Annotated in this window: 374 protein-coding genes, 7 tRNA genes, 1 other RNA gene and 1 riboswitch (1 of these 383 running past the window's edge); of the genes, 236 read left to right on the top strand and 146 right to left on the bottom strand. The window is 62.0% G+C overall.

Annotated features, from left to right (window positions below; genetic code table 11):
• Positions 1 to 576 precede the first annotated feature (576 nt).
• The 7 genes from AC1DUY_RS04135 to AC1DUY_RS04105 all read left to right on the top strand — a co-directional run bounded on the left by AC1DUY_RS04135 (position 577) and on the right by AC1DUY_RS04105 (position 6,652).
• The gene (locus tag AC1DUY_RS04135) at positions 577 to 1,725 is read left to right on the top strand and encodes a thiolase domain-containing protein (protein WP_089267251.1); all 1,149 of its coding nucleotides are present in this window, start codon (positions 577 to 579) and stop codon (positions 1,723 to 1,725) included.
• Positions 1,725 to 2,114 (top strand): Zn-ribbon domain-containing OB-fold protein, encoded by a 390-nt coding sequence (locus tag AC1DUY_RS04130; protein ID WP_089267252.1) that lies wholly within the window; start codon positions 1,725 to 1,727, stop codon positions 2,112 to 2,114. Before AC1DUY_RS04135 ends, AC1DUY_RS04130 begins: the two co-directional genes overlap by 1 nt.
• 242 nt (positions 2,115 to 2,356) lie before the next feature.
• Positions 2,357 to 3,217 carry a MaoC family dehydratase gene (locus tag AC1DUY_RS04125; protein WP_315841733.1) on the top strand — a complete coding sequence of 287 codons (861 nt, stop codon included), beginning with the start codon at positions 2,357 to 2,359 and terminating at the stop codon, positions 3,215 to 3,217.
• Between the two features lie 99 nt (positions 3,218 to 3,316).
• A complete protein-coding gene (locus tag AC1DUY_RS04120; protein ID WP_478112392.1) occupies positions 3,317 to 4,195 on the top strand; it encodes an SDR family oxidoreductase in 879 nt (292 codons plus the stop codon).
• 4 nt (positions 4,196 to 4,199) lie between these two features.
• Complete coding sequence (locus tag AC1DUY_RS04115; protein ID WP_231080870.1) at positions 4,200 to 4,664, top strand: GNAT family N-acetyltransferase; 465 nt, start codon at positions 4,200 to 4,202, stop codon at positions 4,662 to 4,664.
• A gap of 69 nt (positions 4,665 to 4,733) precedes the next feature.
• On the top strand, positions 4,734 to 5,690 hold the full coding sequence (locus AC1DUY_RS04110) for a dihydrodipicolinate synthase family protein (protein WP_478112389.1): 957 nt from the start codon (positions 4,734 to 4,736) through the stop codon (positions 5,688 to 5,690).
• Positions 5,691 to 5,851: 161 nt separating this feature from the next.
• Positions 5,852 to 6,652 carry an NUDIX hydrolase gene (locus tag AC1DUY_RS04105; RefSeq protein ID WP_478112387.1) on the top strand — a complete coding sequence of 267 codons (801 nt, stop codon included), beginning with the start codon at positions 5,852 to 5,854 and terminating at the stop codon, positions 6,650 to 6,652.
• 9 nt (positions 6,653 to 6,661) lie between these two features.
• Here AC1DUY_RS04105 and AC1DUY_RS04100 read toward each other — a convergent pair whose 3' ends face one another.
• Positions 6,662 to 8,230 (bottom strand): long-chain-fatty-acid--CoA ligase, encoded by a 1,569-nt coding sequence (locus AC1DUY_RS04100; protein ID WP_478112385.1) that lies wholly within the window; start codon positions 8,228 to 8,230, stop codon positions 6,662 to 6,664.
• Positions 8,231 to 8,473: 243 nt separating this feature from the next.
• Here AC1DUY_RS04100 and AC1DUY_RS04095 point away from each other — a divergent pair, with 243 nt between their 5' ends.
• Positions 8,474 to 10,654: a PQQ-dependent dehydrogenase, methanol/ethanol family gene (locus AC1DUY_RS04095; RefSeq protein WP_478112383.1), complete on the top strand. Its 2,181-nt coding sequence runs from the start codon at positions 8,474 to 8,476 to the stop codon at positions 10,652 to 10,654.
• A 102-nt stretch (positions 10,655 to 10,756) separates the two neighbouring features.
• A complete protein-coding gene (locus AC1DUY_RS04090; RefSeq protein WP_478112381.1) occupies positions 10,757 to 13,438 on the top strand; it encodes a PAS domain S-box protein in 2,682 nt (893 codons plus the stop codon).
• Between the two features lie 9 nt (positions 13,439 to 13,447).
• Here the strand turns inward: AC1DUY_RS04090 and AC1DUY_RS04085 are convergent, their stop codons facing one another.
• Positions 13,448 to 13,807 carry a GrlR family regulatory protein gene (locus tag AC1DUY_RS04085; protein WP_089267259.1) on the bottom strand — a complete coding sequence of 120 codons (360 nt, stop codon included), beginning with the start codon at positions 13,805 to 13,807 and terminating at the stop codon, positions 13,448 to 13,450.
• A gap of 402 nt (positions 13,808 to 14,209) precedes the next feature.
• Between AC1DUY_RS04085 and AC1DUY_RS04080 the strand changes: the two genes are divergently transcribed.
• Positions 14,210 to 14,662 carry a hypothetical protein gene (locus tag AC1DUY_RS04080; protein WP_478112379.1) on the top strand — a complete coding sequence of 151 codons (453 nt, stop codon included), beginning with the start codon at positions 14,210 to 14,212 and terminating at the stop codon, positions 14,660 to 14,662.
• Between the two features lie 4 nt (positions 14,663 to 14,666).
• Here the strand turns inward: AC1DUY_RS04080 and AC1DUY_RS04075 are convergent, their stop codons facing one another.
• Positions 14,667 to 15,866, bottom strand: a complete 1,200-nt coding sequence (locus AC1DUY_RS04075) for an MFS transporter (RefSeq protein ID WP_478112377.1) — start codon at positions 15,864 to 15,866, stop codon at positions 14,667 to 14,669.
• 495 nt (positions 15,867 to 16,361) lie between these two features.
• Between AC1DUY_RS04075 and AC1DUY_RS04070 the strand changes: the two genes are divergently transcribed.
• Positions 16,362 to 16,601, top strand: a complete 240-nt coding sequence (locus AC1DUY_RS04070) for a hypothetical protein (protein ID WP_093758827.1) — start codon at positions 16,362 to 16,364, stop codon at positions 16,599 to 16,601.
• Here the strand turns inward: AC1DUY_RS04070 and AC1DUY_RS04065 are convergent.
• From AC1DUY_RS04065 to AC1DUY_RS04055, 3 genes are all read right to left on the bottom strand, one after another.
• Positions 16,570 to 16,848, bottom strand: a complete 279-nt coding sequence (locus AC1DUY_RS04065) for a hypothetical protein (RefSeq protein ID WP_439071368.1) — start codon at positions 16,846 to 16,848, stop codon at positions 16,570 to 16,572. The two genes, AC1DUY_RS04070 and AC1DUY_RS04065, sit on opposite strands and share 32 nt — an antisense overlap.
• 104 nt (positions 16,849 to 16,952) lie before the next feature.
• Positions 16,953 to 17,171 carry a hypothetical protein gene (locus tag AC1DUY_RS04060; protein ID WP_093759133.1) on the bottom strand — a complete coding sequence of 73 codons (219 nt, stop codon included), beginning with the start codon at positions 17,169 to 17,171 and terminating at the stop codon, positions 16,953 to 16,955.
• A gap of 159 nt (positions 17,172 to 17,330) precedes the next feature.
• Positions 17,331 to 17,642 carry a pilus assembly protein PilZ gene (locus tag AC1DUY_RS04055; protein ID WP_089267262.1) on the bottom strand — a complete coding sequence of 104 codons (312 nt, stop codon included), beginning with the start codon at positions 17,640 to 17,642 and terminating at the stop codon, positions 17,331 to 17,333.
• Between the two features lie 275 nt (positions 17,643 to 17,917).
• On the opposite strand from AC1DUY_RS04055, the gene AC1DUY_RS04050 reads away from it, so the two are divergent.
• Positions 17,918 to 18,841: a hypothetical protein gene (locus tag AC1DUY_RS04050; protein ID WP_478112374.1), complete on the top strand. Its 924-nt coding sequence runs from the start codon at positions 17,918 to 17,920 to the stop codon at positions 18,839 to 18,841.
• 46 nt (positions 18,842 to 18,887) lie between these two features.
• Here AC1DUY_RS04050 and AC1DUY_RS04045 read toward each other — a convergent pair.
• Positions 18,888 to 18,964, bottom strand: a tRNA-Arg gene (locus tag AC1DUY_RS04045).
• Positions 18,965 to 19,069: 105 nt separating this feature from the next.
• Here AC1DUY_RS04045 and AC1DUY_RS04040 point away from each other — a divergent pair.
• Complete coding sequence (locus tag AC1DUY_RS04040) at positions 19,070 to 20,500, top strand: O-antigen ligase family protein (RefSeq protein ID WP_210269069.1); 1,431 nt, start codon at positions 19,070 to 19,072, stop codon at positions 20,498 to 20,500.
• On the opposite strand, the gene AC1DUY_RS04035 is transcribed toward AC1DUY_RS04040, so the two are convergent.
• Positions 20,497 to 21,570, bottom strand: coding sequence for an acyltransferase family protein (locus AC1DUY_RS04035; protein WP_478112371.1), 1,074 nt, complete (start codon positions 21,568 to 21,570; stop codon positions 20,497 to 20,499). The genes AC1DUY_RS04040 and AC1DUY_RS04035 overlap by 4 nt on opposite strands.
• Positions 21,571 to 21,798: 228 nt before the next feature.
• Here AC1DUY_RS04035 and ilvA point away from each other — a divergent pair, with 228 nt between their 5' ends.
• Together ilvA and AC1DUY_RS04025 are read left to right on the top strand one after the other, a co-directional pair.
• Positions 21,799 to 23,316 (top strand): threonine ammonia-lyase, biosynthetic, encoded by a 1,518-nt coding sequence (gene ilvA / locus AC1DUY_RS04030; RefSeq protein ID WP_184516047.1) that lies wholly within the window; start codon positions 21,799 to 21,801, stop codon positions 23,314 to 23,316.
• 160 nt (positions 23,317 to 23,476) lie between these two features.
• A complete protein-coding gene (locus tag AC1DUY_RS04025; RefSeq protein ID WP_092151927.1) occupies positions 23,477 to 23,929 on the top strand; it encodes a hypothetical protein in 453 nt (150 codons plus the stop codon).
• Between the two features lie 35 nt (positions 23,930 to 23,964).
• Here the strand turns inward: AC1DUY_RS04025 and AC1DUY_RS04020 are convergent, their stop codons facing one another.
• From AC1DUY_RS04020 to AC1DUY_RS04010, 3 genes are all read right to left on the bottom strand, one after another.
• Positions 23,965 to 26,169 carry a TRAP transporter permease gene (locus AC1DUY_RS04020; protein ID WP_478112369.1) on the bottom strand — a complete coding sequence of 735 codons (2,205 nt, stop codon included), beginning with the start codon at positions 26,167 to 26,169 and terminating at the stop codon, positions 23,965 to 23,967.
• A gap of 45 nt (positions 26,170 to 26,214) precedes the next feature.
• Positions 26,215 to 27,366: a TAXI family TRAP transporter solute-binding subunit gene (locus AC1DUY_RS04015; protein WP_478112367.1), complete on the bottom strand. Its 1,152-nt coding sequence runs from the start codon at positions 27,364 to 27,366 to the stop codon at positions 26,215 to 26,217.
• A gap of 178 nt (positions 27,367 to 27,544) precedes the next feature.
• Entirely contained in the window at positions 27,545 to 27,766 is a 222-nt protein-coding gene (locus AC1DUY_RS04010) for an acyl-CoA carboxylase biotin carboxyl carrier protein subunit (RefSeq protein WP_068730696.1), read from the bottom strand.
• 238 nt (positions 27,767 to 28,004) lie between these two features.
• On the opposite strand from AC1DUY_RS04010, the gene AC1DUY_RS04005 reads away from it, so the two are divergent.
• Both AC1DUY_RS04005 and AC1DUY_RS04000 read left to right on the top strand, forming a co-directional pair.
• Complete coding sequence (locus AC1DUY_RS04005; protein WP_478112364.1) at positions 28,005 to 28,973, top strand: IclR family transcriptional regulator; 969 nt, start codon at positions 28,005 to 28,007, stop codon at positions 28,971 to 28,973.
• Positions 28,903 to 30,459: an acyl-CoA carboxylase subunit beta gene (locus AC1DUY_RS04000; protein WP_478112362.1), complete on the top strand. Its 1,557-nt coding sequence runs from the start codon at positions 28,903 to 28,905 to the stop codon at positions 30,457 to 30,459. Before AC1DUY_RS04005 ends, AC1DUY_RS04000 begins: the two co-directional genes overlap by 71 nt.
• Before the next feature lies 1 nt (position 30,460).
• Here AC1DUY_RS04000 and fabF read toward each other — a convergent pair whose 3' ends face one another.
• The 4 genes from fabF to AC1DUY_RS03980 form a co-directional block, all read right to left on the bottom strand.
• A complete protein-coding gene (fabF, locus tag AC1DUY_RS03995; protein WP_478112360.1) occupies positions 30,461 to 31,723 on the bottom strand; it encodes a beta-ketoacyl-ACP synthase II in 1,263 nt (420 codons plus the stop codon).
• 51 nt (positions 31,724 to 31,774) lie between these two features.
• Entirely contained in the window at positions 31,775 to 33,058 is a 1,284-nt protein-coding gene (locus AC1DUY_RS03990) for an MFS transporter (RefSeq protein WP_175366060.1), read from the bottom strand.
• A 74-nt stretch (positions 33,059 to 33,132) separates the two neighbouring features.
• On the bottom strand, positions 33,133 to 34,329 hold the full coding sequence (locus tag AC1DUY_RS03985; RefSeq protein WP_478112358.1) for an acetyl-CoA C-acyltransferase: 1,197 nt from the start codon (positions 34,327 to 34,329) through the stop codon (positions 33,133 to 33,135).
• A gap of 109 nt (positions 34,330 to 34,438) precedes the next feature.
• The gene (locus AC1DUY_RS03980; RefSeq protein WP_089267272.1) at positions 34,439 to 35,209 is read right to left on the bottom strand and encodes an enoyl-CoA hydratase; all 771 of its coding nucleotides are present in this window, start codon (positions 35,207 to 35,209) and stop codon (positions 34,439 to 34,441) included.
• A 176-nt stretch (positions 35,210 to 35,385) separates the two neighbouring features.
• Between AC1DUY_RS03980 and AC1DUY_RS03975 the strand changes: the two genes are divergently transcribed.
• From AC1DUY_RS03975 to AC1DUY_RS03935, 9 genes are all read left to right on the top strand, one after another.
• Positions 35,386 to 36,066 carry a TetR/AcrR family transcriptional regulator gene (locus AC1DUY_RS03975; RefSeq protein ID WP_441277084.1) on the top strand — a complete coding sequence of 227 codons (681 nt, stop codon included), beginning with the start codon at positions 35,386 to 35,388 and terminating at the stop codon, positions 36,064 to 36,066.
• A 163-nt stretch (positions 36,067 to 36,229) separates the two neighbouring features.
• Positions 36,230 to 37,726: a CoA-acylating methylmalonate-semialdehyde dehydrogenase gene (locus tag AC1DUY_RS03970; protein WP_120290210.1), complete on the top strand. Its 1,497-nt coding sequence runs from the start codon at positions 36,230 to 36,232 to the stop codon at positions 37,724 to 37,726.
• An 88-nt stretch (positions 37,727 to 37,814) separates the two neighbouring features.
• A complete protein-coding gene (locus tag AC1DUY_RS03965; protein WP_478112355.1) occupies positions 37,815 to 38,960 on the top strand; it encodes an isobutyryl-CoA dehydrogenase in 1,146 nt (381 codons plus the stop codon).
• Positions 38,957 to 40,027: an enoyl-CoA hydratase/isomerase family protein gene (locus tag AC1DUY_RS03960; RefSeq protein WP_478112353.1), complete on the top strand. Its 1,071-nt coding sequence runs from the start codon at positions 38,957 to 38,959 to the stop codon at positions 40,025 to 40,027. The genes AC1DUY_RS03965 and AC1DUY_RS03960 overlap by 4 nt, the downstream gene beginning before the upstream one ends.
• 81 nt (positions 40,028 to 40,108) lie before the next feature.
• On the top strand, positions 40,109 to 40,996 hold the full coding sequence (mmsB, locus tag AC1DUY_RS03955) for a 3-hydroxyisobutyrate dehydrogenase (RefSeq protein WP_478112351.1): 888 nt from the start codon (positions 40,109 to 40,111) through the stop codon (positions 40,994 to 40,996).
• A gap of 13 nt (positions 40,997 to 41,009) precedes the next feature.
• Positions 41,010 to 42,752 carry an AMP-binding protein gene (locus tag AC1DUY_RS03950; RefSeq protein WP_478112349.1) on the top strand — a complete coding sequence of 581 codons (1,743 nt, stop codon included), beginning with the start codon at positions 41,010 to 41,012 and terminating at the stop codon, positions 42,750 to 42,752.
• A 106-nt stretch (positions 42,753 to 42,858) separates the two neighbouring features.
• Complete coding sequence (locus tag AC1DUY_RS03945; protein ID WP_320443946.1) at positions 42,859 to 43,320, top strand: MaoC family dehydratase; 462 nt, start codon at positions 42,859 to 42,861, stop codon at positions 43,318 to 43,320.
• 12 nt (positions 43,321 to 43,332) lie between these two features.
• Positions 43,333 to 44,250: an SDR family NAD(P)-dependent oxidoreductase gene (locus AC1DUY_RS03940; RefSeq protein WP_478112347.1), complete on the top strand. Its 918-nt coding sequence runs from the start codon at positions 43,333 to 43,335 to the stop codon at positions 44,248 to 44,250.
• Between the two features lie 39 nt (positions 44,251 to 44,289).
• Entirely contained in the window at positions 44,290 to 45,519 is a 1,230-nt protein-coding gene (locus tag AC1DUY_RS03935) for a BaiN/RdsA family NAD(P)/FAD-dependent oxidoreductase (RefSeq protein ID WP_478112345.1), read from the top strand.
• A gap of 127 nt (positions 45,520 to 45,646) precedes the next feature.
• Here AC1DUY_RS03935 and AC1DUY_RS03930 read toward each other — a convergent pair whose 3' ends face one another.
• The 3 genes from AC1DUY_RS03930 to AC1DUY_RS03920 form a co-directional block, all read right to left on the bottom strand.
• Positions 45,647 to 46,726, bottom strand: a complete 1,080-nt coding sequence (locus tag AC1DUY_RS03930) for a D-TA family PLP-dependent enzyme (RefSeq protein ID WP_478112343.1) — start codon at positions 46,724 to 46,726, stop codon at positions 45,647 to 45,649.
• A gap of 113 nt (positions 46,727 to 46,839) precedes the next feature.
• The gene (locus tag AC1DUY_RS03925) at positions 46,840 to 48,651 is read right to left on the bottom strand and encodes an ABC-F family ATP-binding cassette domain-containing protein (protein ID WP_478112341.1); all 1,812 of its coding nucleotides are present in this window, start codon (positions 48,649 to 48,651) and stop codon (positions 46,840 to 46,842) included.
• 9 nt (positions 48,652 to 48,660) lie between these two features.
• Positions 48,661 to 49,143, bottom strand: coding sequence for a YaiI/YqxD family protein (locus tag AC1DUY_RS03920; RefSeq protein ID WP_068730712.1), 483 nt, complete (start codon positions 49,141 to 49,143; stop codon positions 48,661 to 48,663).
• Between the two features lie 158 nt (positions 49,144 to 49,301).
• Here AC1DUY_RS03920 and AC1DUY_RS03915 point away from each other — a divergent pair, with 158 nt between their 5' ends.
• The 4 genes from AC1DUY_RS03915 (at position 49,302) to AC1DUY_RS03900 (ending at position 52,585) form a co-directional block, all read left to right on the top strand.
• On the top strand, positions 49,302 to 50,102 hold the full coding sequence (locus tag AC1DUY_RS03915; protein WP_478112339.1) for a hypothetical protein: 801 nt from the start codon (positions 49,302 to 49,304) through the stop codon (positions 50,100 to 50,102).
• A gap of 1,080 nt (positions 50,103 to 51,182) precedes the next feature.
• Positions 51,183 to 52,016, top strand: coding sequence for an arylamine N-acetyltransferase family protein (locus AC1DUY_RS03910; protein WP_478112337.1), 834 nt, complete (start codon positions 51,183 to 51,185; stop codon positions 52,014 to 52,016).
• A gap of 88 nt (positions 52,017 to 52,104) precedes the next feature.
• A complete protein-coding gene (locus tag AC1DUY_RS03905; RefSeq protein WP_165826963.1) occupies positions 52,105 to 52,260 on the top strand; it encodes a hypothetical protein in 156 nt (51 codons plus the stop codon).
• Between the two features lie 82 nt (positions 52,261 to 52,342).
• Positions 52,343 to 52,585 (top strand): DUF2171 domain-containing protein, encoded by a 243-nt coding sequence (locus tag AC1DUY_RS03900; protein WP_089264607.1) that lies wholly within the window; start codon positions 52,343 to 52,345, stop codon positions 52,583 to 52,585.
• A gap of 75 nt (positions 52,586 to 52,660) precedes the next feature.
• Here AC1DUY_RS03900 and AC1DUY_RS03895 read toward each other — a convergent pair whose 3' ends face one another.
• Positions 52,661 to 53,665 carry a Bug family tripartite tricarboxylate transporter substrate binding protein gene (locus tag AC1DUY_RS03895; RefSeq protein ID WP_175367122.1) on the bottom strand — a complete coding sequence of 335 codons (1,005 nt, stop codon included), beginning with the start codon at positions 53,663 to 53,665 and terminating at the stop codon, positions 52,661 to 52,663.
• A 157-nt stretch (positions 53,666 to 53,822) separates the two neighbouring features.
• A complete protein-coding gene (locus AC1DUY_RS03890) occupies positions 53,823 to 54,293 on the bottom strand; it encodes an outer membrane protein assembly factor BamE (protein ID WP_170849688.1) in 471 nt (156 codons plus the stop codon).
• Positions 54,294 to 54,433: 140 nt separating this feature from the next.
• Between AC1DUY_RS03890 and AC1DUY_RS03885 the strand changes: the two genes are divergently transcribed.
• The 8 genes from AC1DUY_RS03885 (at position 54,434) to AC1DUY_RS03850 (ending at position 59,933) form a co-directional block, all read left to right on the top strand.
• Positions 54,434 to 54,976: a ubiquinol-cytochrome C chaperone family protein gene (locus AC1DUY_RS03885; protein ID WP_184516102.1), complete on the top strand. Its 543-nt coding sequence runs from the start codon at positions 54,434 to 54,436 to the stop codon at positions 54,974 to 54,976.
• Entirely contained in the window at positions 54,973 to 55,563 is a 591-nt protein-coding gene (locus AC1DUY_RS03880) for a YceD family protein (protein WP_093758804.1), read from the top strand. Before AC1DUY_RS03885 ends, AC1DUY_RS03880 begins: the two co-directional genes overlap by 4 nt.
• Before the next feature lie 202 nt (positions 55,564 to 55,765).
• Positions 55,766 to 56,827 carry a phosphate acyltransferase PlsX gene (gene plsX, locus AC1DUY_RS03875; protein ID WP_093759130.1) on the top strand — a complete coding sequence of 354 codons (1,062 nt, stop codon included), beginning with the start codon at positions 55,766 to 55,768 and terminating at the stop codon, positions 56,825 to 56,827.
• On the top strand, positions 56,824 to 57,801 hold the full coding sequence (locus AC1DUY_RS03870) for a beta-ketoacyl-ACP synthase III (protein WP_478112332.1): 978 nt from the start codon (positions 56,824 to 56,826) through the stop codon (positions 57,799 to 57,801). Before plsX ends, AC1DUY_RS03870 begins: the two co-directional genes overlap by 4 nt.
• A 145-nt stretch (positions 57,802 to 57,946) precedes the next feature.
• Positions 57,947 to 58,282, top strand: a complete 336-nt coding sequence (locus AC1DUY_RS03865) for an integration host factor subunit alpha (protein WP_068730933.1) — start codon at positions 57,947 to 57,949, stop codon at positions 58,280 to 58,282.
• Positions 58,283 to 58,378: 96 nt separating this feature from the next.
• The gene (locus AC1DUY_RS03860; protein WP_374725643.1) at positions 58,379 to 59,206 is read left to right on the top strand and encodes a MerR family transcriptional regulator; all 828 of its coding nucleotides are present in this window, start codon (positions 58,379 to 58,381) and stop codon (positions 59,204 to 59,206) included.
• Positions 59,207 to 59,286: 80 nt separating this feature from the next.
• Positions 59,287 to 59,364, top strand: a tRNA-Pro gene (locus AC1DUY_RS03855).
• Positions 59,365 to 59,795: 431 nt separating this feature from the next.
• Positions 59,796 to 59,933 carry a hypothetical protein gene (locus AC1DUY_RS03850; RefSeq protein ID WP_165826964.1) on the top strand — a complete coding sequence of 46 codons (138 nt, stop codon included), beginning with the start codon at positions 59,796 to 59,798 and terminating at the stop codon, positions 59,931 to 59,933.
• A 120-nt stretch (positions 59,934 to 60,053) separates the two neighbouring features.
• Here AC1DUY_RS03850 and AC1DUY_RS03845 read toward each other — a convergent pair whose 3' ends face one another.
• Positions 60,054 to 60,335: a hypothetical protein gene (locus AC1DUY_RS03845; RefSeq protein ID WP_478112329.1), complete on the bottom strand. Its 282-nt coding sequence runs from the start codon at positions 60,333 to 60,335 to the stop codon at positions 60,054 to 60,056.
• 346 nt (positions 60,336 to 60,681) lie between these two features.
• Entirely contained in the window at positions 60,682 to 60,969 is a 288-nt protein-coding gene (locus AC1DUY_RS03840; protein WP_478112327.1) for a hypothetical protein, read from the bottom strand.
• 67 nt (positions 60,970 to 61,036) lie between these two features.
• Between AC1DUY_RS03840 and AC1DUY_RS03835 the strand changes: the two genes are divergently transcribed.
• The gene (locus AC1DUY_RS03835) at positions 61,037 to 61,282 is read left to right on the top strand and encodes a hypothetical protein (RefSeq protein WP_089264595.1); all 246 of its coding nucleotides are present in this window, start codon (positions 61,037 to 61,039) and stop codon (positions 61,280 to 61,282) included.
• Positions 61,283 to 61,346: 64 nt separating this feature from the next.
• Here the strand turns inward: AC1DUY_RS03835 and AC1DUY_RS03830 are convergent, their stop codons facing one another.
• From AC1DUY_RS03830 to AC1DUY_RS03820, 3 genes are all read right to left on the bottom strand, one after another.
• Positions 61,347 to 62,615 carry an O-antigen ligase family protein gene (locus tag AC1DUY_RS03830; RefSeq protein ID WP_478112325.1) on the bottom strand — a complete coding sequence of 423 codons (1,269 nt, stop codon included), beginning with the start codon at positions 62,613 to 62,615 and terminating at the stop codon, positions 61,347 to 61,349.
• A 62-nt stretch (positions 62,616 to 62,677) separates the two neighbouring features.
• On the bottom strand, positions 62,678 to 64,216 hold the full coding sequence (locus tag AC1DUY_RS03825) for an undecaprenyl-phosphate glucose phosphotransferase (RefSeq protein ID WP_478112323.1): 1,539 nt from the start codon (positions 64,214 to 64,216) through the stop codon (positions 62,678 to 62,680).
• Positions 64,217 to 64,324: 108 nt separating this feature from the next.
• The gene (locus AC1DUY_RS03820; protein WP_478112321.1) at positions 64,325 to 65,458 is read right to left on the bottom strand and encodes a glycosyltransferase family 4 protein; all 1,134 of its coding nucleotides are present in this window, start codon (positions 65,456 to 65,458) and stop codon (positions 64,325 to 64,327) included.
• Between the two features lie 233 nt (positions 65,459 to 65,691).
• Here AC1DUY_RS03820 and AC1DUY_RS03815 point away from each other — a divergent pair, with 233 nt between their 5' ends.
• Positions 65,692 to 67,995, top strand: a complete 2,304-nt coding sequence (locus AC1DUY_RS03815) for a GumC family protein (protein ID WP_478112319.1) — start codon at positions 65,692 to 65,694, stop codon at positions 67,993 to 67,995.
• A 133-nt stretch (positions 67,996 to 68,128) separates the two neighbouring features.
• Here the strand turns inward: AC1DUY_RS03815 and AC1DUY_RS03810 are convergent, their stop codons facing one another.
• Positions 68,129 to 69,310, bottom strand: coding sequence for a GNAT family N-acetyltransferase (locus AC1DUY_RS03810; RefSeq protein ID WP_478112317.1), 1,182 nt, complete (start codon positions 69,308 to 69,310; stop codon positions 68,129 to 68,131).
• Between the two features lie 126 nt (positions 69,311 to 69,436).
• Here AC1DUY_RS03810 and AC1DUY_RS03805 point away from each other — a divergent pair, with 126 nt between their 5' ends.
• Positions 69,437 to 70,474, top strand: coding sequence for a polysaccharide deacetylase family protein (locus AC1DUY_RS03805; RefSeq protein ID WP_478112315.1), 1,038 nt, complete (start codon positions 69,437 to 69,439; stop codon positions 70,472 to 70,474).
• Here the strand turns inward: AC1DUY_RS03805 and AC1DUY_RS03800 are convergent.
• Positions 70,471 to 70,695, bottom strand: coding sequence for a DUF2842 domain-containing protein (locus AC1DUY_RS03800; protein WP_175367111.1), 225 nt, complete (start codon positions 70,693 to 70,695; stop codon positions 70,471 to 70,473). The two genes, AC1DUY_RS03805 and AC1DUY_RS03800, sit on opposite strands and share 4 nt — an antisense overlap.
• A gap of 153 nt (positions 70,696 to 70,848) precedes the next feature.
• Here AC1DUY_RS03800 and AC1DUY_RS03795 point away from each other — a divergent pair, with 153 nt between their 5' ends.
• Entirely contained in the window at positions 70,849 to 71,940 is a 1,092-nt protein-coding gene (locus tag AC1DUY_RS03795) for a COX15/CtaA family protein (RefSeq protein ID WP_478112313.1), read from the top strand.
• A gap of 119 nt (positions 71,941 to 72,059) precedes the next feature.
• A complete protein-coding gene (locus AC1DUY_RS03790; protein WP_478112311.1) occupies positions 72,060 to 72,869 on the top strand; it encodes an FTR1 family iron permease in 810 nt (269 codons plus the stop codon).
• Between the two features lie 18 nt (positions 72,870 to 72,887).
• On the opposite strand, the gene AC1DUY_RS03785 is transcribed toward AC1DUY_RS03790, so the two are convergent.
• The 3 genes from AC1DUY_RS03785 to AC1DUY_RS03775 all read right to left on the bottom strand — a co-directional run bounded on the left by AC1DUY_RS03785 (position 72,888) and on the right by AC1DUY_RS03775 (position 75,740).
• Complete coding sequence (locus AC1DUY_RS03785; RefSeq protein ID WP_068730964.1) at positions 72,888 to 74,168, bottom strand: O-acetylhomoserine aminocarboxypropyltransferase; 1,281 nt, start codon at positions 74,166 to 74,168, stop codon at positions 72,888 to 72,890.
• A 148-nt stretch (positions 74,169 to 74,316) separates the two neighbouring features.
• The gene (locus AC1DUY_RS03780; RefSeq protein ID WP_309944137.1) at positions 74,317 to 74,913 is read right to left on the bottom strand and encodes a CoA-binding protein; all 597 of its coding nucleotides are present in this window, start codon (positions 74,911 to 74,913) and stop codon (positions 74,317 to 74,319) included.
• A gap of 5 nt (positions 74,914 to 74,918) precedes the next feature.
• Positions 74,919 to 75,740: an enoyl-CoA hydratase gene (locus AC1DUY_RS03775; protein ID WP_478112308.1), complete on the bottom strand. Its 822-nt coding sequence runs from the start codon at positions 75,738 to 75,740 to the stop codon at positions 74,919 to 74,921.
• Positions 75,741 to 75,816: 76 nt separating this feature from the next.
• On the opposite strand from AC1DUY_RS03775, the gene AC1DUY_RS03770 reads away from it, so the two are divergent.
• The 6 genes from AC1DUY_RS03770 to AC1DUY_RS03745 all read left to right on the top strand — a co-directional run bounded on the left by AC1DUY_RS03770 (position 75,817) and on the right by AC1DUY_RS03745 (position 79,477).
• Positions 75,817 to 76,248 carry a PaaI family thioesterase gene (locus AC1DUY_RS03770; RefSeq protein WP_068730919.1) on the top strand — a complete coding sequence of 144 codons (432 nt, stop codon included), beginning with the start codon at positions 75,817 to 75,819 and terminating at the stop codon, positions 76,246 to 76,248.
• 151 nt (positions 76,249 to 76,399) lie between these two features.
• Complete coding sequence (gene rplM / locus AC1DUY_RS03765) at positions 76,400 to 76,864, top strand: 50S ribosomal protein L13 (protein ID WP_089264586.1); 465 nt, start codon at positions 76,400 to 76,402, stop codon at positions 76,862 to 76,864.
• Positions 76,864 to 77,340, top strand: a complete 477-nt coding sequence (gene rpsI, locus AC1DUY_RS03760) for a 30S ribosomal protein S9 (protein ID WP_089264585.1) — start codon at positions 76,864 to 76,866, stop codon at positions 77,338 to 77,340. Before rplM ends, rpsI begins: the two co-directional genes overlap by 1 nt.
• A 244-nt stretch (positions 77,341 to 77,584) precedes the next feature.
• Positions 77,585 to 78,829 (top strand): GGDEF domain-containing protein, encoded by a 1,245-nt coding sequence (locus tag AC1DUY_RS03755; RefSeq protein ID WP_478112305.1) that lies wholly within the window; start codon positions 77,585 to 77,587, stop codon positions 78,827 to 78,829.
• A gap of 36 nt (positions 78,830 to 78,865) precedes the next feature.
• Complete coding sequence (locus AC1DUY_RS03750; RefSeq protein ID WP_184516132.1) at positions 78,866 to 79,102, top strand: hypothetical protein; 237 nt, start codon at positions 78,866 to 78,868, stop codon at positions 79,100 to 79,102.
• A 78-nt stretch (positions 79,103 to 79,180) separates the two neighbouring features.
• Entirely contained in the window at positions 79,181 to 79,477 is a 297-nt protein-coding gene (locus AC1DUY_RS03745; RefSeq protein WP_184516135.1) for an antibiotic biosynthesis monooxygenase family protein, read from the top strand.
• A 140-nt stretch (positions 79,478 to 79,617) separates the two neighbouring features.
• Here AC1DUY_RS03745 and AC1DUY_RS03740 read toward each other — a convergent pair whose 3' ends face one another.
• Positions 79,618 to 80,757: an AI-2E family transporter gene (locus tag AC1DUY_RS03740; RefSeq protein ID WP_478112302.1), complete on the bottom strand. Its 1,140-nt coding sequence runs from the start codon at positions 80,755 to 80,757 to the stop codon at positions 79,618 to 79,620.
• Between the two features lie 122 nt (positions 80,758 to 80,879).
• Here AC1DUY_RS03740 and AC1DUY_RS03735 point away from each other — a divergent pair, with 122 nt between their 5' ends.
• A complete protein-coding gene (locus tag AC1DUY_RS03735; protein WP_478112300.1) occupies positions 80,880 to 81,566 on the top strand; it encodes a hypothetical protein in 687 nt (228 codons plus the stop codon).
• A gap of 78 nt (positions 81,567 to 81,644) precedes the next feature.
• Here the strand turns inward: AC1DUY_RS03735 and glnA are convergent, their stop codons facing one another.
• Positions 81,645 to 83,054: a type I glutamate--ammonia ligase gene (glnA, locus tag AC1DUY_RS03730; protein ID WP_068730911.1), complete on the bottom strand. Its 1,410-nt coding sequence runs from the start codon at positions 83,052 to 83,054 to the stop codon at positions 81,645 to 81,647.
• Positions 83,055 to 83,242: 188 nt separating this feature from the next.
• Positions 83,243 to 83,581 carry a P-II family nitrogen regulator gene (locus AC1DUY_RS03725; protein ID WP_068730910.1) on the bottom strand — a complete coding sequence of 113 codons (339 nt, stop codon included), beginning with the start codon at positions 83,579 to 83,581 and terminating at the stop codon, positions 83,243 to 83,245.
• A gap of 442 nt (positions 83,582 to 84,023) precedes the next feature.
• Between AC1DUY_RS03725 and AC1DUY_RS03720 the strand changes: the two genes are divergently transcribed.
• The gene (locus AC1DUY_RS03720; protein ID WP_478112297.1) at positions 84,024 to 85,520 is read left to right on the top strand and encodes an NAD(P)H-hydrate dehydratase; all 1,497 of its coding nucleotides are present in this window, start codon (positions 84,024 to 84,026) and stop codon (positions 85,518 to 85,520) included.
• 7 nt (positions 85,521 to 85,527) lie between these two features.
• Here the strand turns inward: AC1DUY_RS03720 and AC1DUY_RS03715 are convergent, their stop codons facing one another.
• Positions 85,528 to 86,844 carry a multicopper oxidase family protein gene (locus tag AC1DUY_RS03715; protein ID WP_478112295.1) on the bottom strand — a complete coding sequence of 439 codons (1,317 nt, stop codon included), beginning with the start codon at positions 86,842 to 86,844 and terminating at the stop codon, positions 85,528 to 85,530.
• 150 nt (positions 86,845 to 86,994) lie between these two features.
• Here AC1DUY_RS03715 and AC1DUY_RS03710 point away from each other — a divergent pair.
• The 6 genes from AC1DUY_RS03710 to AC1DUY_RS03685 all read left to right on the top strand — a co-directional run bounded on the left by AC1DUY_RS03710 (position 86,995) and on the right by AC1DUY_RS03685 (position 94,506).
• Positions 86,995 to 87,079 (top strand) — tRNA-Leu (locus AC1DUY_RS03710).
• 161 nt (positions 87,080 to 87,240) lie between these two features.
• A complete protein-coding gene (gene tig / locus AC1DUY_RS03705; RefSeq protein WP_478112293.1) occupies positions 87,241 to 88,593 on the top strand; it encodes a trigger factor in 1,353 nt (450 codons plus the stop codon).
• Positions 88,594 to 88,903: 310 nt separating this feature from the next.
• Positions 88,904 to 89,539, top strand: coding sequence for an ATP-dependent Clp protease proteolytic subunit (locus AC1DUY_RS03700; RefSeq protein ID WP_089264576.1), 636 nt, complete (start codon positions 88,904 to 88,906; stop codon positions 89,537 to 89,539).
• Between the two features lie 445 nt (positions 89,540 to 89,984).
• The gene (gene clpX / locus AC1DUY_RS03695) at positions 89,985 to 91,259 is read left to right on the top strand and encodes an ATP-dependent Clp protease ATP-binding subunit ClpX (RefSeq protein WP_089264575.1); all 1,275 of its coding nucleotides are present in this window, start codon (positions 89,985 to 89,987) and stop codon (positions 91,257 to 91,259) included.
• A gap of 307 nt (positions 91,260 to 91,566) precedes the next feature.
• Complete coding sequence (gene lon / locus AC1DUY_RS03690) at positions 91,567 to 93,993, top strand: endopeptidase La (RefSeq protein ID WP_093758782.1); 2,427 nt, start codon at positions 91,567 to 91,569, stop codon at positions 93,991 to 93,993.
• Positions 93,994 to 94,089: 96 nt separating this feature from the next.
• The gene (locus AC1DUY_RS03685) at positions 94,090 to 94,506 is read left to right on the top strand and encodes a GFA family protein (RefSeq protein ID WP_184516146.1); all 417 of its coding nucleotides are present in this window, start codon (positions 94,090 to 94,092) and stop codon (positions 94,504 to 94,506) included.
• A gap of 13 nt (positions 94,507 to 94,519) precedes the next feature.
• On the opposite strand, the gene AC1DUY_RS03680 is transcribed toward AC1DUY_RS03685, so the two are convergent.
• The 8 genes from AC1DUY_RS03680 to AC1DUY_RS03645 all read right to left on the bottom strand — a co-directional run bounded on the left by AC1DUY_RS03680 (position 94,520) and on the right by AC1DUY_RS03645 (position 101,175).
• Positions 94,520 to 94,596: transfer RNA gene (locus tag AC1DUY_RS03680), tRNA-Val, on the bottom strand.
• Positions 94,597 to 94,694: 98 nt separating this feature from the next.
• On the bottom strand, positions 94,695 to 94,880 hold the full coding sequence (locus tag AC1DUY_RS03675; protein ID WP_478112290.1) for a hypothetical protein: 186 nt from the start codon (positions 94,878 to 94,880) through the stop codon (positions 94,695 to 94,697).
• Positions 94,880 to 95,494, bottom strand: a complete 615-nt coding sequence (locus AC1DUY_RS03670) for an acyl-homoserine-lactone synthase (protein WP_158596803.1) — start codon at positions 95,492 to 95,494, stop codon at positions 94,880 to 94,882. The genes AC1DUY_RS03675 and AC1DUY_RS03670 overlap by 1 nt, the downstream gene beginning before the upstream one ends.
• 82 nt (positions 95,495 to 95,576) lie before the next feature.
• Positions 95,577 to 96,311, bottom strand: coding sequence for a helix-turn-helix transcriptional regulator (locus AC1DUY_RS03665; RefSeq protein ID WP_089264570.1), 735 nt, complete (start codon positions 96,309 to 96,311; stop codon positions 95,577 to 95,579).
• Between the two features lie 187 nt (positions 96,312 to 96,498).
• Positions 96,499 to 98,205: a DUF4166 domain-containing protein gene (locus AC1DUY_RS03660; RefSeq protein ID WP_478112287.1), complete on the bottom strand. Its 1,707-nt coding sequence runs from the start codon at positions 98,203 to 98,205 to the stop codon at positions 96,499 to 96,501.
• On the bottom strand, positions 98,192 to 99,445 hold the full coding sequence (locus tag AC1DUY_RS03655; RefSeq protein ID WP_478112285.1) for an FAD-dependent oxidoreductase: 1,254 nt from the start codon (positions 99,443 to 99,445) through the stop codon (positions 98,192 to 98,194). The genes AC1DUY_RS03660 and AC1DUY_RS03655 overlap by 14 nt, the downstream gene beginning before the upstream one ends.
• 53 nt (positions 99,446 to 99,498) lie before the next feature.
• Positions 99,499 to 100,758 carry a peptidase T gene (gene pepT, locus AC1DUY_RS03650; protein ID WP_478112283.1) on the bottom strand — a complete coding sequence of 420 codons (1,260 nt, stop codon included), beginning with the start codon at positions 100,756 to 100,758 and terminating at the stop codon, positions 99,499 to 99,501.
• 96 nt (positions 100,759 to 100,854) lie between these two features.
• Entirely contained in the window at positions 100,855 to 101,175 is a 321-nt protein-coding gene (locus AC1DUY_RS03645) for an HU family DNA-binding protein (protein ID WP_068730898.1), read from the bottom strand.
• 255 nt (positions 101,176 to 101,430) lie between these two features.
• On the opposite strand from AC1DUY_RS03645, the gene AC1DUY_RS03640 reads away from it, so the two are divergent.
• Positions 101,431 to 101,507: transfer RNA gene (locus AC1DUY_RS03640), tRNA-Asp, on the top strand.
• A gap of 109 nt (positions 101,508 to 101,616) precedes the next feature.
• Here the strand turns inward: AC1DUY_RS03640 and AC1DUY_RS03635 are convergent.
• Entirely contained in the window at positions 101,617 to 101,892 is a 276-nt protein-coding gene (locus tag AC1DUY_RS03635) for a DUF3072 domain-containing protein (protein WP_231080817.1), read from the bottom strand.
• A 74-nt stretch (positions 101,893 to 101,966) separates the two neighbouring features.
• On the opposite strand from AC1DUY_RS03635, the gene AC1DUY_RS03630 reads away from it, so the two are divergent.
• The 26 genes from AC1DUY_RS03630 to AC1DUY_RS03505 all read left to right on the top strand — a co-directional run bounded on the left by AC1DUY_RS03630 (position 101,967) and on the right by AC1DUY_RS03505 (position 125,934).
• The gene (locus AC1DUY_RS03630) at positions 101,967 to 102,158 is read left to right on the top strand and encodes a hypothetical protein (protein WP_478112280.1); all 192 of its coding nucleotides are present in this window, start codon (positions 101,967 to 101,969) and stop codon (positions 102,156 to 102,158) included.
• A complete protein-coding gene (locus AC1DUY_RS03625) occupies positions 102,146 to 102,355 on the top strand; it encodes a hypothetical protein (protein WP_478112278.1) in 210 nt (69 codons plus the stop codon). The genes AC1DUY_RS03630 and AC1DUY_RS03625 overlap by 13 nt, the downstream gene beginning before the upstream one ends.
• Before the next feature lie 231 nt (positions 102,356 to 102,586).
• Entirely contained in the window at positions 102,587 to 102,952 is a 366-nt protein-coding gene (locus AC1DUY_RS03620) for an NADH-quinone oxidoreductase subunit A (RefSeq protein ID WP_068730894.1), read from the top strand.
• Entirely contained in the window at positions 102,943 to 103,530 is a 588-nt protein-coding gene (locus AC1DUY_RS03615) for a NuoB/complex I 20 kDa subunit family protein (RefSeq protein ID WP_089264564.1), read from the top strand. Before AC1DUY_RS03620 ends, AC1DUY_RS03615 begins: the two co-directional genes overlap by 10 nt.
• A gap of 26 nt (positions 103,531 to 103,556) precedes the next feature.
• Positions 103,557 to 104,171, top strand: a complete 615-nt coding sequence (locus AC1DUY_RS03610) for an NADH-quinone oxidoreductase subunit C (RefSeq protein WP_089264563.1) — start codon at positions 103,557 to 103,559, stop codon at positions 104,169 to 104,171.
• A complete protein-coding gene (locus tag AC1DUY_RS03605) occupies positions 104,168 to 105,361 on the top strand; it encodes an NADH-quinone oxidoreductase subunit D (protein WP_231080816.1) in 1,194 nt (397 codons plus the stop codon). Before AC1DUY_RS03610 ends, AC1DUY_RS03605 begins: the two co-directional genes overlap by 4 nt.
• Positions 105,358 to 106,326 (top strand): FkbM family methyltransferase, encoded by a 969-nt coding sequence (locus AC1DUY_RS03600; RefSeq protein ID WP_478112274.1) that lies wholly within the window; start codon positions 105,358 to 105,360, stop codon positions 106,324 to 106,326. Before AC1DUY_RS03605 ends, AC1DUY_RS03600 begins: the two co-directional genes overlap by 4 nt.
• A 10-nt stretch (positions 106,327 to 106,336) precedes the next feature.
• Complete coding sequence (gene nuoE / locus AC1DUY_RS03595; protein WP_478112272.1) at positions 106,337 to 107,143, top strand: NADH-quinone oxidoreductase subunit NuoE; 807 nt, start codon at positions 106,337 to 106,339, stop codon at positions 107,141 to 107,143.
• Positions 107,140 to 107,355, top strand: coding sequence for a hypothetical protein (locus AC1DUY_RS03590; RefSeq protein ID WP_089264560.1), 216 nt, complete (start codon positions 107,140 to 107,142; stop codon positions 107,353 to 107,355). Before nuoE ends, AC1DUY_RS03590 begins: the two co-directional genes overlap by 4 nt.
• 11 nt (positions 107,356 to 107,366) lie before the next feature.
• Positions 107,367 to 108,692: an NADH-quinone oxidoreductase subunit NuoF gene (gene nuoF, locus AC1DUY_RS03585; protein WP_068730888.1), complete on the top strand. Its 1,326-nt coding sequence runs from the start codon at positions 107,367 to 107,369 to the stop codon at positions 108,690 to 108,692.
• A gap of 11 nt (positions 108,693 to 108,703) precedes the next feature.
• Complete coding sequence (nuoG, locus tag AC1DUY_RS03580; RefSeq protein WP_478112430.1) at positions 108,704 to 110,773, top strand: NADH-quinone oxidoreductase subunit NuoG; 2,070 nt, start codon at positions 108,704 to 108,706, stop codon at positions 110,771 to 110,773.
• 4 nt (positions 110,774 to 110,777) lie between these two features.
• Positions 110,778 to 111,803 carry an NADH-quinone oxidoreductase subunit NuoH gene (gene nuoH, locus AC1DUY_RS03575; RefSeq protein WP_089264558.1) on the top strand — a complete coding sequence of 342 codons (1,026 nt, stop codon included), beginning with the start codon at positions 110,778 to 110,780 and terminating at the stop codon, positions 111,801 to 111,803.
• Positions 111,804 to 111,810: 7 nt separating this feature from the next.
• The gene (gene nuoI, locus AC1DUY_RS03570; protein WP_089264557.1) at positions 111,811 to 112,299 is read left to right on the top strand and encodes an NADH-quinone oxidoreductase subunit NuoI; all 489 of its coding nucleotides are present in this window, start codon (positions 111,811 to 111,813) and stop codon (positions 112,297 to 112,299) included.
• Between the two features lie 9 nt (positions 112,300 to 112,308).
• Entirely contained in the window at positions 112,309 to 112,947 is a 639-nt protein-coding gene (locus AC1DUY_RS03565; RefSeq protein WP_068730884.1) for an NADH-quinone oxidoreductase subunit J, read from the top strand.
• Positions 112,944 to 113,252 (top strand): NADH-quinone oxidoreductase subunit NuoK, encoded by a 309-nt coding sequence (gene nuoK / locus AC1DUY_RS03560; protein WP_068730883.1) that lies wholly within the window; start codon positions 112,944 to 112,946, stop codon positions 113,250 to 113,252. Before AC1DUY_RS03565 ends, nuoK begins: the two co-directional genes overlap by 4 nt.
• Before the next feature lie 7 nt (positions 113,253 to 113,259).
• Complete coding sequence (gene nuoL / locus AC1DUY_RS03555; protein ID WP_089264556.1) at positions 113,260 to 115,344, top strand: NADH-quinone oxidoreductase subunit L; 2,085 nt, start codon at positions 113,260 to 113,262, stop codon at positions 115,342 to 115,344.
• 14 nt (positions 115,345 to 115,358) lie between these two features.
• Positions 115,359 to 116,864: an NADH-quinone oxidoreductase subunit M gene (locus tag AC1DUY_RS03550; protein ID WP_414716891.1), complete on the top strand. Its 1,506-nt coding sequence runs from the start codon at positions 115,359 to 115,361 to the stop codon at positions 116,862 to 116,864.
• 25 nt (positions 116,865 to 116,889) lie between these two features.
• A complete protein-coding gene (gene nuoN / locus AC1DUY_RS03545) occupies positions 116,890 to 118,326 on the top strand; it encodes an NADH-quinone oxidoreductase subunit NuoN (RefSeq protein ID WP_478112267.1) in 1,437 nt (478 codons plus the stop codon).
• Positions 118,327 to 119,145 (top strand): biotin--[acetyl-CoA-carboxylase] ligase, encoded by an 819-nt coding sequence (locus tag AC1DUY_RS03540; RefSeq protein ID WP_478112265.1) that lies wholly within the window; start codon positions 118,327 to 118,329, stop codon positions 119,143 to 119,145.
• A complete protein-coding gene (locus AC1DUY_RS03535; protein ID WP_478112263.1) occupies positions 119,142 to 120,806 on the top strand; it encodes a ribonuclease J in 1,665 nt (554 codons plus the stop codon). Before AC1DUY_RS03540 ends, AC1DUY_RS03535 begins: the two co-directional genes overlap by 4 nt.
• 31 nt (positions 120,807 to 120,837) lie before the next feature.
• Positions 120,838 to 121,260, top strand: coding sequence for a methylmalonyl-CoA epimerase (gene mce, locus AC1DUY_RS03530; RefSeq protein WP_068730877.1), 423 nt, complete (start codon positions 120,838 to 120,840; stop codon positions 121,258 to 121,260).
• Positions 121,261 to 121,267: 7 nt separating this feature from the next.
• Complete coding sequence (locus AC1DUY_RS03525; RefSeq protein ID WP_315841858.1) at positions 121,268 to 121,543, top strand: DUF1467 family protein; 276 nt, start codon at positions 121,268 to 121,270, stop codon at positions 121,541 to 121,543.
• A gap of 56 nt (positions 121,544 to 121,599) precedes the next feature.
• Positions 121,600 to 121,980, top strand: a complete 381-nt coding sequence (locus AC1DUY_RS03520; RefSeq protein ID WP_478112260.1) for a hypothetical protein — start codon at positions 121,600 to 121,602, stop codon at positions 121,978 to 121,980.
• A 569-nt stretch (positions 121,981 to 122,549) separates the two neighbouring features.
• The gene (gene proS, locus AC1DUY_RS03515; protein WP_478112258.1) at positions 122,550 to 123,869 is read left to right on the top strand and encodes a proline--tRNA ligase; all 1,320 of its coding nucleotides are present in this window, start codon (positions 122,550 to 122,552) and stop codon (positions 123,867 to 123,869) included.
• A gap of 76 nt (positions 123,870 to 123,945) precedes the next feature.
• Positions 123,946 to 125,226, top strand: a complete 1,281-nt coding sequence (locus tag AC1DUY_RS03510; protein ID WP_068730873.1) for a lipoprotein-releasing ABC transporter permease subunit — start codon at positions 123,946 to 123,948, stop codon at positions 125,224 to 125,226.
• Positions 125,227 to 125,235: 9 nt separating this feature from the next.
• Positions 125,236 to 125,934: an ABC transporter ATP-binding protein gene (locus AC1DUY_RS03505; protein WP_068730961.1), complete on the top strand. Its 699-nt coding sequence runs from the start codon at positions 125,236 to 125,238 to the stop codon at positions 125,932 to 125,934.
• 59 nt (positions 125,935 to 125,993) lie between these two features.
• On the opposite strand, the gene AC1DUY_RS03500 is transcribed toward AC1DUY_RS03505, so the two are convergent.
• Complete coding sequence (locus AC1DUY_RS03500; protein ID WP_478112255.1) at positions 125,994 to 126,293, bottom strand: DUF3551 domain-containing protein; 300 nt, start codon at positions 126,291 to 126,293, stop codon at positions 125,994 to 125,996.
• Positions 126,294 to 126,988: 695 nt separating this feature from the next.
• On the opposite strand from AC1DUY_RS03500, the gene dnaE reads away from it, so the two are divergent.
• Positions 126,989 to 130,471, top strand: coding sequence for a DNA polymerase III subunit alpha (gene dnaE, locus AC1DUY_RS03495; protein ID WP_478112253.1), 3,483 nt, complete (start codon positions 126,989 to 126,991; stop codon positions 130,469 to 130,471).
• A gap of 10 nt (positions 130,472 to 130,481) precedes the next feature.
• Here the strand turns inward: dnaE and AC1DUY_RS03490 are convergent, their stop codons facing one another.
• Positions 130,482 to 130,709 (bottom strand): hypothetical protein, encoded by a 228-nt coding sequence (locus AC1DUY_RS03490; protein WP_478112251.1) that lies wholly within the window; start codon positions 130,707 to 130,709, stop codon positions 130,482 to 130,484.
• Positions 130,710 to 130,720: 11 nt separating this feature from the next.
• Positions 130,721 to 130,951 carry a hypothetical protein gene (locus AC1DUY_RS03485; RefSeq protein ID WP_478112249.1) on the bottom strand — a complete coding sequence of 77 codons (231 nt, stop codon included), beginning with the start codon at positions 130,949 to 130,951 and terminating at the stop codon, positions 130,721 to 130,723.
• Between the two features lie 307 nt (positions 130,952 to 131,258).
• Here AC1DUY_RS03485 and AC1DUY_RS03480 point away from each other — a divergent pair, with 307 nt between their 5' ends.
• From AC1DUY_RS03480 to fabZ, 11 genes are all read left to right on the top strand, one after another.
• Complete coding sequence (locus AC1DUY_RS03480) at positions 131,259 to 132,251, top strand: 30S ribosomal protein S2 (RefSeq protein WP_068730869.1); 993 nt, start codon at positions 131,259 to 131,261, stop codon at positions 132,249 to 132,251.
• 200 nt (positions 132,252 to 132,451) lie between these two features.
• Positions 132,452 to 133,375, top strand: coding sequence for a translation elongation factor Ts (gene tsf / locus AC1DUY_RS03475; RefSeq protein ID WP_184516176.1), 924 nt, complete (start codon positions 132,452 to 132,454; stop codon positions 133,373 to 133,375).
• A 67-nt stretch (positions 133,376 to 133,442) separates the two neighbouring features.
• Positions 133,443 to 134,159: a UMP kinase gene (gene pyrH, locus AC1DUY_RS03470; protein ID WP_068730867.1), complete on the top strand. Its 717-nt coding sequence runs from the start codon at positions 133,443 to 133,445 to the stop codon at positions 134,157 to 134,159.
• Positions 134,160 to 134,229: 70 nt separating this feature from the next.
• Positions 134,230 to 134,787, top strand: a complete 558-nt coding sequence (gene frr / locus AC1DUY_RS03465) for a ribosome recycling factor (protein WP_374725665.1) — start codon at positions 134,230 to 134,232, stop codon at positions 134,785 to 134,787.
• Between the two features lie 90 nt (positions 134,788 to 134,877).
• Entirely contained in the window at positions 134,878 to 135,633 is a 756-nt protein-coding gene (locus tag AC1DUY_RS03460) for an isoprenyl transferase (protein WP_068730865.1), read from the top strand.
• A gap of 5 nt (positions 135,634 to 135,638) precedes the next feature.
• Positions 135,639 to 136,349, top strand: coding sequence for a phosphatidate cytidylyltransferase (locus AC1DUY_RS03455; protein WP_478112427.1), 711 nt, complete (start codon positions 135,639 to 135,641; stop codon positions 136,347 to 136,349).
• Positions 136,350 to 136,353: 4 nt separating this feature from the next.
• On the top strand, positions 136,354 to 137,577 hold the full coding sequence (dxr, locus tag AC1DUY_RS03450; protein ID WP_478112245.1) for a 1-deoxy-D-xylulose-5-phosphate reductoisomerase: 1,224 nt from the start codon (positions 136,354 to 136,356) through the stop codon (positions 137,575 to 137,577).
• Between the two features lie 43 nt (positions 137,578 to 137,620).
• Positions 137,621 to 138,772, top strand: coding sequence for an RIP metalloprotease RseP (gene rseP, locus AC1DUY_RS03445; protein ID WP_478112243.1), 1,152 nt, complete (start codon positions 137,621 to 137,623; stop codon positions 138,770 to 138,772).
• 173 nt (positions 138,773 to 138,945) lie between these two features.
• Positions 138,946 to 141,480, top strand: coding sequence for an outer membrane protein assembly factor BamA (gene bamA / locus AC1DUY_RS03440; protein WP_478112241.1), 2,535 nt, complete (start codon positions 138,946 to 138,948; stop codon positions 141,478 to 141,480).
• A 32-nt stretch (positions 141,481 to 141,512) separates the two neighbouring features.
• On the top strand, positions 141,513 to 142,598 hold the full coding sequence (gene lpxD, locus AC1DUY_RS03435) for a UDP-3-O-(3-hydroxymyristoyl)glucosamine N-acyltransferase (RefSeq protein ID WP_089264543.1): 1,086 nt from the start codon (positions 141,513 to 141,515) through the stop codon (positions 142,596 to 142,598).
• Positions 142,595 to 143,074, top strand: a complete 480-nt coding sequence (gene fabZ, locus AC1DUY_RS03430; RefSeq protein ID WP_068730861.1) for a 3-hydroxyacyl-ACP dehydratase FabZ — start codon at positions 142,595 to 142,597, stop codon at positions 143,072 to 143,074. The genes lpxD (AC1DUY_RS03435) and fabZ overlap by 4 nt, the downstream gene beginning before the upstream one ends.
• A gap of 129 nt (positions 143,075 to 143,203) precedes the next feature.
• Here fabZ and AC1DUY_RS03425 read toward each other — a convergent pair whose 3' ends face one another.
• The 4 genes from AC1DUY_RS03425 to AC1DUY_RS03410 form a co-directional block, all read right to left on the bottom strand.
• Positions 143,204 to 144,028, bottom strand: a complete 825-nt coding sequence (locus tag AC1DUY_RS03425; RefSeq protein WP_478112238.1) for a hypothetical protein — start codon at positions 144,026 to 144,028, stop codon at positions 143,204 to 143,206.
• Between the two features lie 153 nt (positions 144,029 to 144,181).
• A complete protein-coding gene (locus tag AC1DUY_RS03420; RefSeq protein WP_089264541.1) occupies positions 144,182 to 144,835 on the bottom strand; it encodes a hypothetical protein in 654 nt (217 codons plus the stop codon).
• A gap of 119 nt (positions 144,836 to 144,954) precedes the next feature.
• Positions 144,955 to 145,197, bottom strand: coding sequence for a LuxR family transcriptional regulator (locus AC1DUY_RS03415; RefSeq protein WP_478112236.1), 243 nt, complete (start codon positions 145,195 to 145,197; stop codon positions 144,955 to 144,957).
• Complete coding sequence (locus tag AC1DUY_RS03410; protein WP_478112234.1) at positions 145,194 to 145,451, bottom strand: response regulator transcription factor; 258 nt, start codon at positions 145,449 to 145,451, stop codon at positions 145,194 to 145,196. Before AC1DUY_RS03410 ends, AC1DUY_RS03415 begins: the two co-directional genes overlap by 4 nt.
• Before the next feature lie 156 nt (positions 145,452 to 145,607).
• Here AC1DUY_RS03410 and lpxA point away from each other — a divergent pair, with 156 nt between their 5' ends.
• Genes lpxA through lpxB form a run of 3 tightly spaced genes read left to right on the top strand, consistent with a single transcriptional unit; the run spans position 145,608 to position 148,467 of the window.
• Complete coding sequence (lpxA, locus tag AC1DUY_RS03405) at positions 145,608 to 146,411, top strand: acyl-ACP--UDP-N-acetylglucosamine O-acyltransferase (protein WP_478112232.1); 804 nt, start codon at positions 145,608 to 145,610, stop codon at positions 146,409 to 146,411.
• Positions 146,412 to 146,434: 23 nt separating this feature from the next.
• On the top strand, positions 146,435 to 147,316 hold the full coding sequence (locus AC1DUY_RS03400; RefSeq protein ID WP_089264538.1) for an LpxI family protein: 882 nt from the start codon (positions 146,435 to 146,437) through the stop codon (positions 147,314 to 147,316).
• A complete protein-coding gene (lpxB, locus tag AC1DUY_RS03395) occupies positions 147,313 to 148,467 on the top strand; it encodes a lipid-A-disaccharide synthase (RefSeq protein WP_478112230.1) in 1,155 nt (384 codons plus the stop codon). Before AC1DUY_RS03400 ends, lpxB begins: the two co-directional genes overlap by 4 nt.
• A 93-nt stretch (positions 148,468 to 148,560) precedes the next feature.
• Here the strand turns inward: lpxB and gltA are convergent, their stop codons facing one another.
• Both gltA and gltX read right to left on the bottom strand, forming a co-directional pair.
• Positions 148,561 to 149,865, bottom strand: a complete 1,305-nt coding sequence (gene gltA / locus AC1DUY_RS03390) for a citrate synthase (RefSeq protein WP_089264726.1) — start codon at positions 149,863 to 149,865, stop codon at positions 148,561 to 148,563.
• Between the two features lie 154 nt (positions 149,866 to 150,019).
• The gene (gene gltX / locus AC1DUY_RS03385; protein ID WP_093758757.1) at positions 150,020 to 151,444 is read right to left on the bottom strand and encodes a glutamate--tRNA ligase; all 1,425 of its coding nucleotides are present in this window, start codon (positions 151,442 to 151,444) and stop codon (positions 150,020 to 150,022) included.
• Between the two features lie 199 nt (positions 151,445 to 151,643).
• Between gltX and AC1DUY_RS03380 the strand changes: the two genes are divergently transcribed.
• Positions 151,644 to 153,314 carry a glutamine--tRNA ligase/YqeY domain fusion protein gene (locus tag AC1DUY_RS03380; protein ID WP_478112227.1) on the top strand — a complete coding sequence of 557 codons (1,671 nt, stop codon included), beginning with the start codon at positions 151,644 to 151,646 and terminating at the stop codon, positions 153,312 to 153,314.
• Positions 153,315 to 153,416: 102 nt separating this feature from the next.
• The gene (locus AC1DUY_RS03375) at positions 153,417 to 155,699 is read left to right on the top strand and encodes a ComEC/Rec2 family competence protein (protein WP_478112225.1); all 2,283 of its coding nucleotides are present in this window, start codon (positions 153,417 to 153,419) and stop codon (positions 155,697 to 155,699) included.
• Positions 155,700 to 155,717: 18 nt separating this feature from the next.
• Here the strand turns inward: AC1DUY_RS03375 and lexA are convergent, their stop codons facing one another.
• The 4 genes from lexA to AC1DUY_RS03355 all read right to left on the bottom strand — a co-directional run bounded on the left by lexA (position 155,718) and on the right by AC1DUY_RS03355 (position 161,058).
• A complete protein-coding gene (gene lexA, locus AC1DUY_RS03370; RefSeq protein ID WP_068730850.1) occupies positions 155,718 to 156,440 on the bottom strand; it encodes a transcriptional repressor LexA in 723 nt (240 codons plus the stop codon).
• Positions 156,441 to 156,742: 302 nt separating this feature from the next.
• Positions 156,743 to 157,312, bottom strand: a complete 570-nt coding sequence (locus AC1DUY_RS03365; RefSeq protein WP_478112222.1) for an N-acetyltransferase family protein — start codon at positions 157,310 to 157,312, stop codon at positions 156,743 to 156,745.
• A gap of 21 nt (positions 157,313 to 157,333) precedes the next feature.
• Positions 157,334 to 159,691: an Orn/Lys/Arg family decarboxylase gene (locus tag AC1DUY_RS03360; protein ID WP_478112220.1), complete on the bottom strand. Its 2,358-nt coding sequence runs from the start codon at positions 159,689 to 159,691 to the stop codon at positions 157,334 to 157,336.
• A gap of 158 nt (positions 159,692 to 159,849) precedes the next feature.
• Positions 159,850 to 161,058: a molybdopterin molybdotransferase MoeA gene (locus AC1DUY_RS03355; RefSeq protein ID WP_478112218.1), complete on the bottom strand. Its 1,209-nt coding sequence runs from the start codon at positions 161,056 to 161,058 to the stop codon at positions 159,850 to 159,852.
• 108 nt (positions 161,059 to 161,166) lie between these two features.
• Between AC1DUY_RS03355 and AC1DUY_RS03350 the strand changes: the two genes are divergently transcribed.
• Genes AC1DUY_RS03350 through AC1DUY_RS03340 form a run of 3 tightly spaced genes read left to right on the top strand, consistent with a single transcriptional unit; the run spans position 161,167 to position 162,426 of the window.
• On the top strand, positions 161,167 to 161,457 hold the full coding sequence (locus AC1DUY_RS03350) for a hypothetical protein (RefSeq protein WP_478112216.1): 291 nt from the start codon (positions 161,167 to 161,169) through the stop codon (positions 161,455 to 161,457).
• Positions 161,458 to 161,514: 57 nt separating this feature from the next.
• Positions 161,515 to 161,697, top strand: coding sequence for a CbtB domain-containing protein (locus tag AC1DUY_RS03345; protein WP_089264725.1), 183 nt, complete (start codon positions 161,515 to 161,517; stop codon positions 161,695 to 161,697).
• A 3-nt stretch (positions 161,698 to 161,700) separates the two neighbouring features.
• On the top strand, positions 161,701 to 162,426 hold the full coding sequence (locus tag AC1DUY_RS03340) for a CbtA family protein (protein WP_478112214.1): 726 nt from the start codon (positions 161,701 to 161,703) through the stop codon (positions 162,424 to 162,426).
• Here AC1DUY_RS03340 and AC1DUY_RS03335 read toward each other — a convergent pair.
• Together AC1DUY_RS03335 and AC1DUY_RS03330 are read right to left on the bottom strand one after the other, a co-directional pair.
• Entirely contained in the window at positions 162,423 to 163,049 is a 627-nt protein-coding gene (locus AC1DUY_RS03335; RefSeq protein ID WP_478112212.1) for an HAD-IA family hydrolase, read from the bottom strand. The genes AC1DUY_RS03340 and AC1DUY_RS03335 overlap by 4 nt on opposite strands.
• A 244-nt stretch (positions 163,050 to 163,293) precedes the next feature.
• Positions 163,294 to 163,842, bottom strand: a complete 549-nt coding sequence (locus AC1DUY_RS03330) for a MarR family winged helix-turn-helix transcriptional regulator (RefSeq protein ID WP_175367079.1) — start codon at positions 163,840 to 163,842, stop codon at positions 163,294 to 163,296.
• A 233-nt stretch (positions 163,843 to 164,075) separates the two neighbouring features.
• Here AC1DUY_RS03330 and AC1DUY_RS03325 point away from each other — a divergent pair, with 233 nt between their 5' ends.
• From AC1DUY_RS03325 to AC1DUY_RS03305, 5 genes are all read left to right on the top strand, one after another.
• Positions 164,076 to 165,224 (top strand): cytochrome P450, encoded by a 1,149-nt coding sequence (locus tag AC1DUY_RS03325; RefSeq protein ID WP_246297633.1) that lies wholly within the window; start codon positions 164,076 to 164,078, stop codon positions 165,222 to 165,224.
• A gap of 7 nt (positions 165,225 to 165,231) precedes the next feature.
• Complete coding sequence (locus tag AC1DUY_RS03320; RefSeq protein WP_478112209.1) at positions 165,232 to 165,555, top strand: 2Fe-2S iron-sulfur cluster-binding protein; 324 nt, start codon at positions 165,232 to 165,234, stop codon at positions 165,553 to 165,555.
• A 67-nt stretch (positions 165,556 to 165,622) separates the two neighbouring features.
• Positions 165,623 to 166,837, top strand: a complete 1,215-nt coding sequence (locus AC1DUY_RS03315) for an ABC transporter substrate-binding protein (protein ID WP_478112207.1) — start codon at positions 165,623 to 165,625, stop codon at positions 166,835 to 166,837.
• A gap of 184 nt (positions 166,838 to 167,021) precedes the next feature.
• Entirely contained in the window at positions 167,022 to 167,198 is a 177-nt protein-coding gene (locus tag AC1DUY_RS03310) for a hypothetical protein (protein WP_158596802.1), read from the top strand.
• A 527-nt stretch (positions 167,199 to 167,725) separates the two neighbouring features.
• Positions 167,726 to 168,184: a hypothetical protein gene (locus tag AC1DUY_RS03305; protein ID WP_478112205.1), complete on the top strand. Its 459-nt coding sequence runs from the start codon at positions 167,726 to 167,728 to the stop codon at positions 168,182 to 168,184.
• A gap of 21 nt (positions 168,185 to 168,205) precedes the next feature.
• On the opposite strand, the gene moaC is transcribed toward AC1DUY_RS03305, so the two are convergent.
• From moaC to AC1DUY_RS03285, 4 genes are all read right to left on the bottom strand, one after another.
• The gene (gene moaC / locus AC1DUY_RS03300; protein ID WP_092142396.1) at positions 168,206 to 168,727 is read right to left on the bottom strand and encodes a cyclic pyranopterin monophosphate synthase MoaC; all 522 of its coding nucleotides are present in this window, start codon (positions 168,725 to 168,727) and stop codon (positions 168,206 to 168,208) included.
• A gap of 2 nt (positions 168,728 to 168,729) precedes the next feature.
• Entirely contained in the window at positions 168,730 to 169,536 is an 807-nt protein-coding gene (gene trpC, locus AC1DUY_RS03295; protein ID WP_478112202.1) for an indole-3-glycerol phosphate synthase TrpC, read from the bottom strand.
• A 7-nt stretch (positions 169,537 to 169,543) separates the two neighbouring features.
• A complete protein-coding gene (gene trpD / locus AC1DUY_RS03290; protein WP_120289973.1) occupies positions 169,544 to 170,563 on the bottom strand; it encodes an anthranilate phosphoribosyltransferase in 1,020 nt (339 codons plus the stop codon).
• A gap of 118 nt (positions 170,564 to 170,681) precedes the next feature.
• Positions 170,682 to 172,595, bottom strand: coding sequence for a peptidylprolyl isomerase (locus AC1DUY_RS03285; RefSeq protein WP_478112200.1), 1,914 nt, complete (start codon positions 172,593 to 172,595; stop codon positions 170,682 to 170,684).
• A 233-nt stretch (positions 172,596 to 172,828) separates the two neighbouring features.
• On the opposite strand from AC1DUY_RS03285, the gene AC1DUY_RS03280 reads away from it, so the two are divergent.
• The 5 genes from AC1DUY_RS03280 (at position 172,829) to AC1DUY_RS03260 (ending at position 176,957) form a co-directional block, all read left to right on the top strand.
• Positions 172,829 to 173,158, top strand: coding sequence for a PepSY domain-containing protein (locus AC1DUY_RS03280; RefSeq protein ID WP_478112198.1), 330 nt, complete (start codon positions 172,829 to 172,831; stop codon positions 173,156 to 173,158).
• Between the two features lie 16 nt (positions 173,159 to 173,174).
• A complete protein-coding gene (locus AC1DUY_RS03275) occupies positions 173,175 to 173,762 on the top strand; it encodes a general stress protein (RefSeq protein ID WP_478112196.1) in 588 nt (195 codons plus the stop codon).
• A 91-nt stretch (positions 173,763 to 173,853) separates the two neighbouring features.
• Positions 173,854 to 174,627: a triose-phosphate isomerase gene (tpiA, locus tag AC1DUY_RS03270; protein WP_478112194.1), complete on the top strand. Its 774-nt coding sequence runs from the start codon at positions 173,854 to 173,856 to the stop codon at positions 174,625 to 174,627.
• A gap of 151 nt (positions 174,628 to 174,778) precedes the next feature.
• Positions 174,779 to 175,159, top strand: coding sequence for a preprotein translocase subunit SecG (gene secG, locus AC1DUY_RS03265; protein WP_089264515.1), 381 nt, complete (start codon positions 174,779 to 174,781; stop codon positions 175,157 to 175,159).
• Between the two features lie 166 nt (positions 175,160 to 175,325).
• Positions 175,326 to 176,957 carry a CTP synthase gene (locus AC1DUY_RS03260; protein ID WP_478112192.1) on the top strand — a complete coding sequence of 544 codons (1,632 nt, stop codon included), beginning with the start codon at positions 175,326 to 175,328 and terminating at the stop codon, positions 176,955 to 176,957.
• Between the two features lie 68 nt (positions 176,958 to 177,025).
• Here AC1DUY_RS03260 and AC1DUY_RS03255 read toward each other — a convergent pair whose 3' ends face one another.
• Positions 177,026 to 177,181: a hypothetical protein gene (locus AC1DUY_RS03255; protein ID WP_158596801.1), complete on the bottom strand. Its 156-nt coding sequence runs from the start codon at positions 177,179 to 177,181 to the stop codon at positions 177,026 to 177,028.
• On the opposite strand from AC1DUY_RS03255, the gene AC1DUY_RS03250 reads away from it, so the two are divergent.
• A complete protein-coding gene (locus AC1DUY_RS03250; protein ID WP_478112190.1) occupies positions 177,180 to 178,226 on the top strand; it encodes a histone deacetylase family protein in 1,047 nt (348 codons plus the stop codon). The genes AC1DUY_RS03255 and AC1DUY_RS03250 overlap by 2 nt on opposite strands.
• 57 nt (positions 178,227 to 178,283) lie before the next feature.
• On the opposite strand, the gene AC1DUY_RS03245 is transcribed toward AC1DUY_RS03250, so the two are convergent.
• Positions 178,284 to 180,986 carry a CHAT domain-containing protein gene (locus AC1DUY_RS03245; protein ID WP_478112188.1) on the bottom strand — a complete coding sequence of 901 codons (2,703 nt, stop codon included), beginning with the start codon at positions 180,984 to 180,986 and terminating at the stop codon, positions 178,284 to 178,286.
• 12 nt (positions 180,987 to 180,998) lie between these two features.
• Positions 180,999 to 181,313, bottom strand: a complete 315-nt coding sequence (locus tag AC1DUY_RS03240) for a PAAR domain-containing protein (RefSeq protein WP_439077056.1) — start codon at positions 181,311 to 181,313, stop codon at positions 180,999 to 181,001.
• Between the two features lie 131 nt (positions 181,314 to 181,444).
• On the opposite strand from AC1DUY_RS03240, the gene AC1DUY_RS03235 reads away from it, so the two are divergent.
• From AC1DUY_RS03235 to AC1DUY_RS03220, 4 genes are all read left to right on the top strand, one after another.
• Complete coding sequence (locus AC1DUY_RS03235; RefSeq protein WP_478112185.1) at positions 181,445 to 181,771, top strand: NIPSNAP family protein; 327 nt, start codon at positions 181,445 to 181,447, stop codon at positions 181,769 to 181,771.
• Positions 181,772 to 181,936: 165 nt separating this feature from the next.
• A complete protein-coding gene (gene kdsA / locus AC1DUY_RS03230) occupies positions 181,937 to 182,794 on the top strand; it encodes a 3-deoxy-8-phosphooctulonate synthase (protein ID WP_120289952.1) in 858 nt (285 codons plus the stop codon).
• Positions 182,795 to 182,830: 36 nt separating this feature from the next.
• Positions 182,831 to 184,006, top strand: a complete 1,176-nt coding sequence (locus AC1DUY_RS03225) for an MFS transporter (protein ID WP_120289950.1) — start codon at positions 182,831 to 182,833, stop codon at positions 184,004 to 184,006.
• A 256-nt stretch (positions 184,007 to 184,262) separates the two neighbouring features.
• Positions 184,263 to 185,615: a hypothetical protein gene (locus tag AC1DUY_RS03220; protein WP_120289948.1), complete on the top strand. Its 1,353-nt coding sequence runs from the start codon at positions 184,263 to 184,265 to the stop codon at positions 185,613 to 185,615.
• Positions 185,616 to 185,778: 163 nt separating this feature from the next.
• Here the strand turns inward: AC1DUY_RS03220 and queF are convergent, their stop codons facing one another.
• Positions 185,779 to 186,258, bottom strand: a complete 480-nt coding sequence (queF, locus tag AC1DUY_RS03215) for a preQ(1) synthase (RefSeq protein WP_089264508.1) — start codon at positions 186,256 to 186,258, stop codon at positions 185,779 to 185,781.
• A 128-nt stretch (positions 186,259 to 186,386) separates the two neighbouring features.
• On the opposite strand from queF, the gene eno reads away from it, so the two are divergent.
• A complete protein-coding gene (gene eno / locus AC1DUY_RS03210; RefSeq protein ID WP_441229494.1) occupies positions 186,387 to 187,670 on the top strand; it encodes a phosphopyruvate hydratase in 1,284 nt (427 codons plus the stop codon).
• Positions 187,671 to 187,880: 210 nt separating this feature from the next.
• Positions 187,881 to 189,902, top strand: a complete 2,022-nt coding sequence (locus tag AC1DUY_RS03205) for a glycoside hydrolase family 113 (protein ID WP_478112181.1) — start codon at positions 187,881 to 187,883, stop codon at positions 189,900 to 189,902.
• Positions 189,903 to 189,978: 76 nt separating this feature from the next.
• On the opposite strand, the gene AC1DUY_RS03200 is transcribed toward AC1DUY_RS03205, so the two are convergent.
• Positions 189,979 to 190,659 carry a hypothetical protein gene (locus tag AC1DUY_RS03200; protein ID WP_089264505.1) on the bottom strand — a complete coding sequence of 227 codons (681 nt, stop codon included), beginning with the start codon at positions 190,657 to 190,659 and terminating at the stop codon, positions 189,979 to 189,981.
• 215 nt (positions 190,660 to 190,874) lie between these two features.
• Between AC1DUY_RS03200 and AC1DUY_RS03195 the strand changes: the two genes are divergently transcribed.
• From AC1DUY_RS03195 to AC1DUY_RS03175, 5 genes are all read left to right on the top strand, one after another.
• A complete protein-coding gene (locus tag AC1DUY_RS03195) occupies positions 190,875 to 192,155 on the top strand; it encodes a hypothetical protein (protein WP_478112179.1) in 1,281 nt (426 codons plus the stop codon).
• An 18-nt stretch (positions 192,156 to 192,173) separates the two neighbouring features.
• Positions 192,174 to 192,761 (top strand): protein-S-isoprenylcysteine O-methyltransferase, encoded by a 588-nt coding sequence (locus tag AC1DUY_RS03190; RefSeq protein ID WP_478112177.1) that lies wholly within the window; start codon positions 192,174 to 192,176, stop codon positions 192,759 to 192,761.
• Between the two features lie 40 nt (positions 192,762 to 192,801).
• The gene (locus tag AC1DUY_RS03185) at positions 192,802 to 193,938 is read left to right on the top strand and encodes a zinc-binding dehydrogenase (protein WP_478112175.1); all 1,137 of its coding nucleotides are present in this window, start codon (positions 192,802 to 192,804) and stop codon (positions 193,936 to 193,938) included.
• Entirely contained in the window at positions 193,935 to 195,176 is a 1,242-nt protein-coding gene (locus tag AC1DUY_RS03180) for an MFS transporter (RefSeq protein WP_478112173.1), read from the top strand. The genes AC1DUY_RS03185 and AC1DUY_RS03180 overlap by 4 nt, the downstream gene beginning before the upstream one ends.
• Before the next feature lie 74 nt (positions 195,177 to 195,250).
• The gene (locus AC1DUY_RS03175; RefSeq protein WP_478112171.1) at positions 195,251 to 196,249 is read left to right on the top strand and encodes a GNAT family N-acetyltransferase; all 999 of its coding nucleotides are present in this window, start codon (positions 195,251 to 195,253) and stop codon (positions 196,247 to 196,249) included.
• Between the two features lie 66 nt (positions 196,250 to 196,315).
• Here AC1DUY_RS03175 and AC1DUY_RS03170 read toward each other — a convergent pair whose 3' ends face one another.
• Positions 196,316 to 198,076, bottom strand: coding sequence for a caspase family protein (locus AC1DUY_RS03170; RefSeq protein WP_478112169.1), 1,761 nt, complete (start codon positions 198,074 to 198,076; stop codon positions 196,316 to 196,318).
• 324 nt (positions 198,077 to 198,400) lie between these two features.
• Between AC1DUY_RS03170 and AC1DUY_RS03165 the strand changes: the two genes are divergently transcribed.
• The 11 genes from AC1DUY_RS03165 (at position 198,401) to AC1DUY_RS03115 (ending at position 207,873) form a co-directional block, all read left to right on the top strand.
• Positions 198,401 to 198,955, top strand: coding sequence for an NADPH-dependent FMN reductase (locus AC1DUY_RS03165; protein WP_478112167.1), 555 nt, complete (start codon positions 198,401 to 198,403; stop codon positions 198,953 to 198,955).
• 67 nt (positions 198,956 to 199,022) lie between these two features.
• On the top strand, positions 199,023 to 199,340 hold the full coding sequence (locus tag AC1DUY_RS03160; protein WP_439093284.1) for an FtsB family cell division protein: 318 nt from the start codon (positions 199,023 to 199,025) through the stop codon (positions 199,338 to 199,340).
• A 286-nt stretch (positions 199,341 to 199,626) separates the two neighbouring features.
• Positions 199,627 to 200,658 carry a pyruvate dehydrogenase (acetyl-transferring) E1 component subunit alpha gene (gene pdhA, locus AC1DUY_RS03155; protein ID WP_478112165.1) on the top strand — a complete coding sequence of 344 codons (1,032 nt, stop codon included), beginning with the start codon at positions 199,627 to 199,629 and terminating at the stop codon, positions 200,656 to 200,658.
• Between the two features lie 32 nt (positions 200,659 to 200,690).
• Positions 200,691 to 202,091, top strand: coding sequence for a pyruvate dehydrogenase complex E1 component subunit beta (locus AC1DUY_RS03150; RefSeq protein ID WP_478112163.1), 1,401 nt, complete (start codon positions 200,691 to 200,693; stop codon positions 202,089 to 202,091).
• 3 nt (positions 202,092 to 202,094) lie between these two features.
• The gene (locus AC1DUY_RS03145; RefSeq protein ID WP_068730814.1) at positions 202,095 to 202,400 is read left to right on the top strand and encodes a DUF5076 domain-containing protein; all 306 of its coding nucleotides are present in this window, start codon (positions 202,095 to 202,097) and stop codon (positions 202,398 to 202,400) included.
• A 2-nt stretch (positions 202,401 to 202,402) separates the two neighbouring features.
• Complete coding sequence (locus AC1DUY_RS03140) at positions 202,403 to 203,770, top strand: pyruvate dehydrogenase complex dihydrolipoamide acetyltransferase (RefSeq protein ID WP_478112160.1); 1,368 nt, start codon at positions 202,403 to 202,405, stop codon at positions 203,768 to 203,770.
• 77 nt (positions 203,771 to 203,847) lie between these two features.
• Positions 203,848 to 204,270, top strand: coding sequence for an endonuclease domain-containing protein (locus AC1DUY_RS03135; protein WP_478112158.1), 423 nt, complete (start codon positions 203,848 to 203,850; stop codon positions 204,268 to 204,270).
• A gap of 3 nt (positions 204,271 to 204,273) precedes the next feature.
• Positions 204,274 to 205,695 (top strand): dihydrolipoyl dehydrogenase, encoded by a 1,422-nt coding sequence (gene lpdA / locus AC1DUY_RS03130; RefSeq protein ID WP_092142492.1) that lies wholly within the window; start codon positions 204,274 to 204,276, stop codon positions 205,693 to 205,695.
• A 163-nt stretch (positions 205,696 to 205,858) separates the two neighbouring features.
• On the top strand, positions 205,859 to 206,104 hold the full coding sequence (locus AC1DUY_RS03125) for a hypothetical protein (protein ID WP_478112156.1): 246 nt from the start codon (positions 205,859 to 205,861) through the stop codon (positions 206,102 to 206,104).
• Between the two features lie 289 nt (positions 206,105 to 206,393).
• Positions 206,394 to 207,074 carry a hypothetical protein gene (locus tag AC1DUY_RS03120; RefSeq protein ID WP_478112154.1) on the top strand — a complete coding sequence of 227 codons (681 nt, stop codon included), beginning with the start codon at positions 206,394 to 206,396 and terminating at the stop codon, positions 207,072 to 207,074.
• Entirely contained in the window at positions 207,061 to 207,873 is an 813-nt protein-coding gene (locus tag AC1DUY_RS03115; RefSeq protein WP_478112152.1) for a tetratricopeptide repeat protein, read from the top strand. The genes AC1DUY_RS03120 and AC1DUY_RS03115 overlap by 14 nt, the downstream gene beginning before the upstream one ends.
• Positions 207,874 to 208,096: 223 nt before the next feature.
• Here AC1DUY_RS03115 and xth read toward each other — a convergent pair whose 3' ends face one another.
• A complete protein-coding gene (gene xth, locus AC1DUY_RS03110; RefSeq protein WP_478112150.1) occupies positions 208,097 to 208,888 on the bottom strand; it encodes an exodeoxyribonuclease III in 792 nt (263 codons plus the stop codon).
• A gap of 169 nt (positions 208,889 to 209,057) precedes the next feature.
• Here xth and AC1DUY_RS03105 point away from each other — a divergent pair, with 169 nt between their 5' ends.
• From AC1DUY_RS03105 to AC1DUY_RS03095, 3 genes are read left to right on the top strand one after another with little or no spacing between them, the layout of a single operon-like run.
• Positions 209,058 to 210,188, top strand: coding sequence for an efflux RND transporter periplasmic adaptor subunit (locus AC1DUY_RS03105; protein ID WP_439093276.1), 1,131 nt, complete (start codon positions 209,058 to 209,060; stop codon positions 210,186 to 210,188).
• 3 nt (positions 210,189 to 210,191) lie between these two features.
• On the top strand, positions 210,192 to 213,320 hold the full coding sequence (locus AC1DUY_RS03100; protein ID WP_478112147.1) for an efflux RND transporter permease subunit: 3,129 nt from the start codon (positions 210,192 to 210,194) through the stop codon (positions 213,318 to 213,320).
• A 10-nt stretch (positions 213,321 to 213,330) separates the two neighbouring features.
• The gene (locus AC1DUY_RS03095; protein WP_478112145.1) at positions 213,331 to 214,173 is read left to right on the top strand and encodes an amidohydrolase family protein; all 843 of its coding nucleotides are present in this window, start codon (positions 213,331 to 213,333) and stop codon (positions 214,171 to 214,173) included.
• Positions 214,174 to 214,199: 26 nt separating this feature from the next.
• On the opposite strand, the gene erpA is transcribed toward AC1DUY_RS03095, so the two are convergent.
• Entirely contained in the window at positions 214,200 to 214,547 is a 348-nt protein-coding gene (gene erpA, locus AC1DUY_RS03090; protein WP_093758714.1) for an iron-sulfur cluster insertion protein ErpA, read from the bottom strand.
• Positions 214,548 to 214,659: 112 nt separating this feature from the next.
• Here erpA and AC1DUY_RS03085 point away from each other — a divergent pair, with 112 nt between their 5' ends.
• The 11 genes from AC1DUY_RS03085 to serS all read left to right on the top strand — a co-directional run bounded on the left by AC1DUY_RS03085 (position 214,660) and on the right by serS (position 225,995).
• Positions 214,660 to 215,862 carry a deoxyguanosinetriphosphate triphosphohydrolase gene (locus AC1DUY_RS03085; RefSeq protein WP_478112425.1) on the top strand — a complete coding sequence of 401 codons (1,203 nt, stop codon included), beginning with the start codon at positions 214,660 to 214,662 and terminating at the stop codon, positions 215,860 to 215,862.
• Between the two features lie 166 nt (positions 215,863 to 216,028).
• Positions 216,029 to 217,822 (top strand): arginine--tRNA ligase, encoded by a 1,794-nt coding sequence (gene argS / locus AC1DUY_RS03080; protein ID WP_478112143.1) that lies wholly within the window; start codon positions 216,029 to 216,031, stop codon positions 217,820 to 217,822.
• 105 nt (positions 217,823 to 217,927) lie between these two features.
• Positions 217,928 to 219,418 carry an SPOR domain-containing protein gene (locus AC1DUY_RS03075; RefSeq protein WP_478112141.1) on the top strand — a complete coding sequence of 497 codons (1,491 nt, stop codon included), beginning with the start codon at positions 217,928 to 217,930 and terminating at the stop codon, positions 219,416 to 219,418.
• A 46-nt stretch (positions 219,419 to 219,464) separates the two neighbouring features.
• Entirely contained in the window at positions 219,465 to 220,490 is a 1,026-nt protein-coding gene (gene nagZ, locus AC1DUY_RS03070; protein ID WP_478112139.1) for a beta-N-acetylhexosaminidase, read from the top strand.
• Positions 220,487 to 221,314, top strand: coding sequence for a segregation and condensation protein A (locus AC1DUY_RS03065; protein WP_089264484.1), 828 nt, complete (start codon positions 220,487 to 220,489; stop codon positions 221,312 to 221,314). Before nagZ ends, AC1DUY_RS03065 begins: the two co-directional genes overlap by 4 nt.
• A gap of 21 nt (positions 221,315 to 221,335) precedes the next feature.
• Positions 221,336 to 222,442: an SMC-Scp complex subunit ScpB gene (gene scpB / locus AC1DUY_RS03060; RefSeq protein ID WP_441229510.1), complete on the top strand. Its 1,107-nt coding sequence runs from the start codon at positions 221,336 to 221,338 to the stop codon at positions 222,440 to 222,442.
• A 141-nt stretch (positions 222,443 to 222,583) separates the two neighbouring features.
• Positions 222,584 to 222,823 (top strand): twin-arginine translocase TatA/TatE family subunit, encoded by a 240-nt coding sequence (locus AC1DUY_RS03055; RefSeq protein ID WP_068730798.1) that lies wholly within the window; start codon positions 222,584 to 222,586, stop codon positions 222,821 to 222,823.
• Positions 222,824 to 222,908: 85 nt separating this feature from the next.
• A complete protein-coding gene (gene tatB / locus AC1DUY_RS03050; RefSeq protein ID WP_441229511.1) occupies positions 222,909 to 223,433 on the top strand; it encodes a Sec-independent protein translocase protein TatB in 525 nt (174 codons plus the stop codon).
• A complete protein-coding gene (gene tatC / locus AC1DUY_RS03045) occupies positions 223,430 to 224,245 on the top strand; it encodes a twin-arginine translocase subunit TatC (protein ID WP_089264481.1) in 816 nt (271 codons plus the stop codon). Before tatB ends, tatC begins: the two co-directional genes overlap by 4 nt.
• A 76-nt stretch (positions 224,246 to 224,321) precedes the next feature.
• Positions 224,322 to 224,612, top strand: coding sequence for a hypothetical protein (locus AC1DUY_RS03040; protein WP_089264720.1), 291 nt, complete (start codon positions 224,322 to 224,324; stop codon positions 224,610 to 224,612).
• Between the two features lie 78 nt (positions 224,613 to 224,690).
• Positions 224,691 to 225,995, top strand: coding sequence for a serine--tRNA ligase (gene serS / locus AC1DUY_RS03035; RefSeq protein ID WP_478112135.1), 1,305 nt, complete (start codon positions 224,691 to 224,693; stop codon positions 225,993 to 225,995).
• Positions 225,996 to 226,016: 21 nt separating this feature from the next.
• Here serS and AC1DUY_RS03030 read toward each other — a convergent pair whose 3' ends face one another.
• Entirely contained in the window at positions 226,017 to 226,520 is a 504-nt protein-coding gene (locus AC1DUY_RS03030) for a hypothetical protein (protein ID WP_231080763.1), read from the bottom strand.
• Between the two features lie 253 nt (positions 226,521 to 226,773).
• Here AC1DUY_RS03030 and surE point away from each other — a divergent pair, with 253 nt between their 5' ends.
• On the top strand, positions 226,774 to 227,541 hold the full coding sequence (gene surE, locus AC1DUY_RS03025) for a 5'/3'-nucleotidase SurE (protein ID WP_441229514.1): 768 nt from the start codon (positions 226,774 to 226,776) through the stop codon (positions 227,539 to 227,541).
• 24 nt (positions 227,542 to 227,565) lie between these two features.
• Here the strand turns inward: surE and AC1DUY_RS03020 are convergent, their stop codons facing one another.
• On the bottom strand, positions 227,566 to 227,943 hold the full coding sequence (locus tag AC1DUY_RS03020; RefSeq protein ID WP_089264477.1) for a response regulator: 378 nt from the start codon (positions 227,941 to 227,943) through the stop codon (positions 227,566 to 227,568).
• Positions 227,944 to 228,235: 292 nt separating this feature from the next.
• Between AC1DUY_RS03020 and AC1DUY_RS03015 the strand changes: the two genes are divergently transcribed.
• The 3 genes from AC1DUY_RS03015 (at position 228,236) to metE (ending at position 233,269) form a co-directional block, all read left to right on the top strand.
• Positions 228,236 to 228,886 carry a protein-L-isoaspartate(D-aspartate) O-methyltransferase gene (locus AC1DUY_RS03015; RefSeq protein ID WP_441229515.1) on the top strand — a complete coding sequence of 217 codons (651 nt, stop codon included), beginning with the start codon at positions 228,236 to 228,238 and terminating at the stop codon, positions 228,884 to 228,886.
• Positions 228,887 to 228,993: 107 nt separating this feature from the next.
• Complete coding sequence (locus tag AC1DUY_RS03010) at positions 228,994 to 230,397, top strand: peptidoglycan DD-metalloendopeptidase family protein (RefSeq protein WP_478112132.1); 1,404 nt, start codon at positions 228,994 to 228,996, stop codon at positions 230,395 to 230,397.
• 168 nt (positions 230,398 to 230,565) lie between these two features.
• Positions 230,566 to 230,777: riboswitch (cobalamin riboswitch) on the top strand.
• A gap of 104 nt (positions 230,778 to 230,881) precedes the next feature.
• Entirely contained in the window at positions 230,882 to 233,269 is a 2,388-nt protein-coding gene (gene metE / locus AC1DUY_RS03005; protein WP_478112130.1) for a 5-methyltetrahydropteroyltriglutamate--homocysteine S-methyltransferase, read from the top strand.
• 47 nt (positions 233,270 to 233,316) lie between these two features.
• On the opposite strand, the gene AC1DUY_RS03000 is transcribed toward metE, so the two are convergent.
• Positions 233,317 to 234,300 carry an ATP-binding protein gene (locus AC1DUY_RS03000; protein ID WP_439085352.1) on the bottom strand — a complete coding sequence of 328 codons (984 nt, stop codon included), beginning with the start codon at positions 234,298 to 234,300 and terminating at the stop codon, positions 233,317 to 233,319.
• Positions 234,301 to 234,492: 192 nt separating this feature from the next.
• Here AC1DUY_RS03000 and yajC point away from each other — a divergent pair, with 192 nt between their 5' ends.
• The 5 genes from yajC to AC1DUY_RS02975 are packed head-to-tail and all read left to right on the top strand — an operon-like array spanning position 234,493 to position 238,767.
• A complete protein-coding gene (gene yajC, locus AC1DUY_RS02995) occupies positions 234,493 to 234,864 on the top strand; it encodes a preprotein translocase subunit YajC (RefSeq protein WP_093758697.1) in 372 nt (123 codons plus the stop codon).
• A 44-nt stretch (positions 234,865 to 234,908) separates the two neighbouring features.
• On the top strand, positions 234,909 to 236,507 hold the full coding sequence (secD, locus tag AC1DUY_RS02990; protein ID WP_231080757.1) for a protein translocase subunit SecD: 1,599 nt from the start codon (positions 234,909 to 234,911) through the stop codon (positions 236,505 to 236,507).
• A gap of 31 nt (positions 236,508 to 236,538) precedes the next feature.
• Positions 236,539 to 237,540, top strand: coding sequence for a protein translocase subunit SecF (gene secF / locus AC1DUY_RS02985; RefSeq protein ID WP_170849718.1), 1,002 nt, complete (start codon positions 236,539 to 236,541; stop codon positions 237,538 to 237,540).
• 1 nt (position 237,541) lies between these two features.
• Positions 237,542 to 237,925, top strand: a complete 384-nt coding sequence (locus AC1DUY_RS02980) for an Mth938-like domain-containing protein (protein WP_089264470.1) — start codon at positions 237,542 to 237,544, stop codon at positions 237,923 to 237,925.
• Positions 237,922 to 238,767 (top strand): phytoene/squalene synthase family protein, encoded by an 846-nt coding sequence (locus tag AC1DUY_RS02975; protein ID WP_478112126.1) that lies wholly within the window; start codon positions 237,922 to 237,924, stop codon positions 238,765 to 238,767. The genes AC1DUY_RS02980 and AC1DUY_RS02975 overlap by 4 nt, the downstream gene beginning before the upstream one ends.
• On the opposite strand, the gene AC1DUY_RS02970 is transcribed toward AC1DUY_RS02975, so the two are convergent.
• The 3 genes from AC1DUY_RS02970 to AC1DUY_RS02960 form a co-directional block, all read right to left on the bottom strand.
• A complete protein-coding gene (locus AC1DUY_RS02970; protein ID WP_439071575.1) occupies positions 238,759 to 239,862 on the bottom strand; it encodes a serine/threonine protein kinase in 1,104 nt (367 codons plus the stop codon). The genes AC1DUY_RS02975 and AC1DUY_RS02970 overlap by 9 nt on opposite strands.
• A 30-nt stretch (positions 239,863 to 239,892) precedes the next feature.
• Positions 239,893 to 241,326, bottom strand: coding sequence for a methylenetetrahydrofolate--tRNA-(uracil(54)-C(5))-methyltransferase (FADH(2)-oxidizing) TrmFO (trmFO, locus tag AC1DUY_RS02965; protein WP_478112124.1), 1,434 nt, complete (start codon positions 241,324 to 241,326; stop codon positions 239,893 to 239,895).
• Between the two features lie 201 nt (positions 241,327 to 241,527).
• A complete protein-coding gene (locus tag AC1DUY_RS02960; protein WP_081421766.1) occupies positions 241,528 to 241,680 on the bottom strand; it encodes a DUF1127 domain-containing protein in 153 nt (50 codons plus the stop codon).
• A gap of 712 nt (positions 241,681 to 242,392) precedes the next feature.
• Between AC1DUY_RS02960 and AC1DUY_RS02955 the strand changes: the two genes are divergently transcribed.
• Positions 242,393 to 242,686 carry a hypothetical protein gene (locus AC1DUY_RS02955; RefSeq protein ID WP_478112121.1) on the top strand — a complete coding sequence of 98 codons (294 nt, stop codon included), beginning with the start codon at positions 242,393 to 242,395 and terminating at the stop codon, positions 242,684 to 242,686.
• 61 nt (positions 242,687 to 242,747) lie between these two features.
• On the opposite strand, the gene AC1DUY_RS02950 is transcribed toward AC1DUY_RS02955, so the two are convergent.
• Positions 242,748 to 243,560, bottom strand: a complete 813-nt coding sequence (locus AC1DUY_RS02950; RefSeq protein ID WP_175367032.1) for a lytic murein transglycosylase — start codon at positions 243,558 to 243,560, stop codon at positions 242,748 to 242,750.
• 543 nt (positions 243,561 to 244,103) lie between these two features.
• Here AC1DUY_RS02950 and AC1DUY_RS02945 point away from each other — a divergent pair.
• Both AC1DUY_RS02945 and AC1DUY_RS02940 read left to right on the top strand, forming a co-directional pair.
• A complete protein-coding gene (locus AC1DUY_RS02945; RefSeq protein ID WP_089264465.1) occupies positions 244,104 to 244,478 on the top strand; it encodes a DUF3597 domain-containing protein in 375 nt (124 codons plus the stop codon).
• A 118-nt stretch (positions 244,479 to 244,596) separates the two neighbouring features.
• Positions 244,597 to 245,394, top strand: coding sequence for a fumarylacetoacetate hydrolase family protein (locus AC1DUY_RS02940; protein WP_478112119.1), 798 nt, complete (start codon positions 244,597 to 244,599; stop codon positions 245,392 to 245,394).
• 147 nt (positions 245,395 to 245,541) lie between these two features.
• On the opposite strand, the gene AC1DUY_RS02935 is transcribed toward AC1DUY_RS02940, so the two are convergent.
• Both AC1DUY_RS02935 and AC1DUY_RS02930 read right to left on the bottom strand, forming a co-directional pair.
• Positions 245,542 to 245,814 (bottom strand): GNAT family N-acetyltransferase, encoded by a 273-nt coding sequence (locus tag AC1DUY_RS02935; RefSeq protein ID WP_309943946.1) that lies wholly within the window; start codon positions 245,812 to 245,814, stop codon positions 245,542 to 245,544.
• Positions 245,811 to 246,095 carry a GNAT family N-acetyltransferase gene (locus AC1DUY_RS02930; protein ID WP_478112116.1) on the bottom strand — a complete coding sequence of 95 codons (285 nt, stop codon included), beginning with the start codon at positions 246,093 to 246,095 and terminating at the stop codon, positions 245,811 to 245,813. Before AC1DUY_RS02930 ends, AC1DUY_RS02935 begins: the two co-directional genes overlap by 4 nt.
• A 284-nt stretch (positions 246,096 to 246,379) precedes the next feature.
• Here AC1DUY_RS02930 and AC1DUY_RS02925 point away from each other — a divergent pair, with 284 nt between their 5' ends.
• On the top strand, positions 246,380 to 246,784 hold the full coding sequence (locus AC1DUY_RS02925) for an SPW repeat domain-containing protein (RefSeq protein WP_439058274.1): 405 nt from the start codon (positions 246,380 to 246,382) through the stop codon (positions 246,782 to 246,784).
• A 67-nt stretch (positions 246,785 to 246,851) separates the two neighbouring features.
• Here the strand turns inward: AC1DUY_RS02925 and AC1DUY_RS02920 are convergent, their stop codons facing one another.
• The gene (locus tag AC1DUY_RS02920; RefSeq protein WP_478112114.1) at positions 246,852 to 247,487 is read right to left on the bottom strand and encodes an HAD-IA family hydrolase; all 636 of its coding nucleotides are present in this window, start codon (positions 247,485 to 247,487) and stop codon (positions 246,852 to 246,854) included.
• A gap of 228 nt (positions 247,488 to 247,715) precedes the next feature.
• Between AC1DUY_RS02920 and AC1DUY_RS02915 the strand changes: the two genes are divergently transcribed.
• Both AC1DUY_RS02915 and AC1DUY_RS02910 read left to right on the top strand, forming a co-directional pair.
• Entirely contained in the window at positions 247,716 to 247,856 is a 141-nt protein-coding gene (locus AC1DUY_RS02915) for a hypothetical protein (protein WP_165826921.1), read from the top strand.
• A 3-nt stretch (positions 247,857 to 247,859) separates the two neighbouring features.
• Positions 247,860 to 248,069 carry a DUF433 domain-containing protein gene (locus AC1DUY_RS02910; RefSeq protein WP_478112112.1) on the top strand — a complete coding sequence of 70 codons (210 nt, stop codon included), beginning with the start codon at positions 247,860 to 247,862 and terminating at the stop codon, positions 248,067 to 248,069.
• Between the two features lie 279 nt (positions 248,070 to 248,348).
• Here AC1DUY_RS02910 and AC1DUY_RS02905 read toward each other — a convergent pair whose 3' ends face one another.
• The 4 genes from AC1DUY_RS02905 to AC1DUY_RS02890 all read right to left on the bottom strand — a co-directional run bounded on the left by AC1DUY_RS02905 (position 248,349) and on the right by AC1DUY_RS02890 (position 254,388).
• Positions 248,349 to 249,269, bottom strand: a complete 921-nt coding sequence (locus AC1DUY_RS02905) for a hypothetical protein (RefSeq protein ID WP_478112110.1) — start codon at positions 249,267 to 249,269, stop codon at positions 248,349 to 248,351.
• A 69-nt stretch (positions 249,270 to 249,338) separates the two neighbouring features.
• Positions 249,339 to 252,317, bottom strand: coding sequence for an excinuclease ABC subunit UvrA (gene uvrA, locus AC1DUY_RS02900; RefSeq protein ID WP_478112108.1), 2,979 nt, complete (start codon positions 252,315 to 252,317; stop codon positions 249,339 to 249,341).
• A 330-nt stretch (positions 252,318 to 252,647) separates the two neighbouring features.
• Positions 252,648 to 253,406 (bottom strand): outer membrane protein, encoded by a 759-nt coding sequence (locus AC1DUY_RS02895; RefSeq protein WP_093758685.1) that lies wholly within the window; start codon positions 253,404 to 253,406, stop codon positions 252,648 to 252,650.
• Positions 253,407 to 253,656: 250 nt separating this feature from the next.
• A complete protein-coding gene (locus tag AC1DUY_RS02890) occupies positions 253,657 to 254,388 on the bottom strand; it encodes an outer membrane protein (RefSeq protein WP_439063815.1) in 732 nt (243 codons plus the stop codon).
• A gap of 464 nt (positions 254,389 to 254,852) precedes the next feature.
• On the opposite strand from AC1DUY_RS02890, the gene AC1DUY_RS02885 reads away from it, so the two are divergent.
• Entirely contained in the window at positions 254,853 to 255,362 is a 510-nt protein-coding gene (locus AC1DUY_RS02885) for a single-stranded DNA-binding protein (RefSeq protein WP_092142634.1), read from the top strand.
• Between the two features lie 375 nt (positions 255,363 to 255,737).
• Here AC1DUY_RS02885 and AC1DUY_RS02880 read toward each other — a convergent pair whose 3' ends face one another.
• Positions 255,738 to 256,535, bottom strand: coding sequence for a class I SAM-dependent methyltransferase (locus tag AC1DUY_RS02880; protein WP_089264455.1), 798 nt, complete (start codon positions 256,533 to 256,535; stop codon positions 255,738 to 255,740).
• Positions 256,536 to 256,763: 228 nt separating this feature from the next.
• Here AC1DUY_RS02880 and AC1DUY_RS02875 point away from each other — a divergent pair, with 228 nt between their 5' ends.
• The 3 genes from AC1DUY_RS02875 to gyrA all read left to right on the top strand — a co-directional run bounded on the left by AC1DUY_RS02875 (position 256,764) and on the right by gyrA (position 261,429).
• Positions 256,764 to 257,588 carry a nucleoside/nucleotide kinase family protein gene (locus tag AC1DUY_RS02875; protein WP_439063817.1) on the top strand — a complete coding sequence of 275 codons (825 nt, stop codon included), beginning with the start codon at positions 256,764 to 256,766 and terminating at the stop codon, positions 257,586 to 257,588.
• Positions 257,589 to 258,047: 459 nt separating this feature from the next.
• Positions 258,048 to 258,452 (top strand): DUF2306 domain-containing protein, encoded by a 405-nt coding sequence (locus tag AC1DUY_RS02870; protein ID WP_478112104.1) that lies wholly within the window; start codon positions 258,048 to 258,050, stop codon positions 258,450 to 258,452.
• A 205-nt stretch (positions 258,453 to 258,657) separates the two neighbouring features.
• Positions 258,658 to 261,429, top strand: a complete 2,772-nt coding sequence (gene gyrA, locus AC1DUY_RS02865) for a DNA gyrase subunit A (RefSeq protein ID WP_478112102.1) — start codon at positions 258,658 to 258,660, stop codon at positions 261,427 to 261,429.
• A gap of 145 nt (positions 261,430 to 261,574) precedes the next feature.
• On the opposite strand, the gene AC1DUY_RS02860 is transcribed toward gyrA, so the two are convergent.
• A complete protein-coding gene (locus AC1DUY_RS02860) occupies positions 261,575 to 262,231 on the bottom strand; it encodes a hydrolase (RefSeq protein WP_120289867.1) in 657 nt (218 codons plus the stop codon).
• A gap of 152 nt (positions 262,232 to 262,383) precedes the next feature.
• Between AC1DUY_RS02860 and AC1DUY_RS02855 the strand changes: the two genes are divergently transcribed.
• A complete protein-coding gene (locus AC1DUY_RS02855; protein ID WP_478112100.1) occupies positions 262,384 to 263,277 on the top strand; it encodes a LysR family transcriptional regulator in 894 nt (297 codons plus the stop codon).
• Between the two features lie 80 nt (positions 263,278 to 263,357).
• On the opposite strand, the gene AC1DUY_RS02850 is transcribed toward AC1DUY_RS02855, so the two are convergent.
• The 3 genes from AC1DUY_RS02850 to AC1DUY_RS02840 form a co-directional block, all read right to left on the bottom strand.
• Positions 263,358 to 265,265 (bottom strand): potassium transporter Kup, encoded by a 1,908-nt coding sequence (locus AC1DUY_RS02850; protein WP_478112098.1) that lies wholly within the window; start codon positions 265,263 to 265,265, stop codon positions 263,358 to 263,360.
• A gap of 210 nt (positions 265,266 to 265,475) precedes the next feature.
• On the bottom strand, positions 265,476 to 265,733 hold the full coding sequence (locus AC1DUY_RS02845; RefSeq protein WP_089264450.1) for a hypothetical protein: 258 nt from the start codon (positions 265,731 to 265,733) through the stop codon (positions 265,476 to 265,478).
• 12 nt (positions 265,734 to 265,745) lie between these two features.
• On the bottom strand, positions 265,746 to 265,988 hold the full coding sequence (locus AC1DUY_RS02840; protein WP_184516379.1) for a hypothetical protein: 243 nt from the start codon (positions 265,986 to 265,988) through the stop codon (positions 265,746 to 265,748).
• Between the two features lie 70 nt (positions 265,989 to 266,058).
• On the opposite strand from AC1DUY_RS02840, the gene coaD reads away from it, so the two are divergent.
• From coaD to tgt, 6 genes are all read left to right on the top strand, one after another.
• Entirely contained in the window at positions 266,059 to 266,556 is a 498-nt protein-coding gene (gene coaD / locus AC1DUY_RS02835; protein ID WP_089264449.1) for a pantetheine-phosphate adenylyltransferase, read from the top strand.
• 41 nt (positions 266,557 to 266,597) lie between these two features.
• Entirely contained in the window at positions 266,598 to 267,167 is a 570-nt protein-coding gene (locus tag AC1DUY_RS02830) for a peptidylprolyl isomerase (protein ID WP_478112094.1), read from the top strand.
• A gap of 5 nt (positions 267,168 to 267,172) precedes the next feature.
• Positions 267,173 to 267,616: a hypothetical protein gene (locus AC1DUY_RS02825; RefSeq protein ID WP_120290341.1), complete on the top strand. Its 444-nt coding sequence runs from the start codon at positions 267,173 to 267,175 to the stop codon at positions 267,614 to 267,616.
• Positions 267,592 to 268,059, top strand: a complete 468-nt coding sequence (locus AC1DUY_RS02820; protein ID WP_478112092.1) for a peptidylprolyl isomerase — start codon at positions 267,592 to 267,594, stop codon at positions 268,057 to 268,059. Before AC1DUY_RS02825 ends, AC1DUY_RS02820 begins: the two co-directional genes overlap by 25 nt.
• A gap of 152 nt (positions 268,060 to 268,211) precedes the next feature.
• Positions 268,212 to 269,294, top strand: a complete 1,083-nt coding sequence (queA, locus tag AC1DUY_RS02815) for a tRNA preQ1(34) S-adenosylmethionine ribosyltransferase-isomerase QueA (protein WP_478112090.1) — start codon at positions 268,212 to 268,214, stop codon at positions 269,292 to 269,294.
• Positions 269,291 to 270,424 (top strand): tRNA guanosine(34) transglycosylase Tgt, encoded by a 1,134-nt coding sequence (gene tgt, locus AC1DUY_RS02810; protein WP_478112088.1) that lies wholly within the window; start codon positions 269,291 to 269,293, stop codon positions 270,422 to 270,424. The genes queA and tgt overlap by 4 nt, the downstream gene beginning before the upstream one ends.
• A 51-nt stretch (positions 270,425 to 270,475) precedes the next feature.
• On the opposite strand, the gene lpxD (AC1DUY_RS02805) is transcribed toward tgt, so the two are convergent.
• Together lpxD (AC1DUY_RS02805) and AC1DUY_RS02800 are read right to left on the bottom strand one after the other, a co-directional pair.
• Positions 270,476 to 271,522 carry a UDP-3-O-(3-hydroxymyristoyl)glucosamine N-acyltransferase gene (lpxD, locus tag AC1DUY_RS02805; protein ID WP_093759117.1) on the bottom strand — a complete coding sequence of 349 codons (1,047 nt, stop codon included), beginning with the start codon at positions 271,520 to 271,522 and terminating at the stop codon, positions 270,476 to 270,478.
• 443 nt (positions 271,523 to 271,965) lie between these two features.
• Complete coding sequence (locus AC1DUY_RS02800) at positions 271,966 to 272,181, bottom strand: helix-hairpin-helix domain-containing protein (RefSeq protein WP_068730943.1); 216 nt, start codon at positions 272,179 to 272,181, stop codon at positions 271,966 to 271,968.
• Between the two features lie 344 nt (positions 272,182 to 272,525).
• Here AC1DUY_RS02800 and AC1DUY_RS02795 point away from each other — a divergent pair, with 344 nt between their 5' ends.
• Positions 272,526 to 272,765: a BrnA antitoxin family protein gene (locus AC1DUY_RS02795; RefSeq protein ID WP_441277275.1), complete on the top strand. Its 240-nt coding sequence runs from the start codon at positions 272,526 to 272,528 to the stop codon at positions 272,763 to 272,765.
• A gap of 21 nt (positions 272,766 to 272,786) precedes the next feature.
• Here the strand turns inward: AC1DUY_RS02795 and AC1DUY_RS02790 are convergent, their stop codons facing one another.
• The 8 genes from AC1DUY_RS02790 to AC1DUY_RS02755 form a co-directional block, all read right to left on the bottom strand.
• Positions 272,787 to 274,217, bottom strand: coding sequence for a caspase family protein (locus AC1DUY_RS02790; RefSeq protein ID WP_478112085.1), 1,431 nt, complete (start codon positions 274,215 to 274,217; stop codon positions 272,787 to 272,789).
• A gap of 130 nt (positions 274,218 to 274,347) precedes the next feature.
• A complete protein-coding gene (locus AC1DUY_RS02785; protein WP_478112083.1) occupies positions 274,348 to 275,226 on the bottom strand; it encodes a DMT family transporter in 879 nt (292 codons plus the stop codon).
• 221 nt (positions 275,227 to 275,447) lie between these two features.
• The gene (locus AC1DUY_RS02780; RefSeq protein WP_349768808.1) at positions 275,448 to 275,945 is read right to left on the bottom strand and encodes a hypothetical protein; all 498 of its coding nucleotides are present in this window, start codon (positions 275,943 to 275,945) and stop codon (positions 275,448 to 275,450) included.
• Positions 275,946 to 275,967: 22 nt separating this feature from the next.
• Positions 275,968 to 276,327, bottom strand: coding sequence for a hypothetical protein (locus AC1DUY_RS02775; RefSeq protein ID WP_068730757.1), 360 nt, complete (start codon positions 276,325 to 276,327; stop codon positions 275,968 to 275,970).
• Positions 276,328 to 276,517: 190 nt separating this feature from the next.
• Positions 276,518 to 277,105, bottom strand: a complete 588-nt coding sequence (locus tag AC1DUY_RS02770) for a formyltransferase family protein (protein ID WP_478112080.1) — start codon at positions 277,103 to 277,105, stop codon at positions 276,518 to 276,520.
• 73 nt (positions 277,106 to 277,178) lie between these two features.
• Positions 277,179 to 277,253: transfer RNA gene (locus tag AC1DUY_RS02765), tRNA-Lys, on the bottom strand.
• 191 nt (positions 277,254 to 277,444) lie between these two features.
• On the bottom strand, positions 277,445 to 280,114 hold the full coding sequence (locus AC1DUY_RS02760) for a glycosyltransferase (RefSeq protein WP_120289847.1): 2,670 nt from the start codon (positions 280,112 to 280,114) through the stop codon (positions 277,445 to 277,447).
• Between the two features lie 200 nt (positions 280,115 to 280,314).
• Positions 280,315 to 280,890 carry a beta-1-3, beta-1-6-glucan biosynthesis protein gene (locus AC1DUY_RS02755; RefSeq protein ID WP_309943919.1) on the bottom strand — a complete coding sequence of 192 codons (576 nt, stop codon included), beginning with the start codon at positions 280,888 to 280,890 and terminating at the stop codon, positions 280,315 to 280,317.
• Between the two features lie 220 nt (positions 280,891 to 281,110).
• Between AC1DUY_RS02755 and AC1DUY_RS02750 the strand changes: the two genes are divergently transcribed.
• On the top strand, positions 281,111 to 282,760 hold the full coding sequence (locus AC1DUY_RS02750; RefSeq protein WP_478112422.1) for a glycoside hydrolase family 17 protein: 1,650 nt from the start codon (positions 281,111 to 281,113) through the stop codon (positions 282,758 to 282,760).
• Here the strand turns inward: AC1DUY_RS02750 and AC1DUY_RS02745 are convergent.
• Together AC1DUY_RS02745 and AC1DUY_RS02740 are read right to left on the bottom strand one after the other, a co-directional pair.
• Positions 282,720 to 283,100 (bottom strand): hypothetical protein, encoded by a 381-nt coding sequence (locus AC1DUY_RS02745; protein WP_120289840.1) that lies wholly within the window; start codon positions 283,098 to 283,100, stop codon positions 282,720 to 282,722. The genes AC1DUY_RS02750 and AC1DUY_RS02745 overlap by 41 nt on opposite strands.
• 122 nt (positions 283,101 to 283,222) lie before the next feature.
• A complete protein-coding gene (locus AC1DUY_RS02740; RefSeq protein ID WP_478112077.1) occupies positions 283,223 to 284,476 on the bottom strand; it encodes a hypothetical protein in 1,254 nt (417 codons plus the stop codon).
• 171 nt (positions 284,477 to 284,647) lie between these two features.
• Between AC1DUY_RS02740 and glmU the strand changes: the two genes are divergently transcribed.
• Entirely contained in the window at positions 284,648 to 286,000 is a 1,353-nt protein-coding gene (gene glmU, locus AC1DUY_RS02735) for a bifunctional UDP-N-acetylglucosamine diphosphorylase/glucosamine-1-phosphate N-acetyltransferase GlmU (protein ID WP_478112075.1), read from the top strand.
• Positions 286,001 to 286,022: 22 nt separating this feature from the next.
• Here the strand turns inward: glmU and AC1DUY_RS02730 are convergent, their stop codons facing one another.
• Positions 286,023 to 286,172, bottom strand: coding sequence for a hypothetical protein (locus AC1DUY_RS02730; protein ID WP_158550328.1), 150 nt, complete (start codon positions 286,170 to 286,172; stop codon positions 286,023 to 286,025).
• 265 nt (positions 286,173 to 286,437) lie between these two features.
• On the opposite strand from AC1DUY_RS02730, the gene glmS reads away from it, so the two are divergent.
• Together glmS and AC1DUY_RS02720 are read left to right on the top strand one after the other, a co-directional pair.
• Positions 286,438 to 288,264 carry a glutamine--fructose-6-phosphate transaminase (isomerizing) gene (glmS, locus tag AC1DUY_RS02725; protein ID WP_184516399.1) on the top strand — a complete coding sequence of 609 codons (1,827 nt, stop codon included), beginning with the start codon at positions 286,438 to 286,440 and terminating at the stop codon, positions 288,262 to 288,264.
• A gap of 148 nt (positions 288,265 to 288,412) precedes the next feature.
• Positions 288,413 to 289,186, top strand: coding sequence for a DUF502 domain-containing protein (locus tag AC1DUY_RS02720; protein WP_374725664.1), 774 nt, complete (start codon positions 288,413 to 288,415; stop codon positions 289,184 to 289,186).
• A gap of 1,032 nt (positions 289,187 to 290,218) precedes the next feature.
• Here AC1DUY_RS02720 and AC1DUY_RS02715 read toward each other — a convergent pair.
• The 6 genes from AC1DUY_RS02715 to recG all read right to left on the bottom strand — a co-directional run bounded on the left by AC1DUY_RS02715 (position 290,219) and on the right by recG (position 295,808).
• Entirely contained in the window at positions 290,219 to 290,479 is a 261-nt protein-coding gene (locus AC1DUY_RS02715) for a hypothetical protein (RefSeq protein ID WP_478112072.1), read from the bottom strand.
• Positions 290,476 to 290,847 (bottom strand): DedA family protein, encoded by a 372-nt coding sequence (locus AC1DUY_RS02710; protein WP_478112070.1) that lies wholly within the window; start codon positions 290,845 to 290,847, stop codon positions 290,476 to 290,478. Before AC1DUY_RS02710 ends, AC1DUY_RS02715 begins: the two co-directional genes overlap by 4 nt.
• Positions 290,844 to 291,434 carry a class I SAM-dependent methyltransferase gene (locus AC1DUY_RS02705; RefSeq protein WP_478112068.1) on the bottom strand — a complete coding sequence of 197 codons (591 nt, stop codon included), beginning with the start codon at positions 291,432 to 291,434 and terminating at the stop codon, positions 290,844 to 290,846. Before AC1DUY_RS02705 ends, AC1DUY_RS02710 begins: the two co-directional genes overlap by 4 nt.
• Before the next feature lie 139 nt (positions 291,435 to 291,573).
• Complete coding sequence (locus AC1DUY_RS02700) at positions 291,574 to 292,941, bottom strand: sensor histidine kinase (RefSeq protein WP_478112066.1); 1,368 nt, start codon at positions 292,939 to 292,941, stop codon at positions 291,574 to 291,576.
• Positions 292,938 to 293,612, bottom strand: a complete 675-nt coding sequence (locus tag AC1DUY_RS02695) for a response regulator transcription factor (protein WP_478112064.1) — start codon at positions 293,610 to 293,612, stop codon at positions 292,938 to 292,940. The genes AC1DUY_RS02700 and AC1DUY_RS02695 overlap by 4 nt, the downstream gene beginning before the upstream one ends.
• Positions 293,613 to 293,702: 90 nt before the next feature.
• Positions 293,703 to 295,808, bottom strand: a complete 2,106-nt coding sequence (gene recG, locus AC1DUY_RS02690; protein ID WP_478112062.1) for an ATP-dependent DNA helicase RecG — start codon at positions 295,806 to 295,808, stop codon at positions 293,703 to 293,705.
• A gap of 178 nt (positions 295,809 to 295,986) precedes the next feature.
• Between recG and AC1DUY_RS02685 the strand changes: the two genes are divergently transcribed.
• On the top strand, positions 295,987 to 296,277 hold the full coding sequence (locus AC1DUY_RS02685) for an FAD assembly factor SdhE (RefSeq protein ID WP_089264393.1): 291 nt from the start codon (positions 295,987 to 295,989) through the stop codon (positions 296,275 to 296,277).
• Positions 296,274 to 299,792 carry a transcription-repair coupling factor gene (mfd, locus tag AC1DUY_RS02680; protein ID WP_478112060.1) on the top strand — a complete coding sequence of 1,173 codons (3,519 nt, stop codon included), beginning with the start codon at positions 296,274 to 296,276 and terminating at the stop codon, positions 299,790 to 299,792. Before AC1DUY_RS02685 ends, mfd begins: the two co-directional genes overlap by 4 nt.
• Positions 299,793 to 299,991: 199 nt before the next feature.
• Here the strand turns inward: mfd and AC1DUY_RS02675 are convergent, their stop codons facing one another.
• The 4 genes from AC1DUY_RS02675 to AC1DUY_RS02660 form a co-directional block, all read right to left on the bottom strand.
• Positions 299,992 to 300,384 (bottom strand): PRC-barrel domain-containing protein, encoded by a 393-nt coding sequence (locus AC1DUY_RS02675; RefSeq protein ID WP_093758623.1) that lies wholly within the window; start codon positions 300,382 to 300,384, stop codon positions 299,992 to 299,994.
• Between the two features lie 72 nt (positions 300,385 to 300,456).
• Positions 300,457 to 301,692 carry a GGDEF domain-containing protein gene (locus AC1DUY_RS02670; RefSeq protein WP_478112058.1) on the bottom strand — a complete coding sequence of 412 codons (1,236 nt, stop codon included), beginning with the start codon at positions 301,690 to 301,692 and terminating at the stop codon, positions 300,457 to 300,459.
• Between the two features lie 106 nt (positions 301,693 to 301,798).
• A complete protein-coding gene (locus tag AC1DUY_RS02665) occupies positions 301,799 to 303,307 on the bottom strand; it encodes an AMP-binding protein (RefSeq protein WP_478112056.1) in 1,509 nt (502 codons plus the stop codon).
• 4 nt (positions 303,308 to 303,311) lie between these two features.
• The gene (locus AC1DUY_RS02660) at positions 303,312 to 305,111 is read right to left on the bottom strand and encodes an extracellular solute-binding protein (protein WP_478112420.1); all 1,800 of its coding nucleotides are present in this window, start codon (positions 305,109 to 305,111) and stop codon (positions 303,312 to 303,314) included.
• 294 nt (positions 305,112 to 305,405) lie between these two features.
• Here AC1DUY_RS02660 and AC1DUY_RS02655 point away from each other — a divergent pair, with 294 nt between their 5' ends.
• Complete coding sequence (locus AC1DUY_RS02655) at positions 305,406 to 306,224, top strand: invasion associated locus B family protein (protein ID WP_478112054.1); 819 nt, start codon at positions 305,406 to 305,408, stop codon at positions 306,222 to 306,224.
• Between the two features lie 185 nt (positions 306,225 to 306,409).
• On the opposite strand, the gene hspQ is transcribed toward AC1DUY_RS02655, so the two are convergent.
• Entirely contained in the window at positions 306,410 to 306,742 is a 333-nt protein-coding gene (hspQ, locus tag AC1DUY_RS02650; protein WP_089264388.1) for a heat shock protein HspQ, read from the bottom strand.
• Between the two features lie 121 nt (positions 306,743 to 306,863).
• Here hspQ and AC1DUY_RS02645 point away from each other — a divergent pair, with 121 nt between their 5' ends.
• Complete coding sequence (locus AC1DUY_RS02645; RefSeq protein WP_478112051.1) at positions 306,864 to 307,817, top strand: AEC family transporter; 954 nt, start codon at positions 306,864 to 306,866, stop codon at positions 307,815 to 307,817.
• Positions 307,818 to 307,943: 126 nt separating this feature from the next.
• Here AC1DUY_RS02645 and AC1DUY_RS02640 read toward each other — a convergent pair whose 3' ends face one another.
• Positions 307,944 to 309,140, bottom strand: a complete 1,197-nt coding sequence (locus AC1DUY_RS02640) for a UbiH/UbiF family hydroxylase (RefSeq protein WP_478112049.1) — start codon at positions 309,138 to 309,140, stop codon at positions 307,944 to 307,946.
• A gap of 136 nt (positions 309,141 to 309,276) precedes the next feature.
• On the opposite strand from AC1DUY_RS02640, the gene pcsA reads away from it, so the two are divergent.
• Genes pcsA through AC1DUY_RS02625 form a run of 3 tightly spaced genes read left to right on the top strand, consistent with a single transcriptional unit; the run spans position 309,277 to position 311,776 of the window.
• Positions 309,277 to 310,011, top strand: a complete 735-nt coding sequence (gene pcsA / locus AC1DUY_RS02635; RefSeq protein ID WP_478112047.1) for a phosphatidylcholine synthase — start codon at positions 309,277 to 309,279, stop codon at positions 310,009 to 310,011.
• The gene (locus AC1DUY_RS02630) at positions 310,008 to 310,745 is read left to right on the top strand and encodes a TerC family protein (RefSeq protein ID WP_478112045.1); all 738 of its coding nucleotides are present in this window, start codon (positions 310,008 to 310,010) and stop codon (positions 310,743 to 310,745) included. Before pcsA ends, AC1DUY_RS02630 begins: the two co-directional genes overlap by 4 nt.
• A gap of 56 nt (positions 310,746 to 310,801) precedes the next feature.
• Entirely contained in the window at positions 310,802 to 311,776 is a 975-nt protein-coding gene (locus tag AC1DUY_RS02625) for a quinone oxidoreductase family protein (RefSeq protein ID WP_068731670.1), read from the top strand.
• A gap of 195 nt (positions 311,777 to 311,971) precedes the next feature.
• On the opposite strand, the gene rimO is transcribed toward AC1DUY_RS02625, so the two are convergent.
• On the bottom strand, positions 311,972 to 313,300 hold the full coding sequence (gene rimO / locus AC1DUY_RS02620) for a 30S ribosomal protein S12 methylthiotransferase RimO (RefSeq protein WP_478112042.1): 1,329 nt from the start codon (positions 313,298 to 313,300) through the stop codon (positions 311,972 to 311,974).
• A gap of 111 nt (positions 313,301 to 313,411) precedes the next feature.
• On the opposite strand from rimO, the gene AC1DUY_RS02615 reads away from it, so the two are divergent.
• Both AC1DUY_RS02615 and AC1DUY_RS02610 read left to right on the top strand, forming a co-directional pair.
• Complete coding sequence (locus tag AC1DUY_RS02615) at positions 313,412 to 314,002, top strand: ANTAR domain-containing response regulator (protein WP_089264382.1); 591 nt, start codon at positions 313,412 to 313,414, stop codon at positions 314,000 to 314,002.
• Positions 314,002 to 315,171: a CmpA/NrtA family ABC transporter substrate-binding protein gene (locus AC1DUY_RS02610; protein ID WP_478112418.1), complete on the top strand. Its 1,170-nt coding sequence runs from the start codon at positions 314,002 to 314,004 to the stop codon at positions 315,169 to 315,171. Before AC1DUY_RS02615 ends, AC1DUY_RS02610 begins: the two co-directional genes overlap by 1 nt.
• 8 nt (positions 315,172 to 315,179) lie before the next feature.
• On the opposite strand, the gene AC1DUY_RS02605 is transcribed toward AC1DUY_RS02610, so the two are convergent.
• Entirely contained in the window at positions 315,180 to 315,881 is a 702-nt protein-coding gene (locus AC1DUY_RS02605) for a phosphoadenylyl-sulfate reductase (RefSeq protein WP_478112040.1), read from the bottom strand.
• A gap of 231 nt (positions 315,882 to 316,112) precedes the next feature.
• On the opposite strand from AC1DUY_RS02605, the gene cysD reads away from it, so the two are divergent.
• The 14 genes from cysD (at position 316,113) to AC1DUY_RS02535 (ending at position 333,465) form a co-directional block, all read left to right on the top strand.
• Positions 316,113 to 316,952 carry a sulfate adenylyltransferase subunit CysD gene (cysD, locus tag AC1DUY_RS02600; RefSeq protein ID WP_068731681.1) on the top strand — a complete coding sequence of 280 codons (840 nt, stop codon included), beginning with the start codon at positions 316,113 to 316,115 and terminating at the stop codon, positions 316,950 to 316,952.
• Between the two features lie 10 nt (positions 316,953 to 316,962).
• Positions 316,963 to 318,885, top strand: a complete 1,923-nt coding sequence (gene cysC, locus AC1DUY_RS02595) for an adenylyl-sulfate kinase (protein ID WP_478112037.1) — start codon at positions 316,963 to 316,965, stop codon at positions 318,883 to 318,885.
• 475 nt (positions 318,886 to 319,360) lie between these two features.
• Positions 319,361 to 321,148: a NirA family protein gene (locus AC1DUY_RS02590; protein ID WP_478112035.1), complete on the top strand. Its 1,788-nt coding sequence runs from the start codon at positions 319,361 to 319,363 to the stop codon at positions 321,146 to 321,148.
• Positions 321,145 to 322,752: a sulfite reductase subunit alpha gene (locus AC1DUY_RS02585; protein ID WP_478112033.1), complete on the top strand. Its 1,608-nt coding sequence runs from the start codon at positions 321,145 to 321,147 to the stop codon at positions 322,750 to 322,752. The genes AC1DUY_RS02590 and AC1DUY_RS02585 overlap by 4 nt, the downstream gene beginning before the upstream one ends.
• Positions 322,753 to 323,190: 438 nt before the next feature.
• Complete coding sequence (locus AC1DUY_RS02580) at positions 323,191 to 324,288, top strand: ABC transporter substrate-binding protein (protein WP_068731688.1); 1,098 nt, start codon at positions 323,191 to 323,193, stop codon at positions 324,286 to 324,288.
• Positions 324,266 to 325,306, top strand: coding sequence for an ABC transporter permease (locus AC1DUY_RS02575; protein ID WP_478112031.1), 1,041 nt, complete (start codon positions 324,266 to 324,268; stop codon positions 325,304 to 325,306). The genes AC1DUY_RS02580 and AC1DUY_RS02575 overlap by 23 nt, the downstream gene beginning before the upstream one ends.
• Positions 325,300 to 326,091, top strand: coding sequence for an ABC transporter ATP-binding protein (locus tag AC1DUY_RS02570; RefSeq protein ID WP_478112029.1), 792 nt, complete (start codon positions 325,300 to 325,302; stop codon positions 326,089 to 326,091). The genes AC1DUY_RS02575 and AC1DUY_RS02570 overlap by 7 nt, the downstream gene beginning before the upstream one ends.
• Positions 326,092 to 326,207: 116 nt before the next feature.
• Positions 326,208 to 327,164 (top strand): ABC transporter substrate-binding protein, encoded by a 957-nt coding sequence (locus AC1DUY_RS02565; protein WP_478112027.1) that lies wholly within the window; start codon positions 326,208 to 326,210, stop codon positions 327,162 to 327,164.
• Between the two features lie 25 nt (positions 327,165 to 327,189).
• A complete protein-coding gene (locus AC1DUY_RS02560; protein ID WP_478112416.1) occupies positions 327,190 to 328,056 on the top strand; it encodes an ABC transporter permease in 867 nt (288 codons plus the stop codon).
• Positions 328,049 to 328,855 carry an ABC transporter ATP-binding protein gene (locus tag AC1DUY_RS02555; RefSeq protein WP_478112025.1) on the top strand — a complete coding sequence of 269 codons (807 nt, stop codon included), beginning with the start codon at positions 328,049 to 328,051 and terminating at the stop codon, positions 328,853 to 328,855. The genes AC1DUY_RS02560 and AC1DUY_RS02555 overlap by 8 nt, the downstream gene beginning before the upstream one ends.
• 168 nt (positions 328,856 to 329,023) lie before the next feature.
• Complete coding sequence (locus AC1DUY_RS02550) at positions 329,024 to 330,166, top strand: acyl-CoA dehydrogenase family protein (protein ID WP_478112023.1); 1,143 nt, start codon at positions 329,024 to 329,026, stop codon at positions 330,164 to 330,166.
• A gap of 25 nt (positions 330,167 to 330,191) precedes the next feature.
• Entirely contained in the window at positions 330,192 to 331,286 is a 1,095-nt protein-coding gene (locus AC1DUY_RS02545) for an LLM class flavin-dependent oxidoreductase (RefSeq protein ID WP_478112021.1), read from the top strand.
• Complete coding sequence (locus tag AC1DUY_RS02540; RefSeq protein ID WP_478112019.1) at positions 331,283 to 332,227, top strand: ABC transporter substrate-binding protein; 945 nt, start codon at positions 331,283 to 331,285, stop codon at positions 332,225 to 332,227. Before AC1DUY_RS02545 ends, AC1DUY_RS02540 begins: the two co-directional genes overlap by 4 nt.
• A gap of 197 nt (positions 332,228 to 332,424) precedes the next feature.
• Positions 332,425 to 333,465 (top strand): aliphatic amidase, encoded by a 1,041-nt coding sequence (locus AC1DUY_RS02535; protein ID WP_093758599.1) that lies wholly within the window; start codon positions 332,425 to 332,427, stop codon positions 333,463 to 333,465.
• A 128-nt stretch (positions 333,466 to 333,593) separates the two neighbouring features.
• On the opposite strand, the gene AC1DUY_RS02530 is transcribed toward AC1DUY_RS02535, so the two are convergent.
• Genes AC1DUY_RS02530 through pxpB form a run of 3 tightly spaced genes read right to left on the bottom strand, consistent with a single transcriptional unit; the run spans position 333,594 to position 336,170 of the window.
• Positions 333,594 to 334,364 (bottom strand): LamB/YcsF family protein, encoded by a 771-nt coding sequence (locus AC1DUY_RS02530; RefSeq protein WP_309948961.1) that lies wholly within the window; start codon positions 334,362 to 334,364, stop codon positions 333,594 to 333,596.
• Between the two features lie 31 nt (positions 334,365 to 334,395).
• The gene (locus AC1DUY_RS02525; RefSeq protein WP_478112016.1) at positions 334,396 to 335,442 is read right to left on the bottom strand and encodes a 5-oxoprolinase subunit C family protein; all 1,047 of its coding nucleotides are present in this window, start codon (positions 335,440 to 335,442) and stop codon (positions 334,396 to 334,398) included.
• Complete coding sequence (gene pxpB / locus AC1DUY_RS02520; protein ID WP_478112014.1) at positions 335,439 to 336,170, bottom strand: 5-oxoprolinase subunit PxpB; 732 nt, start codon at positions 336,168 to 336,170, stop codon at positions 335,439 to 335,441. Before pxpB ends, AC1DUY_RS02525 begins: the two co-directional genes overlap by 4 nt.
• A 252-nt stretch (positions 336,171 to 336,422) precedes the next feature.
• Here pxpB and AC1DUY_RS02515 point away from each other — a divergent pair, with 252 nt between their 5' ends.
• Positions 336,423 to 337,121 (top strand): ribonuclease activity regulator RraA, encoded by a 699-nt coding sequence (locus tag AC1DUY_RS02515; RefSeq protein ID WP_089264363.1) that lies wholly within the window; start codon positions 336,423 to 336,425, stop codon positions 337,119 to 337,121.
• A 138-nt stretch (positions 337,122 to 337,259) separates the two neighbouring features.
• Positions 337,260 to 337,664, top strand: a complete 405-nt coding sequence (locus AC1DUY_RS02510) for a (R)-mandelonitrile lyase (RefSeq protein WP_309948965.1) — start codon at positions 337,260 to 337,262, stop codon at positions 337,662 to 337,664.
• Positions 337,665 to 337,705: 41 nt separating this feature from the next.
• On the opposite strand, the gene AC1DUY_RS02505 is transcribed toward AC1DUY_RS02510, so the two are convergent.
• Entirely contained in the window at positions 337,706 to 338,170 is a 465-nt protein-coding gene (locus tag AC1DUY_RS02505; RefSeq protein WP_309948968.1) for an Lrp/AsnC family transcriptional regulator, read from the bottom strand.
• Between the two features lie 156 nt (positions 338,171 to 338,326).
• On the opposite strand from AC1DUY_RS02505, the gene AC1DUY_RS02500 reads away from it, so the two are divergent.
• On the top strand, positions 338,327 to 339,340 hold the full coding sequence (locus AC1DUY_RS02500; protein ID WP_068731723.1) for a 1-aminocyclopropane-1-carboxylate deaminase: 1,014 nt from the start codon (positions 338,327 to 338,329) through the stop codon (positions 339,338 to 339,340).
• 54 nt (positions 339,341 to 339,394) lie between these two features.
• Here AC1DUY_RS02500 and AC1DUY_RS02495 read toward each other — a convergent pair whose 3' ends face one another.
• The 5 genes from AC1DUY_RS02495 to AC1DUY_RS02475 all read right to left on the bottom strand — a co-directional run bounded on the left by AC1DUY_RS02495 (position 339,395) and on the right by AC1DUY_RS02475 (position 344,338).
• A complete protein-coding gene (locus AC1DUY_RS02495; protein ID WP_309948969.1) occupies positions 339,395 to 340,189 on the bottom strand; it encodes a transporter substrate-binding domain-containing protein in 795 nt (264 codons plus the stop codon).
• 109 nt (positions 340,190 to 340,298) lie between these two features.
• Positions 340,299 to 341,057 carry a DUF2147 domain-containing protein gene (locus AC1DUY_RS02490; protein ID WP_120289775.1) on the bottom strand — a complete coding sequence of 253 codons (759 nt, stop codon included), beginning with the start codon at positions 341,055 to 341,057 and terminating at the stop codon, positions 340,299 to 340,301.
• Between the two features lie 218 nt (positions 341,058 to 341,275).
• Positions 341,276 to 341,761 (bottom strand): hypothetical protein, encoded by a 486-nt coding sequence (locus AC1DUY_RS02485; RefSeq protein WP_478112009.1) that lies wholly within the window; start codon positions 341,759 to 341,761, stop codon positions 341,276 to 341,278.
• A 92-nt stretch (positions 341,762 to 341,853) separates the two neighbouring features.
• A complete protein-coding gene (locus tag AC1DUY_RS02480; RefSeq protein WP_478112007.1) occupies positions 341,854 to 343,278 on the bottom strand; it encodes an amidase in 1,425 nt (474 codons plus the stop codon).
• Positions 343,279 to 343,348: 70 nt separating this feature from the next.
• Positions 343,349 to 344,338 (bottom strand): hydroxyacid dehydrogenase, encoded by a 990-nt coding sequence (locus AC1DUY_RS02475; RefSeq protein ID WP_092142857.1) that lies wholly within the window; start codon positions 344,336 to 344,338, stop codon positions 343,349 to 343,351.
• A gap of 203 nt (positions 344,339 to 344,541) precedes the next feature.
• Between AC1DUY_RS02475 and AC1DUY_RS02470 the strand changes: the two genes are divergently transcribed.
• The 4 genes from AC1DUY_RS02470 (at position 344,542) to AC1DUY_RS02455 (ending at position 346,362) form a co-directional block, all read left to right on the top strand.
• Complete coding sequence (locus AC1DUY_RS02470; RefSeq protein WP_309949065.1) at positions 344,542 to 345,222, top strand: Spy/CpxP family protein refolding chaperone; 681 nt, start codon at positions 344,542 to 344,544, stop codon at positions 345,220 to 345,222.
• A gap of 65 nt (positions 345,223 to 345,287) precedes the next feature.
• Positions 345,288 to 345,509, top strand: a complete 222-nt coding sequence (locus AC1DUY_RS02465; RefSeq protein ID WP_089264703.1) for a hypothetical protein — start codon at positions 345,288 to 345,290, stop codon at positions 345,507 to 345,509.
• An 83-nt stretch (positions 345,510 to 345,592) separates the two neighbouring features.
• A complete protein-coding gene (locus tag AC1DUY_RS02460) occupies positions 345,593 to 345,850 on the top strand; it encodes a hypothetical protein (protein ID WP_478112005.1) in 258 nt (85 codons plus the stop codon).
• 125 nt (positions 345,851 to 345,975) lie between these two features.
• A complete protein-coding gene (locus AC1DUY_RS02455) occupies positions 345,976 to 346,362 on the top strand; it encodes a DUF930 domain-containing protein (RefSeq protein WP_478112003.1) in 387 nt (128 codons plus the stop codon).
• 31 nt (positions 346,363 to 346,393) lie between these two features.
• On the opposite strand, the gene AC1DUY_RS02450 is transcribed toward AC1DUY_RS02455, so the two are convergent.
• Positions 346,394 to 347,281: a LysR family transcriptional regulator gene (locus AC1DUY_RS02450; protein WP_478112001.1), complete on the bottom strand. Its 888-nt coding sequence runs from the start codon at positions 347,279 to 347,281 to the stop codon at positions 346,394 to 346,396.
• Positions 347,282 to 347,568: 287 nt separating this feature from the next.
• Here AC1DUY_RS02450 and AC1DUY_RS02445 point away from each other — a divergent pair, with 287 nt between their 5' ends.
• A complete protein-coding gene (locus AC1DUY_RS02445; RefSeq protein ID WP_120289761.1) occupies positions 347,569 to 347,799 on the top strand; it encodes a hypothetical protein in 231 nt (76 codons plus the stop codon).
• An 8-nt stretch (positions 347,800 to 347,807) separates the two neighbouring features.
• Here the strand turns inward: AC1DUY_RS02445 and AC1DUY_RS02440 are convergent, their stop codons facing one another.
• A complete protein-coding gene (locus tag AC1DUY_RS02440) occupies positions 347,808 to 347,996 on the bottom strand; it encodes a hypothetical protein (RefSeq protein WP_092142869.1) in 189 nt (62 codons plus the stop codon).
• A 201-nt stretch (positions 347,997 to 348,197) separates the two neighbouring features.
• Between AC1DUY_RS02440 and AC1DUY_RS02435 the strand changes: the two genes are divergently transcribed.
• Positions 348,198 to 348,422 carry a hypothetical protein gene (locus AC1DUY_RS02435; RefSeq protein WP_068731744.1) on the top strand — a complete coding sequence of 75 codons (225 nt, stop codon included), beginning with the start codon at positions 348,198 to 348,200 and terminating at the stop codon, positions 348,420 to 348,422.
• A gap of 70 nt (positions 348,423 to 348,492) precedes the next feature.
• Here the strand turns inward: AC1DUY_RS02435 and AC1DUY_RS02430 are convergent, their stop codons facing one another.
• Positions 348,493 to 349,296: an outer membrane protein gene (locus tag AC1DUY_RS02430; protein ID WP_120289759.1), complete on the bottom strand. Its 804-nt coding sequence runs from the start codon at positions 349,294 to 349,296 to the stop codon at positions 348,493 to 348,495.
• A gap of 167 nt (positions 349,297 to 349,463) precedes the next feature.
• Positions 349,464 to 349,718: a hypothetical protein gene (locus AC1DUY_RS02425; RefSeq protein ID WP_068731748.1), complete on the bottom strand. Its 255-nt coding sequence runs from the start codon at positions 349,716 to 349,718 to the stop codon at positions 349,464 to 349,466.
• Between the two features lie 691 nt (positions 349,719 to 350,409).
• On the opposite strand from AC1DUY_RS02425, the gene AC1DUY_RS02420 reads away from it, so the two are divergent.
• Positions 350,410 to 351,000: a hypothetical protein gene (locus tag AC1DUY_RS02420; RefSeq protein ID WP_478111997.1), complete on the top strand. Its 591-nt coding sequence runs from the start codon at positions 350,410 to 350,412 to the stop codon at positions 350,998 to 351,000.
• A gap of 284 nt (positions 351,001 to 351,284) precedes the next feature.
• Here AC1DUY_RS02420 and AC1DUY_RS02415 read toward each other — a convergent pair.
• Positions 351,285 to 351,374: transfer RNA gene (locus tag AC1DUY_RS02415), tRNA-Ser, on the bottom strand.
• 168 nt (positions 351,375 to 351,542) lie between these two features.
• Between AC1DUY_RS02415 and AC1DUY_RS02410 the strand changes: the two genes are divergently transcribed.
• Positions 351,543 to 351,905 carry a hypothetical protein gene (locus tag AC1DUY_RS02410; protein WP_478111995.1) on the top strand — a complete coding sequence of 121 codons (363 nt, stop codon included), beginning with the start codon at positions 351,543 to 351,545 and terminating at the stop codon, positions 351,903 to 351,905.
• A 38-nt stretch (positions 351,906 to 351,943) separates the two neighbouring features.
• Positions 351,944 to 352,296: a transfer-messenger RNA gene (gene ssrA / locus AC1DUY_RS02405) on the top strand.
• A gap of 82 nt (positions 352,297 to 352,378) precedes the next feature.
• Here the strand turns inward: ssrA and AC1DUY_RS02400 are convergent.
• Complete coding sequence (locus AC1DUY_RS02400; protein ID WP_120289751.1) at positions 352,379 to 352,618, bottom strand: hypothetical protein; 240 nt, start codon at positions 352,616 to 352,618, stop codon at positions 352,379 to 352,381.
• A 381-nt stretch (positions 352,619 to 352,999) separates the two neighbouring features.
• The gene (locus AC1DUY_RS02395; protein WP_478111993.1) at positions 353,000 to 353,257 is read right to left on the bottom strand and encodes a hypothetical protein; all 258 of its coding nucleotides are present in this window, start codon (positions 353,255 to 353,257) and stop codon (positions 353,000 to 353,002) included.
• A gap of 207 nt (positions 353,258 to 353,464) precedes the next feature.
• Here AC1DUY_RS02395 and AC1DUY_RS02390 point away from each other — a divergent pair, with 207 nt between their 5' ends.
• The gene (locus AC1DUY_RS02390; RefSeq protein ID WP_158596799.1) at positions 353,465 to 353,617 is read left to right on the top strand and encodes a hypothetical protein; all 153 of its coding nucleotides are present in this window, start codon (positions 353,465 to 353,467) and stop codon (positions 353,615 to 353,617) included.
• A 75-nt stretch (positions 353,618 to 353,692) separates the two neighbouring features.
• Here AC1DUY_RS02390 and AC1DUY_RS02385 read toward each other — a convergent pair whose 3' ends face one another.
• Positions 353,693 to 353,857: a Flp family type IVb pilin gene (locus AC1DUY_RS02385; protein WP_089264337.1), complete on the bottom strand. Its 165-nt coding sequence runs from the start codon at positions 353,855 to 353,857 to the stop codon at positions 353,693 to 353,695.
• 337 nt (positions 353,858 to 354,194) lie between these two features.
• Here AC1DUY_RS02385 and AC1DUY_RS02380 point away from each other — a divergent pair, with 337 nt between their 5' ends.
• The 7 genes from AC1DUY_RS02380 (at position 354,195) to AC1DUY_RS02350 (ending at position 361,490) form a co-directional block, all read left to right on the top strand.
• Positions 354,195 to 355,130, top strand: a complete 936-nt coding sequence (locus tag AC1DUY_RS02380; RefSeq protein ID WP_231081137.1) for a septal ring lytic transglycosylase RlpA family protein — start codon at positions 354,195 to 354,197, stop codon at positions 355,128 to 355,130.
• Positions 355,131 to 355,252: 122 nt separating this feature from the next.
• On the top strand, positions 355,253 to 356,512 hold the full coding sequence (locus AC1DUY_RS02375) for a D-alanyl-D-alanine carboxypeptidase family protein (protein ID WP_478111990.1): 1,260 nt from the start codon (positions 355,253 to 355,255) through the stop codon (positions 356,510 to 356,512).
• Between the two features lies 1 nt (position 356,513).
• Positions 356,514 to 357,200, top strand: coding sequence for a dTMP kinase (gene tmk / locus AC1DUY_RS02370; protein WP_184516524.1), 687 nt, complete (start codon positions 356,514 to 356,516; stop codon positions 357,198 to 357,200).
• Entirely contained in the window at positions 357,197 to 358,243 is a 1,047-nt protein-coding gene (locus tag AC1DUY_RS02365; RefSeq protein WP_478111988.1) for a DNA polymerase III subunit delta', read from the top strand. The genes tmk and AC1DUY_RS02365 overlap by 4 nt, the downstream gene beginning before the upstream one ends.
• A gap of 72 nt (positions 358,244 to 358,315) precedes the next feature.
• Positions 358,316 to 359,881, top strand: coding sequence for a methionine--tRNA ligase (gene metG / locus AC1DUY_RS02360; protein ID WP_478111986.1), 1,566 nt, complete (start codon positions 358,316 to 358,318; stop codon positions 359,879 to 359,881).
• Positions 359,882 to 359,889: 8 nt separating this feature from the next.
• Positions 359,890 to 360,696, top strand: coding sequence for a TatD family hydrolase (locus AC1DUY_RS02355; RefSeq protein WP_478111984.1), 807 nt, complete (start codon positions 359,890 to 359,892; stop codon positions 360,694 to 360,696).
• Positions 360,693 to 361,490 (top strand): MBL fold metallo-hydrolase, encoded by a 798-nt coding sequence (locus AC1DUY_RS02350; protein WP_478111982.1) that lies wholly within the window; start codon positions 360,693 to 360,695, stop codon positions 361,488 to 361,490. Before AC1DUY_RS02355 ends, AC1DUY_RS02350 begins: the two co-directional genes overlap by 4 nt.
• On the opposite strand, the gene AC1DUY_RS02345 is transcribed toward AC1DUY_RS02350, so the two are convergent.
• From AC1DUY_RS02345 to AC1DUY_RS02330, 4 genes are all read right to left on the bottom strand, one after another.
• Positions 361,471 to 362,157, bottom strand: coding sequence for a Rossmann-fold NAD(P)-binding domain-containing protein (locus AC1DUY_RS02345; RefSeq protein ID WP_478111980.1), 687 nt, complete (start codon positions 362,155 to 362,157; stop codon positions 361,471 to 361,473). The genes AC1DUY_RS02350 and AC1DUY_RS02345 overlap by 20 nt on opposite strands.
• Positions 362,158 to 362,341: 184 nt before the next feature.
• Positions 362,342 to 363,991 carry an acyl-CoA synthetase gene (locus AC1DUY_RS02340; protein ID WP_478111978.1) on the bottom strand — a complete coding sequence of 550 codons (1,650 nt, stop codon included), beginning with the start codon at positions 363,989 to 363,991 and terminating at the stop codon, positions 362,342 to 362,344.
• Between the two features lie 122 nt (positions 363,992 to 364,113).
• On the bottom strand, positions 364,114 to 366,009 hold the full coding sequence (locus AC1DUY_RS02335) for a TRAP transporter large permease (protein WP_478111976.1): 1,896 nt from the start codon (positions 366,007 to 366,009) through the stop codon (positions 364,114 to 364,116).
• A gap of 11 nt (positions 366,010 to 366,020) precedes the next feature.
• The gene (locus tag AC1DUY_RS02330) at positions 366,021 to 367,040 is read right to left on the bottom strand and encodes a TRAP transporter substrate-binding protein (protein ID WP_175369049.1); all 1,020 of its coding nucleotides are present in this window, start codon (positions 367,038 to 367,040) and stop codon (positions 366,021 to 366,023) included.
• A gap of 230 nt (positions 367,041 to 367,270) precedes the next feature.
• Here AC1DUY_RS02330 and AC1DUY_RS02325 point away from each other — a divergent pair, with 230 nt between their 5' ends.
• The gene (locus AC1DUY_RS02325; RefSeq protein ID WP_231080687.1) at positions 367,271 to 368,044 is read left to right on the top strand and encodes an SDR family NAD(P)-dependent oxidoreductase; all 774 of its coding nucleotides are present in this window, start codon (positions 367,271 to 367,273) and stop codon (positions 368,042 to 368,044) included.
• 145 nt (positions 368,045 to 368,189) lie between these two features.
• Here AC1DUY_RS02325 and AC1DUY_RS02320 read toward each other — a convergent pair whose 3' ends face one another.
• A complete protein-coding gene (locus AC1DUY_RS02320) occupies positions 368,190 to 369,035 on the bottom strand; it encodes a helix-turn-helix transcriptional regulator (protein ID WP_478111973.1) in 846 nt (281 codons plus the stop codon).
• A gap of 96 nt (positions 369,036 to 369,131) precedes the next feature.
• On the opposite strand from AC1DUY_RS02320, the gene AC1DUY_RS02315 reads away from it, so the two are divergent.
• On the top strand, positions 369,132 to 370,022 hold the full coding sequence (locus AC1DUY_RS02315) for an SDR family oxidoreductase (RefSeq protein ID WP_478111971.1): 891 nt from the start codon (positions 369,132 to 369,134) through the stop codon (positions 370,020 to 370,022).
• A 191-nt stretch (positions 370,023 to 370,213) separates the two neighbouring features.
• On the opposite strand, the gene AC1DUY_RS02310 is transcribed toward AC1DUY_RS02315, so the two are convergent.
• Entirely contained in the window at positions 370,214 to 371,500 is a 1,287-nt protein-coding gene (locus AC1DUY_RS02310; protein WP_478111969.1) for a serine hydrolase domain-containing protein, read from the bottom strand.
• Positions 371,501 to 371,624: 124 nt separating this feature from the next.
• Positions 371,625 to 372,383 carry a hypothetical protein gene (locus AC1DUY_RS02305; protein ID WP_478111967.1) on the bottom strand — a complete coding sequence of 253 codons (759 nt, stop codon included), beginning with the start codon at positions 372,381 to 372,383 and terminating at the stop codon, positions 371,625 to 371,627.
• A 65-nt stretch (positions 372,384 to 372,448) separates the two neighbouring features.
• Between AC1DUY_RS02305 and nthA the strand changes: the two genes are divergently transcribed.
• Positions 372,449 to 373,072: a nitrile hydratase subunit alpha gene (gene nthA / locus AC1DUY_RS02300; RefSeq protein ID WP_478111965.1), complete on the top strand. Its 624-nt coding sequence runs from the start codon at positions 372,449 to 372,451 to the stop codon at positions 373,070 to 373,072.
• Entirely contained in the window at positions 373,069 to 373,728 is a 660-nt protein-coding gene (gene nthB, locus AC1DUY_RS02295; RefSeq protein ID WP_478111963.1) for a nitrile hydratase subunit beta, read from the top strand. Before nthA ends, nthB begins: the two co-directional genes overlap by 4 nt.
• Before the next feature lie 5 nt (positions 373,729 to 373,733).
• On the opposite strand, the gene AC1DUY_RS02290 is transcribed toward nthB, so the two are convergent.
• Positions 373,734 to 374,477, bottom strand: coding sequence for a Crp/Fnr family transcriptional regulator (locus AC1DUY_RS02290; protein ID WP_478111961.1), 744 nt, complete (start codon positions 374,475 to 374,477; stop codon positions 373,734 to 373,736).
• Positions 374,478 to 374,689: 212 nt separating this feature from the next.
• Between AC1DUY_RS02290 and AC1DUY_RS02285 the strand changes: the two genes are divergently transcribed.
• The 5 genes from AC1DUY_RS02285 to AC1DUY_RS02265 are packed head-to-tail and all read left to right on the top strand — an operon-like array spanning position 374,690 to position 378,866.
• Positions 374,690 to 374,884, top strand: a complete 195-nt coding sequence (locus AC1DUY_RS02285; RefSeq protein ID WP_420878700.1) for a nitrate reductase — start codon at positions 374,690 to 374,692, stop codon at positions 374,882 to 374,884.
• A gap of 9 nt (positions 374,885 to 374,893) precedes the next feature.
• The gene (locus tag AC1DUY_RS02280) at positions 374,894 to 375,190 is read left to right on the top strand and encodes a chaperone NapD (RefSeq protein ID WP_478111959.1); all 297 of its coding nucleotides are present in this window, start codon (positions 374,894 to 374,896) and stop codon (positions 375,188 to 375,190) included.
• 12 nt (positions 375,191 to 375,202) lie between these two features.
• The gene (gene napA / locus AC1DUY_RS02275; RefSeq protein WP_478111957.1) at positions 375,203 to 377,698 is read left to right on the top strand and encodes a periplasmic nitrate reductase subunit alpha; all 2,496 of its coding nucleotides are present in this window, start codon (positions 375,203 to 375,205) and stop codon (positions 377,696 to 377,698) included.
• Complete coding sequence (locus AC1DUY_RS02270; protein ID WP_175369017.1) at positions 377,671 to 378,165, top strand: nitrate reductase cytochrome c-type subunit; 495 nt, start codon at positions 377,671 to 377,673, stop codon at positions 378,163 to 378,165. The genes napA and AC1DUY_RS02270 overlap by 28 nt, the downstream gene beginning before the upstream one ends.
• A 5-nt stretch (positions 378,166 to 378,170) precedes the next feature.
• Positions 378,171 to 378,866, top strand: coding sequence for a NapC/NirT family cytochrome c (locus AC1DUY_RS02265; protein WP_478111955.1), 696 nt, complete (start codon positions 378,171 to 378,173; stop codon positions 378,864 to 378,866).
• A 36-nt stretch (positions 378,867 to 378,902) separates the two neighbouring features.
• On the opposite strand, the gene AC1DUY_RS02260 is transcribed toward AC1DUY_RS02265, so the two are convergent.
• The 4 genes from AC1DUY_RS02260 to AC1DUY_RS02245 form a co-directional block, all read right to left on the bottom strand.
• Positions 378,903 to 379,880, bottom strand: a complete 978-nt coding sequence (locus AC1DUY_RS02260; RefSeq protein WP_478111953.1) for a Bug family tripartite tricarboxylate transporter substrate binding protein — start codon at positions 379,878 to 379,880, stop codon at positions 378,903 to 378,905.
• Positions 379,881 to 379,988: 108 nt separating this feature from the next.
• Complete coding sequence (locus AC1DUY_RS02255; RefSeq protein WP_478111951.1) at positions 379,989 to 380,966, bottom strand: Bug family tripartite tricarboxylate transporter substrate binding protein; 978 nt, start codon at positions 380,964 to 380,966, stop codon at positions 379,989 to 379,991.
• A 53-nt stretch (positions 380,967 to 381,019) separates the two neighbouring features.
• Entirely contained in the window at positions 381,020 to 382,453 is a 1,434-nt protein-coding gene (locus AC1DUY_RS02250) for an FAD-binding oxidoreductase (protein ID WP_478111949.1), read from the bottom strand.
• 13 nt (positions 382,454 to 382,466) lie between these two features.
• Complete coding sequence (locus tag AC1DUY_RS02245) at positions 382,467 to 383,216, bottom strand: FadR/GntR family transcriptional regulator (RefSeq protein ID WP_478111947.1); 750 nt, start codon at positions 383,214 to 383,216, stop codon at positions 382,467 to 382,469.
• Positions 383,217 to 383,520: 304 nt separating this feature from the next.
• Between AC1DUY_RS02245 and AC1DUY_RS02240 the strand changes: the two genes are divergently transcribed.
• Both AC1DUY_RS02240 and AC1DUY_RS02235 read left to right on the top strand, forming a co-directional pair.
• The gene (locus tag AC1DUY_RS02240) at positions 383,521 to 384,285 is read left to right on the top strand and encodes an SDR family NAD(P)-dependent oxidoreductase (protein ID WP_478111945.1); all 765 of its coding nucleotides are present in this window, start codon (positions 383,521 to 383,523) and stop codon (positions 384,283 to 384,285) included.
• 93 nt (positions 384,286 to 384,378) lie between these two features.
• Positions 384,379 to 385,278: a dihydrodipicolinate synthase family protein gene (locus AC1DUY_RS02235; protein ID WP_478111943.1), complete on the top strand. Its 900-nt coding sequence runs from the start codon at positions 384,379 to 384,381 to the stop codon at positions 385,276 to 385,278.
• Here AC1DUY_RS02235 and queC read toward each other — a convergent pair.
• Positions 385,275 to 385,960: the 3' portion of a 7-cyano-7-deazaguanine synthase QueC gene (gene queC, locus AC1DUY_RS02230; protein ID WP_478111941.1), read on the bottom strand. The gene runs 31 nt beyond the window's last position; the window shows 686 of its 717 coding nt (coding positions 32-717); its start codon lies off the right edge, out of view; the stop codon is at positions 385,275 to 385,277. The two genes, AC1DUY_RS02235 and queC, sit on opposite strands and share 4 nt — an antisense overlap.

Here is a 385,960-nt window from a genome sequence, read left to right as displayed (position 1 = left end):
CTGTCCCTCCGCCCTGGGACATTAATTTTGGTGATGGGACCGTTCGCCATGGCAGATGTGCAGGCAACCGAAAAAACACCGCAGGCGGAACGCTGGGCACTCGCTCGGCGCCTCCGAAAGTCCTGATGCACACTAACCTGCGGAAGACCGCATTCGCATCAGGCCCAAGGGTGCAACGGGCACCCGGCGTTCCGCACGCCCTCTCACAAGGGGGCGGGAATGCGAGAGACGACGGCGCCCCCGCGCCGCAAATAACAGGGGTGATGACGCATGTCTGAAGAGCAGTGGCTGTTTGACAGTTGAATCCGCATCGAACGTCGCGGCCTGCGCGTAACGCGCGCTGTCGTCGGCACCGTCCAGCCCACCACTTCCGGAAATCCTGACCTCCGCTTTTGTGAGAGCTCGCTGACCAGATTGGTAAACAGCTTAATCACTGGCGAAAAAGCTCCCGGCTGTGTTGCATCCATTCCGCTCTGTGAAATTCACGTCCGCAGCGTGAAATGTTGTCGCTTGCCAAGGCTGCCGTGAAAGGTCACAAAAAACTGAACTGGGACGAAACACCAATCGGAGAGACGTTTGAGCATCAAGGGCAAGGCATATATCGCCGGCATCTACGAACACCCGACCCGGCATGCGCCGGACAAATCCATCGCGCAGTTGCATGCCGAAGTCGCCAAGGGCGCGCTCGAGGATGCGGGCCTGACGCACAAGGACGTCGACGGCTATTTCTGCGCGGGCGATGCGCAAGGGGGCCTGTGGCCGATGGTCGACTATCTCGGCCTCAAGCCGCGTCACGTCGACTCCACCGAGACCGGCGGCTGCTCCTACATCATCCATCTCGGCCATGCCGCGCAGGCGATCGCTGCGGGCAAGTGCTCGATCGCACTCGTCACACTGGCCGGCAAGCCACGCACCGGCGCGATGCCGCCGCGTCTGCAGGGCGCTGAAGCCGATTTCGAGACCGCTTACGGTGCGACCACGCACAATGCCTATGGCATGTGTGCCATGCGTCATATGCACGACTACGGTACGACCAGCGAACAGCTCGCCTGGATCAAGGTCGCGGCCTCGCATCACGCGCAATACAACCCGCACGCGATGCTCAAGGACGTCGTCACCGTCGAGGACGTGCTGAACTCGCCGATGATCTCCGATCCGCTGCACCGCATGGATTGCTGCGTCGTCTCGGACGGCGGCGGCGCCATGATCGTCACCACGCCCGAGATTGCCAAGAGCCTGAAGAAGCCGCTGGTCCGCCTGATCGGCCACGGCGAAGCCATGAAGGGTCCGCGCGGCGGCAAGGATCTCGACCTCACTTACTCTGCCGGTGTGTGGTCCGGTCCGCGCGCGTTCGAGGAAGCGGGCGTGACGCCGCAGGACATGAAGTATGCGTCGATCTACGATAGCTTCACCATCACCGTGTTGATGCAGCTCGAAGACCTCGGCTTCTGCAAGAAGGGCGACGGCGGCAAGTTCGTCTCCGACGGCAACCTGATCTCGGGCGTCGGCAAGCTGCCGTTCAACACCGATGGCGGCGGCCTGTGCAGCAACCATCCCGTCAATCGCGGCGGCATGACCAAGATCTTAGAGGCCGTGCGCCAGCTGCGCGGCGAAGCCCATCCCAAGGTGCAGGTGCCGAATTGCGATCTGGCGATCGCCCATGGCACCGGAGGCCTGCTCGGCGTACGTCACGCCGCATCGACCGCTATTCTGGAGCGCGTGTAATGACTGAAGCCAAGAAGTATCCGACGCCCGCTGGCAATCCTGAATCGCAGCCGTTCTGGGATGCGGCCAAGGATGGCAAGTTTATGATCAAGCGCTGTACGACCTGCGGCGAAGCGCATTTCTTCCCGCGCGCGATCTGCCCGTTCTGCTTCTCCGACAAGACCGAATGGGAGCAGTCGTCGGGCGAGGGCGAGATCTATACCTACAGCCACATGCGCAAGTCGGCGACCGGCCCTTACGTGATCGCCTATGTGACGCTGAAGGAAGGCCCCTCGGTGCAGACCAACATCGTCGATTGCGATCCGGGCAGTCTGAAGATCGGACAGAAGGTGAAGCTGGTGTGGAAGCCCACCGACGGCGCGCCGCTGCCGTTCTTCACGCCGGCGTAGCGCTCGCTTTCTTCCCCTCTCCCCCAGCGTGGCGAAGCCGCGCGCCGCGGGAGAGGGTGGATCGAACGCTCTAGCGAAGCTTCGCTTCGCAGGGGCGTTCGAGACGGGAGAGGGCGGTGCTTGCCGCTACCCCTCTCCCTGCAAAGTGTGGAGTGGGCGCCTGTGCTACCCTCTCCCGCAAGGGGAGAGGGCGCAATTATTGGCGCCGCAAAGCAAAAAGAACAATCGAGGAGCGAGCTCAAATGCCCATCAACTACGAAGCCCTGATGGCGATGAAGAACATCGGCCAGAAGTATGCCTGGACCGATCGCGAAGTGATGCTCTACGCCTATGGCATCGGCATGGGCGCCGATCCGATGGACGAGCGTGAACTCGCTTTCGTCAATGAAGGCACCTATACGCCGCGTCCGCTGAAAGTCGTGCCGACCTATGCATCGGTTGCCGCATGGGGCTCGGGCCCGGGCGAGATGGGTCTCAACAAGCTGCTCGTCGTCGATGGCGAGCGCGACATCACCTTCCACAAGCCGCTGCCGGTGGCTGCGAAGATCACCGCCGATAGCAGCGTGCTCGGCGTGTTCGACAAGGGCGCCGACAAGGGCGCGGTGATCCTGCATCAGACGATCCTGCGCGATGAAGCCGGCGAGGCGCTGGCGACTTTGGTGGCCTCGCGTTTCGCCCGCGGCGATGGCGGCTTTGGCGGCAAATCGGAAGGCCAGCCCGAGCCGCATGCGATGCCGAAGCGCGCACCGGACAAGACGGTCGATATCACCACGCGGCCCGATCAGGCGTTGATCTATCGCCTGTGCGGCGACCGCAACCCGCTGCACTCCGACCCCGAATTCGCCAAGCGCGCCGGCTTCCCGCGTCCGATCCTGCACGGCATGTGCACCTATGGCATCACCTGCCGCGGCGTGCTGCAGACCTATGCCGACTACGATCCATCGGCCTTCAAGCAGCATGCGGTGCGGTTCTCGTCGCCGGTGTTTCCGGGCGAGACCGTCAGCATGGATTTGTGGAAGGACGGCAACGTCGTGAGTTTTGAAGCCAAGGTGAAGGAACGCGGCGTCACCGTGATCAAGAGCGGCAAGACGGTGCTGGCTTAGAACTCAATCCTCAAGACGTAAGACGTGGATGGCCGGGTCAAGCCCGGCCATGACGGAGCAAAACAAAAAACAAAATCATAAAAATACAGGGAGAACGTCATGGGTCTTCTCGACGGCAAGGTTGCCATCATCACAGGCGCCGGCGGCGGCCTCGGTGAAGCCTACGCAAAACTGTTCGCACGCGAAGGCGCATCCGTCGTGGTCAACGACCTTGGCGGCCCGCGCGACGGCTCCGGCTCCGATCTCTCCATGGCGCAGCAGGTCGTCGACGCCATCAAGAAGGAAGGCGGCAAGGCCGTCGCCAATGGCGCCGACATCTCGACCATATCAGGCGGCCAGTCGGTGTTCGACGATGCCATCAAGGCGTTCGGCAAGGTCGACATCCTCGTCAACAATGCCGGCATCCTGCTCGACCAGACCTTCGCCAAGGCCACGGAAGCTGCGTGGGACAAGGTCATGAAGGTGCATCTCAAGGGCACATTCTGCGTCACCCAGCCGGCCTTCAAATGGATGAAGGAAAATGGTGGCGGCGTCATCGTCAACACGTCCTCGACTTCCGGCCTGATCGGCAATTTCGGCCAAAGCAATTACGGCGCGGCCAAAGGCGGCATCTGGGGCCTGTCCAATGTGCTGGCCATCGAGGGTCGCAAATACAATATCCGCGTGTGGACGCTGGCGCCGGGCGCGCTGACCCGCATGACCGCCGACCTGCCGCGCTATATCGAAAATCCCGGCGCGGCCTTGGGTCCCGATGGCATCGCGCCGGCGGTGCTCTACATGGTCAGCGATCTCTCCGGTAGTCAGACCGGCAAGGTGCTCGGCGTGTCCGGCCCGCGCGGCGTCCGCGAGATGAAGATGATGGAAATGGAAGGCTGGAAACCGCCCCATGACGGCTGGAGTGCGCAGGACGTGGTGACCCATGCCGGCGAGATATTCTTCTCGGAGGAAGATACCAAACACGGCGCGCGGCGGTTCTAGGTCCATGACCTCAGGGATGCTCACGCTGCGCGCAGCGCATCCCGACGAGGCCGCAGCGCTGACCGAACTCTGCCTGCGCTCCAAGGCCGTCTGGGGCTATGACGCTGCCTTCATGGCGGCGTGCCGTGATGAACTCACGCTGACGCCTGAGACTTTTGGCAGCTCGCTACTTCAGGTCGCCGTCCGCGACGGACGCGTGATCGGCATGGTTCAGGTCGGGATCGCGGGCGAAGTCGCCCAGCTCGACAGACTGTTCGTCGAGCCGGATCAACTGCGATCGGGAGCAGGGCGCATCCTGCTGGACTGGGCAAAGGCAGCAGCGCGCCAAGTGGGTGCCGTGGTCATGATCATTGAGGCTGATCCGGGCGCAGCCGGGTTTTACCGCCGTGAGGGTGCGGTGGATGCGGGAACGGTCGCGTCCGGCTCGATACCGGGGCGATGCATTCCGAAGCTGTCTCTCGCACTTTGAAGCCTTGTTGATGGATGATAGTGTCCGGCCAGAATGTCCGTTCCAAGCGCCAATATCCAGAGAGTAACCATGAAACTGACCGCCAAAGCCGCCGGCACCTTCGCCATCGCACCGACCCCGTTCCTCGACGACGGCCGCATCGACGACAAGTCGATCGACGGCCTGACGGATTTCTATGAGGAGGTCGGCTGCAACGGCGTAACCGTGCTCGGCATCATGGGCGAGGCGCCGAAGCTGGAGGGGGCCGAGTCCGAGGCCGTGGCAACCCGCTTCATCAAGCGTGCTGGCGACAAGATGCAGATCATCGTTGGCGTTTCCGCGCCCGGTTTCGCTGCCATGCGCTCGCTGGCGCTGAAGTCGATGGATGCGGGGGCTGCCGGCGTCATGATCGCCCCGCCGCCGCATCTGCGCACCGACGATCAGATCACCAACTATTTCAAGCAGGCGGTGGATGCCATTGGCGATGACGTGCCGTGGGTGCTGCAGGATTATCCGCTGACCCTCACCGTGGTCATGACCCCCGCGGTGATCCGCAAGATCATCATGGACTCCAAGTCCTGCGTGATGCTGAAGCACGAGGACTGGCCGGGCCTGGAGAAGATCACCGCGCTGCGCAACTTCCAGAAGGACGGCAGCTTGCGCGAAACCTCGATCCTCACCGGCAATGGCGGCGTGTTCCTGGATTTCGAAATGGAGCGCGGCGCCGATGGCGCGATGACGGGTTATGCCTTCCCTGAGCTGTTGATCGACGTCGTCAATCTTCAGAAGAAGGGCGAGCGCGACAAGGCACATGATCTGTTCGACGCGCATCTGCCGCTGATCCGCTACGAGCAGCAGCTCGGCATCGGCCTCGCGGTCCGCAAATATGTACTGCACAAGCGCGGCGTCATAGCCTCGGCAGCGCAGCGCAAGCCGGGTGTCGCGATCACGGCGCAGGCGAAGGCGGAAGTCGATTATCTCCTGTCGCGCGTGGCTCGCTATGATAAGCGCGCGAACATCGCACCGCAGTCGAGCGCTGCGGGTTAATAACTCCCCAGAAGTGTCATGGCCGGGCTTGACCCGGCCATCCATCTTCAGGGTTGCCAAGTAAAAGATGGATGCCCGGATCAAGTCCGGGCATGACAAACGAGAGGTCGGCGATCGCCGGCACAACAGGCATCACAGAATGCCGATCAGGGAGAAACTGAATGCCAAGCGAGCCCGGCGTTGTGCGTCCTGCTTCCACCATCCTCCTGCTGCGCAAGGGTGCAACCGACGCCATCGACGTCTTCATGATGGTGCGGCACTATCAGATCGAATTCGCATCGGGCGCACTGGTGTTTCCCGGCGGCAGCGTCGATGCCGGAGATCGCGAGATCGGTACGCAGCCGAACCTATATAGCGGCGGTGACGGCCTCGATCCCGATGCGCTGGCTTTCAAGATCGCCGCGATCCGCGAGACTTTCGAGGAAAGCCGCATCCTGCTGGCGCGACCGCGCGGCTCTAACGACCTGATCGCCGCGACGAAGGCGAGCGCCATCGCCGATCAGCATCGCGATGCGCTGAACGAGGGCAAGGTCAAATTCGCCGATATCATCGCCGAGAACGATCTGGAGCTCGCGCTCGATCTGCTGGTGCCTTACGCACACTGGATCACCCCGGAAGGCATGAAGAAGCGCTTCGACACATGGTTTTTCCTTGCCGAGGCACCGCCCGAACAGGTCGGCATGCACGACGGCAAGGAGTCCACGGATTCGATCTGGCTGTCGCCGCGCGAAGCTCTGGAAGGCGGCGCATCGGGCCGTTTCACGCTGCCGTTCCCGACCACGCGCAATCTCATCAAGCTCGGTAAGCAGCCCAGCGTCGCGGGGGCACTCGACGACGCCAACCGCAGCACGATCGTCAGCGTCACGCCCATCGTCACGCGCGATGGCGACAAGCGCCAGCTACGGATTCCGATCGAGGCCGGCTATGACGGCGAGGTGTTCGAACTCACCGGCGCGCCATAGCGCGCTGGTCTATCCCGCTTTGGCTTGCGGCGCCGCGGCGGCATTCTCCCAGAATGGCCGCCGCAACTCGCGCTTCAGCACCTTGCCCGCACCCGACAGCGGGAACGGTTCGCTGCGCACGTCCACGCTGCGCGGGCACTTGTAGCCGGCGATCTTCTCCTTGCAGAAGGCGATGATCTCGGCTGCATTGACACTCGCACCGGGCTTCGGAATGACGAACGCATGCACGGTCTCGCCCCATTGCGGATCTGGAATGCCGATCACGGCGCATTGCGCCACGGCCGGATGTTGAGCAACGACGTTCTCAACCTCGGTGGAATAGACGTTCTCGCCGCCCGAGATGATCATGTCCTTCATCCGGTCGACGAGATAGATGTAGCCTTCATCGTCCATGTAGCCGCCGTCGCCTGTATGCATCCAGCCATCGATCACGGCCTTGGCGGTTTCCTCCGGTCGCTCCCAATAGCCCATCATGACGTTCTGGCCGCGGACCGCGACCTCGCCGACTTCACCATTCGGCACAGGCTTGCGATTGGCGTCGACGATACGCGCCTCGCAGCCGATCGCCGCGCGGCCACAGGCGCGTTGACGGTTCTTGGCGGTGGCTTCCTCGCCGAAATGTTGATCCCACGGCAGGTGCGTCGCCAGCGGCGACAATTCGGTCATGCCGTAGAGCTGATGGAATTCGGTACCGGGCATTCCTGCCATCGCGCGCTTCAGCAGCGCGTCGTTGATCGGCGAGGCGCCATACATCATGATTTTCAGAGATGAAAGATCGGCAGTCTGGAATGCGGGGTGATCGACCAGCATCTGGATCATGGTCGGGACGATCAACGTCGCCGATACTTTCTCGCGGGCGACGGTCTGCATCACCAGTTCCGGATTGAACACCCGGACGATGACATTGGTGCCGCCAGAGGCCAGTGAGGTGAACATCACGCCGCCATTGGCGACGTGAAACATCGGTGCGGCGTTGAGATAGACCGAGCCGTAAGGCAGCAGGCCTTCGCTCATCATGTGCAGCGAGTTGCTCATGATATTGCCGTGGCTCAGCATCACGCCCTTGGAACGGCCTGTGGTGCCGCCAGTGTAAAAGATACCCGCGAGATCCTCGCGTGTCCGCATCGCATCCAGCACGGGCTCTGTCGATTGGACCAGCTCATCGTAGTTGTGCGCTTCCGCGGGACCTTTTTCGTCGTCCGCATAGACCAGCGTGAGTGGCATCGCTTTGGCAAGTTCGACGCCCATGGCGGCGAAGGCGCTGTCGACGACAAGCGCCGTGGCACGGCAGTCGAGCAGGGAGTCGAGAATTTCGGCCTGGCTCCAGCGCACATTGGTCGGCACGATCACAGCGCCGGCCCAGGCGATACCCAGATAGAGTTCGAGATAGCGGTCGGAGTTCAGCATCAGCACCGCCACGCGGTCGCCGTGTTTGACGCCAAGCTTTTGCAGCGCACCGGCGAGCCGCGCAACGCGATCTCCAACCTCGCGCCATGTCCGGCGGCGATCGCCATCGATGGTCGCTATCGTCTGCGGGCTGGTCTGCAGCGCACGGCGCAGGCCTTGCGTGATATTCATGGCGCTTCCCCTCGGTATTGCGGATGCTGCGTGCATCTCTGTAGCGCGATCATAGCGATGGGTGAGGAGCGGGCAAGCGTAGCCAATCGCTTATATCTCACCAGATGGTTCAAAGGATTTGCGCGAGCTTTGCGATGCAAAACGCGTCAGAGAAAAATCTGGAACTGTTCTCATCTGTTGACGATTCAACTCCTGCGCGTAACATCGCGACAGGCCCGCCAGAGGCCATTGGGAGTGAAATGCATGAGACAGCTTGCTCGTCGGGGCGCGTCTTCGCGTCCATTTTTCAACGGGACACTTAACTCACATACAATACTGCACCGTTGGCTCCGAACATCCATCGCAGCAGCGCTTGGCGCGACGTTGTTGGGCGGTGCCGCAAACGCACAGACCAAGGGCACACCAGATCACATAAAGGCGGTTACATCGGCAATCGATAGCGCCGCGATCACAGCCAATACGGCGACGTCCAAGGACTGGCCGACTTACGGCCTTGATTATGCCGAGACGCGCTTCAGCAAGCTCAATCAGATCACGGCCGAGAACGTCAAAGATATCGGCCTGATGTGGACCTACAATCTGGAATCCATCCGCGGCGTCGAGGCGACGCCGCTTGTGGTGGACGGCATCATGTATGTGTCGGCGCCATGGAGCGTGGTGCATGCCGTCGATACCCGGACCGGCAAGCGGCTATGGACCTTCGATCCCGGCGTAGATCGCGAGAAGGGCTATCGTGGCTGCTGCGATGTCGTGAATCGCGGCGTCGCGCTCTACAAGGGCAAGGTGTTCGTGGGGGCTTATGACGGCCGGCTGGTCGCACTGGATGCCGCGACCGGCACGAAGGTCTGGGAGAAGGACACCGTCATCGACCGCAAGATGTCCTATACGATCACCGGCGCGCCGCGCGTGTTCAACGGCAAGGTGGTGATCGGCAATGGTGGCGCCGAATATGGCGTGCGCGGTTACGTTACGGCCTATGACGCTGAGACCGGCAATCAGGCATGGCGCTGGTTCACGGTGCCCGGTGATCCGGCCAAGCCGTTCGAGGACGACTCCATGGCTGCCGCGGCGAAGACCTGGGATCCGGCCGGAAAATACTGGGTCAATGGTGGCGGCGGCTCGGCCTGGGATACGATCACCTTCGATCCCGACCTGAACATGGTCTATATCGGCACCGGCAACGGCTCGCCGTGGAATCGCAATCTGCGCAGTCCGGGAGGCGGCGACAATCTCTATCTCGGCTCGATCGTCGCGCTGAATGCCGATACCGGGAAATATCTCTGGCACTATCAGGAAACGCCCGGCGACAACTGGGACTATACCTCGACGCAGCCGATGATCCTGGCCGATCTCACCATCGACGGCGCACAGCGCAAGGTGGTGCTGCACGCGCCGAAGAATGGCTTCTTCTTCGTCATCGACCGCACCAACGGCAAGTTCATCTCTGCCAAGAACTTTGTCGATGTAAACTGGGCCACCGGCTACGACGCCAGCGGAAGACCGATCGAGGTGCCGGAAGCCCGCTCGCCGGACAAATCCTTCGACAGCATTCCCGGACCGTTCGGTGCCCATAACTGGCATCCGATGTCGTTCAATCCACAAACCGGTCTGGTCTATCTGCCGGCGCAGGGCGTGCCTTTGAACCTCACGGGCGAGAAGGCGCTGGTGCAGAATGCGCCGGCGGAGAACAAGTTCGGCGGCACCACCGGCTGGAATGTCGGCTTCTCGCTCAATGCGGCGCCACCGAAGAATCTGCCGTTCGGGCGTCTCATCGCCTGGGATCCGGTCAAGCAGAAAGAAGCATGGCGCGCTGAATACATCGCGCCCTGGAATGGCGGTACGCTCACGACGGCCGGCAATCTCGTGTTCCAAGGGACCGCGGACGGCCGGTTCATCGCCTACAATGCCAAGACCGGCGAGAAGCTCTGGGAAACGCCGGTTGGCACCGGCGTGGTGGCTGCGCCTGCGACCTATGTGGTCGATGGCGTGCAATACGTCTCGGTGGCGGTCGGGTGGGGCGGCGTGTTCGGCATCACCCAGCGCGCGACGGATCGTGAGGCGCCCGGCACGGTCTATACCTTTGCCATTGGCGGGAAGGCGCCGTTGCCTGCCTTCACCAAGTACCAGATCGGCAATCTGCTGACCGGGGTCAAATACGATCCCGCTCACGTGCCGGAGGGGACTTCGATCTACGTTAATGCCTGTGCGACCTGCCACGGTGTGCCGGGTGTGGATAAGGGCGGCAATGTGCCCAACCTGGGCTATGTCCCCACCGAGACCATCACCAACCTGAAGGACATCGTCTTCAACGGGCCATTCAAGGACAAGGGCATGCCTGATTTTACCGGCAAGCTCACGGAAGCGGATGTGGTCAAGATCCAGGCCTTCATCCAAGGCACGGCCGACGCGATTAGGCCGAAATAAACACCATGCTGGACGGTTCGGCCCGATCGGGCCGTCCAGCATGTTCCCCCGGCGGCTGAAGTCGGGATATATTGGGACGCTCTGAAGTCCGGTCCCACAACCATGTCCTCTGCCATTGCGGCATTCTTTCAGCGGGTCCGATCGTCCTCGCTCTCGATCGGCCAGCTGACCTTCAGCGGGTTCCTGCTGGTGCTGACGGTGATCCTGATCACCAGCGTCGCCAGCGTGGTCGCGATCCGTCATATTGACAATACCTTCGCCGAGCTTGAGCGGCTGCAGAGCGTCGGCGATCTGGCCGAAAACATCGACCGCCGCCTGATCAGCCTGCGGCTGGCAGCACGCGATTTCGTCACCGATCCCGACGCACAACCGGAAAAGGTCTCGCAGGCTGCCACGGCGCTCGGCGATCTCCTGAAGAAGACCCGGATCGAGCTCGCGCCCGAGCAGCGCGACATGATCGACGGTGTCGATGCGCGGCTGACCAAGTATCGCGAAGGGATTGAGCGCGTCTCATCGCTGATTGCACGTCGCTCCGCTATGCTGGCGACGCTCCCGCCGCTCCGCGAGCAATTCGAGAACGCCGTTCCGGATGTGACGAATTCAAATGCCGCCAAGGCCATGTTCCGGGCGCAGAACGAGATCGCGGCGGCTTTGCTGGCGCGCGATCCGATCGGAGCCGAGCAGGCCGCCCAGCGCATGCGTGCGCTGCCGATCAGCACGCCCGCGCTTCGTGCGGCCGCCGATGCCTACACCGATGCAATCATCTCGATCTCGGAAACCGAGAGCGAGATCGCCGATCTCGACAGGGATGTGCTTGGCGCCGAAGGCCGATTAATCGGGCGGGTGACCGAATTGTTGCGCGAGCTTAGCGCCCGTCGCGGCCGCGTCCTGTCGCGTGAGTTCGCGCGCACGCTGACCGAGGCAAGATGGCAAAGCATCATCCTTGGCACGGCGGGCGTTCTGGTCGGGCTGTTGGCGGCACTATTCGTGGTGCGGCGGATCGTGAAGCCGCTGAAGGCGATTGCCAAGTCGATCCGTGCGCTAGCTGGCGGCGCCAAGCACACGCCGATCCCGGCCATGGATCTGGAGAATGAAATCGGTGACATCGCGCGCGCCGCGGAGGTGTTCCGCAAGACGCTGGTCGATGCCGATGCCGCGCGCGAGGCGGCCTTGCATGCGTTGGCCGAGCAGAGGCTGGCGGAAGAGAGTTATCGCAAGCTGTTTGAAGGATCCGTCGACGGCATCTATGTGACGACGCCGGCAGGTGCGCTGCTCAATGCCAATCCGGCACTGGCGCGGATGATGGGGTATGATTCACCGGAAGACCTGATCCGCGCCACGCTGGATATCTCGCGCAACATCTATGTCGATCCCGCGGCGCGCGCCGAGTATCAGCAGCGCATGGCAAGCGACGGAATGGTGCGCGAATTCGAGTATCAGGTCCGTCAACGGCACGACACGGTCCTCTGGCTGTCCGACAGCGCCACGGCGGTCCGCGACGAGAATGGCGAGGTTGTGCGCTATGAGGGAACAGTCCGCGACATCACCAACCAGAAACATGCCGAAGCCGCGATCAGGGAAGGTCGCAGGTTGCTGCAGCAGGTCATCGATACCGTTCCTGCCGTCATCAACGTAAAAGACACCGATCTGCGATACGTCTTGATGAACCGGTATATGGCGGGGATTTTCGGCATCGAGCCCGGTGAGGCGATCGGGAAAACCACTGGCGAGTTGATGATGCGCTTTGGCGCGTCGAAGACCGACTCGCCTGACAAGATGGTGCTGGCGACCAGAAAGGGCCTCGGTTTCTACGAGGAAGAGTACAAGGACGCTGCCGGTGTGATGCGGCAGTGGCTGGTCAACAAGCTGCCTTTGCTGACGACCGATGGTGATATCCAGAACATCGTGACCGTGGCGCTCGATATCGGCCAGCGCAAGCGCAGCGAGCAGGAGATGCTCAAGGCCAAGGACGCCGCCGAAACGGCGCTACGCAATCTGCGTGAGACGCAGAATTCGCTGATCGAGGCGGAGAAGCTCGCGGCGCTTGGGCGGCTGGTTGCCGGCGTAGCCCATGAGGTCAACAATCCCGTGGGCATCAGCCTAACCGTGGCGTCATCGCTGGAACGCAAGATTGCGCTGTTCGGCGAGGAGGTTGCGCGCGGCGAGCTGCGCCGCTCGACCCTGACTGAGTTCATCGAGTCCAACCGCGACGCGGCGGCACAATTGGTTGCTAATCTCAATCGCGCGGCTGAGTTGATCCAGTCGTTCAAGCAGGTTTCCGCTGACCGCAATTATTCCGACCAGCGCGTCTTTGATCTCGCCGATCTCACCGAGCAGGTGGTGATGAGTTTGAAACCGGGATTGCGAAAACAGAAGCTGGCGCTTTCGGTCGACTGCAAGCCAGGACTGACGATGAACAGCTATCCGGGTCCGTATGGTCAGGTGCTGACCAATCTGTTCCTCAATTCCGTCGCTCATGCATTTCCCGATGGCAATGGTGGCTCGGTCGAGATCAAGGTGCAGGAAGCCGGCAACGATCATGTGGAAATTCTTTTCGCGGATAACGGCGTCGGCATGAGCCCTGAGGTCCGGCGGCGTGCTTTCGACCCGTTCTTCACGACGCGCCGGGATCAGGGTGGCACAGGCCTGGGCCTGCACATCGTCTACAGCATCGTCACCAGCCGCCTCGGTGGTCGTCTGCATCTGCAGTCCGATCCGGGGCAGGGAACGCGCATCCAGATCATCCTGCCGCGCGTCGCTCCGCTGGAGATGGCTGCGGAATAGCGGACGCTGCTACTGCTGAAATTCCGCAAGCTTGCGCAGTGTCGCGCGGAATATCTGGCTGTGCTTGCCGACGAGCGCTGTGCCGTTCATCGTCGCCGACGTATCCGTGAAAGTACCCGACAGACCGATGCCGACCGGTTGGCTCTGGCCACCGAACAGTGGACTCATGTCAGGGCTGGGCGTGTGCTGCATGACGGAAACTTCGCCCTTGAAGGTGCCGGCTTCCTTGTTGAGAACATAGGTACCGACGTAGAACAGGTACGCGTCGCCGCCGAGCAGTTCGCCTTCGCGAAAGGTTACAACACCGCTGCCCTTGCCTGAACGCCCGTCGAGAAGCTCGACATGGATCGAGTAGAGTCCATTCTTCATAATAGCCCGATGGCGCAAACCCGTCCCTTGGTTGCGCAATCAGAAGTATTGCAAAGACCGTATACCAACGTCAACGCATTCGCGGGCGCTGTTGGTGCACGAGCGAAAGACCGAGTGACGCAGGTGCGCTCGCTTGCCGCCTTGGCACTTCGCGACGAGGGCGTTCTTAAATACCTCTGCCATTGAAGTTATCACCACAAATTCGCTGCAGTGCGAAGAGAGCCTGCCGGTGCTAATGGAGAATCGCCTATCGTTTGATTGGGCGTCTGTCGCGAAGTTGAAGCGCAGCCGTTCTTCGATAGTCGTATGATGCGCTTTGCGTGAGTGACTACGGAAGAGGCGGGTACTTTGCCCGCGACAAACCTGAACATCATTGTGCCGGCCGGGGGCTGGAGCAAGCAAATGAGCGACTGGATGACTTCCGGCGCCGACGCGCCGTGTTCGCCAACTACTATCTCTCACGATCGACGCGTCCGGCGTCGTGCAGGCTGGCCGAAGCTGGGAGCGCCGACCTTATGTATTGCGGTTCTGTTATCAGTGCCGCTGATGCAATCGGTCGCTGCGCGCGATCGCGGACAATTCGCCAATACCAGCCCCGATCTGAAAGCCTGGTTCGATAGTCTGCGCAGCGGCAAGGGTCCGTGTTGTTCCGATGCAGACGGCAGCGCCGTCAGCGATGTGGATTGGGAATCCAACAGTGGACACTACAAGGTGCGGATCGACGGGATGTGGCTCGACGTACCGGACGAAGCTGTCATCACGGTGCCGAACCGCGTCGGTCGCACCATGGTGTGGCCGATACAGGGGTCGTCCGGCACAGTGATCCGTTGTTTCATGCCAGGTAGCATGACGTAGCTGGTCACAACGCCCGGCGGACCGATGCGAGCGCGGCGATCAGCGAGATCGCCGCGAGGACAATGACCGCGGCGCCATAGATATCGAGCGTGAGCGGCAGGCCGAGCGTCGGGATCGCCAAGCCTGCGACGATAGTCGGCAGGCTGAAGGCGAGATAGCAGATAATGAAAATTACCGAGAGCAATCCAGCGCGTTCATGCGCGGGGACCAGCGGCACAACGGTCCGGATGCTACCGAAGAATCCGGCGCCGAAGCCAAAGCCGGCAATGACCGTGCCGACCAATAGTTGTGGGACGCTTTGTGTGTAGACCCCGCCCAGCGTGATCAGCACGCCGAGAATAAGACACGCCATGCTGCGGATCAGAATGGTGGTGCCAGGCCATTTGTGTGCCACCAGCATCGAGGCGGCACCGCTCAAGGTCAGCGCTGTCACGGCGAGTCCACCAAGGAGAGGCGAATTCGATCCGGTGATGAGCCGGAGCAGCGAGGGCATCAGCGACAAGTAGAATCCGCCCAACGCCCAGACGGCAACGTTGCCCGGCGAGACCAGGGTCAAGGGTTGTCGTACGTGAGGCGGTACGGTCACGATCGGTCGGAGCGACGCCCATGCGCCGGGACGACGCGCAACCGTTTCCGGCATCCACCACAGCAGAATGGCTTGTATGAGCGTTGCTACGAGGAGCAGCAGATAGACCAGTTGGGTCGGCATTGGCGCGTAGCTGACGAGTACGCTGGATAGCAACGCGCCGATCCCTGTGCCCGTTACAGGCGTCAGGCTGTTCATCAGCGATCCGTGCGCGCGATTCAGATCGAGCATGGCAGCACCGATGGTGCCGAAGGCAATGCCGGTTGCAAATCCCTGAATGGTGCGGGCGGTGATCAGTGCCACGACGGAATCTGCCGTAATGAAAACCAGCAGCGCCAGGACATTCAGGATCAGCCCCGAGAACATCACGGGCCGGCGACCGATATAATCCGACAATCCCCCGACCGTCAGCAGCGCAACCAGCAGACTGAGCGCATAGGCGGAGAACACCGTCGTGACCATGACCGGCGAGAGGTGCCAGTGGTCCTGATAGATCCGGTAGAGTGGCGTCGGTGCGCTGGCGAACATGGCGACAGTGCCGAGCGTTGCGATCTGAAAAATAATGGCAGCGCGACGCGTCATCACGCCTTTCGGCCGGGCGTCGAGATTGCTGGACATCGGGAAGGGACCTAATGGACAAGGTGGGCAAGCCCAACGGTCGCTTCCGTCCTTGATTGATTTTACCGCTGTCCAATGCTCGCTCAGGTGATGCGCGGAGCAACAGCAGAGAAAGATGATGCACGCATGGCCAAGCCTTCACAACGGCGGCTGGCTCGCGCGCCCTGTGCGAGATTGCATGGCTCGTCTGGATCGCGCCCCTTAACACGGCGCGAATCTTTCCTATACTCAGGCTGTCACGAACAATGAAAGGAGGTGGTCCAGTGTCTAATTCCAAGCGCTGTCACCTCGCTGAGGCCGCCCGCTAGGCTCACTCTTTGAGCTTCGGAAGGGCGTCTCGGCGCCTGGTTCAGCGAGAACAGGGAAGGGGCGCGCCGAGTGATCGGTGCGCCCTTTCTTCTGAGCGCAAACCTGTCGCGCCGTGAAACATGACGCTTGATCTGCCGGTCATCCGTGACAATCTATCAGACGTTGCTTGTGTCCGGAGTAGCAGCAATGCCGGGAACACCGCGCGATCTGGCGGAGAGAATGGCCGCGCGCCAGCAGCGGCGTGCCATCGATGACGGCTATGTGCGCGAGAGCTTCACACAGCCACGCGAAAACGCCCGCAAGACGGCGCGGGCGTTTTTGGACCGGTTTCCGAAGCAGGCTTACATGAGTGAAGTTGAGCGCTGGCGCGAGCTGCCAGACGGCGACATTGAATTTACGATGCGGCGGCTGCGGACCGCTGATTGAGCTGACAGGCGGCAATCATCTGGCTGATGTCGTGCTCGCTCATGCCTGTAGCGGCCGATTTTTCGACTGGATCGGCAGCACATGCGTGGATCGCATAGCCGATATCGAGAAGACGACGCGGCGGATCTTCCTCGCCCAGGCCGACTTCCATCACCAAGCCACTCTCGACGGCATGCCGCCAGACATCGGATTTGTTGGGGAAGGCCTTACTGACTTTGACCGAATTTGAAAACAGCGCGTAGGGCATGCGGCAACCTCCGTGATGAGGCGATAACGCGGAATATGGCATCTGGTTGCGCTGCAGCAAGCCCCACTTTCGTTGCCCACGAGGTCGTGATGATCGGTCGGCCGTCAGTCCCGCTGGGTAATCCGCAATTCCAGCAGCGCCATGGTCTGGAGCATCGTGGGATCGCGTTCACCCTCGCTTGTGGTGCGCAGGATGCTTTCGGCGATGGATTGCACGTGAGCGGAGTTGACGGGATGCGGCAGCGTTGAAACAGCCCCGTCCAGCGCTTGTTTCATCACTGAGATTGTGTCTGGCGGAAACGCGGCATGGGAAAAATTCTTCACGGTGGCTCCCGGGTTCAAACGGACAAACGCACCCAACTGTTCACGGGATAACAAGAGTTCGGGCGCGCGAATGTTCCTGCCGCAAAGTTGGGCAGATCGGCGCAGCGGCGTCAGCCGCTGCGTGTCGGGTGCCAGGTTCCGGAAACGGTCGCAGGGATGTCAGGATTCGGTGTCAGCCGGCCGGGCGGCTTTCTTCTTGGCGCCCTGTCGCAGAAATGTCGCGCCGATCTCCTCGCCATTGACCCAGGCCAGCTCGCAGCGACGGAATGCCAGTCCTGTGGACGACAGCAGCAGGAAGAATTCCTTGAGATTGATACCCTCGATCGAACTCTCGACGATAAGGCGCGCGCCCGTCTCGGACACGTCCATGATGCGGCAACTGCGGCGCCATGTGCCGTCAATGGCCATGAGCCAGACAGGGAAACCGCGCTCGAACGCGACGCGGCCAGCATTTGGTTTTTCAGGGGTCATCGACGCTTCCTTGGCGCCGGGGATTTTAAATTGGATGGTGGTAACGGCTGGTAAATGCCGCTGACGGCAGGCTTTGCGGTTCAGCACGCCATCGAGATGCTGTTTTGAATAAGCGCCGCGGCGCACAGCCTTATTCGGTTGAATCGTGCAACCGCAACGACGGGTTTCAGACGCGGCGGTTGTGGAGGTGCGCGTTAACGGAATGGTTACAAGCTGGTGCAATGTAAAGTGGAATCCATGGCTTGTTGAAGGGCCTCGGCGGAGCACGTTACTGCATGAACACGCCAGCTGCCCTGATATCTGCCGGCGTGGGTGCAGCGTTTTTTGCGGCCGCATCCGTGTTCTATTATCAGCCGTCCTTCATTCGGCCCGACTATGCGCTGGATGCCATCCTGACAACCAATAACTCGAAGGCGCGTGCTGCAGTCACGCGACTCTTGCTCAATCCGTCATCTGCGCAATTCGATGGCTTGCGGTCGGTCCAGGTCGATAACAGGAAATATGTTTGCGGCAGCGTGAACGCCAAGGACAAATCGGGAGCTTACACCGGGCATCGAGCTTTCGTTTACACGGTCGCCATCGACTTTGCGCGTATCGACGACGATGGAGAGATCGCGCAACGGCACGATGCGTACAAGGCTTGTCCGGTCTCTGAAGAAGAAGAGAAGCTGGCTCAACAGAAGATCGGCATATCACCCAGTGCGCTCCAGGCGATCAAGCTGGTTCAAAAGACGCTGCCGGCAGCCGATCCGTCAGTGCTCACGGACATGGCGTCGCAACTATCACCTGCGGGCAGTGGACCGGCCGGGACGACCGAGCAGCAACTCGGACGTCTGGCCGGCCAACCCGGCTCGGGCGGGCAGCAATCGGGAAATCAGACATTCAAAACCACGCCCGGCCCCGAATCCAACTGGCGTGCCGACAAGCCGCCGACCGCGTGGCCAGTCTTTCCGCCGGACCACGCGTTGACGAAGCCGGTGCAGAAACGAACGAATGCTGAGGCGTTGGTGCTGGCAAAATCGGTTGAAGATCTCTGGGCGAAGTCCAAAGCGGGAACCTCATCTCAGCGGCCTTCGCCGGACGAAATTCGGGAAGCCCTCCGGGCTCTGATGGCCATTGATGCCAAGAGTGCGGAGTTTCCTCAGGCTTGGGCGGCATTCGTGCGGCTGCGGACGATCGAGCGCGAAGCGAGCGCCTAGTCTCTGGAAAAGCCGAATGGACACAGGCGTTTAAGGGCACCTGTGATGGTGCACTCGGAGCGATTCGAACGCCCGACCCTCGGAATCGAAATCCGATGCTCTATCCAGCTGAGCTACGAGTGCGACGGCGGCACCATAGCGGCGAAAGTCGCAAAAGCTAGCCCCGCGATGGGGGAGCGCAGCGGTTTTGCCTAACGTCGGGGAGGCTGCTCGCTATAGTCTGCCTTCATGAATCAAGGCCGACTCAAATCCGGTCCGGTGGATTTTGTCCTGTCCGGGTGGCTACCGACTGCGCTGCTTCTGATCGTGACCTTAGTGGTCGGTCCCGCGCTGGGCGGATTGTCGCGTCCGCTCTTCGTGGTCGGCTGCGCCGCTGCTGGCTGGCTGGCCTGGCAACGCAGCACCGCGGCCCATATCCAGTCGGCCATCCTGCTGTTTGCCTTCGCTCCATTCGTGCGGCGCGTGGTCGATGTGTCGGTCGGCTACGACGCGGCCAGCATCATGCTGATCGGGCCGCTGCTGTTCATCCTGACGCCGTTACCGAGCCTGTGGACATTGCTGTCGTCCCGCGAGCAGTTGCGCGATCCCTGGCTGATCGCGCCGGCTATCGTGCTGGCCTGCATCGCTTACGGTGCCATGCTGTCGGTTTTTCAGAATGACTGGATGAGCGCTGCGACAGGTGCGTTGAAGTGGGCGGCGCCCGTGCTTTACGGCATCGCTTTGCAGCAGCGCGCAAAGTCTGATGGCGAACTCGTCAATGCCATGGCGCGCATCTTTCTGGTGGTGCTGCCGCTGACGGGTCTCTACGGCATATGGCAATATGTCGATCCGCCGAGTTGGGATCGGTTCTGGATGAACTACGCCTCGATCCTGTCGGCAGGGTATCCGTTGCCCTATATGGTGCGCGTCTTCAGCACGATGAACGGGCCCGCCACTTACGCGACCTTCACCGCAACGGGACTGCTGTTGCTGGGCTTCCTGAGACCGGGATGGCAGTCGCTGATTGCCCTGGCGCCCGCTGCACTGGGCCTGTTGCTGTCGCTGTATCGGACCGGCTGGATCGCACTCGCGCTGGCCGTGGTGTTCTGCATGGTGTTTCAATCCACACGGCGGCGGGCGCTTGCGACCGGACTTGGCATCGTCGGCGCAGCCATGGCGGCGGTCCTGTTCACGCCCTTCGGCGATGTGATCACCGAGCGGCTGCAGTCGCTCGGCAGCGGTTCCGAGGATGGCAGCGGCAACGAGCGTCTCGAAGAATTCGTGACGCTGTGGAATACACCTGACAGCATGGTGGTGGGATCTGGTTTCAGCTTCACCGATATCGGTGTCGCGGGCACCATGCCGGTCGATGGCCAGATCATTGCCAGCTGGCTCACGCTCGGCATTCCCGTTGGACTGCTCTGTTTGGCAGCCTATATCTGGGTCGGGGTCTGGAGCACGTCTGCGGCATGGCGGATGCCGACCAAAGAAGGCGTGGTGCTCGGCGCTCTGTCGCTCGGCGGTATCCTGATTCACTTGCCTCTGACCAGTATCTCGTCAGGTGAGATATCTGCTCTGTTCTGGATGATCTTCGCGATGGCCTGTCCGCACGACCAGACTGTCAGACCTGCCGAGGATGCCGCGATGCCCCTGGAGCAGGCGCGAACCGGCAGAGTTTAGTCTGACCGGGCTGCCTGGCTGACAAACGGAGCGGGTGCAGGTTTGCGCCTCGGCAGTGGCGCAAGGCCGAGTGGTGCCAGCAGGTTCAGCCGCTGCAACACGACATGGGCTACCATGGGCAAGAGCACGCCGGCCGCGGTGCCTGCGAGGAGATAGGCCCACGGCATTGGCGGCACGTGCAGCATCTGCATGATGATCCGCGTTCCCGACCCAGCCATGATGTGCAGCACATAGATCGTCATGGACATCACGCCGACCAGCGCCAGCCAGCGGTGCCGCGTCTCGTTCAGCAATTTGCAAAGCAGCACCACGCTGGTGATGCCGAGAATACATGCCGGAAGCGATGCTATGCCATTTGCGTCGAAGCCGGCGAGCTGTCCTCCAACGGCAACCGCCGCAGCGAAAGTGGTGGCGATCACGGTCAACATGATCCAGCCCGTTCGCCCATGAGGCTGCCACGCCATCACGATGCGGGTTGCATAGAGACCTGCGACATAGAACGGCAGGTGATGCATGGTGAGCGCAAGATCGGGGCGGATCGGCAACAGCATGAATACGATCAGGCCAGCGAGCGCGACGACAATCATGATGGTGCGATTGGGAATGAGCACTGCCAGTACGTGGCAAATCATCAGGGCGTATAGAAACCAGAATTGCGCCATCGGCCGATACCAGATCGCCACGAGGTCGCTGGTGGTGATCGGAATATTGGCATTGCGCGATATCAGCATGATCACGCCGCCCTGGATCAGCGACCAAAGCACATAGGGATAGGCGATCGTCCACGCCTTACTGCTGAGGAATGCTCGAGTGCCGCGTGTGAGGCTATGCTGTACGTTCAGGCCCGCGAGAAAGAAGAACAGCGGCATGTGGAACGTGTAGAGCGTATAGCTCATCCACTGCGCGAGCGGCCCGTCAGGAAACAGATGTGGCGGTATCAGGCCGCCGAGTACGTGGCCATAGACCACGAGAATGACGCCTATACCGCGTGCGAAATCGATCCAGACCTGACGCGTGCGATCGGTCTGCGATCTTGGTGCTTCTGCATCTTCGACTGGCGATAGTTGCATCGTAGGGCATCGCTGGTTCGGAATGTTTGGATTAGCAAGACAACATACGCCGAGAGCCGTACACCATCGTTAACGCCGATCCATGAAATGGCGGTCGGGCGTTCATAGGTGCTTTTCTGGAAAACAGGCTTGATTTCTCGGTCATTTCGGTGCCCATCTGCGCCGACAAGCTGTCGGCAAGCCGTTCTGTGGCCAGTTCGGTCTCTGCCACATGTTCGAGGACTACCTGTGACTGACTACGTTCGCAAAATCCTGGACAGCCGCGTCTACGACGTCGCGATCCAGACGCCGCTGGACCCGATGGTTCGGCTGACCGCGCGCATGGGGAGCCCCGTGCTGCTCAAGCGCGAGGATTTGCAGCCGGTGTTCTCGTTTAAGATTCGTGGCGCGTACAACCGCATTGCGGGGCTGTCTGCGGAGCAGCGCGCGGCCGGCGTGATTTGCGCGTCGGCTGGCAATCATGCGCAGGGCGTGGCGCTGTCGGCGCAGCGGCTCGGGATCAAGGCAACCATCGTGATGCCGGTGACCACGCCGCCGATCAAGATCGATGCTGTCAGATATTGGGGCGGCAATGCCGTGCTGTTCGGCGACACGTTCGACGAAGCAGCGGCGCATGCGCGCAAGCTCGAGGCCGAGCAGAAGCTGACCTTCGTGCATCCCTATGACGATCCCGACGTGATCGCGGGGCAGGGCACCATCGGCATGGAAATCCTGCAGCAGCATCCCGATCCCATCGAGGCGGTGTTCGTGCCGATCGGCGGCGGCGGGCTTGCGGCCGGCGTTGCCTCCTTCATCAAATTTCTGCGCCCGGAGACCAAGGTCATCGGTGTCGAGCCGGTCGATGCCGCATCGATGAAAGCCGCGATAGATGCTGGCGAGCGCGTCGTTCTCAATCGCGTCGGTCTGTTTGCCGACGGCGTGGCCGTGCGCCAGGCCGGCGTCGAAACATTCCGTCTCTGCCGCGAATTGCTCGATGATGTGATCACGGCGGACACCGACGAGATGTGCGCTGCCATCAAGGATATTTTCGAGGATATGCGCGTGATTGCGGAGCCGGCCGGCGCCTTGGCGCTGGCAGGACTGAAGAGCTATGCCGCGAACAATCCCACGCGCACCGGCGCGCTAATTGCCATCAACAGCGGCGCCAACATGAATTTCGATCGCCTGCGGCACGTCGCAGAGCGTGCCGAGGTCGGTGAGGCCCGCGAGATCCTGCTGGGCGTGACCATTCCGGAGCAGCCCGGCAGTTATCGCCGCTTCATCCAGACCATTGGCAATCACAACATTACCGAGTTCAACTATCGCTATGCCGATGCCAAGGAAGCCAATGTCTTTGTCGGCCTGAAGCTGAGCGGCGCGAAGAACGACAAGGGCGAGCTGATCGGGCAATTGCAGGCGCTCGGCTACAAGGTGCTGGACATCAGCGCGGACGAGACCGCCAAGTTGCACATCCGCTATATGGTTGGCGGGCGAGCACCGCCGGCTTTGCGGGACGAGGTTATCCTGCGCTTCGAGTTTCCGGAGCGTCCGGGCGCCTTGCTGAAATTCCTCGACCAGATGGGCGCGGACTGGAACATCACGCTGTTCCACTACCGTAACCACGGCGCGGATTACGGCCGGGTGCTTGTTGGGATTGAAGTCCCGCAGGCCGATCGGCCGACCCTGACGCAGCGGCTGACCTCCCTCGGCTATCCCTATGAGGACGAAACGCAAAATCCGGTCTACCGGATGTTCCTGAACGGCTAGGCCGGGTAGGGCAGAGAGTGAGGCAGGACCGGTTTCTGCCTTTTTTTCGCTCAAAGGCGATGCTTAACGGAATACTAGCACTGTCCGGCCAGAGTCGGGCGGTGTGCTGATGCCGGAAAATGGGCGTTGGCTTGGGGTCCCTTACCGGTTTCATCACGCGATGCGTCTTTCGCTGCTGCCTGTTCTGATGTCCCTGCTGGTGCTGTCTGTAGCCCCGGCACGGGCAGATTTGCGCATCACCCGGGACCACGGCGGCTATGTCGAGGAATACAAGGCCAAGTATGAGCGCATCCGCGACCGCAAGGAGCGGGTGATCATCGACGGCATCTGCAATTCGGCCTGCACCCTGGTGTTCGGAATCGTGCCGATGAACAAGGTCTGCGTGACGCCGCGCGCCAGCTTGGGCTTCCATCAGGCCTATTACGACAAGGCCTTCACCTTCGGCATGAAGGTGATTAGCTACGAGGGCACCTCGGACCTGATGGCCTATTATCCGCCGCCGGTGAAAGACTGGCTTGCGCGTAACGGCGGTCTCACGCCGGAAATGAAGAAGATCAAGAACGGCATGGATCTCTGGAAGATCGTCGATCCCTGCCCGGAAGAGTTTTTCTAGCTTTCAATCTTCAAACGACCTGAATGCCTTCGCGGTCATGACACCGCGAGCCGCGCATCGCCGCGCCTGATCAGCGCCAGCGCGATCAGCACCGTCGGCGCGAGAATGCAGGCGGCGAGGGCAATGATCTGCCACTGCGACAGCGGATTGATGCCGCCTCCGGGTGTCGCCATCACGAAGCCACCGATCACCAGCAGCACACGTAGCGGCCATTCCATTGCGCCCGCACGGCGCAGATCGCCGACATAGGCCTGATAGCCCTGGATGCCGCCGCAGATGAAAACGATGCCGAGACAGGCAAGGCCGGTCAGGCCGAACGCTTCTAGGTAAGGGTTGTCGCCCTGCAAGAGCAGCGCCGGATTCAGCACGAAGAAGAACGGGATGAAATAGATGATGCTGCCGACCCACATCGACTCCCAGCCGGTCTTCATCGCCGGTGCGCCAGCGATGCCGGCGGCGGCAAAGGATGCGATGGCGACCGGTGGCGTGATCGACGACAGCATGCCCCAATAGAAGATGAACATGTGCACGGCCATCTTGTTGAGGCCGAGCTTTTCCAGCGCCGGTGCGACAAGGATAGCGAGGAAGATGTAGCAGGACGTCGTCGTCAGGCCGAGGCCGAGGATCAGGCTGGTGAAGGCACACATGATCAGCAGCAGGAAGACGTTGCCGCCGGCGATCGCCAGAAGGTCGTTGGCCAAGCTCGAGATTACGCCGGTGAGCGAGAACGCGCCGATCAGCAACCCACAGCCGGCGAGAATGGCGATCAGTTCGACGAAGGTCTTGCCGTTGAGTTCGAGGAAGTGGATCCATCGTGCACCGCCCCAGTTCTTGCCAGGGAAGAATTCATTGAGCGCTGCGAGGATGCACATTCCCCATAGATAGGCGTTCTGCAGATCGAGCCAGACCATCAATCCGGTCAGCACAATCGAGAGCGCCAGGACGGCGGTGTTGCCCTTCTTCCATGGTGCCGGGCCTGACCATTGATGCAGGATGACCAGCAAAGCGGTGGCGTAGAACGGCGCGTGGCTCTCGCGTTTGAAGTACAGCAGCATCACGACAAGGATCGCGATGACAAAGAGATAGTACCAGCCCTCCTTGAGCGCATCCATGAAGCGGGGCAGTTCCTCGCGCGGGATGCCTTCGAGCTTGTGGCGCGCGGCGTAGCTATCGACCTGCGTGAACAGGCCGAAGTAATACAGGATCGATGGAATCGTGGCAGCGAGTGCGACGTCGGCATAGCTCGTGTTCATGAATTGCGCCATGACGAAGGCCGTCGCGCCCAGCACCGGTGGCGCCAGCACGGCGCCGGTGGACGCGCAGGCTTCGATCGCTCCTGAATAGGACGGCGTGAAGCCGGTTTTCTTCATCGCGGGGATCGTCATCGTTCCAGCGGTGAGCACATTGGACACGATGCTGCCGCCTACGGTGCCGAGCAGGCCGGATGCAAAGATGCACACCTTTGCCGCGCCACCACGGAAGGTACCGCACATCGCGAAGGCAATGTTGATGAAGAACTTGCCGGCACCTGTCATCATCAGCGCCGTGCCGAACACCAGGAAGCCGATCACGGTGTCGGCAAATGCCTGGATCGGAATGCCGAGCAGGCTTTCGCCGGACAGCACGTGATAGGCCGTGGTTTGCTCCAGCGTCGACTGGGTGCCGCGGAACGGTCCGAGCCATTTGGCGTCGGCAAACAGTGGATACAGCGTGAAGGGGAAGACGCTGAGCAACAGGCTCCAGCCGCCGGTGCGGCGCAGCGCCTCCATCAGCACGAACCACATCACGAGGCCTGCGGCGATCACGGGTTTAGGTGCGCCGTCGAATTCCCAGCCAAATTGCGCGGCTTTGCGGATGTTCATCATCAGGAAGATCGCGGCCGCGAAGGTCGCGATGAACAGCACGACGTCGTACCACGGCACTCGGTCGAGATCGGCCTTTGACGTTCCCGGAAAGATCAGGAACGTGAATGGCAGCATCAGCGCGATTAGCAGATAGAAATATTCGGTATTGAGTTGCGTGACATCGACGAAGAAACGCAGCGAAAATTGCTGGTTTATGCAGAGCAGGATGGTCGCGAGGGTGGCTAGTATCAGTGCCCAGCGCCACACGCCATGCAAGGCGCGAACGCGCGAGACCTCGGACTCCTGGAGGTCGGCGACCCCATGGGGATCGTCGAGTTCCATTTTTACGGGAATGTCGGATGCGGGCCGCGCGTGATCGGGTGACGAAATTGACATAATGGCCCCGATTATTGTTCGCGGTTACAGCTAAAAATAACGACGTTATTCAAAGCCGTTCGGCATGCCGACCTTCTTCAGCGCAGCCGCGCGGGCAGTCATCCAGCCGTCGAGAAACTCCTTTTCACCGGCTGATGCACTGGCCTTGGCGTATTCGCTCCATGCCGCCTTCAAGACGTCCTGCCGCTTCAGCAGTCCGTCATTGTGTGCCTGGTCTTCTGGCGTCCAGTTGCCGGCTTCCTTGAGGGCTTTCACGGCGCCGGGATGAAACGGAACGACCCATTTCATAGACTGCGCTTTTACGGCGAGGCCCAAAGCGCCTGGTGCGTTGTCCTTGTAGGCGTCGAAGTTGACGATCATCGCCTTGGTGATCGCGTAGATCTGATCTTCCGCCTGCAAGCCGTAGACGGTCGCGACGGGGTAGGGGTAGGTGCTCATGTTGACGGGCGCTAATGCCGTGATGCCCGCGCCGCAGGTCGCGACATGTGGATTGAAAAACGGTGCCACACGCTTGACGCGCTCCCAGCCGGCCCTGTCTTCCGCGGGGAGGGGCGGCCAGATGATGCCGCGCGGCGATGTCTCAACTTCCTTGGCCGGGCCAGTGATGGTGGTAGCAAAGGCGGCATCGACGTCGTTGTTCACCATGCCTTTCCACATTGCGCCGTAGCTTGCGAACTCGATCGGCTTGATGTCTGCCTTGGTGAGACCGCCGAACGCCATGATGGCAAGCGAGTTCTGGTTCAGGGCAGGTGAGCCGACGACGAAGCCGACGCGTTTGCCGCGTAGATCCTTGATCTCCTTCACGCCGATATCGCGAGCGACGCCGAGCGAGGCGCCATTACAGTCGATGGTCGACAGCGTGACCTGCGCTGGCTGAGGGCCCCATTCCTTGACGCCGAATTCGAACACGCCTTCCTGCGCGAAGTAGATGCCCGAGCCCATCCAGGCGATCGTGGCGCGACCGGCGCGCAATGGCGCCAGCCGCGCGACATCATTGCCGGCAGGCAGCACACGCACATCGGTGGAGTATTTGTCCTTCATCATCTTGCCGACAGCGACGGCGATGTTGAAGCCGGCGGTGCCGGTGTCGTAGGCGGTGACCGCCATGGTCGGTGGAAGCTTGATATCCTGTGCGCATACAGCGCCGGTCGAACTGAGCACGCCAACGGACGCCAGCGCGATAAGCCGGTGAAGCATTTTCCCCTCCAGATGCATTCGCTTTGCGAATTGCTTTTTATTGTTCAGCGATCATGTCATCGCCGTCAGGCGCTGGCAATGTCCTGAGGCCGTTCGCTGGATGATGGGAGCGGTCACCATCTCAGACAGAATGCCGCAGCACATTGGTAAGGCAGTCGAGGTCGTCAGTGCATTCTGCTCACGTCTCGACTGTGCCGAGCAACTGTCCTTCCGCGACCACGTCGTCGACCGCGACGATCATCGATTTGATTTTACCTGCGGCAGGAGAGGCGACCGGAATTTCCATCTTCATGGCTTCGACAAATGCCACTTCGTCTCCTTCATTCACGGAATCGCCGGTTGCCAGCGGCAGCGAGCAGATGCGGCCGGCGACTTCGCTGAGGATCTTGATCTCTGGCATGATGTTCTCCGCGATCACGCGGGCGGCTGCTCGCTATAGGTGTAGCGCCGACGCGACCGGACAATTCCTAAGAATGAGAAGAAACGAGCAGCTTGGTGTTGTCGCCGCAGATTGCCTGAGGTAGCGTAGCCCGCAAGTGGAATATAATTCCGCAGAGTGGAACGGGACGGCGGCGCACATCGGGGCAATCCAACGGATTGGCTCCCCGCAAGATGCGTCGTTTTAAGGGAAACGCATCATGGGACGACGTTCGGAACGGCTCAGCAAACAAGGCATGCTCGCCAGCGATCTGGCAGGCGACGGCGACGTGATCCAAGTGGTTTCGCGCGCCTTTGATATTCTTCGCTGCTTCGAGGGCCATGATGCCCGGCTTGGTAATCTCGAAATCTCCAATCGCTGCGGCCTGCCGCGCTCCACCGTATCGCGCCTGACGCATACGCTGACGCGCATGGGCCAGCTCGCCTATCTGCCTGCAGATCAGAAGTACCGCATCGGATCGAGTGCGGTCGCGATGAGTGCTTCGATGATGCGGGGACTTCAGGTGCGCAACCTGATCCGCCTGCGTTTGCAGGAAGTGGCGGAGCAGGTACCTGGCACGATCGGCTTCACGATTCCCGATCGTTTCCACATGGTCTATCTCGAATATGCCCGCGCCGATCACGCGCTCGGATTGCATTCGACCACCGGCAGCCGCATTGCCATGGGCCGGACTGCAGCCGGTCATGCCTACACCGCAGCGCTCGACGAAGACGTGGGCAATGCTCTGATCAACGATATTGCGCGCGAAATGCCCGAGGACGCCAAGATCCTGCGCGGCAAGATCGTTGGGAACCGTGAATGTCTGCGTGATAACGGCTACGTCCTCGCAGGTGGCCTTTGGTCGCCGCATATTACCGGCATTGCGACGCCGATCTGGTCGCCGCAATATCAGACCTATGTGGTCGTCACCATCGGTCTGCTTGCCGCCATGTATGACGAGCAGCGCCTGCAGGACGAGATCGCTCCGATCCTGCGTCAGCTCAGCGGCACGATCAGCATGATGGTTCAGAACGCAGATAGCGGCCTGACCAGTGCGCCCGTTCCAGATGCGCCTCCCGCGCCAAAAGCTCAGAAAAAAATGCTCCCGGAGGGAATGAATGAACTGGAAGCCGGAACTCGACGACCTCGCCCGGCGCGAAGCCTTCGCGCGGGAGATGGGGGGCGCTGACAAGGTCAAGCGGCAGCATGACCAAGGCCGGCTCACAGTTCGTGAACGTATCGACAGACTGATAGATGCAAAAAGCTTTCACGAAGTCGGGGCAGTCTCCGGCATCGGTGAATATGATGCGTCTGGTGAGCTGAAGCATCTGACGCCGGCGAATTGCGTGTTCGGTCGCGGCAAGATCGACGGCCGTCCCGTCGTCGTTGTTGGCGACGACTTCACCGTGCGCGGCGGTTCGGCAGACGCCTCGATTTCGGCCAAGCCGCTGATGGCCGAGGAAATGGCGCATGACTTCCGGCTGCCGATCATTCGCGTGATCGAAGGCTCCGGCGGCGGCGGCTCGGTGAAGACCATCGAGACCAGGGGCGCAGCCAATCTGCCGGGCGGCGTCGGGGGCACGCGCTGGTACTGGTACACGACGTCCAATCTGGCGCAGGTGCCGGTCGTTGGCCTTGGCCTTGGTTCAGTCGCCGGGCTCGGTGCCGCGCGGCTTGCAGCCAGCCACTACTCGGTCATGACCAAGAATTCCGCGATGTTCGTCGCCGGGCCTCCCGTGGTCGCGCGCCTCGGCCAGTCGCTTGAGAAGAAGGAACTCGGCGGCGCCGATATCCAGACGCGCGCTGGCGGCGTCGATCATGCCGTGGAGACAGAAGAGGAGGCCTTCGCCTGTGCGCGACGCTTCCTGTCCTATCTGCCATCGTCCGTCTATGACCTGCCGCCCACGATCGCCTGCAATGACGATCCCGAACGTGCGGAGGAATCTCTACTGAACGCCGTGCCGCGCAATCGCCGGCAGGTCTACAAGATGCGCCCGATCATCGACGCCGTCGTCGACAAAGGCTCGTTTTTCGAGATGGCGGCGAATTTCGGCCGGCCGATCATCACCGGTTTTGCGCGTCTCGAAGGCCGTGCGGTACTGCTGCTTGCCAGCGATCCGTTCCACTATGGCGGCTCGTGGACCGCGGAAGCCTGCCAGAAGGTCGTGCGCTTCGTCGACCTCGCTGAGACGTTCCATCTGCCTGTCGTCTATCTCATGGATTGCCCGGGTTTCATGATCGGGCTCGATGCGGAGAAGGCAGCGACCATCCGTCACGGCGTGCGCGCCATGGCCGCGGTCAATCAGACCACGGTGCCGTGGTGCACGATCATCATCCGCAATGCGTTCGGCGTCGCTGGCGTGGTGCATCAGCCGGCCAACCGGTTCTCGATGCGTTACGCATGGCCTTCGGCCTATTGGGGCTCGCTGCCGCTGGAAGGCGGCATCGAGGCGGCCTATCGCGCCGAGATCGACGCGGCGGACGATCCAAAGCTCAAGCAGCAGGAGATCGAGGATCGCCTCAACAAGCTGCGCTCGCCATTCCGTTCGGCCGAGAAGTTCTGGGTCGAGGAAGTCATCAACCCCACGAAGACGCGCTCGCTATTGTGTGAGTTTGCGCGTCTTGCCGAACCGCTCCGCACCGCAGGTCCGTCACGGCTGGCGATGCGGCCGTAAGCTATATTCGCCGCAGTAGCACGCTGGCGTTGACGCCGCCGAAGCCGAAGCCATTCGAGAGCACGTGCTCCATGGCCATCGGCCGAGCCTTGCCACGGATCAGATCGATGCCGTCGGCAGACGGATCGGGATTTTCGAGATTGAGCGTGGCCGGAGCGATCTGGTCACGCAGCGCGAGGATCGCATAGACCGCCTCAAGCCCTCCGGCTGCACCGAGCAGGTGGCCCGTGGCGGATTTGGTCGAGCTCACAGCGACGCTGCCGTTTGTCCCAAAGATCGACTTGATCGCTTCGAGCTCGCCGTGATCGCCGACCGGCGTCGATGTGGCATGGGCGTTCAGATGCTGGACGTCGGCAGGCGTGATGTTGGCCTGTGCCAGAGCGATATCCATCGCGCGCCTGGCGCCATCACCGTCCTCGCGGCCGGCTGTCATATGGAACGCATCGGAGGTCGTACCGTAGCCGATCAGTTCGGCAATCGGTTTCGCGCCGCGTGCCAGGGCATGGTCGCGTTCCTCGAGCACCACGATGCCGGCACCTTCGCCCATGACAAAGCCGTCGCGGTCGCGATCGAATGGGCGCGAGGCGCGCTCCGGATTGGCGACGAAGTCGGTGGAGAGCGCGCGAGCGGCGGCGAAGCCGCCGAGACTGACGCGGTCGATGCAGGCTTCGGCACCTCCGGCGATGGCGACGTCCGCTTCGCCGGAGCGAATGAGACGTGTAGCGTCACCGATCGCCTGCACACCGGCGGCGCAAGCTGTTACGGGTGCGCCGAGAGCGCCTTCGAAGCCGTAGCGGATCGAGATGTGACCGGCGGCGAGATTGACCAGGAACGAGGGCACGGTGAACGGTGACAGCCGGCGGATGCCCTTGGTGTCGGTGGTGCGGACCGCGTCGGCAATCGCCGGAAAGCCGCCGATGCCGGAGGCGACGATCGTGGCGGTGCGTTGGCGTTCTCGCGCATCCTTCGGCAGCCAGCCGGCTTGCGCGATGGCTTCATCGGCAGCCATCAGCGCAAACAGGATGAAGCGATCCATCTTCTTCTGGTCCTTGCGCGGCGCCGCCTTGTCGGGATCGAAACCGCCTTCCGGATCGTTGGCGATGTCAGGTACCTGGCCACCGACCTTGGCGGCGAGATCAGCGGTCATGGCTTCCGGCAACAGGCGGAGACCGGATTGACCGGCGAGCAACCGGGACCAGTTGATCTCGACGCCGCAACCGAGCGGCGACACCGCTCCCATCCCCGTAATGACAACGCGGCGCATGATGTATTCCCATTCTGATATGAGTGGCGAGCAGCCTGAATCCTACGGGGATCAGGCGGTCGCGACCTTCTTGTCTTTTGAAATCGCCAGCACGATCAGCGCTGCAATAATACATAGCGCACCTGCCGCGAAAAAGGCAGGCAGATAGCTGAGCAGTACCGTGCGCGACAGGCCAGCGCCGAATGCCGCCGTTGCTGCGCCCAGTTGATGACCGGCGAAGATCCAGCCGAATACCAGACCCGCGCGTTCAGGTCCAAACTTCGACGCTGTAAGCCGCACGGTGGGCGGCACGGTGGCGATCCAGTCCAGGCCGTAGAACAGCGCGAATAGCGACAGGCCATAGAACGAGAAGTCGGTAAACGGCAGCGCCAGCAGCGAGAGGCCGCGCAGGCCATAGTACCAGAACAGCAGGTAACGATTGTCATACCGGTCAGACAGCCAGCCCGACGCGATGGTACCGACGAAATCGAACACGCCCATGGCCGCAAGCAGGCCGGCCGCCTGAATCTGTGGGATGCCGAAGTCGAGGCACATCGGGATCAGGTGAACCTGAACCAGTCCGTTGGTGCTGGCGCCGCAGATGAAGAAGGTTGCGAACAGGATCCAGAAAACTTTGGTCTGGGCAGCATCGCGCAGGGCACCGAGTGCTGCCGCCATGATCGGCGAGGTGTTCGGTGGCGGAACGGCCAGCGGTTCGGTGCTGGTGTCGCCATAGGGGCGAATGCCGATGTCGCTGGGACGGTCCCGCATCACCAGCAGCACCCCGAGCGCGGCTATGGCCAGCATCACGCACATCAGCGCCAGTGCCCAGCGCCAGTTGCTGTGCTCGGTGATGCTGGCGAGGATCGGCAGAAAGATCAGCTGACCGGTGGCCGCGCTCGCGGTGAGGATACCCACGACGAGGCCACGGCGTGCGCTGAACCAGCGCGCTGCAACGGTGGCGCCGAGCACCAGCGCCGTCATGCCGGTGCCGATACCAACGGCGACGCCCCAGAGCGCCATCAACTGCCAGACCTGCGTCATCCCAAGCGACAATATGAGGCTTGCAGCAACGACGAGCAGGGCAATCAGCGTGACGTTACGCAACCCATAACGGTTCATCAGCGCCGCGGCGAACGGCGCCATCAGGCCGAACAGCACGAAGCGGATCGACATGGCGGAGGAAATCTCCGCGGTGCTCCAGCCGAATTCCTTCTGCAGCGGCACGATGAACACGCCGGGCGCGCCAACCGCGGCAGCGCTGACCAGCGCCGTCACGAAGGTTACGGCGATCATCGCCCATCCGTAATGGATATTGCGGCGGGCGAGGGCAGTCGAGAGCCATCCGGAAATCATCGGGTTTCCTGCAATCAATGAGAAAAGGCGTCGCGACGACCATCGCCGCGACGATCATATCTGGGAAAGGCGGTTCAGCGAACGATGCGTTCGATGGCAATCGCGGTGGCTTCGCCGCCGCCGATGCACAGTGCCGCGACGCCGCGTTTCAGGCCTCTGGCTTCCAGTGCATGCAGCAGCGTCACGATCAGCCGCGCGCCGGTGGCGCCGATGGGGTGGCCCAGCGCGCAGGCGCCGCCATTGACGTTCAGTTTTTCGCGGGGAATTCCAAGGTCGCGTTGCGCGGCCATCGGCACCACGGCAAAGGCCTCGTTGATTTCGAACAGATCGACATCGCCGACGCTCCAGCCGACCTTGTCGAGCAGTTTGCGGATTGCCGGAATGGGCGCAGTCGTGAACCATTGCGGTTCCTGGCTGTGCGTGGCGTGGCCATGGATCACGGCCAGCGCGGGCAGGCCCTCACGATCCACGAGGGAACGCTTGGCGAGCACCAGGGCAGCAGCGCCATCGGCATTGGCGGACGAAGCAGCGGGCGTGATAGTGCCGTTGCTGCGGAAGGCTGGTTTGAGGTTCGGGATCTTGGCGGGATCGACCTTCAGCGGATGTTCGTCATTGGCGATCTCGCGAGCTCCGGACTTCTCGACGACGGTCAGTGGCGTGATCTCCGCCTTGAAGGCGCCGCTCTCCACCGCCTTGCGCGCGCGGGTCAGCGTCTCGATCGCATAGGCGTCCTGATCTCCACGCGTGAACTGATAGGCCTCAGCGGTGGCTTCGCCGAAGTCACCCATCGAGCGACCGACCTCATAGGCATCCTCAAGCCCATCCATCAGCATGTGATCGATGATGCGATCATGGCCGACGCGGTAACCGCCGCGTGCCTTCTGCAGCAAATAGGGCGCATTGGTCATGCTCTCCATGCCGCCGGAGACGATGATCTCCGCCGAGCCGGCATGGATGATGTCGTGGGCAAGCATGGTCGCCTTCATGCCGGAGCCGCAGACCTTGTTAATCGTCGTGGCCCCCGTGGCATCCGGCAGCTTGGCACCTCGGGCGGCCTGGCGGGCGGGCGCCTGACCCTGGCCGGCGGGAAGTACGCAGCCCATGAAGACTTCGTCGATGCGCTCGGGTGTCAGTTTCGCGCGTGCCACGGCGGCACCGATGACGTGGCTGCCGAGCTTGTGGCCGGAGAAGGGCGATAGTTCGCCCTGGAAGCGGCCGAGCGGAGTGCGGGTGGCCGAGACGATGACGACCGGATCTGAAGCTGCGGACATGATGGAGGCTCCTTCGCGCAAGCGCGGGTCATTTGGATGACACTCATCATATGATGCGCTGCAAGATACGCAATGCCGGCCTGTGCAAAATTCTCGTGAGGTCGAGCTGCTAGCGTTTGCGGTTGATGAAACCCTGCATCAGTCGCTGCGGCTCGCCGGTCAGATAGGCCTCGCCGAACACGCCGACGCTGAGATTGACGGATTCTTTCAGCGGCAGCTCTTCCCACTGTTTCAGCAGGGCTTTTTGCGACCGCATGGCCTCGGGTCCACACTCGAGTATGGCTTCGATCGTCTTTTCAACTTCGGCATCAAGCGCGCCTTCGGCCGCAACCACATCGACCAGACCCCAATTGAGCGCGGTCGGTGCATCGATGGTGGCGGCGGTCATGATCAGCCAGCGGGCACGGCCCCAACCGATCAGGCGCGGCAAGAGGGCAGCGTGAATCACCGAGGGGATACCGACCCTAACCTCGGGCATGGCGTATTTGGAATCATGCGAAGCGATACGGAAATCGCAGGCGGCAGCAAATTCGAGGCCGCCGCCAAGGCACCAGCCGGGGATGCGGGCGATCACAGGCGCGGGAAAAGCGCGGGCGGCTTCGCAGAGATCGCGCAAGCCGGAAATGAACTTCTCGGCGGAGGCCTGATCCAGCGTCGCCATTTCCTTGATGTCGGCGCCGCCAATCATGCTCTTTTCGCTCTGGCCGGCGATGACAAGCGCGCGAATGGCGCGTTCCGTGGCCAATACCTCGATGCCCTCGCGAACGCCCTTGATTGCGGCTGAATTGAGAATATTGAGTGAGCCGGCGTTGCAGATCGTCAGCCGAACTATACCTCGCGGGTCACGTTCGACACCGCAATGGGGATTGAGCATATGCATGAAATCGTCTCGTCCCTTGGCATTCCCTTGGGCCGGCGCGGATCGCCGGTCTTGCTCCTATCAATTCCGCGTCAAACGGCGGTGTTGTCAAGACCTGCGGCCAGGTGTGCGTTGCGCGTGTGGACCGGTGCGAGTAATATGATCGACATCATCTATTTGTCTTGAATGGGCCGCTGATGCGTTATTCCAAGGAACACAAGCTCGAGACGCATGCGCGGATCGTGAAGAAGGCTTCCGTGCGTCTACGCGAAAAGGGCGCGCATGGCATCGGCGTGGCCGACCTCATGAAAGACGCGGGTCTCACCCACGGCGGCTTCTACGCGCATTTCGATTCGCGCGAGGCACTGGTGATCGAAGCCTTTGCCTATGCAATGGATCGGTCGACCGATCGCTGGCGTCAGTTGGCTGGGCAGGCGGCGCCGGATCAGCGCCTGGCCACGATCGTGGATTCTTACCTGTCGCCGCAGCACCGCGACAACCCAGGTCATGGCTGTGCCGTCCCGGCGCTGGGCGCTGAGATCGCGCGCGAGAGCCCCAAAACGCGCAAGGTGTTTGCCGCCAAGCTCGATCAGATGATCGAGATGATGTCCGAGCAGTTTCATGGCGGACCGAGCAAATCGGCGCGCAGACAGGCGATGGCGGCGCTTGCCACCATGATGGGCACCATCGTGCTCGCCCGCGCCGCCGGCAATGGCGAGTTGTCCGAGGAGCTTTTGAGCGCTGGCCGCGAGGCCGTGCTGGGCCGTGCTGCAGCGCCGAAGCCGACAGCGTCCAAGGCTGAGGCTCCCAAGAGTGGGGCTAGAAAGCCGACTGCAAAGAAGGCGGCAACCAAGGCCGTATCTGCCGCCAAGAATTGATAATCGGCGCACTGCCTGCGACATTGTCGCGGCGGTGACATTCTGACAGGGCGAAACTGCAGCGAGCCTGCAATTTCGCAAATCCGCCGCGCGTGCAGGGCCTTTCCAAACGCCATAAAGCCTGATCAACATCGGGCCAAATTTGGCTTCCAGGAGGAAACGCATGCGCACGATTGGACATTTCATCGGCGGCCGTGAGGTCGAGGGCAAGTCGGGGCGTTTCGCCGACGTTTTCGAGCCGATGACTGGCGAAGTTCAGGCCAAGGTTGCGCTGGCCAGCAAGGCTGAGATGCGCGCCGCGGTGCTCAATGCCGCCGAGGCGCAGGTCGCCTGGGGCAACACCAATCCACAGCGCCGCGCCCGCGTGCTGATGAAATTCCTCGAACTCGCCAATCGCGACTACGACAAGCTGGCCGATTGCCTGGCGCGTGAGCATGGCAAGACTGTGCCGGACGCCAAGGGCGATATCCAACGCGGCTTGGAGGTGATCGAATTCGCCTGCGGCATTCCGCATCTGATGAAGGGCGAATACACCGAAGGCGCAGGTCCCGGCATCGACATCTATTCGATGCGCCAGTCGCTCGGTGTCGTCGCGGGCATCACGCCGTTCAACTTCCCGGCGATGATCCCGATGTGGAAATTCGGTCCGGCCATCGCCTGCGGCAACGCCTTCATCCTGAAGCCCTCGGAGCGCGATCCGGGCGTGCCGATGATGCTCGCCGCACTGATGATCGAAGCCGGTCTGCCGCCGGGCATTCTGAACGTCGTCAATGGCGACAAGGAAGCCGTCGACGCAATCCTCGACGACGAAGACATCAAGGCTGTCGGCTTTGTCGGCTCGTCGCCGATCGCCCAGTACATCTACGAGCGCGCTGCGGCGACCGGCAAACGCGCCCAGTGCTTCGGTGGAGCGAAGAACCACGCCATCATCATGCCCGATGCGGATATGGACCAGACCGTCGATGCGCTGATCGGTGCCGGCTACGGCTCGGCTGGCGAGCGCTGCATGGCGATCTCGGTGGCCGTGCCTGTTGGCAAGACCACGGCCGACCGTCTGATGGAAAAGCTCATCCCGCGCGTCGAGAGCCTGAAGATCGGCACCTCCGTGGATCCCTCGGCTGACTTCGGTCCGCTGGTGACCAAGGAAGCCGTCGACCGCGTCAAGAACTATGTCGATATCGGCATCAAGGAAGGCGCCACGCTCGCCGTCGATGGCCGCGGCTTCAAGATGCAGGGCTACGAGAACGGCTTCTATATGGGTGGCTGTCTGTTCGACAACGTCACCAAGGACATGCGCATCTACAAGGAAGAGATCTTCGGGCCCGTGCTGTCGGTGGTGCGTGCCCACGATTACGAAGAAGCTCTCGCGCTGCCGTCGGATCATGACTACGGCAACGGCGTTGCGATCTTCACCCGTGACGGTGACGCTGCGCGCGACTTCGCCGCCAAGGTCAATGTCGGCATGGTCGGCATCAACGTGCCGATCCCGGTGCCGATTGCTTATTATACCTTCGGTGGCTGGAAGAAGTCCGGCTTCGGCGATCTCAACCAGCATGGTCCGGATTCTATCCGCTTCTACACCAAGACCAAGACGGTGACCGCGCGCTGGCCATCGGGTGTCAAGGAAGGCGCCGAGTTCTCGATCCCGTTGATGAAGTAAGAATACGCAAGCGGCCCGGCGCTCCCAAAGGTGGTGCACCGGGCCGTTTCATTTTCCCGGCTGATCAACAATCAACAAGAAGGGCGTGATGCAATTCGCTCTCGATGAGGAACAGACCGCTATTCGCGACATGGCGCGCGAATTCGCTGCGGAAAAGATCGCTCCCTTTGCGCTCAAATGGGACGAGGACAAGCATTTTCCGAAAGAGGTGATGCGCGAGGCGGCGCTGCTCGGCATGGGCGGCATCTATATCCGTGACGATGTCGGTGGCTCCGCGCTGACGCGTTTCGATGCCGCGCTGATCTTCGAGGCGCTGGCGACCGGCTGCCCGACCACCTCGGCCTTCATTTCGATCCACAACATGGCGTCGTGGATGATCGACTCCTATGGGAATGAGACACAGCGCCGGAAGTGGCTGCCGCGTCTCTGCACCATGGAGCTACTGGCGAGCTATTGCCTGACTGAGCCGGGTTCGGGATCGGATGCGGCGGCGCTGCGCACCCGCGCCGTCGTCGATGGCGATCACTACGTCCTCAATGGCCAGAAGCAGTTTATCTCCGGGGCTGGCGATACCGACGTCTATGTCGTGATGGTGCGCACCGGTGGCGAGGGTGCCGGCGGCGTCTCCACCATCGTCGTTCAAGCCGGCACGCCCGGTCTCTCTTTTGGCAATAACGAACGCAAGATGGGCTGGAACGCGCAATCGACACGCGCCGTGATCTTCGAAAATTGCCGCGTGCCGATCGCCAACCGGCTCGGTGACGAGGGCATCGGGTTCAAGATCGCCATGGCCGGCCTCGACGGTGGTCGTCTCAACATCGCGGCGTGTTCGCTCGGTGGCGCGCAGTCTGCGCTCGACAGGTCGTTGAGCTACATGAAAGAGCGGAAGGCGTTCGGCAAGCGACTCGACGAATTCCAGGCGCTGCAGTTTCGTATCGCCGACATGGCGACCGAACTGGAAGCCGCACGCACCTTCCTGTGGCGAGCGGCGGCGGCACTCGACCGCAAGGATGCCGATGCCGGCATGCTCTGCGCGATGGCCAAGCGCTTCGGCACCGATATCGGTTTCGAGGTCGCCAACGACGCGCTGCAGCTGCATGGCGGCTATGGCTATCTCGCCGAATACGGCATCGAGAAGATCGTGCGCGATTTGCGCGTGCACCAGATCCTTGAAGGCACCAATGAAATCATGCGGCTGATCGTGTCGCGCAAACTGATCGAGGGCGCGCGATGAGTTCGGACGTGGCAACTGGGACAAGCGACCTCATCGTCGCGCGGGAAGGTGCGGCCGGTGTGATCCGGCTGAACCGGCCGAAGGCATTGAACGCGCTGACGCTGGAGATGACGCGTGAGATCGCGACGGCGCTCGATATGTTTGAGGCCGATCCGAAGGTTGCGCTCATCATTCTTGAAGGAGCAGGCGAGCGCGGGCTGTGCGCCGGTGGCGACATCCGCGGTCTCTATGAGAGCGCCAAGGTCAAAGGCGATCTCGGCAAGATCTTCTGGCGCGAGGAATATATCGTCAACGCGCGGATCGCGAAATTTCCGAAGCCTTATGTGGCCTATATGGATGGCTTCGTGATGGGCGGCGGCGTCGGTCTGGCCGGCCATGCCAGCCATCGCATCGTCACCGAGAAGACCAGGATGGCGATGCCGGAAGTGGGCCTCGGCTTCTTTCCTGACGTGGGTGGCACCTGGCTGTTGTCGCGCGCGCCTGGCGAGCTCGGGACGTATTTCGGTCTGACCGGACTGACGGCAAATGGTGCCGATGCGCTTGCTGCACATATGGCGGACGTCCTGATCGACACCGTCAATTGGCCGGCATTGCGCGAAGCGCTGACAAAGCTGTCGTCAGGTGCCGATGCAGCGTTGGTGATGACGACACTCAAGAAGTTTGCAGCCCCGGAACAAACCGGTCCAGTCACGGCGCAGCGTGCGCTGATCGATCGCGCTTTCGCCCATGACAGCGTCGAGGAGATTGTGGCTGCGCTTGAGCAGGACGGTTCAGATTTCGCGCTGGCGACGATCAAGGCCATGTCCGACAAATCACCGCGGGGGCTCAAGGTTACCCTGAAGCTGCTGTGGCTCGCGCGCGCGTCGAAGTCGCTCGAGGAATGTCTGTCGCGCGAATATCTCGCGGCTCTCGAAGTGTTCGATAGCGCGGATTTCGTCGAGGGCGTGCGTGCGGCGATCATCGACAAGGACCGCAATCCGACATGGCAGCCGCCGGATCTCAATGGCGTGACACCGGAGATCGTGGCGCGCTATCTCGCGCCGCGCGACGTTGCGCTCACGTTCTGAAGCGTTGCGTTCTGAACGAAAGTTGGATTTCGCCGTTTTCATCAGGCTTTAAAAACAAACAAACGATCACGAGGGCAGGACATGACCAGCATTGCATTCATCGGTCTCGGCAATATGGGTGGCCCGATGGCCGCCAACCTGGTCAAGGCAGGCCACAAGGTGACGGGCTTCGATCTCGTCGAGGCGTCCCGCGCGCAGGCGAGGGTGGATGGCGTGACCATTGCTGACAAGGCGGTCGATGCCGTGAAGGGCGCCGAGGTCATCATTACCATGCTGCCGGCCGGCAAACACGTGGTGTCGGTCTGGAGCGAGGTCATTCCCGTGGCCGCCAAGGGTGCGTTGATGATCGATTGCTCGACCATCGACGTGGAAAGCGCACGCAAGGCGCATGAACTGGCGGCTGCGCAGAAGCTGCCGTCGGTCGATGCGCCGGTCTCCGGTGGCACTGGTGGCGCCAAGGGCGCGACGCTGACCTTCATGGCCGGTGGCGATGCCAAGGCGTTCGCGTCAGCCAAGCCGGTCCTCGAAGCCATGGGCAAGAAGATCGTCCATTGCGGGGATGCCGGCGCGGGGCAGGCGGCCAAGATCTGCAACAACATGATCCTCGGCATTTCGATGATCGGCGTCAGCGAAGCCTTCGTGCTCGCCGAGAAACTCGGCCTGTCGCATCAGGCGCTGTTCGATGTGGCCTCGACCTCGTCGGGCCAGTGCTGGTCGCTGACCACCTATTGCCCGGTGCCGGGACCGGTGCCGACATCGCCGGCCAACAATGAATACAAGCCGGGTTTTGCCGCAGCACTGATGCTCAAGGATCTCAGGCTATCACAGGAAGCCGCCAAGGCCGCCGGCGCCAGGACGCCGCTCGGCGCCCATGCCGAGAGCATCTATGAGACCTATGAGAAGGAAGGTCATGGCGGCGATGACTTTTCCGGGATCATTCATCATCTGCGGCATTTGATACCGAAATAGCGGGAGCGTCGGCATGACCACGTTCAAGCAGGCCCGCGCCTTTCTCCTCGAACACCGCACCGACTACGCCGCCGCCGTTGCCGGCTTTCGCTGGCCCGATCCGGTCGACTTCAACTGGGCGCTCGACTGGTTCGACGCCGAACTCGCCCATGATCCCGTCAGCAAGGACCGGACCGCGCTCTGGATCGTCGATGCGGCGGCCAGCCGCGAGACGAAGCTGTCGTTCGAGGTGTTGTCACGCCGCTCCAATCAGGTTGCCAATTTCCTGCGCGCGCAGGGGCTGAAGCGCGGCGATCATCTGTTGCTGCTGCTCGGCAATGTGGTGCCGCTGTGGGAGACCATGCTGGCGGCGATCAAGCTCGGCGTCGTCATCATTCCTGCCACCACGCTGCTGACCTCGGATGAATTGCAGGACCGGCTCGATCGCGGCCGCGCCAAGCTCGTGGTGGCGGCAGAGGACCAGGTCGCCAAGTTCGGCAGCTTGAAGACCGCGGGCATTGGTCAGATCGTCGTCAACGCCGCGTCAGTTCACGCCGGATGGCTCGCCTTCGAGACATCAGCAGACTTCTCCGAGATCTTCACGCCGGATGGCCCAACCAGGGCTGACGATCCGATGTTGCTCTATTTCACCTCGGGCACCACGGCGAAGCCGAAGCTCGTGCGGCACAGCCAGCGCAGCTATCCCGTCGGCGGACTCTCGACGATGTTTTGGATCGGACTGCAGCCGGGCGACGTGCATCTCAACATCTCTTCACCGGGCTGGGCCAAGCATGCCTGGAGCTGCTTCTTTGCGCCATGGAATGCCGGCGCAACGGTGTTCGTGGTCAATCAGCCGCGTTTCGACGCCAAGGGCCTGCTTGCCACCATCGGCCGCTGCGGCGTGACGACACTGTGCGCACCGCCGACAGTGTGGCGGCTCTTCATTCAGGAGAAGCTTGCCACCTTCAAGGTCGCGCTGCGCGAAGTCTGTGGCGCTGGTGAGCCGCTCAATCCGGAAGTGATCGATCAGGTCAAGGCGGCCTGGGGCCTCACCATTCGCGACGGCTACGGTCAGACCGAGACCACCGCGCTGGCCGGCAATTCGCCGGGCCAGACTGTCAAGGTGGGCTCCATGGGCCGTCCGCTGCCGGGCTGGAAGGTTCGCGTTGTCGATGCCGATGGCAATCCGGCGAAGGAGGGCGAGGTCAGTCTCGTGCTTGGCGTCGATCGCCCGGCAGGATTGATGCAGGGCTATCAGGCCGAAGACGGTAGTGTCAGCGGTGCAAGCGGTGAGATCTATCGCAGCGGCGACGTCGTATTTTCCGATGACGATGGCTATCTCACTTTCGTCGGTCGCTCCGACGATGTGTTCAAATCCTCGGACTATCGCATCAGTCCGTTCGAGCTGGAGAGTATCCTGCTCGAACACGATGCCGTGGCTGAGGCCGCCATTGTGCCGAGCCCCGATCCGATCCGGCTCGCCATCCCCAAGGCCTATGTGTTGCTGATCGGCGATACCGCGCCGTCCAAGGCGACGGCGCTGTCGATCTATCAGCATCTGCATGTGCGTCTGGCGCCTTTCAAACGTATACGTCGGATCGAGTTCGTGACCGAGCTGCCGAAGACGATTTCGGGCAAGATTCGCAGGGTCCACCTGCGTCGGCTCGAACACGCCGACGATCGCAGCGATCCCTTGCGCGGCGTCGAGTTTCGCGAAGAGGATTTCCCCGAATTGCAGGCACTCCGCGCGGCAGGATCGCAAGAGGGCGAGCGGTAATTTGTCGCGCTTTGCATGGCTGCAGCGCACAATTTCGCTTGGCGTCAGGGTGTGGGCTGTGGAATCTGCGCTCGCAACGCAACTGGATTTTGAGGACTGAGACTGAATGAGCGCGATGATTGAACGTGATGCCTATATCGCCATGGTGGGCAAGGAAGTCGGCGTATCGCCCTGGCACATCATGGACCAGAAGCGCATCGATGCGTTTGCTGCGGCGACGGAGGATTTTCAGTTCATCCATGTCGATCCCGCGCGGGCGCGCGAAACGCCATTCGGCACGACGATCGCTCATGGCTTCCTGACCATGTCGATGCTCTCGGTCTTTTCCTATGAGGCGCTGCCGCAACTGGCCGATGTTGCCATGGGCGTCAATTACGGCACCGACAAAGTGCGCTTCGTGTCGCCGGTCAAAGCAGGATCGCGCATCCGCGGCCGCTTCACGCTGACCGAGGCGACGTTGCGCAAGCCGAAGGAATTGTTCACGCGCACCAGCGTGAGTGTCGAAATCGAAGGCGAGGACAAGCCGGCGCTGGTCGCCGACTGGCTCGGCCTTGTCTATTTCAATTGAGGAGAGTTCCAAATGACCATTCGATTTGACGGCCGCGTCGCCATCGTCACCGGCGCCGGCAATGGATTGGGCCGCGCCCATGCGCTGGGCCTTGCGAAGCTCGGCGCCAAGGTCGTGGTCAACGATTTCGGCGGCGCGCGCGATGGCACCGGCGGTTCGCTGACGGCGGCGGAAACCGTGGTCGAGGAAATCCGCGCAGCCGGCGGCACGGCGATGGCCGATGGCGCTGATGTCTCCAATTTCGAGCAGGTCAAGGCGATGGTCGAGAAGGCCACCAGGGAGTGGGGCAGCGTCGACCTGATGTGCGCCAATGCCGGCATTCTCCGCGACAAGTCGTTCGCCAAGATGGAAGTCGCCGATTTCACCAAGGTGCTGGACGTGCATCTCACCGGCACTTTCTATTGCTGCAAGGCCGTTTGGGAAGGTATGCGCGCGCGGAACTACGGGCGCATCGTGCTCACGACCTCGTCGTCCGGTCTCTATGGCAATTTCGGCCAGGCCAATTACGGCGCAGCCAAAACCGGCATGGTCGGACTGATGAACGTGCTGGCCGAGGAAGGCCGCAAGACGGACATTCGCGTCAACATCGTGTCACCGACCGCAGCCACGCGGATGACCGAGGAACTGTTGCCAGCGCAGGCGCTGCAGTTGATGAAGCCCGAAGCGATCACGCCGGCAGTCGAATATCTGCTGAGCGAGAATGCGCCGACCAAGACCATCATGGGCGCCGGCGCAGGTTCCTTCGCGGTCATCAAGATTCTCGAAAGCGAAGGTGTCAATTTCGCCGAAGCTGACTGGAGCCCGGATACGATTGCCGCGCATTTCGCGGACATTAGTGATATGTCGAGGGCCAAGGCGCTGGAAGGCGCTTTCCATCAGACCCAGAAGTATGTCGAGCAGGCTGCCATTCGCTTGGGCGTGAAGGCCTGATCGGCGGCTTCGCAACTGCGTGAGACCGTGACTGAGCCTGTGAAGAACCAAGTTGCGGTGATCGGTGCCGGCCCTGCCGGGCTGATGGCGGCCGAGGTTCTGAGCCGTGGCGGCGCTGCCGTCACGGTCTATGACGCAATGCCATCGGCTGGTCGCAAGTTTCTGATGGCCGGACGCGGCGGACTCAATCTCACTCATAGTGAGCCGCTGCCGGAATTCCTCAAGCGCTATGGCGCGGCGGAAGCGCGGCTTGCTCCGTCCGTCTCGGCTTTCACGCCGGCCGCTTTACGCGACTGGAGCGAGGCGCTGGGGCAGCCGACCTTTGTCGGCTCCAGCGGCCGGGTGTTTCCGCAGGCCTTCAAGGCATCGCCATTGCTGCGCGCGTGGCTGCGGCGGCTGGACGAGAGTGGCGTGCGGTTTGCCTTTCGTTACCGCTGGACAGGATGGGACGGCGATGGGCGTTTGATATTCCAAACGCCGGACGGCTCGCGGGCGATCGCCTGCAAGAGCGCGGTTCTTGCGCTCGGCGGTGCAAGCTGGCCTCGGCTCGGCTCTGACGGCGCATGGGTGGATGTGCTGGCGGTGAAGGGCTTGAGCATCGCGCCGCTGCGTCCGGCGAATTCCGGCTTTACGGTCGCGTGGTCGGAGATATTCAAGGACCGTTTCGAAGGTCAGCCGCTGAAGGGTGTTGCGCTATCGTTCGGTGCACACAGCGTGCGCGGCGAGGCGATGGTCACGCGTGGCGGTATCGAAGGCGGTGGCATCTATGCGCTGTCGTCTCTGTTGCGCGAAGCGGTCATCGCGGATGGCAAGGCGACGCTGCGCGTTGCTCTTAGACCGGACCTCGATGCGAAGGAGTTGACCACGAAGCTCGCAGCATCGCGTGGCAAACAGTCTTTCTCCAATTTCCTGCGCAAGGCGATCCATCTGTCGCCGGTGGCCGTTGGGCTGCTGCAGGAAGTCGCTGTCCCAGAGGGCATTCAACTGGCGTCATTGCCGCCGGAGAAGTTGGCTGCCTTGATCAACGCCGTGCCGGTAACGCTCAATGGTGTCGCGCCGATCGCGCGTGCTATTTCGACGGCGGGTGGCGTCTCGTTCGATGAGATCGATGACGCCTTCATGCTGAAGCGTATGCCGGGCACATTCGTCGCCGGCGAGATGCTCGATTGGGAAGCGCCGACCGGCGGTTACCTGCTGCAGGCGTCGTTTGCGACAGGCGCTGCAGCGGGCGAGGGCGTTTTGAGGTGGCTGGCTTTTTCGCCCCGATAGAACGCCGACCTCATGGTGAGGAGCGCGCTCTTGCGCGCGTCTCGAACCATGAATGTGTGTCCATCCTTCGAGACGGCGCCAAGCGGCGCCTCCTCAGGATGAGGTCCCGAGTGTAAGCGCTGTCGCGTTACCGCAGCTTCCCACGTGCGGCCACCGGCAGCGTGCCGATGATCTCGTCACCGCGCACCATCACCACTTCATCGAACATGTTGACGACGACGCAGACATGGTTGGGCACGATGCGGACGACGTCGCCGACATTGGGACGCGTGTTGCTGCGTCCGAGATCGAGGAAGCCGTGTTCCTCGGCGAAGCGCGCGATCTTGGCTTCGGGATGTTCGAGGATCAGGCCGTAGCCGTCCAGGCCGCCGGTGTCGGGCGTCAGTGTCTTCGAGCCGGCATCGAGAATGCCGCGTTCCGGGCCGGCGCGACTGACCACGGTCGAATAGACATTCAGCGCGCAATCGTCCCAGGTGGCAGAGCCGGCGGCGACCTGCATGCGGTCGTTGTAGATGTAAGTGCCGAAGCGATGTTCGGTGGCGCCCTTGAGCGAGCCGACATTCTTCAGGTTTGGCGTGCCGCCGGTCGAGACGATCGTGGGCTCCAGACCGAGTGCGCGAACGCCGGCCAGCGCTTCGTCGTAGAATTTCTGTGCGTCGGGCCAGCCGGTTTCGGTTGGGTACAGCATGAAGCCGGCGAAGGTCAGGCCCTTCGAGGCGGCGATCTCCTTGGCGAGCGCAATCGCTTCGGCGGGCGTCTCGACGCCGGCGCGCTTGCGGCCGGTGTCGCATTCGACGACGACGTTGAGGTCGCGGCCGGAGAGCGCAGCGGCTTTCGGCAGGTCGCCGATAACGACGGAATTGTCAGCGGCCACGGTGACGTTCGCCTTGGCCTGCAGCGCGCCGAGCCGCGCCATCTTCTCGTCGCCGAGCAGATTGTAGCTGATCAGGATGTCGTCGATCCCGGCATCGGCCATGATCTCGGCCTCACCAAGCTTCTGGCAGGTGATGCCTTTCGCGCCAGCTGCGATCTGCATCTTCGCGATGACCGGGCTCTTATGCGTCTTGATATGCGGCCGATTGGCAATGCCGGCATCATCGCAGACCTTCTGGATGCGCGCGATGTTGCGCTCGACGCGATCCATGTCGATGACGAGGGCAGGCGTGCCGTAGTCGCGGGAGATTTTGGCGGCGAGTGTGGTGGTCATTGTGTCGTCTCCGGCATTTCCACCGTCATTGCGAGGAGCGAAGCGACGAAGCAATCCAGTCTTCGCTTGTTGCCTCTGGATTGCTTCGCTTCGCTCGCAATGACGACTGACAGTTACGCGTTCTCGATTTCTTCGCGGAGCATCTCCAGCTCCAGCCATTGCTCTTCCGAGTCCTGCAATTCCTTCTGCGCCTTGGAGAGCGCAGCGGTCGCGGTGTCGAACTTCTTGCGATCCTTCTTGTAGAGGTTGGGATCGTCGAGATGGCGCTGCTGCTTGGCGATTTCGGAGCGCAGGTTGTCCATCGCCTTCGGCAGGGTTTCCAGCGCGTGCTTGTCCTTGAAGTTCAGCTTGCGCTTCGCAGCAGGCTTGGACGAGTCCGACTTGCTGCCGTTGCTCTTGGCAGCCACGGCTTCGGTCTTGGCCTCGCGCTTCAGGTCGGCGCCGCGCTGCGCCAGCATGTCGGTATAGCCGCCGGCATATTCCATCCACTTGCCGTTGCCTTCCGGCACGATCACCGAGGTGACGACGCGGTCGAGGAAGTCGCGGTCATGGCTGATCAGGATAACCGTGCCTTCGTAGTCGCCGAGCATTTCCTCGAGCACGTCGAGGGTTTCCAGATCGAGGTCGTTGGTCGGTTCGTCCAGCACCAGCACATTGGATGGTTTCGCCAGCGCGCGGGCGAGCATCAGACGTCCGCGTTCACCGCCGGAGAGCACTTCGAGCGGCGTGCGCATCTGCTCCTGCGAGAACAGGAAGTCCTTCATGTAGCTGACCACATGCTTGGGCTGGCCGTTGACCATCACGTGGTCGCCGCGGCCGCCGGTGAGGGCCTCCGCCAGCGTGGTCTTCGGGTTGAGGCTTTCGCGATGCTGGTCCAGCGTCGCCATTTCGATATTGGCGCCGAACCGGATGGTGCCTGAATCCGGCGGCTCGGTGCCGGTCAGCATATTGATCATCGTGGTCTTGCCCGCACCGTTCGGACCGACCACACCAATGCGATCGCCACGCTGTACACGGATCGAGAAGTCCTCGACGATCTTGCGGTCACCATAGGTGCGGCAGATGTTCTTCGCTTCGAAGATCAGCTTGCCGGACTTCTCGGCCTCGGCGGCGGCGAGCGTCGCGTTGCCCGCGGCGCCGCGATAGTCCTGGCGCTGCGCGCGCAGTTCATGCAGGCCGGCGAGGCGCTTGACGTTGCGCTTGCGGCGGCCGGAGACGCCGTGGCGCAGCCAGTGTTCTTCATTGACGATCTTGCGGTCGAGCTTGTGCTGGTCGCGCTCTTCTTCCGCCAGCACGTCATCGCGCCACTGTTCGAAGGCCGAGAAGCCGCGATCGATCTGGCGGATTTGGCCGCGATCGAGCCAGGCGGTGGCGCGCGACAGATTGGTGAGAAAGCGGCGGTCATGGCTGATCAGCACCAGCGCGCAGCGCCGGCTGGCCAGTTCGCCTTCCAGCCACTCGATCGTCGTGAGATCGAGATGGTTGGTGGGCTCGTCGAGCAGCAGGATGTCAGGCTCGGGCGCCAGCACGCGGGCCAGCGCCGTGCGGCGCGCTTCGCCGCCGGAGAGGTTGTTTGGATCCTCGTGGCCGGTGAGGCCGAGCTGTTCGAGCAGATACTGCGCCTGATAGATGTTGTGGCCGTCGCCCATGCCGGCCTCGACATAAGCGAGCGTCGTCGCATAGCCGGAGAAGTCCGGCTCCTGCGGCAGATACTGGACGGTGGCACCGGGCTGCACGAAGCGGCTGCCTTTGTCGTTTTCAACGATCCCCGCCACGATCTTGAGGAGCGTCGACTTGCCGGAGCCGTTGCGGCCGATCAGGCAGACGCGCTCGCCCTGCGACACCGAGAGTTCGACGCCGTTGAGCAGCGGCGTGCCGCCGAAGGTCAGGAAGATGTCTTTCAGCTGGATAAGCGGAGGAGCCATAAGGTCAGTTCAACTTTGTTTCGGCGCGGGCGCAAAGGCCGGGTCGCGCTGGATGCGGCGGATGGTTTGATCCAAGGCCGACAGGAACGCCGAGCGATCGCGCGGCGCGAATGATTTGGGACCACCGGTGACTTCGCCCGATGACCGCAGATCGGTCATCAGGTTGCGTACCGCGAGCGTCATCCCGATGGATTGTTCTGTGAACGGCTTGCCATTAGGGGCAATTACCGCGGCGCCCGCCTTGACGCAGCGGCTGGCCAGCGGGACGTCTGCCGTGATCACGATATCGCCCTTCTGGACGCGTTCCGCAATCCAGTCATCGGCCGCATCCATGCCCGAACCTGCGGCAATCCGCTCGATCAGGGGATCGTCAGGCACCCGGATGAAGTTTCCGGCGACCACGCTGACGGGCAGGCTGAAGCGGGCGGCGACGCGGTAAATCTCGTCTTTGACCGGGCATGCGTCGGCGTCGATATAGATGCGTGTGGTCAAGGGAGCACAAGTTCCACGAAAAGGCAGTCATTTGCGGGTGGGCGATGTGGCGCTGACGCGGGACAGTTCCCCGCCCGTCGCCTTGCCTCGAACATGGTGACGGGTATCATCTCCTGCCAAGGCGAACACTCAATTTCGCGCAGTTTTCGGGAGGAATCATGACCAAACGGCTCGAACCGTACCGTGTTGAGGCGTTTAACACCGCCAAACAGTCCGAAAACAAGATGCATGACGATTCTGTCGCCCGGAAATTCGGCTTCAGCGGCGGGTTGGTGCCGGGGGTCGACGTGCTGGCCTATATGATCCATCCGCCGGTGCAGCACTGGGGACGGGACTTTTTGGAGCGTGGCCTGATCGAGGCCCGTTTCACCAAGCCGGTCTATGACGGCGAGACCGTCGAGGTGATCGCCGAGGAAGCCGGCGAGGGGCTCGCGCTGAGCGTTGAGGGCGGCGGCGAGATTCGTGCGGCCGGGACCGCATCGCTGACGGCCTTCCCGGTGGTGCCGTCGCTGGATGAATTCCCGGATACGGCGGCTGTGTCGAAGCGGCTGCCGGTCAATGCCGAATCCTACGCGCTGGACAAGTGGCTCGGCACCGCGCCGCGGGTCTGGCCGGAGGATGGATTGGCCGAATATCTGGGTGAGGTGCGCGAGGCCGACGATCGGTATCTGCGCGAGGGCATCGTGCATCCCGGCGTGCTGCAGCGGATCATGAACAAGGTGCTGGTGGACAATGCGCTGCTCGGGCCGTGGATTCACGTCGGCAGCAGGATGCAGTTGTTGGCGACCGCGAATACCGATGACGAGTTGATCGCGCGGGCGAAGGTGACCGCCAATTACGAGAAGAAGGGGCATCGGTTCGTCGAGCTCGATGCGATCATCGTGGCCAATGGCACGGTGCCCGTGGCGCATTGCCAGCATATTGCGATCACTCAGCCACGTGAGGTCGTGGCGGCTTGATGTTGTAGAGCAGCGGCGCTCTTCCTTTTCCCTCCCCCGAGCGTAGCGAGCGGGGAGGGTGGCGCGTTTGAGAGCGGAGCGAACAAACGTGACGGGTGGGGTGCCCCACGTGAGGGCGTTGCTCGTGGCACCCCCACCCCGGCCTATCGGCCGACCCTCCCCGCAAGGGGGAGGGATTCTTTGGCGCCAGAGCGCCATCGCAGATTCAACTGTCAAACAGCCACAGCTCTTCAGACATGCGTCATCACCCCCATTGTTTGCGGCGCGGGGGCGCCGTCGTCGCTTGCATTCCCGCCCCCTTGTGAGAGGGCGTGCGGAACGCCGGGTGCCCGTTGCACCCTTGGGCCTGATGCGAATGCGGTCTTCCGCAATCTGGAGTGCATCAGGACTTTCGGAGGCGCCGAGCGATTGCCCGACGTTCCGCCTGCGGTGTTTTTTCGGTTGCTTGCACATCTGCCATGGCGAACGGTCCCATCACCAAAATTAATGTCCCAGGGCGGAGGGACAGGGTAGCCGCAAAGCACTTGGCCGAACGCGTTTTGACTTGGTCGTCCGTCACACTGTCCAGGGAGTCTTTCCATCCGAAGGTCGGCCGTCTCCTTGCCAGTGGCAGTGCTGGCGCAGATCCGTCCTGCCCGAAGACAGACGTTCCCCCATGAACCGCGTGACGCCGCATCTCCGGCGTCCACCGCATCCCACCCCGCGAACGTGACGATCGCGATCGCCCCTCTCGGTGGGGCAGGACAGCGCGGAATATAAACCTGATGGGGATGTTGTCAACGGAAGATAGGAAAAAATGTTTGACGTCTTCCAGCTCCACGCTCGTCATTCGGAGGCGCCCAGGCGGCGTATCGCGAACCCGGAATCTCGACATCGGAGTCTCCGATCGTGCCAAACACATCGAGATTCCCCGCCACTTCAATTGGAGTGGCTGAGGTTCGCACTACAGCGGCTCCGCCGCTTTCGTGCGCCCTCAGGCAAACCAATTGGTTTGCCGGGGAATGACGAGCTTAGGCGGTACGTTGTCGCCCGCTACCGGCGGATGGGCTATGTCAGGGGCGAGATGATGAAGAGGCAGAAATGATGACGGATGTTTTTCGGCTGGATCGCTATCTCGCGCGGATCGGCTTTGACGGATCGGTTGCGCCGGATCTGGCGACACTGACGGCTATTCATGTCGCTCACATCAATGCGCTGCCTTTCGAGGGTCTCAATCCGTTTCTTCATCTGCCGGTCAAGCTGGACATGGCGTCATTGCAGCAGAAACTCATTGATGGCCGACGTGGTGGCTATTGCTATGAGCTGAACGCGATGCTGCGGGCCGCGCTCGAGACGATCGGCTTCAAGGTCACTGGCCTCGGCGCCCGGGTTCGCTGGAATGCGCCGCCGGACAGTCCACTTGGCCCCAGAACGCATATGCTCCTGAAGGTCGATCTTCCGGACGGACCCTATCTCGCCGATACCGGCTTTGGTGCCTGCGTCCTCGATGCACCTCTGCGGCTCCTCGCGGGGACCGAGCAGCAAACGGCGATGGGGACCTATCGGCTGATCGAAGCAGATGGCCTGCTGGCGCTGAGCGCGAAGCGGGCGGACGGCTGGCGGACGATGTATGTGTTTGACCTCGCGCCGCAACTGCCGTCGGATTACGAGCTCGGCAACTGGTACACATCGACCAGTCCCTTCGTGCCCTTCACCTCGACGCTGGTGATGGAGCGCGTCAGCAACGGCCGGCGTTATAAACTGGTCAATCGCCACCTGATCACGGAGCGACGTGACGGCGAACCGGTGTCTGAACGCGTGCTCGGCAGCGCTGCGGAGTTGCAGCAGGTTCTTGACAAGACCTTCGGCGTCACGCCGCCGGCATCCGCCGACGAGATTTTCGCGGTCATCAGCGCAAACGCGGAGCGCCGTTGACTGCTGCGTAATCTCTCCATTTCGACCCGATTGCAGCGAATGACGCCTTCGGCTAATTCGCCCCCGGGATCATCACGAGGACCGTCAAATGTCGCTGTCATCCGCCAAGAACTACGCGCTGCGTGCCGCCAAGTCGCAGGACCAGAAGGAGGCCACCGAGCTTTTGTCCAAGGCGATCATGGAATTGACACTGGCGATCGAGGCGCAGGACGCCAAGATCAAGAAGATGAACAAGGGCGCATGATCGGAACGCCGATCTCACCGGATCGCGATTGAACCTATTGCTCAGCCGCACGTTCAGTATTCCCCACATCAGAGGATACGACATGAGCGCGCTCAGCAAGATCAAAGAACATATGGAAGTCATCGGCGCCGACGGCGTGCATGTCGGCACGGTCGACAAGGTCGAGGGCAACCGCATCAAGCTGACCAAGAAGGATAGCGGCGAGGGCAGCCACAAGGGTCACCATCACTTTATCGATGGCGGTCTGGTCGCCGAGGTTGAGGGCGACAAGGTGCGGCTCTCGGCTAATGGCGACGTCGCCTTTGCCATGGAAGAAGAGAAGTAAGACGGAAAAAAACCCGCGGTGTGAGCCGCGGGGTTTTCGTTCAGATCACTCAGATGGAGCGAGGTGAGGCGCGCCTCACTTCACCTCCATCTGCAGGCCTTCCTTGTCGATGATGGTCTTGAACTTGGCCGTCTCGGCCTCGACGAAGGTCTGGAATTGCTGAGGTGTGCCGTAGTCCGACACGGCGCCCATGGCTGCGATGGTCTTCTTGGTCGCGTCGGTGCCGAGCAGAACCTTGATCTGCTCATTGAGCGAGGTCACGGCTTCGGTCGGTGTGCTCTTCGGATAGAACACGCCGAACCATGACGCGACGTCGAACTTCTCCAGCTCGGGCGCGGTCTCGCGCATCGCCGGGACGTTCGGCGCCTGCGCGTTGCGCTGCTGCGTGGTGACGGCAAGGCCGGTGAGCTTGCCGTCGAGCACCTGGGGCAGCGACGGATAGAGATTGTCGAACAGGATCTGGATGTCGCCAGCGAGAGCCGCCTGCAGCGCAGGGCCTGCACCGCGGAACGGCACGTGCTGCATCTTCAATCCGGTGAGCTGCAGCCACCACGCGCCGGTGAGATGCGGGCTCTGGCCGACGCCCGACGAACCATAGTTCAGCTTGTCCGGATTGGCCTTGATATAGGCGATCAGCTCCGGGATCGTCTTGATCGGCACGCTCGGATGCGCGCAGACGATGTTCGGAATCTTGATCATGTTGGAGACCGCCTGCAACTGATCGCTCTTGTAGGTCAGGTTCTTGAAGATGCTGTAGGCGATGGCGTTGGGGCCGGGATTGCCGACCAGGATGGTGTGGCCATCGCCCTTGAGGCGCGCGACTTCGGCGGTGCCGATGGTGCCGCCGCCGCCCGAGCGATTCTCCACCACAACCGACTGGCCCCAGACCGGCTGCAGATGCGCGGCGAGCATACGGCCCATCACGTCGGTGGAGCCGCCGGCTGCGGCGGGCACGATGACCCGGACGGTTTCGGTGGGCTTCCATTCGCCGGCGCCGAGGCTCGCGCGCGGCAGGATCGCGGCGCTGGTGATCGCGGCGGCGCCGGTGAGTACACGGCGACGGGTAACCAGATTGGTCATAGCTTCTTCCCTCGATGGTGTCGTTTTGGTTTTTGATCTTGCTGAAATCGTAGTGAGGCAGATGGTGGCGGGCAAGCCGACCTTGGCCACAGCGTAAAGAAAAGCCCCGCAGCGTGTGCTGCGGGGCTTTTGCAATTCAGCGATTTGATAGTTCCGCCTAGCGGAAGCTGATCAGCTTGAACAGCGGCGTGAGGTAGCTCATTTCCTGACCGGAGGTCGGCGTGGTGCGGCTGATGAAGTCGAAGATCTTGCCGTCCTGCAGGCCGTAATTGGCGAGCCGGATCACTTTGCGGTTCTTGTCGAAATAGATCGCGATGACGCGCTGGTCGGTGACCTTCTGCGGCATGAACGCCACGGCGCGTTCGGCGCGCTGCGAGATGTAATAGAACACTTCGCCCGATAGCGTGGCGACGGTGGAGGGCGTGCCCATCACGATCAGGACCTGATCCTGGCTGGCGCCGATCGGGATCTGCTCCAGCGCACCGGGGGGCAGGATGTAGCCCTTCTGGAATTGCTCGGCGCAGGCGCCCAGCGTGACGCAGAGGGCCGCGACCGCGAGTACGGCGCGCATGCCGCGCCAGCCACGTGTCAGCCGCGCCTTCGCGCTGATGGAGGTCGAAATTGTCATAGCGGAGGGGGTCCCATCCTCTTGATTCTCGGGAAGGCCTTGCTTCCGAAAGACTTGCATCCCGGAAGGCGTTGACGTACCGGGCAGAACCTCTGAATGCAACATGCGCGTGCCCGAGGGGCCCGCCTGAGGAACCCAAGATGGTCTGGCCGTTCAGTCACTTCAGAAAGCCCCCGGCGCCGTTGCGCGGCACCATTGAAGCCATCTATGGCATGATCGTGGCGCAGGCGCGAGAACCCTTGTTTTATCGGGACTTGGGAGCCCCGGATACGGTAAACGGGCGTTTCGATATGTTGCTGCTGCACCTGTGGCTGGTGCTGCGCCGGATGAGTCCGAAGGATGAGTTGTCGCAGGGACTTTTCGACAGGTTCTGCGGTGATATGGACGATAACCTGCGCGAACTCGGCACCAGCGACATGAAGGTGCCGAAGAAAATGCGGGAATTCGGCGACGCGTTTTACGGCCGGACAGGCGCCTATGACGCAGCGCTTGGCGCAGGCAGGGAGCCTCTGGCGGCGGCGCTGTCGAAGAATATCTATTATGGCATGGACATCGAGAACGCCCGGCGTCTCGCTGTTTATGTCGAAGCGGCGAATGCCCGTCTGGGCACGCTGGATGCAACGACACTGACATCAGGCGCGTGGCATTTCCCGTCGCCTGCGGAGACCTTGGTAACGACATGAACAAACCCGACCGCACCGTGGATCTCACGCCGCCCTGGAGCGTGCCCATCGCCGTGATCCAGATCCCGGAAACGGGGCTGGCGCGCGACATCGAGGCCACGCCCGAGGAGCGCAAGCGGATCGCCGAACTCGGCGGCCTCGTCAGCGTGGGCGCCGTGAAAGGCGAACTCCTGCTGAGCCCCGTGAAGGGCGGCACAGTGCATGTGACCGGTCGCATCTGGGGCAAGGTCGAGCAGACCTGCGTGGTGACGCTGGATCCGTTGGCCGCCGATTTCGAGGAAGAGATCGACGTGATTTTCGCGCCGCCATCGCAGATTCGCGAACTCGCCGAATCGGTGGACGAGGACGTTGAGAGCGACGAGGAGACCCCGGATCCGCCGGAGCCGATCGAAAATGGCTTCATCGACCTCGGCAAACTGGCGACCGACGCGCTGTTTCTGGGGCTGGACCCGTATCCCCGTAAGCCGGATGCCGTGTTCGAGCCGGTGGTCGAGGTTCCGGACCCGGAAGAGCACCCGTTTGCGGCCTTGAAAGCGCTGAAAACCGCCCCTGAGACGCCCAAATCTAAAAAGCCCGGGAAGGGCTGAGACCGGGGTCCGATTCCACGCCCCGTGCGGCTGGCGGGACAAAAGCGACCGGTCAAGATGTTGTATCGGGTCACGGAAACGCTATTGTCCCCGGCCGAAATCGGGTTAATGCCATAACTTCGCCGTCTGCTGCCAAATGCGGCAGACTTCGTCCGCGGCCACGAGCGTCACAGGCCGCAAGAGACAGGTTTCCGGAACGTCCATGCCGAAAAAGGTTCGCATCGCGCTAGACGCCATGGGTGGCGACATCGGCGCATCGGTGGTCATTCCCGGCGCCGCGATTTCGTTGACCCGGCATCCCGACAGCGAGTTCCTGCTGTTCGGTGACAGCGCGCTGATCGAGAAAGAACTCGCCAATCATCCGGCACTGAAGGCTGTATCGAAGGTGATCCATACCGACGTTGCCGTCAGCATGCATGACAAGCCGAGCCAGGCGCTGCGCCGTGGCCGCAAGGTCTCGTCGATGTGGCTGGCGATCGAGGCGGTGAAGAAGGGCGAGGCCGATGTCGCGATCTCCGCCGGCAATACCGGCGCGCTGATGGCGATGGCGCGCTTTTGCCTGCGCATGCTTGATGGTATCGAGCGTCCCGGCCTGGCCGCGATCTGGCCGACCACGCGCGGCGATTCCGTCGTGCTCGATCTCGGCGCCACCATCGGCGGCGACGCCAACCACCTGAAGACTCTCGCTGTCATGGGCAGCGCCATGGCCAGCGCGCTGTTCGATCTGGCCCGGCCGACGGTCGGTCTGCTCAATATCGGCGTCGAGGAAATCAAGGGCGGCGACGAAATCCGCGATGCCGCCGAACTGCTGCGCACCGCCAATCTGCCGCAGCTCGAATTCATCGGCTTCGTCGAAGGCGACGGCATCGGCCGCGGCGATGCCGACGTGATCGTCACAGAAGGCTTCAGCGGCAATATCGCGCTCAAGGCGGCCGAAGGCACGGCGCGGCAGTTCGCCGAATATCTGCGCAATGCCATGGCGCGCACCTGGCGCTCGCGCATCGGCTATCTGTTCGCCAAGAACGCCTTCAAGGCGGTGCGCGATAAGGTCGATCCCAACAAGTCCAACGGCGCGGTGTTTCTCGGCCTGCGCGGCATCGTGGTGAAGAGCCACGGTGGCACCAATGCCGACGGTTTCGCCTATGCGGTGGATGTCGGTTACGACATGGTCCGCTACGACCTTCTCACCAAGATCAATCAAATGCTCAACCGCGACGGCCAAGCGCTCCCTGCGAGCCCGGCTGCGCAGGAGGCTGTCTCGTGACTGCGATACGTTCGGTCGTGCTCGGCTGCGGCTCTTACCTGCCGGAGCGGATCCTGACCAATGCCGAACTGGCATCCAAGGTTGACACGTCGGACGAGTGGATCGTCCAACGCACCGGTATCAAGCAGCGCCACATCGCTGCTGACGGCGAGTTCACCTCGCATCTGGCGATCAAGGCCGCGCAGGCGGCGCTGGCCAATGCCGGCGTCGATGCGCAGTCGATCGACCTGATCGTGCTCGCAACCTCGACCCCGGACAATACGTTCCCGGCGACGGCCGTTGCGGTGCAGAACGCGCTGGGTATCACCCATGGCGCAGCGTTCGATCTGCAGGCGGTGTGTTCCGGCTTTATCTTTGGATTGACCGCCGCCGACAGCCTGCTGCGCACCGGCGCCGGCAAGCGCGCGCTGGTGATTGGCGCAGAGACTTTCTCGCGCATTCTCGACTGGACCGATCGCGGAACCTGCGTGCTGTTCGGCGATGGCGCCGGTGCGGTGGTGCTGGAAGCACAGACCCAGGCCGGCGAAGCCAGCGATCGCGGCGTACTGACCACGCATCTGCGCTCGGACGGCCGGCACAAGGAAAAGCTGTTCGTCGATGGCGGCCCGTCCTCGACGCAGACGGTGGGTTACCTGCGCATGGAAGGCCGTGAGGTCTTCAAACATGCGGTGGGCATGATCACCGACGTGATCGTCGACGCGTTCAAAGCCACCGGCGCCAGCGCCGAGACCATCGACTGGTTCGTGCCGCATCAGGCCAACAAGCGCATTATCGATGCGTCCGCGCACAAATTGCATATTGCGCCGCAAAAAGTGGTGCTGACCGTGGACCTTCACGGCAACACGTCGGCGGCGTCGATTCCGCTCGCATTGTCGGTGGCGGTCAACGACGGCCGCATCAAGAAGGGCGACCTTGTCTTGCTCGAAGCGATGGGCGGCGGCTTCACCTGGGGCTCTGCACTCATTCGCTGGTGATGCGCCGGTGATGATGCAGATCGACAACATCTCAAATTGTCATGATTTTCCATGCCTTTGCATCGATGGTGACTGTTGACCGGAGCGCGTTAACCTCCTAATTTCTGACGCGAATTTGGTTCGCCGAGAGTAGTTGGGGCAGGCGATGACGGGCACGGGAAAAACAGTCACACGCGTTGATCTGTGCGAAGCGGTCTACCAAAAGGTAGGTCTCTCGCGCACGGAGTCGTCCGCGTTTGTTGAACTGGTTTTGAAAGAAATTACGGATTGTCTGGAGAAGGGCGAGACAGTGAAGCTGTCGTCGTTCGGCTCCTTCATGGTGCGCAAAAAAGGCGAGCGCATCGGCCGCAATCCGAAGACGGGCACAGAAGTACCGATCTCGCCGCGGCGAGTGATGGTATTCAAGCCGTCGGCGATCCTGAAACAGCGGATCAATGGCGACAGTACCGCAGTTGGCAACGGTAAAGATCACGACGACTAGCGTTTGTTTTGACGCGTTTTCTTCACGCGAACCGGTAGCCACTTCGCTTGAAAACGCTTTTGGTGAACCACAGGGCGAACCACAGGGATCCTGCACTTGGACAAAGCGCCGGATGCGTTTCGAACCATAAGCGAGGTCGCTGACGATCTCGATATACCGCAGCATGTTCTGCGGTTCTGGGAAACGCGGTTCACTCAAATCAAACCGATGAAGCGATCCGGCGGCCGGCGATATTATCGTCCGGACGATGTCGATCTGCTGCGCGGCATCCGCCGGTTGCTCTACGGCGAAGGTTATACCATCCGCGGCGTGCAACGAATCCTGAAAGAGAACGGCATCAAGTCGGTGCAGGGGCTGGTCGACGGCCACGCTGCGCCGAGCTTCGCGCCGACCTCTGCCACCATCGCGCCGCGCGTCCAGGCGAAGCGTCCCGTGATCGAAGAGGATCACGAGGAAGAAGAGGCCGAGGACGAGGCTGAACGCGACGAGGAGATCGAGGAAGAAGCCGAAGACGAAGCTGAAGTTGAAGGCGCCGAGGACGAGGAAGAAGAAGAGGGCGACGAGGACGACGGCGAAGAGGGTGAAGACGAAGAGGCTGAGGAAGAAGAGGCTGAGGAAGAAGACGAGGAGGAAGCTGCTGCTCCCGTCGCCGGCCGCCGCGAACCTCCGATGACATCGACGTCGCCGCGTGTGGAGCCGCAGCTGCAGCGGCCGCCATCGCGGGCAAACCCCGTATTAGCAAATCCCGTTGCGGCGCGGCCCGAACCGGCAATGTCGGCTCCGACGCAGAGCGCAAGACCGGCTGCGGTCCCGGCCGCAAGGCCAAACCCGCAGCGCCGGCTGGAGCGCGAACGGCTGGAAGCTGTGCTCGAGGAGCTGCTGGCGGCGCGCCGGGCGCTCGATACGGCGATGAAGGACGGCTAGAGGCTGCTTCACAACCAATCCGTTTCAATCCGCTCAGCCTTCTTGCGCCTCGGACAGATCGAAGCTACACGATGCCCCATCGGAGCGTAGCGCAGCCCGGTTAGCGCACTAGTCTGGGAGACTAGGGGTCGGAGGTTCGAATCCTCTCGCTCCGACCATTTTTCCAAATCATTTCAAGATATTAGTCTCGCACGCGAGCGGTGCCGCCTAGATTGGGCGGCCTCGATCAAGCGCGCGCGACGCAGGCCTTTCGATTTCGGTTCGACGAAATCACCGTGAATCACGTCGTCTTTCCGTCCGGCGAACCAGAGAAGCCCGATATAAGCCGCTGCACAAACCAGGAAGCCGAGGACAATAATCTCTACCATAATATCTACTCTACGCTGAAAACATTAGACTTCTCCCGGCCCCGGGTTGCGTCAATTGCCCCGACCGCACTCCTTAATGAATCCTTGCCGTCGTGACCCTTTGGCCACAGATGCCGACGTCGCGTTTGGAATAGCGGCAGGGAGTGGCACCGGATGTGTCGTTTTTGCGCCAATGGAACCCTTCGCCATCGAACCGATTATCCTGAAAACAGGAGGCTCGCATGGCAAGTCACTGGCATACCGCAGATGGCCCGTCGGAGATCCGGCATGACGATGATATCGGCTACTACGGTGGCTGGACCATCAGCGGGTTAGCGGTGGTTGCGACCATCACGGCTGTTTGGCTGTTTGGTATCTAGCCCACTGCGTAACTGAAGCCTTGCGACAACGCAGCAGCGATGCGCGCGAACGCTGAATGATGGTGACGAAAAAGGCCCGGAGCATATGCTCCGGGCCTTCGTCAATTCAGTCAGCCGCGGTTAGTAGTAGCCGTAGCTGCGATAGTAGCGCGGACCGCCATAGTAACCGTCGCCGTAACCGTAGCGCGGACCATAGGCATAACGCGGGACGTAATGGCGCGGGCCATAACCATATCCGTAACCGGGACCGTAAGCGCCATAGGCACCTGCCGCCAATGCGCCGGCTGCAATGCCGAGTCCGATCGCCGCGCCGCGGCCGCCACGGGCCTCTGCCGGTTTCGATGCGATAGACGCCGCGCCGACGGCAGCGACGGTGGCAAGAATAAGTGCTGTCTTCTTCATGCTGCTTCTCCTTCGTATCGAGAAGTCAACGTGTCGGTGTTTTGAAGGTTCAGTTCCAATTCATGGCATATCGACCACAAATTTTGCCGCGACGGGGGAACGAATAATATCGCGTGATCAGCGAGCGGCGTTCCGCTTTACGCGTTGCAACCGAAAGCGAGATGCGCGTGCAGCGTCGATCATCTCGCAGCTCATGGTGGGTCCAGAAAAGATAATGGCCCGGAGCGAACTCCGAGCCATCAAACGCAGACGTACATCCGGTCTGCGCTTCCTTGACTCCACAGTGAGTCGAGAAGGTTAATAAATGTCTAACGTTGATGCGTGACGACATGATGACCAATCGCGGTCATCCCGTCGGGCCTTCGACTTCCTTGTGATCCTTGTCAGGCAAGACGCCGCTGCCGGGCGTCTTGTTCTCGTCGGTCAGTTCCGGCTTGTCGTGCGGGCCGGCCGGCGGAATTTTCTGATCGGGCTTCGGCTGTTTGTCGAAGGCGCGGTTCTTTGCTTGCTGTGTCATGCAAGGAGAACGGCTCAGTTCCTCGCGTGTTCCCTCTGATGATGGATGTCCATCGCAAATCACAAGAGAATCGGGCACGGCTCGAACATGCGCGGGTCCTTTGTCGATGTGCTTCATTCGTGCGGAACCTTCCGCGCGGTAATGGCTTGTCCCGCGATACTTTTAAAGGAAGGAATAAATTGTCATGATCAAGAAACTGGCTTTGCTGGCGGCTGCGGCCGTTCTCTATGTCGCAGCACCTGCAGGCCCCGCGTCTGCGCAGGGCATCAATGTGCAGATCGGCGGCGGTGGTTATCACCATCAGGATCGTGGCTACCATCGCGGCCATGGTTATCGCCAGAGCCGCGCCTATGTGCGCCGCGACTACGGGCACCGCCATCACGGCTGGGATCGCCGCGGTTCGCGCACCAAGACTGTGATCGTTCGCTAACAGCAATCGGTCGTCTTAACGAGGCAGCCTCGCGCAAGCGGGGCTGTTTTCGTTTGTGAGCTTGTCAGACCGTGCCCGGCTGCGCAGACGCCGCACGCAATTGCGCCGTTGCTATATATTGCTGCGTGGCGACGAACATGCCCCACATGATGCCGAGCATCATCCAGAAGTGGCGCCAGTGGTCGGTGTCGATGATGAAGGCCTCGCCGACCGTGCCGAGATAGGCTGCGAACACCGCAAGATAAGCGCGCTGCCATGGCACGCGCACGAAGATGTAGCGAAAGCCGAGCAGGGCCGTGATGAACACCAGCGCGGGATAGCATACCCCTGAAATCCAGCCGCCGGACATGAAGGCGTTGAGATAGGAATTGTGGGTGTCTTCCGGAAAGAAGCGCGTGAATTGCAGCGGGCCGATTCCGAAGGGCAGATCGAGCGCCATCTGCGCGCCGAGGACATGCCGGCCGAAACGGCCGAAGCGGCCTTCGTCATATTTCTGATCGAACGAGGCGCGCTGCTTGAACATGTCGGCGATGAAGTCGAACTGCAGCAGGATCACGATCACCAGCGCCACGACGGCGACGGCGGCCAGCGCCATGATGATGATGCGCGAGCGCTGTTTGTTGGATTGGCTGGTCAGCACCATCAGCATCAGCATGAAGGCCGAGGTGATCGCCAGCAGGCCCCAGGCGGCGCGGGAGAAAGCGAGCAGGACGGCGAGCGCAATGATGCCGAGCGCAATGGCGCTGCGGAGCGAGCGACCGAAACCGTCGCTGACGACGCTCTGCAGGCAGAACAGCGCCGGCAGCACCAGGAAGGCGCCGAGCACGTTGGGATCCTTGAACGTGCCGGCGGCGCGGCCGTAGAGCGTGAACATCTCCGCGCCGGGGATCAGATGCAGATAGCCCAGGATGCCGGCCAGCGATGCCACCAGTGCGCCGACGATCAGGCCGCGGCGCAGCAGATCGATGCGCGCCAGCGTGTCCTCGGACATCACCAGTGCGACGAAGATCGCCATGATGGCCATGTACCAGGAGGTCAGGATCCAGTTCACGATTGGCGCCTTGTCGAGCAGATAGGCCGCGCAGATCGTGTAGCCGAGATTGACCAGGAACAGCATGAGCAGCAGCGGCATGAACACCAGCCGCATGCGCAGGCCCGACGCGAAGAACACCACCATCGCCGTGAGCGTGGCAATCTCGAAGGGGCTCGGCTCGATGAAGACGATGGCGCCGCCAAAACCCATCGCCCACAGCAGCGCGCGCTGCAGCGTCACCACGGCGGGAGGCGCCGCGGGCGAGGCGATGTAGTGATCGGCAGTGGCGTGAGTGCTCATGGCGGCATCACTCTACGCAGGCAGGGTTGACGAGTGGTGTAAGGCAGAGGCTGAGGCCTGCCTCAATACGCGTTCTCGTTCTTCGTCAGCATTGAAACCGGCGTTTTCAGCATGATGTAGACGTCGAACAGCACTGACCAGTTCTCGATGTAGTAGAGATCGAACTCGACGCGCTTCTGCAGTTTCTCCTCGCTGTCGACTTCGCCGCGCCAGCCATTGACCTGCGCCCAGCCGGTGATGCCGGGCTTGACGCGGTGGCGAGCGAAATAGCCGTCGACGGCCTCGTCCAGCAGCTGGCTCTGCACCCTCTGCTGAACGGCGTGGGGCCGGGGCCCGACCAGCGACAGGTTGTTCTTGAACACCACGTTGAAGAGCTGCGGCAATTCGTCGATCGAGGATTTGCGGATGAACCGGCCGACGCGGGTGACGCGCTTGTCGCCCTTGGTGACGACGGTCTTGGCCAGCGGGTCAGCCTGGTCGTGATAGAGCGAGCGAAACTTGAACACGTCGATGCGCTCGTTGTTGAAGCCGAAGCGCTTCTGCCGGAACAGCACCGGACCGGGGCTGTCGAGCTTGATGGCGATGGCGACCAGCGCCATGAAGGGCAATGCGGCGATCAGGATCAGGCCGCCGACGATATGGTCGAACAGCCATTTCATCACCAGATCCCAGTCGGTGATCGGCGCCTCGAACACGTCGAGGGTCGGCACCTTGCCCAAATAGGAGTAGGAGCGCGGGCGGAAGCGCAGCTTGTTGGTATGCGCCGAGAGGCGGATATCCACCGGCAGCACCCACAGCTTCTTCAGCATTTCCAGAATGCGCGTCTCGGCCGAAATCGGCAGCGCGAACAGCACGAGATCGACGCGGGTGCGCCGCGCGAATTCGATGATGTCATCGACCTTGCCGAGCTTCGGCGCGCCGGAGATCGTGTCCATCGAGCGCTTGTCGTTACGGTCGTCGAACACGCCGAGGATCTGGATATCGGAATCTTCCTGGGCATTGAGATCCCTGATCAGCGCCTCGCCATTGGAATCGGCGCCGACGATGATGGTGCGGCGGTCGAGCCGCCCCTGATGCGCCCAGCGCTTGATCAGCGCGCGCACGACCGCGCGTTCCGCGATCAGGGCGACGAGACCGACGAAGAAGAACGAGGACAACCAGACACGCGACACCGCGCCCCCGACCTTGGCGAAGAACGAGACGCCGATGAACAGCAGGAACACGAAGGCCCACGCCGACATCATGCGCGTGAGCTGCTTGATGTGGCCGCGGAACACCTGCACCTGATAGATATCGGCAGATTGGAAACACACCACGGCAGCGGCAGCCATCGCGACGATCGCGGTGAAGTATTCCCATCTGAAGCCAGCTTCTGGCGCGACATAGAGCAGGTTGAGCGCGATGCCGATGATGCTGAGCATCAGGAAATCGACCACGCGCACGACGCCGGTGATCACGACCGGAGAATAGGCGGCGCGCACCTTCTGATCGGCGACGGCGAGGGCCGCGGGCGTCAGTCTGCGGCGACGTTCGAACCGGCGTTCGCCGGGCGCGTCCGTCGCGGCCGCGTCGATCATTGAGCGTGCGTTGATCGGGTCCAAGGTGAAATGTCCGTTGTTGCGCTGGCATGCGATGTCGCACGTCAAGCCTACCGCTTTTCGTGAGAATTACCGGACAAATCGGAAGATTTGGTTACAGGTTAAGGAGAGTTAACGTTTCGCAAATGCGCTGCGATAGCCTTCGATGACGCCCTCGACCATCGCATCCTGCGAGAAATGTTCCGCGATGCGCTCACGGAGCAATTGTGCACGGGCGCGCGCGGCGGCGATGTCATCGAGAGCAGTTTTGATCGCCGCGGCCATGGCGTCGACATTGTTCGACTGGAACAAGGCGGAGGTGTGCGACCCGAAGATTTCCGGAATGCCGCCCACATTGGCGGCGATCATCGGAATGCCCGCGGCGGCGGCCTCGATCACGACATAGGGCATCGAGTCGCCGCGCGATGGAACCACCAGCAGGCGCCCTTTCGAAAACCCGTAACGCGGTTTGACATGGCCGATGAAGCGCACGGCGTCGGTGAGGCCGAGGCGCGTTATCTGAGCCTTCAATGCGTTGGTCTCTTCGCCGTCGCCGCCCAGCGTCAGGGTGACGGGCTGGCCGTCGGCACGCAGGCGCGCGATGGCATCGACCAGCAGATCGGCGCCCTTGATGCGGCGGAACTCGCCGACATAGCAGACATCGGTGGCGTCATCGGCGGGGTCGATGGGGTCGAATTCGCCCGATGTCACGCCGTTGAACACGCATTTCACGAGGCCTGACGGCGTGCCGATCATGCGCTGATAGGTATCGCGGGCGAAGGCGCTCTCGAACAGGAACAGCTCGGTGCGGTTCATCAGCGCGCGTTCGAGGCGGCTGTAGAAGGCGCCTTTCGCGGTGTTCTGCGGATAATGCAGCGAACCGCCATGCGGCGTGTAGATGCGGATGACGTTGTTCGACTTTGCCTTCAGGCGCACGAAGGCGCCGGCCTTGGCGCCATGGCCGTGCAACACGTCGGGCTTCAGCCGGCTGACAAGGCGCATGAACTGCATCCAGACCAGCACGTCGCCCGGATGTGGCTCGCGGTGGATCGGCAGGCGATAGGTGCCCAGCTTCAGGCGCGGGGCGATCTCGGCCAGTGCATCGCGGGCGCGGTCGCCACCGGTGAGGCTGTCGGCGACGATGCCGACTTCATGGCCGCGATCGGCCTGGCCGTTGGCGACATCGATGATGTGGCGAAAGATGCCGCCGACCGGCGCGCGGACAGCGTGCAGGATGCGAAGCGGCGTGTCCGAAGGTGCGCTCATGATCAGAATCGGCATTCGCTGACGAGGAGGGCGTCGCCGGGAGCTGGGACGCACATCGGAAAATCCCTGAAGCAATTGAATCCAATAAGAGCCTTCGTCGTTAAAAAAACGTGTGGATTCAGGCTTCCGCTGCAACGTCCCGGTATCAGCCTGCCAATTAACCGCGCGGCAACCTTAATCGTCTTTAATCGATTCCGTTGAGTAGACGCAGTGGCGTTTGGGTGGGGTAGGCGATGCGTTTGGCATTCTGGCGTGCAGGCAAGGGCAATGCGTCGGTCGAACGGGCCATCAAGGCGCCAACCATGCCAAACCCGGTTTCTCGCAAAAATCCGGAGAAGAAAGCAGAGCGCGTGATCGCTGCGCCGGCGCCCGATCTCGGCGACCTCGATCTGCGCGCGCTGTGGCAGGCGCTCGTCCGCCGCAAGACGTGGATTCTCGTCCCGACGCTGCTGGCGCTTGTCGGCTCGCTCGTCATCGTCAACATGATCACGCCGCGCTTCAAGTCGGAAGCGCGCATTTTGATCGACGGGCGTGAAAACGTTTTCCTGCGGCCAAGCGGCGAGCGCAACGAAGAGCGTACTTCTCTCGATGCGGAAGCCGTGACCAGCCAGGTGCAGCTGTTGCTGTCGCGCGATCTCGCCCGGGAGATCATCAAGAAGAACAAGCTTGCGGAGCGTCCGGAATTCGATCCGGTGTTGCAGGGTGCGCAGCCATGGCGGTCGCTGCTCGGCCTGATGGGCATTGGCCGCGATCCGTTCTCGATGACGCCCGAAGAGCGCGTGCTCGATGCCTATTACGAGCGGTTGACGGCTTATGCGGTCGACAAGTCGCGCGTCATGGTTGTCGAATTCCAGTCGCGCGATCCCGAACTCGCCGCGCGCGTCGCCAATTCCATCGCCGACGGTTATCTGGTGATGCAGCAGAACGCGCGGCAGAACCAGGCACGATCGGCCGGGCAATGGCTGTCCGGCGAAATCGATGACCTGCGCAAGAAGGTCGTCGAGGCGGAAGCGCGCGCGGAGGAATTCCGCTCCAAGTCCAGCCTGTTCATCGGCACCAACAATACGTCGCTCTCGAACCAGCAGCTCGGCGAGATCAACAGCCAGCTCAATAATGCGCGTTCGCTGAAGTCCGATGCCGAATCGAAGGCGCGGCTCATCAAGGACATGCTGCAGACCGGCAAGCCGATCGAATTCTCGGAAGTGCTGAATTCCGATCTGATCCGCCGGCTCTCCGAGCAGCGCGTGACGCTACGTGCGCAGCTCGCCGAACAGTCCTCGACGCTGCTCGACGCGCATCCGCGCATCAAGGAGCTGCGCGCCCAGCTCGGTGATCTCGACAAGCAATTGCGCGACGAAGCCGCGAAACTGTCGCGCATCTTCGAGAACGATGCGCGCATCGCCAGCGGCCGCGTCGATGGCCTCACCAACAATCTCGAACAGCTGAAGCGTCAGGCAACGTCCAGCAACGGCCAGGACGTGCAGTTGCGGGCGCTGGAGCGCGAGGCGCGGGCGCAGCGCGATCTGCTCGAGTCCTATCTGGCGAAATACCGCGAGGCGTCCACGCGTGAGAATATCGAGGCGGCACCGACCGATGGCCGCATCATCTCCCGCGCCATCGTGTCCAATACGCCGGCCTATCCGAAGAAACTCCCGATCGTGCTGATCGCGACGCTGGCAACGCTGATGCTCACGGCGGGCGGCATCGTCACCAGCGAGCTGCTGCGCATGACCGCGCCGCGCGGCGCTGCGCCGATGGTGCCGGTCGCGCAGGCCCGCGTCACCGAGCCGCCGTTCAAGCCGTTCGAGGATAAGGTGCCTGCTGCCGTGCGTGAGCCGGAAACTGTCGTTGCGCCGGGCATCGTGCCCGAGCCGGCTCCCGTTGCCGCGCCGCAGCCGGTGGTGCGCGATACCCATCCCGAGCTGGCCGCAGGCGTCAGCGAAATCGAGCAGCTTGCCCAGGAGTTTCGCGCTGCCGGGAAATCGGCGCGGAAGATCACGATCCTCGGCACCGGCCATAACGACAACATCACGCTCACCGCGCTGACCCTGTCGCGCATCCTGTCGCGCGATGCGAAGGTGGTGCTGGTCGATCTGGCCTCGTCGTCGCCGACGCTGGAAGCCGTATCAAACGATCCGTGCGCGCCCGGACTGGCGGAGCTGATGCTGGGCGAGGCCTCGTTCGGCCAGGTCATCACCAAGGACCGGATGTCGGGCCTGCATATGGTGGCGGCCGGCCGCGCCGGCGCCGATCGCTCGCTGTTGCAGTCGCCGCGCCTGACCATGGCGCTCGATGCGCTGTTGCGCGTCTATGATCACGTGCTGCTGGATGCCGGCACGGCCGCCGATCTGCCGGCGGGACTTCTGACCGATCAGGCCCGTGCCGTGGTGGTGCCGGAAGTGACCATGAGCATGGATGCGCGCCAGCTGATGGCCGAACAGCTCAAGGCCGTGGGCTTCGCCGATGTGAAAATGTTGCGCTCAGCGCCGCCGGCCAACGACCCGGTCGGACCGGGCGGCCGCGTGTTTGCGGCGTAGTCGACGAACCCTCGTCATGGTCGGGCTTGACCCGGCCATCCACGCCTTCGCCTCAACGCAACGACTAAGACGTGCATACTCGGGACAAGCCCGGGCATGACGGAGTTTTCATTGCGAACTGCGTTCTTGAAGGTCAGCGCTGGAACGCGTGGCGCAGCATTTGCGCCATCTGCAGCAGGGCAGGTGTCTGCTTCACGATCCGCTTGGCATGGGCGAAGGATGACAGGCCCATGGCACCGAGCCTGCCGCGCGTGGTGAGCGGCACGAAACTGTCGAAGATTGGCTCGTCATCCTTGCAGAACATCCGCTTGTAGTCGTCGCCGCCGATGCCGAGATCCAGCGAGGTCACGCCGCGCTCGGCATAGGCATCGATGATGGTGCGCATCAGGATCAGGCCGGGGCTGTATTTCGCATTCTCCGACATGGTGTAGGTGTTGAACATCATCGAGAAGCGGTTGTCGTCGGCGACACCGGCGAACATCGCGATCACTTCCTCGTCGCATGCGAGCGCGTGGATATCGATGGTGTAGCCATCCGCCCGCGGCGTCGTGCAGGCTTGGCGGATGAAGGCTTCGACGCCGGGCTCGGCGAAGACGTTAGGCAGGTTCTGTTCGGCCATGCGCAGCGGCTTGATGGCGAAGAAGGCGTCGAGCACGCGTTTGACCTCGCCCTCCGTCTTCGCGTGCATGTAGCGATAGCCGGCAAGATTTCGGTACTTGCCTTCCTTGGTCTTCAGGCGCTTGCGGAACGAATTGCTGATGCGATCTGTCGCGGCTTCGCCGGGCACCATCTTCAGCACCGGACAATCATTGGTCGAGGCCTGGCTCGGCAGCAGCGCGAGGGGGTTGGCGATGCCGATCCAGCTTTTGGGCTGACGGACCAGCGCGAGGACGTCGACGGTTTCGCTGTGCTGCTGGATGCCGTGCAGCAGCGCGTCGATATCGGCCTTTGTCGCCTGCGCCGCGAAGTCGCGCCGGAACAGCGGCATGTTGAAGGTGACGTGCTTGCCGCCGAGATAGCCGGCGACGCGCATGCCATTTTCGCGGCTGACGGCGAGCGGCAACAACATCAGCGGCTGATGCGCGGCGTCATAGGCGACGACGATGAATGGCTTCAGCCCTTCCTGGACGCCTATATGGGTCTGCCAGGCCGACTGGAAGTCGAAGCGCTGATAGGGCGTGGAGAGCTGTTCGGACGTCTCAAGGCTGCGCCAGATAGCTTCGGCAGCGCTGAAATCGCTGATTACATCGACGCGTGCGATGCGGCTCGCAGTTGCCATCGCCACAGGTGTTTCCATCACAGCAGCCATGGTCATCGCGAGCCTGTTTCAGATTTTGTTTAGATTTTTAGGTTTGGGGCGACCTTTGCAAAGAAATGTCAACAAACAGTAATGACAATAGCCGACTGGCGAGAGGCATGACGCCGCTTGGGGGAATCTGCGGTGTCATACAAGACCGGTTGGCTGTTGGCGCTGGGCTTCGAGCTGACTTATCTCAGCGGCATGCACCGTCTGCTGGAACGCAGCCGGGGCGGTGCCGGTATCATCCTCAAATTTGAACGCGTGCGACCGCCGCGGCAGGATGCGTTCCAGCCGCTGAAAGCCCACGAGATCACACCGTGGTTTCTCGATCGCACGATCCGCGCGCTGAAGCGCTGGCCCGTCGATATCGTCGGCATGGATGAGGCCTGCCGCCGCGCCAGTGCGCCGCGTGCGGGACGCCGCTTCGTTGCGCTGACCTTCGATGGCGGCACCCGCGACTTCGTCGATTTCGCCTATCCGCTGCTTCAGGCGCATGAGGTGCCATTCACGCTCTATCTGCCGAGCGCCTTTGCCGATGGGCTCGGCGCCATGTGGTGGTTGGCGCTGGAGCAGGCGATCGCAACACATGATCGCATCAGCCTGATCATCGATCACAGGCAGCGGCATTTCGAAACCGCCTCGGTCGCTGACAAATATCGCGCCTACTACTATCTCGATAGCTGGCTGCGGACGTTGCCGCCGCACGAACTGGCCGTTGCGGCGGACGATCTCTGCAAACGCTATTCGGTCGATAATGCGACCCTGTCACATCATGCTGCGATGCATTGGGACGATGTGGCCACGTTTGCGGGCAATCCGCAGGCGACGATCGGCAGCAGCACGGTCAACTATCCGGCGCTCGCCAATCTCGGTGATAGCGCGGCGTCGCGCGAGATCGCCATGGGGCGGGCCGTGGCGCAAGCCGCGCTGCCCTATGAGCCGCGACATTTCGCCTATCCGTTCGGCGATAAAGCCTCATTCGACAAGCGTCACGTCGCGATGGTGACGCAGGCCGGGTTTGCCAGTGCCGTGACATCGCTCCCCGGTGTCATAGAGGCCAATGGTGGATCGGATCTACATGCGCTGCCGCGGCTGGCCTGGGACGGCCGGCGGCAATCGCTGCGGGCCTTGCGGGTGATGCTGTCCGGCGTGATGCTCAGCGCGGGCGCGCAGCGCTAGCCGACCTCGGGATCCACAGGATCGGCTTTGCCCATCCAGCTGATGATCGGCATCGCCGGGAGCACCCAGCCGAGGCCGGCGATGACATAGAAGGCTGCCTGCAGCCAGCCGTTATTGGCCAGCCAGGGGGTCTGCGCGATGGTCATGCCGAGCAGCGACCACACCACCACGAGGATCAGCAGAAAGATGGTTCCGAAGAATTTGCGGGTGCGGATGGTCATGACGGAAATGTGCGGTCCAAAGTCGGTCTGAGATCGGGGTAGGCAAAGTGCCCAACTTTGCAGGCCTTCGCGGGCGGACTATAAGGGGCTCGAAATTTCATTCAAGGCGCTGATTTTGGCGCTGATTTTGCGGCTGTTCCCGAGATCCCTGCAATGACCGCTCCGTCCCAAACCCGCCCGAAGGAATTACGCCCGGTGCGCTGGTGGCTGATTGGCGTCGCCGCGATGATCGTGGCGATGGTGCTGGTCGGCGGCGCGACGCGGCTCACCGAGTCCGGCCTGTCGATTGTCGAATGGAAGCCGGTCACCGGCGCCATTCCGCCGCTCGATGAATCGCACTGGATCGCGGCCTTCGAGGCCTACAAGCAGATCCCGCAATATCGCGAGCTCAATTCCGGCATGACGCTCCACGAGTTCAAGACCATCTTCTGGTGGGAATGGAGCCATCGTCTGCTCGGCCGCGTCATCGGCATGGTGTTCCTGTTGCCGTTCCTCTGGTTCCTGTGGCGCGGTATCCTGACCGCGGAACTGAAGAAGCGGCTGTGGGTGATCTTCGGCCTTGGCGGCCTGCAGGGCGCGGTGGGCTGGTGGATGGTGGCCTCGGGCCTGACCAAGCGCGTGGAAGTCTCGCAATATCGTCTCGCGGCGCATCTGATGCTGGCACTGATCATCTTCGCCGCCATCGTCTGGACGCTGCGCCGCCTCGGCAACCGCGCGCCGGTGCTGGCGGCAAGTCGCTTGCGCGTGACGAGCTGGGTATTGTTGGGGCTGACCTTCCTGCAGATCTATTTCGGTGCGCTGGTTGCGGGTCTGCGCGCCGGTCGCGTCTTCAACACCTGGCCGGAGATCGACGGCGCGCTGATCCCGTCTGCGTCGCGGCTGTTCTTCGAGGACCCGTGGTGGCGCAACATGTTCGACAACACGCTGACGGTTCAGTTCCAGCATCGCATGACCGCCTATGTGTTGTTCGCACTCGCAATCTGGCATGTGGTCGATGCGATCCGCGCACGGGCAGGGGCACCGGTTGTCAACGGCGCGCTGTGGCTGGCGGCATCGATCGCGGTGCAGGCCGCGCTCGGCATTCTCACGCTGCTGCATCAGGTGCCGATCGATCTGGCACTGACCCATCAGGCGGTCGCGATCGTGGTGCTGACGCTGGCGATCCTGCAGGTGGAGCGGATGAAGCCGCGCGGGGCGGCGTTGACGGAGCGTCAGCTCGACCTCGCGGTCGGCAAGGCCGCCTAGCTGTTGCGCGTTACCGACTAGAACGATTGTAACGGAGTTGACGCAGTCGTGTGGCTGTGCGGCTTTCGCTCACGCGCAGTGCGCAATAGATACGACGCACCACCACACGGGATTGGGTCATGTCCTCCGCATTCATTCAGGCTGCCGTCATTCTGCTGCGCGAGGGTCTCGAGGCCATACTCGTGATCGCGGCACTGGCCGGCTATCTCAGGAAATCCGGCGGCGGCCATCGCGTGACCGCGCTCTATCTGGGCGCGCTGGCGGCAATCCTCGCCAGTCTGATCGCAGCCTGGGCCTTTGCGGTGTTCAATTCCGGCGATCACAGTGATGTCTTTGAAGCCACCGTCATCCTGTTTGCGGCAGGCCTGATGCTCTATGTCAGCGGCTGGCTGATGGTGAAGCAGGATCCGCGCGGCTGGCAGGACTATCTGGCGGCGAAAGCGGATCAGGCGCTCGCGCAGGATACGGGTCTCGCCGTCGCGATGCTGGCGTTTCTGGCGGTGTTTCGTGAGGGCGCCGAGACGGTGCTGTTCATCAACACGCTCGCGACCACCGAAGGTGGCTGGAGCGTCGGACTGTTCGGGGGTCTGGCGGCGGCGACGGCCGGTCTCGTCGTACTGTTTTACTTCATCAACATGATTGCCCAGCGCATCCCGCTGCGGCCGCTGTTCATCATCACCTCGGCCTTCCTGTTCGTGATGGGTATCAAGTTCATCGGCGAAGCAATCCAGGAATTCCAGGAACAGGCGATGATCGGGGTGACCGACGCGCCGGGTAGTGCGTTCCTCACGGCAATCGGATTCAATCCGACGCTGGAAGCGCTGTCGATCCAGTTGCTGGTGGTGCTGTTTGCGCTGGCGACCTATTCGGTGTTCCAGCGTAATGCGCGCTTGATCCGCGAAGCGAAAGCGATGCGCGCTAAAGCGTGACGCGCATCGCAGTTCGGCTTACGCGTTCAGCGCCTGTTCGAGATCCGCGATCAGATCTTCCTTGTCCTCGATACCGACAGACAGCCTGACAACGTCGGGCCCGGCGCCGGAGCGCGTCTTGGCTTCGTCGTCGAGCTGGCTGTGGGTGGTCGAGGCCGGGTGGATCACCAGCGAGCGGGTGTCGCCGACATTGGCAAGATGCGAGAACAGTTTCAGGTTCGATACCAGGCTGACGCCGGCGTCATAGCCGCCCTTCAGGCTGAAAGTGAACACGGCGCCCGCGCCCTTCGGCGCATATTTGCGCGCGAGGGTATGATAGCGGTTATCCGACAATCCCGAATAATTCACCGCCGCCACTTTCGGATGTGCCGACAGCCATTCGGCGACCGCCTTAGCATTGTCGCTGTGGCGCTGCATGCGCAGCGGCAGCGTTTCGATGCCGGTCTGGATCAGGAATGCGTTGAACGGCGACAGTGCCGGGCCGAGATCGCGCAGGCCGAGTACGCGGCAGGCGATGGCGAAAGCGAAGTTGCCGAACGTCTCCTGCAGCTTGATGCCGTGATATTCGGGGCGCGGCTCTGACAGCACCGGATATTTGTTGCCTTTCGACCAGTCGAAGGTGCCCGCGTCCACGATGATGCCGCCGAGCGAATTGCCGTGGCCGCCGAGAAACTTGGTCAGCGAATGCACGACGATGTCGGCGCCGTGGTCGATCGGCTTGATCAAATAGGGCGTCGCCAGCGTGTTGTCGACGATCAACGGAACGCCGGCCTTGCGGGCCACGGCCGCGACCGCCTCGATGTCGGTGATCGAGCCGGCAGGATTGGCAATGGACTCGATGAAGATCGCCTTGGTCTTGTCGGTCACCGCGCGCTCGAACGAGGGGACGTCATCGGGATCGGCCCACACCACGTTCCAGCCAAAGCTCTTGAAAGCGTGGCTGAACTGGTTGATCGAACCGCCATAGAGTTTGCGCGAGGCGATGAATTCGTCGCCGGGCTGCAGCAGCTGCTGAAACACCACGAGCTGCGCGGCATGGCCGGATGCGACGGCGAGCGCCGCGGTGCCGCCTTCAAGTGCGGCGACACGCTCTTCCAGTACGGCTGTGGTCGGATTGGTGATGCGCGTATAGATGTTGCCGAAGGACTGCAGGCCGAACAGCGAGGCGGCGTGATCCGCGTCGTTGAAGACGAACGAAGTGGTCTGATAGATCGGCGTCGCGCGCGCGCCGGTGGTCGGGTCGGGCTGCGCGCCGGCATGGACGGCGAGGGTGCCGAAGCCTGGAATACGATCGTTCATCATCACTCCCTGTCGAATAGCGGTTTGTTGGCGCCAACCTGATCGGGCGCAGCGCTGCCGTCAAGGCGAGGCGGCATTTTGCCCTGACTTCGCAACAGTCGTGCTGCGCTGTGTCATTTCAAAGGAAATAAAATCGCGAAACGCACCGTCAGGCGGTGTCGTTCTTGTCCTTGTTATTTTGCTGGGCAACGCGATCGGCCGCAGCGGTGCTGCCGCCGCCGACACTGCTGCGATTGAGCGACAGCCGCATGCCCTGGGTCGGGATCGGCGCGCGCTTGGAGCTGAGTGTGCGCGAATTGACACCCATCCACTGGATCTCCGACGACAGCCGGCCATATTCGATCTTGGGGCAGCGGTTCATCACCACCTTGATGCCTGCGGCTTCAAGCTTGGCGGCGGCCTCATCATGGCGCACGCCAAGCTGCATCCACACCACCTTGGGCAGCGGATCGAGTGTCAGCGCGATGTCGACGATCGGCATGACATGCTCGGCGCTCCGGAAGATGTCGATCATGTCGATGGGGCGACCGATCTCCTGCAGCGAGGCGACGAACGGCTTGCCCAGCAGGCTCTTGCCGACCTGGCCCGGATTGATCGGGATCATGTCGTAGCCGCGTTCGGCGAGATACTTGAACACGAAATAGCTCGGCCGCACGTTTTGCGGGGAAGCGCCGACCATCGCGACGGTTTTGACGGTGTTGAGGATCTCGCGGATATAGGCGTCGTTATAGCTGTCGTGGTTCATTTCAATTACCGGTCTTCCCACTTCGGCTCGCGCTTTGCGATGAACGCGCCGATGCCTTCCTCGGCATCGCGGGCCATCATATTCTCGGTCATCACTTCAGCGGCGAAGCGATAGGCATCCGCGAGATTCATCTCGGCCTGGCGATAGAAAGCTTCCTTGCCGATCTTCACCGTATGCGCCGACTTGTGCGCCACTTGTTCTGCCAGCGCGATCGCCGCATCGCGTTCGGTGCCGGCGGGCACCACGCGGTTGACCAGGCCGATCTCGCGCGCGCGGTCGGCGGAGATGGGCTCGCCGGTGAGCAGCATTTCCATCGCCTGCTTGCGCGGCACGTTGCGCGACAGCGCCACCATGGGTGTCGAACAGAACAGGCCGATATCGACGCCGGGCGTCGCGAATTTTGCGTGTTCGGAGGCGATCGCGAGATCGCAGCTCGCCACGAGTTGGCAGCCGGCAGCAGTAGCAACGCCTTGCACGGCGGCGATCACCGGCTTCGGCAGCCGCACGATGGCCTGCATCATGGCGCTGCAGATCGTCATCATATGCGCGAAATAGGCGCGGCCGCGATCGGCATCGGCGCGGCGCGCGGTAAGTTCTTTCAGGTCATGTCCGGCGGAGAAGACCGGGCCGCTGGCGGCGATCACCACGGCGCGCACCGTCTTGTCGCTGGCCATGTCATCGAGGGCGGCGTGCAATTCGCCGATCAGTCCTTCGGAGAGGCTGTTGCGGGCAGCCGGACGATTCAGCGTCAACACGCCGATGCTGCCGACCGTTTCACGCAGAAGAATGGATGGCCGCGCTGTTTCCGCGCGTGCTGGTTGAACCATGACTTGAGATTCCATCGCTGGGCAGGACCGTCACCATATTGTAACAGGACGGCACAAGCGAGAGCAGGGTGGAGACATGGCGACTGCGAAAATGAGCGTGGCTGAACTCGAGGCGTTTCTGAAGCGCGAGTTCCCGCAGGCCTTTGGCGCCGGCGATATCGCGATTGAAAGCGCTGACGGTACCACTTGCCTGCTGCGCCAGACCTATGGCGAACGCATGCTGCGGCCGGGCGGTACGGTATCGGGTCCGACACTGATGGCCCTGGCCGATTTTGCCATGTACGTCGTGCTGCTGTCGGCCATCGGTCCGGTCGGTCTCGCGGTGACCACCAGCCTGAACATCAATTTCCTGCGCAAGGGCCTGCCGGGGCAGGATGTGCTGGCAGCCGCCAAGCTGCTGAAGCTCGGAAAACGCCTCGCGGTGGGTGAAGTGACCCTGTTATCAGGCACTTCCGCCGATCCGATCGCCCATGTGACGTCGACGTATTCCATTCCGAACGTTGGGTAATTTTAAGGGTATTATAGAACCATAATTATAACGTCATGATTTAATAGGCGAATTTTGCCATATTTGGCATTGACGGAATCCGGTCGCTTATTTAGAAACGCCCTCAGTTCGGCGGATCACCGCCGATATCCCCTTTTCATGGATATTCACAATGAAGACGTTTTCGGCAAAGCCCGCCGAGATCACGAAGAAGTGGATCGTCATCGACGCCACTGGTCTCGTGGTGGGCCGGCTGGCCACGCTGGTCGCAATGCGGCTGCGCGGCAAGCACCTCCCGACCTACACCCCGCATGTTGATTGCGGCGACCATGTCATCATCGTCAACGCGGACAAGGTGGTTTTCACCGGCCGCAAGCGCGACGACAAGGTCTACTATCACCACACCGGCTTCATCGGCGGCATCAAGGAACGTACTGCGAAGTCGATCCTCGAAGGTCGTTTCCCGGAGCGCGTTGTCGAGAAGGCTGTTGAGCGCATGATCCCGCGCGGCCCGCTCGGTCGCGTCCAGTTCGGCAATCTGCGTGTTTATGCCGGTGCAGAGCACCCGCACGAGGCCCAGCAGCCGGAAGCATTCGATGTCGGCGCTTTGAACCGCAAGAACAAGAGGGCCGCATAATGTCGGATACCATGCAGTCTCTCGATCAGCTGGCGTCGCTGAAGGTGTCCGCTCCGGATGCCCCGAAGTACGTCAAGAAGGTCGACAAGCAGGGCCGCGCCTATGCGACCGGCAAGCGTAAGGACGCTGTCGCTCGTGTCTGGATCAAGCCGGGCGCCGGCAAGGTTGTCGTCAACACCCGTGAAGTCGAAGTGTACTTCGCGCGTCCGGTGCTGCGCATGCTCATCCAGCAGCCGCTGGTCGCTGCAGCCCGCGCTGGCCAGTACGACGTGATCTGCACCGTTGCCGGTGGCGGTCTGTCGGGCCAGGCCGGTGCCGTGCGTCACGGCATCTCCAAGGCTCTGACCTGCTTCGAGCCGGATCTGCGCGGCGTCCTCAAGAAGGGCGGCTTCCTGACCCGCGACTCGCGTGTCGTCGAGCGCAAGAAGTACGGCAAGGCGAAAGCCCGCAAGTCCTTCCAGTTCTCGAAGCGCTAATTTCTGCTTCGATAAAATTTGCTGCAAATGCGGTGAATACAATTTTGAAAAGGGCGCCTTCGGGCGCCCTTTTTGCGTTCCGGGACATTCCGGATACCGACAGATTGATGCAGTTTTTCGTGAAAACTTGTGCAGGCGCGCAAACGGATTTCCAATCGGTACACTCGTATGTTCGATGATGGCGAAGAGGCCACTCCGAATCATGATGGTTTGGAAATCTCGCAACAATTGCCGGTGCTCAAATATGTCGCTCGATTCTTCCACGCTCTATTTGGTGGCAACCCTGGTTGCGGCGATGTTGGGCGGGATGCTGCTGTTTTTCGGACGACAGGAAAAGATCGCGGCCCTTAACTGGTGGGGGCTGGCTTACCTGCTCGGCGCCGTATCGGTCGCATTGTGGACACTTGCCGCGTCGCTCCTGGGCGACGTGCTGTCTTTGGCATTCAATGCCGTGGGCTTCGTGGCCTGCGGCATGGTGTGGAACGCTGCGCGCGTGTTCCACGGCCGCAGCCCGAGCTGGGCCGGCCTGTTTCTCGGCGCCATCGCCTGGATCGCGGTGATCTTCTCCCTGCCGGCTGAGGCTGCGTCGCTGCGCATGACCATCGGCGCCGGTATCGTCGCGCTTTATGCGATGCTGACGGCGCATGAATTGTGGAACGAGCGTCGCAAGGCGGTGCAACGGCGGTGGCCGACCATTTTGGTGCCGATGCTGCATGGTTTCGTCCTGATGCTGCCGATCCTGCTCGGCGATCTGCTGCATGGCGATCACAGCAATTTCGGCAACAGCATCTGGGTCACGGCCTTTGCCGTCGAACTCGTGCTTTATGCGGTCGGCACGGTGTTCCTGATCTTCATGCTGGTGTCCGAGCGTGCGGTCACGGCGCACAAGGTCGCCGCGTCCTGCGATCCGCTCACCGGCCTGTTCAACCGCCGCGGCTTCTCCGAGGCGACGGCGCGGATGATCGAGCGCGAGGCGAAGGCCGGCCGCCCGGTCACAGTCATGATCTTCGACATCGATCACTTCAAGTCGATCAACGATCGCTTCGGGCATCCCGCAGGCGACGAGGTGCTGAAACTGTTCGCCACGGTCATCACGCATACGCTGCGGATCACCGACCTGTCGGGCCGCATCGGCGGCGAGGAGTTTGCGGCGATGTTGCCCTGCAGCCTGGACGAGGCGATGCAGGCGGCCGAGCGCGTGCGCGAGGCGTTTGCGACTTGCGGTATCCAGGTCGACGAGGCACCGGTCGCGACCACCGTGAGTATCGGCGTGGCCGGCGGACCGGCCGGCACTGAACTCGACGTCCTGCTGGCTGCCGCGGACACCGCGCTCTACCAGGCCAAGCGCAGCGGACGTAACCGCGTGCAGGCCGCGGAAGAAGAACCGCTGTCGCTGGAGCAGGGGCGCCGCGCTGCGGCGATCGGGCAAACGGCGAAGCCGAGCGTCGTGCGGGCTGCGGTCACGATGACGGCAAGCGGCGCGCGATAAAGGATCCGTTTACCATTCGATCCCTATGGTCATCGCATGATGACCTCGCCTGACTCGACTTCCAATACTGCTTTGATGTCGCTCGAAGCGGCTGCCGCTTCGGCCCGTGCCGGCTTTGCCTGCATGTTTTCGAGCTCGGACGAATACGAGACCGCACTGATCACCGAACGTCGTGCGCAGGGGCGCTACGGCGTGCAGCACGGCAAGCTGCCGGTCATCGCTTTCATCGGCTGCTGCGTCATGGTCGTCGGCACGGTTCTGCTGTTCGCCTGATCACTTTTCGGCGGCTCCTTCACCGACCCCCGACTTTGCGGTAAAGACACCGACCGTAAAACAAAGGGTCGGGAAACCATGATTACTGAAATCGCACAGATCGACGTCAAGCCGGGCACCGAGAAGGATTTCGAGGCGGCCGTCGCCAAGGCGAGGCCGCTGTTCCTCCGCGCCAAGGGCGGCAAGGGTTTTGAGCTGCACAAGTCGGTCGAGATGCCGTCGCGCTACCGTCTCGTCGCCAAGTGGGAAACCCTCGAAAACCACACCGTCGATTTCCGTGGCTCGCCCGATTTCGCCGAATGGCGTGCGCTGGTCGGCCCGTATTTCGAAACGCCGCCTTATGTCGAGCACACCGAGACTGTGCTGACGACGTAGGGATAACCCAAACTCAGTCCCTCATGGTGAGGTGGCGCTTCTTCAGCGCCGTCTCGAACCATGAGCGGATTTGGCTCGAAGCCTGTGGCCATCCTTCGAGACGCGTGCCTTCGGCGCGCTCCTCGGGATGAGGGATCAGGTTAAGCCGCCATCGCCTTATCCTGCGTAGAGGCTTCGTCCTCTTCGCGCATGAAGTCGATGACGACTTTCACGATCGCCAGCACCGGCAGCGCCAGTGCGAGGCCCCAGACGCCGAACACCACGCCGAGCAGGATCTGGAACGCGAACAGCGTGGCCGGCGGAATGTCCAGCGCCTGCCGCTGCAGGATCGGCGTCAGGATGTAGCTCTCCAGCGCATGTACGCCCATGAACAGCGCAAAGGCTGACGCGGCGGCGACCCAGCCCGAGGCGAGGCTGGCGAGCACGACGATCAACCCGCCGAGCAGGGCGCCGACGGTGGGAATGAAGGCGAGCAGGCCGGCCTGAACACCGAGAATGAAGGCGCTGGGAATCCCGATCAGCTTCAGCCCGATCCAGGTAATGGCGCCGACCACCACCATGGTGAGCATCTGCGCGATCAGCCAGCGCTGCAGCGTGTCGCTGATGCGATCGACGATGACCGTCATCGGCCCGCGATGTTTTCGCGGCGTCAGGTGCAAGAGCCCTTTGCGATAGACGCTGGGCTGTGCGGCAAACGACAATCCCAAGAACAGCACGATGAAGAAGTTGCCGACCGCGCCGACGGTCCCGAGCAGGATTTTCAGTGTCTGGCTGACAATGGCGCCACCTGATGATGCGATGGTGCCGGCACTCGGCAGACCGCCGCTGGACTTCGGTGTTGAGGTAGCGGGCGACGTGCCGGGCTCGGCGGGCGGATCCGACGTGATGCTGTTGAAATCGAAATAGCTGGTGTCGACACCGTGCTGCTCGAGATAGGTCTTTACGTTGACGACCTGTGACTTGAGGGTGCCGGACAGCGTCTTGGCCTGATTAGCGATGGTTGATCCGCCCAGATACATCACGCCCACCAGCATCGCGGCGAGCACGATGCAGATCATGACGAGCCGCATGGGATGCGGGCCGCCCATGAAGCGCCCGAATAATTCCGTCAGCGCATTGAGCGCTACGCCAAGCAGGATGCCTGCGAAGATCAGGAACAGCGTTCCCGAGAAGTACCAGGCGAAGCCTATGAGGATCGCAAAGGACACCGTGGCGATGCCGCCCACCGTGATCGCCCAGGCAAGGTCACTACGCGTCTGGACATTGGCTTCTGCGGGCACGGTGGATCCTTCGCATTGATTGGACTTTTACTGTTCCGTCAATTGCATCGGGGATCAAGACATATCGCCGCTTTGACGTCTCCGTCGCGATCGTGCATGGCCGATGGGGGAGGCCAATAATAATGAACATGCTGAAATGGGTCGGTCCGCTCGGACTGCTCGCTGCCCTGGTGATCGGCGATCAGATCAGGATCAACCGGCCCGCGCACAAATATCGGCTGACCATGGAGGTCGAGACGCCGGACGGCGTGAAGTCGGCCTCGAATGTCGTCTCCGTGCATCCCTATCGGGGCTACCAACCTGCCGGCAAGGTGACGTCACGGGGCGATGCCGTGGTCGTCGATCTCGGCGGCGGCAAGAACCTCGCCGCGCTGATGTTGCATGACGACAAGGGCAGTGCCGATTTCGACGGCGCCAATTTCGTGGCGATGCGCGCCTATCAGGCGGCGGGGCGCAAGATCGCCTTTCGCGACGTCAGCAGCCAGACCGGCGCCGTTTCGGTCACCGGCGAATTGATGCCGGTGCTGGCCAGTTTCACAGACCCCCGGGATGCATCGACGGCGCGGCGGCTGCAGCCGGATGATCTGTCGCCTCTCGGCGCTGGCACGCGGCTGCGCGGCGTCACGGTGGAGGCGGTGCCGAATGGTCTGTGGCCGATCGATTTCGGCGGGGGTCTCGGCGAACCCGTCACGCGGGGCGTCACCGCGAAGCTGCCGTGGGCAACCAGCGAAGGGGAGGCAGCCAGGGCGCTTGCGGCGATAGGCTTCCCGAACGCGCCTGAACCGGCTATGGCGCTGGCCCGCAAATAGCGGCCAGGAGAAGCGCAACGAAAAAGGCGCCCCGTTGCCGGAGCGCCTGATCGTCTCAATCCGTGATCCCTGACGGGATTACAGCGAGTAGTACATGTCGAATTCGACCGGGTGCGGCGTCATTTCATAACGCATCACTTCGGTCATCTTCAGTTCGATATAGCTGTCGATGAAGTCGTCATCGAATACGCCGCCGTTCTTGAGGAAGCCGCGGTCCTTGTCGAGGTTCTCAAGGGCTTCGCGGAGCGAACCGCACACCGTCGGGATCGACTTCAGCTCTTCCTTCGGCAGATCGTAGAGGTCCTTGTCCATGGCCGGACCCGGATCGATCTTGTTCTTGATGCCGTCGAGACCGGCCATCAGCATCGCGGCGAAAGCGAGATACGGATTGGCCATCGGATCCGGGAAGCGGACTTCGACGCGCTTGGCCTTCGGGTTGGTGGTGTAGGGGATGCGGCAGGAGGCCGAGCGGTTGCGCGCGGAGTAGGCGAGCAGCACCGGGGCTTCATAGCCGGGGACCAGACGCTTGTAGGAGTTGGTCGACGGATTGGTGAAGGCGTTGATCGCCTTGGCGTGCTTGATGATGCCGCCGATGTAGTGGAGGCAGGTCTCGGAGAGATCGGCGTACTTGTTGCCGGCGAAGGTCGGCTTGCCGTCCTTCCAGATCGACTGGTGCACATGCATGCCCGAGCCGTTGTCGCCGAAGACGGGCTTCGGCATGAAGGTGGCGGTCTTGCCGTAGATGTGCGCGACCTGATGGATGCAATACTTATAGATCTGCATCTGGTCGGCCATGTAGGTCAGCGTGTCGAACTTCATACCGAGTTCATGCTGGGCGGACGCCACTTCGTGGTGATGCTTCTCGACCTTGACGCCCATGCGCGCCATGGCGCCGAGCATTTCCGAGCGCATGTCCTGCACCGAGTCCTGCGGCGGAACGGGGAAGTAACCGCCCTTGGTGCGGATGCGGTGGCCGAGATTGCCGCCTTCATATTCGGTGCCGGAGTTGGTCGGCAATTCGGACGAGTCGAGCTTGAAGCCGGTGTTGTAGGGGTCGCTCGAAAAGCGGACGTCGTCGAACACGAAGAATTCAGCTTCCGGACCGACGAACACGGTATCGCCGATGCCCATGGACTTGACCATGGCTTCGGCCTTCTTGGCGATGCCGCGCGGGTCGCGATTATAGGGCTCGCCGGTGGAGGGCTCGAGAATGTCGCAGGTGATGACCATGGTGGTCTCTGCGAAGAACGGATCGATCGTCGCCGTTGCCGGATCCAGCATCAGCATCATGTCGGACTCGTTGATCGCCTTCCAGCCGGCGATCGAGGAACCGTCGAACATGGTGCCTTCGGCAAACATTTCTTCATCGACCATCGAGACGTCGAAGGTCACGTGCTGCCACTTGCCGCGGGGATCGGTGAAACGCAGGTCGACGTATTTGACGTCATTGTCCTTGATGGACTGCAGGACTTCTTTGGCGGTCGTCATGGGGCTCCCTACCTTTATTTGCGGGCCGATTTCCGGGACGTAACAATCTGTCGTGACGATCAGGTCACAACGGCATGTTTTCAACAAGACAAACCGTCAACAACAGAAGGCTGCCGAAGCAGCCTTTTTGGTGACGCCTTGAAGCGTTGAATGTCGGATAGCACCCGGCTTGGAGAGCGTCCAGTCCGTCAGATCGCGTCGAGTCCGGACTCGCCGGTACGGATGCGCACCGCTTCCTCGATGTTCGACACAAAGATCTTGCCGTCACCAATGCGGCCGGTTTGTGCGGCGCGACGGATGGCATCGATCGCCTTTTCGACGAGGTCGTCGCCAATCACGATCTCGATCTTCACCTTGGGTAGAAAGTCGACGATGTATTCAGCGCCGCGATAAAGTTCGGCGTGGCCCTTCTGACGGCCGAAGCCCTTGGCTTCCGTGACGGTAATGCCTTGCAACCCGACTTCCTGAAGAGCCTCTTTCACCTCGTCCAGCTTGAAGGGCTTGATGATGGCTTCGATCTTTTTCACTGAACGTCTCCCCGGCACTTCCAATCAGGCCGCAAGTTATTTGCCTCAAGTAGCTTTGACCATTGCGCGTTGTGCGCACACTGTTCGATACCCAATTTCGGGCGTTATTACGCTGCCGCCACGCCGCACAGACGAAATCTCGCCCGATGCGGTAGACGGTCGGCCACCCCTGTCTCTTAAACAGGTGTCTTTCAACATTTGCCGGTGAGCGCGACGGACCCGAAGCTGGCTTCCCTAAAAGCAGGGTCCGTGCCAAGTTCGCTCCTCGGCTATTTTTGAAGCATTATCAGGTTATTACATCGCACCTGACGAGGTTCGCATCAAGAGTATTCGATTACTTTTGCCTACATAGTGATCAAAGTGATCGTTCGATGTGCAGTTTTACTCTGCTGCGTTCGCGTGTGACGCGAGTGCCTTCCAAAAAGGCGTAGTGAGAAGCGAGATGGATATTCTAACGACCGACGAGATGGCGCGCGCCGATCAACTCACGATTGCGGCGGGCACGCCAGGCTTCAAACTCATGCGCGCCGCCGGACGGGCGGTCGCGGATGTGGCGGGCGAACTGGCCGAGGAGGGGGCGATCCTGGTCGTTGCCGGTCGTGGCAACAATGGCGGCGACGGCTTCGTCGCGGCGGCCGAGCTCGCGGCGCAGGGGCGTGACGTTTCAGTGATCCTGCTCTGCGACCGGGCGACGCTGAAGGGCGATGCCGCGCTGGCTGCCAAGGGATGGAAGGGTGAGGTGCTGCCCTGTGATCCCTCCTTGATCGGGCAGCCGGCTTTGATCATCGATGCGTTGTTCGGCGCTGGGCTCAATCGTCCGGTCAAGGGCGATCCGCTGATCATGATCGACGCCATCAATGCGGCCGGCGTGCCCGTGCTGGCTGTCGACCTGCCGAGCGGTATCAACGGCGATTCAGGGGCCGTGATGGGCGGCGCTATCAGGGCGACGGAGACCGTGACGTTCTTCAGGCCCAAGCCGGGCCATCTGCTGGTGCCGGGCCGGGTGCATTGTGGCCGGCTGCGGGTGATCGACATCGGCATCGATGAGGATGTGCTGGCGGAAATCCGCCCGCAGACCTTCGAGAACAATCCGGACCTGTGGGCCGACGCGTTTCCGGTGCCGAAAATCAACAGCCACAAATTCTCGCGCGGCCATGCCGTGGTTGTCTCCGGCGACATCGCCGCCACGGGCGCTGCCCGGCTGTCCGCCCGCGCTGCGCTGCGCGGCGGGGCGGGGCTGGTGACGGTGGCGTCGCCGCGCGATGCGCTGACGGTCAATGCCGCCGCGCTGACTGCGGTGATGGTGCGGCCGGTGGATACGTCGGCAGAGTTCGCCGCGCTGATCGGCGGCAAGGTGTCAGCCTGCGTGATCGGGCCCGGGGCCGGTGTTGGCGAACGGACGCGCATGTTCGTGGAGGCCATCCTTGCCACGAAGCGACATGCGGTGCTCGACGCCGATGCGCTGACCAGCTTCGCGGGGGCGCCCGAGCAGCTGTTCGGTCTGATCAAGGCCAGCCCGGAATCCGGTGTCGTGTTGACGCCTCACGAAGGTGAATTTTCACGCATCTTCAGCAAGGTGGATGTGGAACATCCAGCAGTATCTAAACTGGAGCGCGTTCGTCTGGCGGCGCAAGAGTCAGGCGCTATCGTGCTGTTGAAGGGGCCGGATACGGTCGTGGCGTCGCCGGACGGCCGGGCCGCCATATCGGCCAATGCGCCGCCATGGCTGGCGACCGCAGGGTCCGGCGACGTACTGGCCGGCATTATCGGCGCGCTGCTGGCGCAAGGCGTTCCGGCCTATGAGGCCGCCTGTATCGGCGTCTGGATGCATGGCGAGGCCGGCAGCGAGGCCGGGCCGGGGCTGATCGCCGAGGATCTGACCGAGGTGCTGCCGGCGGTGTTCCGTCGGCTCTACGACCAGCTCGGTATCCAGTACTGACGACCTCTCAGTCGACGCCGTACCAGCGGACCTGCCGCGGGGCGGCCCAGTCAGCGACGAAGGCCTCCATTAGCCAGCGCCCGACATTGTTGGCGGCAAAGGCGATGCGCTGGGTCTGGCCGACGTCCAGCGCCAGGGTGTCGAGCCAGAACGGCTTCCAGCCGTCATCGAGCCTGTCGAGCAGGCGGACGTGATGGCCGTGGATCTGGAATACCATCGGGCTGGTGGCCCGGTTGGTCAGCGCGAGCACCACGGTGCGGCCGGGCTTGGTCCGGAATGCCGGCGGTGTGCTGGCGGACAGATCGACCGGCTTCACCCATTCGGGACTGACGGCGCTCAGGGCCATATCGACGCGCAGCGCCCCCTTGAGATCGAGCTGAGCTGGCAAACCGTTGGAGGGCAGCGGCGCGGAGGCCGGCAGGGGCGTGGCCCGCAGCGGCGGATCGTTGGACATTTTGATCTGGCCGATCGGCCGGGCTGTCTTGCCGTCATGAAGCAGGATCGCCGAGGTCGATCCCGCCGGCCTGACGGCGTCGAGGAAGACGTCGACCCGGGTTCCGGGCGCCAGCACCACCTGATTGTTACGGGCAGGGAATGGCTCCGACGGCTGGCCGTCGATGGCCATCACACGGACCTCGTGATCATCGAATTTCATAGCAACCACATTGCGTTGGCAGCCATTGATGAGACGGAGCCTGAGCCGTTCATTGACGCGTGCCGACAGCTCCAGCGTGGATTTCCGGTTGATCAGGAACAGCGCGGCGGCGTCTTTCGGATCACTGGCGGGGGCGAGCAGACTGCCGTCCGGCCTGAGGCGGAAGTCCTCGATCAGCAGCACCTCGTCGCGGTCCACCTCGACCGGATCGCTCTCCTGGACGACCAGGCTGYGAACCTGGGACGGCAGCGCCTGACCGTCGCCGAGCAGGCGCATGTCCAGATACGACGTTCCGGCGCTGCGCATCTGAAGCTTGAACGCGTCCTTGGCCCCGGCCGCGACCGGCTTGCGGTCGAGCAGCGGCCCGATCCCGGACAAGCCGTTAATGCCTCGGCAGTTCAAGACGATAGAGATAGGCAGCTGATTGGCGAGTTGAACTGTGATCTCGTCGCCGCGGTTGAAGCGCAGCGGACCCTTCTGGGGCGAATGGAGGGTCCAGGCCTCAGCGGAGGCGCCGGGCTTCACCGGGAAGGGATCAGCCTTGGCCTGTAGCTCCAGCGCGGCGACGGCTTGCGCGAGGCTGACCCGGGACAGAATCGGGGCGATCAACGCGCTCCCGGCGCCTGCAAGCAGGGTCCGGCGCGTAAGGGGGAGAAAGCGGTTCGTCATGCCCAAATCCCGACCATTTTGCCGCGCCAAAGTCCAGTTGCCGGGGCTGCGGCAAGTAAGCCGCTATGTGACCATTTTTTTGCTGCGAACCACGGTCCCCATGTTATAAGCCCGCCGCTCGCGACATCGCGGCCGGACATGATGTTTTTCGCGGGCGTGGCGGAATTGGTAGACGCGCTGGATTTAGGTTCCAGTGACGAAAGTTGTGGGGGTTCGAGTCCCTCCGCCCGCACCAAGCGCACATAGCGTTTGACCATGACGATTTTCGGACGTGTTTCCGCAAGGTTGGCCTTGCAGAGACAGTTCGCACCACCGGCGCAGGCTCTGGCCTGATGCCGCACAGATTTACAATGTCCGGGCCATTGGGCCGGACCAAGCGGGAAGAAGATTGACGCCATGCAGGTGAATGAAACCCTCTCCGAGGGATTGAAGCGCGAGTTCTCGGTCAACGTGCCGGCTGCCGACATCGAAGCCAAGGTCGATGCGCGCCTCGATGACATGAAGGGCAAGGTCAAGCTCAACGGCTTCCGCCCGGGCAAGGTTCCCGTCGGTCACCTGAAGCGTCTCTATGGTCGCTCGGTTGCCGCCGAGACCGTCGATGAATTGATCCGCGACACCAACACGCAGATCTTCACCGAGCGTGGCTTCAAGCTCGCTTCCGAGCCGAAGATCACGATGCCGACCGAGCAGAAGGAAGTCGAAGACATCCTGTCGGGCAAGTCGGACCTTAATTACACCGTCGCCATCGAAGTCGTGCCGCCGATCGCGCTCGCCGACTTCAAGAGCTTCACCTTCGAGAAGCCGGTGGCCGAAGTGACCGATGCGGACGTCGATGAAGCGATCAAGCGCGTCGCCGACCAGAACCGTTCGTTCACCGAGAAGACCGGCAAGGCCGAGTCAGGCGACCGCGTTACGGTCAATTTCAAGGGCACCATCGACGGCGTCGCCTTCGAGGGCGGCACCGGCGAGGAGATCCCGGTTGCGATCGGCTCCAACACCTTCATCCCGGGCTTCGAGGATCAGCTGATCGGCATCGCCGCCGGCGAGACCCGCACCCTCAAGGTGTCGTTCCCGGTCAACTATGCGAGCGAGACGCTGGCCGGTAAGGCTGCCGAGTTCGAGACCACTGCGGCCAAGGTGGAATCGCCGGTCGACACCGTGATCGACGACGAGTTCGCCAAGACCCTCGGCCTCGAGTCCCTCGACAAGCTCAAGGAAGCCGCACGCGAGCGTCTGGTTGCCGAATTCGCCGGTGCGACGCGCCAGCGCGTCAAGCGCCTGCTGCTCGACCGTCTCGACGAGACCCACAAGTTCGATGCGCCTCCGTCGCTGGTCGACGAGGAGTTCAAGCTGATGTGGAATTCGATCCAGCAGGAGATGGCATCGTCGGGCAAGACCTTCGCCGATGAGGACACCACCGAAGAAGCCGCTCAGGAAGAGTACCGCAAGATCGCCGATCGCCGCGTGCGCCTCGGTCTCGTGCTCTCGGAGATCGGCGAGAAGAACAAGATCACCGTCAGCGATGACGAGGTCAGCCGTGCCGTGATCGAGCGCGCCCGCTCGATGCCGGGCCGCGAGAAGGAAGTGTGGGACTTTTACCGCAGCAATCCCAACGCGCTGGCCCAGCTTCGTGCACCGATCTACGAGGACAAGGTCGTCGACTTCATCCTCGAACTGGCCAATGTGACAGAGAAGAAGGTGTCCAAGGACGACCTCTACAAGGACGAGGACGAGAAGACTGCGGCCTGAGCCGCTTCTTCTTAGAAGACGTTAAAAGAAGCGCCGGCCGGGTCCTCCAGCCGGCGTTTTGACGTTAAGGATACCGCTCGAAACAGGTTCCAAAAGGGCTCCAGCGCTTTGCGGTGGCCGTCCGAATCGGCTTGAACTGAGGTTCAGGGTGGCATGTGGACCGGTGGTCTTGTTGCCGCTCGATTGGTCCATATCTGTGGGCTCTGTTTGTTGTTCCTGCATCACGGGACGTTCGTCCTCTCCCGGCAAACCGTAACCGGTTCCAGTCTTGCCGATGGACGTGTGTCTCCTCCAACCTTTCGGGTGATCAATGCGCGATCCGGTAGAAACCTACATGAACCTCGTCCCGATGGTGGTCGAACAGACCAACCGCGGCGAACGGGCTTACGATATCTTTTCGCGCCTTCTGAAGGAGCGCATCATCTTCGTGACCGGTCCGGTCGAAGATGGCATGTCGACGCTGACCGTTGCCCAGCTTCTGTTTCTCGAAGCCGAGAATCCGAAGAAGGAAATCTCGATGTACATCAATTCGCCCGGTGGCGTGGTGACGTCGGGTCTGGCGATCTACGACACGATGCAGTTCATCCGTCCGCCGGTGTCGACGCTGTGCGTCGGTCAGGCCGCGTCGATGGGCTCACTGTTGCTGACGGCTGGCGCAAAGGACATGCGCTTTGCGCTGCCGAACGCCCGCATCATGGTTCATCAGCCGTCAGGCGGCTTCCAGGGCCAGGCCACCGACATCCTGATCCATGCCAAGGAAGTCGAGAGCCTGAAGCGCCGGCTCAACGAGATCTATGTGAAGCACACGGGACGTGCTTACGAGGACATTCACAACGCGCTCGAGCGCGATAACTTCATGACGGCGGATCAGGCGAAGGATTTCGGGCTGATCGACAAGGTCATCGACAAGCGCGCTGAAGAATCGACCCCGGCGAAGCCGGCCTAAACAACGCCGTTTCGGCGAACATATCGAGACCGAGACAGACGGCGCCCGCGCGCCGCCTGTCCCAAGCCAGCCATATCGATCAAGTTATTCCCGAATTGGTACTATGTGCCGACGCCAGCAGACGCGAGAGTTCCGCTTTCGTGCTGGTCGGGTGGCGTCATTCACGCAACGTTCCCCAATTTTCGGGGTTCTCCCGCGCAAATGCCGCAAATCACGCTATTGTCACGCTCCAGGCGATGGAGCCGATTAGCGAATTCTTGATCATCGGCTGTCAGCATGGTTCGCTGATGCGGATCGGTTAGTATCGCGGGGATTCGAGTGAGCCGTGATTCGAGCGGCATTCTGGAACGAGGTCTTTTTTGGTACGGATTTTGCTCTATCTACGGGATATGTCCCGTAACTGGGCGACCGGCAGACAAAGATCGAACGGCGGACGGAGATAGGAATGAGTAAGGTCGGTACCAGCGACTCCAAGAACACGCTGTATTGTTCGTTCTGCGGCAAGAGCCAGCACGAAGTTCGCAAACTGATCGCGGGTCCTACCGTCTTCATCTGCGACGAATGCGTTGAACTCTGCATGGACATCATCCGCGAGGAGAACAAGTCTTCGCTGGTCAAGTCGCGCGACGGCATTCCGACGCCGAAGGAAATCTGCAAGGTGCTCGATGATTATGTCATCGGTCAGTTCCATGCGAAGAAGGTTCTCTCGGTCGCGGTGCATAACCACTACAAGCGCCTCAACCACCAGACCAAGCACAACGACGTCGAACTCGCGAAGTCGAACATCCTGCTGATCGGTCCGACCGGTTCGGGCAAGACGCTGCTCGCGCAGACGCTCGCCCGCATTCTGGACGTGCCGTTCACGATGGCCGACGCGACGACGCTGACCGAAGCCGGTTATGTTGGTGAGGACGTCGAGAACATCATCCTCAAGCTGCTGCAGGCTGCCGACTACAATGTCGAGCGTGCGCAGCGCGGCATCGTCTATATCGACGAAATCGACAAGATCTCGCGCAAGTCGGACAATCCGTCGATCACCCGTGACGTGTCGGGTGAGGGCGTGCAGCAGGCTCTGCTGAAGATCATGGAAGGCACCGTTGCCTCCGTGCCTCCGCAGGGCGGTCGCAAGCATCCGCAGCAGGAATTCCTGCAGGTGGATACGACGAACATCCTGTTCATCTGCGGCGGTGCGTTCTCGGGCCTCGAGAAGATCATCTCCTCGCGTGGACGGACCACCTCGATCGGCTTCGCAGCGCAGGTTCTGGCACCCGAAGATCGCCGCACCGGTGAAATCTTCCGACATGTCGAGCCGGAAGATCTGCTGAAGTACGGCTTGATCCCCGAATTCGTCGGCCGTCTGCCAGTGGTCGCGACACTTGAGGATCTCGACGAGACCTCGCTGAAGAAGATTCTGATCGAGCCGAAGAACGCGCTGGTCAAGCAGTACCAGCGCCTGTTCGAGATGGAGAACATCGAGCTGACCTTCGCCGATGAGGCGCTGGGTGCGGTGGCCCGCCGGGCTATCGAACGCAAGACCGGTGCACGTGGTCTGCGGTCGATCCTGGAGAGCATTCTGCTCGAAACCATGTTCGATCTGCCCGGTCTGGAAGGTGTCGAGGAAGTCGTCATCTCCAAGGAGGTTGTGGATGGGACGGCTCGCCCGCTCTACATCTACGCCGACCGTTCGGACCGGACCGCGGAGAGCAGCGCAAGCGCCTGATCCACGCGGCTTTCGGGCCCATCGACTTAAGTTCAATAGGCGGCTGCCGGTGATCGGCAGCCGCCTATTTTATTGCTGCTACGCTCTGTAAACCGCCCTTGTTCATGGGTATTTCCGCGACTTGACACCCCCCCGGCCCATAGCCACCTAATGCTCTCGGCGAACACAAAATCTCCCTCAAGATTCGCCATAACGATCCGGACACGTAGAGCCTGAGACGGCCGAGCAAAGACGGAAAATCGGCACCTTGTGCGGTTGCGCCATCGGGCGGACTGCTTGCAAGGGGGCACAGCAAAAGGAATGGGCCATGACTGCCTCCAAACCCCGGCCAACCATTGTTCACGGCGAAAGCCACTCCTATCCGGTGTTGCCGCTGCGCGACATTGTCGTCTTCCCGCACATGATCGTGCCTCTCTTCGTCGGCCGCGAGAAATCGATCCGCGCGCTCGAAGAGGTGATGAAGAACGATGCGCTCATCATGCTCGCCACGCAGAAGAATGCGTCGGACGATGATCCATCGCCGGACTCGATTTACGAGATCGGTACGCTCGCCAGCGTGCTGCAGCTTTTGAAGCTTCCCGACGGCACCGTGAAGGTGCTGGTGGAAGGGCTTGAGCGCGCCAAGGTCGAGAAGTATTCCGATCGCACTGAATATTACGAAGCGACCGCAGTCGCGCTGGCCGATACCGATGCGAAGAGCGTCGAGGCGGAAGCACTGTCGCGTTCGGTTGTCTCGGACTTCGAGAGCTATGTGAAGCTCAACAAGAAGATCTCCGCCGAAGTCGTCGGCGTCGTGCAGGCGATCACTGACTTCGCCAAGCTCGGCGACACGGTCGCGTCGCATCTCGCCGTCAAGATCGCGGATCGCCAGGGCATCCTGGAAACGCTGTCCGTCACCGCGCGCCTGGAGAAGGTGCTTGGGCTGATGGAGAGCGAGATCTCGGTGCTGCAGGTCGAGAAGCGCATCCGCTCGCGCGTCAAGCGCCAGATGGAGAAGACGCAGCGCGAGTACTATCTCAACGAGCAGATGAAGGCGATCCAGAAGGAGCTCGGCGACGACGAAGGTCGTGACGAGCTGGCCGACATTGAAGAGAAGATCGCCAAGACCAAGCTGTCGAAGGAAGCCCGCGAGAAGGCGCAGCACGAGCTGAAGAAGCTGCGCCAGATGTCGCCGATGTCCGCGGAAGCGACCGTCGTGCGCAACTATCTCGACTGGCTGCTGTCGATTCCGTGGGGCAAGAAGTCCAAGGTCAAGAAGGACCTCGCTGCGGCACAGGCCGTGCTGGACGACGATCACTACGGGCTCGAGAAGGTCAAGGACCGCATTGTCGAGTACCTCGCGGTGCAGACGCGCGCCAACAAGCTGAGCGGGCCGATCCTGTGCCTCGTCGGACCTCCCGGCGTCGGCAAGACCTCGCTCGGCAAGTCGATCGCGAAGGCGACCGGACGTGAGTTCGTGCGCGTGTCGCTCGGCGGCGTGCGCGACGAGGCGGAGATCCGCGGACATCGCCGGACCTATATCGGTTCGATGCCCGGCAAGATCATCCAGTCGATGCGCAAGGCCAAGACGACGAATCCGCTCTTCCTGCTGGACGAGATCGACAAGATGGGCGCCGATTTCCGCGGCGATCCGTCGTCGGCTCTGCTTGAGGTCCTCGACCCCGAGCAGAACGGCACCTTTGCCGATCACTATCTGGAGGTCGACTACGATCTGTCGAACGTGATGTTCATCACCACGGCGAACACCCTGAATATTCCGGGCCCGCTGATGGATCGTATGGAGATCATCCGGATCGCCGGCTACACGGAGAACGAGAAGGTCGAGATCGCCCGCAAGCATCTCATCCCGATCGCGCTCTCCAAGCACGGTCTGGATGCCAAGGAATGGTCGATCGACGACGACGCCTTGCTCTTGATGATCCGCCGCTACACCCGCGAAGCGGGCGTGCGTAATCTGGAGCGCGAGCTCTCCACACTGGCCCGCAAGGCCGTGAAGGAGCTGATGCTCTCGAAGAAGAAGGTGGTGAAGGTCACCGAGAAGAATCTCGAAGAGTTCCTGGGCGTGCCCAAGTATCGCTACGGCGAGATCGAGAGCGACGATCAGGTCGGTGTCGTCACCGGTCTGGCATGGACGGATGTCGGTGGTGAATTGCTTACCATTGAAGGCGTCATGATGCCCGGCAAGGGCCGCATGACCGTCACCGGCAACCTGCGCGACGTGATGAAGGAATCGATCTCGGCGGCGGCGTCTTACGTTCGCTCGCGCGCGATCAACTTCGGGATCGAGCCGCCGCTGTTCGAGCGGCGCGACATCCACGTCCACGTGCCCGAGGGTGCAACGCCGAAGGACGGTCCGTCCGCAGGCGTGGCGATGGCGACGACGATCGTGTCCGTGCTCACGGGCATTCCGATCCGGCACGATGTCGCCATGACCGGCGAGATCACGCTGCGCGGCAGGATCCTGCCGATCGGCGGTCTGAAGGAGAAGTTGTTGGCAGCGGCCCGCGGCGGCATCAAGACGGTGCTGATCCCCGAGGACAATGCCAAGGATCTCACCGAGATCTCCGACGCCATCAAGGGCGGGCTGAACATCATCCCGGTCGCCCGGATGGACGAGGTGATCGCCAACGCCCTGGTGCGGGCGCCGAAGGCGATCGTCTGGGAAGAGGATACCAAGCTGCCGGTGAAGGCCGACGGCGCGGAAGAGGCCGGCAGCGGTCTGACGGCCCACTAAGGCTGATATCCTCGACAACAATCAGCGGCGCCCTTCGGGGCGCCGTTTTTTTTATGGCAAGATCGCAGTTGCTTGAGATGTTCGGGAGACGGGACGATGCAGATCGACGGCCAATGCCACTGCGGCTTCATCAGCTATCGCGCGACGATCGATCCGCAGCGGGTGTCGATCTGTCACTGCACGGATTGCCAGATGCTGACGGGTTCGCCCTATCGCGTCACGGTACTGACGCCGGCCGACACGATCGAGATGACGGGCGGTGCGCCGAAGATCTATGTCAAGCGCGGCGACAACGGTCTCAACCGGCTGCAGCACTTTTGCGGGGACTGCGGCTCGCCGATATTCGCCAGTGGCGAGGAGGCTGAGGATAACGAGTGGGGTATTCGCTGGGGCAGTATCCGCCAGCGCGCCGAGCTGCCGCCACGACGCCAGATCTGGTGCCGGTCAGCCGCGCCCTGGATTCATGATCTTGGGGAACTGCCGGCGCGGCCGAAGGGATCGAACGATCCATAGAGGCCAAGGGAGGTGGTAGGCGGCGAGAGATTCGAACTCCCGACCCTCTCGGTGTAAACGAGATGCTCTAACCAGCTGAGCTAGCCGCCCTCGGGCAATCACCCTCACGGCCTCTCTTTAACGCCAGCACTCCGTCGCGGCAAGGCGTTCCCGCGCGGATATTCCGATCTCGCCCTCAGGTGTTTCGCCTAGCGCGCCGCCAGCACCTTGGCGARTTGAACGCCTTCGTTCAACAGCGCCATGCGCAGCAGATCATAGGTCGTCTCGGACCCGCATGCGTTCGCCAGCCGCAAAGCTTGCAGCATCGTGACGATCAGCTCGTCGCTGTCCTTGCCGCCCTGAATGACCTGGAACTGATTGGGGGACATCGGCATCAGGCGATCCGCCGGGATGTCTGAGGCAGTGCAAAGACGCTGTCTTTGATGGCGACACTCTTGCTGACGCGGGCGAGACACTTTTCGCTGACATGAAACAGCACGGCGATGGTGGCCTCGCCATCGATCATGGCTGGCAATCCCAGCGGCTCGATCTCCAGTCCGAAGCCCTGAAGAATCGGGATGCGCAAGGGATTGATGACCGAGGTGAAACCGGACAGGCCTTCCATCAGGCCATATTCCTGAATCGCGAGCAGCAGTTCGAAATAGTGATGGCTGCGGCGTTCGGATTTGCGCATGGCAAAGCGTGTCAGCTCGAACACATCGCGGCGCTGGATCAGCGCGCCATCGACAAGCTGCGCAAAATTCTCGCTGAGCATGTGAGGCAAGACGGTTGGATAGAGCCGGAAGCCGCCTGCGACAGTGCCTGCGTCGTCGGCCGCGACCAGATAGACGGCGGCATCATCGTCATACTGGTCTTTCTCGTGCTCGCCATCGACATCGAAGGCGGTCCAGCCGCGCTCTCCGACAAAGACCTCGTGCCGTAACCGAAATTGCTTGTCCAGGAGATCGCCGAACTGCCCAGCATTACCGCTGTGAATGACCTCGATCATAAAAAGCTCTCCACGCTCGTCTGCGTGGAGGGTTCTCATGATGAGTTTGGTCGCGATATTCCGTGGGCAGGGGATTGACAATTCAGAAAGCGATCAGTCCTTGTGTGATCGCTTCGGCCACGGCCTGCGCGCGCGTATGCGCATTCAACTTGTGCATGGCAGCGGTGACGGTCTTGTTCACCGTATCCTCGGAGATACCGAGAATGACGCTCGTATCCCAGGCGGTCTTTCCGGCAGCGACCCAGCTGACGACCTCGCGTTCCCGCAAGGTGAGGGCGATCAACTTCGCACGCTGATGAGAGCGAAGCGTTGCAAAGCGGTTGAACGCATACATGGTGACGAGCTCGATGGCGCCGTGCGCGTCCTCGGTATTTTCGACTTCGTAGCCTGCCAGCGAGAGGCCGGCCTGATAGCCGTTCATGCCGTGCACCGGTGCGCAGAGGCCGAACTTCAATCCGTAATCGACAGACGCGATCTCCATGATGGTCCGTGATATCGGGCTGACCTCATCGAGCCGGATGTCGGACCAGGTGAACAGCTCGGGTTGCCGGCGGATCCGCGGCGCAACGGGATCCGAGGCATAGAAATTGGACGCGCTATATTGTTCGGCCCATGGCTTGGGCCATACTTTCAGCAACACGCGATCTTCGAACGGTTGGTTGACGCCGGTCGAGGCCAGAAAGCAGATGTGGTTGTAGCCGAACGACTTGGCCGTAGCGGCCACGACATCGCCAACCGCAGACATGGAGGCGGCATTGGCAATGCTTTCGATGGCCGACAACGCGGTCTGAAAATGCTTGCCTTTGAATGACCCCATGGCGCGCCTGCATATCAGCTGAAATGGAGCTATGTTTTTGGGAAATTATTCTTGTTATAATTTATAATATGTACTGGGGAGGATATCGTCGCCGTCACGGCGCGCAATTCGCCATTCGATTGACAGTACAACTATACACCGTTCCGTCACGAATGATGCGGCTTGGGCGGCCTCATGATAGTTATGTTTAGTGGTTCCCAGTTACCGGAAAGGCTGCCTGGCTTAGCGCGGCGGGGGTCAAATACCCTTTGTATCTGACGATCGAGCCAACCAATGGCATCGCGATATCCACATCGAAATGGAAACGGCCGTTGTTGTCCACGCTTTCGCGGGCGCTGGAGCGGGGTTGCAGGATGGACGGCAAGGGAAGTCCGAGAAGCCGTGCACCGACGATGTGCAGCGTCAGATTCGAATCCGTCGCTTTCCATTCCAGTCTGATGGCGACTGGCCCGAACACCTCGTCCAGACAATGCGTGAACGGATCGACGTTGCGCAAGTTCGAGCGCATCGTCACATCGGGATAGATCCGGGTCCAGGTTTCCGACCCGTCGTTCTCGCTGCGCATTTCTACGCGCAGCGGCATGTTCGTGCCGCCGCGCGGAAAGCGAAATACGCGTGAAAACATAGCAGTGATGATCCCATCAGGACTGGTCGCATCGGCACGGCCTTCGAGCACGAGAACGCCACTCACGTCGTGGCTATCGCGGATGGCGGCAGGCAAAGTGTCATAGTCGGCGCCGAGCAGTCGTTTCATTAGAGGCGGTGGCGCCGCCGTCTCGGATTGCTCTGCCGTGATGCCGTGATGGGCAAACTCAGCAGCAATGACGTCGTACGGAATGATGCCGGCACATGCCGCAGCGCCGCGCCACGATAGACTGTTATCAGCGAGCATCTTCAGCGCCGCGAGCGCCGGTAACGTCGGGATATAGGGGCCGACGCCTGCATTTGCCGATAGCGTCCAGACCCGACGTGCAAGATCGCCTTTGTCGTTGATGAGGAGTGCATCGATCCGCATGCCGCCGCGGTCGGAGCCGAAGGGCTTTAGAAGATCGGCGATAGCGCGCAGCGGTCGTGCCAATGGGGTGAGCGTCTTGATAAGGCCGAGACGGACGAACAGTCCGAGAGCGGCAACGCCGTAGTGCAATAGACCGAGTTCAAGACCGGCGCGAAAGATGGCATCTGCCTTGGGATGATAGCGCGAGACGAGGAGATCGAGATCAGGCGTTTCGCATAATGCGACAGGACGACTGCCAATGCCAGGCAACGTCACCTTTTTGCCAAGGCTCCAGCCGGCATATTCACTCCAGCGACCGCTGCGAAACACGCGGACCGGTTGGCCTACCGTGGAGAGGATGGCCTTGACCACGCTCAGCCCGCGTGGAGCCCGGTTGCCCGGCGCAATGCTGACGTCGATCGAGATGACCGCGCGCGCGTCGGCCAACAACCTGTCGAGGGCCGCATGCGACAGTGCGGGCGTCGAACTTGCGCCTGACAATACGGCAACCCCCGCCGAGCGGGCATCCTGGTCGAGGTTGCCGATATGGCCTACGAAATCGCGGGCATCAGCAAGGTCGACATAGTGAAGGCCGGCACCGATGGCCGCGCGAGGCAAGCGATCGTCGCTGGCCTGAAACGGGCCGGACGAGTCTGCGACGGCATAGACACCGGGATAGCGGCTACGGAGGGCATTCAAGAACGGCGTGTCGATGCGGCTGCGCTCGCAGGCCTCGATTGATATTTGCGTGCCGAGCTGCTGAGCGAGTTTTTCCAACCGCGCGGTGTTGCGCGCGACCGCGATCACGGCGATGCCGGACCGGATGAGACCTGCCGCAAGCCGCTCGCCGAAAGCGCCTGTGGCTCCGACCAGCAACACGCTGCGTTCAAATGGCTGCATTGGCAGCCTGGTCGAAGCCGACAGCGGAATCGCCGGCCAGATCACTGGGTAAGCGGTGCGTTAAAATACCGGTCTTGAGACCCGCAAGTGTGTGCAGCATGTGTCGGCGTAGATAAGGCGACTTCGCGGCGCGATCAAAGGTGAGGTCACGCACCAAAGCCAGCGTGCCGGAATCCGACTGAAAGAACGGTGTCATCACTCGGCTCGCCAGCTGATAGAAACGGACATGAGCGCGTCGAACCTGTGCGTAACGCGCGAGTGCCGATGGCACATCGGTGCAAGACGCAAGCGCATCGGCCAGCGCCAGTGCGTCGAGCAATCCGTTGTTGGCGCCCTGGCCGAGTTGCGGCGACGTGGCGTGCGCTGAATCGCCGATCAGGGCCAGCGCGCCCTTGAACGGCTTTCGTGCCGTGTAGTGCACATAAGTCGCCAGCGTGAGGTCATCTGGACTGGTTAAGCCGGCAACGACCGGCGCAAGCGCAGGCCACAATTTTACGATCTGTTCGCGCCATGGTTCGAAACCATCGCGCCATTGCGGATAATCTCCGGGTTTTAGGCTCCAGAACAATGCCGCCAGCGGCGGCCCGCCGGGCAACGCGCGGCCGACCGGCAGATAGCCGATCATGATCCGTGCAGCGACGTAACGCTGCGCCAGTTGGCCGTCGGCGATGCCGATATCGGGGACTGCAGCCCATACAGCGCCGTAGCTGAAATCCTGCGCGGCCGCTTGCGACACCAGCGGACGGAAACGCGACCGCGCCCCTGATGCGTCGATGACAAGATCGAAGCCTGGTCCGCTGCGGCCATCTTCGTCTTGTAGCGACGAGCGCCCGTCGGCGCGCGCCTCGATATCGACGATAAGCCTGCCGGTTTCCAGCGCCGCGCCCGATCGCGCGAAGGCAGCCCACAATTCACCGTGCAGCGCGGCACGGTGAATGCCGATTGCGTAGAATTCCGGCGCAAGGTCGGCATAGAGCAGATCGAAGATCGTGCCACCGCGTTCGGTGATGCCGTGTAGGCGCCCGATGCGCGCGCCTAGCGCCTCGATCGAACCGCGAAGTCCGAGCCGGTCCAGAGCCGCCAGACCGGTTGGCTGCAGCATCAGGCCCGAACCGAGCGGCCGCGACGTCTCGAAGCGCTCATGAACGACCACGCGATGACCGGCACGCGTCAGCAGCGTCGCGGCCGCAAGTCCCGCGACGCCCGCACCGATGATCGCGACGTCGAGCGGAGCGCGCATGGTTTAGCGCACGATCAGTGACGACGAACTGGCGGGACAGAGACGCGCCATCATCACGCTTTTTCTTCCCAGATCATCGCCAGATGCACGATGGTCTGCACGGCTTTTTCCATGTCCTGGACGCTGACCCATTCGGTACGGCCATGGAAGGCGTGTTCGCCGGCGAAGATATTGGGGCAGGGCAGGCCCATGAAGGACAGCCGCGATCCGTCGGTGCCGCCGCGGATGCTGCTGCGGACGGGTTTGAGCCCGGCGCGCTGGATCGCTTCCACGGCGTATTCGACCATCTGCGGATAGCGGTCGATCACCTGCTTCATGTTGCGGTATTGCTGCTTGATCTCGAGTGTCGCCGTCGAATGCGGATAGGCCGTCATCACGTCGTCGACGATGGATTGCAGCAGCGCTTCCTTCTCGGCAAGGCCGTCATCTGCGAAGTCGCGCACGATCAGACTGAGCGTCGCTTTTTCAAGCGCGCCAGAAATGCCGATCGGATGCAGGAAGCCTTGCTTGCCGTCGGTGGTCTCAGGCGAACAGGTGTCTTTCGGCAGTCGCTCGACGATTGCGGCGGCGATCTTGATGGCGTGCTCCATCTTGCCCTTGGCAAAGCCGGGATGCGCGCTGACGCCTTCGATGGTGATGACGGCACCGTCGGCCGAGAAAGTCTCGTCTTCGACATAGCCGGCGGTCTCGCCATCCATGGTGTAGGCGAAGTCGGCGCCCAGCTTTGTCAGGTCGACCTTGTCGACGCCGCGGCCGATCTCTTCATCGGGCGTGAAGAGGATCTTGATGGTGCCGTGCCTGATCTGTGGATTGGCAACCAGGAAACGTGCCGCATCCATGATCTCGGCAAGGCCGGCCTTGTTGTCGGCGCCCAGCAAAGTGGTGCCGTCGGTGGTGATGATGTCATGGCCGATCTGGTCCTTCAGCGCCGGATTGTCGGCGACGCGGATGACCTGCGTTGTGTCGACCGGCAGCACGATATCGCCGCCCCGATAGTTCTTGACGATCTGCGGTTTGACGTTCTTGCCGCTGCAGTCGGGCGAGGTGTCCATATGCGAGCAGAAACATATCACCGGCACTTTCTTGTCCGATGTCGCGGGGATCGTCGCATAGACATAGCCATGCTCGTCGAGATGCGCGTCCCTGAGCCCCAGGTCCCGCAGCTCCTGCGCGAGTACGCGGCCGAGATCCTTCTGCTTTTCGGTCGATGGGCAGGTGGGGGAGGCGGGGTCGGACTGGGTGTCGATCACCACATAGCGCAGGAAGCACGCAGTCACGTCATGGGCGAAATCGAAGGGGAGAGTTGCTGTCAAAGGCCACCATCTGATTGCAGAAGTCCTCACAGCTTAGAAGTTTCATTCCGGGCCGTCACGAGGACGCGGCCCGGAATGAGAAGTTCAAGCGGTCGATCAGACGGCTTCCTTGAGTTCCTTGGCCGGCCGGAACGCGACCTTCTTGCTGGCCGCGATCTCGATCTGCTCGCCGGTCGCCGGGTTGCGACCCATGCGGGCGGCGCGCTTGCGGACCTGAAGGATGCCAAGGCCGACGATACGGATACGCTCGCCATTCTTGAGGTGGTTGGTGATGCGCTCCACCATGTCACCGAGGATTTCTTCGGCCTTCTTCTTCGACAGCTCGTGATCTTCAGCCAGGGCCGCGGCGAGATGCTTCAGCGTGATGGTGGGAGGAGTGGCCGCTTTCGCGGCGGTGGTGGTTGCAGCTTTTGCCATGAATCTGGCCCTTCTCGTTGGTGGTCTGTCTTAAACCTGTGACGCAGCAGGGCTTAAACGATTCGGAGCGATGCCGCCCCGCTGTTTTGCCTGCAAACAGGGGCTTATTTGCATTTCCGGCCTTAAAACGGCCTTCTCGCACAGCCTGCAACGACGCCTTCCTGTGATGTCCCCGGGAATGGTTCTGCAACGTCCTTGACTTCAAAAGGACGTCCCTTTATGTCCAGCCCCACTGCGGGATTGCAGACGATCCACGCGGGAGTAGCTCAGTTGGTTAGAGCGCTGCCCTGTCACGGCAGAGGTCGCGGGTTCGAGTCCCGTCTCTCGCGCCATTCCATCGGGAATGGCGGGATTCAGGTCCATCCGCGGTCGTCCCCACAAGTTTCCTCAAGAGAACTATAGAGTTGCAGACGTCTCGCGCGGCATTTGACTTGCCAGCGCTCAGAACGAATCTGCGAGCGCGATTTCCTGCTTCAGCGCCTCGATTCGCCGCGCGGCTTCAGCGCGCGTCAGGTCCTTTTCGAATTGTTTGGGCTGATAGGCCTCGATCGCCAGCGATTTCAGCGTCAGCGCCTGGCCGCGGGTCATCGGGCCGGAGAGGCGATCCGGCAGGCTCTCATACGACGATACCGATGCGGCAATCGCGGGGACGACGATCTCACCGCGGGTGTTCAAAGCCGGGGTCTTCAAAGCCAGGGCCTTCAAAGCAAGGGTCATGGGAACCTCCAAAAATCCGATCTGGGTCGAAACAATGGCTTGTCAATTTGTTCTCTTTTTGTTCTATATCGCAAATGACCAAGCTCGCCAACCTGAATTTCAGAATCGCCCGGCTGCGCTACCAGATGAAAGGGGTGCAGTCGGATATCCGGCTGCTGACCAATGCCGGGCTGGACTGTGCCAATGCCTCCATGCGCGTGCGGCGGATGCAGGCCGACCTGCTGGTGCTCATTGCGGAGCGTGAGGCGCTGGCATGTCTGGCGTGAGCGAGCCGCCGCAACTCAGGATCATCACATTGCGGGCGCAGATCGCCGAGCTCGGCGCGGCGATCCGCCTGTTGCGACAGGCGGGCATGGACAACGCCGCCGCTGAGCTGCTGCTGGTGCGGAAACGCGCCGAACTGGACGGCATGTTGTTGCCGGGGAGGAGCGCAAGGTCCGACCCGCCGACGGGCGAGGTTTGACGGTCCCGGCGGTTGAGAAGTCATGCCGGATTTTTGAGAATCTGCGGGAGGTTTGTCGCAGCCGGCGATGCATCGGCAAGGTTGCGTTTCAATCGTCGCGCCGCGCATGGCAGAGCATGAAACTGTCAACATCCCTTGTCTTGCATGGCTTGTTGCGCTGCGCTAAGCCTCAGAACCATTCCAATGTTCGAATCTGTGGCAAAGTCAGGGCCGCAGGAGTAAGGCTCGCCGATGAACGGCATCTTGCATAATTATCTCCCACTTGTGGTCTTTATCGGCATCGCATCCGTCATCGGTCTGGCCTTGCTGATCGCGCCATTTCTCGTCGCCTACCAGCAGCCAGATCCGGAAAAGCTGTCCGCCTATGAATGCGGATTCAACGCTTTTGACGATGCGCGCATGAAGTTCGATGTGCGGTTCTATCTGGTGGCGATTCTCTTCATCATCTTCGATCTGGAAGTCGCCTTTCTGTTTCCGTGGGCAGTGGCCTTCGGCAAGCTTGGCGCAACCGGCTTCTGGTCGATGATCGTGTTTCTCGGCGTGCTCACCATCGGTTTCGCCTACGAATGGAAGAAAGGCGCGCTCGAATGGGATTGAGCCCAGTCATAGCCTCGGCTCCCGCCATCGCGCAGGCGCCGAAAGGCATCATCGATCCGTCCACCGGCAAGCCGGTCGGCGCGAACGATCCGTATTTTCTCGAGGTCAATGCCGAGCTGTCCGACAAGGGCTTCTTCGTTGCTGCGACCGACGACCTGATCACTTGGGCGCGCACCGGCTCGCTGATGTGGATGACCTTCGGTCTCGCCTGCTGTGCGGTCGAGATGATGCAGGTGTCGATGCCGCGTTACGACGTCGAGCGCTTCGGCTTCGCGCCGCGCGCGTCGCCGCGTCAGTCCGACGTGATGATCGTCGCCGGCACGCTGACCAACAAGATGGCCCCGGCGCTGCGCAAGGTCTATGACCAGATGCCGGAGCCGCGTTACGTCATCTCGATGGGCTCCTGCGCCAATGGCGGCGGCTACTATCACTACTCGTATTCGGTGGTTCGGGGCTGCGACCGTATCGTGCCGATCGACATTTATGTCCCGGGCTGCCCGCCCACCGCAGAAGCGCTTCTCTACGGCGTGCTGCTGCTGCAGAAGAAGATCCGCCGCACCGGCACGATTGAACGCTAAGACTCGCGAACGCTTAAGGCTTTGTCATGGACGATGTGAGGCTCGACACACTGGGTCAGACGATTGTCGGCGCCCTGCCGGGTGCCGCACTCGCGCATGAGGTGGCGTTCGGCCAGCTGACGATTGCGGTGGAAACATCGAAGATCGTCGAGGTCGCGCAGTTCCTGCGTGACGATCCGCGCTGCCGCTTCGTCAATTTCACCGATGCGACGGCGGTCGACTATCCCGGTCGCGAAAAGCGCTTCGACGTTGTCTATCACCTGATGTCGCCGACGCTGAACACCCGCATCCGTCTGAAAGGCCTGGCATCCGAGACGACGCAGGTGCCGTCGATCATTTCGGTGTTTCCCGGCGCTGACTGGTTCGAGCGCGAAGCCTATGACCTCTATGGCGTGATCTTTGTCGGCCATCCCGACATGCGCCGTCTGCTGACCGATTACGGGTTCGACGGCCATCCGCTGCGCAAGGACTTCCCGCTCACAGGCTTCGTCGAGGTTCGTTACGACGACCAGGAGAAGCGGGTGGTTTACGAGCCGGTTCGGCTCAACCAGGAATTCCGCAAATTCGATTTCCTCTCGCCCTGGGAAGGCGCGGATTATCCCGTGTTGCCCGGTGACGAGAAGGCAGAGGTCAAGCCATGACCGAACAACCCAACGTTCGCAATTTCACGATCAATTTCGGACCGCAGCATCCGGCCGCGCACGGCGTGCTCCGCCTGGTGCTGGAGCTCGACGGTGAAGTCGTCGAGCGCGTCGATCCGCATATCGGCCTGCTTCATCGCGGCACCGAGAAGCTGATCGAACAGAAGACCTATCTGCAGGCGATCCCGTATTTCGACCGGCTCGATTACGTCGCGCCGATGAACCAGGAACACGCGTTCTGTCTGGCCGCCGAAAAGCTGCTCGGCATCACCGTTCCGCGCCGCGGCCAGTTGATCCGCGTGCTGTATTCCGAAATCGGCCGCATCCTGTCGCATCTTCTCAACATCACCACGCAGGCGATGGACGTCGGCGCGCTGACCCCGCCGCTGTGGGGCTTCGAAGAGCGCGAAAAACTGATGGTGTTCTATGAGCGCGCCTCGGGCTCGCGCATGCATGCCGCGTTCTTCCGCATCGGCGGCGTACATCAGGACCTGCCGCCCAAGCTGATCAACGATATCGATGCCTGGTGCGATGCCTTCCCGCAGGTGCTCGACGATCTCGAAACGCTGCTCACCGGCAATCGCATCTTCAAGCAGCGCAACGTCGATATCGGCGTGGTGTCGCTGGAAGACGCCTGGAAGTGGGGCTTCTCCGGCGTGATGGTACGCGGCTCCGGCGCCGCCTGGGATCTGCGCAAGTCGCAGCCTTATGAGTGCTACGCCGAAATGGATTTCGACGTTCCGATCGGCAAGAACGGCGACTGCTACGATCGCTACTGTATTCGTGTCGAAGAGATGCGGCAGTCGACCAAGATCATGAAGCAGTGCATCGCCAAGATGCGCGCGCCGGACGGGCAGGGTGCTGTCGCCGTCGAAGACAACAAGATTTTCCCGCCGCGTCGCGGCGAGATGAAGCGCTCGATGGAATCGCTGATCCATCACTTCAAGCTCTACACCGAAGGTTTTCGCGTTCCGGAAGGCGAAGTCTACGCCGCCGTCGAAGCGCCGAAGGGCGAGTTCGGCGTCTATCTCGTCTCCGACGGCAGCAACAAGCCCTACAAGTGCAAGATCCGCGCGCCGGGCTTTGCGCATCTGCAGGCCATGGACTTCATGTGCCGCGGCCATCTGCTCGCCGACGTCTCGGCCATCCTCGGTTCGCTCGACATCGTGTTCGGAGAGGTCGATCGGTGACGCTGACGCCTCCCATACAGTTTGACCGGGCGTCCGGCGTTCTCCAGAGCGTGAATCTCTGGGAACGTGCGATGGCCTGTGCGCTGGTGGTTGGCTCGAAGATCTCGTCGTCGTTCTCGCATCGCGGCTACAACATGTGCGCCAATCTGATGCGCAGGACTGTGCTGCCGGCGCGCGATCTCGTGGTGAAGCTGAATGCGGATGCGCTGTTCGCGTTCCCGTTCGGCGATGGCTACTGGAGCAAGTTGCTCAACCGCACGTTCTCCTATGAAGACGAGCTTGAGGTGTTGTTCCGGAACTCGATCGATGTCGATTACACGCTGCTCGATTGTGGCGCGAATTACGGATACTGGTCGGTGCTGGTGTCGAGCGCGCCGTTCGGCTCGCACAAGGCGATCGCCATCGAGCCGTCGTTCGACAATTTCGCCAAGCTCGCCACTAACGCCAGGATCAATGGTGACCGGTTCGACGTCATCAAATGCGCGATCGGCTCGCAGCGTGGTACGGCGCATCTGTCGGGTACCAAGCACGAAGCTTTCAGCATCGCCGGCGATCCGAATGCCGGCGGCGAGGAAGTGCCGGTGATCTCGCTCGACAATCTGCTCGACGACGGCAAGGTGTCGATGTCGGGCAAATATCTGATCAAGCTCGACGTCGAAGGCGTCGAGATCGAGGCCATCAAGGGCGGCGCACGATTGCTGCAGGGCGACTCGGTCATCATGTGCGAAGAGCACGGCAATGACCCGCATCACACCGTCTCACGCTTTATTCTGGATCAAACGCCGCTCAAGCTGATCGTGCATGATCCCGCCACCAACCGTTTCGAAACCGTGACCGAGTTGTCGATCCTCGATCGCATCAAGGTGTCCACACATGTTGGCTACAACGTGTTTGGCACATCGAGTGCGTTCTGGCTCGACCGCATCAACAGCCTGAATGCGAGCGCGGCGCGCCGCACTCATTGAGAGACTAGACATGTCCGTCCGCCGTTTGGCTCCGAAAGAAGTTCAGCCCGCTTCGTTTGAATTCACGCCTGAGAATCTGGCGTGGGCGAAAGAGCAGATCACGCATTATCCGCCCGGCCGTCAGGCATCAGCCGTGATCGCGATCCTGTGGCGCGCACAGGAGCAGCAGGCTGGCTGGGTCTCGGAAGCCGCGATCCGCGTCGTCGCCGACATGCTGGAAATGCCCTATATCCGCGTGCTCGAAGTCGCGACCTTCTACACCCAGTTCCAGCTGCAGCCGGTCGGCAAGAAGGCGCACATTCAGGTCTGTGGCACGACCCCTTGCATGCTGCGCGGTGCCGGCGATCTGATCGACGTCTGTCAGCATCGCATCCATCACGACCCGTTCCATCTGTCCGCAGATGGCGACTTCTCGTGGGAAGAGGTCGAGTGTCTCGGCGCCTGCGTCAACGCCCCGATGGCGATGATCTGGAGCGACACTTACGAAGACCTCACCAAAGAAAGCATGAACAAGCTGATCGACGGTTTCGCTGCCGGCACGCCGCCGAAGCCGGGTTCGCAGATCGGCCGTCAGTTCGCTGCGCCCGAAGGCGGCGCGCGCGTGATGACGAGCGGTGGCGCCGCCAGTTACACCAAGGTTCTGGATATGCCGAAGGAACCCGCGCTCGCCGATGCCGAGCCGAAGAAGCAGACCGAGTCGGCCAATGTGCAGGAGCGCCCGGCGCCGAAGCCGCCGGCGGCCGACGCGACCAAGGCTAATCCGCCGAAGGGTGGTGCTCCCAAGGAGCCGAAGACTCCGAAGGAGCCGAAGAAATGACGCGCGTGCTGTCGATGAAATTTGCAACGCTGTCGGGGGACGCGGCAATGAACAAGTGGCTCTACATCGCACTGCATACGATGGTCGCAGCTGCGTTCATTTTCTCGCTGCAGCGCTTCTTTTTGAACGCCACGCTTGAATCCAGTCTGTTGTGGGCCGTTGTGTTCGGCGGTTGCGCCGCGATGCTCGCCTACAAGCAATCCAATCGCTGATCGAGGAAGCCATGCTCGACGACAACGACCGCATCTTCCGCAATCTCTACGGCCTCGACGACTGGGGTCTCGCCGGCGCACGCCGCCGCGGCGGCTGGGATGGCACCAAGGCCATCATCGACAAGGGCCGCGACTGGATCGTCAACGAGATGAAGGCGTCCGGCCTGCGTGGCCGCGGCGGTGCAGGTTTCCCGACCGGCATGAAGTGGTCTTTCATGCCGAAGGACAATGCCGACGGCCGCCCGAGCTATCTCGTCGTCAATGCCGACGAGTCCGAGCCCGGCACCTGCAAGGACCGCGAGATCATGCGGCACGATCCGCATACGCTGGTCGAAGGCTGCCTGATCGCCGGCTGCGCCATGGGCGCCCATGTCGGTTACATCTATGTCCGCGGCGAATTCATTCGGGAGCGCGAGCATCTGCAGGCGGCGATTGATCAGGCCTATGAGGCCAATCTGATCGGCAAGAACAACATTCACGGCTTCCCGTTCGACCTCTATGTCGCGCACGGTGCCGGCGCCTATATCTGCGGCGAAGAGACGGCACTGCTCGAAAGCCTCGAAGGCAAGAAGGGCCAGCCGCGCCTGAAGCCGCCATTCCCGGCCAATGTCGGTCTCTACGGCTGTCCGACCACGGTGAACAATGTCGAGTCGATCGCTGTTGCGCCGGACATCCTGCGCCGCGGCGCGGCGTGGTTCGCCAGCATCGGTCGTCCGAACAATGTCGGCACCAAGCTTTACGGCATCTCCGGCCACGTCAACACGCCCTGCGTCGTCGAAGACGCGATGAGCATTCCGTTCCGTGAGCTGATCGAGAAGCATGGCGGCGGCATTCGCGGCGGCTGGGACAATCTGCTGGCGATCATTCCGGGCGGCGCATCATGCCCGTTGATCCCGGCTGCAGATTGCGAAGAACTCATCATGGATTTCGACGGCACCCGCGCGGTGAAGTCGTCGTTCGGCACCGCCGGCGTCATCGTCATGGACAAGTCCACCGACGTGGTCGCGGCGATTGCCCGCATCAGCTACTTCTTCAAGCATGAGAGCTGCGGCCAGTGCACGCCGTGCCGCGAAGGCACCGGCTGGATGTGGCGCGTGCTGAGCCGCATGGTCGAAGGCCGCGCCCACAAGCGCGAGATCGACATGCTGCTCGAAGTCACCAAGCAGGTTGAAGGCCACACCATCTGCGCGCTCGGCGATGCCGCCGCGTGGCCGGTGCAGGGCCTGATCCGCGCCTTCCGCCCGGAGATCGAACGCCGCATCGAAGAGTTCAGCCGCAAGGCGACGCTCGACGATCAGGGCATCCTCGATCCCGCGCATCTGGTCGCGGCGGAGTAGGGCGCATGGCTATGACGAAACTGATCATCGACGGCAAAGAGATCGAGGTCCCCGCGGAATACACGCTGCTGCAGGCGTGTGAAGCCGCCGGCGCCGAAATCCCGCGCTTCTGCTACCACGAGCGCCTGTCGATCGCCGGCAACTGCCGCATGTGCCTGGTCGAGGTGAAGGGCGGACCGAAGCCGGTCGCGAGCTGCGCCTGGGGCGTGCGCGATTGTCGGCCTGGTCCCAAGGGAGAACCGCCGGAAATCTCGACGCGTTCGCCGATGGTCAAGAAGGCACGCGAAGGCGTGATGGAATTCCTGCTGATCAACCACCCGCTGGATTGCCCGATCTGCGATCAGGGCGGCGAGTGCGATCTGCAGGATCAGGCGATGGGCTATGGCGTCGACACGTCGCGCTTTGCCGAAAACAAGCGCGCCGTCGAGGACAAGTATCTCGGCGCGCTGGTCAAGACCTCGATGAACCGCTGCATCCAGTGCACGCGCTGCGTCCGCTTTGCTGCAGAAATCTGCGGCGTGCCGGAAATGGGCGCCACCGGTCGCGGCGAGGACATGGAAATCACCTCGTTCCTCGAAACGGCGCTGACCTCGGAGTTGCAGGGTAACCTGGTCGATATCTGCCCGGTCGGTGCGCTGACCTCGAAGCCTTATGCTTTCGCCGCGCGTCCTTGGGAGCTCGGCAAGACCCAGTCCATCGATGTCATGGATGCCGTCGGTTCGGCGATCCGCGTCGATACCCGTGGCCGCGAAGTGATGCGCATCCTGCCGCGCGTCAACGAGGCGGTGAACGAGGAATGGATCTCCGACAAGACCCGCCACATCGTTGACGGCCTGCGCACGCAGCGTCTCGATCGTCCCTATATCCGCGACAACGGCAAGCTGCGTGCGGCGACCTGGGCTGAAGCATTCAGCGCCATCGCTGCTAAGGTGGCTGGCAGCAAGAAGATCGGCGCCATCGCTGGCGATCTCGCCGCCGTCGAGGAAATGTTCGCGCTGAAGCAACTGCTCGCAAGCATGGGTTCGGCCAATCTGGCGACCCAGAGCGCGGGCGCTTTCGATGCGGCCACTGGCCGCGCGTCCTACATTTTCAACCCGACCATCGCCGGCATCGAGCAGGCCGACGCGCTGCTGATCGTGGGCGCCAATCCGCGCAAGGAAGCCGCCGTTCTTAACGCGCGCATCCGCAAGGCATGGCGCACCGGTGCATTGAAGGTCGGCGTGATCGGCGAGAAGGCGGATCTGACCTATCGCTACGATTATCTCGGTGCCGGCACGGACTCGCTGGCCGAACTCGCCGCCGGCAAGAACGCATTCGCCGATGTGCTGAAGAACGCCAAGCATCCGATCGTGCTGGTTGGCGCCGGCGTGGCCGCACGTGCCGATGGCGCTGCGGTGCTCGCGGCGGCTGCCAAGCTCGCCTCGGACTTCGGCGTGATCAAGGACGGCTGGAACGGTTTTGCGGTGCTGCAGACGGCAGCCTCGACCGTCGGCGCGCTCGATATCGGCTTCGCGCCGACCTCGGGCAGCCTGAGCCTCGCGCAGATGACGTCGGCCGGTTCGCTCGACGTGCTGTTCTCGCTCGGCGCCGACGACGTGAAAGTCGCCGACGGCACTTTCGTCGTCTACATCGGCACCCATGGTGACCGCGGTGCGCATCGCGCCGACGTGATCCTGCCGGGTGCGGCCTATACCGAAAAGTCCGGCATCTTCGTCAACACCGAAGGCCGCGTGCAGATGGCGGAACGCGCCGGTTTCCCGCCGGGCGATGCCCGCGAGGACTGGGCGGTGATCCGCGCATTGTCCGACGTGCTCGGCCACAAGCTGCCTTACGATTCGCTGGCTGCCTTGCGGCAGGCGATCTTCAAGGCTGCCCCGCACCTGATGCGCATCGATCAGATCGAGGCCGGCGATGCCGGTGCGATCAAGACCCTTGCGGGCAAGGGCGGCACCGTCGACAAGACACCGTTCAAGGCCTCCGTTGAGGACTTCTACCTGACCAACCCGATCGCGCGTGCGTCAGCCATCATGGCGGAATGCTCCCGCCTGGCCTCCGGCCAGATGCTGACGGCGGCGGAGTAAACCGATGGCTGAATTCTGGACAAGCACCCTGTGGCCGCTGATCATCATGGTCGCGCAGAGCCTTCTTGTGCTCGTGGTGCTCTTGATAGCGATTGCCTACATCCTGCTGGCTGACCGCAAGATCTGGGCGGCGGTACAGATCCGCCGTGGCCCTAACGTGGTCGGGCCATTCGGCCTGCTGCAATCCTTCGCGGACTTGCTGAAATTCGTATTGAAGGAGCCGGTTGTTCCTTCCAGTTCCAACAAGGGCGTGTTCCTGCTGGCGCCGCTGGTGTCCTGCGTGCTCGCGCTGGCGGCCTGGGCGGTGATCCCGATGGATCTCGGCTGGGTCATTTCCGACATCAATGTCGGCGTGCTCTATATCTTCGCGATCTCGTCGCTGTCGGTCTACGGCATCATCATGGCCGGCTGGTCGTCGAACTCGAAATATCCGTTCCTGTCGGCGCTGCGCGCCGCCGCGCAGATGGTGTCCTACGAAGTTTCGATCGGCTTCGTCATCATCACCGTCTTACTCTGCGTCGGTTCGCTGAACCTGACGGCCATCGTCGCCGCGCAGGATTCGAAGTGGGGCATTCTCGGCTGGTACTGGATCCCGCTGTTCCCGATGTTCGTGATCTTCTACGTCTCGGCGCTGGCTGAAACCAACCGTCCGCCGTTCGACCTCGTCGAAGCGGAATCGGAACTGGTCGCGGGCTTCATGACCGAATACGGCTCGACCCCGTATCTGCTGTTTATGCTCGGCGAATACGTCGCCATCGTCACCATGTGTGCGCTGGCAACGATATTGTTTTTGGGCGGTTGGCTGTCGCCGATCCCGTTCGCGCCATTCACCTGGGTGCCAGGCATCATCTGGTTCGCCATCAAGGTGATGTTCATGTTCTTCCTGATTGCGATGGCGAAGGCGATCGTGCCGCGCTACCGCTACGACCAGCTGATGCGTCTGGGCTGGAAGGTGTTTCTGCCGCTGTCGTTGGCGTACGTCATCATCGTCGCTGCCGTGCTGCAATTCGGGGGCCTTGCTCCGAAATGAGGTCACTATGAATATCAGGGCAACAGCTCACTCGCTTCTGCTGGCGGAGTTCGTTTCGGCGTTCGTCCTCGCCATGCGGTATTTCTTCAAGCCGAAGCCGACGCTGAACTATCCGTTCGAGAAGGGGCCGATCTCGCCGCGTTTCCGCGGTGAGCATGCGCTGCGCCGCTATCCGAACGGCGAAGAGCGCTGCATCGCCTGCAAGCTCTGCGAAGCGGTGTGTCCGGCACAGGCCATCACCATCGAAGCCGGCCCGCGCCGCAACGATGGGACGCGCCGTACCGTGCGCTACGACATTGACATGGTGAAATGCATCTATTGTGGACTGTGCCAGGAGGCCTGTCCGGTGGATGCGATCGTCGAGGGACCGAACTTCGAGTTCGCCACCGAGACGCGTGAGGAACTCTATTATGACAAGGCGAAATTGCTCGCCAACGGCGACCGCTGGGAGCGCGAGATTGCGAAGTCAATCGAACTCGACGCGCCGTACCGGTAAGGTGACCAGATGATCCTTCCCGCATTGTTCTTCTATCTGTTCGCCAGCATCTGTGTGGCTTCTGCGGTCATGGTGATTGCCTCGCGCAATCCCGTGCATTCCGTGCTGTTCCTGATCCTGGCCTTCGTCAACGCCTCGGGCCTGTTCGTGCTGATGGGCGCCGAATTCCTCGCAATGCTGCTGATCGTCGTCTATGTCGGCGCCGTCGCGGTGCTGTTCCTGTTCGTCATCATGATGCTCGACGTCGACTTCACGCAGCTGCGCGAAGGCTTCATTCAGTATCTGCCGTTTGGTCTCGTGATCGGTGCGATCTTCCTTGCCGAATTGCTGCTGGTCGCAGGTGGCTGGGTGATGAACCCGAACGTCACCAAGTCGATCACGGCGGCCATCCCGACGAATGTGAGCAATACCGAGGCGCTCGGCCTCGTGCTCTATACGAAGTACATCCATTACTTCCAGCTGGCCGGCATGGTGCTGCTGGTGGCGATGATCGGCGCGATCGTGCTGACGCTGCGTCACAAGGTCAAAGTGCGGCGCCAGGACATCAATGTTCAGAACGCGCGCAATCCGGAGCTGGCGATGGAAGTGCGCAAGGTCGCGACCGGGCAGGGCCTGCAGGACGCTGACGCGGGGAGCTGGGTCAAATGACGATCGGTCTCGGACACTATCTGGCGGTCGCAGCGATCCTGTTCACGCTGGGCATTCTCGGCATCTTCCTGAACCGCAAGAACATCATCGTCATCCTGATGTCGATCGAGCTGATCCTGCTCGCCGTCAACATCAACATGGTGGCGTTCTCGACCTTCCTCGGCGACATCGTCGGGCAGGTGTTCGCGCTGCTTGTGCTGACCGTGGCCGCTGCGGAAGCAGCGATCGGTCTCGCAGTGCTGGTGGTCTATTTCCGCAACCGCGGCTCGATCGCGGTTGAAGACGTCAATCTGATGAAGGGCTGAGCCAGTTATGATCCAGGCTCTTGTATTCCTGCCGCTGATCGGCGCGCTGATCGCAGGCTTCATCGCCATTCTGGGTGCGCATGGGCGTAACCCGAGCGGCGACGAGATGGACCATGCGCATGACGACCACGGTCACGGCGATGCCAGCGCGCATGCACATGCTGCGCATGGGCATGACGATCATGGCCACGATGATCACGACGACCATCACCACGTTGCCGAGCCGGCCGCGCTCGGCTCGCGTGCAGCCGAGCTGATCACCGCCGGTCTGCTGGTGGTGTCGGCGGTGCTGTCCTGGATGACCTTCGTGGATGTGGCCTTCATGCATCACGATGCCCGTATCGTGCTGCTGAACTGGATCAATTCGGGTGACCTGCAGCTGTCCTGGACGCTGCGCGTCGATACGCTGACCGCCGTGATGCTCGTCGTCGTCACCACAGTGTCGTCGCTCGTGCACATCTATTCGCTCGGTTATATGGAAGACGATCCGAACCGGCCGCGCTTCATGGCGTATCTGTCGTTGTTCACTTTCATGATGCTGATGCTGGTGACCGCGGATAACCTGCTGCAGCTGTTCTTCGGCTGGGAAGGCGTGGGTCTGGCCAGCTACCTGCTGATCGGTTTCTGGTTCAAGAAGCCCTCAGCCAATGCGGCGGCGATCAAGGCCTTCGTGGTCAACCGCGTCGGCGACTTCGGCTTCCTGCTCGGCATCTTCGCACTGTTCATGCTGGTCGGCTCGACCGATCTCGACACCATCTTCGCCAGCGCGCCTGGCCTGACCGGCAAGACGATCAACTTCTTCGGCTGGCACGCCGATGCACTGACACTGACCTGTCTGCTGCTGTTCGTCGGGGCGATGGGCAAGTCGGCCCAGTTCCTGCTGCACACCTGGTTGCCGGACGCGATGGAAGGCCCGACGCCTGTGTCGGCGCTGATCCACGCGGCGACCATGGTCACCGCGGGCGTCTTCATGGTGGCGCGCATGTCGCCGCTGTTTGAACTTGCGCCGAACGCACAGGCCGTCGTGATGCTGGTCGGCGCGACCACTGCATTCTTCGCCGCGACCATCGGTCTGGTGCAGAACGACATCAAGCGCATCGTCGCTTACTCGACCTGTTCGCAGCTCGGTTACATGTTCGTGGCGCTGGGGACGGGGGCTTACTCGGTCGCCATGTTCCATCTGTTCACGCATGCCTTCTTCAAGGCGCTGCTGTTCCTGGGCTCGGGCTCGGTGATCTATGCGATGCATCACGAGCAGGACATCCGGAAGATGGGTGGCCTATGGAACAAGATCCCGTTCACTTACGCGATGATGACCATCGGCACGCTGGCGCTGACCGGCTTCCCATTCACGGCCGGCTACTTCTCGAAGGACGCGATCATCGAAGCGGCTTACGCCTCGCACACCCAGTTCGCCTTCTACGGCTTCCTGATGACCGTGGTCGCTGCGCTGCTGACCTCGTTCTATTCATGGCGTCTGGTGTTCAAGACGTTCCATGGCGAGCCGCACGACAAGAAGCATTACGATGCCGCGCATGAAGCGCCACTGTGGATGCTGGTCCCGCTTGCCGTGCTGGGCATCGGATCATTCGCCGCAGGCTTCCCGTTCAAGGAGCTGTTTGCTGGTCATCACGTCGGCGAGTTCTTCCGGGAATCGCTGAAGATGAACCCGCACATCATCGAAGAGATGCATCACATCCCGGGCTGGGTGCCTTATGTGCCGACCGTGATGATGGTGCTCGGTTTCCTGATTTCGTATCTGTTCTATGTTCGCAAGCCGTATTTGCCTGTCGAACTCGCGAACCAGCATCCGCTGCTATACAAGTTCCTGCTCAACAAGTGGTACTTCGACGAGCTCTACGAGATCATCTTCGTTCGCCCGGCCAAGTGGATCGGCCACTTCCTGTGGAAGAAGGGCGACGGCATGATCATCGACGGCCTCGGGCCTGATGGTGTCTCGGCCCGCGTGCTCAATATCACGCGCGGCGTGGTTAAGCTGCAGACCGGCTACCTCTATCACTATGCCTTCGCGATGCTGATCGGCGTCGCCGGGTTGATCACCTGGTTCATCTTCGGCCTGGGGGGCCAGTAACAATGGCGTCCGTCATGACATGGCCGGTTCTTTCGGTCGTCACCTTCCTGCCGATCGTCGGCGCGATCCTGATCTATCTCAGCCGCGGCGATGATGAGGCTGCGCAGGGCAATGCGCGCTGGATCGCGCTCTGGACCACGCTGATCACTTTTGCGGTCTCGCTGATCCTGGTGATGCGCTTCGATCCGTCGAACGGCGACTTCCAGTTCGTCGAAAAGGCGCCGTGGCTGGCCGCGACTATCAACTACCATATGGGTGTGGACGGCATTTCGCTGCCCTTCGTGATCCTGACGACGGCCTTGATGCCGTTCTGCATCCTGTGCAGCTGGAAGTCGGTCACCAAGCGCGTTCGCGAATACATGATCGCGTTCCTGTTCCTGGAAACGCTGATGATCGGCACCTTCTCGGCGCTGGATCTGGTGCTGTTCTATCTGTTCTTCGAAGGCGGCCTGATCCCGATGTTCCTGATCATCGGCATCTGGGGCGGCCCACGCCGCGTCTACGCCTCGTTCAAGTTCTTCCTCTATACGTTCCTTGGCTCGGTGCTGATGCTGCTGGCCATCATGGCGCTGTACTGGAATGCGGGCACCACGGACATCCCGACGCTGATGCACACGGCCGTGCCGCGCAGCTTGCAGACATGGGCGTGGTTGGCATTCTTCGCGTCCTTCGCGGTCAAGATGCCGATGTGGCCAGTGCATACCTGGCTGCCTGACGCGCATGTGGAAGCGCCGACGGCAGGTTCAGTCGTGCTGGCCGCGATCATGTTGAAGATGGGTGGTTACGGCTTCCTGCGCTTCTCACTGCCGATGTTCCCGGATGCCTCTCTCTATTTCGCACCGATGGTCTGGACGCTCTCCGTGATCGCGATCGTCTACACGTCGCTGGTCGCCTTGATGCAGGAAGACATCAAGAAGCTGATCGCCTACTCGTCGGTCGCGCATATGGGCTACGTCACTATGGGTATCTTCGCCGGCACGACGCAGGGCGTCTCCGGCGCGGTGTTCCAGATGGTGTCGCATGGCATCGTGTCGGGCGCGCTGTTCCTCTGCGTCGGCGTCGTCTACGACCGGCTGCATACCCGCGAGATCGCGGCCTATGGTGGCCTCGTCAACCGGATGCCGATCTATGCGGCGCTGTTCATGGTCTTCACCATGGCCAATGTCGGTCTGCCCGGCACCTCCGGCTTCGTCGGTGAATTCCTGACGCTCATCGGCACCTTCAAGGTCTCGATCCCGACGGCGACATTCGCCAGCATCGGCGTGATCCTGTCGGCGGCCTATGCACTGTGGCTGTACCGCAAGGTCGTGTTCGGTGAACTGACCAAGCCTGCGTTGCAGGGCATCAAGGACATCACGTTCCGGGAAGGCCTGGTGCTGGTGCCGCTGGTCATTCTCACCATTCTGTTCGGAGTCTATCCGAAGCCGGTGCTCGACATGTCGGCGGCTTCGATCCAGCTCCTCGTTAACAATTACGCTGCTGCAACGTCTGCCGTGAAGGCAGCCGCGCTGCTGCAATGACCGCAGCAGATCAGGATAACGCGCAATGACGATTACGACCGCCGGATATTCCCTGCTGCCCGTACTGCCGGAGCTGATGCTCGCGGTTGGCGCCATGGTGCTGCTGATGATCGGTGCCTTCAACGGACCGAAGGTCACGGGTCTCGTCACCACGCTCGCCGTCTGCCTGCTGGTGGTGGTCGGCGCGGCTGAAATCATGCTGCCCGCGGGCAAGCATGTCACTTTCGGCGGCAGCTTCATCGTCGATGACTATGCGCGCTTCCTGAAGGTGCTGGCGATCATCGCATCGGCCGTGACGCTGATCCTGTCCCGTGAATTCCTTGCGGATCAGTCCCGTCGCATTTTCGAATACGCCATTCTGGTGCTGCTCTCCACGCTCGGCATGATGGTGCTGATCTCGGCCGGCGACCTGATCATGCTGTATCTCGGCCTCGAACTGATGAGCCTTGCGCTCTATGTCGTCGCAGCCTCCAACCGCGACAATGCAAAGTCGACCGAAGCCGGCCTGAAGTATTTCGTGCTGGGTGCGCTGTCGTCCGGCATGCTGCTCTACGGCGCTTCTATGATTTACGGCTTTACCGGCACGGTGTCCTTCGCCGGCATCGCCGCCGAAGCCAAGACCGGCAATATCGGCCTGGTATTCGGCCTGGTGTTTCTGCTTGCCGGCCTCTGTTTCAAGGTTTCGGCCGTGCCGTTCCACATGTGGACGCCCGATGTCTACGAAGGCGCACCTACGCCCGTCACCGCCTTCTTCGCCTCAGCCCCGAAGGTTGCAGCACTCGCTGTGTTCACCCGCGTCACGCTGACCGCGTTCCCGGGCATCGTGGTGCAATGGCAGCAGGTCGTGGTGTTCGTGTCGCTGGCCTCGATGGTGCTGGGCTCGTTCGCCGCCATCGGCCAGACCAACATCAAGCGCCTGATGGCCTATTCGTCGATCGGCCACATGGGCTTCGCGCTGGTCGGCCTTGCCGCCGGCACGCAGGAGGGTGCGCAGGGCGTGCTGGTCTATATCGCGATCTATGTCGCGATGACCCTCGGCACCTTCGCCATCATCCTGACCATGAAGCGCAATGGCCAGCCCGTTGAGACGATCAAGGATTTCGCTGGCCTGTCGCGCACCAATCCGATCATCGCCTTCTTCTTCGCGATGTTCCTGTTCTCGCTGGCAGGCGTGCCGCCGCTGGCCGGCTTCTTCGGCAAATTCTACGTCTTCATGGCGGCCATCAAGTCGGGCCTGTTCGTACTGGCCGTGGTTGGCGTGTTGGCCAGCGTGGTGGGCGCGTTCTACTACCTGTCCATCGTGAAGCTCATGTATTTCGACGAGCCAGTCGGGAAGCTCGATCCGATGCGCGTTGAACTGCGCACGGTGCTGGCTCTCGCGGGTCTCTTCAACGTGTTGTTCTTCGTCTATCCGGCGCCTCTGGTCAGCGCGGCGGCATTCGCAGCGAAGTCGCTGTTCTAGATGGTATTTTCGCTCGGTCCCCGAGCCCTCGCGGCGGGCACGAAGCTCGCCGCATTCGACTCAACCGGTTCGACCAATACGGAAGCCATGGACCGCGCGCGCGCAGGCGAGCGCGGTCCGATGTGGTTTGTCACAACGGAACAGACTGCGGGACGTGGGCGGCGGCATCGGCCGTGGGTCGCTCCCCGCGGGAACCTCGCCAGTTCGGTGCTGGAAGTTCTTGATGTGACGCCCTCAGTTGCGGCGACGCTGGGCTTTGCGGCCAGTGTCGCCGTTGAGAAGGCGCTCCGACAGATCAGCGTCGAAGCCGCGATGCGGGCGCCGCAGTCGGCCGCGAATGACTATCGGCTGAAATGGCCGAACGACGTTCTGGCAGGCGGGCACAAGCTGGTCGGAATGAATCTGGAGGCGGAGGCAGCGCCGAACGGCCAGCTTGCTGTTGTCGTCGGCATCGGCACCAATGTGGTGGCGGCCCCCGACAATATGCCTTATCCGGTTGCTTGCCTGCATGCGATGGGTGTCAGCGCCAGCGCCGAAGACCTGTTTGCGGCGCTTTCGGACACTTGGCAGGAGATGCGCGGCATCTGGGATTCCGGCCGCGGGTTTGCCGAGATCCGGCGACAGTGGCTGGAACGCGCAGCAGGGATCGGTCAGCCGGTGTCCGTGGACAACGGGGTACAGACGATTTCGGGAATTTTCGACACCATTGATGAGGCCGGTTGTATGATTGTCGCGACAGCGGATCGCCGGCGAATCCCTATTACCGCCGGCGACGTTCATTTCGGATCGGCCGCGTCGACAAGGACAGTACGCAAATGACGCGACCCAACGAATTGACCTTCGCACCGCTGGGAGGCGTCGGCCAGATTGGCATGAACCTGTCGATCTATGGCCTGGCCGGGAAGTGGCTGGCGATCGACCTCGGCGTCTATTTCGGTGACGAGGAACATCTGCCCGGCATCGATCTGGTGATGCCCGACGTGCGCTTCCTGGAAAAGGAAAAGAAGAATCTCGTCGGTCTCGTGCTCACCCACGCCCATGAGGACCATTTCGGCGCCATCATCGATCTGTGGCCCAAGTTGAAATGCCCAATCTATGCGACGCAGTTCAGCGCCGCATTGTTCGAAGCCAAATGCGCCAGCGAGCGCAACCCGCCGAAGATCCCCGTCACCGTGGTGCCATCGGGCGGCCGCATCAATCTCGGCCCGTTCGATATCGAGTTCATTCCGGTTGCGCATTCGATTCCGGAATCCCATGCGATCGCGCTGCACACGCCGCTCGGCACCGTGCTGCATACCGGTGACTGGAAGATCGATCCGACACCGATCATCGGCCTGCCAACCGACGAAAAGCGGCTGCGCGAACTCGGTGATGCCGGCGTACTGGCCATCATCGGCGACTCCACGAATGCGGTGCGCGATGGCCGCTCACCGTCCGAAACGGAGGTTGCCGCGACGCTCACCAAACTGGTGAAGGCTGCCAAGGGCCGCGTCGCCGTCACGACCTTCGCATCGAACGTGGCGCGGTTGCGGGCCGTTGCCGAAGCGGCGCAGGCCGCGGGCCGCGAAGTGGTGCTGGTCGGCCGCGCTATGGAGCGCGTCGTGCAGGTGGCCCGCGAATGCGGCTATCTCGATGGACTGCCGGCTTTCCGTAACGCCGACTATTACGGCCATTTCCCGCCGGACAAGGTGGTGGCGCTGTGCACGGGCAGCCAGGGTGAAGCGCGCGCGGCGCTGGCGCGTATCGCCAGCGATGATCATCCGATGGTGACCCTCAACAAGGGCGATACGGTGATCTTCTCGTCGCGGACCATTCCGGGCAACGAGAAGGCGGTCGGCACCATCATCAATGGTCTTGTCACGCAGGGCATCGAGGTGATCACCGATCGCGATGCGCTTGTACATGTGTCGGGCCATCCGCGTCGCGACGAATTGCGCGACATGATTTCCTGGGTGCGTCCGCAATTGCTGATCCCCGTCCATGGCGAGGCGCTCCATCTTCATGAGCATGCCAAGCTGGCGCGCGCCTGCGGCGTGCCGCGGACCATGATCGTCAAGAACGGCGATCTGGTGCGCCTTGCGCCCGGCGATGCTGCCGTCATCGACGAATTGCCGTCGGGCCGCATGTTCAAGGACGGCCTCATTCTCGAGGATTCCAAGTCCCGCGCCGTAAGCGAGCGGCGCCGGCTGTCCTTTGCCGGCTGTGCGTTCGTGGCATTGGCCGTGACCATGAAGGGCGAACTGGTCGACGACCCTGCGGTCGATCTGATCGGCATTCCCGAAAAGAACCTCAAGGGCGAGGTGATGGAGGATGTCGTGTTCGACATCGTCGTCAACATCGTCGAGAACCTGCCCAGGGCGCGCAAGCGCGATCCCGATGCGATGGCGGAGTCGGTGCGACGCGCCGTCCGCTCGTCACTCGCCGATCAATGGGGCAAGAAGACGATGTGCTACGTTCACATCCTGCAGGTCGAAGACTAAAAGCAAAGAAACAAAGACTACGGAGGACACCATGCTGGGCCGGCTCAATCATGTGGCGATTGCCGTCGCCGATGCGGAGAAAGCTGCGAAGATCTACGGCACCGCCTTCGGCGCCGAGATTTCCGCGACCGTGCCGCTGCCGGAGCATGGCGTGATCACGGTGTTCGCGACACTGCCGAATACCAAGATCGAATTCATCCAGCCGCTCGGTGCGGATTCCCCGATCGCCAAATTCGTCGAGCGCAACCCTGACGGCGGCATCCATCACATCTGCTACGAAGTGCCGGATATCATCGCGGCACGCGACAACCTGATCAAGGAAGGGGCGCGCGTGCTTGGCGACGGCCAGCCGAAGATCGGCGCCCACGGCAAGCCTGTGCTGTTCCTGCATCCCAAGGATTTCTCGGGCGCGCTGGTAGAGATCGAACAAGCTTCCGAAATCGAACAGTCCTGAGGACGCGATGGCCTATACGATCTCGACGTCGCTCGCGGTCTATTTCGTCATCTGGTGGATCACGCTGTTCCTGACGCTGCCATTCGGCGTGCGCAGCCAGCATGAGGACGGCGAGGGCACCGACGGCACCGATCCCGGTGCGCCTGTGCTGGCCCGGATGGGGCGCAAGCTGATCTGGACCACGGTGATTTCCGCGGTGCTGTTCGCGGCCGGCATGTATGCGTATCGCATGGACTACTTCAACATCGAGAGGCTCTCGAAGCTGATGGGCGTGCCGATCTGAGAGCAATCTTTAACCTGCGGAGTCTGTCCTTTCAGGTGTCGATACGGAGCTGACGCATGAAGCGCTTTCTGCTTTTTCTGTTGCTTGGGCCGGCTGTCGGTTTTGCGGTTTTCGAGCTGCGCGAAATTGCCAGCGGCAGGATCATCGGCGGCTTTCCTGGCTTCATTATGGGATTGCCCTTTGCCTACTGGTTCGGGCTGATCCCGTCGCTGGTGATGTGGCTTGAGGATTGGTTTCTGGAAGACAAGATGCAGCTGTGGCCGAAGGTGCTGACCTCGGCGTTGACTGGCTATGTCGTGAGTATCGGGATGATGTTGATCTGGACGTCGGTGTCGATTCCGCCGCGCCAGATTCTTACATTCGGGATCGTCGGCGCGGTACAGGGCCTGGTCTGTTCGTGGCTGTCGGGCATCAAGCCGAAGGGTGGTGCGCTGTAGTACGCAGCGCTTTGCATCTCCGAAAAAAGGCCGGCATGGATGCCGGCCTTTTTGCGTCTCGGACGATATGAAGCGTAGCTATCGTTGTCGGGAATCTGTCGAAAAAAAAGAGCAGGGCCGCAGCCCTGCTCGGAAAATTGTGTCGACCCTATTACCCCAAACTTTGGATTTTATCCTTGCTTAGCGGGTTGACGCTGCTTGAGCGCGTCAGGGCTCCTCCCGAGACTTGGACCACCAGACTCTGTCCTTACGAACCGCCTGAGCTGTGAGTCGTAGCTTAACTTTTTTTGTTTGTCACCAATTTCGGCAATGTGTGTTCAAAATTTAGGCCAAGGGTAGAATCGCGGCCTTTCATGCGATTTCCGGTCACGCTGGGTCGCTCTGGCCGACATCGGAAATGGAGATATTTGACAGCCTGGGAAGCAATTCGCCAGGCGAACGGAATTAAGCCCCGATTGCCGGCTCCATGTCCTAGACTGTCCGGCGTCCGACCCGTCGCCCTTGTATTTTGGCGGCCGATCCGGTTTCACTCGCGTTCTCCCGTGTCCCTCCGATTCCCAGGCCTAACCATGCGATTGTCGCGCTATTTTCTGCCCATTCTCAAGGAAACGCCGAAGGAAGCCGAGATCGTCTCGCACCGGCTGATGCTGCGCGCGGGCATGATCCGTCAGGAGGCCGCTGGCATCTATGCCTGGCTGCCGCTGGGTCTGCGGGTGCTGAAGAAGATCGAGGCGATCGTCCGCGAGGAGCAGAACCGGGCAGGCGCCATCGAGCTCCTGATGCCGACATTGCAGCTCGCCGATCTCTGGCGCGAAAGTGGGCGCTACGACGCCTATGGGCCGGAGATGCTGCGCATCGTGGACCGCCACAAGCGGGAGCTTCTCTACGGGCCGACCAACGAGGAAATGATCACCGAGATCTTCCGCGGCTATGTGAAGTCCTACAAGAGCTTGCCGCTGAACCTGTACCACATTCAGTGGAAATTCCGCGACGAGCAGCGTCCGCGTTTCGGCGTGATGCGCGGCCGCGAATTCCTGATGAAGGATGGCTATTCGTTCGACATCGACGAAGCCGCGGCGAAACATTCCTACAATCAGATGTTCGTCGCCTATCTGCGCACCTTCGCGCGCATGGGCCTCAAAGCGATCCCGATGCGCGCCGAGACCGGACCGATCGGCGGCGATCACTCCCACGAATTCATAGTGCTCGCCGAGACCGGCGAGTCCGGCGTGTTCTGCGACAAGAACGTGCTCGATCTGCCGATCCCGCCGGCCGATGTCGATTATAGCGGTGATCTCACGGGCATCATCAATCAGTGGACGTCGATCTATGCGGCAACCGAAGACGTCCACGACGCTGCGCGGTTCGAGAGCGAAGTGCCGGCCGAGCGGCGGCTCAACACCCGCGGTATCGAAGTCGGCCAAATCTTCTATTTCGGCACCAAATACTCCGACGCCATGAAAGCAACCGTTGCGGGCGCCGATGGCGCGGAGACGGCGATCCATGGCGGCTCCTACGGCGTCGGCGTATCGCGGCTGCTGGGCGCGATCATCGAGGCCTGCCACGACGAGAACGGCATCAAGTGGCCCGAGGAAGTGGCGCCGTTCCGCGCCGCCATCCTCAACCTGAAGCAGGGTTCGGCCGATACGGATGCGGCCTGCGAGGCGCTCTACAAGGAGCTCTCGGCCAAGGGCGTCGATGTGCTCTATGACGACACCGACCAGCGCGCCGGCGGCAAGTTTGCCACCGCTGACCTGATCGGTGTGCCCTGGCAGATCCTCGTTGGCCCGAAGGGGCTCGCCGAAGGCAAGGTCGAGCTGAAGCGGCGCGATGACGGTTCGCGTGAGAATATCAGTGCCGCTGAGGTCGTCGCAAAGCTGACGTCCTGACGACTTATCCACTGCGTGGTCGCCGCATCACTCACGATGCGGCTAGAATAAGCCCGATTCGTATGGGAGTCGGGCGATGGATGATGCCATGAGCGAGCCAGTTCGAACCCCACCCTTCGCCGCCTTCGAATGGCTGCTGTCCGGACGCTATCTCCGTGCGCGCCGTAAAGAGGGATTCATCTCTGTCATTGCCGGCTTCTCGTTCCTCGGCATCATGCTCGGCGTTGCCACGCTGATCATCGTGATGGCGGTGATGAACGGCTTCCGCAAGGAGCTGCTCGACAAGATCCTGGGTCTCAACGGGCATCTGCTGGTGCAGCCGCTGGAAAGTCCTCTAACCGACTGGAAGGATGTCGCTGACCGCATCAGCGGCGTGAATGGTATTCGTCTCGCGGCGCCGGTTGTGGATGGCCAGGGACTAGGATCATCCGCGTTTGGTGCTGCCGGCATCTTTATCCGCGGTATCCGCTCTGGCGATCTCAATAACCTCACGTCGATCGCCAAGAACATCAAGCAGGGCACGCTCGAAGGCTTCGATGACGGGCAGGGTGTGGCGATCGGTCGGCGGCTGGCAGATCAGCTCTCGATCCATGCCGGCGACATGATCACGTTGATCTCGCCGAAGGGGGCGGTGACCCCGATGGGCACGACGCCGCGGATCAAGCCCTACAAGGTTGCTGCCGTCTTCGAGATCGGCATGTCGGAATATGACTCGACCTTCGTCTTCATGCCATTGGCCGAGGCGCAGACTTACTTCAATCGTCCTTCTGACGTGACCTCGATCGAGGTCTACACCAACAATCCCGACAGGATCGACGAGTATCGCAAGCTCGTGACCGAGGCGGCAGGGCGGCCGATCTTCATCGTCGATTGGCGGCAGCGCAACTCGACCTTCTTCAATGCGCTGCAGGTCGAGCGCAACGTCATGTTCCTGATCCTGACGCTGATCGTGCTGGTGGCGGCGCTGAACATCGTCTCCGGCCTGATCATGCTGGTGAAGGACAAGGGCAGCGACATCGCGATCCTGCGCACCATGGGCGCCTCTCAAGGCTCGATCATGCGGGTGTTCCTGATCACGGGTGCTGCGATCGGCGTGGTCGGGACGCTGGTCGGCTTCTTCGTTGGACTACTGGTCTGCTTCAACATCGAGACGATCCGGCAATTCATCTCCTGGATGACATCCACTGAGCTGTTCTCGCCGGAACTGTATTTCCTGTCCAAGCTGCCGGCCGAGGTCGACGTGGGCGAGACCAGCGCGGTCGTGATCATGGCGCTGACGCTGTCGTTCCTGGCGACCCTCTACCCGTCGTGGCGCGCCGCGCGCCTCGATCCCGTCGATGCGCTAAGATACGAGTGAGTGACTGATATGGCGCAAGGGGCAGATGATGTACCGGTGGTCTATCTCCACGACATCAAGCGGCAATACACTCAGGGCGAAAGCGTTCTGACCATTCTCGACAATGCCAAACTGGCATTGTGGGCGGGGCAGTCGGTAGCGCTGGTGGCACCGTCCGGCTCGGGCAAGTCGACGCTGCTGCATATTGCCGGTCTGCTCGAGAGCCCGGATGACGGCGAGGTCTATGTCGGCGGCACCGCGACCTCGGGCCTGTCGGACACCGAGCGCACCCAGATCCGCCGCACCGATATCGGCTTCGTCTACCAGTCACATCGGCTGCTGCCGGAATTCACCGCGCTGGAAAACGTCATGCTGCCGCAGATGATCCGCGGCTTGAAGCGCTCCGAGACGGTCGCCCGCGCCAAGGAAATCCTGGCCTATCTGGGTCTTGCCGAACGCATCACACATCGCCCCGCGGAGTTGTCGGGCGGCGAGCAGCAGCGCGTTGCGATTGCCCGCGCGGTGGCCAATGCACCGCGCGTGTTGTTTGCCGACGAGCCGACGGGCAATCTCGATCCGCACACCGCGGATCACGTCTTCAAGGCGCTGATGCAGCTGGTGAAGGCGACCAAGGTGGCGATGCTGATCGCGACCCACAACATGGAACTGGCTGGCCGTATGGATCGGCGGGTGTCGCTGGAAAACGGCAAGGTCGTCGAACTCGACTGACCCCGCCACTCGTTTCATTCGAGAGAGAAAAAGCGAGGCGCCGCCGACGGCGCCGTCGCTCAGTAGCTGCTCTTACGCTTGCGCTTCACGCGCGGCTGCTGCGGCGCGTAGGTCTGCGCATAGGCCAGCGCCGGATTGGCAAAGCAGGTCAGGCCGATGCCCGATGCCGTCGCCGCGCACTGCGCATAGGTGCGGTAGCTGCAGTCGTCGTCGTCATAGAGCGAGCGCATGCAGAACGGATAACCGCTCGGCGTATCGAACGAGAAGGGGCCGGGATCGGTGCGCTGTGCTGCGGCGGGCGTGACGGTGAGGGCCGAAAGGGCGCCGAGGGCGACCAGAGCAAGCAGGGCTGCGCGCATCGAATTCTCCTGCCGACTCAGATGGCCGGCTGCATGTGATCTCTGACCGGCACAAAGCCGCTCCGAGAGGTATTCGTCAACTCACAAAGCCGGATTCCGCTCCGCATCTGGCGCCGGAAACATGCCGTAACAGGGCTTGTTCGGCACAGGCGACGCAATACGGCGTAGGTGATCGCCGGCGAGGGATGGCCTTGGCTCGCTGGGCGCAAAGCGTGCCGGCTCGCCGTCTTAACCATTCGGAATATGAGGCGCGACGCGCCCGGATCGGCTGCTTGACTCAGGAACAGAATGAGAACAATGTTCTTCATATGTTCCAGAGATCACGGAGGCCACCATGTTGAAGACCTTTGTTGAAGAAGCCGCTGCACTGGCATCGATCGTTCTGTTCGTCGGCATGATCGCGGTTTGGGCGCAACTGATCCCCCAGCTGTGATCCTGCTCCCGGACGCTGGCTGCCAAGCTGGCGCCGGAACACCGGGGAAGCACTCTCCGGTGGATACGGGAACGCTCCCGGGGAATGACAGGCATTCCCTAGGGAATGCGGGGACGCTTCCGGGCCCGAGCGGGTTTCACATGGACTTGGCCGGGGGCAGGCATCACCATGGGACAGCGAGTCGGCCTGAACAGGCTGCCGCGATCCCCAGTGTCGATGACTGCCCAGATCGGGCGCTGCAAAGTCCGGATTGCCCCACGCCATGAGTCAGAAGCCCGCCGCTGCGTCAAATGCCGGATTTGTCCATCTGCACGTGCATTCGGCCTATTCGCTGCTGAAGGGCTCGATCAAGATCCAGAAACTGGCGGAACTGGCGAAGGCCGACCATCAGCCGGCGCTGGCGCTGACTGACAGCGACAACATGTTTGGCGCGCTGGAATTTTCCGAGAAGCTGGTGGGCTACGGCATCCAGCCAATCACGGGCTGCGAGGTAGCCATCGATTTCGGCGACCAGGATCCTAATGCCCGTAATGCGCTGAACGCCGTGATGCCGCGCATTGTGCTGCTGGCCGCCAAGGAGCGCGGCTATCAGAGTCTGATGAAACTGAACTCGCGCGCGTTTCTGGAAACCCCGGTCAATTGCGCGCCCCACATCAAGCTGGACTGGCTGCTGGAGGAGACGGAAGACCTGATTGCGTTGAGCGGCGGTCCGGACGGTCCGATCAATCAGGCGCTGCTCGCCGATCAATCCGCGCTTGCCGCTGCGCGTTGCGACCGGCTCGCGTCGCTATTCGGCGATCGGCTCTATATCGAACTGCAGCGTCATGGCGCCGAGAAGGAGCGCCGCGCCGAAGCCGGTTTGATAGACTTGGCTTACGCCAAGGGCCTGCCGCTGGTGGCAACGAACGAGCCGTATTTTGCCGCCGCGGACGACTATGAGGCCCATGATGCGCTGCTATGCATCGCCGGTGGCAGGATCATTGCCGAAACGGACCGCGAGCAGCTCACCACGGATCATCGCTTCAAGACCCGCGCCGAAATGGCGGTTCTGTTTGCCGACATTCCCGAGGCATTGGCGTCAACCGTCGAAATCGCCGAGCGCTGCTCGTTCCGGCCGAAGACACGCAAGCCGATCCTGCCGCGCTTCACGGTCGGTGCCGGCAGTAACGCGGAAGGCGCGGCCCAGGAGGAATCCGACGAGCTGCGCCGTCAGGCCGAGGAGGGGCTGCGCAAGCGTCTCGAGATCCACGGCGTGTCACAGGGCAAGAGCGAGGAGGAATACCACGCTCGGCTCGACTTCGAACTTAACGTCATCTCCCGCATGAACTATGCGGGTTACTTCCTGATCGTGTCCGACTTCATCAAATGGGCGAAGGCACAGGGCATTCCGGTGGGGCCGGGTCGCGGTTCGGGCGCGGGCTCGCTGGTCGCCTGGGTGTTGACCATCACCGATCTCGATCCCTTGCAGTTCAATCTTCTGTTCGAACGCTTCCTCAATCCGGAACGCGTCTCGATGCCGGACTTCGACATCGACTTCTGCCAGGATCGTCGCGGCGAGGTGATCTCCTATGTGCAGCAGCGCTACGGCCGCGATCAGGTCGCGCAGATCATCACCTTCGGTACGCTGCAGGCGCGCGGCGTGTTGCGCGACGTCGGCCGTGTGCTGCAGATGCCCTATGGCCAAGTCGACAAGCTGACCAAGCTGGTGCCGCAAAATCCGGCCGCGCCAGTGACACTTGCAGCCGCGATCGAGGGCGAGCCGAAACTGCAGGCGCTCCGCGACGAGGATCCGATCGTCGCCAAGGCTTTCGATATTGCGCAGCGTCTCGAGGGCCTGACGCGCCACGCTTCGACCCACGCCGCAGGCATCGTGATTGGCGACCGGCCGCTGTCGCAGCTCGTGCCGATGTATCGCGATCCGAAGTCGGACATGCCGGTCACCCAGTTCAACATGAAATGGGTCGAGCCCGCAGGTCTCGTGAAGTTCGACTTCCTCGGCCTGAAGACGCTGACGGTGCTCGACGTCGCCGTGAAGCTGCTCAAGCAGCGCAATATTGACGTCAATCTTGCGACCACGCCGATTACCGACGCCAAGAGCTACGAAATGCTGGCGCGCGGTGAAGTGGTCGGCGTATTCCAGGTGGAAAGCCAGGGTATGCGGCGCGCGCTTGTGGACATGCGGCCCGACCGTTTCGAGGACATCATCGCGCTGGTCGCGTTGTATCGTCCGGGCCCGATGGCGAACATCCCGACCTATTGCGCGCGCAAGCATGGCGATGAAGAGCCGGAATATCTGCATCCGATCATCGAGCCGATCCTGAAGGAAACCTTCGGCGTCATCATCTATCAGGAACAGGTGATGCAGATCGCACAGGTCATGGCGGGCTATTCGCTCGGCGACGCCGACCTGCTGCGCCGCGCGATGGGCAAGAAGATCCGCGCCGAAATGGAAAAGCAGCGCGAGATATTCGTTGCAGGCTCTGTCAAGAACGGCGTGCCGAAGGGGCAGGCCGATACGATCTTCGATCTGCTGGCAAAATTCGCCGACTATGGCTTCAACAAGAGCCACGCGGCGGCCTATGCGCTGGTGTCGTATCACACCGCTTATATGAAGGCGCATTATCCGGTGGAGTTCATTGCGGCGTCGATGACGCTCGACATGGGCAACACCGACAAGCTGTCGGAATTTCGCGCCGAGGCGCAGCGGCTCGGTATCAAGGTCGAGGCGCCGAACATCAATCGTTCGGGCGTCACCTTCGAGGTCAGCGACAACACGATCTATTATGCGCTGGCCGCGTTGAAAGGCGTCGGCGCTGGCGCCGTCGAGCTGATCGTCGCCGAGCGCAACAAGAATGGTTTGTTCACGTCGCTTGCCGACTTTGCGTCGCGCGTGAGCCCACGCGCCGTCAACAAGCGCATCATCGAAACGCTCGCTGCGGCCGGCGCCTTCGATACGCTCGATCCACATCGTGCCCGCGTGCATGGCGGCGCGGATGCTATTTTGGCCGCCTGCCAGAGCGCCCACGTGGATACGACAATCGGTCAGGGAAACATGTTTGGCGGCGCGGCCGATGCGCCGACCATCATGCTACCGCAGATCGACAACTGGCTAGCGGCGGAGAAGCTGCGCAAGGAATACGACGCTATTGGCTTCTTCCTGTCCGGCCATCCGCTTGACGATTACGCCACCGCCCTGAAGCGGCTGCGGGTGCAGAGCTGGGCCGAGTTCTGCCGAGCCGTCAAAACCGGCGCTACGGCGGGCAGGGTCGCGGCTACCGTCGTGTCCCGCATGGAGCGGCGGACCAAAACCGGCAACAAGATGGGCATCATGGGTCTGTCCGACCCGACCGGCCATTTCGAGGCGGTGCTGTTCTCCGAAGGGCTTGCCCAATACCGCGACGTGCTGGAACCGGGTACCGCGGTGCTGCTGCAACTCGGTGCCGAACTCCAGGGCGAGGACGTTCGGGCCCGGGTTCTCCACGCGGAACCTCTGGATGCCGCCGCTGCCAAGACCCAGAAGGGGCTCAGGGTGACCATGAAGGACACCAAGGCACTGGATTCGCTGATAAAACGCCTCCAACCGCAGCCGAGCAATGCCGCCGGCGGAGGCGACGTCTCGCTGATCCTTCGCCTCGACCTGCAAACTGAGGTCGAATTCAAGCTCGAAGGCCGGTTCCAGGTGTCCCCGCAGATCGCCGGCGCCATCAAAGCGGTTTCCGGGGTGGAAATGGTCGAAACGCTTTGATCCGCCGTGACTAGGCCGCCAATACAGCCTTTTTGAGCGCTTCCGGCAGCGTAATCGCGCGAAACGAGGCTTTGGGGTAAAGGTAGTCTTCGCCAGATTCGTCGATGATCCGAAGCCAGCCGTTCTTCTCGGCCTCAGGGTCGGGGAGGGTGACGTAGATCTTTCGCCGTTCGAGCGAGGCGGCGTAGCCCTCATTGTCGAGGCATACAACCAGCTGTTTGGATGGTGTCTTTGCCATGATACCTGCGCTCAGAGCAGCTGCTTGATCTTATATTCCCGGCGACCGATGCCAGTCGCCTCGTACCAGTGTATTTCAGCCAGACGGAGTTGGCCATTGGGCAGTAGAACGCTGCCCATCCCCTTGCGTTTACGCCAGCGCCCGCGGCCGTACGCCCTACGAAGCCGGGCGATCTCACGAATGCCGGACCCGACGGCGATCGTCTCAATTTCGGTGATCTGGCCCAAAATCTCGAAACGCATCCTGTGATAGTGTTTTCGACAGATATGCTCGTCAAGGTCGTATTGCCGTCACGACGACGTCAGGTGACCCCGAGGTGCTTACGGCTATCCTCAGGTGGCTGCCTACCCGTCGATACGAGCTGCAACGACTACCAGATGGTCCGTTTTGCCTTGCTTATCCCGGGAATCCGGCTATAAGCCGGCCCATCTCACACGGAAGCATGGCTTAATCGCCGTCCGGTGGCATCCGGGCTGCACGGCAGAATCCTCTGCCCGAACGCTCGTTTGCTCACACGCTTCCGGAGGAAACAACCGGAGAATTGATACTATGGCACTACCCGAATTTTCTATGCGTCAACTGCTCGAAGCTGGCGTCCACTTTGGCCACCAGTCGCACCGCTGGAATCCGAAGATGGCGAATTACATCTTCGGCGCACGCAACAACATCCACATCATCGATCTCGCGCAGACCGTGCCGTTGCTGCACACCGCGCTGAAGGCTGTGAGCGACACCGTCGCCAAGGGCGGCCGCATCCTGTTCGTCGGCACCAAGCGCCAGGCGCAGGACGTCGTTGCCGAAGCTGCGAAGCGTTCGGCGATGTACTTCGTCAATTCGCGCTGGCTCGGCGGCACGCTGACCAACTGGAAGACCATCTCCGGTTCGATCAAGCGTCTGCGCCACCTCGACGAAGTGCTGAACTCTGGCGACGCGTCGGCCTACACCAAGAAGGAGCGTCTGACGCTGCAGCGCGAGCGCGACAAGCTTGATCGCTCGCTGGGCGGCATCAAGGACATGGGCGGTCTGCCCGACCTGATCTTCGTGATTGACACCAACAAGGAAGACATCGCGATCCAGGAAGCCCAGCGTCTGGGTATTCCTGTCGCGGCGATTGTCGACACCAACTCGGATCCGAAGGGCATCACCTACGTGGTCCCGGGCAACGACGACGCCGGCCGTGCGTTGTCGCTGTATTGCGACCTGATCGCGCGCGCTGTCATCGACGGCATCTCACGTGCCCAGGGCGACTCGGGCTTCGATATCGGCGCATCGGCTGCTCCGGTGGCTGAAGCCATTCCGGCTCCGGAAGCTGGCTTCCAGGGCCTGGCCGGTCCGCGTGGCACCGCCGACGATCTCAAGAAGCTCACCGGCGTGTCCGGTGCGATCGAGAAGAAGTTCAACGACCTCGGCATCTTCCACTACTGGCAGCTGGCCGAACTCGATCACGACACCGCCCACAAGATTGGCGAAGAAGTTGGTCTTCCGGCCCGTGCCGACGGCTGGGTCGCCCAGGCCAAGGGTCTGACGGCGGAAGCCGAGTAACGCGCAGGCGTGATCCCGGAACCGGTGTCCCGGTTCCGGACAAAATCATGCCGATGCGACAGCCAAGAAACTATTGTGCGGCCGTCATCCCGGCCGCACTTTCCATCTCTACACTTCTCTCGATGATAGTTCCTGCGGCGTAACGCGATTGACCAGCACCGGCTGGCTCGCAGGCGCCCTGACAGGCAAAGGGTTCAACGATGGCAACGATTACTGCAGCGATGGTCAAGGACCTCCGCGAAACCACCGGCGTCGGCATGATGGATTGCAAGAACGCACTGGCTGCCAATGACGGCGACATGCAGGCGTCAATCGACTGGCTGCGCGCGAAGGGACTGTCCAAGGCCGCCAAGAAGGCTGACCGCGTTGCGGCCGAAGGCCTGATCGGCGTTCTCACCGCCGGCAACAAGGGCGTCGTGGTCGAAGTCAATTCCGAGACCGACTTCGTCGCGCGCAACGATCAGTTCCAGGGTCTGGTCAAGATGATCGCCCAGGTCGCGCTCAAGGTCGGTTCCGACGTCGAGGCCATCAAGGCGCACAAGGTTGGCGACGTCACTGTCGAGACCGCGATCACCGAAGCCATCGCCACCATCGGCGAAAACATGACCCTGCGCCGCGCCGCAACGCTGGAAGTCTCGGCCGGCGTCGTGTCGAGCTACGTGCATAACGCCGTGATCGAAGGTCTCGGCAAGATGGGCATCATCGTCGCGCTGGAATCCACCGGCAAGGCTGACGAGCTCGCGACCCTCGGCAAACAGATCGCGATGCATGTCGCTGCTGCCAACCCGCAGGCGCTAGACTCGGCCGGCCTCGATCCGGCCGTCGTTGCTCGCGAGAAGGAAGTGATGGCGGATAAGTATCGCCAGCAGGGCAAGCCGGATGCGATGATCGAGAAGATCGTCGAGAACGGCCTGAAGACCTATTACAAGGAAGTCTGCCTGTTGGATCAGGCCTTCATCCACGACACCGGCAAGTCGGTGGCGCAGGCCGTCAAGGAAGCCGAAGGCAAGGTCGGCGCGCCGATCAAGCTCACTGGCTTCGTGCGCTACGCGCTCGGCGAAGGCATCGAGAAGCAGACTTCGGACTTCGCTGCCGAAGTTGCCGCCGCCAGCGGCCAGAAGTAAGACGAATTGGAAGACCTCCCGGCGATCTACGCCGGGAGCTGCCGCCTCGAAAGGAAGCGATCGCATCATGGGTGAGCCGCTCTATCGTCGCGTCGTGATCAAGGTCTCGGGTGAGTCTTTCGCCGGAGGCCAGTCATTCGGTATCGATCAGCCGACTATCGACCGCATCGCCGTCGATCTCATTGCAGCCCAGAAACTTGGTGTCGAAGTCGCGGTCGTCGTCGGTGGCGGCAATATCTTTCGCGGCGTCGAAGTCTCCTCGCGTGGTGTGTCGCGCCCGACCGGCGACAGCATGGGCATGCTCGCTACCGTCATGAACTGCCTGGCACTGGAAGCTGCGATCGAGCGCCACGCCGTGCCGGCCCGTACGCTGTCGGCGATGGTGATGCCGCAGGTCTGCGAACTCTTCACACGTGCTGCCGCACACAAATACCTGTCCGAGGGCCGTATCGTGCTGCTGGCCGGCGGTACCGGCAATCCGTTCTTCACCACCGACACGACCGCAGTGTTGCGCGCTGCCGAGATCGGCGCATCGGCCGTGCTGAAGGCGACCAATGTGGACGGCGTCTACAGCGCCGATCCAAAGAAGGATCCGAACGCGACGCGCTTCGAGCGTCTCAGCCATTCGCAGGCGGTGGAGGGGAACTACAAAGTCATGGATGCGACGGCTTTCGCGCTTGCCCGCGAGACCTCGCTGCCTATCATCGTGTTCTCGATCGCCGAACCGGGTTCGATCGGCGCCATTTTGACTGGTACTGGCCGCGGCACCATCGTCGCGGGCTGATTTTAGACGGGTTCGGAGCGCCATACCCGCTTCGCACCAGCAGGATACAAGGGAGAGCTGCATGGCCACCATGGCCCCATTCGACATCAACGACCTCAAGCGCCGTATGCAGGGCTCGACCCAGTCGCTGAAGCATGAGCTTGGCGGCTTGCGCACCGGACGTGCGGCAGCCTCGATGCTGGAGCCGGTCCAGGTGGAAGCCTATGGCAGCCACATGCCGCTGAACCAGGTTGCGACCGTCAGCGTTCCCGAGCCGCGTCTGCTGTCGGTGCAGGTTTGGGACAAGTCGATGGTCAAGGCGGTGGAAAAGGCGATTGTCGATTCCAATCTCGGCCTCAGCCCGGCAACCGAAGGCCAGATTCTGCGGCTACGCATTCCCGAACTGAACACCGAGCGCCGCAAGGAACTCGTGAAGGTCGCGCATAAATATGCCGAGGCAGCCAAGGTCGCTGTGCGCCACGTCCGCCGCGACGGTCTCGACATCATCAAGAAGCTCGAGAAGGCTCACGAGATTTCCGAGGACGACCAGAAGCGCCACGATACCGAAGTGCAGAAGGTCACGGACAGCATAATCGCTGAAATCGATCAGTTGCTGGCGGCTAAGGAAAAGGAAATCATGACGGTTTAAGCGTCAGAAGCCGCTTTTAAGCTGTTGAAAAGCGTATGGTCCGCAAATTGGTCACATATGTGCCGGACCATAGGCTGGGGATTTTAATCGATGTCGAATGCCGCCGCGCCCGCAAATGATGGATCGGACCGATCCACGCCTTTGCATGTCGCGATCATCATGGACGGCAATGGGCGCTGGGCTGCAGCGCGGGGGCTTCCGCGCGCCGAGGGCCATCGCCGCGGCGTCGAGGCACTTCGCCGTGTGGTGCGGGCATCCAACGAACTCGGCATCCAATATCTGACAATCTTCTCGTTCAGCTCCGAGAACTGGTCGCGGCCCGCATCCGAGATCAGCGATCTGTTCGGCCTGCTGCGTCGCTTTATCCGCAACGACCTTGCCACGCTGCATCGCGACGGCGTGCGGGTCCGCGTGATCGGAGAGCGCCAGGGCCTCGATTCCGATATCGCGTCATTGCTGAAAGAGGCCGAGGACCTGACGCGGGGCAACACCCAGCTCAATCTCGTGGTCGCCTTCAACTACGGCTCGCGGCACGAGATCGCCACGGCAGCGCAGCGCCTTGCGCGCGAGGTCGCCGAGGGCAAGCGGACGCCCGAAAGCATCAATGTCGATACGCTCGGCCAGTATCTCGACGCGCCTGATATTCCGGATCCCGATCTGATCATTCGCACGTCGGGTGAACAGCGGCTATCGAACTTCCTGATGTGGCAGGCCGCCTATAGCGAGTTCGTCTTCGTGCCGATCCACTGGCCGGATTTCGACAAGGCCGCGCTGGAAAGCGCCATTGCCGAATATGCCCGCCGCGAGCGGCGCTTCGGTGGTCTCGCCGCGAAAACCGGTTCGTGACCGGCGTGACCCAGAACGACAGTACGCCGAAGCAGGCGGATGACCGGGGGCTGCGCAATCTGCTGATGCGTGTTCTGGCCGCGCTGGTACTGATCCCCGTCGCGATTCTCGCCGCCTATACCGGTGGCTGGCTGTGGTTCGGCCTCGTGACGCTGGTGTCTGTTGGTCTCTTCCTGGAATGGCGGACCATTGTCGGCAATCATGTCGGCTGGATCGGGCTCGGCGTCGTCTATGCCTTGGCTGCGTTTGCGGCGTCCATTGTCGTGCGCCTCGATCCTGTCTGGGGCTTCTCGGCCCTGATGTTCATTCTGTTGGTGGTCTGGATGACCGATATCGGCGGCTATTTCGCCGGGCGCGGCATCGGCGGCCCGAAACTGTGGCCGCGCGTCAGTCCGAAGAAGACATGGGCCGGCGCTATTGGCGGTTTTGTTCTCAGCCTCGCTGTGGCTGCCGGTTTTGCCATGAATAGTTTGGGCAGCCTGCTGCCGCTGCTCATGGTCGCCACCGTGCTGACGGTGCTGTCGCAGCTCGGCGATCTCTTCGAGTCCGCAGTGAAGCGCAAATTCGGCGTCAAGGATTCCGGCCAGATCATTCCTGGTCATGGCGGTCTGCTGGATCGCCTCGACGGCTATGTGTTCGCGGTGGTTGCTGCCGCGGTGATCGGTCTTTTACGCGGCGGCGCAGATGGCGTCGGCCGCGGTCTTATGGTTTGGTGATTTGATGAGCGCTGTTCCCCTGCGAAATAACAAGCCCGCCGCGTCCAGTTTGCGCAGCATCACTGTCCTCGGTGCGACCGGTTCGATCGGCGACAGCACCATGGATCTGCTACGAGCGTCGCCCGAGCGGTACCAGGTGGAGGCTTTGACGGCTAACGGTAACGTCGAAGGCGTGGTCAAGCTGGCCAAGGAATTCAACGCGCGCTTTGTGGCCGTCGCTGATGAATCCAAGCTGGACGAACTCCGCGCGGCACTCGTCGGCACCGGCATCGCCAGCGGGGCAGGGGATAGCGCCATCGTCGAGGCTGCAGAGCGTCCGGCCGACTGGCTGATGGCCGCCGTATCAGGTGCTGCCGGCTTGAAGCCCGCGCTAGCCGCCGTTGATCGCGGTGCAACCGTCGCACTGGCCAACAAGGAATGCCTCGTGTGTGCCGGCGATTTTTTCATGGATCGCGCCGCCAAGGCCGGCGCTTGCATCCTGCCGGCGGACAGTGAACACAATGCGCTGTTTCAGGCGCTGGCTTCCGGTAGCCGCGAGGAACTGACCCGCGTCATCATCACCGCCTCGGGCGGACCGTTCCGCACCTGGGCTGCTGCCGATATCGAGCAGGCAACGCTGGCGCAGGCGCTGAAACATCCGAACTGGTCGATGGGGCAGAAGATTACCATCGACTCCGCGTCGATGATGAACAAGGGTCTCGAAGTGATCGAGGCGTCCTATCTGTTCGCGCTGGCGCCGGACGAAATCGACGTGCTGGTGCACCCGCAGTCGATCATCCACGGCATGGTCGAGTTCCGCGATTATTCTGTCATGGCGCAGCTCGGTTCGCCCGACATGCGCACGCCGATCGCGCATTGCCTGGGTTGGCCGGACCGCATTCCGGGCCGGGCGGCGCCGCTCGATCTCGCCAAGATCGGGTCGCTGACCTTCGAGGCACCGGATTACACGCGCTTCCCTGGCTTGAAGCTGGCCTATGATGCGCTGCGCACCGGCAGCGGTGCGACCACCGTCTACAACGCGGCCAATGAGATTGCTGTGGCTGCCTTCACCGCCCAGAAGATCCGCTTTGGCGCCATTGCAAGGCTGGTCGAAGCCACCATGAATGAATGGGTGCGGGCAGGGAATTTGGCGCCGTTGTCGTCGGCGGATGACGCCATCGCTGTTGACCATAAAGCGAGAAAAATGGCTGCCACCCTCTTGCCTCAAATTGCCGCAAAGGCATCCTAGAGCATTGGGGACGGGGCCTTTGGCCTCGCGTTAGGGGATCGGGATGCTTGAGTTTTTCCAAAATAGTTTCAATACGTTAAGCCACGGCTTTATAGGCTATATCATCCCCTTTCTGTTTGTCCTGACGATCGTGGTGTTCTTCCACGAACTCGGCCACTTCCTGGTCGCCCGCTGGAACGGCGTTAAGGTCCTGACGTTCTCGCTCGGCTTCGGTCCCGAACTGGCCGGCTTCAACGATCGCCATGGCACGCGCTGGAAGATTTCCGCGATTCCGCTTGGCGGCTACGTGAAGTTCTTCGGTGACGAGAGCGAAGCCTCGACCCCGTCAAGCGCCGCGCTGGAAGGCATGACGGCGGATGAGCGCAAGGGCAGCTTCCATCACAAGCGGGTTGGCCAGCGTGCCGCCATCGTGGCTGCTGGTCCGATCGCCAACTTCATCCTCGCGATCGTCATTTTCACCTGCCTGTTCACGTTCTTTGGCAAGCCGAGCACGACCGCCAAGGTCGACAGCATTCAGGCGGGCAGCGCGGCCGAGAAGGCTGGGTTCCAGTCGGGCGACATCATCAAGGCCATCGATGGCAAGGTCATTGGCAGCTTCTCCGACATGCAGCGCATCGTCGGCACCAAGGCTGGCGAGCAGCTGGCCTTCAGCGTCAAGCGCGGCGAAGCCACGGTTGAGCTGAAGGGCACGCCAGAACTTCGCGAAGTCAAAGACAGCTTCGGTAACGTCCATCGTCTCGGCGTCCTCGGCATTACCCGCGCGACAGCGGTTGGCGAAGCGACCACCGAGCGGGTCAATCCGGCGACCGCTTTCGTGCTGGGCGTCAAGGAAACCTGGTTCGTCGTGGACCGCACCATCGCCTATATCGGCGGTGTATTCACCGGACGCGAGGCGGCCGACCAGATCGGCGGCCCGATGCGAATCGCCCAGATCTCGGGGCAGGTGGCGACAATAGGCCTGACCGCCCTGATTCACCTGGCGGCGGTTCTGTCGATCTCGATCGGCCTTCTCAACCTGTTTCCGGTGCCACTTCTCGATGGCGGTCATCTTTTGTTCTATGCCGTCGAAGCCGTTCGTGGGCGTCCGCTGTCGGAGCGCGCGCAGGAGATGGGCTTCCGCATTGGCCTCGGTTTAGTGCTGATGTTGATGGTATTTGCGACCTATAACGACATTCTTCACCTGGCTTCGTCATGATCGAGGCTGGGGGTAACGTGGCCGATGGGCAACGTCTTGGAATGAAATTAGAATTGCAGCGCGAAAGGTCGTTTGCCAGTCAGGTAAAATTGGCTACAAGCTGGGCCACTAAAGGGATTCTGTCAGACCGTAGGGGTGCGGGCTGGCGATGGAATGATAAGGGCGCTTTGCGCATGATTTTTGGTTTGCGGGGTTTCCGGGGCGGCCTTCTTGCTGCTTCGATCTTGGTCGCCATGCCGGTCGCCGTTACAGCGACTGCTGCGCTCGTTTCTTCGACTGCCGTGGCTCAGACCGCCGCTTCGATTGTTGTTGAAGGCAATCGTCGCGTGGATGTGGAGACCATCCGCTCCTATTTCCGTCCCGGCCCGAGTGGCCGGCTGGATCAGGGCACCATCGATGACGGCCTCAAGTCGCTCATCGAGACCGGCCTGTTCCAGGATGTGAAGATCAATCAGGCCGGTGGCCGTCTGGTCGTCAGCGTCGTCGAAAACCCGGTCATTGGCCGTGTCGCCTTCGAAGGTAACAAGAAGGTCAAGGACGACCAGCTGAACGCCGAAGTGCAGTCGAAGCCGCGCGGGACGCTGTCGCGCCCGATGGTGCAGGCAGACGCACAGCGCATCTCCGAAATCTATCGTCGCTCTGGCCGTTATGACGTCAGCGTCGTTCCGGAATTCATCGAGCAGCCGAACAACCGCGTCGACCTGATCTTCACGATCAACGAAGGCGCGAAGACCGGCGTGAAGTCGATCCAGTTCATCGGCAACAACTATTACTCGTCCTACCGCCTCAAGGACGTCATCAAGACCCGTGAATCGAATCTCCTCAGCTTCCTGGCTTCGGGCGATATCTATGATCCGGACCGTATCGAAGCCGATCGCGACCTGATCCGCCGCTATTACCTGAAGAACGGTTTCGCCGACGTTCAGGTCGTCGCCGCGCTCACCGAATACGATCCGAACCAGAAGGGCTTCCTGGTCACCTTCAAGATCGAAGAAGGCCAGCAGTACCGCGTGTCGTCGGTCGACTTCTCGTCCACCATTCCGCAGTTCGATCCGAACTCGCTGCGCAGCTTCTCGCGCGTTGGCGTCGGCTCGCTCTACAACGCGGAAGCGCTGGAGAAGTCGGTCGAGGAAATGCAGATCGAAATGTCCCGCCGCGGCTACGCCTTTGCCGTCGTGCGTCCGCGTGGCGATCGCAATTTCGAGTCTCACACCGTCACCATCGGTTTCACGGTGGAAGAGGGCCCGCGCGTCTATATCGAGCGCATCAATGTGCGCGGCAACACGCGTACCCGTGACTATGTCATCCGCCGCGAATTCGATCTCGCCGAAGGCGACGCCTATAACCGCGCGCTGGTTGATCGTGCCGAACGCCGCCTGAAGAACCTCGACTTCTTCAAGAGCGTGAAGGTGACGACCGAGCCCGGCTCGTCCAGCGATCGCGTGATCCTGGTGGTCGATCTGGAAGAAAAATCCACCGGCGACTTCTCGGTCTCGGGCGGCTACTCGACCACCGACGGTGCGCTCGGCGAAGTCAGCGTCTCGGAACGTAACTTCCTCGGTCGCGGTCTGTTTGCGAAGGCGTCGGTTCAGTACGGCCAGTATGCCCGTGGCTACTCGCTGTCCTTCGTTGAGCCTTACCTGCTCGACTACCGCGTTGCGCTCGGCCTCGATTTCTATCAGCGCGAGCAGCTGTCCAACAGCTACATCTCGTACAACACCAAGACGCTCGGCTTCAGCCCGCGCCTCGGTTTCCAGCTGCGTGAAGATCTCGCGCTGCAGCTGCGCTACTCCGTCTATCAGCAGCAGATTTCGCTCCCGGCGACGTTGAGCAACTGTAACAACCTGCCAGGCAGCCCAACTGCGACCAACACTCCCGGTTATTTGAATTCACTGTTCCCGGGTTCTGTTGATCCAGCCAATGCCAACACTTGGGGTTGTTACGCCGATGGCGAGTCGTCTCTGCCAGTTCGCCGCGAACTGGCCAGCGGCAAGACGCTGACCTCGGCGCTCGGCTACACGCTGAATTACAACACCCTCGACAACAACAAGAACCCGACCGACGGTCTGTTCCTGGAGTTCAAGCAGGACTACGCTGGCGTCGGTGGCGACGTGACCTACCTGAAGACCACGATCGATGCGAAGTACTACACTCCGCTGGTGGCCGACATCGTTGGTTTGCTGCGTGTCCAGGGCGGTATGCTGAACAAGGTCGGCGAAGATATCCGCATGCTGGATCACTTCCAGATGGGTCCGAACCTGGTGCGTGGTTTCGCGCAGAACGGTATCGGTCCGCGTGACATCAGCTACGTTGCGCTGGGATCCTACGGTGACGCGCTCGGCGGCACCAAGTATTGGGGCGCTTCGGCCGAATTGCAGATGCCATTCTGGTTCCTGCCGAAGGAAGTTGGCATCAAGGGCGCGGTTTATGCCGATGCCGGCGGTCTCTGGGATTATAAGGGACCGACCAGCTGGGCTCAGACTGGCGAAATCAATGCCGCCGGCTGTGTGCCTGCGAGCCGGACTTCGGTCGGTAACTGCGCCGGCATGACCTATGACGACGGCAATGTCGTTCGGTCGTCGGTCGGTGTGGGCCTGATCTGGCAGTCGCCGTTTGGTCCGCTGCGCTTCGACTACGCAGTGCCGATCACCAAGGGCGCCTACGATCGCGTGCAGCAGTTCAAGTTCGGCGGCGGAACTTCGTTCTGAGTTTGATCTCCGGCCGGACCGCGACGGGTGGAATGGTTCTGCCGACGTTCTTCAAGCAATCGCCGTCGTTGACGCTGGCTGAAATAGCAGCGTCAACGAAGGCACGACTGGTCGACCCGACGAGGGCCGACCAGGTCGTGACTGGCGTAGCCTCGCTTGATGAGGCCGGCCCCCATCACCTGACCTTCTTCGAAAATCTTCGCTACATCGACCAGCTCACCCACACCAAGGCCGGTGCCTGCCTGGTGAGCGAGAGCTTCAAGGGCGATATTCCGGCTCACGTAACGGTGCTGCGCGCCAAGCGGCCATTTGCGGCCTTCGTGGAATTGGCGCGCGAACTGCACGCGGACACGCTGCGTCCGGTCTCCGGCTTTGACATTACTGGCATCGCCGCATCCGCCGTCATCCATCCCTCTGCTCAGCTCGAGGATGATGTTACGGTGGATCCGCTGGCCGTGATCGGCCCGGATGTGGAGATCGGTTCCGGCACCATCATCGGCTCTGGCGCGGTGATCGCCGCCGGAGTCAAGATCGGCCGCGACTGCAATATCGGCGCTGGCAGCACGCTGCAGTTCACACTGATCGGCAACAACGTACTCGTTCATCCCGGCTGCAAGTTCGGCCAGGACGGCTTCGGCTTCGTGTTCGGCCGGGACAAGCACATCAAGGTGCCGCAGACCGGCCGTGTCCTGATCCAGAACGACGTCGAGATCGGCGCCGGCACCACCATCGACCGCGGCAGCCTGCGCGATACCGTGATTGGCGAGGGGACCAAAATCGACAATCAGGTCCAGATCGGCCACAATGTGACAATTGGACGGCACTGTGTGATCGCTGCGAAATGTGGCCTTGCGGGCAGCCTGACCATCGGCGACAACGTCGCGCTGGGCGCCATGGTGGGCCTCAATAATCACATTACGATTGGCGATGGCGCGCAGGTCGCCGCAATGGCCGGAGTGAAAGACAGCATTCCGCCGCGCGCGCGGTGGGGTGGCATCTTTGCCCGGCCGACCAAGCAATGGTTCCGCGAGATCCTCGCGGTTGAGAAACTCGCCCGCGAGAGCATGCCGGGAACGGATGCGACGACGCAGGATACGAAAGACGAGGGGCGGGAATGAGCCAGGATTTACCAAGCGATGGCGCATCGCCGATCATCATCGAGACGGTCGACATCAACACCATCCTCAAGACCCTTCCGCATCGCTATCCGTTTCTTCTGATCGATCGTGTCGTCAACATCCGCAAGGACTTCAGCGGCATTGGTATCAAGAACGTCACGATCAACGAGCCGGCATTCCTCGGGCATTTCCCTGATCGCCCGGTCTATCCCGGCGTGTTGATGATCGAAGGCATGGCTCAGACAGCGGGCGTGATCGGCATCTCGTCCGTCGAAGGCACCGAGAAGCCGCGTGCGGTGTATTTCCTCACCATCGACAAGTGCAAGTTTCGTAAGCCGGTGATGCCTGGCGATACGATCGAATATCATCTGCACCTGATCGGCCGGAAAAAGGCGATGTGGTGGTTCCATGGCGACGCCAAGGTAAATGGCAAGGTCGTCGCCGAGGCCGATGTCGGTGCAATGCTGACAGACTGAGGCTACACCGCTCAGTCCGCGTCATTCGTCTAGAGCCTCGGTTCTGATAGAATCAGAACCGAGGCTCTAGCTTTTTGTTTAGGCGCGTTTTCTTGATGCGAACCGGTACCCACTTCGCTCGGAAACGCGCTAGCGCTGCCGAACACGCATCGTGACGACGCCGCCATGTACAGCCAGTTCTATCGAGCTCGGCGGGGTGGTGCCCTGGCGGAGCGTATAGACGATACTCACCGTCGATTGGCTCTGAGTCCCGATCTCGTGCACCGCTGGTGCGTCAGACGGATGCGATCTTTTACCCGTCGGATCGAGGAGAGATAGGCTCATCGACGAGCCATCGAGGCCCGGTAAGCCTGCGGGGCGCGTGATCACGATGTGCAATTCAAGCGCGCCGGTTTCGAGATTGAGCGCGGTATGCGCACCAATGAGTTTCTCAGTCGCCGACAAGCCAACCAAGGCCGGTGTTGGAGGAGTCTCTGCCACGGTCGTAGTCCCTTCTACCGTCCATCCTTTTGTTGCAAGGACGGCGCCGCCGGCTGACGTGTCGATCAGTTTTCCCTGGAATGAAAAATAGACGACGTATTTGGTCCGTCGCACCACGTTCTTGAACCCGGGCGCATCATACATCGAGAACTGGCATCCGTCCGCGCGTACAGGGTCATAACGATCATACGGGTGCTGTGGACAGGTTCGATGTCCGTACGCCGTACAGCTGCCGGAGGGGCAGCCATCTTCCTGATATGCCGCTGGTAGCAGCACCACAGCTCCGCACAACACGAGGGCGACCGCGCTGCCATTGGCCGTGTTCTGGCCCATGACATACTGGCGATATTCGCCAGCCGAGCAGGTGCCGGTGAATGTGGCTGAACAGTTGAACGGGGCGTCGAAATTGGCACCGTGAATCGCCGGTGCGAGATTCCCGGCCGGTGTGACAAAGGATGAATAGGCTACAGCCATGTGGACCTCTTGTGATGTCAGCATGTGAATTGGAGGGGATGGTTATGCGGTGCCGCCGCCCGCTGCGGCGGCACCGATCTCGGCGCACATGATGCAGATCCGGATCAGGATTTGGTGCGTGCCAGGACGCAGGCCTTCGCCGATGCCGATCGATCAGTAGTACTGAGGCGAGAAGGAGCCGTCGGGGTTCTGCGTGACCACAGCGCTGGTTTGTGCGCGACCCGTGAAGTTGACGTTGCCGGCCTTGGTCGAGGCTGCGGTGTAGTCGATGATCTGACCGGGCGTGTATGCGCCATCGGCGACATAGAAGTTGATCACAGGTGTCACGTTGAACGTGTCGTTCGGCTCCGCGATGAAGGTCGCGACCGGCGACGGGATGCTTGGAACGTTGCCTGGACGCGCCAGACCGAACAAGTATCCGTTGGATGCCGTGAAATCGTTGTTGGCGATAATCCTGTAAGAGCCGGTCATCGCGCCGCCCGGTGTAACGGTGCCGAACCCGATGGGCGTCGTTCCGGCGAAGGTGACGCTGTCCTGCAGAGTGACGTCGACCGCAGCAGCGCCGCTCTGGCCCATGGTTGTCCCTGGAGCGATGGGCATGGTTGCAGTCGCCCAGTAGGCGAAAGTCTCGTCGGTGTACTCGACCGTATCCGTTCCACCCGGGAGGATGCCGTTGAACGTCACCCACGCGTTACTGTAAACGACCGGCTGTCCGCCCGTCGATGTCACGGCGGGTGGTTGCATGAAGAGAACATAATTCTTCGCGAATCCAGAGTTGTTCAGAACCTTGATCGTGTACTTGGCCATGTTGCTGCTCCTGGCTGAATGGTGACTGGTCGGCGACAACAAGCGGCCTTGCGAAGCGAGGAAGCATTACGGCTTGCGTGATGTCGTGACGATGTCGTGGATAACAACCATAGCGCGTATCAACCATTGGTTGTGCGATATGGCTCCGTTGGCGTATTGACGAAACCGAGCCGTCTCGTCGCATCGATCAGCTCGGCAAGACTGTGGACGTTCAGGCTACGCATCGCATTCTCGCGATGCTTGCGGACGGTGAGGGGGCTGATCCCGAGCTTGCGGGCAATCTGCTTACTGGTGAGGCCAACAGTAATGAGCCGCGCGACGTCGATTTCGCGCGGTCGCAGGACGGGTGGGCTGCCGATCAAAAAGACCGGTCGGGTCTTTCCCGCCGATCGGCGTGTTGCGATGTATCGCCAACTTGCGACGTGTTGGTGGAAGACGTTTTGGCGAAGGCGGTGAGTTGCACCGTCGTTCCCAGCCGCATCTTGTGCAGGATGCTCGCGCGATGTTTGCGGACGGTGAACTCGGAAATGGCAAGGGCGCGCGCGATCTGTTTGCAGCTCATCGACTGGCCAACCAGCGACAATACTTCCTCCTCGCGATTGGTCAGACGCGCCATAAAAGGTCATTCCGTACTGGCTTATAAAGAACGTATCATGAACATCTTGAGTTCAGCAAGGTTCCAGTGGTGCTTGTCGGCGCGGTACTGGACAGTCCACGTGACGCGGGTTACGCAGCGGAAAATCCTAGAAATTTGCAGGAACTGGACTTCTCGATGAGCAAGATTGATCCAACCGCCCGCGTCGCCGACGGTGCTGTCATTGGCGAGGGCGCCGAAATCGGACCCTTCTGCATCATCGGACCGCATGTCACGATCGGTGCAGGCACGAAGCTGCTGTCGCATATCAACGTGACAGCGCAGACGACCATCGGCGAGAATTGCACGATCTATCCGTTCGCCTCGTTAGGCACGCCTCCGCAGTCGCTCAGCTACAAAGGCGAACTGACCCGGCTGACCATCGGCAATGGCTGTACCATCCGCGAGTCCGTGACCATGAATGCCGGTACTGTCGCCGGCGGTGGCATCACGTCGGTGGGCGATCGCGGCTACTTCATGAATTGCGCCCATGTCGGCCATGACTGCCATGTCGGCAACGACGTGATCTTCGCGACTTCGGCGACGCTTGGCGGCCATTGCGAGATCGGCGATTTCGTTTTCATGGGCGGGCTGTCGGCCGTGCACCAGTTCACCCGCATTGGCTCGCAGGTCATGGTCGGCGGCATCTGCGGCGTGCGCGGCGACATCATCCCGTTCGGCCTCGTGAATGGCCAGTATGCGGCGCTGGAAGGCCTCAACATCATCGGCATGAAGCGCCGCAAATTCACGAAGGAGCGCGTTGCCGCCGTGCGCTCGTTCTATCAAAAGCTGTTCCATGGCCCCGGCGTCTTTGCCGAGCGGCTCGAGCGCGTGCAGCCTTTGGCGAATGACGATCCGGCGATTGCAGAAATCCTGACATTCATCACCGGCGCCAAACATCGCGCGCTGTGCCTGCCCGAGGATAGCAAGAGCAGTTCCTGAATTCGGGTATCGCGGGGCGAAGCATGACTGACCAGGCTCAAATACAGCACCCGCAATCGCATCCGCCGATAGGCTCGCCGTTCGGCATCATCGCCGGCGGCGGCTCGCTGCCCTTCGCCGTCGCGGACTCGCTGCAGGCACGTGGCATCAAGCCTGTCGTGTTCGCGCTGAAGGGCTTCTGCGATCCGGCGCTGGTGGCGCGATTTCAGCACCACTGGATTCCCATTGGCCAGTTTGGCCGTTTGCTGAAGCTGATGCGCAGCGAAAATTGCCGGGATCTCACATTCATCGGCACGCTGGTGCGCCCGGCAATCTCCGAGATCAGGCTGGACTGGGCAACGCTTCGCGTGATGCCGAAAGTGTTTCGCGCGTTTCGCGGCGGTGACGATCACTTGCTGACGAGTATCAGCCGCCTGTTCGAGCATGAAGGTTTTCGTCTGCTGGGGATCAAGGACGTCGCGTCCGATGTGCTGATGCCGGAAGGCAGCGTAACACGTGCCGTACCGGATCAGGATGCTGAAGCCGATATCGCGCGTGGGCGCGACGTCTTGCGCGCCTTGAGCCCGTTCGATATCGGCCAGGCGACCGTGGTGATCGACGGCCATGTGGTGGGGATCGAGGATATCGAAGGCACCGATGGATTGCTGGCCCGCGTGGCGCTCTTGCGTGAGCAGGGACGTATTCGCGCCAAGGCAGGGCGGGGTGTACTGGTGAAGGCGCCGAAGAGCGGTCAGGATCTGCGTTTCGATCTGCCGACATTGGGACCGCGGACGATCGAGCGTGCTGCGGCTGCGAAGCTCGCCGGCATCGCCATCGTCGCAGGCAATACGATCGTCGCCGAACCGCAGCAGATGATTGTCGCTGCCGATGCCGCAGGTCTTTTCGTAACGGGACTTCCGACGTGACGAAGACGATCTATCTCATCGCCACCGAAGAATCCGGCGACCGTCTCGGCTCCGCGCTGATGAAGGTGCTACGCCAGCGGCTCGGCGACGATGTGCGCTTCGAAGGCGTTGGCGGTTCGTCGATGGCGCGGGAAGGTCTGCAGTCACTGTTTCCTATCGAAGAGCTTTCCATCATCGGCCTGGCCGCGGTCGTCCGGAAATTGCCGTCGATCCTGAAGCTCATCACGCGCGCGACCAAGGACGTCTTGCGGGCCAGACCCGACGTGCTGGTCATCATCGACAGCCCGGACTTCACCCATCGCGTCGCCAAGCGTGTGCGCCAGCGCGATCCCTCCATTCCCGTCGTCAACTATGTGTCGCCAACGGTGTGGGCGTGGCGGCCGGGGCGCGCGAAGGCGATGCGCGCCTATGTCGATCATGTGCTGGCGCTGCTGCCGTTCGAGCCGGAGGCGCATCGGCGGCTCGGCGGACCGCCATGCACTTATGTCGGTCATCCCCTGATCGAGCAGATCGATGCGCTGCGTCCCAATGCGGGCGAGCAGGCGCGTCGCGAAACGAAGCCACCGGTGCTGCTGGTGCTGCCCGGTAGCCGTCGCAGCGAGATCCGTCATCACATGGCAACGTTCGGCGCGACGCTCGATCTGCTGCAAAAGCAGGGCACGCAATTCGAACTGATCCTGCCAACCATGCCACATCTCGTTGAGGTCATCGCCGAAGCGCTCAAGGCGTGGCCGGTGCAGCCACGGATCGTTGTGGGCGAAACAGAGAAGCGCGCCGCGTTCCGCATTGCGCATGCGGCCTTTGCCAAATCGGGGACGGTGACGCTGGAGCTTGCATTGTCAGGTGTGCCGATGGTCACAGCCTACAAGGCCGGCAGTGTCGAGGCCTGGATCATCCGCCGCCGCATCACATCATCGTCGGTGATCCTCGCCAATCTGGTGATCGGCGAAAACGTCATTCCGGAGTTCATCCAGGAAGACTGCACGCCGGAGAAGCTTGCAGCGTCGTTGCAAGAGGTGATGGCAGACACACCGATGCGGCGCCGTCAGATTGAAGCCCTGGCGCGGCTCGACGGGATCATGGCGACGGGCGAAGCGTCGCCGAGCGTCGGTGCGGCCAATGTCGTGCTGGCCACCATGCGGAAGAGTTGAAGGCCTTCATTCAAGAGATTGCAGCGTAACAAAAAAAAAACGGCGGATCTTGCGATCCGCCGTTTTGATTTTCGCACTCTGCGAAACGAGGTCTTAGGCGCGCTTGGCGATATCCACATAGTCGCGGCGGGCAGCACCCGTATAGAGCTGGCGCGGACGGCCGATCTTCTGCTGCGGGTCGCCGATCATTTCGCTCCACTGGCTGATCCAGCCGACGGTGCGGGCGACGGCGAACAGCACGGTGAACATCGAGGTCGGGAAGCCCATCGCCTTCAGCGTGATGCCCGAATAGAAATCGACATTCGGATACAGCTTGCGGTCGATGAAGTACTGGTCCGACAGCGCGATCTTCTCGAGCTCCATGGCAACGGCGAGCATCTCGTCGCCACCGTGACCGGTTTCCTTGAGAACCTCGTGGCAGGCCTGCTGCATCAGCTTGGCGCGCGGATCGTAGTTCTTGTAGACACGGTGACCGAAGCCCATCAGGCGGACGCTGGAATTCTTGTCCTTCACCTTGGCGATGAATTCCGGAATCTTGTCGACGGTGCCGATTTCGGCGAGCATCTGCAGCGCGGCTTCGTTGGCACCACCATGCGCCGGTCCCCACAGGCAGGCGATGCCGGCGGCGATGCAGGCGAACGGATTGGCGCCCGACGAACCGGCGATGCGGACCGTCGAGGTCGATGCGTTCTGCTCATGGTCGGCGTGCAGCGTAAAGATCTTGTCCAGCGCTTTGGCGAGCACCGGATTGACCTTGTACTCCTCGCACGGCACGGCGAAGCACATCTTCATGAAGTTCGCCGCGAAATCGAGTGAGTTGGTCGGATACACGAAGGGCTGACCGATCGTGTACTTGTAGGCCATCGCCGCGAGCGTCGGGATCTTGGCGATCATGCGGATCGACGCGATGTCGCGCTGCTTCGGATCGTTGATATCAGTTGAGTCGTGGTAGAAAGCGGCAAGGGCGCCAACCGACGCGACCATCACGGCCATCGGATGCGCGTCGCGGCGGAAGCCCTGGAAGAAGCGGCTCATCTGGTCGTGAACCATGGTGTGGTTCGTGACCAATGCGTCGAACTTTGCCTTCTGCGCCTTGGTCGGGAGTTCCCCGTATAGCAGCAGATAGCAGGTCTCGAGGAAGTCGCCCTTCTCGGCGAGCTGCTCGATGGGGTAGCCGCGGTATTCGAGGATACCGGCATCGCCATCGATATAGGTGATCTTGGACTGGCAGCTGCCTGTCGAGGTGAAGCCGGGATCGTAAGTGAACATCCCGGACTGGGCGTAGAGCTTGCCGATGTCGATGACATCAGGGCCGACGGTCCCGCTGTGGATCGGCAGTTCGAAGCTCTTGCCGTCGACTGTCAGCGTTGCGGATTTGGTATTGGTTTTTGCGTCCATCGCGTGGTCCCCGATGAGATCGTTGAGGAGCCGGCAAGCCACCGACATTTCAGGAGAAATGGGGAGGCTAGCCGGGAATTCCAGAGCATTCGCCAGAATGCGTAGCGTATTGCTGTGTGCGCTGCAAGGCGGGCAAAAGCAGCCTACAGCTATGCTAAATAGATGCCTGATCGGCGAGCCGGTCCAGGCATTCCTGCCGTCCCAATACCGCCAGAACATCGAAAATGCCGGGCGATGTGGTCTTGCCGGTCAGCGCCACGCGAAGCGGTTGCGCAACCCCGCCAAGCTTGATGCCAGCTTCCTCGGCAAAGGCGCGGGTAGCGGCTTCGGCATTTGCTGCGGTCCAGTCGGTGACGGCTTCCAGTGCCGTGCGCAACTTGCCGATCAGCACACGGGTTTCCGGCGTCAGCGCGGCCTGCGCCTTCGGCTCCATCGCCAGTGGGCGATCGGCAAAGATGAAATTGGCGCCGTCGATCAGTTCGATCAGCGTCTTGGCGCGTTCCTTCAGGCCGGGCATGGCGCGCAACAACTGGGCGCGCGTGGTGTCGTTGAGCTTCGCCTTCAGTTCGGCTCCGCCGGGCACGTAATTCAGCACGTCCTCGAACATGGTCACGAGGGATTGATCGTCGGTGTGGCGGATGTAGTGACCGTTGAGATTTTCGAGCTTGGCGAAATCGAAGCGCGCGGCGGAACGGCCGATCCCCGACAGGTCGAAGGCGTCGATCATTTCCTGGGTCGAGAAGATTTCCTGATCGCCATGGCTCCAGCCGAGCCGCACCAGATAATTCCGCAGGGCGGCCGGCACATAGCCGAGCGCGCGATAGGCCTCGACGCCGAGCGCGCCGTGGCGCTTCGACAGTTTCGAACCATCAGGCCCATGGATCAGCGGAATATGCGACATGCTGGGGACGGTCCAGCCGAGCGCGTCGTAGATCTGCTTCTGGCGGGCGGCGTTGATCAGGTGGTCGTCGCCGCGGATGACATGGGTCACGCCCATGTCATGGTCATCGACCACCACGGCGAGCATGTAGGTCGGATTGCCGTCGCCACGCAGCAGCACGAGGTCGTCGAGATTCTCGTTCTGCCAGACCACGCGGCCCTGTACCTGATCCTCGATCACGGTCTCGCCGGTGAGCGGCGCCTTCAGGCGGATCGTCGGTTTGACGTCGGGGCGCGGATCCGACGGATCACGGTCGCGCCACAGCCCGTTATAGAGCTTGGACTTGCCCTCGGCGCGGGCGGTCTCGCGCATCTGTTGCAGTTCCTCGGCGCTGGCATAGCAGTAATACGCCTTGCCCTCGGCCAGCAGCTGTTCGGCGACTTCGCGGTGCCGGCCGGCACGGGCAAACTGGAAGACGGTGTCGCCATCCCACTCGATGCCCAGCCACTTCAACCCGTCGATAATGGCGTCGATCGCGGCGTCCGTTGAGCGTTCGCGGTCGGTATCCTCGATCCGCAGCAGCATCTTGCCGCCGGTCTTCTTAGCATAGAGCCAGTTGAACAGCGCGGTGCGTCCACCGCCGATATGGAGGAAGCCGGTCGGCGAGGGGGCGAAACGGGTAACGACGGGAGCGGTCATATCAGCGGGTTCGATCGAGTTCGGTGTGAGTGTTGGCGGGCGTTTATCACAACGACAGGGCGCTGTCTCACGGCGAATAAACGCGGATTTGGGGCCGGAACCGCATCGGAAAAGGCCCTTTCGCGGGACCCGGCCCCTGATCCGGCCTTGGCGCGGCCTTCCGGATTTGGCACATAGGGCGCAGCTTGAAAGGCAGCAAATGACAGACGAATCGGTATCCGACGCAGGCCGTGACTTCATCCGCGACATCGTTGCGGCGGACCTGCAATCCGGCAAGCACAAGAGCGTGGTGACGCGCTTTCCGCCGGAGCCTAACGGCTACCTGCATCTCGGCCATGCCAAGTCGATCTGCCTGAATTTCGGCGTTGCCGAGGAATTCGGCGGCCACTGCAACCTGCGTTTCGACGACACCAATCCGACCAAGGAAGAGCAGGAATATATCGACGCCATCCAGCGCGACGTCCGCTGGCTCGGCTTCGAGTGGGGCGAAGGCAACCTGCATTACGCCTCGGACTATTTCGAGCAGCTCTATGACTGGGCGGTACATCTGATCCGCGCCGGCAAGGCCTATGTCGATGACCAGTCGCAGGAAGAAATCCGCTTTAAGCGTGGCACCCTGACGGAGCCCGGCCAGAACAGCCCGTTCCGCGATCGTCCGGTCGACGAGAACCTCGATCTGTTCGCCCGGATGCGTGCCGGCGAATTCCCGAACGGCGCCCGCGTGCTGCGCGCCAAGATCGACATGTCGTCGGGTAACATCAATCTGCGCGATCCCGTGATCTATCGCATCCTGCATGCGCATCATCCGCGCACGGGCGAGACGTGGAAGATTTATCCGAGCTACGACTTCGCCCACGGTCAGTCGGATGCCATCGAACACGTGACGCATTCGATCTGTACGCTCGAATTCGAGGATCACCGGCCGCTCTATGACTGGTGTCTGGAAAACTTGCCGGTGCCATCGCGGCCGCATCAGTATGAATTCGCGCGCCTCAACATGACCTACACGCTGCTGTCGAAGCGCGTGCTGACTGAACTCGTCCGCGGCGGCCATGTCACCGGCTGGGACGATCCACGGATGCCGACGCTGGCCGGCCTGCAGCGCCGCGGCATTCCTGCCGAAGCGCTGCGCGAATTCGTCAAGCGCATCGGTGTCGCCAAGGCCAACTCGACCGTCGATATCTCGATGTTCGACTTCGCCGTGCGCGAGACACTGAATCGCACGGCGCAGCGCCGCATGGCGGTGCTGAAGCCGCTGAAGGTGGTGATCGAGAACTACCCGGAAGGACAGACCGAGCAGCTCGAAGCCGTCAACCATCCCGATGATGCGTCGCTCGGCAACCGGCAGATTTCATTCGGCCGTGAGCTCTACATCGAGCATGACGACTTCATGGAAGAGCCGCCGAAGAAGTTCTTCCGCATGGCGCCAGGCCGCGAGGTCCGCTTGCGTTATGGCTACTTCATCACCTGCAAGGACGTCATCAAGAATGCCGCTGGCGAGGTGGTCGAACTGCGCTGCACCTATGATCCGGAAACCCGGGGCGGCAATGCGCCGGACGGCCGCAAGGTCAAGGCGACGATCCATTGGGTGAGTGCCGCAGATGCCGTGCAGGCGGAAGTACGCGTCTACAATCAGCTGTTCGCCGATCCGCAGCCCAATGCGACCGAGTTCGCATCGCAGCTCAATCCGGACTCGCTGGAGACGCTGACCGGCGCCATGCTGGAGCCGGCGCTGGCGAGCGATAACACAAGCGATGTCGTGCAGTTCGAGCGTCAGGGCTATTTCTGTCGCGACAAGGACTCAGCGCCCGGCAAGCTGGTCTTCAACCGCACCGTCGGTCTGCGCGACAGCTACGCCAAGCTCGCCTGAGCAACCCCAGGGATTAGTTTTCGTATTCTGCATCCGTTCCGCTAGTCGCCGCTTGTCCTTCGGATAGCATTCGGACGGGCGAGCGTGGCGTGCGGGCGTTCGATGGCGCGGAGCGGGGATCAGCAACAGCGGCGGGGCCGATCCGGCACGGCGACCACATGGCCGCCGCCGGCCACGGCAGGCGTCGCTGCCCCATCAGCGACGTCGTCAACGTCGGGCTTCGGGACGCTCTGGACGTGGGTGCGGGCCGAAGCTGGTCCCGGTCGCTTGCTGCCCTGGGTGCCGATCGCTTTCGGCACCGGCATCGCGCTGTATTTTGCCGCTGAGCATGAGCCGGTGGCCTGGGTTGCCGCTGCGACGGCAGGCCTTCTTTGCGTGGCTGCGTTTTTGCTGCGGCGGCAGCGATGGTTTCCCTTGATCTTGCTCATTGCGGCCATCGCGGCGGGCTTCGCGATGGCTGCCATGAAAACCGCGCGTGTGGCTCATGAGGTTCTGGCGAAGCCGCTCTATTCCGTCGCGATTACCGGCTTCGTCGAAACGCACGAGGAACGGGAGCGCACGGATCGCTTCGTGCTGCGCGTTGCCACGATGGACAGCCCGCGCGCCGCACCGAAGCTCACTCGTGTGCGGCTGTCGGTGAAGAAGGGCACGGCGCCTGCCGTCGGCAGCTTCGTCGAATTGAAGGCAAGGCTGCAGCCGCCGCTGTCGCCGCTCCGGCCGGGCAGCTACGACTTCGGACGCGATCTGTATTTTCAAGGGATCGGCGCATCCGGCTTCGTGATGGGCGGCATCAAGGCAGTCGATCCGCCGATACAGCCGAGTGTGGCGCTACGCTATTCGGCGACCATGCAGGGGCTACGCGACGCCATCGACGCGCGGATCCGCACAGTGCTCTCGGGCGATAGCCGCGCCATTGCTACGGCGCTGCTCACGGGCCGCCGCGATGCGATTTCGGCTGACGTCAATGATGCGATGTTCATCTCCGGCCTCGGTCATGTGTTGTCGATTTCTGGCTATCACATGGCCGTTGTCGCCGGCGTGGTGTTCTTTGCTATACGCGCACTGCTGGCACTGATCCCTGTCCTGACCGTGACATTCCCGATCAAGAAAGTCGCAGCGGCTGCGGCATTACTCGCAGCGCTATTTTATCTGCTGCTGTCGGGCGCCGAGGTCGCCACGCAGCGTTCGTTCTTCATGACGGCCGTCGTGCTGATTGCAGTCATGGTCGATCGCCGGGCGGTGACGTTCCGCACGCTGGCGGTGTCGGCAATGGTCGTGCTGATCGTCGCGCCGGAAGCGCTGGTGCATCCCAGTTTTCAGATGTCATTCGCGGCGACGCTGGGGCTGGTCGCATTGGTGCAGATCGGCATGCCCGCGCTGTTTGCCTCGCCCGATCATTCCGCGACGGCGCGCGTGGCACTATGGGGCGGACGCGAGATCGCGATGCTCGTACTGGCTTCGCTGGTCGCGGGCCTTGCCACCACGCCCTATGCCGCATTTCATTTCCATCGCGTCACGCCTTATGGCGTCGTCGCCAATCTCCTGGCGATGCCGGTGGTCTCGGCGTTGGTGATGCCGGCCGGCATTCTCGGTTTGGTGGCCATGCCGTTCGGCTTTGACGGTGTGTTCTGGCGGCTGATGGATGTCGGCATCCAGTGGATGATTGTCGTCACGCAATGGGTGGCAGCCTTGCCCGGCGCCATCGGCCGGATGCCGGCCTTTGGCACCGGGCCGCTGATATCAGCCAGTATCGGCATCATCGTGCTGGGATTGCTGCGCACGCCGTTGCGCTTCGCGGGGGCTGCCGTGCTTGCAATCTCGATTGTGTGGGCATTGCTGGTGAAGCAGCCCGATGTGCTGATCTCGGGTGACGGTCACAGCGTCGCGGTGCGGGGCAGGGACGGGCATCTCCACGTGATGCGCAGCGCCAAGGATACATTTTTGTTGAAAGAGTGGCTCGCCGGCGATGCCGATGCGCGTCTGCCGACCGATGCCTCCGTCAGCCACGGTGTGTCCTGCGACCGCGACGGGTGCATCGCGGCGCTGGCCGATGGCGCTTTGGTGGCGCTGGTTCTACAGCCGGATGCTTTCACAGATGATTGCGAGAAAGCGGCGCTGATCGTCACGACGAAACAACCGCCGAGGGATTGCCGTGCGCTGGTGATCGATCAGGACCGCCTGCAACGAAACGGTGCGGTAAGCCTGCAGCGAACCGCCAACGGCCTTGCGATCGATGCCGTGCGACCGCGTGGCCTGGACCGTCCGTGGTCACCAGCCATTCCCGATCAGCCTCTGTCCGATAGGTTGGAGACCAGTCGTCCGCCGCAAAACCGGCCGGTGGATGCGACGCCGGTGGAAACCGATCTTCAACCCGAAGATCAGTAATCCGCCGAGGCGCAAATCTCAGTAGCGGCGATACAGCCCGATCAGCTTGCCCTGAATGCGCACCCGGTTGGGTGGCAGGATACGGACCTCGTAGGCGTCATTCGCAGGCTCCAGCGCGATCGACGCGCCGCGGCGGCGGAAGCGCTTCAGCGTGGCTTCCTCGTCGTCGATCAGGGCCACCACGATGTCGCCAGTGTCGGCGCTTTCGTTGCGCTGGATCAGCACGGTGTCGCCATCGAGAATGCCGGCGTCCTGCATGGAATCGCCGCGCACTTCGAGCGCGTAATGTTCGCCGGAGCCGAGCATGTCGGCGGGCATGCTGATGGTGTGGCTGCGGGTCTGCAGTGCCTCGATCGGCGTACCTGCCGCGATCCGGCCCATCACCGGGATGGCAACTGTGCGGCCATTGTCATCATCGCCGCTGTTGCTAGCGATGCTGGCGGCGGAACGCACCTTGCCAAGCGTGCCTTCGATGACGCTGGGCGTGAAGCCGCGGCGGCCGGTACCGCCGGTGACCGGCGCGCCGAGCTCTGGCAGCTTGATGACTTCGATGGCACGGGCGCGGTTGGGCAGACGGCGTATGAAGCCGCGTTCTTCCAGTGCGGTGATCAGACGATGGATGCCGGATTTGGAGCGCAGGTCGAGCGCATCCTTCATCTCGTCGAAGGAGGGCGGGACGCCAGCTTCCTTCAGCCGTTGATCGATGAATCGCAGGAGTTCGTATTGTTTGCGCGTGAGCATCTGAAGCCATCCTCAGTTGACGGTGTCGGCCGCCGCGTGCGTTTCAAAGGGCCTTCGAACAGTGAGCCTCAATCCAGAGACGATCGTTCGAAGATCGGTTGCGCGAGTTCGGGCACTCTCAAACTACTCAAAGCCACAGAATCTCGAAACAAATCATGAACGAACACTATATGTTCCATATGTGTTCTGCAATGCTTAATTTGCCGTCAACAGAACGCACGTTGAGCGAGGTTTGAGGAGGCTGTTCCTCACCAGTCGTCGACCCTCTACGGACATGGAAAATGCTTCCGCGGTCGCTTGGGCTACGCGGACGTCATGCGCCCAATGGGCGGCGGCGGAGTTGTGGAGCCGGTCGCCAGCGAGCGCTGAACCATGATCGTGTCGGCCCAGCGGCCCGAGCGATAGGCGACGCCGGGCAGCAAGCCGACGCGCGCAAAGCCAAAGCTCTCATGCAAGCCGAGCGAGGCCGTGTTGTCGGCATCGATGTAGCCGATGATCTGCCGAAAGCCGGCCGCCGCGCAGACGTCGATCAACTCGCGCATCAGCAGCCGGCCGATGCCTCGGCCGACATGCCCGTGGTGGATATAGATCGAATGCTTGACCGTGTAGCGATAGGCCGGTCGCTTCCGAAACAGCACCACATAGGCGTAGCCGATGACCTCGCCGCCTTGCGTGGCGACGAGGTGCGGGAACCGTTTGCTGCGCAGGTTCTTGCGCCGGTCTCTGAGATCGTCGGGCTGCGGCGTGTCGGCGTCGCTGACGCCTTCCTCAACGCCTTGCCGGATGTGCCGGCGATAGATCGCCAGCATGGCATCGACGTCGGTGTCGCGTGACGGTCGGATGACGACCGGCTGTTCGAGTTCCGTTGGCAAATCAGGCTCCTTACGTGCTCCCTATTCGGAGACCACGTAAGTGTAAAGTCGGATCCGGCCATTGGCGTCGACCTTGCGGTAGATGCCCTGGATTTCGACGTCGAAGCCCGGGAAGGTGTTGAAGCAGGTCTCGAACATCCTGAGATAATCGATCATCGGCTTTGACCGTTCAGTGAGCCGTTCTCCGGGGACGATCGTGGCGATGCCGGGCGGGTAGACCACGAACGGCGTCGTCGCGACGCGCCCGAAGATCTCATCGATGGGGAGGTAATCGACGTCGTTGCGCACCAGACAGCGCGCAGCATCATGGGGCGACATGGCGATCTCCGGCAGATGGTCAGCGGAGAATTGCCTGGTCTGAAGTTCGCTCACATTGGCCTCGCGGAAGAACCGGTGCATGTCGCCGCACAGATCCCGCAGGCGTATGCCCGCATAACGCGCCGGCCTGCGCCGCGCGAATTCCGGGATGACGTCTTCAAGCAGAGCGTTGTCGTCATGAAACTTCTTGAAAGCGACGAGGCCCGATATCAGCGTGCCGGCCTTGCTGGCTTCCACGCCGGGCGTCAGCAGGAAGAGCAGCGAGTTGAGATCGTTTTTCTCCGGCACGATGCGGTTTTCGCGCAGGAACTGCGCCACCACCGGAGCAGGGATGCCGTGTTCCGCATAGCCGCCGGTGGTGCGGTCGAAGCCGGGTGTCAGCACTGTCAGCTTGTTGGGATCGGTCATGGTGAAACCGGCTTCCATGCCGGGGAAGCCATGCCAAGCGGCGTCAGGCGCGAGCTGCCAATAAGCCGGATTGGTGGCCAGCTGGTCAGTGCCGATGCTTTCCCAGGGCACATTGTGAACAGCGCCTTCGCTGGCTGCGTCGGGAATCGCGACGCGCTCGGGCACGAAGGGTTCGAAGAACCAGCGACGCTCGGCGCGGGTTTCCTTCTCCTCGAATTCGCGGCGGACGGCGCGCATCTTCTTGCGCAGTTCGATGCCGAGCCGGATCGTATCGTCCCACAACACTTCGCCGGAGCGGCCCTTCATCATCTGCGCGCCGACATCCAATGATGCGAACAGCGGATAGAACGGCGAGGTCGAGGCGTGCTGCATGAAGCTTTCGTTGAAGCGCCGATGCTCGACGCGGCGCTTCTGGCCGCGGATGTGGCGATCCTTCATGTGGATCTGCGACGCCTGCGAGAAGCTCGCGAGCTGCTTGTGGGTCGACTGCGTCGCGATGATGCCCGGCGAATCCGGGCCGAGCTCTTTGAGCCCCATGGCGAAGCGACCGGCATAGAGCGGGTGGAATTTCATGAAACCCGCCCAGGCTTCGTCGAACAGAATGTAATCGCAGAGATGGCCGATACGCGCGATGATCATCTCGGCGCTGTAGATGGTGCCGTCATAGGTGCACTGTTCGACCACGGCGACGCGGAACGGGCGCGGACGCTTCCAGGCCTCGGGATCCGTGACGAGCGGGTTGATACGGATGCGCTCGCGCAGCGCGTCCTCGTCGAGCGCGTCCCAGTTCATCGGGCCGATCAGGCCCCAGGGATTGCGCGTCGTTGGCACATAGATCGGCACACCGCCTGAAATCATCAATGCGCCATGCAAAGCCGCCTTGTGATTGTTGCGATCGAACAGCACCAGATCGCCATCGGTAACCAGAGCCGATAGCGCGACCTTGTTGGAGGTCGAGGTGCCGTTGAGCACGAAATAGGTTTTCTCCGCCCCGAAGATCTGCGCGGCTTCCTTCTGCGCCTGCAGCGCGGGGCCCTCATGAGTTAGCAGGTCGCCGAGATCGAGCACCGAGTTGTCGAGGTCGTCGCGGAACACCGCTTCGCCGAGATGTTCCATGAACACCCGCCCGATCGGGCTGCGGCTGTAGAACACGCCGCCATTGTGCCCGGGGCAGGTCCAGAGCTGGTTGCCTTCCTCGGCATAGTCGACCAAAGCGCCGAAGAACGGCGTCTTCAGCGTCTCGGCATATTGCTTCAACCGGCTGATGAGATTCTTGGCGATGAACGGCGGGGTTTCCTCGGACAGGAAGACATAGCCGTCGATGAAATCGAGCACCTCGACCGGGACGTCTTCAAACCGCTTGCGACGGATCAGCAGGATGATGGGGAAATCGAGGCCCCGTTTACGCATCAGGTTGATCAGCGCCGCGGTCTTGCCTTCGAGGCCCTTCTTGCCCCAGTCGACCACCATGCAGCCGATCGCCGCGTCGGTCTGGACCGCGATCGTGGCGTCTTCGAGCTTGCGCGCCTTGACGACCTCGAAGCCGGAACGCTCGATCTCATCGACGATCTGATTGAGGCGAATGCCCTCGAGATCGTCGGCGTCGAATGTTGGCATCGCAAACAGGAAATTGAAGCGTTTGAAATAGTCCATTTGTGCACCGATCTTGTTTCGCAGCGATGTCTCGCTGCGTTACGTGACAATTCAGTGACTGAAGCCGCGTTAAGGTATCTCAGTCAGAAAAAAGCTCAGAGAACATGCCGCGCGGCGGAAGTTCCGGTGGCCCGGCATCCCATCGCGCATCTCGGCCTTTAAACAGGCAGTCGCATGATCGCGCAGGAATCACCAGCGGCGGCGGCGGGAGCGAATGGCTTGCGGATCAGAAGTCCTTCGGCGACAGCCAGATTTCCCAGCAGCGACGAGTCCTGCTTGATGACCGGCGTCGCCACGACGGTGCCGTCGGCCCGGGTCTCGAGGCGCGTGCGCAGGTAATCCTCGCGCTGGTCGTTGGCGGCGAGGTCGCGGCCGAGCACCGCGGGTTCGAGCGCGTGAGCGACCTCGATTCGGCCGGACAGCGCGCGCAGCAGCGGCACCATGAACAGGAAGCCGCAGACATAGGACGAGACGGGATTGCCGGGCAGGCCGATCACGCGCATGCCCTGGCGGCGTCCGTGCATCATCGGCTTGCCCGGCCGCATGGCGATGCGCCAGAACGCCATCTCGACGCCGGCATTGATCAGGGATTGCTGCACGAGGTCGTGGTCGCCGACCGACGCGCCGCCGGTGGTGATCAGCACGTCCGCCTTCAGATCGATCGCGCGCTGAATGGCCGATGTGGTCGCCTCCAGCGTGTCGACGGCGATACCGAGATCGATCACCTCGGCGCCTTCGGCACGGGCCAGCGCACGCAGCGCGAAGCCATTGGAGAGCACGATCTGGCCGGGGCCGGGGACCGCGCCGGGCATGACCAGTTCGTCGCCGGTGGCGAGCACGGCAACGACCGGCCGTCGCCGCACGGGCAGTGACGGATGGTTCATCCCGGCAGCAAGCGCTAGGTCGCGATCGGTAAGGCGGGTGCCGGCGCGCAGCAGCACATCGCCTTCGTTGAAATCGACGCCAGCCGGGCGGATATGCTTGCCGGAAATCGCGGCCTCGTTGATCCCGACGATATCGCTATCGCGCGTAGTATCTTCCTGGATCACGACGGCGTCGGCGCCAGCGGGCAAAACGCCGCCGGTGAAGATTCGCAGGGCTTCGCCGGTCTGCAGCGGGCGGTCGAACGGCTTGCCTGCGGCGATCTCGCCGATGACGCGGAGCTTGGCGCCCAACTTCGCATCGGCGGCGCGCACGGCATAGCCGTCCATCGCTGACATGGGCTCCGGTGGTTGCGTTCGCAGCGAAGCGATGTCGCGGGCGAGCACGCGGTGGAACGCGTCTTCCAGCGGCACCATCTCCTCAGGCAGCGCATCGGCGCCCGCGAGAATCGCGGCCATGGCATCGGTAACCGGCATCAGGGCCATCGCGGGGATCTCCGGCAGTGTGGGCGCCCGTCATAGCGGAGAGCGGGAGCGGACGCAAAACCACCGGCGCTTTGGCAGGGCAGGGAAACACGGTAGACATCGGCGATCATGACCGACAACCACGCTGCAACCGACGATGAAGCGCCTGTCTGGCGGGAGGATGTCGATGCGCTGGCATTCCGGCCGTCCGGCCATTGCGGGCTGTGCATGGTGCACCGTCATGCGTTCCGGACGCTGCTCCGGCGTTACCCGTCGCCGGAGGAATGCGCGGCCTATTTCCGCGACCACAGAGACGTGTTCCAGGCGGCGGCCGGCGCCAAGCTGGTGCGTGCGCCGGTGGCGGCAGATGCGAATTTTCATCTGACCAGCCGCGATCTCGCCCGCGCGATGCAAAATTAACGGTCGCGCCGCCGGTGCAACTCGGCTAAATTGGCCGTCTATTTCGCGAGGATTCCGATGCAACAGACCCAGACCGCCCAGATCTCCGCCGTGACCACTGACGTCAATGTCGTCGTGCAGGCTGTTCTGGCCATGGCGCTCGGTCTGTTCATCGTCGGTGTGGTCGGCTTCTCGCATATCAGCGCCGTCCACAATGCGGCCCATGACACGCGCCACGCCAACGCATTCCCCTGCCACTGAGACATGTCCGTCTTCAGGTCGATCGTTTTCTCGGCAGCGCTGGCTGGCGTGATCACTGGTGCTGCCATCACCGGCGCCCAGATGGTCGGGACCATTCCCCTGATCCAGAAAAGCGAAGTTTATGAGCGCAAGGCGGAAGCGCCGGCTGCTGTTGCGCCGACGGCTGCCGCGCAGCCCGCCCATACGCACGACCAAGGCGCCGCCGCCCATAGTCATGAGGCCGAATGGGAGCCCGCCGAGGGCTTGCAGCGCAATGCCTTCACCACCGGCGCCAATATCCTGACGGCCATCGGCTTCGCGTTGCTGCTGGCCGGCATCTTCGCGCTGCGCGGCCGGGCCGTGGGTTGGCGGGAAGGGCTGTTCTGGGGCCTCGGCGGTTTCGTTGTCTTCACGGCGGCGCCCGGCCTCGGCCTGCCGCCGGAATTACCGGGAATGCCTGTCGCCGACCTCACACTGCGCCAGACCTGGTGGATCGGCACTGCCTGCGCCACTGCGGCGGGGCTCGGCCTGCTCGTCTTCCGCAAGGCGTCATGGGCTGCCATTTTAGGCCTCGGCCTGATCATCCTGCCGCATCTGATCGGCGCGCCACAGGCGCCCGCTGGTCATACGGACGTCCCCGAAACGCTGTCGCACAGTTTCGTCGTTGCGGCGGTCCTGACCAGCCTGCTGTTCTGGGCACTGCTCGGCGTCCTCACCAGCATCGCCTTCCAGCGCATCTCGCGGACCTAAAGCCCGAGTGCCTTGAGCGCCTCGGCGACCGATGTCGGCGAGGTGACGTGGACGGCCTGCAATCCGCAAGCGCGAGCGGCCTCGATATTGTCGGCAAGATCGTCGAAGAACACGATGCGGTCGGCGGGGATGCCGATTTCCGCGATGACGTGCTCATAGGATTTTGCATCGGGCTTGCGAAGCCCGATCGAGGACGACAGAAACACCGCGCGGAAGTGACTGAGCAGATCGGCATGGTGTTCCGAGAAATGCGTGACATGCGCGACATTGGTGTTTGAGAACGAGTAGAGCGGCCAGCGCTTCGAGGCATGCGCGAGGAGTTCGGCGATGCCCGGCATCTCCCCGACGAAGATCGCATTCCAGCCTTCGAGAAATTGTGCCGGCGTCAGATCGATACCGAGCGTGTCGTGCAGATGCGCAAAGAATGCGTCGTCGGAAATCTCGCCGCGCTCGTGTCGCATATAGACGTCGCCGCGCGCAAACCGGCTCACGATCTCGTCCGGTGTACACTGCGCGTAGTCCGACCAGACCTTCAGCACGCGCGTGAAATCGATATCCAGCACGACGCGGCCAAGATCAAACAGCAGGGCGTCTGCGGAATTTGGCGTAAGCGACATCGTCATCTGTATCTTTTGGCTCAACGATTGAACATGTGCGGCGCAGGTTAGCGGATGATGGCAGAAAATCCTTGCCTCCGCGTGACAAACCGTCCCGATATTTCTGTTGCCTAGGCAACTAATTCGTGAGAGCCTTTCCAAAGAGGGCGCTACCTAGAGCAGTCAACTGCCGGGCCCTGCAGGGAGAGAAACGATGGTGGACCGCTTGTGCGGGACAGCGATTGATGACGCGCGAGTAACGCGTGGTGGTCTAGCCGGTTACCGCGCCGAGATTGCCGTGAATGCGTCGCAGCAAGTCGATCAGCACTTCGCGTTCGCTTTCATCCAGACAGGACAGCAGCTTTCGCTCGCGTTCCAGCGCGGTCACGATGACGGCGTCATGGGTCGTGCGACCCTTCGTGGTCAGCGTAATCGAATGGGTGCGCGCGTCGTCCGGGTCGGCATTGATGGCGACCAGGCCGCGCTCTTCCAGCATGGCAAGCGTGCGGCTGACCGGTCCCTTGTCGAAGCCGATGACGTGGCAGATGCGCGAGGCGGGAATGCCGGGCTCGATGGCCAGCAGCGACATGATGCGCCACTCGGTGACATTCACGCCAAAGCGCTTCTGATAGAGCGCGGTCGCGTTGCGCGAGAGCTTGTTCGCAATGAAGGTGATGAAGGCCGGCACATAGCGCTCAAGATCGAGCAACTGCCCGCCTTTCGAAGCGGGCGCTTTCGCGGCGACAGTCCTGACATTGACCTTTGTCACTTTCGCCTTGGCGGGCTTTCGAACCGTTTTTCCCGATCCATTCTTGCTCATGCACCACGATCCTGCCTGCCAGCGTGACGTCGTCGAAATCGGCGAGATCACGTGGTTCTGAGGAATAGAGACACGCAGCCACAATTGCCAACAAGAAAATATGGGAGATTCACATGGTCGCCACGGTCACGACGGCATCGTCCCACACCCCGCCGGTGCTGTCCTTTGGCGGAGCCTTGCCGAACGACGCATCGTCTCAGCCCGTCGTCCACCTCGACGTCGATCCCTTCGCCATGGACTTCTTCGCCGATCCTCACCCCACCCACGAGGTGCTGCGTGAGGCCGGGCCCGTGGTGTATCTCGACAAATGGAACGTCTACGCGGTCGCGCGCTATGCCGAAGTTCATGCAGTCCTGAACGATCCTGCGACGTTCTGCTCGAGCCGCGGCGTGGGTCTTAGCGACTTTGCCAGGGAGAAACCGTGGCGCCCGCAGAGCCTCATCCTCGAAGCCGATCCGCCGGCGCATACGCGCACGCGCGCGGTACTCAACAAGGTCCTGTCACCCGCGGTGATGAAGCAACTGCGCGATGGCTTCGCTGCGGCGGCCGATGCCAAGGTCGACGAACTGCTGGAGCGGCGCAGTTTCGACGCGGTCGCGTATCTTGCCGAAGCCTATCCACTATCGGTGTTCCCCGATGCGATGGGACTGCAGAAGGAGGGCCGCGAAAACCTGCTGCCTTATGCCGGTCTTGTCTTCAATGCCTTCGGTCCGCCGAACCAGCTGCGCCAGGACGCCATCGAACGCTCTGCGCCGCATCAGGCCTATGTCGCCGCGCAATGCCAGCGCGACAATCTCGCGCCCGGCGGTTTCGGCGCCTGCATCCATGCGCGGGTCGACACCGGCGATATCACCGCCGACGAGGCGCCGCTGCTGGTGCGCTCATTGCTGTCAGCAGGGCTGGACACGACGGTGAACGGTATCGGCGCTGCCGTTTATTGCCTGGCGCGCTACCCGCAAGAATTCGCGCGGCTGCGCAGCGACCTGTCGCTGGCGCGCAATGCTTTCGAGGAGGCCGTGCGTTACGAAAGCCCCGTGCAGACCTTCTTCCGCACCACGACGCGCGACGTCGAGATCAGTGGTTGTCGTGTCGGTGAGGGCGAGAAGGTGCTGATGTTCCTGGCCGCCGCCAACCGCGATCCGCGCCGGTGGGCCGATCCCGAACGCTACGACATCACCCGCAAGACGTCCGGCCATGTCGGATTCGGCTCCGGCATCCACATGTGCGTCGGCCAGCTCGTGGCACGTCTGGAGGGTGAGGTGATGCTGTCCGCATTGGCGCGCAAGGTCGCATCGATCGAGATCACCGGCGAGGTCAAGCGCCGTTACAACAACACGCTGCGCGGGCTCGAAAGCCTGCCGGTCACCTTCACGCCTGCCTGAGGATTCCATGCCGAGCATTACGTTCATTCATCACGACACCCGTGCCGAGACAGTCCGCGCCAATAATGGCGATAGCGCCATGTATACGGCGCTGCTGCATGGCATCGACGGCATTACGGGCGAATGCGGCGGCGGCGCGGTCTGCGCCACCTGCCACGTCTATGTCGACGACAGCTGGCTGGGCAAAGTTGGCGCAGTCGGTGCCGACGAGGATGAGTTGCTGGAAGGCGTCGCCAGCGAGCGGCTGCCGAACAGCCGGCTGTCGTGCCAGATCAAGATCACCGAGGCGCTCGATGGCCTCGTGCTCCGACTGCCGGAGCGACAGGTGTAACTCGCAAGCAAGACCGCGACCGGCAACGTCCGGACCCGCGCAATCAAGGTAGAGGGGAGAGACGACAATGAAGGGCTTGAAGACAGTTTTGGCTGCTGCGGCATCCTGCGTGATGGCGACGGCAGTCCAGGCGCAGGTGTCCGACGATGTGGTGCGGGTCGGTGTGCTCAACGATATTTCCGGCGTGTTCCAGGACACCAACGGCATGGGCTCGGTGGAAGCCGCGCGGATGGCCGCCGAGGATTTCAATGGCGGCGGCAAGAATATCAAGGTCGAGATCGTCTATGCCGACCATCAGAACAAGGCGGATGTCGGCGCCGCCATCGCGCGCAAATGGCTCGATGTCGAGAAGGTCGATGCCATCGTCGACGTGCCGAATTCATCGGTGGGTCTCGCCATCAACAATATCGCCCGCAACACCAGGATGACGTTCCTGGCCTCGTCGACGGCGACCTCGGACCTCACCGGCAAGGACTGCTCGCCGAACACCATCCAGTGGGTCAACGACGCCTGGGCCACCGGCAACACCACCGCGGCGGCGATGATGCAGCGGGGCGGCGACGACTGGTACTTTCTCACGGTGAATTACGCGCTGGGGCAGGGCATCGAGGCCGAAGCCACCAATTACATCACGAAGAACGGCGGCAAGGTGCTGGGGTCATCGAAGCACCCGCTCGGCACCTCCGATTTCGCCTCGCTCTTGCTGCAGGCGCAGAGCTCGAAGGCCAAGGTGATCGGCCTGGCCAATGCCGGCGCCGATGCCATCAATGCGGTGAAGCAGGCCGGCGAGTTCGGCATGCAGGACGGCCCGCAGAAGCTGGTCGCGTTCCTGATCTTCATCAACGACGTTCACGGCATGGGCCTGAAGACCGCGCAGGGCCTGTTGCTGACGGAATCCTTCTACTGGGACATGGATGATGACACCCGCGCCTTTGGCAAACGCTTTGCGGCGCGGCCAGGCATGAACGGCAAGATGCCGAGCGCCAATCAGGCGGGCGTCTATGCCTCCACGCTGGCCTATCTCAATGCCGTGGCCGCCAAGGGCAGCGACGATGCCAGTGTCGTCGTACCGCAGATGAAGACCTTCAAGGGCAAGGACAAGCTGTTCGGTGAGGTCACAATCCGCGCCGATGGCCGTGTCATTCACCCGATCTACCTGTTCGAGATCAAGAAGCCGGCGGAGTCGAAGGGGCCATACGACTATTACAAGCTGCTCTCGACCATCCCTGCCGAAAAGGCGTTCCGGCCGATGGCCGAGGGTGGTTGTCCGATGATCAAATAGCCTATCGCGCATCGATACCGGCAACATCAGTCGTTCCCGGTATCGATGTGGGGCCAGTTGCGGGAATTGGCGGATCGGTAGGTAACTTGCTGCTCCGCAGAAAATACATGCGGGCTATTTCAAACCTAAAAGGCTATTCCACGTACCTAATGACATCGAAACCCTTTGATTTAAAGGATTTGGAATGTCGATTATGGTTGGATTGATGGCCTTGCTGCTGCCGCCTGCTGCGTGGTTGCTGGTCAAACGATATGAGCGTCATCTCGATGCGCAGATCGGGCCGTGGATCGTCAGTGAGATGAAGCCGCAGCGCAGCCGGCAGCGTCTCCTGCGCGAGCACCGTGATGATAGCGATCGCTGAAATCCGCCCCTATTCAGGTTACCGCAAAACTTACAACGCGCGCGCGTAACTAAGTAGTGCGCATTCACACTTGGCCTCGTCCTGCTTGGTAGTGCTGATCCCGCCACGAGCACCAGCCTGGATGTCTCATCCGTCCGGTTGGTCGCTTGATCTGGCCCGGGACCGCCGCCAAACACCCCCCATGTCGCGCGCGGTCCCGGTTATTGTTCGTAAACAAGATCGATGACGGCGCAGGATCGCGATTTAGCAGTGATGACGCGCTCTGGGACCTTCATGAGAAATTGCGCGTCGTGCTGGCCGCAAAGATGGTTGCGCGGCGACAGCAGCTTGATGAGCGCCTGCGCGATCTCGAACAGTTCGCGATTTTGTCGAAGCGTGCTGTCGCAGCATTGCGGTCGATGGCCGAGGGCGGTTGTCCAATGATCAAGTGACGGCCACTTGTTCGATGTCGCTGGCGATCATCGGGAATAATTTGCGGCAACCGGTGTTCTGAGGATGGGGGCCCACACCTGCGACGGGAGTGTGCCATGCTCAGGAAAATGTTGATCGGACTTGCCACAATTGCGGCCATCGGCATGACGTCCGTGCCGATGGATGCTTCCGCGCGCGGCGGCGGGGGCGGCCACGGCGGTGGTGGCGGGCACGGGGGCGGTTTCCACGGTGGTGGCGGTTTTCACGGAGGTGGCTTCCACGGAGGTGGCTTCCGCGGCGGCGGTATGGCCATGGGCGGCCTGCGCGGCGGCGGGTTCGGTGCAACTCGTTTCGCCGCCATGCCCGGTGGAGCACGCTTCGCCGGAATGTCCAATCGAGGCTTCCATCACTTCGGCCACCATAATCGTCACTTCCGGAATTTCGCCCCGTTTGTGATCGGATTCGGTTCGTCCTACGCCTATGCGGGCTATCCGTATTACGACAACTGCTATGACGTTATACGGGTGCGGACTTATCACGGTTGGCGATGGCGGCGCGTGTATGTCTGCGGCTGACGCCGGGCGACCGCGGAGTCTTCAATTCGCGGCGTTGTCCGTGACCAGATAGTGCCCGGACTTGCCACCCTTTTTCTCGACGAGGTGGATGCCCTCGATGCGGACACCGCGCTCGACGGCCTTGATCATGTCGTAGATTGTCAGGCATGCGACGGAGACGGCCGTCAGCGCTTCCATCTCGACGCCCGTGGGGCCCGTGACCTTGACCGACGCACGTACGCGGCAGCCCGGCAGTTTCTTGTCGGGCGTGATGTCCAGCGTGACTTTGGATAGCGCCAGCGGATGGCACAGCGGGATCAGATCCGATGTGCGCTTTGCCGCCATGATGCCGGCGATACGCGCCGTGCCGAGCACATCGCCCTTCTTGGCATTGCCGGAGACGATCATGTCGAGCGTCGCCTTGCTCATGATCACCAGACCTTCGGCCACCGCGATGCGTTCGGTCGCCGGTTTCTCCGACACATCGACCATGCGGGCCTCGCCCGAGGAATCGATGTGGGTGAGGGCCGGGGCCTGCTTCGATTTTTTCGTCTTGCCGGCCATGATCAATGCGTTCCGTTCGCGCGCTTGAGCAGCGTTTGCGTTGCCGCTGTTACGTCCGCCTGCCGCATCAGGCTTTCGCCGACCAGGAAGGTGGAAATGCCGACGCGCTCGAGACGTGCAAGATCAGCCGGCGTGAAGATGCCGCTTTCGCCGACCTTGAGACGATCCTTCGGGATCATCGGCGCCAGCGTTTCGCTGGCGGTCAGCGTGGTCTCGAAGGTGCGCAGATTGCGGTTGTTGATGCCGATCATCGGCGAGCGCAGGTTCAGCGCGCGTTCCAGCTCCGGCTGGTCGTGGATTTCGATCAGCACATCCATGCCCTGGTCGATGGCGGCGTCTTCGATGTCACGCGCCTGCGCATCGTCGAGTGCAGCCATGATGATCAGGATGCAATCGGCGCCATGGGCGCGCGCCTCGACGACCTGATAGGTGTCGAACATGAAGTCCTTGCGCAACACCGGCAGTTTGACGGCGGCGCGGGCGGCGACCATGAAGTCGAGGTGGCCCTGGAATGACGGCGTATCGGTCAGGACCGAGAGGCATGCAGCGCCGCCGGCCTCATAGGCCTTGGCCAGCGTCGGCGGATCGAAGTCTTCGCGAATGAGCCCCTTGGACGGCGAGGCCTTCTTGATTTCGGCGATCAGCGCGAACTCGTTCTTGTCGAGCTTTTTGTGGATCGCGGTCATGAAGCCGCGTGGCGCCGGCGCAGCCTTGGCCAGCGCTTCGATGGAAGCGATGGGATGGGCGCGTTTCGCCGCCGCGATTTCTTCGCGCTTGTAAGCTTCGATCTTGGTCAGGATGTCGGACATCGTCGTCTCACAGGTTTGCGTTGGAGACGGCGACCAGTCGCTTCAGCTTCTCCAGCGCTGCGCCGCTGTCGAGCGACTTCTGACCGAGTGCCACGCCTTCCTTCACGTCCTTGACCTTGCCGGCCACGATCAGCGCCGCGGCAGCATTGAGCAGCGCGACGTCGCGGAAGGCGCTCGGCTTGCCGTCGAGGACGGCCTGCAGCGAGGCGGCGTTTTCCTGGGCGTCGCCGCCCTTCAGGGAATCCGGACCGGTGCGCGGCAGGCCCGCGTCCTCGGGCGAAATCTCGAAGCTGCGGATATTGCCGTTCTCCAGGGCTGCCACAAAGGTCGGGCCGGTGAGCGTGATCTCATCGAGGCCGTCGGAGCCGTGCACCACCCAGGCGGATTCGGAGCCGAGATTCTTCAGCACCTGTGCCAGCGGCAGCACCCACTGCCGCGAGAACACGCCGACCATTTGCCGGGTGACGCCGGCGGGATTGGACAGCGGTCCAAGCAGATTGAAAATCGTGCGGGTAGCGAGCTCGACACGGGTCGGGCCGACATTCTTCATCGCGGGATGATGCGCCGGCGCAAACATGAAGCCGATGCCTGTCTCTCTAAGGCAGCGGCTGACGTCGTCGGGCGTGAGATCGATCCTGACGCCGAGGGCCGCCAGCACGTCGGCCGCGCCGGAGCGCGACGACAGCGCACGATTGCCGTGCTTGGCCACCGGCACACCGCAGCCGGCGACGATGAACGAGGCGCAGGTCGAGACATTCACGGAGCCGGAGCCATCGCCGCCGGTACCGACCACGTCGACAGCGCCGGCCGGTGCGTCGACCCGCAGCATCTTGGCGCGCATCACCTCAACCGCGCCGGTGATCTCGTCCACGGTCTCGCCGCGCACGCGCAGCGCCATCAGCAGGCCGCCCATCTGCGAAGGCGTGGCTTCGCCCGACATCATGCTGTCGAAGGCCGCCGAGGCTTCCTCACGCGAGAGGGAGGCGCCGGTCGCGACCTTGGCAATGATTGCCCTGAGATTGTCCATCGGATGCTTTCAGAGTGATGCACATCTCATTGCAGGCGACATCTGCGACGAAGCCATCCAGCCTTTGCTTGTTGCTTCTGGATGGCTTCGCTGCGCCCGCAATGACGACGTGGGTTTCCTAATTGGTGTTGCTGTTCGCGGCACCAGTGGCGATCGCAACGGCTTCCGCGTTGATCTTGGTGCCGATCTGCGTCTCGAGCCTGGTGACATACTGCGCGACCTGTTCGTCGGTCAGCCCGCGCTGCAGCGTCTCCTTGAGCTTCTTGGCATCTTCGGAGGCCATATCAACCGCAGGCGCGGTGACATCGGTGATCCGGTAGACGATCCATTCCGACGGCGTGGCACCCTGCGCCTGCCCGGCAGAATCCTTGACGCCGCGGAATACGGACTGGATCACGCCGGCCGACAGGGCAGGGTCGCTCGCGTCGCGCTTGAATGGCGCGGAGGTCACGACCTTGAGTCCGGCTGCCGCGGCTTCGTCGGCGAGCTTGGCACCGCTTTCGAGCTTCTTCGCCATGTCGACAGCCTTGTCGCGCAGACGCGTGGTGATCTGCTCTTCGCGCCAACGTGCCTCGACCTGCGGCTTCACTTCGTCGAGCGTACGGTCGCGCGCCGGGGTGACGCCGAGCACGTCGTACCAGATGTAACCGCCGCCGGCCTGCAATGCGTCGTTGTCGACGCCGACATCGCTGTTGAAGGCCTGGGTCACGACGTCCACACCCGTGGGCAGGCCGGCAACGGGCTGGCCGTCCGGCGTACGGCCGGAGCGATCGACGGCCTCGATGGTGACGGCGGTGAGGCCGAGCTTCTTGGCGGTATCGACGACATTGGCTCCGCCACCGCGTTCGTCTTCGATCTTGTTGTGCATGTCGGACACGACGGCGCGGGCGCGCTCGATGGCGATATCGCGCTTCAGGTTGGCGGCAACGCTGTCATAGCTCGGCGTCGTGCCGGCCTGAACTTTGCCGACCTTGACCAGCGTCACGCCGAACCGTCCGGTGATCGGCTGGCTGATACCGTCGGGTGCCAGCGAGAAGGCGGCATTGGCGACGGAGGGATCGATGATGCCCGCTTTGGCAACCATGCCGAGATCGATGTCGGAGGCGGACAGGCCGCGTTCCTTGGCGAGGTCCTCGAACTTGAACGTATCGTTCAGCTTGGCGCGGCCGGCTTCAGCGTCCGCTGCATTCGGGAAGACGATCTGCGAGATCTGGCGCTGTTCCGGCGTGGAGAGCTTGTCCTTGCGCTCCTCGAACACTTTCCTGGCGTCGTCGTCCGACACCGTCGACCACTTCGCCATCTCATCAGGCGTCAAAGCGAGGAAGGCGATCTTGCGATATTCGGGAGCGCGGAACTGGGTCTTGCGCTCGTCGAAATAGGCGGCGAGGGCTTCGGGCGAGGGCGCCTCAATGGTCCCGGCCTGTGCAGCATCGAGCTTCACGTAATCGATGGTGCGGGTCTCGTTCTGGTAGCGGCTCAGCGCCTCGATCATCGTCTTCGGCGGCTCGACGCCTGACGTGACGGTGCCGGCGATCTGGCGGCGCAGCGACACCTTGCGCTGTTCGGCGATGTAGCGCTGTTCGGTGAAGCCAAGCGAGCGGATCAGCTGCTGGAAGCGCGGCGCATCGAAGCCGCCGGTCGGGCTCTGGAAGTTCGGATCCGCAATGATCTGCCGCATCACCTCGGCGTCGCCGACACCGAGGCCCTTGCGACGCGCGTCCTCGTCGAGGGCGGCTTCGGCGACGACCTGCTGCAGAACCTGGCGGTCGAGCCCGAAAGCACGGGCCTGATCCGAGGTCAGCGGGCGGCCGAACTGGCGGCCAATCTGCTGCAGCTTGTCGTTATAGAGCTGGCGGAACTGCTCAGTCGTGATCTCGGTCGAGCCGATGGTGGCGAGCTTGGACTGTCCATAGCCCTTGAACGCGTCGGCGATGCCCCAGATGCCGAAGCTGACAATCAGCACGCCCATCACGACGGCCATAATCGTCTTGCCAATCCAGTTGGATGAGGCTCTGCGCATTCCTCGAAGCATAGGGTCTTCTTATCTGTCAGGAGGGGAATCGGCTCGCACCAGCAGCCCATGGGGCCGGAGGGCGTCGCCAAATAGGAGGCGCATCATAAAGTGGCAAAAGCCGGGTCGCAACCGGCTGGGGCGGGGCGGATTGAAGCGGTTTCCGGCGCTACCGCGAGGCAATAGCGGCAGATGGAACTTTCCGGCCCGCTGCTGCTTTGTTGAGCGGGCGTTCAGGCCTGCCGGGAGACATCATGCGCATCGGTTGGCGATCGGGAGTTGCCGCCTGCGGCATCTGGATGGTGCTCGCGCCGGCAGGCGCGCAGCCAAATCCGGCGATGCAGAATCCCACGGTGACGAAGTCGACGAATTCGCCGCCGACAACAGAAACGCCGCCATTTCCCGGCGCCAATAGTTTCACTGAAGGTCAGGCTCGCAAGTCGTTGGAGTCACAAGGCTATGTCGACGTGTCGCCGCTGGTGAACGACAGCCAGGGAATCTGGCGCGGCACTGCGATGAGCGGATCCAAGAAGATCCATGTCAGCGTCGACTACAAGGGCAACGTCTCGGCGAAGCCGGAATGACGGTGGGGATAGTGCGATGAGCAAGGTGACAATCTCCCGGCTGTTCGACGACTACGCCGACGCGCAGAAGGCCGTTATCAACCTTCGTGAAGCCGGTGTGCCCGAGGACGACATCAGCATCATCGCCAACAATGCCGACAAATGGTACGCGCCCGATTATGCCGCGGGCGCCGGCAAGGGCGCCGCGATCGGTGCCGGTTTTGGCGGGGTCGGCGGATTATTGGCTGGCCTCGGCCTGCTGGCGATTCCCGGGCTCGGACCGGTCGTAGCTGCCGGATGGCTGGCAGCGGCCGCAGCGGGCGCCGTGGCCGCGGGCGCCGCTGGTGGCGTGATCGGGATGCTGGCCGAAGCCGGCGTCGCCGTGAACGATGCCGAGGTCTATGCCGAGAGCATCCGCCGCGGCGGTAGCCTCGTCAGTGCCAAGGTGGAGGCGGCCGACAGGGACAGGCTGGAGGCGCTGCTGCATCCATCCTCGGTCGATATCGCCCAGCGCCGCAGCGACCTGGCCGCAACGGGCTGGAGCAAGTTCAATCCCTTGGCGCCTGACCTTACTGCTGACCAGATCAAGCAAGAGCGCGGGTTGCGGGTCTCCAAACCTGCCTGAACTCCAAGCCTGCCTGAACTCCAGGTCGGCTTGAGCTGATGGATCGCCTCTGTTAGCTCAGATAACCTCTTTCAAATGATAGGATATCCTCATGACTGATGCCGTTCGGCCGCTGATCGCGGGCAACTGGAAAATGAACGGCCTCAAGGCGTCGATGACCGAGTTCGAAGCGATGCTGCGCGGTGCGCCAGATGTGCTGGACAAGGCCGATCTGCTGGTCTGTCCGCCGGTCACGCTATTGGCGACGTTTGCGTCGAAGGCATCGAGCTTCGGTCAGGAGGGCAGCCATGTCGTCTCAGTTGGGGCGCAAGATTGTCACAAGAACGTCTCAGGAGCGCATACCGGCGATATCGCGCCCGAAATGCTGGCTGATGCCGGCGCGACCGCCGTTATCGTTGGACATTCCGAGCGCCGCGCCGATCACGGCGAGACCGATGCCGTGGTTCGCGAAAAGGCGCTGGCCGTCTGGCGCGCCGGGCTCACGGCGATCGTCTGTATCGGCGAGACCCAGGCCGAACGTGATGCCGGCAAGACCCTCGACGTCTGCGGCATCCAGCTGAAAGGCTCGCTGCCGGATGATGCCACCTCGGGCAACCTGATCGTGGCCTATGAACCGGTCTGGGCGATCGGCACAGGATTGACACCGACAGCCCAGGATGTTGAGCAAGTTCATAAGTTTATCCGGGATCGTTTGACTGAACGCTTTAAGAACGAGGGGGCCTCGATCCGCATCCTGTATGGCGGTTCGGTCAAGCCATCCAACGCCAGGGAGTTGATGGCGGTTCCTCATGTGAACGGTGCGCTGGTGGGCGGCGCCAGCCTGAAGGCGGCCGATTTCCTTGCGATCGCGGCGGGCTGTCCCTAACTCTCACGGAATGCTGGAATTTGCGGTCCAGACCGGTCGGCGCGGGGGTGACAATCCCCCGGTGGATCGTGTAGACACCGCTGGATTCAAACCCCGCAAGCCATGACTGCAGCCGGCGATCGGCGCTGCGTGCTTGCGATGGAAGGACACGATGCAAAGCGTCATTATCGTTATCCACCTCATGATCGTCGCGGCCCTGATCGGGACGGTGCTGCTGCAGAAATCCGAAGGCGGCGGCTTGGGCGTCGGTGGCGGCGGCGGTGGCGGCTTCATGTCCAGCCGCGGCACGGCGAACCTTCTGACACGCACCACCGGCGTTCTTGCGGTGGGCTTCTTCCTGACCAGCCTGTTCCTGTCGTGGCTCGCGACCTATGAGCGCAAGCCGACTTCGATCCTGCCGGGCTCAACCGCGCCGGTGTCGCAGCCGGGCTCGCCGCTGGCTCCGCCAACCTCGGGCGGCCTGCTGGATACGCTGAAGAAATCCGACGAACAGCAGGCTCCTGCAGCCCCGGCACCGCCACGCTCGCAATAAAGCAGAGGCGCCATGCAGGACGGGGACTACCGTCCTGCATCAGCAGATCCCATCAAGGGGCTGCAATCATTTCGTTTTTCAAGTCACCCACAGCCTCACCGATTCTCGGCTGACGGCTGCGATTCGTTTTGGCGAATCGGTTTCGGAGCCTTAAAGGTTAAGTCCCATGGCGCGGTACATTTTCATCACCGGCGGCGTGGTTTCCTCGCTCGGTAAAGGTCTGGCTTCAGCGGCGTTAGGCGCGCTGTTGCAGGCGCGTGGCTACAAGGTCCGGCTTCGCAAGCTCGACCCCTATCTCAATCTCGATCCCGGAACGATGTCGCCGTATCAGCACGGCGAAGTGTTCGTGACCGATGACGGTGCCGAGACCGATCTCGATCTCGGCCATTATGAGCGTTTCACCGGACGGCCTGCCACCAAGCAGGACAACATCACCACCGGACGAATCTATCAGGACATCCTCACCAAGGAACGTCGCGGCGATTATCTCGGCGCCACTATCCAGGTGATCCCGCACGTCACCAACGCCATCAAGGACTTCGTTCTGTCGGACAATGACGGCTACGACTTCGTGCTGGTCGAGATCGGCGGCACTGTCGGCGACATCGAGGGCCTGCCGTTCTTCGAAGCGATCCGCCAGTTGCGCAATGATCTGCCGCGCGGCGACACCGTGTTCGTGCATCTGACGTTGCTTCCTTACATCCCGAGCGCCGGCGAGCTGAAGACCAAGCCGACCCAGCACTCCGTCAAGGAGCTGCGCTCGATCGGTATCCAGCCCGACATCCTGCTGTGCCGCTGCGATCGAGATATTCCCAAGGAAGAGCGCCGTAAATTGGGGCTGTTCTGTAACGTCCGCGAAAGCGCCGTGATCGAGGCTCGCGACGTCGACAACATCTATGCGGTGCCCGAGGCCTATCACGTCGCTGGGCTCGACGACGAAGTGCTGGCCGCATTCGGCATGACGCCGAAGGCGCTGCCCGAGCTGAAGACCTGGAACACCATCAACGAGCGTATCCGCCATCCGGAAGGCGCAGTGACCGTCGCCATCGTCGGCAAATATACCGGCATGAAGGACGCCTATAAGTCGCTGACCGAAGCGCTGTCCCATGGCGGCATCGCCAACAAGGTGAAGGTCAATCTCGACTGGATCGAAAGCGAAGTCTTCGAGAACGAAGATCCGGCGCCGTTCCTCGAACACGTCAACGGCATTCTCGTGCCCGGCGGCTTCGGCCAGCGCGGTGCCGAGGGCAAGATCCGCGCAGCGCAGTTCGCGCGCGAGCGTAACGTGCCTTACTTCGGAATTTGCTTCGGCATGCAAATGGCGGTCATCGAAGCCGCGCGAAACCTCGGCGGCATCAAGGACGCCAACTCCACGGAGTTCGGCGAGACCAAGGAGCCGGTCGTCGGCCTGATGACCGAATGGCTGCGCGGCAACGAACTCGAGAAGCGCCACAATGCCGGCGATCTCGGTGGCACCATGCGACTCGGCGCCTATCCGGCGACGCTGACCAAGGGCAGCAAGGTCTCGGACGTCTATGGCGGCGCCACCGAAATCTCCGAGCGCCATCGCCATCGCTACGAGGTCAACACGGCCTATAAAGACCGTCTTGAAAAGCATGGGTTGAAGTTCTCCGGCCTGTCGCCGGATGGCGTGCTGCCCGAAATCGTCGAATACGAGAACCATCCGTGGTTCATCGGTGTGCAGTATCATCCCGAGCTGAAATCGCGCCCGTTCGAGCCGCATCCGCTGTTTGCGTCGTTTATCAAGGCTGCGGCGGCGCAGAGCCGGCTGGTGTGAGACCGGAGGAGCGGATTTGGCGAAGCTGTAATCCGCTGTCGGCGTGTGTGGGACGGAAGGATGGCGGATCACGCTTCATCAATCCGCCCTACGACCGAGTTGCCCATGTCGCTGCGCTCATAAGGGCTGCGCAGACTGCCGATTGATCGGCAGAAACCAATCATGCGAATGATCCCTGAGGCGTCGGTCTTCTGACCGGCCGAACGGACAGAGGGATGATCCATGCGCGCTTTCTATCACCCGGATCAGGCAATTCATTCGCCGCAGCAATTCATGCGTTACGGCCGCTTCGTGCCCATCAAGGATTCGCCGGTTCGCACCGAACGACTGATCGGCGCTTTGGCGCGGCACGAGATCACGCCTGAAAAGCCGGCGGAGTACGGCACTGCGCCCGCGCTGACGGTGCATACGCCGGCTTACGTACGCTTCTTGGAAACCGCGTGGGATAATTGGGCGCAACTGCCTGACCACGGACCGGAAGTGTGGCCGCAATATTTCCCGTATTGGAGCGGGCGCCCGGAAGAGGCTGCACGGCGGGATTGCCCGGCAACCGGATTTATCGCTCAGGTGGGCTGGTATCTCGGCGATCTGTCGGTGCCGATGGGCCCCGATAGCTGGCGTTCCATCCTGCGCTCATCAGAAACAGCGGTCACTGGCGCAGACGCTATCGTCGGCGGGGACCGCGCTGCCTATGCGCTGTGCCGGCCGTCGGGCCATCACGCGCGCGCCGATCGCGGCACAGGCTTCTGCTACCTGAATAACAGCGCGATTGCCGCGCAGCGATTGCGCAGTCGCTTTGGAAAGGTGGCGATCATCGATGTCGATGTTCATCACGGCGATGGCACGCAGCAGATTTTCTATAATCGTCCAGATGTGCTGACGATCTCGATCCACGGCGACCCCACGAATTTCGTGCCGTTCTATACGGGCTATGCAAGCGAGACCGGCCATGGTGCCGGCGAGGGCTTCGATCTCAATCTACCCTTACCGCCCGGTGCCGGTGGCGCTGAGATGAATGCAGCGCTCGACACGGCGATCGAACGCGTTCGCGCATTTGGCGCCGAGGCCCTTGTGGTGGCGCTCGGCTTCGATGCCCATCGGGATGATCCGATCGGCATCCTGAAGCTGGATGCAAAAGACTTCGGAAGCGTCGGGGCCAAGATGCAATCGCTGGGTCTGCCGACGCTCGTCGTTCAGGAAGGCGGATACGGCATCGATGCGATCCAGGACTGCCTCGATTCCTTCCTGACTGGCTTCAGGCAAGCGTAGTTCGGATGGGATCACGTAGGGCGGATTACGCTTCACCCTACGGCTCAGCCACAGGTTTCAGCTCTCGAAGAATACAAACGCCGCCCAGACCGACGGGTCTTTGGCGGCCGTGATCTTGCCCTGGATCGCTTCGATGCGGACCTTCCGGAGCGCGCTGGCGTAATCGAGTTTCTCGTCGGCCAGCACCTGATAGAACCGCGCCATGAAGTTGGAGGTGCCTTCGTCTGCGACCTCCCACAATGTCAGCAGCGAACGCCGGGCGCCGGCGATGGCAAGGGCGGTGGGCAAGCCGCGCACGCTGCCAATCCGGCTGGGATCGCCGAGCGCGGTTTGGCAGGCGGACAGCACGACAAGGTTGGCCGACGACAAATCCCAGTTCATCAGCTCGTGCGCATAAAGTACGCCGTCATTGTCGTCGCGCTGCGGCGGGCGGCTGAGATCGGGGCGCGAGGCAACGAGGCCGCTGCGCCAGAGCGCGTCGGTGCGGTTAGAGGCGGTCTTGTAGAAGCCGTGGGTGGCGAGATGGATCAGGGACGCGCCTTTGGCGTCGGCGCGGATCGTCGCTTCGCCGCTGTCGCTGCCCGAGAGGATGGTAACGACAAGGTCGCGCTTCTTCAGATCGGCGCTGACCGTATCAACTTCGGTCTTGGTCGAGGGTAGCTCATTGGCGGCGCCGGCATAGTCGAGCCCGCCGACCAACAGCGCCTTGTCGCCCGATGCAAGCCTGTTGTCGTTGTTCGCAAAGAACAGCGCGTCGGCGCGCGTCATAATCCGGGTGTCGTAAATCTCGTCGAGATAGCGGCCCGTAGCGTCCTGCAGCATCGCGAAGGGCAGGCTGTAGAGTTCGGCATCGGGGACAAGAAACAGTCGTTTCACGTCGGCGAGCTGTGGCTTCAGCGGTCCGAGCAGCGTGTCATGGAGGCGACGGAAGAGCTTTGCACGATCCGGCGACGTCGCATCGACTGCGAGGAAGCTGTCGAGCGGGCCGAGATCGAACAGTACTGGCGCGGTGTCGTGGCGGCGGATCACGGCCTGCAGCCGCATCTCCGGTTTTGGCGCGATCGGATTAACGCGGTTACGGCGGCCGCTGACGAAGAAGTCGACCAGCGCGTCTGATCGTTCGAGCCTTTCCTCGATCGATGGGAGCTGGAGATCGGTCGGCGCCTTGTTACCCATCTTCGCCGCAAGCGCCTGCCGCGCGTCCTGCAACTGCCTGAGCACGTCGCGCGCGTCGTCATCGATCTTGCCCGACGACAGCAATTCCTGCTGCTGGCCGGACAGTCGCAGCACGGTTTGCGCCAGTGCCTTGGTGGCGTCGTCAGGCAGCCGGTCGGCCGTCAGGCGCAGCAATGTGCGTTCGCCATCTTCCATTGTCTTCCAGCGCGACACTGCATCGGCATAGGCGATGGCCGCGGCTGGTTCGACCAGCGCGTAGCGACCGAACTCATACAGGATATCATCGGCCAGCTTGCGCATGGTCTCGGCGACGTAGCGGTTACCGGCGGTGCCGACCTCGCGCAGCATCCAGCGGAACGCCTGCTGCTCGACATCCTTGAAGGTCGCCAGCGTGTCCTTGTCGCCGCGCTTCATTCGAGTCATCGCGACACCGAGCAAGGCATCGAACGTGATCGGATGCTGACGCGCAATGGTCGTCTGCGAACGGTGATAGGCATCGATCCGCAGCGCCAGCGCGCGGTCGGTCTCGCCATGCATCTCATACTGATCGGCAGCGAGTTGTGCCGCCTTGATGCGTAGGAGATCCGGTGCGCCGTTCCAGTCCTTGACCTTGGCCATGGCTTCCAGATCAGGGCGGCTCATCTGCTGGTCGGGATGGAAATAGGCTTTTGTATAGGCGATCCAGACATTGGCCTGCTGGATATGTTCAGAGCGGGGATCGGCGAGTTCGGTCGCGCAGCGCTTTTGCACGTCGAGCGCGCGTAGTGTTTCGGCTTCGTTGCCCATGGCCAGATGGTTGAGCGCGAGATTGCTGGCGCTCACCAGCGCCTGGATGCTGCCATAACCGTAATGCGCGATGCGCTTGCGGAGCAGCGGCTCGTCGATCGCGGCGGCGACATCGGGATGCCCGACCATGCGCAGCGCTTCGGCATAGTTATTCTCGGTGCGCCAGGTCAGCGGTTCGCGGTCGCCGAGTGCCTTTCGCGCGTTGAGGTAAGTCTCTTCGGACAGGTTGAGGCCGGATGCGACGGCGCCGTTATTGGTCAGTAGCGTCGCGAGGATGTCGCCCCCGGCAATGTCCTGCGCTGAGTTCGGGCCGTATTCCGCGCGCATGCGCTTGCGAGCTTCGGTCGCCACGGGGATGCCGAGATCGTATTGATTGCTGCGTTCGAGGAAGCGCGCATATTCGAACCAGAATGTAACCGCATCGCGGCCGCCGTCGCGCGCGGCACGGGTCTTGGCCGCTTCGGCAAAAAGATCCGACGCGGTCGCCTTGTCGCGCCGCCGCTCGAACGAACTGGCGGCATTGAGATAGGCCGTGATTGTGAGGCTGTGATAGTTGCTCTGCGTGACCTCGCGGAGCGCATTTTTCAGCCGGTCGCGGCCGCTGCCGTCGTTGCCTGTGCGCAGCGCGTTGAACGCATCCTGAATCTTGGCCGTGAGTTCACGCTCGCTGGGTGCGCGGCTGTTCTGCGCTTGGGCGACGGGGGTGAAAGCCGGCAATAGGATGAGGCCACTGGCGATGGCGATAGCAAGCCGAGCGGCAACGCCGGCGGCCCATTGCGCCCGGGATGACAAAGACATGTCCGGCAGATCTTACTTGCAGCCCGACGTGCTGTCGCCGGCTCGGGCCATCGGCTTGCCGTTGATGAACACGCCAGTGCTGCCGGAGATTGTCTTGCCGCCACATTCGGTGCTGCCACCGACGACGGCTGCAGGCTTGCCGTTGATGTAGACGCCTTTCGCGCCTTCGATGATCTTGCCATCGGTCGTGGTGTCACCGACGCGCGCCGCCGGCTTGCCATCGACCATCACGCCGGTGGCGCCCGACGTGATCTTGCCGGGCTGTTGAGCGGCGGCAGACACAGTCAGTGTCATCAGGGCGACTAGCGACAAAAGGGGCTTTTGCATCGTGGATCCAAGTCGGTTGCGTCACAGGCGGCATGATGTAAGCCTGACGTTGCGCAGGCAAGGGACGATGCCGCAACAAGCCATGCGTTAGAGTCTTTCAAGGCTGACAAAAAGGGAAGGAACCAAAGCCGATGATCTATGAATTACGCGTCTATCGCTGTTTGCCGGGACGTTTGCCGGCGCTGATCAAGCGATTTGAATCTGTCACATTGAAGCTCTGGGAGAAGCACGGCATCCGGCAGTCCGGTTTCTTCACCACGGTGATCGGCGAATCCAATCAGGAACTGACCTACATCCTCAAATGGGAATCGCTCGCCGAGCGCGAGAAGGTGTGGACCGCCTTCATGTCCGACCCGGAATGGATGTCGGCGCGCGCCAAGTCCGAAGAGGACGGCCAGATCGTCGGCAATATCGTCAGCCAGCTGCTGGCGCCGACAGCGTTCTCGGTGCTCAAGTAAGCCCAACCGGGCACGGCTCCATCGGTCCGGCGCGGCACAGCCGCCCCGGTCAGATTGGAGGTGTCGCCCGCCGCAACCCTGATATTCCGAGTGGCGGGATGGGCCTGATCCGGCTTGCATCCCGCCCGGTCCTGCGGTCATGGTCGCCAGAATAAGGAGACCATTTTGACCGCATCCTCCACAGCCGCACCCGTTGTCGCACTCGGCACCGTCCGCTTCGGCAATGCTCTGCCGATTTCGGTGATCGCCGGGCCATGCCAGCTGGAAAGCCGCGCGCATGCGCTCGAAGTGGCCCATGCGCTGAAGGAGATCGCGAACCGGCTCAAGATCGGTCTCGTCTTCAAGACCTCGTTCGACAAGGCCAACCGCACCAGCGCCTCCGCGGCGCGCGGCATCGGCCTCGACGATGCGCTGCCCATCTTTGCCGAGATCCGCGAGACGCTCGGTTTGCCGGTACTGACAGACGTACACGAGAACGATCAATGTGCCCGTGCCGCCGAGGCGGTGGACGTGCTGCAGATCCCGGCCTTCCTGTGCCGGCAGACCGATCTGCTCCTGGCCGCGGCCGCGACCGGCAAGGTGGTCAATGTGAAGAAGGGCCAGTTTCTCGCGCCCTGGGACATGGCCAATGTCGTCAGCAAGCTGACCTCGACGGGCAATGACAAGGTGCTGGTCACCGAGCGCGGCGCGTCGTTCGGTTACAATACGCTGGTGTCCGACATGCGGGCGCTGCCGATCCTGGCGCGGACCACCGGCGCGCCGGTGATCTTCGACGCCACCCATTCGGTGCAGCAGCCGGGCGGCAAGGGCACGTCGTCGGGTGGCGAGCGCGAATTCGTGCCGGTGCTGGCGCGTGCGGCTGTTGCGGTCGGTGTGGCCGGTGTCTTTATCGAGACCCATCCCGATCCGGACAACGCGCCGTCCGACGGACCGAACATGGTGCCGTTGCGTGACTTCGAAGCGCTGGTGAAGAACCTGATGGCGTTCGATGCGCTGGCCAAAGAGACGGCGGCGAAAGCGTAACATGCAATCCCGGTTCGCGGCGCTGGCAGCGTACTGATGCCTCCGGTCCTCAACATCATCGCACTGGCGTCCTTCGCCGCCGCGCTGTCCATGCGCGCGCTGGACCCGGTGCTGCCGCATGTCGCCGACGATTTGTCCATCACGGTGGCAATTGCCGCCGGTCTGGCATCCGCACTGGCCTTTACCTTCGCCATTGTGCAGCCGGCGCTCGGTGCTGCCGCCGACCTGTTCGGCAAGCCGCGCCTGATGATCGTCTGTCTGGTTCTGCTCGGCATCGCCAATATTCTCGGCGCGATCACCACCGACTATCCGCTGCTGCTGGCGACGCGCGTGCTGGCCGGCATCGGGGCAGGCGGGGTGTTTCCGGTGACGCTCAGCCTGACCAGCGATCTGGTCGGGCCGAAGCTGCGTCAGGTCGCGCTGAGCCGCGTGATGGCCGGCGCCATGACCGGCAATCTGCTAGGCTCGACGGCGTCCGGCGTGATCGGTGATTTCTTCGGCTGGCGCGGCGTGCTGGTCATCCTCGGCGGTCTTGCGATCGTCGCTTCCGTCGCTGTGGCGTACGGCTTCAAGGGCGCTGCGATCATCAAGCCGACTGTGAAAGCCGACTTCGGCAAGCTTGCCCAAGGCTACAAGGTCATTTTCCGCAACCCGAACACGCTGATCGTCTACAGCGCGGTGTTCATCGAAGGCTGCTGCATCCTTGGCCTGTTTCCCTATATCTCGTCATTCCTGTTCGACCGCGGCGTCACAAGCCTCTCGATCGCCGGCCTCGTGATCGCCTGCTTTGCCGTCGGCGGCCTGTTCTACACGGCGACCGTGTCGCGCATGCTGGCGCGGCTCGGCATCAACGGCATGATGATCTATGGCGGCATCGTGATCGCGATCCAGCTCGCCGCCACTGCCTTCAGCCCCAATTGGCAGATCCAGGCGCTGAGCCTGCTGCTGATGGGCTGGGGCTTCTACATGCTGCACGGCTCGTTGCAGATATTCTCCACTGAGCTGTCACAGGAAGCCCGCGCCAGCGCCATGTCGCTGCACGCCTTCTGCTTCTTCATGGGCCAGTCCGTCGGCCCGATCGCCTATGGCTTCGGCCTCGCCCATGCCGGCAAGATGCCGACACTGTTGACGTCAGCCGCCATTGTCTTCGCGCTTGGATTTGCGGCCGCGAAGCTGCTTAAGCCGACAAAACCGGCCGATGCGAAAGCTTAGCCCCGCCTGCGATACGGCGCGACGCTTTATTTGCTTCAGGCACTGAGCCATTTGATACGGAGCAGGCCTTGTGTGCTGCGCGGCCGGTAGAAATGCTGCAGTGATCTTTCAAAGATAGCCGAGAACGCGGAGTTTGTAGCATCTCGTTACCTCTTTCGAGGATGCTGCGCGCTATGGGGGCGTATCAATTAAAAGATGTGTATATAAGAAAAACAATCTAAGATAATTTAGTGATTTCCAAAGCAGGAGGGTCAGAATGGTGGTGATGGGGCCGACTGGTGGAGGGAGACGTGCGCGTGTAGATAATGCCGCACAAGCCTTAGCGGAAGACAGTGCTTACCTAGAGATCGTCGATCTCGATGCCGAAGAACATCGGCTTTCAGCTGAGTTTGCCGAGCATTTCGTTTTCACAACGATCGACTACGATACGCTGTCGTTGAGCACGCCAATTTTGACCGCGCGTCGAGCGATCCGCTTCGAGGACGTTTGTGAGGAATACTCTACGCTGTGGGCCGAGATGGCCATTCGCAAAGAGCGATTGGGATCGGCGGCCGCTATCGCGCGCCGGATCGTGGCGAATAAGGAGCGTTACCGTCAGGTTGAGGACCTCAGCCGAGTTCCTTGGTATGTGGTCGCTGTCATTCATAGCCTCGAGGCAAGCCTCAATTTTCGCGGACACCTGCACAACGGTGACCCGCTTGATGCGCGCACTGTTCACGTCCCCGCTGGACGACCGAGAAATGGCTCGCCGCCGTTTGATTGGGTGGATAGCGCAGTCGATGCTTTGAACTATGACGGGATCACAGGCAACGCGGACTGGTCCATCGAGCGCATTGCCTATCTTCTGGAGAGCTTCAATGGTTGGGGCTATCGAAGTCATCATCCGGAAGTCAAATCGCCATACCTGTGGAGTTTCAGCAATCAGTACTCACGCGGAAAGTATGTAGCCGACGGAAAGTGGTCTGCCGACGCTGTTAGCGGGCAGTGTGGTGCGATGGTCATTCTCCGTGTTCTCGTTGATACCGGAGAAATTCGTTTGCAGCACGGTGTAGTGGAGCGCCCGGCTACCGCGCGGGAAGGCGGGACGGATTTCGAAACCCTGAACGCCGATGCATCGGGTGTGCTGCGCGAAGAATCGCGCAGTCTTGTTGCTAGCTTTACGGAGATAGTATCAGATGCGGTGCGCATACCGCAATTGATACGACAAGGAAGTACGGCAGAGGGGCTGAAGGCCGCAAGGTTAGAGGCCGCGAGGAATCTGAGAGAGTATCCTCACAACGGCTGTGCCGCGCATTTGAGTGCATTGCTTCGTCAGTCCGGAATCGATATCGCGATGACACTGGGCGCCGGGAGTCTGGCACGCAAGCTTGCGCAACGCGGTTGGTCGAAAATCTCAGTTGGAAATCAAAGAGCCGGCGATGTTGGCGTTACCTTCGACCTCGATCCGACGCCTCCCGGAGCAGATCATATTTATCTGGTCGTCGGGACGCGCGGCGACGATGAGATGCAGATTGCCGACAATCAGAGAATGTCAGACTCGCCGCATGAAAGATATGCGAGCGGTCGTGGCGGAAAAACACCAACGGAGTATTTCTTGAGGGCAGAGTGATTGCGAAGAGGTGCGACCGCGACGCACTGCATGACGCGAGGCCGAGTGGAGAACGGCCGGTGGGCTTGGGATGCATCCGGCTGTAGGCTACCATTGATCGTGCAGGCAGCTCGATCGCAACAGCCCGTCGCTGGATTGGGGTGAGCTGAAACGCCCGCCCCGCTCATCCCCGCCCGCGATACGGAGCGACGCCTTGCTCGGGGACCCAGACGCCCTTGGGCAGCGTTCCGGTCTGCCAGAACACGTCGATGGGGATGCCGCCGCGCGGATACCAGTAGCCGCCGATACGCAGCCATTTCGGCTTGATGGCGGAGGCGACGCGCTTGCCGATCTCCACGGTGCAATCCTCATGGAAGGCGCCGTGATTGCGGAATGAGGCCAGGTACAACTTGAGCGACTTCGACTCGACCAGCCATTGGCCGGGCACATAGTCGATCATCAGATGGGCGAAATCCGGCTGGCCGGTGATCGGGCACAGCGAGGTGAATTCCGGCGCCGTGAAGCGCACCACGTAATTGGTGTCCTTCTGCGGGTTCGGCACCCGGTCGAGTTTGGCCTGCTCCGGGGAGGTCGGCCATTCCACGGCGCGGCCGAGCTGCAAGTCGTCAGGCAATTTCGGGGATTTGCGGGGTGTTTTTGACATAAATATCTCCGTTATGGCGGTTCATAGCCAATCCCGGGCCAGTCGTCACGTCAGGCGGGGTTTTCCCGCCGGGAGGCTTGCTGTAGAAGCGGCGCCAACGACCCACCCCCAGCACAAAGAGGGCATTCATGACCGCCATCGTCGACATCATCGGCCGCGAAATTCTCGATAGCCGCGGCAATCCCACGGTTGAAGTCGACGTCGTCCTCGAAGACGGGTCGATGGGCCGCGCCGCGGTTCCGTCGGGGGCCTCCACCGGCGCCCATGAGGCGGTCGAGCTGCGCGACGGCGACAAGTCCCGCTATCTCGGCAAGGGCGTGCAGAAAGCGGTCGATGCCGTCAATGGCGAGATCTTCGACGCCATCGGCGGCATGGACGTGGAGAACCAGGTCCAGCTCGACGAGATCATGATCGAGCTCGACGGCACCCCGAACAAGTCGCGCCTCGGCGCCAATGCGATCCTCGGCGTCTCGCTGGCCGCCGCCAAAGCGGCTGCGGAATCCTTCGATATGCCGCTGTATCGCTATGTCGGCGGGACCTCGGCCCGCACGCTGCCGGTGCCGATGATGAACATCATCAATGGCGGCATGCATGCCGACAATCCGATCGACTTCCAGGAATTCATGATCATGCCGGTGGGCGCGTCGACCTTCGCCGAAGGCCTGCGCTGCGGCGCCGAGATCTTCCACACGCTGAAGGGCGAGCTGAAGAAGGCCGGCCACAACACCAATGTCGGTGACGAAGGCGGCTTCGCACCCAATATCGGTTCGGCCGAAGCGGCGCTGGACTTTGTGATGGCCGCCATCACCAAGGCTGGCTACAGCGCCGGCAAGGACGTGATGCTGGCGATGGATTGCGCCGCCACCGAATTCTTCAAGGACGGCGCTTACGTCTATGGCGGCGAGAACAAGACCCGCAACATCTCCGAGCAGGCCAAGTATCTCGCCCAGCTCGTCGCCAACTATCCGATCGTCTCCATCGAGGACGGCATGTCGGAAGACGATATGGACGGCTGGAAGCAGCTCACCGACCTGATCGGTTCGAAGTGCCAGCTGGTCGGCGATGATCTGTTCGTCACCAATGTCACGCGTCTTGCCGACGGCATCAAGAATGGCCGCGCCAATTCGATCCTGATCAAGGTCAACCAGATCGGCTCGCTGACCGAAACGTTGTGCGCCGTCGAGATGGCCTACAAGGCTGGCTATACCGCGGTGATGTCGCACCGTTCGGGTGAGACTGAAGATTCCACGATTGCCGATCTCGCCGTCGCCACCAATTGCGGACAGATCAAGACCGGCTCGCTGGCACGCGCGGATCGTACCGCCAAATACAATCAGTTGCTGCGCATCGAGCAGCAGCTCGGCACCCAGGCTAAATATGCCGGCAAGGCCGCACTGAAAGCTCTCGCGTAAAGCGCAAGCGCGGCTTTCGGCCGAGCAAGAAACTACGCGATCAACGCCGTTCGCTGAAATAGCGGGCGGCGTTTTTCATTGAAGGACCCTGACCGTGTAAGCCTACAACGAGGTTCAATTTGTAGACGTCATCATGATACCCCATTGCGGTCGCGAAGGTATCACGTTGCGGGTTCAGCCTTCTCCAGACAATGCCGATGGAGAGCGCGAATGCCCAACATCTTTAAGGTCCAAGGTTTCGGTGCACTGTCGGAGTGGAACGGACAGTTCTCCAGTGCGTCAGCCGATCAGGCGTTTCAGGCCATGGCGTCACTGGGATCGAATTCGATCGCGCTGACGACGCGGATATGGACCGACAGCCGTACGGGCAATGACGTGCTCGCCGTGCCGGCCAAGACCGAAAGCGATGCAAGCCTGCTCGCTGGCTTTCAGAAGGCCCATGCCGCCGGGCTGGATGTTGTCTTCAAGCCCGGCATCACAGGTCTCGACGGCACGATCTCGCACAGTCTGGCGCCGTCGGACGTCGATGCCTTCTTCGCGTCCTACAAGGCCGAGATCGTTCACCTGGCTGAAATTGCAGAGCAGGGCGATGTCGCCAGTTTCGCCATCGGCAATGAGATGAGCAGCCTTTCGGGCGATGCCTATCGCAGCTACTGGGTTGATATCATCTCGGCCGTGCGCGGCGTCTATCATGGCGAAGTCACTTACGCGGCGGCAACCGACGAAGCATCCAAGGTCAGCTTCTGGGACCAGGTCGATACGATCGGCATCAACGCCTATCCACCCTTGACGGCCAGCACGACGCCGACGGTGGACGATCTCGTGCACGCGTGGAACGAGGTGCCGTACAATCCGTATTACGCCAAGGCCTTCGGCTATCAGTCGCCCGTCGATTTCTTTCATTCGCTGTCGATGGATTACGGCAAGCCGGTGCTGATGACTGAGGTCGGTTATCGCAGCATCGACGGTACGGCTATCAATCCGGGCGGTGGATCATCCAAGGCGCCTGCGGATCTCGCCGAACAGGCCGATGCCTATAATGCCTTCTTTCAAGTCTGGAGCGCGCATGGCGGCAGCTGGCTGAAAGGCGCCGAGTTCTGGCAGTGGGACCTCAACAACTTCTATTCCGAGACCGGCTATTCGGTCATGGACAAGCCGGCGCAGGATGTGGTGGCGCAATATTTCCATGGGACAGGGGTAACGCCGGGCGTCACCATCACGGGCTCGTCGATTGGCGACACGATCGATCTCGGAGGCGGCAACGACGTCATCTTCGGCGGGCTCGGTCATGACGAGATCTATGGCGGTGCCGGGAACGATACGATTGTCGCTGGTCCCGGCGTTGCGGGCAAGCTCACGAGTACCACCATCACGCTGACGGGTTATGGCTCCGTCGTGAACGGAATCGGCGCGCAGGCGCAGGTTCTGGTCAATGGCCAGCCGGTTTCGGGCGTGCTTGAATTCACGCCCGCGAGCGATCCGTCGGGCTACCAGACCTACACGGTCACTTTCGACAATCCCGCCAGCATCGTCAGTGTCGCGATCAATCTCGCAAATTCCGAGCCCGGGCGCGCGCTGCATTTCAAGGACATTGCCATCAATGGCGTCGATCTGGTGCCGGCCGACGGCACCAATGCCAGTTCACCCGGCTCGTTCGATCTCTATGTCCGCAGCATCCAATTCGACACGGCCAAGCATCAGGACTGGTTCTTCGGTGCCTCAAGCGACAACGATGTCGTCCGCGGTGGAGATGGCGATGACTACATTGCTGGCGGGATCGGCAACGACATCATCAATGGCGGCAACGGCACCGACACCGCGGTATTCTCCGGCAATGTGGCCGACTACAGCATCACTCGCAGTGGCGTTCAGACGATCGTCACTGACAGCGTCGCTGGCCGCGACGGCACTGACTATCTCACCAATACGGAGTTTCTGAAATTCGCAAATGCCAGTATTGCCGTCGATACGCTCGGCCAAGCACTTGCAAGCAGCACTGGCAGTGAGAACTTTGCTTTCAGCCCGACGTCCGGCCACACGACGTCCGCGCACACGGAGGTGCAGAATAGTGCGCAGGGCGAGGGCGCTGCGGAAGTCGCTCTTGCTCAGGTCCTGACGGCGTCCAGCCATCCCGTTGCGGCCGCGCCGGCACCGGACGACGCTCTCGGCACACACGATGCCGCGCTCGCGCCGGTGACGCCTCCGTCACATCATGACGTGCTGATCGTCTGAGGATTCCGGATGGCCAAAACAATTCAGCCGAGGTGACGATCACCTCGGCTGAATGCGTTTCGATATTGGCTGCGTATTATTGCGGAGCAGCCGAGACCTGTGCAGGCTTCGGCGCCGCCGGCTTGCGGCGAATACCGCCACCGGTCACGGCCATGACACGGGCAATGGCCTGACGCTGCAGGCTGTCGTCCTTGTCGATCGAGAAGTGGTTGGTGGTGGCGTTCTCGTTGACGTTCGCAAGCTTGCCCTTGAAGCGAGGATCCGCAGACACCGCGCGCCCCCAGCCGGCAGGTACGTAATAGTTCACGATCTGCTTCACATTGTTGGGGACGGCATCGGGCGCCACCGGATCGAAGTTCACGATCAGCGCCACCGGGATGTTATACTGCGCGAGCTTGCGGGCAATCGAGATGGTCACGTCGGCACCGGCCGAGTGGCCCATCAGGATGATCGGTTCGCGGTTACCGGCCTTGTACCGGGCGATCATGTCGTCTGCCTGGCCGCTCCACAGCGTGTGATTGCTGACCGAGGAGGCGACGCCGGCAGCTTCGAGCTTGTAGGCGATCTGATCCATGCCGAGCGAGAACACGTTCATGAGGCCACGATAGAGATAGACATGGCCGGGGCGACGGCCGGGCGCCGCATCGGCATCCCCGGAACTCGCGAGTGAGGCCACAAAGAGCGACGACAGAATCAGCAAAACGGCCGCTGGAGAGGTCCACGACGGCCGTTTGAAGCCCTTGAGAGCAATCGACATAGTGCTTTCTTTCTTCGAAAAAACCCGCGACATGTTCAGACATAAGACCCTGCCGTCAATCACAGTCCTGCCTCGATTCCCGGAATTGTGATGAAGGGGGTTGCGAAAGAGCGGCTGTGTGACCTGAGGGCGACAAAATCCCGCCTGACGCTTCCGTTTTGAGCACGGGCAGGTTTGTCGGCGCAGGCGAATTTGCTATGCACCGGATCAGAACGGTGCGTGATGCACTCGGGAGCGAACGGACGATGATCGCGCGGCGACATGTCTTCCACATTGGCGGCTACGACCCGATTCTGCCGGACACGCAGCTCGAGCGGTTCCGCCGTTCGCTGTCGAGTTTCGAGAAGACGTGGAGCGTGTCCGCGAAGGCGTCTGGCGTGCTTGACGCTACGGATGTGAGCGCATCCTGGCGGGCCGAGACCTCCGGACCTAACTGGAAGACCGAAACCACCTACGAGATGCTGCGCTGGGATGACCTGATCCTGCAGGATCACACCCGAAGCATGCTGTCGCGATTGGGCGCCGCCTTCGTTACGCTGGGCGACTGGCTGGTGACGGGAACCCTGTTCCGCTTCTTCTATGCGAGCTGGAAATATGCCGGCTTCTTCCTGTTCTCCTATCTGTGGATCGCGGGCTTTGCTGCATCTGGCGCAGCAGTAGGCTATGGGCTGACCTGGCTGCTTGGCATGAATGGTGCCGCCGCATGGATCGCCGGCGCGATTGTCGCTGCGGCCGTCTTCACAGCGCTGTTGCACCATTACGGCTGGCGGAAGCCGATCAATCATGTGTTCGACGACTGGATTTTCTCGCGACAGTATGTTCATGGCCAGCGCCCGAAGATGACGGCGCGCGTCGATGAATTCGCCAGGGTAATCGTGGCCCGCGCGCAGAAGGCCGATGTCGACGAGATCGTCATCGTCGGGCATTGCCTTGGTGCGGCATTGGTGATGGAGGCGGTGGCCCGCGCACTCGCGCTCGACCCGGATCTCACCAAACACGGCCCGACCATTTGTGTGATGACGGTGAGCGCGACCATCCCGAAATTCGCGTTGCATCCGGCCGGCAAGAGTGTACGCACGGCAACGCGCCTCGTCGCCAACACGCCGGCGATCCGCTGGACCGAATATCACGCCCGCGACGACGTCATCAGTTTCTATCGCTTCGATCCTGTGACCTTGAAGCGCCGCAGCCGCGATCGCGACGAGGGCAGGCCGAACATCCGCCGCGTCCAGATGCATGCCATGATGGGCATGGAGCAGTTCAAGCGCTATCGCTTCAGCTTCATGCGCATCCATTATCAGATGGTGATGGGCAATCAGTGCCGTGCGCCCTACGACTATTGCATGGTGATCTGCGGTCCTCTGCCGTTCGACGAGATCACCGCGGGCGAAGGCGGCCTCAAACGCTTCAGTGCGGATGGCGCGCTGCTGGACATGCCGCTGTCCAAGATCACATCCTCTCAATCGCAAGCCGGGGCATCCGTGAATGCCGCATGATGGCCTGATCGGACGACAATGACCGCGTCACTTCTTGGAACATATATCTGGGCGATCGGTCTGATCGCCTGGTTCATCATTCGCTACCCCTATGCGCGCAAGGCCCGCCGCACGGCGACGCTGCGTGCGGTCGGCTGGAGCCGTGAACGCATCCTGCTGGCGATCGCCACCATCGGCCTGTTCGTGGTACCGCTGATCTGGCTGGTGACCGGCTGGCCGGCCGCGCTGAACTATCAGCTGAATTATGTGGCGGTCGTGGTTGGCGGCGCGCTCTATGTGCTGTCGCTCTGGCTGTTTCGCCGCTCACACAAGGATCTCGGCCGGCAGTGGTCGGCCAGTCTGGAAATCCGCGAGGCTCACCAGATCGTGCGTGCCGGCGTCTATCGCAGCATCCGCCATCCGATGTATGCCTCGTTCTGGTTGTGGGCATTGGCGCAGGCATTCCTGCTGCCGAATGCCATGGCCGCGCTGGGCGGGCTGGTCGCGATCGCGATCCTGTTCTTCACCCGCATCGACTATGAAGAGCGGATGCTGATCGAGGCATTCGGCGACGACTACCGGGCCTATATGCGCGAGACCAAGCGCATCATTCCGGGCATCTACTGACGCGGCACCAGACCGCCGGACATATTGAGGGGGAACGACCATGACTGACATCACATCCGGACTTGAACTGCGCTCGCTCATCAAGAGCAGCGGCGAACTGGAAATCTCGCTGCAGCAGGTGGCGATCCCGGCGCCGGGTCCCGACGAGGTCGTGGTGCGCATCGAGGCTGCGCCGATCAACCCGTCGGATCTCGGTCTCCTGCTCGGCGCGGCCGATCCGGCGAGTGCGAAAATTTCAGGCTCTGGCGCGTCCTCGGTGGTTACCGCGACCGTCCCGCAGGCCAACATGAAGGCGATGGGCGGCCGTCTCGACGAGTCGATGGCGGTCGGCAATGAAGGCGCCGGCACGGTGGTGAAGGCCGGATCGTCCGAGGCCGCGCAGGCGCTGCTCGGCAAGACCGTCGCGCTGATCGGCGGCGCGATGTATGCGCAGTATCGCGTCATCAAGGCCAAGGAATGCCTGCCGCTGCCCGAGGGCACGACGGCCACCGAGGGCGCATCCTGCTTTGTCAATCCGCTGACCTCGCTCGGCATGGTCGAGACCATGAAGCGGGAAGGGCACACGGCGCTGGTGCATACGGCCGCCGCGTCCAATCTCGGCCAGATGCTCAACAAGATCTGCCAGAAGGACGGCATCGATCTCGTCAACATCGTTCGCAGCGAGGAGCAGGAGAAACTGCTGCGCGGCATCGGCGCGAAATATGTCTGCAACTCGACGTCGCCGACCTTCATGGAAGATCTGACAGCCGCATTGATTGCCACCAATGCCACGCTGGCCTTCGACGCCACCGGTGGCGGCAAGCTGCAGGGCCAGATCCTGCAGGCGATGGAAGTCGCCGCCATCAAGGCGATGAAGGTCTACAGCCGCTATGGCTCGACGACCCACAAGCAGGTTTACGTCTATGGCCGGCTGGATCTGCGCCCGATCGAATTCGTCCCGGCAGGCATGGCCTGGGGCATGGGCGGCTGGCTGCTGTTCCCGTTCCTGCAGAAGATCGGCGCGGCCGATGCCGCCAGGCTCCGTGCCCGCGTGGTCGCCGAACTCAAGACCACCTTCGCCAGTCACTACACCAAGGTGATTTCGCTCGAAGGCGTGTTGCAGCTCGACAATCTCCGGGCCTATGCGAAACGCGCCACCGGCGAGAAATATCTGATCAATCCGAATATGCCGGGATGACACTCGCCGATCAGTCTGCCGGCGTGGTCACGGATGGCGCGCGGCTTTTGCTGCGCCATCCGCCGTATCTGTACTACATGGTGTCGCGCAGCTTCTCGCGCTTCGCGTCGCAGATTGCCGCTGTCGCGGTCGGTTGGCAGATCTATGATCTGACCGGCAGCGCGTTCCAGCTCGGCATGGTCGGCCTCGCGCAATTCGTGCCGATGCTGGCGCTGGTCTTCGTCGCCGGCCATATCGCCGACCGCTACGACCGCCGCCGCGTGGTGCAGATCTGCCAGACGCTGCAGGGGCTGACAGCGATCCTGCTCGCCTGGGGCACCTATGCCGGTTGGATTACGGTGCCGCAGATTTTCGTGGCGCTGGTGGTGATCGGCGCGGCGACGGCCTTCGAGGCGCCGGCCGGCTCGGCGCTGCTGCCCGGCGTTGTACCGGAAGGTCGCCTGCAAAAAGCGACGGCACTTTCCACCGGCGTGTTTCAGGTGGCGATGATTTGCGGCCCCGCGCTCGGCGGCATCGCGTACGCGCTGTCGCCGTCGACGCCCTATGTGCTGATGGCGGCATTCTGGCTGATCGGCGGTCTGCTCAACAGCGCCATCAAACTGGCGAGCGAGGTGGCGGTGAAGGATCCGCCGTCGCTGCGGACTTTGTTTGCCGGCGTCGGCTTCGTGCGCAGCAATCCGGCGATCCTCGGCACCATTTCGCTCGATCTGTTCGCGGTGCTGCTCGGCGGCGCCACCGCGCTTCTCCCGATCTACGCGCGCGACATTCTGCAGACTGGTCCGTGGGGTCTCGGCCTCATGCGCGCCGCCCCTGCAGTTGGTGCACTGCTGACGACTGTGGTGCTCACGCGCTACTCGATCAATCGCCGGGTGGGCATGCGGATGTTCCAGGCCGTCATCATTTTCGGCCTTGCGACAGCGGTGTTCGCGGTGTCACAATGGCTGTGGTTGTCGGTCGCTGCGCTCGCGGTACTTGGCGCGGCCGATACGGTTAGCGTGGTGATCCGCTTCTCGCTGGTGCAGCTCGCGACCCCGGACGACATGCGCGGCCGGGTCGGTGCAGTGAACTACCTGTTCATCAATACCTCGAACCAGCTCGGCCAGTTCGAGAGCGGCGTCACCGCGGCGCTGTTCGGCACTGTGCCTGCCGCGCTGATCGGCGGCCTCGGTACCGTCGCCATCGCGCTACTGTGGATGAGGCTGTTCCCGACATTGCGCAATGTCGAACGGCTGGAGTAGGGGCGGTTATCGCTCCGCCAGCGTGCAAGTACTTTTGCCTCGCCGCGTAAAGATAGCGATGCTACTTCTGGGGCATGATCAGGAGCATTCAGCTGCGGCAAGGTTCGGCGGAGAACTTTGATTTCGCCCTAGAACTCTACATGTCCGCGATGCGCCCCGTCACGGAAGCGTTGATGGTGTGGGACGAACGGAAGCAGCGCGACAGTTTCGCAGCGCAGTGGAAGGTCGAGGAGGTGCGGATCGTTGCGGTCGACGGGATCGAGGCGGGCTGGCTTCAGGTTTCGGAGACCGCTACCGAAATACGCCTGCAGCAGTTCTTTATTTCTCCTGGGTACCAGCGGGCAGGTATTGGAACGGAAATCTTGAGCAACCTGCTCACGACTTGGCGCGCGGCAGCAAAGCCGATCGCGCTCATGGTGCTGAAGAACAACCCGGCTCGAAGTCTCTACGAGCGCTTCGCATTCGCGGTGACGGGCGAAGCAGGCGTCAAATTCGAGATGAAGCGCGCAGTGCAACTGCCGCCGATACCAACCCTGGAAACCGAACGCCTCGTCCTCCGGCCGCTGGAGGAGCGTGATGCGCCGGCCATCCAGCGGCTGTTTCCGCAATGGGAAATCGTGCGCTGGCTCTCGGCCTATATTCCCTGGCCGTTTCCCGCCGATGGCGCGCGCACTAATATGGCCGAGACCCTGGACAAGCTCAGGCGCGGCGAGAAGTACTTCTGGGCCATCACGTTGAAGGACTCCGATGAGCTGCGCGGCCGGATCGATCTCTGGCCGTTCGATGGCGAGACCCGTGACATGCGCGGTTTCTGGCTCGATCCGGAGTTGCAGGGCCGCGGCCTGATGACGGAGGCCGCCAACGCGGTTACGGCCTACGCTCTCGAAGAACTGAAGTGGCCATTCCTGTACCTGACCAACGCCGTGGCCAACCGCGCATCCGCCCGCGTGAAGGAGAAGCAGGGCGCCATCGAAATTGCACGCGAGCCATTCGCCTACGTCTCCGGGGAAGGCATTCGGCAAATCTGGCTGCTCACCCGCGAGGCCTGGCTCGGGCGGGAAGCCGACCGGTGACGCGACCATGGACTCCGAAGCCCGCGACCTGCGATTACGCGCTGAACCGACGACGGCCGGCACGGCCTAGTTGCATACTTCCACATTGGTCAGGCCGATGCGCATGTCACGCGACACCAGACGGCAACCCGGACGCACCGGCCGGCAGCCGCCGCTGTCGCAGACGATCTGGCCGGACGGCTGCGCGCGCGGCGCGCGGGCCTGAACCTGAGGGCGATCAAGCTCATCGCGCTCAAGACGTTCGCGTTGCGGCGCGTTGCGTTTGGCCTGGTTGCGGCTGCGCTTTTGCTCACATTCGTTGTCATCGTTCAGGAACGTGCCGGCGCGGCATACGATTTTCACGCAGCGGTCGCCGTCCGCCTCTGAACCATGCGCACAGACCAGCGGGCAGACCCGTGCAGACTTGGCCTTGATCGCCTCGAGCGCATCGGTGCTGGCCGCCTTGGCATCGAACTTGGTCGAGGCGTAGCGATTGAAGCGCTCGAGCGACTTGCGGGAAGCCACAGTCCATGAGTTGTCGACTGATCCCTGCAGGCAGCCCACCCGCTGAAGCTCGACCTGGACCTGACGGGGTAGATCGGCTGGTGCGGGTGTTCGGGACACATCGGCTGTGGGGGAAGGGAGTGTCGCCAACTGCGGTCCGGCGGCAGGCGTGTCCGGCTTGCCGGCATCGACCTTGGCTTCGGCTGCCGCACGGACGCGCTCGCCGGCGGCGGCGCGTTCTTGCTCGGCGGTCTTGAGTTTCTCGGCGGCGATCCGGGCATCCTCGGCGGTCTTGGCATCGGCCGCTGCCTTGGTCTGTTCGGCCTTCCTGGCGCCTTCGGCAGCCAGACGGGCTTTCTCTTCAACGGCGAGGCGGGCTTTCTCCGCAGCAGCGGTATGGGCGTCCTCGGCTGCGAGCTTCGCGAGTTGGGATTTTGCCAGCGACGCATAGAAGCCGTCGGGGTGCTGGGTCAGGAACGCGTTCCAGCCGTCTCTGGTCGCAAGCTGCAAAGCCAGCTCGTAGTCACGGCGGGTTTCGGCCTGGACACCGACGGCGGGCGACGTGGCGACGGCAGCCACCGGGACCAGCGGCACGTCGTCGCCGCCGAGCGAACCGTAGACATACGGTTCCTGGCGGTTGCTGGTGTTCTTCATGACGTCGTCGCGGACGAAGCCGAAGGCCTTGCGGAGGTCGAGGCCAGGCGTCGCGATGTGGCGGACGAGCGCGGCCGTGAAGGGGCTGTTCTTGCTGTCGCCGTCCAGCGCCGTCGAGCCGGCCTTGGCCGAATAGGCGATCAGTGTGTTGGGGCTGGCCGGCTCCACCTTGGCGAGGCCGCGGGTGATCGCCCGGGATGCCGTGGTGCGCTTCATGTTCTTGACGAAGGGGTTGTCGCGGCAGGCATCGAGGATCACCAGCCGCAGCTTCCTGGCCGGCTCGATGGTCACGAGGATGCGCTCCAGCGAGAACGCCTCGTCATAGACGTCGGTGTCGCGTTCCAGCAGTGCGTCGGTCGGAATCAGGTAGTTGGTGCCATCGACCTCGATGCCGTGGCCGGCGAAATAGACCAGAGCAACGTCCGCATCGCGCGCCTTGTCCGCGAAATCGCGCAAGGCCCGGCGCATCTCGGTCGCCTTCAGATCCCGTCGGGCTTCGACAATGTCGAAATTCGCGGTCTTCAAGGTCTCGGTCATCGCCGCGGCGTCGTTGACCGGATTGGCGAGCTTGACCACGTTCTGGTAGGCCGAGTTGCCGATCACCAGTGCGACGCGTTTGTCGGCGAAGGCCGACTGACTGAGCAAGCTCAAGGCGAAGACTACGGAAGCCACAAGACCAAGGTTGCGCATCGGAAGCCCCGCATATTGCGACGGTCGCATTTGAGCAGCCTGACCAGACGTCGCCTATCAGTCGGGACTGGCGTGCGTGGTTGTCTCACGTGGTCTGTCGCGCAGTACTCTCCGCAGGTTCGATCGCAGCGGCGCTGCGCGCGTCATCCATTTGAGCGATATTAGCATAACGAAGATGTGTTTGGGCGGGCGAGGCGGACGTGCCGGTCTGGCCCGATTGCGGCAGTCAAAAGCAATCCATGCACTTGCATCTTTTGTCGGGATGGGTGACAGGTTCCAGATGCGCTCCGCGCTTTTTGGAAGCAGTTATTCAGGGGATATCTCATGGCCACCTACAGCGTTGCCGTCATTGTCGGCAGCCTCCGCAAACAGTCATTCTCGCTCAAGGTTGCGAATGCATTCGCCAAGCTGGCGCCGCCGTCGCTGAAGCTGAACGTCATCACGCTGCACGACCTGTCATTCTTCAATCAGGACCTGGAAGCCACGCCGCCGGCCGACTGGGTCAAGTTCCGTGACACCATTCACGCCTCCGACGCTGTGATCTTTGTTACGCCGGAATACAACCGCGGCACCTCTGGCGTGCTCAAGAACGCCATCGACGTCGGCTCCCGTCCGTTCGGCAAGAGCTGCTTCCTCGGCAAGCCGATTGGCATCGTCGGCAACGCGCCGGGCCCCGGCGGCGGCGTTTCCGCCGTCATGAACCTGCGCCAGGTCCTGCCGGGCATCGTTGGCCCGATCATGGGGCAGCCTGAGATTTACCTCAACGCGATCGCCGACGCGTTCGACGACAAGGGCGAGATCGTCAAGGAATCCATCCGTCCGGTGCTGCAGGCCTATATCGACGCCTTCGCCGCCTGGGTCGAAAAGCTGAAGAAATAAGCCGCGCAAATTCAGGTTGCGGCCCGGTTGTTAGGTTCGCCTTAACCGGGCCGTCGCATTTTCAGGCATGGTCAAGCATACCCGCCTCAAATCGGTCCTCACCGGGCTCGTGCTCTATGCACTGGCTGCGATGATGATCAGCTATTTCGGGGTCAATGCCTATACCGGCAAATACGGTCTCAACGCGCGGCAGGAGCTCGATCAGGAGATTGTCGCGCTGACCTCTGAACTGGTGCAGTTGAAGAAGGAACGCACCAAGGCCGAGCAGCGCGTGGCGCTGCTGCGATCTGCCGGACTCGATCCCGACATGCTCGACGAGCGCGCGCGCTACCAGCTCGACTACGCGCATCCGCGCGACCTCGTGAAGGTCATCAAGCCAAACTGAGATTTATTCTTCAGCTTGCTTCAGCACGGCGAGTCGTCCTCGCGTGAAGCAACACAGCTTTGCATCAAAGCTATGGATCGCTCGCGCCTGTGCGTCGTGACGATGACATGACCACTATGCGCGCTTCCATTCCTCAAATTACAAAACCGCTCCAATTCGATTTCGAAAGTTTCACGCCTTCGCTGCAGTGCGAAACAACAGTGTGGCATTCCGCGCGACGCAATCCCTTTCATGGCGCAAGCACTTGGAGTAGGAAGGGCCATTCACTCTCGCATCCGGAATTTTCATGGCCGCACCGAAGAAAAGCGTCGCTCCCGCAGGGCAGGCAACGAGCAATGGCGCAACCCCGTCATCGCCGCCAGATTTCACCCGCGATCAGGAGATGCACGCGCTTCGCGACATGCTGCTGATCCGACGCTTCGAGGAGAAGGCTGGCCAGCTCTACGGCATGGGCGCGATCGGCGGTTTCTGCCATCTCTATATCGGCCAGGAAGCCATCGTCGTTGGGATGCAGATGGCATTGAAGGACGGCGATCAGGTCATCACCGGCTATCGCGACCACGGCCACATGCTGGCTTGCGGCATGGACGCCAAGGGCGTCATGGCCGAGCTGACGGGACGCAGGGGCGGCTACTCCAAGGGCAAGGGTGGCTCCATGCACATGTTCAGCCGCGAGAAGAACTTCTACGGCGGCCATGGCATCGTCGGCGCGCAGGTGTCGCTCGGAACGGGTCTCGCTTTCGCCAACCGTTATCGCGGCAATGATCTCGTCAGCCTCGCTTACTTCGGCGACGGTGCGTCGAACCAGGGCCAGGTCTATGAGAGCTTCAACATGGCCGAGCTGTGGAAGCTTCCGGTGATCTACATCATCGAGAACAACCGCTACGCCATGGGTACCTCGGTGACGCGCTCCTCGGCTCAGACCGATTTCTCCAAGCGCGGCATCTCCTTCAACATTCCGGGTGAGCAGGTCGACGGCATGGATGTCCGCGCCGTGAAGGCCGCCGGTGACCGCGCGGTCGCCTGGTGCCGCGCCGGCAAGGGTCCGTTCATTCTGGAAATGCAGACCTATCGCTATCGCGGCCACTCGATGTCCGATCCGGCCAAGTATCGCACCCGCGAGGAAGTGGACAAGGTTCGCCATGATCAGGACCCGATCGAGCAGGTGCGCAACCGTCTGCTGGCCGCTGATGTGACCGAGCAGGACCTCAAGGCGATCGATGCCGAGGTGCGTGACATCGTCAACGCGTCGGCGGATTTCGCGCAGCAGGATCCTGAGCCCGATGCATCCGAACTTTACACCGATGTGTACCGCTAAGCGCGCGGCTTAAAGACCGATCTGGAGTTATAATGGCCATTCAAGTTCTGATGCCCGCGCTGTCCCCGACCATGGAGAAGGGCAACCTCTCCAAATGGCTCAAAAAGGAAGGCGACACGATCAAGTCCGGCGATGTGATCGCTGAAATCGAAACCGACAAAGCGACGATGGAAGTCGAAGCGACCGATGAAGGAACGCTCGGCAAGATACTGATCCCGGAAGGGACCAACGACGTTGCGGTCAACACGCCGATCGCGACCATCCTCGCCGACGGCGAAGATGCATCCGCTGCAGCGAGCGCACCGGCCCCCGCGAAGCAGGAGAAGGCCGCAGAATCCGCGCCGCCTGCCGCGGAAGCCAAATCCGCTCCGGCTCCGAAGGAAGAGGCTACAGCGCCAGCAGCTCCGACGGCTTCGATCCAGCTCGATCCCGAAATTCCTGAAGGCACCGAGATGGTGACCATGACCATCCGCGAAGCGCTGCGCGACGCGATGGCAGAGGAAATGCGCCGGGATGAAGACGTCTTCATCATGGGCGAGGAAGTCGCCGAATATCAGGGCGCGTACAAAGTCACCCAGAACCTGCTGCAGGAATTCGGCGCACGCCGTGTCATCGACACGCCGATCACCGAGCACGGTTTCGCCGGCGTTGGCGTCGGCGCGGCGATGTCCGGCCTGAAGCCGATCGTCGAATTCATGACCTTCAACTTCGCCATGCAGGCGATCGACCAGATCATCAACTCCGCCGCCAAGACGCTCTACATGTCCGGTGGCCAGATGACCTGTCAGATCGTGTTTCGCGGCCCGAACGGCGCTGCGGCGCGCGTTGGCGCCCAGCATAGCCAGGACTACTCGGCCTGGTATTCGCAGATCCCCGGCTTGAAGGTCGTCGCACCCTATAGCGCTGCCGACTACAAGGGCTTGCTCAAGGCTGCTATCCGCGATCCGAACCCGGTGATCTTCCTCGAAAACGAAATGCTCTATGGGCATTCCGGCGAGGTGCCGAAGCTCGACGACTACATCGTCCCGATCGGCAAGGCCAAGGTCGCACGTGTCGGCAAGGATGTGACATTGATCTCGTGGTCGAACGGCATGACCTATGCCCTGAAGGCAGCCGAAGAACTCGCCAAGGAAGGCATCGAGGCGGAGGTCATCGACCTGCGCACGCTGCGTCCGCTCGACACCGACACCATCATCGAGTCCGTGAAGAAGACCTCACGCGCCGTGACGGTGGAAGAAGGCTGGCAGCAGTCGGGTGTGGGCGCCGAAATCGCCGCACGCATCATGGAGCACGCGTTCGACTATCTCGATGCGCCGGTGGCGCGTGTGTCGGGCAAGGACGTGCCGATGCCTTACGCCGCCAATCTTGAAAAGCTTGCGCTGCCGTCGGTCGCCGACGTCGTAGCTGCGGCCAAAGCCGTTTGCTATCGGTGAACCATGGCAGGTCCGAAGGAACAGCCATTGCCGCCGGATGTCATGGACCGCGAGGACGCCACCGAGGTGTTGCGCGCATTCGTGCTGGATGGCGGGCTGTCCATCGCCTTCATGCGTGCCTTCGAGGAGCCCGACATGTGGGGGCTCCTGCTGGTCGATATCGCGCGCCATGCCGCACGCGCCTATGCGCGTGAGGCCAACTATTCCGAGGACGAGGCGCTGAACCGCATCGTCGAAATGTTCGAAGCTGAAATCGCGCGTCCGACTGACATGGGCAACACCACGCCGCGGTCGCAACAAGGTCACTGACAATGCCAATCAACATTCTGATGCCTGCGCTGTCGCCCACCATGGAAAAGGGCAACCTTGCCAAGTGGCTCAAGAAGGAGGGCGACAAGGTCAAGTCTGGCGACGTGATCGCGGAGATCGAGACGGACAAGGCGACGATGGAAGTCGAAGCCGTCGACGAAGGCACCATCGCCAAGATCCTGGTGGCGGAAGGTACGCAGGATGTTGCTGTGAACGCCGTCATCGCGGTGCTCGCCGCCGACGGTGAGGACGTGAAGGCCGCGAGTTCGGGGGCAGGGGCTGACAAGCCGAAGCCCGCGCCTGCTGCCGAAGCTCCAGCGCCGAAGCCTGCAGCTGCTGCACCTGCGCCGGCTGCTGCTTCCGCAGCGAAAGCACCGGCAGCGGCCGCTACGCCAGCTCCGCAGCCAGCCGTCTCACAGAGCAATGGCGCGCGCGTATTCTCGTCACCGCTGGCGCGTCGTCTTGCCAAGGACGCCGGCATCGAACTCGGCCGTATCAACGGATCGGGTCCGCGTGGTCGCGTTGTGGCTGCAGACGTCGAGAAGGCGAAGTCTGGTGGCGGCCTGAAGGCATCAGCCGCGGCTGCCGGCGCTCCCGCAGGTGCAACTGGAGCGATCGGTGCGCCTGCAATGTCCGATCAGCAGATTCTCGGGCTGTACGAGCAGGGCGCTTACGAGAGCGTGCCGCATGACTCGATGCGCCGCACGATTGCGCAGCGTCTCACCGCCGCGACCAACTCGATGCCGACCTTCTATCTCACCGTCGACTGCGATCTCGGCAAGCTCTCCTCCGCGCGCGAGGAGATCAACGCTGCCGCCGGCAAGGACAAGGACGGCAAGCCGCTTTACAAGCTCTCGGTCAACGATTTCGTCATCAAGGCGATGGCCATCGCGCTGCAGAAGATTCCGGAAGCGAACGTGTCGTGGACGGAAGCAGCGATGCTCCGTCATAAGCATTCCGACATCGGCGTCGCGGTGGCGCTGCCGTTCGGTCTGATCACGCCGATCATTCGCCAGGCCGAGATCAAGTCCATTTCGGCAATCTCCAACGAGATGAAGGAACTTGCCGCGCGCGCCAAGGCCAAGAAGCTCAAGCCTAACGAATACCAGGGCGGCGCGTCATCCGTGTCCAATCTCGGCATGTTCGGCATCAAGGACTTCACGGCGGTGATCAATCCGCCGCAGTCGTCGATCCTTGCGGTTGGCACGGGCGAGGAACGGGCCGTGGTGCGCAATGGCCAGATCGTCGCTGCAACCATCATGAGCGTGACCCTGTCCTGCGACCACCGCGCCATTGACGGCGCGCTCGGCGCGGAACTGATCACGGCATTCAAGAAGTTGATCGAAAATCCGGTGATGATGGTGGTGTAGTAACGCAGTTCTTTCTTCCCTCTCCCCTTGTGGGAGAGGGTGGATCGACCGCGCAGCGGTCGAGACGGGTGAGGGGTATGCACCAGCCGGTGTCCTATCAGAAGCGCGCGTTCGCCAAATCGCTGCGAGCGAATGCGACCGAGACTGAAAAGACGCTGTGGCGCCTGCTGCGATCCCGTCGTCTGACAAATCTAAAATTTCGCCGGCAGGTGCCGATTGGTCCTTGGATCGCGGATTTCGTGTCGTTCGAACGTCGTTTGATCGTGGAAGCCGATGGCAGCCAGCATGCGGAGAGTACGAGAGACCAACAACGAGACCGAGATCTGAAGGAACGCGGATTTCGCACCCTGCGCTTCTGGAACAACGACATTCTGCAGCGCTCGGAAATGGTGCTCGAAGCCATTCTCGACGCTGCCCAGCATTACCCCTCACCCGTCTGCGCGCCTGACGGCGCGCATCCACCCWCTCCCACAAGGGGAGAGGGAAGAAAGAGCGAGTAACACATGGCTGATACATCCTTCGACGTCGTCGTCATCGGCTCCGGTCCCGGCGGCTATGTGACGGCCATTCGGGCCGCGCAGCTCGGCTTCAAGACAGCGATCGTCGAGAAGGCCTATCTCGGCGGCATCTGCAATAACTGGGGCTGTATCCCGACCAAGGCGCTGCTGCGCTCGGCGGAAATCTATCACTACATGCAGCATGCCAAGGATTATGGCCTGTCGGCGGACAACGTGACGTTCGACATCAAGGCCGTGATCGCGCGCTCGCGCGGCGTCGTGAAGCGCCTCAGCGGCGGCGTCGAATATCTGATGAACAAGAACAAGATCTCGATCATTTGGGGTGAAGCGACCCTGGATGCGCCGGGCAAGTTCACTGTCAAGAAGACGGAAGCCGCAGCACCCAAGGGCGCGCTCGGGGCAGGCAGCTATACTGCCAAGCATATCATCGTCGCCACAGGCGCTCGGCCGCGCGTGCTGCCGGGCCTCGAGCCCGACAAGAAGCTGGTCTGGACCTATTTCGAGGCGATGAACCCCGACAAGATGCCGAAGTCGCTGCTGGTGGTCGGCTCCGGCGCCATCGGCATCGAATTCGCGTCGTTCTACAAGACCATGGGCGCCGACGTGACTGTGGTCGAGGTGCTGCCGCAGATCCTGCCGGTGGAAGACGCCGAGATCGCCGGCTTCGCCCGCAAGCAGTTCGAGAAGCAGGGCATCAAGATCATGTCCGGCGCGAAGGTGACCAAGCTCGACAAGAAGTCGGATTCGGTCACCGTGACCATCGAAGATGGCAAGGGGGCTACCCAGCAACTCACCGTCGATCGCGTCATCTCGGCGGTCGGTGTGGTCGGCAATATCGAAGGCTTTGGCCTCGAGAAGCTCGGCGTGAAGACCGAGCGCGGCTGTATCGTGATCGACAAATACGGCAAGACCAATGTGCCCGGCATCTATGCCATCGGCGACGTCGCCGGTCCGCCGATGCTCGCCCACAAGGCCGAGCATGAGGGCGTGATCTGCGTCGAGGCGATCAAGGGGATGAACCCGCATGCAATGGACAAGTCGCTGATCCCGGGCTGCACCTATTGCCATCCGCAGGTGGCCTCGGTCGGTCTCACCGAAGCCAAGGCCAAGGAAGCCGGCAAGGACATCCGCGTCGGCCGCTTCCCCTTCGTCGCCAATGGCAAGGCCATCGCCCAGGGCGAGGACCAGGGCATGGTGAAGGTGATCTTCGACAAGAAGACTGGCCAGCTGCTCGGCGCCCATATGGTCGGCGCTGAGGTCGTCGAGATGATCCAGGGCTTTGTGGTCGCTATGAATCTGGAGACCACGGAAGAGGAACTCTTCCACACCATCTTCCCGCATCCGACCATCTCGGAGACGATGAAGGAAGCCGTGCTCGACGCCTATGGGCGCGTGCTGAATACGTAGTCGGAAGCATTTCCGATCGATAATTTTGATCGCCGCATCGTGAAGTTGCGGCGGGCTTACGTTCCGGTCTCCCGACGTTATCTGCCGTCAAGGTCAGACGCGAATGCGTCCAATGCGCAAAGTGCTGTCATTTCCGAGTGACGCTAAATTCAGGGAGCTTTTCATGAAAACAACGATCACCACTGCCGCGGCTTCGGCCCTCATTGCTCTGATAATGTCCGGTGCCGCCACTGCGTCAGAGCAGCGCTCTGCACACCGGCATGCTCAACCGCAGGCCGTCACAACCTATGGCGACTCACGCGATTCCTTCGCCTATTACCCGGGCTGGGGCCGTGATCCCGTGCTCGTCCGCGGTGTTTATCCCGGGCTGGTCTACGGTGGTGCCACCTCCGCGCCCGCCGGACGTTGAGATCGGCAACGGATGGAAAAGTCGGCCTTGCGCTGACTTTCCGGTAACGCGGCAGCGATTTTAGCCTCGCTCAAAAGGGTTGCCGGTGCGCCACAAATGTTGCTTGGTTGCCACAGTCCCCCAAGATTTAACCCTGTCGTGCTGTGGGTATTGTAACCGCCGCTATTTGGCCACACGCCTTCGTGAAATCATTTCTCACCAGCCAGAAGGCTGGAGCGCTTTGTTGATCGGCGGGATGTCAGTGGGATTGTCCCGGATCACCGAAGCGGCCTGAGAAACCAGGTTCGCGATGGACGCCAAGACGAACATCAAGTCGCGTTTGCCTAGCCGTCATATGACGGAGGGCCGGGAGCAGACGTTGTGTGGCGCCCTCCCGTCCGCGATGGGTCTGGCTATGCCGCAGAGCGAACGGCCCGCTGCCGGCCAAGTGCTGTGCGCGGAAGAATCTCGTGCTGTCGAAATCTTCAAAAAGACACCATATCGCACCGATTTGAAGCGGGTGAGCCGTTATGTCGCCAAAGACATATTGGAAGTTGCCGACACACCGTTGCTGAAGACGACATTGCTCGATCACAGCCGGTCGCGGGGAGCGTACCTCACTGCGACGGGGCGGATGATCGCGGAGAAAATGAAGCCCGTGACGCGGAATTCCCATCAGGACGTCATTCGTTCTGCCGACAAGCCGATCGCCATTGGCGGTTACGCAGTCGGATCGAAGGGGAATGTGGCTTTCGACATCGTCGATTCGGAAGACGGCGCTCCCGTCCGGGGTGGCGCCGTCGGGGGGGCCTTTAACGTAAAATTGACTGACAAAGAATTGGCCGCGCACCCGACCAAAGGGAAGCGTCGCGCGACTAACCATATGTCAGGGACGCTGTGGACATATGCCCGGCAGGTTGGATCGGCCATTGGTTGCGCTGTGACCCAAACCGGCCGGGCCCACGAGAAATACTGTTATGCGGATAGTTGAGCGTATCATTTTCGGCGTGTTTGCTTTGGGTGCCGCGTCCGTGGCCGCGCCGGCGTTTGCCTTTGATGGCGCGCCCGTTGGCAGCAGCGACGCAGCCCTGCCGGTTGTAACGACCATTCCCGGTGCTGCGCCGGTCTTGAAGAAGTCCGCCAAGCCCGATACCTCGCTGACCGCCCTTCAGTATGCCGCCGAAGGCGGTCATCCGATTGCCCAGTGGAAGCTCGGCCGGATGTATGCCGACGGTAACGGTGTGGCTCAGGACGATCTGCGCGCCTTCGAATATTTCAGCCGCATCGCCAATGCCCATGCCGAGGACTCGCCGTCCGCGCCGCAGGCGACCATCGTCGCCAACGCCTTCGTGGCGCTCGGTCGCTACTACCTCGACGGTATCCCGAATTCGAAGATCAAGGCCGACACTGAGCGTGCGCGCGAGATGTTCTCCTACGCCGCGTCCTACTTCGGCAATGCCGATGCCCAGTACGATCTGGCCCGGCTGTATCTGAAGGGCATAGGCACCCCGCGCGACACCAAATACGGTGCCCGTTGGCTGGGCCTTGCTGCGCAGAAGGGCCAGCACCAGGCGCAGGCGCTGCTCGGCCAGATGCTGTTCAACGGTGAATCGCTGCCACGGCAGATGGCGCGCGGCCTGATGTGGCTGACGCTGGCCCGCGACAATGCCGGCCCGGACGACACCTGGATCCGCGACAGCTACAACAAGGCCATCGCCAAGGCCTCCGAAGACGACCGCGCCATGGCGCTGCAGATGCTTGAACACTGGGTGTCGGGCAAGCGGGACTGAGGGTTGTCCCGGGTTAAGCGGCCGTTTCCGAGCGCGATTACCTCACACTCGACTGTCGTCACCTGGCTTGACCGGGTGACCCAGTAATCGCCAGCCTTCACTATTATCAACGAGTGCTCGCGTCAGGCGCCGTCTCGGAACATTGCCCCCGGGCGTTTGCTGGATCGCCCGGTCAAGCCGGGCGATCCAGTCTGTGTTTGGGGGGGCTTGGGCGACGCGGCCTCTACGCCGCTTCAAGATCCAGATCGACCCACACCGGCACGTGATCGCTCGGCTTCTCCCAGGCGCGCACATACTTGTCGATACCGACGTCGATGAGTTTGTCGCTCGCCTGCGGTGACAACAGCAGGTGGTCGATGCGGATGCCCCAGTTCTTCTGCCAGGCGCCGGCCTGATAGTCCCAGAATGTGTACTGGCCGGGCTCATCGGTGACGGCGCGCAGGGCGTCGGTCATGCCCAATCCCAGCAGGGTCTGGAAGCTCGCGCGGGTTTCGGGCTTGAACAGCGCGTCATTGATCCAGGCCGCCGGATTATAGGCGTCGGCCGCCGCCGGGATGACGTTGAAGTCGCCGGCGAGAATCAACGGCTCTTCCGTTTTCAGCCGCAGCTTCGTGAATTCCTGTAGTCGCGACATCCATTTCAGCTTGTAAGGATACTTCTCGGTATCGACCGGATTGCCGTTTGGCAGATACAAGCAGGCAACCCTGACCACCCCGGATTTCAGCGACACCACGCCCTCGATGAAACGGGCGTGGAGATCCTCATCATCGCCCGCCAGCTGGGGCGTGGCTTCCTCCAGCGGATATTTTGAGAGCAGGGCAACACCGTTGAAGGTCTTCTGGCCGTGAGTGACGACATTGTAGCCGAGCGCCTCGATGGCCTCCCGCGGAAATGCCTCATCGACGCATTTGATTTCCTGCAGGCAGACGATGTCCGGCGAGCAGTCGCGCAGCCAGGTCAGCAGATGGTCCAGCCGCTGGCGGACCGAATTCACATTCCAGGTGGCAATTCTCATCTGCTGGGATTCCGGTAACAACAATGGCAAAAATACGTCAACGTGGCATACCATCATCCCCGCCAACATGATAAGCTTTAAGGCTAAAGCGCACAGACGCTGTCTTTAAAGCTGCCATGGGCGGGAAACGGGGGCGACCCGATCTTCTGTACCAGGTGACATGGACCATATGAAGAAACGCACATCGATCGCTCTACTCGTTCTCGTCGGCGCTGTGGCGGTTGCTGCCTATGCGACGCGATCCTCCTGGACCGGAAACAATACCAGCGCCCAGGCCCCGCAGCGCGCGCGGGTCGTGTCTGTCGAACTGGCCAAGGCCGAGCGCAAGCCCGTCCCGGTCGATGTCGATGCAATCGGCACGGTGACGCCAATTTCCAGCGTAGCGCTGAAATCACGAGTCGAAACCACCATCACGTCGGTTCACTTCGAAGACGGCGCCAAGGTCAACGAAGGCGACCTGCTGTTCACCCTCGATTCGCGGCAGATCGATGCCCAGATCGAGCAGGCCGAAGGCACGCTGGCTCGCGATCAGGCCCAACTGGCCGGTGCGGAACGCGACGTGCGGCGCTTTACCGATCTGATCGGGAAGGGCGCGACCACGCAGGTCAGCGTCGACAATGCCAAGACCCAATCCGACATTCTGGCCGGAACCATCCGGGCCGATCAGTCGGCGCTCGACAATCTCAAGGTCCAGAAGAGCTACACCATCATCCGCGCGCCGTTCTCCGGCCGGATCAGTGCAGCCAATGTGAAGGTCGGCAATTTCGTGCGCCCGGCTGATACGGCGCCGCTCGCCACCCTCAATCAGATGGCTCCGGTCTATGTCTCCTTCGCCATTCCGCAGCGTGTGCTTAGCGATCTGCGCGAAGCGATGGCGGCGGGATCGACCTCGGTCATTGCGACCATCCCGAACAGTGGCCGTTCTGAAACCGGCAAGGTGGCAATGGTGGAAAACACCGTGGATTCCACCACCGGCATGGTCACCGTGCGCGGCATCATGAGCAATCCGAACGAGACCCTGTGGCCGGGCATTCTGGTGCAGACCAAACTGATCGTACGCACTGAGGACGGGGTTGTTGTGCCGACCGTGGCTGTGCAGCGCAGCCAGACCGGGAACTTCGTGTTCACAGTGAAGGACGGCGTTGCTCGTGTTCAACCTGTCGAAGTCGATCGCACCTTCCAGGGGATTTCGGTGATCACGTCAGGTTTAAAAGGGGATGAGGACGTCGTCGTCGACGGCCAGCTCCTGCTGACGCAAGGCACACGGGTTGAAGCCCGGGCCCGCAAGGCCGGGGCATAAAACATGACCCTCTCGGAGCTCTGCATCCGTCGCCCTGTGATGACCACGCTCATCACGGCGACGATCATCGCGTTTGGCATTTTCGGTTTCCGGTTGCTCCCGGTGTCGGCGCTGCCGAAGGTGGACTTTCCGACCATCGCGGTGACGGCGACGCTGCCGGGCGCGAGCGCCGACACGATGGCGGCCTCGGTCGCCGGCATCATTGAGCGTCAGCTCTCGACCATCGCTGGTATCTCGTCGATGTCGTCGAGCTCGTCGCAGGGAACGACCCAGATCATCATTCAGTTCGATCTCAACCGCAATATCGATGCGGCGGCTCTGGACGTGCAGACTGCGTTGACGATCGCACAGCGCCGGTTGCCGATCGAAATGACGATCCCGCCGAGCTTCCGCAAAGTGAACCCCGGCGATTTCCCGGTGCTGTTCATTGCGCTGAGTTCATCGACGCTGCCGCTCTCGGCCGTTAATGAATTCGGCGATATCACCATCGGACAGGCTCTGTCGCAGATCCCCGGCGTGGCGCAGGTGCTGATCTATGGCACGCAGAAATTCGCCATTCGCGTACAGGCCGATCCCGAAGCTGCGGCGGCTCGCGGGTTATCGCTTGAAGATATCCGCACGGCGGTTTCACGCGCGAACTCCTCGACGCCGGTCGGCACCCTGAACGGACCGAAGCAGGATATCTCGCTGCAGGCATCCGGACAGATGTCCAAGGCCGTCGACTATGGCCAGGTCGTTGTCGCCTGGCGCAACGGCTCGCCCGTCAAGCTGAACGAAATCGCCAAGATCTATGATGCCGTCGAAAACGACAAGGTCGCGACCTGGTTGAATGGCGAGCGCGCCATCGTGCTGGCAATCCAGAAGCAGCCCGACGCCAACACGGTCGCCGTGGTCGACGGCGTCCGCGCCAAGCTACCGTCGCTGCGTGCGCAATTGCCGCCATCGGTCGAAGTCAATGTGATGATGGACCGTTCGATCTCGGTCCGCGAAGCCGTCGCCGACGTCGAGGAGACATTGCTGATCGCCGTCGTGCTGGTGATCTTCGTGATCTTCCTGTTCCTCCGCTCAGCCTCCGCGACCTTGATTCCCGCACTGGCGGTGCCGATCTCGATCTTCGGCACATGCGCCGCGATGTATATGCTGGACTACTCCATCAACAACATGACGCTGCTGGCGTTGACCCTTTCCGTGGGCTTCGTGGTCGACGACGCCATCGTCATGCTGGAAAATATCGTCCGGCATATCGAGCTTGGCATGAAGCCGTTCGACGCGGCGCTGAAAGGCGCACGCGAAATCGGTTTCACCATCGTCTCGATCACCTTCTCGCTGATCGCGGTGTTCATTCCCGTGCTGCTGATGGGGGGAATTGTCGGCCGCGTGTTCCGTGAGTTCGCGGTGACGATTGCGGTGGCGATCATCGTCTCCGGCTTCGTGTCGCTGACGCTGACGCCCATGCTATGCGCGCGCGTGCTCAGGGCGCACAATCCCGAGCACAAGGAAAATTTCATCCTGCGCGGTTTCGAACGCATGTTTGCGGCCTGGCTGCGCGGTTACGAATGGGCGCTCGATCACGTGCTCGCGCACAAGGGCATCATGCTTGTGGTGACGCTCGCGACCCTCGGCGGCACCGTTTATCTCTATAACATCGTACCAAAGGGATTCTTCCCGCAGGAGGATACCGGCTTCCTGACCGGTACAACTGAAGCCGCAACCGATACGTCCTTCGAAGCGATGAGTGCTCGACAGCAGGTGCTCGCCGATCTGCTGAAATCCGATCCTGCCGTCGAATATATCAACAGCACTGTGGGCTCCGGCGGTCCGAATGCGACGGCGAATTACGGTCGTCTGTTTGTCGCACTGAAGCCGCGCAAGGATCGTGATTCCGCACAGGTGGTCATGGCGCGGCTGCGCCAGAAGTCGCTGGCCGTTCCGGGCCTGCAGGCCTTCTTCCAGAGCATCCAGAACCTGAACATCGGCGGTCGTTCGTCGAAGAGCCAGTATCAATACGTGCTTCAGGGCAGTGACACCGACACGCTGTATCGCGTGTCGCCGGAAATGCGGGATCGTATCGCTAAGGTACCCGGTTTGCTCGACGTGACGACCGACCTCTACATCAAGAATCCGCAGATGACGGTCGATATCGACCGCGAAAAGGCGGCGGTTTATGGCGTCACCGTCGATCAGGTTCGTAACCAGCTCTATAATGCGTTCGGTTCGCGCCAGGTCGGCACCATCTATATGCCGACCAACGACTATCAGATCATTCTGGAAGCACAGCCGCAGTTCCGGATCGATCCGAGCGATCTCTCCAAGCTCTATATGAAGACGTCGAACAACCAGACCATTCCCTTGAGTGCGGTGGCGCGTCTGGTGCCGACGGTTGGGCCGCTGCAGATCAACCATCAGGGCCAGCAGCCGGCGGTGACGATCTCGTTCAACCTGGTGCCCGGCTATTCGCTGGGTTATGCGGTCGACCAGATCACGCAAATCGAGGCGGATTCCAAACTGCCGGTGACCATCGCCACGGGCTTCTCTGGCACGGCGCAGGTGTTCCAGGATTCGTTGCGCGGGCAGGGCGTACTGATCCTCGCCGCCGTGTTCGCGGCCTTCGTGATCCTCGGCATCCTCTATGAGAGCTTCATCCATCCGATCACGATCATCTCCGGCCTCCCGTCGGCGGGCATCGGCGCGATCCTGACCTTGATGCTGTTCAAGATGGAAATGTCCGTCATCGCCATGATCGGCATTGTGATGCTGGTCGGCATCGTGAAGAAGAACGCCATCATGATGGTGGACTTCGCGCTCGAGCGTCGCCGCGTCGGCCTCTCGGCCGAACACGCGATCCGCGAAGCCGCGCTGCTGCGTTTCCGCCCCATCATGATGACCACCTTTGCGGCCATCTTCGGCACGCTGCCGATCGCGCTCGGTGCCGGTGCCGGCGCCGAATTGCGTCAGCCACTTGGCGTCGCGGTGGTCGGCGGTCTGTGTGTCTCGCAATTGCTGACGCTGTTCATCACGCCGGTCATCTACATCTATCTCGACCGCATCGACCGCAAGCTGAAGCGCAAGCTGCAGCCGCAGCTCGACGAAGAAGATCACGACGATCGTCCGCGCGTCGTGGCGGCGGAATAGGGTGTCTTCGATGCTGGTGAGAACGCTTACTGCGGCCGCTTTGCTGGCCGCACTTGTTGTCGTGTCGGTACGTGCCGACGATCGGATCGAAATCTTCGACGCCCATATGCATTACAACTGGGAGCCGAAGCCGTATTACCAGCCCGACGAAGTGCTGGAGGTTTTCAGGAAGAACCGCGTCACCGGGATTCTCGCCACCAGCCGCCCGAACACCGGCACCCATGTGCTGATGGACGGTAAGGCCAGTGGCAAGGCAGGCGATCTGCAGGTCGTGCCGTTCATCCGGCCGTATCGCGTGCGCGCCGATATCGGCAGCTGGTTCAACGATCCCGTAATCTTCGATCTCGTGCAGGAGGAGTTCAAGCGCGGCTACTATCGCGGTGTCGGCGAATTCCATCTGACCGGCAAGGCGGCCGATACCGAGATGGTCAAGAAGACCGTCGACTTTGCCGTCGCCAACAATCTCTATTTGCACGCCCATGCCGACGACGAAGCGGTCGAGATTCTGATGCGGCACAATCCGCGTGCGCAGATTATCTGGGCACATACCGGCTTCAGCCTCGCGCCGGACCGTGTCGCAGCGATGCTGGTAAAATACCCGAAACTGTGGGGTGAATTGTCTTACCGCAGCGGCATCGTGGACGGATCAGGCAAACTGACGCCGCAATGGCGCGTGCTGTTCGAGCGCTACCCCGATCGCTTCCTGCTGGGCTCCGACACCTGGGTGCCGGAACGCTGGGCGAGCTATGGCGATATCATGGATGGCTATCGCGCATGGCTGGCGCAACTGCCGCCGGCGGTCGCTAAACAGATCGCGCACGGCAATGCGCGGGCGCTGTTCGCCGAGAAATAGACCGATCTAAAAGAGCCGAATAGAGGTCAGATCGAGAAGCTGGTCCCGCAGCCGCAGGACGCCGTCGCGTTCGGATTGACGACGCGGAACGAGGCGCCGATCAGGTCATCGACGAAGTCGAGTTCGGAGCCGGCCAGGAACGGTGCTGAGGAGGGGTCGACCAGCACCACGGCGCTGTCACGTTCGATCAGGATGTCGTCGTCCGCCTTGGCGCGCTCGACGTCGAACTTGTACTGGAAGCCGGAGCAGCCGCCGCCTTCGACCGACACGCGGAGCATGGCGCCGTTGCCTTCGGTCTTGAGGATCTCGCCGATCCGGCGCGCAGCACGCGCGCTGACGGTGAGGGGGGCCTCGGTGACTGCAGTGTCGGTCATATCTGGCTCTCCGGGCAGGATTCGAACCATTTGAATCTGCCGCTCCCCATAGTTAAGTGCGGCAGGCTCAGGAATCAATTGGATCAAGGATAAACACGCCGTGTCGGTCGGAATGGCTGCTCCCCGCGCACCCTATGCCTGCGACCCTGATCGCAGCCGCGGACGGCTGTTTTCTGAGGCTCCGAGCCGGACCCGCAGCGCGTTTCGCCGGGATTGCGACCGGGTCATCCATTCGACCGCGTTTCGCCGCCTCAAGCACAAGACCCAGGTCTTTGTGTTCCATGAGGGCGATCATTACCGCACCCGACTCACCCACACGTTGGAAGTGGCGCAGATTGCCCGCGCCGTGGCCCGGCAACTGGGCCTCGACGAGGACCTGACCGAGACACTGGCGCTGGCCCATGACATCGGCCATCCGCCATTCGGTCATGCCGGCGAGCGGGCGCTGGACGCCTGTCTCGAGGCCCACGGCGGCTTCGATCATAACGCTCAGACTCTGCGCCTCGTCACGTCACTGGAACATCGGTATCCCGAGTTCGATGGCCTCAATCTGACCTGGGAAACCCTCGAAGGCATCGTTAAGCACAACGGGCCGCTGACGGGCGCGTCAGGCGCTCCCGTGGGACGTTATGCCACCCATGGCGTGCCCTTCGGGATCACCGAATATGACCGCACCTTTGATCTGGAGCTGTCGAGCTTCGCTTCGCTGGAAGCTCAGGTTGCGGCGATTGCCGATGATATCGCTTACAACGCTCATGACATCGATGACGGATTGCGCGCCGGGCTGTTCACCGTCGATGACCTCAAGGCGATGCCGCTCACGCAAGACATGATCGCCAAGATCGACACGCGCTATCCCGGTCTCGACGAGAGCCGGCGCGGTGCCGAACTGGTGCGCGAGCTGATTTCCTATCTGATCGGTGCGGTCGTCGGTGAGACGGAGCAACGGCTAGGCGCGGTGTTGCCGCAATCCGCGGAGGACATTCGCCGTTGCGGGCGCAAGCTTGTCGCGTTTCGTGCCGACGCGGCAGAAGCCGAGGCCGGGATCAAGGCCTTCCTCTGGCAGCACATGTATCGTCATGAGCGTGTCATGCGGGTGATGGTCGAGGCGGAATGTCTGGTTACCGACCTGTTCGCACGCTATCAGCGCGCGCCCGAGGATCTGCCGCCTGAATGGCTGCCCCCTGAAGGCGCCGAGCCGGAATCGGAGGGCGAACAGGCGCGCCGGATCGGCAATTTCATTGCCGGGATGACCGATCGTTTTGCCATCACCGAGCATATCCGGCTCTTTGACTCGACCCCCGAATTGCGTTAGGCGATCCCCGTAAGTGCCTTTTGGGGCTGCGAAATCTGCGATTTTCAGAAGTCTGTATCTGTTTGAAATCAAACAAGTGCAGCGGAACGCATACGAAACCGCTATCCATCCTTGATGCAATCCAGCCGGGAACAGTCCCGGCGCAAGTTCCGGTTCCTGTACGATCATGGCCACATCCACTCCGACCCCGCATCTGTTCGCCAACGTGCTCGCGCGCGTTCACGCGATCTGCAACGCCCTCGTCAGTGAAGGCGTGTTGCCCGCCGGCATCGATCTGTCGCGCGTCGTCGTCGAGCCGACCAAGGATGCGTCGCATGGCGACATGGCGAGCAATGCCGCGATGGTGCTGGCGAAAGAGGCGAAAGCCAAGCCGCGCGATCTGGCTGACGCTATCGCTGCGAAGCTGCGCGAAGACGATCTGGTGACGTCGGTGGATGTCGCCGGACCCGGCTTCATCAATCTCACGCTGAAGTCATCGGCCTGGGCCGATGCGCTGCGCGCGGTGCTGCGCGACGGTGCCTCGTATGGCCGGAGTGCCGTCGGAGCCGGTGAGAAGGTCAATGTCGAATACGTGTCGGCCAATCCGACGGGACCGATGCATGTTGGCCATTGCCGCGGCGCCGTATTCGGCGATGCGCTGGCGAGTCTGCTCGATTGCGCCGGTTATAACGTTACTCGCGAATACTACATCAACGACGCCGGCGCGCAGGTCGACGTGCTCGCGCGCTCGGCGTTCCTCCGCTACCGCGAGGCACTCGGCGAAACCATCGGCGATATCCCGGAGGGCTTGTATCCCGGTGACTATCTGGTGCCGGTCGGGCAGGCGCTCGCGGCCGAGCACGGCGCTGCACTGAATCAGATGCCCGAGGACAAGTGGTTGCCGATCACGCGCGTCAAGGCCATTTCCATGATGATGGAGATGATCAAGGGCGATCTCGCCGCGCTGAACATCTCCCACGAAGTGTTCTTCTCCGAGCGCTCGCTGATAGCAGGCAGCACCGATATGGTCGGCGCGACCATCGATTTCCTGCGCGGCAAGGGTGACGTCTATATCGGCCGGTTGCCGCCGCCAAAGGGCAAGCCGATCGACGATTACGAAGACCGCGAGCAGACCCTGTTCCGCGCCACCGCCTATGGCGACGATGTCGATCGTCCGCTGCTGAAGTCGGATGGCGGCTACACGTATTTTGCGTCCGATATCGCCTATCACAAGACCAAGTTCGACCGCGGCTTCCTCAACATGGTCGACGTCTGGGGCGCCGATCACGGCGGCTACATCAAGCGTGTGCAGGCGGCGATCAAGGCGGTGACGGCAGGGAAGGCCGAACTCGATGTCAAGATCGTGCAGCTTGTGAAGCTGCTGCGCAATGGCGAGCCGGTGAAGATGTCGAAGCGCTCCGGCGATTTCGTTACCCTGCGCGAAGTGGTCGACGAGGTCGGCTCCGACGCCGTGCGCTTCATGATGTTGTTCCGGAAGAACGACGCGGTGCTGGATTTTGACCTCGCCAAGGTGATCGAGCAGTCCAAGGACAATCCGGTTTTCTATGTCCAGTACGGGCATGCCCGCGGCCATTCGATCTTCCGCAATGCGCGGGAGATGCTGGCCGACCTGCCTCTGGAAACCGAGGCGCGCATTGCCTATCTAAAAGACGCCGTGATGGAGCGGCTCGACGATATCGCCGAGCTGGGCCTGATGCGGCAGTTAGCATTGTACCCACGGATGATAGAATCTGCGGCCACGGCGCACGAGCCGCACCGCATCGCTTTCTATCTGTATGATCTCGCCAGCGAATTTCATGCGCTCTGGACGCGCGGACGCGATATGCCTCATTTACGCTTCATTATCACTAATGATGCAGAACTTACTAAAGCGCGATTGGCACTCGTCCAGAGCGTCGTCTCAGTCTTGGCTTCGGGCCTCGCCGTTCTCGGCGTCACCGCACCGGACGAGATGCGGTAGACAGGGGACGGCCGCTCACATGGGGATCTGTGGGTGGTTCTTGATAGCAGCTGTTTCGTTTGAAAAGCGGGTTGGCGGCTTTCCCGAAGGGGATGCGACATCACAATGGCTAATCGATACCAGAACCGACCTTTCCCAGCGGATGACGATTACGGCCGCGACGCTCAATCGCGGACGAAGGGCGAGGGCGATCCGCTCGCCGAACTTGCGCGGCTGATCGGGCAAACCGACCCGTTCGCGAGCAACAGCCGCCCGGCGCCCGCGCCGCGCCAGGCTGAACCGGCCTATCAGGACGAGCCGGAATATGAGGAAGAACCCGCGCAGCCCGGCCCGCCGCCGTGGATGCAGCGCGCGGCAGCCCATGAGCCGCAGCAGCAGGAGTTCGAGAATCTTCATCCGGTGCAGCGTTACGGCGCTCAGCATCAGGAGCCGCAGCATCTGCAGCCGGAGGCCGATTATCATCAGGCGCCAGCATTTGCCGCGCATACGGATCATCAGGCGCAGGATTATCAGGGCCAGTACGACCAGGCTCACGCGCCGCATGATCCCAATCGTTATGACGATGCGCTGTATGGCCACGCCGATGGCACACAGGCCCAGCATCCGCACGACGATCAGTATCAGGATGATCCCTACGCCTATCAGGACGGCTATGCCGAGCAGGAAGAGGCGCCGAAGCGCCGCGGTGGCATGGCGACCGTTGCCATCGTGCTGGCGCTGGCCGTAGTGGGTACCGGTGCTGCCTTCGCCTATCGTACATTTATGGGATCGGCGCGCACCGGCGAACCGCCGGTGATCAAGGCCGAGCCCGGTCCGAACAAGATCGTCCCGCCGTCGACGACAGCCGCGGCCGACGGCAAGCCGATTCAAGATCGTCTCGGCGGCGCAGCCCCCGAGCGATTGGTGTCGCGCGAAGAGCAGCCCGTCAACGTGCAGGATGCCACCAAGGCTGGTCCGCGTGTGGTGTTCCCGCCGCTGAACCAGAACGCCAACCCGCCATCCACCGCCAGCGTGTCGCCATCCAACAAGCCGATGGTCGGCAATGGCGCGATGCAGGGCGATGAGCCCCGCAAGATCCGTACTTTCGCCGTCAAGGGTGACCAGTCCGACGCCGGGGCCACACCGGCCGCGCGTCAGGCGCCGGCCCGCATCGCCGCTCCGGCCGCGACTCCTGCAGCCGCGCCCGCTGCGGCACCGCGCGCGATCAATGCCAATGCCAATGCATCGGCCAATGCCCCGATGTCGCTGTCGCCGCAGGCCGCGCCTCCGGCTGCAGCCGCTCCTCCGGCGCCCTCCCGTATGGCTTCGACCAACCCGACCCAGCAGGCGGCCCCGGTCGCCTCCGGCGGCGGCTATGTGGTCCAGGTATCGTCCCAGCGGTCGGAGGGCGATGCGCAGGCGTCGTTCCGTGCCCTGCAGACCAAGTTCCCCTCGGTACTGGGATCGCGTGCGCCGTTGATCAAGAAGGCCGACCTTGGCGACAAGGGGACCTATTATCGGGCCATGGTCGGACCGTTCAGCTCGCAGGAAGAAGCCTCACAGGTCTGCGGGAACCTGAAATCTGCCGGCGGACAGTGCGTCGTCCAAAGGAATTAACGGCCGTTTCCTTGACCCTGGGCGTTGATGGGGGCTAATCGGCCCCATGAGCACACGCGCATTCATCACCGGTGTATCTGGGCTGGAGCTGACCGCTGAAGAGCGCGCATTTCTGCGCGCGGAACGGCCGTGGGGCTTCATTCTCTTCAAGCGTAATGTCGATAATCCCGCCCAAGTTGCTCGACTTGTAGAAGAATTTCGCAACACGACCGGTGATCTCGATGCGCCGGTCCTGATCGACCAAGAAGGCGGGCGTGTGCAGCGTCTGGGACCGCCGCACTGGCCGGTCTATCCGCCCGGTGCTGTGTTCGGCACGCTCTATGACGCGGACCCGGAAGCAGGCCTCAGGGCTGCTTGGCTCAGTTCACGGCTCATTGCGAGTGACCTTGTGGACCTCGGCATCACCGTGGACTGCCTGCCGTTGGCGGACGTCCCCGTGGAAGGCGCTGATGCCGTGATCGGCAATCGCGCCTATGGCACCGAGCCCGGCAAGGTCGCGATTATTGCGCGCGCCGTGACCGAAGGTCTGTCGCAAGGTGGCATTCTACCGGTGCTCAAACACATCCCCGGCCATGGTCGGGCGACCGCCGATACCCATTTCAAATTACCGATCGTGGATAACGCGAGAAGTGAGCTCGAAGCCTCTGATTTCGAAGCGTTTCGTCCGCTCGCCGACCTGCCGATGGCGATGACTGCACATGTTGTGTTTAGCGCTCTGGACGCCACCCAACCGGCCACGACTTCTGCGACAATCATCGAGCAGGTGATTCGCGGCAGTATCGGGTTCCAAGGTTTGTTGATGAGTGATGACGTGTCCATGAATGCTCTGGCGGGATCGATCGCGGAACGCACGCGGGCGATCGTCAGCGCCGGGTGCGACATGGTCCTGCATTGCAACGGCAAGCTGGACGAGATGCGCGACGTCGTCAGCGAGACCCCGGTTCTGGCTGGGAAGGCGCTTGAGCGCGCCAAGGCGGCTCTTGCTGCTCGCCGTCAGCCGCAGCCGTTCGACCGTACCGCCGGCCGCGCGGAACTGGACGCCTTGATCGCTCGAGCAGGAGCAAGTGCATGAGCGCTGAGATTTTGTCGTTTGAAACCGGACTGCCGGCCGAGGTCGTTCCCGACGACGAGCCGGCGCTGGTCGTCGACGTCGAAGGTTACGAAGGCCCGCTCGACCTGCTGCTCGCGCTCGCACGTCAGCAGAAGGTCGACCTGCACAAGATTTCGATCCTCGCGCTGGCCGACCAGTACCTGCTGTTCATCGAAGCCGCGCGGAAGATCCGTCTGGAACTCGCTGCCGACTATCTGGTGATGGCGGCGTGGCTGGCATTCCTGAAGTCGCGCCTGCTGCTGCCGGATACGACGGTGCCGGGCGAAGGCCCGAGCGCCGAGGATATGGCGACCGCGCTGGCCAACCGGCTGCGCCGCCTCGAAGCCATCCGCGAAGCCTCGAACAGGCTGATGACCCGGCCGCAGCTCAACCGCGACATCTTTCCGCGCGGCGTTCCCGAGTCGATCGCAGAGGTGAAGCATCCGCGCTTCACGGCGACGCTTTACGATCTGCTGTCGGCCTATGCGACACAGCGCCAGGCACGCGTGCTGACGCGCGTCCATCTCGCCAAGCGCACCGTCTGGTCGCTGAGCGAAGCGCGCGCCTCGCTGGAACGGTTGGTCGGCATGGCAGAGGACTGGAGCCGCCTCGACGAATATCTGCTTGCTTACGTCGCCGACCCCGCGCAGCGCGCGACGGTGATGGCCTCGAGTTTTGCAGCTGCGCTTGAGCTGGTCCGTGAGGGCACGCTCGACCTCAGCCAGAAAGAAGCATTCGCGCCTTTGTATTTCCGCAAGCACATCGCCCAGCCTGTGCAGGTGGAGCCGGAAGTTCCGGCCGAGTAAGTGGAAGAAGGAGATCCAGACATGGCAAGCCTCGCCGAGAAACGCATCGACGATGTCGAGGATCAGATCGTGCAGTCCGAGGGACAGACCGAGGTCCAGTCGGAGGCGCGCCCAGAAGAATTGCGCCTGCTCGAAGCGCTGTTGTTCGCATCCACCGAGCCGCTCGACCAATCCGCGCTGGCCAAGCGCATGCCGGATGGCGTCGATATCAAGGCGGCACTGGCGCAGTTGCAGGCCGATTACGCCATGCGTGGCGTCAATCTGGTCCGTGTCGCCAACAAATGGACGTTCCGCACCGCCGGTGACCTGTCCTGGCTGATGACCCGCGAGACCACCGAAACCCGCAAGCTGTCGCGTGCGGCGATCGAAGTGCTCGCCATCGTTGCCTATCACCAGCCGGTGACCCGCGCCGAAATCGAAGATATTCGCGGCGTCATCACCTCCAAGGGCACGCTCGACGTGCTGTTGGAAACCGGCTGGATCAAGCCGCGCGGCCGTCGCAAGACGCCGGGCCGTCCGCTGACCTTCGGTACCACCGAGAGCTTCCTGTCGCAGTTCAGTCTTGAGGCACTCGGCGATCTGCCGGGTCTTGAGGAACTAAAGGGCACGGGTCTGCTGGATTCGCGGCTGCCGTCCGGCTTCAGCGTGCCCAATCCGTCCGACGATCCGACGCTCCGCGAGGACGAGGATCCGCTGGAGGGCGGCGAACTGGAACTGGCGCTGTCGGCACCCGATCCGGAATTCCCCGAACTGCAGCTCAAGGAGCCCGAAGCCGGGACTGTCGGATACGCTGGTGAGGCCCAGGCATTTGCCGAGGCCAAGGCCGAATTCACTGAAACGGCAGATGTTGTGGAGCCAGAGAGCGAAGCGGCCGAGGTCGCGGAACTTGAAGCGCGTAATCTCGACGTGATCGAGCCCGAGCAAGGCGAGGCCGAAGCGGCTGAAGTCGCAGAGCCCGAGTCGGATGAAGACGAGACCGCTGAGCCCGAAACGGCCGAACTCGACGACGATGAAGACGATTCCGACGACGCGGAAGACGACGAGCTCGACGAGGACGATCAGGACGAAGATGAGCCGGATGACGCTGAGCCGGACGCAACCGACCGGGACGACGACCGCAAGCACTGATCGCGGCATTAACGCTCGCGGCATTGCGCCGCGACATCCGCGATTCCACGAGGGTTAAGTCCTTGTTTTTGACACCCCCGCAGCCTACGTTCCGGTCAGATCAGGCCGGGCGACTGGCCGCGTGTTTGGAGGGTTAGCAGGATGGGTTCACTCAGCATTTGGCACTGGATCGTCGTGATCGGAGTGGTCCTGCTGTTGTTCGGGCGCGGCAAGATTTCCGACCTGATGGGCGACGTTGCGCAGGGTATCAAGGCCTTCAAGAAGGGCATGGCGGACGACGACAAGCCGGCAGACAAGCCGACCGAGCCGGTCCGCACCATCGACCAGACCCCGCCGGCGCCGACCGCCAACCGTACGGACGTCGGCAGCAAGGTTGTCTGAGGTTCCGAAGGGATTGTCCTTGGGGATCGCGGCGGCCATTGAAGGAGACGCGGGCACATCCAGCCCCGCGTGAGCGGATTTTTTCATGTTCGATATCGGGTGGAGTGAACTGGTCGTCATCGCGGTCGTCGCGCTGATTGCCATCGGCCCGAAAGAACTGCCCGGCGTGCTGCGCATGGTCGGGCAGTGGATGGGCAAGGCCCGCAAGATGGCCTCGGAATTCCAGGGCCAGTTCAACGAGGCGATGCGCGAAGCCGAAATGGCCGACGTCAAAAAGGCCTTCGACGACGTGAAGGATGTCGCTTCCGGCTTCACCACCAACAACATCATGACCTCGCTGACCAAGGACGTCAGTGACGCCATGGCCATCGACAAGGCTGACAATCTCGACACGCCTCCGGCCGTGCCCACCACGCCCGAGCCGCCTACACCCGAGACCTTCGTTGAGGCCGAGACGCATGCGCAGGAAACTGCTGCAGTGAACGAACCACTGGCCATTACCCGGGAAGTGCAGCCGTCGCCGGTCGAAACTCCCGCTGCCGCCAATGATGGCGCAACAGCGCCCGACGCGGCCAGTCCCGACGTTCTGAAGGACGCCAAAGCGTCATGAGTGCCGAAGATATCGAAGCCTCCAAGGCTCCCTTGATGGATCACCTGATCGAGCTGCGGTCGCGGCTGATCAAGGCACTGCTCGCATTTGCCGTGGCCTTCATCTTCTGCTTCTTCTTCGCCAAGCAGATCTATAACGTCCTGGTCTGGCCGTTCGTCTGGGTCGCCGGCCCAGAGAATTCGAAGTTCATCTACACCGCGTTGCTGGAGTACTTTCTGACCCAACTCAAGTTGGCGATGTTTGGCGCCGGCTTCATCTCGTTTCCGGTAATTGCCGCGCAGATCTACATGTTCGTGGCTCCCGGCCTCTACAAGCACGAGAAGGGCGCGTTTCTGCCTTACCTGATCGCGACGCCGTTCTTCTTCGCGCTGGGCTCGCTGCTGGTCTATTTCCTCGTGCTGCCGATGCTGATCCGGTTCTCGCTGGGCATGCAGCAGACCGGAAGCTCCGATACCGCGCAGATCGCGCTGCTGCCCAAGGTAGGCGAATATCTCTCACTGATGATGTCGCTGATCTTCGCCTTCGGAATCGCCTTCCAGCTCCCCGTCATCCTGACACTGCTTGGCCGCATCGGCATCCTCACGTCGAAGCAGCTACGCGAAAAGCGCCGCTACTTCATCGTCATCGCTTTCGTTATCGCGGCCGTGCTGACGCCGCCCGATGTGATCAGCCAGGCCTCCCTCGCGATCCCGCTGCTGATTCTCTACGAAGGTTCGATTATCGCGGTCAGCATGGTCGAGAAGAATGCCGCCAAGGCCGCTGCTGCCAAGGCTGCGGCGGGGACCGGCACGGACGTGACGCCGGCGGAGTAGGGGCGTCGCCTCCTTGCAATCACAACCTTAGCAATCTACTTTGGGTTGTGTCTTGTCTTGTGCTGGGGAGGTGATTGTGGCCTTTGCATTTGATACACTCGGCTATTCGAAGCGTCTCCGCGAAGCGGGGATCGCGGATAAGCAGGCCGAGGCACATGCTGAAGCGGCACGGGATTTCATCATGACCGAGCTAGTGACGAAATCTGACCTGCTTGGAGTGAAGTTGGATCTAGAGTCTAGATTGCTTGCCACACGGAATGATTTGCAGGCTGCTATCGAGAAATCTTCACTGCAGATGACGTTACGTCTTGGCGGCATCGTCGCGGTTGGCATCGGTATATTGGCGGCTCTCCAGCGCATGCATTAACGGGCCGCTGGCCCATTTCATGTTCCAAATGTCAGCTATTCGGGGTACTCAGAGCCGCTTTCGCTCAGGAATCCCGTCATGCACGACATTAAATCGATCCGCGACAATCCCGAAGCTTTCGACGCTGCGCTGAAGCGGCGGGGACTGGCGCCGCTGTCGGTATCGCTGCTGGCGATCGATGAAGCGCGCCGGACCGCGATCCTTGCGTCCGAGCAGGCGCAAGCCCGGCGCAATGCAGCCTCGAAGGAAATCGGTGAAGCCAAGAAGACCAAGGACGAGGTGCGCGCCAATGCGCTGATGGCTGAGGTCACCGAACTCAAGACGACGATGCCGGCGATGGAAGCCGCGGTGAAGGACGCCCAGGATAAGCTCAGCGTCGCGCTTGCCGAAATCCCGAATCTGCCACTCGACGAAGTGCCTGAGGGTGTCGACGAACACGGCAATGTTGAGCGTCATCACTTCGGCGCCAGGCGCAACTACGCGTTCACGCCGAAAGCTCATTACGATATCGGCGAAGCCATGGGCTTCATGGATTTCGAGGCCGCGGCCAAACTCTCGGGCGCACGCTTCGTCGTGCTCAAGAAAGGCCTTGCACGGCTGGAGCGTGCCATCGGGCAGTTCATGCTCGATCTGCATACGAATGAGCATGGCTACACGGAAGTGAACCCACCGCTCTTGGTTCGCGACGATGCGATGTTTGGCACTGCGCAGCTTCCGAAGTTTCGCGATGATCAGTTCGCTGCCGGTGCGATCGGTAGTGAAGGGCAGGGTTACTGGCTGATCCCGACCGCCGAAGTCCCGCTGACGAATCTCGTCCGTGAATCCATCCTTGACGAAAAAGAGCTGCCGCTGCGTATGACGGCGCTGACGCCGTGCTTCCGCGCCGAGGCTGGTGCTGCCGGCCGCGATACGCGTGGCATGATCCGCCAGCACCAGTTTACCAAGGTCGAATTGGTTTCGATCACCACGCCTGAGGAAAGCAAGAACGAGCATGAGCGCATGCTGTCCTGCGCCGAGGAAGTGCTGCGCCGGCTTGGCCTGCATTACCGCGTGATGACGCTGTGTACTGGCGACATGGGTTTTGCTGCGCAGAAGACCTACGACATCGAGGTCTGGATGCCGGGCCAGGGCGACGGCGGTGCTTACCGCGAGATTTCGTCCTGTTCGGTCTGCGGCGATTTCCAGGCGCGTCGCATGGATGCGCGCTCGCGCGGGCCGGATGGCAAACCGCGCTTCGTGCACACTCTGAATGGTTCGGGCACCGCCGTCGGTCGCGCGCTGATCGCCGTGATGGAAAACTATCAGCAGGAAGATGGCTCGATTACCGTGCCGGATGTGCTGCAGCCTTATATGGGCGGGCTTAAAGTCGTCCAGGCCGGCTAGGCGTCGTCGCGCGCCAGCCGCTCACGCGCGGCTGGCCGTCACCAGCGCACATTTGGCTTTCTCGGCTTTTATGTTGACAAAGCCCATATGCGTCATCGGAAACGCCTTGCGGCTTTTCGTGCTGACGGTCTCCGCGATGACGCGGCGACGCTCCGTCACATAACGCCCATCCCTGCTGCGGAAGGCGCAAGCGATTTCGAGGTCCTTGACCGGATAGTCGTTGGCGTTGCGCACGGTGAAGGTCATCAGCGCCCTGGAACCGAGGCCACCGCGGCGAAACGATTGGCGGGAAAGGCTGAGACGGTTGAGCTCCGCGGCGTCGGGGACGCTGACGAGTTGTGAAGGAGTGGGTTTGGCAAAGTCCTCCTCACTCAGCTCGTCAGGCATTGTTGCCATCACCGCCGTATTGAGGGCGAGATCGGGCTTGGTCTCGGCCAATCTGGGAAGCAGCAGCCACCCCGTCAGGGCGACAACCGCGATCGCCGGCAATCCGATGATCAACACCCGTTCGAGCTGTTTCGCCATCTCCGTCGCCCTGTGGGGCGCTGCGACCAAGGCCACCGGGTCGAGCGCGCATGCTTCAGACGCAACTGGCACTCACCTACCTAGATAAGAAATCGCGGCGACGCCGAAATGTTCCGGCTTGCGGGAAAAATCGCCTTCGAGACAGCCTCAGCAGCGCACGAGTAGCGCCCAAAATGGGGGTGGCAAAAGCGGGCACATGCTGGCAAAACCGGAGCCGGCCAGCGGCCCTCCCGATCGAAAAGGCACCTCACGAATGCGCATTCTCTGCACCAATGACGACGGCATTCACGCCCCCGGCCTGAAGATCATCGAGCAGATTGCCAAGGAATTGTCGGATGATGTCTGGGTGGTGGCGCCCGAGCTCGATCAGTCTGGTGTGTCGCATTCATTGTCGCTGAACGATCCGTTGCGGCTGCGCGAAGTCGGCCCGCGGCACTATGCCGTGCGCGGCACGCCGACCGACTGCGTCATCATGGGCGCGCGCCATATCCTGAAAGACAAGCAGCCAGATCTCGTATTGTCCGGCGTCAACAAGGGCCGCAACGTCGCCGAGGACGTGGTCTATTCCGGTACCATCGCAGGTGCGCTCGAGGGCACCATTCTCGGCATTCCGTCGGTGGCGTTGAGCCAGGAATTCTCGATGGAAACGCGTCACAACCCGCAATGGGAGACCGCGTTGAAATATGGGCCGGACGTGCTGCGCAAGGTCATCAAGGCGAGCGTGCCGAAGAACACCGTCATCAACGTCAACTTCCCGGCCTGCGCGGCCGACGACGTGAAAGGTGTCGTTGTCACCCGGCAGGGCAAGCGCAATCAGGGCTTTTTGCGCGTCGATGAGCGGCGCGATGGCCGCAACAATCCGTATTTCTGGATCGGTTTCGAGCGCATCGTCGCCGCGGAAGCCCCGCTGGAGGGCACCGATCTTGCCGCCCTTGCTGCGCGCTATGTCTCGGTCACGCCGCTGCGTCTCGATCGCACGGATGATGTATTCTCCGAAGCGCTGACCAAAGCGCTGGGCTGAGGTTTCGAGAAGCGAGGGGCTCGCTTAGACCGCGACCCCCTTGAGCGTCGTGGACAGCACCTGCGCCAGCGTTTCCATCTGGAACGGCTTCTGCAGCGTGGGGCGGTCACGAAATTCTTCCGGCAGGCCTTGCGCGCCGTAGCCAGTCGCGAAGATGAACGGGCGGTTGCGCGATGCAATCACCTCGGCGACCGGCGAAATCACTTTGCCGTTGACGTTGACGTCGAGGATCGCGATGTCGAACTTGGCAGTACCAGCCAGCTTGATCGCTTCGTTGATGTCACCGGCTTCGGCGGCCACGCTGTAGCCGAGTTCCTCGAGCATATCGGCGACCATCATGCGGATCATGACCTCGTCTTCGACCAGGAAGACGGAGCCGCCCGGCGGGTTCGTTGCAGTCATGGCCGGTTTCCTTGCCCCAATCCTCTGAACAAAATCGCAAATTCCCGGGTTGAACGCAATCTCGACGCATTGCCATTTTCGTGACCCAAAGACGCATGTCGCGTGTTCGGTACCAGATAGAGCAAGATCAGGATTTCAGCGCCCCGCCCATAACAGGCTGGTATGTTGCTGGTTCCGCGCGCGGAACAATAAAAGTTGTCGTTAGGCTATCCCGGTTCCGATCGCAGAAATACATCAATCTATCTTTGCTAGATCGAGAGTGTTTCTAACCTGTGCTGCGTGAGGCATTTCCATGATTACCGTCGGACAGCCGCCTGAACAGATGACCTTTCAGCTTGGTCTGCGGCGCCGTGGGATCAGCGATCGGCTGGTGCTGCGCGCAATGGAGGATATTCCGCGTGATCGCTTCGTCGAGCCGAACGATCGCGCCCATGCCTGGCGGGATACGGCCTTGGCCATTGCCTGCGGTCAGACCATCAGCCAGCCCTTCGTGGTAGCCTATATGACCGAACAGCTGCAATTGAATGCTGGTCACCGTGTGCTCGAGGTCGGCACGGGATCGGGCTACCAGGCCGCGATCCTGTCAAAGCTCGTCCGCGACGTGCTCAGCATTGAGCGCTATCGCACGCTGGCCGATGCCGCCCGGACCCGGTTGGAGGCACTTGGCCTCCACAATATCGAGGTCATGCTCGGCGATGGCCTCAATCCGGCTGCCAATTTGGGATCGTTTGACCGGATCGTCGTGACCGCCGCTGTGGAGGAGGTGCCCGCGGCGCTGACCGACCGACTTGAGGAGGACGGTATTCTGATTGCGCCGGTTGGTCCTCACAATGGCGTCCAGACCCTAGTCCGGATCCGCAAAACCGGGGATGGATTGGAGCGAAAGGAGCTGGTGGACGTGCGTTTTGTGCCAGCGCTGCCGGGCATCGCGCGCGAACTCTGAAAAAAGTTCGTGAACGACTGTCACGTGTTGGTCGCAAGGTTAAAGGCTTGGTAACGGAGACGGTGTTTACTCAATTCAGTTGTTTGTTGCGTATGAGTGAGTAACCAATGTCCAGCGTTGTCGAGTTGCTTTACTCGCGTCGCGCTCCGCAGGTCGCGGTGCTGGCGCTGATGTCTATCGGTTTTGCGGGCTGCAGCGCCGACATGCAGACACGCCTATCTCAGAATCCAAGTTTTGACTCGGGGCAGTCCCGTGGCTTTGGCTGGCAGGGCGAAACCACCGGCTCTGTGCCGCAGCGGGCACCACGTGCGCCGGTCGAGCGCCAGGAACTGCCGCAGTATCAGCGTCCGGCCTATAATCCGCAGCCGCAGTATCAATCCCAGCCTTTGCCGCCGCCGATCTCGGCGCCGCAGTCCTATCCGACAGCCCGTCCGGTTGCGTCGGCTGCTCCCGTCAGCGGGGGCGGCAACGGTATGTATACGCCGCCGCCCGCACGCGCGCCGATCGAAACCACCGGCTCCACGGCGCCGCGCTCGGTTGCAGCGACCAACGGCCTTGCCCGTGATGGCGGCACCTCGATCATCGTCGGCACCAGCGACACGCTCGACGGTCTGGCGAAGCGCTACAACGTCTCGTCGGCCGCGATCCTGCAGGCCAATGGCTACAAGGGTCCGCGCGCGCTGTCGCCCGGCCAGTCGCTGATCATTCCGCGCCAGGGCGCTGCGGCAACTCCGGCCGTTGCCGCTGCTGCGAGCAAACCTGCCGTCGGCGCATCGACCATGCATTTCGTCAATCGCGGCGATACGCTGATGAGCATCTCGCGCCGGAACAACGTGCCGGTCGCCGAACTCGCGCGCGCCAATGGTCTGGCGCCGACTGCCCAATTGAAGCTTGGCTCCAAGATCACGGTACCCGGCGCGCGTACGGCCAATGCAGCTCCTGTAGCAGCGCCGCTCGCTGCGCCCGTCGCAGCCGTGACGGCCGCTCCGGCTGGCGCGGTCACGTCCGCTGCCGTGGCCCGTGTTGCGTCTGCCGAGCCCGCACAGAAGGCCCGTCTGGCAAGTGCCACGACGACGCCTGAAGAAACCGCGCCGGAATCGCCGACTAAAGCCGCTGACGCAACCGGCGCTTTGCCGACGTTCCGTTGGCCGGTGCGCGGCCGCGTGGTCACAGGCTACGGCGCCAAGACCAATGGCAAGTCCAACGACGGCATCAACGTCGCCGTGCCGGAAGGCACGCCGATCAAGGCTGCCGAAGATGGCGTCGTTGCCTATTCCGGCAACGAGCTGAAGGGTTACGGCAATCTGGTCCTCGTTCGTCACTCCAACGGCTACGTCACCGCATATGCCCATGCGAGTGAGCTGATGGTGAAGCGTGGCGAGACCATCAAGCGCGGTCAGGTGATCGGCAAGTCCGGCCAGTCCGGTGAGGTTACTTCGCCGCAGCTTCACTTCGAGATCCGCAAGGGCTCGTCGCCGGTCGATCCGCTGCAGTTCCTCAACGGGGCGTAAGCGCAATCCACGAAGTGTAGTTCGCATTTAAGCAAGCCCGGCCTCGTGCCGGGCTTGATACGTTTGATCCCGGGGCTGCGGCCCACTCCAGCTCCGGAATCTTCGACGCGCTGCTGCGAGTGGGCAGCTTGCGCACGCAAGCTCGGTTGACTGCCGCGCGATGTTGCCCATATGTGAACATGTCGTGGTTCTTCGGGAAGGTTTGCCCGAAGCTAAGAGGGAAGCCGGTGAGGCGTTAAGCCAAGGCCGGAGCTGCCCCCGCAACTGTAAGCGGTGAGCCGCTGTCCATTAAAGTCACTGAGACCTGCAAAGGTTTTGGGAAGGCCGGACAGCAGCATTGACCCGCGAGCCAGGAGACCTGCCTCGACAACATAAACGTCCTCGGGCGGGGTGTCCCGGTGGTGCGGTTGCGATTCCGCGACTGCCGTCGTGGAATCCAGACGTGTCACTTTGGCCTTTTGCCCCCAATCATTGGGGTTAAGCCATGTCTACTGTGTCAAAGTCTACTTCTTCCAAGTCTTCTGCCAAATCTACGTCCTCGCTTCCTGTTGCTACATTGGGAACGTCACGGATCGGTCCGCGGCGTGAGCTCAAGATGGCGCTGGAAAGCTATTGGTCCGGTGCAATCGACGAGAATGCGCTGATCGATGTCGGCGTCGGGCTGCGTGCCGCAAATTGGGCGCGTCAGAAGTCGCTCGGGATCACGGTCATGCCGTCGAACGACTTCTCATTCTACGATCAGGTACTCGATACCAGCGTCATGGTAGGCGCCATTCCGAAGGTCTATGGCTGGAAGGGAGGAGACGTTTCCTTCGCGACCTATTTTGCCATGGCACGTGGATCACAAGGCGCCGCGCATGACGAGGCCTGTACACACGGCTCTCATGCGCATGACACGTCGCAAGGCGTACCAGCACAGGAGATGACCAAGTGGTTTGATACCAACTACCACTTCATGGTGCCTGAACTGGCGCAGGATCAGACCTTCAGTGTCGCATCGCGCAAGCCGATCAAGGAGTACGAGGAGGCGAGATCGCTGGGTTATCAGACACGACCTGTGCTAGTCGGGCCTGTGACCTATCTGAAGTTGGCCAAGAGCGCGGATGCGTCATTCGATCCGGTGACACTGCTCGACAGATTGCTGCCCGTCTATGTTGAGGTGCTCGGGGAATTGGCCGATAGCGGCGCCGAGTGGGTGCAACTGGATGAGCCATGTCTGGTGCTCGATCTCGACGCGCCGGCCCGGCAGGCGCTGCAAAAGACATATGCGGCTTTTGCCGAAGCGGTTCCGCAACTCAGGATCATGCTGAACACCTATTTTGGTGAGCTGGGCGACAACCTCGATCTGGCCCTGTCGCTTCCCGTCGCCGGGCTTCATCTCGATCTGGTCCGCGCGCAGGACCAGTTCGATGAAGTCGCTGCGAAGGCGCGGAAGGACATGATCCTCTCGCTGGGCGTGATCGATGGCCGCAATATCTGGCGGTCCGATTTGTCCAGTCTGCTCGATAGTCTGGAACCCATGGTCGATCTCCTGGGGAGGGATCGCGTTGAGCTCGCGCCGTCCTGTTCGCTGCTACATGTGCCGATCGATCTCAGCCTTGAGACTGATCTCGATCCGGACGTCAAAAGCTGGCTGGCTTTTTCGATCCAGAAGATGGAAGAGCTGGCCGCACTTGGAGCAGCGCTGGCTGGCAGCCGCGCTGATGTCGCTGCAACGCTTGCCGCGTCGGACGCCGCGGCGGCTGCGCGACTGGCATCGTCGAAGATCCACGATCTTGCGGTCGCCAAACGCGTCGCCTCTGTGGACGCGACAATGCGTCGTCGGGGCAGTGACTTTGCCACGCGCGCTGCCGAACAGCATCGACGCTTCAAGCTGCCGGCATTCCCGACAACGACCATCGGCTCGTTTCCGCAGACCGCGGAAGTGAGAAACGCACGCGGGGCCCATGTCAGGGGCACACTCAGCGATGCCGCCTACAAGACGTTCCTGCAGAACCAGACGGCGAGGGCGGTGCGCTGGCAGGAGAATATCGGTCTCGATGTGTTGGTGCACGGCGAGTTCGAGCGCAACGACATGGTGCAGTATTTTGGTGAGCAGCTTTCCGGCTTCACCTTCACCAAGCATGGCTGGGTGCAATCCTATGGCTCCCGCTGCGTGCGGCCACCTGTGCTGTTCGGCGACGTGTCCCGGCCGCATCCGATGACCGTCGAATGGTGGCAGTACTCACAGTCGCTCACCGAACGTCCGATGAAGGCCATGCTGACAGGGCCTGTCACGATCCTGAACTGGTCGTTCGTGCGTGACGACATCCCCCGCGAAGTCGCCTGTCGCCAGATCGCGCTCGCGATACGCGATGAGGTGCTCGATCTGGAAAAGGCTGGGGCCGGTATGATCCAGATCGACGAAGCGGCACTCCGCGAAGGGCTTCCGCTGCGCAAATCGGAATGGAAATCCTATCTCGATTGGGCCGTGGAGAGCTTCCGTATCTGTTCGTCGGGTGTGCGTGACGACACGCAGATCCATACGCATATGTGCTACTCGGAGTTCAACGACATCATCGACGCTATCGGTGCCATGGACGCCGACGTGATCTCCATCGAAACGTCACGGTCGAAGATGGAACTGCTCGATGCGTTCAGGACCTACAAGTATCCAAACGAGATAGGTCCCGGGGTCTATGACATCCACTCGCCGCGGGTGCCTGAAACGCGCGATATGGTCGATCTGCTCAAGCTTGCACGGCAGCGGCTGGCGGACTCCCAGCTCTGGATCAATCCCGATTGTGGACTGAAAACCCGCAAATGGGAGGAGGTGCGGCCTGCGCTCGTGAATATGGTCGCGGCGGCACGTGAGTTGCGAAGTCTCGCCTAGGGCGAGTCGAATGCCGCCCCGTTGTCATGACGGGGCGGCATTTGCCTTTACTTTGTGGCCAGCTTCACGCCCAGGCGTCCTGCGAGTTCTTGTACGAACTGCCAAGCCACGCGACCTGATCGCGAGCCGCGGGTGGTCGACCATTCCAGCGCGTCGCGTTCCAGTTCGGCGGCGTCGGTCTTGAGGCCATAGTGGCTGCAATAGCCGCGCACCATGTCGAGATATTCGTCCTGGCTGCATTTGTGGAAGCCGAGCCAGAGGCCGAAACGATCCGACAGCGACACCTTCTCCTCGACGGCTTCGCCGGGATTGATCGCGGTCGAGCGTTCATTCTCGATCATCTCGCGCGCTAGAAGATGGCGGCGGTTCGAGGTCGCATAGAGGATCACGTTGTCCGGCCGGCCTTCGATGCCGCCTTCCAATACGGCTTTCAGCGACTTGTAGGACGCGTCGTTGCCGTCGAAAGAAAGATCATCGCAGAACACGATGAAATAGAAATCCGAGGCGCGGATCTGTTCCATCAGGGCGGGCAGACTTTCAATATCCTCGCGATGGATCTCGACCAGCTTGAGACGCCCGGCGACGGACTTGCTGGCATTGACCGAGGCATGGGCGGCCTTGACCAGTGACGACTTGCCCATGCCGCGCGCGCCCCAAAGCAGCGCATTGTTGGCCGGCAGCCCGTTGGCGAAGCGCCTTGTGTTCTCGATCAGGGTGTCGACCTGCTGGTTGATGCCCTGCAGCAGGCCGATATCGACCCTCGAGACCTTCGGCACCGGCGCAAGGCGGCCGTCGGGATGCCAGATAAAGGCCTCGGCGCTGCCCAGAGAATCAGCGTTGGACAACTTCGGCGCCGCGGCAGCCATGCCGGCGGCAATGGCCTCAAGGGCGAGCGCGATCCGCTCATCGATCTGGGGGGCGGCGGCTGGTCGCGGACGTTTTGCCGCGGTCGTGCGGACGGTCTTGGACGTGCGGGTCGCAGGGGCCTTTTTGGCAGGGCGGCGGCTTGTTTTATTGGGCTTTTTTGACATTTTTGACTTTCCTCGGCGCGCACCCATATCGAGCCCGGAACACATCCGCAAGCGGTACAAATCGCAGACAAATCAGAGGGTTTACCGGCGTTGCAATTGGGACGCCGGCCGCTATAGTCCGCGCGAATTTACCCAAACCGGCCGAACGCCGACGCGTCGCCGGTTATTCCCCAGCGTTCACGAGGACTTCCGATGTTCATTACCCCTGCGTTTGCCCAGGCTGCAGCCGGCGGCGACACCAACAGCATGCTGATGTCGCTGCTGCCTTTCGCGCTGATATTCGTGATCATGTATTTCCTGATCCTGCGTCCGCAGCAGAAGAAGGTGAAGGACCACGCCGAGATGGTGAAGAACATCCGTCGTGGCGACACCATCGTCACCTCGGGCGGTCTCGTCGGCAAGGTCACCAAGGTGGTCGATGACGAGCAGGTCGAGTTCGAACTCGCCGAAGGCGTTCGCGTACGTCAGCTCCGCACGATGATCTCGGGCGTGCGCACCAAGGGTGAGCCCGCCAAGGAGAAGGCGGACAAGGCTGATGCCAAGGACGACGCGGCCGCGAGCTGATGCGTTTGCGCGTCGCCATTTCAAGAATCTGACGGATCATCTCGATGTTGTATTTCACGCGGTGGAAGGCGCTGGCGGTCATTCTGACGGCGCTCGTGGTCTGCCTGTGCGCGGTTCCGAATTTCTTCCCCGAAGCCACCGTGAAAACCTGGCCGAAATGGGCGCAGCGCCATCTGGTGCTGGGCCTAGACTTGCAGGGCGGGTCGCACATCCTGCTCGAAGTCGATGCCAATTCGGTCAAGAAGGACAAGCTCGATCAGGTGCGCGACGACGTCCGCCGCACGCTGCGTGATGCCAAGATCGTCTATACCGGCCTTGGCGTTCGTGGCGACAATGTCGAAGTCCGCATCACGAAGGATACCGAGTATCAGACCGCGCTCAGCAAGCTGCGCGAACTGTCGCAGCCGCTCGGCGGCCTCATGGGCCAGAGCGGCCAGCGCAGCCTGGAAGTCTCGGACGCAGGCAACGGCCTGATCCGTCTTTCGGTGCCGCCGGCAGCGATCAATGACCGCATCCGCCAGTCGGTCGAGCAGTCGATCCAGATCGTCGAGCGCCGCGTCAACGAACTCGGCACCGTCGAACCGCTGATCCAGCGTCAGGGCCTCGATCGCATCCTGGTGCAGGTGCCGGGCCTACAGGACCCGACCCGCCTCAAGGAATTGCTGGGCAAGACCGCGAAGCTCGACTTCCGCATGGTCGACACCTCGCTCCCGGCTGAGCAGGCACAAGGCAGGGTGCCGCCGGACTCCGAACTCTTGATGAGCTCGCAGTCTCCGAAGACGCCGTATCTCGTGAAGAAGGAAGTGCTGGTCTCGGGCGCTGACCTGACCGATGCGCAGCCGGGCTTCGATCAGCGCACCAACGAGCCGATCGTCTCGTTCCGTTTCAACACGTCTGGCGCCCGCAAGTTCGCCGATGCCACGGTGAAGAACGTCAATCTGCCCTTCGCTATCGTGCTCGATAACGAAGTGGTGTCTGCCCCGGTCATTCGTGAGCCAATCACAGGCGGCTCCGGCCAGATCTCCGGCAGCTTCACGGTGCAGGGTGCCAATGATCTCGCGATCCTGCTGCGTGCCGGCGCGCTGCCTGCGCCGCTCAGCATCATCGAGGAGCGTACCGTTGGCCCCGGCCTCGGCGCCGACTCGATCGCCAAGGGCGAGCTTGCGGCCTATGTCGGGTCGATCCTCGTCATCGTCTTCATGCTGCTGACCTACCGCCTGTTCGGCCTGTTCGCCAATATCGCGGTGACCATCAACGTTCTGATGATTTTCGGTATCCTGTCGCTGCTCAACGCCACGCTGACGCTGCCCGGCATCGCTGGCATCGTGCTGACGGTCGGCATCGCCGTGGACTCGAACGTGCTCATCTATGAGCGCATCCGCGAGGAATTGCGCGCCGGCCGCACCGCCATTTCGGCGATCGATGCTGGCTTCAAGCGCGCGCTGGCGACCATTCTGGATTCCAACATCACGACCTTCATCGCCGCTGCGGTGCTGTTTTACATCGGCACCGGACCGGTCCGCGGCTTCGCCGTGACCTTTGGCATTGGCATCATCACAACGGTTTTCACGGCCTTCACCGTGACCCGTCTGATCGTCGCCGGCTGGGTCAGGTGGAAGCGGCCGACCAGCGTGCCGATTTGAGTTTACGGAGCAGACTTTGACAACGACACAAATGGTTCTGGCAGGCTTGGGCGCGCTGATCGTCATTCTGTCGATCGTGGCGATCTTCGATCTGTTGCCGTCGCTCCGCATCGTGCCCGACGATACGAAGTTCGATTTCACGCGCTTCCGCCGCATCTCGTTCCCGATTTCGGCGCTGCTGTCGATCCTCGCCATCGTGCTGTTCTTCACGCACGGGCTGAATTTCGGCATCGACTTCAAGGGCGGCACGCTGCTCGAAGTCCAGGCCAAATCCGGTACGGCCGATATCAGCGCGATGCGCTCGACGCTCGCCGCCCTGCAACTCGGCGACGTGCAACTGCAGCAGTTCGGCGGCGCGGCCGACGTGCTGATCCGTCTGGCCGAACAGCCGGGTGGCGATGCCGCGCAGCAGGCTGCCGTTCAGAAGGTTCGTGCAGCCCTCGGTGACAGCGTCGAATATCGCCGCGTCGAAGTGGTGGGTCCGCGCGTCTCCGGCGAATTGCTGGCTTACGGCATGCTCGGCCTGATCGTCGCGATCATGGGCATCCTGATCTATCTCTGGTTCCGCTTCGAGTGGCAGTTCGCCCTGGGCGCCATGATCGCCAACGTCCACGATATCGTGCTGACGATCGGCTTCATGTCGATCACGCAGGTCGACTTCGATCTCACTAGTATTGCGGCGCTGCTGACCATTCTCGGGTATTCGCTGAATGACACCGTGGTCATCTACGATCGTATTCGCGAGATTCTGCGTCGCTACAAGAAGATGCCGATGCCGGAGCTGCTGAACGAGTCGATCAATTCGACGCTGTCGCGTTCGATCATCACCCACGTCACCGTGACGCTGGCGCTGCTGGCGCTCTACGCGTTTGGCGGCCAGGCTATCCACTCCTTCACCGCCGTCATGATCTTCGGCGTCGTGCTGGTCGGCACCTACACCTCGATCTTCATCGCCGCGCCGCTTCTGATCTATCTCGGCGTCGGCGAACACCGCGAAGACGCCGACAAGCCCGCCGCGAAGCCGAAGCCCTGAGATGCCGGTCGATCCCGAAGCGCCGCACCTTCCGCGCTCGGCCGCCATCGAAGCCTACGGCAAGGGCGGCTTCCACTTCGACACCATGTCGCATCAGGGCTCGCTGCTCTGCCTGCCCGATGCGGTGTGGGCGTGGTCGGTCACCAAGGCCAGTGACATTGACCGCCATTCGCTGCGGCGCGTGTTCGAAGGCGCGGCAGGCATCGACACGCTGATCATCGGCACCGGCAACGAGGTCTGGATCGTCCCGAACGATCTTCGCAACGCCTTGCGCAATCTGCATGTAGTGATCGACGCGATGCAGACCGGTCCTGCGATCCGCACCTATAATGTCATGTTGGGCGAGCGCCGCCGCGTTGCCGCCGCGCTGATCGCGGTGCCATGAGTGGTGCTGATCAGAGCTCCGCGGCTTTCTGCGCGGAGTTGGTGCGCAGCCACGACTTCGACCGCTACGCGGCGACCTTGTTCGTGCCTGCCGACAAGCGCCGTTCGCTGCTGGCGCTCTATGCGTTCAATACGGAAATTACCCGCGTCCGCGAGCTCGTGAAACAACCGTTGCCTGGCGAGATCCGGTTGCAATGGTGGACCGACGTGCTGGCCGGCGCAGGTCATGGCGATGTCGAACAGAACCCCGTTGCTGCCGAATTACTTCTGGCGATCCGCGCGCACGATCTTTCCGTCGACAGGCTGTCCAAGCTGATCGATGTGCACATCTTCGATCTCTACAACGACCCGATGCCGGATCTCGCGCTGCTCGAGAGCCACTTTCGCGATACGCTCGGGACTTTGCTGTTCTCATCGGCAAAGATCCTCGGCGACGGGTCTGAGGCCAGCGCTCATGTCGCCGAGCATGCCGGGCTGGCCCAAGGCGTCGCGTGGATCATTACGCGTCTGCCCTATGACACGATGCGGCGGCAATTGTTCGTTCCCCAGGACATGCTCCTGCAGAACGGCAGCAGCGCCGATCAGATGTTTGCCGGCAAGATGACGCCAAGCATCCGTGCAACGCTGGATCGGCTGATATCAGGCGCGCAGGAGCAACTCGCGACAGCGCAGGGAATGCTCGCCGATGTGTCGCCGGCTGCGCGTACGGCGTTCCTGCCCATGGCGCTGGTGATGCACGATCTGGCGCAAATGGCCCGAGCGGATCACGATCCGTTCGAACTCCACGTCAGATCGCGCTTGCGGACGCTGTGGACGCTGTGGCGCGCGTCGCGCTCAGTGTGACGTCAGCTTCTGGTCTGTCGTCTCGAAGTTGAAACGGTCGCGCAGGTTCTTCCGCGACTCCAGGATGCCCTTCAGGAACGCGCGGTCGGCGTCGCTGGTCATCAATGGCTCCAGCAGATCAACCTGATTCATTGCGACGAGCTGCAGCACTTCGGTACGAATGCGGCCGGAGGCGTCGCGGGGCAGGGCTGTGACGACCTGCAGATGCTCAGGCGGCTTTGCCCCCTTTGTGGCAGCCAGTTCACCCTGCAGCTTCGTTTCCAGCGCGACATCATCGGCTTCCACGAATGCATAGAGGCCGACGCCGGTGCGCCGGTCGGCAAAGGCGACGATCGACGCGTCGCGCACTGCCGGGTTCTGCTTGATGATCTCGAGCAGAGGGGGCGCGTCGTTGACCAGACGCTTGCCGCCGCCCTCGCGGTCGGTGAAGTTGAAGATGCCGCGTGTGATGGCGCGATAGACCTTCTTGCCGGTCATCAGCCAGATCCGTGCTGGCAGCGACTTCTTCGCCAGGATCGCCTTTTCCTTCGGCGTCAGCAGTTCTGGCGCGTAAGTGCGCTTGTGCTTCAGGAGATGACGCAGGTCTTCATAGGCAGCGATGCGAAACAGCTGGCTGCGGGACTTGAAGCAGACCGCGAGCTGGAAGTCGGTGACATAAGCTAGCCCGTCGCTGCCGCGCAGCCAGTTCTGCTCCTTGGCGAGATCGTTGTGGCACACGCCCATGCGATGCAGCTTGCGCAGCGCCCGCTTCGCGGATTTGAAATAGCGCGCATCGTGATGCGGCTTGGCGAGATGCAGTGCGACGCCGTCGATGAAGCCGCGCACCAGCGCGCGGTCGCCGGCCCAAAGCAATTCAGGCCCGACGCGCAGATCGCGCGCCAGCGTCAGTGCGCGGCGTTCCCGCGTGAACAGATGCAGCGCCAGCAGATATGACCACCACGGCACCTGGTCGAGCCGGCGCAGCACCGCATCGACTTCGCCCGATGACGTGCGATAGCGGCCGCGCTCGACGGTCGAGAACACGTCGCGTTTCAGCAACACGCCTTCGGTCCAGGTCTTGGACAGCGCTGCGGCGTCCTGTGGCGGCAAACTCATCGAACAATCCTGAAATTCAAATCGCCGGCGTCATGCCGCGGCTGCAACGGGCAGGCTGGCGGCAATCCAGTCATCCATGTCGGCCAGCGCCCGCACGCTCATCGCCTGCTTCTTGGCAACGGTCTTCTCATTGCCGCGCAGCCGCGAGCCGTCGAGCTTCTTGGTCGGCGCCTGAGCCAGCGGCGGGAACAGGCCGAAATTGATGTTCATCGGCTGGAAAGAGCGCGGTCCAGCATCGATGGTTTCGATATGGCCGCCGGTGATGTGGCCGAGCAACGAGCCCAGAGCCGTCGTCACGGGCGGGGGCGCCAGCGACTGGCGCTTGGCATCGGCCGCGGCATAGAGGCCGGCGATCAGGCCGACGCTGGCGGACTCCACATAGCCTTCGCAGCCGGTCATCTGGCCGGCGAAACGCAGGCGCGGTTGCGCCTTCAGGCGGAGTTGCTCGTCGAGCAGCTTTGGCGAATTCAGGAAGGTGTTGCGATGCAGGCCGCCAAGCCGTGCGAATTCGGCATTCTGCAGGCCGGGGATCATGCGCAGCGCCTGCTGCTGCGGGCCGTATTTCAGCTTCGTCTGGAAGCCGACGATGTTGTAGAGCGTGCCGAGCTTGTTGTCCTGGCGCAGCTGCACGATGGCGTAGGGCTTCACCAGCGGATCCCTGGGGTTGGTGAGGCCGACAGGCTTCATCGGGCCGTGACGCAGCGTTTCGCGGCCGCGCTCGGCCATCACTTCGATGGGCAGGCAGCCGTCGAAATAGGGCGTGTTGGTTTCCCATTCCTTGAAGTCGGTCTTTTCACCCGCCAACAGTGCGTCGATGAAGGCGTCATATTGCTCGTGGGTCATCGGGCAGTTGATGTAGTCGGCGCCGGTGCCGCCGGGCCCGACCTTGTCGTAGCGCGACTGGAACCAGGCGATCTCCATGTCGATCGAGTCTTTATGAACGATCGGTGCGATGGCATCGAAGAAGGCCAGCGCGTTCTCGTCGGTCAGCCCACGGATGCCGTCCGCGAGCGCTGCGGAGGTCAATGGCCCTGTCGCAACAATGACGTTGCGCCAGTCGGCAGGCGGCAGCCCCGCGACTTCGGCGCGGTCGATAGTGATGAGCGGGTGGTCGTTCAGTGCCTTGGTCACGGCATCGGAGAAGCCGTCGCGATCCACTGCCAGTGCGCCACCGGCGGGCACCTGGTTGGCATCGGCGCAGCGCATGATCAGCGAGCCCAGCTTGCGCATCTCGGCGTGCAGCAGGCCGACAGCGTTGTTGAGCGCGTCGTCAGAACGGAAGGAATTGGAGCAGACCAGTTCGGCGAGGCCATCGGTGCGATGGGCGTCGGTCATCTGGTGCGGCCGCATCTCGTGCAAGATTACGGGAATGCCGGCATTGGCGACTTGCCAGGCGGCTTCCGAGCCGGCAAGGCCCGCGCCGATCACATGGACGCAGTCGTCTGGGTTTGGGGCTGTTGTCATGGCCCCGCATGTAGCGCGTTTCGGCTCGAAGTGGAATTCGCTTCGCGGAAATTCGGCCGGTTAGCCAAAGCTTTGAAGACGCTTTGGTTCGAGCGCGTGTGGCGCTGAAGATGGTGTCTTCAGGGAACCACGATTGCGCCCGCGCGAGGCGGGCGCAATCCGTGAAACGTCAGGCAGGACAGGATAGAACGTCCTGACGGATCAACCGTTATAGGCGCCAGAAGCAACACGCGGAATGTCCGAACGGTCGAGACCGATGTCGGAAAGCTCGCGATCGCTGAGCTGGGAGAGTTCGGCAACGTTGCGCTGATAGTCGCGGAACGCCTGGATCATGCGGATGAATGAAAGCAGCATTTGAGTTCTCCTTCGTTAAGCGATTCATCTCTTGCGAGGTGCTTCGCTGTTGAAGTGAATATAGGTGACAATATCGCAGTGCAGCAGTCGAGATGTTGCGATGCAGCTAGTCAAGGACTGCATAGCTCGCGCAAGGAATGATTAACCTCTTGGCGCTGGGAGGTGATTTTGCGGGCACAGTGCGTATTGAGGCACCTTTAGAGATGATTCTAGCTGTTAATTAGTCAGTTAAATCATGCGTTTGGAGGTGTTCCAAAGCTCAGCCGGATGCCGCCGGCTGAACCGGCGCGATAAAGCCTTTCTGACCTCAATCAGCCAGCCCACTCGGCGGTTCCTCGTAAGTTCCTGTCTGGCGTCGCTATGCGTGATTCGCATACGAGTATTAGGAGTGAACAATAAATCATCCTTACGTGAGGCTTGCGGGGCGACTTTTCTCTAAACTGCATGCGTGAAGGCAAATACATATGCAACTCGAGGTCCTGCGCGAAACGCGGTTGCTGTTGGCCTCCGGAAGCACATCAAACGGCCGATGCTGCGACGTCAGTGAAATCGCGCGAATTACATTTGTGTAAGTTTGTTGCTCTCGATTTCTGAAGCGCCAAAAAGCTGAGTGTTCTTGGTGGCGATCACAACCGGCTCACATTCAATTCACTGCGGCTGTTATTTCCTGGATCGCAGCGGGACGTATCAATTCCTTCTACAGAATCCGGCAATGGCGTCGGTTCTGTTGCGAAGGACAAACAAGATGATCACAAGATTACTGGGAGCGGCCGCCATGGCTGCTATTGTGTTCGCTGCGGTGCCGGCTTCGGCTGCGCGTATGGAAGGCTGCAGCGGCAGCAACCTGCTGAAAACCGAAACCGCCGTCGAAGCGATGCCGGACGGCGATGCGAAGTGGGTTGCGTTCAAGGAAATGACGGATGCGCAGACCGCGTTGCTCGACAACAAGATGGGCGTGTGTGCGGTCCATCTGACCAGGGCCATGCATGTTGGCATGACGAAGTAGGACATCACGGGAGGGGCCGCTTGCTGAGGAGCGGACGGCCCTTCCATCATCTCATGCGAGTCTACGGTTCTTTGGCGAGCTGACTGGCGAAAGTGGCGATGGTCTTCGAATAGACCTCGCTCTTGTTCCACTGCTGAATGACCGCGAAGTTTGCGGTGCCGGGCGCAAAATCCTGATCGCGTTTCCAGCCATAGCTGGCGAGGTAGTTTGCCGTTGAGGCCAGCACGTCGGGCGCGCTGCGCAGCAGGTCGCGATGGCCATTGCCGTCGAAGTCGACAGCGAATTTCAGGTAGGACGATGGCATGAATTGCGTCTGGCCGATTTCGCCGGCCCAGGCGCCATGCATCTCGGCAGGCGCGAGGTCACCGCGGTCGACGATGCGCAGGGCATCGAGCAATTCCCCGCGAAACATCTCGGCGCGTCGACAATCATATGCGAGCGACGCGATGGCGCGGATGGTAGGGAATTTGCCGACGTTCACGCCATAGTCGGTCTCCAATCCCCAGATCGCCACCAGCACCGGACCGGGCACGCCATATTGCTGTTCGATGCGTCCGAGCACCGAGCCGTAACGCTTCAGCATGTCGCTGCCGCGACGCAGCCTTGGTGGCACCATGCGCCCGGAAAATTCCTCGAAGCTTTGCTTGAAGACCTGCTGGCCGCGGTCGCGCGATAGCACGCTGTTGTCGAGGGTGACGCCGGTCAGTGCCGCATCGACGGTCTTCTGCGAAATGCCCTTACCGACGGCTTCCGTCTTGAAGGCGGCGAGCCAACCATCGAAACTGCCTGTGCCGCAGGAGGGCGCAGCAACGGCCGGTGCTAGCGGCGAGATCAGGACTGTACCAAGCAGAAACGTACAAAGCAGGGCGCGCATGGTCTCAAGGCTCTCATTCGATCGTGAAATAATGTCGCGACGATATTGCGCGATAAGCCTTCCGGTGAACCGCGGCCAAAACAAGGCTTGCGCAGTGATATCAGAACAGCGTGACGGCCTCTCGCGCAATTCTGCGAGAGGCCGTCATTGGGCGAGATCAGACTATCGGGTCCACGTTACTCGCCGCTGCGCCATTGACGATGATGAGCGGCCAGCCTTGCGGCGTGGTCAGCATCTAGCGCCGTGGCTCACGCTTCGGTGAAAATGTCGTCCGACATTCACAGCGCTGCAATGCAGCGGCCGGGCTTTCGCCTCAATTCAGTCGGACCTTGCTACCGACGTCAAACGATGTGCCGAGGACTTTGCCAACTGGCTTGGACGGTTGGTTTGGGCAGTTGGCTTGGAACGACTCTTCCCCGCAGTCTATCGCGTCGCATTGGCAAGCGAGTGGTGGGCGGATACAAGTACGAACCGGCTGGTGCTGCCGGAACCAAACACGGCACGAATTCTTCAATCTGTCACGAAAGCTATTGGGAGCGACATATGAGCATTTTCGGAAAGATCATGGGCGCGATTTTCGGCACCAGCGCCAGTGCAGCATCCCCTGATGCCGCGCCAGCCGCCGGCGGTTCGGCTCCCGCAGGCGCTGCGCCGATGGACAGTGTTGACGTTGCTGCGATCCTCGACAAGGCCGTGGCGGCCAAGGGCGAGAAGCTGGAATGGAAGACCTCGATCGTCGACCTGATGAAGGCGCTCGACATCGACTCCAGCCTGTCGGCTCGCAAGGATCTCGCCAAAGAGCTCGGTTACACCGGCGACACCAGCGATTCCGCCAGCATGAACATCTGGCTGCACAAGCAGATGATGACCAAGCTCGCTGCCAATGGCGGCAAGCTGCCGGCCGACATCAAGCACTAAACTTTCCGTTTAGGACGGAGTTGAAGGCCCGCGCTCGCGCGGGCCTTTTTGCTGTGGTATACCAGCACGCATAAATACAAGACCAGAAAACAAGACAAAACATACGAGGAGAAACGCCATGGACCCCATCAACCGCAGAACGATTCTGACCACCGGTGCCGTTGCCCTGGCTGGCAGCGCATTGGCGGGCGAGGCCGCGCAGGCGCAGGCGCAGGCCGGTCCCAAGGGCATATTCTCGGTCGCGACGGTGACGATCCCCATCGTCGGCGAGACCGACGTGTTTCCGGTGCGCCGCATCTATTGCATCGGCCGCAATTACGCGGCGCATTCCCGCGAGATGGGATCGGACCCGACGCGCGAGCCGCCGTTCTTCTTCCAGAAGCCGACCGACGCGATCCAGAACGTCAAGATAGGCGAGGTCGCCGATCACCCGTATCCGTTGCTCACCAAGAACTATCATTACGAGGTCGAACTCGTCGCCGCGCTGAAATCTGGCGGCACCAATATCCCCGTCGATAAGGCGCTCGACCACGTCTATGGCTATGCTGTCGGACTCGACATGACCCGCCGCGATCTGCAGCGCGCCATGGGCGACGAGAAGAAGCCATGGGAGATCGGCAAGAGTTTTGACCACGCCGCAGTCATCGGCCCGATCCATCCGGTCGCCAAGACCGGGCACATGACCAAGGGTCCGATCTCGCTCGCGGTCAATGACACCGTGAAGCAGACCTCCGACCTCGACAAGATGATCTGGAGCGTCGCCGAGCAGATATCGAAACTCTCGGACGCCTTCGAGCTGAAGGCCGGCGACATCATCTATTCCGGCACACCGGAGAATGTCGGCCCGGTCGTGAAGGGCGACGTGCTGCTTTGCAAGATCCAGGGCTTGCCGGACATGTCGATCAAGGTCGTTTGAGTTCGCAATCCATTCGTCATTCCGGGATGTGCGCAAGTCGGCGACGCCGACTAAGCACAGACCCGGAATCCCGATGTAAGGAAGACTCAAAACACTTCGAGATTCCGGGGTCGCGCTAAGTGGCGCGCCCCGGATGACTATGTGTGGCTAGCCGACCAGGTCCGCATAGTCCGCATGCTGGCGCAGATAATCCACCACGAACGAACAACCCGCCACGACCTTCAGCCCATCCGCACGGATCAATCCGAGCGCGCCCTTGACCAGCTCTGACGCGATGCCGCGGCCGCGCAGGGCAGGCGGCGTCTCGGTATGCGTGATGATGACGCGATCGCCGGCACGGCGATAATTCGCAAAGGCGACGGAGTCGCCGACATCCAGCTCGAAGCGATTGAGCGCCTTGTTGTCGCGAACGCCGGTCATACCGCGTCTTTCAGCAAATCCTGATAGTCCGCATGTTTCGCGATATATGCCGCGATGAACGGGCACTGCGCCACGACCTTCAATCCCTGTGCGCGGACGGTATCGAGCGCGCCGCGGGCAAGCTGTGAGCCGATACCTCTGCCGCCCAATTCCTGCGGCACGACGGTGTGGACGAAAGTGATGGTATCGGACGTCCGGGTATATTCGGAAAAAGCGATGTGGCCGTCGACCGCGAGTTCGAAACGGTGAAGCGAAGTATTGTTATAGACCGCGTTGCTCATTCTCATTCCATCCAGAGGTGTCCGGGAGAAGGTAGCAGTCATTTCTAAACGGGTGCAATGCAGCCGCCGCATGCTCCATCTGATAGAGGAAATCCGTGTCGTCGCGCGGGTCTCTTTGCCGTTCTGCGCGCTGTGAAAAATGGCTTTGGCGTGGCCTTGCAAAGGCAAAGCGGGTTCCTACGTCAATTGTAGACATACGCCCCGAAGCGGCCGGATCGGTCGTTTGACAGTTGGAGTGTCATGCCAACGGCCGCTGACGTATGCCTCTTTTGGAGGAGGTCACGATGTCAGACTCTCGGTTTCTCGGTACGCATCGCACGTGGGAAGACTGGTTTGGCATGGCGCTTGGCGTCCTGATTGCGCTGTCGCCCTGGTTTCCTACGCAGAACGGTCATCAATATGCCGGGGGGACCCCCAGCGCCATAATCATTAATACGGTGGCGGTTGGCGTCCTGGTATTTGGCCTTGCGCAGCTTGAGTATGTCGCGCTGCAACGCTGGGAGGAGGTGGCCGCGATCATTCTCGGCCTGTGGCTGATCGTCTCGCCACTTTTCCTCGGTTATTCCGGCGACGGCATGCTCAGATTCATCCATACCTGCCTCGGCGGTCTCGTGGTGCTGCTGGCAGCACTGCAGTTGTGGCAGGACTGGGATTTGAGTGATGGGGAAATGGCCCAGCACGGGCAGTGACAACAAGCGATCAGGCCCGCCGGTCTTGTCGTGAGGCCGGCGGGTTTCGTCTGTCTGTGGCCGGCCGTTAGCGTCCTGGCACAGCCAGCGTCGCGATCACTTCGTCGATCCGGGAAAACACATAATTCGGCGTGCGCGCTTTCAGGGCCGCTCCGCTGGTATAGCCCCACGTCACCGCGCCGAAATCGATTCCGGCCTCGCGTGCAGCGTCGATATCGCGGATCTCGTCGCCGATGCTGATCGTGTCATCGACAGAGATGCCGGTGAGCTCAAGGATACGCTGGAATTTCGCCGTCTTGCCGAACAGGCCGGCGCCGCATGCGAAATAGGCGACGTGCTGATCGAGATCGCCGAGCACGTGTCGGACATTGTCCTCGCTATCGGAGCTGACGATCGCAATCGTCATGCCACGCGCCTTCAATTCACAGAACATGCGGTCGACGCCGGGAAACAGATTGATGCGATCAATCTGCTGCGCCTTGCGCTTGCGCATGTCGCGCGCAATCAACGGGATCCGCCATTTGGCGACACCGAGCAGCCGGATCAGCTCACCGGCGCCGACGCTCCGCAACTCGTCGATGCGGTCGCGTTCGACGCGCTGAAACTTGTGCTTGTCGGCGACGGAATTGATGACGCTGAGGAACCACGAAAAGCTGTCGGACAGCGTGCCGTCGAAATCGAAGATGGCGAGCTTATAGGGCATGGCTGGCGGGCGGGGCGGTGGCCGGGGTCTCGGTCTCGGCTGGATGTTTGGCAGTGGCGGTCACGGGCTGGTTCTCGTCTGAGTCGTGGCCGATATGCGACCCGCCCGAAGGATGATCCCATCAGACCCGCTTTTCAACCCGCATCCGCGCGGCGAAACGATGCACGAGCTGCGCGCAAGCGTGCTAAGCCCGCCATTGCCGTTTCACATCACCCGCAGGAGGCCCTCATGGCAGACGATAGACCGAACCAGAAAGGCCCCAACACCAAGAAGAAGCAGAAGTGCAAGAATTGCGAAGGCAAGGGCCTGCTCAAGAAGGGCGAGAAGGTGGTGAAGTGCCAGCGTTGTCACGGGACGGGGTTGAGGTGAGGCATGAACGATGTCCTGACCCGGATCACAATTGATCCGGACCGCATGCACGGCCGCCCATGCATTCGCGGCTTGCGGATATCGGTCTCAGATGTGCTCGGATTGCTCGCGGCCGGCGAGACGCGCGAGGGTATCCTGCGGGACTATCCGTATCTGGAAGACGCCGATATCGATGCGGTTTTCGCATTCGCCGCCAAGCGAGCCGATCGTTAGGTAGAGAGACGCACGTAGTCCGCATGAGTGGAGCGATATGCGGGATATTTGCGCGATGAAGCGCCCCGGATATCGCTCCGCTCATCCGGGCTAAGCTAGCTGAAAATTCAATGAATTCATCAACGAAGATATCTATCGTTCGCGCTCAGAGCCAAGTAATTTTACGCTCAAAGCAGCGAAAGGAATCATATGTACGAAGAGAAGAAAACTAAAACGTCTCGTAGCGTCTCATTCAAGGTATTCTATGATCTTCCGTGGGCTGTGCGAGCTTTCTTTAATCTACTTATCATGCTGTTGGTCGCTATTGCTATTTTCGGCTTTCTCGCAAAATTCGCGAACATGCCAGCCTTCAATCAAGTAGTGGAAGAACTCAGCGGCTTTCTTAAACTCATCGTCGGCGCCATCATCGGCTCCCTGACGAGCGAGGCGAAAAATCGCCTTCAAAGGAAGGACGCCGATGTCTAAGACCCCAATGGGACCAATCCGGGTAAACATAAGTCCTCCTGATTTGAAAAATGATCGATACCCAAGGTCAGGATGGCTGAGAAGGTGAGGTCGCTTTCCTTCGCAGTAACGTATGAAGTTCGCTCCCGAAAAATAAGCAAACGTGATCAGAGAAGCTGCCGGAAAGAAGAAGGGGGTGAGAATTTTGAAGGCCGACCAGAGCAATAAGCACGCCAGATTCACGGTTATAAAAAATTCAAGCCAAACCGTTATGCGGAACCGATCAAGGTATTTCCCATGTATTATCTTCAATCCGGCGATGGCGAGCTGCATCTTAGGCGGAAGTTGATGAGCGAGCGCAGAGCCTCTGTCGATCTGAGGTCTGTCCAGTTCGTTAGTCTCTGTGAACTCTGCCTGCTGCTCGTTAGTCATTCTGACGACGAGAATTCTGCTGCCTCTTGCAAGTGCCCGAATGGAGTGTAGCCCGCTACCCGAGAGCGTCATGTGTAGAACGTTGCCATCCCCAACGTATACAGCAGCATGGTCTATCGGAGACGATGAGAAGTACATCATTGCCCACGATAGGAATGAATTATGTCTTTGAGTGAATATTAGGTCGGATCGTCGAAACTGTGCAATTTGTTCATCGGGAATACTATCGACAAATGCTAGTGCCATCCCGCCGTCACGTTGATCGTCGGAATACTTGCCTTTCCGCCTTCGATACTTGAAATAGTCCCACCAGGCAAAAAGCACCAAAATTCCCCATCGCGGTCTTTATGGATATGATACTTCATCTCCACAAAAGTCGTTTTCGCCTGATCTTCACTCCGCCGCCTCATCCACAACCTTCCGCTTCTTCGGCTTGCCCGCCTTTTCCAGCACCGGCTTCAAAAACTTGCCCGTATAGCTGCGCGGTGCCTTGACGATATCTTCCGGCGGGCCCCAGGCGACAATCTCGCCGCCGCCGTCGCCGCCTTCGGGGCCGAGATCGATGACCCAGTCGGCGGTCTTGATGACTTCGAGATTGTGCTCGATCACCACCACCGTGTTGCCCTGCGCCACCAGCTCATGCAGCACTTCCAGCAGCTTGGCGACGTCGTGGAAGTGGAGTCCCGTGGTTGGCTCGTCGAGAATGTAGAGCGTGCGGCCGGTGGCGCGCTTGCTCAGCTCCTTGGCGAGCTTCACGCGCTGCGCTTCGCCGCCTGACAGAGTCGTGGCCTGCTGGCCGACATGGATGTAATCCAGTCCGACACGATGCAAGGTTTTAAAAGTCTCGCGCACGCGTGGCACCGCCTTGAAGAAGTCGGCGGCTTCTTCGACGGTCATGTCGAGCACGTCGGCGATCGACTTGCCCTTGAACAGGACTTCCAGCGTTTCGCGGTTGTAGCGCTTGCCCTTGCAGGTGTCGCAGGTGACATAGACGTCGGGCAGGAAGTGCATCTCGATCTTGATGACGCCGTCGCCCTGGCAGGCCTCGCAGCGGCCGCCCTTGACGTTGAACGAGAACCGGCCGGCCTCGTAGCCGCGTGCCTTGGATTCCGGCAGGCCGGCAAACCATTCGCGGATCGGCGTGAAGGCGCCGGTATAGGTCGCCGGATTCGAGCGCGGCGTGCGGCCGATCGGCGACTGGTCGATCTCGATGATCTTGTCGATATGCTCCAGGCCCTCGATGCGGTCATGCGGCGCGGCGCCTTCGCTGGCGCCGTTGAGCTTTCGCGCGATCGCCTTGTAGAGCGTGTCGATCAGCAGCGTCGACTTGCCGCCACCGGAGACGCCGGTCACCGCGGTGAACAGGCCGAGCGGGACTTCCGCCGAGACGTTCTTGAGATTGTTGCCGCGCGCATTGATCACCTTGATGGTGCGGCGATGGTTCGGCGGCCGGCGCTCCGGCACCGGCACCGACATTTCGCCGGTGAGATATTTTCCGGTCAGCGACTTCGGATTCTTCATCACCTCCTGGGGCGTGCCCTGCGCGACGATATTGCCGCCATGGGTGCCGGCGCCGGGACCGACATCGACCACGTAATCGGCCGCGATCACCGCGTCCTCGTCATGCTCGACCACGATCACGGTATTGCCGAGATCGCGCAGCCGCCGCAGCGTATCCAGCAGGCGTGCATTGTCGCGCTGATGCAGGCCGATCGACGGCTCGTCGAGCACGTAGAGCACGCCGGTGAGGCCCGAGCCGATCTGCGATGCGAGGCGAATGCGCTGACTCTCGCCGCCCGACAGCGTGCCGGATGAGCGCGCCAGCGTCAGGTAGTTGAGGCCGACATCGAGCAGGAAGGAGAGGCGCTCGCGGATTTCCTTGAGGATGCGGACGGCGATCTCGTTCTGCTGTTTGTTGAGCAGATCCGGCACGGTCTCGAACCAGTCGCCGGCCTTGCGCACCGACATTTCCGAGATGTTGCCGATATGCTTGCCGCCGATCTTCACACTGAGCGCTTCGGGCTTCAGTCGATAACCCTCGCAGGCATCGCAGGGCACGTCGGAAAAATACTTGCCGAGTTCTTCGCGCGCCCATTCGCTTTCGGTCTCGCGGAAACGGCGGTCGATATTGGTGACGACGCCCTCGAACGGCTTCTTGGTGTCGTAGGAGCGCACGCCGTCTTCATAGGAGAACTTGATCTCATCATCGCCGGAGCCGTGCAGGATGGCGTTCTGCGTCTTCTTCGGCAGATCCTTCCACTTGGTGTCGAGGGTGAATTTATAGAACTTGCCGAGCGCCGTCAGCGTCTGCACGTAATAGGGCGACGACGACTTCGCCCATGGCGCGATGGCGCCCTTGCGCAGCGTCAGTTCCTTGTCGGGAATGACGAGATCGGCATCAATGGTCTGCTCGACACCGAGGCCACCGCATTTCGGACAAGCGCCATAGGGGTTGTTGAACGAAAACAGTCTGGGTTCGATTTCCGGAATGGTGAAGCCGGAGACCGGACAGGCGAACTTCTCGGAAAACAGGATGCGCTCGGCACCTGTCTTGTCGTGAATCTTCGCGACCTTCTTGTCGGACTTCTTGTCTTCCGCGGGAGCGGCAGGCGCGTCCGCATATTCGATGACCGCAAGACCTTCGGCGAGCTTCAGTGCCGTCTCAAAACTTTCCGCGAGGCGCTGGCCGATATCCGGCCTGACAACGATGCGATCGACGACGACGTCGATGTCATGCGGAAACTTCTTGTCGAGTACGGGCGCTTCAGCGAGTTCATGGAAGGTGCCGTCGATCTTGACGCGCTGAAAACCCTTCTTGAGATATTCGGCCAGCTCCTTGCGATACTCGCCCTTGCGGCCGCGCACCACGGGCGCCAGCAGATACAGCCGCGTGCCTTCCGGCAGCGCCAGCACGCGGTCGACCATCATGGACACGGTCTGGCTTTCGATCGGCAGGCCGGTCGCTGGTGAATAGGGAATGCCGACGCGCGCCCACAGCAGGCGCATGTAGTCGTAGATCTCCGTGACGGTGCCGACGGTCGAGCGCGGATTCTTCGAGGTGGTTTTCTGCTCGATGGAGATGGCGGGCGACAGGCCGTCGATCTGGTCGACATCCGGCTTCTGCATCATCTCGAGGAATTGTCGGGCGTAAGCTGACAGCGACTCCACGTAACGGCGCTGGCCTTCGGCGTAGATCGTGTCGAAGGCGAGGGACGACTTGCCGGAGCCGGACAGGCCTGTGAACACCACCAGCTTGTCGCGCGGGATCGTCAGGTCGACATTCTTGAGATTGTGCTCGCGGGCGCCGCGGATGGTGATGCTGCGCATGTTCGTGGCGGCCTGCTGCCGCTTCGCCTTGATGATCTCGTCCATAACAGGCAATTCCCCAGCGCGCGAGGCGCGCTCATCCGGGCGCGCACCGCCGGCCGGGCCGGGATCAACGCCGATTGATTGTCATCGGAACATAGGAAGAACGAGGACGGATTTCCAGTGCTCCGCAGCAACGATCAACGGTTTGTTGGCGGAGGGGTTGCGAGGCAAGGCTGCAAATCGAACGGCCTGCGCAGGACAGGTCTTCCGGTATCGGGCTCATGCCAGTGAACGGCCAATCGGGAGCGCGTCAGGTCTGAGCGAGGTGCCAGCAAAAAGCCCGGCGCGAGGCCGGGCTAAGTTTGTCGGAATGAGGGAAGGCGGTCGCAGTTCTCAATACTTGGCGATGACAGGGCCGCCCCACTTGTAGTTGATGCGGGCGGTGACGACGTCGACGTCCTGGCTGATGCGATCGATACGCGAGGTCACAGGAAGTGTCACAGCGGTGAAGCTGTTGCTGCTGGTCTCCATGAACAGATGGTCGTATTCGACCGCGAAGGACCAGTTTGGCGTGAAGCCATATTCCAGGCCAACGCCAACCGTACCGCCCCAGCGGGTTTCCTTGGCGTTATCGAATACGACGTTGGTTCCCACGGTGTAGCCCTGATACTTGTCGCTCGTCACGGCAGCGCCGCCCTTCACGTAAAGAAGGGTGTTGTTCCAGGCGTAACCGATCTGGCCGGTGAACAGGCCGAAGGCTTCGATCTTGGACCGGTTACCGGTCGTACCGAGTACGAGCTGGCTGACATTCGAGCCCTTGAAGTCTGCCCAGTTGCCCTGTGCTTCCAGACCGAACACCCAAGCAGCGCTCTGCCAGCGATAGCCGATCTGACCGCCAGCCGTGCCGCCGCTTGCGTCATGGCATCCCTCGCTGAAGGCCAGTGCGGCACCGAGAACCTGGGTCGTGTCCCAGCATTTGCGGCTCGTTCCCCAACCGCCGTTGCCGCCGATATAGAAACCGGTCCAGTCATAGACGACGGCGATCATCGGAGGCGCCTTGGTGTAGGGCCGTGCTGCGAGATCGGCCGCAGAAGCGGACGTTGCCGAGCCGAGAACAGCGAGGGCGGCGGATGCGAGCAGAATTTTCTTCATGGCATGCTCCCCTTGTGAGTGTTTCAACTCTAGCGCGATTCAGGCTATCGGGCTGTGCCTTCCTTGCAACGGAGGAAAACAAACGCAATAGTTGCGTGAAAATTTGCGCGCTACAGTCGTGGGTAGTATTCGACCGCAGGCGATGGGTTAGCTCTTAATCTCTCCGGAATCCGGGCTTCCAGCCAAACGAAAAAAGCCGGCGTTTCCGCCGGCCTTTCCGTAATCAAGAGCCTGAAATCAGGCGCGAAGCTCAGTACTTCGCGACGACCGGGCCACCCCAGTTGAAGCGGTAGTTCAGGCCAGCCTTGACGGTGTGCTCGTCGTTGCGGGACGACAGGCCGATGATGCCAACCGGCGACGGAGCAGCGAAGGTGGTCTTGCCGAAGTCGTAGTACTGGTACTCAACCTTGCCCGACCAGTTCTGGGTGAACAGGTATTCGAGGCCGGCGCCGACGGTGTAACCGTCATGCTTGGTGCCAGCTGCGAAGGCAACCGGAACGGCGCCAACGGTCGTGACCAGCGATTCGCTGTAGTCGGAGTAAGCGTAGCCGCCCTTCACGTAGAGCAGTGCCGGACCCCAGGTGTAACCGATGCGACCGGTGACCGAGGCGAGGCCCTTCTGGTTCAGGTTGTAGGTGACGCCAGCCGGAACGAAAGCGACGTTGGTGTTGTTCGAACCAACCCAGCTGTACTGACCTTCGATGCCGAACACCCAGTTCGGAGCGAACTGGTAGTCGTAACCGATCTGCACGCCGCCGAGGAAACGGCCGTCCGAATTGTCGGAAGTGCCGCCGAAGCCGTTCGAACCGTTGAACGCGCCGCCGACGTGACCGCCGATGTAGAAACCGGTCCAGTTGTAGATCGGGGCGGGAACATAGGCCGGAGCCTTGGTGTAGGGACGAGCGGCCAGGTCAGCGGCCATTGCCGGAACCGAAGCGCCCAGAGCGATCAGAGCAACGGTGCCCAAAAGAAACTTCTTCATGTGAATTCTCCCCAAAATTGCTTCGCGTCGGCGAAGCCTCGTGTCCCGGCGCAAGCGCCAAATGCAATTCAGTGATCGAAATATACGCAAGTCTGCCAAAAAGTCCGTCACCCAAATAGCACACTCGTCTTCGATGTTTGGCCGTTTCTAAGTTAATGAAAGGTATATGAATTTTGACCGGGCGCGGTTCCCTTCGGGTTCCACTATTGCTCGACTCAGACGCGACAGCGGCGACTCGGCACTTCGTCGTCGCCCAACAATTCGCCAAGGGGTGTCCTTGAGAACAAAAATGGAACATGCTATATGGAACGACGATCATATAAGAGATCGTGGATAACCCGGTCGCGGGGGCCTGCGCGGGAGCGCGGACCGTATAGGGTCCCATCATCAGCGGCGTTTGCGCGCGGGCCAGGGCCTGCGCCGGCGCCCAATCAGCAATTCAGATTCGAGAGTAGGAGAGTGGCATGGCGGGTAGCGTCAACAAGGTGATTTTGGTCGGCAATCTCGGCAAGGATCCAGAAGTCCGCCGGATGCAGAACGGCAATCCGGTCGTCAACCTGACCGTCGCGACCTCGGATACCTGGCGCGACAAGGGCACCGGCGAGCGCAAGGAAAAGACCGAGTGGCACCGCGTCGTGATCTTCAGCGAAGGTCTCGCCAAGGTCGCCGAGCAGTATCTGAAGAAGGGCGCCAAGGTTTACATCGAAGGCGCGCTGCAGACCCGCAAATGGACCGATCCGCAGGGTGTCGAGAAATACTCCACCGAGATCGTGCTGCAGGGCTTCAATTCGACACTGACCATGCTCGACGGCAAGGGCGGCGGCGCGGGTGGTGGCGGCGGTTACGGCGGCGATGACATGGGCGACAGCTTCGGCGGCGGCCAGTCGAGCGCTCCGCCGCAGCGCCGCGTGGCCGCACCGGCAGGTGGCGGTGGTGGCCGCGGCAGCGACATGGATGACGACATCCCGTTCTGACTGTCGGTTGGAGCTGTGTGTAAACTCAAAAACGCTTTCGTCGCTTCTTCAATGACTTAGCGTTTTTCAGCTTCCGGATTGCCGACGAGACTCGAATCAGATTCTGTGGGGCCCGCTTGTGTAAACAAGGGGGGCTTTCGTTTGATAAATCAACGCATTGCCAGCCGATTTCGCGTAAAGCCCGTTGTAATGGAGGGCGGCGAGAGGTTTGGGCTTCTCTTGGATAGGGAGAGCGGGCTGCCGGACCCTTGGGCTAGCTGAGCACAACATTCGCATGATGGCCGCGCTCGTTGAGCCGCTTGCACAGCGCGTGGGCGAAGGTGGTCTTTCCTGCGGCTGCCGGGCCAAAGAACTCGATGATCATGCTCCCGAACCTCAAGAGGTTGTTGGTGCCTGCACGATTCGCCGAGGGTCCTGCACCTGAGGAAACAGGCGTTCCCGCTTTCGCGCCGCGACAATAAAACTCTCCGCCAATAATCCCGGCACCTTGAGCCTCCGGCACGCCTTTTCGAATGGCTCGATCAGCGCCTCGCAGAGATGTGGAAACAACCGGCCCGGTCGCGGGAGATAGCCGTAATACGTGCTCTCCACGACCTCAAATCCCTCATCCGACAGCAGGCTTGAAAATTGATACAAAGTCAGGGTGTGTCGAGGTCTGCTCGGATATGCCCAGTTCAGGACACGACTGAACGACCCGATGGGTGACGTTGCATTGAGCTGGATATTGCACACCAATACGCCGTCGTTGCGAAGATGCCGATAGATCGCCCGCAATGCGTCGCGCCTAAGCGTGTCTTCTGCATTCAAGAAGAACCGAAATGCGGTGGCAACGTCAAATGTCTGTTCGAGAGGAACCTTGGTGACGTCGACGCATAGCAGCGTCACGTTGTCTGGCACCGAAGCTGCCGAAAGCATCGCTTCTGACACATCGACCCCGACAACCGAGCCGAACAACCGAGCGGCGACCTTCGCAATGCGTCCGGTTCCGCAGGCGAAGTCGAGGCTTGTTCGCTGTGGCCCTCCGAGCCGGCGCAGAATGCTTTCGAGCAAGGGCTGTTCGACGTCCCGCCACAATGCCGCGCAATGGCCCACCTCGAAGGTGCTGACGTAGTCGGCAACGACATCAACCGACTGGTGGCTCGCGCGATAGCTGAACGTGTCTCCGTTGAGCATAAGGATATGTCCCTCGAGTCCGCCGACGCTAACCTCGATGTCGGGACGACGTCTTCATGCATTCGCACGATGCCGGAACGGAGCGGCAGGCGTGATCCGACTAGTCGACGGGCGGCAGTCCGCGGATCCGAACAGTCATTCAAATGAACGTTGGTGTGGTTTGTAATCCGGCTAAGCTCTGACCTGCAGGTAAATGACAGCTTGTTCCGAGGCGCTGGGCATTCCACCATGATCATCGAGTTATTTGGGCCGCCTGGTGCAGGCAAGACCACACTTCTTCGCGGCCTCTGCCGGGGGCTGGCGCAAGAAGGCATCAACCTGAAGACAGTGAACGGTTATCGCCTGATTGAATATGCGTCGGCCCAGGATGACGGCCCGGAGACGCGCCATGGCATTGGGCGTATTGGCAGAAAGATTGCCACCTCCGGTCCTGTCTTGCTATCGACCCTGCCGAAGGACGGTGTCGCGGCGCGGCTTCTAGCATCAATCCCGCTACGAAGCCGCACATGGTCATGGCGCATGAAGGTCGACATCGCTCTACTGTGCGAATCTTGGCGTAAAGCGCAGGAATCGGAAGGTTACTTCATTTTTGAAGAAGGCCTGATCCAGGCATTGTGTGCGCTAGTTTTGCTGGCGCGAACTCCAAGCATTGACGTGGTTCGTGACTGTCTAGCGTTCCTGCCGCGACCGGACCTGCTTGTCCAGCTCGATGCGCCGCAGGAAACGTTGCGCCGCCGTCTTACGGATCGGCATGCGCACCAGCCGCTCATCGAAGTCCTCCTGTTCGAACTCGGCGTGGACAGGGGCTTGAAGCAGGCCAATATCTCAAGGGAGATCGGCGAGTGCTTGCGCCGGGACGGATGGTCCTTGATACAAGTCAACGGTGCCGACCCCCTCAATTTCGATAAGGTCATCACGCGAGTCCTGGGAGAGCATATCAATGAGACCGCCCTGGGTGACCAAGGCGATAAAAGCCAAACCACTGGATTAGCTGGCAACTATGAACTTGATGGATCTCAACATTTCGCACGGGGGCCTGGTGGCAGCATCTGACGCTCGCTCACGATTTGAATCATTGCGTGGTCGAGCCCCGGTCCGCCCGGAGCGAGGCATGGATACTTTGGGTCGCCTCGACTAGCGCGGTCCCCTGTCTCGGAGAGCCTTGCGTCCGAAACCAACCATTCAGCCACGATCAGCCCGTGAGGCGCGCACGAAACAAGGTGCAGCCGTCCGCCAGGCGCGACCTGGAGATATCCCGGAATCCAGCCTCGGTCACCGGCGCGCTCCTCGACCGCCTCACGCATCGCGTCCATAACCACATATAACCCTTCTGATCTGCTGTCAGGACGTCCTGAACTTCTGCATCGCGCGCTGTGAGCTGATTGCTCGCAGCGCGTTTTGCTTTTTTGAGGGGACGGTTAGCTGCGGCAACGTGGCGGGCAACATGATCTTTACAATGGAAAGATTTCTGCGATGGTGAGCTGACTCTGCCTCCTGAACGCGAGGGCCACCATGTCGCTGCAGCCGCTGCTTGATGCCGCCGCTCCAATCCCGCTGCATGCTTTTGCGGCCATGGTCGCATTCGTGCTCGGTGTCGTTCAATTGATCGCGCCCAAGGGCACGCTACCGCACAAGACGCTCGGCTGGATCTGGGTGATCCTGCTCGCCACCGTTGCGATCAGCTCGTTTGGGATCCACGGCCATAGCTACCGGCTGTGGCGAGACTGGAGCCCGATCCACCTGCTGTCGATCATCGCGCCGGTGATGCTGGTGGTCGGAGTGGTCGCCGCACGCCGGCACCGCGTCAGGGCGCATGCCATCACCATGATTTCGATCTTCGCCGGCGCCCTGGTGATCGCCGGCGTGTTCACCCTTGTGCCCGGCCGGGTCATGCACACCGTGGTGTTCGGTCGCTAGATTGCTGCAAGACGGCCGCATGATTTCCGCAAGATTCGGCGGGTTCGGGCTGGCTTATTCGGGGCCACTTCACAAGCCCTGTGCAGCTCTCGTAAGCATTTGAAAAATCAGCAGGAAAATAGAGCCGCGGGCGTTGTCTGCGGGGTGGCTTGAAGCCGCGCGATGCGCTATATGATTCCCAGCAAAACCTGACCGGAAATCATCCTTGTCCGACACTGAAGACCAGAAGCCTGGGGAGCCACCGGCCCCCTCGGATATTCGTCCCGTATCCATCCTCGATGAGATGAAGCGTTCGTATCTCGATTACGCCATGAGCGTGATCGTGGCGCGTGCGCTGCCGGATGCGCGCGACGGCTTGAAGCCGGTGCATCGTCGCATTCTCTATGCGATGTACGAGAACGGCTTCGAGTGGAACAAGCCGTATCGCAAGTCGGCGCGAACCGTCGGCGACGTCATCGGTAAGTATCATCCGCACGGCGACCAGTCGGTCTATGACGCCATGGTCCGCATGGCGCAGGACTTTTCGATGCGCGTGCCGCTGATCGACGGTCAGGGCAATTTCGGTTCGGTGGATGGCGATCAGGCCGCCGCGATGCGATACACGGAATCGCGCCTGACCAAGATAGCGCAGTCGCTGCTCGACGATCTCGACAAGGACACCGTCGACTATCAGGACAACTACGATGGCTCGTTCCGCGAGCCGCGCGTGCTGCCGGCCAAGTTTCCGAATCTGCTGGTGAATGGCGGCGGCGGCATTGCCGTCGGCATGGCCACCAATATCCCGCCGCACAATCTCGGCGAAGTCATCGATGCCTGTGTCGCGCTGATCGATGATCCGTCACTCACCATTGACGATCTGAACAAGATCATTCCGGGTCCGGATTTCCCGACCGGCGGCATCATCCTCGGCCGCGCCGGGATTCGTACGGCCTATCACACCGGCCGCGGCTCCATCGTGATGCGCGGCAAGGTCTCTATCGAGCCGACGCGCAAGGACCGCGAAGCGATCATCGTCTCTGAAATTCCCTACCAGGTGAACAAGGCCACCATGGTGGAGCGCATCGCCGAACTGGTGCGCGACAAGAAGATCGAAGGCATCTCCGATCTCAGAGACGAATCTGACCGCGACGGTTTTCGCGTCGTCGTCGAACTGAAGCGGGACGCGGTGCCGGAGGTGGTGCTCAACCAGCTTTACAAGTTCACGCCGCTGCAGACTAATTTCGGCGCCAACATGGTGGCGCTCGACACCGGCCGGCCGTTGCTGATGAACCTGAAGGACCTGCTGACGATCTTCGTCGCGTTCCGCGAACAGGTCGTCACGCGCCGTACCAAGTTCCTGCTCAACAAGGCGCGCGACCGCGCGCATATCCTCGTCGGCCTGGCCATTGCGGTGGCGAATATCGACGAGGTCATTCGTGTGATCCGGACCTCGCCGGATCCGACCACTGCGCGCGACATCCTGATGGAGCGCCGCTGGCCGGCGCAGGATGTGGCGACGATGATGATGCTGATCGACGATCCGCGTCATCGCCTCGAGGAAGACGGCACCGCGCGGCTGTCCTTCGAACAGGCCAAGGCCATTCTCGACCTACGCCTCGCACGTTTGACAGCTCTGGGCCGCGAAGAAATCTCCGACGAGCTGGACAAGCTCGCCGTCGAGATTGCGGACTATCTGGAGATCCTGCGTTCGCGCGCGCGCGTCCAGGGCATCATCAAGGACGAACTCGGCGCGGTGAAGTTGGAATTCGCGACACCGCGCAAGACGGTGATCATGGAACAGGAAGGCGAGGTCGAAGACGAAGACCTGATCCAGCGCGAAGACATGGTGGTGACGGTGTCGCATCATGGCTACGTCAAGCGCGTGCCGCTTTCGACCTATCGGGCGCAGCGCCGCGGCGGCAAGGGCCGCTCCGGCATGGCGACGCGCGATGAGGATTTCGTCTCGCGTCTGTTCGTGGCCTCGACCCATACGCCGGTGCTGTTCTTCTCGTCGCGCGGCCAGGTCTATAAGGAAAAGGTCTGGCGTCTGCCGATCGCGCCGCCAAACGGCCGCGGCAAGGCGATGATCAATATTCTGCCGCTGGAGCAGGGCGAGCGTATCACCACGATCATGCCGCTGCCCGAGGATGAGGCGACGTGGAACGATCTCGACGTGATGTTCGCGACCACCGGCGGCAATGTCCGCCGCAACAAGCTCTCTGACTTCGTCGATGTCAGGCGCTCCGGCATCATCGCCATGAAGCTCGATGAGGGCGAAGCGATCGTCGATGTGCAGATCGCCACCGAACATGACGACGTGCTGCTGACAGCGGCCGGCGGCCAGTGCATCCGTTTCCCGGTGACAGACGTTCGCGTGTTCCAGGGCCGCAGCTCCATGGGCGTGCGCGGCATTTCGCTGGCGGAGGGCGACAAGCTGATCTCGCTCACCATCCTGCGCCATCTGGAGGCAAATTCAGATGAACGCGCGGCCTATCTGCGCCGTGCCAATGCGGTGCGTCGCGGCGGCGCCGAGGAGCGTGCCGATGTCGCGGACGAAGCGGCGGCTGCTGTGGAGACCGAAGAGGCGACCGGCGCCATCGAACTCGGCGAGCAGCGCTATGTCGAGATGTCGGCATCCGAGCAGTTCGTGCTGACCATCAGCGAGAACGGCTACGGCAAGCGGACCTCGTCGTTCGAGTACCGCACCACCGGCCGCGGCGGCAAGGGTATCGTCGCGATGTCGGTTAACAACCGTAATGGCAAGCTGATCGCTTCGTTCCCGGTCGAGGACAGCGACCAGATCATGCTTGTCACCGACAAGGGCCAGCTCATCCGCTGTCCGGTGGAAGGTATCCGCATTGCCGGCCGTTCGACCCAGGGCGTCATCGTGTTCAACACGGCTGACGACGAGCACGTCGTGTCGGTCGAGCATATCGGCGAGGCGGGCGAGGGCGAAGAGGGCGAGAATGGCAACGGTGCGCCGGTGGCGGAGGGCTGAGGCTCTCCGCAGCGGCTGGCACGTTGATAAAAAACCCGCGGTCATGCCGCGGGTTTTTCTTTTATGTATTTGATGTGCGGGATGGGTTGAGCGAAGCGAGAACCCAACACCTCGCGCTTGCTCGGTCGAAAGGGGCTTTTCGGCGCTATGCGCCTGCGCTCTTCGGCACCGGCGTATTGAGGAGCTGTTGCTCCCACAGATACGCAATGCCGCTGCCGCCTGCATGCTGCGTCATCACTTCCGTTAGCTTGGCGGCACTCTCAGCCCGCGCCCAGTCGCGCTGCCATTCGGCGGCCACTGCCAGCCAGGTCATCATGTTGGCGCCGGCCGCGATCATGCGCTGGATGGCGACCTGATGGGCCTCGACCGAAACGGCGCCCGAGGCATCGGTGACGACCGTTACATCCCAGCCCTCGCCGAGGGCCTGGATCGTCGGCATCGCGACGCAGATCTCAGTCCACAGGCCCGCGATGATCAATTGCTTGCGGCCCGTTGCCTTGACGGCATCCACCGCCTTCGGGTCTTCCCAGGTGTTGATGAAGGTCCGGTCGATCACCTCCTGGCCGGGGAACACGTCGGTGATCTGAGGGAATAAGAGACCGCCACGCTCGGCGAGCACCGAGGTCAGGATGGTGGGAACGCCGAACGCCTTGGCGGCCTTCGCCAGGCCCGCCGTATTGTTGATCACCATCTGCGGTTCATGGCTGTTCACGTTGGCGAGCTGGTAGGGCTGGTGGTCGATCAGAATGAGGACCGAGTCTTCGGGACGAAGGAGCGACGCAAGGCCATTACGAAAGGTCATGAATACATCCTCTGCTGCCGTTACGGGTGAGGTTGGTTTGCCGGGAGACGTGTGACGACAGCGGCACCGTCTGGGCGCGGTATTGCCGTTCCTCGGCGTAATGGGGTAGTGCCCTCCCGTGCCAAGCTGTGTCGCGAAACGGGGAACGCTGAATGGACATCGAAGAGCTGCGGACATTTGTGGAAATTGCCGATGCGGGTGGCGTTTCGCCCGCTGCGCGTCGGCTCGGCGTCTCCAAGTCGATCGTCAGTCGGCAGCTTGCTCGCATTGAAGCGGAACTTGGCGTGCAGCTTCTCGCACGAACCACGCGCGGCGCTGCGCTCACCGAAGCAGGAGTCGCGTTTCGCGACCATGCAGCGCGAGCTTGCGCCGAGATCGACGCGGCCAGGGAATTGCTCCTGCCTGATGGCGAGCTTTGCGGCCGCTTGCGCATTGCCGTGCCGCTTACTTTCGGCCCAACGCACTTAGCTCCCGTGCTTGCGGACATGGCGCGACGGCACCCGCAGCTCCACATCCATAGCGTCTACAGTGATCGCTTCGTTGATCTCATCGCCGAAGGCTTCGATTGCGCGATCCGGGTTGGCTATCTTCCGGACTCCAACCTGATCGCGCGACACGTCGGGCCTATCTATGGAAAACTGGTCGCCAGCCCGGACTATATCGCAGCGCATGGTTCCCCCGAGACGCCGGACGAACTCGTCGCGCATCAGGCTCTCATGCAGGGCACAGAAGCTTGGCAATTCATGGATGGCGACAAGACAATCACGGTGCGCCCGCAAGGGCGCTTCAAAGCCGACAACGGCACGGCTCTCCGCGCCGCAGCATTGGCAGGACTCGGCATCGCCTGGCTCCCCGATGGCATCACCCATGACGATGTCGCCTCCGGCGCGCTTGTTCCGGTCATGACCCGCCATCCGTCGCCACCGGCAGGTGTCTATGTCATCCGCCCGCCAAGTCAGCATCCCCCTCGAAAGGTACGAGTCCTCACCGAAATGCTCATCGCGTGTTTCGCAGAGGCTCCGCGCCTTGCGGGCGTCGATCGCTAGAACGCAGACAGGAGGCCTCGACGTTCGGCCAGGCCTGCTGCGAGCAGTCGCGACCGGCCGAGGCTTAAATCGCGAACGATTTAAATCTCGATTTCGGTGCCGAACTCGACGACCTGCTTGGTCGGCACACCGAAGAACGCTGCGGAGCGTTCGGCGTTACGTTGCAGGAACGCGAATACGGTTTCGCGCCACACCGCCATCCCGGCGACCTTGTCGCTGGGAATGATGGTCTCCCGGCCGATGTAATAGGTGATCTCGGCGAGATCGATGCCGGGCAGCTTGCCCTGTTCGGAGGCTAGACCTAGCCCGTCCGAAATCGTTGGATACTGCATGAAGCCGTAGTGCAAGATGACGCGCGTGATCCCTTCAATGACTTCGATAATCTCGGCGCGATCGACATCCGGGACGCGCGGCACTTCGGAGATCAGCACAGTCACCAGAATGACGCGCTCATGTAGGACGTGGTTGTGCTTGACGAATTGCGTCAGCGCCAGCGGCACACCGTTCGGCATGGATGCCAGGAACACCGCAGTGCCATTGAGGCGCGCATGGCAGCGACTGACGGCCGTCTCGATCAGGTCTTCTTCGGGTTGACGCAGTTTGGCGCGGGCGCTTTCGACGAGTTTGACACCACTGCGCCATGTCAGCATCAGGAACGCCACAGCAGCCGCCAAGAATAGCGGAAACCAGCCGCCTTCGAACAGCTTCGTGGAATTGGCGGCGAAGAAGATGCAATCGATGATGAAGAAGAAGCCATTCACCGACACGACGAGAAGCGGCGGATAACCCCATTGCAGAGCGACCAATGCCGCGAGCAGCGTGGTGATCGCCATCAGCAGCGATACCGCGATGCCATAGGCGCCCGCCAGGGCGTCCGATGTGCCGAAGCTGAGCACGGCGGCCAGCGTCGCCGCCGCCAGCAGCCAGTTCACCAGCGGCACATAGATCTGGCCCATGGCGTGGCTGGTGGTGTGCCGGATCTGCATCCGCGGCAGGAAGCCGAGCTGGATCGATTGCTGCGTCAGCGAGAACACACCGGAAATGATAGCCTGCGAGGCGATCACCGTCGCGACGGTGGCAAAGGCCACCAGCGGGTAGTGCAGCCAGTCAGGCGCCAGTTGATAAAACGGATTGTTGATGGCGGTCGGGTCGGCGATCAGCAGTCCCGCTTGGCCGAAATAGTTCAGCACCAGCGCCGGCAGCGCGATGGCAAACCAGGCAAGCCTGATCGGCATCCGGCCGAAATGGCCCATATCGGCATACATCGCTTCGCCGCCGGTCACGGCAAGGAAGGCGGCGCCGAGAATGGCAAAGCTGATGTGGAAGTCCTGGTGGATCAGGAATTCGAAGGCATAGAGCGGACTGACGGCAGCGAGCACGCCGGGCGATTGCACGATGCCATGGATGCCGAGCAGCGCCAGCACGGCAAACCAGCCCAGCATCACTGGCCCGAAGATGCCGCCGATGAAACCGGTGCCCTTGCTCTGCATCAGAAACAGCCCGATCAGAATGATGACGGTGAGCGGCACCACGGCCGGCGCAAGCGACGGTGCATCGACCTTGAGGCCTTCAATGGCTGATAGGACCGAGATCGCCGGCGTGATGGCGCCATCGCCATAGAGCAGCGCGGCGCCGACGAGACCGACGACCAGCAAATGTATGCGCCAAGTGCCCGGCTCTGCGTTGCGCGCGTGGAGCAGTGCCAGCAGGGCGACGATGCCGCCTTCGCCGCGATTGTCGGCGCGCAGAATCAGAAGCGCGTATTTCAGGGAGATAATCAGGATCAACGCCCAGAGGATCAGCGACACCACGCCGAGCGTTGCTTCGGACGTGAGAGGCCCGCCATGGGCGGCTGCCTTCACGGCTTCCTTGAGTGCATAAAGGGGGCTGGTGCCGATATCACCATAGACGACGCCGAGCGCGCCGATCGTTGCCGTGAGAGGAAGTCCGCCAGAGTGGCCTGGCGATGCGGCTGGGATGGCGGTCACTGGCAGCCCTCACGGGACTCGCGCTTTCACGATCGCGCTTGACCAGCAGTCTGCGACGTTGCGTCGCGAATTGCTATGAAATTAGTTGAAGTAGCTGTCGCGAGAATTTCACTGAACTATGCATCACGGGCGTTGAGGAGTGTAGTTCGATTGCCCGGATTAAGTATCAGTACACCCCGGCTCTGGCCGGGGCGCGGTATCCTATGCCGCTTAGCGACGCTCGGTGGTCACGAGGCGGACTTCGCGGACAGTGATCGTCTTGCTGGCTGCGTTGCGCAGGCAGGAGGCCTCGAAGTTCGGCCAGGCCTGCTCGGAGCAGTTGCGACCTACGGTGTGGATGTCCAGGCGGTCGGCCTTGGCGAGGGCCACCGGCACCGACGCCTCGACCTTCGGGGCAAAGCCCGGCAGAACGGTGAGGGCGGCTGCAATGAAAGCTGCGACGGCAACTGCTGAGAGAGTCTTGATCATGACGGTCCCCTGTCATTCGGGCCGTTTTGGCCCGGTTTGTTTGTCGCTTCCTGTGCTTGCCTGATTAATCAGGCCCGGTTTCAGGAAGTTGTCGTGTCCGGGCAAAGTGGTTTCATCCGGCCCGGTTTGTGTTTCGTCCGTACGCGCATGACGACACATGAGGCTCGAAAGCCCAATGTTTTCAATATCGTTGCTGCGTACCCAGTAGACGCGCTGACCCGGCATCCGGTTCGAGCCCTGTCCGAAAATAAACATCGGCCCTTCGGCCCCAGCGGGCGGAACCAAGTCGGCTTGCGGCTCGAACGGGGGCGGGGTAGGAGGGGGAATGCCCCGTATCGCGCTTTATCCCGGTTCATTCGATCCCGTCACCAATGGCCATCTCGATGTGGTCCGCCATGCCGTTGGCCTGTGCGACAAGCTCGTGGTCGCCATCGGCGTCCATCCTGGCAAGAAGCCGCTGTTCTCGACGGACGAGCGGCTGGAGATGGTGAAGCAGGTGTTCGGACCGCTGGCCTCAGCCGCCGGCTGCGAATTCGACTGCACGACCTATGACAATCTCACCACCACACTGGCGCAACAGATCGGTGCGACCATCATGATCCGTGGGCTGCGCGACGGCACCGATCTCGATTACGAGATGCAGATCGTCGGCATGAACGAGACTATGGCGCCGGATGTGCAGACGGTATTTCTTCCGGCCTCGGTGAGTGTCCGCCCGATCACCGCCACACTGGTCCGGCAAATCGCCGCCATGGGCGGCGACGTTTCGGCTTTCGTCCCGGACGCGGTTGCCAAGAGCCTCAAGTCCAAATTCGCCGCTTAATCAAACGCCGGCTGACCGGCTTTCTCTGATCCGGAGTTTCCATGATCCGTATAGTCGCACTTGCTGCCGGGCTGATGTTCGCGGCTCCCGCTTTCGCGCAGGCTCCGGCAGCCCTTCCGGCTGGCCTCGACAAGGCCAATTCGGTCGTGATCGACACGACCAAGGGCCGGATCATCATCAAGCTGCGCACCGATATCGCCCCGCAGCACGCCGAGCGCATCAAGCTGCTCGCCCGCGAAGGCTACTACAACAACGTACCGTTCCACCGCGTGATGGACGGCTTCATGGCGCAGACCGGCGATGGCAAGAACTTCAACGGCACCGGCGGATCGAAGTATCCGAACCTGAAGGCCGAATTCTCGCAGGTGCCGTACAAGCGCGGCGTTGTTGGCATGGCACGTGCCGGCGATCCGGATTCGGCCAATTCGCAGTTCTTCATCATGTTCGCGGAGGGCTCGTCGCTGAACGGCAAATACACCGTGGTTGGCGACGTCGTCGCCGGCATGGACGTCGTCGACAAGCTCAAGAAGGCGCCTCCCGGTTCGGCCAGCGGCGCCGTGACCGACCCTGACAAGATGGTCAAGGTTCAGGTCGCTTCCGACATCAAGTGAGCATCATGATGCCGCGATGCAGGGTGATTGCTCTGCTCGCGGCATTATTGCTGTCTGGCGTCCTTCAGGCGCATCCGGCATCGGCTCAGTCTGACGCCGTGAGTACGCTGGAGGGCATGTTCGGAAGGCTGAAAGCGTGCTGGCATCCGCCCGCCTTGCCGCGCGGCCATCCGGGCATGGAGATCACGGTACTGTTCAGCTTCAAGCGATCCGGTGAACTTCTCGGAAGGCCGCGAATTACCTTCGAGACGCCGGATGCCTCCGAGGCCGACAGCGTTGCTTACCGAACGGCTGTGATGGAGACATTGCAACATTGCACGCCGATGCCATTTACCGGGGGCCTGGGCGACGCGGTCGCTGGACGCCCCTTCCGAGTGCGGTTTGACGACCGCCGAAACCAACCCAAACCAGTAGAGAGACGAGCATGGCTGTTACCGAGAATACTTTGATCCTTGAAACCACCCAGGGTCCCGTCACCATCGAGATGCGCCCGGATCTGGCACCGGGCCATGTCGCCCGTATCAAGGAGCTCGTGCGCGAAGGCTTCTACGACGGTATCGTCTTCCACCGTGTCATCGACGGCTTCATGGCGCAGACCGGCTGTCCGGAGGGCACCGGCACCGGCGGTTCGGGCAAGAAGCTGAAGGCCGAATTCAATAACGAGCCGCATGTGCGCGGCACGCTGTCGATGGCGCGCGCGGCCAGCCCGGATTCCGGCGACAGCCAGTTCTTCATCTGCTTCGACGACGCGTCCTTCCTCAACAAGCAGTACACTGTCTGGGGCAAGGTCACCGAAGGCATGGAGAACGTCGACAAGATCAAGCGCGGCGAGCCGGTGCAGAACCCGGACAAGATCGTCAAGGCGCATATGGCTGCCGACGCGGCTGCCTAAGTTAAGCTCCTCCCTCACGTTCGTCATGCCCGGGCAGCGCGAAGCGAACTTCGCTAGTTGTCCCGGGCATCCACGTTTTATAGGCATCAACACCAAGGCGTGGATGGCCGGGACAAGCCCGGCCATGACGGAGTGGGAATAACTACAAACCCATGCGTACCGATATCTTCGATTTCGAACTTCCGCCTGAGAACATCGCGCTGCGGCCTGCCAGCCCGCGCGACGCTGCGCGGCTACTTGTCGTTCAGCCGGGTATCGGCGTGCAGGATCATGTCGTATCGGATCTACCGACTTGGCTGAAGCCCGGCGATCAGCTGGTCGTCAATGACACCAGGGTTATCTCGGCGCAGCTCACAGGCCGCCGCATCGGCCGTGACACCGAACCGAAGATCGATGCGACGCTGATCAAGCGCCTCGATGGTTCACGCTGGCAGGCGCTGGTACGGCCTGCAAAGAAGCTCGTCGAAGGCGATACGGTGCGCTTCGGCAATGAAGGCCGCGTCTGCCTGCTCGGACATCTCGACGCTCAAGTCGAGCACAAGGGTGATGCCGGCGAGATCATCTTCTCTTTCTCGTTTCACGGCCCGGCGCTGGATCAGGCGATTGCCGAACTCGGCGCGCCGCCGCTGCCGCCTTACATCGCCGGAAAACGCGCTCCGGACGAGCGTGACACGGCCGATTATCAAACCATGTTCGCCGCCAATGACGGCGCCGTCGCCGCACCGACGGCGGGACTGCATTTCACGCCGGCACTGGAAGCCGCTCTGAAAGCGCGCGGCGTCGGCCTGCATCGCATCACGCTGCATGTGGGCGCCGGGACCTTCCTGCCGGTGAAGGTCGACGACACCGCCGAGCACAAGATGCATTCCGAGTGGGGTACGATCTCGCGCGCAACGGCGGATGCGCTGAACGCAGCGCATGCGGCCGGCGGACGCGTTGTTGCCGTCGGCACGACCTCAATGCGTTTGCTGGAAAGCGCAACGTCCGAGGACGGCGTTATTCATCCGTTCGCTGACGAGACTGCGATCTTCATCACGCCCGGCTATCGTTTCCGCGCCGTCGATATCATGCTCACGAATTTCCATCTGCCGCGTTCGACGCTATTCATGCTGGTCTCTGCCTTTGCCGGCATAGATACGATGAAGCAGGCCTATGCCCATGCCATCGCGACCGGCTATCGTTTCTATTCATACGGCGACGCCAGTCTGCTGTTTCGGGACACACGCAATCCATGACCGTCGCCAATCATTTTGAACTACTGCGCACTGACGGCACGGCACGCAGAGGCCAGCTGACGACGCCGCATGGCGTAGTCCGCACACCGGCCTTCATGCCGGTCGGCACCCTCGGTGCGATGAAGAGCTTGCACTGGCGCGATGTGCGCGATGCCGGTGCGGATATCGTGTTGGGCAATACCTACCACCTGATGCTGCGTCCCGGCGCGGAACGCGTCGCGTCGTTCGGTGGTCTGCAGAAATTCACGACCTGGAACGGGCCGATGCTGACCGACTCCGGCGGCTTCCAGGTGATGTCGCTGGCGCAGCTGCGCAAGGTGACGGAGCAGGGCGTCACGTTCCGTTCGCATATCGATGGCGCGAAGTTCGAATTGACGCCGGAACGGGCCATCGAGATCCAGCGGCTGCTGAATTCGGACATCGCGATGCAGCTCGACGAATGCGTGCGGCTGCCCGCCGAACACGCCGACATCGACCGCGCCATGCAGTTGTCGCTGCGCTGGGCCGAGCGCTGCAAGCGCGCCTTCGAGACGGCGCCTGACGGTTACATGCTGTTCGGCATCGCGCAGGGGGGCGATGTGCCGGAACTGCGCCGCGCCAGCGCACAGGGGCTGATCGATATCGGCTTTCATGGGTACGCGATCGGCGGCCTCGCCGTCGGCGAGCCGCAGGCCGTGATGCTGGCGATGATCGAGGAGGTGGTTCCGATCCTCCCCTCGGAGCGGCCGCGCTACCTGATGGGCGTCGGTACACCGGACGACATGCTGGAAGCGGTGGCGCGCGGCGTCGACATGTTCGACTGCGTGATGCCGACCCGTAATGGCCGCCACGGCATGGCCTTCACACGCTATGGCCAGATCAATATGCGCAATGCGCGGCACCAGGACGATCCGCGGCCGCTGGACGAAGAGAGCACCTGGCCGGCGGCACGCGATTACTCGCGCGCCTATCTGCATCATCTCGTGCGCTCCGGCGAAACCCTCGGCGCGATGCTGCTGTCTGAAATCAACATCGCCTATTACCAGAGCCTGATGCAGGGCATCCGCGCGGCCATCGATGCCGGCACTTTCGAAGAGTTTCGGGCGCGCACGCGTGAGGGCTGGGCGCGCGGCGACATTCCGCCGCGGTAACCGCTCGTCGCGTGTGGAGAAAACACTAACCTGTCCATCACCCTGTCAGGTTCATCGATCGTTTGTCTCGCGGTCACCGGCCGCAAGCATTTCCATGGCCTTGTATTGCCGGAAAAACCTGCGACTGGGCCGGGCTGGAAATCCTGCCCACCGCTCTCCCGCAGGCACGTCGCGCGTGACGCCGCTTGCACCGGCTATCTGTGCGCCGTCGCCGATCGTCAGATGAGGAGCAATTCCAGTCTGGCCGCCTATTGCAACAAAACTCCCGAGAGTTGCGGACCCGGCAATTCCGACTTGCGCGGCGATGAGGCAGTGCCTGCCAATCGTCACGTTGTGGGCGACTTGTACGAGGTTATCGAGCTTCGTGCCTTCGCCGATAAACGTGTTGCGGGTCGACCCGCGATCGATGGCCGTGTTTGCACCTATTTCGACGCAGTCCTCAATAATGACGCCTCCGACCTGGAGAATTTTTATATGTCCGCCTTTGTCGGGCACGAATCCGAAGCCGTCCTGCCCGATCGATACGCCTGGATGGACAATGACGTGATTGCCGACGGTTGCGTGCGCAATGATAGCGCCGGCGCCGACCGAGCTATGGCTCCCGATGGTGACGTCTGGACCGATCACGACGTTTGACCCGATATAAGTGCGTTCACCGATCTTGGCCCGGGGACCGATCACTGCGCCGGGATCGATGGTAACCCCGCAATCGATGATGGCCGAAGCATGAATCGTGGCGTTCGGAGAAATGCCGACGGTCTCGAAAAGTGACCCCGGGATAGCCGCCCCTGGATAGAGCAAGGCGAGGATTCTCGAGTAAATCAAATATGGCTGAGGTGTCACAAAAGAGTAGGTCTCCTTTGGAACGGATGCGCTGAAGCGCGGGGAGACGAGACAAGCGCCCGCATTCGTCTGCCTCAAGGCCTCAAGATACTTGTGATTGTCCATATAGCTCAGCTCGCCGCGACGCGCTGTCTCTAGCGCCGCTCCAGCCGAAATGAGGAAATCTTTTGTAACAAAAAGTAAGCCCGCGATGCCCGCGACCTCACTTGCAGCGATCGTGCGCTTAGGCACGAAGAAGGGAATTTGACCGGTCATGACCGACTCCAGTGCGGGTATCCCCTCGACCCGAGAGACGGCTTCTCCGCTGTAGACCCGACAGCTGGTTAGCACGGCTTGGGAACATCAGAAATGGCGAAGGTGTGACTGCGGCGTGGTCGTTACTTGGTGCACGCGTGACGGTGCAAATCGTTTGCGCAGATTGCTGACCTTGACGCGTGCCGATGCTGCGCCGACGCGGACGCCGGTCGAGACGATATGCTGAGCCTCGGCGCGAGCGGCTGCTTTTGTTTGGAGCGTCAATGACGCATGGGCGATACTGGCTGCGTTCGCCTTACTGGGCGTTTGGGTTGTGCCATTTGCGTGGAAGGCAGCCCTCGACGGGCAAGCAGAGGCACGGTGAATGTGATAGTCACAATCGGTGACTTCCTCGGATCGCGGAGCAATCCAAGATCGGTTCACGCGGGTCGGCGCGAACAGCGCTAGTTGCAGACCGTCCGGCGAAAGGCGTGCTTGGTCACAAAACCATAGCCGCATGTATCGCAGGTCCAGAGATAGCTGACGACGTCATCGGTGAGAAAGGCCGACGCCTCGGCAGCAATCATCGAGTCGGCACAAACGGGGCAGGTCGGAAGATCGCTGCCACGCGGCGCGGGATGGGACGTTTTGGTCGTACGGACTTCAGCTGATGCTGACATCGTGACCTCCTTCGTCGTCTCATCGGACATGACACGATCCTAATCCGATTTGTTTGACCGTGTCGCAACACAAATGCGTTGCTTTGAAGTTTTTTAAGTCAGCGCATGTTTGCGCCGCAGCGCGGTCACCTTTGTGCAACGCCACGTGCGTCACGGAGAATGCGCCTGTTACGATGAATGACATTTGTAAAATTTGCTGACATTGCCGGTCGTGCAGCAGAGGCGAGTAGCTGCCACATCGCGCCCTTGTGTGGACGCATCTTCGGCGAGACCGTGGAAGCGATTGTGCAGCCGCTCAGCGGGCGCTATCTGTCGACGGCAATGTTGGAAGGAATCTGACCGAGATGGCACAGCCCCCGCGACGCCCGCGCACGCTCCAGGATGCCCGCACCGAGGCGGAGGCGGCGTTCAAGAAGACGACCACCAAACCGGTTGAGGCACCGGTCGCCAAGGCCGCCGTTCCCGGCGTGCGCGAACTGGTGTCGCTGCGGATCGATCAGGACGTGCTGCAATATTTTCAGCAGGACGGGCCGGGCTGGCAGGACCGCATGAACGACGCGCTGCGCAAGGCGGCAGGCAAGTAAGCTGCCGCTTTAGGTAGCGGGCTAGCGGTTGAGGAAGCCGCCAACCACGCCGCCGATGAACCGGCCGGGACCCGCGGGATCGATGGCCGGGGCGGGGGCGGGCGCAGCCTGGCGCCGGACCACGGGCGCTTCCTCATAGGTCTGCTGTTGCACCTGGCGGCGCACCGGCTTCGGTGCGGGCGCCGGCTCCTCTTTCAGCGCGACGACCTCGGTGAGCAGTGCGGCATGCTGCACCTTGTTGAGATAGCCCGACGTCGGGTAACCGCGTGCCGCCTGCCACCGCGTGATCACGCCACGGGTCCCGGCATCGAAGCTGCCGGTCGCCTGGGTGTCGAAGCCAAGGCCGTTGAGGCGGCGCTGCACGTCGCGGCGCTTGACCTTGTCGAGACCGATCTTGTCCTCGGTGAGCTGGTTGGCTTCCTCGGTAAACACCGCCTTGTCGACGCCCGGCGCAGCGGTACGCGGCGCGGTGGCGGCTTCCTGTAGCGCGGCGATACGGGCGAGGGCGAGCGGCTTGAACTGGCCGTTCGGATACATCGAGATGTAGGCGTTCAGTTCCTCCGGCCGGTTGGAGTCCTTGATCGAGCGCCAGAACTCAAGCTCGACATCGGAGCCGGCGGTGGCCGCCGCGGGCATGGTGGCGGTGGGGCTGGCCGCGGCGACGGCGACCTGCGCCTGCACGTCCGGATTGAGATAGACCGCACCGATCAGATTGGTATGGCCCCAGGGCAACTGGCCCTTGTTGGTTTCGTCCTGCACCTGCGCGCGCACTTTCGTCATCGCCTGCTGGATCTCGGCGCCGGGCGTGGTGATGTTGTTGAGCAGCGCGCGGGTAAACGGGCTGTTGCTTCCACTCTTGCCGTCGAGGGCGGTCTGGCCGGGGCTGGTGGCGAATGCGATCAGCGTGCCTTCGCCGGATTTCATCTCCGCAAGGCCGGACGACACCGCGACGCTGCGCGTGGCAGATCCGCTGGAGCGGATCTTGGCGGCAAACGGATTGTCGCGGCAGGCATCGAGGAATACCAGCTTCACCTTGGCATCGCCCATGGTCTGGTCGAGGGTGGTCTCGACATTGATCGCTGCGCCGAGCTTGACGTCCATCTCCGACTTCAGATTGGCATCGATCGGCAAAAGGTAGTTGATGTTGTTCACCGAGATACCGTGGCCGGCATAGAAGAACACCGCGACATCGGCGCCCTGCGCCTTGCGGCCGAAGTCGAGCAGCTTTTCGGTCATGCCGTCGCGCGTCAGGTTCGATCCTTCGATGACGTCGAAGCCGACATTGCGTAGCGCGCTGGCCATGGCCTTCGCGTCGATCGGCGGGTTCGGCAACGGATCGACATTCTTGTAGCTGCCATTGCCAACGACGAAAGCGACGCGCTTGTCGGCAAGCGCTGCATCCGCGCTGAACAGGATGGACAGCGCAGACAGGGCAAAAGCGAAATGGCGCACGATACGATCTCCCCCACGAATCCGGTCATTCGACCCTAGACACATTGGGAAAAGTACCAATTGCGGGCGTGCGCCAAAATGTCGAGACACGCACTCGGAGAATAAAATCGAAAAAGGGGAACCCGATGCGTCAGGCCGCCGCACGCACCGGCGGTCGATCGGTACTGAGCAGGTTCAGCGTGTTGCCGGCGAGAATGAGAGCTGCGCCGAGCAGTGTGAACAGGTCGAGCCGTTCAGAGTATAGTAACCATCCGATGGTGGCACTGAGTGGTACGCGCAGAAAGTCCATCGGCACGACCACCGTCGCATCGGCATAGAGCATCGCGCGCGCCATGCAGAAGTGGGAAAACGTGCCGCAGAAGGCGACCACGACAAGCCAGCCCCAGACATAGGCCGATGGCCACTGCCAGGAGTATAGCGCGGGGAAAACGCCGGCCACCGACTGCACCACGATCATCCAGAAGATGATCTTCAGCGCGCTGTCCGTCCGCGTCAGTGACTTGATCAACGTGATCGAGATGCCGAAGCCAAATGCGGCGGCTAGCGCAATCAGCTGACCGGGATTGACGACGCCCGTGGTCGGGCGAACGATGACGATCACGCCGATCAGGCCGAGCACGATGGCGACGATCTTCCAGAGCGTCATGCGCTCGCCGAGAAAGAACGCCGCCATGATGGCAATCCAGATCGGCATGGTGAACTCGATCGAGACCAGCTGGCTCAGCGGAATGAGCGTGAGTGCGTAGAACCAGCCGAGCTGCGCGCCGTAATGCACGAGGTTGCGCGACACATGCGCCAGCGGCCGCGTGGTCTTCATGGCGCCAAAGCCGCCGTTGAAATACAGGATCGGCAACAGCATGACGAAGCCGAAGACTGATCGGATCTCCATCACCTGGAAGACATTGAGTTCGCGCAGCGTCTCGCGACCGCCGATGGCGACGAATAGCATCAGAAGCAGCCAGCCGGACATCCACAGCGCGGCGCGGGCCTTCGACGGGGGGCGATCCATAATCCCTGAGAACCAGTTTCTTGCGCTGCAATGATTCACGCAGCGGTGTCAGCCTTAGAACTGGCTCTATCGGCGACATCGCCGGGCTTTGCAACGGACGAATCCGGTGGGGCTGCGTTGCGAGAGATCGTGCGGACGCTCTCAGGCAGAGGATATATCGGCAAAACAAAACCCCGGCTGTTTGAAACAACCGGGGTTCGAATTCCAAACGTGCGGAACGATCAGCTGCGGCTGAGCGAAATGCTGGCGCCCCTGAACTGGCCTTCGGAGGTGATCGAGACCTGCTGCTTGTTGCCGGTCGTCGTCAGGATCAGCTTCGCGCTGAAGGCTGGCGAGGAAACGTCAACATTGAACTTGCCGGCGGTTGCCCGACCCTCGAGCGACCCTGTCACGCCGCGGGTCGTCTCAGCCCAGCTGCCAGACAGCTCGCCGCCTCTGGACTTCACGTCGCTCTTCAGTTCGAACTTGTAGCTGTCGCTGGCGCAGAGCAGGGACTGGTTCAGTCCCGCGCCGTCGCCGCTCACGGCATAGGTCGCCTTGCAGCGAATGCGCTCCTTGGAGCCGTCCTCGAGCGAGATCGTCCCGTTACCCGACCATACTCCGGCCATACCGGCGAACGGCGCTGACTGGGCATATGCCGACGCAGACGTCAGACCGAGCGTGGCGCAGAGCACCGCCGTCCGAACGAGCGAACGCGGAGAGGTCGAGGTAGGCATCATGGGGAGCATTCCTGGTTGGGGATTACTGACGCGAAGCTTCCCACCGGCCGCTGCAGGGGACGCCGCCCGAGGCGCCGTTCCACTTGCCCGATCCGGTGTTGCCGGACAACTGGCCGTTGGCGAAAGCAGGTCCGATCGACACGCGCACGGTGCCTTCGCGGCCAACCTTGCCGTTGACGTCGGCGCCGGGCGCAGTGATGCGGCCTTCGGTGACGGTCAACGGATAGCGAGCTGTCGGCTCGCAACTGCCGGTCTTGGTAACGATGGTCACATTCCAGAGCCCGTCATAGGCATTGTCGGCTGCGAATGAAGGAGCCGAAATCAACGCTGCGCTGGCAATCAGCGAAACGGACAAGGCGGAACGGATGCGGTCAAAACGCATTGAATCAAATCCTCGATGTTGTGATGGCCACCTTATTGGGGCGTAATGTGTCCAAAATTTGCTGCGTTGCCGCATAGACCCAAAACAACTTACGGGATGCAAGCCGCGACGGGCGAATTGGTTCCCTTTATTGACAGATTTGGTTGATTCGGGCGGGTTCCGGCGCCTCTTTAACCAGTTTTGGAGGCTTCTAGGCCAGTTTTGGCGCATTGGTCGCGAATTGCTCGTCCTGGTAGGTTGCGGGCAAACGCTTGTGGACAGTCGCGAAGTCCACGACCTCGCCGAGCAGCTTGAGGCCGAGCGGCGCCAACGCGCGCTCCCAAAGTTCGCGAGCGGTTTCGCCTTTTTTCACGAAGCACCATTCCTGCGCGGCGATGGCGCCACCGTCCATGACATCGGCAAGGTGATAGATGGTGCCGCCGGCGATCGGATCGCCTGCCTTGATGGTCCATTCCACGGCAGCGATGCCACGGTGACGGGGCAACAGTGACGGATGGTAGCCAATGCCGCCAAGGCTGGCTGCGGCGAGCGCATCCTTGCCGATGCGGGCGTGGCTGTGCGCCGTGATGATCAGCTCGGTGCCCTCGGCGATCTCGGAGGCCACGACGAGCTTCGGATTGGCCTGGACTGTCACCGGGATGCCGGCAACCTTGGCGGCTGCGGCGAGACGGTCCTCGGCATCTGCAACCACCACGGACGCGATCTCGACGTTGTGGGTCTTCAGCATATCGAGGGTCGTGACGCCGAAGTGTTTGGAGCCGACGAGGGTAATCCGCATGTTCGATTGTCCGGTGTTCAGAGGCTGAGGATGGTGTGAAAACCGGAAGTTCCGGCGTGGCTCATTGCGGCGATGGTGGGCGGGGAGGGGATCGAACCCTCGACCAGTCGATTAAAAGTCGAATGCTCTACCACTGAGCTACCCGCCCTAAAGTGCCGTATTGACGAAGCTAAACGGAGGAAACCGACCCTTGCGGGGCGCGGTGAGGCCGGTCAGCCACGGCCGCGATGGCGCCCGCAATGCAGCGTATCGCGTGACCGGCTGTGTAAAAGGCGGGTCCGCCGGGGTCAAGGGCAGGGCTCGATGTTATGGACATGAACCGCGCCCCATTGGCGCGGTTCAGCTGGCTTCGCGCTGGGCCTCGGGACGGGACACGTCGATCGGCGGCATCGCCACCGGGCGAAGGCCGATCAGCTCGGCCGTGCGAACCGTCGTGTTGCGCCACCACTGGAAGTCATTGGCGCGCGAATTCTCCAGGATGGCAATCATCACCGCCGACAGGAACGGCAGGCTCTGCAGCACCAGCACGCCGGCGAAGATGTAGATCTCGGTGACCTGCTTGGAGTTGTTGGAGAACACCAGCACGCCGCAGCTGATCAGCAGAAGCACTCCGATCACGGCTTCCCAGAACGCCTGGAATTCGATCGACATGGTCGACTTGCCGCCCTTGGAGGTCACGGTGAAGGGCAGGTGATCCTTGATCAGGCCATCGGCGACGGCGCGCGACACGGTCCACTGCACCGACATGGCGGCGATCATCGCGCCCAGCATCTGCCACAGGCCGATCTTCACGCGCAGCCGGTACAAGACGATGAAGTGCGCCAGCGACACCACGAATGACGCGATGATCGGCAGCGTCAGGATCTTGTCGGGGATGGCGATATCGGCGAAGGCGATGATCGGCACCCAGATGATGTTGAGGATCGCCACCACGACGCCGAGGCTTTCGGCGCCGAGCCAGTTCAGCCAGCCCATGCCGAATTCGCGCTTCTGGTCCTGGGTCATGCGGCTCGCGCCCGGCATGAAACGGCGCCAGTGCTTCTTGATGATCTGGAAGCCGCCATAGGCCCAGCGATGACGCTGTTTCTTGAACGCCTCATAGGTGTCCGGCAGCACGCCGTAGCCGTAACGTTCCTTCGTGTAATGCGTCAGCCAGCCATGCTGCATGATGGCGAGGCCGAGATCCGAGTCCTCGCAGATGGTGTCGCCGGCCCAGCCGCCCGCCATGTCCATCGCGGAGCGACGAATGAGGCACATGGTGCCATGGACGATGATCGCATTGGCCTCGTTGCGCTGGACCATGCCGATGTCGAAGAACCCGGCATATTCGCCGTTCATGATGTAGTGCATCAGTGAACGGTCGCCGTCGCGGTGGTCCTGCGGCGCCTGCACGAGGCCGACGCGCGGATCGTTGAAGGCTGGGACGAGATCTTTCAGCCAATTCGGCTCCACCACATAGTCGGCGTCGATGATGCCGATCACTTCGGCATCCGCCGCGGTGCGGTCCATGGCGATGCGCAGGGCGCCGGCCTTGAAGCCCTCGACCTTCTCCGCATTGATGAAGATGAAACGCTCGCCGAGCATGCGGCAATGATCCTGGATCGGCTGCCAATAGGCCGGATCCGGCGTGTTGTTGATGATCACCACGCATTCGAAATTCGGATAGTCGAGCCGGGCAACCGCATCCAACGTCAGCTTCAGCATGTCCGGCTGTTCGCGATAGGCCGGAATGTGGATCGAGACCTTCGGGTATTTCTGCTCGGCGTCTGCAGCGGCACGCAGCTTTTCGCTGCGTTCGGCTGTCAGCAGCCGCAATGGCTTCCGGCCGAAGGCGATGGCCGCAATCTCCTCGATGCGCGCCAATGCGATCAGGAGCAGCGGGATCAGCAGGATGCAGCCGAGTGACAGGGCGAAGGCCGATCCCCAGACGAAATAGTGGGTCTGCTGATAGGCGAAGATGGTTGCCGCCCAGGCGCCAACGGCATTGGCTGCGGTCGAGAGCACGAGAGCCTGCATCGCTGTCGCGCCAACGATCTGCAGGATCGGCAGCGACAGCAGGATGCCAACCAGAAGCGCAATACTGGCGTTCTTCCAGTGGTCCGGATCCACGACCGGACCGGTCCATGGGAATTTCGGTTCCCGCGAGGCGTTGAGAACGCCCCAATAGGGGCCGACGCCGCCTTCGAAGAATTTCCAGGGCTGATCGATGGCTTCGACGATGTTGTAGTCCATGCCGATCGCTTCAGCGCGGGTCACGAAGTTGCGCAGCACGACGGCCTGCTTGAACGGGCCGGGCACGGCCCTGCGCAGATTGTAGCCTTCACTCGGCCAGCCGAATTCGGCGATCACGATGCGCTTGCCGGGAAAGGTCTCGCGCAGGACGCCGTAGAGATGAACGGCCTGGTCGACGGCCTGGGTGTCGGTGAAGTTTTCCCAATAGGGCAGGATGTGCGCGGCGATGAAGTCCACCGACGAGGCGAGCTGCGGATTGTCGCGCCAAATGTTCCAGATTTCGCCGGTCGTGACGGGAACCGTGACCTGGCGCTTTACCCGGCGGATATATTCGACGAGGTCCTCGAGCTTGAGTTCATCGCGATACAGCGTTTCGTTGCCGACCACGATGCCGATGACATTCGGGTTCTTCTTCGCAAGCTCAACGGCGGAGGCAATTTCACGCTCGTTGCGATCCGCGTTCTTGTCGATCCAGGCGCCGACGGTGACCTTGAGGCCGAACTCGTTGGCGATGGCGGGTACCATTTCGACGCCGCCGGTCGACGAGTAGAGACGGATCGCGCGCGTGATCGTCGACAGTTTCTTGAGGTCGGCGCGAATCTTCTCGACGGTCGGAATGTTGTCGACGTCGGGATGCGCCGTGCCCTCGAACGGCGCATAGGAGAGGCTGGGAATCATGCCCTTGAAATCGGGAGCTTCCTGCTTCTCGCGCAATACGCCCCATAGGGCGGCATGAACGGCGGTCACGAACAATAAAACGGCGACGACAGCGCGCATCGCAACTGAACCATAACGGGGCGAGCGTGGCCGGGAAGCGGACCCGTCCCCGAGGTCCGACCAGTACAACGGTAACGGAGACTATATCCGCCACACGAATTAACAACTCATACGCTGCCGTGGCCTTTTGAGGGCGGCACCATTATTCAAATGCGATTAGGCGCCGCCAGCTGAATGCCGCCTGAACAGAGCGCGCCACATTACTTCGGCGTTTCAGCAGGCGGTTTGGCGTCCGGCTGCGGAGCGGCCGCCGGCGCTGCGCCGCCACCGGCAGGCGCAGGCGTTGCCGGCTGGCTCAGCGCGGCAGGCTGCGGCTGCGCGTTCGGATTGATCCAGCAGCCGTGGACGCGGCTGTTGAGACTGTCCGCAATTTTCGGATCGATCAGCGGGCCGAATTTGACCAGGCAGCGGAACGTTGCCTGCACATGACCGCCGGGACAGCCGAATCGGTCGTAGAGATCGAGGTGACGGAACGCGGTGTCGAGATCGTCGCGCCACATCAGCACCACGACGCGGCGGCCAAGCCAGACGCATTCAGGATTGCCGGCAGGACCATTGATCGCCTGGGTCGCCTCGACAAATTCGTCGGATTTCTTCTGGCTCTCACGGGCAACGTCGGCAGGCGTCACGGGCGCATTTGCCGCAGGCTTCTGATCCTGTGCGCGAACTGGGCCGCTCTGGGCCAACGCGCAGCCAACACCCAGCAGCAGAGCAAGGCCTGGAACGGCGAGACAACGCAGAACCGCAGATTGGAACCCGAACACCAGTCGACGCATAAAGTCCCCGATAAGTTGGCTGCCAGGCAGTTCTGACGCCCTCGCCAGATGCCGTTCAAATGGGCCCCCAATACGGCGGGGACCACGGCTGAATCCCATGACGGACATTTTTGATTTTGTCCAGCAACGCCGGAAGTTTGTCTGATTTTCGTGGCGTGTCGGGCCGACAAGTCCGTGATTGCCGGCATGACGCACTTGGCAGATTGGCGATGACCGGCTAATCGACGGACGACTTTGGAGGACGGAACCAATTTCCACCCGCACGCCGCTGGCGCTTCTCATCCTTTCCCTTGGTACGATCGCAGCGGTTTGGTGGTGGCTCGCCACGCCGGTCACGCTGGTGCGCGCGCCGATTGATCCTGCCGCCAAACTGGAATGCGTCTCCTATGCGCCGTTCCGTGGTGAGCAGACGCCGTTGAACTCGACCGCCGTTATTCCGGCGAGCCAGATTGCCGAGGACATGGCGCAACTGGCCGGGATCACCAAATGCGTGCGGACCTATTCGATCGATAACGGCCTTGATCAGGTGCCGGAACTGGCCGGCAAGGTCGGACTGAAGGTCATTCAGGGCGTCTGGCTCGGCAGCAACCGGCTCAAGAACCTGGCGCAGATCGCCGGCGTCGTGGATCTCACCAAGCGCTTTCCGAACGTGATCAGCAGCGTGGTCGTCGGCAACGAGGTGTTGTTGCGCGGCGAAATGACGGCGGCCGATCTCGTCGGCAACATCCGGTCGGTGAAGGCGCAGGTCGGCAAGATCCCCGTGACCTATGCCGATGTCTGGGAGTTCTGGCTGAAGAATCGCGAGATCTATGACGCGGTCGATTTCGTCACGATCCACATCCTGCCCTATTGGGAGGACTTCCCGATTCGCGCGAAGAGCGCCGCCGCCCATGTGGACTCGATCCGCAAGCGTCTCGCCGTGGCGTTTCCATCCAAGGAAATCCTGATCGGCGAAACAGGTTGGCCGAGTGCCGGGCGGATGCGTGATGGCGCGTTGCCGTCGCGCACCAACCAGGCACGGGTCGTGTCCGAAATCCTCGATCTGGCCAAGCGCGAGGGGTTCCGTGTCAATCTGATCGAAGCCTATGACCAGCCGTGGAAGCGCGACCTTGAAGGTACAGTCGGCGGCTATTGGGGCCTGATCTACGATGAGCCGCGCGAATTGAAGTATCCACCGGGCGTTCCGATCACCAATTATCCGTCGTGGAAGCTGCAGATGGGGCTCGGCATGGGCCTGAGCTTACTGGTTTTCGTGACCGGCATGTTGACGCTTCGTCGACGGCCATGGTCGCCGCGTCTGTCGGCCTGGCTGACCGTTGCAGTATCGGCCACGGTGGCCGGCATCCTGCTGGGCGTTGCCGCAGACAAGCTGATCTATGAAAGCTATGGCGTCGGCCGCTGGATCCAGTGGAGCGCGCTGCTGGCTGCCGGTGTCGCGTCGCCGCTGCTGTGCGCCTATGCGACGATGTCCGGCCGCTCGCTACCGACCTTCCTCCAACTGGTCGGGCCGAGCCGGTTCCTGGCCCGTTCGTGGTCGACCGTCCTGCTCGGGGTGACCCTGGCTGTGGCGGCGCTGATCGGCGCTGAGACCGCGCTCGGTTTCGTGTTCGATCCGCGTTACCGCGACTTTCCGTTCGCGGCGCTGACCATGGCGGTGGTGCCGTTCGCCGGACTGATGGCTGTCAACCGTCCGCAGGAAGGTGTGCGGCCGATCGCCGAGTCGGTGTTTGCCGGAGTGCTCGTGCTGTCGGCCCTGTATATCGGCTTCAACGAAGGGCCGGATAACTGGCAGTCGCTGTGGACCTGCGCGATCTATCTGCTGTTCGGCATCACGCTGTGGCAGGCGCGGGCCGTGCAAAGCCCAGAATAAGCAGGCCGATCGCGATGCCCGACAGGGCAACGTTGTAGAGCACGATCCCGAAACCGGCTGCGATCAGTGCGACGGTGATCAGCACGATCGACGGCCGCAGCAGATTCAGCGTCGCAATGACGACCGCGGCGATGCCGAACACCGAATTCTTGAACAGATAGGTCATCACCAGCCGGCTCTTGCACAGGGTGCTCTGCAGGCCGGCGTCGCAGGCGAGCGCCGTCGTCGACAATTCGATGGCGAGATAGCGCAGATAGATGGCGTAGCCGACGGACAGGAAGCCGACGATGAGAAGCCATTGCACCTGACGGGCGGTGAGCTTGAACGGATCTTTTTTCATGCGGAAACCATGGTTCAAAACGCGGTGCGGAACAACCCGGCATGCGGTCGCGGTGAGAGATCGGGCCTAGATAACACTTTAGCCGCGCGCGCCAAGAGATTGAAAATCTGATCTTTTGGTCCTTAGCGCAGCCCCAGGAACGAGGTCAGCGACGATTGTGGCTTGGGCGGCGCAACTTCTTCAACAGGCTTGGGCGGCGGCGCTTGTTCGATGCGTTCCTGTGGCTTCGGCGCGGCACGCCTGCGTGGCGCCGGCCTGGCTGGTGCAGGCGCAGCTTCCGCGGGCGCCGTCTCGGCCTTCATAGCAAGGCGCTGACCATCGAAGATCGACGTCTCGCAGGGCCGGCTGCTCTCGGTCAGCACGGCGCAGATCTTCGCGGCGGCGGCAGCATCGCTGAGTGGACCGGCGACGAGGCGCAGTTGCATTCCGAGTCCGGTCGGGCGTTCCTTCACCATCATGATTGGGCGCAGTCCGTTCAGCGCGCGTGACTTGGACATACCGCGCCAGATCGCGCGCAGGCCGTCCACCGAATTGGCGCCGCCGATATCAACGCCGAACTCCGTGCGCGCAACCGGCGTCGCAACGGCCTCGACGACTGTGGGGGTGGGCTCGGTCGCGGCCGGTTGGACCGATGCCGTTGTCTCCGGAGCGGCCGGAGGAGCTTCGATGGTCGGCGCCGGTTCGCTCAATTTGGCGGCCGCAGCGTCGGGCGGCGCCGTCATCGATTTCCATGCAACGAGCGGCGCAGAGGCTGGTGGATTGATTGTCGATGAAGCCGCTACTTGCGCCGGTTTGGCGGCTGTCGTTTCGGCAGGCGGCGCGATGATAGCCACGGGACCGATGACCGGCGTCGACGGAATGCTCGGAAGCTCTGCCACCGGCTTTGGCTCGGTGGCTGCAGGCGGGGCGACGACGGATGCGGAGGCAGGTGGCTGCGGCGCTGGTGCTGGTGCTGGCGTCGTTGTGGCGGCTGTTGGCGTTGGAATGGTCTGCCGCTTGATTGATCCGGTGACTGAATCCAGGCCCTGTTCGACCGAGGTAACGCGGGCATAGAGCCGGTCGCGGTCGCTGTTCAGCGTCTCGATGGCCAGCGTCAGGCGCCGGGCCTCGGCCTGGGTCTCCTTTGCAACGAACTGGATCTGCTGCGACTGCCGCGCGAAGGTATCGGATGTGGCGACCTGATCGCGGCGCAACTGGACCTGCGACTGGCTGGCCAGAATGGCAACCACCACCGCGCCCACGGCGGCAACGCCCCAGGAGCCCAGCCGCCACATCATGCGGCGGTCGACCTTGTCTTCCTCAGCCAGAAATCCGGTCAGCCAGCCGCTATGCTCGGCTGAGAGAGTATCGGCCCACTTGTCGTGCTTATCCGCCATTCGACGTCTGCGTCGCCCCATCGCCCCTGCGAATCACAGTTCAACATTATCAGGAAACCGGCGGGAACCTGAGGTTGTCGGGCCACACGGCGAGCCAAACCGGTTTCCAGATTGGCCCAAAACCATTTAAGACGGCCGCGGCGCATGAGCGTCGCCACAACGGGGATTCGGATGACGGGCAGAACCAGCCTCACCATCGTGCTCGCGGCCGGCGAGGGAACGCGGATGCGGTCCTCGACGCCGAAGGTGCTGCATCAGGTCGCCAGCCAGTCGCTGCTGGGCCATGTGCTCGCGGCGGCGCCTCATGGTGCAGGCTCTGCGCTGGCCGTCGTTGTCGGTCCCGATCGTCAGGACGTGGCGGATGAAGCCAGACGGGTGCGGCCCGATGCCGCAACATTCGTTCAGCACGAGCGTCTCGGCACCGCCCATGCCGTGCTGGCGGCAAAGGACGCCATTGCAAAGGGCGCGGACTATCTGCTGATCGCCTTCGGTGACACGCCGCTGATTTCGGCCGAGACGTTCGAGCGTTTGCGTGCGCCCTTGGCTGCAGGCGCTGCGCTGACCGTGCTCGGCTTTCGCGCGGCCGATCCGACCGGTTATGGCCGGCTCCTGGTCGAAGCTGATCAACTGGTCGCGATCCGTGAACATGCGGATGCTACAGCGGCCGAGCGTGCGGTCGATCTCTGCAATGCCGGGGTGATGGCTTTCGCCGGCAAGACCGCGCTCACAATCATCGAGCAGATCGGCACGTCCAACAGCAAGGGCGAATACTATCTCACCGATGCCGTTGAGATCGTGCGCAGCATGGGATTGCGGGCGAGTGTGATCGAGACCAGTGAGGACGAAGTCCGCGGCATCAACACCAAGGCGCAGCTCGCGGAAGCTGAAGCGATCATGCAGGCCCGGCTGCGCAAGGCTGCGCTGGATGCCGGTGTGACCATCGTCGCACCGGAGACCGTGCATCTCGCTGCCGATACGACGTTCGGCAACGACGTCACCATTGAGCAGTATGTGGTGATCGGGCCCGGCGTCAGTATCGCCGACGGCGCTGTTATTCACGCCTTCTCGCACATCGTGCAGGCTGCCATCGGCAAGAAGACCTCGATTGGTCCTTACGCACGCATCCGGCCGGGAACGTCGGTCGGCGAGGGCGCGCGCATTGGCAACTTCGTTGAGGCCAAGGCGGCCATTCTGGAAGCGGGCGTGAAGGTCAACCACCTGACCTATGTCGGCGACACGCATATCGGCGCCGGCGCCAATATCGGCGCGGGCACCATCACCTGCAATTACGATGGCTTCAACAAGAGCAAGACGATCATTGGTGCCGGCGCCTTTGTCGGTTCGAATTCGTCGCTGGTCGCGCCGGTGAAGATCGGGGCCGGCGCTTACATCGGTTCGGGCTCAGTGATCACCCGCGATGTGCCGGACGATGCGCTTGCGGTGGAGCGCAACGAGGTGTCGATGAAGGAAGGCTGGGGCAAACGCTTCCGCGACAAGAACGCGGCGAACAAGAAGCCGAAGTGAGCGCGCGGTGTTCGCGATGACGTCAGGTCACCGGGGTCTTCAGATGCCAGCCACGACGGATCGGACGCTTGGCGACAATTTCTTCCTGCGGCGTATGGGGCTCGGCGACATGCGGTTTGACCGCAATATCGCGCTGCGGCGGCGGCCAATGCGCCAGTTTGCTCTGCGACATCTCGACATGTCGCAGCCGTGATCCGGCGATCGATCGGGGGGCTCTCGGGTCTCGCTCCTCCCACATGGACGTCTACTCCGGTCAGGGGTAGATGCTTTCGCAAACACGTTGATGGTTTGTTAAACGCGTCGCGCAAAATGCCCCTACAACCGCGGTAACTTGTCTCAATCGGCAATAATTATTGAGTAACAGTCGATTTGCGATTCTCGCTAAGAGAGTTCCAGTATTTCTGGGCAATTTGATACCACTTGGAGAGATACACCGCATGTGCGGCATCGTCGGAATTTTGGGACGCGGTCCGGTTGCTGACCAGATCGTGGACTCGCTGAAGCGCCTCGAATATCGCGGCTACGATTCCGCTGGCGTTGCCACGCTGGAAGGCGCGCATATCGATCGCCGCCGCGCCGAAGGCAAGCTGAAGAATCTCGAAGCCAAGCTCGGCAAGTCGCCGCTGGCAGGTCATATCGGCATCGGCCACACGCGCTGGGCGACGCATGGCAAGCCGACCGAAGCCAACGCGCATCCGCACGCCGCCGAAGGCGTCGCGGTCGTGCATAACGGCATCATCGAGAATTTCCGCGAATTGCGCCTTGAACTCGAAAAGAGCGGCGCCAAATTCGCCAGTGAGACCGACACCGAAGTCGTTGCGCATCTCGTCAGCTTCTATCTGCAGAAGGGCGCATCGCCGGTCGAAGCTGTGAAGCAGGCTCTGCCGCGCCTGAAAGGCGCGTTCGCATTGGCTTTCGTGTTCAAGGATCACGACAACCTGATGATCGGCGCCCGCAAAGGCTCGCCGCTTGCGGTCGGCTATGGTGACGGCGAGATGTATCTTGGCTCCGACGCGATTGCGCTGGCGCCGTTCACCGACGACATCAGCTATCTCGAAGACGGCGACTGGGTGGTGCTGACCCGCAAGGGCTGCGAGATCCACGATGAATCCGGCAAGGTCGTGAAGCGCGACGTGCTGAAATCCGGCGCGTCGGCCTTCATGGTCGACAAGGCCAACTATCGCCACTTCATGGCCAAGGAAATTCACGAGCAACCCGAAGTCGTCGGTCACACGCTGGCGCGTTATGTCGATCTGGCGAACGAGCGCGTGGCGCTGCCGATGACGCTGCCGTTCGACTTCAAGGACATCCAGCGCATTTCGATCACCGCCTGCGGCACTGCGAGCTACGCGGGTTTCATCGCTAAATACTGGTTCGAACGTTTTGCGCGCGTGCCGGTCGAAGTCGATGTGGCATCTGAATTCCGCTATCGCGAAGCCCCGGTACGCAAGGGCGATCTGGCGATCTTCATCTCACAGTCCGGCGAGACGGCCGATACGCTGGCAGCGCTGCGTTACGCCAAAGAGCAGGGCATGCACACGCTCGCTGTCGTCAACGTCACGACCTCGACGATCGCGCGCGAGAGCGAGACCGTGATGCCGACACTGGCTGGTCCGGAAATTGGCGTGGCTTCTACCAAGGCTTTCACCTGCCAACTGATGGCGCTGGCGACGCTTGCGATCGCAGCCGGCAAGGCCCGCGGCGAGCTGTCCGACGCCGACGAAGCCAAACTGGTTCACGGTCTCGTCAAGGTCCCCCGTCTGATGACCGACGCGCTGACGCACGAAGCTGCGATCGAGAAGCTGGCGCGCGACATCGCCAAGTCGAAGGACGTGCTCTATCTCGGCCGCGGCACCAGCTATCCACTGGCACTGGAGGGCGCGCTGAAGCTGAAGGAAATCTCCTACATCCACGCTGAGGGTTACGCGGCCGGCGAACTCAAGCATGGTCCGATCGCGCTGATCGACGAGACCATGCCGGTGGTCGTGATCGCGCCCTATGACCGGGTGTTCGACAAGACCGTGTCGAACATGCAGGAGGTCGCAGCGCGCGGCGGTAACATCATTCTGATGACCGACGCCAAGGGCGCGGAGGAGGCCACCGTGGACTCCATGGTGACCATTGTGATGCCGGACATGGACGCAGCCTTCACACCACTGGTCTATGCCGTGCCGGTGCAGTTGCTCGCCTATCACACCGCCGTGGTGATGGGCACTGACGTCGACCAGCCCCGCAATCTGGCGAAGTCGGTCACGGTGGAATAGGCCGGCGAAGCGGCAAGATTGTCGCAGGCGGCCGGTTTGGCCGCCTGGCGCCGCCAAGTGGCTTCCCCCGCACTGGCGAAATCCTGCTAGGATACCCATAAGGACTGACGGCGCGGTTTCGCGCGCCGCGCCAGATGGATTTGAAACGCTGATGGAACGCCCCGATTTGCCGTTGACCCCGCCCGTTGGCGACCCGCCGCCCGAGGCGCCGCGCGGCTTCATGGCCCGGATCCGCAACTATTTCCTCACCGGTCTGATCGTTGCCGGTCCGGTCGCGATTACCTTTTACCTCACCTGGTGGTTCGTCACCTGGGTCGATGCCATCGTGCGGCCGCTGGTACCGGAGGCCTATCGGCCCGAACAGTATCTGCCTTACGGTATTCCGGGCTCCGGCCTGATCGTCGCTTTCGTGGCGCTGACCCTGCTGGGTTTCCTCACCGCCAACCTGATCGGCCGCTCCCTGGTCGATCTCGGCGAGAACCTCCTCGGCCGCATGCCGGTGGTGCGCGCGATCTATCGCGGGCTGAAGCAGGTGTTCGAGACGCTGTTCTCGGGCTCGGGATCGAGTTTCCGTAAAGTCGGTCTCGTCGAGTTTCCGTCGCCCGGCATGTGGTCGATCGTGCTGATCTCGCAGCCGCCAAGCACCGAAGTGGCGAAGAGCCTGCCGGGGCAGGAGGAGCACATCTCGGTGTTCCTGCCCTGTGCGCCGAATCCGACGACGGGATTCTTCTTCTATGTGCCGAAGAGCAAGATCATCGACATCGACATGTCCGCCGAGGATGCCGCGACGCTGATTATGTCGGCAGGCGTCGTCCAGCCAGGTTCAGATTCGCAGAAGAAGATCGCAGCATTGGCGCAGATGGCAACGGCAGCGGGTATCGCGAATGCTCCGCCAGCGAAGCAGCCAGCACAGGTGGATTAGGTCGTAGAGCTTTCTTTCCCTCCCTCAAGCGGCGAAGCCGCGCCGTGGGGAGGGTGGATCGACCGCGGAGCGGTCGAGACGGGTGGGGTGGTGCCACGAACGCTGTCCTCGCATGGGGAGGGACCCCACCCCGGCCTATCGGCCGACCCTCCCCACTGCGCAGCTTCGCTGCTTGGGGGAGGGAAACTTCTGGCGCCTGTGCGTCATCGCTGATTCAACTGTCAAACAGCCACGGCCCTTCAGACATGCGTCATCGCCCCCATTGTTTGCGGCGCGGGGGCGCCGTCGTCTCTTGCATTCCCGCCCCCTTGTGAGAGGGCGTGCGGAACGCCGGGTGCCCGATGCACCCTTGGGCCTGATGCGATGCGGTCTTCCGCAATTTAGAATGCATCAGGACTTTCGGAGGCGCCGAGCAAGTGCCCGACGTTCCGCCTGCGGTGTTTTTTCGGTTGCTTGCACTTTGCCTCGACGAACGCTCCGATCGCGAATTAAAGTCCCAAGGCGATGGGAAGGGAGCCTCAAGCGAGTAAGCCGAACGCGTTTTGACTTGGTCGTCCGTCACACTGCCCAGGGGGTTGTCAATCCGAAGGCCGGCCGTCTCCTTGCCAGTGGCAGTGCTGGCGCAGATTCGTCCTGCCCGAAGACAGACGTTCCCCCATGAACCGCGTGACGCCGCATCTCCGGCGTCCACCGCATCCCACCCCGCGAACGTGACGATCGCGATCGCCCCTCTCGGTGGGGCAGGACGGAGGGGAATATAAACCTGATGGGGATGCTGTCAACGGAGGATAGGAAAAAATGTTTGGGCGCTGTCTTGCCGCCCCAAACTGTCATTCCGGGGCGGGAGCGGCGCCGAAGGCGACGGGACCGAACCCGGAATCCCGACATGGGAGTCACCGTAGAGCCAGACACTCCGGGATTCCGGGTTCGCGACCGGCAAGTGCCGGCCGCGCCCCGGAATGACGAGCTTGGATCGAGATTCCGGGCTCAGTCTGGCCCGCTTCGGACGGCCGTTTTGGCCATGACATAGTTCTAGCTGGCTGCCGGACGGCGTCGTGATGTGCGCCGGTTGAAGCGGCGCCAGCCCCATACGATCAGCGCTTCCAGCGCGATCAATATCGCCACGACGATCAGGGCCGCAGATGCCGGGTCCGAACTGGTGTCCCCGATCCAGAAGCCGAGCCCCAGTAGCGGTCCGCTCCATGCGAGGCTGCCGATAAACGTTCCCAGCAGAAATTGCGGAAGGGACACGCCGAGCACCCCTGCGGGGATCGCCATATAGACTCGGATCACGGGCAGCGTCTGGCCGACCGCGAGGAGTTTCGTTGAAATGCACCCGCTGCGCGCTGGTAGCGCGCAGAGGTCAGTCCGATATAGGGACCGAAGCGTCTCACGAATGTCGCGCTGCGCCGTTCTCCCAGGATCAGGCCAGCGCCATACCAGCACAGCGAACCGGCCGTCGAGCCGATCGCGAGCGCCAGGATGGCTGAGGCGAGATCGCTCTGCTTTGCAGCGACGACGATGCCGATGACCACGAATGCGACGTAAGACGGCACGAACGGAAACAGCTTCTCGGCGATGCCAAGCCCGATGATTCCGATTGGGCCGATGTGGACGCAGTTAATCAGAAGATCGGATAGTTCTGTGGCCATCACGCTCATTTTGCCACCCGGACGGCGGACTGGCGCCGCGTGATGCGATAGACCGAGGCCGGCGGAACGTTCATCAGCACGCGACCGACACAGGACGCCTCGAGCCCGAATTGTTGGAGTTGCAGATGACTGATCGGACAGCGGACGCCGTAGGTGAACTGATACATTACGCCATCGGAGCGGAGGCTGTTGAAAACACCGGCCAGGATCGCATCGACCTTGTTTTGTGCCATGTTCAGCAATGGAAGTCCGCTGACGACGGCGCCGAACGTCGCGGGTTCGAACACCTTTTGCGGCGCGATCCATGAAGCGTCCATCCACAGCACGCGCGCACGCGGAAATCGCTGCTGCAGCAGGCGCATGAAGTCCGAGCCATATTCGATGAGCGTCAAATCGCCTTCCTTCACACCTTGCTTCAGCAGAGCTTTCGTAAAGACGCCGGTGCCGGGGCCGAGTTCGAGCACCTTGCCGGTCGCGCCGTTGATATCGCGGGTGATCATATTGGCGAGGGCAGACCCGGACGGTGCAATCGCTCCGACGGTTCGGGGGGCAGATGCGAGCGATCGGAAGAAGAGCAGGAGGCCGTTTGCAGTCATGTGAACTATCCATTGCAAATGCATCGACGCCGACGGTCGTCGGCAGTGTCATGGGTATGTGCAGTGGAGATTGAGAGAACATGACGTGATGTCTTTGACGCTGCAATAAAGCGGCGGCGATATTCAACGTGCATCGCTGCTAGCGTTGGGCATGCCGCCTGCCGAAGGCCATGGTGACGCGCGTGCCGCCGTTCGGACCGTCCTGAATATCGATCATGCCGTCATGAAGCCGAACGATCTCGCGAACCAGATTGAGTCCGAGGCCGGCGCCGCGCGAGCCGCTATTGAGCCGGTAGAACGGCTCGAAGACGCGCTCTCGATCGTTCAGCGGGATGCCGGGGCCTTCATCGGTCACCGAGACCGAAGACGCGGTGACGCTGACGACTATTTTTCCGCGACGTCCACCGTATTCGATCGCATTGTGAATCAGGTTTGCGAGTGCGCGCTCCAGTGCCCCCTGATCTCCTGACAAGGGGGCCTGCTTCACGCTGCTCTCGAATGCGATCTCGTATCCTGCTGCGATGGCAAGCGGCGCAAGATCCGAGGTCACATGCTGCGCGATCTCGACGAGGTCGATATCCGATTGCGGCGCAGCGGTCTGCTTCAAACGTTCCGTGTCCAGCAGCTGGTCGGCGAGTGTCGACAGACGGCGGACATCCTCGAGTAAACGTGCTGTATGCGGTCCGGGTTCGGTCGACTCGATCCGGGTTTGAAGAATGGCAATCGGCGTCCGCAATTCATGGGCGGCATCGACCAGAAACCGCTGGCGACGATCGAAGTCTTCGTCAAGGCGGCGCAGCGCGTCGTTGATGGCCACGACCAGCGGAACGATCTCGTTGGGCACCTGGTCCAGCGTGAGGCGCGCGCCGCGTTTGTCGGTGTCGATCCGTTTGGCCTGCGCTGCCGCATGGCCGAGACCGAGCAGCGCCCGTCTGACCACGATGGGCGTGGCAACGAGAGTCGTCAGGGCCATGACGGCGAGAATCGGCAGCACCACGCTGAGAAACAGCGTTGCGATGGCGGCGGCGACGCGGTGCCAGGGCACGGTGCCTCCGGAGCCGGTGAGAATTTGAACGCGGCCTGCGGCGCTGCTGACCCAGCGCATGCGTGCCGTGGCGCGCGGAGCATCGCCGATATTCCAGCCGAGACGAGCCTGGCCGACGTCATCGAGCGCATCGCCTATGCGCGCGAATTCGGGCGGTACGTCGCCTTGCGAAACGCGATGGCCGTCCTTGTCTCTGACGAGAAACCATAGTTCGGGCATTCTGACGCGCTGCCGCGCCAGCGCGGGCGTGTCGCGCACGATCATGGCGCCGGCCTGGTCACGCGCGATGGCGTTCTCGATCACGTTGATGGTCTCGTCTTCGGGCTCCAGCGAGACGATATAGCCGCCGCCCCACAACACACCGACAATGGTCAACACCAGTCCGGTCACCATCAGCGCCTGCAGGGCGACGAGTCGACTGACCAACAGCCATCGCAATGACTTGCCGCGAATTCGGTTCATGGTGTGCGCTTGATCAGATAGCCGATGCCACGAATGGCATGAATTTCCACATCCGCGCTGGCATCGGCCAGTTTGCGGCGCAGGCGCGAGACATGGGTATCGAGGGCGTTGGACTGGATTTCATCGTCGAAGCCGTAGACCGCTTCTTCAAGGGCGGATCGTGCGACAGTCCGGCCAGAGCGCCGCAGCAGCGTTTCGAGCACCAGCAACTCGCGGCGCGGCAACGTCATGGCGACACCGGCGACGCTCGCCTGGCGGTGCTCGGCGCTGTAGGCGAGGCGACCGAGTTGCAGGATTTCGGCTGGCATGTCGCTTGGCCGACGCAGCACGGCGCGCAGCCGCGCCAACAGTTCCTCGATCGCAAATGGCTTGCCGAGATAGTCGTCGGCGCCGGTATCCAACCCGGCTACGCGATCGGCGAGGTCGCCCCGCGCCGTCAACACGATGACGGGCGCCTGCACGCTACTCGCTCTTAATCTGGGGATCAGTGAGAGCCCGTCGCCGTCGGGCAACTGGCGATCGAGCAGGATGGCTCCATAGCTGTTGGTGAGCAGAGCCTCCTCGGCCATGCCGATCGTCGCCACGCGGTCGACCACCATATCGTGGCCCTTGAGCGCGGCCGCGAGCGCCGCTGCCATTTCCGGTTCATCCTCGACGAGAAGCACGCGCACACAACTACCCTTTCGCCGCAAGCCAAGCGTCGAACCTAGGTGGGGAACATTGCGTCAACGTTACGAAGCTATGTCGTTGATCCGGAGCGACTATCCCGCACCGATCAGCGGGATCGCCTCATCGCGCTCGTACAGATAAAGCAGGCAGCGCAGCGCCTCGCCGCGCTCGCCTGTCAGTTTCGGATTGTCCTGTAGGATCCGCAGCGCTTCGTCGCGCGCCTGCGTGATCAGCTGTGCATGAACCTCCGACCGCGCGATGCGGAAGCCGGGCATGCCGCTCTGACGCGTTCCCAATACGTCGCCTTCGCCGCGCAGCTTGAGGTCTTCCTCGGCAATGCGAAAACCGTCAGTGGAGTCTTTGATCACCTTGAGGCGCTTGGTGGCGATCTCGCCGAGCGGTTCGCGATAGAGCAGGAGGCATGTGGACGCCTCCGAGCCGCGGCCGATGCGGCCGCGGAGCTGATGGAGTTGCGCGAGGCCGAAACGCTCGGCATTCTCGATCACCATGATGGTGGCGGCGGGTACGTCGACGCCGACTTCGACCACCGTGGTGGCGACAAGGATCTGTGTCTCGCCGGCAGCGAAGCGCGCCATCGCCGCGTCCTTCTCCGCCCCCTTCATCCGGCCATGCACGATGCCAACCTTGTCACCGAACCGCTGCTGCAGGCTCTCGAAGCGCTCTTCCGCATTGGTGAGTTTCGGGCCGTCCATTTCGGACTCTTCGACCAGCGGCACGATCCAGTAGATCAGCTTGCCGTTGTCCACCGCGCGGCCGATGCCGTCGATGACTTCCTGCAGCCGGCTCGCCGACATGGTGCGGGTCTCGATCGGCTGACGGCCGGCGGGCTTTTCGCGTAGTTCGGAAATGTCCATGTCGCCGAAATAGGTCAGCACCAGCGTGCGCGGGATCGGCGTTGCCGACAGCACGAGGACATCGACTGCGCTACCCTTGTTGGTCAGCGTGAGACGTTCGCGGACGCCGAAGCGGTGCTGCTCGTCGACCACGGCCAGTGCCAGCGCCTTGAATTCGACGTCGTCCTGAATGAGCGCATGCGTGCCGACAATGAAGTCGATCTCGCCGGCGGCGAGCCGCGCCAGGATATCCTTGCGCTCGCGGCCTTTCTCGCGGCCGGTGAGGATGGCGACGCGCAGGCCCGCGCGCTCGGCCAGCGGCGCGATGGTCTTGATGTGCTGGCGCGCAAGGATTTCGGTGGGGGCCATCAATGCGGCCTGCTTGCAGACTTCCGCAACTGCTGCAGCGGCCAGCAGCGCCACGACGGTCTTGCCCGAGCCGACATCGCCCTGCAGCAGCCGCAGCATGCGCAGCGGCTTGGTGAGATCGTCGGCAATGGCTGCGGTCGCCCGCTGCTGCGATTGCGTCAGCGCATAGGGCAGGGCGTCGATGATCTTGCGGCGGATGTGACCATCGCCGGCATTGCGATCGCCGGCGGGACGACGGAGTTGCGCACGCACCAGCGCCAGCGCGAGTTGGCCGGCGAGCAGTTCATCGAAAGCGAGACGCGACCAGAACGGCCCTTCCGGCAGGACGTCGGTGATCTCGACCGGGACATGCACGCGCTGCAACGCCTCCGCCAGCGATGGGAACTTGCAGCGCCGGATCACTTCCGGGCTGATCCATTCCGGCAGCGCCGGCAGCTTGGTCAGCGCCTGCGCGATGGCCTTGCGCAGCGAAGTGATCGCGAGGCCCTGGGTCAGCGGATAGACCGCGTCGATGCCCGTGAGTTTGGCGAAGCCCTCCTCGTCGACCACGCGGTCGGGATGGGTGATTTGGAGCATGCCGTCGAACAGCTGCGTCGTGCCGGACACATAACGTTTCTCGCCAACCGGCAGCAGCTTTTCGATCTGGCCCGGATACGTCCGGAAATAGGTCAGGATCACCGTGCCGGTGTCGTCGTGGGCATAGACCAGATGCGGGGCGCGGGAGCGGCCGGGCGGCGGTTCGCGATGGCGATCGACGGTGACTTCGAGGGTCACCATGGCGCCGATCTCGGCCTCGTTGATCTTCGGCCTGTCGCGGCGGTCGATCACGCTGGCCGGCAGATGCAGCAGGAGATCGACGATGCGCGGCGTCTCGGCGCGGTCCAGCAGGAAGCGCAGCAGCTTGTCCTGCTTCGGCCCGATGCCCGACATGCTGGTGACTGGGACGAACAGGGGATTGAGCACTTCAGGGCGCATCAGGACGACTCAGGTGGCCAGCACGGCGAGAGAGCTACGGTATTTGCGAGACTTGGATGCATTTCAAGGCGAAAGCAATGCGTTATGAGGTGCTGACAGGGGCGGAAGCGGAGGCTATATGAGCCTGCCCGGCACGTCCGGGCTTTCTGCGTTTGCGGGCTTTGGGCGGGATGGACAGATGACGGGAACGACACGATCGAGCAACGGCCTGGATGACCGCCGCAAGCGGCTGCTGTTCCGCTGTTGGCACCGCGGCACGCGCGAGATGGATCTCATTCTGGGCCGCTTTGCGGATGCCGAGATCGGCATTCTGGCGGACCTCGAACTCAAGCAGCTCGAAGACCTGATCGGCCTCGAAGACCCCGAGCTTTATCCGGCCTTTGTCGGTGATACCCAATTGGACGAGCAGTACCGCACGCCGCTGTTCGAGCGCATCAAGCTGTTCCGGAATCTGGACAAGCCTCTATGAAATCCCCCGTTGCCTCGCCGGCCGCGCAGCTTGCGCCCGGCCGTGCGCTGACCTTTGCCAATGTCGCCGAGGGCGCCGAAGGCCTGATCGTTGCCGATCTGGCACGCGCGGTTGCGGCCAAGCCGAAGCCGCCGGCGGTGAGCCTCACCGTGATCTGCCGTGACGGGCCGCGGATGCAGCAGCTCGCGCGCTCGCTGGAATTCTTCGCGCCGGATCTGCCGGTGCTGCAATTCCCGGCCTGGGACTGCCAGCCCTACGACCGCGTCTCGCCCCATGGCGGCATTCTCGCGCATCGCATGACCACACTGGCGCGGCTGTCGCGCCTCACCGGCAGCGACAAGCCGATGATCGTGCTGACGACGGTCAATGCCATCGTCCAGCGCGTGCCGGCCCGCGAGATCGTCGCGGCGCAGGCGCTGTCGGTCGCGCCCGGCCATGTGGTGCCGATGGACTCCATCGTCGCCTGGCTCGAACACAACGGCTATACCCGCTCCGGCACCGTGCGGGAGCCCGGCGAATATGCCGTGCGCGGCGGCATCCTCGATCTGTTTCCGGCGGGCCTCGACCAGCCCGTGCGGTTCGACTTCTTCGGCGACAGTCTGGAATCGATCCGGGCCTTCGATGCCGAGACGCAACGCACGCTGATGGATATGCGCGCGCTGGATCTGGTGCCGGTGTCTGAATTCCAGCTCATCACCGAAACTATCCGCCGCTTCCGCATGGGCTATGTCGCGCAGTTCGGCGCGCCGGAGCGCGACGACCAGCTTTATGAAGCGGTCAGCGAAGGCCGCCGTCATCCCGGCATGGAACACTGGCTGCCGCTGTTCCAGGACCGGATGGAGACGCTGTTCGATTATCTGCCGGGCACGCCGGTTGCCATCGAGCCGCAGGGCGAAGATGCCGCCACCGAACGCTTCAAGCAGATCGGCGATTATTACGAGGCGCGCCGCGAAGCCATGGGCATCCCCGGCGGCGGCGCGATCTACAAGCCGCTGCCGCCGGACCGGCTCTATCTGACCGACAGCGAATGGCACAAGCGGCTGGAAGATCTCGCAATGGCGCGGTTGTCGCCGTTTGCCGTGCCGGACGGCACGCCGGGCGTGGTCGACGCGGGCGCACGGGCAGGCCGCAATTTCGCGCCGGAGCGGGCCGACGCCAATGTGAACGTGTTCGAGCGTGTGGTCGCCCATATCCAGGCGCTGCAGGCGGAGCGCAAGAAGGTCGTCGTCGCGCTGTGGAGCGAGGGCTCGCGCGACCGCATGGCCAGCATGCTGAAGGACCACAAGCTGCTCAACCAGCAGATGGTGAATTCCTGGCGCGCGGTGCAGGCGACGCCGCGCAACGAGACCATGCTGGCCGTCGTCGGCATGGAGAGCGGTTTCGAGACCGACCAGATCGCCGTCATCAGCGAACAGGACATCCTCGGCGACCGTCTGGTACGGCCGCGCAAGGCGAGTCGCAAGCTCGACAACTTCATCTCGGAAGTGACGAGCCTCGCGGCCGGCGACATCGTCGTCCATGTCGAACACGGCATCGGTCGTTTCGTCGGGCTGCAGACGCTGCAGGTCGGCGGCGCACCGCATGACTGTCTCGAATTGCGCTATGCCAACGAGACCAAGCTGTTTCTCCCCGTCGAGAATATCGAACTTCTGTCGCGCTACGGCTCGGACGCGACCAATGTCGAGCTCGACAAGCTTGGCGGTTCCGGCTGGCAGGCGCGCAAAGCCAAGCTCAAGAACCGCATCCAGGAGATCGCCGGCGAACTCATCAAGATCGCCGCCGAGCGGCATCTGCGCGAGACCGAGCGGATCGTCGTTCCGCGCGAGCAGTATGACGAATTCTGCGCACGCTTCCCCTATGAGGAAACCGAGGACCAGCAGACCGCGATCAACGCCGCGCTGCACGATCTCGAACATGGCAGGCCGATGGATCGCCTGATCTGCGGCGATGTCGGCTTCGGCAAAACGGAAGTGGCCATGCGCGCCACCTTCGCCGTGGCCATGGAAGGCAAGCAGGTCGCCGTCGTGGTACCGACCACGCTGCTGGCGCGCCAGCACGCCAAGAACTTCACCGAGCGCTTCAAGGGCTTTCCGGTGAATGTCGCGCAGGCCTCGAGGCTGGTCGCGCCGAAAGAGCTGACGGCGACCAAGAAGGGGCTTGCGGACGGCTCCATCGACATCGTCGTCGGCACCCATGCGCTGCTCGGAAAATCCATCAAGTTCAAGGACCTCGGGCTCGTCGTGGTCGACGAGGAACAGCACTTCGGCGTGACGCATAAGGAACGGCTGAAGCAGCTTCGGGCCAACGTCCATGTGCTGACGCTGTCGGCCACGCCGATCCCCCGCACGCTGCAGCTCGCACTCACAGGCGTGCGCGATCTGTCGATCATTGCCTCGGCGCCGGTCGATCGTCTGGCGGTGCGGACCTTCGTGGCGCCGCACGATCCCCTGATGATCCGCGAAGCGCTGCTGCGCGAGCGCTATCGCGGCGGTCAGGCGTTCTATGTCGTGCCGCGGATCGACGATCTTGCAGAGGTGAAGGACTTCCTCGACAAGCATGTGCCGGAGATGAAGGTCGCCGTGGCCCATGGCCAGATGGCGCCGACGGTCATCGAAGACATCATGTCGGCCTTCTATGACGGCAAATACGACATCCTGCTGTCGACCACGATCGTGGAGTCGGGTCTCGATATTCCCAACGCCAACACGCTGATCATTCACCGTGCCGACATGTTCGGCCTGGCGCAGCTCTATCAGCTCCGCGGCCGCGTTGGTCGCTCGAAGCTGCGCGCTTATGCGCTGTTCACGCTGCCGTCGACGCACAAGATCACCGGGCAGGCGGAACGCCGTTTGAAGGTGCTGCAGTCGCTGGAGAACCTCGGCGCTGGTTTCCAGCTCGCCTCGCACGATCTGGATATCCGCGGTGCCGGCAATCTGCTCGGCGAAGAACAGTCCGGCCACATCAAGGAAGTCGGCTTCGAGCTCTATCAGTCGATGCTGGAAGAGGCGATCCTGGCGCTCAAGTCGGGTATCTCCGAGCCGATCGCCGACAGGTGGTCGCCGACCATCACGCTCGGCATGCCGGTGATGATCCCCGACGATTTCGTCGCCGATCTTGCGGTCCGTCTGTCGCTGTATCGTCGGCTCGCCGATCTCGAGACCGATGACGAGATCGCTGCCTTCGCCGCCGAACTGCGCGACCGTTTCGGCGTGCTACCGGACGAGGTCCGCTATCTGTTCAAGATCGCGGCCATCAAGGCCTATTGCCGCCGCGCCAATGTCGAGAAGGTCGATGCCGGTCCGAAGGGCGTTGTCATCTCGTTCCGCGACAACTCGTTCGCGCAGCCGGACAGGCTGGTATTCTTCATCAAGCAGTATGGCCAGGCCGCGAAGGTGCGCCCGGACATGAAGGTGGTGTTCCTGCAGGATTGGGGAACACCGGAAGAACGTCTCGAAGGCGCAACGGAAATCCTGCGCGCGCTGGCGGGGCTCGCGGAGAGCAAAAAGGCGGCTTAGGCGCTTTCGCTCCGTCCTCATCCTGAGGAGCAGCGCCGATGGCGCTGCGTCTCGAAGGATGGCTGCGAAGTCAGCGCCGAACACGCATCCTTCGAGACGCCGCCAAAGTGCGGCTCCTCAGGATGAGGACAGAGCATGCCGCAAAACAAGACGGCCGCCGGCATTGCTGCCGACGGCCGTTTGTTGAACTACGCGACGCTTACTTCGGATACTTGAATTCCGGAGCGGCCTTCAGCGCTTCCTTGGTGGTGTTCATCGACGCCACCCACTTGTTGTCCTTGTTCAGGCTCACCTTCACTGAAGCTGGCGAGACTGCGACGTAGTGTTCGCCCATGCCGAGGAAGCCGCCGACTGACAGGATCAGCGCGTCGACCTGGTTGTTCTTGATTGCGAGATCGCTGATCTCGCCGATCGTCTCATCCTTCTGGTTGGTGATGTTCAGGCCCTTGAGCTTGGACGAGAACATCTCCTCCTTGGAGACGGTCGAGAACTTTGCCTCGGCGGGCGCAGCCCCCGTCGTGACTGTCGACTGCGCCAGAACCGGCGTGGCGAGAAGGGCGAGGGAAGCGGTGATCAGTGCGAGCTTTTTCATTATCGTTGTCTCCATTGCGGATGCACCTACAATGCGACGTTCGATACTTCGTTCCTGATTTTATTTCTGGAACTAAGACGCTTCGCGCTGCGCGTCCTCGCCATGCAGGCGCGCCAGCAGCGACTTTGCGGTATCCGTTGGCTCCATCGTGATCACGGTGACGTGGGGATCGTTGCGCGCATCGCGCTTGGGTCCGTGCATGGTGTGCTTCATCACGCTGGAGAGCCGCCTGGCGATCATATGGGCGTTGCGCTGGTCGGTTTCGGCGAAGGCGACCACGATAGAGCCGTCACTCTGCAGCGTGCCGAAATCCATCCGCCGCATCAGCCGGCTGATGATCCGCGCAGCATCGCGCTGCGCGCGCAGCGGGATGTTGTCGAACGAGAACCGGGCCATCGACAATCCGCCGCCGCGGGTCTGGGTGTGATAGACGGCGGTCGCGATGTCGCGTTCGAAGGCTGCCGTCGTCAGCAGGCCGGTGGCGGGATCGAGCAGCCCGTCGGATTCGATCGACTTCAGGGTGCGGCCGAGACGCGCTTCGAAGGCGTGCTGGCGCAGCAGCGGCAGCGCCGCGGCCGCGACGGTGTCGGCATCGCCTACGACCATTTCGAGATTGGCAAGATCGTAGCTCGGCGTCAGGCCGGGCACGGTGACAACAACGGGCAGATTGCGGAAGCGTGCGTCCTCGGTAAGGACAGTGAGAAACGCGTCAACGACGCGTGTGCTGAAGCCTTCGCCGATGACGATGCCGTCGAGGTCGCGCGCATTGAGATGCTTGGCGGCAGCCTCGATGCTGAGCGCGCCGACCACGCCGACGCGTTCGCCGAGCGCAACCGACAGCGCGGCATAACCACCGCCGCGGCCGATCAGCATCACCGTCGCATCGTCGAGCGGGTCCGACTGCAGGGACATGCGATGCAGGTTTTCGGCGGTCAGGCGTCGCATGACCGTGGCGTGCAGCGTGCGCACACGCAGCGCGTTGCGCAGCCGCGCGCTGAGCCGGTCGAAATTGCCGTCGGTTTGCGTGAGCGGGATCGCATGGCCCGGCAAGTCCGTGGCGGGATCGATCGCGATCAGCGGCACGTAAGGTTGCTTGGCGCCAAGGCGCTTCGCCAGCGCCTGGAAGGTCGGCATGTCGCCAGCGGAGGCCGACACGATCACGGCGGCCGGCTGGACGCGGGCCACTGCATCCAGCGCCTCGGCCCATGTCGCATCGACAACCGGGAAGATGTTGCTCTCCGCCAGGGCTGTCGCAAACGCGGCCGGCTGCTGGTTGGAGACGGCGACGATCGTGGCCTGGTCGGACATGCTTGGCTGCTACCTCTGACGCGAAACTGATCGCGGCAGGCTAGCCCGACGTCCTTAATGCAGAGTCAATGAGATCGCTCGCATTTTCAGGATCGCTTTTGCTCGCTCAGTCGGCGGCGGCGCGGTCGCGGAAGGCTTCGACCATCAGCGGATTGAGGCCGAGTTCCGTCAGAGCGTCGCGGGCGCGGCCGTTATTACTGGCGCGGCCGGCGAGGCGGTAGCCGCTGAGCCGATCGGGAAGCGCGGTAAGCATCGCGTTCTCGCCGAGCCGCTTGGCCCATTCGTTGAGGTCCTGCGCCAGGAAGCGATAGCCGCCGACGGCCATGATGCCCGAGGGTGGCGCGGTGATGTTGACCGCGCCGGTCGCACGGTCGAGCCGGGCCATATAGCCGGTATCGACATAATCGAGCGGCTGGGCGGGGATCAGCGCGTTGCTGGCGTCGGCCTGGGCCRTATAGGCCAGCACCGGCACCATAGGTCCGCGGAGGCCCAGCGTGCCCCTGGGCGTCAGGATGATGTCGCCGGCAATGGAGGAGCCTTGCTGGGCGCGCGGCGCGCCGTGCGGGCCCGGCATGATGGCGAGGGGCAAGCCGTCGTCGCCGCGGACGGCGCCGAACAGACCGGCTTCGCCGAACAGATAGACGTCGGTGAACGATGCCTGCGAGCCCGGCCATGCAGGCGAGGCGGCGACCTGTTCAGGCGCGCGCCAGAGGCCGAGCACATAACGCAGCACCGGCGAGCGATCCAGCAACCCACCATCGGCGAGACGTTGCGCCAGCGGCGCCGGCGCCACCAGCACGTCGCAGGCGTTGGCAGCGATGCTACGTTCCAGCACCGCATTGTCGAACGGATGATGCAAAGCGAGCACGCCGCCAGAGAGCAGCCAGGTCACCAGCGACGAGGCGATACTGGCGAAAGACGACGGCACCATCGCCGACATGATCGTGGCGCCCTGTGGCATCCCGCTCTCCAGGAACACAGCAAGGCCACCGGAGATCAGGTTGAGATGGGTGCGCGGCACTGCGCGGAAGCCATCGGACGTGACATCGAAGGAGACGATGGCCGCGCGGCGGGCGTCCTGCGTCACGGGCGTGGGCTCCACGAACTCGCTGGACAGCACAGCGTCGAGCGGGGTCATGCCTTCTGGCAGGTCGCTGCCGAAGCCGCCGACATAGCGGATCGAGAAGGCTTCAGCCGCAGCGTTCATGATCAGATCTGCATGGCTGACGCCATCGATCTTGCTCGACGTCACCAGGGCACGCGCACTGCAGCGATTCAGTGCCATGGTCAGGTCGGCCTGGCGCCAGAGCTGCGGCAGCAGCGCGACGACGAGGCCGGCGCGATGTGCGGCCAGCACGGTCAGCACGAATTCGACGGTGTTCGGCAACTGGACGGCGATGACCGAATTGGCGGGGAGGCCGGCCTCCATGAAATGCGCCGTCAGCGCCGAGATCGCCCGGTCAGCGTCCGCAAAGGTCAGCCGCTGCGGTTCCGTTGTGGTGACGCGCATCTTGTCGGCGGGATCGACCAGCGCCAGCGCCTGCGGCTGCCGGCTGAGAATGCGGCGAAACAGACCGTCGAGGGTGGGCGAGGCGTTCGGCGTGGGTGATGTCACGGTGTCACTTCCGGTTCGGCGGCGAAGCTGGCAGCGTTCTGGCCCACCAGGTCTCCGGCAAATAGCCTGAGAGCGCGATGGTCGAAGGTCGTTCTATCCGATTCCATCGCGCAATCCATTGCTCGCCGACATAGTAGAGCGGGATAGCGTAGAAACCGGCGATCAGCGCGCGGTCCATGGCGCGGACGGCATCGACGAACGGACCGTGGTCGCGGGCCTCCAGCATGGCGGAGATCATGGCGTCGACCGCAGGATTCTTCGCGCCCATATAGTTGCGGGTGCCGGGATTGTCGGCGGCTTCCGAGCCCCAGTAGAACGACTGCTCGTTGCCCGGCGACAGCGACTGATCCCAGCGGTTCTGGATCATGTCGAATTCGAAATTGATGCGGCGCTGGTCGAACTGCACGGCATCGATGGAGCGGATATTGGCAATGATGCCGGCGCGCTTGAGATCGCGTGCATAGGCCAGCGCGATGCGTTCCTGATCGCGGGTGGTGACGAGGATCTCGAAGGCGAGGGGCGCTTTGTCCGACTGCCGCCGCAGCACGTTGTTATCGAGCACGTAGCCGGCATCCTTCAGCAACGCCAGCGCAGTGCGTAGCGCGGGACGGTCTCGGCCCGAACCATCGCTGACCGGCAAGCGGTAGCTGCCATCGAGAATGTTGGCCGCGATGCTTGCGCCATAGGGCTGCAGCAGCGTTCGTTCGCGATCATCCGCTGAGCGCATGTAGGCCGAGAGATCCGAGCCCGCGAAGAAGCCGGCCGAGCGGGCATAGAGGCCGAAGAAATAAGTGCGGTTGATCCATTCGAAATCGAACAGCAGCGTCAGCGCTTGACGCACGCGGATATCGGCGAACATCGGCCGCCGCGTGTTGAACACCAGAAATTCTGACGGCTTCGGCAGGCCGGTCTTGATGCCGTCGCGGATCACCTCGCCGGACGTGGCGGCGAGGAATGTGTAGCCGTCGTGCCAGCGCAGCGGTTCGTTCTCCACGCGGAAGTCGTAGAGGCCGCGCTTGAAGGCTTCGAAATGGGTGTTGGCCTCGCGATAGTAATCGAGGCGGATCTCGTCGAAATTCCACAGCCCGCGATTGATCGGCAGGTCGCGTCCCCAATAGACGGGATTGCGGGTGAGGGTCACCGCCGCGCCGGGTTTCACAGCCGTCACCGTATAGGGCCCGGAGCCCAGCGGCGGCGCCATCGAGGTTTCCTCGAACGTGTCGGGATAGACGGCGTGTTTCGGCAGCACCGGCATCAGGCCGAGGATCAGCGGCAATTCGCGATCAGCCTGGCCGCCGAAGTCGAAGCGGACCGTGCGCTCATCCAACGCCTCGGCCTTGGCGACTTTCGAATAATACTGCCGGTGATTGGGCCGGCCCTTGTCGCGCAGCAATTGCCAGGAGAACAGCACGTCCGCAGCGAGGACGGGCTTGCCGTCGGAGAATTGGGCCCTGGGATTGATCCGGAAGGTGACGAAGCTTCTGGTATCGTCGGTTTCGACGCTCTCGGCGAGCAGGCCGTAGAGCGTGAAGGCTTCGTCCTGGCCGCGGGTCATCAGGCTTTCGATGACATAGCCGCGCATCTGCGGCACCGCGATGCCCCGGACGATGAAGGGATTGAGACTGTCGAAAGTGCCGAGCACGCCCTGGACCATGCGGCCGCCTTTCGGCGCGTCGGGATTGGCATAGGGCGTCTGCCTGAAATCGGGTGGCAGGGCCGGGGCGCCGTGCATGGCGATCGCGTGGCTGGGATCGGCCTGTGCGGAATCGGCCACTGGGGCGGCTAGAGCTGTCCAGCAGGCCAGCGCCGCGATCACCTTAGACAGGGTCGAAAGACCCTGTGCATCTGTGCGATTTGATTCGGTTGATTTCACAGAGGAACTTTACCATGGCTGCCCGCCCCGAACCTGTGCCATGCATCAAATAGGGCTGGCGCCATTGATCTTTTCGTCGGCCGCTGTATTGAAAGCGGACAATTGACGAGGACGGCGCGGCCTGTCACGTAACGGCCTTAATTGGCACCGAGACACCCGCCAACGGGTGACTGTCAGCGCCGCCTCCGGGATATGAGCGCCTCCGTTCAGAAAGGGTTTTCCGAAATGAATTTCCGTCTCTTGGCTGCGTCGGTTCTGCCGCGCGGGCGGGGCTTCGCGCTTCTGGCGGCGACGTCCTTGACCGCCACGTTGATCGCTCCGGTTGCGCATGCGCAGGCTCCCGCGCCTGCTGCGCCGCCTGCCGCAGCGCCGAAGGCTGCTGCGCCCAAGGCTGCGCCGAAGGCCGCTCCGAAGGCTGCTACCCCGGCCGCTCCCGCCGCCCAGGCGCCAGCCGCTGGCGCGCCACCGGCCGATCAGCAGGTTCAGCTGATCTATGCGCCGTGGACCAAGTTCTGCCTCAAGGGCCAGGACGCCAACGCCAAGCAGGTCTGCTTCACCGGCAAGGACGGCCGCATCGAGTCGGGCCAGCCCGTCATCGCCGCCGTCATCATCGAGCCGGAAGGCGAACCGAAGAAGATCCTGCGCGTGACGCTGCCGCTCGGCATGCAGCTCGTGCACGGCACCCGCGTGATCGTGGACAGCAATGCCCCGGCACAGAGCCCCTATGTGATCTGCTTCGCCAACGGCTGCATGTCCGATTACGAAGTCACCCCGGAGCTCCTGGCCAATCTGAAGAAGGGCCAGAACCTGATCGTGCAGGCGATCAACTCCAACGGCGCACCGCTGACGCTGCCGCTGCCGCTGGCCGAATTCGCCAAGGCCTATGACGGCCCGCCGACCGATCCGAAGGTGTTCGAAGAAACCCAGAAGAAGCTGCAGGAAGAGCTGCAGAAGCGCGCAGCGGAAGCCCGCGCCAAGCTCGAAGCCCAGCAGCCGGCAGCTGGTGCAGCACCGGCGGCCCCGGCCAATCCGGCCGCGAAGTAAGCTGGTTCAACAGACAAACGAAAAGGCGCTCAGAAATGAGCGCCTTTTTTGTTGGGTTGAGGTGTTGACCCATCCACGTCATTGCGAGCGCAGCGAAGCAATTCAGCAAGCCAAAAGCTGGATTGCTTCGTCGCAAGTGCTCCTCGCAATAACGGACGAGGGAGAGGCGTGAAACGTTAAGCGGGCTAATTCAGCGACGGATTGCGTGGCCGGTAGCTGCCGGACTTGTCCTTGATGAAGATCTCGGCGACCTGGGAGTGCCGGATCGGCTCGCCGGATTCATCGGGAAGCAGGTTCTGCTCGGAGACATAAGCGACGTATTCCGACTCAGAATTCTCGGCCAGCAGGTGGTAAAATGGCTGGTCCTTGTTCGGACGGACGTCTTCGGGGATCGACAGCCACCATTCTTCGGTGTTGTTGAATTCCGGATCGATGTCGAACACCACCCCCCGGAACGAAAAGATCCGGTGGCGGACGATCTGTCCAATCTGGAATTTGGCGGTCCGCGCTTTAATCATTCTGGTCGAATAGACCAGGATTGTGGCCGATGCTAGAGGCAAACGACGGAATTAAGACAGCCGGAAGCCGCTCCCCGCTATCCCGCCCGCCGGGCCAAGAACCAAGAAAAACACGCTCGACATGATGGACGTCCTCAATCTTGCACTGCCGTATTTCGGGCTGATCTTCATCGGCTTCGCCTGCGGCAAGGTGAAGAACCTGCCCGAAACGGGCCTCGCCTGGATGAATTTCTTCCTCCTTTATGTATCGCTGCCGGCGCTGTTCTTCCGGATCATGGCGAAGACGCCGTTCGAGGAACTCAACAATCTGCCCTTCGTGATCGGGACCACGCTGGCGACTGCGACGGCGTTCTTCCTGTCGGTCGGCACCGGTAAATTCCTGGGCCGGCTGACCATGCGCGAGGCCGGGATGGCCGGGCTCGCCGGCGGCTACGGCAATATCGGCTATATGGGACCGGGGCTCGCGCTGGCGGTGCTCGGGCCGAAAGCGGCCGTGCCAACCGCACTGGTGTTCTGTTTCGACAGCATCTTCCTGTTCTCGATCGCGCCGCTGATGATGGCGCTGACCTCAGGCGACAAGCGTCCGCTGCTGCCGACCATCGGCATCGTCATCAAGCACATCGTGCTGCATCCGCTGATCGTCGCAGCCTATCTCGGCGCCTTCGTCGCGGCGTTTCACATCCAGATGCCGGTCGCCATCGACGGCATGCTGCTGTTCCTGCAGAATTCTGCTGCGCCCGTTGCGCTATTCGCGCTCGGTGTGACGGTTGCCTTGCGGCCGCTGGGGCGCGTGCCGTGGGAGGTGCCTGGTCTGATCTTCATCAAGCTGCTCATTCATCCGCTAATCGTGTTCGGCTTGATGTTGTTGCTCGGACCGTTCCCGCCGGTATGGGCCGCGACGGCCGTGCTGCTCGCGTCATTGCCGCCCGCGCTGAACGTGTTCGTGATCGCGCGGCAGTACGATAGCTGGATCGAACCGGCTTCTGTCGTGGTGCTGCTCGGCACGTTTGTGTCCGTGCTGACGCTCACTTCGGTGATGTATTTCCTTAAGAGCGGCCAGATCGCATTCCCGTAGGGTACCCGCTTGTAGGATGGGTAGAGCGGAGGCGCGAAGCGCCGGAGCGAAACCCATCACCTATCGCACGTGTGAATGATGGGTTTCGCGAAGACGCTCTACCCATCCTACGAAAGACAAGTTACGTCAGCTCTTGCGCCACGACGGCGACAGGCCCTCGCGCATCGCAAGGCGGCGCAACGGGCCTATAGACCCCATCGCATGCATGCCGGCCGCGCGGATCACCTGCATCGGCAGGAGATCGCTGAGCAGCGAACGGTTGGCCATGTCGATGGCAAAGGTGCGCGAGGAAATATCGCTGCGGCGTATCTGCTCGAACCGCGCCAGCACCGGCGCTGCCCCGATATCCGCGCCATTCATGCCGGCATCGCGAACGACGTCAGCGATATCGCCGGCGTCGCGCAGGCCAAGATTGAGACCCTGCGCACCGATCGGCGGCACCACATGCGCGGCTTCGCCGACCAGTACGATGCGGTTCTTTACTAGCTGTGCGGGCTGCTCGATTGCCAGCGGGAACGTGTGTCGACCCGGCTCGACCTGAACCCGGCCGAGGATCGAATGCGATTGTTTCTCGGCGGCGTCCGACAACGCCTCGTCGCTCAATGCCATCAGGCGCTCGGCATCCCGGGGCTTGTTGACCCAGACGACGCTGGAGCGATTGCCGGGCAGGGGTACGAACACGCAGGGACCGGCGGGGGTATGAAACTCCGTCGACATGTTCTTGTGCGGCCGGCTATGCGCGATGTTGAAGGTCAGCGCGGTCTGGTCAAGCGCGCGTCGCTTGACTGAAATGCCCGCTGCCTCGCGGCACAGGGACTGGCGGCCATCGGCGCCGACGATCAGCCGCGCCACCAGGACCTGGCCTTGCCGCGTGCGGACCTGAACCTGCATCTCGTCCGGCGAGACCGTATCGGCCTCGTCATCGATGCGAATGAGATTGGTCAATTCCGCGGCGCGCGCTTCGAGCGCGATCATCAATTCGCGGTTCTCGATATTGTAGCCGAAGGTCTCGAGGCCGATCTCGCCGCAGACGAATTTGACTTCGGGGGCGCGGATCAGCCGGCCCGTGTCGTCCACCAGCCGCATGGTCGTCAGCGCTGCCGCCTTGTCGGCGCAGCGGCACCAGACGTCGAGGCTTTCCAGAAACGCGACGGAGCCGCCCAGCAGCGCGGTGGTGCGGTTGTCGCCATAGGGGACGCGGCGGGCGACGAGGGCGGTACGGGCGCCGGTCTCCGCCAGCGCGAGGGCGGCAGCAAGGCCGGCAGGACCGCCGCCGACAACGGCGACATCATAAATGGAGGTGGAAACAGAGGTCTCGGTCATGGCCGGACCATCGGCCTTTGGCCGGGTATTTTCAAGCCGTTACGCGCCGCGGAATCGTTCCCGCAGTGTCGGGCGGCCGAGTGCCGCATCGGCGCCTGTGCAAATCGGCCGGATTCCTGCTAGCAATTCCCGGCATATGACCGCTTCGAGTCCGGACCAATTCCCGTCGTCGTCACGATCCGCGCGCGCGGCGGCGTTCTCGGTTCACATCTTTACTGCGCTCGGTGCCGGCGTGGCACTCATTGCCATGATGAGCGCCGTGCGCGGCGAATGGGCTGCGATGTTCGGCTGGCTCGGTTTGGCGCTGATCATCGACGGGCTCGATGGTCCGATCGCCCGACACTTCGACGTCGGCCGCGTACTGCCGGATTGGTCCGGCGACGCGCTCGATTTCGTGGTCGACTTCCTCACTTACGTGTTCGTGCCGGCCTATGCGATCGCAGCCTCCGGTCTGTTGCTGCCGTGGACGGCGGTGCTGCTCGGTGCCGGGATCGTCGTCACCAGCGCACTATATTTTGCCGACAAACGCATGAAGACCGACGACAACCACTTTCGCGGTTTTCCGGCGCTGTGGAACGGGGCGGCGTTCTATCTGTTCTTGCTGCAACCATCACCCGTCATCGCGAGCCTTGCGATTCTGGCGCTGATCGTCCTGACCTTTGTGCCGGTGCATGTGCTGCATCCCATTCGCGTGACGCGCCTGCGCCGGTTGAACCTGTCACTGATGGCGATCTGGGCTGTGCTAGCCGTCATCACGCTGATACAGAACTTCGCTGTTGCTTTGCCTATTACGGTCGCGCTCTGCGCGATCGCTTTTTACATTGTCTGCGGTGACGCCGTCATCCGCCTCATGAGGCCCTCCAAATCATGATCGAACTGTTTTCCAGCCCCGAAGCCTGGGCCGCGCTCTTGACGCTGACCGCGCTCGAAATCGTACTCGGTATCGACAATGTGATTTTCCTGTCGGTGCTGGTGTCGCGGCTGCCGGAGCCGCAGGCAACCCGCGCACGCCAGATCGGTCTCGCGCTGGCGCTGGTGTTCCGCATCATTCTGCTGAGTGTCCTCGTCTGGCTGATCGGCCTGACCGAACCCGTCATTACGGTGAGAAGCCTCGCATTCTCCTGGCGTGATCTGATCCTGATCGGAGGCGGTCTGTTCCTGATCGCCAAGGCAACGCACGAGATTCATGCCGAGGTCGAGGCGCGCGAAGGGCATGACGCTGAGAAGCCGGCACCGAACGCCTTTGCCTGGGTCATCCTGCAGGTTATCGTCGTTGATCTCGTTTTCTCGCTCGACTCCATCATCACTGCGATCGGCATGGCGCAGGACATCGAGATCATGGTTGCCGCCGTCATCATCGCCTGCGCGGTGATGTATGTATCGTCCGGACCAGTGGCACGCTTCGTGGCGCAATATCCGACCACCAAGATGCTGGCGCTGGCCTTCCTGGTGCTGATCGGCGTCTCGCTGATGGCGGATGGATTCAAATTCCACATCCCGCGCGGCTACATCTATTTCGCCATATTGTTCTCGGCGGCGGTCGAGCTGTTCAACGTGCTGGCGAAGCGCAACCGCCGAAAGCGGGCCCAGCCGGGCCCAGGTTGACATCACGCGGGTGTTGGTTATCGCTTGAGACCAAAGTCATTCAGGGAGATTGAACGATGACCAAAGCCGTCCGCGTCCACGAGATCGGTGGACCCGAAGTCCTCACTTATGAAGACGTGCAGGTCCCGGCACCGGCTGCGGGCGAGGTGCGCATCCGCCAGCATGCCATTGGTGTCAATTTTATCGATACGTACTTCCGCAGCGGCCTCTACAAGGCGCCGCAGCTGCCGTTCATTGCCGGCAATGAGGCCTCGGGCGAAGTGATCGAGGTCGGTCCGGGCGTCACCGGTTTTCATCCCGGTGATCGCGTCGCCTATTATTCGGCCCTCGGCAGCTATGCCACCGAGCGCGTGTTTGCCGCCGACCGGCTGGTGAAGCTGCCCGATCGTATCACCCACGAGCAGGGCGCTGTGCTGATGCTGAAGGGCCTCACGGTCTGGTATCTGCTGCACAAGACCTTCAAGGTCGAGCCGCATCACCGCGTGTTGATCCACGCCGCAGCGGGCGGCATCGGTCTGCTCGCCTGCCAGTGGGCCAAGGCCATGGGCGCACATGTGATCGGCACTGTCGGCTCGAAGGAGAAGGGCGAGTTGGCGCTGGCCAATGGCTGCGATCACGTCATCTATTACAACGAAGAGAACTTCGTCGATCGCGTGAAGCAGATCAGCCGTAACGAACTCTGCGACGTGGTCTATGACGGTGTGGGCAAGACCACCTATCCGGGCTCGCTGTCATGCCTGAAGCCGCGCGGCATGTGGGTGTCGTTCGGCAATGCCTCTGGCCCTGTGCCGCCATTCGCGATCGCCGAACTCAACAATCACGGCTCGCTGTTCGCGACGCGTCCCAAGCTGAACGACTATGTCGCCAAGCGATCGGAATTGCTGGAGGGCGCCGACACGCTGTTCTCGGCTGTGATCGATGGCAAGCTGCATGTGCCGATCAATCATGCTTATGCGCTGAAGGATGCGGCCAAGGCTCATGTGGATCTGGAAGCACGCAAGACCACGGGTGCGGTGATTTTGAAGGTGTGAGCGTTCTTTCTTCTCCCTCCCTCAAGCGGCGAAGCCGCGTAGTGGGGAGGGTGGATCGAACGCGTAGCGTTCGAGACGGGTGGGGCGCCTCACACTCCAACGTTACGTGGGGAGAGACCCCACCCCGGCCTATCGGCCGACCCTCCCCACTGCGCTTCGCTTGGGGGAGGGATGCCACTGGTATCGGCGTTCTAGCTAAAACCCCGCCACGGTCCCGTGCAGATCATACGCATCCGCGCGTTCGATCTTGGCCGTGACGATCTCGCCGACCTTTAGCGGCCGGCGTGCGGTGACATAGACCGATCCGTCGATGTCAGGCGCATCCGCCTTCGAGCGGCCCTTCGACACGGTCGGGCCGACCTCGTCGATGATGATCTGCTGGCGCGTGCCCACTTTACGCTTCAGGCGGCGCGCCGAGATTTTCTGCTGACGCTCCATCAACGCGTTCCAGCGCTGCTGCTTGATTTCTTCAGGCACCGCATTGGCGATGGCGTTGGAGGTCGCGCCCGCCACGGACTCGTATTTGAACGCGCCGACGCGGTCGATCTGGGCTTCTTCCAGCCAGTCGAGCAGATACTGGAAATCGCTTTCGGTCTCGCCGGGGAAGCCGACAATGAAGGTCGAACGCAATGTCAGATCGGGGCATTCCTCGCGCCACTTCTTGATGCGCGCGAGTGTCTTGTCCTGCGCGGCCGGGCGCTTCATCGCCTTCAATACTTCCGGGGCCGCGTGCTGAAACGGGATGTCGAGATAGGGCAGCACATTGCTGCCGGCATTCATCAACCCGATGACTTCGTCGACATGCGGATACGGGTAAACATATTGCAGGCGAACCCAGGCGCCGAGTTCGCCGAGCTCTTTCGCCAGATCGTAGAACTTGGCGCGGACCTCGCGGTCCTTCCACGGGCTCGTCGCATATTTGATATCGACGCCGTAAGCCGAGGTGTCCTGCGAGACGACCAGCAATTCCTTGACGCCGGCCTTCACCAGCTTTTCGGCTTCGAGCAACACTTCGTTGGCCGGGCGAGAAACGAGATCGCCGCGCAGTTTCGGGATGATGCAGAAGGTGCAGCGGTTGTTGCAGCCTTCGGAAATCTTCAAATAAGCGTAGTGCCGCGGGGTCAGCTTGATGCCTTGCGGCGGGACGAGATCGAGATGTGGATTATGCACCGGCGGCAGCGCGCGGTGCACGGCGTCGAGCACGCTCTCATATTGCTGCGGGCCGGTGATCGACAGCAGGTTGGGATAGGCGGCCTCGATCTGCTCGGGCTCGGCGCCCATGCAGCCGGTGACAATGACCTTGCCGTTCTGCGCCATGGCTTCGCCGATGGCGCCCAGCGACTCCGCTTTGGCGCTGTCGAGGAAGCCGCAGGTGTTGACGATGACGATGTCGGCGCCGTCGTGCTTGCGGGCGAGTTCGTAACCTTCGGCCCGCAGGCGCGTGATGATGCGCTCGGAATCCACCAGGGCCTTCGGGCATCCCAGTGACACAAAGGAGATTTTGGGCGCGGCGGCCTGTTGCATGTTCGATCTGCCTGATTGAGAGGCAGCAGGTAGTCCCATTTGCCCATAATTACAAGGCTTTAAGCCGTGCGCGGGCGTGCTATGGGTATGCTGCATCCATGTGAGTGCCCGATGCCTGCCGACCAGTCGCCCAAAATTGTCATTGTCGACGAAAGCCCGATCCGGGCCGCGATCCTTGAGGAAGGGCTGCGGGAGGCTGGCTATGTGGACGTCCAGCATATCCGGGAGATGCATAACCTGCTGGCCCGGATTTACGCACTGGATCCGGACGTCATCGTCATCGATCTCGAAAACCCCAGCCGCGACGTGCTGGAACAAATGTTCCAGGTGTCCCGCGCGGTGCGCCGGCCGGTCGCCATGTTCGTCGACCAGAGCGACGCCGAGTCGGCGCGGGCCTCGGTCGAGGCGGGGGTATCCTCATACATCGTGGACGGGCTGAAGAAGGAGCGGATCAAGCCGATCCTCGATCTCTGCATTTCCCGTTTCAATGCCTTCTCCAAACTGCAGGACGAGCTGGAGCGCACCAAGTCGGCGCTGGAGGAGCGCAAGATCATCGACCGCGCCAAGGGCATCGTGATGAAGCTCAAGGGCCTCAATGAAGAAGAGGCTTACGTATTGCTGCGATCCACGGCGATGCGTGAAAAGAAGAAAATCGGCGAGATCGCGCAGTCGATCATCACCGCAGCGGAGTTGCTGAAATGATCGACCATCCGCTTCGCATCGGCTTCATTCCGCTGGCCGACGCCGCCGCCCTGATTGTCGCGGTCGACAAGGGGTTCACGAAGGCCGAGGGACTGAACGTCGAACTGGTCCGGGAAGTGTCGTGGTCTAATGTCCGCGACAAGCTGAATATCGGCCTGTTCGAAGCGGCGCATTTGCTGGCGCCCGTTGCTATCGCTTCCAGCCTCGGGCTCGGGCACGTGAAAGTGCCGATCGTGGCGTCGTTCAATCTCGGCATCAACGGCAATGCCATCACCGTCTCACCGGCGCTACATGCGGCGCTGATGTCGGAACTCGATGGTGATCCGACCGATCCGATGGCCACTGCGCAGGCGCTGCGCCGCGTGGTCGTCGCGCGTGCCCGTGCCGGCGCCGATCCCTTGACGTTCGGCATGACGTTTCCGTTCTCGACGCATAATTACCAGCTCCGTTTCTGGATGGCGGCCGGCGGCGTCGATCCTGACGAGGACGTGCGCCTGGTGGTGCTGCCGCCGCCTTACATGGTTGACAGCCTCGCCAACGGTCACGTCGATGCGTTCTGTGTCGGTGCTCCCTGGAATTCGGTCGCGGTCGATCTCGGCGTCGGTCATATCCTGCATTTCGTCTCCGACATCCTGCTGCGCGCCGCCGAGAAGGTGCTGGCGATGAGGCAGAGCTGGGCGGAGAAGAACCCGGACATCGTGGCGGCGCTCACGCGGGCGCATGTGAGCGCGGCTGCCTTCATCGAGGCGCCGGAGAACCGCGACGAGATTGCGGCGATTCTCGCCAAGCCCCAGCATATCGGCGTCTCGCCGGAGGTCCTGCTGCGGACGCTGGATGGCCGGCTGAAGATTTCGCCGGATGGCACCATGCGCGAGAGCGGGCGCTATCTGCTGGTTGGCCGCGAGGGAGCCGGGCGTCCCGATCCCGTTCAGGCCGCTTGGCTCTATGCCCAAATGGTGCGCTGGGGACAGGCCGCGGTCAGCCCCGAGGCGCTGAAGATCGCACAGGGTGTGTTCCGCCCCGATCTCTACGATGCCGCGCTCGGTATCACCGGAAGCGCTCCGACTGATGTGCCGGACGCGGTCGGCGCGTTTGCCGGACCGCCCTTCGATCCCAGCAACATCGCTGCCCATCTCGCCGCGTTCGAGATCGCGCATATGAAGTCGTAGCGGCGGCGTCAGTTCGCCGGCTTGTGGATGCCGCATTCCGTTTTGGCGCGGCCGCGCCAGCGGCCCGCGCGCGGGTCTTCGCCGGGCGCCGTGCGGGTCGTGCAGGGCATGCAGCCGACCGACGCAAATCCTGAGGCCACAAGCGGATGTGGCGGCAGCTTCGCCGATGCGTAGATCAGCCCTATCTCGTCCGGCGTGACATTAGCGAACGGATTGAATTTCAGTTTCCCGCCATCGGTTTCAACAACAGGAATGGCCGCGCGCGACGCACCCTGAAATCGCTTGCGGCCGTTGATCCACGCGCTGAACGGCGTCAGTGCCTGCGCCAGCGGCTCGACCTTCCGGATCCGGCAGCAGGTGTCGGGATCGGACGACCACAAGTCCCCATCGCTGTCGTGAGCGGCAAGCGCTTCCGCTGCGGGACGGATCGTTCGGACGTCGCGCAGGCCCAGCGTCAGGATCAATTGGTCGCGATAGGCGAGCGTCTCTTCGAACAACCAGCCGGTGTCGAGAAACAGCACGGGGATGGCGGGATCGACATCGGCCATCACCTTCAGCAGTGCCGCGGACTCCGTGCCAAACGACGATACCAGCGCGAGTCCATCGCGGCCCGCGACATCAAGTGCCGCGGCAATCACCTCGGCAGGCGAGGCGGATTGCAGCGCTTGATCGTATTGGACAGCACTTGCGACGGCTCCGGGCGACAACATCTCGAACTCCTCAACACATCCAGCTTGACTGGAATAAGATTCTATATATCAGTTGTTTGTCGCCACTTAATAGAAAAATATTCTTTCTATTTGAGAAGCGCAGTTTAGATTTTTTGACCCCATAAATCGAGTTCCAGAGATGCACTTTCTCCGAGCGTATCCGCTTCGTGAGCAACGGCGAATCTCACGGCGGTTTTGAGGCCTTAAGTCGGAAGACTTCGGAGAAGGCATATGACGTCGACCAATCTCGAACGCGTCCGATCGGACGTGGTATCGATGGACCACCTCGATCAACTGGAAGCGCAGAGCATCTACATCCTGCGCGAGGGCTTCGCCCGGCTGAAGAAGCTGGCCCTGCTGTGGTCGCTCGGCAAGGACTCCAACGTCATGATCTGGCTGGCGCGCAAGGCGTTCTTCGGCCACGTGCCGTTCCCCGCGCTGCATGTCGATACCGGCAAGAAGTTTCCGGAGATGTACGCATTCCGCGATCACTATTCGAAGGAGTGGGGACTCGACCTCACCGTCGAATATTGCCCGTCGATCGATAGTGTTGATCCGACACTGCCGCCAGCGGCGCGTTCCGCAGCGCGCAAGACCGAAGGTCTCAAACTTGCGCTGGCGAAGCACGGCTTCGACGGATTGATCGCCGGCATTCGGCGGGACGAAGAGGCGACCCGCGCCAAGGAGCGTGTGTTCTCGCCGCGCGGCGTCGAGGGCGGATGGGACGTGCGCGACCAGCCACCGGAATTCTGGGACCAGTTCAACGCGTCGCCGCCGCCCGGTGCGCATCTGCGCATTCATCCGATCCTGCATTGGACCGAAGCCGACATCTGGGCCTACACGGCGCGCGAAAACATCCCGATCATCCCGCTCTATCTGGCCAAAGACGGTAAGCGCTACCGCTCGCTGGGTGATGCCGACATCACCAATCCCGTCGCATCCACCGCCAGCACGATTGCCGAAATCCTGGTCGAGCTCGACGGCACCACGATTCCCGAGCGCGCCGGCCGCGCACTCGATCACGAGACCGAAGACGCCTTCGAGCGACTGCGCGTCGCGGGCTATCTGTAGAGGTGATGCCATGACCAAGATCGTCAATCCGACCTCGCTCGGAATGCCCAACGGCACCACGCGCCCGCAACTGCGCATCGTCATCGTCGGCCATGTGGATCATGGCAAGTCGACGCTGGTCGGTCGCCTGCTGCATGAGACCGGCGGCTTGCCGGATGGCAAGCTGGAGATGCTGAAAGCGGTGAGCGCCCGGCGCGGCATGCCGTTCGAATGGTCGTTCCTGCTCGATGCGCTGCAGACCGAGCGCGACCAGGGCATCACCATTGATACCACGCAGATCCGGTTCCGCACCAAATTGCGTGACGTCATTCTGATCGACGCGCCCGGCCACGCCGAGTTTCTGCGTAACATGATCACCGGTGCATCGCAGGCCGATGGCGCCGTGCTGATTGTCGATGCGCTGGAAGGGGTGCGCGATCAGACCCGACGCCATGCCTATCTGCTGCATCTGCTGGGCGTGAAGCAGGTCGCCGTCGTCGTCAACAAGATGGACCGCGTCGATTTCAGCGCCGCGCGCTTTCAGGCGATCAGCGACGAAATTTCGGCGCATCTCATCGAACTCGGCGTCACACCCGCTGCGGTGATTCCGATTTCGGCGCGGGATGGCGATGGTGTGGCCACCCATACCGACCGTATCGGCTGGTATCGCGGGCCGACGGTCGTGGGGGCGCTCGATGCGCTGAAGCCGGCACTCGCGCTTGATGAATTGCCGCTGCGGCTACCTGTACAGGCGATCTACAAGTTCGACGACCGGCGCATCGTGGCCGGGCGTATCGAGGCCGGTCATCTGGCTGTCGGCGACGACGTGGTGATCATGCCCGCCGGCAAGCGGGCGAAGATCAAGAGCGTGGAGCGCTGGTCGGCGACGCCGCTGGAAGGCGAGCACGGGGCAGGGCGATCCGTCGGTATCACGCTCGACCGCGAACTGTTCGTCGAGCGCGGCGACGTGATCGCGCATGCTGGCGCGGTGCCATCGGATACACGACGACTGCGGGCGCGGATTTTCTGGCTGCACGACCAGCCGCTGACAGCGGGATCGTCGATCCTGGTGCGGCTCGGCGTGCGCGAAGTGCGCGGCCGTGTGGTCGCGATCGAGAAGGCGATCGATCCCGGCGAACTGGCCAGTGTCGAGACCAAACAGATCGCCCGCAATCACGTCGGCGAAATCGAGATCGCACTGTCGCAACCGGTCGCCGCCGATCGCTATGTCGACAATCCGCGCACCGGACGTCTCGTGATCGAGGTCGGCGGCCGGATCGCCGGTGGCGGTCTCGTGCTGTCCATCGATGCTGCCCAAGGCGTCGTGTCATCGGACATCGTGCCGGTGCAGTCGGCACTGCAGCCTGAGGAACGTTCGGCGCGCTATCGCCATCAAGGCGCAGTTGTGTGGTTCACGGGATTGCCGGGATCGGGCAAGTCGACGCTGGCGCGGGCGCTGGAGCACCGCCTGTTCGCCAAAGGCGGTTCGCCGATCCTGCTCGACGGCGACACGCTGCGCGCCGGACTCAATCGCGACCTCGGCTTCTCCGCCGCCGATCGCAGCGAGAATGTCCGGCGACTGGCGGAGATGGCCGGCCATCTCGCCCGCAACGGTCATATTGCCATCGTTGCGGCTGTCTCACCCTCGCGCGGCGACCGCGCCGAGGCCCGCAGCGCGGTCGATACCGCATTTCGCGAGATCTATGTCGCGACGCCGGCGGAGATCTGCGAGCAGCGCGATCCCAAGGGGCATTACGCCAAGGCCCGCGCGGGCGACCTGCCGGGCTTCACCGGTATCGCCAACGACTATCAGGCGCCGGAGACGGTCGAGCTGCGGATCGACACGTCGACGATCGATGTGGGTCGCGCGATAGATGGCATCGAGGACATGCTGCGGCAGACGCAAGTGCTGGACGACGGAGCCGCTAATCTGGCGGCGTTCGAGGCGGTCTAACGGCTTAGGCCCGCGCTCACTTTTGCACCTCATGATGAGGTCAAGGAAAGCTGGTTCGCCAGCTTTCCTCTTACCGAGGCGGCAATCCGAAAGGCCACGAGCCCAGTCTGGATGGCTTCGTCGAGCGGGCCCTTCGCAACGATAGCTGCCATTGACGTTCCCGCCGTCTAATTATTGAGCGTGCGGTGCACAAACGCTGGCACCGAACGGGCGGGTTCCGCCCGACCTCGACCTCAATCCCCTGATTTCTTGACGTTTTTCCTCCGAGGACGATCTGGCACGAGACTTGAATGTCTCTAGTCAACCGGCGTTCGCTGATGCCCGCCGGCCAGTTCAGATGGATTTCCGCAGCAACGAGGCTGATCGGATCGCTTCCAGAATTCAAGCCGGCGCGACGCGCTGACCTGAGCCTGTGCGGTCCGCGATCCTTATCCCCGTTGAAGCCACGCTGTGGCCCGCAGGAGCTTCGTCCCGCATGAAAATTGAAACGCTCTCCATCGACTTTACTGACGAACAGAAGCGCTACCTTGAAGGCTTTTCGACAGGGCTGCAGATCAGCCGTGTCGGCAAGGGTCTCGGCGGCGGCGCGTCAGCCAAGGCCAATGCGGAGCCGACCGGACCGGATGCGCCGCATATCAAGGCGCAGGATCGCACCATCGCCTCGGGCAAGAAGCTGGTCGAGCAGGAGAAATGGAAGCGCGAGGAACATCCTTTTGACGCCTATCCGCGGCTGCGCGATCAGGCCGCGATCGATGCGCGGCCATCGCCGGCCGACAATTTTCGCTGGCGCTATTACGGCATCTTCTATGTGGGTCCGACGCAGGACTCCTATATGTGCCGGCTTCGGATCCCGAACGGCATCATGAAGCACTGGCAGCTTGCAGGTCTTGCCGATCTCAGTGACGAGCTCTGCGGTCCGTTCTCCAATGTGACCACGCGCGCCAATCTGCAGGTGCGCGAGATTCCGCCGAAACATGCCGTGAAGCTGATCGAGGGTATCCAGGATCTCGGTCTGTGCTCACGTGGCTCCGGGGCTGACAACATCCGCAACGTCACGGGCACGCCGACCGCGGGCATCGACCCGCAGGAACTGCTGGACACGCGGCCCTATGCGCGCGAGTGGCACTATCACATTCTCAACGACCGCACGCTGACCGGCCTGCCGCGCAAATTCAACGTCGCCTTCGACGGCGCCGGCAAGATCGCCGTGCTGGAGGACACCAACGACATCGCCTTCCAGGCCGTCGAAGTGAAAGATGGTTTCGGCGTCGCGCCCGGCGTCTGGTTCAAGCTCGGCATCGGCGGCATTACCGGTCACAAGGATTTCGCCACCGATACCGGCATCATCGTGAGACCGGAGGACTCCACCAAGGTGTCCGACGCCATCGTGCGCGTTTTCATCGATCTCGGCGACCGCACCAACCGGCTTAAAGCGCGGCTGAAATACGTAATCGACGGCATGGGCATGGAGAAGTTCCTGACCATCGTCGAGGAGAAGCTCGGCGCGCCGTTTACCCGCGTTCCGGCGGACGCGCTGCTGCCCCGCCCAAGCTTCGACCGCACGGCGCATATCGGAGTGCACCGACAGAAGCAGGATGGTCTGAATTGGATTGGCGTCGTGTTGCCGCTGGGCAAGGTGACGACCGATCAGATGCGGGGGCTTTCGAAGATTGCGGCCGATCTCGGCGACGGCGATATCCGCCTGACAGTGTGGCAGAACCTGCTCATCCCCGGCGTGAAAGACGCGAATGTCGCGCTGGCGACTGCGGCCATCGAAGCCCTCGGCCTTGCCATCAAGACCACCGAGATTCGCGCCGGCCTGATCGCCTGCACAGGCCGAGCTGGTTGCAAATTCGGCAATGCGGATACCAAACGCACGGCAACGAACATCGCCGAATGGTGCGATACGCGCGTCGAGGTCGATACGCCGATCAACATCCATCTCACCGGCTGCCATCATTCCTGCGCGCAGCATTACATCAGCGACATCGGCATGATCGGCGCGCGCGTGGCGCTGGACGATAGCGACGACACCGTGGACGGCTTCCATATCTTCACCGGCGGCGGCTTCGGCCCGCAGGCCGATGTCGGGCAGGAGGTTTATCAGAACGTGAAGTCCGAGGACGCACCTGTCGTCGTCGAGCGGCTGCTGAAAGCCTATCTCGCCCACCGGGCGTCGCCGGACGAGACCTTCCTAACATTCTCGCGCCGTCACGACGCGGCTTCGTTGCGTAAGCTCGCTGATGAACAGGTGTCCGCATGAACCAGATGACGCCGCCGCCCAAACTCGAGATCATTCCTGCGTCTGCGCCGTTCTCGGAAGCACAACGTTCCTGGCTGAACGGCTTCTTCGCCGGCCTGCTGTCCGATGCGTCGGCGACGCCGCTCTCTGCAGAGCAGGGCGCCGCGATCATGGAAGAGGACGACGGTGCGCCGTGGCATGACCAAACCATGCCGATCGCCGATCGCATGAAGCTCGCCGAAGGCAAGCCGGTTCGTCGCAAGATGATGGCGGCGATGGCGCAGCAGGACTGCGGCCAGTGCGGCTATAACTGCAACGACTATTCCGACGCGATCGCCTCCAAGGCCGAAGCGCGGCTGAATCTCTGCGTGCCGGGCGGCAAGGAGACCGCGCGGATGCTGAAGTCGCTCTATGAAGAGCTCGATAAGGCGCCGGCGGGTGCAGCGCCCGCGGCAGCAGCGACGCCTGCTGCTGCGGAGCCGGCCGAAGTTGCTGCGCCGGATCCGTCGACGCTCGGCCGCTCGCGCGACAATCCCGCACCCGCCGTGTTTCTTGGCCGCCGCCTGCTCAATGGCAAAGGCTCCGAAAAGGAGACCTGGCATATCGATTTCGATCTGTCGGGCTGCGGCCTCGATTACGTGGTCGGCGACAGTTTCGGCATCTTTGCGTCGAACGATCTCGGTCACGTCGACCAGATCATCGCTCTGCTCGGCGCGTCGCATACGACGGAGGTGCGTGGCAAGACGCTACGTGAGGTGCTGCAATACGACGTCTCGCTGGCCCCGGCACCGGACTCGCTGTTCGAGCTGATGTCCTATCTCACCGGCGGGGCACAGCGCGCCAAGGCACGCGCATTGGCGCAGGGGGAAGACCCAGATGGCGATGCGGCAACGCTCGACGTGATGGCTGCGCTGCAGAAATTCTCCAGCGTGCGTCCGCATCCGGAAGCTTTCATCGAGGCGCTGGAGCCACTACAGCCGCGGCTCTACTCGATCTCGTCATCGCACAACGCCACGCCGGGCAAACTGTCGCTGACGGTTGATATCGTTCGCTACATGGTAGGCAAGCGTAAGCGCCACGGTCTGGCCTCGAGCTTCCTCGCCGATCGCATCCAGCCCGGCGACGAACTCAAGGTCTATGTCCAGAAGGCGCATGGTTTCGCGCTGCCGGAAAATCCGGAGACGCCGATTATCATGGTGGGGCCGGGCACCGGCATCGCGCCGTTCAGGGCGTTCCTGCACGACCGCAAGGCCACCAAGGCGCCGGGCAAGAACTGGCTGTTCTTCGGCCATCAGCGCAGCGCCTCGGATTTCTTCTATGCCGACGAACTCAATGGCATGAAGACCGAAGGCTTTCTCACACGGTTATCGCTCGCCTGGTCGCGCGACGCCGGCGAAAAGTTCTACGTGCAGGATCGCATGCGCGAGGTCGGCCGTGACGTCTGGACGTGGCTCGCCGAAGGCGCCCATGTCTATGTCTGCGGCGATGCCAAGCGCATGGCCAAGGATGTGGAGCGGGCACTGGTCGATATCGCCGCCCAGCATGGCGCGCGTTCGACTGATGAAGCGGTGATGTTCGTCAGTGAGCTGAAGAAGAAGGGGCGGTTTCAGCTCGACGTATATTGATATCTCTAGCCCTCATCCTGAGGAGCCCGCCGTTAGCGGGCGTCTCGAAGGATGGCCGCAGACTCGGAGCGCCGGCATCTCATGGTTCGAGACGGCGCTTCGCGCCTCCTCACCATGAGGGGAGCGCGCGTTTGCGAGAGAACTGTTTTGCTTCAACTGCGTCATCAGTAGAACGCTTCCTCAGCGATAAATTGCGTTCTCTCCCGGCGCTGCTCTCATTGGAGATAATCTCTCCATCCTGCGCGACATTCAAAATTCCATTTTATTGACCGAAGCCGCCGCGCTGCGCATCCTCGTACCATTGAAATCACAGGGGCGGGAGTCGTCGGACTCTCACGGCTGAGCTTCCACTCAACACATTGACCATCGCATCAGCGCGAGCCGCAACACCATGCGTTGCGGCCATGGGCAGCGCTGTGCCGATCGCAAGGAGACCAGATGTCGAACGATGATCACAACCGCAAGCCGCTGATGGATCGCCGGTCGCTGTTGCGCGGCGGCGCTGCAGCCGCATTGGCGGCGCCACTGGGCGTATGGGGCGCGCAGGCGTTTCCGTTCCGGCAGGCGTCACCCATCGATTTTTCCGAATTTCCGATCTGCAGGACCGCATCGGAGGCGCCCGCGCTCACCGGTGCACCGCGCAAATTGAAGCTCTCCTGGAATGCCGGCGCGGTCTGCCTTGCGCCGCTGCCGGTCGCCATCGATCACGGCTTCTTCCAGAAGCAGAACCTCGATGTCGAGCTGGTCAATTACAGCGGCTCGACGGACCAGCTTCTCGAAGCCATTGCCACCGGGAAATCCGATGCGGGCCTGGGTATGGCGCTGCGCTGGCTGAAGCCGCTGGAGCAGGGCTTTGACGTCAAGATCGTTGCTGGCACTCATGGCGGCTGCCTGCGCGCGCTGGCACCGGCGAAGTCGGAGGTGAAGAGCGTTGCGGATTTCAAGGGCAAGACCATCGCCGTCGGCGATATGGCCGGGCCCGACAAGAACTTCTTCTCGATCCAGCTCGCGAAAGCCGGACTCAATCCGGACAAGGACGTCGAGTGGCGGCAATATCCCGGCAACCTGGTGCGGCTCGCCGTGGAGAAGGGCGAAGCACAGATCGGGCTCGCCTCCGATCCGCTGGCCTATCTCTGGCTCAAGGACGGCGAGCTGAAGGAAGTCGGCTCCAACCTCGATGGCCCCTACAAGGATATCAGTTGCTGCATCGTCGGCGTGCGCGGCAGCCTGCTGCGCGACGATCCACTGGTCGCGCGCGGCCTGACGCAGGCGCTGCTCGATGCGGCGATGTTCGCGTCGCAGAATCCGGAGAAGGCTGCGAAGTCGTTCCAGCCCTATGCGCCGAAGAATGCGACGATCGAAGATCTGCTGGGCATGGTGAAGTATCACACCCATCATCACCATCCCGTCGGCGATGCGCTGAAGCGCGAGCTGAAATCCTACGCCGACGATCTCAAGACGGTTTCGGTGTTCAAACCGAGCACCGACACCACCAAATTCGCGGAGCGCATCTATGCCGACGTATTCCGCGTCTGAGATCGCACCGCTTGGCGGTGACCGCGAGACCGCGCTCATTGCTGGCGATGGCGGACTTCAATTCGTCAGCAAGCTTTGTTTCAGCATCACGGGGATCGGGGCAGGGCTTGCGTGGCTGGCTTTCGGCCTGTCGTGCCTGCGATGGCCAGATATCGGCGACTGGCCACGCACCGAGGCTGTAGCCTATACGGCATTCGCGATTGCTGGCGGCATCGCGATTGCGACCACGGCGCAGGCGGCGCTCGGCAAATTCGGCGAGGGCGTGCAGCGGCGCGCGCCCTGGCTGTTTGCCTTGGGAGCGTTCCTGACGCTGTGGGAGCTTGCGACGGCAAAATTCGGCTGGCTGCCGCTGCCGTTCTTTCCGCCACCGCAGTCCATCGTCGAGGTCTATACCGACGACCTGCCGAAACTGCTCGACAGCGCCTTCGCCTCGGTGAAGCTGCAGCTTGGCGGCTACTTCATCGGCGCGGTCGTAGGCTTCCTCACCGGCGTCTCCATCGGCTGGTCGCGGCTCGCGGGCTACTGGGTGCATCCAATCCTGCGCTTCATCGGACCGTTGCCGGCGACGGCCTGGCTGCCGATTGCGTTCTTCACGTTCCCGTCAGCCTGGAGCGCCAGCACATTCCTGATCGCGCTGGCCACCGGCTTTCCGGTGACAGTGCTGACCTGGTCGGGCGTGGCCAGCGTCAGCACCGCCTATTACGATGTCGCGCGAACGCTCGGCGCCAAGCCGTCTTTCCTGGTGACCAAGGTCGCAATCCCCGCGGCACTCCCGCATGTGTTTGTTGGTCTGTTCATGGGGCTCGGCGCATCCTTCGCGGTGCTGGTCGTGGCCGAGATGATCGGTGTCAAGGCGGGCCTTGGCTTCTATCTGCAATGGGCGCAGGGCTGGGCGTCCTACAACAACATGTATGCGGCGCTGATCGTGATGTCGTTGCTGTGCTCGGGCGCGATCACGCTGCTGTTCAAGGTGCGTGACCGACTGCTGGTCTGGCAGAAGGGTGTCGTCAAATGGTAGCGCTGGCAAAACCGTTTCAGCCCGCAGCGACCGGCGCGTCGCTGGATGTCGAAGGCGTCAGCCATGCCTTCGATATCGATGGCAACGTGCTGCCGGTGCTCGACGATGTCAGCATCAGCGTTGCGCCCGGCGAGTTTGTCGCGCTGCTTGGCCCCTCCGGTTGCGGCAAGTCCACGTTGCTGCGATTGGTGGCGGGTCTCGAGCCGCCGCGTGCCGGCACGCTGGATGAGGATGGTGTCGCCATCACCGGCCCTTACCCGTCCCGCGTTGTCGTGTTTCAGGACCCGACGCTGTTTCCGTGGCGGACGGTGTGGGACAATGTCGCGCTCGGGCTGGAAGCGCAGGGCTTACTCAAGACGCAGCGTCACCGCGTCGATGCGGCGATCGATCTCGTCGGCCTCGGAGCCTTCAGGAAGGCTTATCCGCATCAGCTCTCGGGCGGCATGGCACAGCGTGTCGCGCTTGCAAGGGCGTTGGTCAACGATCCGCGCATCCTCGTGCTGGATGAGCCGCTCGGCAAACTGGATTCGCTGACGCGCATCACCATGCAGGCCGAACTGGTTTCGCTGTGGCAACGCAACGGCTTCACGGCACTGCTGGTAACCCATGACGTGGAGGAGGCATTGTTTCTCGCCAACCGCGTCATCGTGTTCAGCGATCGTCCCGCGCGGGTAACGGCGGATATCACGGTCGACCGGCCCTATCCGCGCCATCGCGGCGATCCGCATCTGGCCGAGCTGCGACGGCAGATCTTGGGGCTGCTCGGGCTGGACGCGACGTGGTGAGCTCCTCGCGACTATGGTCCGTTGCGGGCGAGGGCATGCTCTACCGATAGCTGTATACGAGGCACGGTTATTGCATTCCTTTTGAGCTGACACACGGTTCAGCCTGAGGGAATGACATGTACAGCACCAACCGACGTGATTTCATCCGCCTGACGGCCATTGCCGCGGCGCTGTCCACGACCAGCATCAAGGCCTTCGCCGCTGAACGCGTGGTCAAGATCGGAACGCTGAAGCTCATTCACGGCGTCACGCCGTATTTCTACGAGAAATTCGCGCCTGATGGCGTCAAGTTCGAGGTGATCCCGTTTGAAACCCCGACCGACGGCAAGAACGCCGTCGTGACCGGCACTGTCGATTTCGGCATCTTCGGTTTTGCCGCGGCGACGCTCGGCGGCGCCAATGGCGAGCCGATCGTGGTGATCGCGTCTGCCTGCAATCGTGGCATGGCGGTCGTCGCCAAGAAGGATTCCGGGATCAATACGATCAAGGACCTGAAGGGCAAGAAAGTCGCGATCCTGCCGGGCTCGACCCAGGAAGTCGTGATCCTCGATCGTCTCTCCGCCGAAGGCATGACAGTGAAGGACGTCGAGTCCGTGCGTCTGTCGTTCAGCGACATGGCGCCGGCGCTCGCCCGCGGCGACATCGACGCCTATGTGGGCGCCGAGCCCGGCCCGGGCATCAGCCTCGCCAATGGCGTCGGCCAGATCGTTGAATATCCCTACACCACGCCGACCGGTTCGCTGAACATGGTGCTGGCCACGCGCCGCGAACTGATCGAGAAAGATCCGGAACTGATCAAGGCGCTGCTCAAGACCCACCGCCTGGCCAGCGAATATGCCATGAAGGACCGCGAGGCCTTTATCGCCATCGCCATGCAGAAGCTCGGCCAGCAGAAGCCGTCGATCGAGAAGGCCGCACCGAATGTGGAGCTGACCTGGAATATCGACGACCAGTTCATGAAGCAGGCGGAATATTACGGCGGCCAGATGCTGGCCAAGAAGCAGATCCGACAGTTGCCGGACTACAAGACCTTCATCGACGCCAGCTTCGTGAAGGCGCTGGCGGCTACGTGAGCGCGTCGTGAGCCTGCAAAGCACGATGGACGATACGTCCAACAGCGTACAGCTTGCGCCGGCAGCGGAGACCCCGCCGGTGCTTGCGGCCGGCAAGCGCGGGCAGGGCGTGCAGCGGGCGCGCACAGTTGCGCTCGCGCTGATCGTGCCGGTCTGCCTGATGGTGATTTGGGACGTCATGGTGCGCTGGACCGGCACGCGACTGGTGCCGTCGCCCTATGGGGTCGCCGTGATGATGTGGGATTTCGCTTTCGGCGGAATCTATGACGACGCCTACAGCGCCAGCCTGCCGATCCATTTCTGGAAGAGCGTGCAACGCGTCTATGGCGGCTTTCTCTGTGCGGCGGCGATCGGCATTCCGCTCGGGCTGATGATCGGGCGCATGCCGTTGCTGCGCAAATTGCTTGATCCGACGCTGTCGTTGCTGCGACCGATCCCGGTGACGGCATGGCTGCCGTTGTCGATGATCTTCTTCGGCCTCGGTCCGCGTGCGGCGATCTTCCTGGTGTTTCTCGGCGCGTTCTTTCCGATCCTGCTCAATACGGTGTTCGGCGTACGCTCCGTCGATATCAGGTTGTTCGAAGCCGCGGAGATGCTCGGCTGCAGCGGCGCACAGCAGTTCCGTTCCGTCGTCTTACCGGCAGCGTTGCCGAGCATCTTCAACGGGCTTCGTCTCGGTGCGGGTTTTGCGTGGATCCTGATCGTCGTCGGCGAGATGACCGGCGTGCCCGAAGGGCTCGGCGCCGTCATCATGGATGGCCGCACGCTGTCGCGCACCGATCTCGTGATCACCGGCATGATCATCATCGGCATCACCGGCTTCGTGTCGGATCGCATCCTGCTGATGCTCAGCAACTACTTCCTTCGCTGGAGCCCACAGCATCATGCTTGATCGACCAACCACAATTGCGCCTGATATCCTCGAGGTCAGCGACGTCGGGAAAATCTATCGGGCCTCCAACGGCCCGGTTGAAGCGCTGCGCAGTGTCAATCTCACCATCCGCAAGGGCGAGTTCGTTTGCCTGCTCGGCGCGTCCGGTTGCGGCAAGTCCACCTTGCTGCGCATCGTCGCCGGCTTTGAGACGGCGACGATGGGTTCCGTGACCATGTATGGCTTTCCCGTCGACAAGCCGGGCCCGGATCGCGGCATGGTGTTTCAGGATTACGCGCTGTTTCCGTGGCTGACGGTGCGCGACAATATTGGCTTCGGCCCCAAACATCGCCGTCTCGCCACCAAACTCGTGAGCGAGCTCACCGACAAGTTCATGGCGATGGTCGGATTGACCGCCTTCGCCGATCGCTATCCGCACCAGCTCTCCGGCGGCATGAAACAGCGCGTTGCTATCGCGCGTGTGCTCAGCAACGACACCGACGTGCTGCTGATGGACGAGCCGTTCGGCGCGCTGGATGCGCTGACGCGCAGCAAGCTGCAGGAGGAACTCGTCGAGATCTGGCGCACCACCGGCCTCACGGTGATTTTCGTGACGCATTCGGTCGAGGAAGCCGTGATGCTGGCGGATCGCGTCATCGTGATGTCGGCGGGGCCGGGCCGGATCGATTGCGAAATCGAGGTCGATCTGCCGCGTCCGCGCGATGTCGCATCGCCGGAGTTCAACGCGTTGCGGCGCGAGGTCACGCAGAAGCTCACGAGCCATATCGCCGGCAGTCGGGGCAAGGCGGCAGATTCCTGAATCGGGCTTCAAAATCGCGCGAATAAAATTCTCGCTTGAGGTCGTTGGGGAGGATTTTCACCTGTAGGTCTGAGACCCATCAGTCCCGCTGTCGTTATTTCCGGATACCGCTTGTAACCCCTGCCGAACGGCATTCTCTAGGGTCAGAGAAGCCGAAAGCAATACGATATGGACGCGGTTCCCAGCGTTATCGACAGAGTTAATTTGCTCGTTCCGGGCTTTGCGGAACGTGCGTCGTCGCATGATCGTGCGGCAAGTTTTCCATTCGAGAATTTTCAGGAACTGTCCGAGGCGGGCCTGCTGGCGCTACCGGTGCCAAAGGTGCTGGGCGGCGCGGGCGCCGGGGTGCGCGAGGCTGCGCGCGTCGTGAACGCGGTCGGCAAGGCCGATGCCGCGACCGCGCTTGTATTGGCGATGCACTATATCCACCATCTGGTCATCACGCGGAATGGCAACTGGCCTGCGCATCTGGCGCAGCGCGTGTCGCGCGACGCCGTGAATGGTCTGGCGCTGATCAACGCATTGCGCGTGGAGCCCGATCAGGGATCGCCATCGCGGGGCGGTCTGCCTCAAACCACCGCGAAGCGCACGGCCGAAGGCTGGCGCATGACCGGCCGCAAGATCTATTCGACCGGTGCGCCGATCCTCAAATGGTACACTGTATGGGCGAAGACGGACGAGCCCGACGTACGGGTCGGCGTCTTTCTGGTGCCGGCGGGTCTGCCGGGCACCGAGATCGTCGAGACCTGGGATCACCTCGGTCTGCGCGCCAGCGGCAGCCACGACGTCGTGTTCGACGACGTGCTCATTCCGCTCGACCATGAAGTGGATCTGCGCCGTCCCAGTGATTGGGGTGCGCCGGATGTGTCGCAGGCGACCATCCAGGCTGTGCTGGTGGGCACCGTCTATGACGGCGTTGCACGCGCTGCTCGCGACTGGCTGATCGACTTTCTCAAGACCCGCACGCCATCGAGCCTCGGCGCGCCGCTGGCGACGCTGCCGCGAGCGCAGGAGATTGCCGGCGGTATCGAGGTGAAGCTCGCGGTTAATGCGCGCCTGCTCGACACTTTCGCACGGGACATCGATGACGGTGTTACGCTGACGCCGGTCGAAGCCAACATCCTCAAGCTCACCGTCACCAATAATGCCGTGGCTGTCGTCGAGGACGCGCTGTCGCTGACCAGCAATCACGGACTGACCCGCGCCAATCCGCTGGAGCGGCATTATCGCGATGTGTTGTGTAGCCGCGTGCACACGCCGCAGGACGACAGCACCAAGATTTCCGCCGGCCGCATCGCGCTCGGCATCTGAACAACAGCAGGAAGTGGAGAGCACCATGTCCGTCGAATTCATTGGTTTCATCACCAACAATGACGCATCCGAGACCCGGGTCCGCTCCGGTCCGATCCTCGATCCCGCCTATATCGAAACCGTCGCGAAGGCGCATGAGCTCGCTGGGTTCGACCGCGCGCTGCTCGCCTTCCATTCGACCTCGCCGGACGGCCTGCAGGTCGCCCAGCATGCGCTCGGCGTCACCGAAAAGCTGAAGGTGATGATCGCGCAGCGTCCGGGTTTCACCGCACCGACGGTGCTGGCGCGCCAGCTCGCCACCATCGAGAATTTCCACCATGGCCGCGTCTCGCTGCATGTCATCACCGGCGGCAATGCCAAGGAGCTGCGGCAGGACGGCAATACGCTCGACGACAAGGACGAGCGTTACGCCCGCACCAGCGAATGGCTCGACATCATCAAGCAGGAATGGACGAGCGAGAAACCATTCGACTATGCCGGCAAATACTATCAGGTCGAGGGTGGGTTCTCGCAGGTGAAGCCGACGGTCCCGATCCATGTCTTCGTCGGCGGCGCGTCGGATGCGGCCATCGACGTGTCGGGCAAGCATGCCGACACCTTTGCGCTGTGGGGTGAATCATATGCGCAAGTCCGCGACGTCACCGGCCGCGTGCGGGCCGCTGCTGCCAAGTATGGTCGTCCGGCGCCGCGCTTCAGCCTGTCGGTGCGCCCGATCATCGCCGACACCGAGGAGAAAGCCTGGGCCAAGGCCGACGACATTCTCGCCCGCGCCACCGCGCTGCAGGACAAGACCGGCTATCGCAGGCCTGCCGATGGCCACGCCACCGCCGGTGCGAAGCGTCTGCTGGCGCTGGCTGAACAGGGCACCCGCATCGACAAGCGGCTGTGGACCGAGATGGCGGCGCTCACCGGCGCGAACAGCAACACCACTGCGCTGGTCGGAACGCCCGAGCAGGTCGCCGAAGTGTTCGCCGACTATTACGATCTTGGCGTCAGCCATTTCCTGATCCGCGGATTCGATCCCCTGATCGACGCCATCGATTACGGCCGCGAATTGATCCCACGCACCCGCGAACTGATTGCCGCGCGTGACGCCGCCAAGGGAGTTGTCGCAGCATGAAACGGCTTGTTCTCGCCGCCGGCCTGATCCTCGCGGCGTTTGCCACTTCCGCCCACGCCGAGACCACGCTGATCGTCGGCGACCAGAAGGGCAATGCGCGCGCCGTGATGGAAGCATCCGGCGTGCTGAAGGACGTGCCTTACAAGATCGAGTGGAAGGAGTTCGCGGCGGCAGCGCCGCTGCTGGAGGCGCTCGGTGCGGGCGCGCTCGATAGCGGGCTGGTCGGCGATGCGCCCTTTACGTTTGCCGCGGCGGCCAATGTGCCGGTCAAGGCAATCGGCGCGATCCGGCAGACCGGCGACGGTCTCGCCGTGCTGGTACCGAAGGACTCGACGATCAAGAGCTTCGACGATCTGAAGGGCAAGAAGATCGCCACCGGCCGCGGCTCGATCGGGCATCAGCTCATTCTCGCCGCGCTGGAACAAAAGGGCTGGACGGCGAGCGATGTGCAGATCGTGTTCCTCGCTCCRTCGGATGCCAAGGTCGCTTATACCCGCGGCTCAGTCGATGCGTGGTCGACCTGGGAGCCTTACGTGAGTCAGGAAGAGGTGCTGTTCCAGTCGCGCGTCCTGCTCAATGCCGAGGGCCTGACATCGGGGCTGAGCTTTGTCGTGGCGACGCCGAATGCGATCCGCGACAAGCATGCCGAGCTTGAGGACTATCTCCGCCGTCTCACCGCAGCCCGCGCCTGGGCGCTGAAGAACGCGGAGGCCTACGCGCAGACCTGGGGCAAGCTGATGAACGTGGCGCCGTCGGTGCCGCTGAACTGGCTGACACGCGCAAAAATCCGCATTGCACCGATCGACGATGGCGTCGCCGCGGATGAGCAGAAGACCATCGATCTCTATTTGCGCAGCGGACTGATCAAGCAGAAGCTCGATGCCAATGCGATTGTAGATCGGTCGTTCAACGATGCCATCGGGAAGGGTGCGGGGTTGTAGTCGAGCCTCCTCAGACTCCGACGTCATACGCGGGCTTGACCCGCGTATCCATCTTAGCGACGGAAGATGGATGGCCGGGTCAGGCCCGGCCATGACAACGTTCTTGATTGGCGTCGCAGAACAGACATCCGTAAATCCACGTATTCCCGGTCTCCCTCCGTCGGCCCACCATCGCCCGGCAACGGAGACCAGCGCAGATGCATCACGGCGATATTTCATCCAGCAAGGACGCGGTCGGCGTCGCCGTCGTGAATTACAAGATGCCGCGGCTTCACACGAAGGCCGAGGTGCTCGCCAATGCGCAGAAGATCGCCGATATGATCGTCGGCATGAAGATCGGTCTGCCCGGCATGGATCTGGTGGTGTTCCCGGAATATTCGACCCAGGGCATCATGTACGACTCCAAGGAAATGTACGAGACCGCCTCGATCGTACCCGGCGAGGAAACCGAGATTTTCGCGGAGGCCTGCCGCAAGGCCAAGGTCTGGGGCGTGTTCTCGCTGACCGGCGAGCGGCACGAGCAGCATCCGCACAAGGCGCCGTACAACACGCTGATCCTGATGAACGACAAGGGCGAGATCGTTCAGAAATATCGCAAAATCATGCCATGGGTGCCCATTGAAGGCTGGTATCCCGGCAATTGCACTTATGTGTCGGAGGGGCCGAAGGGACTGAAGATCTCGCTGATCATCTGCGACGACGGCAACTATCCCGAGATCTGGCGCGATTGCGCCATGAAGGGCGCCGAATTGATCGTGCGCTGTCAGGGCTACATGTATCCCGCCAAGGATCAGCAGGTGCTGATGGCCAAGGCGATGGCCTGGGCCAACAATACTTATGTTGCCGTTGCCAATGCCTCAGGCTTCGACGGCGTCTATTCGTATTTCGGCCATTCGGCGATCATCGGTTTCGATGGCCGCACGCTCGGCGAATGCGGCGAGGAAGATTACGGCATTCAATATGCGGCACTGTCGAAATCATTGATCCGCGACGCGCGACGCACCGGGCAGTCGGAGAACCATCTCTTCAAGCTCTTGCATCGCGGCTACACCGGCACGATCAATTCCGGCGAAAGCAACAAAGGCGTCGCGGCGTGTCCGTTCGATTTCTACGCGAACTGGGTCAACAATCCCGACAAGGCGCGGGAGAATGTCGAGGCCTTCACGCGGCCGACGGTCGGTGTCGAGGAATGTCCGATCGAGGGACTGCCACATGAGGGGATGTTGAACGATCGGTAGCCCCAACCTCGTCATTCCGGGGCGGCCGCGCACCTTGCGCGGGCGAACCCGGAATCTGGAAGTGATGAACATGTCGGGATTCCGGGTTCGCGTGCGAAGATGCACGCGCCCCGGAATGACGAGTGGGCTTAAAGCGCCGTCTTGAACGGCGCCACATCGATCCCCGCCGCCTTCAGCCCATCTCGTACATGGCGGCCAAGTTCGACGGCTCCCGGCGTGTCCCCGTGAATACACACGGTGTCCATCTTCATCTTGATCACCTTGCCGGTGATCGAGATGACTTCGCCGGTCTGTGCCATCTTCACCACACGATCAGCAACCATCACCGGATCATGCAGCACCGCACCGGGCTTCTTGCGCGAGACGAGATTGCCGTTGTCCTCATAGGCGCGGTCGGCGAACACTTCATGTGCCAGAGGGAGTCCGGCGGCTTCGCCTGCGGTCACGAGCTTGGAATTCGCCAGCACCACGAAGGTCAGATTTCGGTCGACCGCCTTGATGCCGGCGGCGATGGCGCGGGCAGTCATGTCGTCCTCGCAGGCGACGTTGGAGATCGCGCCATGGGCCTTCACATGGGTGACCTTGTAGCCTTCCATGGCGGCGATCGCCTGCAAGGCGCCGATCTGGTACGCGATCAGGTTCTCGATCTCGAGTGCGGTGAGACCAACGATAGGCCGGCGGCCGAAACCGTGCAGGTCGCGATAGCCGGGATGCGCGCCGATCTTGACGTTGCGCGCCTTGGCGAGCTGCACCGTCTTGCGCATCACATCGGCATCGCCGGCATGATAGCCGCAGGCGATGTTCACGGAGGACGCGAGGTCGATCATCGCGGCGTCGTTGCCCATCTCCCACATGCCGAAGCTTTCGCCGAGGTCGCAGTTCAGATCGATGGTCGCCATGGTCGTGCTCTTTCGTGAGTAGGATTCGAAATCAGTCTTGTGCGTCTGCCGTCTGCGGTGCCTGCCACGTGTTGTCATCGGTTGCACTGACGGCGACACCAGCGACATTGGACGACAGCAGCGCCTTGATGTCCAACATCAGGATGTTGGAATCATGGACACGGCCGGGCAGGCTCTGCAGCAGTTCGGCGAAGGCGCGGTATTCCGCCTGCGCCTCGGCCATGGTGATGGCTTTAAAGCGGAAAGCGCGGCCCGGCTGGGTCTGGCCGAACCGGCCGAGATCCGTCGAGATCACGGTCGCGATTTTCGGATAGCCGCCTGACGTCCCGCGGTCCGGCATCAGCACGATGGGTTGGCCGTTGCCGGGTACCTGGATCGAGCCGTTCACGGTGCCGTCGGAAACGATGTTGTGCCCGTGCAGATGTTTGATGACGGGGCCTTCAAGGCGATAGCCCATACGGTCGCTGGTCGCCGAGATCTTCCACTCGCTGCTGAGGAACAATTCTTTGGCGTCACCGAATTCATCGTCTTGTGGTCCAAGCACCACGCGGATCGGACCTTCGGCCGGCGCAGGCAACTCGATGCGCTTCTCGTTGGCGCTGCTCGCAGCCGCCACCAGCAATTCGTCACCGGCCTGCAGCGGGCGCGGATAGGGACTGCCGAGACCGGCGCGGGCGTTCACGGCCAGGCTGCCGAACATCGGCTCGCCGCGCACGCCGCCTTCGATCGCGAGATAGCCGAAGGTGCCGGCGCGGGCGACGCCGAGATTGAGGCTCTCGCCATCGGCCAGCGTGACGGATGTATTGACGTTGAAGGGCGTGCCCGCGATATCGGCCGGCCGCGTCGCGCCGGTGAGTGCAACACGCACGGCGCCGCCTTTGGCGGTGAAGACTGAATTGAGCGGGCCGAGTTCGATGGTGGCTGCGAACAGCGTGTTGCCGAGCAGGGCATTGGCGGCGGCCATCGCCAGTCGATCGACGGCGCCCGATGGCACCAGGCCATAGCGCTGCGCGCCGAAGCGACCGACATCCTGCACCGACGTGCCGGGACTGACTGATGTGACGATGAGCTTGCTCATGACGCGATCAGCTCCGCGACGAATGCGCCAGCTGCGGCGGCGCGTTCCTGTTCGGCAAAGGTCTTCTCATCGACAGCCGCGAAGGTGATGGCGTCGCCGGGTTCAAGCAGGAAGATGGGATCGCGGCCGAGCTGATAGGTGCGCACGGCGGTCCGTCCGAGCAGATGCCAGCCACTGGGGCCGGCAAGGCATTGCACGCCGGTCTGGATGCCGCCGATGGAGATCGTGCCGGGCGGCGTCAGCAGCCGGGGATTCTGTCGGCGTGACATCTGCATCGAGCTCGGCAGCCCGCTGAGATAGGACCAGCCCGGCGTGAAACCGATCATCGCCACCTTGTAGTCGCCGCCCACATGGCGCGCGACCACTTCGTCCGGCGTGATGTTGAGCGCCTTCGCGACGTCTTCGAGATCGATGCCGTTCTCGCCGCCATAGGCGACCGGGATGCGCCAGCGTCGGGCCGCCTTGGCCTCGGGTAGCGGCTGCAGTGCCAGTTCGGTCAGTTTCTCGCCCAGCGCATCGAAGCCAATCTGCAAGGGATCGTAATGCACCAGCAGGGAGCGATAGGTCGGCACGGTTTCGGCGACGGCAGCAAGGCCGGCCGACGCGACGAGTTTGTCGAGCGCCAGCACCCGGCGGTTGGCTTCCTCGTCGATGGTGCGGCTGAATTCGACGGTGATGGCAGCATCGCCACTGGGGAGGATGCGGGGCGGGGAGAGAGCTGCGACCATGGCCTCACAACGTCAGTATTGGACAATCATGCATAGCGCGTTTTACCAGCGAGTGGAATTCGCAATCTGAAAATAGCCGTGCATCTTCAATAAATTAATACGCATGTTGGCGATAAGCCGTACTGATCGCAGAGGTTTCATCACATTGCATGGCGCTTTGAAGCAGCAGCCCTTGACGCGCTGGCATTCCACCGCAAGATGCGCCGCCGTAAGCCCAACGTCCTGCACCCTCTGACCTGAAGAGCCCTGCGTATGTCCCTGACACCCGAAGCCATTGCCACCCTGTCGAAGGTCACCACCGCGACCATCACCACCGTTCTCCTGAAGAAGGGCCTGCGCAATGTCTGGCTGCGCGGCGCCAAGCCGCTGCGCCCGGGTCAGCCCCGTCTCGTCGGTCCGGCCTTTACCCTCCGTTTTGTGCCGGCGCGCGAGGATCTCGCCACCCCGGAATCGTGGTCGTCGCCGATCTCGACCCGCACCGCCATTGAAGCGATGCCGGAAGGCTGTATCGCCGTGGTTGACGCCATGGGCATCACCGATGCCGGCATCTTCGGCGACATCCTCTGCGCCCGTATGCAGAAGCGCGGCGTCGCTGCACTGATCACCGACGGCGTGGTGCGTGACATCGAAGGCGTGCTCGGCACCAATCTGCCGGTCTGGTGCGACGGCTATGCCGCTCCGCCGTCAGTTGCCGGCCTGACCTTTGTCGGCTGGGGTGAACCGATCGGCTGCGGCGGCGTTGCCATTTTCCCGGACGACGTCATCGTCGCCGACCAGGACGGCGCTGTCGTGATCCCGAAGGCCTTCCTCGATCTCATCCTCGCCGAAGGCGCAGAGCAGGAGCGCATGGAAGCCTGGATCGTCAACGAGGTGAACAACGGCGCCACGCTGCCCGGCCTGTATCCGATGAATGCCGAGACCAAGGCGCGCTACGCCGCGTCGAAGAAGTAATCAACCAACTCAATACCCTCATCCTGAGGAGCGGCCGCTTGGCCGCGTCTCGAAGGGTGAGGGAGTGTTCATCCCTCATGGTTCGAGACGGCGCTGCGCGCCTCCTCGCCATGAGGGCCAGAGATTGGAGACCGTGCCATGAAGCTTTTTCCAGCAGGTTCGCGCCCGACCAAAAGGGCGCCAGAGGAATACTTCACGGGCACGGTCTGGCAGGATCCGGTCATTGTCGCGGAAGCGCCGGCGCGGCTTGTGACATTCCGCGTCAGCTTTGAGCCCGGCGCACGCACCGCCTGGCATACCCATCCGTTCGGGCAGACGCTCTATGTCATCGCGGGCGTCGGGCGCTTCCAGACCGAAGGTCAGCCAGTCGTCGAGATCAAGCCGGGCGACACCATCTGGATTCCGCCGGGCGAGAAGCATTGGCACGGCGCGGCGCCGACCACCGGCATGACCCATATCGCCATGCAGGAAGCGCTCGACGGCAAGACTGCGGACTGGATGGAAAAGGTCAGCGACGAACAATATGCGAAGCCGGTCGGCTAGGACGGCCAAGGCATCGCCGGGTGCGGGGACGAGCGCTGGGTTCAAAAGTCTAGCGGTGCATTGTCCACCACCTCTTTCATGACGAAAAAGGTCCGGGTCTGACGGACGCCGGGCAGTGCGATGAGCTGCGTGCCGTGGATACGATTAAAATCGGCCATGTCACCGACGCGGATTTTTAGAAAATAGTCGAAGTCGCCGGCGACCAGGTGGCAATCGAGAACGAATTTCAGTTTGGCCACCGCCTTTTCAAACACTGAAAAGCTTTCCGGCGTCGAGCGATCGAGCACGACACCGACCATGACCAGCGCGCCGCGGTTGACCTTCTCGGGCGCAATAATGGCGCGTGTATTCCTGATGTAGCCCTCGTCAAACAGCTGCTGCGTGCGGCGATGACAGGTGGCGGGACTGACATTCACCTTAGCCGCCAGATCGGCATTGCTCAGACGCCCGTCTTTCTGCAGCAAATGCAACATGCGAAGTCCGATTTTATCCAGATTTTCTGCCATGAAAGAATCTTCCGAATTTTTGGAATTTAATGCGTCTTACGTCCAGTTTAGATGGATATGGTACGATATATAGCAGAACACAACCATATCTTTGAAAGCACCTTCCGCACCGATAATGCTAGCTGTACCGCCAGTTTTCACGACAACAGGTGTCACATGCTCGAAGGCTTCGAACGCTATCCGCTCACCTTTGGACCCACCTATATCGAGAAGCTAGAGAAGCTCTCGGCCCATCTCGGCGGTAAGGTCGAACTCTACGCCAAGCGCGAGGACTGCAATTCCGGGCTGGCCTATGGCGGCAACAAGCTGCGCAAGCTCGAATACATCATCCCCGATGCCATCGCGTCGAACGCCGATACGCTGGTATCGATCGGCGGCGTGCAATCCAATCATACACGCATGGTTGCGGCCGTTGCGGCCAAGATCGGTATGAAGTGCCGGCTGGTGCAGGAGAGCTGGGTGCCGCATGAGGATGCCGTCTACGACCGTGTCGGCAATATCATGCTCAGCCGGATCATGGGCGCGGATGTGCAGCTCGTCGACGAAGGCTTTGACATCGGCATCCGCCATAGCTGGGAAGAGGCGATCGAGGATGTGAAGGCAAAGGGCGGCAAACCCTACGCCATTCCGGCCGGTGCCTCCGTGCACAAATTCGGTGGGCTCGGCTATGTCGGCTTTGCCGAAGAAGTCCGGGCGCAGGAGAAGGAACTCGGCTTCGCGTTCGACTACATCGTCGTTTGCACGGTTACAGGTTCTACCCATGCAGGCATGCTGGTAGGTTTCGCCAAGGACGATCGTCAGCGCAGGGTCATTGGTATCGACGCATCTTTCACACCGGCTCAGACCAAGGCGCAGGTACTTGAGATCGCGCAGAACACCGCCAAGCTGGTCAAATTAGGCAAAGACCTCGTCGAGGATGATGTGGTGCTGATCGAGGACTACGCCTATCCCGTCTATGGCGTGCCATCGGAAGAGACCAAGGACGCCATCCGTCTCTGCGCGCGCCTCGAGGGCATGATCACCGACCCTGTCTATGAAGGGAAATCGATGCAGGGCATGATCGACCTCGTGCAGAAGGGGTACTTCCCTGAAGGATCCAAGGTGCTCTATGCACATCTCGGCGGCGCGCCCGCGCTGAATGGATACGGTTACGCGTTCCGTAATGGCTAGAGGCCGTCACATCGCGTGCGCCGGCTTTGCGGCCGATGCGCCGATTACCTCCGGTCACTCGAACCAGCGGTTGACGGTCGCACGGAAACTGCCGTCTTCCTGCATGATGTGCAGCCACTGATCGACGAAGGCCTTCAGCGCCACATCGCGCTGGAGCCAATAGGCCTTCTCGGCAAAATCGAACGGCGTGTCGGGGTGCACAGCGCAGAGCACGCCGTGATGCAGCTTCTGCTGATAGCGGGTCTCTGACGCATCGGTCATCATCAGGTCGGCACGGCCTTGTGCGATCTCGTCGAAGATACGGGTATTGTCGTTGAAGACGGTGATCTCGGCTGACTTGATATGCGTCCGTGCAAAGCGCTCATTGGTGCCGCCCGGATTCACGATCACCTTGATACCAGGCCGATCAATCTCAGCGAGCGTGCCGAATTTCCCTGCATCGGTGCAGCGCGCGATCGGCGTCTTGCCCTCGCGCATGATCGGGATCGAGAACACACCCTTCTTCTGCCGGTCGAGGGTGATCGACACGCCGCCCATCACCATGTCGAACTGGTCTGCCGCAAAGTCCGCTGACAGTTTTGGCCAGCTGGTCTTCACATAGTCGACCTTGACGCCGAGTGCTTTTCCGAGCGCCTCTGCCATCTCGACGTCGAAGCCCTTGAACGATGTCGTGACAGGATCGAACGCGCTGAACGGCATGTAGTCGCCGGTCAATCCAACGCGGAGCGTCCCCCGGGCAATGATATCGTCGAGGCGGGACGGTGAGGGCGCAGGGGCCGGCGTCTGTGCATGCAAGGGCGCGGCAAGCAGCAGGCAGGCCGCAAGCCAGGCGGCGGTGATCCGGATCATGACGTCTCCCCGTTTGTATCGCGAAGCGCACTGTTCAGGGGCGCACCGCGTTACGATCAGCTTACAGGGGATGTTGGACCTTTCAATCGATGAGCAGCGTCGGCTGGGATCAGTTCACCCGCGTCCAGGTCTGTCCGCCGCAGAACATGCCGCCGAAGGCACAGCCCTGAACACGCAGCGTGTCGCTGCCCTTCAGAGCGATGGTCGATTCGTAGGTGCTGCCGCTGTTCGGATCGAAGATCTTTCCCGCCCATTTGTTGTTGCCGGGCTTCATGTTGATCAGCACTTTCTCCCCATTGGCCTCGGTTTTGGCATTCATCGAATAGCCGCACAGATTGGCGCCGCATTGTTCGATGCGAACCTTGCCTTCCTTCTTCTCGGTCATCCAGATGCCGAGCGGCGTTGCCGCCGCGGCAGGCGTAACCGGTGTGGGCGCATCCTGCTTGTTGACTGGATCTGTGGGCGGTGCGTTGGCGATGACCGTAGAGGGCGCAGATTTCTCGGCAGGCGCGGGAGCCGGGGCAGGCTGCGGGGCTACTGCGACGGATGGCGTGACAGGAGTCGCCGGAGCTGCCGCCTCCTTTGGGGCGACAACGGGCTTCTGCGTCTCCACAGGCTTGGCCGTCTGTTCGGATCGCGGAGTGTTGGGGGCCTGCTCGCGCGTCTCGCGGTCACGCTCGCGCTTGCTGCGCTTGGTGCCATATTCGTAGACGCCGGGAATGGACACCGAGATGCAGTCCGTCGAATTGCAGTCGCTTGGCGCTTCGATGGTAATGGTGCGGCCACCGATGTCGAATGAGTAGCTGTCGCCAGCCTGAGCGGCGGTGCTGGTCAGCAGGATGGCGGCGAGGGCGAAGAGCGGCTTCATGTGTCCTCCAAGGCGGTTGAAATCCTGCCCCTGAACAGCGCCGCGGATGCGCCTGAACACTGTGATCCGCGTCACTCAGGGGGAATTGCAATTGCTTTGGTGTGTGGCGCCGACTGAAGAAGTGGTTCAATCATGCGCCGGACATATGCCGTTTCAGGCAGCCTGACAGGCCCCAACGCCGCCACTGGACGGCGGCGTCGACTGAAGTCTGGCTTTCGTCAGTAGTCGCTGTAGCGCGAGACGTTGCTGCCCACGGTCATCTGGCTCTTCAGCGTCTCGAAACGATCGCGGGCGGCGCGCTCGCGCCCATCGATGAAATCGATGATTTCGTCACGCGGCATCGGGCCTGACGAAATCGGCCGTGAACTGCCGATGGTTTCATCGACGAAATACTGGCCGTCGTCGTCGCGGCGTGCGGTCCAGCGAAAGCGGATGGCATCGAGCGGACCTGGACCGAGACGAGAGTAACCATCGACCTCGAGGGCCTCTGGAACCGTGGAGGGCGACTCGTGTTCGACGAGCGGCGCTTCGGGTTCGGCGGCGACCATGACGGATACAGTCTCGGTGACCACGGTTTCAGTGACGACGGTAATCGAAGCGGGCTCGGCGTCGCCGTGTTCGGCCACTTGCGATTCCGCTTCCTTGCGGTCGAGAATGCTCGCAATGGCCGCGAGGGCGTGATCGGTCGGATCGTTCTGGGTCATCGAAATGCGCCTCCCCGTAATTACGCAACGTCCACATATCGCCGATAATCTAATCGGCTGTGGTTTCATTTTGGTAATCGCTGTGGCTGTTTTTAGGCAGAGATCGGCGGGCGCCTGTCTTTCCAGGGCCGGATCTGCTCGAGTTGCCCGGCCAGACGGAACAGCATGGCCTCGTCGCCGAAATGCGCCGTGAACATCATACCGATCGGCAGACCTTTGCTGCTCCAGGCCAGGGGCACCGACATGGATGGCTGGCCGGTCATATTGGCCATACTGGTGCCTGGCATGTAGCGGCGCAGCAAAGGCGCCACATGGCCGAGATCGTCCGACATCGTATCGATCTCGCCGATCCTGATCGGCGGCGTGCAGAGCGTCGGGGACAGGAAGATATCGCAGCCGGTAAAGAATTCGGTGACGCTGCGGGAGACCTGGAATGCGTTCTGCAGTGCTGTCACGTAGTCGACTGCGCTTGCCTTGCGGGCATTGTGCGCGCTGCCGAGTGTGAGTTTCTCGAAATCATCCGAGGTCATCGGGCGGCCGAACTTCTTCTCCGCGAACTGCACGGTCACCGCTGTATTGGCCGACACGATCGCCGCAATCACTTGCGCAGGGTCCAGCGGCAACACCGGCGCGCGTTCTTCGACATGATGCGCCTGTGCTTCGAGCAACCTGGCGACATCGCGGACGGCAGCGGCGACTTCTGGATCGATCGCATCGCCATAGGGCGACTTGTCGGTGAAGAAGATGCGCAGCCTGCCGGGACCACGACTGACTTCATCGAGGAAGGGACGTTCCGGTGCGGGCGCCATATAGGGGCTGGTCAGTTCGGGTCCGTGAACAGCATCAAGCATCGCGGCGCTGTCGCGTACGCTGATGCTGACGACGTGGCCGCAGGAAAAGCCGCCCCAGCCTTCGGCCTTGTCAGGACCCGTCGGATTGCGCGCGCGGGTCGGCTTCAGACCGAACACGCCGCAGGCCGAGGCGGGAATACGGATCGAACCGCCGCCGTCGCTGGCATGGGCGACTGGCAGGATGCGCGCAGCCACGGCAGCGGCTGCGCCGCCGGACGAGCCGCCTGATGCGTGATCGGTATTCCAGGGATTGCGCGTCGGTCCGTGCAGCCGGCACTCGGTCGTCGGCATCAGCCCGAATTCGGGGCTCGCGCTCTTGCCGAATATCGTCAGGCCGGCCTTGAGAAAGCGCTGGGCGAGGGTGCCGGTGTGATCGGCGACGAAGTCCTTGTAGACACTCGCCCCGAAGGTCGTACGCGTGCCGTCGAGGAGTTCGAGATCCTTCAGCAGGAATGGCACACCGGTGAACGGCCCGTCGGGCAACCCCTCGTCGATCTGGCGCTGCGCATAGTCCTCATGGCGCACCACGACAGCGTTGATCCGGGGATTGACGCGCTCGGTGCGCGCCACCGCTTCATCGAGCAGTTCGCGCGGGCTGACCTGCTTGCTACGCACCAGCCCGGCAAGGTCGAGCGCGTCGTGATCGCCGTATTCCTTGAATGCCATCGCGGGGTACTCTGGTGAGGACTGCGGACGTGCTAGCGCGGATCAATCATCCGCGCCAGCTATCGCCGGTTCAGCCGAACACGTCCGCGTTGACGGCATTTTGCTTGATCGGCTCGCCGTCGAGCACGCTGAGCATGTTGCGCGCGGTCTGCGCGCCCATGCGGTCGAGTGCCTCGCGGGTCACGCCGGCGACATGCGGCGCGATGATCACGTTCGGCAGTTCGAACAGCGCGTGACCGAGCGGCGGCGGTTCGGCTTCGAACACGTCGAGGCCGGCGCCGGCGAGCTTGCCCGACACCAGCGCGTCATGCAGCGCGGCTTCGACGATGATGCCGCCACGCGCGGTGTTGATGAGATAGGCCGACGGCTTCATGCGGGCGATCCGCGCAGCGTTGAACAGGCCGGTCGTCTCCGGAGTCTTCGGGCAATGCAGGCTGACAAAGTCGGCGCGCGGCAGGGCCGCGTCGAGATCGCTGACAGGCTCGCAGCCGGCAGCCTTGATTGTATCGGCCGAGACATAGGGGTCATAGACCAGCACGTTCATTTCCATCGCCTGGCAGCGCTTGGCGGTGCGGGTGCCAATGCGGCCGAAGCCGACCACCAGCACGGTCTTGCCGAACAGGTCGAATGGCAGCGCTCCGAAACGCGACGCCCATTTGCCTTCCTTGACCATGGCATGCAGTTCGACTGCGCGCTTGGCGAGCGTCAGCATCATGAACAGCGCCTGTTCCGCAACCGAGGGCGAGTTGGCGGTGCCAGCAATCATCAGCGGCACCTTGCGCTTGGACAGCGCGGGCACATCGACCGCGTCGTAGCCGACGCCGATGCGCGCCACCACCTTCATGTCCTTGCAGGCTTCGAGTTCGGGCTCGCCGAACCGCGTGGCGCCGAGTGCGGTGCCGTGCACCGGTGCGTGTTGCTCAATCAGCTTGATGTAGTCGGCAGCGGAAATGAGATTGCTGAACTTGACCACTTCGATGTCATCGCGTGCATTGAACAGGTCCATTCCCTGGGTCGACATCGACTCGGTGATCAGAAGTTTCTTCTTGTTGGTCGCCATTTCCACCCCTTGAAGCATTCTACGTTGTTGCGCGCCCGCCAGGGGCCACGCGGGCGTTATCTAACAGGCTTGGCTCGATGAGGTCTACCATTGGCGGAGACGTGGCGTGTGGACTTGGCCGTGTTGAAGCCACTATGGTTGCTGATGATCACAAGTGATTTGCTGCGCCGCGAAATTGCGGTGAGGAGACGATGATGACCAGAATGAATTTGCCCAAGCGCACGCATCGACCACTGCGCCATGTGCTGTGCGTCGCCGCCGTTCTGCTGCTCGGAAATTCCGCAGCGGTCCATGCGCAGGGGCTGGTGCAGGGCGTGCAGCAGGGTGCAAGAGACGGCAATCGTGCGGCCGGGCCGATTGGCGGTGTTTTGGGTGGTGCGATCGGCGGCGTCGTGGGCGTTGTCGGCGGCGTACTGGGCGTGCCCTCGAACAATGTTCGCGGTCCCGTGGGCGGGCAGTCGAGCGCCAAACAAACCAAGGCCGCCAAGAAGGGCAAGAAGGGCGCTCAACCCGCGGCGGAGCCGGAACTGACCGCCGAGCAGATCGTCGCGAGTAGCGACGCCAACACTAGCCGTATCAAGACGTCGCTCAACCTGACGCCGGAGCAGGAAAAGAACTGGGCCGGTTTTAGCAACGCCATGCATACGCTCGGCAATAACGGCGCGGAGCGTCTGAAACTGCGTATCGCCCGCGCCAAGCGCGATCCGCCGGATGACATCATCGAGCAGATGCGCAACGAGGCTCAGTTCCTCAACGACCGGGCCGTCGATCAGCGCGCCGTTGCCGATGCCGCGGAGCCGCTATTCGCCACGCTGGATGACAAGCAGAAGGCGCTGTTCATTCAGGAGATGGTTGGCCTCAGCCGCGAGCGCGGTCTCGACTAATCGCCGCAGAGAGGAACCTCTTGGCCACGGGGACGTTTTTCCTTCATCAGATGAAGGAGACGATCATGGCCGAGAAATTCGATCCCGCACCCCACGATAAATACGCTGTTGGCGTGAAGGAGGCAGCGCGTGCTGATCGCAAAACGTCTGAGGAACTCAAGACCGGCCTGAAGGACAGTTTCCCGGCTTCGGATCCTGTGAGTGTGACGCAGCCTGACCGGTCGAAACACGATAACGACGACGGCTCATCGCTCTGGAACAAGATCACGGGCGTCTTCAAATCCTGACGGCGCGTGCGCTGTTGTAGTAATTAGTTAACCACGTGCGCTGCACAATCACATCGGGCTTTGACTGATGATGGAGGCTGGCGTTGGCGACCGTGTTCTCTGACAGTGATCTTGAAGCAGCCGATATCCCTGCGGCTTCACGGCGGGGCGATATCTTCACCATCCACGCGACGCGCAATGATCAGAGCATGGTGACGCACCGGATCATTCCGGACGTCGCCGTCGCGCAGGCCCGGACGCTCAACGATGCGGGGTGGCGGGTCAGTATCTCCGGTCTCGGTGGCCGCCAATTCTCGCCATCGGAATTTCATCAGTTGCTGACGTTCAAACGGATCGGCTGACGATCCCGAACTTGGAACCCCGCCGGTAACACGAGCGGGGTTTTTTGCACGTGCGAACATGGTAGGTTCGCGCCGAAGAATCCTCCTAATTCACATAAGGTAATTGGCCTAAGTCGATGAGAAAAATGGCATTCGCGATCTTGGCTCTTGCCTGCATCGCTGCGCAGTCTCCCCTACATGCAGCGTCGTCCCGGACCGATCAGATGCTCAAACTGTCGCCGGAAACTCGTCTGGAGCAGCGTTGCGATGCGCGTGCGATGGGCTCCGTGGGCCGCGAGCACAAGGGATACAAGCCGGACGAGTTCGTTGCCTACGCATTTGCCGATCCGGTCATTCGAGGCAACCAGATCAAAGCGCCGGGCGGTGCCATCCGCAGCGGGGGCAAGTGGTACAGGCTGTCCTATGTCTGCGAGACCACTCCTGACGGGCTCGACGTCAAATCCTTTGCCTATCAGCTTGGCACCGAGGTGCCGCGTAGCGAATGGGACGAACACTATCTCGTGCCACGCTGACTGCTGATAGGGATTGCGGCCGGGCTCAGGATCATGGCTGAGCTACAGGGTTCACCATGACCGGCGATTTGAAAAAGCGTGACGAGATCTCGTTGAGCAATTCCGTGCTCTGCATTGTTTCCAGGTTCGAGCGCGCACACAGCAACGCTTTGACGGGCGGCAGGTGTGGCAGATAATATTCCTGCGCCCAGACAAGTGCAGGCGGAATCATCCGCTTCGGAATCGCGGTGAAGCCGATGCCGCTTTCCACAGCCGCCAACTTGGCGTGATAATCGGGACTGTTGAATACGATCTTGTAGGACAGGCCGTGGCGCGTCAGCGTCCGGATCATCAGATCGTCGCCCGGCCAGGTCAGAATCGGGATCGGTGCGCCCGGACTGAGGACGAAGTCCTTTGCGCGCACCCACACGAACTCCTCATCGGCTTCGTTGACGATCAGGTGCGATATCTCGCTGCTCATTTCCGGATTTTCGAGAATGTACGCGATATCGATATAGCCGTCGATCAGGCCTTTGGTGATGCCCACCGAGTTGTCAGTGTGAATGACCAGATCGGCCAGACTTTGGGAGGTCTGATGGCTGAAGAAATCCTGGACGAACAGTGTGCTCAATCCAAACCGGATCGGCTGCGGAAGATTGGCCACGCCGCCAATCCGCAACATCTGGTCGTTGGCTTCCAGAATCCGTCTGGCCTGATGCAGCACCAGCTTGCCGAGCTGGGTAGCCGTCGTGCCGTTGACCGTTTTGGTGAAGAGGTTGCCTCCCACCATGGTCTGAATGCGCTTGATTTGGGAACTGACAGCGGGTTGGCTCAGGCCCAGCCGTTCGGCGGCCTTGGTCAGGCTGCCGGTTTCCGCGATCGCCACCACGGTGCGAACGATCTCGATGGGGATATTGAGCGGCTGATATCGCTTGTGCATTGCGACATTCCAGGGTCGTCGAGCAGATCGATCCATCAACATCTATAGTTGTGTGATGATGAACCGCAATCGAAGAATTTAGATATACTCTAAACTGCGTGAAAAGACGTATCGCGTGGAACCCGCAATCTGGATAATCCTGCCGGAACAAGGTAGCTCAATACGGCGGCGATTCCTTAAGGGCGCAGAGATTCTTTTAAGCAATTACAGGTTGTCTATTTCGGCGCTCGGCATGCGTGAAAACGCGATAGTCTGGGCAGGCTGTCATCGGTTTTCGGAGACTGCAGATGTCCGGCACCCGCAGAGTTCATCTGAACGATAACATTCGCACCGAACATCTGAAATGTTCGGGCTGCAGGACCCAAGTTTATCTGATCAAGATCGAGACGGACGAAGAGGGCGGTGAAATTCGCACCTTTGGCTGTCCACATTGTGCCACGTCGAAATCGCTGCGTTTGGCGCCGCGCCGGCAACACCTCAAGCCCGCTGAACTCGTTGCGGACCAGGTCGTCTGCTGATCGAACGACTACAGTCGATCGACGCGCAAAAAGAATGCCCAGATGATGGACAGGACGGCGGCGATGACAAGCCATGACGGGTTCATGCAGAATATGTCGCCGTAGTGGCACACCTGCATCGCCCATCTGCTGTTGTTGATACTCGCTGCGTAAAACACACCGGCAGCGACCGTCAGAATGCTCGCGATCATGAACATGGGACGCTCCAATAATATTGGCGCCACACTGTTCTGCATTCTTGAAGCAGCCGTGAATCGAATCGATGAAAGTCGGGGGCTTTGCGCATTTTTGATACGCGCACTCCAGCCCGATACCGTCGCGGATCCGCTTGAGGCTTTGTTAACCGCGAGTCGCCCAAAGTTCCCGATGGGGACATTGCGACGTTGGGGAGGCCCGATTTGGCCAAATACGAAACGACGAAATACGCGCAGATGCGCCGCTGCCGGATGGCGCATCTTCATGGCGAGTTGATCGACGAGCGATTCAGCGACGATGCCGACAGCGTTTTCGTCAACGGCTATGTTCACGCCGTTCGTCCGGATCTGACCTGCTGGCCACTGCGCTGGACGATCACCGTGGAGCCGTATCCGGTCGAAAGCCGCGTCTTAGCGATGACCGGCTGACCGGCGCACGCATCTCCAAACAAAAGGCCCTCGCTAGCGAGGGCCTTTTGTTTGGAGATCTTTGCAGCGATCAGTAGCGTGCGACCGACGGGCCGCCGAAATGATAGTTCAATCCGCCGCGTACCGTATTGGTCTTCAGGTCGATATCGTGGGCAATGATACCGGTTGCGGCGCCTGGCCCGGTGAAGGTCGGAGCCGAGACCGATTGCTTGCCGAAATCGGTATGGAGATATTCGACCTTCGCCGACCAGTTTTTGGTGAACGCGTGTTCGATACCGGCACCGATGGTCCAGCCTGCCACGGTCTTTGACAGTGACGCGGTTTCGTTCTGGCCAGTCGTGTCGGTTAGCGAGGAGGCGAAATTCAACTCGGTGAGCGCGAGGCCGCCGGTTGCGTAGAAAAGCGTACGATCGACCGTGTAACCAACGCGCGGGCGCAGCGTGACCAGCCAATCACTCGTTACGGAATTTGTGGTGGTGAACGAACCGCCAGCCGGGAAAGGCGCGGTGAAACCGCGCGACTGCTTCAGGCCGAAATAGTTCGCGTCGGCTTCGACGCCAAACAACCAGCGGTCCACCTGATGATTGTAGCCGACCTGACCGCCGCCGGTGAAGCCATCGGGATTGAGCCGCGGCGAGGCAGCCGCAATCGCCTGTTGGTTTGCGATCGGCGCGGTGCCGTTGACGAAAGCATTGGAGACGTTGCTCTGGCCCCAGGAACCACCGGCGTTGCCGCCGACATACCAACCGCCCCAGCTATAGCCTGCTTCGGTCGTCGCGGGCGTCTTGGTCCAGACGCGCGACTGCAGGTCGGCAGCAGCGGCATTCACCGCGCCCGACGCTGCGATGATCGCGGCCAGCCAAAGCGTTCGCATCCAGGACCTTCCATCGCTCTGAAGATATTGAGCGAATTCGACACAAGCTTTAGCTGGAAACGCTGACCTTGGCTGTCACCGGGGGGCAACAGAAGCAGAACAATACCTGAGTACGGCAGCAAAAAGCCCGGCCGTTGGGCGGCCGGGCTTTCCGTAACTTGATGTGATCAGTAGGCGCAGACGTTGACCGTCCGGACGCGCGGCCCACGGCGCGTTTCCACCACCCGGCGCTGCAGGCAGCCGTCGGTCAGGCCGCCGACATAGAAGGTGGGCCCGCCATAGAAGGCGTGGTGACCGTAGCCACCCCATCCACCGTGCCAGCCACCGACATGCCAGCTATGGGCCGATGCAGCGCTGGGGGCGAGGGCGGCTGCACCGAGCGAGGCTGCAGCGATCAGTCCGAGGGTTACTTTGCGAAACATAGATCTTCTCCATTGGGTGGGCGCGCGAGCGCTTTGCTGTGTCCCTGCCCATCAGTCGCTGCCCTCGTCGGGCGCGTTCAAAGCGGTTCTGGAGAATCGTGTTTCAGTCTTGTTTCGTCGGAGACAGCTTTCATCGAAGCCGTGTCTCTCGATCAGGGCAGCGCAGTGGCTGCAGGCGCACCGACTAGCCGAGTTGCGAGATGGCTGAGCGGCGGTGTCGCGAAATCGTCGCGCGCTTAGAAGCGGGCGCGGTAACCGTCATAGGCGTGAGCTGCCAGAATGCCGGCGCTGAGAAATCCGAAGAGTGCAGTGACGGTCTCAATCATCGTGGTAGTCCTTATTCCCCCGCGAACTACAGACGGCACAGGGGGCCGCACAGTCAAAGAGATTCGCGGTCGGCTTTTCATTCGGAGCTGTAGTGATGCGTCGTTGCAACATTTTACGCGGTTGCGAGGAGCGATCGCGGCGCAACGGCGATGACAATGCGGCGCCGGCGAGGCGACGCCAGCCCGGCGCAGGGTTAACGGGCGCTGAAGGCACATCTGCGCGGGCATGATGAGGCGACATGGGGGATGACCGAGTCGCAGCAGTTCACCTCAGTGGATTTTTTGCTTACATACGCTTCAAGGAATCGCGCCGGTTGTCTCGCTCCCCGAGCCGCAGGATCGGACGTCGCAAGTGAGGATCTCCAGTGGCCGATACGTTCAACAACGAGATCAATGTCGGGCCGCCCCCTGTACCGCTGCGCAAGCGCAGGTCGTTCGGCCCGTTCGGAGTCGTCGCCGTGCTGTTGATCCTCGCTGGCGGCGGTGGATATCTCTGGCTGAACTACCACGACGCACTGACTGACATGGCACAGGCGGTGACAGGAAGCACTGGCCCCAGAGAGAGCGCCCCGGTGTTGGCGAGCGCGGCGGAGGGCAGCGTCAGCGCGACTGATTTCGCGGCGTTCCAGCAGCAGACCGGAAGCTCGATCCAGGCTGCTACCGAACTGCTGACGGCGCAGCAGACGGAGTTGAAGCGCCTGTCCGATCAGATCCAGGGCCTCACGACCCAGGTCGTTGGACTAACCGCCAAGATCGATACGCTGCAGGGTAGGGGCGTTCTCGCAGCTCCGGCTCCAGCCGCTGCGGCGCCAGCGCCCATGGCCGCAGCTCCGGCTGCGCCAGTGGCCGCGCGCCCGGCACCCACGGCGCCGCGCAAGCGCCCCGCCGATCGTCCCGCTGGTGCCATCTCGGTCGGCGGCGCTCCGCTCCCGGCGGCAGCACAGCCGCCGCGGTAATCCCTCAGGCGGCCTAACGTGTCTGGGGCTGTCGTGTTTTTTTGGGCGGCCTGTGGCGGCTGAGATCGGGCGGCCCGCCGATGACCTTGGTCTTCAGGAATTCGCATTTCGGGCAGGTGAAGGTGCACTTGTCGCCGCCGCCGGGATCCGGCTCGCTTCGCAGCAACGCCATTCGCGCCCGGCACATCGCGCAGCGCGGCGGCTTGAGAGCGCCAAGTGTTTCAGCGGGCGTCGTTGGCTCGGATTGATCGATCATGTCGTCCGACAGAGGATGATGCGGCAAATGGCGGAAAGGGTGGGATTCGAACCCACGGTACCCTTGCAGGCACGGCGGTTTTCAAGACCGCTGCCTTAAACCACTCGGCCACCTTTCCGTCGTGGGACAGCGCTTAGCAAAGCGGCCTGCCGAGGGAAAGAGAGGATTGCGCCGGGGCAGCTGTCCGGGGCTGAAATCATCTAACACGGGGATTCCCTTGGGCCGGTCGGTGCCGGGCGCCGGGCGTGCTAAGCAAAGCCTGACGATTCTGAGGACGGAGACCATCATGGCAAACCCGACACCGCGCGCCGACGCCTTGCGTGCGATGCGCGAGGCCAAATTCGAAGCCGCGCAGCGGCTGATCAAGGAGGCCGGCAAGGCCGCCGCGCCCGCGGAGAGCAAGCCTGCGCCTGCGGCGAAGAAGGTGGCTGCCGCGAAGCCTGCCGGGGAGCCGGCTGTCGAGGTTCTGGCGGTCGAGACGCAGGGTTCAGGGCCTCAGACTGCGGACGTGCCGCCGGTCGAAGCTCCGGTTGCCGAAGCCAAACCTGCAAAGATCAAAGCACCTAAAGGAAAGCCGGCCAAGGCAGAGGCGGCCAAGGGCGCTGCCAAAAAGACCGCTACCAAAAAGAGTTCCGCCAAGAAGGGCTAGCGGCCAGCGGCATTCCGCCCGGAATGCAGGGCGGACCGAGCCTAGATTTCGCCTGAGATCGCGCCTATATCTGGTTCGTCGCAAGACGATGGCGCTGAACCTCTCAATGGACTGCGGGCAGACCCGGGGGCAGTACCCGGCGCCTCCACCTCAGCAGCTCGCGATCTCACCCAGGTGAGGTCGATTTCGCCGGACGGTGAAATGCACGGGCTGCTCAGGCGGGGGCGAAACAGGATCGATGGCCGCGAAGAAGTTGTGAATTGTGCTCGGCATGATACCGCCGTTATCGGGTCAAAACCTAAATGCAAACGATAACGTTCGCATGAACGAAGTGCGCCTCGCGGCGTAACCGTTCGGGGTAGGTCCACCTTGCAACAGAACGGCCATGGCCGCGTCAACCTTCGGGTTGGCGCGGCTTTTAATTTGCAGAGTGCTTTTAGTTTACGGTGTCGGAGAATGGCGCTTCCGTGCGCTCAGTGCCTGGTCTTGCCTGTCTGCAAGAACGGCTGCCGCGCATTTTCATGTTTCTGATAGAGTTCGAGCCAGCGCCGGTCTTCGGCGTGGGCCCATTGTTCGAGCGAGATCCCAGGCGGGCGGCCGTGACCGATGGTGCCGTCAAGGCGGGTGAATTCCGCAGTCTCTTCCACGGTCAGCCCGATCAGCACCCGGATGCCCTGGTCATTCAACTCATAGCTGTCGTCATCGTCGATCATGCCGGCAATTGAGCAAGGCTGCAGGTGCGGTCAATGCAATTACCGGTTTAACCTAACCAATCAACCTTACCGGCAGCATGTGCGTCTGATCGTCGGTAGGCATCCATCGTCACGATGCGATGGTGCCCCGCTTGGCTGCCAGCTCACTCCGCGTCATTACGAAGCGCCGCGCGCCGAGGCTATGCTTGCCGTGGACGCACAAATTATAGCCGAAGCCACGACGCAATTTTAACAGAATGCATGCTCACATTCAGTGTCGTTCGGTCGATGCAATGGAGCAGGCAATGGCACGCAATTTCGGCGTTCCCCGACAGTTCCGCCCGCGGGCGCAGGCGCCCGTCTGGCCGCTATGGGTGATGGCTTTCGCGGTCGTCACCGTGATCAATGCAGCGACATTCCTTCCGCACTAGCGGGAGCAGGTGGCTGCTCACTCGACGTTGCAGCATTCGGCAGGCGCCACGACCCGAGCACATAGAGCTTCATGCTGTTGTGGAAGCGCGATGTGACGACGGTGAAGATCGCTTGGGGATGTTCGGCCCAGATCGCGATCTGGTAGAGCGTCACGATCAGGTGGCCATCGCGAAACCTGTACTCTCCCGCACCGGTTATTCCGCCGCAATCCGTCCTTGAAACGTCCATCTCCATCCCCAACATCCCGCCGCAAGAGTCCCGTCAGGAATCGCGTCAGCGCGGTCCGCTATCAAATCCAAATCATGCGCGATCGTTCAACTAACAAATAGTTGAAACGGACGGGGGAGCGAGTTGCGGAAATTAATCTCCGTTAGCGGCGGGCCGCAAATTCAAAACAAACCGCAGCGGGGATCTTAAAAATCATCATGTATTGCTGTGCCCAACGAGAATGCCGGGGGCTTTGTGGTGATCGAGACCTTGTTGTTGCTGAGTGTCGTTGCCGGTGTCGGCGGCCTGCTGGTGCAGGTCTATCGCTGGCGTCAGGACGTGCTGTACGGCCCGTATATCCGCCGCGAGTGGTACGATTGATCGCGCGAGACGTAACTTGAGGGAGAACTCCGCGCGCCGTGGCGGCGCGGGGAGTGATAATGGATCGTCAGGTCGTCACTTCAGTGACGAGTTGATCGATGTGAACTTGCCATTGAGCTTGGTGCCCATGCCGTTGATGACGGCAATGATGGCGAGGGCAATGCCGGCAGCAATCAGTCCATATTCGATGGCCGTGGCGCCGGTTTCGTCTGCGATAAATCGCTTGATGAGGTTTTTCATAGTGGTGCACGCTACGAAGCTCGTCTGAATCCGGGGTAAATATGTAAGCGTCGATCCCGGAAAAAATGCGCGTGTTCTGAAGTGGTTGAACACAATCACGGTGCCATCTCACCGATCGCAGGAGGAACTTCTAGCGCGACGTGCGCGGTGCGAGCGACACCCGGCGTGCGGGCTGAAAACCCACATCCTCTGTTTACCATACCGGGGCTCTCCCCATTTCCGCCGCGATCCGGCTGCGATATATTCACCACTTGATGCGGAAGTGGGCCGCATCGGGATTTTGGCCGTGGGGATGCCCGGAGATGGGCAGGCGGCCGCTGGAATGGTATTGGGGCGTATGGGGATTCGTGGGTCAAACCGACTCGGCCAGGCTGTTCAGGCAGCAGCGGCCATCAGCGCCTGTCTGGCGCTGGCCAATTGTTCCTCCTCCACCACCAGCTTCAGCCGCCTCGATCCGAAATACGGCGTCTCGAGCAGTCCTCGGGTCGTCGGGATGGGCGAGCCAGTTCCCAAGGGCGGCGGCACCTACCGTATCGGCAAGCCCTACACGGTCGCCGGCAAGCTCTATGTGCCGGAAGAAAACATCAATTACCGCGCTGAAGGCATCGCCTCCTGGTATGGCGACGCGTTTCATGGCCGTCTGACAGCCAATGGCGAAGTGTTCGACATGGCCTCGCTCACCGCGGCCCATCCGACGCTGCCGATCCCGAGCTATGCCCGTGTGACCAACGTCTATAACGGCAAGTCGCTGATCGTGCGCGTCAACGATCGCGGCCCGTATCACGGCAACCGCCTGATCGACGTCTCGAACAAGGCCGCCGAACTGCTCGAATTCAAGGGTAACGGCACCGCCAAGGTTCGCGTCGAATATGTCGGCCGCGCGCCGCTTGAAGGGTCGGACGATCGCCAGCTCGTTGCCACGCTGCGCACCGGTGAGCCGGCACCGTCGCCATCGCTGGTGCGTGTCGCCTCGGCGCGCTCCTTCGTGCCCGACATGCAGGGCGGTCGCGTCGTCTCCCGCGATGTTCCTCTGCCGGAGGGCCGCCCGTATTCGCTCGGCAATACCTCGGCCGATGTGGCGTCGATCCGTTCGACGTCGGAAATGTCGGCATCGAGCCGCATGCGCACGGCATCGGCGCCGCGGATGACCGAGAACCATCGCGCGGTGTCCTATGAGAGCAACGCCGCTTATGCTGCGCCTGCCGAGCCGGATGACGGCACGGTCGATGCGCGCGGCGCCCAGGCGATCCTGTCCGGCCGCGGTCTCTACTAAGCCGGTTCGTCGTTCACGACCGACACCAGACGGGCGCAGCATGGCGCCCTGATCCGCGTTGCACCTTGCCGCGTTGTTTGCCATCGGCGATCCTGTTAAGACCTGAGCACTCAGGACAGCACATGGCATTTGGCTCCATCCCCTTGAAACGACCGCAATTCGCCGCGCGGAGCTGGCGAACGCTGCTGGCTGCGCTGGTGGCGTTTGGCGTCGTCCTCGGCCCAACAGCGCAGGCTGCGAACCAGAGCGTGCAGGGCGCCAAGAAGGTCGTCGAGGACGGCGGTTACGACACCGATGCGCCGACCGCGATCCTGATCGAGGCCGGCTCCGGCAGCGTGCTGTTCGAGAAGAATGCGGATGAGCTCCGCGCGCCCTCCAGCATGATGAAGCTGATGACCGTCGAACTGGTGTTCGACGCGCTGACCCGCGGCGACATCAAGCTCACGGACGAATACCGCGTCAGCGAGAATTCCTGGCGCAAGGGCGGCGCGCCGGCCGGCGCGTCGACCATGTTCGCTGCCATCAACAGCCGCGTACCGGTCGCTGATCTTTTGCGCGGGGCCATCATCCAGAGCGGCAACGACTCTTGCATGATCCTGGCGGAGGGCATCGCCGGCAGTGAGGCGGCCTTTGCCGAGAAGATGACAGCGCGGGCACGTGTGCTCGGCATGCCGAAATCCACCTTCGCCAATTCCAACGGTTTGCCGGACCCCGGCAACAAGATGACGGTGCGCGAGCTCGGCGTTCTCGCCCGCCACATCGTTCGCACCTATCCGGAATTTTACAAGCTGTTCGGCGAGCGCGAATTCACCTGGAACAAGATCCGCCAGCAGAACCGCAATCCGCTGCTGGCGACGCTGGACGGGGCTGACGGTTTCAAGACCGGCTACACCAAGGACGGCGGCTACGGCATGGTCGGCTCGGCCATCCGCGACGGCATGCGGCTGATCGTGGTGATCAACGGTCTGGACGATCCGGACGATCGCGCGACCGAGGCAAAGAAGCTGCTGGAATGGGGTTTCAAGAATTTCGAGGCCCGCACGCTGTTCGCAGCCGACCAGACCGTCGGCTTCGCCAAGGTGTTTGGCGGCGAGAGCCGCTCGGTCGCGCTCTCGGCCAAGGAGCCGGTCAAGGTGATGGTGCAGAAGAACGGCACCGACAAGCTGATCGCCCGCGTCGTCTACAAGGGCCCCGTGCGTGCACCCATCGAGCCCGGTCAGCCGGTCGGCGTGATCAAGGTCTGGCGCGGCGCCAATATCGCCGTCGAGACACCGCTCTATACGGCGGCCGCCGTCGGCACGGGATCGACCATGCGGCGCGCCGTCGACGGCGCCGGTGAGCTGGTGATCGGACTGTTCCGCGCCGGCGCCGAGAAGCTCTGACATGACGGACACGCCCACGACACCGCCGCTGCGCGGTCGCTTCGTCAGTTTCGAGGGCGGCGAGGGCGCCGGCAAATCGACGCAGATCAAGATTCTGGCCGACCGGCTGGAGGCCGAAGGCAAGCGCGTCATCGTCACCCGCGAGCCTGGCGGTTCGCCCGGTGCCGAGATCATCCGCCATGTGGTGCTGTCGGGCATGGGCAAGCTGCTGGGGCCCGAAGCCGAGACGCTGCTGTTTGCCGCCGCGCGCGACGACCATGTCCATGCGGTGATTGCGCCGGCGCTGGAGCAGGGCATCTGGGTGCTGTGTGATCGCTTCTCGGATTCGACGCGGGCCTATCAGGGCCGACTCGGCCATGTCTCGCCGGAACTGCTCAATGCGATGGAGCGCGTCACCATCGGACGGCTTAAACCGGATCTCACCGTCATTCTCGATATCCCGGTGTCGATCGGCATGCGACGCGCAGCAGCGCGGCGTGGCAATGATGTGCCCGACAGGTTCGAGGCCGAGGGCATCGCTTTTCATCAGGGGCTGCGTGACGCGTTCCGGCAGATCGCAGCCGATGAACCGCAACGCTGCGTACTGATCGACGCCAATGCAGATTCAAAGATCGTATCGAACAATATCTGGGGCGTGTTGCGCCGACGCCTTCTGACGCCGTCGAACCACGAGGTCACTTCGGCATGAGCGCAAAGTCATCCGAGCAAACGATCTCGGTTCCGCATCCGCGCGAGAGGACCGCGCTGTTCGGTCATCAGGATGCCGAGGCCACGCTGCTCAATGCCTATCGCGGCGGCTGCATTCCGCATGCCTGGCTGATCGGCGGCCCACAGGGCATCGGCAAGGCGACTTTGGCCTATCGTATGGCGCGTTTCGTACTGGCGCATCGCGATCCCGCATCACCGCAAGTGCAATCCGCAACATCGCTCGGTCTCGATCCGATGCATCCGATCGTGCGCCAGGTCGCCGCCGAATCCCATGGCGGTTTGTTGACACTGGAACGCTCGCTCAATGACAAGGGCGTGATGCGCACGGTGATCACCGTCGATGAGACCCGGCAGACCGTGTCGTTCTTCGGCTCGACCGCCGCTGTCGACGGCTGGCGCGTCTGCATCGTCGACACCGTCGATGAGCTGAACGCCAATGCCGCCAACGCGCTGCTGAAGGTGCTTGAAGAGCCGCCGTTGCGTTCGCTATTCCTGCTGGTGACACATGCGCAGGCGCGCGTGTTGCCGACCATCCAGTCGCGTTGTCGCAAGCTGGCGCTGCGTCCGCTGTCCGTTGCCGACGTGACCCGCGCCACGTCGCAGGCTGCCGAGATCGAAACCAGCGATCCCTTGCTCAAAGAGGTCGCTGAAGCCTCCGAAGGCAGCGTGTCGCGCGCTCTGAATCTGCTCGGCGGCGGCGCGCTGAAACTGCACCAGCGCACTGCCTCGCTCCTGAACACGCTGCCCCATGTCGATCCACGCGAGCTGCATGCGCTGGGGGATGCGCTGGGGACCAGTGACCGTGTCGCGCTCGGCGCCTTTGTCGACAGCGTCGACCGCTGGATCGGCGAGCGCATGCGGGCCGATGACGCCAATGCCAACGCCAATCTGCCCCGCCTTGCGCGGCTGGCGGAGGTATGGGAAAAGATCAACCGAGCCGCGCGCGAGACCGAATCCTACAATCTCGAGCGAAAACCGCTGGTTTTCTCGGTGTTTGGACTGCTCGCGGAAGCAACGCGCTGATCGCTGCGAGACTGGTTTCAGCCGATCCGCGCTTCACCAAGATCGTCTTATTCAAGGTCCGTAAAGTCAGCCATGACATCTGCAACCGATGCAACCCGACCGGCGTATTTTCTGACAACGCCGATCTTCTATCCCAATGGCGTGCCGCATATCGGTCATGCCTATACGGTCATGGCGACCGACACGATTGCCCGCTTTCAGAGGCTCGACGGTTACGACGTTCGCTTCCTGACCGGAACGGATGAGCATGGTCTGAAGATGCAGCAGACCGCCGTCAAGGAAGGCCTGACACCGCTCGAACTGGCCGACCGGAATTCTGCGCGTTTTCGCGAGATGGATGCTGCGCTCAACATCTCCTATGACGACTACATTCGCACCACCGAGAAGCGCCATGAGCGCTCCGTTCAGGCGCTGTGGGTCGCGCTCGAGAAGGCCGGCGCCATCTATCTCGACAAATATGCCGGCTGGTACTCGGTGCGCCAGGAAGCCTATTTCGACGAAGCGGAAACGACGCTCGGCGACGATGGCGTGCGGCGCGAGCCGCTGGGCTCGCCGGTCGAGTGGACCGAGGAGGAAACCTATTTCTTCCGTCTGTCCGCCTACCAGGACAAGCTGCTCGATCTGTATGCGCGCGTTCCGGACTTCGTGTTGCCGCGCGAGCGCCTTAACGAAGTGACGAGTTTCGTCAAAGGCGGCCTGCAGGATCTGTCGATTTCGCGCACCACGTTCGACTGGGGCATCAAGGTGCCGGATGCGCCCGGCCATGTGATGTATGTCTGGATCGATGCGCTCACCAACTACATCACGGCAGCCGGCTATCCGGATGTCGATGGCGACGACTTCAAACGCTATTGGCCTGCCAATCTGCATGTGATCGGCAAGGATATCGTTCGCTTTCACGCGGTGTACTGGCCTGCATTCCTGATGGCTGCAGGGGTCGATGTCCCGCATCGCGTCTTCAGTCACGGATTTCTTCTCAACCGTGGTGAGAAGATGTCGAAGTCGGTCGGCAACGTGGTCGATCCGATCGGCATGGCCCAGCAATATGGCGTCGATCAGATGCGCTATTTCTTCATGCGCGAAGTCTCGTTCGGGCAGGACGGCAGCTACAATCACGAAGCCATCGTCAATCGCACCAATGCCGATCTCGCCAACGATCTCGGCAATCTCGCGCAGCGCTCGCTGTCGATGATCGCCAAGCAATATGACGGCGTGCTGCCTGAACCCGGCGATTTCAGCGACAACGACAAGGCCATCCTGGCGCAGGCCGATGGCATGCTCGAACTCGCGCGCACCGCGATGGCGACACAGCAGATCCATCAGGCGCTGAATGCGGTCTGGGCCGTGGTCGCCGAAGCCAACCGCTATTTTGCGGGCGAGGCGCCGTGGGCGCTCGCCAAGACCGATCCGAAGAAGCAGGCCACGGTGCTCTACGTGACCGCCGAAGTCGTGCGGCAGGTCGCGATCCTGGCGCAGCCGGTAATGCCGGCGTCATGTGCGAAGCTGCTCGACGTGCTCGGGATACCCGAAGGCGAGCGTGACTTCACGGCAATTGCGACCCGCATCAAGCCTGGGACGCAATTGCCGACACCCACCGGCGTATTCCCGCGCTATGTCGAGCCCGCCGCTGCGACCTGAGTTCAACGATGCTTGTCGATAGCCACTGCCATCTGGATTTTCCCGATTTCGCCGAAGATCTCGACGGTATCGTCGCGCGCGCCGAAGCCGCAGGCGTCGGCAAGCTCGTGACCATCTCGACGCGGGTGCGCCGCCTGCCGGCGCTGCTCGCCATCGCGGAGCGCTTTCCGAATGTCTATTGTTCGGTCGGCACCCATCCGCACAATGCCGACGAGGAAGACGGCATCCCGGCGGAAGAACTGATCGAACTGACCAGGCATCCGAAGGTCATCGCACTCGGCGAAGCCGGGCTCGATAATTTCTACGAGCATGAATCGTCCGGCGCGCAGGAGCGCGGCTTCCGGGCCCATATCGCCGCCGCGCGCGCGACCGGATTGCCGCTGGTGATCCACACGCGCGAGGCGGACGAGCAGTGCGGCGCCATTCTCGCAGACGAGATGGCGAAGGGCGCGTTCAAGGCGGTGCTGCATTGCTACACCGGTGGACGGGAGCTGGCGATGAAGGCCATCGACATGGGTCTGTCGATCTCCTTCACCGGCATCATCACCTTCAAGAAGTCACAGGAGCTGCGCGATCTCGCGGCTGAGCTTCCCGCCGACCGCATCATGGTCGAAACCGATGCGCCGTATCTGGCGCCCGGCAAATGGCGCGGCAAGCGCAACGAGCCGTCTTATGTGGTCGAGACGGCGAAGGTGCTTGCGGAAACCCGCGGCGTGTCGCTCGAAGAACTGTCGCGGCAGACCACCGAAAACTTCTTCCGCCTGTTCAGCAAGGTGCCTGCCGTGAACGCGTCTGGCACTGGCGTGCCGGCATGACGCTGGTGCTTACCATTCTCGGCTCGGGATCCTCGGCGGGTGTGCCGCGTCCGGCGCTGGGCTGGGGCGCCTGCGATCCCGCCAATCCCAAAAACCGTCGCCGTCGTTGTTCGATGATGGCGGAGCGGATCGGGCCCGAGGGCGTCACGCGCGTTGTCATCGACACCTCGCCGGACCTGCGCGAGCAATTGATCGACGCCGATGTCGATGACATCGATGCGGTGTTCCTGACGCATGAGCATGCGGACCAGACCCACGGCATGGACGACCTCCGCTCAGTGGTGCTGAAGCGCCGCAAGCGTATCCCGGTCTATATGAACGCCTCGACGGCGACGGATATCATGCTGCGCTTCGGCTACTGCTTTCAGTCGCCTCCCGGCAGCGACTATCCGCCGATCCTCGACCGCCTCAGCATCGAGGCTGGTGAGAGCCGAACCATCACCGGGAAGGGCGGCGACCTGACGCTGACGCCGTTCCTGGTCCAGCATGGCAACATCCCGGCGCTGGGCTACCGGATCGACAACACCGCCTATACGCCTGATCTCAACGACATCCCGGAAGAGAGCTGGCCGGCGCTCGAAGGTCTCGATCTCTGGATCGTCGATGGGCTGCGCTATACGCAGCATCCCAGCCATTTCAGCATCAGTGATGCGCTGCGCTGGCGCGACCGCTTCAAGCCGAAGCGGACGGTGATCACCAATATGACGGCGGATGTGGATTACGAGGCGGTAAAGGCGATCCTGCCGGAGAGTGTGGTCCCCGCCTATGACGGGATCAGGCTGACGCTGGAGTAATTTGAGCAGCGAGTTTTTTCATTGCGGCATTTTCAAAGGTTACTTCGCCGGCCTCTCGACTATGCAACGCTATCTCAACAGCAATTGAGCGACCGATCTCGCGCTGATCGATATTGCCAAACGGACCAGGCACGAGGCGTCCCAACCAGCCGACCCAGGCCGGGGTATGCGCATTGCCGACAATGATGCCGGGGCGGAAGATGGCGAGGCGGGTAAAACCGACCTTGCGCACGGTGTCTTCCTTCATACCCATGACGCGAACATAGCGAAACCGGCTTTGGGCTGTGCTTCCTACTGCAGACAGCAGGCAGAGCTGGGCGATGCCGGCGTCACGGCAGCCACGCGCAAAGGCGCCGACAACGCCGAGTTCAAGGCGCTTCAGTTCCTCTTCGCTCCACCGCATCGAGCCGGAACCGACACCCACACAGCTCACAGCGCTGACGGGCCCTTGGCTCAGGACGTCGCGAGCAAGCACGGCCGTGTGCTTGGCAAAGTCTGGAGCGCCGGTATCGAGCACGACGTTGCGCACGCGTGATCGCGCGGCAATGGGCTTCCTGGTGATCATCACCACTTCCCGGCATTGGGGCATTGCCAGCAGCTCCGCGACGGCTGCACCACCGACTTGCCCGGTCCCGCCGAGAATGATTGCGGCGAAGTTCTGCGTCATATGTGGGACCTCTGCGTCGGCAAGGGGACGACGAGACCCTTACACCAATCTCGTCATTCCGGGGCGCTCGCGCATCTTGCGCGGGCGAACCCGGAATCCAGAAGTGTTTTGAACATAACGGGATTCCGGGCTCGTGCTCTCGGCTTCGCCGAGACCCCGCCCCGGAATGACGAGTTTGCTGCAATCAGCTACTAAACGACCCCGTCGACTTCACCTGATCCCGCAGCAGGAACTTCTGGATCTTGCCTGTCGACGTCTTCGGGATCACGCCGAACACCACGGCCTTGGGTGTCTTGAAGCCCGGCATCTGCGCGCGGCAGAACGCGATGATGTCGGCTTCCGTCGCCTCGGCACTGGCCTTCAGCTCCACGAAAGCACAGGGCACTTCGCCCCATTTCGTATCGGGCTTGGCGACCACGGCCGCGAACAGCACGGCCGGGTGTTTGTAGAGTACGTCCTCGACTTCCACTGACGAGATGTTCTCGCCGCCGGAGATGATGATGTCCTTGGAGCGGTCCTTGATGGTCACGTAGCCGGCAGCGTCGAGCACGCCGAGATCGCCGGTGTGGAACCAGCCGCCTTCGAAGGCCTCCTTGGTGGCCTTCTCGTTCTTCAGATAGCCCTTCATCACGATATTGCCCCGGAACATGACCTCGCCAATGGTCTCGCCGTCGTGCGGCACTTCCAGCATCGTTTCGGGATCGATCACCGTCACGGCTTCCTGCAGGTGATAGGGCACACCCTGGCGGCGCTTCAGGTTGGCGCGCTCGTCGGCGGGCAGGGCATCCCAGCCGGGTTGCTCGGCGCAAACCGAGGCGGGACCATAGACTTCGGTCAGGCCGTACACATGAGTCAGCTTGATGCCGATTTTCTCGGCGCCCGACAGGACCGCCATCGGCGGCGGTGCACCTGCGATCGAGCCCTGCACCAGCGGTCCGCTTGAATAGATCGGCGCATCGGGCGCATTGATCAGCGTGTTGTAGACGATCGGCGCGCCCGACATATGGGTCACGCCGTGCTCGCGCATCAGCGCGAAGATCTTGGTCGGGTCGACCTTGCGCAGGCAGACATTGACGCCGGCACTCGCCGCGACCGTCCAGGGGAAGCACCAGCCATTGCAGTGGAACATCGGCAGGGTCCAGAGATAGACCGGATGCTGGCCGAGACCGGCCGCGAGAATGTTGGAGACGGCATTGAGATAGGCGCCGCGGTGATGGGTGACGACGCCCTTCGGATTGCCTGTGGTCCCCGAGGTGTAGCCAAGCGCGATGGCGTCCCATTCGTCGAGCGGGAAGGCGCTGGTGAAATCGGGGCTGCCTTCGGCGAGGGCGGCTTCATATTCGAGTTCCCCGATCCGTTGGCCACCGGCGAAGGACGCGTCGTCGATATCGATCACGGACGGCTTCGGTCCGGTCATGAGGCCGAGGGCCTCGGTGATCACGCCGGAGAATTCCGGATCGACCAGCAGCAGCCTGGCGCCGCCATGGTCGAGCTGAAACGCGATGGCCGCGGCGTCGAGGCGGATGTTCAGGGCGTTGAGGACGGCGCCGGCCATGGGGACTGCGAAGTGGGCTTCGTTCATCGCCGGCAGGTTCGGCAGCATCGCCGCGACGGTGTCGCCCCGTCCGATGCCGCGCCCCGTCAGGAACGAGGCAAAGCGCCGGCAGCGTTCATAGGTCTGCGCCCAGGTGAAACGGCGGCCCTCATAGACCGTGCTGGTGAGGTCTGGATAAACCGCCGCGCTGCGTTTGAGAAAGCTCAGCGGCGACAGCGGCACGAAGTTGGCCGGAGTCTGGTCGAGGCCGACGCTATAGGCGCCCTGATCTGGGATCATTTTTAAGACTCCTATATTTAGTTCAGTAGGTTATGTAAGATATTTCATCTATCAGATTATCACAGAAATGATCTTCCAAAATTACGCGAGGTGATGACCGTAACCTTCTGAAAGAACGTATCTTAAAGAAATCCAATCGATATCCACGGGAAGATTGCCACGATGATCAGGCCGATCAGCAGCGCCAGCAGATAGCCGAGGATCGGCCGGATGCCTTCCGCGGGATCAACACGGCCGATGGCGCAGGCGGCATAATAGCCCACCCCGAAGGGCGGCGCGAACAGTCCGATGCCCATGGCGAGGATGACGACCATCGCATAGTGGACTTCATGGACGCCGACCAGCCGCGCGATCGGGAACAGCAGCGGCCCGAACAGCACGATGGCTGGGATGCCTTCGAGCACGCTGCCGAGGATCACAAAGGCCACGATGGAGACCGCGATGAAGGTCGCACCGCCGCCCGGCAGGCCCGTCATGGCCGCCGCCAGCGAGCGCGAGAAGCCGGACTGGGTCAGGCCCCAAGCCATGCCGGTCGCGGTTCCGATGATCAGCAGGATTGCGCCGGAGAGGCAGGCCGTATCGACGAGCATCGGCTTCAGCCGGTTCCAGTCGAACTGGCGATAGATCAACAGGCCCGCGAGCACGGCATAGACGATGCCGATGGTGGAGACCTCCGTGGCGGTCGCCACGCCTTCGACCACGGCAGCGCGGATCACGAAGGGCAGCGCGATGGCCGGCACCGAGATTATGAAGGCCTTGAATATGTCGCGCCCGGATGCCCGTTTGACGTGACTGAGGTCCTCGCCGCGATAGCGCCACCACACCAATGCGCCGAGTGTGATCGCCAGCACGACGCCCGGCAGCAAGCCGCCGGTAAACAGCGCCGAGATCGAGACGCCGGTGACCGAGCCGATGGTGATCAACACCAGGCTCGGCGGAATGGTCTCGGTCTGCGCGCCGGTCGCCGAGAGCAGGGCGACGAGATCGCCCGGCTTGGCGCCGCGTGCCTTCATTTCCGGGAATAGCACCGGCGCCACGGCGGCCATGTCGGCAGCCTTAGAGCCGGAAATGCCGGAGACGAGATACATGGCGCCGATCAGGACATAATGCAGCCCGCCGCGGACATGGCCGAGCAGGCTGGCGAGGAACGCCACCATGGCGCGGGCCATGCCGGTCATCTCGATCAGCAGGCCAAGGAACACGAACAGCGGCACCGACAGCAGGATGAGATGGCTCATGCCCTCGTCCATGCGGCCGACCAGCACCATCATCGGCGTGCGTGTGGTCAGTGCCATATAGCCGAAGATCGCGAGGCCAAAACCGAAGGCAATCGGCACGCCGGCGAATACGCACAGCGCCACGACGCCGACGAAGAAGATGATCAGGTTGAGATTGCCGAGGGTCCGCAGCAGCGGCTCGGCAAGCCAGAACAGGCCGATGATCGCCACCACGGTGCCGAGCGCCGTCAGCACGGTGCGAACCTGGCCGTAGCGCACCAGCCGCAGCAGCGCGAAGACGATCATCAGCGAGATGCCGACCGGCAGCGCGGCCGCGCGGAAGCTGTTGGCGATCTGCAGTGCAGGCGTCGTGATGTAGCTCTCTTCATAGGCGTATTCGAAGGACGGAGCGACGATCATCAGGAGAAACGCGAGCGCCGCAGAGGTCCCGACGACGTCGAGAAAGGCCCACATCCGGGGACCGACCGACGCCACAAGCGCGGTCATCCGCATATGCTCGCCGCGCCGGAACGCAACGGCGGAGCCGAGCATGGCGAGCCACAGGAACAGGATCGAGGACAGCTCGTCCGACCAGATCAGCGGACGGTGGAAGCCGTAACGGGCCACCACGCCGATGAACAGGATGATCACCTCCGCCACCACCAGCAGCGCCGCGGGAATCTCGACCAGATGGCCGAGGGTGCGGTCGATGGAGGTCAGGATGGCGTCGCGGCGGGAGAGGGGCGCCCTCTCCACGCTGGACGCCCCGCTTTCAAGGGCGGAGATGTCATGCACGGCCATAATGGTTCCGATCAGCCGAGCTTGCCGACGGCCTTCTCAAGGATGGCCCAGGCTTCGTCGCCATATTTGCCCTGCCATTCCTTATAGAAGCCGGCCGACTTCAGCTTGTCGCGGAACGGGCCGGGCTCGAGCTCATTGAAGGCGAGGCCCTTGGATTCCAGTTCGCCGCGCAGATTGGCGTTGAGCTTGGCGACGTCCTCGCGCTCCTTCATGCCGGCGGCATTGATGTTCTTGGCGACGATGTCGCGCAGATCGGCTGGCAGCTTCTCCCAGGCGCGGCGGTTGGCCAGGAACCAGTAGCCATCCCACATGTGGTTGGTCAGCGAGCAGAACTTCTGCACTTCGTAGAACTTCGCCGTCGAGATGATCGCCAGCGGATTTTCCTGGCCTTCGACGACCTTGGTCTGCATCGCCGAATAGACTTCGCTGATATTGATCGAGGCGGGCGCACTGTCGAACGCCTTGAACATCGAGGTCCACAACGGCGACACCGGCACGCGGATCTTGAAACCCTTCAGATCGTCGGGGCTCTTGATCGGCTTCGTGGACGAGGTGATTTCGCGAAAACCGTTGTCCCAGATCTTGTCCATGACCACGAGATTGGCCTTGGTGATCTCCTTGCGGATATAGGCGCCGAGATCGCCGTCCATGGCCTTCCAGACCGTGTCGTAATTCGGGAAAGCGAAGCCGATGCCGTTGATCGAGGCGGCCGGCACCAAAGTGGCCAGGATCAGGCCGGACAGCGTGAAGAACTCGACGCCGCCGGAGCGGATCTGGCTCAACATGTCGGTGTCGGAGCCGAGCTGGTTGTTGGGGAATACCTGCAGGTCGACCTTGCCATTGGTCTCGGTCTTGATCGCCGCCGACATCTCGCGGGCGCGGATGTTCATCGGATGCGTATCGGGCAGGTTATTCGCGTATTTGTAGACGTATTCGGCCTGCTGCGCGCGCGCGATGAACGGCATGCTGACGCCGCCAAATGCAGTCGCGGCGGCCGATGCCTTCAACAATGTCCGGCGTGAAATCGTCATTTTGTTTCTCCCAACCACTTCTTTGTTTGCCTTTGTGAGGCCCAAGGGCCCTTGCCGTCTGGTCATCATGCCCGGGCTGCCCGGTCAAGCCTTTTCGCCGTGCGACCAAAGGCCAAGACCCAATAGAGGACGCCCGCGCACGGCTTTTGCACCGCGCGAATTTGTGGGAAGCATCGCGCGACTGAAGCCGCCGGCAGCCAGGACCGGTGGAGGAAACGCAAGGACAGCATATGAATAGGGATCACGGCGTAGCGATCATCACCGGCGGCGCATCGGGAATCGGTTTGGCGATCGCTAAGGCGGCCGTGGGTGAGGGCTGGAAAGTGCTGCTTGCCGACCTCACCCAGCCTGCTCTGGATGCCGCCAAGGCCCAAGTCGACGCCATCAAAGCCGGTGTGACCAAAACCGTTGTCATGGATGTGGCCAATGAAGACGCCGTGATTGCCGGCCTGAAGGACTGCGAAGCCGGTTTCGGCCCGGTGCGCGGCCTGGTGAATTCTGCGGGTATCGGCCGTCAGGTGCCGTTCTTCGAGACCTCGGTGAAACTGTTTCGCGAGATCCTCGACATCAATCTGGTCGGCACCTTTGCCGTTGCCAAGGAAGCTGCGCGGCTGATGAAGGCGCATGGCGGCGGCGCCATCGTGAATGTGGCGTCGGTGTCGGGGCTGCGCGGCAATATCGAGCGCTCGGCCTATGGCGCGTCCAAAGGCGGCGTCGTCACGCTGACCCAGGTGATGGCCTGCGAACTGGCGCCGTTGAAGATCCGCGTCAACGCCATTGCGCCGGGCCCGTTCGAGACGCCCATGGTGCAGGAGATGCATACGGTGGCAACGCGGGAAGGCTGGATGCAGGTGGTGCCGCAGCGGCGTTATGCCGAGCCGGAGGAGGTCGCTGGTGCCGCGATGTTCCTGCTGGATGACAGCAAGTCGAGCTTCGTGACGGGCCACATTCTCAACGTCGATGGCGGCTTCGCTGCGCATGGACTGCTGCCGAAATATCCGTAGGAGCAAAAAAAGCTCCGTCATGGTCGGGCTTGTCCCGGCCATCCACGCCTTTCTTCGCTCGCAGCCCAGACGTGGATGCCCGGCACATCTAGCGAAGCTCGCTTCGCGCTGGCCGGGCATGACGACGAACACAGGCGTTAGAGCGCTAGCCCTTCGCCGCTATCAGCGCCTTCATCCGCTCGGCATCTGCAGCCGTCTCCGGCGTATAGACCACCATGCCCAAATTCGGCTGACCATCGACCGAAAATGTCGAATAGCTCATCGTGAATGGCCCGACGACGGGATGGTTCACATGCTTGCGGCCTTCACCGTAGCTGCTGACGTCGTTGTCATGCCACATGGCTGCGAAGTCAGGGCTGATCCGGCACAATTCATCGATCAATGTCTGGGCGCGTTCTGATGCGCCGCTGCGTGTGATATCCGCACGAAATGCCGCCACGGCGAAACGTGCATCGTTCTCCCAGTCCGGCATCTTGGCGCGGACATTTGGCCGGCAGAACAGGATTCGCAGGACGTTGCGGTCTTCGGGCGCGATGTTCGGATAGTCGCCAAGCACGGCCAGTGCCGCACGATTCCAGGCCACGATGTCCCAGGTCGCATTGCGCACGACGGCAGCGCTGAACTCCATCGAATCCAGCACGCGCTGCAGCGTCGGTGTGACGATATCGGACGGCGCAAAGCGCACCTCGGGTAGCCGGTGCTGCGCCAGCAGAAACAGATGCTCGCGCTCGACTGTCGATAATTCCAGTGCGCGTGAAATCCGGTCGAGCACATCGGCCGATGGCGCGCCGCCGCGTCCTTGTTCCAGCCATGTGTACCAGGTGGCGCTGACATTGGCGCGCTGCGCGACTTCCTCGCGCCGCAGGCCCGGCGTGCGGCGGCGCTCGGACGAGAAGCCGAATGCCACGGGATCCAGCCTGGCGCGGCGATCCCTGAGATAAGCGCCCAGCGGATTGGAGCCAGCGCCGGAAGTTGTTTCGGTGACCGTCATGCTCAGCCTGTTAGTCGCCATACCCGTATAACGTCACGGCTTCACGCACTGTACCGCAGGACCGATACATCCGCGCATTCACGAGAGGAATATCACATGCGTGTCTTCGTTACCGGTGCTTCGGGCTTTGTCGGATCTGCGGTGGTTCAGGAATTGATTGGCGCCGGTCATCAGGTGCTCGGTCTCGCGCGCTCGGATGCATCTGCCAAGGCGCTGGCCGACGCTGGTGCCCAGATCCGTCGCGGCGATCTGGAAGATCTGGACAGCCTGCGGTCCGGGGCTGCCAATTCAGACGGCGTGATACACACGGCCTTCATCCACGACTTCTCGAAATTCAAGGAAAACTGCGCGATCGACGCGCGTGCCATCGAGACGCTTGGCGACGTGCTGGCGGGCTCCGAGCGGCCCTTGATCGTAACTTCCGGCATGGCCTTCATCGCGCCCGGATGTCTGGCGACCGAAGACATGGGCCCGTCGAGCGCGTCGCCAAGCCCGCGCGTATCGGAACAGGTCGCCGAGCGTCTGGCGGCACGCGGTGTGCGTAGTTCGTCGGTCCGGCTGCCGCCATCGGTCCATGGCGATGGCGACCATGGCTTCGTGCCGATGCTGATCAATATCGCGCGGGAGAAGGGTGCCTCGGCCTACTTCGGCGACGGTCTCAACCGCTGGCCCGCCGCACATCGGCTGGACGTCGCCCGGCTCTACAGGCTCGTCCTCGAGCGCGGTTCCGCCGACATTCGGTATCACGCCAACGCCGAACAAGGCGTCGCATTCCGTGAGATTGCCGAGGTCATCGGCCGGCACCTGAACCTGCCAGTCGTCTCGAAATCGCCGGCTGAAGCCGCCGATCACTTCGGCTGGTTCGCAGGCTTCGCCTCGATGGATGCGCCGGCATCCAGCGACTGGACACAACAGCAGCTGGGGTGGCGACCAACACAGTCAGGATTGATCCCGGACCTCGATCACGTCAGATATTTCGGCGGCTGAAGCGCAATGACGTGGGGCCACAAACTGGCCCGAATGGCCGTTAGTTCAAGCGGATATCGCAACAATTTGAGCTAAGTCTCTGGGATCGCTACGGGATAATATATTCCATAATATACCTTATGCGAATCAGAGACATTGGCGTGTGGTCCCAGTTTCAGTTCTCTTAAAGCCGCACGCCGGCCACGCTCCCGCTATTTCCTGATCGCCTCATAGACCAGCGTCTTCAGGATCGGCTGGATACGGCCGCGCTGGGTCGGTGTTTGCACCATCAGGATCATCACCATGTCCTGATCCGGATAGGTCCAGAAGTAAGTCCCGGCGGCGCCGCCCCAGGCCATCTCGCCGACGAAACCCGGCACGCCGTCTTCGCCGGGTCCGGTGCGGACGCCGAAGCCGAGGCCGTAACCGAAACCGGCGCCGGGATAGTAATAAGCCCAGGGCTTCACGTCGCTGGCCGGCGCGACCTGGTTCTGGCGCATCAGCTGAACCGACTCGGGCTTGAGGATTCGGACGCCGTCGAGCGTGCCGCCATTGATCAGCATCTGCAGGAAGCGCGCGTAATCGCCCGTGGTGGCGTTAAGCCCGCCTCCTCCGGATTCCCATTTCCGCTTCACTGTGGGATCGCTGATGGTCTCGTTGCCGATGATGCGGTCGGTTGGCATCGGCTGCGCAATCCGCGGCGCTTTGGCGGGATCGAGCACGTAGTAGCCGGTGTCGGTCATGCCTAGCGGATCGAACAGATACTGCTTCTGGAAATCGTACAGCGACTGGCCCGAGGCGATCTCGATGACGCGGCCGAGAAGATCGGTCGAATGGCCGTAGTCCCAGACTGTGGCTGGCTGATAGGCCAGCGGCAGTTTCGCAAGTCTTGCTGCGAAATCGGCATTGTCGAAATCGCCGTCGAACAGGCCTGCATCGAGATAAAGCTGCGTGATCAGGCCAAGATTGGTGAAGGCCGAACTGATGCCGGACGACTGCCGCATCAGGTCGAGCACGGTGATCGGTTTCTCGGCCGGCGCAAAGTCCAGATAGGGTTTGCCGCCGGCATCCGCGCGCTCGGTCGCGACCTGCGGATGGGCGAAAGACGGAATGAATTTGGCGATGGGATCGTCCAGCCTGAGCTTACCCTGCTCCACCAAAATCATCGCCGCGACCGATGTCACAGGCTTCGACATCGAATACAGCCGGAAGATCGTATCCGTCGTCATCGGCGCCATGGTCGCGGGATCGCGGACGCCGAAACCTTCATAGTAGACCGGCTTGCCGCGGTGCTGGATCAGCATGATCGCGCCGGCGAGATGGCCCTGACCAACCTCGCGGTCGAGCATGTCGGAGACGCGGTTCAGGCCGTCCTGCGAAAAGCTGTTGAGGTCAGGCTTGTCGGTCAGCAGGCTGGTGCCTGCCAATGCGGGCGTGACCAGCGCTGCGGCGATGGTGAGGACGGATAGGAAGTCGCAAGATCGTCGCAAGATTGACACTGGATTTCCGCAAGCCGGCTTGAACACGGCCGGACGTTAACATCGAGATATTTCAGATGCTTGTCGGAAAATCACGCAATTTGCCGATATCGCGGTTTTACAGCGATTGCCGGCCCCAGGTGAATCACAAATGCGCGTCGGGTTTGCTCACGCTTCCGGGCGGCGGAAACCGGATCGTGGTGCCCAAAGTGATCCAGTTGGAATTCTCCCCGGTGATGTTGCGGCCATAGATCACGTCGACCGAGAAGATGTCGTTGGGCCGATAGCGCAAGCCGGTCTGGATGCGTGGCTGGATCACGCTGGCGAATTCGGCGCGACCCGCCTGCCCGTACAGTTCCACTGTGTATTGCAGCACGTCGGTGAATTTCCAGTCGAAGCCGACGCCATAGGTGAAGTAGTGGCGATCGACGGTGCGGTCCCACAGCCAGCCGGCATTGAGATTGATGCGCGTGGTCTCGGAAAAGCGATAGGTCGCCGGAATCTCGGCGAAGACGGCGGTGTTCTGGCCGGTCATGGCGTCGAACGTGCCGCTGGCCAGCGCCGATACGCCGAATTTGCCGATCCCGGTCGGCTCGATATTGATCTTCGCTTTCGGCGCCAGCGTGGTGCTGAACTCGCCATCGGAGCGGCTGTGATTGGTGAGAACGCTGAGTTCGACCGGACGCGTGATCTCGACCACGCAGGACGGATTGGCCACCGCCGCAAAGTCGCTATTGGTGGCCATCGAATACCAGCTCTCGACCTTGCAGGAGCCGAGGTCCGAGATATCCGCCGCATCGACCGCATAGGCGCCATTGGCCGCCTCTGCCCGCCCCGCCGCTACGAGCAACGCGACGGTAATGAAACCGGACAGAGTGATCGCGCGATAGAGATTGGCAGCCATGTCACAGACCTAGCTGAGTCCTGAAATGCTCGACAGAACAATCGCGCCTCGCTTATCCTGCCGGTATGACCGAACACCATCATCACGACCACGATCATTCCGAATTGTCGGAGACCGAGCTGCGCGTCCGTGCACTCGAGACCATTCTGACCGAGAAAGGCTATATCGATCCGGCGGCGCTGGACGCGATGATCCAGGCCTATGAGACCAAGATCGGGCCGCATAACGGCGCCTTGGTGGTCGCGAAAGCCTGGACCGATCCGGCCTTCAAGGCGGCGCTACTGGCCGATGGCTCAGCGGCAGTCGGCACCCTCGGCCATGTCAGCCGCACCGGGGACCATCTCGTCGTGGTCGAGAACACGCCCGAGCGACACAACATGGTCGTGTGCACGCTGTGCTCCTGTTACCCCTGGGAAATGCTCGGCCTGCCCCCGGTCTGGTACAAGGCGGCACCCTACCGCTCCCGCGCCGTCAAGGATCCGCGCGGCGTGCTGGCCGACTTCGGCTTCACGATTCCGAATGAGACGGAAATTCGCGTCTGGGATTCGACGGCTGAAACCCGCTTCCTGGTTTTGCCGATGCGACCTCCAGGCACCGAGGGCTGGAGCGAAGAACAACTGGCTGAACTGGTCACGCGCGACTCGATGATTGGCACAGGTCTGGTGACAGCGCCGGGAGCGCCGTCATGAACGGCGTCCACGACATGGGCGGCATGGACGGTTTCGGCAAGGTCGAGCCGGAACCGAACGAGCCGATGTTTCATGCGGAATGGGAATCCCGCGTGCTGGCCATGGTGCGTGCCATGGGCGCGGCAGGCGCCTTTAACATCGACGCCTCGCGCTTCTATCGCGAGACGTTGCCGCCGGAGGTCTATCTCTCCAGCAGCTACTACAAGAAATGGTTTCTCGGCCTTGAGGATATGCTGGTCGAACGCGGCTTCCTCGCTGCCGATGAGATCAAGGCCGGCCACGCATCCGTGCCGCCGAAGCCGCTGAAGCGCGGCAGCTTCACCGTTGATAGTGTCGAGCGCGTGCTGACCCGCGGCTCGTTCACGCGCCCTGCTTCGGCGCATGCTACATTCGCGATCGGCGATCGCGTGCGGATGAAGAACATCCATCCGACCACGCATACGCGGCTGCCGCGCTATGTCCGCGGTCATGTCGGCGTGATCGAGCGAATTCACGGCGCGCATGTCTATCCCGACACTGCGGCGCATGAGCAGGGCGAAAATCCGCAGTGGCTTTACACTGTCGTGTTCGACGGCGCCGAACTGTGGGGACCCGATGGCGATCCGACGCTGAAAGTGTCGGTCGAGGCGTTCGAGCCATATCTCGACCCGACGTAATTGCCTCAGTGCGCCCGCACGTCGCCCGCCAGGCCCGCGAGTCTGGCGGGATCGATGACCGTCAAGCGGCCGCGACCGGCTTTCAGGATCAGCATCCGGTTCCAGGCCGAAACGGTGCGGCTGACCGTGAACAGCGTGGTGTCGCTGAGTTCGGCCAGTTCCTGGCGCGAGATCCTCAGTTCGATCGGAACGCACTCACCATCCGGATCTCCTTCCCGCACCAGGCGCAGAACGATCCGTGCGATACGTCGATCGGCATTCTCACTCGTTGCCTCGTGAAGACGGCGCAGCAGATGATCGGTTTGCCGTCCGACGATACCGAGGACATTGATCGCGAGCTGCGGGACAACATGCATCAGTCCGCTGAAGCGATCGGCGGACCAGCACAGCAGTTCGGTCGCGACTGTCGCGCGCAGGGTTGTCGGGCGAGAAAAATTGCCGAACATCGATGCGGCTCCGGCGAGATCGCCGCGTCGCATGAATTGCAGCGTTTTCTGCGCGCCATGCGTATCGATCATTGTCTTCTTGAGCTGACCATCCATGACCACAGCGATTATCGCCGGTACGTCGCCCTGTTGCCAGAGCGAACAACCGCAATCCAGAACGTGCTTTCTGCCAGCTTCGATGACAATGCCGCGTGCGCCCTCGTCCAGGCCCGCAAAAAGCGGCGTTTGACCAAACGAATTGCACATCTCACGATCCATTGCTCGCCTTCCGGAACGAGCGATTTCGCCGAGCAGCTGTCGCAATCAAATAAAACTGTCATCAAAGATTCTGATGCGAGCGGCTCTGCACGACGACATCGCGATCAGAACAACGATATCAAATAAATCCTCCGCAGAGTCTGTTGTTTGATCCAGCGCAAAGAAGGTGGGCGCTGCAGCAGGCATATTGCCCTCGCTCTAGGCGAATCTCGCCTCTTCTCCAGGCATATGGCCGCAAACCGAAGGGGGAGCGTATGGTGACGGACCAGAATATCGCTCAGCCTGCAGAGGCTCAAAGACGCAACAGCCGCATGTCGGAGTTGCTCGTCTTTCTCACGATCGTCGTTCTCATCTGGCCCGTCGTCGCGGTGGGCGTGGTCGGCGGTTACGGCTTTCTGGTCTGGATGACCCAGATGATTTTCGGCCCGCCCGGCCCGCCTCTGCTTCACTAGGACTTTCACATGACAGACAAACTCACCAGACGCGCTCTGTTGACCGGCGCGACCGCCGGCGCGTCCGCGCACGACAATGAGCACATCTCCAGCGCCGTCGTGTCGGTGCTTCCGGCCCATATCGACGCGGTATCTGCGCGGTTGTCGAGCCTTCCCGGTGTCGAGATACATCACCGCACGGCCTCCAAACTCGTGGCGGTTCTCGAAGGGCCACGCAGCGGCGCACTAGGTGCGATGCTCGCAGACATCTCATCGTGGCCGGGCGTGCTCTCGGCCAACATGGTCTTCGAACAGCGTCTCGACTAGGAGAACGACAAAATGCCCCTTTCGCGGCGTGATCTACTCAAGGCTCAGGCAGCAGCGATCGCTGCAGCGGCGGCCGGCATCAACGTTCCGGCGGCCGCTCAGTCGATTGCCGGCGGCGTCGGGTCGCTGTCCATCAAATGGTCGAAGGCGCCGTGCCGGTTCTGCGGCACCGGTTGTGGCGTCATGGTCGGCGTCAAGGACAACAAGGTCGTCGCCACCCATGGCGACACGCTGGCGGAAGTAAACCGCGGCCTGAACTGCATCAAGGGCTACTTCCTCTCCAAGATCATGTACGGCGCCGACCGCCTGACCACGCCCCTCCTCCGCAAGAAGAACGGCGTGTTCGACAAGAACGGCGAACTCACCCCGGTGAGCTGGGACGAAGCATTCGACGCCATGGCCCAGCGCGCCAAAGCGACGCTGAAAGAAAAAGGACCGACTGCGATCGGTATGTTCGGATCTGGCCAGTGGACAATCCTCGAAGGTTATGCCGCGACCAAGCTGATGCGCGCTGGCTTCCGCTCCAACAATCTCGATCCCAATGCGCGGCATTGCATGGCGTCTGCGGCCGTGGCCTTCATGCGCACCTTCGGCATGGACGAGCCGATGGGCTGCTACGATGACTTCGAGGCCGCCGATGCCTTCGTGCTGTGGGGCTCGAATATGGCCGAGATGCATCCGATCCTGTGGACCCGCCTCACCGATCGCCGCCTTGGTCATCCGCATGTGAAAGTCGCGGTGCTCTCGACCTTCACGCATCGCAGCTCTGACCTTGCCGACATCCCGATCGTGTTCAAGCCGGGCACTGATCTTGCCATTCTCAACTTCATCGCCAACCACATTATCTCGACTGGTCGCGTGAACACCGAATTCGTCAACAACCATACGACGTTCGTGAAGGGCACGACGGATATCGGCTACGGGTTGCGTCCCGAACATCCACTGGAGAAGAAAGCCAAGGGCGCAGCCACGGCCGCAGCGACGACGCCAATCGATTTCGCGGCCTACGCCGAATTCGTGAAGGACTATTCGCTCGAGAAGGTGTCGAAGCTGACCGGTGTCGAGCCCGGCTTTCTGCTGGAGCTCGCCGAGCTCTATGCCGATCCGAAGCGCAAGGTGATGTCGCTCTGGACCATGGGTTTCAACCAGCACGTCCGCGGCGTCTGGGCCAATCAGCTCGTCTACAACATCCATCTGCTGACCGGCAAAATCTCCGAGCCGGGCAACTCGCCGTTCTCGCTGACGGGCCAACCATCGGCCTGCGGCACGGCGCGCGAGGTCGGCACCTTCGCGCACCGTCTCCCCGCCGACATGGTGGTGACCAATCCGGAGCACCGCAAGCACGCTGAAGAAATCTGGCGCGTGCCGCATGGCCTCCTGCCCGACAAGATCGGTTATCACGCCGTCGAGCAGGACCGCATGTTGCATGACGGCAAGCTGAACTTCTATTGGGTTCAAGTGAACAACAATGTGCAGGCGGCGCCCAACAGTTCGGGCGAGACCTATCCGGGCTACCGCAACCCTGCCAACTTTATCGTCGTGTCGGATGCCTATCCGACGGTGACGGCGATGTCCGCCGATTGCGTGCTGCCGGCGGCGATGTGGGTCGAGAAGGAAGGCGCCTACGGCAATGCCGAACGACGCACTCATGTCTGGCGCCAGCTGGTCGATGCGCCCGGCCAGGCGCGCTCGGATCTCTGGCAGCTGATGGAGTTCTCGAAGCGGTTCACGACGGACGAAGTGTGGCCCGCCGCCCTCCTCGACGCCAATCCGAACTACAAGGGCAAGACGTTGTTCGACGTGCTGTATCGCAACGGCGAGGTCGACAAATTTCCCGTCGGCGAAATCCCCGCTGACTATGAAAACCACGAGTCCAAGGACTTCGGTTTCTATGTGCAGAAGGGGCTGTTCGAGGAATATGCCACGTTCGGCCGCGGCCATGGCCACGACCTCGCCCCTTGGGACACCTATCATGATGTGCGCGGACTGCGTTGGCCGGTGGTCAATGGCAAGGAGACCAAGTGGCGCTACCGCGAAGGTCTCGATCCCTACGTCAAACCGGGCAAGAAGATCGAATTCTACGGCAACCCGGATGGACGCGCGCGCATCATCGCGGTGCCCTATGAGCCGCCGGCCGAGTCGCCCGACGCTGAGTTCGATCTCTGGCTGGTAACCGGCCGCGTGCTGGAGCACTGGCATTCCGGTTCGATGACCATGCGCGTGCCCGAGCTCTACAAGGCGTTTCCCGGCGCGCGCTGCTTCATGCATGCCGAAGACGCGCGCGCACGCGGCTTGAACCAGGGCGCCGAAATCCGGCTGATGTCGCGGCGCGGTGAGATCCGCACGCGCGTCGATACGACCGGACGTAACCGCATGCCCCGCGGCGTGGTGTTCGTGCCGTGGTTCGATGCCAGCCAGTTGATCAACAAGGTCACGCTCGACGCAACCGACCCGATCTCCAAACAGGCGGACTTCAAGAAATGCGCGGTCAAGATCGTTTCCGTTTAAGTGCGATGAAGACGGTCATCGCGGCAATCATCGCCGGCGCCATGGTGCTAGTGTCCGGTGCGATCTACGCGCAGTCTGTCCAGACAACGCCACGGATCGTGCCGCGCGTCACCGGCGCAGCGCAGCCGATGGGCGACGTTCCTGCGCCGCCCTTCCCGCGGCCCGTCACCGACGACAAGCGCGTGATGCGGAACTATCCGGAGCAGCCTCCGGTCATTCCGCATTCGATCGAGAACTATCAGCTCACGCTGCGAGCTAATCGCTGTCTTGAGTGCCATCGCCGCGAATATACCGAAGGCTCCGGTGCGCCGATGATCAGCATCACCCATTTCATGGATCGCGACGGCCAGATGCTCGCCGATGTGACACCGCGACGCTATTTCTGCACGGCCTGCCACGTGCCGCAAACCGATGCGCGTCCGCTCGTCCCGAACACCTTCACCGACATGAAGGCATCCGGCAGGTGAGCGCCATGAAGTGGTTGATATCCAAGTTTCTGTGGTTCTGGCGCATCGCCAGCCGACCGGCCACGCATATCAGTCTTGGCGTTCTGGCGCTGGGCGGCTTCCTCGGTGGCGTGATCTTCTGGGGCGGTTTCAATACGGCGCTGGAAGTCACCAATACCGAGAAATTCTGCACCGGCTGTCATGAGATGCGTGACAACGTGTATCAGGAGCTGCAGCGAACGCCGCATTTCGCCAATCGATCCGGCGTGCGTGCCACCTGTCCGGATTGCCATGTGCCGCATAACTGGACCGACAAGATCGCGCGCAAGATGCAGGCGTCGAAGGAAGTGTGGGGCAAGATTTTCGGCACGATCTCGACGCGCGAGAAGTTCCTCGACATGCGTCTGGAGCTTGCCAAACATGAATGGGCGCGCCTGAAGGCCAATGACTCGCTGGAGTGCCGCAACTGCCACTCGGCGATCGCAATGGATTTCACCAAACAGGCGCCCCGCGCGGCGGCGATCCATGCCAGGTTCCTCGTCACCGGCGAGCGCACCTGTATCGATTGCCACAAGGGCATCGCGCATGAATTGCCTGACATGACCGGGATCGAACCCGGCTGGAGCGCGCCTGCCGAGCTTCGCGACCGCCATAGCCACCATACGCCCGATGCGGATCGGTTGTCGCGCTATCTGGCATCGGTGAAGGAGACGCAGCCATAGGGTGGACGAGCGAAGCTGATCCGCCCTACGCACAGCTCAGTTCATCGTGATGTTGGCCTTCTCGATCACGCCCTTCCAGCGCTGCGTCTCGCTGGCGATGTATTTGGCGAACTCGTCCGGCGGGACCGCCACGGCGACGGCCCCGAGTTCGGACATCTTTTTCTTCGTCTCGGGCAACTGCATGAATTCGCGGATCGAGACCGACAGTCTGTCGGTGATGGCCTTCGGCGTGCCGGCCGGTGCCATGAAGCCGTGCCAGGCGACGGCCTCAAAACCCGGCAGGAATTCGGACACCGCCGGCAGGTTCGGATCGAACTCGGCGCGCTTCGGCGAGGCCGTCGCCAGCATCGCGAGCTTGCCGGCCGCCGCATGCGGCAGCAGCAATGGCACGTTGTCGAAGGCGATATCGATCTGGCCGCTCAGCAAGTCCGTGACCATCTGGCTCGAACCTTTGTAAGGCACGTGCACCATCTTGGTGCCGGTCATCTGCTGGAACAATTCGCCGGCAAGATGCTGCGTGGTGCCGACGCCGGCCGAGCCGAATGTCACCTTGTCGGGATTGGCTTTGATATAGGCGATCAGGTCCGACACCGTGCGCGCCGCGATCCTGGTCGGGTTCACCACCAAGACATTCGGCACCATGCTGATCTGCGCGATCGGCACGAGATCCTTTTCGGGATTGTAGGACAGTTTTGCGCCATACAGCGTCGGATTGATCGACAGCGCCGAGGTGCTGGCAAGGCCAATCGTGTAGCCATCAGGCGTAGCGCGCGCGACGCGGGTGACGCCGATGATGCTGCCGGCACCGCCGACATTCTCGATGATGACCGTCGCGCCCATCTTCTTTTGCAGATGTTCCGACACCATGCGCGCAAAGATATCGGCCGTGCCGCCGGCGGCGAACGGAACGATGCTGGTGATCGGGCGGCTCGGGTAATTCGTGTCCTGGGCCGTCGCTTGCGTGAGCGTTCCCAGCGTCAGGCAGGCAGCCATCAGGATTGACCGAAGTCTCATTGAACATTCCTCCATGTATTTTCTATTTTGATCGTCGGCGTCCTTTGATGGACGCTCGATATTGGGGGTGGTGACGAATGTGACGTCGTCACCACCCTGCGCGGTCGCCTAGTTCATCGTGACGTTGGCCTTCTCCATCACACCCTTCCAGCGCAAGGTCTCGCTGGCGATGTATTTGGTGAACTCATCTTGCGGGATCGCCACGGCGACTGCGCCGAGTTCAGCCATTTTCTTCTTGGTTTCCGGCAGGCTCATGAATTCGCGGATTTCCGCCGAGAGTTTGTCGACGATCGGCTTCGGCGTTGCCGCCGGCGCGATGAAGCCGTGCCATGCGACAGCCTCGAAGCCCGGCAGGAATTCGGCGACGGCCGGCACATTCGCGTCGAACTCGGCGCGCTTCGGCGTTGCCGTGGCGAGCATCGCCAGCTTGCCGCCGGCCACATGCGGCAGCAGCAGAGGGACATTGTCGAAAGCGATGTCGATCTGCCCCGAGATCAGGTCGGTGACCATTTGGCTCGAGCCTTTGTAGGGCACGTGAACCATCTTGGTGCCGGTCATCTGCTGGAACAGCTCGCCGGCAAGATGCTGCGACGTGCCCGGTCCGGCCGAGCCGAACGTCACTTTGTCTGGATTGGCCTTCATGTATTCGATCAACTCCGGCACCGTGCGGGCCTTGATGCGATCGGGATTCACCACCAGCACGTTAGGCACGATGCTCACTTGCGCGAAGGCCACCAGATCCTTATCCGGCTGGAACTGAAGCTTGCTGCCATAGAGCGAGGGCGCGATCGCCAGCGGCGATGTGCTGGCGAGGCCGATCGTGTAGCCATCAGGCTGCGCCTTGGCGACACGGTTGACGCCGATATTGCCGCCGGCGCCGCCCATATTTTCGACCAGCACGGTAGCGCCGAGTTTCTTCTGCAAATTCTCCGACACCATGCGGGCGATGATGTCCACCGTGCCGCCGGCCGCGAAGGGCACGACGATGGTGATCGGCTTGGTCGGATATTTTGCGTCCTGCGCACTCGCCTGCCCGACGGCGCCCACGGCGACGCAGGCCGCCATCAGGATGGATTTGATCTTCATGCGTGTTCCTCTTCTCGAATGAGTGTTCTGATGAATGCTTGCGGCCGCCTCGCCTATTGCGCAGGCAGCACTTTTCCGGGATTCATGATGTCGTTCGGATCGAGCATCTGCTTGACGCTGCGCAGCAGCCGCAACTCGGTCGGCTTGGTGACGCGGGCAAGCCGCTCGCGATTGGCGATACCGATGCCGTGCTCGGCACTGATGCTGCCGCCGAGCGCGACGGTCTCTTCATCGACGATGGTGTTGATGCCGCGGATCGTGTCCTGGATCTGATCCTTCTGGTTCTGCTCGAGGCCTGGAATGATCGCGAGGATGTGGATGTTGCCGTCGCCGATATGGCCGTGCATCACGATACGTGCATCAGGCCGATAGGCAGCGATGCGCTTCTCCACCTGCGTGACGAAGGTCGCCTGCTGCGACAAGGGCACGGCGCTGTCATGCGAGATGACGTAACCGGCCTTCTTGCTGCCTTCCGACACGCTGTGTCGGATCTTCCAGAACGCCGCGGCCTGCGTCTCGCTCGAAGCCACCAGCGCATCGGTGACCAGCTCGCGCTCATAGGCGTTGCTGAGCAACGCTTCGAGCGCCGCATTCAGATCCACCGACACCAGCGTATCGACGAGTTCGATCAGCACATACCACGGCGTATCCAGCTCGAACGGGATGTTCACCAGCGGCAGGTTCTCGGCGATCACCTCGATCTGGCCGCGCGACATCACTTCGAAGGCGCCGATGCGGTCACCGAGTTCGGTACGTGCCTGCGCGAGCAGGTCGAGCACCGCATCGATGCTGTTCAGCTTGGCGAAGGACACCGCCCTCGCCCGTGGCTTCGGAAACAGCTTCAGCACTGCGCCAGTGATGATGCCGAGCGTGCCTTCGGCGCCGATGAAGAGCTGCTTGGTGTCAAAGCCCGTGGAGTCCTTGCGCAGGGCCGTCATGCCGTCGAGGATCTCGCCATCGGGCAGAACGACTTCGAGGCCAAGCGCGAGTTCGCGTGTGGTGCCATAGCGCAACACGGCGGTGCCGCCGGCATTGGTGGAGAGATTGCCGCCGATCTGGCACGAACCTTCAGCGCCGAGGCTGAGCGGAAACAGGCGGTCGATATCGTCCGCTGCCTTCTGGATGTCGGCGAGGATGCAGCCGGCATCGACGGCGATGGAGTCACCGAGACGGCTGATGCTGCGGATCTTGTTGAGGCGATCAAGACGCAACACGATCATGGTGTGCTCGCCGAGCGGAGTCGCAGCGCCGCACATGCCGGTGTTGCCGCCCTGCGGGACAATCGCGATGCCCGCAGCCGCACAGGCCTTCACGACATCAGAGACCTCCTGCGTCGAGCCGGGTTTCACGACGGCCAACGCCTTGCCGTGATAGCGGCCGCGCCAGTCCACCACATAGGGTTCGAAATCGCCGCCGGGGCCGATGACGTGACGGGGGTCGCCGACGATGCCGGCAAGCGTTGCGAGAAATGCAGTATGGTCGGTCAATTCACTCTCCCCGTCACCGGAACGAGAGGTCGAGCAGCCGGCCTTCGAACAGGCGATCGCGCGAGCGTTCGAGATGGAGACGCATGGCCGTGCGCGCCGCTTCGGCGTCGCGATCACGGATCGCTTCAAAAATACTGCTGTGTTCCTCGAACACCTGTTCAAGGCCGGGCCGCGGGCCCATCAGCGACAGGCCGTGCAGCTTCATACCGACGGCGACGTGGTCCTTGAGGGCGTTCAGCGAGGTCGCGAAATAGTGGTTGTTGGTCGCCTCGGACACGGCGAGATGAAAAGCATAGTCAGCGTCTTCGCGATGCTTGCGCTTCTTCGTCGCCTCGCGCAGCAGGCCGAGCGCGGCTTCCATCTTGCCGAGATTGTCGTCGCTGCGTCGGAGCGCTGCAAAATGCGCGGCATCGGCCTCCATGGTGATGCGGAATTCGAAGCAGCGCTGGATGTCGGCGATGGTCTCCACCCGCGCGAAGCCGAGTGGCTGTGGCTGCGCACGCATCTGGACGAAACTGCCTGCGCCCTGTCGCGACGTGATCAGGCCGTCTTCGCGCAACCGGCCGAGCGCTTCGCGCAGCACCGGGCGGGAGACGTCGAACATATCGGAAAGCTCGTGCTCGCCTGGCAGCTTCTGGTCCGGCGCGTAGTCGCCATTGGCGATGCGCTGCGCGAGTTCGCCATAGACCTTGTCGACAAGCGAACCGGCGGCACCGCGCGGACGCGGCGCTTCAGGCAATTCAGAGGGATCAATCGGCTTCATGATCGGTCAAACCGCGGCTCACAGGGATGGCGGCGGAGGTTTCGTGTGACGGTCCGATCGCCCAGGAGCGCCGTCGCATGGAAACACTTCCTCGCCCAAAAATTTCGGCGACCATGAGAGGCGGAGGCAAACTTGTCAACATGTCAATGTTGTGCGGATGAACTCTCTGGGTCGTATAGCATTGATATATAACATTTAAATCGCTTGATCTGATCAAATGCCGTGCTGCATCGCACAAATGCTGATAACTTGTCAGGCTGCTGAAATCGTGGTCGAACGCTCGCTCAATCGGAAAGGACCAGGCGTGACCAACGGACTGAACGGCAAGGCTATCGTGATCATTGGCGCAAGCTCCGGCATCGGCGCTGCCGTGGCGAAGAAATTCGGCGCCCTCGGTGCCAAGCTGATCGTGCACTACAACGGCAATCCGGAAGGCGCCGAGGAAGTGGTCGCGAATATCCGCGCGAGTGGTGGCACCGCCGACCTTGTGCGCGGCGACGTGTCGGAGCGTACTGAGGCTGCGCGCGTGATCGACGAAGCCCATGCCAAGCTCGGCCGCATCGATGTCTTGATCAACAATGCCGGCGCCATGTTCGGCCGCACATCGATCGCCAATGCCACCGACGAACAGTATGACGACGTGGTCGATCTCAACATCGGCTCGGTGTTCTTCGCCTGCCGCAAGGCCGCGAAGATCATGGAGGTGCAGCGTTCAGGCTCGATCATCAACACGACCTCGGTCGCAGCCCGTAACGGCGGCAGCGGCGGCGCCGGCCTCTATGGTTCGGCCAAGGGTTTTGTCTCGACCATCACGCGTGTGCTGGCGAAGGAACTGGCTCCGTTCAACGTGCGCGCCAATGCGGTGGCGCCGGGCGTGATCATGACGCCGTTCCACCAGCGCTATTCGACCGCGGAGCAGCTCGAAGGCGCCCGCCAGGGCATTCCGCTGGGCCGGATAGGCACGCCTGAGGATTGCGTCGGCGCCTATCAGTTCCTCGCCGACGAGACCATGAGCAGCTACATCACCGGTCAGGTCATCGAGGTGAATGGCGGCCAGATCATGCCGTAATGTATTTACCTCTCCCTGCTTGCGGGGAGAGGTAAAAAAAACAAGCACTTCGTTAGAAGAACTCCTGCAACACGCACCCGAAAGAGCACAACGATGACAGCTCCCTTCCCGACCGGCGTCTACTGCGCCGCGACCACCCCCTTCAAGGCCGACCTGTCGGTGGATCAGGGCCTGTTCACCTCCCACTGCCAGCGCCTGCTCGATGACGGCTGCACCGGCATCGCCATGCTCGGCACCACCGGCGAGGCCAATTCGCTGTCATCGCGCGAGCGCATGGCACTGCTGGAAGCCGTGGTGAAATCCGGGATCGCGCCGTCGAAGCTGCTGCCGGGCACCGGCGTTGCGTCGATCATGGAAACGGTCGAACTCACGAAGCACGCGGTCGCCAATGGCGTCGGTGCCGTCGTGATGCTGCCGCCGTTCTACTACAAGGGCGTGTCCGATGATGGCATCGTCGATGCCTATACGGCTGTGATCGAGCGCGTCGCCGATCCACGCCTGCGCGTTGTGCTCTATCACATCCCGCAGATGTCGGCGGTGCCGATCTCGCTCGACGTCATCGATCGGTTGCGCAAGCGCTTCCCGGAGATCGTGGTCGGTATCAAGGATTCCGCGGGCGAGTTCGCCAATATGAGCGCCATCGTCGACCGCTTCCCGGGTTTCTCGGTGCTGGTCGGCGCCGATCCCCTAATGTTGAAGCTGCTGCCGATGGGCGGCGCCGGCTGCATCACGGCGACCTCCAACCTCGTGAGCCGCGAGCTCGCCACGGTGTTCAATGGCTACAAGGATCCGGCCAAGGCGGCCGATGTTGCTACTGCGCAGGAGCGTATCGTCGCGGCGCGCAATGCGGTGTCCAGCTATGCGCAGCTTCCCTCGCTGAAGGTGCTGCTGGCGAAGCGCGACAACAATGACAATTGGCTGCGGGTGCGTCCGCCGCTGACAGGCCTCAGCGCTACTGAAGCGGCCAAGGTCCGCGAGTCGCTGTCCGTCTAGACAGCCGTGGCTGCGAACCCGCGCCAGCCTTTGGCGCGTAGTTCGCAGGCCGGGCATTTGCCGCAGCCATAGCCCCAGTCGTGTAACGCGCCGCGCTCACCGAGATAGCAGGTGTGCGAGTGTTCGCGGATCAGGTCGACGAGGCCCTGCCCGCCGAGCTCATGCGCCAACGCCCAGGTCGCCGCCTTGTCGCGCCACATCAGCGGCGTATGCAGCGTGAAGTTCTTGGCCATGCCGAGATTGAGCGCCTGCTGCAGCGCCTTGATGGTGTCGTCGCGACAATCGGGATAGCCGGAGTAATCGGTCTCGCACATGCCGCCGATGATGTGGGTGATGCCGCGCCGATAGGCCAGCGCTGCAGCAAAGGTCAGGAACACCAGATTGCGGCCGGGCACGAAGGTGTTGGGCAGCCCGTCGGCCCCCATCTCGATGGCGACGTCACGCGTCAGCGCGGTATCGGAGATGGCTGATAGCGTTGGGATGTCCAGCGTGTGGCTGTCACCGAGTTTCGTGGCCCAATCAGCATTCAAGGCCTTCACGCCCGCCAGCAGCTTGTCGCGGCTGTCGAGTTCGATGGCGTGACGCTGGCCGTAAGCGAAGCCGAGCATCTCGACGCGCTTGAAGCGCGCCAGCGCCCAGGCCAGACAGGTTGCGGAATCCTGGCCGCCGGAGAACAGCACCA

It is taken from the genome of Tardiphaga sp. P4_G1 (genome assembly GCF_056401215.1).
The sequence above is the reverse complement of the archived record's forward strand: the minus strand, read 5'-3'. Positions and strand labels throughout refer to the sequence as shown.

What these genes read in the sequence shown, in the direction of transcription:
- mfd (WP_478112060.1), top strand. Translation starts at nt 296,274, where the DNA reads ATGAAATCCCCCGTTGCCTCGCCGGCCGCGCAGCTTGCGCCCGGCCGT.
- AC1DUY_RS02475 (WP_092142857.1), bottom strand. Translation starts at nt 344,338, where the DNA reads ATGGCGACCAACAAGAAGAAACTTCTGATCACCGAGTCGATGTCGACC.
- AC1DUY_RS02325 (WP_231080687.1), top strand. Translation starts at nt 367,271, where the DNA reads ATGAATAGGGATCACGGCGTAGCGATCATCACCGGCGGCGCATCGGGA.
- AC1DUY_RS03100 (WP_478112147.1), top strand. Translation starts at nt 210,192, where the DNA reads ATGACCCTCTCGGAGCTCTGCATCCGTCGCCCTGTGATGACCACGCTC.
- AC1DUY_RS02960 (WP_081421766.1), bottom strand. Translation starts at nt 241,680, where the DNA reads ATGCTGCTTTCATTCATCCGCATGATCCAGGCGTTCCGCGACTATCAG.
- AC1DUY_RS03945 (WP_320443946.1), top strand. Translation starts at nt 42,859, where the DNA reads ATGAGCGCGATGATTGAACGTGATGCCTATATCGCCATGGTGGGCAAG.
- AC1DUY_RS02500 (WP_068731723.1), top strand. Translation starts at nt 338,327, where the DNA reads ATGCTCGAAGGCTTCGAACGCTATCCGCTCACCTTTGGACCCACCTAT.
- trpC (WP_478112202.1), bottom strand. Translation starts at nt 169,536, where the DNA reads ATGTCCGACATCCTGACCAAGATCGAAGCTTACAAGCGCGAAGAAATC.
- AC1DUY_RS03275 (WP_478112196.1), top strand. Translation starts at nt 173,175, where the DNA reads ATGAGCAAGGTGACAATCTCCCGGCTGTTCGACGACTACGCCGACGCG.
- AC1DUY_RS03755 (WP_478112305.1), top strand. Translation starts at nt 77,585, where the DNA reads ATGTCGCTCGATTCTTCCACGCTCTATTTGGTGGCAACCCTGGTTGCG.
- glnA (WP_068730911.1), bottom strand. Translation starts at nt 83,054, where the DNA reads ATGACGACCGCCAAAGAAGTCCTGCAGTCCATCAAGGACAATGACGTC.
- lon (WP_093758782.1), top strand. Translation starts at nt 91,567, where the DNA reads ATGACTGCCTCCAAACCCCGGCCAACCATTGTTCACGGCGAAAGCCAC.
- AC1DUY_RS02560 (WP_478112416.1), top strand. Translation starts at nt 327,190, where the DNA reads ATGGACGATACGTCCAACAGCGTACAGCTTGCGCCGGCAGCGGAGACC.
- napA (WP_478111957.1), top strand. Translation starts at nt 375,203, where the DNA reads ATGCCCCTTTCGCGGCGTGATCTACTCAAGGCTCAGGCAGCAGCGATC.
- AC1DUY_RS03305 (WP_478112205.1), top strand. Translation starts at nt 167,726, where the DNA reads ATGCTCAGGAAAATGTTGATCGGACTTGCCACAATTGCGGCCATCGGC.
- AC1DUY_RS02955 (WP_478112121.1), top strand. Translation starts at nt 242,393, where the DNA reads ATGGCGTCGGTTCTGTTGCGAAGGACAAACAAGATGATCACAAGATTA.
- AC1DUY_RS02555 (WP_478112025.1), top strand. Translation starts at nt 328,049, where the DNA reads ATGCTTGATCGACCAACCACAATTGCGCCTGATATCCTCGAGGTCAGC.
- AC1DUY_RS02795 (WP_441277275.1), top strand. Translation starts at nt 272,526, where the DNA reads ATGGCACAGCCCCCGCGACGCCCGCGCACGCTCCAGGATGCCCGCACC.
- AC1DUY_RS03885 (WP_184516102.1), top strand. Translation starts at nt 54,434, where the DNA reads ATGGTCTGGCCGTTCAGTCACTTCAGAAAGCCCCCGGCGCCGTTGCGC.
- recG (WP_478112062.1), bottom strand. Translation starts at nt 295,808, where the DNA reads ATGCGCCCTGAAGTGCTCAATCCCCTGTTCGTCCCAGTCACCAGCATG.
- tgt (WP_478112088.1), top strand. Translation starts at nt 269,291, where the DNA reads ATGACCGTCGCCAATCATTTTGAACTACTGCGCACTGACGGCACGGCA.
- nuoK (WP_068730883.1), top strand. Translation starts at nt 112,944, where the DNA reads ATGACGATCGGTCTCGGACACTATCTGGCGGTCGCAGCGATCCTGTTC.
- tsf (WP_184516176.1), top strand. Translation starts at nt 132,452, where the DNA reads ATGGCAACGATTACTGCAGCGATGGTCAAGGACCTCCGCGAAACCACC.
- AC1DUY_RS03915 (WP_478112339.1), top strand. Translation starts at nt 49,302, where the DNA reads ATGACCAAACGGCTCGAACCGTACCGTGTTGAGGCGTTTAACACCGCC.
- AC1DUY_RS03975 (WP_441277084.1), top strand. Translation starts at nt 35,386, where the DNA reads ATGCGTTATTCCAAGGAACACAAGCTCGAGACGCATGCGCGGATCGTG.
- AC1DUY_RS02925 (WP_439058274.1), top strand. Translation starts at nt 246,380, where the DNA reads ATGTCAGACTCTCGGTTTCTCGGTACGCATCGCACGTGGGAAGACTGG.
- AC1DUY_RS03375 (WP_478112225.1), top strand. Translation starts at nt 153,417, where the DNA reads ATGGCGCGGAGCGGGGATCAGCAACAGCGGCGGGGCCGATCCGGCACG.
- nuoL (WP_089264556.1), top strand. Translation starts at nt 113,260, where the DNA reads ATGATCCAGGCTCTTGTATTCCTGCCGCTGATCGGCGCGCTGATCGCA.
- nuoE (WP_478112272.1), top strand. Translation starts at nt 106,337, where the DNA reads ATGTCCGTCCGCCGTTTGGCTCCGAAAGAAGTTCAGCCCGCTTCGTTT.
- AC1DUY_RS04000 (WP_478112362.1), top strand. Translation starts at nt 28,903, where the DNA reads ATGAACTGGAAGCCGGAACTCGACGACCTCGCCCGGCGCGAAGCCTTC.
- AC1DUY_RS03175 (WP_478112171.1), top strand. Translation starts at nt 195,251, where the DNA reads ATGATCAGGAGCATTCAGCTGCGGCAAGGTTCGGCGGAGAACTTTGAT.
- AC1DUY_RS03655 (WP_478112285.1), bottom strand. Translation starts at nt 99,445, where the DNA reads ATGCGCGCTCCGCTCGACGTCGCGATCATCGGTGCGGGCGTCGCGGGA.
- nuoN (WP_478112267.1), top strand. Translation starts at nt 116,890, where the DNA reads ATGACGATTACGACCGCCGGATATTCCCTGCTGCCCGTACTGCCGGAG.
- AC1DUY_RS02245 (WP_478111947.1), bottom strand. Translation starts at nt 383,216, where the DNA reads ATGAAGCCGATTGATCCCTCTGAATTGCCTGAAGCGCCGCGTCCGCGC.
- AC1DUY_RS02710 (WP_478112070.1), bottom strand. Translation starts at nt 290,847, where the DNA reads ATGAGCGTGATGGCCACAGAACTATCCGATCTTCTGATTAACTGCGTC.
- AC1DUY_RS02825 (WP_120290341.1), top strand. Translation starts at nt 267,173, where the DNA reads ATGATGCCGCGATGCAGGGTGATTGCTCTGCTCGCGGCATTATTGCTG.
- AC1DUY_RS03625 (WP_478112278.1), top strand. Translation starts at nt 102,146, where the DNA reads ATGTCTGGCGTGAGCGAGCCGCCGCAACTCAGGATCATCACATTGCGG.
- tpiA (WP_478112194.1), top strand. Translation starts at nt 173,854, where the DNA reads ATGACTGATGCCGTTCGGCCGCTGATCGCGGGCAACTGGAAAATGAAC.
- AC1DUY_RS03780 (WP_309944137.1), bottom strand. Translation starts at nt 74,913, where the DNA reads ATGAACCACGACAGCTATAACGACGCCTATATCCGCGAGATCCTCAAC.
- AC1DUY_RS03630 (WP_478112280.1), top strand. Translation starts at nt 101,967, where the DNA reads ATGACCAAGCTCGCCAACCTGAATTTCAGAATCGCCCGGCTGCGCTAC.
- AC1DUY_RS02355 (WP_478111984.1), top strand. Translation starts at nt 359,890, where the DNA reads ATGCTTGTCGATAGCCACTGCCATCTGGATTTTCCCGATTTCGCCGAA.
- AC1DUY_RS03345 (WP_089264725.1), top strand. Translation starts at nt 161,515, where the DNA reads ATGCAACAGACCCAGACCGCCCAGATCTCCGCCGTGACCACTGACGTC.
- AC1DUY_RS03255 (WP_158596801.1), bottom strand. Translation starts at nt 177,181, where the DNA reads ATGGATCATCCCTCTGTCCGTTCGGCCGGTCAGAAGACCGACGCCTCA.
- AC1DUY_RS02910 (WP_478112112.1), top strand. Translation starts at nt 247,860, where the DNA reads ATGAACGATGTCCTGACCCGGATCACAATTGATCCGGACCGCATGCAC.
- AC1DUY_RS03260 (WP_478112192.1), top strand. Translation starts at nt 175,326, where the DNA reads ATGGCGCGGTACATTTTCATCACCGGCGGCGTGGTTTCCTCGCTCGGT.
- AC1DUY_RS03015 (WP_441229515.1), top strand. Translation starts at nt 228,236, where the DNA reads ATGATTACCGTCGGACAGCCGCCTGAACAGATGACCTTTCAGCTTGGT.
- AC1DUY_RS03670 (WP_158596803.1), bottom strand. Translation starts at nt 95,494, where the DNA reads ATGATCGAGGTCATTCACAGCGGTAATGCTGGGCAGTTCGGCGATCTC.
- AC1DUY_RS02550 (WP_478112023.1), top strand. Translation starts at nt 329,024, where the DNA reads ATGGACGCGGTTCCCAGCGTTATCGACAGAGTTAATTTGCTCGTTCCG.
- AC1DUY_RS04120 (WP_478112392.1), top strand. Translation starts at nt 3,317, where the DNA reads ATGGGTCTTCTCGACGGCAAGGTTGCCATCATCACAGGCGCCGGCGGC.
- AC1DUY_RS03250 (WP_478112190.1), top strand. Translation starts at nt 177,180, where the DNA reads ATGCGCGCTTTCTATCACCCGGATCAGGCAATTCATTCGCCGCAGCAA.
- AC1DUY_RS02740 (WP_478112077.1), bottom strand. Translation starts at nt 284,476, where the DNA reads ATGGCGGATAAGCACGACAAGTGGGCCGATACTCTCTCAGCCGAGCAT.
- AC1DUY_RS02585 (WP_478112033.1), top strand. Translation starts at nt 321,145, where the DNA reads ATGAACCAGATGACGCCGCCGCCCAAACTCGAGATCATTCCTGCGTCT.
- AC1DUY_RS03170 (WP_478112169.1), bottom strand. Translation starts at nt 198,076, where the DNA reads ATGCGCAACCTTGGTCTTGTGGCTTCCGTAGTCTTCGCCTTGAGCTTG.
- AC1DUY_RS03790 (WP_478112311.1), top strand. Translation starts at nt 72,060, where the DNA reads ATGTCCTCCGCATTCATTCAGGCTGCCGTCATTCTGCTGCGCGAGGGT.
- AC1DUY_RS02785 (WP_478112083.1), bottom strand. Translation starts at nt 275,226, where the DNA reads ATGGATCGCCCCCCGTCGAAGGCCCGCGCCGCGCTGTGGATGTCCGGC.
- scpB (WP_441229510.1), top strand. Translation starts at nt 221,336, where the DNA reads ATGGCAAGCCTCGCCGAGAAACGCATCGACGATGTCGAGGATCAGATC.
- AC1DUY_RS03810 (WP_478112317.1), bottom strand. Translation starts at nt 69,310, where the DNA reads ATGACCATGGCTGCTGTGATGGAAACACCTGTGGCGATGGCAACTGCG.
- AC1DUY_RS03520 (WP_478112260.1), top strand. Translation starts at nt 121,600, where the DNA reads ATGAAGCGCTTTCTGCTTTTTCTGTTGCTTGGGCCGGCTGTCGGTTTT.
- AC1DUY_RS03720 (WP_478112297.1), top strand. Translation starts at nt 84,024, where the DNA reads ATGGATATTCTAACGACCGACGAGATGGCGCGCGCCGATCAACTCACG.
- AC1DUY_RS02440 (WP_092142869.1), bottom strand. Translation starts at nt 347,996, where the DNA reads ATGTTCATGATCGCGAGCATTCTGACGGTCGCTGCCGGTGTGTTTTAC.
- AC1DUY_RS02970 (WP_439071575.1), bottom strand. Translation starts at nt 239,862, where the DNA reads ATGAGTTTGCCGCCACAGGACGCCGCAGCGCTGTCCAAGACCTGGACC.
- AC1DUY_RS03280 (WP_478112198.1), top strand. Translation starts at nt 172,829, where the DNA reads ATGCGCATCGGTTGGCGATCGGGAGTTGCCGCCTGCGGCATCTGGATG.
- AC1DUY_RS02575 (WP_478112031.1), top strand. Translation starts at nt 324,266, where the DNA reads ATGCCGACGTATTCCGCGTCTGAGATCGCACCGCTTGGCGGTGACCGC.
- AC1DUY_RS02875 (WP_439063817.1), top strand. Translation starts at nt 256,764, where the DNA reads ATGATCATCGAGTTATTTGGGCCGCCTGGTGCAGGCAAGACCACACTT.
- AC1DUY_RS02530 (WP_309948961.1), bottom strand. Translation starts at nt 334,364, where the DNA reads ATGGCGACCATCGATCTGAACTGCGACCTCGGCGAAAGCTTCGGCATG.
- AC1DUY_RS03240 (WP_439077056.1), bottom strand. Translation starts at nt 181,313, where the DNA reads ATGCAAAAGCCCCTTTTGTCGCTAGTCGCCCTGATGACACTGACTGTG.
- trpD (WP_120289973.1), bottom strand. Translation starts at nt 170,563, where the DNA reads ATGGACAATCTCAGGGCAATCATTGCCAAGGTCGCGACCGGCGCCTCC.
- AC1DUY_RS02915 (WP_165826921.1), top strand. Translation starts at nt 247,716, where the DNA reads ATGGCAGACGATAGACCGAACCAGAAAGGCCCCAACACCAAGAAGAAG.
- AC1DUY_RS03120 (WP_478112154.1), top strand. Translation starts at nt 206,394, where the DNA reads ATGGACGCCAAGACGAACATCAAGTCGCGTTTGCCTAGCCGTCATATG.
- AC1DUY_RS03610 (WP_089264563.1), top strand. Translation starts at nt 103,557, where the DNA reads ATGGACGATGTGAGGCTCGACACACTGGGTCAGACGATTGTCGGCGCC.
- AC1DUY_RS03360 (WP_478112220.1), bottom strand. Translation starts at nt 159,691, where the DNA reads ATGGACTATTTCAAACGCTTCAATTTCCTGTTTGCGATGCCAACATTC.
- AC1DUY_RS04075 (WP_478112377.1), bottom strand. Translation starts at nt 15,866, where the DNA reads ATGTCCAGCAATCTCGACGCCCGGCCGAAAGGCGTGATGACGCGTCGC.
- AC1DUY_RS02630 (WP_478112045.1), top strand. Translation starts at nt 310,008, where the DNA reads ATGATCGAACTGTTTTCCAGCCCCGAAGCCTGGGCCGCGCTCTTGACG.
- gltA (WP_089264726.1), bottom strand. Translation starts at nt 149,865, where the DNA reads ATGGACGCAAAAACCAATACCAAATCCGCAACGCTGACAGTCGACGGC.
- AC1DUY_RS02255 (WP_478111951.1), bottom strand. Translation starts at nt 380,966, where the DNA reads ATGAAGATCAAATCCATCCTGATGGCGGCCTGCGTCGCCGTGGGCGCC.
- AC1DUY_RS03020 (WP_089264477.1), bottom strand. Translation starts at nt 227,943, where the DNA reads ATGACTGCAACGAACCCGCCGGGCGGCTCCGTCTTCCTGGTCGAAGAC.
- AC1DUY_RS03865 (WP_068730933.1), top strand. Translation starts at nt 57,947, where the DNA reads ATGACGGGCACGGGAAAAACAGTCACACGCGTTGATCTGTGCGAAGCG.
- AC1DUY_RS02330 (WP_175369049.1), bottom strand. Translation starts at nt 367,040, where the DNA reads ATGACGATTTCACGCCGGACATTGTTGAAGGCATCGGCCGCCGCGACT.
- bamA (WP_478112241.1), top strand. Translation starts at nt 138,946, where the DNA reads ATGATTTTTGGTTTGCGGGGTTTCCGGGGCGGCCTTCTTGCTGCTTCG.
- AC1DUY_RS03510 (WP_068730873.1), top strand. Translation starts at nt 123,946, where the DNA reads ATGGATGATGCCATGAGCGAGCCAGTTCGAACCCCACCCTTCGCCGCC.
- AC1DUY_RS03075 (WP_478112141.1), top strand. Translation starts at nt 217,928, where the DNA reads ATGGCTAATCGATACCAGAACCGACCTTTCCCAGCGGATGACGATTAC.
- AC1DUY_RS04080 (WP_478112379.1), top strand. Translation starts at nt 14,210, where the DNA reads ATGAGCGACTGGATGACTTCCGGCGCCGACGCGCCGTGTTCGCCAACT.
- AC1DUY_RS02265 (WP_478111955.1), top strand. Translation starts at nt 378,171, where the DNA reads ATGAAGTGGTTGATATCCAAGTTTCTGTGGTTCTGGCGCATCGCCAGC.
- AC1DUY_RS03770 (WP_068730919.1), top strand. Translation starts at nt 75,817, where the DNA reads ATGGCGACTGCGAAAATGAGCGTGGCTGAACTCGAGGCGTTTCTGAAG.
- AC1DUY_RS03235 (WP_478112185.1), top strand. Translation starts at nt 181,445, where the DNA reads ATGATCTATGAATTACGCGTCTATCGCTGTTTGCCGGGACGTTTGCCG.
- AC1DUY_RS02945 (WP_089264465.1), top strand. Translation starts at nt 244,104, where the DNA reads ATGAGCATTTTCGGAAAGATCATGGGCGCGATTTTCGGCACCAGCGCC.
- AC1DUY_RS04035 (WP_478112371.1), bottom strand. Translation starts at nt 21,570, where the DNA reads ATGCAACTATCGCCAGTCGAAGATGCAGAAGCACCAAGATCGCAGACC.
- AC1DUY_RS02580 (WP_068731688.1), top strand. Translation starts at nt 323,191, where the DNA reads ATGTCGAACGATGATCACAACCGCAAGCCGCTGATGGATCGCCGGTCG.
- AC1DUY_RS03905 (WP_165826963.1), top strand. Translation starts at nt 52,105, where the DNA reads ATGTCGCTGTCATCCGCCAAGAACTACGCGCTGCGTGCCGCCAAGTCG.
- AC1DUY_RS03985 (WP_478112358.1), bottom strand. Translation starts at nt 34,329, where the DNA reads ATGTCCGCAGCTTCAGATCCGGTCGTCATCGTCTCGGCCACCCGCACT.
- surE (WP_441229514.1), top strand. Translation starts at nt 226,774, where the DNA reads ATGCGCATTCTCTGCACCAATGACGACGGCATTCACGCCCCCGGCCTG.
- trmFO (WP_478112124.1), bottom strand. Translation starts at nt 241,326, where the DNA reads ATGACAACAGCCCCAAACCCAGACGACTGCGTCCATGTGATCGGCGCG.
- rplM (WP_089264586.1), top strand. Translation starts at nt 76,400, where the DNA reads ATGAAGACGTTTTCGGCAAAGCCCGCCGAGATCACGAAGAAGTGGATC.
- AC1DUY_RS02320 (WP_478111973.1), bottom strand. Translation starts at nt 369,035, where the DNA reads ATGACGGTCACCGAAACAACTTCCGGCGCTGGCTCCAATCCGCTGGGC.
- AC1DUY_RS03140 (WP_478112160.1), top strand. Translation starts at nt 202,403, where the DNA reads ATGCCAATCAACATTCTGATGCCTGCGCTGTCGCCCACCATGGAAAAG.
- AC1DUY_RS02670 (WP_478112058.1), bottom strand. Translation starts at nt 301,692, where the DNA reads ATGTCCGACCAGGCCACGATCGTCGCCGTCTCCAACCAGCAGCCGGCC.
- moaC (WP_092142396.1), bottom strand. Translation starts at nt 168,727, where the DNA reads ATGGCCGGCAAGACGAAAAAATCGAAGCAGGCCCCGGCCCTCACCCAC.
- AC1DUY_RS02515 (WP_089264363.1), top strand. Translation starts at nt 336,423, where the DNA reads ATGTCCCTGACACCCGAAGCCATTGCCACCCTGTCGAAGGTCACCACC.
- AC1DUY_RS03685 (WP_184516146.1), top strand. Translation starts at nt 94,090, where the DNA reads ATGCAGATCGACGGCCAATGCCACTGCGGCTTCATCAGCTATCGCGCG.
- AC1DUY_RS04110 (WP_478112389.1), top strand. Translation starts at nt 4,734, where the DNA reads ATGAAACTGACCGCCAAAGCCGCCGGCACCTTCGCCATCGCACCGACC.
- AC1DUY_RS03350 (WP_478112216.1), top strand. Translation starts at nt 161,167, where the DNA reads ATGACCGACAACCACGCTGCAACCGACGATGAAGCGCCTGTCTGGCGG.
- AC1DUY_RS03775 (WP_478112308.1), bottom strand. Translation starts at nt 75,740, where the DNA reads ATGGTTCAACCAGCACGCGCGGAAACAGCGCGGCCATCCATTCTTCTG.
- AC1DUY_RS03940 (WP_478112347.1), top strand. Translation starts at nt 43,333, where the DNA reads ATGACCATTCGATTTGACGGCCGCGTCGCCATCGTCACCGGCGCCGGC.
- AC1DUY_RS03895 (WP_175367122.1), bottom strand. Translation starts at nt 53,665, where the DNA reads ATGACCAATCTGGTTACCCGTCGCCGTGTACTCACCGGCGCCGCCGCG.
- AC1DUY_RS03000 (WP_439085352.1), bottom strand. Translation starts at nt 234,300, where the DNA reads ATGTCAAAAAAGCCCAATAAAACAAGCCGCCGCCCTGCCAAAAAGGCC.
- uvrA (WP_478112108.1), bottom strand. Translation starts at nt 252,317, where the DNA reads ATGGACGAGATCATCAAGGCGAAGCGGCAGCAGGCCGCCACGAACATG.
- AC1DUY_RS04100 (WP_478112385.1), bottom strand. Translation starts at nt 8,230, where the DNA reads ATGAATATCACGCAAGGCCTGCGCCGTGCGCTGCAGACCAGCCCGCAG.
- AC1DUY_RS03165 (WP_478112167.1), top strand. Translation starts at nt 198,401, where the DNA reads ATGGCCACCTACAGCGTTGCCGTCATTGTCGGCAGCCTCCGCAAACAG.
- AC1DUY_RS03565 (WP_068730884.1), top strand. Translation starts at nt 112,309, where the DNA reads ATGATCCTTCCCGCATTGTTCTTCTATCTGTTCGCCAGCATCTGTGTG.
- AC1DUY_RS03115 (WP_478112152.1), top strand. Translation starts at nt 207,061, where the DNA reads ATGCGGATAGTTGAGCGTATCATTTTCGGCGTGTTTGCTTTGGGTGCC.
- AC1DUY_RS03880 (WP_093758804.1), top strand. Translation starts at nt 54,973, where the DNA reads ATGAACAAACCCGACCGCACCGTGGATCTCACGCCGCCCTGGAGCGTG.
- AC1DUY_RS03190 (WP_478112177.1), top strand. Translation starts at nt 192,174, where the DNA reads ATGACCGCGTCACTTCTTGGAACATATATCTGGGCGATCGGTCTGATC.
- AC1DUY_RS03125 (WP_478112156.1), top strand. Translation starts at nt 205,859, where the DNA reads ATGAAAACAACGATCACCACTGCCGCGGCTTCGGCCCTCATTGCTCTG.
- AC1DUY_RS04005 (WP_478112364.1), top strand. Translation starts at nt 28,005, where the DNA reads ATGGGACGACGTTCGGAACGGCTCAGCAAACAAGGCATGCTCGCCAGC.
- AC1DUY_RS02495 (WP_309948969.1), bottom strand. Translation starts at nt 340,189, where the DNA reads ATGATCCGGATCACCGCCGCCTGGCTTGCGGCCTGCCTGCTGCTTGCC.
- AC1DUY_RS02270 (WP_175369017.1), top strand. Translation starts at nt 377,671, where the DNA reads ATGCGCGGTCAAGATCGTTTCCGTTTAAGTGCGATGAAGACGGTCATC.
- AC1DUY_RS02470 (WP_309949065.1), top strand. Translation starts at nt 344,542, where the DNA reads ATGAATTTGCCCAAGCGCACGCATCGACCACTGCGCCATGTGCTGTGC.
- AC1DUY_RS02890 (WP_439063815.1), bottom strand. Translation starts at nt 254,388, where the DNA reads ATGAAGAAGTTTCTTTTGGGCACCGTTGCTCTGATCGCTCTGGGCGCT.
- mce (WP_068730877.1), top strand. Translation starts at nt 120,838, where the DNA reads ATGCTGGGCCGGCTCAATCATGTGGCGATTGCCGTCGCCGATGCGGAG.
- AC1DUY_RS02525 (WP_478112016.1), bottom strand. Translation starts at nt 335,442, where the DNA reads ATGAGCAAGCTCATCGTCACATCAGTCAGTCCCGGCACGTCGGTGCAG.
- AC1DUY_RS03980 (WP_089267272.1), bottom strand. Translation starts at nt 35,209, where the DNA reads ATGCATATGCTCAATCCCCATTGCGGTGTCGAACGTGACCCGCGAGGT.
- AC1DUY_RS03910 (WP_478112337.1), top strand. Translation starts at nt 51,183, where the DNA reads ATGATGACGGATGTTTTTCGGCTGGATCGCTATCTCGCGCGGATCGGC.
- AC1DUY_RS03200 (WP_089264505.1), bottom strand. Translation starts at nt 190,659, where the DNA reads ATGTCGATTGCTCTCAAGGGCTTCAAACGGCCGTCGTGGACCTCTCCA.
- AC1DUY_RS03330 (WP_175367079.1), bottom strand. Translation starts at nt 163,842, where the DNA reads ATGAGCAAGAATGGATCGGGAAAAACGGTTCGAAAGCCCGCCAAGGCG.
- nthB (WP_478111963.1), top strand. Translation starts at nt 373,069, where the DNA reads ATGAACGGCGTCCACGACATGGGCGGCATGGACGGTTTCGGCAAGGTC.
- AC1DUY_RS03460 (WP_068730865.1), top strand. Translation starts at nt 134,878, where the DNA reads ATGTCGAATGCCGCCGCGCCCGCAAATGATGGATCGGACCGATCCACG.
- AC1DUY_RS03180 (WP_478112173.1), top strand. Translation starts at nt 193,935, where the DNA reads ATGACACTCGCCGATCAGTCTGCCGGCGTGGTCACGGATGGCGCGCGG.
- coaD (WP_089264449.1), top strand. Translation starts at nt 266,059, where the DNA reads ATGCCCCGTATCGCGCTTTATCCCGGTTCATTCGATCCCGTCACCAAT.
- AC1DUY_RS03620 (WP_068730894.1), top strand. Translation starts at nt 102,587, where the DNA reads ATGAACGGCATCTTGCATAATTATCTCCCACTTGTGGTCTTTATCGGC.
- glmS (WP_184516399.1), top strand. Translation starts at nt 286,438, where the DNA reads ATGTGCGGCATCGTCGGAATTTTGGGACGCGGTCCGGTTGCTGACCAG.
- AC1DUY_RS02350 (WP_478111982.1), top strand. Translation starts at nt 360,693, where the DNA reads ATGACGCTGGTGCTTACCATTCTCGGCTCGGGATCCTCGGCGGGTGTG.
- AC1DUY_RS03535 (WP_478112263.1), top strand. Translation starts at nt 119,142, where the DNA reads ATGACGCGACCCAACGAATTGACCTTCGCACCGCTGGGAGGCGTCGGC.
- lpxD (WP_093759117.1), bottom strand. Translation starts at nt 271,522, where the DNA reads ATGACCGGTCAAATTCCCTTCTTCGTGCCTAAGCGCACGATCGCTGCA.
- AC1DUY_RS02705 (WP_478112068.1), bottom strand. Translation starts at nt 291,434, where the DNA reads ATGACTGCAAACGGCCTCCTGCTCTTCTTCCGATCGCTCGCATCTGCC.
- tig (WP_478112293.1), top strand. Translation starts at nt 87,241, where the DNA reads ATGCAGGTGAATGAAACCCTCTCCGAGGGATTGAAGCGCGAGTTCTCG.
- AC1DUY_RS03815 (WP_478112319.1), top strand. Translation starts at nt 65,692, where the DNA reads ATGCGTTTGGCATTCTGGCGTGCAGGCAAGGGCAATGCGTCGGTCGAA.
- AC1DUY_RS02385 (WP_089264337.1), bottom strand. Translation starts at nt 353,857, where the DNA reads ATGAAAAACCTCATCAAGCGATTTATCGCAGACGAAACCGGCGCCACG.
- AC1DUY_RS03105 (WP_439093276.1), top strand. Translation starts at nt 209,058, where the DNA reads ATGAAGAAACGCACATCGATCGCTCTACTCGTTCTCGTCGGCGCTGTG.
- AC1DUY_RS02885 (WP_092142634.1), top strand. Translation starts at nt 254,853, where the DNA reads ATGGCGGGTAGCGTCAACAAGGTGATTTTGGTCGGCAATCTCGGCAAG.
- AC1DUY_RS02870 (WP_478112104.1), top strand. Translation starts at nt 258,048, where the DNA reads ATGTCGCTGCAGCCGCTGCTTGATGCCGCCGCTCCAATCCCGCTGCAT.
- AC1DUY_RS02975 (WP_478112126.1), top strand. Translation starts at nt 237,922, where the DNA reads ATGAGTGGTGCTGATCAGAGCTCCGCGGCTTTCTGCGCGGAGTTGGTG.
- nuoI (WP_089264557.1), top strand. Translation starts at nt 111,811, where the DNA reads ATGAATATCAGGGCAACAGCTCACTCGCTTCTGCTGGCGGAGTTCGTT.
- AC1DUY_RS02615 (WP_089264382.1), top strand. Translation starts at nt 313,412, where the DNA reads ATGCCTGCCGACCAGTCGCCCAAAATTGTCATTGTCGACGAAAGCCCG.
- AC1DUY_RS02260 (WP_478111953.1), bottom strand. Translation starts at nt 379,880, where the DNA reads ATGAGACTTCGGTCAATCCTGATGGCTGCCTGCCTGACGCTGGGAACG.
- AC1DUY_RS03700 (WP_089264576.1), top strand. Translation starts at nt 88,904, where the DNA reads ATGCGCGATCCGGTAGAAACCTACATGAACCTCGTCCCGATGGTGGTC.
- AC1DUY_RS03150 (WP_478112163.1), top strand. Translation starts at nt 200,691, where the DNA reads ATGGCCATTCAAGTTCTGATGCCCGCGCTGTCCCCGACCATGGAGAAG.
- AC1DUY_RS02855 (WP_478112100.1), top strand. Translation starts at nt 262,384, where the DNA reads ATGGACATCGAAGAGCTGCGGACATTTGTGGAAATTGCCGATGCGGGT.
- AC1DUY_RS04070 (WP_093758827.1), top strand. Translation starts at nt 16,362, where the DNA reads ATGCCGGGAACACCGCGCGATCTGGCGGAGAGAATGGCCGCGCGCCAG.
- AC1DUY_RS03245 (WP_478112188.1), bottom strand. Translation starts at nt 180,986, where the DNA reads ATGTCTTTGTCATCCCGGGCGCAATGGGCCGCCGGCGTTGCCGCTCGG.
- AC1DUY_RS03420 (WP_089264541.1), bottom strand. Translation starts at nt 144,835, where the DNA reads ATGGCCAAGTACACGATCAAGGTTCTGAACAACTCTGGATTCGCGAAG.
- AC1DUY_RS02305 (WP_478111967.1), bottom strand. Translation starts at nt 372,383, where the DNA reads ATGGCTGCCAATCTCTATCGCGCGATCACTCTGTCCGGTTTCATTACC.
- lpxA (WP_478112232.1), top strand. Translation starts at nt 145,608, where the DNA reads ATGAGCAAGATTGATCCAACCGCCCGCGTCGCCGACGGTGCTGTCATT.
- AC1DUY_RS04010 (WP_068730696.1), bottom strand. Translation starts at nt 27,766, where the DNA reads ATGCCAGAGATCAAGATCCTCAGCGAAGTCGCCGGCCGCATCTGCTCG.
- AC1DUY_RS03950 (WP_478112349.1), top strand. Translation starts at nt 41,010, where the DNA reads ATGACCACGTTCAAGCAGGCCCGCGCCTTTCTCCTCGAACACCGCACC.
- AC1DUY_RS02845 (WP_089264450.1), bottom strand. Translation starts at nt 265,733, where the DNA reads ATGATCAAGACTCTCTCAGCAGTTGCCGTCGCAGCTTTCATTGCAGCC.
- AC1DUY_RS03840 (WP_478112327.1), bottom strand. Translation starts at nt 60,969, where the DNA reads ATGAAGCACATCGACAAAGGACCCGCGCATGTTCGAGCCGTGCCCGAT.
- yajC (WP_093758697.1), top strand. Translation starts at nt 234,493, where the DNA reads ATGTTCATTACCCCTGCGTTTGCCCAGGCTGCAGCCGGCGGCGACACC.
- AC1DUY_RS03030 (WP_231080763.1), bottom strand. Translation starts at nt 226,520, where the DNA reads ATGGCGAAACAGCTCGAACGGGTGTTGATCATCGGATTGCCGGCGATC.
- AC1DUY_RS02400 (WP_120289751.1), bottom strand. Translation starts at nt 352,618, where the DNA reads ATGATCGACGATGACGACAGCTATGAGTTGAATGACCAGGGCATCCGG.
- AC1DUY_RS02895 (WP_093758685.1), bottom strand. Translation starts at nt 253,406, where the DNA reads ATGAAGAAAATTCTGCTCGCATCCGCCGCCCTCGCTGTTCTCGGCTCG.
- AC1DUY_RS03085 (WP_478112425.1), top strand. Translation starts at nt 214,660, where the DNA reads ATGGCTGCTCCCCGCGCACCCTATGCCTGCGACCCTGATCGCAGCCGC.
- AC1DUY_RS02340 (WP_478111978.1), bottom strand. Translation starts at nt 363,991, where the DNA reads ATGATCCCAGATCAGGGCGCCTATAGCGTCGGCCTCGACCAGACTCCG.
- AC1DUY_RS02485 (WP_478112009.1), bottom strand. Translation starts at nt 341,761, where the DNA reads ATGACCCAGAACGATCCGACCGATCACGCCCTCGCGGCCATTGCGAGC.
- AC1DUY_RS03645 (WP_068730898.1), bottom strand. Translation starts at nt 101,175, where the DNA reads ATGGCAAAAGCTGCAACCACCACCGCCGCGAAAGCGGCCACTCCTCCC.
- AC1DUY_RS04130 (WP_089267252.1), top strand. Translation starts at nt 1,725, where the DNA reads ATGACTGAAGCCAAGAAGTATCCGACGCCCGCTGGCAATCCTGAATCG.
- AC1DUY_RS02570 (WP_478112029.1), top strand. Translation starts at nt 325,300, where the DNA reads ATGGTAGCGCTGGCAAAACCGTTTCAGCCCGCAGCGACCGGCGCGTCG.
- pyrH (WP_068730867.1), top strand. Translation starts at nt 133,443, where the DNA reads ATGGGTGAGCCGCTCTATCGTCGCGTCGTGATCAAGGTCTCGGGTGAG.
- pxpB (WP_478112014.1), bottom strand. Translation starts at nt 336,170, where the DNA reads ATGGTCGCAGCTCTCTCCCCGCCCCGCATCCTCCCCAGTGGCGATGCT.
- AC1DUY_RS04025 (WP_092151927.1), top strand. Translation starts at nt 23,477, where the DNA reads ATGCGTCTTTCGCTGCTGCCTGTTCTGATGTCCCTGCTGGTGCTGTCT.
- glmU (WP_478112075.1), top strand. Translation starts at nt 284,648, where the DNA reads ATGACGGGCAGAACCAGCCTCACCATCGTGCTCGCGGCCGGCGAGGGA.
- AC1DUY_RS02675 (WP_093758623.1), bottom strand. Translation starts at nt 300,384, where the DNA reads ATGAAAAAGCTCGCACTGATCACCGCTTCCCTCGCCCTTCTCGCCACG.
- AC1DUY_RS02935 (WP_309943946.1), bottom strand. Translation starts at nt 245,814, where the DNA reads ATGACCGGCGTTCGCGACAACAAGGCGCTCAATCGCTTCGAGCTGGAT.
- secD (WP_231080757.1), top strand. Translation starts at nt 234,909, where the DNA reads ATGTTGTATTTCACGCGGTGGAAGGCGCTGGCGGTCATTCTGACGGCG.
- AC1DUY_RS02775 (WP_068730757.1), bottom strand. Translation starts at nt 276,327, where the DNA reads ATGCGTTTTGACCGCATCCGTTCCGCCTTGTCCGTTTCGCTGATTGCC.
- lpdA (WP_092142492.1), top strand. Translation starts at nt 204,274, where the DNA reads ATGGCTGATACATCCTTCGACGTCGTCGTCATCGGCTCCGGTCCCGGC.
- serS (WP_478112135.1), top strand. Translation starts at nt 224,691, where the DNA reads ATGCACGACATTAAATCGATCCGCGACAATCCCGAAGCTTTCGACGCT.
- AC1DUY_RS02830 (WP_478112094.1), top strand. Translation starts at nt 266,598, where the DNA reads ATGATCCGTATAGTCGCACTTGCTGCCGGGCTGATGTTCGCGGCTCCC.
- argS (WP_478112143.1), top strand. Translation starts at nt 216,029, where the DNA reads ATGGCCACATCCACTCCGACCCCGCATCTGTTCGCCAACGTGCTCGCG.
- AC1DUY_RS03320 (WP_478112209.1), top strand. Translation starts at nt 165,232, where the DNA reads ATGCCGAGCATTACGTTCATTCATCACGACACCCGTGCCGAGACAGTC.
- AC1DUY_RS04040 (WP_210269069.1), top strand. Translation starts at nt 19,070, where the DNA reads ATGAATCAAGGCCGACTCAAATCCGGTCCGGTGGATTTTGTCCTGTCC.
- AC1DUY_RS04090 (WP_478112381.1), top strand. Translation starts at nt 10,757, where the DNA reads ATGTCCTCTGCCATTGCGGCATTCTTTCAGCGGGTCCGATCGTCCTCG.
- secG (WP_089264515.1), top strand. Translation starts at nt 174,779, where the DNA reads ATGCAAAGCGTCATTATCGTTATCCACCTCATGATCGTCGCGGCCCTG.
- queF (WP_089264508.1), bottom strand. Translation starts at nt 186,258, where the DNA reads ATGTCAAAAACACCCCGCAAATCCCCGAAATTGCCTGACGACTTGCAG.
- rseP (WP_478112243.1), top strand. Translation starts at nt 137,621, where the DNA reads ATGCTTGAGTTTTTCCAAAATAGTTTCAATACGTTAAGCCACGGCTTT.
- nagZ (WP_478112139.1), top strand. Translation starts at nt 219,465, where the DNA reads ATGAGCACACGCGCATTCATCACCGGTGTATCTGGGCTGGAGCTGACC.
- AC1DUY_RS02490 (WP_120289775.1), bottom strand. Translation starts at nt 341,057, where the DNA reads ATGAAGCCGCTCTTCGCCCTCGCCGCCATCCTGCTGACCAGCACCGCC.
- AC1DUY_RS03310 (WP_158596802.1), top strand. Translation starts at nt 167,022, where the DNA reads ATGTCGATTATGGTTGGATTGATGGCCTTGCTGCTGCCGCCTGCTGCG.
- dnaE (WP_478112253.1), top strand. Translation starts at nt 126,989, where the DNA reads ATGAGTCAGAAGCCCGCCGCTGCGTCAAATGCCGGATTTGTCCATCTG.
- eno (WP_441229494.1), top strand. Translation starts at nt 186,387, where the DNA reads ATGACCGCCATCGTCGACATCATCGGCCGCGAAATTCTCGATAGCCGC.
- AC1DUY_RS03410 (WP_478112234.1), bottom strand. Translation starts at nt 145,451, where the DNA reads ATGGCGCGTCTGACCAATCGCGAGGAGGAAGTATTGTCGCTGGTTGGC.
- AC1DUY_RS03820 (WP_478112321.1), bottom strand. Translation starts at nt 65,458, where the DNA reads ATGAGCGCACCTTCGGACACGCCGCTTCGCATCCTGCACGCTGTCCGC.
- plsX (WP_093759130.1), top strand. Translation starts at nt 55,766, where the DNA reads ATGCCGAAAAAGGTTCGCATCGCGCTAGACGCCATGGGTGGCGACATC.
- rpsI (WP_089264585.1), top strand. Translation starts at nt 76,864, where the DNA reads ATGTCGGATACCATGCAGTCTCTCGATCAGCTGGCGTCGCTGAAGGTG.
- AC1DUY_RS03850 (WP_165826964.1), top strand. Translation starts at nt 59,796, where the DNA reads ATGGCAAGTCACTGGCATACCGCAGATGGCCCGTCGGAGATCCGGCAT.
- AC1DUY_RS02930 (WP_478112116.1), bottom strand. Translation starts at nt 246,095, where the DNA reads ATGAGCAACGCGGTCTATAACAATACTTCGCTTCACCGTTTCGAACTC.
- AC1DUY_RS03845 (WP_478112329.1), bottom strand. Translation starts at nt 60,335, where the DNA reads ATGAAGAAGACAGCACTTATTCTTGCCACCGTCGCTGCCGTCGGCGCG.
- AC1DUY_RS03225 (WP_120289950.1), top strand. Translation starts at nt 182,831, where the DNA reads ATGCCTCCGGTCCTCAACATCATCGCACTGGCGTCCTTCGCCGCCGCG.
- AC1DUY_RS02950 (WP_175367032.1), bottom strand. Translation starts at nt 243,560, where the DNA reads ATGCGCGCCCTGCTTTGTACGTTTCTGCTTGGTACAGTCCTGATCTCG.
- AC1DUY_RS03425 (WP_478112238.1), bottom strand. Translation starts at nt 144,028, where the DNA reads ATGGCTGTAGCCTATTCATCCTTTGTCACACCGGCCGGGAATCTCGCA.
- AC1DUY_RS03380 (WP_478112227.1), top strand. Translation starts at nt 151,644, where the DNA reads ATGACAGACGAATCGGTATCCGACGCAGGCCGTGACTTCATCCGCGAC.
- AC1DUY_RS03500 (WP_478112255.1), bottom strand. Translation starts at nt 126,293, where the DNA reads ATGCGCGCAGCCCTGCTTGCTCTGGTCGCCCTCGGCGCCCTTTCGGCC.
- AC1DUY_RS02645 (WP_478112051.1), top strand. Translation starts at nt 306,864, where the DNA reads ATGATGGACGTCCTCAATCTTGCACTGCCGTATTTCGGGCTGATCTTC.
- fabF (WP_478112360.1), bottom strand. Translation starts at nt 31,723, where the DNA reads ATGCGCCGCGTTGTCATTACGGGGATGGGAGCGGTGTCGCCGCTCGGT.
- AC1DUY_RS03055 (WP_068730798.1), top strand. Translation starts at nt 222,584, where the DNA reads ATGGGTTCACTCAGCATTTGGCACTGGATCGTCGTGATCGGAGTGGTC.
- AC1DUY_RS03990 (WP_175366060.1), bottom strand. Translation starts at nt 33,058, where the DNA reads ATGATTTCCGGATGGCTCTCGACTGCCCTCGCCCGCCGCAATATCCAT.
- pdhA (WP_478112165.1), top strand. Translation starts at nt 199,627, where the DNA reads ATGGCCGCACCGAAGAAAAGCGTCGCTCCCGCAGGGCAGGCAACGAGC.
- frr (WP_374725665.1), top strand. Translation starts at nt 134,230, where the DNA reads ATGGCCCCATTCGACATCAACGACCTCAAGCGCCGTATGCAGGGCTCG.
- AC1DUY_RS03800 (WP_175367111.1), bottom strand. Translation starts at nt 70,695, where the DNA reads ATGACCATCCGCACCCGCAAATTCTTCGGAACCATCTTTCTGCTGATC.
- AC1DUY_RS03010 (WP_478112132.1), top strand. Translation starts at nt 228,994, where the DNA reads ATGTCCAGCGTTGTCGAGTTGCTTTACTCGCGTCGCGCTCCGCAGGTC.
- AC1DUY_RS02280 (WP_478111959.1), top strand. Translation starts at nt 374,894, where the DNA reads ATGACAGACAAACTCACCAGACGCGCTCTGTTGACCGGCGCGACCGCC.
- AC1DUY_RS03925 (WP_478112341.1), bottom strand. Translation starts at nt 48,651, where the DNA reads ATGGCTCCTCCGCTTATCCAGCTGAAAGACATCTTCCTGACCTTCGGC.
- AC1DUY_RS02745 (WP_120289840.1), bottom strand. Translation starts at nt 283,100, where the DNA reads ATGAAAAAAGATCCGTTCAAGCTCACCGCCCGTCAGGTGCAATGGCTT.
- AC1DUY_RS02395 (WP_478111993.1), bottom strand. Translation starts at nt 353,257, where the DNA reads ATGGACGTTTCAAGGACGGATTGCGGCGGAATAACCGGTGCGGGAGAG.
- AC1DUY_RS02980 (WP_089264470.1), top strand. Translation starts at nt 237,542, where the DNA reads ATGCCGGTCGATCCCGAAGCGCCGCACCTTCCGCGCTCGGCCGCCATC.
- AC1DUY_RS02920 (WP_478112114.1), bottom strand. Translation starts at nt 247,487, where the DNA reads ATGCCCTATAAGCTCGCCATCTTCGATTTCGACGGCACGCTGTCCGAC.
- AC1DUY_RS02625 (WP_068731670.1), top strand. Translation starts at nt 310,802, where the DNA reads ATGACCAAAGCCGTCCGCGTCCACGAGATCGGTGGACCCGAAGTCCTC.
- AC1DUY_RS02410 (WP_478111995.1), top strand. Translation starts at nt 351,543, where the DNA reads ATGGCAAACCCGACACCGCGCGCCGACGCCTTGCGTGCGATGCGCGAG.
- dxr (WP_478112245.1), top strand. Translation starts at nt 136,354, where the DNA reads ATGAGCGCTGTTCCCCTGCGAAATAACAAGCCCGCCGCGTCCAGTTTG.
- AC1DUY_RS02450 (WP_478112001.1), bottom strand. Translation starts at nt 347,281, where the DNA reads ATGCACAAGCGATATCAGCCGCTCAATATCCCCATCGAGATCGTTCGC.
- lpxD (WP_089264543.1), top strand. Translation starts at nt 141,513, where the DNA reads ATGGTTCTGCCGACGTTCTTCAAGCAATCGCCGTCGTTGACGCTGGCT.
- AC1DUY_RS02880 (WP_089264455.1), bottom strand. Translation starts at nt 256,535, where the DNA reads ATGCTCAACGGAGACACGTTCAGCTATCGCGCGAGCCACCAGTCGGTT.
- AC1DUY_RS03540 (WP_478112265.1), top strand. Translation starts at nt 118,327, where the DNA reads ATGGTATTTTCGCTCGGTCCCCGAGCCCTCGCGGCGGGCACGAAGCTC.
- metG (WP_478111986.1), top strand. Translation starts at nt 358,316, where the DNA reads ATGACATCTGCAACCGATGCAACCCGACCGGCGTATTTTCTGACAACG.
- AC1DUY_RS03220 (WP_120289948.1), top strand. Translation starts at nt 184,263, where the DNA reads ATGGTGGTGATGGGGCCGACTGGTGGAGGGAGACGTGCGCGTGTAGAT.
- AC1DUY_RS02480 (WP_478112007.1), bottom strand. Translation starts at nt 343,278, where the DNA reads ATGGCATTCAAGGAATACGGCGATCACGACGCGCTCGACCTTGCCGGG.
- AC1DUY_RS03835 (WP_089264595.1), top strand. Translation starts at nt 61,037, where the DNA reads ATGATCAAGAAACTGGCTTTGCTGGCGGCTGCGGCCGTTCTCTATGTC.
- AC1DUY_RS02860 (WP_120289867.1), bottom strand. Translation starts at nt 262,231, where the DNA reads ATGACCTTTCGTAATGGCCTTGCGTCGCTCCTTCGTCCCGAAGACTCG.
- xth (WP_478112150.1), bottom strand. Translation starts at nt 208,888, where the DNA reads ATGAGAATTGCCACCTGGAATGTGAATTCGGTCCGCCAGCGGCTGGAC.
- AC1DUY_RS02545 (WP_478112021.1), top strand. Translation starts at nt 330,192, where the DNA reads ATGTCCGTCGAATTCATTGGTTTCATCACCAACAATGACGCATCCGAG.
- hspQ (WP_089264388.1), bottom strand. Translation starts at nt 306,742, where the DNA reads ATGATTAAAGCGCGGACCGCCAAATTCCAGATTGGACAGATCGTCCGC.
- AC1DUY_RS03635 (WP_231080817.1), bottom strand. Translation starts at nt 101,892, where the DNA reads ATGACCCTTGCTTTGAAGGCCCTGGCTTTGAAGACCCCGGCTTTGAAC.
- AC1DUY_RS03340 (WP_478112214.1), top strand. Translation starts at nt 161,701, where the DNA reads ATGTCCGTCTTCAGGTCGATCGTTTTCTCGGCAGCGCTGGCTGGCGTG.
- AC1DUY_RS02510 (WP_309948965.1), top strand. Translation starts at nt 337,260, where the DNA reads ATGAAGCTTTTTCCAGCAGGTTCGCGCCCGACCAAAAGGGCGCCAGAG.
- AC1DUY_RS03315 (WP_478112207.1), top strand. Translation starts at nt 165,623, where the DNA reads ATGAAGGGCTTGAAGACAGTTTTGGCTGCTGCGGCATCCTGCGTGATG.
- AC1DUY_RS03095 (WP_478112145.1), top strand. Translation starts at nt 213,331, where the DNA reads ATGCTGGTGAGAACGCTTACTGCGGCCGCTTTGCTGGCCGCACTTGTT.
- AC1DUY_RS02505 (WP_309948968.1), bottom strand. Translation starts at nt 338,170, where the DNA reads ATGGCAGAAAATCTGGATAAAATCGGACTTCGCATGTTGCATTTGCTG.
- AC1DUY_RS03205 (WP_478112181.1), top strand. Translation starts at nt 187,881, where the DNA reads ATGCCCAACATCTTTAAGGTCCAAGGTTTCGGTGCACTGTCGGAGTGG.
- AC1DUY_RS02365 (WP_478111988.1), top strand. Translation starts at nt 357,197, where the DNA reads ATGAGCGCAAAGTCATCCGAGCAAACGATCTCGGTTCCGCATCCGCGC.
- pcsA (WP_478112047.1), top strand. Translation starts at nt 309,277, where the DNA reads ATGACCGCTTCGAGTCCGGACCAATTCCCGTCGTCGTCACGATCCGCG.
- AC1DUY_RS02590 (WP_478112035.1), top strand. Translation starts at nt 319,361, where the DNA reads ATGAAAATTGAAACGCTCTCCATCGACTTTACTGACGAACAGAAGCGC.
- rimO (WP_478112042.1), bottom strand. Translation starts at nt 313,300, where the DNA reads ATGCAACAGGCCGCCGCGCCCAAAATCTCCTTTGTGTCACTGGGATGC.
- nthA (WP_478111965.1), top strand. Translation starts at nt 372,449, where the DNA reads ATGACCGAACACCATCATCACGACCACGATCATTCCGAATTGTCGGAG.
- AC1DUY_RS04055 (WP_089267262.1), bottom strand. Translation starts at nt 17,642, where the DNA reads ATGACCCCTGAAAAACCAAATGCTGGCCGCGTCGCGTTCGAGCGCGGT.
- AC1DUY_RS03615 (WP_089264564.1), top strand. Translation starts at nt 102,943, where the DNA reads ATGGGATTGAGCCCAGTCATAGCCTCGGCTCCCGCCATCGCGCAGGCG.
- AC1DUY_RS02840 (WP_184516379.1), bottom strand. Translation starts at nt 265,988, where the DNA reads ATGTTTATTTTCGGACAGGGCTCGAACCGGATGCCGGGTCAGCGCGTC.
- AC1DUY_RS02605 (WP_478112040.1), bottom strand. Translation starts at nt 315,881, where the DNA reads ATGTTGTCGCCCGGAGCCGTCGCAAGTGCTGTCCAATACGATCAAGCG.
- AC1DUY_RS03325 (WP_246297633.1), top strand. Translation starts at nt 164,076, where the DNA reads ATGGACTTCTTCGCCGATCCTCACCCCACCCACGAGGTGCTGCGTGAG.
- secF (WP_170849718.1), top strand. Translation starts at nt 236,539, where the DNA reads ATGGTTCTGGCAGGCTTGGGCGCGCTGATCGTCATTCTGTCGATCGTG.
- AC1DUY_RS03285 (WP_478112200.1), bottom strand. Translation starts at nt 172,595, where the DNA reads ATGCTTCGAGGAATGCGCAGAGCCTCATCCAACTGGATTGGCAAGACG.
- AC1DUY_RS02465 (WP_089264703.1), top strand. Translation starts at nt 345,288, where the DNA reads ATGGCCGAGAAATTCGATCCCGCACCCCACGATAAATACGCTGTTGGC.
- gltX (WP_093758757.1), bottom strand. Translation starts at nt 151,444, where the DNA reads ATGACCGCTCCCGTCGTTACCCGTTTCGCCCCCTCGCCGACCGGCTTC.
- AC1DUY_RS04020 (WP_478112369.1), bottom strand. Translation starts at nt 26,169, where the DNA reads ATGTCAATTTCGTCACCCGATCACGCGCGGCCCGCATCCGACATTCCC.
- AC1DUY_RS04065 (WP_439071368.1), bottom strand. Translation starts at nt 16,848, where the DNA reads ATGCCCTACGCGCTGTTTTCAAATTCGGTCAAAGTCAGTAAGGCCTTC.
- AC1DUY_RS03930 (WP_478112343.1), bottom strand. Translation starts at nt 46,726, where the DNA reads ATGACCACCACACTCGCCGCCAAAATCTCCCGCGACTACGGCACGCCT.
- AC1DUY_RS03145 (WP_068730814.1), top strand. Translation starts at nt 202,095, where the DNA reads ATGGCAGGTCCGAAGGAACAGCCATTGCCGCCGGATGTCATGGACCGC.
- AC1DUY_RS03065 (WP_089264484.1), top strand. Translation starts at nt 220,487, where the DNA reads ATGAGCGCTGAGATTTTGTCGTTTGAAACCGGACTGCCGGCCGAGGTC.
- cysC (WP_478112037.1), top strand. Translation starts at nt 316,963, where the DNA reads ATGACCAAGATCGTCAATCCGACCTCGCTCGGAATGCCCAACGGCACC.
- AC1DUY_RS03505 (WP_068730961.1), top strand. Translation starts at nt 125,236, where the DNA reads ATGGCGCAAGGGGCAGATGATGTACCGGTGGTCTATCTCCACGACATC.
- AC1DUY_RS02445 (WP_120289761.1), top strand. Translation starts at nt 347,569, where the DNA reads ATGTCCGGCACCCGCAGAGTTCATCTGAACGATAACATTCGCACCGAA.
- AC1DUY_RS03355 (WP_478112218.1), bottom strand. Translation starts at nt 161,058, where the DNA reads ATGGCCCTGATGCCGGTTACCGATGCCATGGCCGCGATTCTCGCGGGC.
- AC1DUY_RS03485 (WP_478112249.1), bottom strand. Translation starts at nt 130,951, where the DNA reads ATGCGTTTCGAGATTTTGGGCCAGATCACCGAAATTGAGACGATCGCC.
- AC1DUY_RS04125 (WP_315841733.1), top strand. Translation starts at nt 2,357, where the DNA reads ATGCCCATCAACTACGAAGCCCTGATGGCGATGAAGAACATCGGCCAG.
- tatB (WP_441229511.1), top strand. Translation starts at nt 222,909, where the DNA reads ATGTTCGATATCGGGTGGAGTGAACTGGTCGTCATCGCGGTCGTCGCG.
- nuoG (WP_478112430.1), top strand. Translation starts at nt 108,704, where the DNA reads ATGACGAAACTGATCATCGACGGCAAAGAGATCGAGGTCCCCGCGGAA.
- AC1DUY_RS02345 (WP_478111980.1), bottom strand. Translation starts at nt 362,157, where the DNA reads ATGACGCAGAACTTCGCCGCAATCATTCTCGGCGGGACCGGGCAAGTC.
- AC1DUY_RS03480 (WP_068730869.1), top strand. Translation starts at nt 131,259, where the DNA reads ATGGCACTACCCGAATTTTCTATGCGTCAACTGCTCGAAGCTGGCGTC.
- AC1DUY_RS02380 (WP_231081137.1), top strand. Translation starts at nt 354,195, where the DNA reads ATGGGGATTCGTGGGTCAAACCGACTCGGCCAGGCTGTTCAGGCAGCA.
- AC1DUY_RS04015 (WP_478112367.1), bottom strand. Translation starts at nt 27,366, where the DNA reads ATGCTTCACCGGCTTATCGCGCTGGCGTCCGTTGGCGTGCTCAGTTCG.
- AC1DUY_RS02455 (WP_478112003.1), top strand. Translation starts at nt 345,976, where the DNA reads ATGGCATTCGCGATCTTGGCTCTTGCCTGCATCGCTGCGCAGTCTCCC.
- erpA (WP_093758714.1), bottom strand. Translation starts at nt 214,547, where the DNA reads ATGACCGACACTGCAGTCACCGAGGCCCCCCTCACCGTCAGCGCGCGT.
- AC1DUY_RS02685 (WP_089264393.1), top strand. Translation starts at nt 295,987, where the DNA reads ATGACGGGAACGACACGATCGAGCAACGGCCTGGATGACCGCCGCAAG.
- AC1DUY_RS02755 (WP_309943919.1), bottom strand. Translation starts at nt 280,890, where the DNA reads ATGCGTCGACTGGTGTTCGGGTTCCAATCTGCGGTTCTGCGTTGTCTC.
- AC1DUY_RS02375 (WP_478111990.1), top strand. Translation starts at nt 355,253, where the DNA reads ATGGCATTTGGCTCCATCCCCTTGAAACGACCGCAATTCGCCGCGCGG.
- fabZ (WP_068730861.1), top strand. Translation starts at nt 142,595, where the DNA reads ATGAGCCAGGATTTACCAAGCGATGGCGCATCGCCGATCATCATCGAG.
- nuoF (WP_068730888.1), top strand. Translation starts at nt 107,367, where the DNA reads ATGCTCGACGACAACGACCGCATCTTCCGCAATCTCTACGGCCTCGAC.
- AC1DUY_RS02655 (WP_478112054.1), top strand. Translation starts at nt 305,406, where the DNA reads ATGAATTTCCGTCTCTTGGCTGCGTCGGTTCTGCCGCGCGGGCGGGGC.
- AC1DUY_RS02730 (WP_158550328.1), bottom strand. Translation starts at nt 286,172, where the DNA reads ATGTCGCAGAGCAAACTGGCGCATTGGCCGCCGCCGCAGCGCGATATT.
- AC1DUY_RS02780 (WP_349768808.1), bottom strand. Translation starts at nt 275,945, where the DNA reads ATGATGCCTACCTCGACCTCTCCGCGTTCGCTCGTTCGGACGGCGGTG.
- AC1DUY_RS02800 (WP_068730943.1), bottom strand. Translation starts at nt 272,181, where the DNA reads ATGTCAGCATCAGCTGAAGTCCGTACGACCAAAACGTCCCATCCCGCG.
- AC1DUY_RS03745 (WP_184516135.1), top strand. Translation starts at nt 79,181, where the DNA reads ATGATTACTGAAATCGCACAGATCGACGTCAAGCCGGGCACCGAGAAG.
- AC1DUY_RS03735 (WP_478112300.1), top strand. Translation starts at nt 80,880, where the DNA reads ATGAACATGCTGAAATGGGTCGGTCCGCTCGGACTGCTCGCTGCCCTG.
- lexA (WP_068730850.1), bottom strand. Translation starts at nt 156,440, where the DNA reads ATGCTCACGCGCAAACAATACGAACTCCTGCGATTCATCGATCAACGG.
- AC1DUY_RS03960 (WP_478112353.1), top strand. Translation starts at nt 38,957, where the DNA reads ATGAGTTCGGACGTGGCAACTGGGACAAGCGACCTCATCGTCGCGCGG.
- AC1DUY_RS03965 (WP_478112355.1), top strand. Translation starts at nt 37,815, where the DNA reads ATGCAATTCGCTCTCGATGAGGAACAGACCGCTATTCGCGACATGGCG.
- AC1DUY_RS03660 (WP_478112287.1), bottom strand. Translation starts at nt 98,205, where the DNA reads ATGCAGCCATTTGAACGCAGCGTGTTGCTGGTCGGAGCCACAGGCGCT.
- AC1DUY_RS02430 (WP_120289759.1), bottom strand. Translation starts at nt 349,296, where the DNA reads ATGCGAACGCTTTGGCTGGCCGCGATCATCGCAGCGTCGGGCGCGGTG.
- AC1DUY_RS03590 (WP_089264560.1), top strand. Translation starts at nt 107,140, where the DNA reads ATGACGCGCGTGCTGTCGATGAAATTTGCAACGCTGTCGGGGGACGCG.
- AC1DUY_RS02820 (WP_478112092.1), top strand. Translation starts at nt 267,592, where the DNA reads ATGGCTGTTACCGAGAATACTTTGATCCTTGAAACCACCCAGGGTCCC.
- AC1DUY_RS02535 (WP_093758599.1), top strand. Translation starts at nt 332,425, where the DNA reads ATGCATCACGGCGATATTTCATCCAGCAAGGACGCGGTCGGCGTCGCC.
- AC1DUY_RS03490 (WP_478112251.1), bottom strand. Translation starts at nt 130,709, where the DNA reads ATGGCAAAGACACCATCCAAACAGCTGGTTGTATGCCTCGACAATGAG.
- AC1DUY_RS03750 (WP_184516132.1), top strand. Translation starts at nt 78,866, where the DNA reads ATGATGACCTCGCCTGACTCGACTTCCAATACTGCTTTGATGTCGCTC.
- AC1DUY_RS02770 (WP_478112080.1), bottom strand. Translation starts at nt 277,105, where the DNA reads ATGCGGATTACCCTCGTCGGCTCCAAACACTTCGGCGTCACGACCCTC.
- AC1DUY_RS03830 (WP_478112325.1), bottom strand. Translation starts at nt 62,615, where the DNA reads ATGAGCACTCACGCCACTGCCGATCACTACATCGCCTCGCCCGCGGCG.
- mmsB (WP_478112351.1), top strand. Translation starts at nt 40,109, where the DNA reads ATGACCAGCATTGCATTCATCGGTCTCGGCAATATGGGTGGCCCGATG.
- AC1DUY_RS03335 (WP_478112212.1), bottom strand. Translation starts at nt 163,049, where the DNA reads ATGACGATGTCGCTTACGCCAAATTCCGCAGACGCCCTGCTGTTTGAT.
- AC1DUY_RS03525 (WP_315841858.1), top strand. Translation starts at nt 121,268, where the DNA reads ATGGCCTATACGATCTCGACGTCGCTCGCGGTCTATTTCGTCATCTGG.
- AC1DUY_RS02315 (WP_478111971.1), top strand. Translation starts at nt 369,132, where the DNA reads ATGCGTGTCTTCGTTACCGGTGCTTCGGGCTTTGTCGGATCTGCGGTG.
- AC1DUY_RS03605 (WP_231080816.1), top strand. Translation starts at nt 104,168, where the DNA reads ATGACCGAACAACCCAACGTTCGCAATTTCACGATCAATTTCGGACCG.
- tmk (WP_184516524.1), top strand. Translation starts at nt 356,514, where the DNA reads ATGACGGACACGCCCACGACACCGCCGCTGCGCGGTCGCTTCGTCAGT.
- cysD (WP_068731681.1), top strand. Translation starts at nt 316,113, where the DNA reads ATGACGTCGACCAATCTCGAACGCGTCCGATCGGACGTGGTATCGATG.
- AC1DUY_RS04085 (WP_089267259.1), bottom strand. Translation starts at nt 13,807, where the DNA reads ATGAAGAATGGACTCTACTCGATCCATGTCGAGCTTCTCGACGGGCGT.
- metE (WP_478112130.1), top strand. Translation starts at nt 230,882, where the DNA reads ATGTCTACTGTGTCAAAGTCTACTTCTTCCAAGTCTTCTGCCAAATCT.
- tatC (WP_089264481.1), top strand. Translation starts at nt 223,430, where the DNA reads ATGAGTGCCGAAGATATCGAAGCCTCCAAGGCTCCCTTGATGGATCAC.
- AC1DUY_RS03970 (WP_120290210.1), top strand. Translation starts at nt 36,230, where the DNA reads ATGCGCACGATTGGACATTTCATCGGCGGCCGTGAGGTCGAGGGCAAG.
- AC1DUY_RS02335 (WP_478111976.1), bottom strand. Translation starts at nt 366,009, where the DNA reads ATGGCCGTGCATGACATCTCCGCCCTTGAAAGCGGGGCGTCCAGCGTG.
- AC1DUY_RS03890 (WP_170849688.1), bottom strand. Translation starts at nt 54,293, where the DNA reads ATGACAATTTCGACCTCCATCAGCGCGAAGGCGCGGCTGACACGTGGC.
- AC1DUY_RS03785 (WP_068730964.1), bottom strand. Translation starts at nt 74,168, where the DNA reads ATGAACGATCGTATTCCAGGCTTCGGCACCCTCGCCGTCCATGCCGGC.
- queA (WP_478112090.1), top strand. Translation starts at nt 268,212, where the DNA reads ATGCGTACCGATATCTTCGATTTCGAACTTCCGCCTGAGAACATCGCG.
- nuoH (WP_089264558.1), top strand. Translation starts at nt 110,778, where the DNA reads ATGGCTGAATTCTGGACAAGCACCCTGTGGCCGCTGATCATCATGGTC.
- AC1DUY_RS02940 (WP_478112119.1), top strand. Translation starts at nt 244,597, where the DNA reads ATGGACCCCATCAACCGCAGAACGATTCTGACCACCGGTGCCGTTGCC.
- AC1DUY_RS04050 (WP_478112374.1), top strand. Translation starts at nt 17,918, where the DNA reads ATGAACACGCCAGCTGCCCTGATATCTGCCGGCGTGGGTGCAGCGTTT.
- AC1DUY_RS03185 (WP_478112175.1), top strand. Translation starts at nt 192,802, where the DNA reads ATGACTGACATCACATCCGGACTTGAACTGCGCTCGCTCATCAAGAGC.
- AC1DUY_RS03400 (WP_089264538.1), top strand. Translation starts at nt 146,435, where the DNA reads ATGACTGACCAGGCTCAAATACAGCACCCGCAATCGCATCCGCCGATA.
- AC1DUY_RS02235 (WP_478111943.1), top strand. Translation starts at nt 384,379, where the DNA reads ATGACAGCTCCCTTCCCGACCGGCGTCTACTGCGCCGCGACCACCCCC.
- AC1DUY_RS03665 (WP_089264570.1), bottom strand. Translation starts at nt 96,311, where the DNA reads ATGGGGTCATTCAAAGGCAAGCATTTTCAGACCGCGTTGTCGGCCATC.
- AC1DUY_RS04115 (WP_231080870.1), top strand. Translation starts at nt 4,200, where the DNA reads ATGACCTCAGGGATGCTCACGCTGCGCGCAGCGCATCCCGACGAGGCC.
- AC1DUY_RS03900 (WP_089264607.1), top strand. Translation starts at nt 52,343, where the DNA reads ATGAGCGCGCTCAGCAAGATCAAAGAACATATGGAAGTCATCGGCGCC.
- AC1DUY_RS02700 (WP_478112066.1), bottom strand. Translation starts at nt 292,941, where the DNA reads ATGAACCGAATTCGCGGCAAGTCATTGCGATGGCTGTTGGTCAGTCGA.
- AC1DUY_RS02640 (WP_478112049.1), bottom strand. Translation starts at nt 309,140, where the DNA reads ATGACCGAGACCTCTGTTTCCACCTCCATTTATGATGTCGCCGTTGTC.
- AC1DUY_RS02565 (WP_478112027.1), top strand. Translation starts at nt 326,208, where the DNA reads ATGTACAGCACCAACCGACGTGATTTCATCCGCCTGACGGCCATTGCC.
- clpX (WP_089264575.1), top strand. Translation starts at nt 89,985, where the DNA reads ATGAGTAAGGTCGGTACCAGCGACTCCAAGAACACGCTGTATTGTTCG.
- proS (WP_478112258.1), top strand. Translation starts at nt 122,550, where the DNA reads ATGCGATTGTCGCGCTATTTTCTGCCCATTCTCAAGGAAACGCCGAAG.
- AC1DUY_RS02425 (WP_068731748.1), bottom strand. Translation starts at nt 349,718, where the DNA reads ATGTTTCGCAAAGTAACCCTCGGACTGATCGCTGCAGCCTCGCTCGGT.
- AC1DUY_RS03160 (WP_439093284.1), top strand. Translation starts at nt 199,023, where the DNA reads ATGGTCAAGCATACCCGCCTCAAATCGGTCCTCACCGGGCTCGTGCTC.
- AC1DUY_RS02760 (WP_120289847.1), bottom strand. Translation starts at nt 280,114, where the DNA reads ATGCGCGCTGTCGTCGCCGTTTTATTGTTCGTGACCGCCGTTCATGCC.
- AC1DUY_RS03795 (WP_478112313.1), top strand. Translation starts at nt 70,849, where the DNA reads ATGACCGCTCCGTCCCAAACCCGCCCGAAGGAATTACGCCCGGTGCGC.
- AC1DUY_RS04105 (WP_478112387.1), top strand. Translation starts at nt 5,852, where the DNA reads ATGCCAAGCGAGCCCGGCGTTGTGCGTCCTGCTTCCACCATCCTCCTG.
- AC1DUY_RS04095 (WP_478112383.1), top strand. Translation starts at nt 8,474, where the DNA reads ATGAGACAGCTTGCTCGTCGGGGCGCGTCTTCGCGTCCATTTTTCAAC.
- AC1DUY_RS03550 (WP_414716891.1), top strand. Translation starts at nt 115,359, where the DNA reads ATGACATGGCCGGTTCTTTCGGTCGTCACCTTCCTGCCGATCGTCGGC.